Raw genomic sequence first — 461,373 nt, forward strand, 5'->3', positions numbered from 1 at the left:
GCCCGCTCTCGCCGCTCTCTCCCTTCACCCCGCTCCACCGTTCCGCTGTTCCGGGCCGGTGGCTGCCGTGCCCTGTGCCCGGCGGTCTCCTGCGCGGCTCCTTCGTACGACTCTCCGCAAGGCCATCACTGTGTTCGACGTCGCCGTCTTCGGCTCCCTTTTTCTCACGCTATTTGTGATCATGGACCCCCCTGGGATCACCCCGATCTTCCTCGGCCTGACCGCCGGCCGGCCCGCCAAGGTGCAGCAGCGGATGGCCTTCCAGGCCGTCTGTGTCGCCTTCGGCGTGATCGCGGTCTTCGGTCTCGTGGGCCATCAGATCCTCGACTACCTGCACGTCTCCGTCCCGGCGCTGATGATCGCGGGCGGGCTCCTGCTGCTGCTCATCGCGCTCGACCTGCTCACCGGCAAGACGGACGAGCCGAAGCAGACCAAGGACGTCAACGTCGCGCTCGTACCGCTCGGCATGCCACTGCTCGCCGGGCCCGGCGCGATCGTGTCGGTGATCCTCGCCGTCCAGGACGCCGACAGCGTCGGTACGCAGATCTCCGTCTGGTCGGCGATCGTGGCGATGCACGTGGTGCTGTGGCTGGTGATGCGGTACTCGCTGCTGATCATCCGCGTCATCAAGGACGGCGGTGTGGTGCTCGTGACGCGGCTCGCGGGCATGATGCTCTCCGCGATCGCGGTGCAGCAGATCATCAACGGGGTGACGCAGGTGATCAACGGCGCCTGACGCCCTGACGCCCCGACGCCCCGACGTCCTGACGTCCTGACGTTCGGAAGTGGACGCACGAAGGGCCCCGTACGGCTTGCGTACGGGGCCCTTCGACGTCTTCGTTACGAGGCCGAGGAGTCGGCCGGTCGGATGTAGATGCGCTGGCCTATCGCTGCGGCCTGCTGCACGATCCGATTGACGGAGGCGGCGTCCACGACGGTACTGTCCACGGCGTTGCCGTCGACGTCGTCGAGTCGCATGATTTCGAAGCGCATGAGGCTTCTCCCTTCGTCTGGTCATCCTCCTGAAGGAGAACTACTGGAGATGGCCAGGCTGTTTCCCGGCCATGAAGTGTGGGTTGCGGAGCTACAGTGCCCCGCGTTCCTGATGGGTACAACGAGTTGCCCCCTGCAAACATTCCCTACGCTAAGGAAATTTTTCGCGAACCTAATTACCCATGGGTAGCGGCACCAGTTGTGTTCGCTGTGTGACCAGCGGGAGACTGGGTTCCCTATGAACGACGCCGACGCCGAAGACGGAGCCGCCGAGCACGGAGCGGCCCACATCAGCGCTCAGCTGGAGCGCGCCAACGGGCTGCTGGAGCGCGTGCTCGCCGAGGTGGCGAAGACGCCGTCCACGCACGCGATCTTCGTCGACGCCGGGTATCTCTACGCGGCGGCGGGCCGGCTCGCCGCCGGGACCGAGGACCGGCGCTCCTTCGACCTCGACGCCGAGGGCCTCATCGAGGCGCTCATCGACAAGGCCCGCACGATCTTCGCGGACAGCCGTCTGCTGCGCGTCTACTGGTACGACGGGGCCAGGCGCCGCATCCACACCACCGAGCAGCAGTCGATCGCGGAGCTGCCCGACGTCAAGGTCAGGCTCGGCAACCTCAACGCCAACAACCAGCAGAAGGGCGTCGACTCCCTCATCCGCAGCGACCTGGAGTCGCTGGCCAGGCACCGCGCCATCAGTGACGCGGCGCTCATCGGCGGCGACGAGGACCTGGTCTCGGCGGTCGAGGCGGCGCAGGGGTACGGGGCGCGGGTGCACCTGTGGGGCATCGAGGCGCCCGACGGACGCAATCAGGCGGAGCCGCTGCTGTGGGAGGTCGACAGTCAGCGCACGTTCGACCTCGACTTCTTCAAGCCGTACGTGTCGCGGCGCGCGGCCCTGGCGTACGAGGCGGGGGCGGGCCCCGCGGCGCCGCGGCCCGCCCGCGACGACGTCCGTTTCGTCGGCGCCCAGATCGCCGCGAAGTGGCTGGCGGCGCGGGGGCGGGAGTCGCTGGTGGGGCTGTTGTCGGGGCACCCGTATCTGCCCGGTTCGGTGGATCAGGAGCTGTTGGTGGAGGCGGAGCGGCTGCTCCAGTACTCGCTGCGGGGGCAGTCGGATCTGCGCAGGGCGCTGCGGGACGGGTTCTGGGATCACCTGCGGGCGCAGTACTGAGGGTTTCGGGGCGGCGCGCTCAGCTCGTGATGTCGCCGAGGTGGTTCCAGAAGCTGATCAGGGCTGCGGCTGTTTCCTCGGGGCGGTCCGTGTTGGGGGAGTGGTCGGCGCCCTGGATCACCGTGCGGTGGGCGTGCAGGCGGCGTGCCATGTCGTCCAGGAGCGGTACGGGCCAGGTGTCGTCGCTCTCGCCCGAGATGACGTGCGTGGGCAGCGCGGCGGCGGCGAGTTCGGCGACGCGGTCCGGCTCCGTGGAGAGCTGTTTGCTGGTGGCGATGAGCTGGGCGGGGTTGTGCCGCAGCCAGCGGGCGCGCAGGGCCTCGCTGTCGTCACCGCCGCCGGCCTTGGCGCCGCCGGTGTCCGTGTCCTCCGGGGGCGGCGGGTCCATGGCCCGCATCGCCTGCCACACCACGTCCATCGACAGCGCCGCGAGGGCGTCCGCCAGTATCTTGGCGCGGGACTGCTGGGCGGGGGTGATCGCGGCGGGGCCGGAGGACATCAGGGTGAGCGAGGCGAAGGCGCGGGGCTCCAGGAGGGCGGCGGCGCGGGCGATCTGGCCGCCGAGGGAGTGGCCCAGGAGGTGGAGCCGGGGAGGCCGGTGGGCTTCCCCGTGGGGCCCGGGGGCATCCGCGGGCGCCTCCCTGAGCGCGGCGGCCTGCGCCAGGACGTCGCGGGCCAACTCCTCCTGGGCGTACGCCGCTTCGTCGTCCGGGCCCGGTGATTCGTACTGGCCTCGGCCGTCCACGGCGACGGCGCGGTAGCCGGCGGCGGCGAGGGGTTCGAGGAGGGCGATGAAGTCCTCCTTGCTGCCGGTGAAGCCGGGGAGGAGGAGGACGGTGCCGGCGGTGTCCCCGGTGTTGCCGGTGCCCTTCCTGCTTTCGGCGCCCTGGGCGGCGCCGGTGCTTGCGGTGCCTTTGGTGTCCTCGGTGCCTTCGGTGGTTTTCGGCGGGAGTGCGTCGAGGATGGCGAAGTCGCCGCGGGCGGTGTGGAGGGTGCGCGGGGTCGCGCAGGGGGGTGGGGTGAAGGTGGGCGGCCTGCTCATGGCGCCGAGGTTACCGGCCCCGGGGTCCCGTCCTGGCCGGGCGGGCCTGTTGGCCTGTACGGGGGGGGTTGGCGGCTCCGGCGTTCGGGCCTGCGGGCGTGTGCGGGGGGTTTGGCGGCTCCGGCGTTCGGGCCTGCCGGCGTGTGCTCGGGGCCTCGGTGGCCGCCTTTCGCCGCTTCGCGGCGCGGCTCGCCCACTGGCTCGGCGCTGTGTCGGTGCGGTGGGCCGGTTGGCCTGTGCCCGGGGCCTCGGTAGCCGCCATTCGCCGCTTCGCGGCGAGTTCCCCCACCCGCCCACCCGTGACTCGGCGCTGTGTCGGTGCTGTAGGCCGGTTGGCCTGTGCCCGGAGTCTTGGTGGCCGCTACTCGCCGCTTCGCGGCGCGTTCCCCCACCCGCCCACCCGTTGCTCCGGGCTGTGTTGGTGCCGTAGGGCAGTTGCCCGTGGGCGAGTCTCGGCGGCGCGGGGACCCGGGGGCTCCTACCTCGGATATTTGGTGCGGGGTAAACGGGTGGGTGGGTGGGGAAGATCCGCCGCGAAGCGGCGGGCCAGGGCTGGCGCCGATCCCGGCTGGGGCCTGGGCCGCGTTCTCCGCGCCCAGTGTGACCGCATCCAGGTCCATCTCGGGATGGGAGCGTTAGAACCGGTAGAGATGCTGGGCAGGAGACTGCACAACTGTTAGTTGTGGCTGCCATGGTTCAGGGTTGTTTGATCGAGGCTTCCCCGCGGTGGTGGGATCAGCACATGTCCACCCGCACAGAGCAGATCATGTACGTCCAGACACCTGAGTTCACCCGTCACGTGGACCGGATCGAGGAGGTGACCGACGCGACGTCTCGACTGAACGCGCTTCCGTTCAGCGACAGCGAAGGCCGCGCGGAACTGCTTTCGGTTGTATTCGGCGGCCCGCTGCCGTCGTCGGTGACGATCTACCCGCCCTTCTTTACCGAGGGCGGGCTGAACACGACGTTCGGGGAGAACGTCTTCGTCAACCAGGGATGCACCTTCATGGACAAGGGAGGCATCCGTATCGGCAACGGCGTCATGATCGCCCCGAAGGTCAGCCTCATCACCGGAGGCCATCCACTGCCCCTCGCCGAGCGCCGTGAGTACCTCTCGTTCGCCCCGATCGTCATCGAGGACGACGTCTGGATCGGGACGGCTGCCGTGATCACGCAAGGGGTGACCATCGGTGCCGGCGCGGTGGTCGCCGCCGGTGCGGTGGTCACTCGTGATGTCCCTGCCGCCACCGTGGTCGCAGGAGTGCCCGCCCGGGTGATCAAGCAGATCGACTGAGGGCGGACTGAGGACGGACTGAGGGCGGAGGGCGGCACGGCGAAGGCCCGCCCCGGGCAGGGACGGGCCTTCGTGTCGGGAGGGGGCGAGCGTCAGCTCTCCGCGGCCTCCACCTTCTTGCGCGTACGACGCCGCGGCGCCGGAGCCTCGGCCTCGGTCACCTCGGCCGGGACGGCGGCAACCGCCTTGCGCGTACGGCGACGCGGCTTCGGCTCCTCCGTCGCCTGCGCCGGGATCTCCGCCTCGACCACGGTCTCCGCGGCCTTACGGGTCCGGCGCTTCGGCTTCTCCGCCACCGGGGCTTCCGCCTCGGCGACCGGCTGCGCGGCCTTGCGAGTCCGCTTCGGCTTCTCGGCGGCGACCGGGGCCTCCGCCTCGGCGACCGGCTCCGCAGCCTTGCGAGTCCGCTTCGGCTTCTCGGCCACAGGGGCCTCAGCCTCAACCACCGCCTCGGCGGCCTTACGGGTGCGCCGCTTCGGCTTCTCCGCCGCCGGGGCTTCCGCCTCGGCGACCGGCTCCGCAGCCTTGCGGGTGCGCTTGGGCTTCTCGGCAGCGGCCGGGGCTTCCGCCTCAACCGCCGTCTCGGCGGCCTTACGGGTCCGGCGCTTGGGCTTCTCCGCCGCCGGGGCTTCTGCCTCGGCGACCGGCTCCGCAGCCTTGCGGGTCCGCTTGGGCTTCTCGGCAGCGGCAGCGACCGGGGTCTCCGCCTCGGCAACCGCCTCCGCAGCCTTCCGCGTGCGCCGCTTCGGCTTCTCGGCGGCAGCCGGGGCTTCCGCCTCGGCCACCGGCTGCGCAGCCTTGCGGGTCCGCTTCGGCTTCTCGGCGGCGACCGGGGCCTCCGCCTCGGCGACCGGCTCAGCCGCCTTCCGCGTCCGCTTCGGCTTCTCCGCAGCGGCAGCGACAGTGGTAGCGGCCGCAACCGGGGCCTCCACCTCGGCAACCGTCTCCGCCGGCTTCCGCGTCCGGCGGCGCGGCTTCGTCACCGGCGCCTCCGCCTCGGGGGCGGGAACGGCGGCCGGCGCCTCAGGCTCGGTAGCCGTGGCCGTCGGCGCGGTCACGGCTTCCGCGGCCGCCCCGCCCCGCGTCCGGCGACGGCGACGCGGCGTGCGCGACTCCGTCGGCTCAGCGATGACCTCAGGGGTGGTCGCAGAGGTGGCCTCGGCGCTGACCTCAGCGGCAACCTCGGCGACCGGAGCGGTCGCCGTGACCGGGGCCGCGTCCAGCGGGCTGCCGGCCCGCGTCCGGCGGCGGCGCCGCGGCGTACGCGCCGGGCGCTCCTGCTCCGAGGAGGCGGGGGAAGCGGGACCCGAGGACGTACGACCGCCACGGTCATCCCGCGAACCACGCGAACCACCGTCGCCACGCGAACCACGGGAGTCGCGGTCACCGCGGGAGTCGCGGTCACCACGCGAACCACGGGAGTCGCGGTCGCCACGCGAACCACGCCCGCGCCCACCCGTCTCGCCGAGGTCCTCGATCTCCTCCGCGCCCAGACCCGCACGGGTCCGCTCGGCGCGCGGCAGGACACCCTTGGTGCCCGCCGGGATGTTCAGCTCCTCGTACAGGTGAGGGGAGCTGGAGTACGTCTCGACCGGGTCGCTGAAGCCCAGGTCCAGCGCCTTGTTGATCAGCTGCCAGCGCGGGATGTCGTCCCAGTCGACCAGCGTGATCGCGATGCCCTTGGCCCCCGCGCGGCCGGTGCGGCCGATGCGGTGGAGGTAGGTCTTCTCGTCCTCGGGCGACTGGTAGTTGATGACGTGCGTGACGCCCTCGACGTCGATGCCGCGCGCGGCGACGTCCGTGCAGACGAGCACGTCCACCTTGCCGTTGCGGAACGCCCGCAGGGCCTGCTCGCGCGCGCCCTGGCCGAGGTCGCCGTGGACGGCGCCCGAGGCGAAGCCGCGCTTCTGCAGCTGCTCGGCGATGTCGGCCGCCGTGCGCTTGGTGCGGCAGAAGACCATCGCGAGCCCGCGGCCGTCGGCCTGCAGGATGCGGGAGATCATCTCCGGCTTGTCCATGTTGTGCGCGCGGTAGACGAACTGCGCGGTGTTCGCGACGGTCTGGCCCTCGTCGTCCGGCGCGGTGGCGCGGATGTGCGTGGGCTGTGACATGTAGCGACGGGCGAGGCCGATGACCGCGCCGGGCATGGTCGCCGAGAAGAGCATCGTCTGGCGCTTCGGCGGCAGCATGTTGATGATCCGCTCGACGTCGGGCAGGAAGCCCAGGTCGAGCATCTCGTCGGCCTCGTCCAGGACGAGGCACTTGACGTGCTTGAGGTCGAGCTTGCGCTGGCCCGCGAGGTCGAGGAGACGACCGGGGGTGCCGACGACGATGTCGATGCCCTTCTTGAGGGCCTCGACCTGCGGCTCGTAGGCACGGCCGCCGTATATGGCGAGGACGCGGACGTTGCGCGCCTTGCCGGCGGTCAGCAGGTCGTTCGTCACCTGCTGGCACAGCTCGCGGGTGGGGACGACGATGAGGGCCTGCGGCGCCTCGGTCAGCTGCTCGGGCTTGGCGCGGCCCGCCTCGACGTCGGCGGGGACGATCACGCGCTCCAGGAGCGGGAGACCAAAGCCGAGCGTCTTGCCGGTGCCGGTCTTGGCCTGGCCGATGACGTCCTTGCCCGAAAGGGCGACGGGGAGCGTCATCTCCTGGATGGGGAAGGGGGTGATGATGCCGACGGCTTCAAGGGCTTCGGCTGTCTCGGGAAGAATCCCGAGCTCTCGGAAAGTCGTAGTCAGGGCTATGCCTCTTCTGTGAGACGCGGCGTGAGGCGAACGCTGGGGGTCGTGACCGTGCCACTACCGCCGGACGCTTGGGGGGCTGACCGGGGGCGCGGGACCACTGCCTGCGCTCGAGCGCTCTTACCGCTGAGGTTCCCTCCTCGTGCCGTACGCAGCTGCGCGTACCGCCCGGAGGGCTGTCGGGTCGGAGCCGATCGGGCCACCGACCGGGCATCCTCATTCGTACGGCCTGTCGAATATTCGGCAGGCGCATTACCACTGTACCCCGGAATCTCGCATGCGTGTCCGGCGAATTCGTCACATGGTCGTCGTCACACTGACCGATCAGCGGCCCACCCGTCACCGATCAGGGTCTGTTCAGGGAGTGACCAGGGCCTTACGCCTTACGGCAGGCGGGCTATTGTGCGTTTCATGGAGACGCCTGACACCGCCGCTGGATCCGCTGCCGAACCCCCCGCCGAAAACACCGCCGAAACCCCCGCCGAGCCCACCGGCGTCGCCGCCCAGGACTGGGCGAAGGCTTCCGCCGAGCCCCACTACCGCGCCGCGGTAGTGGACCTGCTGGGCGCGCTCGCCTACGGAGAGCTGGCGGCGTTCGAGCGGCTCGCGGAGGACGCGAAGCTGGCGCCGACGCTCGGCGACAAGGCGGAGCTGGCGAAGATGGCGTCGGCGGAGTTCCACCACTTCGAGCAGTTGCGGGACCGGCTCTCGGCGATCGGCGCGGAGCCGACCGAGGCCATGGAGCCCTTCGTGGCGGCGCTCGACGGCTTCCACCGGCAGACCGCGCCGTCCGACTGGCTCGAGGGCCTGGTCAAGGCGTACGTCGGCGACTCGATCGCCAGCGACTTCTACCGCGAGGTGGCGGCCCGCCTCGACGTCGATACGCGCGGACTCGTACTCGGCGTCCTCGACGACACCGGGCACGCGAGCTTCGCCGTGGAGAAGGTGCGGGCCGCGATCGATGCCGATCCGCGTCTGGGCGGGCGGCTCGCGCTGTGGGCGCGGCGGCTGATGGGCGAGGCCCTCTCGCAGTCGCAGCGGGTGGTCGCGGACCGGGACGCGCTCTCCACCATGCTCGTCGGGGGCGTCGCCGATGGGTTCGACCTCGCCGAGGTCGGACGGATGTTCTCCCGCATCACCGAGGCGCACACCAAGCGGATGGCGGCGCTGGGCCTGGCGGCCTAGCCGGTTCCCTTACGCCGTCTTCGGGCCTGGCGGCCCGGCACGCTCCCTTACGCCGTCGCTGAGCGGTGCATTCCGTTCCGGGTCGGGCGGATCAGCAGGGACAGCAGGGCCGCCGATACCGCCGCCGCTCCCAGGAGGGTCGCGGGGGCGTGGCCGGGGCCCAGCGCCATGTGTGTGATGAAGGCGCCGATGAGGGCGCCCGCCGGGCCCGTCGACAGGACGAGGCTGCGCGCGGGCAGCCGGTGCGCCATGCGGTGCGCGATGGCCCAGGACAGGGCGAAACCCAGCAGAGCGGAGCCGAGTGCTTCCAGAATCACGGTGATGCCCTCCCTCGCGGCCGGTGCGTGTCGGTCGTAGCCGGTGTACCCAAGGTGGCCGGAACGCAACCCTCCACGAACCGGCGGCCCCGCCCTCACCTCGTACGACAAGCAGGCCAACAGACAAGTACGGCCCGGTGGTTGAGAACCACCGGGCCGTACTCGTCCGCGCGTCCCACGGGCCCGCCCTACGGGCGTGTCCGCGGGCGTGTCCTACAGGGCGCTGAAGCCCACCTTGCGCGCCGTGGGCTCGCCGAGCTCCACGTACGCGAGGCGGTCGGCCGGAACCAGGACCTTGCGGCCGTGGTCGTCCACGAGGCTCAGCAGCGGCGACTTGCCGGTCAGCGCCTCGGACACCGCGTGCTCGACTTCCTCGGCACTCTGGCCGCTCTCCAGCACGATCTCGCGGGGCGCGTACTGCACGCCGATCTTGACCTCCACGGCTTTGTCCCTCCGACGGTCAGTCTGTGCGCGGCCGTCCGCGCCGTACCCAGCACACATTAGCCCGGTGAGGGGAGGCGGAAGGACCTGGCCATGAACGCCGGTAGCGAACACCGGACGGGAACAGAAAGGCGAGCGGTCAGTGGCCCTCGGTGCCGTGCAGCGGGAAGCCCGCGATGCCGCGCCACGCGAGCGACGTGAGCAGCCGCACCGCCTTCTCGCGCGGGACCGTGCTGCCGCTGGCCAGCCAGTACCGGGCGACCACCTGCGAGTACCCGCCGAGGCCGACGGCGAGGAGCATCGCCTCGTCCCTGGGCAGGCCGGTGTCCTCGGCGATGACCTCGCAGATCGCCTCCGCGCACTGAAGGGTGACGCGGTCCACGCGCTCGCGGACCGCCGCCTCGTTCGTCAGGTCCGACTCGAAGACCAGCCGGAAGGCGCCGCCCTCGTCCTCGACGTACGCGAAGTAGGCGTCCATCGTCGCGGCGACGCGCAGCTTGTTGTCCGTGGTGGACGCGAGCGCCGTGCGGACCGACTGGAGCAGTGACTCGCAGTGCTGGTCGAGCAGGGCCAGATAGAGGTCGAGCTTGCCGGGGAAGTGCTGGTAGAGCACCGGCTTGCTGACCCCGGCGCGCTCGGCGATGTCGTCCATCGCGGCCGCGTGGTAACCCTGTGCGACGAAAACTTCCTGGGCCGCGCCGAGAAGTTGATTGCGTCGGGCACGGCGCGGCAGGCGTGTGCCCCGCGGGCGTGCCGCCTCTGTCTGCTCGATGGCTGTCACGCCGCCTCCCAATCGTCCGATGTGCGGTGTGCGCCGCGCCGCCATCGTACTTTTCGGTAACAGTGATGTGCGCGGTGCGGGCGCAGAATTTCACGGACTGGACCGCCGCGGCCGGGGTGCGCGGCGGTGCGTAGCGGGGCAAACACGGTCAGGTCGATGTCGGCCCCGGCTCCTCGCCCCCCACCGGCGCCCCGGCCCTCCCGGCACCCTCAGCGGTAGTCGTCCTCGTCGAGGCGGACCACACGGGCCTGCTCCACGAGGTCGGCTTCGCTGGCGGCGTCCGGGTCGGCGTCCTGGAGGGAGTCGTCCCTGCTGGGGGCGAGATCGGTGTGCTGCTCCGCGGTGTCCGCCTCCGGGGCCTCCACGCCGGCCTCGGCGTCGGTCGCGTCCTCTTCCGTCTCGAAGGTCTCGGGATCGGTCGGGTCGACACTCATGTATGGCTCTCTTCCCTTGCGGTACTGGTGGCCCTTCGTGATGCGAGTGCCCTGTTCGCCCGCTTTCTATGAGCGTAGGAGAGACCCGGATCAGGCGCTATGCGATCCGGGCATGATCAGGGCGCCATCCGCGTGCGATCTGTGACCGCGAACACGTGAACCCCCGCGTGATCGTCTCGTAACATTGCCGCATGCCTTCGACCGAGCTGCCGAACCTGCTGGCCGCCACCGCCGCGCCCAAGCCCGGTGCCGTAGCGGTCGCGGAGGGGGAGCGGCTCGGTTCGGTCGGGCTGCCCGGACTCACGCTGACCGTGCGCTCGCGGCCCTCCGTCCGCCCCGGACTCCCGCCCGCGCTCTTCGTGCACGGCCTCGGCGGCTCCTCGCAGAACTGGTCGGCCCTGATGCCGCTTCTCGAGGACGTCGTCGACTGCGAGGCGATCGACCTGCCGGGGTTCGGGGACTCGCCCCCGCCGGACGACGGCGACTACTCGATCACCGGACACGCGCGCGCCGTCATCCGCTACCTCGACGCGAGCGCCCGCGGCCCCGTCCATCTCATCGGGAACTCCCTCGGCGGCGCCATCACGACGCGCGTCGCCGCGGTCCGCCCCGATCTCGTGCGTACGTTGACCCTGGTCTCGCCCGCGCTGCCCGAGCTGCGGGTGCAGCGCACGGCGCTGCCGACCGGCCTGGTCGCGGTGCCCGGGGTCGCCGCGCTCTTCGCCCGGCTCACCAGGGAGTGGACGGCCGAGCAGCGGGTGCGCGGCGTGATGGGGCTCTGTTACGGCGACCCGGACAAGGTCACCCCGGAGGGCTTCAGCGCGGCGGTCCGCGAGATGGAGCGCAGGCTCCAGCTCCCCTACTTCTGGGACGCGATGACGCGCACGGCCCGCGGGATCGTGAACGCGTACACCCTGGGCGGCCAGCACGGGCTCTGGCGGCAGGCCGAGCGGGTGCTCGCGCCGACCCTGCTCGTCTACGGCGGGCGCGATCTGCTCGTCTCGTTCCGCATGGCACGCAGGGCGGCCGCCGCGTTCCGTGACTCGCGGCTGCTGACGCTGCCCGACGCGGGGCATGTGGCGATGATGGAGGACCCGCAGAGCGTGGCCACGGGCTTCCGTGAACTCCTCGTCGACCTGGGGGAGTTGAGCGCACCTCGCGCTCGGATCGTCCGTGACACCTGCGACCTCAGTGACTCGCGCACGGGTTCGGGGAGCTGAGGCGGCGCGTGGGACGACATAGCCGCCGCGGTCCGGCGGGCGCGACTGGTGGTACGAGCGGTCCGGGTGTTCCGCCGACGCAGGGTGCGGGCGCTGGTGCCGGTGCCGGTGCCGACGCGCGGCCGGGTCCGGGTCCCGGTACCGGTCGCCGTCGGCGCGCGTCCGGCGGGGAGGACACGCCCGCGCACGGCACGCCGCAGGCGACGCCGCCCCACGGGGTTCCGGAGGTCCGCGGCGGGCACCCCGAGCAGCGGGAGCCCGGCGGCGGCTGGGGCGATGTCTCCGATACGGCGTCGGGGCCCCGCATACCGGGACCCCGGCAGGATCGTTCCGCCCCTCGCCAGGACTACATGGACGCCTTTCCCGGCGACGACCGGCACCGCGACGACCCGAACGGCGACGACCCGCACCGCAACGACCCGCACCACGGAGACCCGTACGCCTCCGTCACCGACTGGAACGACGTCCCCGAGCCCCGGAGCGAAGACGGCAGCTCCTCCAAGGGCTCCGACTCCGGCTCCGGCTCCGACGCCGAGGTCGAAGGCGGCAGGAAGATCGACCGGACCCGCGTCCTCACCGGCATCGCGGCCGCCGCCGTGACCTTCGTGCTCGGGGTCGTCATGGCGGGGCAGGTCACCGGCGGCGGGGGCGGTTCCGACGCCCGTCCCAAGGCCGCCCCCGGCGGCGGCGCGCGCGACACCGACGATCCCGCCTCGCGCTCCGACGAGCGTCCGGCGCCGCTGCGGGACCCCGCCGAGAAACCGGACAAGGCCCCGGTGACGTACGACCAGAAAATGGGTGAGAAATACCCGCTGGACGCGAAGCTCAAGGCGTCCGGCGACTTCGAGGCGATCGCCGGATTCGACAAGGCACCCGGAAAGGGGCAGCTTTTCCGTTACCGCGTCGACGTCGAGAAGGGGCTCGGTCTCGACGGCCCGCTCTTCGCCCAGGCCGTGCAGAAAACCCTGAACGACGACCGGAGTTGGGCGCACGGCGGAGCCCGCGCCTTCGAGCGGATCTCGTCGGGCAAGCCCGATTTCGTCATTACGCTGGCGAGCCCGGGAACCACCGCGGCCTGGTGCGCGAAATCCGGCCTCGATACGACCCAGGACAATGTGTCGTGCGATTCCGCGGCGACGGACCGCGTGATGATCAACGCTTATCGGTGGGCGCAGGGCGCCAAGACCTACGGCGACGAGGTCAAGAAGGAATTCGGCAACGCCATCCACCCCTACCGCCAGATGCTGATCAACCACGAGGTCGGCCACCGGCTCGGCTTCAACCACACGGACTGCACGAAGGACGGGGACCTCGCGCCCGTCATGCAGCAGCAGACCAAGTTCCTGGAGCACGACGGCATCAAGTGCAAGGCCAACCCCTGGGCGTTCCCCAAGAGTTGAGCCCCGACGGCGCCCGTCCGCCGTAGCCGGGTCCCCAAAGGCGGCCGCCCGCCGTGGCGGCGGTCGCTTTGACATCCGTCGGAAGTTCGTTCATATTTCTGCGCATGTCGAACCGTCACGCCCCTTCGAGCGCAGCCATCGAGCTGACGCTGCTCGGCGTGACCGCGCTCTGCGTGGCCGACATCCACTGTCGCTGACGCCCGCCCCGGCGAGTGCGTCGCGATTTCCGCAGCCCTGTGCTGCCCTGTTTCCCCCGCGCCTTCCCGGGGTCAGCTCTGCTTCATTTCCGCTGATCCGCTGCCCTTCGCGCAGCGTTTTTCCCGAGAGGCCTCCTCCGATGAGTCGATCGTCCGTCATAGCCCGCCGCGTGGCAGCAACATCCGTCAGCCTGGTCCTGGTATCGGGCGCCGCCGCCTGCGCGGGCCCGAAGGACAACGACGCCAGGAGCGGCGGTGGAAAGTCGGCCAAGGGCGGCACGCTCACCGTCCTCAACCGCGACCCGCACACCGATTTCGACCCCGCACGGCTCTACACCTCCGGCGGCGGAAACGTGCCGAGCCTCGTCTTCCGCACGCTGACCACCCGCAACCGCGAGGACGGTGCCAAGGGCGCGGAGGTCGTCCCCGACCTCGCCACCGATCTGGGCAAGCCGAGCAAGAACGCCACGGTGTGGACGTACACCCTGAAGAAGGGGCTCAAGTACGAGGACGGCACGCCGATCACCTCCGCCGACGTGAAGTACGGCATCGAGCGCTCCTTCGCCGCCGAACTCAGCGGTGGCGCGCCCTACTTGAGGGACTGGCTCATCGGCGGCGACAAGTACCAGGGCCCCTACAAGGACAAGAGCGGCAAGGGGCTCGCGTCGATCGAGACGCCCGACGAACGGACCATCGTCTTCCATCTGAACAAGCCCGAGGGCGAGTTCCCCTATTTGGCCACCCAGACGCAGTTCACTCCCGTCCCCAAGAGCAAGGACAAGGGCACGAAGTACGAGGAGCACCCGCTCTCCTCCGGGCCCTACAAGGTCGTCAAGAACGAGAACGACGGGGAGCGGCTGCGCCTGGAACGCAATCCGCACTGGTCCGCGGAGACCGACGAGGAGCGCAAGGCCTACCCGGACGTCATCGACGTACGCTCCGGCCTCGACTCGTCCGTCATCAACCAGCGGCTCTCCGCGAGCCAGGGCGCCGACGCCGCCGCCGTCACCACCGACACCAACCTCGGCCCGGCCGAACTCGCCAAGGTCGCCGGCGACAAGGAACTCGCCTCGCACGTCGGCACAGGACACTTCGGGTACACGAACTACCTCGCCTTCAACCCGAAGGTGAAGCCCTTCGACGACCCCAAGGTGCGCCAGGCCATCTCGTACGCCGTCGACCGCTCCTCGGTGGTCAACGCCGCGGGCGGCTCCTCGCTCGCCGAGCCCGCGACGACGTATCTGCCGAACCAGAAGTCCTTCGGATACACGAAATACGACCACTTCCCGGCGGGCCCGAACGGCAACCCGAAGAAGGCCAGGGAGCTGCTGAAGAAGGCCGGTCACAAGAACGGCCTGACCATCACGCTCACCCATTCCAACGCCAAGGACTTCGAGACCAGCCCCGAGATCGCCACCGCCATCCAGGACGCCCTGAAGAAGGCCGGAATCACCGTCAAGCTCCAGGGACTCGAAGAGAACGACTACAACGACAAGACGCACAGCGCCAAGGACGAGCCCGGCCTCTTCCTCGCCCACTGGGGCGCCGACTGGCCCTCCGGCGGCCCCTTCCTCGCCCCGATCTTCGACGGCCGGCAGATCGTGAAGGACGGCGCCAACTTCAACTCCGGCTTCCTGAACGACAAGTCCGTCAACGACGAGATCGACGAGATCAACAAGCTCACCGACCTCGACGCCGCCGCCGTGCGCTGGGGCGCCCTCGACAAGAAGATCGGCGAGAAGGCGCTGACCGTGCCGCTCTTCCACCCCGTCTACAAGCGGCTCTACGGCAAGGACGTCAAGAACGTCGTCGTCAGTGACTGGACCGGTGTGCTCGACGTCTCCCAGGTCGCGGTGAAGTAGTCGTGACGATCTTCTGGCGGCGGCTGCGCGAGCAGCGCGCCGCCCTCGTCGCGGCGGCCGTCGTCGCGCTGCTCGCCCTCGTGGCGCTCGCCGCGCCGCTGCTCACGGTCCTGGAGGGCCAGGACCCCACCACCTACCACCCGGATCTCATCGACTCGGCGCGCGGCGGCGTGCCGGTCGGCCCGTTCGGCGGGATCAGCGGCGAGCACTGGCTCGGCGTCGAACCCCAGACCGGACGCGACCTCTTCGCCCGCCTGGTGTACGGGGCCCGGGTCTCGCTCGGCGTCGCGCTCGCCGCGACCGTCGTACAGGTGGCCGTCGGCGTCGCGGTCGGCATCGCGGCCGGGTTCGGCAACCGCTGGGTGGACCAGGTGCTCAGCCGCGCCACCGACGTCATCGTCGCCCTGCCGCTGATGGTCCTCGCGCTCGCCCTGATGGCGGTCGTGCCGGACGGCTTCCCGCGGCCCGTGCTCGTCGCCCTCGTCATCGGCCTCGTCGCCTGGGGCAACATGGCCAAGATCGTGCGCGCGCGGACCGTCACGCTCAAGGAACTCGACCACGTGGCCGCGGCACGGCTCAGCGGCTGGGGCCCCGTACACATCGCCCGGCGCGAACTGCTGCCCGCGCTCGCCGCGCCCGTCATCACGTACGCGGCCCTCCTCGTGCCCACCAACATCACGGTCGAGGCCGCGCTCTCCTTCCTCGGCGTCGGCGTGAAGCCGCCGACCCCGTCGTGGGGGCAGATGCTCACGGCCGCGGACGTCTGGTACCAGGCGGCGCCGCAGTATCTGCTCCTCCCCGCGGGCGCGCTCTTCGTGACCGTCCTCGCGCTCACCGTCCTCGGCGACGGCGTGCGCACGGCGCTCGACCCGCGGGCCGCCTCCCGGCTGCGCGTCGGCACGGGCCGCAAGCGGGAGGCCCGGGCATGACCGGCCTGACACGGCTCTCCGCCTTCCTCCTGCGGCGCTTTCTCGGCGCCCTGAGCACGCTCCTCGCCCTCTCGGTGATCATCTACGTCGTGTTCTACGTCGCTCCCGGCGACGTCGCCCAGATCACCTGCGGCCCCCGCTGCTCACCCGCGCAGGTCCAGCAGGTCGCCGAGCAATTGCGCCTCGACGACCCGCTCTACGTCCGCTACTGGGACTTCCTCCAAGGCGTCTTCGCCGGCCACGACTACTCGACCGGCACCGGTGTGGAGCACTGCGAGGCGCCCTGCCTCGGCGTCTCCTACCAGAGCGACCAGCAGGTCACCGCGCTGATCGTGGCGAAGCTGCCGATCACCGCCTCGCTGGCGCTGGGCGCGATGGCGATGTGGCTGATCCTGGGCGTGGGCACCGGCGTGCTCTCCGCCTGGCGGCGCGGCAGGATCAGCGAGCGCGTTCTGACCGCCGTCACGCTCGCGGGCACCGCCACGCCCGTCTTCGTGATCGGCCTGCTGCTGATGATCGTCGTCTGCGGACAGCTCCAGTGGCTGCCCTTCCCGCAGTACACCGACTTCGGCGACGACCCGGCGCAGTGGGCCTGGAACCTGCTCCTGCCCTGGCTCTCGCTCGCGCTGATCGAGGCCGCCAAGTACGCGCGGCTGACCCGCTCCTCGATGCTGGAGACGCTCGCCGACGACCATGTGCGGACCTTTCGCGCGTACGGCGTCGGGGAGCGGTCGATCATCGGCAAGCACGCGTTGCGGGGAGCGGTGGCGCCCGTCATCGCCCTGACCGCCAACGACGTCGGGTCGATGTTCGGCGGCGCGGTGCTGAGCGAGACCCTGTTCGGCCTCCCCGGGCTCGGGCGCGAACTCGTGCACGCGGTGAAGGTCGTCGACCTGCCGGTGGTGGTCGGCCTCGTCATGGTCACCGGCTTCTTCGTGGTGCTCGCCAATGCCGTCGCGGACGTGCTGTACGCGGTGGCCGACCGACGGGTGGTGCTGTCATGACTCTCGTCCAAGTGACGGACCTGAGTGTGGAGTTCGGGTCCGGAGTGCGGGCCGTCGACGGACTCTCCCTCACCCTGGAGGAGGGCGGCGCGCTCGCCCTCGTCGGTGAGTCGGGGTCCGGCAAGTCGACCGTCGCGTCCGCGCTGCTCGGGCTCCACCGGGGCACGGGCGCGCGCGTCGACGGATCGGTGCGGGTCGCGGGCATCGACGTACAGAAGGCCTCGGAGGCGGAGCTGCGGCGGCTGCGCGGCGGGAAGGCCGCGATGGTCTTCCAGGACCCGCTCTCCTCCCTCGACCCGTACTACGCGGTGGGCGACCAGATCGCCGAGGTGCACCGCGTGCACACCGGGGCTTCCCGGCGCGCGGCACGCGCGCGTGCCGTGGACGTGCTCGACCGGGTCGGCATTCCCGACGCCGTACGCCGCTCGCGCTCACGCCCGCACGAGTTCAGCGGCGGCATGCGCCAACGCGCGCTCATCGCCATGGCGTTGGCGTGCGAGCCCGCGCTCCTGATCGCCGACGAGCCGACCACCGCCCTCGACGTCACCGTCCAGGCCCAGATCCTCGACCTGCTGCACACGCTGCGGGAGGAGACCGGCATGGGCCTGCTCCTGGTCACCCACGACGTGGGGGTCGCGGCCGAGAGCGCCGAGCAGGTCCTTGTCATGCGGGGCGGGCGCGCGGTGGAGCGGGGCGCGGTGCGGGATGTCCTCGCGGCGCCCCGGGAGCCGTACACCCGGGAGCTGCTGGGGGCCGTGCCGCGGGTGGACGCGCCGGTGGCGGTTGCGCCGGCGCGGGCCGTGAAGGGGGCGGGCGAGGGCGTGCCCGGGCCGGTGGTGCTGGAAGCGGTCGGGCTGCGGCGGGAGTTCGGGCGCGGCAAGCGTGCGGTGACCGCCGTCGACGATGTCTCGCTCACCGTCCGCCGCGGGGAGACCCTCGGCATCGTGGGGGAGAGCGGCAGCGGCAAGACGACGCTCGGGCGCATGCTCGTGGGGCTGCTCGAACCGAGCGCGGGGCTTCTGCGGCATGGGGGTGCGGAGGGGCCTGGGGGTGCGGAGGGCTCGGGGGGCGCGGTGGGCTCCGGGGGCTGGGCGGGTCCGGGTGGCCGGGTGGATCTCGGCGATCGGGTGGGCCTCGGCGGCCGGGTGGATCCCGGGGTGCAGATGGTGTTCCAGGACCCCGTCTCCTCCCTCAATCCGCGCCGCTCGATCGGCGAGTCCGTCGCCGACCCGCTGCGCGCGCGGGGCGAGAGCGACGCCTTCGTACGCGGACGGGTGCGCGAGCTGCTTGAGCGCGTCGGACTCGAACCGGCGTACTACGACCGCTACCCGCACGAGTTCAGCGGCGGGCAGCGGCAGCGCGTCGGCATCGCGCGTGCGCTCGCCGCCGAGCCGCGCATCATCGTGTGCGACGAACCGGTGTCCGCGCTCGACGTGACCACGCAGGCCCAAGTGGTCGGCCTGCTCGGCCGGTTGCAGCGGGAGCTGGGGCTCGCGCTCGTCTTCATCGCGCACGACCTCGCGGTCGTACGCCAGGTCAGCGACCGGGTCGCGGTGATGAGGCGGGGCCGGATCGTCGAGTACGGAACCGTCGACCAGGTCTACGGCTCGCCGCGGGACCCGTACACCAGGCGGCTGCTCGCGGCCGTCCCCTCGCTCGATCCCGAGGCCGCCGCGCGGCGGCGCGAGGCCCGCAGGGAACTGGCCGCAGCCTGACTCTCCGTGAAGAAGGAGGGGCTTCTGAGCGCTTCTGAGGCGCTATAGCGCGACAGAACGCTACCGGCGCGGGAAAGTTACGGCCGTTCACCCCTTTTGGTGGCGCGATGGACAACCGTCCGTCGCGCCACCGGCATGACCGCATACGTTCGTCCCGCTGTGAGCCGCCGACCAACGGCGGCTCCCCAGACGGGAGATCGGGGGTGCGCTCGTGCGCGTTGCACTGCTTACGGAGGGTGGCTACCCATATGTGGGTGGTGAGGGCCGGCTCTGGTGCGACCGGCTCGTGCGCGGGCTCGGGCAGCACGAGTTCGATGTCTACGCGCTCAGCCGCGACGAGCGGCAGGAGGCGCGGGGCTGGGTCGGACTCCCGCCCCAGGTCGCCCGGGTGCGCACGGCGCCGCTGTGGACCGCCGACGACCGGGCACTCCGCTCCGCCGGACCCCACGGCGGGCGCGGGCGGCGGGCGCGGCGCCGGTTCACGGAGTGCTTCGGGGAACTGGCGGATGTGGTGTGCCGGGGCGGGGCGGGGGGCGCGGGGCGGGAGGCCGCACCGGAGGCCGGCTCCGGCCATGTGGCGGACCGTTTCGCCAACGCCCTCTACGGCCTCGCCGAACTCGCCCGCGACGAGGGCGGACTTGTCGGCGCGCTGCGCTCGGAGGCCGCCGTGCGCGCCCTGGAGAGCGCCTGCCGCGCGCCCGGCGCACTGCGCGCCGCCCGCACCGCACGCGTCTGCGACCTGCTCGTCGCCGCCGGCCTGATCGAACGGGCGCTGCGACCCCTCTCCCTCGACTGGTACGACGACGACGCGCTCGGCGCGGCCGACCTCTGCCACGCCGCGTCCGGCGGGCCCGCGGCGCTGCCCGGACTGCTCGCCAGGCACTTCGCGGGTGTGCCGCTGCTCGTCACCGAGTACGGCGTACAGCTGCGCGCCCACCACCTCGCCGCGGGCGACATGGACCTGAGCGCGCCGGCCCGGGCGCTGCTCGCCTCCTTCCACGGCCTCCTCGCCGCCGAGGTCTACGGCCAGGCCGTGCTGGTCACCCCCGGCAACACCCACGCCCGCCGCTGGCAGGAGCGGTGCGGCGCCGACCGGGCCAAGCTGCGCACGGTCTACCCCGGCATGGAGTCCGGCCGCTTCTCGGAGATCGGCGAGCGGGGCTACGACGACCTCGGCGCCGCCCACCGCACCCTCCTGTGGGTCGGCCGCGTCGAGCCCGCCAAGGACCTGATCTCGCTGCTCCACGCCTTCGCCGAGGTCCGCAGGGAGGAGCCGAAGGCACGCCTGCGGATCGTCGGGGCGCCCGCCGAGGGGCGTGAGGCCGTGGACTACCTCGCCCAGTGCCGGGCGCTCGCCGCGCAGCTCTTCCCCGACGAGGCGGAGGGGGCGCACGCCGTCGGCGACAACCCCGTCTCCTTCGAGGAGGTCGGCGGACCCGAGTTGCCGGACCTCGCCGACGCGTATGCCGCGGGCGCGGTGGTGGTGCTCTCCAGCGTCGTCGAAGGCTTCCCGATCAGCCTGGTCGAGGCCATGTTCTGCGGGCGCGCGACCGTCTCGACGGATGTCGGCGCGGTGGTGGAGGTCATCGGCGGCACGGGGCTCGTCGTACCGCCGCGCAATCCGCGGGCGCTCGCGGAGGCGTGCGTGGCGCTCCTGCGCGACCCCACGCGCTGCGCGCGCCTGGGTGCGGCGGCGCGGGCGCGGGCGCTCGAACTCTTCACCGTGGAGCAGAACGTCGCGGCATTTCGCGGCATTTACCTGGAAATCGTCTCGCACTGCCCGGTGCGGAGGGACGCATTGGACGAGGCGGGCGAGCCGGTCCCCTTCGCGCACCCGGCCGAGGCGTATGTGCCGGGGCGGTGGGCGGCCGCGGTCGGCCCCCACCAGGTGGATGAACGGGAGCAGTTGAAGGGGGCGGTCGTATGAGGCGGCAGGAGTGTGCGGGGGGCGTGGACGTACCGAGGACCCCGGCGGGGGCGAGCGGGTGGGACTCCCGCTCCGAGGAACTACTGGCGGCCACGGCGCTGACACCGGTCCACCGGGAGCCCCCGGCACTGCCGGGCACCGGTGACGCACCCCTCTGGGGGCGGTCCCTTCCTGACTTCGGGGAGGGGGATCTCTGGGGCGGTGGGGATCGCGGCGATGACGACGAGGGAGACAGCGGATGGGATACGCGCGGGCGCGCGGGGGGCGTGCGAGGCGAGGCGGGTGACCTCGGGGGAGCCTGCGGGGCGGACGTCAGTGGTGCGGATGCCGGAGGGGGCGTCCGCGGGGCCGACGCCGGCGGGGAAGCCCGCGGGGCCGACGCCGGGCGGGGGTGTGGCGAGCGGGGCCGGACGCCCAGGGGCGAGGCTCGCGGTGCCGCCGACCCCGTGAAGGCCCTGATGCACCGGCACCGCGACCTGTGCGCACGGGCCGTCGACCCGCTGGAGATCGCCGCGGGGCTCGAGGCGCACGGCGTCACCGACCGGGCCGCCGCTCGCTACCGGCACCGGGACGTGTTCGCCCTCGCCGAGGAGATGTACGCGCGCGTGCCCCGCGCCGACGATGACGGCAGCCGAGTCCGCTCCGGCGCCAGGACCGACGTACGCGACGCGCCCGAAGTACGCCCCGGGTGGGCCCTGTTCGCGCTGCTGCCCGGCGCGGCGTGCGCGGCGGCCCTGGCGGGGACCGGCCTGACCACCGGGGCCCCACGGGCCGCGGCGGCGATCGGCGGCGCGCTCGCCGTCGCCCTGGCGCTGCAGATAGCCCTGCGGAACGGACCACTGCGCGCCACCACCCCCCTGACGCCCGCCACGCGCGCGTGGCTGTGCTGGCTCATCGCGTACGCCCTGCTCGGTGACGGACTGCTGCGGAGCGCCGTCGAGGGCGGCCCCGACGGCCCCGGCGACCTCTGGGTGCCCGCCGTCGCCGCGGCGCTCGGCCTCACCCTCGCCGTCGCCCCCGCGACCTGGTGCGCCCGGCTCTTCGCCGTACAGGCCAAGAGGCGGCTCGGGGCCAGCCGCGGGCTCGACGAATTCGCCGCCTCCGCAAGGCCGCTGCTGCTCGGCGTCCTCGCGCTGTTCCTCACCGCCCTCGGGGCGTCACTCGCGGCGGCGCGGGCGGTGGCGGACGCGGCGCAGGCGGTGGCGGACGCGCTGCCCGCCACCCCCGGCAGCCCCTCGGCCCTTGCCGGGGCCGGTGCACTGGGCGCCCTGCTGCTGCTCGCCCGGCTGCTCGGCGTGTACGGCTTCACACGCGCCCCCGCCCTGCTGCTCGGCGCCACCGGGGCCTGCGAAGTGGCGGCGCCCGCCCTGGTGTTCGCGGGGCGCCTGCCGGGCTGCGACGCGCTGGCGGCACCCGTCACGGCGGCCGTCGACGCCTGGGGCCCCGGCATCGTCCCCGCCACCGCGTGCGGGGCCGCCGCCCTCGCCCTCCTGATCCACGCGGCCAGGACCCTGACCCTGGCTTCGGCCCACGCCGGCCCCGGCGCCGCGACGTAAGCCGCACCCCACAGACCGACACGACCACTCTCCCGCGGGGCCGACACCGCGGGCCGGACCCCGTGACCCACGGCAACACCTCGAAGGAGAACACCAGATGACCACCCGCAGCCGTCTCCGCCTCCGAGCGGCCACCCCGGGAGGCGCCCGATGAGGGTGCTGCTGATCGGAGCCAACGGATACCTCGGCCGGTTCGTCGCAGACCGGCTGCTCGCCGACCCCGCGGTGCAGCTCACCGCCCTCGGCCGCGGCGACGACTCGGACGTACGGTTCGACCTCGCCAGCGGCAGCCCGGGCGCGCTCACGCGCTTCCTGGACGCCGTCCACCCGGGCGTCGTCATCAACTGCGCCGGCGCCACCCGCGGCGGAGCCCGCGAGCTGACCCGGCACAACACCGTCGCCGTCGCCACCATCTGCGAGGCCCTGCGCCGCAGCGGCTGCGGGGCGCGGCTCGTGCAGCTCGGCTGCGGCGCCGAGTACGGACCGAGCCAGCCGGGTTCCTCCACCGCGGAGGACGCCGTGCCGAGGCCCGGCGGGCCCTACGGCGTCAGCAAGCTCGCCGCGACCGAACTCGTGCTCGGCTCCGGCCTCGACGCCGTCGTCCTGCGGGTCTTCTCGCCCGCCGGGCCCGGCACGCCCGCCGGATCACCGCTCGGACGGCTCGCCGAGGCCATGCGGCGCGCGATGCAGGCGGGCGACGGCGAGCTGAAGCTCGGCGGCCTCGGCGTGCAGCGGGACTTCGTCGACGTACGCGATGTGGCGCGGGCCGTGCACGCGGCCTCGCTCTCCGCCGCCCAGGGCATCGTGAACATCGGCGCGGGCCGCGCCGTGCGGCTGCGCGACGCGGCCGCCGTGCTCGCCCGCGTCGCCGGATACGGCGGCGCCCTGCACGAACTCGACCAGGTCCCCGTGCGGGCGGCCATCGGCCACCCCCGCGGCGAGGCGGAACACGGCGCCCCGACCGCGTACCCCTACCCGGACGGCTGCGGCAGCTGGCAGCAGGCCGATGTGCGCACCGCACGCGACCGGCTCGGCTGGCGGCCCCGCATCAACCTCGAAGAGTCGCTCGCCGACATCTGGATGGAGGCCGCATGCCGCATCTGACCAGGACAACGAGGGGCGCCGCCGACACCGGCGTACGCACCGGATTCGGCATCCCGGGCTTCGCCCACCCGCTCGTCGCCCCCGTCGAATGGGGCGAACTCACCCGGCCAGGCACCCCTTTGAAGTGGGTTGTCCTGAATGTCGCGAACGGCCCGGGTGATCGGCCCGACCCGCACTGCCTGGAAGCGGCGGGACGCCTGCGGAACGCGGGCGTCCGCGTCCTCGGCCACCTCGACGCGCGGCACGGCGCACGCCCCTTCGGGGAACTCGTCTCCGACGCGCACCGCTTTCTCGACTGGTACCAGGTCGACGGCTTCTCGCTGGACCGCTGTCCCACGGAGCGGACCGCCCTCCCGGAGGTGCACAGGACCGTCACCACGCTGCGCGCCCTCGTCGACCACGCGCACATCGTGCTCGGCCACGGGACGCATCCGTATCCCGGATATGCCGAAACGGGCGACCAGTTGGTGACCTTCGCGGGCTCCTGGAGCGATTACCGCTGGTCACAGGTGGCGGAGTGGACCGCCGACTATCCGCCCGACCGTTTCTGCCACTTCGTGCACGGCATGCCGCGCGGGCACCTGGAGGAGGCGCTGCGCATCGCCCGCTGGCAGGGCGCCTCGACGATCTACTTCACCGACCGGGTCGACGGGGCGGGCGCGGGGGACCCTTGGGAGTCCATGCCCGGTTACTGGGACGAAATCGTCTCGCGTATCGGAACGGGTGTCTCGGAATGAAGGGGGGCGTGGCAGTGTTACGGAGAGAACAACCGTTCCGAAATAACGACCAACGGAGTCCCCGTGTCGCTGCCACCCCTGGTCGAGCCCGCCTCTGAGCTCACCGTCGACGAGGTCCGCAGGTACTCCCGCCACCTGATCATCCCGGATGTCGGGATGGACGGGCAGAAGCGGCTGAAGAACGCCAAGGTGCTGTGTGTCGGCGCCGGTGGCCTCGGGTCCCCGGCGCTGATGTACCTGGCCGCGGCCGGTGTCGGCACGCTCGGCATCGTCGAGTTCGACGAGGTCGACGAGTCCAACCTCCAGCGGCAGATCATCCACAGCCAGGCGGACATCGGCCGCTCGAAGGCGCAGTCCGCGAAGGACTCGGTCCTCGGCATCAACCCGTACGTGAACGTGATCCTCCACGAAGAGCGGCTCGAGGCCGACAACGTGATGGACATCTTCGGCCAGTACGACCTGATCGTCGACGGCACGGACAACTTCGCGACGCGCTACCTGGTCAACGACGCGTGCGTGCTCCTCAACAAGCCGTACGTGTGGGGCTCCATCTACCGCTTCGACGGCCAGGCGTCGGTCTTCTGGTCCGAGCACGGCCCCTGCTACCGCTGCCTCTACCCGGAGCCCCCGCCGCCCGGCATGGTCCCCTCCTGCGCCGAGGGCGGCGTGCTCGGCGTGCTGTGCGCGTCGATCGGCTCCATCCAGGTCACCGAGGCGATCAAGGTCCTCACGGGCACGGGCGAGCCGCTGGTCGGCCGCCTGATGATCTACGACGCCCTGGAGATGCAGTACCGCCAGGTCAAGGTCCGCAAGGACCCCGACTGCGCGGTCTGCGGCGAGAACCCCACCGTCACCGAACTCATCGACTACGAGGCCTTCTGCGGCGTCGTCTCCGAGGAGGCCCAGGAGGCGGCGGCCGGCTCGACGATCACTCCCAAGCAGCTCAAGGAGTGGATCGACGAGGGCGAGAACATCGAGATCATCGACGTCCGCGAGATCAACGAGTACGAGATCGTCTCGATCCCCGGCGCCAAGCTGATCCCCAAGAACGAGTTCCTCATGGGCACCGCCCTGGAGAGCCTGCCGCAGGACAAGAAGATCGTCCTGCACTGCAAGACGGGTGTCCGCAGTGCGGAAGTCCTCGCCGTCCTGAAGTCGGCGGGCTTCTCGGACGCGGTGCACGTGGGCGGCGGCGTGATCGGCTGGGTCCACCAGATCGAGCCCGAGAAGCCGGTCTACTAGGTCTGTCAGGTCTGTCAGGTCTGTCAGGCGAAAGGCCCCGCGCCATCCGGTGCGGGGCCTTCGTCATGTGCCGATCAGGACTCGCAGACCTTGCCGTCCTTCGGGGCCTTGCCGTTCAGCAGGTAGTCGTCGACCGTGTCGTCCACGCAGTCGCTGCCGTTGCCGTACGCGCCATGGCCCTCGCCCTTCCAGGTCATGTGGACGCCCACGCCCTTGCCCAGCTCGTCCGCCATCTTGCGGGCGCCCTCGTAGGGGGTCGCCGGGTCGCCGGTGTTGCCGATGACCAGGATCGGGGCCGCGCCCGGGGCGCTCACCTCGGGGGAGTCGTGCAGTCCGGCCACCGGCCACTCGTGGCACCAGCCCGCGGTGTCCCAGGCCATGAACTTCCCGAAGACCGGCGAGATCTCACGGAACCGGTCCAGCCGCTTCTTGGCCTCCTCCGGAGTGGACCGCGCCTTGGCGTCCAGACAGGAGATCGCCCGCTGCGCGTGGCTCTGCGTGCTGTAGCGGCCGGAGGGGTCGCGTTCGTTGTACGCGTCGGCGAGCTGGAGCAGGGTCGAGCCGTCGCCCTTCTCGGCGTCCTGGAGGCCGCGGGTGAGCATGGGCCAGGTCTGCTTGCTGTAGAGCGTGACCAGGATGCCGGTGCTCGCCAGGGACTCGGTCAGCTTCCGGTCGCCCGACGTGCGCATCGGCTCGGCGTCCAGCCGGTCGAAGAGCTTCGCTATCTTCGCGGCGCCCGCCTCGGGGTCCTGGCCGCGGGACTTGAAGTAGTTCTCGAGGGCGCGCTGAAAGCCCCGCGCCTGGTTCTCCGCGTGGCCGACCGCGTCCGCGCTGGGGTCGACGACCGCGTCCATGGCGAGGCGGCCGACGCGCTTGGGGAACAGGTGCGCGTACGTACCACCCAGCTCGGTGCCGTACGAGATGCCCATGTAGTGCAGCTTGTCGTCGCCGAGGACCTGGCGCATGAGGTCCATGTCGCGGGCGGCCTCGACGGTCGACACATGGCCGATGAGCTTCTTCGCGCCGCGCGCGCAGCCCGCCCCGAACTCCGCCGCGTCCTGGAAGTACGCCTTCTCCTCGGCCGGGGTGTCCGGCGTGAGGTCGACCTTCTCCTCGGCGGCCTGGGTGGCCTTGTCGTCGCGGCAGCGCAGACCCTCGCTGGCGCCGACCCCGCGCGGGTCGAAGCTCACCAGGTCGTACCGCTCGCGCAGCGAGTCGTACATGTCGGCGAAGGACGGCAGCCCGGAGACGCCCGATCCGCCGGGGCCGCCGAAGTTGAAGACGAGGGAGCCGATGCGGTCGCCCTTGCCGGTGGACTTGCCGCGGATCAGGGCGATGCCGATCGTCTCGCCGTCCGGCTTCGCGTAGTCCAAGGGGACCTTGAGCGTGGCGCACTGCCAGCCGGAGCCCGGCGCGGTGCCGCCTTCGGGCGCCTTGCAGCGGTCCCAGTCGAGCTTCTGGGCGGCGAGGCCCTTGCCGGCGCCCTTCTCGTCCCGCTTCCCCTGGCCCTTGTGGTCATCGGAAGAGCCGTCGCAGCCGACGGCGAGCCCCGCCACCAGAATTCCTGCGGCGGCCACCGCCGCGGACCGTAGATAACGCTGCATGAAGGCGCTTCCCCCCTTGGAAGACAGTCAAGCCATAGTAGGCGGGACCACTGACAGTGACCGGGGTGGGCCATTCGAGAGGTCAGGAGCAGACGGTTCCGGTCTTCGGGACCTCGCCGTCGAGGAGATAGCCGTCCACCGCGTCGCGCACGCACGCGTTCTTGCTGTCGTACGCCCCATGGCCCTCGCCCTTGTACGTCACCTCGACGCCGACGCCCTTGCCGAGGGCCCGCGCCATCGCGCGGGCGCCCTCGTACGGTGTGGCCGGGTCGCCGGTGTTGCCGATGACGACGATGGGCGGCGCGCCCGCGGCGCCGACGTCCGGGTGGTCGGCCTGGCCCTCGACGGCCCAGTCGGTGCAGCCGGCCATGCCCCACGCCAGGTAGTCGCCGAACAGCGGCGACGCCTTGCGGAAGGCGGGCAGCTTCTCCTCGATGTACCGCGTGGAGTAGCGCGCCTTGTCGTCGGCGCAGTTGATGGCGATGTTGGCGGCCTGGATGTTGCTGTACTCGCCGTCCTCGTCGCGTCCGTTCATCGAGTCCGAGAGCGACATCAGGATCCTGCCGTCGCCCTCGTACGCCTCTTCGAGACCTTGTGTGAGGTACGGCCAGAAGTCCTTGGAGTACAGGGCTTGCAGGATGCCGTTGGTGGCCGCGGTCTGGGTCAGATCGCGGGGCGGGAGGCCCGGGATCGGCTTGCTGTCGAGGTCGTCGAGGAACGTCGCGATCCGCTCCTTGACGTCCTTCTCCGTGTCGCCGAGCGGGCAGTCCTCCACCTTGGAGGTGCAGTCCTTCGCGAAGTTGTCGAGCGCGAGCTGGAACCCCTTGGCCTGGCCGAGCGAGCCCTCCTCGGCGCTCTGGGTGGGGTCGACGACCGCGTCGAAGACGGCACGGCCCACCTTCTTTGGGAACAAGTGGGCGTAGACGCCGCCGAGTTCGGTGCCGTACGAGATGCCGAAGTAGTGCAGCTTGTCGTCGCCTAGGACCTGGCGCATCAGATCCATGTCGCGGGCCGCGTCGGTGGTGCGCACGTGGGGAAGCGTCTTGCCGGAGTTCTTGTCGCAGGCGCTGTTGAAGGCCTTGACGTTCTCGACCAGCTTCTTCTTCTCGGCGTCGTCGTCGGGGGTGGAGTCCTGCTGGAAGTACTCGTCGAGCTGTTCGTCGTCCTCGCATTCGATTCCCGCGCTGCGGCCGACTCCGCGTGGGTCGAAGCTCACCAGGTCGTAGCGGGTGCGCAGCTTGGCGTAGTCCGAACCGAAGGCGGGCAGCGTGGTGACGCCCGATCCGCCGGGGCCGCCGAAGTTGAAGACGAGGGAGCCGATGCGGTGGCCCTTGTCGCCGCTCGCGGCGGCCTTGATCAGCGCGATGCCGATCGTGTCCCCCTTCGGCTCCGTCCAGTCGAGAGGGGCCTTCATGGTGGCGCACTGCCACTCGGCGCCGCCGGGCAGCGGCGAGGGGGCCTCGCCCCCGCCCTCGGAGTCGGCGGGAGCGGGGCAGTCCTTCCAGTTCAGCTTCTGGGCCGACAGATCCTCGTCCTTGGAGTCGCCGTCGCCGCCGCACGCCGCGAGCGTGGCGGACAGGAGCAGGGCGGCGGCGGCCGTGGCGCGGGCGCGTGGCTGGGACTGTGAGGGCATGTGCCCATCCTGCGGGGGGTCCTGACGGGGCGCTCGGGGCGCGGGCCGTGTGGGTGAGGCCTGGGGGTGAGGTCGGGGGGGGTGAGGCCTGGGGGTGGCCCGGCGGGGGTCAGCCCTCCGTGAGGCGGCGGGCCGCTGCCTCGCCGGTCGCCACACAGGCGGCGACGCCCACACCCTCGTACGCGGCCCCGCACAGTTCGAGGCCGGGCAGCTTGCCGACGGCCTCGTGGACGCGGGCGACGCGGTCGGTGTGGCCGACGCCGTACTGCGGCAGGCCGCGCTCCCACCGGGTGACGCGCGCCGCGACGGGCTCGCCGATGGGGCCCGCGGCCTGGTGCAGCTCGGTCACGGAGGTGTGGACCAGGTGGCGGTCGGGGACGGCGAGCCGGTGCTCCTCGGCCACCCGCCCGATCGAGGTGCGCAGCAGGAAGAGGTCGGGGGCCGCCTCGGACTGCCACCGCCACTTGTTGCTGAGGAAGGTGGCCGCCTTCAGGGAGCGGCCGTCCACGGCGGGCACAAGGAAGCCGTTGCCCTCGGGGAGGGCGCGCGCCCGCGACAGTGCCTGCGTACGCGGGAACGCCAGGGTCACCACGGCGGTGCTCGCGTGCTGGATCGCCCCGAGGTCGGCGTCGGCGAGCGGCGCGTGCGGGCGCAGCAGCTCGGCGGCCTCGTAGGCGGGCACGGCGAGGACCACCGCGTCCGCCTCCAGGAGCAGCGGCCCGTCCCCGGTGACGGCGAGCACGCGCCACCGGCCGGCGGAGGTGCGCTGGAGCTCCCGCACGCGCGTGGCGGTCAGGATCCGGGCGCCGCTCGCCTCGGCGACGGCGAGCGGCAGGCGTCCGGTACCGCCGCGCAGTCCCTGGACGGCGACGGTTTTCACGGCGCCCGCGCGTGGGGCGGCACTTTCGCGAGGCTCCGCATAGGGGGCTGCGCCTTTGCCGGATGCCCCGTCCGGGGAGCCACCCGCTCCGGGCGCCCCAGAGGTACGCATCCGGCGCAGCGCCTGAAGCAGCGGTTCCCCCCGCTCGGCGACCGCCGCCACGCGCGGCAGCGCGGCCCGCAGCGAGAGGCGGTCGGGGCGGCCCGCGTAGACGCCGCCGAGCAGGGGCTCCACGAGCCTGTCCACCGCCTCCTGACCGAGCCGCCCGCCGAGGTACTCGGCGACCGACACGTCCTCGGTCCGCGCCTCGGCGGGCAGCGTCTCCTCGTGGCGCAGCCGGGCCACCCCCTCGTCGGACAGCAGCCCGGTGCCCTCCAGTGCGGCGGGGTCGGCGGGGATGCCCATGACGTGACCCGCCGGGAGGGCGCGCAGCGCGCCGCCCGACCACAGCGTGGTGGGTGCGGGCGCCGGGTCGCACAGGTCGTCGCCGAGCCCCACGTCCTGGGCGAGCCGCACGGCCTCGGGGCGCAGCGCCATGAGCGACTCGGCGCCCTCGTCTACCGGGACGCCCGCGAGGGTGCCGGTGCGCAGCTTGCCGCCGATGCGGGGCGCGCACTCCAGGACGGTCACCTCCGCGTCGCCGCGCAGCCGCCAGGCGGCGGTCAGCCCGCTGATGCCACCGCCGACAACGATCACTGAACGCGTCATGCCGCGCTCCCTTCCGCGCGGGCCGCGTGGCGCGCTCCCGCGTCCGCGAGCAGCTCGCGCAGCTCGTCCTGGTACGGGAAACTGCCGGGCTCGTACGCGCACCAGGGATCGGCGGCGAGAAGCCGCCCCGTGGCCCCGTACGCGCGCGAACGGGAGCCCCCGCACACGGCGTTGAACTCGCAGCGCCCGCACGCGCCCTCCAGCAGCGACGGGTCACGCAACGTCGTGAACAGCGCGGTGCCCCGGTAGATGTCGGCGAGCGGATGGTGTCTCACGTTGCCCGCCGACAGGGGCAGGAAGCCGCTGGGGTGGACCTCGCCGGTGTGCGACACGAAGACGAAGCCGCGCCCGGAGCCCACGTCCATGGGTGGCCTGCGGGCCGCGCGCCGCTGCCCGTCGTGCAGGCCCAGGGCACGCGCGCGTGCCGTCAGACGCGCGTACAGGGGGCCCAGCTCCGGCTCCTCGCCGTGCCGTTCCAGGAGGGCCCGCTGGAGCGCCACACGGCGGGAATGGTGGCCCTCCGTGGTCTTGGTGGCCAGCGTCGCACCGGTGTCGTACAGGAAGTGCAGTACGTCCTCGACCTCGTCGGCGCCGAGCGCGGAGAGCTGTCCGCCTCGGCCGGTCGGCACGAGCAGGAAGCCGCTCCACAGCATCGCGCCCTCGCGCCGCACCAGTGCCGCGATGTCCGCCAGGTCCTCCAGGCTGTGCCGGGTGACGGTGGTGTTGATCTGTACCCTCAGGCCCAGTCCGCGGGCCGTTCGCCAGCCGTCGAGGGTCCACTCGAAGACGCCGTCCACGCCCCGGAACGCGTCGTGGCGCGCGGCCGTCGACCCGTCGACGCTCAGCGAGAGGGCGACGGCGCCCGCGTCGCGTACGGCTGTCAGGTTCGTCCGGTCCAGCGTGGGCGTCCCCGAGGGGGAGACGGCGACACGGAGCCCGAGCGCCGTCCCGTACGCGATCAGGTCGGCGAGGTCGGCCCGCTGGAACGGATCGCCGCCCGTGATCACGAAGAGCGGGGCCGGCTTCCCGAAGGCCGCGATCTGGTCCATGAGGCGGCAGGCGTCCGCGCCGTCCAGCTCGCGCGGGTCCCGGGCGGGCCGCGCCTCGGCCCGGCAGTGGAGGCAGGCCAGCGGGCACGCGCGCGTGGCCTCCCAGATGACGAGGAAGGGCCGCTCGGCGATGTCGTGCCGGGGGCGCCGCAGGACGCCGCTCACGACGCCCGCTCCCAGCCCCGCTTCGGCTCCCGGTTCGCGAGCTGCCGCGGGTCCCGGCGCCGGTAGACGACGTAGGGCCTGAAGAGGTATTTGAAGGGGGCGCTGACGATGTGCGCGAGCCGGGAGAAGGGGATCAGCGCGAAGAGGGCGAAGCCGAGGACGACGTGCAGTTTGAAGGCGAGCGGTGCCGCGCCCATCAGGTGGTAGTCGGGCTGGAGGGCGAACAGGCCGCGGAACCAGACCGAGACGCCCTCGCGGTAGTTGTAGTCGACCACTCCGGAGGAGTTGAGCGCGGTCGCGACCAGGCCGAGCAGCATCGCGCCGAGCAGGACCGCGTACATCACGTGGTCACTGCGGAGGGTGACCTTGCGGACGGCGGGCACTCTCAGGCGCCGGTACACGAGGATGCCGACGCCCACGGCCGCCGCGAGGCCCGCGACGGCACCCGTGGAGACGGCCAGCAGGTGGTACGCGTGGTCGCTGACGCCCACCGCGTCGGTCCAGCTGTCGGGGACGAGCAGCCCGACCACGTGGCCGAGCACGACGAAGGCCATCCCGAAGTGGAAGAGCGGTGAGCCGACGCGCAGCAGCCGTGACTCGTGCAGCTGCGAGGAGTGCGTGGTCAGACCGAACCGGTCGTAGCGGGCCCGCCAGACGAGGCCCGCGATCAGCAGGGTGACGGCGACGTAGGGCATGACGCCCCACAGGAGGAGGTCCATTACGCCGGGGTCCTTTCCGGGACGGTGGGCCACGGGAGTTCGACGCCGGTGCCGAAGGGTTCGAGGCCGGGCCCGAAGGGTTCGAGGCCGACGCTCTCTTGGGGCGGGCCGTTGCGGGCGAGCGCCTTCGCCTCGGCCCTTGTGGTGGGCGAGGGCCCGGGGAGCGTGGCGCAGGCCGCTTCGAGCACGCGCGCGTAGGGCGTGCCGAAGTCGGTGACGGCCAGGCGCAGCAGTTCGAGTCCGGCGCGGTGCTCCTCCAGCAGGGCGGTGCCCGCCCTCTCCTCGCGTGCGGCGAACTCCAGGAGGGCCGGCAGGAAGTCGGGCAGCTCCTCGGAGGCGAACTCCAGGCCGTGCTCGCGGTAGACCTTCTTGAGGCGCACCAGGGAGAGCCCGCGGTTGCGGGTGTCGCCGTCCGACCACCAAGTCAGGTACAGGCAGCGCCGGTTACGGGTGTCGAAGACTTCCGTGTAGTGCGCGGCGAGGTCCAGGGGCCGCCGCACGCGCGCGTGGGCGATGAATTCCCGCAGGGCGGGCTGGTCCACCGCCTCGTGGAGCAGCTCCAGATCCGCGTACAGCCGCTCGTCGGGGTACTGGAGCAGCCGGCCGGCGACGAGCCGGATGACGGCGTCGGTGTTCACGCGCTTCTCCGAGTGGGGGCGAGGTTGAGCAGCACGGGCTCTCCGGGGCCCTCGGGCGAGGAGACCGGGCAGCCGCCCTGGGTCACCTGGTAGGCGTCTTGGGTCACTGGGCAGCCCTCTTCCAGGGGATGCGTGTCGGCGAGGGCGTCCGCGTCGGCACGGGCGGCGGTCGGGATCACGTATCGGTCCTCGTACTTGGCGATCGCGAGGAGGCGGAACATGTCCTCCATCTCCTGGCCGGTCAGGCCGACGGCGGCGGCGATGGACCCGTCGCGCTCCTGGCCGAGGTTGACGCGCCGCATGTGGGCGCGCATGGCGGCCATGCGGCGCAGCACCGCGTCGACGGCGTAGGTGTCGCCCGCGGTGAGCAGTTCGGCGAGGTACTCCACCGGGATGCGCAGCGCGTCGATGGCCCCGAAGAGGTTGCCCGCGTCCTCGCCGTCCCGTCCGGCCGCGGCGACCGCCTCGACCACCGGGGACAGCGGCGGCACGTACCAGACCATCGGCAGGGTGCGGTACTCCGGATGCAGCGGCAGGGCGATCTGGTAGGTGCGGATCAGGTCGTACACGGGGGAGCGGCGGGCCGCGTCCAGCCACTCCTCGGTGATGCCGGACGCGCGGGCGGCGGCGGCGACCGCCGGGTCGTGCGGATCGAGGAAGCACTCCAACTGCGCGGGATAGAGGTCCTGTTCATCCGCCACCAAGGCGGCTTCGGTGACCTTGTCGGCGTCGTAGAGCATCACGCCCAGGTAGCGCATGCGCCCCACGCACGTCTCCGAGCAGATCGTCGGCATACCGGCCTCCACGCGCGGGAAGCAGAACGTGCACTTCTCGGCCTTGCCGGTGGCGTGGTTGAAGTAGACCTTCTTGTAGGGGCACCCGGTGACGCACATCCGCCAGCCGCGGCACTGGTCCTGGTCGACCAGGACGATGCCGTCCTCCACGCGCTTGTACATCGCTCCGGAGGGGCACGAGGAGACGCACGCCGGGTTGAGGCAGTGCTCGCAGATCCGCGGCAGATAGAACATGAAGCTCTGCTCGAACTCGAAGCGGATCTTCTCGCCGACCTCGTCGCGGACCTTCTCCACCAGGGGGTCCTTGGTGGCGTGCTCCGGGGCGCCGCCGAGGTTGTCGTCCCAGTTGGGGCCCCACTCGATGGTGCCGATGGGCTCACCGGTGGTCTGCGAGACGGGCCTGGCGACCGGCATGTCGTCGCCCGCCGGGGCGTCGGTGAGGTTCTTGTACTCGTACGTCCAGGGCTGGTAGTAGTCCGACAGCTCCGGGAGTTCGGGGTTGGCGAAGAGCCGGCCGAGCCGCCTGAGGCGCCCTCCGGCCCTCAGCCGCAGCCGCCCGGACCTCGTCCGCTCCCAGCCGCCCCGCCACCGCTCCTGGTCCTCCCAGCGGCGCGGATAGCCCTGCCCGGGGAGCGTCTCGACGTTGTTGAACCAGACGTACTCGGTGCCCTTGCGGTTGGTCCACGCCTGCTTGCAGGTGACCGAACAGGTGTGGCAGCCGATGCACTTGTCGAGGTTCATGACCATCGCTACCTGTGCCATGACGCGCATCAGTACTGAACCTCCTGGCCGCGGCGCCGGATGACCGTCACCTCGTCGCGCTGGTTGCCGGTCGGCCCCAGGTAGTTGAAGGCCCACGTCAACTGGGCGTAACCGCCCACCAGATGCGTGGGCTTGAGCATGATCCGGGTGAGGGAGTTGTGGATCCCGCCGCGGCGGCCGGTCTTCTCGGTCCTCGGGACGCCGACGGTCCGCTCCTGGGCGTGGTTCATGTAGACCGTCCCCGGGGGCATCTTGTGGGAGACGATCGCGCGGGCCGTGACGACGCCGTTGCGGTTGACGGCCTCGATCCACTCGTTGTCGCGCACACCGATGGCCTCGGCGTCCTGCGGGGACATCCACACGGTCTGCCCGCCGCGGCCCAGCGTCATCATGTAGAGGTTGTCCTGGTACTGGGAGTGGATCGCCCACTTGTTGTGCGGGGTCAAGAAGCGCACCGCCACCTCCTTGCCCTCGGGTCGGGAACCCAACTGGGGCTCTCCGTAGAGGCGGTGCATGTTCAGCGGCGGCTTGTAGACGGGCAGTGCCTCGCCGACCTCGTGGATCCAGTCGTGGTCGAGGAAGAAGTGCTGGCGCCCGGTGAGGGTGTGCCACGGCTTCAGGTGTTCGGTGTTGATGGTGAACGCGGTATAGCGGCGCCCTCCGGACTCGCTGCCGGACCACTCGGGGCTTGTGATGACAGGCACCGGCCTTGCCTGGGTGTCCGCGAAGGTGATCCGCTTGCCCTCGGCCTCCGCGGCCAGCTGCGCCAGCTCCGTGCCGACCCGCTTCTCCAGCGTCTCGAAGCCCTGGGTGGCCAGCCGCCCGTTGGAGGTCCCGGAGAGCGACAGGATCGCCTCGCAGGCCCGCTGGGCGGTGTCCAGGCGCGGCCTGCCGTCGGCGATGCCGCCGCGGACCGTGCCGTTCTTCTCCTTCAGGTACGCGATCTCCTCGCCGACGTCATAGGTGACCGCCTTCGTGGTGACCCCGAGCCGGTCGACCAGCGGGCCGAGCGCGGCGAACTTCTCCCCGACCGCTCCGTAGTCGCGCTCCACGACGGTGAGGTTGTACATGGTGCGCCCCGGCACGGGCTCGCACTCGCCCTTCGACCAGTCGAGCGCGACGCCGCCGGGCTGGGCCATCTCACCGCCGGGAGTGTCGTGCTGGAGGGCCGTGGCGACGAGATCACGGCGTACGCCGAGGTGTGCGCCCGCGAGTTCGCTGAACCGCCGGGCGATGGCGAGGAACGCGTCGTAGTCGCTCCTGGCCTGCCAGGGCGGGTCCACGGCCGGTGTGAAGGCGTGCAGGAAGGGATGCATGTCGGTGGAGGACAGATCGTGCTTCTCGTACCAGGTGGCGGCCGGCAGCACGACATCGGAGAGCAGCGTCGTGGACGTCATCCGGAAGTCGAGGTTAAGCAGCAGATCGAGCTTGCCCTCGACGTCCCGCGGATGCCACCTCACATCGCGCGGCGCGCAACGCGGCCCGTCGTCGGGGAGGTTGGAGTGCGTGCCGAGCAGATGCTTGAGGAAGTACTCGTTGCCCTTGGACGACGAGCCGAGCAGGTTGGCCCGCCACACGTTGAGCACGCGCGGCCAGTTGCCGGGCGCGTCGGGATCCTCGCCCGCGAAGCCCAGCGTGCCGTCCTTGAGCCCCCGCACGGCGCTGGCGACGGGATCCTCGGCCGCGCCCAGCTCCAAGGGGTTGCGGTCGAAGGTCGGGTACGACGGCATCCACCCCATGCGCGCCGAGGCGGCCAGGCAGTCGGCGCCCGTCATCCCCTCGAAGCGCCCGTCTCCGAGGGGGGACGCGAGGGCCTCGGCGGGCAGCGTGTCGTAACGCCACTGGTCGGTGTGGAGGTAGAACCAGCCCGCGCCGATCATGTGCCGGGGCGGGCGCCCCCAGTCGGACGCGCTCGCGAGCGTCGCCCAGCCGGTGACCGGGCGGCACTTCTCCTGCCCTACGTAGTGGCCCCATCCGCCGCCGTTGCGGCCCTGGCAGCCGGTGAGCGTGAGCAGGGCCAGGAAGGCGCGGTAGATCGTCTCCGAGTGGAACCAGTGGTTGGTGCCCGCCCCCATGAGGATCATGCAGCGGCCCTTGGAGGCCTCGGCGGTCCCGGCGAACTCGCGCGCCACGCGCGTGGCCTGTGCGGCGGGCACGGAGGTGAGGGTCTCCTGCCAGGCCGGAGTGCCGGGCTGGGAGGCGTCCTCGTAGGAGGCGGGCCACTCGCCGGGCAGCCCCGCGCGCGGGACGCCGTACTGGGCGAGCATCAGGTCGAAGACGGTGGTGACGAGGCGGCCGCCGACGCGGCGGACCGGGACTCCACGGCGTACGACACCGTTGTCGTCGTCCTCGAAGCGGGGCAGGACGATCTCGGCGGTGGTTTCCAGGCTTTCGGGCGACTCGCCCAGGAGCGTGAGCCGGGGCACGGTGTCGCCGAGGTCGAGGTTCCAGTCGGGTGTCTCCGTAGTGGCCCACCGGTGGCCGAGCGTGCCGTTGGGGACGGTCGGCTCACCGGTCGTGTCATCGATGAGGACGGTCTTCCACCGGGCGTTCTCCGTCTCTTCCCCCAGGTCGGCCGCCGTGAGGAACTTGTGCGGGACAAGGCCTTTCTCGGTTTCGTCGAGAGTGACGAGAAAGGGCAGATCCGTATAGCGGCGTACGTAATCCTCGAAGAACGGGGTCCGCCGCTCGACGAAGAATTCACGGAGAATGACATGCCCCATCGCGAGGGCGAGCGCGCCGTCCGTTCCGGGGTGCGGATGCATCCACTCGTCGGCGAACTTCGTGTTGTCCGCGAAATCCGGTGAAACGGTCACGACTTTCTGCCCGCGGTAACGGGCCTCCGCCATCCAGTGCGCGTCCGGCGTCCGCGTCACCGGAACATTCGAACCCCACATCATCAAATACGCGGCGTCCCACCAGTCACCCGATTCCGGTACGTCGGTCTGGTCGCCGAAAACCTGCGGCGAGGCCACCGGGAGATCCGCGTACCAGTCGTAGAACGACAGCATCGGGGCGCCGATGAGGGAATGAAAACGGGCGCCCGCCGCATGCGACGCCATCGACATCGCGGGAATGGGGGAGAAGCCCGCGACGCGGTCGGGACCGTACTCCTTGATCGTGTGGACGTGCGCGGCCGCCACGATCTCGACGGCCTCCTCCCAGCTCGCCCGCACCAGGCCGCCCTTGCCGCGGGCCCGCTGATACCGCCTGCGGCGCTCCGGGTCGGCCTGGATGTCGGCCCACGCGGCCACCGGGTCCCGCAGGCGGGCCTTCGCCTCCCGGTACATCTCCAGCAGGGCGCCGCGCACATGGGGATGACGGACGCGCGTGGGCGAATACGTGTACCAGGAGAAGGACGCTCCACGCGGGCAGCCGCGAGGCTCGTATTCGGGACGGTCGGGCCCGACGGACGGATAGTCCGTGGCCTGCGTCTCCCATGTGATGATGCCGTCCTTGACATACACCTTCCAGCGGCACGAGCCCGTGCAATTCACGCCGTGCGTCGAATACACGACCTTGTCGTGGCTCCACCTGTCGCGATAGAAGGACTCGCCCTCCCGGCCACCGGTGTGCTGCACCCGGTGCAGATCACCCGAGACCTCCGCGGTGCGGGTGAAGAAACTCCCGGCCTTGACGAGCGTCTCGGCGACGTCTTTTCTCTTCTGCACGTCACATCTCCCGGCCGTCCCGAAGAAAAGGCGCACAGCGTGTGCTGCCTGCAACGACACTAAGCCCGGCGGGGGTTGGGGCCCCGGGGACTTAGGTCCCCTCAGGGCATGACCTCCTGCCGCAATTGTCCCGGCCGCTTACTGGGAAGCTGGGCGCATGGGCGAGAAAAGGCGGGGATCACTCCGCGCATGGCTGCCGAACCAGCACGGGGCGTGGGCGATGCTCGCCGTGCCCTTCGCCGCGGGCGTCTTCCTGGGCGGGCCGGACGCAGGGCCTCGCTGGGCCCATCTGCCGCTGTTCGCCGCGTGGTTGGCGGGGTACGTCGCGGCCTTCCACGCCCAGCAGTGGCTCCGCCTGCGCCGCCTGTCCCGCAACCCGAGGGCCCCACGCCGCCATGTGCGCCCCGCGCTGGCCTCAGCGGCGCTCTGCGCGGCCTGCGGGGTGCCGCTGCTGTTCCCGTACCCCTGGCTGCTCCTCGCGGCCCTCTGCGCCGCGCCCTTCGTGGCCGTCAACACGTACTACGCCTGGCGCAACAGGGAGCGGGCCCTGCTCAACGGCTTGGCGGCGGTGGTACCGGCCTGCGGCATGCTCCTCGTCACGGTGCGCATGGGCGGCGGCGCCCTCGCCGACGGCTGGCGCCCCGCGCTCGCCTGCCTGCTGTTCTTCGCGGGAACGGTGCCGTACGTGAAGACGATGATCCGCGAGCGGGGCTCACGGACGTACTACAGGGCGTCGGTGACCTACCACGCACTCGCCGTCCCGGCGGCGTACGCGCTCAGCCCCTGGCTCGCGGCCCTCTTCGCCGCCTACCTCGCCCGCGCGGCACTGCTGCCGGGCAGAGGCGTGAGGGTGGCGGTGGTGGGCGCCACGGAAGTGGTGGGGGCCGCGTTGCTCCTGGCGGTACTGATCCTGCTCTTCTGACGCCGACGGCCGCTACGGACGTTCCGCGCGGCGCGTGCGCTAAAGCAGACCCTTCCTTGTGAGGTGGTTGAAGAACAGCCACCCCGGAAGCACCGGAAGCCACAGGGTCAGCAGCCGGTAGAGCAGCACCGCGGGCGCCGCCACGTCCTTGGGGACGCCGACCGCGATCAGACCGACGGTCAGCGTCGCCTCCACCGCCCCCACACCGCCGGGCGTCGGCGCCGCCGACCCCAGGGCGTTGCCCGCGAGGAAGACCACCGCGACGCTCGCGAGGCTCAGCGAGGTCATCTCCTCATTGCCGAAGGCCCGCACCGACGCGTCGAGACAGAGCACGAACATGAGGGTCAGCAGCAGCATCCCGCCGATGCCGGTGAGCAGCTTCTGCGGCCGCTGGAGCACGTCCAGCATGCGCGGCACGACCCCCGCGAAAAGCGACCGCACGCGCGTGACGACGAATTTCCGCAGGAACGGGATGGCCGTCACCACCAGGACGAGCACCGCGACCGACAGCAGACCGGCGATGACCGTGCGGGACGGCGTGAACGAAGGCGTCTTCTCCGTACCCGTCAGATAGCCGAAGACGAGCAGCAGCAGGATGTGCGAGCCGAGGCCGAAGAGCTGGGAGGCACCGACACTCGCCACCGCGAGCCCCGAGCGCACCCCGGAGCGTTGCAGGAACCGCGTGTTGAGCGCGACACCGCCCACCGCGGCGGGCGCCACGATCTTCACGAACGACCCGGCGACCTGCGCCGCCACCGTCCGCAGGAACGGCACCCGCTCCGGCACGAAGCCCAGCAGGCTCATCGCCGCGGCGAAGTAGCTCAGCGCGGAGAACCCGACGGCGGCGGCCACCCAGCCCCACTCGGCCTCCTGGAAGAGCTTGCCGAACTCGACGTGGGTGAGCTGCGACAGCAGGAAGTACGCGCCGATGGCACCGGCGATGAAACTGATCAGCGTGCGGGGCCTGATCCGCTCCAGCTGCGCCGGCTCGGCCGGTGCCGTCGGGCGGATGAGCAGCACCTGATGGCGGATCTGAGTGAGCAGATCCTCCTCGCGGGCCTGCTCCAGAGCCTCGTCTATGGCCTGCTTCTCGGCCTGCCGCTCCTGCTTCTCGGCCTGTTTCTCCTGCTTCTGCGCCTGCTTGTCCGTACGCGCGCTCTCTTGCGCCTCGTCGGACGCGTCCGCGCGCGCGGCCTGCCTGGACCGGCGTGAGGCGTCCAGGACCGCCTCACGCTCGCGCTGGGACCGTTCGCGCGCCAGCTTGCGCAGCGTGCCGCGGGTGGAGCGGGTCAGGGCGATCGGCTGGAGCATCGGCAGACAGTCGGCCACCGCGTCCGGGCCGAGGATCTCCACGGCGGACGCGACCGCGCGCTCGGCGCCCACGCGCAGACCGAGCGTGGTCAGGAGCTGGGCGATGTCCATCCGCAGCACCAGGTCACCCGCGGCGATCTCGCCGCCGCGCAGATCGGTGAGGATCACCGTGCCGGAACGATCCACCAGGACCGCGTCGCCGGCGAGCCTGCGGTGCGCGATCCGCCGGGACTGAAGGGCTCGCACCTGCCGCCAGGTGTCGCACAGCAGCTCGTCGGTGACTTCCTCGTCCGGCAGGGAGTCCAGGGAGCGGCCACCGGTGTGCTCGTAGACGAGCATCACCGCGTCGGGGCCGAGCTCGGAGGTGGCGATCAGCTTCGGCGCGTTGGCACCGGCCGCGATCGCCGCGTACGCGAGCAGGGCCTCCTGCTCCAGGGCCTGGCGCAGTGACTGCAGACTGCGCCGCTGGGTGATGCCGCGCAGCGTGAGCCTGCGCCAGACGCGGTAGAAGAAGCCCTGCGCCTGCTGCTCCCGGTCGATGACCGTGACGTCCAGGGGCGGGCCGTCCTCCAGGGTGACGAAGTAGCGGCGGCCCCGGTCGACGTGCTCGCTGTCCGGGGCCTCCTCACGGGCGGCGCTCACGGGACGGAAACCGACGTGCCGCAGGCCCGCGAGGAGCGTCTGCCCGGTGGGCCGTACGTTCGGCGAACCGACCGCGTAGAGCGTTCCGTACGCCACGGTCCAGCCGATGAGCACCGTCAGGAGGATCGAGAACGGCGTCGTGTAGCCGGTGACCAGCATCGTGAACGCGTCGAGCAGCAGCACCACGAAGAGCACCAGGCGCCAGCGCGGTCGGCGGGACATGCCGACGGCCGTCATGTAGGCGATGACGGGCGCGAGGTAGCCGTGCACCGGATCCGTGAACGCGTGGAGGTCCGCGGGGGACGGCTTGGTGAGCGCGTCCTGGATGGAGTCCGGGGCGGCCTTGGCGACCCAGAGGTCGGTGGCGAGCGTCACCCCGTGCGCGAGGACGGCCGCGAGGACGCCGTCGGCGATGCGCAGACCGTCCCGTTTGATCAGCCGTTCGATCGCGAACGCGACGGGGACGAGCAGCACCCCGATGCTGGCGACGAGACCCGCCACCTTGATCAGCAGGTCGGGCGCCTGCTCCGTGCCCTTGTCGATGTCCTGTTCGAGCCCGGATGTCGTGCCGTGCGCGAACGCGGCGATCGCGAGGAGCACCACGATCGCGAGGATGCCGACGAGCAGCCGCATGAGGTCGGAAGGGCGGTGCACGCGCGCGGAGAGGAGCGGTTCGTCGCGCTCCACGCGGTCGGCATGGGCTCCGCCGTCGGCGCGGTCGTCGGGGTCGAAGCTGTCGTCGTCGGTCTTCAGGGCGGGCTCACCGGTGTCCGGGCGTGACTCGGACGCAGAGGTGCCCGCCTTCTTCTCGGGATGCACGCCCTGCTGCTCCGTGGTCTCTTCTTGATCTCGTATCACCAGTCACCGCCCGCACGATGGTGGCATGCCGGGCCGCTACAGGGAGGCATCAGGGGGCAACACAAGGACGCGAAGTGGTCACGAAACGACACTTCGCGCCCTGCCGGCCGCACGGCGGGACGCTCCGCGGCAGGCCGGTCACACGGTCGGCCGGGTGCGGCAGGATGGTCCGGATGAGCGAGCAGAGACGAGAGCGACAGATGCCGCCCGACGATGCGGAGCAGACCCTTCCGGAGTACGCGGAACGGGTCCTCGAGGTCGCGGAGCTGATCCCTCCGGGACGCGTGATGACTTACGGAGACGTCGCCGAGTGGCTTGAGGAGGGAGGCCCGCGCCAGGTGGGGCGGGTGATGGGCCTCTACGGAGGGGGTGTCCCGTGGTGGCGTGTCGTGCGTTCGGACGGCGCCCTGCTGCCGGGCCACGAACTGCGCGCCCTGGAGCACTACCGCGAGGAGGGCACCCCCTTGCGGCAGGCTTCGCGCGCCGCCCAGGGGCATGTGCCGAAGCTCGACATGCGGCGGGCACGGTGGGACGGCTCCGAGGTGAGCGAAGGGCGTCCCCTGAGTGAGGGACGTGATGTGCGCGACATGGTGGGGGCGATGGAGGTCCTGTCGGCCCGGCCTGTGCGCGCGAGGAGCGGGCCGGGGGCCGAGGACGACCTGGAGGACGCCGGCCGCTCTGGGGGCGGCGGCGCGCAGGGCGACGCCGCGGGTGCCGCTCGCCCGCAGGCTCCGGAGGCTCACACCTGACAGCTTCCGCCATCCGCGGACGCGGCGGGGGACCGGTGGCCCGTACGGGGGAAGCCACGCGTCCTCCGCACCCACTGGCGTAGCGTCGACAGCGCGCGCCCCCGTCACCACGCGGCCCCCGCGCGGCCACTCTTCGACCAGCACACCCACCAGGACCGGCGACCCACGTGAGTTCCCCCTCTTCCGCTCGGCACCTCCGGCACCTGCCGCACCACCAGGTGCGACAGGGGACCCCGGGTGCCTACCGTCTGGTGCGTACGCCACCGGCTCCGTTGGAGCCCCCTCGCTTGGACGCGGGTCAGCGCCGTGTGGTTGATCACAAGAACGGACCGCTGCTCGTCCTCGCGGGCCCCGGCACCGGAAAGACCACCACCCTCGTGGAGGCCGTCGCCGCACGCGTCGCCCGCGGCGCGGACCCCGCCCGGCTGCTGGTCCTCACCTTCAGCCGCAAGGCCGCGGTCGAGCTGCGCGACCGCATGGCGCTGCGCATAGGGGCCGCGCGCGCCCCGCAGGCCACGACGTTCCACTCCTTCTGCTACGCCCTCGTGCGGGCCCACCAGGACACCGACCTGTTCGTCGAACCGCTGCGGCTCCTCTCGGGTCCCGAACAGGACGTGGCGGTACGTGAACTGCTGGCGGGCCAGATCGACCTCGCGCAGGAAGGCCGCGGCCACGTCCGCTGGCCGGACGAACTGCGCGCCTGCCTCACCACCCGGGGCTTCGCCGACGAGGTGCGCGCGGTCCTCGCCCGCAGCCGCGAGCTGGGCCTCGGCCCCGCCGCCCTCGACGCCTTCGCCCGCCGCAGCGGACGCCCCGACTGGGGGGCGGCCGCGGCGTTCCTCGCCGAGTACCTGGACGTACTCGACCTCCAAGGAGTGCTCGACTACGCGGAACTGGTGCACCGCGCGGTCCTGCTCGCGCGCCGCCCCGAGGTCGCGCGGGCGCTGGGCGCGCAATATGACGCCGTCTTCGTGGACGAGTACCAGGACACCGACCCCGCGCAGGTAAGGCTGCTGCACGCGCTCTCCGGGGGCGGCCGGACACTCCTCGCCTTCGGAGACCCCGACCAATCGATCTACACCTTCCGGGGCGCCGACGTGAACGGCATCCTGGAGTTCCCCCACGACTTCCCGCGCGCGGACGGCACCCCCGCGCCGGTCGAGGTCCTGACGACGTCCCGCCGGTCGGGCGCGCGGCTGCTCGCGGCCACCCGCCTGCTCACCCGCCGCATGCCGCTGACCAGGCTGCCCGCGGAGAAGGTGCGGGCCCACCGGGAGCTGACGCCGGTCAGGGACGGCGGCGGCGTCGAGGTGTACACGTACCCGACCGCCGGCACGGAACTCGACAACATCGCGGACATCCTGCGCCGCGCACACCTGGAGGACGGCGTCCCCTGGGGCGACATGGCGGTCCTGGTCCGCGCGGGTGCCCGCTCCATCCCCGCGGTCCGCCGCAGCCTCGGCGCGGCGGGCGTCCCCCTGGAGGTGGACGGCGACGACATCGCCCTGCGCCATGAGCCCGCGGTGACGCCCCTGCTGACGGCGTTGCGGGTGGTGGCGACGGCGGTGATCGCGGAGACGTCGCCCGACACGGCGGACGCGGCCCCTGAAGCAGCCATGGACGCGGAGGCGGCCCCAGTCACGGACGCCGAGGCAGGACCGGACGCTGAGGCAGCCCCAGCCACGGACGCCGAAGCAGGAACCGACGCCGAGGCAGCCACGGAGCCCGCGGAAACCGGCACCGAAGCAGCTACGGACGCCGAAGCGGAAACCGGCACCGACGCCGCCACGGACGCCGAAGCGGAAACCGACACCGAAGCCGCCACGGACGCGCCCCCCGCCACCGCCCCCTCCTGGCTCGACACCGAGACCGCGCTGACCCTCCTGACCTCGCCCCTGGCCGGGATGGACGCCGCCGACCTGCGCCGCCTCGGCCGCGCCCTGCGCGAGGAGGAGCGCGCGGCGGGCAACCACCTGCCGCCGCCCTCCGACGAACTGCTGGCCCGCGCCCTCGCCGAGCCGGAGCGACTCGTCGCGCACGACCCGGCGTACGCCCGAGGCGCCCAGCGGCTGGGCGCCCTGCTCCGCAAGGCCCGCGAGCGCCTCGCGGGCGGCGGCACGGCCGAGGAGGCGCTGTGGGACCTGTGGGACGGCACACCGTGGCCCGGCCGCCTGGAACGCACCGCGCGGCGCGGCGGCGCGGCGGGACGCAACGCCGACCGTGACCTCGACGCGGTATGCGCCCTGTTCGCCGCGGCGGCCCGCGCGGAGGAGCGCACGGGCGGCCGTGGCGCCCTCAACTTCCTGGAGGAGACCGAGGCACAGGACATCGCCGCGGACACGCTCACGCGCCGCGCGGCACGCCCCGACGCCGTACGCCTGATGACGGCCCACCGCTCCAAGGGCCTGGAGTGGCGCCTCGTCGTGGTCGCGGGCGTCCAGGAAGGGCTCTGGCCGGACCTGCGCCGCCGCGGCTCCCTCCTGGAGGCCGACCGCATCGGCCGCGACGGCCTCGCCGAACCGCTCACCCCCGGAGCGCTCCTCTCCGAAGAGCGACGCCTCTTCTACGTGGCCGCCACACGCGCGCGCGAACGCCTCGTCGTGACCGCGGTGAAGGCCCCCGCCGACGACGGCGACCAGCCCTCCCGCTTCCTCGGCGAACTCGGCGTCGAGCCCAAGGACGTGACGGGCCGCCCCCGCCGCCCCCTGTCCGTCGCCGCGCTCGTCGCCGAACTGCGCGCCACCACCGTCGACCCCCGCGTCTCGGAAACCCTGCGCGAGGCGGCCGCCCGGCGCCTGGCCCGCCTCGCCGCGCTCAGCGACGGCGACGGGCGCCCCCTGGTGCCCTCCGCGCACCCGTACCGCTGGTGGGGGATGTACGAGCCGACGGCGAGCGAAGTCCCCCTCAGGGACCGCGACAAGCCGCTCGTGCTCTCCGGAAGCGCCCTCGACCAGCTCGCCAACACCTGCTCCCTGCAGTGGTTCCTGGGCCGCGAGGTGAAGGCGGACGCGCCCGCGACCGCCGCCCAGGGCTTCGGCAACGTGGTGCACGTCCTGGCCGACGAGGTCGCCTCCGGACGCACCCCCGCCGACCTCGCCGTGCTCATGGAGCGCCTCGACTCGGTGTGGGACGCGCTCGCCTTCGACGCCCCATGGAAGTCGGCACAGGAGAAGGAGCACGCGCGCGTGGCGCTCGAACGCTTCCTTCAGTGGCACGTCGACTCCAACGGAGCACGCGGCAGCCGCACCCCCGTCGCCAGCGAGCACGGCTTCGACGTGACCCTCGAAGCGGGCCCCTACGAAGTACGCGTACGCGGTTCGATGGACCGCGTCGAACAGGACGCGGAAGGCCGCGCCTACGTAGTGGACTTCAAGACGGGCAAACACGCCCCGAGCACCGCCGACGTCGCCCGCCACCCACAGCTCGCCGTCTACCAACTGGCGATCCGCGCAGGCGCCGCCGACGACGCCTTCGGAGGCGTACGACCCGAACCGGGCGGCGCCGAACTGGTCCAGCTGCGCCAGGGCGCCGCCAAGAAGAACGGCGGCGACACCCTCCCCAAGGTGCAGGCCCAGGAGCCGCTCTCCGGAGAGTGGATCGGCGACCTCCTCGCGACAGCCGCGGGCAAGGTCCTCGACGAACGCTTCACGCCCACCACGGGCCAGCACTGCACGCACTGCGCCTTCCGCGCCTCGTGCAGCGCGCGCCCGGAGGGACGCCACGTCGTCGAGTAGCCCCGGAGGACAGTGCGACTGCACGGCCGAATTAAAGTCACCGTAAGAACTTGCTGTGCGCCGAGCGAGGCGCACCTTCCTGAGGAGTACACGTATATGGCAGCCAACCGAAAGCTCCTGGCAGTGGCCGTCGTCTGTGCCGCCGCCGTCATCGGCGTGACGGGCTGCAGCAGCGACGGCGGCGACAAGGACCCCTTTGAGGGCATGAGCGCCGACAAGATCGCCTCCAAGGCCTCCAAGGCGTCCAAGGACGCCGGGTCCTACCGGATGAAGGGCCAGATGAAGCAGGAGGGCGAGGTGAGCGACATCGAGTTCGCGGTCGCCGAGTCCGGCGACTGCAAGGGCACCATGGGCTCGGCCAAGATGGGGAGGGCCGAATTCCTCTCCGTCGGCAAGTTCACGTACTCCAAGGGCGACGACAAGTTCTGGGAGTCCAAGGGCGGCAGCTCCACGGCCGAACTCCTCAAGGGCCGCTGGGTGAAGACGCCCGCCGGGGGAGGCAAGGCTGTCTGCAACCCCGATGACATGTTCAGCAACAAGAACCTCAAGAAGCTGAAGCGGAAGGACGACGCCGAGGTCGACGGCAAGAAGGCGGCCGTTCTGACCCGCAAGAAGGACGGCGAGACCACCACCTTCTACGTCGCGATGGAGGGGAAGCCGTACTTCCTCAAGGTCGTGAACAAGGGCGCCGACGGCCCCGGCACCGTGACCTTCAGCGACTACGGCAAGGCCGTCGACGTCAAGGCCCCGCCCGCCAAGGACGTCGTGGACCCGGACAAGCTCTCCTCCGGTTCCTGACCCCACGCACCCCATGAGCGAGCGGTGGCCGCCCGCACCCGGGCCCGCCCCGATTGTCAGTGGCCACCGCTAGCCTCTCTCACGTGCCACCTCGTATCACCGACCCCGAGCAGCTCAAGCAGCTCCTCGGGATCCCCTTCACCCCGGAGCAGACGGCGTGCATCACCGCGCCGCCCGCCCCGCAGGTGATCGTGGCCGGAGCCGGCTCCGGCAAGACGACGGTGATGGCGGCGCGCGTGGTCTGGCTGGTCGGCACCGGCCAGGTCGCCCCCGAGCAGGTCCTCGGCCTGACCTTCACGAACAAGGCGGCGGGCGAGCTGGCGGAGCGCGTGCGCCAGGCGCTGATCAAGGCAGGCGTCACCGACCCCGAAGCCGTCGACCCGGACAATCCGCCTGGCGAGCCGGTCATCTCCACCTACCACGCCTTCGCCGGCCGCCTCCTGACCGACCACGGCCTGCGCATCGGCCTGGAGCCGACCTCCCGCCTCCTCGCCGACGCCACCCGCTTCCAGCTCGCCGCGCGCGTGCTGCGCGAGGCCCCCGGGCCCTACCCCGCGCTGACCCGCTCCTTCCCCGACCTCGTCAGCGACCTCCTCGCCCTCGACAGCGAGCTGGCCGAACACCTCGTACGGCCCGAGCGGCTTCGCGCGTACGACACCGAACTGCTGCGCGCCCTGGAAGACGCCAAGCTCTCCAACGCCGACCTGCGCAAGGTCCCCGACACGGCGGCGGCCCGCCTGGAGCTCGCCGAACTCGTCGGCAGGTACCGCGCGGCCAAGCGCTCCCGTGACCTCCTCGACTTCGGCGACCAGATCGCCCTCTCCGCGACGCTCGCCCGCACCCGCCCGGAGGTCGGCGAGATCCTCCGGGACGAGTTCCGCGTCGTCCTCCTCGACGAGTACCAGGACACGTCGGTCGCCCAGCGCATCCTCCTGTCCGGCCTCTTCGGAGGCGGCACGGGCCACCCGGTGACCGCGGTCGGCGACCCCTGCCAGGCGATCTACGGCTGGCGCGGCGCCTCCGTGGCCAACCTCGACGACTTCCCCGAACACTTCGCGTACGCCGACGGGCGCCCCGCCACCCGCCACGCCCTCAGCGAGAACCGCCGCAGCGGCGGCCGCCTCCTGAACCTCGCCAACGGCCTCGCGCAGCCCCTGCGCGCCATGCACGCGGGCGTGGAGGCACTGCGGCCCGCGCCCGGTGCCGAGCACGACGGCGTGGTGCGCTGCGCCCTGCTGCGCACGCACGCCGAGGAGATCGACTGGCTCGCCGACTCCCTCGCCCACCTCGTCCGCACCGGCAAGGCCCCCGGCGAGATCGCCGTCCTGTGCCGCACGGCGACGGACTTCGCCGAGATCCAGGGCGCGCTCGTCGCCCGCGACATCCCCGTGGAGGTCGTCGGGCTCTCCGGCCTCCTGCACCTCCCCGAGGTCGCCGACCTCGTCGCCGTCTGCGAGGTCCTCCAGGACCCAGGGGCCAACGCCTCCCTTGTGCGCCTGCTCACAGGACCGCGCTGGCGGATCGGCGCCCGCGACCTCGCCCTCCTCGGCCGCCGCGCCCGTCTCCTCGTACGCCCCGGACACACCGCCCCCGACGACCCGGACCGGCGCCTCGCCGAGGCCGTCGAAGGAGTCGACCCCGCCGAGGTGATATCGCTCGCGGACGCCCTCGACACGTTCCTGGAGTCGCCACTCCACTCGGACGACGCCTCCCGAAGGGACGACGGGCTGCCCTTCTCGGCGGACGCCCGGGTGCGCTTCGCCCGGCTCGCCGCCGAGCTGCGCGAGCTGCGCCGGTCGCTGTCCGACCCGCTGATGGACGTCCTGCACCGCGTCCTCGCCGTCACCGGCCTGGAAGTGGAGCTGTCCGCCTCACCGGGCGCCCTGGCGGCCCGCCGCCGCGAGACCCTGTCCAACTTCCTGGACGTCGCCGCGTCCTTCGCCGCGAACGACAGCGGCGCGACGCTCCTTGCCTTCCTCGGCTTCCTGCGCACCGCCGCGCAGTACGAGAAGGGCCTCGACAACGCCCTGCCGGGCGGCGAGAACACCGTCAAAGTGCTCACCGCCCACAAGTCCAAGGGCCTGGAGTGGGACGTCGTCGCCGTCCCCGGCCTGGTCAACGGCGTCTTCCCGAGCGCGCAGGGCCGCGAGAAGTGGACCGCCCAGGCCAAGGTCGTCCCGCACGAACTGCGCGGCGACGCGGCCACCCTGCCCGACATCGAGACGTGGGACGCCAAGGGCATGAAGGCCTTCCACGAAGCCATGAAGGAGCACCAGCGCACCGAGGAACTCCGCCTCGGCTACGTCACCTTCACCCGCCCCCGCTCCCTGCTCCTCGGCTCCGGACACTGGTGGGGCCCCTCCCAGAAGAAGCCGCGCGGCCCCTCGGACTTCCTGTCGGCCCTGTACGACCACTGCGCGGCGGGCCACGGCGAGATCGAGGCCTGGGCCGACGAACCCGCCGAGGACGAAGAGAACCCCGCCCTGCGCGAGGACACCGCGGACCAGGCGTGGCCGCTCCCGCTGGACGACGACTCCCTCGCGCGCCGCCGCGCCGCCGCGCGGACCGTCCTCGACCACCTGGAGCGCCTCACGGGAGAGGGCGCGTCGGAGCCCGCCCACTCGCACGAGGAGACCCACCCTTCGGCGTACGACGACGTGCCCCCGGCAGACGACCCGGAATGGCCACCCCCTCCGGAGGACGAAGACGTTCCCTACGGAGACGCCGATTTCGAGAACGCCTACGGGGGCGACGATTTCGCTGACGCCGACCCGGCGGACTGGGACTCCCTGCCCACGCGGCGCCCGACGATCCCGCACCCCACGGACGCCCCCGAAGCACCGGCGCAGGCAAGCGGCCCCGCAGACCGGACCGCCCACGCGCGCGTGCCTCTGCCCGCGCAGCCGTCCGAGGCGCGCCCGCACCCCGCCGACCAGGACCACGACCACGCCCCGGGCACCCGTCTCACCCCCGAGGAGGCCCGCACCCTCGCCTCCTGGGACCGCGACCTGGACGCCCTCACCGGAGAGCTCCTGCGCGCCCGCGAGGCCGTCAGGGACGTTCCCGTACCGCCCTCGCTGACCGCCTCCGAGCTGATGCGCCTGGCCGCCGACCCCGACGGCTTCGCCAAGGACCTCGCCCGGCCCATGCCCCGTCCGCCCCAGCCCGCCGCCCGCCGCGGCACCCGCTTCCACGCCTGGGTCGAGTCCCGCTTCGAAGAGCTCCCCCTGCCGATGCTCGCCCCCGAAGACCTCCCCGGGGCGGGTCCCGGCGAGGCCGAGATCGCCGACGAGCGCGACCTCGAAGCCCTCAAGGAAGCCTTCGAACGCACCGAGTACGCCCGCCGCACACCCCACCGCGTCGAAGTGCCCTTCCAGTTCGTCATCGCCAACCGCGTGATCCGCGGTCGCATCGACGCCGTCTACAAGGAAGGCGACGGCGAGGACACCACGTACGAGATCGTCGACTGGAAGACCAGCCGCACCCACAGCGCCGACCCCCTCCAGCTCGCCGTCTACCGCCTCGCCTGGGCCGAGCAGCAAGGCGTCCCCCCGGAGTCCGTGAAGGCCGCGTTCCTTTACGTGCGCAGCGGCGAGACCGCCCGCCCAAGGAACCTCCCGGGCCGCGCCGACCTCGAACGCCTCCTGCTCGAAGAACCGCCGCACGAGCCCGCCCCGGATGGCGGATAGGCTCGTGACCATGAGCGAGACACCGGACAGCGCCGTCCGCACGTACATCGAGAACCACCGCGCCGCCTTCCTCGAGGACCTCGCGGAGTGGCTGCGCATCCCGTCCGTGTCGGCCCAGCCCGACCACGACGAGGACGTGCGACGCAGCGCCGAATGGCTCGCCGGCCGACTCAAGGAGACCGGCTTCCCGACCGCCGAGGTCTGGCAGACCCCGGGAGCGCCCGCCGTCTTCGCCGAGTGGCCCTCGGACGACCCGCACGCCCCCACCGTCCTCGTCTACGGCCACCACGACGTCCAGCCGGCGGCCCGCGAGGACGGCTGGCACACCGACCCCTTCGAGCCCGTCATCGACGGAAACCGCCTCTACGCGCGCGGGGCCGCCGACGACAAGGGCCAGGTGTTCTTCCACACCCTCGGCGTCCGGGCCCACCTCGCCGCCACCGGCCGCACCGCCCCGGCCGTGAACCTGAAGCTGCTCGTCGAGGGCGAGGAGGAGTCCGGCTCCCCGCACTTCCGTGAGCTGATCGAGGCCCACAAGGACCGCATCGCCGCCGACGCGGTGATCGTCTCCGACACCGGCATGTGGTCGCAGGACACCCCGACCATCTGCACCGGAATGCGGGGCCTCGCCGAGTGCGAGATCGTGCTGCACGGTCCCGACCAGGACATCCACTCCGGCTCCTTCGGCGGCGCGGTCCCGAACCCCGCCACGGAGGTCGCCCGCCTGGTCGCCGCCCTCCACGACGAGCACGCGCGCGTGGCGATCCCCGGCTTCTACGACGGCATCACGGAACTCACCGACACCGAGCGCGCACTCCTCGCCGAGCTGCCCTTCGACGAGGCGAGCTGGCTGCGGACCGCCAAGTCGCACGCCACCCAAGGAGAAGCCGGGTACTCCACCCTGGAGCGTGTCTGGGCCCGCCCCACCGCCGAGGTCAACGGCATCGGCGGCGGCTATCGAGGAGCGGGCAGCAAGACGATCATCCCGTCGTCCGCCCTGGTGAAGCTCTCCTTCCGACTGGTCGCGGGCCAGGACCTGGACCACGTCGAGCAGGCCGTGCGCGCCTGGGCCGCCGACACCGTCCCCGCCGGCATCCGCCACACCGTCACCTTCAGCCCCGGCACCCGCCCGTGCCTGACGCCGCTGGACCACCCCGCCCTGCAGTCCGTGGCCCGCGCCATGGGCCGAGCCTTCGAGCAGCCGATCCGCTTCACGCGCGAGGGCGGCTCGGGACCGGCCGCCGACCTCCAGGACGTACTCGCCGCCCCCGTGCTCTTCCTCGGCATCTCCATCCCGTCCGACGGCTGGCACGCGCCGAACGAGAAGGTCGAGATCGACCTGCTCCTCAAGGGCGTGGAGGCGACCGCATACCTGTGGGGCGACCTCGCGGAGAACTGGCGCGATGACCACTGACCGTCCCCGCCCCGCCGCGCACGTCCTGCCGCACGCCCTGCTGAGCCACCCATTCCATCGGGGGAGTTGGAAGCACCTGTGACCACCTGGACCGACAGCACCGCAGACCGACCCATCTCGCTGACCGCGCCGAGCGGTATCGACCGCGCGGCCCACCACCGCATGGACGAGGCGTGGCTCGCCGCCGCCTGGAGCCACCCCACGACCCGGGTCTTCGTGGTGTCCGGCGGCCAAGTGCTCATCGACGAGACCCCCGAGGGCCGCACCGAACTGGTCATGACCCCGGCCTTCGACGCGCCCCTCACCGAGGAACACCGCTACTTCCTCGGCACGGACGACGACGGCGTCAGCTACTTCGCGCTCCAGAAGGACACCCTGCCGGGCCGCATGGACCAGTCGGCGCGCCCCGCCGGACTGCGCGAGGCGGGACTGCTGCTCTCACCCCGGGACACCGGTCTGATGGTGCACGCCGTCGCCCTGGAGAACTGGCAGCGCCTGCACCGCTTCTGCTCGCGCTGCGGCGAGCGCACGGTCATCGCCGCCGCGGGCCACATCCGCCGCTGCCAGGCATGCGGCGCCGAGCACTACCCGCGCACCGACCCGGCCGTGATCATGGCGGTCAGGGACAGCGAGGACCGCATCCTCCTCGGCCGCCAGGTGCACTGGCCCGAGGGGCGCTTCTCGACCCTCGCGGGCTTCGTCGAGCCGGGGGAGTCCATCGAGCAGTCCGTGCGGCGCGAGGTCTTCGAGGAGGCGGGCGTCACGGTCGGCGACGTCGAGTACGTCGCGAGCCAGCCCTGGCCGTTCCCCTCCAGCCTCATGCTGGGCTTCATGGCCGACGCGACCTCCTCGGAGATCAACGTCGACGGTGAGGAGATCCACGAGGCCCGCTGGTTCTCCCGGGAAGACCTGCGGGCCGCGTTCGAGTCCGGGGAGGTCCTGCCTCCCTACGGCATCTCGATCGCGGCCCGCTTGATCGAACTCTGGTACGGCAAGCCCCTGCCGAAGCCGGGAAGCCTCGGCTGATCCCCCGGCGCCGGGGGATCAACCGCGCTCATGGAAGAGCAGACACGCTCTCGGAGGAGCAGAACCGCTCACGGAGGAGCAGATCCGCTCGCCGAGGTTCAGGTGCGCTCGCTCACACGCCCAGCTTCTGCTTGACCTGCGCCAGCGAGGGGTTCGTGAGCGTCGAACCGTCCGGGAAGAGAACGGTGGGAACCGTCTGGTTTCCGCCGTTCGCCTTCTCGACGAAGGCCGCCGAGTCCGGGTCCTGCTCGATGTTGATCTCCTCGTACGCGATGCCCTCACGGTCCATCTGACCCTTGAGGCGGCGGCAGTAGCCGCACCACGTGGTGCTGTACATCGTCACAGTGCCCGGCATGTGTGTCGTGCTCCTTCGTAGCTCGGGTGCGTCTCGCACTGAAACGAACGTACGTGACCCGGCGACCATTCCCGCATTAGTACGACCGCAGCCCCACGCCTGTGGACAACCGGCTCACCCGCCCCCGGCGACCTGGCAGCATGGCAGGGTGACATCAGCAACGCACTCCACCCTCTTCCCGCAGGTCCCGGACTCTGCCGATGCGGTGCTCGCCGGGCTCGACCCCGAGCAGCGCGAGGTGGCCACCGCCCTGCACGGGCCGGTGTGCGTCCTCGCGGGCGCCGGCACCGGCAAGACCCGAGCGATCACCCACCGGATCGCCTACGGGGTGCGCGCGGGAATCCTCCAGCCCGCCAGCGTGCTGGCCGTCACCTTCACCAACCGCGCCGCGGGCGAGATGCGCGGCCGCCTCCGCCAGCTCGGCGCCTCCGGCGTCCAGGCCCGCACCTTCCACTCCGCGGCCCTGCGCCAGCTCCAGTTCTTCTGGCCGAAAGCAGTCGGCGGATCCCTCCCGAGAATCGTCGACCGCAAGATCAAACTCGTCGCGGACGCGGCCGCCGCCTGCCGCATCCGCCTCGACCGCAACGAACTGCGCGACCTCACCAGCGAAATCGAATGGTCCAAGGTCACCCAGACCGTCCCCGCGGACTACGCCGCGGCCGCGGCCAAATCCGGCCGCGACGTCCCCCGCGACCCCGCCGAGATCGCCCAGCTCTACGCGGCATACGAAGACCTCAAGCGCGACCGCGCCGTCATCGACTTCGAAGACGTCCTGCTCCTCGCCGTCGGCATCCTCCAGGACCGGCACGACATCGCCGAACAGGTCCGCGCCCAGTACCAACACTTCGTGGTCGACGAGTACCAGGACGTGAGCCCCCTCCAGCAACGCCTCCTGGAACTCTGGCTCGGTGATCGCGACAGCCTCTGCGTCGTCGGCGACGCCAGCCAGACCATCTACTCCTTCACCGGCGCGACCCCCGACCACCTGCTGAACTTCCGCACCCGCCACCCCGGGGCCACCGTCGTCAAACTCGTCCGCGACTACCGCTCCACCCCCCAGGTCGTCCACCTCGCCAACGGCCTGCTCTCCCAGGCCCGCGGCCGCGCCGCCGACCACCGGCTGGAACTGATCTCCCAGCGCGAGCCCGGCACCGACCCCCTCTACACCGAGTACGCGGACGAGCCCGCCGAAGCCGAAGGCGCCGCCCGCCGCATCCGCGCCCTCCTCGCCGACGGCATCCCCGCCAGCGAAATCGCGGTCCTCTTCCGCACGAACTCCCAGTCCGAGATCTACGAACAAGCCCTCGCCGACGCCGGTATCCCCTACCAGCTGCGCGGCGCCGAGCGGTTCTTCGAGCGCACCGAAGTCCGCGAAGCGGGCGCCGCCCTGCGCGGGGCGGCCCGCTTCGGAGGCAACGACGCCCTCCTTGACGACGTCGTCGACCTGCCCTCCCAGGTCCGCGCCGTGCTCTCCACCAAAGGCTGGACGACCCAGCCCCCCGCCGGCTCCGGCGCGGCCCGCGACCGCTGGGAATCCCTCGCCGCGCTGGTGCGCCTCGCCGAAGACTTCGCCCGCGCCACACCACAGGCCACCCTGGCCGACCTCGTGGCCGAACTCGACGAGCGGGCCAACGCCCAGCACGCCCCCACCGTCGAAGGCGTCACCCTGGCCTCCCTCCACGCGGCCAAGGGACTGGAATGGGACGCGGTGTTCCTCGTCGGCCTCGCCGAGGGCATGATGCCGATCACCTACGCCAAGACCGACGAACAGATCGAGGAAGAGCGCCGTCTCCTCTATGTAGGGGTGACCCGCGCCCGTGTCCACCTCTCGCTCTCCTGGGCCCTGTCCCGCTCACCGGGCGGACGGCCCAACCGCCGCCCCAGCCGCTTCCTCGACGGGCTGCGCCCCGGCTCCGGAGCAGGCACGGCGGGCCGCGCCGCGGGCGGCGGCCCCGGCGGCATCGAACGCGGCAGCGCCACGGGAGGCACGGTCACCGCGGTCGGCAGCCGCCGCCGCACGAGCCGCGCCCCGGCCCGCTGCCGGGTCTGCGGCCGGACCCTCACCGACGCGGGCGAGATGAAACTCATGCGGTGCGAGGACTGCCCGTCCGACATGGACGAAGGACTCTATGAACGGTTGCGGGAGTGGCGCTCCACCCAGGCGAAAGAGCTGGGACAGCCCGCCTACTGCGTCTTCACCGACAAGACCTTGATCGCCATCGCGGAGGCCGTGCCCGACGACGAGGGCGAACTGGCACGGATCCCAGGCGTCGGCGTCCGCAAGTTCCACCGCTTCGGCGCCGAGGTCCTTGCCATCTGTGCAGGTCAGGAGCTTGTAAGGGGCGCCGACGGAGAATGATTCAAACTCGTCGAAAAAATAGTTTGCGCATGCGCAAGGAAGACCCATAGGTTCTTAGCACGGGAACGGCGGCTTCTCCGAAGCCCTGGTCCCGTGCTGTACTTGTCAGTCCGCAGGATCGGTTCCGGTCGATCCCCTAGACGCCGAGAGGAGGCGAATTCCAGTGATCAGCATCAACGAGAGCTTCATCAGCACCGCCAAAATGACCGATCGCTCGGTCGTCGCTTCCTGCCTGCTCGGCTTCTCGAACCAGGGCACCGGTCTGTCCGGCGGCATCCCCGCCATGCGTCCGCTGCCCTCCGCCCTGCCTCTCGCCGGTCTCGCCATTCGTGAGGCCAATGAGGGCAATGAGCGACCGACCGAGGCACCGGAAGCAGCAGTAGCGGAGGCGCAGGCCCAGGCCTATGCCTTTGCGGCGGCCGGTGCCGGATTCCGGAAGCAGACGACGCAGCACCACACGATGTGGGCCTTCCGTGGGCTCGAACCCTGGAGTGATCCAGTCTGATCCTCGATCAGACAGGCGCCTTCAGGGCCGCGGAACCCCACCCGGGATCCGCGGCCCTTCTGTTTTCCCCAAAACAGGGAGACAGAGCGAAGGGGCCAAGAGCAAGACCCGGTACCAGCCGCCAACCGGCCGACCCAGGCCGGCACGACCAGACGAGGAAAACACCACCGTGCAACTCGAAACGCACGCCCCGTCCGTACCGCCTTCACAGGTGATCTCCCCGCCCACTCCCACGGAGGACCCGACCTTGACCCCCCTGACCGCGCTCACCGCGCTCGACGACGCCATCGAGAACCTCGGCGTACCCGTCCCCTGCCGTGCCTACGACCCCGAGGTCTTCTTCGCCGAGTCCCCGGCCGACGTCGAGTACGCCAAGTCCCTCTGCCGCACCTGCCCGCTGATGGAGGCCTGCCTCGCCGGCGCCAAGGAGCGGCGTGAGCCGTGGGGCGTCTGGGGCGGCGAACTGTTCGTCCAGGGCGTGGTGGTCGCCCGCAAGCGGCCCCGTGGCCGCCCGCGCAAGAACCCGGTCGTCGCATGAGCACCGCCGGAACAATCGATCGCCCCCTGACGCACGACCCCAAGAAACAGGCCCCGATGAAGGCAGCCACCCGCGAGCCCGCAGGCTCCGCGACCCGAGACTTCACCACCACCGGCGCGCACGCCTCGCGCCAGAACAGGACCCGAGAGATGCAACTCATCCCAGAAGCCATGGCTCGTGCGCATATGCACGAACGCCTGCGTGAAGCCGAGGCGCAACGCCCGGCCGAGCGCCTCATGGCGGCCCGCCGCATGCAGCGCCGCGCGGAGCGCGCCTCGCTGCGTGCCCGGCGCGCGCTTGCCATAGCGCTCATGCAGTAAGAGCCAGTGACCCAACGCCAGCGGGGGGCCGGTCCGAACGGACCGGCCCCCCGTGGTGCGTTGTGCTCAGCGATCCTTCCGGCGCGGCGATAGGGTCGCCGGGTGGACCAGCAGAATCCTCAGCCCACGGGCGCGGAGAACCGCGTGTGCTCCCGCTGCGGCACGGTCGCCGAGGGCACACCACCGACCTGGACCTGCTCCGTGGAGAACGGCACCCGCCACTACTACTGCGAGTCCTGCGCGCGAGAGAACATCAGAGCCATCGAGGGCCGCCTCGACTCCGACTGGTGGTAACCCGTCCAGGGGCCCCGCCCGTCTCTCTCCCTCGGCCCCCGCTCCCGGGCCACCCGAGCCAGATGAGCTTCCTGTGATGTGGCTGTGGAAGCTCGGTGCACTGGCAGGCAGAACGAAACCGTATCTGCCCGGGTTAACGGCGTGACGGATCGCCGACCTCCACCCGGGCGAGGACGAGACGATCGTCGAGCTGGAGATGATCGTCGGCTTCGCCCCAAGTCGAGCCGTCACTGGAGAGGGCGCTGCGGTTGCAGCACCCAGCCAGGACACAGGGCCCCGCCCCCCTCTACCGCACCCCACCCCCCAGCTCAGGCCTCCGCTGCCGCGTCGGTTTCTGGGGTCTCTTCCGGCTCCATGACGAAGCCGGGCAGCCACTCCTCCAGTTCGGTCCGCATGCGGACCGTCGCGTTCAGTTGGCAGAGCACTCCGATCGTGCTCAGCGTCACGCGGTGTATCAGCAGATACGCCGGTGGGAGGTTCAGCCGCTTGCCCAGTTGGTAGGCGGGGGAGCGGGGGTCGGCCACGCGCGCTGCCTGGCCGCGCATCCAGCCGCGGGTGAACGTGAACTCGTCCACCAGCATCGGCTCGATGATCGGCAGGAGATAGTCGAGCACCGCGTCCGGTTCCAGCTCGACGCTCTCCTTGACGAAGCCCTCCTCGCGCAACATGTCGTAGACCGCGTCGGCCTCGCCGTCCAGCGTCATCCGCAGGGATTCGCCGATGGTCGGGGGCAGGCCGCCCGGCAGCCGGTCCACCGTGCCGAAGTCCAGGACGCCGAGCCGCCAGCCGTCCTTGTCGTCGGGCAGCAGACGGAAGTTGCCCGGGTGGGGGTCGGCGTGCAGCAGTCCCGTGCGTGCCGGGCCTGAGAAGAGGAAACGGGCCAGCAGCTGGCCCGCCCGGTCGCGCTGCTCCTGCGTGCCGTCCGCGATCACCTCCGACAGGGGTATCCCGTCGATCCACTCGGTGACCAGGACCTGCTCGCCCTGATGCACCACTTCGGGCACCACCACGTCGGGGTCGTCGGCGAACTCCTGCGCGTGCGCCTGCTGCGCCTGCGCCTCCAAGCCGTAGTCCAGCTCTTCCGAGACCCGGTCGCGCAGCTCGGTGATGAGCGGCTTGATGTCCATTCCGGGAATCAGCGGCCCCAGAAGGCGGGCGAACCGGCTGAGTTGGTTCAGGTCGGAGAGCAGTGCCTCGCCCGCTCCCGGGTACTGCACCTTGACCGCGACCGCGCGGCCGTCCTCCCAGATCGCCCGGTGCACCTGGCCGATCGACGCGGCGGCCGCCGGCTTGTCGTCGAACTCCAAAAACCGCTCGCGCCAGTCCTCGCCGAGCCGCTCCGCGAGCACGGAGTGCACCGTGCTCGTCGGCATCGGTGGCGCCGCCTCCTGGAGCTTCGTCAGCGCCGCGCGATAGGGCCCGGCGACCTCCTCCGGCAGCGCCGACTCGAAGACGGACATGGCCTGCCCGAACTTCATGGCGCCGCCCTTGAGTTCGCCAAGGACCTTGAACAGTTGCTCCGCCGTGCGCTGTTGCAGCTCGCGCCCGACGATCTCCGCCGACTTGCCCCCGATCCGCTTGCCGAGCCCCCAGGTCGCGCGTCCCGCGAAGCCGAGTGGCAGCGCGGCCAATTTGGCGGTTCGGGTGACCGCCTTCCGGGGAAGATCAGACATGCGCCCCTCCAAGTCCCAGACAGCCACGCCTCTCAGGCGGGTTACCCGGCCATTGTTGCGTGCTGCCCCATGTCCGTGGTGAGGCGAGCCCCCTTAACGGGCCTGCCCGCCCCGCAAGGACATGCGGGATGCGCCCAAACCGGGCGCGCGTGCCAGTCGAATCCGGGGACGGACGCCTCCCAGCGAGCCCCGGCACAGGCCGAGGAAGCACCGTCGAGGAAGGCCAGCGCATGGCCCGCGACCAGTCCGGCCACCGAGGTCGAAAGGGCCAGATCACACGAGGGCACGTGCCGCGCACGCCCCGAGCGCCACTGGGCCAGCATGCGGGCCCACGTGGGGTCGCGGTCGGCGCGCTGCCGGAAGAAGCAGCCCGCGCAGGCGGTCGATCCGGGCAGGACCAAGGGGCCCACCACGCCTGTGCCTTCGATCACCCCGGCGTAGAGGTGTGGTGTGCCCGCGGTGAGGAGGGCCTCGGCGGCGGCCGGATCGGGGGCGTACGCATCCAGGCCGTCCCGTGGGGCGATGATCACGAGGGAGAGGCCTGCTTCCCCCTCCTGTGCCGAGGGTGGCCGGGGAGGGTCGGCTGGGAGTGCGGGTGGCTCGGGTGGTGTGGGGTGGTTCGGGCGGGGTGGCCGGTCGGGTGCCGCCTGGCGTACGACCCGTCGCGCGGTCGTGTCCCTGCGCTGCCCGATCGCCTCGGCGGGCAGTCCGCCCGGCGCGACGTCCCACGGCTCCACATGCCCGCCGTCCAGCACCTCGACGCGGCCCACGCCCGCGCCCGCGAGGACCGATGCCACGACCGCGCCGACTCGACCCGCCCCCTGGACGCGGACCCGCATGGCCCGGCGCGCCGCCAGCTTCTCGATCGCCTCGCCCGGCTCGGACGCGAGGAGCGACAGCGAGGCCAGGTCGGCCCGCAACCGGTCCATGGGGCCGCTCCGCTTGCGCAGGGCGTCGGCCGCGGGGCCGCCACCCGTCGAGTCGTCGAGCAGGCCGGCCCGCGACAGCTCTCCCATCAACGCGTCCACGTGCCCGTCGGGCAGGCCCATCCGCTTGGCTTCCTCACGCAGGAGCGGCAGTCCGCGAGTGCCGTCAAGGAGGGTCAGGAAGCTGCTGGTCGCGGTGTCCATCGGGCCGAGGACCAGGGCGTGCGCCGGGGCCACCCCGAATTGCACGGTGCTCAGGTCCCGCCAGCCGCGCCGCAGCGCGGGCTTCAGTGTCGGATGCATGGTCGTCCCCCGTCGTCCGGTCGGCGCGGTTCCGTCCGCCGCGTCGATCGAATGTCAGGATGCCCCGGCTCGACGGATGGGTGCGGCGCGTTATCCACAGGCGGGGGGTGATTGTCGTATTAATGGGTCGTGCGGTCGGCCCCCATGGGCTCCATGGGCGCGTCGTCGGTCGCACGGGTCGCGCTGCCGGTCGTACTAGTCAAACGTCCGGCGAGTGGATCGGCGCCGAACCGTCCCGGAGGCGGGACTTCCCCCATGCCCAGCGGGTAACGTCGGGGCGTGCCCGCCGACCCGTCCCCTCGCGTCGCTGGGGAGACCTCAGCGCGTCGCGCCGGAACTCCACAGCGCAGCACGGCCAGTCCGCCGCCATCCGGCGCGGGGGCCAGCGCGGTCGAGGTCAGACGCAGTGCCCGCCGCCGCAGAACGGTCTCGGCCTACCGCGAGGGCGATCGCACCGTCGTCCTCATCCCCGCCCGGATGTCCGAGGCGGAGGAGCAGCGCTGGGTCAACGTGATGCTCGACAAGCTCGCCGCGCAGGAGAGCAAGCGGCTTCTCGGCGACGCGGAGCTGTCCGAACGCGCCGAGCAGCTGTCCGAGCAGTACTTCGACGGCCGAGCCAGGCCCGCCTCCGTTCGCTGGGTCACGAACCAGAACACCCGCTGGGGTTCCTGCACCCCTTCGGAGGGCAGCATCCGCCTCTCGCACCGGTTGCAGGGCATGCCCGAGTACGTCGTGGACTACGTCCTCGTCCATGAGCTGGCCCACCTTCTCGTCCCCGGTCACGGGCCGCGTTTCTGGCGCCTTCTGGAGGCCTATCCGCGCACCGAGCGGGCCAGGGGGTACCTCGAAGGGGTGGTGGCGGCCGGTCGGCTGCCCCATCTGCCGGCCGCCCGCGAGGAGTGAACGTCCGCCGGATCCCACGGTTGTGTAGCGGGTCTGTACCGGCTTCGTTCACTGTCGGACTTTGCGGTTAGCCTGGCGCGACGCATTCACATTCGGGATGGGGGACGGTCGTTACGTATGGCCAGGGAATTCCAACGCGGCCACAAGGCCAAGATCAGTGACCTCACCGCGGGCACCGATCTGTACGTAGGCGTGCAGATCTCGGCTCCCGGGCTGACCTTCGACATCAGCTGCTTCGGCCTCGACGCGAGCGAGCGACTGTCGGACGACCGTTACTTCATCTTCTTCAACCAGCCGAAGTCGCCGGAGGAGTCGATCCAGCTCCTCGGCGCGCAGGCGGGCGACACCGAGTCCTTCCGTGTCACGCTCGACCGCATCCCGCAGCAGATCCAGCGGCTGTCGTTCACCGCGACGATCGACGGTGCCGGGCAGATGTCGCAGGTCGCCTCCGGGTACATCCGCGTCGTCGCGGGCGGCGAGGAAGTGGCCCGCTACGCCTTCAGCGGCGCGGAGTTCTCCACGGAGCGCGCCGTCATGCTGGGCGACTTCTACCTGAAGGACGTGTGGCGGTTCGCCGCGATCGGCCAGGGCTTCGACGGCGGGCTCGACGCCCTCCTGAAGAACTTCGGCGGCGAGGTCGCCGAGGAGGAGCCCGCCCCCGCACAGCCACAGGCCGCCGTGCCCTCCTTCGCGCCGCCCGCGCAGGCCTCGGCCCCGCCCGCGTTCGGCGCCCCCGCCGCCGCGCCCGCACCCGCACCCGCGCCCGTACCCGCCCCCGCGCAGAACTTCGCGCCCCCCTCCCCGGCCCCCGCGCAGAACTTCCCGCCGCCCCCGGGCGCCACCCCGCCGCCCGCACCCGCCGACCCGGCCGTCTACGCCGCGCAGACCATCGTCGCGCCCGTGAACCAGCCGCCGTACGGCCAGCAGCCGCAGCCGCCGCAGTACGGGCAGGTGCCGGGCCAGCAGCATGCCCCCGGCCAGAGCGCGCCCCCGCCGCCGGGCTACGGACAGCCGCCGCAGGCCCCGATGCCTCCCGGCTACGGTCAGCAGCCCCCCAGTGGGCAGTTCCCCGGTCAGCCCCAGGCGCCGCACGGAGCCCCGCAAGGCGCCGCTCCCCAGGGCGCCGGTGTCGCCGCCGCTCTCCAGAAGTACCGCGAAGCGCCTACCGGCCAGCGCTGGACGCAGCAGAACGAGAAGCTGATCCGCGTCGACCTCGGCGTCGCCGACCAGCCGATCCTCGCCCGCCAGGGCAGCATGGTGCTCTACCAGGGCAAGGTCGAATTCGGCTACAAGGGCGCGGGCTTCGCCGGCCGCGTCGTCGGCAACGCCACCGGCCAGGAGATGCAGCTGATGCGCTGCTCCGGCCGCGGCCAGGTCTTCCTCGCCGAAGAGGGCACCCACCTGCACCCCATCGAACTCCAGGGCGACGCGATCTGCGTCTCCGCGGAGAACGTCCTCGCCTTCGACGAGACCCTCCAGCACGAGGTGCGCAGGATCGAGGGCCACGGGATCCCCGGCGGCGCGCTGTTCGTCATGCAGTTCCAGGGCACCGGCACGGTCATCGTGAAGACCCACGGCGTGCCCGTCGTCCTGCCCGTCACGCCGACGACGTTCGCCGACTGCCACGCCGTCGTCGCCTGGTCGGCCGCCGCCCAGGCGATCGTTTCCAGCCAGGTACGGATGCGCAGCAACGCCTACGCGGGCTCCACGGGAGAGAGCGTGAACCTCCAGTTCCGTGGCGCGCCCGGCAATTTCATCGTCGTCCAGCCGTACGAGGTCTGAGGGAGCCCGTCATGAATCAGCAGCTCGCGGGCTACGCCCCCGCACCCGTCGCCGCCCGCATGGAGAACCACGGCCACCACATGGTCAAGGTGGCCATGCAGACCGGCAACGACCTCCTCGCGCGCGTGGGCTCGATGGTCGCCTACGAAGGGTTCGTGCAGTACGAGCCGAATCCGCCCGCCGTGCGCCAGGTCGCACGCGAGTGGATGACCGGCGAGGGCGCGCCCTTGATGAAGTGCTCCGGAGACGGCCTGCTCTACCTCGCCGACTACGGAGCGGACGTCGTCGTCATCAACCTGGCGGGCGACTCCCTCTCGGTGAACGGCACCAACCTCCTCGCCTTCGACGCGTCCCTCCAGTGGGGCGTCGAGCGGGTCAAGGGCCTCGCCAAGTTCGCCGGACAGGGCCTGTGGAACATCAAGATCTCCGGTCAGGGCTGGGTCGCGCTGACCTCACGCGGCACCCCGATCGTCGTCGACTGCGGTCGCGGCGAGGACGAGACGTACGTCGACCCGGACGCCCTGATCGCCTGGTCGCCGAACCTGAAGGTGAAGGGCAAGCGCAGCTTCAAGGCCGGCTCCCTCATCGGGCGCGGCAGCGGAGAGGCCTACCAGATGGGCTTCTCCGGAGAGGGCATCGTCGTCGTACAGCCCAGTGAGGACAGCACCGACCGTCTCCGAGCACGGGGCTGAGGGGGAGCAACACACCATGCAGAGCCCACTTTTCGCGCACGCCGAGCAGCAGACCCAGGAGCGCTACTCTGTCCAGAACCCGCAGCTGCTGCGGGTCGCCCTGGAGGGGCACGACGACGTCCTGGCCCGCAAGGGCGCCATGGTCGCCTACCAGGGGCTGATCGAGTTCGACGCCGAGTACCAGAGCCAGGGCAACCAGCGTGCCCGCGCGCACACCGGTGAGGGTCTGGACCTGATGCGCTGCCATGGGCAGGGCACCGTCTACCTCGCCAACCTCGCCCAGTACATCCACGTGGTGGACGTCGACCAGGACGGTCTGACCGTGGACAGCAGCTATGTCCTCGCGATGGACTCCTCGCTGACCCACCAGGTCATCGCCGTGGACAGCCAGTACGGCATCTCCGGCTCCGGCAAGTACCAGCTCAACATCTCCGGGCGCGGCAAGGTCGCCCTGATGACGTCCGGCCAGCCGCTGATGCTCCAGGTCACGCCCGACCGGTACGTCAACGCGGACGCGGACGCCATCGTCGCCTGGTCCAACGGCCTGCGCGTGCAGATGCAGGCCCAGACCCACTCCTCGGGCGTCTGGCGGCGCCGCGGCAACACCGGCGAGGGCTGGGAGCTGAGCTTCATGGGGCAGGGGTACGCGCTCGTCCAGCCCAGCGAGATGCTGCCGCCGCAGAACGCGGTGGTCGGGCGGGGCGCCCAGGCGCAGTTCGGGGTGGGCCAGCAAGGTGCCCGGGGGCAGAACCAGGGGAACGTCTGGAGCTGAGCCCCGCGGGGGTACAGGAGCGCGGGGAACCGCGGGCCGGCGGTGGCTGGTCGCGCAGTTCCCCGCGCCCCTTCGGGGCGCGTCCCCACAAGGCGCTCTACAGGCGTGCCCTCGTCGCCTCCACCAGGCGTACGACCGACTCGTCGGCCACGTCCGCCACCTCGTCGTAGGCGAACCAGCGCAGGTCCAGGGACTCGTCACTGATCGCCTCGACCGCGTCGGACGGGGCGAGTGCCGCGTACTGCACGTCGAGGTGCCGCGTGCACGGGCCGGGGATCGGGTGGCGGTCCAGGCGCACGGGGCCACCCGGAAGCAGCGTCAGGCCCGGCACGCCGGACTCCTCGGTGGCCTCGCGCAGCGCGGCCGCGGCCAGCGACGTGTCGCCCGGCTCGCAGTGGCCGCCCATCTGGAGCCACATCCGCAGCTTCCGGTGCAGGGTCAGCAGTACCCGCCCGCGGGACGGGTCGACGACCAGGGCGCTCGCCGTCACGTGGCCCGCGGTGCACGCCTTCCACATGCCGGCCTCGCCGTGCGCCGACAGGTGGTCCAGATAGGCCTGGCGCAGCTCGGCCTGGTCGTCCTGGCCCTCGTACTCCTTCAGTACGAGGACCGCGTCGTCATGGAGGCTCACTTACCGCCGTCCTCCGGGGACTCGTCGTCGCCCTTGTCGTCCTTCTTGAGGTCCGGCTTCGCCGAGGAGCCGCCACCCGCCGCCTCGCCGAGCATCTTGTCCAGCTCGGAGAAGTCCATCTGCTCGCGGTGGACGAAGCCGTCCGGGTCGTCGAGGTCCGAGGCCGTCGGCAGCATGTCCGGGTGCTCCCACAGGCCGTCGCGGCCGTCGACACCGCGCGCGTCCGTGAGCGAGGCCCACAGGCGCGAGGCGTCCCGCAGCCTGCGCGGGCGCAGCTCCAGGCCGATCAGCGTCGCGAACGTCTGCTCCGCGGGGCCGCCGGTCGCACGGCGGCGGCGCAGCGTCTCCCGGAGGGCGTCGGCGGACGACAGGCGGGGCTTGGCCGCGGCGTGCACCACGGCGTCCACCCAGCCCTCGACGAGCGCGAGAGCCGTCTCCAGGCGGGCCAGAGCGGCCTTCTGGGCCGGGGTGTCCTCCGGCTGGAACATGCCCTGCTGAAGTGCTTCCTGGAGCTGCTCGGGGTTCTGCGGGTCGAGCTGGCCGACGACATCCTCCAGCTTGGCCGTGTCGACCTTGATCCCGCGCGCGTACCCCTCGACGGCGCCGAACAGGTGCGAGCGCAGCCACGGCACGTGGGCGAAGAGGCGCTGGTGGGCGGCCTCGCGCAGCGCCAGGTACAGCCGCACCTCGTCCTTGTCGACGCCCAGGTCCTTGCCGAAGTGCTCGATGTTCACCGGGAGCAGCGCGGCCTTCCCGGAGGGGCCGAGCGGCAGACCGATGTCCGTGGAGCCGACGACCTCACCGGCCAGCACGCCGACGGCCTGGCCGATCTGCTGGCCGAACATGGCGCCGCCCATGGAGCGCATCATGCCGATCAGCGGGCCCGCCATGGCCTGCATCTCCTCGGGGAGCACATCGCCCATGGCGAGGCCCACGCGCTCGGCGACCGGGTCGACCAGCTCCTTCCACACCGGCAGGGTCGCCTCGACCCACTCGGCGCGGCTCCACGCCACGGCCGTGCCGGACCCGGACGGCAGCGACGTCGCGTCGTCCAGCCACAGGTCGGCGAGGCGCACGGCCTCCTCGACCGCCGAGCGCTCGGCGGGGCCGACGCTGGCGTCCTTGGTGCCGTCCGCCGTGCCCTGGGAGACGGTCTGGCGGGCGATGTCCTTGGCCATGTCCCAGTTCACCGGGCCGCCCTCGTACGAGAGCATCTGGCCCAGCTGCTGGAAGGCGGCCCCCAGGTCGTTCGGGTTCATGGAACCGAACATCGCGGCGAACGGGTTGTCCCCGCCTGCGGGGCCGCCCGCCCCGGGGAACCCCCCGAAACCGAACGGGTTCGCGGGGCCACCGGCGCCCTGCCCGCCCTGTCCCCCGCTCTGTCCCTCTCCAGGGGATCCCTTCTTCTTGCCCTCGTCGCCGTCTTCCGGCTCCTCCGGCGGAAGGCCGAATCCGAATGGGGTGTCACTCACGGGATTCCTCGGCTCGTCAGGCCGCCGGTATCGTCCGGCGGCGGCTGCCCTACAACACCACCCAGCGTAGACACCGTGACGGGTTCGGGCCTCGGTGCTCCGCCGACTCGCGGCCTGCGGCAGGATGGATGCCACCTGGTCCGTACGCGTCATTCGCGTACGTACTGAAGACAACCGCTGGAGACGCCCGGTGAGTTCCCCAGATCCACAGGTTCGCGCAGCGCGAAACCCGTCAACCCCGGTGCCCGGCCGCGGGCCCGTAGTCGCCGTTACCGGCGCCGCCTCCGGAGTGGGCGCGCTGCTGACCGAGCGCCTTGCCGCCTCGGAGGAGATCAAGCAGGTCATCGCCATCGACGAGCGCCGGGGCGAGTGCGCCCAGGTGCAGTGGCACATCCTGGACGTACGGGACCCGGCGATCGCCGAGAAGCTGCGCGGCGCGGACGTCGTGGTGCACCTGGCGCTCGATCTCGATTTGGAGACCGACGGCGCCGCCCGCACCGCCTACAACGTGCGCGGCACCCAGACCGTGCTGACCGCTGCCGCGGCCGCGGGTGTCCACCGCGTCGTGCTCTGCACCTCGGCGATGGTCTACGGAGCGCTGCCCGAGAACGAACTGCCCCTCTCCGAAGACGCCGAATTGCGCGCGACCGCCGAGGCCACCGGCGTCGGCGACCTCCTGGAGGTCGAACGGCTCGCCCGCAGGGCGCCCCGCGCCCACCCCGGCCTCAACGTCACCGTCGTACGGCCCGCGACCCTCGTGGGCGGCACGGACACGGCCCTCACCCGCTACTTCGAGTCGCCCCGCCTGCTGGTCGTGGCGGGCTCCCGGCCCGCCTGGCAGTTCTGCCACATCGAGGACCTGTGCAGCGCCCTGGAGTACGCCGTCCTGGAGAAGGTCGACGGGGAGCTGGCCGTCGGCTGCGACGGCTGGCTCGAGCAGGAGGAGGTCGAGGAGCTCAGCGGGATCCGCCGCATGGAGCTGCCCTCGGCGGTCGCGCTCGGCGCGGCGGCCCGGCTGCACCGCATCGGCCTCACCCCGTCCCCGGCCGGCGACCTCGCGTACACGATGTACCCCTGGGTGGTCAGCGTGAGCAGGCTGCACGACGCCGGGTGGCGGCCGCGGTGGACCAACGAGGAGGTCCTCGCGGAGCTGCTCGAGGAGGTCTCCGGGCGGCGGACCGTGGCCGGACGGCGGCTCGGCCGCAAGGACGCGACGGCGGCGGGTGCCGCGGGCGCGACGGTCGCCCTGCTCGGCGCGGCGGCCGTGGTGCGCAGGGCGCGCAAGGCGCGGCGGCGGATCTGAGGTTCCGGACGGCGGACGGCGGCCGACTGAGCCGGTGGGGGGCGACTCGCCGGGCGGGCCAGACGGCGGCCGACTGAGCCGGTGGGGGCGACTCGCCGGGACCGGCCGGCCCCTGTAGGGAACTCCAACGCGCCACGCGCGCGTGCCGGGCGAAAGGTCTATTCCGTGATGTCCGTGCCGTGCGGCACCATGGCCGCATGGCACGCACCACGATGGACCACCCCGGCGAGCAGGCCGCTCAGGACCCGATCCGCCTCCTCGCGATCCGCGACACCCCGCTCTCCCTGGACGAGGTCTTCCGGGCCGTCGGCGACGACGCGGCGGGCGGCACGGCGCTCTTCGTGGGGACCGTGCGCAACCACGACGGCGGCGCCGACGTCGACGAGCTGGGCTATTCGACGCACCCCACCGCCGAGGCCGAGATGCGCCGGGTGGCCGAGAAGGTCGTCGCCGCGTTCCCGGTGCGCGCCCTGGCCGCCGTGCACCGCGTCGGAGACCTCGCGGTCGGCGACCTGGCGGTGGTGGTGGCCGTCTCCTGCCCGCACCGCGCCGAGGCCTTCGACGCCTGCCGCAAGCTCATCGACGACCTCAAGCACGAGGTGCCGATCTGGAAGCACCAGCGGTTCTCCGACGGCAAGGAGGAATGGGTGGGCGCCTGTTGAGCCAGGGGCGGCTCTTGGGGCTCGATTGACCCATGCGGCTCCGGTTGCGTAACCCGACCCCTGGCGTGAGCGTTGACATTGCGGATGGTTAATCTGCTGATCAGTCAGTTGCGGTCGCTCATGGGGTCGGGAGGTCGACATGGCATCACTTGCCTGGTTGCTGATTCCATTTCTGGCGGCCGTCGGTGCGGGTCTGTGGGGCAGCTGGGCCGCCCGCAACCGCAAATCGGGCCGCACCGGTGATCACACGGAACTGAACGGCTACGCGGCCTTCCGCGAGGCGATGGAGAAGTCCCGCTCAGGCACCTGAGGCGGCCCTACTCCGGCACGTGAGGCAGCCCCGCTCCGGCACCTGACGCGGCCCCGGAGCCACCGTGGCGGCGCCCCCGTACGGACCGGCCCCACAGGTGCGCCCACAGGCCCGTCCCGTACTGTCGTTCCATGCCACGCCGCACTGCGACGATGCTCGCCTCCACCCTGATGCTGATCGCGCTGCTCTGCGCCGGAGTGCTCATCAAAGTGCCCTACTCGGAGATGTCCCCGGGCCCCACGGTGAACACCCTCGGCGACCACGACGGCGAGCCGGTACTGCAGATCTCCGGGCACAAGACGTACCCCACGACCGGCAACCTCAACATGACGACGGTCAGGGTCACCAGCGCCGACTACAACATGAACCTCGCGGAGGCCGTCTACGGCTGGCTGGCCCACGACAACATCGTGGTGCCGCACGACACGCTCTACCCGGACGGCAAGACCGAGCAGCAGTCCACCCAGGAGAACGCCGAGGAGTTCAGCCAGTCCCAGGAGAGCGCCAAGGTCGCGGCGCTGCGGGAGCTGAAACTCCCCGTGGAGTCCCAGGTCATCGTCTCCACCGTCATCAAGGGCGACCCGGCCGAGGGCAAGCTGCACGCGGGCGACGTCATCAAGAAGGTCGACGGCACGCCGGTCAAGGAGATGACGGACGTCGCCAAGCTCGTCACCGAGCACAAGCCCGGCGAGCGCGTCACCTTCACGGTCGTCCCGGTCAAGGAGGCGGCCGCCGCCGAGAAGTCGGGCAAGGAGCCGACCAGGACCGAGGAGATCACGATCACCACGAAGAAGGCGGACGACGACGCCGACCGTGCGATCGTCGGCATCCAGGCGGGCACCGACCACACCTTCCCGTTCACGATCGACATCAAGCTGGCCGACGTGGGCGGCCCCAGCGCGGGGCTGATGTTCGCGCTCGGCATCGTCGACAAACTGACCCCGGACGATCTCACCGGCGGCGAGTTCGTGGCCGGCACCGGCACCATCGACGACAAGGGCAAGGTCGGCCCGATCGGCGGCATCGAGATGAAGACGGTCGGCGCGCGCGAGAAGGGCGCCGAGTACTTCCTGACGCCGAAGGCCAACTGCGCGGCGGCCGCGAGCGACGTCCCCGACGGCCTCACCCTGGTCAAGGTGGACACCATCGACGACGCCGTGAAGTCCCTGAAGAAGATCCGCGAGGGCGACACCGACTCCCTGCCGAGCTGCACCGCGAAGTAACGGCTCACTCCGGAGAGGGCCGGTAGGCCGTACGGGGGCGGGGCGGCCACCTGCGCCCCACCCGCGTACGAGCCGTAGAACTCTTGTGCGGGCAGCGGGGGGAGCTACGCGAACGTCGCCGCGAGCGCGTCCGCCAGGCCCGGCACCAGGTCGGAGCCCGTGAGGACCTCGGTCGGCGAGTCCTTCTCGCGCAGCCGCAGCGCCGACTCGCGCGCGCCGTCACGCAGCACCGCCACCGTCATCCGGACCTCCTGGCGGTCCGGGTGCTTCGCCACCCACTGGGCGAGCTGGGCCTCGCTCAGGCCCTCGGGGACGGACGTCTCGGCGGACGGCGGCAGCATCTGGCGCTCCACCGTGAGGGCGCAGCCCGTCACCGCGTCCGGCCAGGCGATGGTGCCGAGGAACTCGTCCAGCGGCTTGTCGGCGGGAATCTCCTCCTGCTCGATGGGGGTCAGGCCGGCGTGTTCCACGCCGTCGTCGAGGCCGAGCTGGGAGGCGAGGCCGGGTTCTTGGGTGCGCAGCCGGGCCGTGTCGACCAGCGCGAAGAGGCGGGCGGGCCGGTCCCAGCCGAGGCCGGATACGTACTCGTCGATTTCGAGCACGGCCCGAGTGAGGGGGCTCGCTGCCATGGGAGTGTTGGACATGGTCACAATCCTGCCTCGTTAGTCCCGAGAAACGGGAACCGAGTAAAGCGTAGGTAAGTTGCATAGGTGTGGGTCCGCGATCTCGGGGGCCTGACGGACCAACAGCGAATCAACAGCGAACTTCGAGGTGCGCACCTTGGCTTTCCAGATGCCGGACCGCGGCGGAGGCCCGACGGGGCCACGGATCAGAGTGGGCCGACCCTCCCGTCGCGTCCGGACCCTGCTCATGACACTGGGCGTGCTGGCCGTGCTGGCCATGGCCTTCGTCATGTTCTCCGGGTTCTGGACGGACTGGTTGTGGTACCGCTCGGTCAATTACTCATCGGTCTTCACGACGACCCTGTGGACCAAGATCGGCTTGTTCTTCTTCTTCGGCCTCCTCATGGCGGCCGCGGTGGGTGTGAACATCTGGCTGGCGCACCGGCTGCGCCCGCCGCTGAGCGCCATGTCGATGGAGCAGCAGAGCCTCGACCGGTACCGCATGGGCATCGCCCCGTACAAGAAGTGGCTGCTCATCGGGATCACCGCCCTGGTGGGCCTGATCGCGGGCGCGTCCGCGGCGGGGCAGTGGCGCACGTGGCTGCTGTGGGTGAACGGCGTGCCCTTCGGCCAGAAGGACCCGCAGTTCCACATGGACGTGGCGTTCTTCGCGTTCGACCTGCCCTGGTACCGCTTCCTGCTGGGCTTCGGCTTCGCGGCCACGGTGCTCTCCCTGGTCGCCGCCGCCCTGACGCACTACCTGTACGGCGGGCTGCGCATCACCAGCCCGGGGGCGCGCGCGACCGCCGCGGCGACCGGCCACCTGTCGGTGCTGCTCGGCGTCTTCGTCTCGCTCAAGGCCATCGCCTACTGGCTCGACCGGTACGGCCTCGCGGTGAAGTCCAGTGACTTCAAGGCGACGGGCAACTGGACGGGCCTGAGGTACGTCGACGCCAACGCCTACCTGCCGGCGAAGACGATCCTGTTCTGCATCGCCGTCATCTGCGCCGTGCTCTTCTTCGCGACGCTGTGGCGGCGCACCTGGCAGCTGCCGGTGATCGGCTTCGGTCTGATGGTGCTCTCGGCGATCCTCATCGGCGGGCTCTACCCCGCGATCGTCCAGAAGTTCCAGGTCCAGCCGAACGAGCAGGCCAAGGAAGCGCCGTACATCGAGAAGAACATCAAGGCCACCCGCGACGCCTATGGCATCAGCGGGGTGAAGCCCGAGGACTTCAAGGGCGCGGGCAAGGTCGACGAGGACCGCCGGAAGAAGCGCGAGGACGCGAACACGGCGGCCAACTACCGGCTGAACGACCCGAACATCGTCTCGCCCACCTTCCAGCAGCTGGAGCAGGAGCGCAGCTACTACCAGTTCCCGCGGACGCTGGACGTGGACCGCTACAACGGCCAGGACACCATCGTCGGCCTGCGCGAGCTGAACGTGAACAAGCTCGACAAGCGGAACTGGATCAACGACCACTTCGCCTACACGCACGGCTACGGAGTCGTCGCCGCGAAGGGCACGGAGACCAAGGAAGGCTCCAAGGGCGCCCCGGCGTTCACCGAGTCCGGCCTGCCCACCACCGGTGAGATGCAGGAGTACGAGCAGCGGATCTACTACGGCGAGAAGACCAGCCAGTACTCGATCGTGGGCGGGCCCCAGAAGGAGCTCGACTACGAAGAGGACGGCGGCGGCCAGAAGACCTACAGCTACAAGGGCGACAGCGGGGTCAACCTCTCCAACCCGATCAACCGCGCCGCGTACGCGGTGTCCTTCGGGGAGCCGCAGATCCTGTACTCCGGGGCGATCGGCGAGGGCTCGCGGATCCTCTACAACCGCACCCCCAAGGAGCGCGTCGAGGCGGTTGCCCCCTGGCTGACGATCGACGGTGACGTCTACCCGACGGTGGTCGACGGCCGCATCCAGTGGGTGGTCGACGCCTACACGACCACCAACGGCTATCCGTACGCGTCGCGGACCACGCTCGGTGACACCACGGCGGACTCCTTGTCGGAGGCGGACAGCCAGCGCACGGTGATCGCCCAGCAGAACCAGGTCAACTACATCCGGAACTCGGTGAAGGCGACCGTCGACGCGTACACCGGCGACGTCAAGCTCTACACCTGGGACGAGAAGGACCCGGTCCTGAAGACCTGGAAGAAGGCGTTCCCGGGCACCGTCAAGGACAAGAGCGAGATCCCCTCGGCGCTCAACGACCACCTGCGCTACCCGCAGGACATGTTCAAGGTGCAGCGTGAGCTGCTGACGCTGTACCACGTCACGGACCCGGGCCAGTTCTACAACGCGAGTGATGCCTGGCAGGTGCCGAACGACCCGACGAAGAAGGACGACAGCGCGGTACCGCCGTACTACCTGTCCCTGAAGGCGCCGGGCCAGAGCCAGCAGCAGTTCGCGCTGACGACGACGTTCACCCCGAGTGAGCGGCCCAACCTACGGGCCTTCATGACGGTCGACGCCGACGCCAGAAGCAAGAACTACGGCCAGATGAAGCTGCTGAGAGTGACGGGCGACGTCGACGGCCCTGAACAGGTGCAGAACAAGCTGAACTCCATGAAGGAGGTCGGTACGTTCGTCCGCGACATGAAGGGCGCCGACTCCGACGTCCTCTACGGCAATCTGCTGACCGTGCCGCTGGACGACGGCTTCCTCTACGTCGAGCCCGTCTATGTGCAGGGCCGCAAGTCGGCGTACCCCCTCTTGAAGAAGGTGGCCGTGTCGTACGGCACGGAGACCGTCTTCGCCGACTCCCTGAGCGACGGACTCGACCAGGTCTTCGGCGCCGGCGGAGGCACCAAGCCGCCGAGCGAGGATCAGGACGGGGACGAGCCGACCAAGCCGCCCAAGACGAACGACCCGACGGTCCAGGCCGCGCTCGACGACGCCCAGAAGGCGTTCGAGGACGGCGAGAAGGCCATGAAGGAAGGCGACTGGAAGAAGTACGGCGAGGCGCAGGCGCGGCTCCAGGAGGCACTGGAGCGGGCCGAGGAGGCATCGTCCAAGGCGGCGGAGAAGGACACCGCGGGCTCGGACAAGAACGCCGACAAGGGCGCTGACAAGGGCGCCGACAAGAACGCCCGCGAGGACGCCGACAAGAACGCCGACAAGGACACCGAGAAGGACGCTGACAAGAGCGCTGAATAGCGGCTGGTCAGAGAGCCCCCTCGCGCCGTGGTACGGTTTGAACACAACGGCGCGGGGTGGAGCAGCTCGGTAGCTCGCTGGGCTCATAACCCAGAGGTCGCAGGTTCAAATCCTGTCCCCGCTACTGCAAGGTGAAGGCCCGGATCCTTATGGATCCGGGCCTTCGTCGTGTGCGGGAGGCCTATGCCAACTCGTGCGCGACGTCGTGCGAACGGCGCGCTGTAGGGGGAGAGTTGGGGGATATGTGTTTCACTTATCTCTCTGTGGGCATGTCGACAAAACGCCGAAGTGACTTCACTGGCTGCGGTACACCAGGTGTACCCAGGTTGCGGGTGGTGCGACGATGGACGTTATGGGGGACAAGGCAACTCTGTTGGATACAGGGCGGTTTGTGCAGGCGGCCGACCGGGAGGACCCCGGGACGGCCGCCGACGAGATGCGTTATCGACTGGCCGCCGAGGCCGGCGACGTCGACGCGATGAGCGTCCTGGGAAGCCTGCTGCTGCGCCGCGGTGACCTCGACGGGGCCGAGTCCCTGCTGCGCGCGGCGACCGCCGAGGGCGACCGCGCCGCCGCCAACAACCTCGGAGTCCTCCTCCACCAGCGCGGCTACGCGGACGAGGCGGCCGGCTGGTGGCGGGTGGCCGCCGTCGCCGGTTCCGCCGCGGCGGCGCACGCGCTCGGCCGCCACCACCGCGAGCGCGGCGACGAGCCCGCCGCCGAGTACTGGCTGCGGCAGTCCGCCGAGCAGGGCCACACCCTGGGGGCGTACGCGCTCGCGGACCTCCTGGAGCACCGCGGGGACGTCGGCGCCGAGCGCTGGATGCGGGTCGCCGCCGAGCGAGGACACCGCGAGGCCGCGTACCGCCTGGCCCGCGCGCTCGACCGGCGGGCCGCCGAGGAGCGCGGTGAGCCCATCGAGCGCGGTGAGAGCCCCGTGCGCGCCGACCGCGCCGGGTGCGAGGGCGTACACACCCCGGCCGGTGAGGCCGAGCAGTGGTACCGCCAGGCCGCCGCGCGCGGGCACCGCAGGGCCGCGCTGCACCTCGGCGCGATCCTGGAGCACCGCGGCGAGCTGAAGGAGGCGGGCCGCTGGTACCTCAACTCCGCCAAGGACGGCGAGTCCAGGGCGGCCTGCGCGCTCGGCTTCCTGCTGCGCGACGCGGGCGACGAGGAGAGCGCCGCCGTGTGGTGGCTCAAGGCCGCCCAGGACGGCGACGGCAACGCGGCGAACGCGCTCGGCGCGCTGCACGCCGAGCGGGGCGAGACCCAGACCGCCGAGCGCTGGTACCGCGCGGCCATGGACGCGGGCGACGTGAACGGCGCGTACAACCTCGGGCTGCTCTGCGCCGAGCAGGGCAGGACCGCGCAGGCCGACCAGTGGTACCGCCGCGCCGCGTACGCCGGACACCGCGAGGCCGCCAACGCGCTCGCCGTGCTGCTGCTCCAGGGCGGCGACGCGGCCGGTGCCGAGCCGTGGTTCTCCAAGGCCGCGGAGGCGGGCAGCGTCGACGCGGCGTTCAACCTCGGGATCCTGTACGCGAGCCGGGGCGAGGAGGCGTCCGCCCTGCGCTGGTACGAGCGCGCGGCCGCCGCCGGGCACACCGACGCGGCCCTCCAGGTCGGCACCGCGCGGCTGCGCGAGGGCGACGACCGGGAGGCCGAGCGGCATCTGCGGTGCGCGGCCGGAGGCGGCAGCGCGGAGGCGGCGTACCGGCTCGGCACGCTGCTCGACGCGCGCCGCACCTCGGCGGGCACGCCCGCGCTCGGCGAGCCCGCGGCGGAGAAGACCGAGTGCGAGGAGTGGTACGAGCGCGCCGCCGAGCAGGGCCACCGGCGCGCCCAGGTCCGGGTCGGCATGCTGGCCGCGGCGCGGGGAGACGTCGTCGAGGCCGCCCGGTGGTACCGGACGGCCGCCGAGGCGGGCAGCCGCAACGGCGCGTTCAACCTGGGGCTGCTGCTCGCCCGCGAGGGAAGCGAGCCCGAGGCCGCGCTCTGGTGGACGCGCGCCGCCGACGCGGGGCACGGCCGGGCGGCGCTGCGGCTCGCCCTCCTCTATGCCCGGCGCGGCCAGCTCGCACAGGGGCAGCGGTGGGCGACGCGGGCGGTCGAGCTGGGCCCCGCGGAGGTCTCCGAGCGGGCCGGACGGCTCCGCGAGGCGCTGCGGCAGGAGCTTTCCGCGTAGCGGGAACGCCTGCCGCGGAACGGATTTGCGCTGGTCGTAGCCCTGACGTACTGTTGAGTTTACCGACGCGGGGTGGAGCAGCTCGGTAGCTCGCTGGGCTCATAACCCAGAGGTCGCAGGTTCAAATCCTGTCCCCGCTACTGAAGGCCGAAGGCCCGGAACCTATTGGTTCCGGGCCTTCGGTGTTTCCGGCGGCCATGCGCCACGCGCGTGCGCGGGTCACGAAACGAAGCGTCACGAAACGAAGCGCCACGAGACGAAGGGCCCGGCACCTCTCGGTGCCGGGCCCTTCGAAGAACGTGCGTACGAAAATCTACGCAGTCGCGCAGTCCGGGCAGACCCCCCGGTACGTGACCTCGACGCCCTCGACCGTGAAGCCGAAGCGCTCCGAGTCGGGGAGGCTCGTCAGGGGGTTGCCCGTGGGGTGGACGTCGCGGATCGCGCCGCAGCGGGCGCAGACCAGGTGGTGGTGGGGCCGGTGGGCGTTCGGGTCGTACCGCTTCGCGCGGCGGTCCGTCGTGACTTCGAGGACCTCGCCGAGGGTCACCAGCTCGCCGAGCGTGTTGTAGACCGTCGCCCGGGAGATCTCGGGCAGCTTGTCGGCGGCGCGGGCGTGCACCTCGTCCGCCGTGAGGTGGACGTGGTCCCCGTCGAGGACCTCGGCCACGACGCGTCGCTGCGCTGTCATGCGCCAGCCGCGTCCGCGCAGTCGTTCCAACAGGTCACTCATGAGAGCCAGCCTAACAGGAGGGGGAGCCAGTCCCGAACGGGTGTGACTTTGGATGTTCACTTGACTTAGACAAAGTCTATCGTAGGATCAATTACGACGTTGGTCAGAGGATAGGCATTGGCCAAGGGATAGGGACAGGACCCGCAGGGTCGATTACGCAGGAGGCGCACGTGACGCAGGGACCGCTCAGCACGACGCAGGGACCGCTCACCACGGAGGCCGGCGCGCCGGTCGCCGACAACCAGCAGAGCGAGACCGCGGGCGTCGGCGGGCCGATGCTGATCCAGGACCAGCTGCTGCTGGAGAAGCTCGCCCACTTCAACCGCGAGCGGATCCCGGAGCGCGTGGTGCACGCCCGGGGCGCGGGCGCCTACGGCACCTTCACGCTCACCCGTGACGTCTCGCGCTGGACGCGGGCGAAGTTCCTCTCCGAGGTCGGCAAGGAGACGGAGACGTTCCTGCGCTTCTCCACCGTGGCGGGCAACCTCGGCGCGGCCGACGCGGTGCGCGACCCGCGCGGCTGGGCGCTGAAGTTCTACACCGAAGAGGGCAACTACGACCTCGTCGGCAACAACACCCCGGTCTTCTTCATCAGGGACGCCATCAAGTTCCCCGACTTCATCCACACCCAGAAGCGGGACCCCTACACGGGCTCGCAGGAGGCGGACAACGTCTGGGACTTCTGGGGGCTCAGCCCGGAGAGCACCCACCAGGTGACCTGGCTCTTCGGCGACCGCGGCATCCCCGCCTCGTACCGCCACATGGACGGCTTCGGCTCGCACACGTTCCAGTGGAACAACGAGGCGGGCGAGGTCTTCTGGGTCAAGTACCACTTCAAGACCGAGCAGGGCATCAAGAACCTCACCCAGGCCGAGGCCAACAAGCTCGCCGGTGAGGACCCCGACTCCCACCAGCGCGACCTGCGCGAGGCCATCGAGCGCGGTGACTTCCCGAGCTGGTCCGTGCAGGTGCAGATCATGCCCGCGGCGGAGGCGGCGCACTACCGCTTCAACCCGTTCGACCTCACCAAGGTGTGGCCGCACGCGGACTACCCGCCGATCGAGATCGGCAAGCTGGAGCTGAACCGCAACCCGGAGAACGTCTTCGCCGAGGTCGAGCAGGCCATCTTCAGCCCCGCCCACTTCGTGCCGGGCATCGGCCCCTCGCCGGACAAGATGCTCCAGGGCCGCCTCTTCGCGTACGGCGACGCCCACCGCTACCGCGTCGGCATCAACGCCGACCACCTGCCGGTGAACCGCCCGCACGCCACCGAGGCGCGCACCCACTCCCGTGACGGCGCGCTGTACGACGGTCGCCACAAGGGCGTGAAGAACTACGAGCCGAACAGCTTCGGCGGCCCCTTCCAGACGGACCGCCCGCTGTGGCAGCCCGTCCCCGTCACGGGCGCCACCGGCAACCACGAGACGCCCCGGCACGCCGAGGACAACGACTTCGTGCAGGCAGGCAACCTCTACCGTCTGATGACCGAGGACGAGAAGGACCGTCTGATCGACAACCTCTCGGGCTTCATCGCCAAGGTCTCGCGCGACGAGATCGCCGAGCGGGCGATCCACAACTTCCGCCAGGCGGACGACGACTTCGGCAAGCGGCTGGAGGCCGCGGTCCAGGCCCTGCGCGGCTGACCAGTCCCCTTGTCGTCGCATGACGGCGGGCCGGATCCCCTCGGGGGTCCGGCCCGCCGCTGTCTTCTCCGGCGGCTGCCTGCCGGGCCGCCGCCTCTCAGACCGCCAACTGCTGGGCCGCCAACTGCTGGGCCGCCGCGCGCCGGACGGGCGCCCAGCAGCGGATGATGTCGCGGACCGAGACGATGCCCGTGGGCTCGTTCCCGTCCATCACGATCAGGTGCCGGAAGCCGCCGTGCGCCATGGCGTCCGCCGCCTCCTCCAGGGTCCACGCCGGTGAGGCGAAGACGACGTCGGTCGTGGTGTGCGTACCGGCGATCTCGGTGTCCGGACTCTGGCCGAGGGCCACGGAGTTGAGGACGTCACGCTCGGTCAGGATCCCGAGCCCGCAGGTGTCGGGGTCGAGGACGACGGCGGCGCCGACGTGGCGCGCGGACATCAGCCTGGCCGCCTGGCGCAGGGTGTGGGTGGGGCCGATGGTCAGTACCACCGTGCTCATGGCGTCGCGGACGTGCATGGGCGTGAGCCACCTCCTTGGTGAACCCGAGGTCTCCCGGTGGGCGAAGGATTGCCTCCGCTCCCCGCTGGAGAAAGGATTCACAAGTTCACAAGTGGGGGGACTCTCAGAGTCGCAGCGAAGCCGGGGGTCAACAAGAGGGCGTACGCGGTCAGTTCGCCGAGGAGTGCTGGTTCGGGCGATCGGTCGGGGAAGTGGCGCTAGGGAAGGAGTGCTGGGTCAGTAGCGCTGGTTCAGATAACCCAGCAGCTCGTCGTGGAGCAGGCCGTTCGACGCCGCCGCGTTGCCGCTGTGCGGGCCGGGCTCGCCGTCGAGGCCGGTGAAGTTGCCGCCCGCCTCCGTCACCACGATCGCGGGCGCCGCCATGTCCCAGAGGGACAGCTCGGGCTCCGCGCAGATGTCGACCGCGCCCTCCGCCACCATCATGTACGGCCAGAAGTCGCCGTAGCCGCGCGTGCGCCACACCGCGCGGGTGAGGTCAAGGAACCCGTCCAGACGCCCCTGCTCCTCCCAGCCGGAGAGCGAGGCGTAGGCGAAGGAGGCGTCCGAGAGTTGGGAGACCTCCGAGACGTGCAGCCGGGTCGCCGAGGTCAGGCTGCGGCCCGTGTAGGCGCCGCCGCCCTTCGCCGCCCACCAGCGGCGGCCGAGCGCGGGCGCCGAGACGACGCCGACCACCGGCTGGTAGCCGCCCTCGCCCGCCTCCATCAGGGAGATGAGCGTGGCCCAGACAGGGACACCGCGTACGTAGTTCTTGGTCCCGTCGATCGGGTCGATCACCCAGCGGCGCGGGCCGGTGCCCTCGACGCCGTACTCCTCGCCGAGGATCGCGTCACGCGGCCGCGCGCGCTGCAGCTGGGAGCGGATCAGCTCCTCGGCCGCCTTGTCGGCCTCGCTCACCGGCGTCATGTCCGGCTTGGTCTCGACCTTGAGGTCGAGAGCCTTGAACCGGCTCATGGTCTGGGCGTCGGCGGCGTCCGCGAGGACATGGGCGAGACGCAGATCATCGTGGTAGTCGGGCATGGGTGAACAGTATCGATCTCGGTCGGCGCGAGCCACAGCGCCGTATCGCGGCCACTGGCCCCCGGCTTGCGAGCGGCCGCCGCCCCCGCTCGCGCCGGAGCTATTGACAGTGCCCCCGAGCGCGTCAACTCTGGCAGCCGGAGCCGGTTCGGCCCGGGGAGGCGACGATGCCCGCAGCACGGGAATCCTTACTGGACGCGGCCTATACGGCGCTGGCCCGCAGACCGTGGCCCGGCGTGCGCATGGTCGATGTCGCGGCCGTCGCCGGAGTCTCCCGGCAGACCCTCTACAACGAGTTCGGCAGCAAGGACGGCCTCGCCCGCGCCCTGCTCCGCCGCGAGACCGACGGCTATCTGCACGGCGTCGAACGCGCGCTCGCGCAGGAGCGCGACGCGGCCGACCGCCTCGCCGCGGTGGCCGCCTGGACGGTGGGCGCCGCGCGCGGCAACGCGCTGGTGCGGGCCGCGCTCACCGGCTGCTGGAGCGAGCGGCTGCCCGCGCCGAGCCGGTCGGCGGGCTCCACGTCGTCGGTGCCCGCGCAGCGGCGTGCGGACGCCGGGGTGCCCTCGTCCGCCGAGCTGCTCGCGCTGGTACGGGACCGGGCGGTGGCCGCGCTCGGCGGCCGGGGCCGGCCCCGGGACCCCGAACTGGCCCTCGCCTGCGAGAGCGCGGTGCGCCTCGCCCTGTCGTACGTCGTCGCGCCCGCCCGCAACGACGACGACCCCGCGGAGCTGGTCCGCGGGGCCATCGGGCGCTGGGTGGCGGCGAAGTAGGCGGGAGGCCGAGTAAGTAGCCGGGAGGCCGAGGTGGTCAGTGCGCCGAGCCGGACAGCTGGAGTCCGACCACGCCGATGATCACGAAGGAGATCGAGACGATCTTGAGCGTGGAGACCAGGTCGCCGAGGAAGACCATGCCGTAGATCGCGGTGCCCGCGGCGCCGATGCCGGTCCAGACCGCGTACGCGGGGCCCACGTCCAGCTTCTTCAGCGCCAGCGTGAGCAGGCCGAAGCTGCCGAGCGCGAAACAGGCGAACGCGATCGTCGGCCAGAGCCGGGTGAAGCCGTGCGACAGCTTCAGACAGACCGCGAAGCCGGTCTCAAGAATGCCCGCCACGATGACCAGCAGCCACGCCATGTGTCCCTGCCTCCCGCACTCGTCCACGATTCCTACCTGGTGCCACCCAGGCGCAAACAACGGCCAGGTCAGTCCACCGGGTCGGTCCCCGGGTCAGTCCGCCAGGTCAGTCGTCCTCGCGCCGCTCGCGCGTGGCCAGCAGCCGGCGCAGGGAGTACAGGCGCTGCGGGTCCGCGTGCCCGTCGGCGACCCAGGCGTCCAGCGCGCAGTCCTTCTCGTCGTGGCTGCAGCCGCGCGGACAGCCCTCCGTGCCGGGCTCCAGGTCGGGGAAGGCGAGGATGACGCGGGACGGGTCGACGTGGTTGAGCCCGAAGGACCGCACGCCGGGGGTGTCGATCACCCAGCCGCCCACCTCCGCGAGCGGCAGCGCGAGCGCGGAGGTCGTGGTGTGCCTGCCGCGGCCCGTGACCGCGTTGACATGGCCCGTCGTGCGCCGCCGCTCCTCGGGCACCAGCGCGTTCACCAGCGTCGTCTTGCCCACGCCGGAGTGGCCCACGAACGCCGTGATCTTGCCGTCGAGCAGTTCGTGCACGCGTGCCAGCTCCGCGCCGTCGGTGAACTCCTCGCGGCTGGTGACCACATAGGGGATGTCGAGGGTGGAGTAGGTCTCCAGGAGCTTGTCGGCCGATGCCAGGTCCGACTTGGTCAGCACGAGGATCGGTTCGAGTCCGCCGTCATACGCCGCCACGACGCACCGGTCGATCAGCCGCGGGCGCGGCTCGGGGTCGGCGAGGGCGGTGACGATGGCGAGCTGGTCGGCGTTGGCGACGACCACGCGCTCGTACGGGTCGTCGTCGTCGGCGGTGCGCCGCAGGACGGAGGTGCGCTCCGCGATCCGCACGATCCGCGCGAGGGTGTCCTTCTTCCCGGTCAGGTCCCCGACGACGGCGACCCTGTCACCCACCACGGCGGCCTTGCGGCCCAGTTCGCGGGCCTTCATGGCCATCACGATCCGGTCGTCGACCAGCACGGTCAGGCGGCCCCGGTCGACGGTGAGGACCATGCCCTCGGCCGCGTCCTCGTGCTTGGGCCTGATGTGGGTGCGGGGGCGGTTGCCCTTGCGGTTGGGGCGGACGCGGATGTCGTCCTCGTCGGGGTTCTTGCCGTAGCGGCGCATGGTTCTCGTCCCCGCCCGTCAGTTCCCGAGCATTCCGGTCCAGAGCTCGGGGAAGTCCGGGAGCGTCTTCGCCGTCGTCGCCACGTTCTCGATCTGTACGCCGTCCACCGCGAGGCCGATGACCGCGCCCGCGGTCGCCATGCGGTGGTCGTCGTAGGTGTGGAAGACGCCGCCGTGCAGCCGGCGCGGACGGATGTGCAGCCCGTCGGCGGTCTCGGTGACGTCACCGCCGAGTCCGTTGATCTCCTTGGTGAGCGCGGCGAGGCGGTCCGTCTCGTGCAGCCGCAGATGGGCGACGCCGCGCAGCGTGGAGGGGGAGTCGGCGAGGGCGGCGACCGCCGCGATGCCGGGGGTCAGCTCGCCGACCTCGCTGAGGTCGACGTCGAGGCCGTGGATCGAGCCGGAGCCGGTGAAGACCAGGCCCTGCTCGGTCAGCTCGCAGGAGCCGCCCATCTCCGTGAAGATCTCGCGCAGCGCGTCGCCGGGCTGCGTGGTGTGCGCGGGCCAGTCGGGGATGGTGACCGTGCCGCCGGTGACCAGGGCGGCGGCGAGGAACGGCTGGGCGTTGGAGAGGTCGGGCTCGACGGTCAGGTCGCGGCCGAGGAGGGCGCCGGGGGTGACCCGCCAGACGTTCGGCTCGCCGCCCGCCTCCGGGGTGTCCACCTGCGCACCGGCCGAGCGGAGCATGTCGACCGTCATCCGGATGTGCGGCATGGAGGGCAGCGGGCCGCCCACGTGCCGGACCTCCACGCCCTGGTTGAAGCGCGCGCCCGACAGCAGCAGGGCGCTCACGAACTGGGAGGAGGACGAGGCGTCGATCTCGACCGGGCCACCGTCCAGGGCGCCGCCGCCGTGCACGGTCAGCGGCAGCGCGCCGCGGCCGTCGTCGTCGATACGGGCGCCGAGCACCCGCAGGGCGTCGATCACACCGGTCAGGGGCCGCTCGTACGAACGGGGATCGCCGTCGAAGCGGATCGGGCCGTCGGCGAGGGCGGCGACCGGGGGCAGGAAGCGCATGACCGTGCCCGCGTTGCCGACGTCGACCGTGGCCGGGCCGTGCAGGCCCGAGGGGATCACACGCCAGGCCTCACCGGAGACGAGGCCGCCCGTGACGGCGGAGCTGGAGGACACCGTCTCCTCGATGCCGACGCCCATCGCACGCAGGGCGCCCGCCATCAGCAGGGTGTCGCGGGAGCGCAGCGGGCGGCGCAGCCAGCCGGGCTCGGCGGCGAGCGCGGCAAGGACGAGCGCGCGGTTGGTGACCGATTTCGAACCGGGTACGTGGACCGTCGCGGTGACGGCTCCGCTTGCGTGCGGGGCGGGCCAGAGGGCGGTGTGCGCCGGGGTTGCGGTCATGCCCTCACTTTAGTGGCTGCCGGAGAGCCCGCTCAGACGGCGAGCGGCCAGCGTGCCCCGCCCGCTCAGACGTCGAGGAGCCAGCGTGCCCCGCCCATCAGGGAGCAGAGCGAGACGGCGTGGAAGAGGAAGAGCCACAGCCCGGCGGGCACGTGCGTCAGCCGCGAGAGCTGGTCGGCGTCCGAGTCGCCCGCGCCCCCGTGCCTGCGCTTGGCCTGGAGCTCGAAGGCGGGACGGACGCCGCCCAGGAGCAGGAACCACACCACCGCGTACGCGAACGCCGCCTGGACGTCGGTGTTCGCCAGCCAGGAGACGAGCAGGAAGGTGCCGCCGGTCAGGATCACCGTCAGGGCCCCGTACGCGTTGCGGATCATCACCAGCATCACGACGAGCAGCGCGGTGGCGATCCACAGCAGCGCGGTGATGCGCCCGGAGGAGAGCAGCGCGGCGCCGCCGAGGCCGAGCAGCGGGGGAGCGGTGTAGCCCGCCGCCGCGGTCAGGATCATGCCGATGCCGGTGGGTTTGCCGCGCGAGACGGTCAGGCCCGAGGTGTCGGAGTGCAGCCGGATGCCGTCGAGGCGGCGCCCGGTGAGCAGGGCGACCAGACCGTGGCCGCCCTCGTGCGCGATGGTGATGGCGTTGCGGGCCAGGCGCCATACGCGGGGCGGCACGACGACGGCGAGGGCCACCAGACCGGCGCCGATCACCAGCCACTGCTCGGGCGCGGACTGCGTGCCGAAGACGCGGTCCCAGAGGGCGGCCAGGCTGGCGTTGGCGGTGCTTTCCATTGTCGGAACTGGCTCCTCTGGGGGATCGGGTCGTGGCAGTCTGGCACGTATGTGCGGACGGTATGCATCGAGTCGTGGGCCCGAGGACCTCGCGGGCATCTTCGAGATCGAGAAGTGGCAGCCCGAGGAGGGGGAGCAGCTGGCCCCCGATTTCAACGTGGCCCCCACCAAAGAGGTCTACGCGGTTCTCGACCGTCCCCTGAAAGACGCCGCGGACCCGGCTCCGGTTCGCCAGCTGCGTACGCTCAAGTGGGGCCTGGTCCCTTCCTGGTCCAAGACGCCCGAGGGCGGCGCGCGGATGATCAACGCCCGTGCCGAGACCGTGCACGAGAAGCCCTCCTACCGTCGCGCCTTCGCCGCCCGCCGCTGCGTGCTGCCCGCCGACGGTTATTACGAGTGGGTGACCGCGCCCGAGGAGCGGCAGCTGGAGGTCGAGGGCAAGAAGAAGCGGCCCCGCAAGCAGCCGTACTTCGTGACCCCCGCCGACGGTTCCGTTTTCGCCATGGCCGGCCTCTATGAGTTCTGGCGGGACAAGACCCTGCCCGACGAGCACCCCCTCGCCTGGTGGGTGACCTGCACGGTGATCACCACGGAGGCCGAGACCACGCCGCTGGCCGTCGCCCCCGAGGAGGGCCCGCGCTCGCTCGCCGACATCCACCCGCGGATGCCGCTCATGCTCACCCCCGACCGCTGGGACGCCTGGCTCGACCCGTCCCGCACGGACGTCGAGGAGCTGCGCCCGCTCCTGGAGCCGCCCCCGGCCGGACTGATGCGGGCCTACCCCGTGTCGACGGCGGTCAGCAACGTACGCAACAACGGCCCCGAGCTGCTCAAGGAGCTGGAAGGCCCCGAAGAGGGCACACTCTTCTGACGTGACGCACGAAACGCACCCGCCCCAGAGCGCGGCCACTCAGCTCGTCGAGACCGACGCCGGTGAGGCACGGATCACCTGGCACCCGGCGCGGAAGCCCCGCCTCCTGCTCGCCGTCAGCCACGGCGCCGGTGGCGGCATCGAGGCCCGCGACCTGAAGGCCCTCGCCGCCGCGCTGCCCGCGCACGGCGTGAGCGTCGCCCTCGTCGAGCAGCCCTGGCGGGTCGCGGGCAAGAAGCTGGCGCCCGCGCCGAAGACGCTGGACGTGGGCTGGCGGGGCATCTGGCCCGCGCTGGAGAAGAAGGGGCTCCCGGTGATCTCCGGCGGCCGCAGCGCGGGCGCGCGCGTGGCCTGCCGCACCGCCACCGATCTCGGCGCCGCCGCGGTCCTCGCGCTCTCCTTCCCCCTGCACCCCCCGGGCAGGCCCGAGAAGTCCCGCGCCGACGAACTGCTCGGCGCCGGGGTGCCGACCCTGGTCGTACAGGGCGGCAACGACCCCTTCGGCAGGCCCGCCGAGTTCCCCGAGGGGACGTACGAACTGGTGGAAGTGCCCTACGGCGACCATGGTTTCGCGGTGCCGAAGAAGGCGGACGTGACCCAGGACGAGGCCGTGGCGGTCATCACGGACGCCGTCACGCGCTGGGCGGGAATGTTGGACGCGTGACCTCTGTTGTCGCGAACAGACGGTGAACACCGTCGCAGACGTGTTCGTACGAGAGGGAGTCCGCCGCATGGGTTCGACCATCTGCCCGAACCGCTCCAGCGCCTCTGACCTGGAGTGGACGGTCTTGAGCGCACCCAAAAACGCAACTATTCGGGCGGCGCGTGGAGCGGATCGTCGTCTATCCTCCGATTCGAGTGGGGCTGCTTTCGGCCTCGCCACGTCGTTGGAGGAGGTGGGTCCGGTCACTGGGACCGACGCAGGGACCGAGCACGGCCAGGCGGAGCGCCCCGAAGAGGGTTCTGAGACGGCCGCGGAGCGCACGGCCCGTTTCGAGCGGGACGCGCTGACGTTCCTCGACCAGATGTACTCCGCGGCGCTGCGCATGACGCGCAATCCCGCGGACGCGGAGGACCTGGTGCAGGAGACCTACGCGAAGGCGTACGCGTCGTTCCACCAGTTCCGCGAGGGCACCAACCTCAAGGCGTGGCTGTACCGCATCCTCACGAACACGTTCATCAACTCCTACCGCAAGAAGCAGCGTGAGCCCCAGCGCAGCGCCGCCGAGGAGATCGAGGACTGGCAGCTCGCGCGCGCCGAGTCGCACATGTCCACCGGTCTGCGCTCGGCCGAGTCGCAGGCGCTCGACCACCTGCCCGACTCCGACGTGAAGCAGGCGCTCCAGGCGATCCCCGAGGAATTCCGCATCGCCGTCTATCTGGCCGATGTCGAGGGCTTTGCGTACAAGGAGATCGCGGACATTATGGGGACACCCATCGGTACGGTGATGTCCCGGCTGCACCGGGGCCGACGCCAACTGCGCGGCATGCTGGAGGACTACGCCCGTGAGCGCGGGCTCGTCCCGGCGGGTGCCGGGGAGTCGAACGGAACGAAAGGCTCGGGCTCATGAGCTGCGGAGAGCCGCACGAGACTGACTGCAGTGAAGTCCTGGACCACCTCTATGAGTTCCTGGACCACGAGATGCCGGACAGTGACTGCACCAAGTTCGAGACGCACTTCGAGGAGTGCTCGCCGTGCCTGGAGAAGTACGGCCTCGAACAGGCCGTCAAGAAGCTGGTGAAGCGCTGCTGCGGCCAGGACGACGTACCGATCGACCTGCGGGCCAAGGTCATGGGGCGCATCGACCTCATCCGCTCCGGACAGGCCGTGCCCGACCAGGACGTGTCGCATGACGCCGCGCCGGGAGTGACCCCCTCAGAGGCGTGAGCGGCGTGAAAGCGGCGTGCGCGGCGCGAGTGGCGTGAAAGCGGCGCCAAAGTGCCTTAGCGTCACTCGAATGTGCTAATTCCCCGCTGTCCAGTGATGCCCGTGGGGCAGGCGTTCTACTCTCCGGACCTGGGTCTTGCGACCTGGAACGGGGAGGAGAACTCCATGCGGTCGGTGCCGGCGTGGGCTCGCGTGTACATCCTGAGCGTCGCCCTGGCCGGGGCCGTCTGCGCCGCGCCCGCGCTGAGCGGGCACACCCCCTGGCCGGCCGTCACGCTCCTCGCCGCGCTCTACGCCGGGTGCGAGCGGCTCACCCTCCCCCGCGGCCTCACCGCAGGAACCTTCTTCCCCGTGCTGCTCGCCGGGGTCTTCCTGCTGCCGCCCGCGGCCGCCGCCCTCGTCGCCGTGCCGGGCGCGCTCCTCGCCCGCGTCGACCGCGGGCCCCGCCGGGTACGCCGTCTGTGGCGCGCCGCGCAGCTGGCCCTTGCCTCCTGGGCGGCGGCCCGGGTCTACGGGGCGCTCGGCGGGCCCGCCGCCGGTGCCGCGCCCGACTTCCCGCAGGTCCTGGGGCCCGCCGGGGCCGCCGTGCTCGCCTTCTCCGTCGTCCTCACCGCCCTGGACGGCGGGGTGCTCGCGACGGCCGAGAGAGTCCCCGTGCGCTCCGCGTGGCGGGGGCTCTTCGCGCGCTCCCTCGCGCCCGTCGCGGTGCACGGCCTCGCCGGGCTGATGATGGCGGTCCTGTGGACCAGTCCGTACGGGCCCCCGGCCGCGCTGCTCGTGCTGCTCCCGATGGGCGTCTCCTGCTGGGCCTTCGCGCAGTGCCACCGCGAGCGCGCCGCCCACCAGGCCACCATCCGGGCGCTCGTCCAGGCCGTCGACCTCAAGGACAAGTACACCCGCGGGCACAGCGAGCGGGTCGGCCGGGCCTCGGTGATGATCGCGCGCGAGCTGGGCATGGACGACGAGCGCGTCGAGGTCCTGCGGTTCGCCGGGATCCTGCACGACGTCGGCAAACTCGGCGTCCCCACCCGGCTGTTGCGCAAGGACGGCCCCCTCACCCCGCAGGAGCGGCGCGTCATCGAGCTGCACCCCGAGTACGGGCACGAGATGGTGCGCGGCATCGGCTTCCTCGGCGAGGCGCGGGCGGCGATCCTGCACCACCACGAGCGGCTGGACGGCAGCGGATACCCCTACGGGCTCGCGGGGACGCAGATCCCGGAGTGCGCGCGGGTGGTGGCCGTGGCCGACGCGTTCGACGCGATGACGTCCACGCGGTCCTACCGGCGGGCGCGGCCGGTCTCCGCCGCTCTCCAGGAGCTGGCTCGGTGTGCGGGGGCGCAGTTCGATCCGGTGATGGTCTCGGCGTTGGCGCGTGCGCTTGGCCGGGACGGGTGGCATCCCGGGGTTACCTCGGATGGGCCCGAAGGTGGCTTGCCTGCTCGGGGTGTGCCTGCACCTGCGGTGCGGGGGGCGGTGCCGCGGTGAGGGCCACCGTTCCGGCACCCGGCACTGAAGGCTGTGCCCACCCGTCCCGCCCTGCGGGACGCCTGCCCACAGCAGGGACGTCGGGACGCCTGCCCACAACAGTCGCCTACGGCCTCGCGGCAGTGATCGCTGTCGTTTCTCTCGGGTGGACCCTTTGGTACGGGATCGCCGAGAGGCCCGTCGCGCTGGCCTTCGGGGTGATGATCGGGCTCGGGGAGCTGGCCCGGTGGGGCAGTGGGAGGCAGCGGGAGCCCGCGCCGCTGGGGGCCGCGGGGGCCCTGGCGTACGCGCTCCTTGGGCAGAACGCCGGTACGGCCACGCACCACGGCGTGCCCCAGGTGATCGCCGTGGTCGTCGCGGCCGCCCTCGTGGGAGCCGTACCGCACGTGGCGCTCGGCCAGGGGCCCACACCCGACCAGATGGCGCGGCGCGTACTGACCGTCGCGTTCGCCGCCGTCTGCTTCCAACCCCTCTACAACTCCGGCAAGTTGAAGGACTGGGCAGGCCACGGCCCCTGGTACGCGCTGGTCATCGTCGCCCTGCTCGTCCTCACCGCGCTCTGCGACGCCGTCCTCGCCGCCGCGATGGCCCATGCCCGCACCCGCTGGCCGTTCGGCCCCCTGCTCCGCGACGAACTGCGGGCCATGCTCGGCATCGGCTCCGCGGTCTGCGCGACCGGGGCCGTGATGGCGCTCGCGGTCGCCGTCGCGGGACTCTGGGCGCTGCCCGTGTTCAGCCTCCCGCTGCTCCTCACCCAGCTGGCCTTCCGGCGGTACGCGGCCGTGCGGGCCACCTACCGGCAGACCATCGCCTCGCTGGCCAGGGCCACCGAGATCGCCGGATACACCCCGCAGGGCCACGCCCACCGCGTCGCCGGGCTCAGCCGGGCCGTCGGGCGGGACCTCGGGCTCACCGGCCCCGACCTCACCGTCCTCGAGTACGCGGCGCTGATGCACGACATCGGCCAGCTGTCCCTCGTCGACCCCGTCCCCGAGGGCGCCACCGCCGCCCTGCCGGAGGCGCAGCAGCGCCGAATAGCCCTGCTCGGCGGCGCGGTCGTACGGCAGACCGGGGTGGACTCCGCGGTCGCCGTCGTCGTGGAGCGCCAGGCCGACCCGTACCGCGATCAGCCGCTCACGGCACGTATTGTGCGCACCGCGAACGCGTACGACGAGATGGCGCGGGGAGAAGGACCCTCGGGGGCCCTCGGGGGGCCGCTCAACGCCTTGGAGCGGCTGCGTCTCGCCACCGGCCACGACTATCAGCCCGAAGTCGTGGAGTCCCTGGCGAGGGTGGTGTCGCGGGGTGGCCTTAGCTCGCCCCCGGCTGGGTAACCCATGGGTAATGAGCGGCTGTCCGACCGTACGTGGTTGGATGCGAAGAAGAGGGTGCGCGGGGGCATCGACCCGACGCCGCGTCCTCATCAGATGGGACTTCCGACAAATCGTGACAGGCGGGAATCAGGCGGGAATCGTGAGGATCTTCGGCAAGGGACGGCACCGGCCCTCCGCCTCATGGCGGCAGGCGACCGACCGCGCGTTCACGCTGATCGGCGACGGCCGGTACGAGGACGCGGGGGCGCTGCTCACGCGTGCGGCGGATCTGGAGCCGTGGCTGTCCGAGTCCTGGTTCAACCTCGCTCTGCTGCACAAGTTCCGGCACGACTGGGAGCAGGCGCGGGCCGCGGGGCTGCGTGCCGTCGCGCTCCTGGACCGCTCGGCGGGCGCCCCGGACTGGTGGAACGTGGGCATCGCGGCGACCGCGCTCCAGGACTGGCCGCTGGCCCGCCGCGCCTGGCAGGCGTACGGCCTGCGGGTGCCCGGCGGGGTGGCCGCGTCCGGCGAGCCCTCGGGCATGGAGCTGGGCAGTGCGGCCGTGCGGCTCTCCCCGGAGGGCGAGGCCGAGGTGGTGTGGGGCCGCAGGCTGGATCCCGCGCGCATCGAGGTGCTGTCCATCCCGCTGCCCTCCTCCGGGCGCCGCTGGGGCGAGGTCGTGCTGCACGACGGCGTCCCGCACGGTGAGCGGACGACGGCGGCCGGACACTCGTATCCCGTCTTCGACGAGATCGAGCTGTGGGCGCCCTCACCCGTGCCGACCTGGGTGGTCCTCCTGGAGGCCGCCACCGAGGACGACCGGGACGCGCTGGAGCAGCTCGCGGCCGACGCGGGCTTCGCCGCCGAGGACTGGTCGTCCTCCGTGCGGCTGCTGTGCCGCATGTGCTCCGAGTCGCGGATGCCGAGCGACGAGGGCGACGGCGAGCACCTTGACCCGCACGACCACAGCGAGCCGGGCCATCCGGGCCCGCTCGGCCACCGCAGCCCCGGCGCGATCTGGGTGCCGGAGCGGGAGTGCGGCATCGCGGCGCCGGCCGCCCTGGTGCGCGGGCTCCTCGACAGCTGGGTGGCGGACAGCCCGGACTCGCGGGACTGGCGGGATCTGGAAGAGGTCTGCTGACCCGAGGAGAGCGGGCCGTACTTCGCCGTAGGCTGTACCGGCACAAACTCTTGAGGGTTTCACGGAAGGCTTACGGCGGACATGGCGCAGGACACTGAGCAGCAGGCCTCCGGCGGGGTGCTCCCCGTCGACGACGAGGGCTTCGTCATCGACACGGAGGACTGCGAGGAGCGCGAGACGGCCTATCGCGAGCGCGGCACGTCCCGCCCGATCACGGTCGTCGGCAACCCGGTCCTGCACAAGGAGTGCAAGGACGTCACCGCCTTCGACGACGAGCTGGCCAAGCTGGTCGACGACATGTTCGCCAGCCAGCGCACCGCGCAGGGCGTCGGCCTCGCCGCCAACCAGATCGGCGTCGACCTGAAGGTCTTCGTCTACGACTGCATGGACGACCAGGGCGTGCGCCACGTCGGCGTCGTCTGCAACCCGGTCCTGCGCGAGCTGCCCGCCGACCGGCGCCGCCTCGACGACTCGGGCGAGGGCTGCCTCTCCGTCCCGACCGCCTATGTCGACCTGGCCCGCCCGGACTACGCCGAGGTGACCGGGCAGGACGAGAAGGGCAACCCCATCAAGGTGCGCGGCGGTGGCTACTTCGCGCGCTGCCTCCAGCACGAGACGGACCACCTGTACGGCTATCTGTACATCGACCGCCTCTCCAAGCGGGAGCGCAAGGACGCGCTGCGCCAGATGGCGGAGGGCACGCCGCGCTACCCCGTGGTGCCCAACGACTGACGCACGCGCCGCCTGAGCGGCGCGGGAACCGTGTGACACCAGCGGCCCCTGATCGGGAACTTGACCCCGACCAGGGGCCGTTGGCGTGAGCCGCTCACCAGTGCGAGCAAAACCGGCTGTTGAAGATCCATAATCAGTCACGTACGGGGATGTTCTCGGCACTGGGGGGTAGTGAATGGCGCAAATCTGTTCCCTGAACGGTCAGTTGTGGTGCTGAATGGAAAGCGACGCGGGGATACGCAACGGCGCGCGCCCGGCACGGGGGAGGGGCGTGTGCCGCCCAGGCGGCTGAAAGGGGTTTGTCCGTGCCTGCATATTCCGGAAGCACTTCACAGACACAGCCACACACTCAGGTGGTATCTGTCCCACCGGCTCTGACCGTTCCAGTGATCGAGGCAGATTTTCCTCGCCGTCTGCACCCGTATTGGCCAAAGCTTCAGGAGAAGTCCAGGTCCTGGCTGCGCGAAATGCGACTCATGCCGCCGGACAAGGTCGAGCGGTACGCGGACAGCCTCTGCTACACCGACCTGGTGGCGGGCTACTACATTGGCGCGCCGGATGAGTTGCTCACCGCGATAGCCGATCTCAGCAGCTGGTTCTTCGCCTGGGACGACCGGCACGACAGGGACTCGGTGCACGGCAGGGCGGCACAGTGGCGGTGGCTCTGCCGCGGCCTGCACGGCGCCCTCGACGAACCCCGGCAGTACCTCCACCACCGCGACCCCCTGGTCGCCGGGTTCGCGGACTGCGTCCGCCGCCTGTACGCCTTCCTCGGCCCCAGCTGGAACGCCAGATTCGCCCGCCACTTCCACCCCGTGATCGAGGCGTACGACCAGGAGTTCAGAAACCGGCGCAGCGGCACGGTCCCCACGGTCGAGGCGTACGTGGAGCTGCGCCGCCTCACCTTCGCGCACTGGGCCTGGATCGACCTGCTCGAACCCACCGCGCGCCACGAACTGCCGCGCGCCGTCAGGAAACAGCCCGCGTACCGAAAGGCGGCCCTCGCGACCCAGGACTTCTCGGCCTGGTACAACGACCTGTGCTCACTCCCCAAAGAACTCGCGGGAGACGAACTGCACAATCTCGGGATCAGCCTCATCAAGCACGAGGGGATGACGCTCGAACAGGCCGTACGGGACGTCCACCGGCGGGTCACCCAATGCGTCGCGGATTTCCTCGAAGCCGAAAACGAAGTGCGGCTGCTCGTCGATCGACTGTCCGACGGAACCGCAGAAGGAAAGAAACTCGCGGACACGGTGGAATCCTGCGTCTTCAATATGCGGAACTGGTTCTCTTCCGTGTACTGGTTCCATCACGAATCCGGACGCTATCGGGTGGACAGCTGGGACGACCGGTCCATTCCCCCGTATGTGACAGAAGATGCCCTGGCGGAAAACGAACTGGTGGGTGAGGAATGAGCATCGAATCCGCGATACCCGTACCGGCCGCGTCAGGACCCGGCCCGCTGCGCACCCCGCCGCTCGTCAAGGGCGGCGCCCCCCTGCTCGGCCACGCCTGGAACCTGGTGCGCGACCCGCTCGGCTTCCTCTCCGCGCTGCGCGACCACGGAGATCTCGTACGGATCAGGCTGGGGCCCAGGACGGCGTACGCGGTCTGCGACCCGGAGCTGGTCGGCGCCCTCCTGAAGCGCCCCGAGTTCATCGTCGGCGGGCCGCTCTGGGAGACCCTCGAAGTGCTCCTCGGCAAGGGCGTGGCGACCAGCAACGGCAAGCTGCACCGGCGCCAGCGGCGGATGATGCAGCCCGCGTTCCGGCCCGAGCGGATCGCCGATTACGCCAAGGTGATGGAGGAGGAGGCGCGGGCCACGGCGGCCCGCTGGAGCCCGGGGGCGACGGTCGACGTGAGCGCGGAGATGTTCCGCACGGCCGTGCGCATCGTCTCGCGCTCGCTCCTGGAGGTGGAGTCGATCGGCGAGAAGGCCGACCGCATCGCCGACTCGCTGCACACCGTCTTCCAGGGCCTCTACCGCAGGATGGTGCTCTCGGTCGGACCGCTCTACCGCGTGCCGACCCCCGCCAACCGGCGCTTCGAGAGCGCGCTCGCCGACCTGCACGCGCTCGTCGACGAGATCATCGCGGAGCGCCGCGCGGCGGGGCCCGGCGGACCGGACGACCTGCTCGCGGAATTGCTGCGGGCCACGGACGAATCCGGGGCACCCATAGCCGACCAGGAGATCCACGACCACGTGGTTTCCCTCGTCGTCGCCGGAGCGGAGAATGTCGCGTCGACGCTGGCATGGACCTTCCAGCTGCTCACCGAACACCCGGAGCAGGAAAGGCGGTTGGTTGAAGAGGTAAATTCCGTGGTCGGGGATCGCGCGATCACATTCGCCGATCTGGGCGCCCTGCCGCACCTCCGCAATGTCATCACGGAGGCCATGCGCATACGGCCCGCCGCCTGGATATTCACGCGTCGGTCCGTGGCCGGAACCGAACTGGGCGGCTATCGCATTCCGGCCGGTGCGGACATCGTCTACAGCGTGTACGCGATGCAGCGCGACCCGCGTTCCTTCGAGCGGCACCTGGAGTTCGACCCGGACCGCTGGAAACCGGAACGCGCCGCCGACGTACCGGAGTTCGCGATGATGCCGTTCAGCGTCGGCAACCGAAAGTGCCCCGGGGACCACTTCAGCCTGGCCGAACTGGCCCTGATCCTGGGGACAGTGGTACCGAAGTGGCGCCTGGCGCCGGTCGCGGAGACCGACGCCGGCACCCGCGTCGGGATCACCCTGCACCCCAAGCGCCTCGTCCTGCGGGCCGAACCGCGCTGAGGGAGCCGCCGTGCCCCGGGTGTGTCCGCCCCGCCCCCCGTGACGGGGCGGACACACACGCTCCTAGAACTCGTCGTCGAAGGAGACCGACCCCTCGACGGCGACCTGGTAGGCCGAGGGCCGCCGCTCGAAGAAGTTGGTCAGCTCCTGCACGCCCTGCAACTCCATGAAGGAGAACGGGTTCTCCGAGCCGTAGACCGGCGCGAAGCCCAGGCGTTGGAGGCGCTGGTCGGCGACGCACTCCAGGTAGGCGCGCATCGAGTCGGTGTTCATGCCCGGCAGACCGTCGCCGCACAGATCGCGGGCGAACTGCAGCTCGGCCTCGACGGCCTCCTTCAGCATGTCCGTGACCTGCGTCTGGAGCGCGTCGTCGAACAGCTCGGGCTCCTCCTTGCGGACCGTGTCCACCACGTCGAAGGCGAAGCTCATGTGCATCGTCTCGTCGCGGAACACCCAGTTCGTGCCGGTCGCGAGGCCGTGCAGCAGGCCACGGCTGCGGAACCAGTACACGTAGGCGAACGCCCCGTAGAAGAAGAGGCCCTCGATGCACGCGGCGAAGCAGATGAGGTTGAGCAGGAAGCGGCGGCGGTCGGCCTGGGTCTCCAGGCGGTCCAGCTTCTCGACCGAGTCCATCCACTTGAAGCAGAACTGCGCCTTCTCGCGGATCGAGGGGATCTCCTCCACCGCGTCGAACGCGGCCGCCCGGTCCTCGGGGTCGGGCAGATAGGTGTCGAGCAGCGTCAGATAGAACTGGACGTGCACGGCCTCCTCGAAGAGCTGGCGGCTCAAGTACAGCCGCGCCTCGGGGGAGTTGATGTGCTTGTAGAGCGTCAGCACCAGGTTGTTGGAGACGATCGAGTCGCCGGTCGCGAAGAACGCGACGAGCCGGCCGATCAGGTGCTGCTCCTCGGGCGTCATCTTCGCCAGGTCGGTGACGTCCGAGTGGAGGTCGACCTCCTCCACCGTCCAGGTGTTCTTGATCGCGTCCCGGTAGCGCTCGTAGAAGTCCGGGTAGCGCATGGGGCGCAGGGTCAGCTCGAAGCCCGGGTCGAGGAGGTTCTTCTCGGAGTTGGTGGTGCTGGACATTACTGGCAGGCCTCGCAGGACTCGGGGTTTTCCAGGGAGCAGGCGACGGCCTCTTCGGCCGTGACCTGCGCGGGGACGGGGGCGGGTGCGGTGGCGGCCGCGCCGGAGCCGCCGGCCGCGCGGGCGATGCGGGTGGCGGGGCGCGAGCGCAGGTAGTACGTGGTCTTCAGGCCCTGCTGCCAGGCGTAGGCGTACATCGAGGAGAGCTTGCCGATGGTCGGCGTCTCCAGGAAGAGGTTGAGCGACTGCGCCTGGTCGAGGAAGGGCGTGCGCGCGGCGGCCATGTCGATCAGGCCGCGCTGCGGGATCTCCCACGCCGTGCGGTAGAGCGCGCGGACCTCCTCGGGGATCCAGCTGAAGCCCTGCACCGAGCCGTTGGCCTCGCGCAGCGCCTCGCGGGTCTGCGCGTCCCAGACGCCGAGCCGCTTCAGCTCCTCCACCAGATAGGCGTTGACCTGGAGGAACTCACCGCTGAGCGTCTCGCGCTTGAAGAGGTTGGAGACCTGCGGCTCGATGCACTCGTAGACACCCGCGATGGACGCGATGGTGGCGGTCGGCGCGATGGCGAGCAGCAGCGAGTTGCGCATGCCGGTCGCGGCGATACGTTCCCGCAGGGCCGCCCACCGCTGCGGCCAGGTCAGCTCGACGCCGTAGTGGTCGGGGTGGAGCACGCCGCGCGCGGTGCGGGTCTTCTCCCAGGCGGGCAGCGGGCCGTTGCGCTCGGCGAGGTCGGCGGAGGCCTCGTACGCGGCGAGCATGATCCGCTCGGCGATGCGGGTGGAGAGCGCGCGCGCCTCGGGGGAGTCGAAGGGCAGCTTCAGTTGGAAGAAGACGTCCTGGAGGCCCATCGCGCCGAGGCCCACCGGGCGCCACTTGGCGTTGGAGCGCCCGGCCTGCTCGGTCGGGTAGAAGTTGATGTCGACGACGCGGTCGAGGAAGGTCACGGCGGTGCGGACCGTCTCGTCCAGCCGCTCCCAGTCGATGTCCCGGGTCGCCGTGTCCACGAACGCGCCGAGGTTCACCGAGCCGAGGTTGCACACGGCCGTCTCGCCGTCGTCCGTCACCTCCAGGATCTCCGTGCAGAGGTTGGAGGAGTGCACGGTGTGGCCGGGCTCGGCGGTCTGGTTGGCGGTGCGGTTGGCGGCGTCCTTGAACGTCATCCAGCCGTTGCCGGTCTGCGCGAGGGTGCGCATCATGCGGCCGTACAGGTCGCGGGCCGGGATGGTCTTCTTCGCCAGCCCGGCGGCCTCCGCGGCGCGGTAGGCGGCGTCGAACTCCTCGCCCCACAGGTCCACCAGCTCGGGCACGTCGGCCGGGGAGAACAGCGACCAGTCCTGGTCGGCGGCGACCCGGCGCATGAACTCGTCCGGGATCCAGTGCGCGAGGTTGAGGTTGTGCGTGCGGCGCGCGTCCTCACCGGTGTTGTCGCGCAGCTCCAGGAACTCCTCGATGTCGGAGTGCCAGGTCTCCAGGTAGACGGCGGCCGCGCCCTTGCGCCGGCCGCCCTGGTTCACGGCGGCGACCGAGGCGTCCAGTGTCTTCAGGAACGGCACGATGCCGTTGGAGTGCCCGTTCGTGCCCCGGATCAGCGAACCCCGGGAACGGATGCGGGAGTAGGAGAGGCCGATGCCGCCCGCGTGCTTGGAGAGCCGCGCGACCTGGTGGTAGCGGTCGTAGATCGAGTCCAGCTCGTCCAGCGGGGAGTCCAGGAGGTAACAGGAGGACATCTGGGGGTGCCGGGTGCCGGAGTTGAAGAGCGTCGGCGAGGACGGCAGGTAGTCCAGGCGGCTCATCAGGCGGTACAGCGAGGCGACCTCGTCGAGCGCGCGCTCGCTGCCGTCCTCCGCGAGGCCGCTCGCCACGCGCAGCATGAAGTGCTGCGGGGTCTCGATGACCTGACGGGTGATCGGGTGGCGCAGCAGATAGCGGCTGTGCAGGGTGCGCAGTCCGAAGTACTCGAAGCGGAAGTCGGCGCCGTCGGCGAGCGCGGCCTCCACCAGCGCGTCCAGCCGGGCCGCGTGCTCAGTCACGAAGGACGCCGTGCGGTCGGCGATCAGGCCCTCGCGGTGGCCGACCGCGACGGAGTCGGTGAAGGAGTGCACGCCCTGCGTCGCCGCCTCCTCGCGGATGCCGATCGACAGGAGCCTGGCCGCCAGCTTGGAGTACGCCGGGTCCTCGGAGATGAGCCCCGCCGCCGCCTCGGTGGCCAGCTCCCGCAGCTCCGACTCGTCGGCGCGCGCCGAGCGGCCGCGCAGCGCGGCGGCGGCGACCCGGCCGGGGTCGGCGTCGGGGAGGTCGGCGGTGAGGTCGGTCAGGGTGCGCAGCAGCGCGGCCCCTGGCCCGTCGGTTCCTTCGGCACCCTGGGCGGTGGGCGTCGACGGCGCTGACGCGGGTTCGGCGGGCGCGATGGTCACGTGGGGCACTCCCTCGCTCGGCTCTGGGCCAGGGGGAGGGAAGGGGCGCACACGGGCGCACCCGGGCAGGGCGGCGTACCGCGTCCACCGGCCCACTCCACGAGGCCCGGACGGTCGGCACCCGGGCCGGACGGCTCGGGCGCACTGTCGGCAGGTCTTCGGACTCCGCGTACGCCAAAGGCGTACACATGCACCGTTGCGGGACAGTTCCGGACTTGCACCGGATTCCCCTGCGGCGACAGCGAGCACGAGCATACATCTTGTGCCGGGCCTCTGAAGCGGGCCCACATCTTGTGTCGGCTCGCGGAGTGGTGGCTAGAGCTTCAGCGCGTACGTCAGCAGCGGCACCGTCTCGATCGGGCGCCAGTCGCGCTCAGGCGTCCGTACGAAGCCGAGGCGTTCGTAGAGCCGGTGGGCGGCGTGCATGGACGTCTGCGTGGACAGCACGAGCGAGGTGCGGCCCGCTTCCTTGGCGCGTCGCACGCACTCCCGTACGAGCGCTTCGCCGGCGCCCCGGCCGCGTGCCTCGGGGGAGGTGGCGAGCATCCGTATCTCCGCGTCGTTCGCGCCCGCGATGTCGGCCATCGGTCCGCCGGACGGGACGTAGGTGACGCTGCCGAGCACCTTGCCCGCCGCCTCGGCGACGAGGATCTCGGCGTGCGCCGCGCGTCCCGGCACGTCCCGCAGCACGGCGAGGTAGGGGTCGTCCTCCCCGAAGTCCAGGTGTCCGTCGGCGAGATAGGCCTGCGCGGTGAGGGCGCCGAGCGCCTCGTACTCCTCGGGGTGTGCTTCTCTGATCGTGATGTCCATGCGGCGCAGTGTGCAACACGGGCATGGCGGAGGGCCGCCGATTTTCCACGACGGAGGGCCGCCGAAGTTCACGACGGAGGGCCGCCGGTTTTCCGGCGGCCCTCCGCGTGACGGTGAGTGGGTCAGTGCCCGGCGCCCGCGGTCGCCTTGGGCAGCTCCTCCATGACGCCGGGGTCGCCCGCGTCCGCGGTGTAGTCCCCGGGGGAGGTCTCGTCGATGCCCTCCGGGGCCTTCAGCGCCTTCAGGACGAAGGTGAGGACCACGGTGACGATCACGTTCAGGACGAACGCGGTGAGGCCGATGTAGCCGATCTCGCCGATGCCCGGGATCGTGTCGGACGAGCCGCCGAAGTGCTTCTGCGTCGGCGAGGCGACGCCGTACGCGGCCAGCGTGCCGTAGACCATGCCGACCGCCCAGCCCGCGAGCAGCGCCCAGCGGTGGAACCAGCGCGTGAACAGGCCGCCGACCAGCGCGGGCATCGTCTGCAGGATCCAGATGCCGCCCAGGAGCTGGAAGTTGATCGCGACGGTCTTGTCCATGGTGAGGACGAAGGCGAGCGCGCCGACCTTCACCAGCAGCGAGACCAGCTTGGAGACCTTGGTCTCCTGGGCGGGTGTCGCGTCGGGCTTGATGAAGTCCTTGTAGATGTTGCGGGTGAAGAGGTTCGCGGCCGCGATCGACATGATGGCCGCCGGGACCAGCGCGCCGATGCCGATGGCCGCGAACGCCACGCCCGTGAACCAGTCGGGGAACATGTCCTCGAACAGCTGCGGGATCGCCAACTGGCCGTTCTCCACCTTGATCCCGGCCGCGATCGCCATGAAGCCGAGCAGCGCGAGCAGGCCCAGCATCAGCGAGTACAGCGGCAGGATCGTGGTGTTGCGGCGGATCACGTCACGGCTCTTGGAGGAGAGCGTCGCCGTGATCGAGTGCGGGTACATGAAGAGCGCGAGGGCAGAGCCGAGCGCGAGCGTGGCGTACGTCCACTGCCCGGCCTCGGCGGGCGCGAGCGCGCCGCGCGGCTTGTCGGTCGCCGGGTTGGTCTGCGCGAAGGCGTCACCCGCCTTGGCGAAGATGTCGTCGAAGCCGCCGAGCTTGATCGGGATGTAGATGATCGCGACGACGATGACGAGGTAGATCAGCCCGTCCTTCACGAACGCGATCAGCGCGGGTGCGCGCAGCCCCGACGAGTAGGTGTACGCGGCGAGCACCGCGAAGGCGATCAGGAGCGGCAGATCCTTGATGAACCAGTTGGTGTCCGGGCCGCCGCCCACGCCCATGACGTCGAGGACCGCCTGGATGCCGACGAGTTGGAGGGCGATGTAGGGCATCGTCGCGAGGATGCCGGTGACCGCGACGGCCAGCGAGAGCCCCTTGGAGCCGAAGCGCCCGCGCACGAAGTCGGAGGTCGTCACATAGCCGTGCTTGTGCGAGACCGACCACAGGCGCGGCAGGAAGGTGAAGATCAGCGGATAGACGAGGATCGTGTACGGCACCGCGAAGAACCCGGCCGCGCCCGCCGCGTAGATCGCCGCGGGGACGGCCACGAACGTATACGCGGTGTAGAGGTCGCCGCCGAGCAGGAACCATGTGACCCAGGTGCCGAACGACCGGCCGCCGAGGCCCCATTCGTCCAGGCTCTCGGTCTCGGCCTTGCGCCAGCGGGCGGCGAGGAAGCCCATGACGGTGACCGCTATGAAGAAGAAGATGAAGACGGCGAGCGCGACGCCGTTGACTCCGCCGTTCATGACCGCGCACCTTCCTTGCGGGCGCGCTGGTCACGCTGCCACAGCTTGTACGCGATCATCGTGAGCAGGGTCGAGATGAGCACCCAGAGCATCTGGTACCAGTAGAAGAACGGGATGCCGATGAAGGTCGGTTCGATCTTCGCGTACGAACCCACCCAGAGCATCGCCACGAAGGGTGCGACAAGGCAGGCCGCGATGACCACGCGGACCGGCGTGACCACCGGTCTGTTCACTTCAGGCGCATCTGACATGTCGCGGCTCCGTTCCCTCACTGATCCCGTGCTTGACGTGCGGGAAATCTAAGCCACGGTCTCGGTGTACGGAACCCCTGTCCGTATAACGGACGTATGTCGGAGGGGTCGAACTCCCTGCTCAGCAGCAGCGGAACCCCTGGCGGGGATCCGACTCCTGGCGGTCCGTCCGCATACGCTCGAACGCGCGGCGGCTGAGAACGGTCGCCGCCGGATGGTCCTTGCGCACGTGCGCCACGTACCGCTCGTACGCCGACTCGTCGGTCAGTTCGCGGACGTACCACCGCATCCAGCGCACGCCCCGCAGCAGCCAGGTCATCGCGTCGGCTCCGCCTTCTCCAGGCTGTCCGCCTTCTCCAGGGCCTCCCGTTTCTCCTCCGGCGTCGGGAAGAGGCCGGCCGGTGCCGTCAACCGCGACTCCACGAAGGGCGCTTCGCTCAGCCGGGACGCCTCGGGGTCGCTGATGTGCCGGTAGCAGACCCGGGCCGCGTCGACGATCACGATGACGATGAGCAGGGCGAGCACGGCCGAAAGGACGCCGTCGACCGTGGAGTTGGTGACGATGGTGTGCATGTCGTCCATGGACTTGGCGGGCGGCAGGACCTTGCCGTCGTCGATGGCGTCCTGGTAGATCGAGCGCTGGGTGAAGAAGCCGACCCGCCGGTCGCCGGAGAAGACCTTCTGCCAGCTCGCGGTGAGCGTCACCGTCGCGTCCCAGGCGAGCGGGACCGCCGTGATCCAGGCCCACTTGAGGCGGCCGGACTTCACGAGCAGCGTGGTGCAGACGGTGAGGGCGACGGCGGCGAGGAGCTGGTTGGCGATGCCGAAGATCGGGAAGAGCTGGTTGATCCCGCCGAGCGGCTCGTGCACGCCCACCCACAGGAAGTAGCCCCAGAGGCCGGTGACGGCCGCGCTGGTCAGGATGAGCCCCGGCTTCCAGCTCACGTTCCTGAAGGGCTTGTAGACGTTGCCGAGCATGTCCTGGAGCATGAAGCGGCCCACGCGCGTGCCCGCGTCGAGCGCGGTGAGGATGAAGAGCGCCTCGAACATGATCGCGAAGTGGTACCAGAAGGCCCGCATCGAGCCGCCGGTGACCTTCGAGAAGATCTCGGAGACACCGACCGCGAGCGTGGGCGCGCCGCCCGTGCGCGAGAGCAGCGAGGACTCCTCCACGTTCTTCGCGGCCTGCGCCAGCTCGGCGGGGGAGATGGAGTAGCCGAAGCCCGCGACCGCCTTCGACGCCTCCTGCACGGTGTCGCCGACGACACCCGCCGGTGCGTTCATCGCGAAGTACAGACCCGGGTCGATGATCGACGCCGCGACGAGCGCCATGATCGCCACGGCCGACTCCATCAGCATGGAGCCGTATCCGATCATCCGGACCTGCGTCTCCTTCTGGATCATCTTCGGCGTCGTGCCCGAGGAGATCAGCGCGTGGAAGCCGGAGAGCGCCCCGCACGCGATGGTGATGAAGACGAAGGGGAAGAGCGAGCCCGCGAAGACCGGCCCGTCGCCGCGCGAGGCGAAGTCGGTCACCGGGTCCATCTTCAGCGTCGGCAGGGTGACGAGGACGCCGAGCGCGAGCAGCAGGATGGTGCCGATCTTCATGAAGGTGGAGAGGTAGTCGCGCGGCGCGAGCAGCATCCACACCGGCAGGATCGAGGCGACGAAGCCGTACGCGACCAGCCAGACCACCAGCGTCGAGGGCGCGAGCGTGAAGGTGTCCGCGAGCGAGGACTCGGCGACCCAGCGCCCGGCGACCAGTGCGATCAGCAGCAGCGCGATACCGATGAGGGAGACCTCGCTGACCCGGCCCGGACGCAGGACGCGCAGGTAGAAGCCCATCAGCAGCGCGATCGGGATGGTCATCGCGATGGAGAAGGTGCCCCACGGCGACTCGGCGAGCGCGTTGACGATCACCAGGGCGAGCACCCCGAGCAGGATGATCATGATGGCGAATGCGGCGAGCAGCGCGGCGGCCCCGCCGAACGGCCCGATCTCGTCCCGCGCCATCTGCCCGAGCGACTTGCCGTCGCGCCGCGTCGAGAAGAACAGGACGACCATGTCCTGCACGGCACCCGCGAAGATCACGCCGACGACGATCCAGATCGTCCCCGGCAAATACCCCATCTGGGCGGCGAGCACGGGCCCCACCAGCGGCCCCGCGCCCGCGATCGCCGCGAAGTGGTGGCCGAGCAGGACGCGGCGGTCGGTCGGGTGGTAGTCGATGCCGTTGTCGAGCCGTTCGGCGGGCGTGGCCCGGCGCGCGTCGACCCTCAGGACCCGGTAGGCGATGAACTTGGAGTAGAAGCGGTACGCGATGGCGTACGAGCCGAGGGCCGCCGCCACCATCCAGGCGGCCGACACCTCCTCGTCGCGCGCGAGCGCCAGGACGGTCCAGCCAGTGGCGCCGACCAGCGCCACGACGGTCCAGACGGCGATGGATCGGGGATCTGCTCTGCGCACCGGGTCGTCCTCCCGTTCATCGTGCGATGACGTGCGTCACGCGATGACGGGAGGAACGTAGAACAGGGAAGTGATCCGCGCCAGACCCCCGGTGCGCGGGTCAGTCCGTGGGGCGCTTGAGGCGGGCCACGAATTTGTAGCGGTCGCCGCGGTAGACCGAGCGGACCCACTCCACCGGCCGGCCCGCGGCGTCCAGCGAGTGCCGGGAGAGCAGCAGCATCGGCAGGCCGACGTCGGTGCCGAGCAGGCCCGCCTCGCGCGGGGTGGCCAGCGAGGTCTCGATGGTCTCCTCGGCCTCGGCGAGATGGACGTCGTACACCTCGGCGAGCGCGGTGTAGAGCGAGGTGTACTTGACCAGGGAGCGGCGCAGGGCGGGGAAGCGCTTGGCGGACAGGTGCGTGGTCTCGATGGCCATCGCCTCGCCGTTGGCCAGCCGCAGCCGCTCGATGCGCAGGACGCGGCTGCCCGCGCCGATGTCGAGCAGACCGGCGAGGGTGTCGTCGGCGGTGATGTAGCCGACGTCCAGGAGCTGGGAGGTCGGCTCCAGGCCCTGGGCCCTCATGTCCTCGGTGTACGAGGTGAGTTGCAGTGCCTGGGAGACCTTCGGCTTGGCGACGAAGGTGCCCTTGCCCTGGATGCGCTCCAGGCGGCCCTCGACGACCAGCTCCTGGAGGGCCTGGCGGACCGTCGTGCGCGAGGTGTCGAACTCGGCGGCGAGCGTGCGCTCCGGGGGGACGGGGGTGCCGGGCGGCAGCGTCTCCGTCATGTCGAGCAAGTGCCGCTTCAGGCGGTAGTACTTGGGCACGCGCGCCGTCCGGCCGACGGTCGGGGCCTCCGCGGCTGCGCCCGCATCGGTCCCGGTACTGCCCGCTTCGGTGCCCATGGCCTGCCTTCCCGGCTCCTGTGCTGCTGCCGTCACCGGCTCCTCCGTCTGTCGCGGCTCACATCGTGGCACGGTACGGGCCGAGCAGGCTTTGCCCGCTCAGGTGTCGGTCCGATAACGGACGTGACAGCCCTTCTTATACACCCTTGACACCCCTAAAGGTCTAGGCCAAGCTCCCCGTACTGGTCTACACCATTAAAGACCAGGTTCCAGTCCCACGGGCAGATCTCGGTCCATTCGGTCGCTGCGGGTGGGGGGTTGACTGGCATCCCTTGAGGAGGGTGACGTGAAGCGCAAGCTCATAGCGGCCATCGGTGTCGCGGGCATGTTGGTCTCGGTCGCGGCCTGCGGCAGTGACGACGGGGACAAGAAGTCCGGCGGGGCCGACGGCTTCAAGGGCGAGACGCTGACGCTCTGGGCGATGGACGGTTCGACGCCGGACAAGTGGCAGAAGGATGTCACGGCGGCCTTCGAGAAGAAGACCGGCGCGAAGCTGAAGTTCGAGGTCCAGCAGTGGAACGGCATCCAGCAGAAGCTGACCACGGCCCTCTCCGAGGAGAACCCGCCGGACGTCTTCGAGATCGGCAACACCCAGACCGCCGCGTACGCCAAGACGGGCGGCCTCGCCGAGCTGGGTGACCTCAAGGAGTCGATCGGCGCCGACTGGACCGACTCCATGAACAAGGCCTCCGTCGTCGACGGCAAGCAGTACGCCGCCCCGTGGTTCGTCCTCAACCGCGTGGTGATCTACAACAAGAAGATCTGGGCCGAGGCCGGCATCAAGGACACCCCCAAGACCCGCGCCGAGTTCCTCAAGGACCTCAAGCAGATCGGCGAGAAGACCGACGCCGAGCCGATCTACATGCCGGGCCAGTTCTGGTACCACTTCGTCGGCCTGACCATCGGCGAGGGCGCCGAGCTGGTCAAGAAGGACGGCGACAAGTACGTCTCCAACCTCGGTGACCCCAAGGTCGCCAAGGCCATGAAGACGTACCAGGAGTTCCAGAAGCTCTCCAAGGCCCCCAAGAACAAGGACGAGGCCACGCCGCAGCAGGGCGAGGTCTTCGGCAAGGGCAAGACCGCCACGTTCATCGGCATGCCGTGGGAGGCCGACCTGGCCATCAAGGCCGACAAGAAGATCGCGAAGGACATCGGCTACTTCACGATCCCGGGCGCCACGGCGGACAAGCCCGAGGGCGTCTTCCTCGGCGGCTCCAACCTCGCCATCGCCGCGACCAGCAAGAAGCAGGAGCTGGCCAAGGAGTTCCTGAAGATCGCGCTGTCGGACAAGTTCGAGGGTCAGTTCGCCAAGGAAGGCGGCGTCATCCCGAACAAGGAGTCCCTGAAGTCTTCGCTCGCGGGCAACCCGGCCGCCAAGGCCATGTCCCCCGCCACCCCCGGCGGCGGCATCACCCCGCTGATCCCGGAGTGGGGCGCGGTCGAGAACCCGCCGAACCCGATCAAGAACTACATGACCGCGGTGCTCAACGGTAAGTCGCCCGCGGCCGCCGCCGAGCAGGTCGAGGGCGAGCTGAACAAGCGCCTGTCGCAGAAGCAGTAGACGGCACCTCCCTTGCCGGGGGCGGCGGGTGAGATGCCCTCGCCGCCCCCGGCTCACCTCTGCGTTCCGCGCAGCCCACGCCTCTGCGTACCGCGATGCCCACGAAAGAGATGGCGAGCATGACCGTGCAGAAGACCGAACGGCCGCCCTCCGGCCCGACGGAGGTGCAGACTCCGGACGGCGGACCACGACCACGTGGCCCGCGCAGGGGCCCAGGACGTCTCGCCGGCCTGACGCCCTATCTGCTCCTGGCCCCCGCGATCGTCGCCACCCTGCTGCTGCTCGGCTGGCCGCTGGTGACCAACGGGATGCTGTCGTTCCAGAACCTCAACATGAGGCAGTTCATCCTGCACCTCACGGAGTGGAACGGATTCGACAACTACAAGGAGGTCCTCACCGGCGAGGACTTCTGGCGGGTCACCGGCCGCTCGGTCGTCTTCACCGCGGCCAACGTCGTACTCATCATGATCCTCGGCACGCTGGTCGGCCTGCTCCTGGCCCGCCTCGGCCGCAAGATGCGCACGCTGCTCATGGTCGGCCTCGTGCTGGCCTGGGCGATGCCCGTCGTCGCCTCGACCACCGTCTACCAATGGCTCTTCGCGCAGCGCTTCGGCGTCGTCAACTGGGTACTCGCCAAGATCGGCTTCGAGTCGATGGCCGACCACGACTGGCTGGCCACGCAGTACTCGACCTTCTTCGTGGTGCTGCTCCTGATCGTCTGGCAGTCGATCCCCTTCGTGGCGATCAACCTCTACGCGGCCACCACGACCATCCCCAAGGAGCTGTACGAGGCCGCCTCGCTGGACGGCGCCGGGGCCTGGAAGCAGTTCACCTCGGTCACCATGCCGTACCTGCGGCCCTTCCTCTACGCCACGACGTTCCTGGAGATCATCTGGGTCTTCAAGGCGTTCGTGCAGGTCTTCACGCTCAACGAGGGCGGCCCTGACCGGCTCACCGAGATCCTGCCCGTCTACGCCTACATCGAGGGCATGGGCAACCAGCACTTCGGCATGGGCGCGGCGATCGCGCTGCTCACCATCGTCATCCTGCTGGCCATCACCTCGTACTACCTGCGGATCGTGCTCAAGCAAGAGGAGGACGAGCTGTGAAGCGCTCGCCGCTGGGCCGGATCTGGCCCAATCTGACCGCCGTCGTTCTCTTCCTGATCTTCGTCTTCCCCGTCTACTGGATGTTCGCGACGGCGTTCAAGCCGGCCGGCGACATCCTCAGCGAGGACCCGGTCTGGTTCCCGACCGACGCCACGCTCGAACACTTCAAGACGGCGATGGACGCCGACCACTTCTGGACGATGGTCGGCAACTCGATCACCGTCACGGCCGGCGCGGTCGTCTTCTCGCTCATCATCGGCGTCACCGCGGCGTTCGCCCTCGCGCGGATGCGCTTCAAGGGACGGCGCGGCTTCATCATCGGCTTCATGCTCGCCCAGATGGCGCCTTGGGAAGTCATGGTCATCGCGATCTACATGATCGTGCGCGACGCGGACATGCTGAACAGCCTGATCCCGCTCACCCTCTTCTACATGGTGATGATCCTGCCCTTCACCCTCCTGACGCTGCGCGGCTTCGTCGCCGCCGTGCCCAAGGAGCTGGAGGAGTCCGCCATGGTCGACGGCTGTACGCGCATGCAGGCCTTCCGCCGGGTGATCCTGCCGCTGCTCGCGCCGGGCCTGATGTCGACCTCGCTCTTCGGCTTCATCACCGCCTGGAACGAGTTCCCGCTGGTCCTCGTGCTCAACAAGGAAGCGGACGCCAAGACCCTGCCGGTGTGGCTCTCCAGCTTCCAGACCGCCTTCGGCGACGACTGGGGCGCCACGATGGCCGCGGCCTCGCTCTTCGCCCTCCCCATCCTGATCCTCTTCGTCTTCCTGCAGCGCAGGGCCGTCAGCGGCCTGGCCGATGGCGCAGTGAAGGGATAACGCCTGATGACGACACTTGCCACGCCCGCCGGGGACACGCTCACCCGCAACGCCCTGGCCGTCCTCCAGCCCGGCTTCGACGGCACCACCGCACCGGAGTGGCTGCGCCGCAGGATCGGCGAAGGCCTCGCCTCCGTCGGCCTGTTCGGCCGCAACGTCGAGACCGCCGAGCAGGTCGCCGCCCTCACCGCGCAGCTGCGGGCCGAACGCGACGACCTGCTGGTCGCCATCGACGAGGAGAGCGGCGACGTCACCCGCCTGGAGGTGCGCACCGGCTCCTCCTACCCGGGCAACCACGCACTCGGCGCCGTCGACGACACCGCGCTCACCCGTGACGTGGCCGCCGACCTCGGCCGCCGCCTGGCCGCCTGCGGCATCAACTTCAACTGGGCGCCGTCCGCCGACGTCAACGCCAACCCCGACAACCCCGTCATCGGAGTACGTTCCTTCGGCGCGGACCCCCTCCTCGTCGCCCGGCACACCGCCGCGTACATCGAGGGCATGCAGTCGTCCGGCGTCGCCACCTCCGCCAAGCACTTCCCGGGGCACGGCGACACGGCGATCGACTCGCACCACTCCGTGCCGGTCATCGACGTCGACCGGGACGTGCTGAACTCCCGCGACCTCGCGCCGTTCCGCGCCGCCCTCGCCGCCGGCACGCGGGCCGTGATGAGCGCCCACATCCTCGCCCCCGCCCTGGACCCGGAGAACCCCGGGACGGTCTCCCGCCGCATCCTCACCGACCTCCTGCGCGGGGAACTCGGCTACGACGGCCTGATCGTCACCGACGGCATGGACATGGAGGCCATCGCGGGCCGCTACGGCTTCGAGCGCGGCTGCGTCCTCGCCGTCGCCGCGGGCGCCGACGCGATCTGTGTGGGCGGCGGCCCCTCGGACGAGGGCACCGTCCTGCGACTGCGGGACGCCTTCGTCGCGGCGGTGCGCTCGGGCGAACTGCCCGAGGAACGTCTGGCCGACGCCGCGGACCGCGTGCGGACCCTGGCGGGCTGGGCTTCCGTGTCGGGCGCGGCCGAGCGTTCGGGGGGCGCGCCCGACACCGGAATCGGCCTGATCGCGGCCCGCCGCGCGCTGACGGTCACCCGCGGCGAGACCTACGCGGCCCCGGTCACCGAGCCTCCCTACGTCGCCACCTTCACCCCGCTCCCGAACATCGCGGTCGGCGACGAGACCCCATGGGGCGTCACCGCCGAGCTGGAACGCCGCCTCCCCGGCACGGCGTCGGGCAGCTTCTCCGGCGCCGCGGCGGGCGCGGAGGCCCTGGCGGCGGCGGGTCAGCGCCGCATCATCGCGGTGGTCCGCGACGAGCACCGCCACGCGTGGATGTCCTCGGCGGTACGCACCCTCGTGGCATCCCGCCCCGACACCGTGGTGGTGGAGATGGGCGTCCCCCAGTCCACCCCGACCGGCGCCCTCCACATCGCGACGCGGGGCGCGGCGCGAGTCTGCGGCGAGGCGGCGGCGGAGGTCATCACCGGCGGCTGACGGCCGACGGCTGACGACTGAGACCGACGGCTGACGGCTGGCGGCCGAGGACTGACGGCGCCGCCTGCTGATGGGCCTCCGGCTGATGGCCGGCGGTCGGCGATATGCGGTCGGCGATATGACGAGGGGGCGCACCCGGCCGGGTGCGCCCCCTCGTCATGAGCGGAATGCTCTTACAGGCCCTGCCACCCCGGCTTGGCGGCGTAGGTCTGCCGGAAGTAGTCCGCGAGCTTCAGCTTGGAGGCGGCGGCCTCGTCGACGACGACCGTGGCATGCGGATGCAGCTGAAGCGCCGACGCCGGAACGACCGAGGCGACCGGCCCCTCCACCGTCGCCGCCACCGCGTCCGCCTTGCCCTCACCCGTGGCCAGCAGCACCAGGTGCCGCGCCTCCAGGATCGTCCCGATGCCCTGGGTGATGACGTGGTGGGGGACCTGCTCGATGTCCCCGTCGAAGAAGCGCGCGTTGTCCACCCGCGTCTGCTCGGTCAGCGTCTTGATGCGCGTACGCGAGGCGAGCGAGGAGCAGGGCTCGTTGAACCCGATGTGCCCGTCGGTCCCGATCCCAAGGAGCTGGAGGTCGACCCCGCCGGCCTCGCCGAGCGCCTTGTCGTACGCCTCGCACGCCGCCTGCACGTCCTCGGCGCTGCCGTCGGGGCCCATGAAGGAGGCCTCGCCCAGCCCGAGCGGCTCGACGACCTCGCGCAGCACCACGGAGCGGTACGACTCGGGGTGCCCGACCGGCAGCCCCACATACTCGTCGAGCTGGCAGATCCGCGCCCGCGAGGCGTCCACGGCACCAGCGGCGACCTTGGCGGCCAGCGCCTCATAGGTGGGCAGGGGAGTGGATCCGGTGGCGACACCGAGCAGGGCGTCAGGCTTACGGCGCACCAGGGCGGCCATGGCCTCCGCGATGAGCTCGCCGCCTGCCTTGGCGTCCGGGACGATGACAACTTCCACGCTGGGCCTGCCGATCTGGAGAGGGGACTCAAGAGGACTGGTGGTATAGACCAATCTAGCAGAGCCCCGCCATCAGAACACCAGTCTTCCCCCCGCTCCATGCTCCCCTCTCCGCCCCGCCGCCGCCCCCTGAGCGGCGGTCCGCGCTCGCCCCGCCCCTCTCCGCGAGTGGCCCGCGCCTCCGGCACCGCGCCTGCCCTCAGATCCCCAGCACCGACCCTCCCGTCGCGTCGATGTACTGGCCCGTGATCCACCGCGCGTCGTCCGAGGCGACGAAGGCGACGATGTCCGCCACGTCGGCGGGCTGTCCTATGCGGTTGAAGGTCGAATACCCGGCCATCTCCGCCCGCTGGTCCCCGGGTGCGCCGTCCATCATTTCTGTCTCGATGATTCCCGGCGCCACCGCGTTGACCGTGATCCCGCGCGGGCCCAGCTCCTGGGCCAGGGTGTGGGTCAGGACGTTCACTGCGCCCTTCGTCATCGAGTACGCGATGGTGATCGGGAAGGCGATGCGGGTGACACCGGAGGAGATGTTGATGATCCGGCCGCCGTCCCGCAGGCGGTCGAGCCCCTGCTGCACGATGAAGAACGGCGCCTTGGCGTTGACGGCGAACACCCGGTCGTACTCCGCCTCCTCCACTTCTCCCACGCGGCTGTACAGCCCGATGCCCGCGTTGTTCACCAGGATGTCCAGGCCCTGCGCGTGCCGGTCGAACTCCGCCCAGAGCGCCTCGGCGTCACCGGGCACGCCCAGCTCCGCACCGATCGCGAAGGCGGAGCCGCCCGCCTCCTCGATCGCGGCCACCGTCTCCTTCGCGGCGACCTCATTGCTGCCGTAGTGCACGGCGACCCGTGCCCCGTCCCGCCCGAGCCGCTCGGCGATACCCCGCCCGATGCCCCGGCTCCCGCCCGTGACCAGCGCCGTCTTCCCCGCAAGCCTGCCCGTGGATGCACCCATGCCGGACGCCCCCTCTTTCTCTAGTGGTCGCTACAGAAAGAACCGTACCCCACCTCGATTCGTTTTGCTAGCGGCCGCTATACAATTCCCCCCATGGCGACGAAACAGCGTGGACGCCCCCGCTCCTTCGACCGCGAGACGGCCCTGGAGCAGGCGCTCCGCACCTTCTGGGAACACGGGTACGAAGGGACCTCCGTCTCGGATCTGACGCGCGTCATGGGCATCGGGGCGCCGAGCCTCTACGCCGCCTTCGGCGACAAGCGGACCCTCTTCGACGAGGTCGTCGTGCGGTACGGGGTCACGCACGGCGCCTTCGGCGGACGCGCCTTCGACGAGGAGCCGACCGCGCGCCGCGGTGTGGCGCGCCTGCTGCGTGAAGCCGCCGCCGAGTTCACCGACCCGGACCACCCCCGTGGCTGCCTGGTCATCACCGCGGCCACCAACTGCACGACGCCGGAGGTGGAGGAGTCCCTGCGGGAGCGGCGCAACGCCAACGTGGCGGACATCGAGTCCCGTATCGCCGCCGCGGTCGCGACGGGCGAGCTGCCGGCGGACACCGACCCCGCGGCCCTCGCCCGGTTCACGGCGGCGGTCTTCCAGGGCATGTCCCAGCAGGCCAGGGACGGCGCCACCAGGGAGGATCTGGAAGCGGTGGCCGATCTCGCCATGTCGGCGTGGCCGGAGGGTTCCGTAGCGGAGAATGGGGACTGACGGCCGGGGGAAAACCACGATCCGCGCCGCCGCGACAAAGATCTGCCCCACGCATAGACATGAGAGAATGGTCTAGTCCACAATGCGTGGGTAAAGCCTCCGCTCTTCCCGCACAGGAGAGCGGACCGAGGACCCGGCGCTCTCTGCCCTGACCGCGTCGGATCCTCCCGATCGGCCGGCCAGTACCGCACATTCTGGCGGCCGATGCACCTGAAGGGCTGCGGTGCCGTGGGCGGGTTGAGGGTCCCGCCCTGGCGCCGCGGCTCGTCGGGAGTCGCCCCGGTCGAGGAAATCTCCCGGGCGGACCCGCGGTAAGCGCCAGGTACGCTCGCCCACGTGCCCTCCATGAACGATCTCGTCCGCCAGCACACCGCTCTCGGTGACTCCGACCTCGAGTGGCTGCATCTGCTGGTCTCGGAGTGGCAGCTGCTCTCCGACCTCTCCTTCGCCGACCTCGTGCTCTGGGTTCCCACGCGCGACGGCACCCGCTATGTCTCCGTGGCGCAGATGCGGCCGAACACCGGCCCCACCTCCTACCAGGACGACATGGTCGGCCACCTCGTCCCACGCGGTCGCCGCCCCCTCCTGGACGCCGCTCTGGACGAGGGCCGCATCGTGCGCGAGGGCGACCCGGAGTGGCGCGAGGAGGTCCCGGTGCGCGTCGAGTCCATTCCCGTACGCAGGGAAGGACGCGTCCTGGGAGTGATCGCGCGGAACACCAACCTGCTGACCGTGCGCACCCCTTCGCGGCTCGAACTGACCTACCTCCAGTCGGCGTCCGACCTCGCACAGATGATCGCCGCCGGGTCGTTCCCCTTCCCGGGGCAGCAGGTCGACATGGACGCGTCCCCGCGCGTGGGAGACGGTCTGCTCAGGCTCGACGCCGACGGCATCGTCCAGTACGCGTCGCCGAACGCGCTCTCCGCGTACCACCGGCTGGGCCTCGCGTCCGACCTGGTCGGCCACCACCTGGGCAGGGCCACGGCCGAACTCGCCCCGTCCCGCGGTCCGGTGGACGAGGCGCTGGCCAAGGTCGCCAGCGGCTGGGCACCGCGCGAGTTCGAGATCGAGGGCGGCGACGGCGTGATCCAGCTGCGCGCGATCCCGCTCAAGCCCAAGGGACCCCGCATCGGTTCCCTCGTACTCCTGCGCGATGTCACGGAACTCCGCCGCCGCGAGCGCGAGTTGATCACCAAGGACGCGACCATCCGGGAGATCCACCACCGGGTGAAGAACAACCTCCAGACGGTCGCCGCGCTGCTGCGCCTCCAGGCCCGCCGCATCGACTCCGCCAAGGGGCGCGAGGCGCTGGAGGAAGCGGTCCGGCGCGTGGGTTCCATCGCCATCGTCCACGAGACGCTTTCTCAGAACCTCGATGAGCGCGTGGAGTTCGACGAGATCGCCGACCGGGTCCTCGCGATGGTCGCCGAGATCTCGCCCGGCAAGGTCGTGGGCCGGCGCACCGGACGGTTCGGCATCCTCGACGCGGAGGTGGCGACCCCGCTCTCGATGGTCCTTACCGAGATTTTGCAGAACGCCCTGGAGCACGGCTTCCGCGAAGGGGACACCGGTTCGGTCGAGGTCTCCGCGGTGCGCGGCGGCACGACCAAGGACGCACGGCTGCTGATCACCGTCCAGGACGACGGCGTCGGCCTGCCCGACGGCTTCGACCCGCACCGCTCCGGCAATCTGGGCCTGCAGATCGTGCGCACCCTGGTGGAGGGGGAGCTGGGCGGCACCTTCGACATGGTCCGCGCCCAGGACGGCGGCACGCGGGTGATCCTCGACGTCCCGGTCAGCGGCGACAAGTAGCGGCGCGGGCCGGAAGGGAAGCGTCGCGGGCCTCAAGAGCGCGGTAGCACAGAGCACAGCGCACAGCAGTGAGCCCCGGACCTCTGTGGTCCGGGGCTCACTGCTCACGTTGCGTTGCGCATCGGGGGTACTGCGCGGCTGCGGCTCGGGGGCGGGAGATGCGTACTCGCTGTACGCGCCGCCAAGCTCAGGCTCGTGGGGGGCGTGGGCGTCAGGCGCTGGCCTGGCGTGCACGGTTGCGAGCGGCGCGGCGCTTCATTGCACGGCGCTCGTCCTCGCTGAGGCCACCCCAGACGCCGGAGTCCTGGCCGGACTCGAGCGCCCACTGCAGGCACTGCTCCATGACGGGGCAGCGGCGGCAGACGGCCTTGGCTTCCTCGATCTGCAGCAGCGCAGGACCGGTGTTGCCGATGGGGAAGAAGAGCTCGGGGTCTTCCTCGCGGCAAACGGCGTTGTGACGCCAGTCCATGGCTGCTACCTCTCCTTGGTATTACATTCAGCTTGCTTGTGAATGTGAACGCTTTCACGAATCCCCCCGCACGGGAAGGGCCGACGCCCAGTCGCCTGGTGTGGACCTTTGGTGGAGGAGGGGTTCTGGCTCTCTGTGGGGCCGATGTTGCGGGCCGTCCCGATCGCCATGTAGAGATTCGCAAACCTCGGCGGCGGATACAACCCCTTCAGGAAAGTTTTTTTTGATTCCTCAGTGTCGGCTGGGTCACAGCCGTACTTCCATGGGGTGGACCCTGGCCTAAACGTTCGAGTGAAAGGACTTTAGGCCCTTCCACTCACACAATCACACGCAGTGCACGGCGAACGCCTGTGAACGTCACGCTCGTGCGCAGTCCGAGGTGGTCGCCGTCCATCTGGAGGGGGAGGGGGACCTTCGAATGCAAGGTGAAGTCGGTGAGGTCGTGCAGCGTGACCGCGTGCTTACCGTGCGGTCCGCGCTCCGGTGTCGAAGTGAGCAGCTGAGTGCCGTACCGGGCCACCGCGGCCGTCGAGAGCTTCTTCAGGCCGAGGACGTCCAGACCCGTGTCGAAGGAGGCGCGCGGTGACGCGTACAGGGGGCGATTGCCCAGGTAGGAGTAGGGCGAGGTGTTGCAGACTATGGACATCACCAGGTCCGTCACCGGGTCCTCGCCGGGCCGCTCCACGGTGATCATGCCGCGCCGCCGGTGGGGCTCGTCGAGGAACTGGCGGAGCACTTGGCGCACATAGAGGGCGTGCGTCGAGCGCCTGCCCAGCTCCCGCTGCTGCTCGACTCTGCCGACCACGCCCCCGTCGAAGCCGAGACCGGCACAGAACGTGAACCAGCGCGAGGGCACCGCCTCGTCCTCCGTGCCCGGTGTGCCGCCCGCGAGGCCGAGGCCCACCGTGCGCTCGCTGCCCTCGCGCAGGGCGTCGAGAAGGGCGCCGGTGGCCTCCACGGCGTCGTTCGGCAGCCCCAGGGCGCGGGCGAAGACGTTGGTGGAGCCGCCGGGGACGACGGCGAGGCGCGGGAGGCGGTCCGGGTCGGGGCCGTGGTGCAGCAGGCCGTTGACGACCTCGTTGACCGTGCCGTCGCCGCCGAGGGCGACGACCAGCTCGATGTCCTTGCTCTCCGCGGCCTGCCGGCCCAGGTCTCTGGCGTGCCCGCGGTACTCCGTGGTGACCGCGTCGAGCTTCATCTCGCTCGCCAGCGCGTGGACCAGGACATCACGCGTACGCGCACTGGTGGTGGTTGCCGCCGGGTTGACCACGAGAAGTGCACGCATGCGCAGCAGACTACCTAGCGGCCTTTACCTGGCCTAGACCGAGGTCCCGGGGCGGGCCGCGGCCGGGGTGTCCGGCGGCCCGGGGCAAGGGGCGGCGCGCATCCGCCCGCGGCTACCCTGCTGGGGTGAGCACTGAGCGGAAATCCACCCCCCAAGCCCCGGAACCGGCCGTATCTGGCCCGCGTCCCGCTCGGCTGACCGCGGCCGCGGCCCTTGCCGCGCTGGAGGGCCTCGCCCTGCTCGCCGGAGGTGTGTACATGCTCGTGATGGGCCTCGCGGGCAAGCCCGACAATCCGCAGCAGGCGGAGACCGGCGGCATCACACTGATCGTCCTCGCGCTGCTGCCACTGCTGGCCGCGCGCGGGCTGCTGAAGCTGCGCCGGTGGAGCCGCGGGCCCGCCATCATCACCCAGATCATGGCGCTGCCGGTCGCCTGGCAGCTGCTGCAGGCCGACAGCGCGGCGATCCCGGCCGGCATCGTCCTGGCGATCGTGGCGGTGGCGGCGCTGGTACTACTGATCAATCCGGCGACGACCGAGGCCCTTGGCATCCGGGGCCCCGGCAACGTACCGGACCAGAGGTAACCGCTACTCACCGTAGCCGTTACCCACAGTAGTCGTTACTCCTCCACCAGGAGCTTCTCGCGCAGCTGCGCGAGCGTGCGGGCGAGCAGGCGCGAGACGTGCATCTGGGAGATGCCGACCTCCTGTGCGATCTGCGACTGGGTCATGTTGCCGAAGAAGCGCAGGAGCAGGATGCGCTTCTCGCGCGGAGGAAGGTCCTCCAGGAGTGGCTTGAGGGATTCGCGGTACTCGACACCCTCCAGGGCCTCGTCCTCGGCGCCCAGGGTGTCCGCGACGGCCGGGGACTCGTCGTCCGTGTCGGGGACGTCCAGCGAGAGGGTGGAGTAGGCGTTGGCGGACTCCAGGCCCTCCAGGACCTCCTCTTCGGAGATGCCCAGCTTCTCGGCAAGCTCGTGCACCGTGGGGGAGCGGCCGTGCAGCTGGGACAGCTCGGCCGTGGCCGTCGTCAGCGCCAGCCGCAGCTCCTGGAGACGCCGGGGGACGCGGACCGCCCACCCCTTGTCGCGGAAGTGCCGCTTGATCTCTCCCACGACCGTCGGTGTCGCGTACGTGGAGAACTCCACGCCGCGCTCCGGGTCGAAGCGGTCCACGGACTTGATCAGGCCGATCGTGGCGACCTGGGTGAGGTCGTCCAGGGGCTCGCCGCGGTTGCGGAAGCGGCGGGCCAGGTGCTCGACGAGCGGCAGGTGCATGCGGACCAGCTGGTTGCGCAGCTCCGCGTACTCCGGACTGCCGTCGTCGAGGCCCCGCAGCTCGATGAACATCGCGCGTGCGCCGCTGCGGTCCTGTGGATCGTGTCGGCTGTGCTCGTGCTCGCTCATGTTTCCCGCCCGTCGCCCGCCGCCCCGGCCGGAGAGCCGCTTGAGCTCGTCCTTGGCGGTCGGCTCTGCCTGCTCCGACACATCGGCCACCGTCAGCGGACCCGGCTGCCCCGGGTCCTCCGGGTGAGGTTTGGCCTGCTGCTCGGGGATCCCGGTGGCCATGGGTCGCACCCCCTCCCTGCCGTCGGCGGGCAGACTCTGTGTGCCGCGCTCTTCGTCACGCACCGGCCCGTCCCCGTCCCTCACGCCGGCCCGGGTCCCGCGCCGCGCTTCTTGTAGAGGCTGATCGAGACGGTGTTGTCCTCGGCGACGGTGGAGTCCACCTGGCCCGCGAGGGCCGACAGCACAGTCCAGGCGAAGGTGTCCCGCTCCGGGGCCCGGCCGTCGGTCGTGGGCGCCGAGACCGTCACCTCCAACGAGTCGTCGACGAGCCGGAAGACGCAGCTGAGCACGGAGCCCGGCACGGCCTGCTGGAGGAGGATCGCGCAGGCCTCGTCGACCGCGATGCGGAGGTCCTCGATCTCGTCGAGAGTGAAGTCCAAACGCGCCGCGAGGCCGGCCGTCGCCGTCCGCAGCACCGACAGGTAGGCACCCGCAGCCGGAAGGCGGACCTCCACGAAGTCCTGATTCCCGGGCTCGCCTGCGATCTGGGACACCCTCACCTCCAAGGTGGTACAAGCACTTTCGGGGCTCCAGAACCGCCGTCCAGCGGCGGTCCGGACTGCGTCACACGGGTAACGCACCACGTAGTTCTGCGGTGACGCTATCGCGCTCCCCAGCTCCGTGTCCCGGGGACCCCGCCCCGTTGCTGTCACTCATAGTAAGCATATGAGTACACACAGTGGCTAGGGGTCGGGCGGACCCAATTGGAAAGAACGGGCGTCGGGTTGACGTACCCAGGCGTCAGACGATCGAACCGTCCACAAAGCACCAGCGCCAGCTCTCGCCCGGCTCGAAGGTCCTCATCACTGCGTGTGAGGTCTCCTTGAAGTGCGCCGTCGCGTGCTGGAACGGCGAGGAGTCGCAGCAGCCCACATGACCGCACTCCAGACACAGCCGCAGCTGGACGGGGTGACTGCCGGCCGCCAGGCACTCGAGGCACGTGTCGCTCAGCGGGGCCACCTCGGGGTGCGGCAGCGCTGCCACGTGCGGGCACTCGTTCATGATTGCCAGGTTACGACGGGAACGCGGAAGGCGGAGGGGTCTGCCGATGGACGTACTGCCCCTGGTGGCACTGATCGCGGCGAGCGCCATGGTGGCGGGGGCCGCGCGCAGGACACCCGTGCCCGCCCCGCTGCTCCTGGTCGGGGTGGGGCTCATCGCCTCGTACGTCCCCGGGGTGCCCGACTACCACCTCGACCCGCACATCGTGCTGCCGCTGATCCTGCCTCCCCTGCTGCACACGGCCGCCCTGGAGAGCTCCTACCTGGACCTGCGCGCCAACATCAGGCCCGTCGCGCTGCTCTCGGTCGGCTACGTCCTGTTCGCGACGCTCGCCGTCGGCTGGCTCGCCTATCTGCTGATCCCCGATCTGCCGCTGACCGCCGCGCTGGTGCTCGGTGCCGTGATCGCCCCGCCGGACGCGGTCGCGGCCACCGCCATCGCGCGCAGGGTCGGGCTCCCCTCGCGGATCACCACCATCCTCCAGGGCGAGTCCCTGGTGAACGACGCGACCGCGATCACCGCCTTCAAGGTGGCCCTCGCGGCGGCGGTCGGGGAGGGCGCGAGCTGGACGGGCGGCGTCCAGGAGTTCCTGGTGGCCGCCGTCGGCGGGGTCGGCGTCGGGCTGCTCCTGATGGTGCCGATCCACTGGCTGCGCACCCACCTCAAGGAGGCGATGCTGCAGAACACCCTTTCGCTGCTCATCCCCTTCGTCGCCTACGCCGCCGCGGAACAGGTGCACGCCTCCGGAGTGCTCGCCGTGGTCGTCGTCGCCCTCTACCTGGGACACCGCTCCTGGCAGGTCGACTTCGAGACGCGGCTCCAGGAGGCCGCGGTGTGGAAGGTCGTCGCGTTCATCCTGGAGTCGGCGGTCTTCGCGCTCATCGGGCTGCAACTGCCCATCGTGCTCAAGGGGCTCGGCGAGTACAGCGTCGGACAGGCCGTCTGGTACGCGGCGGGGGTCTTCGTCTTCGTCGTCGTGGCGCGGTTCGCGTGGTCCTACCCGGCCACCTATCTGCCGCGTGCCGTGTCGGCGCGGATCAGGGAGCGCGAGAAGGACATGGACTGGCGCAGGCCCCTGATCGTCAGCTGGGCGGGGATGCGGGGCGTGGTCTCGCTGGCCATCGCCTTCTCGATCCCGCTCGTCATGGAGGACGGGGAGCCCTTCCCCGCGCGCAATCTTGTCCTGTTTCTGACCTTCACCACGGTCATCGGCACGCTCGTCGTGCAGGGTCTCTCGCTGCCGTGGCTGATCCGTGTCCTGAAACTGCCCGGCCGGGACGCGCAGGCGCAGACGCTCGCCGAGGCGCAGGCGCAGAACGCCGCCTCGCAGGCCGCGGAGGCCCGCGTGGAGGAACTCATGCGGGACGAGCGCAACCGCCTCCCACGGCCCCTCCAGGACCGTCTGCGCACCGTCCTGGAGCGGCGCCGCAACTCCGTGTGGGAACGGCTCGGCCAACCCAACCCGGTGACGGGGGAGTCGGCGGACGACACCTACCGGCGGCTGGCACGCGAGGCGATCGCCGCCGAGCGCGAGGTGTTCGTGAGGATGCGGGACGAACGGCGCATCGACGACGAGATGATGCGGACGCTGCTGCGCAAGCTGGACCTGGAGGAGGCGGCCGCCTACCGGGAGGTCGAGGACTGAGCCGGCGTCCCGCCGCTGCCGGTGATCACCGCGGTGAGGCGGGTGCCGGGCGGGAAGGCGCCCTCTTCGGAGAGGGCGGTCAGGGCGTAGAGCAGCTTGGCGACGTAGAGGTGCTCTACGGAGAGGGCCGTTTCCGGGCCGTGGCGGCGCTCGAAGTCCTCGGCGAAGGCGATGAGTTCGGGTGGCGTACGGGCGTAACCGCCGCAGTGGAAACGGTCGTCCAGGCTCCAGTTGGCGGTCGGCCCGCCGAACGTCTCGCGTTGCAGGGCCCGTATCTCCGGGCCCAGGAAGCCGCCCTTGAGGACCGGTATGCCAAGGGCCCGCCGGTTCGGGCCGAGCCCCGCGGCGAGGCCCGCGAGCGTGCCGCCGGTGCCGCAGGCCACGGCCGCCACATCGGTGTGCTCGCGCAGCTCCTCGCCGAGAGCCGTACAGCCCTGTACGGCCAGGGCGTTGCTGCCGCCCTCCGGGATCACGTACGCGCTCTCCGCGCCGGCCGCGCCAAGGATCGCCGCCAGCGTTCCGGGCTCGCTCTTCGCGCGGTACGTCGATCTGTCGACGAAGTGCAGTCGCATGCCGTCGGCCGCGCAGCGGGCCAGAGAGGGGTTGAGGGGGCGCCCGGCCAGTTCGTCGCCGCGCACGACACCGACGGTGGCGAAGCCGAGGAGGCGGCCCGCGGCGGCCGTGGCGCGCAGATGGTTGGAGTAGGCGCCGCCGAAGGTCAGCAAGGTGTCGTGGCCCGCGTCGGCCGCGGCCCGCAGGTTCAGGACGAGCTTGCGGTACTTGTTGCCCGGCAGGTCCGGGTGGATCAGGTCGTCCCGCTTGAGCAGCAGCCGCACGCCGTGTCGGTCGAAACGGTCGTCCTCTACGCGCTGCAACGGCGACGGGAGCCGGGGTCGCAGTCCGGCGGGCGGGGTGGAGTGCACCCCGCCATTGTCCCCCGCGGCACGCCGTGCGGCAGGGGCCGGTTCGGTGGAGGAGCCTCGCGCCCGGACTCATCCCGGATCACATGCCTCTCCGGGTTGTTGCTCGAGGCTCGACGTTACCTGCGGCGGACCTCGACGCTACTTGAGGCGTTCCTCGACGCGCTCCCGCAGCCAGCCCATGGTGAAGCCGCGCGGGTCGACCTTGCCCGGCTGCCACTCCAGGTGACCGATCACCGAGCGCTCCGTCCAGCCGTGGACGCGGCAGATCGCGGCCGAGACCCGCTCGATGGCGTCCAGCTGGACCTCGGGCCAGGGGTCCTCGCCGTCGCCGAGGTTCTCGCACTCGAAGCCGTAGAAGTGGCGGTTGCCGTCGGTGTTCGACTCGTTGTCCGGCGGCAGGCCCTTCTCGCCGATGACCGCCCGCAGCACGTCGTCGTCGCCCAGACCGGCGTGGTTGGCGCGGCCGTAGCCGACGAGGTGGACGCAGCCGTCCTTGGTGATGACGCCGTGACAGAGCGGGCCGGGCAGTGACGGGTGACCGTCGCGGCAGATCTCCACCGTGCGCTCGCTGCCCGAGGTGGCGGTGTGATGGATCATCACGCCGTGCACGGGGCCCCAGGGCCCCTTGTGGTTGCGGTTGTGGTGCTCCCAGTCGCCTACTTCGACGACGGTCACGCCTTCGTCTCGCAGAGCCTCCAAGAAGCGACCCGCGGACATGGGTGGGGCCATGACCGCCTCCTTTGCGGGGCGCGACGGCCGCCGGTCGCGAACCGCCTCATACGCCCTGCTTGTACCGGAATTCCGGTGCCCGGACCAGTCGTTCGGAATTCATCCGAGTGATGTTCGGGCACCGTGCGAGCCGATCCGGTCAGGTGCCGTGCAAGAAGGCGTCGCCGTGCGTCGCGATGTGGGACTCCAGGGACTCCAGGGCCTGCTGGGTGGCCTGCGGGGAGCCGGTGCCGCGGCGCTCCGCGTAATACGCGGCGCCGAGCTTCTTCAGGAGGGCGTCGCCCGCGCGCTTCTCCTGGACCTCGTCGAGCTTCTGCTTGCCCTGCGTGAGGCCCCGCTGCGCCTGCTCTTTGGCGCGATCCAGGAAGCCTGCCATGTGCTGTCTCCTGCCGGTTGAAGCCAAGGGGTACGGGCGGTGCCGCCCCGCAAAGTCTTCAACGGCCGCGGTGATCTCGCAGTTCCCGGCGCTCAAGCGGGCGAGCCGGTTGCGCCGGACGGGTGGAAACGGCCCCCCTGCCCCACATACGCGTGATCCATTCCCGCTCGTTTGTGTAATGGCGCGGCCACGTTCCGTGCTGGAAAGCTGGCGGTTGCAGATCACCGCAGGTACTCGGGAGGGCACACGCAATGTCGGTAGGCGAAGAGATCCGCGCGGAGTCGGAGAAGCCGCAGCAGAGCCTCGGCACATCAGCCGCTCGGAATCTGGCCACCACCACCAAGTCGGCACCGCAGATGCAGGAGATCAGCTCGCGCTGGCTGCTGCGGATGCTGCCCTGGGTGCAGGTGCAGGGCGGTACGTACCGGGTGAACCGGAGGCTGAGCTACTCGGTCGGTGACGGCCGCGTGACCTTTGTGAAGACGGGGGACCAGGTCGAGGTCATCCCCGCGGAGCTGGGCGAGCTGCCGGTGCTGCGGGACTTCGACGATCAGGAGGTGCTGGCCGAGCTGGCCCGGCGGTGCCAGCAGCGGGAGTTCGCCCCGGGCGAGGTCCTGACCTCCTTCGGCAGCCAGGCGGACGAGGTCTTCCTGCTCGCGCACGGCCGGGTGGAGAAGGTCGGCACCGGCCCCTACGGCGGCGACGCGGTGCTCGGGACGCTCGCCGACGGCTCCTACTTCGGGGAGTCGGCGCTCCTCGACCCCGAGGCCATCTGGGAGTACACGACACGCGCGGTGACCGCCTGTACGGTCCTGACGCTCCCGAGGCAGGACCTCGAACAGGTCGCCGAGCGCAGCGAATCACTGCGCGGCCACCTCCACCGGCTGCGCTCCATCCCGCCCCAGCGCACCAACAAGTACGGCGAGGCGTCCATCGACCTCTCGGCCGGACACGTCGGCGAGGCGGTTCTGCCGGGCACTTTCGTGGACTATGAATCTGCCCCGCGCGAGTACGAGTTGAGCGTCGCCCAGACCGTCCTGCGCGTCCACACGCGCGTGGCCGACCTCTACAACCAGCCGATGAACCAGACGGAGCAGCAGCTGCGGCTCACCGTCGAGGCGCTCAAGGAGCGCCAGGAGCACGAGCTGATCAACAACCGCGAGTTCGGACTCCTGAACAACTGCGAGTACGACCAGCGGATCCAGCCCCACGGGGGTGTGCCCAGCCCCGACGACATGGACGAACTGCTCAGCCGCAGGCGCGGGTCGAAGCTCTTCCTCGCCCACCCGCGCGCGATCTCCGCGTTCGGCCGCGAGCTCAACAAGCGCGGACTCGTCCCCGAGACCATCGACATCGCGGGCAACAGGATCCCCACCTGGCGCGGTGTGCCGATCTTCCCGTGCAACAAGATCCCGGTGACCGAGGCCCGCACGACGTCCATCATCTGTATGCGTACGGGCGAGGAGGAGCAGGGCGTCGTCGGCCTGCGGCAGAGCGGCATCCCGGACGAGATCGAACCGAGCCTGTCGGTGCGGTTCATGGGCATCAGCGAGCAGGCGATCATCTCGTACCTGGTCTCGACCTACTACTCCGCGGCCGTGCTGGTCCCGGACGCGCTCGGTGTCCTGGAGAACGTCGAGATCGGCCGCTGGACATGAGCCCCGGACCGTGTCCGTGGCCGCGGCGCGGGGTACACCCCCTCCGTACGCGCCCACAGGCCCAGGAAGCGCCACCGTCCCCCTCCTTTTCGGGGTGAGTCCATGACGGACACGACGACGGACATGGCAGGCATGGCAGGTATGGCGGAGAGGGCGGCATGGCCGCGGGGTCCCGGTGACGGGCAGGAGGCCGCGGAGGTCCTGGCGGCGGCGCGCGCGTGCGTCGACCCCGAGCTGCGCCGGGCGATCGACTCGCTGCCCAGCTCCCTGCGCAGGGTCGCGCGCTACCACTTCGGGTGGGAACACGCCGACGGTTCACCGGCCGCGGGGAACGCGGGGAAGGCCATCAGGCCCGCCCTCGTGCTCGCCGCGGTGCGGGCGCTCGGCGGGGAGCCCGCCGTGGCCGTGCGGGCCGCGGCGGCCGTGGAGCTGATCCACAACTTCACGCTGCTGCATGACGACGTCATCGACCGCGACACCACGCGCCGGCACCGGCCCACCGCCTGGACCGTGTTCGGTGACGCCGACGCGATCCTGGTCGGCGACGCTCTGCAGGCGCTGGGGCAGCGGCTGCTCGCCGAGGACCCCCACCCAGGGGCCCCGGCGGCGGCCGCCCGGCTGGCCCGCTGTGTCGTGGAGCTCTGCGCGGGGCAGCACGCGGACTGCGCCATGGAGCGGCGCGGCCCGGACGAGGTGACGCTCGACGAGTGCCTGGCGATGGCCGAGGCCAAGACCGGTGCGCTGCTCGGCTGCGCGTGCGCGCTCGGTGCGTTGTACGCGGGCGGGGGACCGGAGGAGGTCGACGCGCTCGACGGGTTCGGCAGGGAGGCCGGGCTCGCCTTCCAGCTCATCGACGACGTCATCGGCATCTGGGGCGACCCCGGTCACACGGGCAAACCCGCCGGTGCCGACCTGGTGGCCCGCAAGAAGTCCCTGCCGGTGGTCGCCGCGCTCGCCTCGGGCACGCCGGCCGCCACCGAGCTGGCCGGGCTGTACGGCGGGCCGCCCGCCGAGAGCGAGGCCGAGCTGGAGCGTGCGGCGCATCTGGTGGAGCGGGCGGGCGGCCGCGACTGGGCGCAGGTGCACGCGGCCGACCGGATGTCACGGGCGGTGGGCCAGCTCGCCAGGGCCGTCCCGGATCCGGAGGCGGCGGGCGGACTGCTGGCGCTCGCCGAGTTCGTGACGCGGCGCACGCACTGAGGGGCGCAGCGGCGTACGGGCGTACGGGCGTATGACGGTCGGGGGGTGAGGACGGGAGGCCGGGGGGCCTGGAGGTGAGGGGGGCGAGGGGGCGAGGTGAGGGAAGAGGGGTGAGGGGAGGTGAGGCCCCGCGGGCGTCGGGATTCCGGCGGACCGCGGGGGCCTTCCGCGCGCGCGGAGCCGATCACTTAGGCTGCAACCGGCGGGCGGTCGCGTGGAGTTGAGCGCGCGGGGCGCCGTGCCGTCGGAGGCGGGCGAGTGGTGAGGGGCGGGGCGGGCTGTGGGCGTGGCGATCCGTAGGGCCGGGGAGGGGGACCGGGACGCCGTGGTCCGGTTGCTCGACGAGGCGTTCATGTGGGACCCGGTGAGCAGCTGGGTCTTCCCCGATGAGGAGCACCGTCGGCGCAGGCACGCGGCGTTGATGGCCGCCTTCTTCGACCTCGCGCTCGACGAGGGCTACATCGACATCACCGAGGACGGTGCGGCCGCGGCCCTGTGGTGGTCCGTATCCGCGTCGGCGCCCGGGAGCGGAGACACCGGGGATGTTGAGGCGGATGGGCCCGCGCTGCTGCGCGAGGCGATCGACCCGGAGAACGTGCGGGTCGAGCTGATCGGCCGATTGGCGGACGAGGCCCACCCGACTGACCGGGCGCACCAGTACCTGCACATGATCGCCGTGCGGCCGGACCGGCAGGGGGAGGGGCTGGGCACGGCACTGGTCACCACCGTTCTCGAACGCTGCGACCGCGAGGGCCTGCACGCCTATCTGGAGGCGAGCAACGCGCGGAGCCGCGACCTGTACGAGCGGCTGGGGTTCGCCTTCACGGGGACGCCGCTCGATCTGCCGGACGGCCCGCGGATGTGGCCGATGTGGCGGGAGCCCCGGGCGGTGGCCTGAGGTGGGCGTGGGGCCGGTCCGGGGACGGGTTACGGGCAGGGTGGCGGCGTCTTCGGGCTGCCCCATCGCGCCCACCGGGAATAAACTGTCCGCATGGGCAGCGAAGGGCCCCGGCCCGGCGCCGGCCCGCAGGACGAGCCGGTCTGCGGCGCCTGCGGAGAGCCGGTCGGCACGGTCATCCGGCGGCGCAAGGTGCTCGGGGTGTTCGTGCCGGTCTGGCGCCCCGGGCCATGTCGTAACGCACATTGCGAAGTCCGCGTCGACGACGAGGCCGAAGCCGCGCGGGCCGCAGGCCGGACCAGCGGCAGGCGCTTCCGGTCGCGGCACGGCAGGAGGACGGTGGCGTTACCGGACCCAGCGGGTCGCGGCGCCCCCGAAGCGGAAGCGGAAGTGGGCCCGGCGGCCCCGCGCCCGGTCGGCGTGGAGGACGACGAGGCTGACAAGGACGACGAGCACAACAAGGCCGACAAGGCCGACAAGGCTGAATGAGATTACGCGTGCCCGCCCCATGGGTCGGTCGGTGGCTCGCCCAGGGTGTTGGGGAGGGGTGCGGTGAAGGCGCGGTGGGGTGGACTCGCCCTGGCGGGGCTGGTGTTCGCGGGGCTGGTGTGGGTGGGGTCCGGGGCCGGCCCGGACTTTCTTTCGGACGACTCTGTTCCGGTCTATGCGCGGGAGCCGGGTGTGCCCCGCGTGAAGAGCGAGGCGGACTTCCCCGAACTGCCGCTGGACAAGTTTGAGTTGAGCGCCCGTGACAGCGAGCGCATGCAGCGGGCCCAGTCGCTTGTCGTGCAGAGATGCATGCGGTCGTACGGGTTCGATGACTTCCCCCGCGACCCCGGGCTGGGCGTGCAGTTGAGCGAGTCGGTCAACAGCACCGTGACGTGGGTTGCCCCCTACGGGATGCTCGACCTCGGCCAGGCGCGCCGCTGGGGGTACGGCTTCGACCCCGACGCGGCCGCGCGGGCCCTGCCGAAGGGGCGGGCGCCCACAGAGCGGGAGGACGAGGTGCTGCACGGCCTCGGCGCGGAGGGCGGCGACCCCATGGTGGTGCGCGGCCGCAAGGTCCCCGAGGGAGGCTGCTCGGCGGAGGGCTCGCGGCGGCTCATGGCGGACGTATCGGACGAGGAGCGCCTGTGGGGTTACGTTCCCGGACGCGTCGAGGAGCTGGACAAGGCCGTCGCGAGGGACCAGCGGGTGCGCAGGGCCTTCCGGGACTGGTCGCGCTGTGTCGAGGGCAAGGGGTTCAAGGAGTACGAGAGTCCGGCCGACGCCTTCCGTGACAAGGCGTGGCACGTGGGGCGCGAGGACGGCAACACGGCACGTACGCGGCGGGAGTTGGAGACGGCCGTCGCCGACGTCGAGTGCAACCGGCAGCTGAACACCGCCGGGGTCTGGTGGGCCGTCAGCAACGAGAAGCAGCGCGCCGACCTGCGCCGCGACAAGTCCCGGTACGAGGCCGTACGCGAGGACCAGGACCGGCTGCGGGCCGCCGTCAGCAAGGCCCTCGGCGAATAGCCCCCCGGCCGGCAGGTCCCGGCAGGCCCCGGCAGGTCCCGGGGAGGCCCCGGCAGGCCCCCGGCAGGCAGTGCCGCGGTCGCGTGATAGACACATGCGATGACCCTCTCCGGCCGGGCGTTCGACGCCGTACTGAGTGACCTCGACGGCGTGATCCGCTTCTACGACATGGCGGAGCTGGAGCAGCTGGAGGCCTCGGCCGGGCTGCCGCGGGGCAGCACCGCCGAGATCGCCTTCGCGCCCGAGACCGATCTGCCGCTGATGCGCGGCGAGATCACCAAGGAGCAGTGGATCGACTCGATCGCCCGCGGGCTCGCCGAGCGGGTGCCGTGGGAGTGCGGGCACGCGCTCGGGACCACCCTGGCGGAGACCAAGTTCCGGGCCGACGACGCGGTGGTCGGACTGCTCCGGCGGGTCCGCGCGGCCGGGCTGCCGGTCCTGCTGGTGACGAACGCGACGCCGTGGCTGGCCGACGATCTGGCCCTGCTCGGGCTCACCGGGCCCGCCGGGCTCTTCGACGACGTGATCAGCAGCGCCGACCTCGGTGTCACCAAGCCGGACCGCCGCATCTACGAGACGGCGGCGGAGCGGGCCGGTACCGCCCCCGGCCGCTGCCTCTTCGTCGACGACCGCCAGGAGAACGTGGACGCGGCCGAGGCGCTCGGCATGACCGGCCTGCTGTACCGCGAACCGGCCGACCTGCACGTGGTGTTGGCCCCGCTCATCTGACCTCGGTGGAGAGGCCCGGCCCTCACGCGGGCGTCCTGCGCACCACCCGCAGCAGATAGTCCTTGCGGTTGAGCGGATCGTGGTCCGTCCGCTCGCGCTTCGGGGGAGCGCCCCGCACCGGCTCGTAGTGGTCGAAGGCGGACTCCAGCTCGCCCTCGCCGCGCGTGAGTCCGGGCAGCATCTGCTCCAGCGCGTGGACCTGTTGCGCCGGGATGTCCCCTTCCAGGCGGTACGAGACTCCGCTCGTCGTCGGTGTGTGCGGTACGGCCCGCAGCCGGGCGAGGGCGGGCAGCACCGCCCCGACTGTGTCGGCGGGCACGTCGAGCCGGAAGCGGTGCATCGGTTCGTGCACCGCCGTGCCCGCCTCGCGCAGCGCGTCCATCAGGACCAGCGGCGTCAGATTCCGGAAGTCGCCCGCCGTGCTCGACATGCTCTTGTCGAAGGTGCCGTGGGCGTGGCTCTGGCGCGGCCAGTACCCGGCGCGCGTCATCGTGACGGCGCAGTCGGGGACGCGCCACCCGTACAGGCCCTGGTGCAGGGTCTCCCGGACGGTCTCCTCGACCGCGCGGAAGAACGCGTACGGCATCGAACCCAGCTCGACGCCCAGCCGGAACTCCACCCCGGAGCCCACCGGCGCGGGCTCGACGCGCAGCCCGACCGTGGCGAGGAACGGGTTGGGTTCCTGCTCGCCGACCTCGAACGCCTCACCCGTGCCGACGAGCCGCTCCACGCAGATCGTCGTCGTCTCCCGGAAGCGGACGTCAAGCCCGAAGTCCTCGGCGAGCGTGGCCTGGATGACCTCCTTCTGTACCTCCCCGTAGAGCGAGACCGACACCTCGCGCCGTACGGCGTCCTGCCGCAGGTCGATCAACGGGTCCTGCTCGGCGAGTTGGGTGAGCGCGAGGTGGAGGGCTCCCCGGTCGGCGGGGCGTACCGGCGTGACGACCGTCTCCAGGGTGGGCGGCGCGAAGAAGTGCGCGCCCGGCTCGCTCCCCTTGGGCGGTGCGCCGATCACGTCGCCGATACGTACGTCGCCGAGCCCCCACAGCTTGCCGATCCGTCCGGCGCGGACCTCCGCGCGGCGTTCGTCGGTGCCCTGGTCGAAGACGCTGACGGCGGTGACCTTCCCCTCGCGGCGGCCGTGGGCCCCGCTGTCCGCCGCGCCGCCGAGGATGTCGACGCGGTCGCGTGTGCGGACCGTGCCCGAGAACACGCGTACGTACGCGATCTTCTCCCCGGCGGCCCCGCGCTCGACCTTGAACACGCTTCCGGAGAGCGGGCCTTCGGCGTCCCCGACGGCCGAGGGCAGCAATTCGCGGATGCCGTCCATCAGTTCGCGGACGCCGACGCCCGTCACCGCTGAGCCGAAGTAGACGGGGTGCACCAGGGCGCGGCCGGTCTGCCGGGCCAGCTCACCGCGGAGACGGGCGTACGAGAGGGACGCCGCGTCGTCGACGTACGCGGTGAGGAGTGCGTCGTCGTGCCCGGCGAGCAGTTCGGTGAGGCGGGCGGTGAAGTCGTCGCCGTCGCCCGGCCGCGCGGGGGATCCGGAACCGGCGGTGAAGGGGGTGAAGCGGGCCTCGCGGGTGCCGAGGCGCGTGACCGTGCCCATCGGGATGATGTCCGGGGTGAGGCGTTCCGCGATGTGCTTCAGGACGCCGTCGTAGCGGGCGCCCGCGCGGTCGGCCTTGTTCACGAAGATGAGCGTGGGGACGCGCAGCCTGCGCAGGGTGCGCAGCAGGACGCGGGTCTGCGCCTGGACGCCCTCCACGGCGGAGACCACCAGCACGGCGCCGTCGAGCACGCTCAGGACGCGCTCCACCTCGGCGATGAAGTCCGGGTGGCCGGGGGTGTCGATGAGGTTGACCGTGACGCCGTCGCCACTCGCCCCGGCGCTCTCGGGGGCCTCGATGACGAAGGAGACGACCGCGGACTTGATCGTGATGCCGCGCCGGCGCTCCAGCGCGAGGGAGTCGGTCAGGGTGTTCCCGTCGTCGACGCGGCCGACCTCGTCGATGACACCGGCGGCGTGCAGCAGCCGCTCGGTCAGGCTCGTCTTACCGGCGTCGATGTGGGCCAGGATGCCCAGATTCAGTGTGTGCGGAGCAGCAGAATGCACGTACCGTCATGTCCTTTGAAGAGAGGTGACTTCCTTCGGGGCGGGACATGAACGAACGCCGCATTTCCTTCTCCTTGGTCGACTCCGCCGGGCTCTCGCCGGCTCCTTCCAGTGCAGCAGGCGGCCGGCGGGCCCGGCAAACGATTAAGCGCGGGGACGCGGCGCGGGGAGACGCCGAAGGGGCCCGTCCGGTGTGCCGGACGGGCCCCCACGGGGTGCTCGCGCAGATCAGGCCTTCTTGGTCTCCCAGAAGATCTTGTCGATCTGGGCGATGTAGTCCAGCGCCTTCTGGCCCGTGGCCGGGTCAGCGGAGCCCTTGGCGGCCGAGAGGGCCTTGAGGGTGTCGTTGACCAGCTGGTGCAGCTCCGGGTACTTCTCGAAGTGCGGGGGCTTGAAGTAGTCGCTCCAGAGCACCGACACGTGGTGCTTGGCGAGCTCCGCGCGCTGCTCCTTGATGGCGATGGCGCGCGTCTGGAACTGCGCGTCGTCGTTGGCGGCCATCTTCTCCTGCACGGCCTTGACGGACTCCGCCTCGATGCGGGCCTGGGCCGGGTCGTACACGCCGCAGGGGAGGTCGCAGTGGGCGCTGACCTTCACCTTGGGGGCGAACAGGCGGGAAAGCATGTGGCTGTCCTTCCTCGTGATCGTCTTCTCAGGTGGGACATTACTCCGTGAGAGACCGGTTTTCGCGAGTGCCCCCATGGGCTTAGGACAAAAGTCCAGGGTCGGACCGGGACCGGTGGAGGATAGGACCGGGGAGGTGCCGGTGATGCCGGAGCTGTCGCAGGAGAGCGAGCGGGGAAGGGCCGTCCTGCCGTGGGGCGCCGCGGAGGTGACGGGCCCTTCGATGGTGCCCACGCTGTACCACGGGGACCGGCTGCTCGTGCGGTGGGGCGCGCGCGTCCGCCCGGGTGACGTGGTGGTCCTGCGCCATCCGTTCCAGCAGGATCTGCTGGTCGTCAAGCGCGCCAAGGAGCGCCGCGAGGGCGGCTGGTGGGTGCGGGGCGACAACGCGTTCGCGGGCGGCGACAGCACGGACTACGGCGTTGTCCCCGAGGAGCTGGTCCTGGGCCGGGTCCGGCTGCGTTACCGGCCACCCGCGTCCGGGCGGCGCTCGCCGGTGGCGCTGGCGCGCTGGGCGGTCTCCGCCGTGCGTCCCGTGCTCGCCGAGCGCTCGGTCTCCAGGCGCTTGCGGGCGCGGTAGGCGGCCACGTTGGCGCGGGTCGCGCAGCGGTCCGAGCAGTAGCGCCGGGAGCGGTTCGTCGATGTGTCGAGGTAGGCGTTGCGGCACGGCGCCGCCTCGCACAGGCCCAGGCGGTCCACGCCGTGCTCGGTGAGGTGGAAGGCGAGGCCCATCGCGGCGATCGCCGCGTACCCGGCGGTGGCGTTCGAGGGGTGGTCCGCCAGGTGCATGTGCCACAGCGGGCGGCCGTCGCCGTCGCGGTGGTCGTGGCCCGAGATCTGCGGGCTGACGGGGAACTCCAGGAGCAGGGAGTTCAGCAGGTCGACCGCGAGTGTCTCGTCGCCGCCGTCCGCCGCCTCGAAGACGGCACGGAGCCTGCCCCGTACGGACCGGAAGCGGGTGACGTCGGAGTCCGTCGCGCGGCGGGCCATCTGCGTGCTCGGCCCGAACAGCTCCCGGATGGCTTCGACCGAGGTCAGCGCGTCCTTGTTGCGGCCCGGCTCCTCGCTGTTGACCAGACGTACGGCGTAGTCCGAGTAATAGGCCAGTTCCACTTGTAGTCCTTACGAGGGCGGGCTATGGTCGTCTCGTCGGCAGGTAATAGCCGATTGCCGTACCAGGGTATTACGGAGTGGAGGGGTTCTGATGACGGAAACGGGGACCGGCGCCGAGACCGGGTCCGGGCTCGGCACCGACTGGCGTGCCTGGCAGGCCAGCTGGGACCGCCAGCAGCAGTGGTACCTGCCGGACCGCGAGGAGCGGTTCCGGATCATGCTCGACATGGTCGAGGCCGTGGTCGGCCCCGCGCCCCGCGTGCTCGATCTGGCGTGCGGTACGGGAAGTATTACGGACCGGCTGCTCCAGAGGTTCCCGGACGCCACCAGTGTCGGCGTCGATCTCGACCCCGCGCTGCTCACCATCGCCGAGGGCACCTTCGCCGGCGACGACCGCGTCACCTTCGTCACCGCCGACCTGCTGGACCCCGACTGGGCCGCCGCGCTGCCGCACGACTCGTACGACGCCGTGCTCACCGCGACCGCCCTGCACTGGCTGCACAGTGAACCGCTCGCGACCCTCTACGGCCAGCTCGGCGGGCTCGTCCGGGACGGCGGCGTCTTCATGAACGCGGACCACATGCCCGATCCGGCCACTCCTCGGCTGAACGCGGCCGAGAGCGCGTACCGGCACCGCCGGATGGACCGGGCCAAGAGCGAGGGCGTGCTGGACTGGAAGGAGTGGTGGCAGCTGGCCGCGCAGGATCCGGTCCTGGCCGCGCCCACCGCGAAGCGGTTCGAGATCTACGGGGAGCACGCGGACGGGGACATGCCGTCCGCCGAGTGGCATGCGCGGGCTCTGCGGGAGGCGGGCTTCGGGGAGGCGCGGGTCGTGTGGGCCTCGCCGTCCGACGCGGTGGTCATGGGTCTTAAGTAGCGGGATCTCCCCGCGGGTTCGGTGGGGGCTGGTCGCGCAGTTCCCCGCGCCCCTTAAGGGGCGCGCCGAAGGGGCCGGTACGGATTCCGTACCGGCCCCTTCGGCGATCACTGAGACCAGCGGAGCGCTAGAGCACCTTCGACAGGAACGACTGCGTGCGTTCCTGTTGGGGGTTGGTCAGGACGTCTCGGGGGTGGCCCGATTCGACCACCACGCCGCCGTCCATGAAGACGAGGTTGTCGCCGACCTCCCGTGCGAAGCCCATCTCGTGTGTCACGACGATCATCGTCATGCCGGACTCCGCGAGGTCGCGCATCACGTCGAGGACGTCGCCGACCAGCTCGGGGTCGAGCGCCGACGTCGGCTCGTCGAACAGCATCAGCTTCGGGTCCATCGCCAGCGCCCGCGCGATCGCCACGCGCTGCTGCTGGCCACCGGAGAGCTGCGAGGGGTAGTTCTTCGCCTTGTCGGCGAGGCCCACCCGTTCGAGCAGCTGGCCGGCGCGCTCGCGCGCCTGGCTCTTGGCGATGCCCTTGACCTGGACCGGCGCCTCCATGACGTTCTCCAGCGCCGTCATGTGCGGGAAGAGGTTGAAGCGCTGGAAGACCATGCCGATGTCCCGGCGCTTGAGGGCGACCTCGCTGTCCTTCAGCTCGTACAGCTTGTCTCCCTTCTGCCGGTAGCCGACCAGCTCCCCGTCGACGTACAGCCGACCGGCGTTGATCTTCTCCAGGTGGTTGATGCAGCGCAGGAACGTCGACTTGCCGGAACCGGACGGGCCGATCAGGCAGAACACCTCGCCGCTCGCGACCTCGAGGTCGATGCCCTTGAGGACCTCTACGTGACCGAACGACTTGTGGACGCCCTCGGCCTTCACCATGGCGGTCATCAGCGCACACCTCCCGCGCCGCGGTTGCTCAGCGACAGCATGTTGGCCTTGATCTTCTGGAAGGGGGTGTCCGGCAGGGAGCGGGACGAGCCGCGGGCGTAGTACCGCTCCAGGTAGTACTGGCCGACGCTGAGGATCGACGTCATGATCAGGTACCAGCAGGCGGCGAGCAGCAGCGTCTCCACGGTCGCGCCCGACGAGGTGCCGATGTCCTGGGCGTACTTGAGGAGTTCGTAGTACTGCACGGCGGCGACGAGCGAGGTCGTCTTGAGCATGTTGATGAACTCGTTGCCCGTCGGCGGCACGACCACGCGCATCGCCTGCGGCAGCACCACGCGGCGCAGCGTCTTGTTGTGGCTCATGCCGAGCGCGTGCGAGGCCTCGGTCTGGCCCTCGTCGACCGAGAGCAGACCGGCGCGGCAGATCTCCGCCATGTACGCGGCCTCGTTCAGGCCGAGACCGAGCAGCGCCGTCAGGAACGGCGTCATGAAGTCCGACCACTCGTCCTTGTAGACCGGACCGAGGTTGATGTAGTCGAAGACGAAGCCGAGGTTGAACCAGACGAAGAGCTGGACCAGGACCGGCGTACCGCGGAAGAACCAGATGTAGAACCAGGCGATCGAGGAGGTCACCGGGTTCTTCGACAGGCGCATCACGGACAGGATCACGCCGCCCACGACGCCGATGAGCATCGAGAGGAAGGTGAGGAGCAGCGTCTCGCGGACACCCTTGAGGATGCGCTCGTCGAAGAAGTTGTCGGGGATCGCGCCCCACTTGATGTCACCCTGCGAGAAGGCGTAGACGATCGAGGCGAGGACGCCGATCGCCAGGACCGCCGCGACGTACCGGCCGAAGTGCCGCACGGGGATGGCCTTGATGGCCTCCGCCTGCCGCGCCTTCGGGACGTCGTCCTCGGGGCCCTTCTTGGAGATGTCGGTGGTCACGTGCGTGGCCTTTCAGCGACTGAGGGAGAGCGGGTGGTTACTTGCCGCCGTTGATCTTGGCTTCCTTGACCGCGCCGGCCTCGACGCCCCACTTCTTGACGATCTCTTCGTAGTCGCCGTTCTGGATGATCGCGTCGAGCGCGGCCTTGATCGCGTCACGCAGCTTGGGGTTCTTCTTGGAGACCGCGATGCCGTACGGAGCCGCCTCGACCTGCTCGCCGACGAGCTGGAAGTCCTTGCCGCCGCCGGAGGTCTTCACCGCGTACGCGGCCACGGGGAAGTCGGAGGAGCCGGCGTCGGCGCCGCCGGAGCGCAGCCGGGTCTGGGCCTGCTGGTCGTTGTCGTACTGCTCGATCGCGATCTTCTTGCCGCCCTTGCACTTCTTCGACTCGGCCTTGGCCAGGTCGTGCGAGACGGTTCCGCGCTGCACGACGATCTTCTTGCCGCAGAGGTCGGACCAGGTCTTGATGCCCTGGTCGTCGCCCTTCTTGGTGTAGATCGAGACACCGGCGGTGAAGTAGTCGACGAAGTCGACGCCGTCACCGATCTTCTTGCCGGTCTCCTCGTCGATGCCCTCCTGACGGTTCTTGGTGTCCGTCATGGCCGACATGGCGATCTGGTAGCGCTTGGAGCGCAGACCGCCGAGGAGGGTGTCGAAGGTGCCGTTCTCGAACTCGAACCTCACGCCGAGCTGCTTGCCGAGCGCCTCGCCCAGGTCGGGGTCGATACCGACGGTCTTGCCGGACTTGTCCTTGAACTCGACCGGCGGGTAGGCGATGTCGGACCCGACCTTGATGACGCCCTTGTCGCGGATGTCCTTGGGCAGCTTGTCGGCGAGCGGCGCGTCGACGACCGCGTTGCTCTCCTTGTCGTTGGTCTGGTCGCCACAGCCGGACAGCAGCAGCGCACCGGCGACCGCGATCGCGCCGACCGCGGCAATCCGGGACTTCGCGGACTTGGCTGCGGTCTTACGACAAATGGGGCTTGCGGTCATGGTGGGTCCTCCGGCGGATGAGGGAGTTGCCGATGGGTCGTGCACACACCTTCGGGTGTCGCGACCTCGTGTGATGACGGCATCTTGCCATTCGGACCGTCCGATTCTGGGTGCCGGAGATGTCAAAATCGGATAACGGGCCCTCTGTGAATGCGCACAGCCCGGTACAGCAAGGGTGTATGGGAAGACACGCAAACCACCGTTAACCTGCCCATACTCCGGCAATCTCGCCATGTGGACCGATCGGCGCCCCCTGCAACCAATGTCACTCGCCCGGGCCCACCGGCTTCGGGTACAAAGGTTGGCTACACCCCTCATCCGGGGCTCAGGGCGCGTGTGCGGCGCGCCCGCGTGTCCGTACCTCTCCTCCGTCGACAGACGGGGAACGGACACGGTGCCCGCCCACTTCTCAACCGGGAGTGGACACCCTCAACGAATGATTAAGACTTAAGGGGTCAGACAAGTGGCAGCGGAGATCGTCAATCCTCGCAGCGACAGCAGTACGGATCATGAGGGCCCTGCTGGTGCGGGCGAGCCCTTCGATCCGGCCTTCGCGCTGCACCGTGGCGGCAAGATGGCCGTGCAGGCCACCGTGCCGATCCGCGACAAGGACGACCTGTCCCTCGCGTACACGCCCGGCGTCGCGAAAGTGTGCAGCGCGATCGCCGAGCGGCCGGAGCTCGTCCACGACTACACGTGGAAGTCGAACGTCGTCGCCGTGGTGACCGACGGGACCGCCGTGCTCGGTCTCGGGGACATCGGCGCAGAGGCCTCGCTCCCCGTCATGGAGGGCAAGGCCATTCTCTTCAAGCAGTTCGGCGGCGTGGACGCGGTGCCGATCGCGCTCGCGACGACCGACGCCGACGAGATCGTCGAGACCGTGGTGCGGCTCGCCCCGTCCTTCGGTGGTGTGAATCTGGAGGACATCTCGGCGCCGCGGTGCTTCGAGATCGAGCGCAAGCTCCAGGAGCGGCTCGACATCCCGGTCTTCCACGACGACCAGCACGGCACGGCCGTGGTGACGCTGGCGGCGCTGCGGAACGCGGCGAAGCTGACCGGGCGTACCCTCGGCGAGCTGCGCGCCGTCATCTCGGGTGCCGGCGCCGCCGGTGTCGCCATCGCCAAGTTCCTGCTCGAGGCGGGGCTCGGGGATGTGGCGGTCGCGGACCGCAAGGGCATCGTGAGCCGGGACCGGGACGACCTGACGCCGGTCAAGCGCGAGCTGGCCGAGCTGACCAACAAGGCGGGGCTGAGCGGATCGCTGGAGTCCGCCCTCGCGGGTGCCGATGTCTTCATCGGCGTCTCGGGCGGCACCGTCCCGGAGCCGGCCGTCGCCTCCATGGCGCCCAACTCCTTCGTGTTCGCCATGGCCAACCCGAACCCGGAGGTCCACCCCGACGTCGCGCACAAGTACGCGGCCGTCGTGGCGACCGGGCGTTCGGACTACCCGAACCAGATCAACAACGTGCTGGCCTTCCCGGGGATCTTCGCGGGAGCGCTCCAGGTGCGTGCCTCGCGGATCACCGAGGGCATGAAGATCGCCGCCGCCGACGCCCTCGCGGGGGTCGTCGGGGACGAGCTCTCCGCCGACTACGTGATCCCGTCGCCGTTCGACGAGCGGGTCGCCCCGGCCGTCACGGCCGCGGTCGCCGCCGCGGCACGGGCAGAGGGCGTCGCGCGCCGCTGAGCGCCCGCGCGCATGTGACCGTGTGTGTGACCGCACGTGTGTGACCGCGCCCCCCACCGCGAGCTTCCGCGGCGGGGGGCGCGGCGCGTGTCACAGCCGTACGTGGTTCCGCCAGGCCGCCCGTACTGCCTATGGTCGGCGTCATGTTCGCTGCTTACGCCGCCCGTATCGACCGTGACCAGCCGCTCAGCGGCCTTGAGTTGGGGGAGCGTCCGGCCCCCGACGCGCGCCCCGGCTGGTCGACCGTGAATGTCAAGGCCGCCTCCCTGAACCACCACGACCTGTGGTCGCTGCGTGGGGTCGGTCTCGCCGAGGACAAGCTGCCGATGATCCTCGGCTGTGACGCCGCCGGGATCGACGAGGACGGGAACGAGGTCGTCCTCCACTCCGTCATCGGACAGTCGGGGCACGGCGTCGGCCCCCGCGAGGGCCGGTCCATCCTGACCGAGAAGTACCAGGGGGCCTTCGCCGAGCGCGTGGCCGTGCCCACCTGGAACGTGCTGCCCAAGCCGAAGGAGCTGTCCTTCGCCGAGGCGGCCTGCCTGCCGACCGCGTGGCTGACCGCCTACCGCATGCTCTTCACCAACGCCGGTGTGCGCCCGGGGGATTCCGTCCTCGTGCAGGGCGCGGGCGGCGGTGTCGCCACGGCCGCCATCATGCTCGGCAAGGCGGCGGGCCTGCGGGTCTTCGCCACCAGCCGCGACGAGGCCAAGCGGAAGCGGGCACTGGAGCTGGGGGCCGTGGAGGCGGTCGAGTCCGGGGCGCGGCTGCCGCAGCGGGTCGACGCCGTCATCGAGACCGTGGGCGCGGCGACCTGGTCGCACTCGGTCAAGTCGCTGAAGCCCGGAGGTACGTTGGTGATCTCCGGGGCGACGAGCGGTGACCGTCCCGCGCACGCCGAACTCACCCGGATCTTCTTCCTGGAGCTGAAGGTCGTCGGCTCGACGATGGGCACCAAGGACGAGCTGGAGGACCTGCTCTCCTTCTGTGCCGCCACGGGCGTGCGCCCCGTCATCGACGAGGTGCTGCCGCTCGACCGGGCGCGGGAGGGCTTCGAGCGGCTGGAAGCCGGGGAGCAGTTCGGGAAGATCGTGCTGGAGGTCTGAGCCGGACCCTTGCGTCAACTTTGGTTGACGACTGCCTCTTGTCAACGTAGGTTGACATGTATGACCGAAGCTACGGATCTCGCCGAGCGGGCGGGCGATCAGGACCCCCGGGTCGGGCTGCGTGCCGTCTCCGCGCTGCGGAAGCTGGTGGAGCGGTTGGAGGCCGTGCAGGTGCGCAGCGCGCGCCGGCAGGGCTGGTCGTGGCAGGAGATCGCCGCGGAACTCGGGGTGAGCAGGCAGGCCGTGCACAAGAAGTACGGGAGGCAGTGATGTTCGAGCGGTTCACCAAGGATGCCCGCGCCGTGGTGGTGGGCGCGGTCGGGCACGCGGAACGGGGGAGTGCCGACGCGGTCGACGACGGGCATCTGCTGCTCGCGCTGCTCGACCGCGAGGCGAGCCGGGGGTCGTTCGCTCTCGCCTCCCTCGGTGCGGCGCGCCACCGGGACTCGATCGAGGAGGCGCTGAGCGGGGCGCGGCGCCGTGGCGGCCTCTCGCAGGCCGACGCGGCCGCGCTGGCCGGGCTCGGCATCGACGTCGCCGAGATCGTCTCCCGCGTCGAAGAGGCCCATGGCGAGGGCGCGCTGACGGATGGCGGCGGCAAGTCCGGGTCCGGGGCCGGCAGGTCAGGGTCCGGCAAGGCCGGGCGGGGGTGGTTCGGCCGGGTGCCCTTCTCCCGCGAGGCCAAGGACACCCTGGTGAAGTCCCTGCGCATCGCCACCGCCCGCCGCGACCGCCGCATCGGCGACGAGCATCTCTTGCTCGCCCTCACGGTCCGCCCCGGCATCGTCTCCGAGGTCCTCGCGGACCACGGGGTGACGCATGCGGCGGTGGACCGGGTCCTGTGGGGCGGGCCTGCGGCGGCGGCGGGCTGACGCGCGGGCCGACCGCTGGCTCCTGGCCCCCTGGCCCCCTGGCCCCCTGGCCCCCGGCCTCCCGGCCCGTTGTCAGGGGGTCGGTGCGGGTGGGGGCCGAGGGGTGGCTCGTCCCGGCGTCAGCGTTTCCGTGGGTGCAGGGTCGCTCCGATGTGGGCCGCCGCCGCCGACAAGTGGCCGCGGGCCTCGCGGAGTTGCTCCTCCGTCACGCCGTGGTCGCGGGCCGCGTCGCGGATGTCGTCGCGGAAGCGGTCGAGCAGGCGGTCGAGGTCGCGGGCCGGGTCGCCGCTCGACTCCTCGCGGGCCCAGTCGGGGAGGTACTCCACGATCAGGTCCTCGGGAGCGGCACTGAATGTGGGTCCCCCGGTCCCGGGGGCGGTCTGGGGGGCAGTCGCTGAGGCGGATCGAGTACGTGGGTCAGGGCTGGGGCCCGCCTCGGATGCGGGCCCAGCCTCGGGGCAGGGGCCGGGAGTGGTTCCGGGAGCGGCTTGGGAAGCGGCTTGGGAAGCGGCGCCGGAGGGGCCGGCCTCGGGGCCGGCTTTGGTGCCGGCGCCGGAATCGGCCCCGGTACCGGCGCCGGAATCGGCCCCCCGCTCGGTCCCGCAGTCCGTGCCGGACGCGGGGCCGGACGCGTAGGGGAAGTGCTTGCCCAAGTCCATGCCGAACTCGCCCAACCCCTTGGCCAGTTCCGTCAGGTTCTCTCGTACGCCCGCCGGCCAGTCGCCTCGCGTGAAGTGGTCACGGACCTGCTCCTGGACGCGCTGGGCGATGCGCTGGGCCTCCTCCTCAGCCAGGGTCCGCGCCCTCTCCTGGGCCTCCTTGGCCTGGCGGCGGGCCCGCTGGGCCTCCTCGCGGGCCCGGCGGCTCTCGTCCTTCGCGCGGCGCGCCTGCTCCTTCCACTCCTGCTTGGCGCGGTTGAACTCCTCCTTCGCCTTGCGCCAGCCGTCCTTGTCGCCCCAGACGCCCCCGAAGGGGTCGGACGGGGCGGAGGAGGCCTCGCCGGTGCCCGCGCCACCGCCCGAGGCACGCGCCTCGTCGGCGGCCGCCCGCATCTCGCGGCGCAGATCGCCCGCCGCGCCCTGGACGCCGTCGCGGATCTCCGCGGCCAGTTCGGCGACGGAGTCGCGGATCTCCAGCTCCAGGTCGGCCAGCTCGCCGCCGCGGCCTGCCAGCTCGGCGCGGCCCGCATCCGTGAGGGCGTAGACCTTCCGGCCGCCCTCGGTGGTGTGCGTGACCAGGCCCTCGGCCTCCAGCTTGGCGAGGCGCGGATAGACCGTGCCCGCCGAGGGCGCGTACAGCCCCTGGAAGCGCTCTTCGAGGAGGCGGATCACTTCATAGCCGTGGCGCGGGGCCTCGTCGAGCAGCTTGAGGAGGTACAGGCGCAGGCGGCCGTGGGCGAACACGGGGGGCATCTCAGAGCACCTTCTTGTGGGTCGGGCCGTTGCTCGGGCCGTCGGTCGGGCCACCGGACGGGCCATGGGGCGGGGTGGCGCTCAGGTCGTCGTCCGGTGCGGTGGCGTCCGCCTGGGCGACATCCAGAGGGACATCGTCGTACGGATCCTCCTCCGTCGGCGGCCTGCGCAGCAGCGCGATGGGTCCGGACACCGTGGTCGCCCTGAGCCTTCCGCCGCCCGAGCCGAGCCGGCCCGTGAGCCGCTGGGCGCCCCACTGGTCGCTGGTCCGCAGACCCTCGAAGGCGTTCGACACCGATCCGGTCGTGGTGTCCACCTCCACCTCGGCGTCAGCCGGGTGCGGGAGGCGGACCGCGATCTCGCCCGAGACGGTCGTCAGGGCGATGTCCGTCGGACTGCCCGCCGGGTCGAGGTCCACGACCATCGAGCCGGTCACCGAATCCGCACGGACGGCGGAACCCACCGCCTCGACCACGGTCAGGTCGCCGGAGGCAGAGGTGAACCGCAGGTCTCCCGTGATGCCCTGGGCCACCACGCTCCCGGAGACCGTCTCGGCGCGGAGGGGGCCGGAGAGGCCCACCAGGGTCGTGTCGCCGGTGACGCCCTTCACCTCCACGGGCCCCTCGATCCCGGAGACCGTGGCGGCCGCGCCGACCACACCGACCTCCACGCGCGTGCCCACGGGCACCGCCAGCGAGACGACCGCGTCACGGCGCCAGCTCCCGGGGTCGAGCCACGTGAGGAAATTCTTCCAGGGCAGGTCGTCGTAGGCGACGGAGAGGGTGCCGTCCTCGTGGGTGACGGTCAGGGGCGTCCCGTCGATCTCGGAGACCTCCAGGCGGGCGGAACCTTCCTCGGTGCCCACCACGTTCACCGTTCCGTTGACCACGCGGACGCGGAGGGTCGCCACCGGGGCGTCGAACGCGAGCCTTCGGGGCTCGGCGACGGACCACTCTGACATGCGGTGACCTCCTCGATGCGGGCCCAGGCGGCCACGCCCGGACACGACACGTCATATCGCGTCTCTCCCTATTCACGATATATCGCGGCTCCGCGAAGTCAAGACATGCCGAGGGTGAACCTCTGTCCTAGCGTGGGGCCATGTCGCCAGAAGCCTCCGAGCGCGCCCTGGGCGTCGGCGCGCTGCTGCTCTGCCGCGCCGAACCCGACGTCGCCGAGCCCGTTGCCCACCTGCTCCGCGAGGGAATGCTGCTCGCACCGGCCGGCAGCGGCTGGAGCGTGCTGGTGCCCGAGGGTAAGCCCTGGCTGCACGGCGAGGAGCCGGTCGACCGGGTGCTCACCGGCTGGGCCACCGCGCTCGCGGTCGGCTCCGGCAGGCCCGTGCTCGCCCTGTGGTGGGACACCGACCGCTGCGGCTACACCCTCGCCGCCGGCTTCCGGCGCACCGTCGGCTACGAATGGCTGGCGAACGGCACGCCCGTCGGCGAGGACGAGGCCATGCGGACGTTCGCCGCGCGGCTCGGCCTCGACCCCGTCCTGGACATGCAGTCCCTGGAGGCGCTGACCCGGCCCGACACGCAGGCCGACGCGCGCGCCAGGATGCTCGGCCTCCTCGCCGTCCTCACCCGCACCGGACTCGCCCTCCCGCCCGGTCTGGCCCCCGGTGAACCGGCTGACCGGCTGCGCGAGACGGCGTGGGTCCAGCGCGACCTGCGCAAGGTCGAGTGGGCCGGATGGCGCGACGCGGTACGGGCGGAGTTCGAGGTGGTCGAGAGCGGGCCGCTCGGCCCCTGGGTGCGCGGCCCCCGGGCACGGGCGCTGGCCGCGGCGCAGGTGGCGGCCGGAGTGCCCCTCGCGGCCTGGGCGGTGCGGCGGCGCAGCGGGGGCTGGGCCGTGGCGGCCGCGGTGCTGCTGGTGCAGGGGGCGCTGGGACTCGCGTACGACCGGATGCGCGCGCGGCACTGAAGACCCTCGCCGGGCGCGAGCCCCTCGCCGAGCGCGGCGGCGCGGATGACCGCCTGAACCAGCGGCTCAGCGGCGGCGTACGGCGTCGAGGGCGAGGGCCAGCAGACGGTCCGGCTGGGCCGGGTCCGCCGTGGCGTGGGACGTCGACAGCGCGATGCCCACCACCAGTTGGACCAGGTCGGGAGCGGTCAGGTCGGGGCGGGCCGTGCCCAGGCGCTGGGCCCGCGCCAGGAGCCCGTGTGCCGTGTCCTGGATCCGCTGGTGGCAGTCAAAGCCCAGTGCGTCCGGCCGCTCAAGCAGCAGGGCGCTGCCCAGGCCCTGGTTGACGCGCGCGTGGGCGAGCAGCGCGCGCAGCCACTCGGTCAGCGCCTCATCCGGGGAGTCGGCGGCGAGCAGCTCCTCCGCGCGTGCGCACAGGCTGTCGATCCGGTCCTGGAGCACCGCCGTCAGAAGTGCGGGGCGCGCGGGGAAGTGGCGGTAGAGCGTGCCCGGGCCGACCCCCGCGCGGCGGGCGATCTCGTTGAGGGAGGCCTCCGGGCCCGACTCGGCGAACGCCTCGCGTGCCGCGGCGACGATCCGCTCGCGATTGCGCCGCGCGTCCGCGCGCGGCCGCCGGTCGGCGAGGTCTCGGTCCGCGGGGGTGCGGCGGTCGTGCCCCGCCTGGCCGCGCCGTTCCTGGGGTTCCCTCATCGGGTCATCGTCGCCTACCGGACGGCCGGAGGCTAGCCAACCGGAGAGGGTCTCCGTATTCTGGCGCCCACGAGACGGAGAACCTCTCCGGAAAGCGGGGCGGGCGTCGGCCGGAAGCCGCACAGGCAGGCTGGGACGCAGGCCGGTACGCAGGCCGGAACAGCACGGGAAGGCAAGGGTGGGCGCATGAGTGGCGCTATGCGGCGGGACGGGCTCGGACGGGCCGGGGTGTGGACGTTCGCCTTCGAGGGGCACCCCGCGGGACGGGTCCGGGAGGCCGCCGCGGAGATCGAGGAGCTGGGGTACGGCGCCCTCTGGTACGGAGAGGCCTTCGGGCGGGACACCGTGGGGCAGGCCTGGCTGCTGCTCTCCGCGACCCGGCGCCTCGCCGTCGCCTCGGGCATCGCCAACATCGCCTTCCGGGACCCACTGGCCATGGCGGCGGCCGAGCGCACGCTCGGCGAGGCCTTCCCCGGACGCTATCTGCTCGGTCTGGGCGGCCACCGGGTCGACGACACCGTCGTGGAGGTCGACGGCTATCCCGTCCCCGCGCGCGGGAAGGCCCTCGCGACGATGCGCCGCTACCTGGACTCCATGGACGCGGCCCCCGCGCACGGCCCCGCCGCCGACCCCGCCCCGCGCCGTGTCCTCGCGGCGCTCGGCCCCAAGATGCTGGCGCTGGCCGCCGAGCGCACCTGGGGCGCCCACCCGTACTTCGTGCCCGTCGCGCACACGGCGCTCGCGCGAAGGACCATGGGGCCGGACGCGTTCCTCGGCGTCGAGCAGGCCGTCGTCCTCGACACGGACGTCGACCGGGCGCGAGAGGTGGCCGCGCGGCACGTGGCGGGCTACGTCACCAGCGCTCCCCACCAGGCGGCGAACGTACGGCGCATGGGATTCGGGGACGAAGACCTCGTCGACGGCCGGCCCAGCCGCCGACTCGTCGACGCGATCGTCGCCTACGGAGACGTCGACGTGCTCCACGCGCGCGTGCGGGCCCATCTCGAAGCGGGCGCCGACCACGTCTGCGTACAGGTGCTGACCGAGGACCCGGCGGCGCTGCCCCTGCCGCAGTGGCGGGAGCTGGCACCCGCGCTCGTCAGCGGGTGACTGTGAGGACCGCCGTACTACTGACTACGGCTATGCGTTACTCGTCGTCGTCCTCGTCGTCCAGCCGCGCCAGCCACGTCGCCAGGCGCTCGACCGGGACCTCGAAGTCGGGGTTGAGGTCCACGAAGGCGCGGAGCTGCTCGGCGAGCCACTCGAAGGTGACCTCCTCCTCGCCGCGCCGCTTCTCCAGCTCCTCGATGCCACGGTCGGTGAAGTACAACTCATGCTCCTGATGCGGACGGCCTCTTCCCCCTCATGGTAGGCGGCCGGGACCCCGCACACGCCGGTGGGCCCGGCCCCGGGCGGCAAGCGCTCGGGGCCGGGCCCACCTACGGAGGACCGCTGAGGCCTAGGCCTCGAAGACCTCGCTCAGGAGCTGCTGCTGCTCCTGCTCGTGGCGCTTCTTCGAGCCGACCGCGGGGGACGAGCCGTGCGGGCGCGAGATGCGCCGCAGCCGCTCGCCGTGCGGGATGTCGGCGCCGACCGCCAGGTCCAGGTGGTCGATGAGGTTGAGGGCGATGAAGGGCCACGCGCCCTGGTTCGCCGGCTCCTCCTGCGCCCACAGGTACTTCTCGGCGTTCGGGAACTTGGAGATCTCCTCCTGCAGCTCCGCGCCCGGCAGCGGGTACAGACGCTCGATGCGGATGATCGCCGTGTCCGTGATGCCGCGCTTCTCCCGCTCGGCCTCCAGCTCGTAGTAGAGCTTGCCCGCGCAGAAGACGACCTTGCGGATCGCGTTCGGGTCACCCTCTCCGGAGGAGATGCGTGTGTCGCCGATGACGGGGCGGAAGCCGCCCGAGGTGAACTCCTCCGTCTTGGACGCGGCGGCCTTCAGGCGCAGCATCCACTTCGGGGTGAAGACCACCAGCGGCTTGTGGTGCGGGTTGTGCACCTGCCACCGCAGGAGGTGGAAGTAGTTCGACGGGAGGGTCGGCATCGCGACCGTCATGTTGTTCTGCGCGCACAGCTGGAGGAAGCGCTCCGGGCGGGCGGACGAGTGGTCCGGGCCCTGGCCCTCGTAGCCGTGCGGCAGGAGCAGCGTGACGCCGGAGGTCTGGCCCCACTTCTGCTCGGCCGAGGAGATGAACTCGTCGACGACGGTCTGCGCGCCGTTGACGAAGTCACCGAACTGGGCCTCCCACATCACCAGGGACTCGGGACGCGCCAGGGAGTAGCCGTACTCGAAGCCCATCGCCGCGTACTCGGAGAGCAGCGAGTCGTAGGCGTTGAAGCGGGCCTGCTCCTCGGAGAGGTAGAGCAGCGGGGTGTAGTCGTCGCCCGTCTCGCGGTCGATGAGGACCGCGTGACGCTGGCCGAACGTGCCGCGGCGCGAGTCCTGGCCCGCGAGGCGCACCGGGGTGCCCTCCATGAGCAGCGAGCCGATGGCGAGGGTCTCGCCCATGCCCCAGTCGATCGTGCCGTCCTCGACCATGGCCGCGCGGCGCTGCAGCTGCGGGAGCAGCCGCGGGTGCACGGTGACGCGGTCGGGGATGTTGACCTGGGACTCGGCGATGCGCTTGACGACCTCCTGGGAGATCGCGGTGTTCACCGCCACGGGGAACTCGGCCTCGGGGCCGGGGACCTCCACCGGCGCGCCCTGCGAGGTGGCCTCGCGGACCTCGGTGAAGACCTTCTCCAGCTGGCCCTGGTAGTCCTGGAGCGCCTGCTCGGCCTCTTCCAGGGTGATGTCGCCGCGACCGATGAGGGACTCGGTGTAGAGCTTGCGCACCGAGCGCTTCTTGTCGATCAGGTCGTACATCAGCGGCTGGGTGAAGGCCGGGTTGTCCGACTCGTTGTGACCGCGGCGGCGGTAGCAGATGAGGTCGATCACGACGTCCTTGTTGAACGCCTGGCGGAACTCGAAGGCCAGCCGGGCCACGCGGACCACGGCCTCCGGGTCGTCGCCGTTCACGTGGAAGATCGGCGCCTCGATCATGCGCGCCACGTCCGTCGAGTACATCGACGAGCGGGACGACTCCGGGGCGGCGGTGAAGCCGACCTGGTTGTTGATGACGACGTGGACCGTGCCGCCCGTGCGGTAGCCGCGCAGCTGCGACATGTTCAGGGTCTCGGCGACCACGCCCTGGCCCGCGAAGGCCGCGTCACCGTGCAGGGCGACGGGCAGGACCGTGAAGTCCGTGCCGCCCTTGTTGATGATGTCCTGCTTGGCGCGGACGATGCCTTCCAGGACCGGGTCGACCGCCTCCAGGTGGGAGGGGTTGGCGGCCAGGGAGACCTTGATCTGCTCGCCGTCCAGGCCCGTGAAGGTGCCCTCGGCGCCCAGGTGGTACTTCACGTCGCCGGAGCCGTGCATCGACTTCGGGTCGAGGTTGCCCTCGAACTCGCGGAAGATCTGGGCGTACGACTTGCCGACGATGTTCGCCAGGACGTTCAGGCGGCCGCGGTGGGCCATGCCGATGACGACCTCGTCCAGGCGCGACTCGGCGGCGGAGTCGATGACCGCGTCGAGCAGCGGGATGACGGACTCGCCGCCCTCCAGGGAGAAGCGCTTCTGGCCGACGTACTTGGTCTGGAGGAACGTCTCGAACGCCTCGGCGGCGTTCAGGCGGCGCAGGATGCGCAGCTGCTCCTCGCGCTCCGGCTTCGTGGCGTGCTGGCGCTCGATGCGGTCCTGGAGCCACTTGCGCTGCTTGGGGTCCTGGATGTGCATGAACTCGACGCCGGTGGTGCGGCAGTACGAGTCGCGCAGCACGCCGAGGACGTCGCGCAGCTTCATCATCGACTTGCCGGCGAAGCCGCCGACCGCGAACTCCCGCTCCAGGTCCCACAGGGTGAGGCCGTGCTCGGTGATGTCCAGGTCGGGGTGCTTGCGCTGCTTGTACTCCAGCGGGTCCGTGTCGGCCATGACGTGGCCGCGGACGCGGTAGGAGTGGATCAGCTCGAAGACGCGGGCGGCCTTGGTGACGTCGTCGTCGTGCGAGGCGTCGATGTCCTTGAGCCAGCGGACCGGCTCGTAGGGGATCCGCAGCGCCTCGAAGATCTCGTCGTAGAAGTCGTTCTCGCCGAGGAGGAGGTTGGCGACGATCCGCAGGAACTCGCCGGAGGCGGCGCCCTGGATGACCCGGTGGTCGTAGGTCGACGTGAGCGTCATGACCTTCGAGATGCCGAGCTTGTTCAGGGTGTCCTGGGAGGTGCCCTGGAACTCCGCGGGGTAGTCCATCGAGCCGACGCCCATGATGACCGACTGACCGGGCATCAGACGCGGGACCGAGTGGACGGTGCCGAGGCCGCCGGGGTTGGTCAGGGAGACCGTGACGCCGGTGAAGTCGTCCATGCCGAGCTTGCCGTCGCGGGCGCGGCGGACGATGTCCTCGTAGGCCTGCCAGAACTCGAAGAAGTTCATGGTCTCGGCCTTCTTGATGCCCGCGACCACGAGCTGGCGGTCGCCGTTGGGCTTCACCAGGTCGATGGCGAGGCCGAAGTTGATGTGCTCCGGCTTGACCAGGGTCGGCTTGCCGTCCTTCTCCACGAAGGAGTAGTTCATCGACGGCATGGCCTTGATGGCCTGCACCATCGCGTACCCGATCAGGTGCGTGAAGGAGATCTTCCCGCCGCGGGCGCGCTTGAGGTGGTTGTTGATGACGATGCGGTTGTCGAAGAGCAGCTTCACCGGGACCGCGCGCACCGACGTGGCCGTCGGTACCTCGATCGAGGCGTTCATGTTCTTCGCGACCGCGGCGGCCGGGCCGCGCAGCGTCGTGTACTCGGGGCCGGCCGGGGCCTCCTTCGCGGGCTCCGCCTTGGGGGCGGGCTTCGCGGCGGCGGGCTTGGCGGCAGGGGCCGGGGCGGCGGCCGCGGGCTTCGCCGCGGGGGCGGCGGGCTTCTCGGCGGCCGGGGCCGCGGGCTCGGCGGCGGGAGCCGGTGCGGCGGGCGCGGCCGGGGCGGCGGGAGCAGTGGTGGCCGCGGCCCCCGCGGCCGCGTCACCCGCCGGCTCAGCCGGGGCGGCGGCTACGGAAGCGCCCGCCCCTGGCTTGTAGTCGGCGAAGAAGTCCCACCAGGCTCGGTCGACCGAATTCGGGTCCTGGAGGTACTGCTGATAGATCTCGTCTACGAGCCACTCATTGGGACCGAAGGCGGCGGCAGGGTCCTTGCCCTGCGCGTCTTGGTCGGTCGAAGTGCTCGAGCTACTGGGGGACTGTGACGACACGGCGGTAACCGCCCTCTTCCGCTTCACAAGGTGATGGACAGCGGAAATAAAGGCTACGCCTCCATCGGCGTGAGGTGCAGGCCGGGCCCGTCATCCGTCGCGTAAGTCACATCGGAGCGAGGGTTTCGGCGCTGTAAATGGCGGGAAACAAGCGAGGTTCCGCAACGCCAGATGGCCGCGCGGGTACGTCAGCGGGACGTCTACGCGCGGCGGCGGTCCCCGGGTGCCCACAAGAGCGGTCGGCGAATCGCTTCGGCTTCGAACCCTACGTCAACTTCACTCTTCGAGCAGGCCCGGAAGGGTGACCTGGATCCGGCAGCCGCGAGGGGATTCGGCCACTCCGATGTGGCCGCCGTGCAGATCGACCGCCCAGCGCGCGATGGCGAGGCCGAGGCCGGTGCCGCCGTCGTTGGCCGAGTTCTTGGCGGGGGTGCCCGCGTGGCTGCCGCGGTTGAAGCGCTCGAAGACGCGGTGCCACTCGGACTCGGGGATGCCGGGGCCCTCGTCGAGCACCTCCAGGTCCAGGGACTCGGGGTAGGGGCCGCGCCTGGCCCGTACCGTCACGCGGCCGTGCGGCGGGCTGTGCTTGACCGCGTTGTCGATGAGGTTGGCCACGACCTGGTGCAGCCGCTCGGCGTCCGCGTGGGCCGTCAGCTCCGGGGGCGAGACGTCCAGGTGCAGATGGACGTCCGTACGCGTGTGGCTGCCGGAGCCGGAGGCGATGCCCGCGCGCGCGGAGGCCACCATGTTGGCCTCCTTCAGTACGCCCGACAGATACGGCCAGACCTCGAAGCGGCGGGCCTTCAGCGGGACGACGCCGTTGTCGAGGCGGGAGAGGTCGAGCAGGGTCTCCACCAGACGCCCCAGGCGCTCGGTCTGCTTCAGGGCGGTGCGCATGGTCTCGGGGTCGGCGGCCGAGACGCCGTCGACGACGTTCTCCAGGACCGCGCGCAGGGCGGCGATGGGGGTGCGCAGCTCGTGGCTGACGTTGGCGACCAGCTCCTTGCGCTGGGTGTCCTGGGCCTCCAGGTCGTCCGCCATCGCGTTGATCGTGGAGGCCACGTCGCCCAGTTCGTCGCGCCGGTCGGCGCCGCGCACCCGGCGCGTGTAGTCGCCATGGCTGACGGCGCGGGCCACCGCGTTCATCTCGTCCAGCGGGGCGGTGAGGCTGTGCGCCACGAACTGCGTGATGAGCAGGGTGGCTATCACCGAGAAGACGGTGATGAAGCGCAGCTCGGTCTCGGTCTTCATCGCCACCAGGAGCAGTCCCGTGGTGATGAACACGGAGACGACCACCAGGGCGCCGAGCTTGGTCTTGATGGAGAAGGGCCGCAAGCCCTGGAAAGGTCCGCGAGGTCCGAAGGGCCCGCTCATGGCAGGACCGGCCTCAGGGGGTCGGGGTTTCGAGGGCGTAGCCCACGCCGTGCACGGTCCGGATCCGCTCGGCGCCGATCTTCCGGCGCAGCGCCTTGATGTGGCTGTCGACGGTCCGGGTGCCGGAGGCGTCGGCCCAGTCCCACACCTCCGCGAGCAGCTGCTCGCGGGAGAGGACCGCGCGCGGGGTGTTGGCCAGGCAGACCAGCAGGTCGAACTCGGTGGGTGTCAGGTGGACGTCCTCACTGCGCACCCGCACACGCCGCTGGGCGTGGTCGATCTCCAGTTCGCCCAGGCGCAAGATGCCGCTGCGGGGGGTGGTCGCGGCGAGCGCGGCCCGTTCGACCCTGCGCAGCAGGACGTGCACGCGGGCCGCCAGCTCCCGCATCGAGAAGGGCTTGGTCATGTAGTCGTCGGCGCCGACGCCGAGGCCGACCAGCATGTCCGTCTCGTCGTCACGCGCGGTGAGCATGAGGACCGGGACGGGGCGCTGGGCCTGGACCCGGCGGCACACCTCCAGGCCGTCGAAGCCCGGCAGCATGATGTCGAGAATCAGCAGGTCGGGCTGCCACGCCTGTGCGGTGTCGACCGCCGAGGGTCCGTCCCCGGCCGTTTGCACAACAAAACCCTCGGCACGCAGCCGGGCGGCGATGGCGTCGACGATCGTCGGGTCGTCCTCGACCACCAGGACCCGGCGCTGGGCGCCGGGTGTCGCCGCCGTGGCGCCGCTGTGGGAGGTGTGTGTCTGCTCCATCGCCCGCCCCTGACACTGATCGCTTGTGTTCGGTCAGCAGGGTACGGGGCGCGAAGCCACCTCGGCTACGCAGCCCGGACGCCGAGGTGCACCACGTCAGGGACGCCTCGGGCAACGGGGATCTCTTCGGTTCGTACCCTCTGGAATCCGGCATTCCGTAGAGCGTCGTCGAAAGCGGACGAGGGCTTCGCGGACCACACGGCGAGCACTCCGCCGGGGGTGAGCCGGGCTTTGCAGGCGGCCAGACCGGCAGGCGAGTAAAGGGAGTTGTTGCCCTCCGTCACCGTCCAGTCGGGGCCGTTGTCGATGTCCAGACAGAGCGCGTCGTACGTTTCCGGGGTGCCGGGGAGGCCTTCCGCCGCTCCCTTGAGGTACCTGACGAGGTCCGTGTGAAGAATTTGCGTACGTGAGTCCGAGAGCGCCGCCGCGGACAGCTCGGCGAGCGGTCCCGCGCGGTGCCAGTCGATGATGGCGCCCTCGCGCTCGACCACGGTGATGTGTCCCCAGCGGGGGTCGGCGGCGGCGTGCGCGAGGGAGAACCCGACGCCGAGGCCGCCGATCAGCACGGCGGGCTCCGGGCGGTCGTCGAGGGCGTCCCGCGCCGCGTCGACGAGCAGCCGCTCGGAGCGGCCGTCGGAGGTGTCCATCAGGAAACAGCCGTTGGCGATGATCTGCAGCAGCGCACCGTGGCGCCGCAGTACGACCTCGCCGTACGGGCCCTCGCGCCGGTCGAGGACGACGGGGGCGGTGGTGTGGGTCTGCATGGGCCCAGCGTATTTGTGGGGGGTGGGGGTATGGGGGCAACGCGGAAACGGCCTCCTGGGTTGCTGTGAATCGCGCCGCACGTGGCGCGGGTCATAGACAGCGCCGGAAAAGAGGGCAAAGGGTAGGCCGGGACGGAAGGAGCGCCTCACCCGTGAACCAGAGCGTCAAGACCCCGGCCGCCGTGCCGGGGCCTCTCCCCGAGCGGCCGCCCCTGAACGCGCTCCCTCGCCAGCCGGGCCGCCGCGCTCGGGCGGAGGAGCCCGGCGGGCCCGGCGCGAGCGCGGGCGCGCCCGGCGGACGCGCGGGCGTCGGGGGGCCGGGCGGGCAGGAGGCCGGCGCCGCTTCGGACAGGGGCGAGAGACGCGGCGTCCGCGCCGTCTCCGGGAGATGGGGCCGGGCGGGCCTGCGGATGCTGCCCGGGCCCACGAGTACGCCCTTCACCTTCGGGTACGCCGTCGTCCTCGTCGCCACCTCGCTCCTCAGCCAGTACGCCGACCCCGACCTCGTCTCCGCGCTGCTCCGCGGCTCCAGCACCGACGTCGCCCACCTCACCCACAACCCCGTCCTCGTCCTGCTCGCCAGCGCCCTGTGGATCGCGGGCGGCATCACCTCGCCGTACGCCATCGGGTTCCTGCTGGTCCTCACCGCGCTTGAGCGCCGCATCGGCGGGCTGCGCACGGCCGGGGTCTTCCTGCTCGGGCACGTCGTCGCCACCCTCGCCACCGAGGTCCCGGTCGGCCTCTCCGTCCTCGCGGGCCATCTGCCCGGCAGCTCGCTGCACCGCCTCGACTACGGCATCAGCTTCGGCGTCGCCGCCAGCGTCGGCGCGCTCGCGGGGCTGCTCTCGCCGTGGCCGCGGTGGGCCGTGCTCGCGGGGTTCGGCTGGATGCTGATCGACGACCTGATCGCGTTCACCGACCCGATGACGAACTGGGGCCACCTGCTGGCGCTCGTCATCGGCGTCTCCACCTGGCCCCTGCTGCGCCGCGGCCGCCGGTCCCTGGGCGGCCGCCCGGGCAGGCCCTACACCGGCACCGCCTCCACCACCGACGGGAAGGCCGTCGTCGGCAGGATCCGCGTCAGCTCGAACCCCGCCCGCGAGAGCAGCGCGGCGAACTCCGCCTCCGTACGCTCCTGACCGTCCACGATCGCGGCCATCGCCACGTCCATCGTCTTGCCGGGGTGCGGGTCGTTCCCCGGGGGCAGCACGGATTCGACGATCACGAGGCGGGCGTCCGGCGCCATCGCCGTCCGGCAGTTGCGCAGGATCCGCATGCAGGCCTCGTCCGGCCAGTCGTGCAGGACGTGCTTGAGGATGTACAGGTCGCCGCCCTTGGGGACCTTGGTGAAGAAGTCCCCCGACTCGGCGCTCCAGCGGCCCCGTACCGTCTCGTCCCCGCTCAGGACGTGCGTGCTGACCGCCGGGGTCTGGTCTAAGAGGACCCCGCTCAGGCCGGGCCGCCCGCGCAGCACCGCCCGCAGGAGGCCGCCGCGCCCGCCGCCGACGTCCACCACCGTGCCCCGCTCGGGGAAGGGATAGGTCCCGGCCACCACCGCGTCGACCGGCCCCGAGAGCGAGGTCATGCCGGCGTCGAACAGTTCCCGGAGCGCCGGGTCCCCGGCCAGATACGCGAAGAACGGCTTCCCGAAGGCCCGTTCGAAGGAGGGTCCCTCCTCGCGCACCGTCTCCTCCAGGCCCGCTGAGGTCCGCTGGAACACCGGGTCGGTCAGCATCAGCACCGCGGCGTGCTGGGAGTACGGGGCGTCCGTGCGTAGCGCGTCCCCGGCCGGCGTGAGGTGGAAGGCGCCCGCCTCGTCCTCGCGGAAGACGCCCCGCGTGGCGAGATAGCGCAGGACGCGGCGCAGATGCCGGGCGTGCGTGCCGGTCAGCTCCGCCAGCTCCTCGGCGGTGCGCGGGCCCGCCGCCAGGTGGTCGGCGACGCGGCAGTGGGCCGCGGTGCGCAGCGCCGCCGACAAGAGGTGCCCGAGGGCCAGCTCCATGAGCCGGCCGGCGACGTCTTCGGCGGGGCCCGCGCCGTTGTCCGGTGTGTCCACGGTGGCTCTCTCCTCCGTGTGCGAGGGGGGACTCCCACGGTCTCCACGGAAGGCCCATCCGTACAGAGGGCGTCCGGTGATCGCTCAGAGCGAACAGGCTTTGGGGAACACTGCGGCGCTCATAAGCATTGAGTCGGTACAGCTCAACTTGAATGCCGAAAGGGAGATCATGGCTACTGAGTCCACCTCGTCCACCTCGCTCACTCTGCCTGTGCTGCCGCTCGACGACGAGGTGGTCCTGCCCGGCATGGTGGTTCCGTTCGACCTCTCCGACGCGGAGGTGCGCGCCGCGGTGGAGGCCGCGCAGGCCGCGGCCCGCTCCGAGGGCGACAGCAAGCCGAAGGTGCTGCTTGTTCCGCGCATCGACGGGACGTACGCCGCCACCGGCGTCCTCGGCACCGTCGAGCAGGTCGGGCGGCTCTCCGACGGCGACCCCGGCGCCCTCATCCGCGGCCGCAGCCGCGTGCGCATCGGCGCCGGTACGACCGGTCCCGGCGCCGCCCTGTGGGTCGAGGGCCAGAAGCTCGACGACTCCGTCCCCGAGCCGCTGCCCGGCGCCGTCACCGAGCTGGTCAAGGAGTACAAGGCGCTGGCCACCAGCTGGCTCAAGAAGCGCGGCGCCTGGCAGGTCGTCGACCGCGTCACGCAGATCGACGATGTCTCCGCGCTCGCCGACAACTCCGGCTACTCACCCTTCCTCACCACCCAGCAGAAGATCGAACTCCTGGAGACCGAGGACCCGGTCGCCCGCCTCAGGCTCGCCACCGCCCAGCTGCGCGAACACCTCGCCGAGCAGGACGTCGCCGAGACCATCGCCAAGGACGTCCAGGAGGGCGTGGACAAGCAGCAGCGCGAGTTCCTGCTGCGGCGCCAGCTGGACGCCGTACGCAAGGAGCTGCGCGAGCTGAACGGCGACAGCAAGGACGCGGCCGAGGAGTCCGACGACTACCGGGCCCGCGTCGAGGCCGCCGACCTGCCCGAGAAGGTCCGCGAGGCCGCCCTCAAGGAGGTCGACAAGCTGGAGCGCGCCAGCGACCAGTCGCCCGAGGGCTCCTGGATCAGGACCTGGCTCGACACCGTCCTCGAACTGCCGTGGAACGAACGCACCGAGGACCAGTACGACATCAAGGGCGCCCAGGAGATCCTGGACGCCGAGCACGCCGGGCTCCAGGACGTGAAGGAGCGCATCACCGAGTACCTCGCGGTCCGCAAGCGCCGCTCCGACCGCGGTCTCGGTGTCGTCGGCGGGCGCCGCGGCGGCGCCGTGCTCGCCCTCGTCGGCCCGCCCGGCGTCGGCAAGACCTCGCTCGGCGAGTCCGTCGCGCACGCCATGGGCCGCAAGTTCGTGCGGGTCGCGCTCGGTGGCGTACGCGACGAGGCGGAGATCCGCGGCCACCGTCGTACGTACGTGGGGGCGCTGCCCGGGCGGATCGTGCGGGCCATCAAGGAGGCCGGGTCGATGAACCCGGTCGTGCTCCTGGACGAGATCGACAAGGTGGGCTCGGACTTCCGGGGCGACCCGGCCGCCGCCCTCCTCGAAGTCCTCGACCCGGCGCAGAACCACACCTTCCGGGACCACTACCTGGAGGTGGAGCTGGACCTGAGCGACGTCGTCTTCCTGGCGACGGCGAACGTCCTCGAAGCCATCCCGGAGGCCCTGCTCGACCGCATGGAGCTGGTCCGGCTCGACGGCTACACCGAGGACGAGAAGGTCGTCATCGCCCGCGACCACCTGCTCCCGCGCCAGCTGGACCGGGCGGGCCTGGAGAAGGACGAGGTCACCCTCGACGAGAGCGCCCTGCGCAAGCTGGCGGGCGAGTACACGCGCGAGGCGGGCGTGCGCAACCTGGAGCGGTCCGTGGCGCGGCTGCTGCGCAAGGTCGCGGCCCAGCACGAACTGGGTGAGCGGGAGCTGCCGTTCACCGTCACCGACGAGGACCTGCGCGGCCTGATCGGGCGGCCGCACCACGTGCCCGAGTCCGCCCAGGACCCGGCCGAGCGGCGCACCGCGGTGCCGGGCGTGGCCACCGGACTCGCGGTCACCGGGGCGGGCGGCGACGTTCTCTTCGTGGAGGCCTCCCTCGCGGACCCGGAGACCGGTGCGTCGGGCCTCACCCTCACCGGTCAGCTCGGTGACGTGATGAAGGAGTCGGCGCAGATCGCCCTGTCGTTCCTGCGCTCGCACGGGGCCGAGCTGGAGCTGCCGGTCGCCGACCTCAAGGACCGGGGCGTGCACATCCACTTCCCGGCGGGCGCGGTGCCCAAGGACGGTCCGAGCGCGGGCGTCACGATGACGACCGCCCTCGCCTCGCTGCTCAGCGGCCGGCTCGTGCGGACGGACGTGGCGATGACGGGCGAGGTCTCGCTGACCGGGCGTGTCCTGCCGATCGGCGGCGTCAAGCAGAAGCTGCTCGCCGCCCACCGCGCCGGGATCACCACGGTGATCATCCCGAAGCGGAACGAGCCCGACCTCGACGACGTCCCCGCCGAGGTCCTGGAGAAGCTGGACGTGCACGCGGTCACCGATGTGCGCCAGGTGCTCGAACTGGCCCTCACCGAAGCGGAGGTGAGGGTCCCGGCCGCCGCGTAGGACGCCAGGGTGAAGGGTGGCCGGCCCGGCATCGGGCCGGCCACCCTTCCTTCACGTGTGCTCAGCCGTTGGCGAGCGCCTGCACCCGGTCCAGGGCGCCGTTGAACTTGTTGTGGTCCCCGACGGTCGGCCCGGACGAGGTGTACTGCCACATGGTGTGGAAGCCCCAGCCGGCCGGGAGTTCGCCCGGGCTGGTGTCGTAGCGGGCGATCCACAGCGGGTTGCTCGCGCCGAAGCCGCTGTAGTTGCCGGTGCACTGCTTCCACCAGCTGGTGGCGGTGTAGATGACGGCGTCGCGGCCGGTGCGGGCCTTGTAGGTGTTCAGGAAGTCGCGGATCCAGCTGACCATGCCGGACTGCGACTTGCCGTAGCAGGACGCCCCGTAGGGGTTCCATTCGATGTCCAGCGCGCCCGGCAGCGTCTTGCCGTCGCGCGACCAGCCGCCGCCGTTGTCCACGAAGTAGTTGGCCTGGGCGGCGCCGCTCGCCGTGTCGGGCGTCGCGAAGTGGTAGGCGCCGCGGATCATGCCCACGTTGTACGAACCGTTGTACTGCTGGGCGAAGTAGGGGTTCTTGTAGTACGTGCCCTCGGTGGCCTTCACGTAGGCCCACTTCACCCCGCTGTTCCACAGGGTCGACCAGGCGACGTTGCCCTGGTGGCTGCTGACGTCGACGCCCTCGGTCTGGACGGCGCCGCCACCGGTGGGCAGGCCGCCCTGGCCGTCGTGCTCGATCACGCCCTGGCCGAGCCGGGCGGAGCCGCGCGGGGGGATCTCGTCCGCCTGGGCCGCCGTGGGGAGCGTCAGGAGGAGGGAGAGAGCGGACAGGACTGCGAGGAGGACACCCGCCGGCGACAAGCGCGAGCGGCGGGCCGGTCCGGGTCTGTGCACGGGCATGCGTGCCTCCGAAGGCCTCAGTGGTGCTCGGGGGGGACCTGTCGACAGGTTCATGGTGTGAACATGTCACTTGAAAAGCTACGCACGTAGACCGACGTGAGGGAAGAGGGGCAGAGTGGTGCCGTTGGTCCACTCCTGTGGCGGTGCCATCGGAACGGCACCGCGGCGACCTTGCGAAATACTGGTCAGGCCGCCGGCGCCATGCCTGCGGCGCGAGAGCCTCGCGGCGATAACTTTCAGAATCGGGAAAGCGGGACATGGGTGCTGCAGAAGAGGGTGTGACGGTCGGGGCGCGCGGTGACGCCGAGCCGGGGGTGGACCGTGAGTTCCTCTCCCTGGAGCGGGAGTTGTCGCTCCTGATGCGCCGCGCGCGGGCCTCGTCCGGCGAGATGGCGCGCCAGGTCCACCCCGACCTGGAGCCCGCCGCGTACGGCCTGCTCGTCTGCCTCGACGACTCGGGACCACAGCGCGCCACCGACCTCGCCGCCTACATCGGCGTCGGCAAGGCCACGATGAGCCGCCAGCTGCGGGCCATGGAGGAGCTGGGCCTTGTCTCCCGCGAGCCCGACCCCGCCGACGGGCGCGCCTGGCTCATCCGGCTCACGCCCGAGGGCCGTACCCGCTTCCGCACGGTGCGTGCCGCCCGCCGCGCCCAGTACGTGCGCCGGCTCCAGGGCTGGGAGCGCACGGAGGTCGCGGAGCTGGCCCGGCTGCTCGGGCAGCTCAATTCGAGCGCGGATTCCTGAGCGGCGGCTGACGGCAGCGCCTCGGCCTCCTGGCCTCCTGGGCTCGGGCTCGGGGCTCACAGCTCCACGTACACCACCGCCGCGTCGTCGTGCCGCTTGCCGCGGGGGAAGGCGAGGCGGTCGGGGTCGGCGAGTTCCAGCTCCCGTACGCGGTCGAGCAGGTGCTGCGGGCCCTCCTTGCGCAGCAGCGCGAAGCACTCCCGCCAGTCGCCCTCGCGGAAGGTCTCGACCCAGCGCGTCGCCCCGTCGGTGAGCGCCGTCACCGCCGTCACGTCCGCGCGCGGTATCTCGCCGGTGACCGCGCGCAGGGCGGCCGAGGGGTCCGCGGCGGCCGTGTAGAAGCCGTCCTCCGCGTTGCGCAGTGCCTCGACCGCCGCTCCGTACGCCCTGCCCGCCACCTCCCGCTCCGCCGAGCCGCGCGGCAGGGCGCGCACCTGCTCGCGCAGGGCCTGTACGGCGGGCGGCAGTGCGGCGAGGCGCCGGTCGAGGATGGCGCTCACCTCGCCGCCGACGCGCGCTATGAGGAGCGCCGAGTCGGAGAGGACCAGGTGCTCGACGCGTTCGGCGTCCCAGCGCACGAGTACCACCGTTGCCTGAGGGGTGCGTGGGTGAGAAAGGTCACAGGTTGAACTATGTGCGTCGGCGGTACGCGCAATGGCGGCCGCCAAGATCTCAGGGAGCGTCATATCCCGTCGCGAAACGGACAGTTCACCCAGGGCGCCGCCGAGACGTGCGGTGAACCAAGGGACGGAATGCAGACAGCCCACCGAACCCTCCGGCGGTGTCACGCCGTCCAGGAGGACGAGCGATCCGCCCTGTCCGGACGCGGGAAGCGCGACCGAGGCGTAGTCCTCGTTGGGGCGTGCGGGGTCTCCGGGCTCAGTGGCGAGTTCGATGCGCATCCGGCCAGTCTGCACGAGGCCTCCGTGGGGGTCACCGGAAGCGGGCCCCGGGCGGTGGGTTGGCCCGGACCAGCGGGCCGTGCGCCGGAATTGGACCGGAATGATCAACTCCGCCGGGGTGTGGCGGCGCATCCTGCCAAAGCCGGTCGGCGACGTCCAACCGGCGCCCCGCATATGCCGGTCGCCGATAACCTCGGGACTTGCCCGCCAACTCCCCACCGATGTTCACTCCTTCGGGTGGCCAGGCAGGCGATGCGCGACCGCCACTCACCGGCGCTGGAAGGGTCAGGTGCCGTAACCGGGGGCGCGCTCGTGTTGACGGATCGTCACCCGGGCCCTAGGGCAGACGAAAAACAGGAATGCGAGCACCGGTGCAGATGATGCGGCCTGGGCGCAAAGGCAAGCAGACGGCCCCGGAAGGGGCCACGCCGGGCGCGACCACCCCGACCGACCGTGCCGAGCCTGCGGCGGCGGCTGTCGGGGACGCGGCCCCGTCCGTGGGTACGGACGCCTCCACCACGCCGGATCCGTTCGCCGCGGGGCGGCCGGAAGGGCCTGACACGACGGCGACCCCTGCGGGGCAGTCTCCGGGCAACGGTCAGTCGGCGTCCGGCACCCCTGCGGGGCAGTCTCCGGCCTCCGGTCAGTCGGCGTCCGGTACCCCTGCGGGGCAGGCGGGGGCGGCTGAGATGCCCCCCGTCGGGTCGCAGGCCACCCCCACGCCCTCCGCCGAGCACACCGCCCCCACACCCCCCGCCGGGGACACCGGCACCGGTGCGCAGCCCGCCAAGGGTGGCGCCGCCGGTGTAAACAAGAAGCCCACCGCCCGTGTGCGCAATCGGCTGATCGTCGCCGTCGCCGTCGTCGCCGCCGCGATCGCCGGTGCCGGGGCGCCCGCCATCGTCGCCGCGTCCGGGCGGCTCAACGACACCCAGCGCCTGGTGACCCTCGCCGAACACACCCAGCAGGCCGTCTCCCTCGGGCACTCGCTGGCCGACGAGCGTGACGAGGTCACCTCCTTCATCGCCTCCGGCCGCCCCCAGGGCAAGGGCCTCTCCGAGAGCCGCAGCGCCCGCGTCGACCGGCAGATCGACGAGCTGCGCGGTGCCGACGCCCCCGCCGGGCTCCGCGGCGAGCTGGCCGACATCGCCGCCGTCCGCCGCGCCGCGCTCACCGGCAAGAGCACCGCCCTCGAAGCGCACGAGGCGTACACGAAGGTCATCACCGAACTCCACGGCCTCACCCGCGACCTGGCCGAGCAGCTGCCGCCCGAGGCCAACAAGGGCGCCTTCGCCCTCTCCGACCTCGACCACGCCGTCGAGCAGGCCGCCGCCGCCCGCGGCCTCCTCCTCGCCGCACTCGCCGTCCCCGGCTCCACCGCCCCCGCGATCGACCCGGTCACCGGCCTCCCGGCGACCGGCTCGGACGAGACCCCGGCCGCGGGCAAGCGCCGCGACGGCCTCAGCACCGCCGCCCAGCAGGCCCACATCCGCGAGCTGGCCGCGCTCGCCGACTTCCGGGACGCCGCGGGGGACTCCGCCCGTACCACGTACGACTCGACCGTCACCGGCCCCGAGGTCACCGCCGCGGAGAAGTACCTCTCCCGGCTCACCGACCAGCCCACGCTCTCCGCCGAGGAGCGGCGCACCGACCGCGAGAAGCTCGACGCCGCGCTCTCCGCCCGCATCGAGACGATGCGCGGCGCCGAGTCCGCGCTCGGCGCCGACCGCACCAAGCAGCTCGCCCAGCTGCGCGACGACGACGTCACGGCGCTGGAGATCCGCGCCGCGCTCGTCGGCGTCCTGCTGCTCGTCGCGGTCGGCGTCTCCATGGCGATGGCCCGCTCGCTGACCCGCCCGCTCGCCGTCCTGCGGCTCGGTTCCGCCCGCCTCGCGACCGAGCCCGCGCCCCAGGAGCCGATCCGCTTCACGGGCCGCGACGACGAGTTCGCCCAGGTCGTCCGCTCCGTCAACGCCCTGCACGGCCACGCCGCCGCCCTCACCGAGCGCCTGGCCACGCTGGAGAAGGACCGCAAGCACCTCATCGGCAAGCGCCGGTCCATGGCCGACGAGCGCGAGGCCCTGCGCGCCGAACTCGCCGAGGCGTCCGTGCACTTGGAGCGCGTACGCCAGTCCATCCACGGCACCTTCGTCAATCTGGCCCTGCGCACCCTCGGCCTCGTCGAGCGCCAGCTCGCCGTGATCGAGAACCTGGAGGACCGCGAGCAGGACCCCGACCGCCTCGCCACCCTCTTCAAGCTCGACCACCTCGCCACGGTCATGCGCCGCCACAGCGAGAACCTGCTGGTCCTCGCCGGGGCCGAGCACGGCCACCAGCACCCCGGCCCGGTCCCGCTCGTCGACGTCGTACGCGCCGCCGTCTCGGAGATCGAGCGGTACGAGCGCGTACGCATCGCCACGCTGCCGCCGCACGCCCACATCGCGGGCTTCGCCGCGGACGACATCAGCCACCTCACCGCCGAACTCCTGGAGAACGCGACCTCGTTCTCCCCGCCCGACGCCTCCGTCGAGGTCTCCGGATGGCTCCTGGAGAGCGGCGAGGTCATGCTCTCCGTCCAGGACGAGGGCATCGGCGTCAGCCAGGACCGCATGCGCGAGCTGAACGCCCGCCTCACGGACTTCGACCCCGACGACGCGTACGACCAGGAGAGCGGGGACGGCCTCGGCCTCGGCCTCTACGTCGTGGCGCGGCTCGCGGCGCGGCACGGGGCGCGGGTGCGGCTGCGGGAGCAGAAGCAGGGCGGCGTCGCGGCGGTCGTGGTGCTGCCCAAGCCGATCCTGGCTCAGGCGCCCTCGACGCCGGTGGTCCCCGCCCCGGCGCGGGGCGGCGGCGAGCCCCTGGTCCACCTGCCGGGGTCGGAGGCCGAGGCCAACTCGAACGTCATCCCGGGGCGGTTGGCCGGTACCGCCGAAGGCGATCAGGATCCGCTGATCGCGGCGGCCGAGCGGACGCTGGAGACGGCCCTGCCGAAGCCTGCGGACGAGCCCGAGCCCAGGAGCGAGCCCGAGCCCAGGAGCGAGCCCGAGCCCACGCCGGAGCCGGAGCCCGCGCCTTCGGCGGAGACCACCATGGAGCTGGCGGCACCGGCTCCGCGGGAGGAGCCCCCCGCGCCCCCCAAGTGGGAGCGCGTCACCGACAAGGGGCTCCCCAAGCGCACCCCGAAGATCACCGCGCCCACGCCCGCCGCGCCCGAGCAGCGCAGCGGTTCCGTGGACGCCGAAGCGCTCCGCCGCCGCCTCGGCGGTTTCCACCAGGGCGCGCAGAGCGGCCGACGGGACGTGGAAGCCGAACTGGCGGCCGGAACGGAACCGGCCGCCGGATCAGATCCGGCCAAGCCGTCGGAAAGTAACGCAAAGAACGTAAATGACGCAGACGTAATGGGGGACTCAGTCGAGGAGGCAAGCAGTTGACTGCGCCCATGCGCACGCCCAGTTCTTCCGCCGGACCCGCCACATACGGCCTGAGCAGTGAAGCCCGCAATCTGCACTGGCTGCTGACGAACCTCGTGGAGGAGGTGCCCGGCATCCTCTCCGTCGCGGTGGTCTCCTCCGACGGACTGCTGCTGCTCTCCTCCGACCCCGAGCGGAACGTGGAACGCCCGGCCCCGAACCCCACGGGCCCCAGGGGCTCCAGCGCCGACCTCGCCACCATCGTCTCCGGACTCGGTTCCCTGACCATCGGCGCCGCCAAGCTGATGGACGGCGGCGGAGTCAAACAGACCGTGGTCGCGATGGCGGAGGGCAGCCTCTTCGTCATGTCGATCAGCGACGGTTCGCTGCTCGGCGTGCACGCCACGCCGGACTGCGACATGACCGTCGTCGCGTACCACATGGCGCTCTTCGTCGGCCGCGCCGGGCACGTCCTCACCCCCGAACTCCGCAGCGAGCTGCGCAAGTCGATGGAGGACGCCCGATGAGCGGCAGCCGCAGGACCAGCACACCGAGGCTGCCGCAGCGCGGCGGCGACCGGAAACCCGCCCGCGTGCGCCCGTACTCGCTGACCGGCGGCCGGACCAGGTTCGGCCACGTCCTGCTCGTGGAGACCTTCGTGGCGAGCCACCCCGAGCTGGAGGCCGCCGAGGAGCGCCGCGAACTGCCCAAGGGCACGCTTGCCAGGGTGATGCCCGAGATGCGGGCGATCGTCGAGATCTGCCGTCGCATGCGCACGGTCGCGGAGATCGCGGCGCTCCTCAAGATGCCGCTCGGCGTGGTCCGCGTACTGCTCAGCGACCTCGCCGACCAGGGAAAGATCCGCGTGTACGGTACGGGCCACGGCCCGGGACAGCCCGACCGCGCACTGCTGGAAAGGGTGCTGAGTGGACTCCGCCGTCTCTGAACTCCTCGAGAACGAGGGTCAGTTGCAGGCCTGGCAGACGGACAGGTCACGTGCCCCGATCGCCACGAAGATCGTGGTGGCGGGCGGCTTCGGCGTCGGCAAGACGACGCTGGTGACCGCCGTCTCCGAGATCACGCCCCTCCAGACGGAGGCGCTGATGACACAGGCGAGCGCCGGCACCGACGACCTGAGCGGGACGCCCGAGAAGGCGACCACCACGGTCGCCATGGACTTCGGCCGCATCACGCTCGACGACGACCTGGTGCTCTACCTCTTCGGTACGCCCGGCCAGCAGCGCTTCTGGTTCATGTGGGACGACCTGGTGCGCGGCGCGATCGGCGCCGTCGTACTGGCCGACACCCGCCGCCTGTCCGACTGCTTCCCGGCGCTCGACTACTTCGAGAGCTGCGGCCTGCCGTACATCGTGGCCGTCAACCACTTCGACGGCAGCGAGAAGTTCGAGCCGGCCGATGTGCGCGAGGCGCTGACGGTGCCCGCCCGCATACCCGTGCTGATCATGGACGCACGCCGGCGGATCTCGGTGATCGAGTCGCTGCTCGCCCTGGTCGGCCACGCGCTCGACGTCACCCCCGAGTAGACGTCACCCCTGAGTCAAGAGAAGGACCCTCATGCGGAAGATACTTGTCGTGGGAGCCGGGCAGTCCGGGCTCCAGATCGCCCTCGGGCTCCAGGCACAGGGGTACGAGGTCACCCTGATGTCCAACCGCACGGCGGACGAGATCCGGTCCGGGCGGGTCATGTCCACCCAGTGCATGTTCGACACCGCGCTCCAGCACGAGCGCGACATCCAGGCGAACTTCTGGGAGTCGCAGGCCCCGAGGATCGAGGGCCTCGGCGTCTCGGTCGCCGGGCCCGACGGCTCCCGCGTGATCGACTGGGTCGGCAAGCTCGACGGGTACGCCCAATCCGTCGACCAGCGCGTGAAGATGGCGGGCTGGATGGAGACGTTCGCCCAGCGCGGCGGCCAGCTGGTCATCCACGGCGCCGCGGTCTCCGACCTCGACTACTTCTCGCGCGCCTACGACCTGGTGCTCGTCTCGGCCGGCAAGGGCGAGCTGGTGTCGATGTTCGAGCGCGACGCCGCCCGCTCACCGTTCACCGAGCCGCAGCGGGCCCTGTCGGTCGCGTACGTCCACGGGCTCGGCCCGCGCCCGGAGCACCCCGAGTTCGACGCGGTGCGCTGCAACCTCGTACCCGGCGTCGGCGAGCTGTTCGTCATGCCGACCCTCACCACCTCCGGCCGCGCCGACATCCTCTTCTGGGAGGGCGTGCCCGGCGGCCCCCTCGACGTCTTCCAGGGCGTCAAGGACCCGAGCGAGCACCTGGCGCTCACCCTCGAACTCCTGGAGAAGTTCCTGCCCTGGGAGTACGCGCGCGCCACGAAGGTCGAGCTGACCGACGCGGGCGGCACGCTCGCCGGGCGGTACGCCCCGACCGTGCGCAAGCCGATCGGGCGGCTGCCCGGCGGCGGCGCGGTCCTCGGCGTCGCGGACGTCGTCGTCGCCAACGACCCGATCACCGGGCAGGGCTCCAACTCGGCGTCCAAGTGCGCCGCCTCGTACATCTCCTCCATCGTCGAGCACGGCGACAAGCCGTTCGACGAGGCGTGGATGCAGTCGGCCTTCGACCGCTACTGGGACACCGCGCAGTCGGTCACCAAGTGGACGAACGCGATGCTGGGCGCGCCGCCGGAGCACGTCCTGAACATCCTCGGCGCGGCGGGCCAGCTCCAGCCGGTCGCCGACCGGTTCGCCAACGGGTTCAACGACCCGGCCGACTTCGAGAACTTCTTCTACGACCCGGACAAGGCCGCCGCCTACCTGGAGTCGGTCGCGTCCGGCGCCTGATCGCCGCTGTACCCCAGGTCGCTGCCCGAGGTCGCCCCCTCGGGCAGCTTCGGCGGGACGTATCCCCGCATGGGGCGGCCCCCGGGGTCGGGCCGGATCGCGCCGAGCACGGGGTTGGCCGCGATCGGTGACACCTTCACCCTGCCTCCGGGGCGCGGCGCCTGGATGACCTTCCCGTCGCCCAGGTACAGGGCCACGTGCGTGGCCCTGGGGAAGTAGACGACGAGATCGCCTGGGCGCAGCTTCGAGAGCGGGACGCGCCTCAGCTCGGCCCACTGCTCCTGGCTGGTGCGGGGGATCTCGCGGCCCGCGTGCGCCCAGGCCCGTGAGGTCAGGCCCGAACAGTCGTACGCGTCCGGGCCCTCGGCGCCCCACTCATAGGGCAGCCCGATCTGCCGTACCGCGAACTCCAGGGCCTTGTCGCCCTGGTGCGAGGGTGCCCGCGTGGCCCGGCTGCCGCTGAGCGCGCCGGACGCCATGAACGCGCGCTGGGCCTTCGCCGTCCCCGCGTCCTCCGCCTCCCGCAGGGCGTCCAGCTGGTCCGGGGTGAGCGCGGAGAGCATCTCCTGGACCTCCTTGAGCCGGTCGCCGACCTTGTCGCGCTGCCGCTTCTGCCGGGCGGCGAGGGCGGTCTGCGTGGCCAGCGCCTTCTTCGCCGCCCTCGCCAGCGCGTCCGCCCGCTGCTCGCCCTCGGCCAGGCGCTCCACGGTGGCGGCGCGGCCCGCGGCCACCCGCTGGATGACGTGGCCCTGGTCGAGGGCGCGCTGGGGGTCGCGGGCCAGGAGGAGGCGTACGTAGGGGGAGAGGGCGGTGGCGTTCTGGTACTGCTGGCGGGCCAGGCGGCCGGCGTCGCCGCGGCTGTCCCTCGCGGAGGCGCGGGCCTTCGCCAGCTTTTCGGCGAGGTCCTTGGACCTCGCGCGCTGCTCCTTCAGCTTCTCCTCGGTGGCGTTGTACGTCTCCGTTGCCTCTTCGGTGGTGCGGTACAGGCGCTGAAGGTCCGTCAGCAGCTCCGCTACGGGGCGGGTTTCTGGCTCCGGGGCCGCTTGGGCGGGGGGCGCGGTGGGTGTGATTGCGCACAGGGTGCCTAGGGCTGCGGCTGTGCAGGTCCAGGGGGGCAGCCTTTTTGACACGTCATCACCTCCGGGGCGCGCGGAGGGACTTCCTTCGCGCTCGCCGCGAGCATGTGGCTTCGGGCTGGGGGGCGCCTCCCGGGGCTCGGCGGGCGGCCGAACCGGGTCACTCGTCCAGGGGGTGGCGGCGTGGGGGGTTGCGTTGTGTCGCTGCGGGTGCTTCGTGGTTGCTCGCGCAGTTCCCCGCGCCCCTTACGGGGCGCTTCTGCGGGTGGCGGCGTGGCTGCTCAGGGCTTGTTCGGCTTTGACCAGGGCCACTTCAGGCCGCCGTCCTTGTCGCCCTCGGGGGCGTACTCGTACTGCCACCTCGGGGTGAGCGTGTGGCGTTTGCCTGTGGGTGCTGGTACGCGGCGGTAGACCAGGATCGTCGGGGGGCCGCCCGCGTCGTCCGGTACCGGGACGCGGTAGGTCTTCGGGGGGTGGCCGGTCGGGCCGAGCAGGATGGGGAGGACGCGGCCGTCCAGGGGGCCACCCACGAAGGGGGTCTCTTCGCTCTTCACGCCACCAGTGTCACACCAGGCGCGTCACAGCAGGTGAGCCGCGTCGGCCAGCACGGGAAGAACGCGCCGCGTGAGGGAGCCGACGGGGCCCTCCCGCGTTTCCAGGCCCAGCGCCCACCGCACGACCTCCGCCGTCTGCGGGTCGCGGCCCGCCGTCGCCACGAGCACCGCCATGAACTGCTCCACCAGCATGTCCCGCAGGTCGTCGAGCGGCGGCTGCTTCTCCTCGTCGAGCCAGATCAGCGATGCGGCCTCCACCGCGGTGATCCACATCCGTACCGTCATCCGCAGGCGCGGGCCCGGGTCCGGTACGCCGAGGTGGGTGAGGATGTGGTCGGCGGCCGCTCTGCGTACGCCGTCGACTATCGCGGTGGTCCGGGAGGTCTCCACCACGCTGCCGCCCTGGAGCAGTGCGCTGAATCCCGTGTCGTGCTCGTCCACGAAGGCCAGGTACCGGTCGAGCGCGCGGGAGAGCCGCTGGGTGAGCGGGCCGTCCGGGGGCTCGGCGAAGCACTGCTCCAGTTCGTCGGCGGCGGACCGCAGCGCGGCCTCGTACAACTGCTGCTTGCCGCCGGGGAAGTAGCGGTACACGAGCGGCCGCGAGACACCGGCGGCCTCGGCGACGTCGTCCAGGTTGACCTCCTCGGGCGCGCGGTGTGCGAAGAGGGAGAGCGCGGAGTCGAGCAGTTGCCGCCGCCGCGCCTCGACGCTCAGGCGGCGGTACGCACGCGTGCTGGCAGGCGAGGTCATGCCTCGCAGCGTAACTCGCCCCGCGCCTTCCAGGGGCGCGAGGAACTGCGCGAGCAACCACACACAGCCCGCAGCCAAGCGTTACGCCAGCAACCCCGAAGACCTCCAGAGCCGCCGCCCCACCCCCCTCATGACCCCAATGTCATCCAAGAAGTCCGTCAACCGCTTCGCCCCCGTCTGCATGACCTCCCGGCGGTGCCCGCTCGCCCTCACCTGCGCCACCGCCTCGCGCCGGTCGAGGCCCACGTTCGTATAGACGGCGGGGTTCACGAACGCTATGGAGAAGACCCGCGCGGCCTCCCCGCAGCTGAGGCGGGTCAGTTCCCGCTCCCAGCGCGGCGCCGTCACCATCTGGCGCCGCAGCTCCTCGCGGGCGTACCGCACATGCCGCGCCTCCTCCACCACGTGGATCCGCGTCACGCCGCGCACGATCGTCTGGACGCGCTCGTCCGGGAACGTCAGCCGCTGCATCCAGTCGAGGATCTCCTCGCCGAGCAGCGTGCAGGCGAAGGAACCCGGCGTGGTGGAGACCGTCTTCAGCACGCGCGCGAGGTTGTGGTTGAGGCGCGTGACGGGGTACGTCGGCGCGCCACCCTTCTCGATCATGCGCGCGAACATCATCGAGTGCCGGCACTCGTCGGCTATCTCGGTCAGCGCGTACCGCACATGCGCGCTGGTCACCGACTTGTCGTAGATGTGCCGCACGAGCAGCTGCATGAGGATGATCTCGAACCAGATGCCGAGCGAGGCGAGCGAGGCGGCCTCGTGCCGGGCGAGGTCCATCCGCTGCTCCTCGGACATCCGCTTCCACAGCGGGGTGTCGTAGAGCGAGACCAGCTCCGGCGGCCAGAACCACTTGCCCTCCTCGACGGGGGCGTCCCAGTCGAGTTCCCTGTCGGGGGCGAAGGAGTGCTTGGCGGAGGACTCCAGGAGCCGGACGGCCACCTGTTCCCGGTCCTTGAGCAGGCCGAGCGCGTCCCGCAGACCCTGGAGGGAAACGTCTTCCGTCACGGTCGTCATGACTGTTCCTGACTTGTCGCGGGTTACCAGCGGTCACCTCTTATGAGACTGCCTGTCAGTAAGACCGTCAATCCCCCGCGCACGACTTGTTGACCCTGCGTCTAGGAGCGTGTGAGCCTGCCCGTATGTCGACGCACGAGCTTTACACCAGGTCCCCTGGTGAGCCCAACTGGCAGGTCCCGTCGGCCGGTTCGGCCCGCTTCAGCTGGGAGTACGACGAAGGGCGCGACCGTCTCCTCGCCCTCTACCAGAAGGGCAAGGACAAGCAGTGGGACGGCGCCAAGCGCATCGACTGGGACCTGGAGGTCGACCCGCTCGACCCCCTCGGCACCCCCGACGAGTCCCTGTCGCTGTACGGCACGCCCCACTGGGCCAAGCTGACCGAGAAGGACAAGGGGGAGCTGCGCAGGAGCTATGCCTCCTGGCAGTTCAGCCAGTTCCTCCACGGCGAGCAGGGCGCGATGGTGTGCGCGGCCCGCATCGTCGAGTCGGCCCCCGACCTCGACGCGAAGTTCTACTCCGCGACCCAGACCATGGACGAGGCGCGGCACGCCGAGATCTACGGCCGCTTCCTGCACGAGAAGATCGGGATGCTCTACCCGATCAACGACAGCCTCCAGTCGCTCCTCGGCGACACCCTGCGCGACTCCCGCTGGGACATGCCCTACCTCGGCATGCAGGTCCTCATCGAGGGCCTCGCGCTCGCCGCGTTCGGCATGATCCGCGACACCACCGACAAGCCTCTGCCCAAGCAGATCCTCGCGTACGTCATGCAGGACGAGGCCCGGCACGTGGCGTTCGGGCGGATGGCGCTGCGCGACCACTACAAGCAGCTCACCGACGCGGAGCTGCGCGAGCGCGAGGAATTCGTCATCGAGGGCTGCTACTTGATGCGCGACAGGCTGCGCGGGGTCGAGGTCCTGGAGGACTTCGGCATCCCCAAGGCGCAGGCCGAGGAGTACAGCGAGCAGTCCGAGTTCCTCGCCCTCTTCCGCCGGCTGCTCTTCAGCCGCATCGTCCCGTGCGTCAAGGACATCGGCCTGTGGGGCAAGCGCCTCCAGCAGGCCTACGTGGACATGGGCGTCTTCGAGATGGGCGACGCCAGCCTCGACCAGCTCATGGCCCAGGACGAGGAGGTCGCCGAGAAACTGGACGCGGAGCGCTTCGCCGCGGAGGAGAGGGAACGGCTCGACGAGGTCCACGACGCGATCGCGGCCGGCGGCGCACCGGAGTGAGGTCAACGCGGCGTGCGCCGGTCACTCGACGGGTCCCCCTCGACGTCGACCTCACCGCGCTGCGCCGCCGCTGAGCGCCGCCTCCATCACCGCCCTCGCGATCGGCGCCGCGCTGCCGCCGCCGCTGATGTCGCCGCGGTCCGCCGACGCGTCCTCGACGACCACCGCCACCGCCACCGCGGGCTCCGGGTCGTCGGCGCCCTGGGCCCAGGAGACGAACCAGGCGTACGGCGTACCGGCGTTGTCGACGCCGTGCTGCGCCGTGCCCGTCTTGCCGCCCACCGTCGCCCCCGGAATGGCGGCGTTAGTGCCCGTGCCCTTCTCGACGACCTCCGTCATCATCTCGCGCAGTCGCGCCGCCGTCCCCGGGCTCATCACCTGGCGCAGGGTCCTGGTGCCCGTGGAGTCGAGCACATCACCGTCGGCCGTGGTCGTCCTGTCCACCAGGTAGGGCGACTTGACGGAACCGCCGTTGGCGACGGCCGCCGAGACCATCGCCATCTGAAGGGGCGTCGCCCGGGTGTCGAACTGGCCGATGGAGGAGAGCGCGAGCTGCGCCTTGTCCAGGGTGGTGTCGAAGTTGCTGGCCGCGACGGACGACGGGATGCGCAGGCCGCGGTCGTTGAAGCCGAAGTCCCGCGCGGTGCCCACCATCGCCCCCAGGCCCGTGTCGACCCCGAGCTTGGCGAAGACCGTGTTGCAGGACCACCGGAAGGCGGTGCGCAGGGAGGCGTTGACGCAGCCGTCCACCTCGTTGGTCAGCTGGGTGCTCGTGCCCGGAAGGGTGTACGGGCTGGGGGACTTGGTCGGCGCGTCCAGGTCGGTCACGACGCCCGCCTCCAGCGCGGCCGCGGCCGTGACCACCTTGAACGTCGAGCCGGGCGGATAGGTCTGGCGGATCGCGCGGTTCAGCATCGGCTTGCTGGGCCAGCCGTTCAGCTCGGTCCAGGCGTCCGCCACCGTCCGGCTGGTCCCCGAGAGCCGTTCCGGGTCGTAGGAGGGCGCGCTGACCAGCGCCAGGATCTTCCCGGTCGCCGGTTCGATCGCCACCACCGCGCCCCGCTTGCCGCCGAGCCCGGCGTAGGCGGCCTGCTGCACCGCCGCCCTGATCGTCGTCTCGACCTTGCCGCCGGGGTTCTGCGCGCGCGTGACGTCGTTCCACAGGGGGAGCGGGGCGAGCATCGGGTCGGTGCCGGAGAGGATGTCGTCCTCGGCGTCCTCCAGGAACGAGGTGCCGTACACCTGCGAGGCGAAGCCGGTCACGGGCGCGTACAACGGCCCGTTCTTGTACGTACGTTCATAGCGCAGCTGCTCCCCGGTGTCCTTGGAGCCGGTGACCGGGCGCCCGTCGACCAGGATGTCACCGCGCGGCTGCCCGAAGCGGGCGATGGCCTGGCGGCGGTTGGCGGGGTTGTGGTCGAGGGAGTCGGAGTCGACGACCTGGACGCGGGTGGCGTTGACGAGCAGGGCGAGCAGCAGCAGCGCGCAGAAGGCGGCGGCGTGCCGGATGTACCGGGTCACCGGGCGACCTCCCCGAGGGGCTGGCTGCGGGCCGAGTCGCTGACCCGGATCAGCAGCGCCACGATGATCCAGTTGGTGACGACCGACGAACCGCCCTGCGCGAGGAACGGCATCGCCATGCCGGTGAGCGGGATGAGACCCATGACGCCCCCGGCGATGACGAAGACCTGGAGCGCGACGATCGAGGCGAGCCCGACCGCGAGGAGGCGCCCGAAGGGGTCGCGCAGGGCGAGCCCCGCGCGGTAGCCCCGCTCGACGAGAAGGGCGTAGAGCAGGAAGATCGCGCAGAGCCCGGCGAGGCCCAGCTCCTCGCCCGCGGTCGCCAGGATGAAGTCGGACTTGGCGGCGAAGCCGATGAGGATGGAGTGGCCGAGCCCGAGCCCGGTGCCGAGCATCCCGCCCGCGGCGAACGCGAAGAGGGACTGGGCGAGTTGGTTGGGGCCGTCGCCCGCGTCGATGGAGGCGAAGGGGTGCAGCCAGTCCTGGACGCGGCTGTGCACGTGCGGTTCGAGCGAGCCGACCGCGAACGCGCCGAGCGCGGCGAGCAGCAGGCCGACCGCGATCCAGCCCAGGCGGCCCGTGGCGACGTACAGAAGGATCACGAAGAGGCCGAAGAAGAGCAGCGAGGTCCCGAGGTCGCGCTCCAGGACCAGGACGCCGACGCTCAGCAGCCAGATCGCGACGATGGGCCCGAGGACGCGCCCGGTGGGCAGCTGGAGGCGCCGCAGCCGCCACAGGGTGCGGCCGGTGTAGGCGAGCGCGTGGCGGTTGGCCGCGAGGTAGCTGGCGAAGAAGACCGCGAGCAGGATCTTGGCGAACTCGCCCGGCTGGATGGAGAACCCGCCGATCCTGATCCAGATCCGGGCGCCGTTCACCGCCGGGAAGAAGATCGGCACGATCATCAGGATCAGCGCGGTGACGACGGAGAGGTAGGCGTAGCGCTGGAGCACGCGGTGGTCGCGCAGGAAGAGCACGGCGGCGGTGAAGAGCCCGACGCCGACGGTCGACCAGATCAGCTGCGCGGGCGCGGCCTCGTCGTTCGGGGTCTCCAGGTCGAGGCGGTAGATGAGGACGAGGCCGAGGCCGTTGAGGAGGACCGCGATCGGCAGCAGCAGCGGATCGGCGCAGGGGGCGCGGAGGCGGACGGCGAGGTGCGCGAGGAGGGCGAGCACGCCGAGCCCGGCGCCGTAGCCCGCGGCGCCGGGCGGGACGGTGCCGTTCTTGGCGAGGCCGACATCGCAGTAGCCGTACACGGACAGCAGTACGGCGACGATCAGCAGGGCCAGCTCGGTGCCGCGGCGCCGGGGGACACGGACGGCGGGGACCGCGGGGGGTGCGGAGCCCGCTCTTGTTCCGGTCATGCCGGGAACGTAGCAAGCAACCCGCCCTCAAGTCCGCTTATGTCGTCTATGTCGGCCGAGCCTCGCGGCGGGGCGTCAGCACCAGCGCGGTGCCTTGCCGATGTTGGCGATGTAGTGCGCGGAACCCCAGGCCCAGGTGCCGTCGGTGAGCAGGTACCAGTGGTTGGTGCGGCCCACGTGGCCGCCCTTCGTCTTGCAGAAGATGGTGACGACCTTGCCGTGGGGGACATGGCGGACCACGCGGCCGCCCCGGGTCGGGGTCTCCCGGAGCAGCAGCCCGGACTTGGCGGTCACCCGGCCCTTGTAGACGGGCGGGTGCTTGTCGGCGGCGTCCAGGGCGGCGGCGGGGCCGGTGGCGGTGAGCGCGGCGAGCGCGCTGCCGGCGGCGAGTATGCCGAGCCGGGCGGCGGTGGTCCTCTTCGAGGGCATGGGGCCTCCTCGGGGGAGTCGGGTCGGGCGGCTCATGACGGATGCTCAAAGGCCGCAATTCACACTTAAAGCGACACGATGGGCGCGCACAAGCTCACGTACCGCTTTCGGGCCCCTGCGGCTCGTCCGCGTCCCCGCACTCCTCGAAGGGCAGCCGCAGCGTCGCCACCGCCCCGCCGTCGGAGGCGTTGGTGAAGGTCAGCCGGGCCCCGAGGACCGCCGCCTGGCCGAGCGCGATCGTCAGCCCGAGCCCGTGCCCCTTGGTGGTGCCCTCGGTGCGGAAGCGCTGCGGGCCGTGCTCCACCAGGTAGTCGGGGTAGCCGTCGCCGTGGTCCCGCACGGTGACCACGGGCCCGTCGACGGTCACGAGCACCGGCGCGCGCCCGTGCTTGAGCGCGTTGGCGACGAGGTTGCCGAGCACCCGCTCCAGGCGCCGCCGGTCGGTCTCCACACAGACGTCGCGTACGACGACCAGCTCCGTCCCCTCACCGGAACCCCGCACCACACGCTCCGCCAGTGGAGCGAGGTGGTGGGCGTCCAGATCCACCCGCTCGCTCTTCGCGTCGAGCCGGGAGATCTCCAGCAGGTCCTCGGTGAGCGTGCGCAGCGCGGCCACCCGGTCCCGCACCAGCTCGGTGGGCCGCCCCGGTTCGAGCAGCTCGGCCGCCGCGTGCAGCCCGGTCAGCGGCGTGCGCAGCTCGTGCGCCACGTCGGCGGTGAACCGCTGCTCGCTCAGCAGCTTGCCCTGGAGCGAGGAGGCCATGGTGTCCAGCGCCCCGGCGACCGCGGCCACCTCGTCCTGGTGCCGGGTGGGGCCCTTCGTGCGCGGGTCGTTGACGCGCGCGTCGAGGTCGCCCGCGCTGATCTTCCGGGCGACCTGCGCCGTCTGATGCAGCCGCCGGGTCACCCGTGTCACCGCGAAGGCGCCGACCAGCAAGGTCGCGCCGATCGCGAGGACGGAGGAGCCGAGGATCGCCCGGTCGAGCCCGTCGATGGTGCGGGCGCCCTGGGCGTAGTCGACCTGGACGGCGATGGCGCGGTGCCCGTCGGCGGGGCCCGCCGCCCACATCGTCGGCCGGGACTCGTGGGCGGCGACCATCGTGCCGCGCTCCCCGCTCAGCGCGAGCCTGCGCAGCCCGCCGGGCAGGCCGGGCGGGTCCACGCCCGCGCCGGGTCCGAGCCGGTCGCCCGCCTCGTAGCGCTCGGTGACCTCCGTGAGCCGGTCGAGGGCCCGCTCGCGGGCCTGGCCGACGGTCTGGTTGGTCACCGAGACGTGCACGAGCGCGCCGAGCAGCGCGGCGAGCGCGCAGCACATGACGGTGATGAAGACGGCGGCCTTCCAGGTGAGCGTCGCCGTCCAGGCGGGAAGCCGCGGCCCGCGCGGCTGTCGGTGGCTCATCGGCCGTCGCTCGCGGAAGGGGCGGGCCGGGGCGTCTTGAGGCGGGGCGCGTTCCCGGAGCGGACGATCTCGTCGCGCTTGGGCAGCATCGTCTTCTGGTGCGAGTCCCACGACCAGACCGTGTGGTACTCGTACCCCGGCAGGCTGGAGACCGCGCGGATGATCAGGTCGCGCCCGGCCAGCTCGACGCCGAGCACGGCGTCGCTCATCTCCATGATCTGCGTCAGCCGCCGCTCCTCCTCGGCGTAGACGCGGATGTCGAGGTTGTCGTCGGGCGTCGAGACGCCGACGATCAGGTCGTCCTTGCGGTCGCCGGTCAGATCGCGGTAGTACGCCTTGAGGACCGGGCACCGCTTCCGCGCGCCGGAGTCGTCGTCGGCGCAGTCGTCGAGCCGCTCGACGGTCTCCTTGTACGAGGCGTCCGAGGGGTCGTACGTCCCCGGGTTCTGTTCGAAGTCCGCGCGGACGACGTCGGCCGGGTCCACCTTGCGCAGATCGCCGCCGGGCACCTTGACGCCCGTGACCCGCACGCTCTCTATGGCGCCGTAGTCCTCGGCGGGCGCGGACGGGGGCGGCAGGTCGGGCCAGAGGTGCGTGGGGCCCTGGGCGGTGGGCGTCGCACCGGCGCCGCGCAGCCCGCCGGGGTCACCGCAGCCGCCCGCCAGCGCGGCGGCGAGGGCCGCGAAGGCCGCGGTGAGCGCGAGCCGGCTGCGGTTCACTGCACTCCTGCCTGCCGCGGGGCGCGGCTCGTCGTGGCGCCCGGCGCGCTGTCAGGACACCAGGTCGGCTGTCAGGACACCAGGTCGGCGTAGAGGATGATGTTGTCAGACCGGTGGCCGCCGACGATCGGCCCACCGCAGGTCAGCAGGCGCAGCTCCGGTCGACCGGTCGCCCCGTACACCTTATTGGTGGGGAAGTCCTTCTTGTCCACCTGCTGGATCTCCCGCACCTTGAACGTCGCCGTGCTGCCGTCCGCGCGCGGCACCTCGACGGTGTCGCCGACGCCGACCTTCGCGACGTTCCTCATCAGCGCGGGGCCGTTCGCGGTGTCGTAGTGCGCGACGATCACGGCGGCGCCCTTCTCGCCCGGGGTGACCCCGCCGGTCCACCAGCCCGGCTCCTCCGCCTTGTCCACCGGCGGCACCTCCAGCTCCTGGTCGGCGTCCACGCCGAGGTCGAGCATCGAGGTCGCGTCGACGCCCGCCGCCGGGATCCGCAGGCCGGTGGGCCGGGACTTCTTCAGCGGGGCGTTGGCCTGCTTCGCCTGCGCGGTCGCGGCGTTGTTCACCTTGACGTCCGGGGCCGTATCGCCCTTGCCGCCCTGGCCGCAGGCGATCAGGCCGATGCCGAGGGCGGCGGTCAGGGCCGCGACGGCCGCGACACGGCCGGTGCGGGGTGGCCGCCGGTCCGGCTCGCCGCGGGGGCGGGAGGCGGGCCCGGACTCGGGGTGCGTCTGGGTCTGGGTCTGGGTCTGGGGCTCAGGGTGGGGCTCGAAACCGGCGGGGGCGCTCACGGGGGCTCCTAGGGAGTGGGGGCAGGGGGGCGAGGGGCTTCAGGAGTCCGTGCGGCCGCGGCGCAGCATCGCGAAGCCGAGGCCCGCGGCGCCGGCCGCCGCCATCCCGCCGCCCGCCACGAGGAACGCCGGGTCGCCCGTGCTCGGCACGCCCTCGGCGCCCGCCCTGACGCCGCCCTTGGGGGCGCCCGCGGTCCTGTCGCCGCCCTTCTTGTCCTTGCCCTTGGTGTCCTCACCCTTCAGGTGCGTGATGCCGATGTGCCCGTTGGACGGGTACAGCTCGTAGCGCACGCCGCCCTCGGTGACCGTGGGGTGCGTGGCGGAGAGCGTGGCGATCTGCTCGCCCTTGACCGAGATCGTCGCCACGTACGAGCCGTCGCGGCTGCGCACGTCGGCCTTCGCGCCGTCGCCGAGGGTGACGTCGTAGATCTGGGCGGCGGTGGGCTTCGGCGCGGGCGCGGGCGCGGCCGCGAGGGCCCCGGCGGCCGGCGCGAGCAGCGCGCCGCCGACGAGGGCCGAGACGGCGGCGGTACGGAGGACGGTCTGGCGGCGGTGGGTGCTCACGGGACGTTCCCTACGGTCGGACGGCTGCCGGTCGCTCCGGGCGCTGGGGTGGACGGCTCCGGTGCGGTCGAGTGGACACCTACGAAGTTAGATGTCCGCTATTGCGGCGATTCGGCAGCTATGTAACAGCACGCCATAGCTGTGCGGGCGGTGCTGTTACGGAAGGCGAGGGGCGCGGGGCGTCGGACGCGTTCCGGGCGGGGGCGGCGCGAACTCGTCGCCCTGGCCTGCTCGCGCGGCGGCCGGGTTCTTGCCCCGGCGGCGTGCGGGCTGGTCCCATGGTCGGGGGGTGATGCGGCATGAGCGGCCTGCGCGTCGTACCGGCCTGGCGGCACGGGCAGGAGCGGTTGTACGTCTGTCTCCCGGGTGGCGGGAGCGTCGCGTGGTACGACCGTGACTCGTCCCGGGTGAACCTGCTCAGCGAGGACCGCGAGGCGGACGTCCTGCGCGCCCTCGCGCCCTTCCTCACCGGTGAGGTCACGGTGGGCCCGCCGCCGGTGCCCACCCGCGGCGAGCTGGCCCGCCTCGCCCTGCACCCCGACGACGACCTCGCGCCGAACCGCCCCGGCGAGGCCCTGCACATCGCCCTGGAGCGCGACCGGGCGCCCGCGCGCAGGCTGCGCGCCGACCCGCGGCACCGCGCCCTCGCCGCGGAACAGGCGGTCGGCGACGCGCTGGACGGCCTCGAAGGCGCGGGCTGGCGCGTACTGCACTCCCTGCCGCTGCCCGGCGGGGCCCGCATCCACCATCTGCTGATCGGCCCCGGGGGCCTGTTCTGTGTGGGCACCCTCGCCGTGCGCAAGCAGCGGGTCCGCATCGCCGACCCGATGGTGACGGTCGGCCGGGGCGCACCCGTGCCGCTGCTGCGGACGCTCCGCGCCGACGCGGGCCGCGCCTCGTTCGCTCTGACGGCCGAGGTCCGCCCCGTCCTCGCGCTGGCCGGGGCGGGGGCTCCGGACCCGGCCGTCGCGGCGCCGCCGCGCGACGTGCGGGTGCTGCGCGAGGCGGACCTGCCGACGCTGGGCCGCCTCGGGGGCGTACTGAAACCGGCCGATGTGGAGGCCCTGCACGCCCTGGCCAGGGACCGTCACACCTGGCGGCGGGTCTGAACCGCCGCCAGGGTCACTCGAATCACCCTGGCCGCCGGGGTGTCCCGGATCGCCCGGTCAGAGGTTGTCCCCCCAGCCGCCCTGGACCATGGTCTGGAAGGCCCAGGAGCCGCCGCGCCTGATCAGGATGTCGGCGTACCGCAGCTGCTGCGTCTCGCCGTTCGCCGTCATCACCGAGTCGGTGAAGACGACCGCCATGGCGGGGGAGAGGAAGACGGGCGTGCGCGTGGACTCGAAGCTGATGTCCTCGCTGCCGTCCCCCATCACATGGGTCATCGTCTGCACGAACTGCTCCCGGCTCCACTGCGCCGACCGCCCGTCGCCCGCGGAGTCGTCGCTGACGAGATTGAGCGGGAAGACGGCCAGGTCGGCCATGCGCTCCACATCGCGCTTCGCGCTGTGCGCGTCGTACTCGGCGAACCAGGCGTCCAGGCTCGCGCGGTCCTCGTCGGTCGGGACGTATCCGGTCTCGGGAAGGAAGGTCACGCGGTCTCCTCGTTGCAGATGCGGGCTAATCAACTTTGACTACGACAGAGAAGGTATGCCGCCGAGGCGCTCTAGTCAAACTTGATTAGGTGTGATGCCGGTCACCCCGGAGCGACCGATGAGTTTGCGGCTCCTGCCCGGTCCAAGCTCATGACACCCACGAAAGGACACCGCCATGTCGAAGCTCCTCGTCGACTTCATCACCTCTCTCGACGGCTGCGCGTCGGGGGAGGGATGGCCCGGGTTCTGGGGTCTCGAGGGCCCGGAGTACCTCGCGTGGCTCGGCGAGCAGCCCGAGGCCACCTATCTGATGGGAGCGAACACCTACCGCCTGATGTCGGGCTTCGCCGCAGGCGAGGTCCCAGCCGGCCAGGACGAGTTCCGGCCCGAAGAGGAAGCGTCCGTCGACGAGCTGACGCGAGCGTCCAAGGTGGTGTTCTCCTCCTCACTCGAGGCGCCGCTGACGTGGGCCAACTCCACGCTCGTCCGCGACGACGCCGTCGAGGCGGTCCGCGCCATGAAGTCGAGTGGCACGGGGCTCCTCAGCACGATCGGCAGCCTCAGCCTGTGCCGGTCCCTGCTGCGGGCCGGACTCGTCGACCGCTTCCGGGTCGTGATGTTCCCGGTGATCACCGGGGCCACGGGCGACGAACGCATCTACGACGGCTATCCGGACGTCGCCCTCGAGATGACCGAGCACCGCACCTTCGACGGCCGCATCCAGATGGTCGAGTACGAGCCCCGCGTGCTGGAGGGCCCGCCGCTCGGCATCCCCGCGTAACGTCGTCCCGTCCCCCGGTCCGGACGGCCGCCGGTCCGGAGAGCCGCGGGTCCGGCGTGGCGGGAAACCCTCACCGGAAACGGACCACGACCGCCGTCGCGTGCCGCGTCGTGTTCTGCCGTACCTCGACCAGCACCACCGGCTCCGCGGGCAGCGCCGCGTACGTGACGTCGCCGATGCCGATGGCGGTCGCCACGCCCTCGCCCACCGGATCGGGCAGCGCCCGCGCCGCGGCGGACCGCACGGCGGGGGAGAGCGGTGACGACACCACCGGTGTGCCGTCCCCCGGCAGGGTGAGGACCAGCGCCTGGGGCCGGGCGGGGCTGCCGGTGCAGCCGACCACCACCGCGTCCCGGGTGTCGCTGTGCCGCAGTTTCAGCCACGCGCGCGTGCCGCCCCGGTACGCGCCGTCGAGCCGTTTGATCACCAGGCCTTCGATGCCGGTGGCGGTCAGGGTGTCGTACCAGGTCAGGGCGGTGTCGCGGTCGGTAGTCGACGGCACGGCCTGGAGCGGCGGGCCCCAGGGCGCCAGCAGCCGTACGAGACGGGCGCGCCGCTCCTCGTACGGCAGTCGGCGGCAGTCCTCGCCGGCCTCCGCGAGCAGGTCGAACGCCGCGTAGGAGGCGGGCAGGGTGCGCGCGAGGACGGCGGCACGGGCGCGGGTGGCGGCGGCGCGCTGCTGCACGGCGGCGAAGTCGATGCGCCCGCCGGACCAGACGACGACCTCGCCGTCGAGGGCGGTGCCCTCGGGCAGCCGGGCCGCGGCCTCGGCGAGGTCGGGAAAGGCGGTGGTGACGGTCCGCCCGGAGCGGGCCTGGAGGACCACCCGGCCCCGCTCGTCCCGGAGCACGACCAGCCGGTGCCCGTCGAACTTGGGCTCGAAGGCCCAGCCGCCCCCTTCGGGCAGCGCGGTCACACCCTCCGCGAGGGCGACCCGAACGGGCAACGACAGATTCATCGCGGGGCTCGGGGAGTGGGGGCCGGCGGGGTCATCGGCCGGCCCGGGGCGGCAGGGGCCTGGCGCGGTTCAGGTTGATCAGGGGGCCCAGGAGGTCACCGTGTTCCCGCAGGCGGGGCGCGATCGCGGGGGCCGTGAAGACCAGCTGGCCCGGCTCCTCGCAGGCCTCGACCTCCGCCCAGGTCACCGGCGTGGAGACGGTCGGTTCGGCGCGGGCCCGCAGGGTGTAGGGTGCCGCCGTGGTCTTCGCCGCCGCGTTCTGGCTGAAGTCGACGAAGACCTTCCCCGGCCGCAGGCTGCGCGTCATGCGGTGCACGACCAGCTCGGGCAGCGCCTGCTCGGCCTCGACGGCCAGCGTCTTCGCGTACGCGCTGACCCGTTCGGAGGGCGTCGGCTCCAGCGGGACGAGCAGATGGAGCCCCTTGCTCCCCGACGTCTTCGCGTACACGTGGAAACCGTCCGCCGTCAGCCGCTCGCGCAGCCACAGCGCGGCCCGGCAGCACTCCACGACGGTGGCGGGCGGACCGGGGTCCAGGTCGAGCACCATCCGGTCCGCCTGCCCCGGCGCGTCGGCCCGCCACTGCGGCGTATGGAACTCGGTCACCAGATTGGCCGCCCACATCAGCGACGCCAGGTCCTGTACGAGGATCTGCCGCGTGGGCCCCTCGGAGCGGGGCACCTCGGCGGTCCGCACCCATTCGGGGGTGCCCGGCAGCACGTTCTTGGTGAAGAAGCGCTGGCCGTCCGGGCCGTCGGGATAGCGCAGGAAGGACAGCGGCCGATCCACGAGATGGGCGAGCAGGGCGCCGGCCGTGGCGGCGTAGTAGTGCAGCACCTCTCCCTTGGTGAAGCCGCTCGCGGGATAGATGACCTTCTCCAGGTTGCTGAGCGGGACCCGTCGCCCCTCCACCTCTGTGATCGGCGTCATACGATGAGAGTCCCATAAATCGCCCGAAGTGCCATGAAGCGCAATCAAACGGCATGAAGAGGCAATAACACCGGTAACCACCACCAGCGAGAGGTCCCGGACGTGCGATCCATATGGAACGGTGCGATCTCCTTCGGCCTGGTCAGCATCCCGATCAAGCTCGTGAACGCCACCGAGAACCACTCGATCTCCTTCCGCCAGATCCACACGGAGGACGGCGGCCGCATCCGCTACCGCAAGGTGTGCGAGCTGGAGGAGCGCGAGGTGACCTCGGCCGAGATCGGCAAGGGCTACGAGGACGCGGACGGCTCGATCATCCCGATCACCGACCAGGACCTGGCCGCGCTGCCCATCCCGACCGCCAAGACGATCGAGATCGTCGCGTTCGTCCCGGCGGAGCGCATCGACCCGCTCCAGATCGACGCGGCGTACTACCTCTCGGCGAACGGCGTCCCCGCCGCCAAGCCGTACACCCTGCTGCGCGAGGCGCTCAAGCGGAGCCAGAAGGTGGCCATCGCGAAGTACGCGCTCCGGGGCCGCGAACGCCTCGGCATGCTGCGCGTGGTCGACGACGTGATCGCCATGCACGGCCTGCTGTGGCCGGACGAGATCCGCGAGCCCGAGGGCGTGGCCCCCGACTCCCACGTCACGGTCCGCGACGCCGAACTCGACCTGGCGGACGCCCTGATGGACACCCTCGGCGACGTCGACATGTCCACGCTCCACGACGACTACCGCTCGGCGGTCGAGGAACTCATCGCCGCGAAGGTCGAGGGCGGCACTCCCGCGGAGCAGGCCCCCGCGGCCGAGGCGGGCGGCGGCAAGGTCATCGACCTGATGGCCGCCCTGGAGAACAGCGTCCGCGCGGCCCGCACGGCCCGGGGCGAGTCCGACGAGTCCGACCAGGGCGACCAGGGCGACGAGGGCGGCGCGGAGGCGGAGGTCACCCAACTCCGGTCCCGCCGCGCCAAGTCGGCGTCGGCGCCCGCGCGCAAGTCGTCCCCCGCGACCCCCAAGCAGGTCGGCGGCAAGAAGTCGACGTCGACCACGAAGAAGAAGGAAGCTCCCGCCAGGAAGACGACGTCGAAGACGGCCGCCAAGACGGCGGCGAGGGCGGAAGGGAAGACGGAGGGGAAGGCGGAGGGGAAGTCCACGGCGGCGGCCCGCAAATCGACGGCCGGTAAATCCGCGGCGGGCAAGACGGCCGCGAGCAAGACGGCGGCCAAGAAGACGACGCAGAAGAAGACCGCGTCGGCGAAGAAGACGACGGCGAAGCGCCGGGCTTCGGCGTGAACTTCAGCGGACCCCTACCCAGAGTGCGCCCGCGCGGTTGACGCGTATGGGCAAATTGCAAAGCTCGGCCACCGATCGGCGACGGCCGTGAACGACGCCTTCGCCGGCGCGCCCCATAAAGCCTTCAACTGAATACGGCCAAATCACACCCTCTCGCCCTTTTGTGACCTGTGATCCATGTCACAATGGCTTGATGGAATTGGACCCTCCGCGCAATGATTCCTGCGGACACAATGGGATTCTTTAGGATTTCCGGGGGGTTTAAGATATATGGCCAGTAATCCGTTCGAAGATGACGGCGCGGAATATCTGGTACTCGTGAACGACGAGAATCAGCACACCCTCTGGCCCGCCGCACTCGACATCCCCTCCGGCTGGACGGTCGCGCAAGAGGCGAGTTCACGGGCCGATTCCCTGGCCTACGTCGAGGAGAACTGGACGGATATGCGTCCGGCGAGCCTCATATACGGCTCCTGACGTGACCGACAGCGCGAGAGCGGACGGAAAAGCGCCGCCGCGGGGTGCGGGAAAACCGGGGCCGGGCCGCTTCAGCGGTGCGGGACCCTTGATGCTCGTCTGGTCGGGACAGGCCGTCTCACTGGTCGGAAGCGCGGTTCTCAGATTCGCTTTCATTATCGAGGTCTGGTCCACCGGCGAGCAGGCGACCGCCGTCACCGCGCTCTCCCTCTGCGCCTTGCTTCCGCAGGCACTGTTCAGCCCGTTCGCGGGCGCGATAATCGACCGCATCCGCAAACGCTCCGCCCTTCAGATAGCCGACGCGGGCGGATTCCTCACCGTCGGCCTGCTCGCCCTCGTGCACTTCTTCGGCGGCGGCCTCGAACCGTGGCAGGTCTACCCCGCCACCGTCCTGCTCGGCGTCAGCGCCGCCTTCCAGCTGCCCGCGCTCACCGCCGCCGTACCGCTCCTCGTGCGCAAGGACCAACTGGGCCGCGCCAACGGCCTGTTGGCGGGAGCCAGGAGCGCCGCCGGGATCTGCGGCCCCGCACTCGGCGGGATCATGGTCGCCGTCTCCGGGATCGGTGCCGTCCTCGTCATCGACCTGGTGAGCTACGCCTTCGCGCTCATCGGCGTACGGATCGTACGGATGCGGGGCGACAAGGTCCCCGAGGGCGCGGGCGCGCCCCGCAGCAGGATCACCGCGGAGGCCGTGGAGGGCCTGCGCTACCTCTTCCGGCAGGCGAGCCTGCGCGATATGACCGTGAACTTCTGCACGGTCAACCTCGTCATGGTCTTCGGCTTCGCCGTCATCCAGCCCATGGTCCTGATCAAGGACGGCAACGGCGCGCTCGCCGCCGTGAACAGCGCGATCGGCGTCGGCGGAGTCGTCGGCGGCCTGCTGATGGCGGCCTGGGGCGGGCCGCGGAACCGCGGTCGGGGCATGATGCTCGGCATCGTCGGCATGTGCCTGTCGGCGCAGATCGGGATGTCACTGGTCGGCGGGGTCGTCGGCTGGTGCGCGGCCATCCTGGTCGGCGCGCTGCTCATGACGCTCGTCAACGCCTCCATGCAGGCGATCGTGCAGACCAAGGTGCCCCACGAGTGGCAGGGCCGGGTCTTCGGCGCGGTCATGTTCCTCTCGCAGATCTCCGTGCCGCTGGCCACGGCGGTCTCGGGTCCGCTCGCCGACAACCTCTTCGAGCCGCAGGCCGCCGACGGGGACGGCGTCTTCGCCCTCCTCGGCCCCCTGTTCGGCGACGCCCCCGGCAGCGGCATGGCGGGGATGCTCTTCCTCGCCGGTGCCGCTGGCCTCGCGGTCGCCCTGTGGGGGCTGGCGAGCCGCTCCATCAGGGACATCGACGTACTGCTGCCCGACATCGACGACGAGCCCGAGAGCGCGCGGGACCAGGGCGCGGGCGACGGCGGCGGCGCCGGGAGCGACGACAAGGGCGGTGAGAAGGATGGCGCGGTGCGTGCATGAGCTCTTCGAGGAGCAGGCGGCGCGGACGCCCGACGCGACAGCCCTCGTGTACGAGGACGAACGGCTGACCTACGCCGAACTGGACGCCCGCGCCGACCGGTTGGCGGGCCTCCTCGCGGCGCGCGGAGTGGGGCGCGGCGACACCGTCGGGGTCCACCTGGAGCGCTCCGCGGAGCTGGCCGTCGCGGTCCTCGGCACGCTGAAGGCGGGCGCGGGCTATGTGATGCTCGACCCCGGCTTTCCCGCGGGGCGGCTGCGCGGCATGGCGCGGGACGCGCGGATCGCGGCGGTGCTCGCGGCCAGGAGCGGGGTCGCGGCGGCGCGAGGCGGTGCGGTGGCTCCGGGCGGGGCGACGGCTCCGGGTGGGGCGCCGGTAGTGCCTTCGGTCCCCATGGACGTGCCTCTCCTGCACGTCGAGGACGCCCGGCACGCACGGCCGTTGGCGCGCGGGTCCGTGCCGGTGGCACCCGACGACGTGGCGTGCGTGATGTTCACCTCCGGGTCGACCGGGCGCCCGAAGGGCATCGTCGCCCCGCACCGCGCGGTCACCGCCACGCTGACCGGCCAGGACTTCGCCTCCTTCGGGCCGGGCGCGGTCTGGTTGCAGTGCGCTCCCGTGTCGTGGGACGCGTTCGCGATGGAGCTGTGGGGGCCGCTGCTCGGCGGCGGGACGTGCGTGCTCCACCCGGGGCGGCGGCCGGACCCGGTCGTGATCGCGCGGCTCGTCGCCGCGCACGGGGTGACGTCCATGTATCTGTCCGCGTCGCTGTTCAACGTGATCGTTGACGAGTACCCGCGCGCGATCGACGGACTGCGCGAACTGATCGTCGGCGGCGAGGCGTTGTCGCCCCCGCACGTGGCCCGCGCCCTGGAGAGCCGGCCGGGGCTGCGGCTCAGCAACGGCTACGGCCCCGTCGAGTGCATGGTCTTCCTCACCGTCCACCGCATCACCCCGGAGGACGTGCGCGAGGGCCGTCCGGTGCCGATCGGGCGCCCGCTGACCGGCAAGCGGCTGTACGTACTCGACGAGCGGCTGCGGCCGGTCCCGGACGGCGTCACCGGTGAGCTGTACGCGGCGGGGGCGGGGGTCGCGCGCGGCTACTGCGACCCGTCGCCGACGGCGGAGCGGTTCGTCGCCATGCCGCCCGGCCTGGGGGCCGCGGGCGAACGGATGTACCGCACCGGCGACTTGGCGCGGCGCGGGCCCGACGGCACCTTCGGGTACCTGGGCCGGGCCGACAGCCAGGTGAAGATCCGCGGCTTCCGCGTGGAGCCCGGCGAGGTCGAGTCCGCGCTGGCCCGCCACCCCGGGGTGGACCGCGCCGCGGTGGTGACGACGCGCGCCGCGGCGGACGGGGAACGGCAGCTGGTCGCGTACGTCGTCCCTGGCGCGGGAGGCGCACAGGCGCCGACGGAACCGGAGCTGCGCGCACACGCGGAGCGCGAACTCGCCGACTTCATGGTGCCGGTGGCGTACATCCTGGTTCCCGAGCTGCCGCTGACCCCCACCGGCAAACTGGACCGCGCGGCCCTACCAGAGGTCCCAGGGGAGGGCCCGGCGTCCCGCGACACCGGCGGCGCCGACCCGCGGAGCGAGACCGTCCGCGCGCTGTGCGCCCTCTTCGGTGACGTCCTCGGCACCGCCTCGGTCGGCCCCGACGACGACTTCTTCGGGCTGGGCGGCCACTCCCTGCTGGCCGCGCGGGTGCTCGGTCGCGTGCATGCGGCGCTCGGCGCCGAACTGGAACTGCGGACGCTCTTCGAGGCGCCGACCCCGGCGCGGCTCGCGCCGTATGTGGACGGTGCCGAGAAGCCGGGGGCCGTCAAGCCCCCCGATCCGCCCTTCGCGGCGCCCCTCGGCTCCGCGTCCCTGCCCGTCTCTCCCGCCCAGCACCGGCTCTGGTTCCTCGACCGGCTCGGCGCCGGAGCCGCGTACAACCTGCCCATGGTGGTGCGGCTGCGCGGCGACGTGGACGCGGACGCGCTGGCGGACGCCCTCGGGGATGTCGTCATCCGGCACGAAGTGCTCCGGACCGTCTTCGACGAGGTCGACGGGGCACCGGTGCGACGCGTGCTGAGCGGCGCCGAAGCCAGGCCGCCGTTCCGCCATCTCACGGTTTCCGCAGCGGGATTGGCCTCCGCCGTCCAGGCCGCGGCCCGCCAGCCTTTCGACCTGCGCGGCGAACTCCCTGTGAGAGGCGCACTGTTCAGCGCCCGGGAGCACCCCGGCGCGCACACGCTGCTCGTCCTGGTCCACCACATCGCCGGTGACGGCTGGTCCCTCGCGCCACTCTTCCGGGACCTGTCACGCGCGTACGCCGCCAGAGTGGAGGGAGAGCGCGCCGGTACGCTGCCGCCCCTCCCCGTCACCTACGCCGAGCACGCCCGCCGCCAGGCCGACCGGCTCGGGACGCCCGAGGACCCCGACTCCCTCGCCGCCCGCCAACTCGCCCACTGGAAGCGGGCACTCGCGGGTGTGCACCCCGACGGACCCCTGCTTCCCCGGCGCCCGGACCGGCCCGCCGTGCCAGGGCCCGCCGCCGGAACCGTCGTGCGGCGCCTCGACGCGGCCGCCCACGCCCGTCTCGTCGACGCCGCCCGCGCCCAGGGCGCCACCCTCTTCATGGCTCTGCACACCGCGCTCGCCGCGGTCCTCGCGCGGGCCGGAGCGGGCGATGACCTCGCGATCGGCGCGCCCGTGGCGGGGCGCGCGGGGGACGGCAGCGTCGAGGACGCCGTCGGGTTCTTCGTGAACATGCTCGTGCTGCGCACCGACGTGTCCGGCGACCCGACCGCGCGGCAGCTCCTCGCCCGCGTCCGGGAGGCCGACCTGGCCGCCTTCGCCCACCAGGACGTGCCGTTCGAGCAGGTGGTGGGCGAGCTGAAACCACCCAGGACACGAGGAAGACAGCCGTTCACCGACGTCGTCCTCGCCCTCCAGAACAACGCGCGCGCCGAGGTGGACCTGCCCGGTGCCGACGCGGGCGTCGAGGTGGTCCGCACCGGCGAGGCCCGCTTCGAACTGCTCGTCGACGTCACCGAGACGACCGGCCCCGGGGGCACCCCGGAAGGCCTGACCCTGACCTTCGAGTACCGCGCCGACTCCCTGGAGGAGCCCTTCGTGGCATGGCTCGCGGACGCGCTCCCGCAGGCCCTGGAGACGGCGGCCGCCGCACCGGACACGCGGCTCTCCGCGCTCGTCCCCACCGGGCCCCCGCGCCCGGCCGACGACGGCGACAGGCTCACGGCCCCGGCCGTGACCGCCGCGGCGGGCCCCGTCTCCCCGCTGGAGCGGGACATCGCCGCCGTCTGGAGCGACGTCCTCGGCGTGCCGGAGCTCGGCCGGGACGACGACTTCTTCACCCTCGGCGGCAACTCGCTGCGCGCGGTACGGGTCGCGGCCCGCCTCACCACCGGCACCCGGACGGTGACCGCCGCACAGCTCTTCGCCGCCCCCACCGTCGCCGCCCTCGCCGCCGAACTGGCGCGGGCCCCCGTGGCCCCCGGCCCCGCTCCGGCGGCTCCCATCACCCGGCGGCCGCGCGTGCCCCGCCAGCAGGATCAGCAGAGCCACCTCAGCAAGGAACAGGAGGAGAGGCCGTGGACCTCAGCGTGATGTTCTTCGGCGCGGACAGCGGTGCGGGCCGCGGTACCGGCAGCGGTGCGGCCGAGGGAGCCGAAGGTGCGCCGCACGCCCAGGCGGCCCCGCACTCCCGGACGTACGACGACATCCTCACCGTCGCCCGTACCGCCGACCGCCTCGGTTTCCACGCCATCTGGACCCCCGAGCGCCACTTCCAGCAGGTGGGCCAGGTCTTCCCGAGCCCGCCCGTGCTCAGCGCGGCGCTCGCCGTCGCCACCGAGCGCATCGGGATCCGCGCGGGCAGCGTCGTCCTGCCCCTGCACCACCCGCTGAAGGTCGCCGAGGACTGGGCGGTCGTCGACAACCTCTCGCACGGCCGGGTGGGGCTCTCCGTCGCCACCGGCTGGCACTCCACCGACTTCACCCTCGCTCCCGACCACTACGAGGACCGCAGGGAGCGGACCCTCCAGGCCATTCCTGAGCTGCGCAGGCTCTGGGCGGGCGAGGCGGGCACCTACCCCGACGGCACCGGGCAGCCCGTCTCCGTCGTCCCGCAACCCAGGCCCGTGCAGGGCGAGTTGCCGCTGTGGATCACCACCTCCGGCAACCCCGCGACCTGGGAGGCCGCCGGACGGCTGCGCGCCGGGGTGCTCGGCGCGACCGTCGGGCAGAGCAGGGACGAACTCGCCGAGAAGATCGCCCGCTACCGCGCGGCCTGCGCCGCCGCCCCCGACCAGGCCGGCACCGACGCGCACGGCCGCGTCACGCTGATGGCGCACACCTACGTCGGCGCGGACGACGCCGAGGTCCGGCGCCTGGCCGCCGCGCCGCTCAAGGCGTACCTCGCCTCGTATCTGCGCCAGACCGCCGCCAACCGCGCGGCGGACGCGCGGGAGAGCGCGGAGCTGACCGGCGAACAGACCGCCATGCTCGCCGAGTTCGCCTTCCGGCGCTATCTGACCTGGGGCAGCCTCCTCGGCTCGCCCGGCACCTGCGCCAAGATGCTCGCCGACCTGCGCGACCTGGGCTGCGACGAGGTGGCCTGCTTCATCGACTTCGGCATCGGACGCGACGAGGTACTCGCGGGGCTGCACCGCCTCGCCGAGCTGAGAGAGGCCGCACTGTGACCCCGAACCAGCCTTCCACGGCTCCGAAGCAGGCTTTCCCGGCCCCGAACCAGCCGTCTACGGCCGCGAAGCAGCCTTCGATGGCCGACCGGTTCAGCGCGCTCAGCGGTGAGCAGCGGATCCGGCTGATGCGCCGCCTCGTCGACGCGGGCCGCGCCCGGGAGGTCCCCGCGGTCGTGCCGCCCCGCGACGCCGGGGGAGCCGTGCCGCTCAGCCCCGCCCAGCGGGACCTGTGGGTGTACGAGTCGCTGTATCCCGGCACCCCGGCCCTCAACCTCTGCTGCGCCTACCACTTCGACGAGCCCGTGGACCCGGCCCACCTGGCGGCCGCGCTCACCCTGGTCCAGGCCCACCACGACATCCTGCGCACCCGGATCTCCGGCACGGCGGACGAGCCGCGCGTCGACTTCCCGGACGAGGGCCCCTTCGTACTGGAGCACGAGGACCTGCGAGGCACGGACACCACCATCGAGCAGGCCTTCCGCGCCTTCCGTCGCCGCCCGTTCGACCTCACCGCGGACCGCCTCATCCGCGGCCGCTTCGTACGCGTGGACGAGACACGTACGACGCTGATGCTCAGCCTGCACCACATCATCACCGACTGGTGGTCCTTCGACGTCCTGCAGACGGAGTTCGCCGAGGCGTACCGCGCGGTGCGCGAGGGCGTCGAGCCGAAGCTGACCCGGCCCGCCATCCAGTACGCAGACTTCGCCTCCTGGCAGGGCGAGTTGGAGGCGGCCGGGGTCTTCGACGCGCGCCTGGACTTCTGGCGCCGCTATCTGGCGGACCCGCCGGGTCCGCTGTCCGTGCCGGGTCCGCTGTCCGTGCCGGGCCATGGAAACCCGGGCGCGGGCACGGGAGACTCCGACGACGAGGACGGCATCGTCCAGATCCGCTTCCGCGTGGACGCGCCCACCACGCGGGCCGTGCGCGCGCTGGCCCGCGAACGCGGCGCCTCCGTCTACGTCGTCCTCATGACGGCCTTCGCGGTCCTCGCGCACCGCGTGTCCGGCGCCGACGACCTGGTGCTCGGCACGCCGGTCGCCAACCGCTCGGCCAAGGGCCTCGAGCAGGTCATCGGGTATGTGATGAACGCCGTGCCGACTCGCTGGCGCATCACCGAGGAGGACTCCTTCGCCGACGTGCTCGCCCGCTTCGGCGCGGACTTCCCCGCGCTGATGGCGGGCGCCGACCTGCCGGTCGGCCGCATCGTCTCCGCCGTCGCCCCCGAGCGCAGCGCGGGCCGCTCCCCGCTGTTCCAGTGGGTGTTCATGCACCTGACCGAGCAGCCGAGCGTGTCGGCCGTACGGGAGTTCGCCGAGCCCGAGCGCATCCACACCGGAGGCGAACACGACCTCGTGGGGGTCGTGCGGGACAACGGCGACGGCATGGACGGCAGCTTCGAGATCCGTACGGACCTGTTCTCGCCCGAGGCCGTCACCCGCTGGGCCGACAGCTACCTCACCCTCCTGACGCGGGTCACCGCCGACCCGGCCGCGCCCCTGCGGGATCTGGACGTGCTCCCCGAGGCCGAGCGCGACCGCCTGCTCGCCCTGTCGCGCGGCCCGGCCGCGCCGGAGCCCGAGTCCCTGCCGGAGACGGTGGCCCGGCACGCCGCCCGCACGCCCGACGCGCCCGCCCTCGAAGCGGACGGTCTGCGGCTCACGTACGCCGAACTCGCCGAGCGGGTCGACCGGTTGGCGGCGCTGTTCGCCCGTCACGGCGCGGGCCCGGACCGGACCGTCGCGCTCGCCCTCGGGCGCGGCGCGGACCTCCCGGTGGTGGCGCTCGCGGTGCAGCGGGCCGGGGCGGCCTATCTCCCGGTCGACCCGGACTATCCGGCGGACCGGGTCCGCCGCACCCTCGACGACGCGGCGCCCGTACTCCTGGTCACCGACGCGCGTACCGCCGCGGCGGGTGTGCTGCCGCCCATGGACGTGCCGAGGATCGTCCTGGACGACGGCGACGCCGACGGCAACAACGACAGCAGCAGCGAGGGCGCGTATGCGGGAGAGCCCCTGGCAGCCACGCTCCCGGCCCCCGCCCCCGCGCACGCCGCCTACGTCATCCACACCTCCGGCTCCACCGGCACCCCCAAGGGCGTCGTCGTCACACACGCCGGGGTCGCCGCCCTCACCCGCAGCCTCGTCGGCCGTTTCGCGCTGGACGCCGGCGCCCGGGTCCTCCAGCTCGGTTCACCGGCGTTCGACATCTCCGTCGCCGAGATGTGCATGGCCTTCGGTCCCGGCGGCACCCTGGTCGTACCGCCGCCGGGCCCCCTCGCCGGGGACGGCCTCGGCAGGGTCCTCACCGAGCGGCGGATCACCTGCGCGATGGTGCCGCCGTCCGTCCTCGCGACCGTGCCCGAGGGCCCCTACCCGGCGCTGCGCGCGCTCGCCGTCGGCGCCGAGGCGTGCCCGCCCGCGCTCGTGGCCCGCTGGGCCGTCGTCGGACGCCGCTTCCACAACGCGTACGGGCCGACCGAGGCCACCGTCGCCGCCACCCTGTCCGCCCCGCTGAGCGGCGACGGCACCACCCCGCCCATCGGTACGCCGGTCGCGGGCACCGCCGCCTACGTCCTCGACGCCCGGCTGCGCCCCGTGCCCACCGGCGTCGCGGGCGAGCTGTACCTGTCCTCGGCGGGCTTGGCGCGCGGCTATCTGAACCGGCCCGCCGCTACCGCCGAACGCTTCGTCGCCGACCCCTACGGCACCCCCGGATCCCGCATGTACCGCACCGGCGACCTGGCGTACCGCGACGACGACGGCACCCTGCACTACCTGGGCCGCACGGACGAGCAGGTCAAGCTGCGCGGCCTGCGCGTCGAGCCGGGCGAGGTCGCCGCGGCACTCGCCGGGCACCCGGCGGTCGACCGGGCGGTCGCGGTCGTACGCGAGGACACCGACGGCCGACCGCAGCTGATCGGCTATGTGGTGCCCGCCCCCCACCACCCCTCCCTGGACCACCCCTCTCTGGACCACTCCCTCGACCCGAACGAACTCCTCGCGTACGCCGCCACCCTGCTGCCCGCCCACATGGTGCCGTCGGACATCGTGACGCTGCCCGAACTGCCCCTGACCCGCAGCGGAAAGCTCGACCGGGCCGCCCTGCCCGCGCCCCGGGCCGCCATCTCGACACGCGCGCCCGCCTCCGCCCGCGAGAAGGAGCTGTGCGACCTCTTCGCGCGGATCCTCGGCACCGAGGAGATCGGCGCCGACGACGACTTCTTCCGGCTCGGCGGCGACAGCATCATGGCCATCCAGCTCGCCGGACAGGCCTCGGCGGCCGGATTCGTCCTCGCCCCGCGTGACGTCTTCACCCTGCGTACGCCCGCTCAACTGGCGATCCACACGCAGGCGTCGGCCGGCTCGGCCCCGGGCGCTCCGGGCGGCACGGACAGCGGCGTCGGCCGCTTCCCGCTGACTCCCGTGATGCGCTGGTGGCTCGAACAGGGCGGCGACACCTGGGCGTTCACGCAGTCCATGGCGTTTCCCGTGCCACCGGGCACGGACCGCGAGCGGATCGAGGGAGCGGTGCGCACGCTCACCGAGCGGCACGCGGCACTGCGGATGCGGCTGCTGGCGGAGACCTCGGAGATCGAGGTCTCCGAGCAGGCCCTGCCGGGGGCCGCCGCGCTCGAACGCGTCGAGGTCCCCGATGAGGCCGCGGCGCGCGCCAAGGCCGCCGACCTGGCGGCCGGGATCCGCCTCGCCCCGGAGGACGGCGAGATGCTGCGGGCCGTGTGGCTCGACGCCGGGCCGGGGCGGCGGGGCGTGCTGCTCCTGACCTTGCACCATCTGGCGGTCGACGGCGTCTCGTGGCGGATCATCGGCCCGGAGCTGGCCGCCGCGCTCTCGGGGGACGTGGGCGCGGCCCCGGCAGCCCCATCGGCCCCGGGCACCTCCTTCACCCGGTGGGCCGGGCTGCTCGCCGAGGAAGCGGTGAGCCCAGGGCTGGTCGCCGCCGAACTCGACTGGTGGCAGCGGAGTGTGGCGTCCGGCGCCGAAGCCCGGCTCGCCGCGGGGCGCGGCTCCGGGAAGCGCCGCGCGACCCTCACCGTCGAGCTGTCCGCCGACCTCACCGAGGCCGCGCTCACCACACTGCCCGCCGCGTTCAACTGCGGCCCCGACGCCGTACTGCTCACCGCGCTCACCTCGGCAGCCGTACGCCACCGGGGCTCGGGCACCGGTCTGCTCGTACACCTCGAAGGGCACGGCAGGGAGACGCTGTCGGTGCCGGTGGACGTGTCCCGCACGGTGGGCTGGTTCACGACGCAGTACCCGGTGCTGCTCGAAGCGGGGAGCGACCGGCAAGAGGGAGAAGGCGCGGCGGTCGAGGCGCTCAAGGCGGTGAAGGAACAGCTGAGGTCCGTCCCGAACGGCGGCATCGGCTGGGGCCTCCTGCGCCACCTCAACCCGGATACGTCCCCGCTCCTCGCCGAACTCGCCGTCCCCGACGTGCGGTTCAACTACCTCGGCCGCTTCACCGCCGAGGACGCGGCGGGCGGCGAACTGCTCGACGCCGCCCCCGACGCCGTTCCGCTCGGCCACGCGGTCGAGATCGACGCCTACGCCAAGGAGGGCGCGGACGGCCTGCGTCTGGAAGCGACTTTCTCGTACGCCGAAGGGGTCCTCGCGGAGGTGGAGGTCCGGGAACTCGCCCGGCTCTGGCGTGAGGGCATCGCCGTACTGGCGCGGGAGACGGCGGAAGGCGGTCCGGTGGGCGCGACCCCGTCCGACTTCCCCCTGGTGGGCCTCTCCATGGACCAACTGGCGATGCTGGAAGGCGGCTTGGCGGACATCGGCGACCCCGCGACGGAAGCGGAGGGCGGTCGATGAGCGGCCGTATCGCGGATGTGCTGCCGCTGACCCCCGTGCAGGAAGGCCTGCTCTTCCACGCCGTGCGGGACGCGGGGGGGCCCGACCCGTACCTCGTGCAGGCCCGTTTCCACCTCGGGCCCGCGATCGCCGCGGACGCGGACGGCGTACGGGCCGCGCTCGGCGCCCTCATGGAGCGGCACCCCAACCTCCGCGCCTGCTTCCGGCACGAAGGGCTCGACCGCCCCGTGCAGGTGATCCCGCACGCGGTCGCCGTTCCGTGGGCCGAGGCCGACCTGGCCGGTCGCGCGGCGCCCGAAGTGGCGGCCGCCACCGAGGAGTTGCTGGCAGAGGACCGCACCCGCCGCTTCGACCTGGCGCGTCCGCCCGCGGTCCGCGCCCTGTTCATCCGGCACGACACCGGCGCCGAACTCGTCCTCTCCTTCCACCACATCCTGCTCGACGGCTGGTCGATCCCGATCCTGGAGCGCGACCTCGCGGCGCTGACCACCGGCAGGCCCCTGCCGCCCGCCGTCCCCTACCGGCAGTACGCGCAGTGGCTCAGCCGCCAGGACCGAGGCCTCGCGGAGCAGGCGTGGCGCGAGGCGCTGGCGGGCCTGGAACGGCAGGCCCCGCTCGTTCACGCGGAGGACGCGGTCGAGGGCATCGGCGAGGGCGTCGGCGAGGCCGGTGGTGGCGAGGGAGATGGCGACGGAGGTGGCGAGGGAGGTGGCGACGGAGGTGAGCCCGACACGGTCCGTCTGCACCTCACCGCGGAGCTGACCGCCGCCCTCACCCGCCGCGCCGCCGAGGCGGGCGTCACCCTCAACACCCTCACGCAGGCCGCCTGGTCCCTGGTGCTCGCCCGGATGACCGGCGGGCGCGACCTGGTCTTCGGCGGCGTGGTCTCCGGCCGCCCGCACGATCTGCCCGGGGCGGGGGAGATGGTGGGCCTCTTCATCAACACCCTGCCGGTCCGGGTCAGACTGCGCGACGGGGAGACCATCGGCGAACTGCTCGCCCGGATCCAGGACGAGCAGTGGCGCCTCGTCCCCTACCACCACGTGCGCCTCGCGGACGTGGGGACCGGCGCGGGGGAACTGTTCGACTCGGTCCTCGCGTTCGAGAACTTCCCGCGCGGGGCGGGGCAGCGGCAGGGCGACGGCCCGGAGGCCGTGCGTGTGACGGACGTACGGGATGCCACGCACTACCCCGTGACGCTGGCCGTCGTCGCCGGGGAGCGGATGCTCCTCGCGGTGGGCTGCCGACGCGGTGTCTCGGCGGCGCGGGTCGCGGCGCGCATGGTGCGGGCCTTCGAACAGCTGGCGGGCGACCCCGCGACGCCGGTGGACCGGATCGACGTACTCCCCAAGGAGGAGCACCGGCGGCTGCTCACACGCTCCACGGGCGCCGAGGCGGTTCCGGCGGCCGGTCCCGCCACGGTGACGGGGCGGTTCGCCGCGCAGGCGGCCCGTACGCCGGACGCGCCCGCCGTGGAGAGCGGCGACGACGTCCTCACGTACGCCCGGCTGGCGGCGGAATCCGACGTTCTGGCCCACCGGCTCACCGCTGCGGGCGTGACGGCGGGTGCCACGGTGGCCCTGCTCCTGAGCCGTTCGCCGTCCCTGGTGGTGGCGCAGCTTGCGGTGCTCAAGGCGGGCGCGTGCTGGCTGCCGCTCGACCCGGCCCAGCCGGCGGAGAGGCTGGCGCGACTGCTGGCCGGGGCGTCGGCGGGGCTGGTCCTGACGGAAAGCGAAGGAGAAGGGGCAGAGGGAGGGGAGGAGGTGTCGGTGGAGTTGCCCGCGTACGTGCGTCGGATGCCCGTACGCGGGGAAGCGCAGGCCTCCTTGGAGCAGGCGGGGCCCGGGGAGCGGGGTCAGGGGCCCGTGGAGCGGCAGGAGGCAGCCGCCTCCCCGCACCCCGAGTCCGCGGCGTGCGTGATGTACACATCGGGGTCGAGCGGTGAGCCGAAGGCGGTGGTGATCCCCCAGCGGGCGATCGCGGAACTGGCGGCCGACGCGCGTTTCCGCGCCGGGAACGGAAACGACGACACATCGGCCCCGTCCGCGCACCACCGCGTGCTCCTGCACAGCCCGCACACCTTCGACGCGGCCACCTACGAGGTCTGGGTCCCGCTCCTCAACGGCGGCACGGTGGTGATCTGCCCCGACGAGCCCGTCACCCCCGCCCTGCTGGCGCGCGTGCTGCCCGAGCGGCGCGTCACCGCGCTGTGGCTCACGGCGGAACTCTTCCGTACGGTCGCGGAGTTGGCGCCCGCATCGCTGCGAGGGCTGCGCGAGGTGTGGACGGGCGGCGATGTCGTGGACCCCGCAGCGGTGCGGCGGGTCAGGCGGTACTGCCCCGGTACGGCCGTGGTGAACGGCTACGGCCCCACGGAGACGACGGTGTTCGCGACGGCTCACCGCGTCCCGGAGGGTGTTTTGGGGAGCGTTACGGGGAGTGTTCCGGGAGGCCCGGTGCCGATCGGCCGCCCCCTGGACGGTAGGCGCGTATACGTACTGGACGACCGCCTGCGCCCCGCGCCGGACGGCTGCGTGGGGGAGGTCTACATCGCCGGATTGGGCCTGGCGCAGGCCTACTTGGGTCGCCCCGCGGCCACGGCGGAACGCTTCGTCCCCGACCCGTACGGCCCGCCCGGCACCCGCATGTACCGCACCGGGGACCTGGCCCGCAGAACCCCCGACGGCCTCCTCGCTTTCGCGGGCCGAGCCGACGACCAACTCAAGATCCGCGGCTTCCGCGTGGAACCGGCGGAGGTGGAGGCGGCCCTGACGTCCTGCCCCGGTGTAACCCGAGCGATAGTCGGGGCGAGACCGGCGCCGGGAGGGGGGAAGCGTCTGGTGGCGTGGCTGGTGGCGGAGGTCGACGGGCCCAGCCCCTCTGTCCAGGCGCCGGGAGCGCACCGCGTCCCCGCTTCCCCGCGCCACGTCCCCGCGTCGGGGAGTATCCCCGCTTCCCCGCGCCAGGTTCCCGTGTCGGAGAGCACCCCCGCTTCCCCGCACCACGTTCCCGAGCCGGAGGGCATCCCCGCTTCCCCGCGCCAGGTTCCCGTGTCGGAGAGCACCCCCGCTTCCCCGCACCACGTTCCCGAGCCGGAGGGCATCCCCGCTTTCCCGCGCCAGGTTCCCGCGTCGGAGGGCATCCCCGCCTCCCCGTCCCACGCCCCCGCATCGGGGAGCACCCCCACTTCCCCGCACCACGTCCCCGCGTCGGGGAGCATCCCCGCCTCCCCGTCCCACGCCCCCGCATCGGGGAGCACCCCCACTTCCCCGCACCACGTCCCCGAGCCGGAGAGCACCCCTGCCTCCCCGCCCCACACCCCCGCACCGGAGAACGCCCCCGACCCCCTGCCCCGGATCCGCGCGGCCGCTGCCCGGCTGCTGCCCCCGCACCTTCTCCCCACCGCCTGGGCCCTCATCGACGCCGTCCCCCTCACCCCGCACGGCAAGACCGACCGCGCCGCGCTGCCCGAACCCCCGGTGCCGACCGGGCCGGTCGCCTCGCGGGTGCCGCGTACCGCGCGGGAGAAGGAGCTGTGCGCCCTCTTCGGTGAGGCGCTCGGCGGCGCGGAGGCCGGGCCCGACACGGACTTCTTCGCGTCCGGCGGCCACTCGCTGAGCGCGCTCCGCCTCGCGGGGCGAATCGAGGCCGCCTGGGGTGTACCGATCCCCGTAGCCACCCTCTTCGCCGCGCCGACGCCCGCCCGCCTCCTGGCCCGCCTCGACGGCCCCGACCCCACCGCCACCGGCACAGGCACTGGCACCGGCGTCGACACCGACGGCACCGGCACCTCCGTCGACAGCCTGGCCCCGCTCCTCACCCTCCGGGCCGACGGCGACCGCACCCCGCTGTTCTGCGTGCACCCCGGTCTCGGTGTCAGCTGGGCCTACGCCGCCCTGCTGCCCCACCTCGCCCCGGACCGCCCGCTGTACGCGCTACAGACGCCCGCACTGTCGGGTCCCGGCCACCAACTACCGCCGACCATGGGCGCGTTGGCCGACGCCTACCTCGACCTCATCCGTGCCGTCCGACCCCACGGCCCCTACCTCCTGCTCGGCAGGTCCTTCGGCGGCCCCGTCGCCCACGAGATGGCGGTGCGGCTGCGCGCGGCCGGCGAGGAGGTCGCCCTGCTCGCCGTGGTGGACGCCATGCCGAAGCCGCCGGAGACGGCTCGTACCCCCCTCGACGCGGCCGTCGTGGAGACGGAGGCCCGGCGCATCCTCCGCGAAGAGGGCGCCGTACTGCACGGCATCGGCGCACACCGTCTCGCGGCCCTCACCGACGCCATCGCCCATCACATCACCCTCGGCAGGAGCTGGGTCCCGTCCCCCTACGACGGCACCGTCACCCTCTTCGCCGCCACGCGCGACCCCGAGGCCATCCCCACGGAGAAGAAGGCCGCGGCCTGGCGTCGCGCCGCCACCGCGGTCGACGTGCACGAACTGGCCTGCGCCCACGCGGACGTCCTCGACGCGGAACCGGCCGCGCGGATCGCCGCGGCGCTCGAAAACGTCCTTGCCGGCCCCCAGGCCGCCCCCTCCCAGGGAGAGTGAACCCAGTGGACGCACCCCACCCGGCGAACCAGGCACCCCTGGGGACCCCAGCGAACCCGACGGAGCAGGCGCCCCTGGGGATCCCAGCGAACCCGACGGAGACGGAGCAGGCACCCCTGAGCACCCCGAGCGCCGAGTACGATTTCCCCGTCTCCGCCCCCCAGAGCCGCCTCCTGGTCCTGGACCGCATGAACCCAGGCACCGCCCAGTACAACGTGCCCGCCGCCTTCGCCGTCCACGGCCCCTTCGACCTCGGCGCGCTCGCCCGCGCCCTGGACGCCGTCGTGGCCCGGCACGAAGCCCTGCGCACCGTCTTCCGCACCGCCGCCGCGGACGGCACGCAGACGCAGATCGTCGCCGCCACCGGCCGCGCCCACCTCGCGGTCGAAAAGGACGTACGCGCGGACGAGGCGGACGAGCGGATGCGGGCGAACGCGGCCCGCCCCTTCGACCCGGCCACAGGCCCCCTCCTGCGCTGCACGGTGTACGCCGTCGACGACGGCACCCACCGCGTGCTGCTCGTCGCCCACCACCTGATCTGCGACGGCTGGTCCCTCGGCGTCATCCTGCGTGACCTGTCCACGGCGTACGAGGCCGAAACCGAAGCCACCGGACCCCACCCGCACCCCGAAGGGCCCGGCCCCCTCCCCGAACTCCCCCTCCAATACCCCGACTTCGCCGCCTGGCAGCACGACCGCCAGGCGGAAGGCGCCTACGCCGAAGCCGCCGCCCACTGGGCCGACCGCCTCCGCGGCGCCCCCGAGGTCGTCGCACCGCCCCTCGACCGGCCCCGCCCCGCGGTGCGCTCGGCGGCGGGCGGCAGCGAACGGTTCCTCCTGGACGCCGAGGTCCACGACCGCCTGGCCCGGACCGCACGGGCCCGCGGCGCGACACCGTTCATGGCGCTGTTCGCCGCGTACGCCGCGTTCCTCGGCCGCCTCACGGGCCGCGACGACCTCGTCATCGGCTTCCCGGTGTCCGGCCGCGACCGGCCCGAACTCCAGGAGATGGTCGGCATGCTGACCAACACCCTGGCGCTTAGAGTCGACCTCTCCGGCGACCCCTCGTACGGCGAACTGATCGCCCGGATCCGCGCGGAACTGCTGGCGGGCCAGCCCTACCAGGACGCCCCGTTCGAGACGGTCGTGGACACCCTCGCCCCGACCCGCGACACGAGCCACGACCCGGTGGTCCAGCTGGTCTTCTCCTACGACGACGACACGGAACTCACCCTCGCGCTCATCGGAGCCCGCGTCCACCGCGTCGAACTCTCCCTGGAAACCGCCAAGTTCGACTTCCACCTGCACGTCGAGCGCTGGACGGACGGGGGCACGGGGGACACCGGGGACACGGGGGGTACGGGTGGTGCCGGTGAGGCACCCGGCACCACCCGTACCCCCCACCTCGCCGCCCACTTCATCTACCGCACCGCCCTCTTCGAGGCCGAAACCATCCGCGCCTGGGTGCGGAACTTCCAGACGCTCCTGGACGCCGCCCTCACCCACCCCGATGTCCCCCTCTCCACCCTCGACGCGGTCCCGCCCGAGGAGCGCCGCCGCGCCGTCGCCGCCGCCGACCGCACGGCCGAGGCGGCGCCCACCGACCGCCTGGTGCCCGATCTGATCGCGGACGTCGCGGCCGCCCGGCCCGACGCCACCGCCCTCGTCTGCGGCGATACCCGACTCACCTACCGCGAACTCCTCGACAGGGCCGACGCGTTGGCGGCACGGCTGCGCGCCGCGGGAGTACGCCCCGGTTTCCGGGTCGGCCTGCTGCTGCCCCGCTCGCCGGAGATGGGCATCGCGGCCCTCGCGGTACTGCGCGCGGGCGGCGCGTACGTACCCCTCGACCAGGCCCACCCGCACGCCCGCCTCGCACACATGGTCGAGGCCTCCGGTGCGGGGCTGCTGCTGACGGCGGCGGAGACCGCGGCCAAGGCCGAGCCACTCGACGTCCCCTGCCTGCGCGCAGACACCCCAGCTGACGCGGCCCCCACCCCACCAAAGGCACAGGCCCCCGCCCCCACCCCCCAAGACCTCGCCTATGTCCTCTTCACCTCCGGCTCCACCGGCGTCCCGAAGGGCGTCGCCGTGGAGCACGGCGCGCTGCTCAACCTGACCCGGGCCGTGCGCCCCGCGTTCCCCGTCACCGCCGACGACCGCGTCCTGCAATTCGTGTCGTTCGGCTTCGACGTGGCCGTCTCCGACCTCTTCTTCCCCTGGGTCGCCGGCGCCGAGCTGCACATCGCCCGCGACGACGAACGGCTCGGCGACGCCCTCCACGCCCGTCTGCGGGACTCCCGCATCACGTACGTCTTCCTGCCGCCGTCCGCCGTGATGCTGCTGCCCGACATCCCCGGCGGCGAGGGACGGCTGCCCCACCTGCGTACGCTCGCCGTCGGCGGCGAGGCCTGCCCCGCCGAACTGGTCGAGCGGCTCAGCGCGCCCGGCCGCCGCATCGTCAACGCGTACGGGCCGAGCGAGGCCACTGTCTACGCCACCACCGCCGACCTCGAACCCGGCCAACCCGTGGTGATCGGCCGCCCCGTCCCGGGCTCCCGCGTGTACGTCCTGGACGGCCGCCTGCGCACGGTGCCCACCGGCGTGACCGGCGAGGTCTACATCGCGGGCGCCTCACTGGCCCGCGGCTACATCGGCCGCCCCGCCCTGACCGCCGAACGCTTCGTCGCCGACCCCTACGGCCCGCCCGGCTCCCGGATGTACCGCACCGGCGACCTCGCCCGCGTCGACGCCCGCGGGCGCCTGCACTACCTCGGCCGCTCCGACTCCCAGGTCAAGCTCCGCGGCATCCGCATCGAACTCGGCGAGATCGAGGCGCTGCTGGCCGGCCACCCGGACATCGCGGTCGCGGCGGCCGCCGTCCGCGGCAGCGGCACCGACCAGCGCCTCATCGCGTACGTCGTACACCGCGAGGGCGCCACCCCCACCGACGACGACCTCCGCGCCCACCTCGCCGAACGCCTCCCCGGCTACATGCTCCCCGAGCTGTACGTCCACCTCGACGCGCTGCCGCTCAACCGCTCCGGCAAGATCGACCGGCCCCGCCTGCCCGAACCGACCACGCGGCGGCCCGAGGCGAGTCGTACGTACGTCGCCGCGCGCACCGCCACCGAACGGCGCGTGGCGCGGGTGTGGGCGGACGTCCTGACCCTGGACCGGGTCGGCGTCCACGACAACTTCTTCGACTCGGGAGGCAATTCGGTACGGCTGCTGAGGGTCCTCGACGCCCTGCGCGAACCGGCCGCGGGCGGGGGCGGTGAAGGCCACGGGGCGGCGGACCTCACCCTGGTCGACCTGTTCCGCCACCCCACCGTCGCCGCGCTCGCGGCATACCTCGACCGCTCCTCGGAGGACGCCGAGGCCGCCCCCGCGGAGGACCCCGCCACGGCCCCGGCGACAGAAGCCCCCGCGACCGCCACCGCGGCCCAGCGCCGGGGCAGTGACCGCCGCGCACGCCAGACCGCCGCCGCACAACGGCTCCGCTCCAGAAAGGGCACGCCACGATGACCGAGCCAGCACCCCTCCGGGCCGCCGACATCGACGTCCACGCCGATGCCGATGCCGATGCCGACGTCGCCTCCGAGCGCGAGCCCGAGCCCGAGTACGAGCCCGAGCCCGACGCCGACTCCGCGATCGCGATCGTCGGCATGAGCGGGCGGTTCCCCGGCGCCCCCGACCTGGACACGTACTGGGCCAACCTCCGCGACGGCGTCTGCTCCCTCACCGACTTCACCGAGGCCGAGCTGCTGGCCGACGGCGCCGACCCGGCCGAGCTGCGCCGCCCCGAACACGTACCCGCCAAGGGGTACCTCGCCGACGCCGACCGCTTCGACGCCGAACTCTTCGGCTTCAACCGCACCGAGGCCGCCGCCCTCGACCCGCAGCACCGGCTGCTCCTGGAGACCGCCTGGGCCGCCCTGGAGGACGCGGGCCGCGACCCGCTCGCCGCGCGGGACCGCACCGGCGTCTACGTCGGCGGCAGCCCCACCGAGCACATGCTGGCCGCCCACACCGACCGCCGCCTCGCCGCGTCCCTCGGCGCGATGCAGATCCGCATCCTCACCGACCGGGAGTTCCTCGCCCCCTGGATCTCCTACCGCCTCGGCCTCGAAGGCCCGAGCCTGACCGTGCAGACGGCCTGCTCGACCTCGCTGACAGCCGTGCACCTCGCCGCGCAGGCGCTGCTCCTCGGCGAGTGCGACACCGCGCTCGCGGGCGGCGTCAGCGTCGACACCGTACGCAGGCAGGGGTACGTCCACTACGAGGGCGGCATCTTCTCGCCCGACGGCCGCTGCCGCCCCTTCGACGAGCGGGCGGGCGGCACCGTGCCCGGCAGCGGCGTGGGCGTCGTCGTACTGCGCCGCCTGTCCGACGCGCTCGCCGACGGCGACCCGATCCGCGCGGTCGTGCGCGGCAGCGCCCTGACCAACGACGGCGCCACGAAGGTCGGCTTCACCGCCCCCGGCGTCGAACAGCAGACGGCGGCGATCGTCGAGGCCTGGTCGGCGGCGGGTCTCACGCCGTCGGCGGCCCAGTACGTGGAGACGCACGGTACGGCGACGGAACTGGGCGACCGCATCGAACTGGCCGCAGCCACCGAGGCGTTCGCTCCCGCGGCGGAAGCCGAGAGCCCCGGGGCGGAAGCCCCGAGCCCCGCCACGGCAGCCCTGAGCCCGGCTGCGGACGCCCCGGCTCGCCCGGCTGCGGACGCCCCGCCCCCCATCGACCGCCCCCGCATCGGCATAGGCTCCGTGAAGTCGAACATCGGCCACCTGGACGCGGCCGCGGGCGTCGCCTCGCTCATCAAGGCGGTGCTGATGCTGGAGCACGCCACACTGGCGCCCACCGTCGGCCTCTCCCGCCCCCACCCCGAACTACGCCTGGACGCGACCCCGTTCCGTGTCGTGGACCGGGCGGCCCCCTGGCCGCGCCCCGCACAGGGCCCGCGCCGCGCGGGAGTGAGTTCGCTGGGAATCGGCGGTACGAACGTCCACGTCGTCCTGGAACAGTCCCCGCACCGCCCCCAGCCGCAGCCCCCCGCCGACCGGCTCCCGATCCCCGAGATCCTCCCCCTCTCGGCCCGCACGGAGACCGCCCTCACCACGCTCGCGGCGAGACTGGCGAGCGCCCTGCGCGCCCCCGACGCCCCGTCCCTCGCGGACACCGCGCACACCCTGCGCACGTCCCGCACCCCCATGGACGTACGCGCGTACGTCCTCGCGTCGCACCCCGCGGAGGCCGCCGAACGGCTGACCGCGCTCGCACAGGGCCGCCCCTGGACCGACGAGGGGGAGGGCCCCGACACGGAAGGACTGCGCGAACTCGGCGAACTGTGGCTGAAGGGCGACACGGTCCCGTGGCCGGAGGCGAGCCGGGGGGCGCGCAGGGTGAGCCTGCCGACGTACCCGTTCGAGGGGGAGAGCTTCGGCGCGCTGACGCTGCCGGCGACGACGACCGGGCCGGAGCCCGCAGCGGAGGTGGTGGCCGCCCCCGGCACAACCGGGGCGGGCACGACCCCAGACCTGACCCCCGCGATCTCCGCCCTCCTGGCCGAGGCCCTGGGCCTGCCTGAGAACACTTCCCTCACACCAGCCACGACGACCACCTATTTCGAGGCGGGCGGTGACTCGCTGACGGCGGTGCACCTGGTGGGCAGGCTGCGGGACGACTTCGGCATCGACGTACCGATCACCTTGTTCCTGGAGGAGCTGACCCTCCAGGAACTGGCGGTACGCATCGTCGAGTCGAAGGAGCCGGACGCGGCGGAGGACTCGCTGGACGCGCTCCTGGCGGAGTTCGAGGCCGAGGGGTGACGACGGGCTACGGGGCCGTCATCGCCTCCCGGCCGGGCAGCGAGGAGGCGATGACGTCGGCGACGTACGGCAGGTGGCCGTCGAGGTAGAAGTGCCCCCCGGCGAGGACGTGACAGGAGAAGGCGCCCGCCGCCTCGCCCTTCCACGCCCGCGCCTCCTCCACGCTGACGCGGGGATCGGCGTCACCGGTGAGCACGGTGACGGGGCAACTCAGCGGCGGGCCGGGGCGGTAGACGTACTCGTCGACGATCTGGTAGTCGGCGCGCATCGGCGGCAGGAAGAGCGAGAGGAGTTCGGGGGAGGCGAGGAGTTCGTCGGCGGTGCCGGCCAACTTCCGCATCTCCTCGATGAGTTCGGCGTCCGACATCTCGCGCACCGGCCGGGCCGCAGCGGACCGCCGGGGCAGCGAGGCAGCCCGCCGGCCGGAGAGGAAGAGGGCGACGGGTGGCCGCCCCTCGGCCTCCAGCCGCCGCGCGGTCTCGAACGCCATGATCGCGCCCATGCTGTGCCCGAACAGTGCGAGGGGCTCGCCCTCCGGACCCGGCGACAGCTCGTCCAGAACAGCCTCGACGATCTCGTCCGCCCCCGCGGCGAACGGCTCGCCGTACCGGTCCTGACGCCCCGGGTACTGCACGATCAGCGGCTCCACGACCCCCGATACGGCGGCCGAGAACGCGTGATAGGCGCTGACCGAACCCCCCGCGTGCGGGAAGCAGAGCAGACGGATTCCGGCATCGGGTGCGGGGTGGCAGCAACGTATCCAGTCGCCCACGGCGCGCCCTCCTCTCCTGTACCGCAGAGAACCGCCGACCGGCCCCCTGCCGCAGGCCAGCATGCCGGACGAACCCCAAGAAGAGCGACCACTCCGAACCCCACCCCGAACCCCGCCCCGAACCCATCCCGATAGATCCCGCAACTCCGGGTACCGGTGGGAGGACCGACGACGAACACGCAACGGACACACAAAGGAGATGAGGACATGGCCTCCTCGCTGCTCGAAGCCGTAGACATCAAGGCGCCGGTCGCCGTGAGCTGGGCCCTGTGGGAGAACGTCGAACGCTGGCCCTCCTTCCTCAGCCACGTCAAGCACGTCCAGCGCATCGACGCCAAGACCTTCGCCTGGCAGGTCTCCCTGCCCGGCGCGGACAAGAGCTTCGTGGCCGAACTCACCGAAGTGATCCCGCAGGAACGCATCGCCTGGCGCACCACAGAGGGAGTGCACCACGCGGGCGTGGTCACGTTCCACCACATCAGCGACACGGAAAGCCGAGTAACGCTCCAGATCGAATACGACCCCCAGGGCTTCGTGGAACACCTGGGCGCCCTCACCAACCTGGACTCGACCCTGGCCAACTACGACTTGGGCGAATTCAAGAAGATGGCGGAACGCACGGCGTCAGGCACCTGACCGTCACAGGACCGCGCACTGCCACAGGCACCTGTAGATACACGAAGACCCCGGCCTCAGCGTTTCCGCTGATGACGGGGTCTTTGGGCACCTGATCCAAGGTGCCCCCGGCAGGATTCGAACCTGCGCACACGGCTCCGGAGGCCGTTGCTCTATCCCCTGAGCTACGGGGGCGTGTCGTCGCGGTTGCGTGGCGACGGGTAGAACCCTACCAGCTCTCAGGGGCTCCCCATGAACAGGTATTTCCGTGCTTCCGGGGGCGTCGTGGTGGGGGCCTGCGGGGCGTCGGCCGTCGCCGCGCGCGGGCCGGGTGGCTCGGGCGGGGCGGAAGTGGGGAAAACCGGGACGCGGCGGTGGGCGCGGACCTACTCTCGAGTTGTGTCAGGCGTGCCCGGCCGCGTGCTTGTTGTGGACGACAACAAGGTCATTCGGCAACTGATCAGGGTCAACCTCGAGCTGGAGGGCTTCGAGGTCGTGACCGCGGCCGATGGTGCCGAATGCCTGGACGTCGTCCATCAGGTGCGGCCCGATGTCATCACCCTCGATGTCGTGATGCCCCGGCTCGACGGTCTGCGCACCGCCGCCCGGCTCCGCGCGGACGCGCGCACCCGTGAGCTGCCCATCGTCGTCGTCAGTGCCTGTACGCAGTACGAGGTCGAGAGCGGTCTGGAGGTCGGCGTCGACGCCTTCCTCGCCAAGCCGTTCGAGCCGAGCGAACTTGTGGGCCTTGTGCAGCAACTGATGGCCCGTCGGGCGGGAGAGGGACGGGAAGGGCAGGAGGGGCGGCGTAGCTCCGTGGGCAGCGGTCGCCCCGTCGGTGACGGTGGCAGCGCCATCGGCCTCGCCGGCGACGCCGAGCCCGCCGCCCACCCCGGCGGCTGACCCAGGTCGGAAGGCAGACCCAGCGGGCGGGGAGGGAAGGGGAGGGGGAGAGAGGCGGTCCCGGCGGGCCCCAAGCCCAGCTCGCCCACCCCAGACCCCCGACCACCCCCGGCCCCGCCAGGCCCCCGCTCCCAGCGACCCTCATCCCAGCCCCCAGCTGCCCGCCAGGCCCCGCCCCCGGCACTCCCCGCCCCAGGCCCCCGGCCAGCCCCCGTCCACATCCCAAGACCATCCCGAAACCAAGTCGCGGACCCACCCCCCTCCTCCCATACGCTGGTCCCGTGACCCCTGTCGAGCTCTCCCGCACCGTGCTGCGCGCCATGCGTCATGCCGTGGACGCGGGCGAGCTGAGCGTCGACGTGCCGGAGAAGGTGCGGGTGGAGCGGCCCCGGCCCGGGGGGCGCGGGGACTACGCCACGAACGTCGCCCTCCAGGTGGCCCGCGGCGCCGGACGCTCCCCCCGTGAGGTCGCCGAGGTGCTGTTCCCGCGGCTCGCCGCCGAGCCCGGGATCGCCGGTGTCGACATCACCGGGCCCGGCTTCCTCAACATCACCCTCGCCGGCTCGCCCGCCGAAGCCCTCGTACGCGACATCCTCCGGCTCGGGGAGTGCTACGGGCACGTCCATCCCGACACCGGCGAGCTGGCCCAGATCCACGCCCCCCACGAAGTCCGCGCCCTCGTCGTCGCCGACAGCGCCCGCCGCGTCCTGCGCTCCCAGGGCGTCCTCGTCCGCGTCACCTCCGACGCGGCGCCCGAGCAGGAGTGGGCCGACGTCCTCGGCGTACGCGTCGACGCCCACGGCCGCCCCCCGCACCCGCTCCCCACCCTGCGCCCCGTCCCCGCCCCGGCCGACCCCCTGCGCCTGGGCCGCGACGCCGCCCGCTGGGCCCTGCTCCACCCCGCCGCGCACGACCATCCCCGCATCGCCCCCGAGCAGGGCGGCGACCAGCACCTCGCGCAGCGCGAGACCAACCCCCTCTTCCGGGTCCGGTACGCCCACGCCCGAGCCCGCGCCCTCACCCGCAACGCCGCCCAGCTGGGCTTCGACTCCGCCCCGGGCGACCTCCAGAGCCCCGCCCCCCAGCCACTGCTCGACCACCTCGCCGCCCACCCCCCGGTCCTCGCCGCCGCCGCCCGCCACCGCGCCCCCGACCGGCTCGCCCGGCACCTCGTCGGCACCGCCGACGCCCTGCTCGGGTACGAGCACGCCGTCCTGCCCGTCGGCGACGAGAAACCCTCGGCCGCCCACCGTGCCCGGCTCGCCCTCGCCGAAGCCGCCGGGACGGTGCTCGCCGGTGGCCTGTCCCTGCTCGGCATCAGCGCACCCACCTATCTGTGACACCGTCATACGTGACACCGTGAGAGACGAGACGACCGAGCCATGAGCCGTTCCGCACACCCCGCAGGCCCCCGCCACGCCGACGTCCTGACCGAGGGGCACTACACCGCACCGCCCACCGACCTCAACGCCCTGGACGCCAAGGTCTGGTCCCGCACCGTCACCCGCGGCCCCGAGGGCGTCGTCAGCATGGGCGGCATCGAAGTGACGCGCCTGGCCGAGGAGTTCGGCACCCCCGCGTACTTCGTCGACGAGGCCGACTTCCGCGCCCGCTGCCGCGCCTGGCGCGACGCCTTCGGCACCGGCGCCGACGTCTTCTACGCAGGCAAGGCGTTCCTGTCCCGGGCCGTCGTGCGGTGGCTGCACGAGGAAGGGCTCAACCTCGACGTGTGCAGCGGCGGCGAACTCGCCACCGCCCTCGCCGCCGGCATGCCCGCCGAGCGCATCGCCTTCCACGGCAACAACAAGACCGAGGACGAGATCCACCGCGCGATCGAGGTCGGCGTCGGACGCGTCGTGCTCGACTCCTTCCAGGAGATCGTGCGCGTCTCGCACATCGCCGAGCGGCTCGGCAAGCGCCAGCGCGTGCAGATCCGCGTGACCGTGGGCGTCGAGGCACACACCCACGAGTTCATCGCCACCGCCCACGAGGACCAGAAGTTCGGCATCGCGCTGGCCGGGGGAGAGGCCGCGGAGGCCGTCCGGCGCGCCCTCAAGCTCGACGGGATCGAGCTGATCGGCATCCACTCGCACATCGGGTCGCAGATCTTCGACATGGCCGGCTTCGAGGTCTCCGCCCGGCGCGTGGTGCAGCTGCTCGCCGAGGTGCGCGACGAGCACGGCGTGGAGCTGCCGGAGATCGACCTCGGCGGCGGCCTCGGCATCGCGTACACCTCGGACGACGACCCGTGCGAGCCGCACGAGATCGCCAAGGCGCTGAGCGAGATCGTCACGCGCGAGTGCGCCGCCGCCGGGCTGCGCACCCCCCGCATCTCCGTCGAGCCCGGGCGCGCCATCGTCGGCCCCACCGCCTTCACGCTCTACGAGGTCGGCACCATCAAGCCCCTCGAAGGGCTGCGTACGTACGTCTCCGTCGACGGCGGCATGTCCGACAACATCCGCACCGCGCTCTACGACGCCGAATACTCCGTCGCCCTCGTCTCCCGCTCCTCCGACGCCGAGCCCATGCTGGTGCGCGTGGTCGGCAAGCACTGTGAGAGTGGTGACATCGTCGTACGCGACGCGTTCCTGCCCGCCGACCTGGCGCCCGGCGATCTGGTCGCCGTCCCCGCGACCGGTGCGTACTGCCGCTCGATGGCGAGCAACTACAACCACGCGCTGCGCCCGCCCGTGGTCGCCGTCGACAGCGGTGCGGCGCGGGTGATCGTGCGGCGCGAGACGGAGGAAGATCTCCTGCGTCTCGACGTCGGATGATGAAATAGATGTCTCAAGATCCGGACAATGGACAGAAACTCCGGTCCGGTGGGTGAGACTGGTCCCATCGTAGATGTATGAGAAGTGAGGTCGGATGATGCGTACGCGTCCGCTGAAGGTGGCGCTGCTGGGCTGTGGGGTTGTCGGCTCAGAGGTGGCGCGCATCATGACGACGCACGCCGACGACCTCACAGCCAGGATCGGCGCCCCGGTGGAGCTCGCCGGGGTCGCCGTCCGCCGCCCCTCCAAGGTGCGCGAGGGCATCGACCCGTCCCTCGTCACCACCGACGCGACGGCACTGGTCAAGCGCGGCGACATCGACGTCGTCGTCGAGGTCATCGGCGGCATCGAGCCCGCGCGCGGGCTGATCACCACCGCCCTCGCCCACGGCGCCTCGGTCGTCTCCGCGAACAAGGCGCTCATCGCGCAGGACGGCGCCGCGCTGCACGAGGCCGCCGTCGAGCACGGCCGGGACCTCTACTACGAGGCCGCCGTCGCCGGCGCCATCCCGCTGATCCGGCCGCTGCGCGAGTCCCTGGCGGGCGACAAGGTCAACCGCGTACTCGGCATCGTGAACGGCACCACCAACTTCATCCTCGACGCCATGGACACCACCGGCGCCGGGTATCAGGAAGCGCTCGACGAGGCCACCGCCCTCGGCTACGCGGAAGCGGACCCGACCGCCGACGTCGAGGGCTTCGACGCCGCCGCCAAGGCCGCGATCCTCGCCGGCATCGCCTTCCACACGCGCGTCCGCCTCGACGACGTGTACCGCGAGGGCATGACCGAGGTGACCGCCGCCGACTTCGCGTCCGCGAAGCGCATGGGCTGCACCATCAAGCTCCTCGCCATCTGCGAGCGGGCCGCCGACGGCGGGTCCGTCACCGCGCGCGTGCATCCCGCGATGATCCCGCTCAGCCATCCGCTGGCATCGGTCCGCGAGGCGTACAACGCCGTGTTCGTCGAGGCGGAGGCCGCGGGGCAGCTCATGTTCTACGGCCCCGGCGCCGGTGGCGCGCCCACCGCGTCCGCCGTCCTCGGCGACCTCGTCGCCGTCTGCCGCAACAAGCTCGCCGAGTCCACCGGACCCGGCGACTCCGCGTACACGCAGCTGCCCGTGGGCTCCATGGGCGAGGTCGTCACGCGCTACCACATCAGCCTCGACGTGGCCGACAAGCCGGGCGTCCTCGCCCAGGTCGCGACGGTCTTCGCCGAGCACGGCGTATCGATCGATACGGTCCGTCAGACGGGCAAGGACGGCGAGGCCTCCCTCGTCGTCGTCACCCATCGCGCGCCCGACGCCGCCCTCACCGGCACCGTCGACGCGCTGCGCAGACTCGACACCGTGCGCGGTGTCGCCAGCATCATGCGGGTTGAAGGGGAGTAGGCAGCAATGACCCACCAGTGGCGCGGAATCATCGAGGAGTACCGGGAGCGCCTTCCGGTCTCGGCCACCACGCCGGTCGTGACGCTTCGCGAGGGCGGCACGCCGCTCGTACCCGCGCAGGTGCTCTCGGAGCGCACGGGCTGCGAGGTCCACCTCAAGGTCGAGGGCGCGAACCCGACGGGGTCCTTCAAGGACCGCGGCATGACCATGGCGATCACCAAGGCCAAGGAGGAGGGCGCCAAGGCCGTCATCTGCGCCTCCACCGGCAACACGTCGGCGTCCGCCGCCGCCTACGCCGTCCGCGCGGGCATGGTCTGCGCGGTCCTCGTGCCGCAGGGCAAGATCGCGCTCGGCAAGATGGGCCAGGCGCTCGTCTACGGCTCGAAGATCCTCCAGGTCGACGGCAACTTCGACGACTGCCTGAACCTGGCGCGCGCCCTCTCCGAGAACTACCCGGTGGCGCTGGTCAACTCCGTCAACCCGTTCCGCATCGAGGGCCAGAAGACCGCCTCGTTCGAGATCGTGGACGCCCTCGGCGACGCCCCCGACATCCACGTCCTTCCCGTCGGTAACGCCGGCAACATCACGGCCTACTGGAAGGGCTACAAGGAGTACGCCGCCGACTCCATGTCGACGCGTACGCCCCGGATGTGGGGCTTCCAGGCCTCCGGTTCGGCGCCCATCGTGCGCGGCGAGGTCGTCAAGGACCCCTCGACGATCGCCACCGCGATTCGCATCGGCAACCCCGCCTCGTGGCAGTACGCCCTCGCCGCGCGCGACGAGTCGGGCGGCCTCATCGACGAGGTGACGGACCGTGAGATCCTGCGCGCCTACAAGCTGTTGGCGTCCCAGGAGGGCGTCTTCGTGGAGCCCGCGTCGGCCGCCTCGGTCGCCGGTCTGCTGAAGGCCGCCGAGCAGGGCAAGGTCGACCCGGGCCAGCGGATCGTCTGCACGGTCACGGGCAACGGCCTCAAGGACCCGGACTGGGCCGTCGCGGGCGCCCCGCAGCCGGTCACGGTCCCGGTCGACGCGGCCGTCGCGGCAGAACGCCTCGGTCTGGCCTAACAGCGGGCAAAACCCGCGACTCCGTACAGGGGGTGGCACAGGGGGCTTACGACACGCATCGTGCGCCTCCTGTGCGCCCTATGTCGCCACAGAACCTTCCTTCGATAGGCTGTACCGAACCCGCCCCGCCGCATATGCCGCGGTGCCGCCGTTGTCCGCGGCCTTCGGGTGTCCCGTACATGTGGCACGTACCGAAAAATACGCAGCCTCGAAAACACGCAGCTCAAGGAGAGTCATCGAGCGATGGCCGGTCCAGCGTTCCGCGCCGCCGCCGTCCGGGTGCGCGTCCCCGCCACCAGCGCCAATCTCGGTCCGGGCTTCGACGCCCTGGGCCTGTCGCTGGGTCTGTACGACGACGTGGTCGTCCGGGTGGCCGACTCCGGCCTGAACATCGACATCGCCGGGGAGGGCAGTGAGACGCTCGCCCGCGACGAGTCGCATCTGCTCGTACGCGCCCTGCGCACCGCCTTCGACCTGCTCGGCGGGCAGCCGCGCGGCCTGGAGATCGTCTGCGCCAACCGCATCCCGCACGGCCGCGGGCTCGGCTCGTCGTCCGCCGCCATCTGCGCGGGCATCGTCGCCGCCCGCGCCGTGACGATAGGCGGCGAGGCCAGGCTCGACGACGCGGCGCTGCTCGAACTCGCCACCGAGATCGAGGGCCACCCCGACAACGTGGCGGCCTGTCTGCTCGGCGGTTTCACGCTCTCCTGGATGGACGGGGGAGCGGGGCGGGCGATCAGGATGGAGCCCGCCGATTCCATCGTTCCGGTGGTTTTCGTCCCCGGGAAGCCCATCCTCACCGAGACGGCGCGCGGCCTGCTTCCGCGCACCGTCCCGCACGTCGACGCGGCCGCCAACGCGGGCCGGGCGGCGCTGCTCGTCGAGGCCCTGACCAGGCGCCCCGAGCTGCTGCTGCCCGCCACCGAGGACCGGCTGCACCAGGAGTACCGCGCCCCGGCCATGCCGGAGAGCGCCGCCCTGGTGGAGCGGCTGCGCGCCGACGGCGTGCCCGCGGTGATCTCCGGCGCGGGGCCCACGGTCCTCGCGCTGGCCGAAGACAGTGCGGCCGACAAGGTCGCACGACTGGCGGGAGAGGGCTGGGCGGCAAATCGCCTGGCACTCGATGCCAAGGGAGCGAGCGTGCTGCCGCTTGCGTCCTGACGCGGTGAACACAGGGATTTCGGGGTGTCCCGATCCCGAGAGGGGGAATGTTTGTTGGATCCGGTAGTGTTAATCTCAAGTCTGCACCCGACCTCACCATGGCGAGGTGCTTTGTGTCCCCGTCCGGGACAACCATTCTTCCGGGAGCCTCCCAAACTGCTTCGTGCCCCGCACTGAGCGGTCCTGAGCACGCTCCGGAACCGGCGTGACCGAGCCGAGTGACACCGCACATCAGTGGCACCGCACCGGGAATCGCCATCACCAATGAATTCTTCCGCCTCGTTGGCGGACCACCGCCCCGGCACGGTCCATCCGCATAGGACCGCCGGACAGCACAACCGGTCGCCGAGCCAGACAGGCCGACGTCCGCTCCAGGGAAGGACCCTTCGTGAGCGACACCACCGATCTGATGGGCGTGACTGCCGACACGCCCGCCACGGACGCCTCCGCGGCGCCTGCCACCGGTGCTTCGGCCGGGTCCCGGCGGCGCCGCGGCACCGGCCTCGAGGGCATGGTGCTGGCGGAACTGCAGCAGGTCGCCTCGGGCCTTGGGATCAAGGGAACCGGGCGCATGCGCAAGAGCCAGCTGATCGATGTCATCAAGGAGGCGCAGGCAGGGGGCGGAGCCCCGGCGAAGAGCACCGCGCCTGCCGCAGACGCCACCGAGACCAAGCCCAAGCGCCGGGCCACCTCGAAGGCCCGTACGGGCGAGGACACCGCGGAGAGCGCCGGCAAGCCGAGCAAGGCCGTCAAGGCGGAGAGCGCCGAGAGCGCCAAGGCCGAGAAGGCCCCCGCCCAGCAGCAGATCGACATCCCCGGTCAGCCCGCCAGCGACGACCAGCCCGCCGGTGAGCGCCGCCGGCGCCGGGCCACCGCCGACGCGGGCAGCCCGGAGACCGTCACCGCCGAGGCGAAGGGCGAGTCCAGGGCCGAGGCCAAGGGCGACGCGTCCGAGGCCAAGGGCGACAAGGGCGGCGACGGCTCCGGCGGCGACAACGCCGACGGCCGCCGCGAACGCCGTGACCGCCAGGGCCGCGGCCGTGACCGCGACCGTGACCGCCGCGGCAACAAGGGCGACGACCAGCAGGGTGGCGGCCGCCCAGACCGCCAGGACCGTCAGGACCGGCAGGACCGTCAGCAGCAGGGTGGCGGCGGCCGTCAGGACCGCCAGGACCGCCAGCGTGACAACGGTCCGCAGGACGACGACGATTTCGAGGGTGGCCGCCGCGGCCGCCGGGGCCGTTACCGCGACCGCCGTGGCCGTCGTGGCCGCGACGAGCAGGGCTTCGGCAACGAGCCGCAGGTCTCCGACGACGACGTCCTGATCCCCGTCGCGGGCATCCTGGACATCCTCGACAACTACGCGTTCATCCGTACGTCGGGCTACCTCCCCGGCCCGAACGACGTGTACGTCTCGCTGGCCCAGGTCCGCAAGAACGGTCTGCGCAAGGGCGACCACGTCACCGGCGCGGTCCGTCAGCCCAAGGACGGCGAGCGCCGCGAGAAGTTCAACGCGCTCGTGCGCCTCGACTCGGCGAACGGCATGGCGGCCGAATCCGGGCGCGGGCGGCCGGAGTTCAGCAAGCTGACGCCCCTTTACCCGCAGGACCGGCTCCGTCTGGAGACCGACCCGGGCGTGCTCACCACCCGCATCATCGACCTCGTCGCGCCCATCGGTAAGGGACAGCGCGGTCTGATCGTGGCCCCGCCGAAGACCGGCAAGACCATGATCATGCAGGCGATCGCCAACGCGATCACGGTGAACAACCCCGAGTGCCACCTGATGGTCGTCCTGGTCGACGAGCGTCCGGAAGAGGTCACCGACATGCAGCGGTCGGTCAAGGGCGAGGTCATCTCCTCGACCTTCGACCGCCCGGCCGAGGACCACACCACGGTTGCCGAGCTGGCCATCGAGCGCGCCAAGCGCCTCGTGGAGCTCGGTCACGACGTCGTCGTACTGCTCGACTCGATCACGCGTCTGGGCCGTGCGTACAACCTCGCGGCCCCGGCCTCCGGGCGCATCCTGTCCGGTGGTGTCGACTCGACCGCGCTCTACCCGCCGAAGCGCTTCTTCGGCGCCGCGCGCAACATCGAGGACGGCGGCTCGCTGACCATCCTCGCGACCGCGCTCGTCGACACCGGGTCCCGCATGGACGAGGTCATCTTCGAGGAGTTCAAGGGCACCGGCAACGCCGAGCTGAAGCTCGACCGCAAGCTCGCCGACAAGCGCATCTTCCCGGCGGTGGACGTGGACGCGTCCGGCACCCGCAAGGAAGAGATCCTGCTCGGCAGCGACGAGCTGGCCATCACCTGGAAGCTGCGCCGTGTGCTGCACGCGCTCGACCAGCAGCAGGCGATCGAGCTGCTCCTGGACAAGATGAAGCAGACGAAGTCGAACGCCGAGTTCCTGCTCCAGATCCAGAAGACCACGCCGACGCCGGGCAACGGCAACGACTGACCCGGCGCGGGCGCCTGGAACAAGGTGACCGAAAGGGGCCGGTCCCGTCATCCGACGGGGCCGGCCCCTTCCGTTTCATCGAGACCTTGGCCACACGTCTAAGAGATTCTCACGCTTCCCGACGGCAGTGCGGTCCGGTACGAAATCGCTGGTGAAGGCCGCAAAAGGGCGCGCCGTGCGCACGCTGCGCAGCGATCGGACCCCGGGGCGTGCACAGGGCGTCGTGCAACCCTTCTTTCGGATTTCCCGTCTGACAAGTGACGGAAAGCCCCACATAACCCTGGAATCAGGGGGTACCGACCGAGAACCGAGGGACGCATGACCGACGAGAGCAAGGCCGCCGCCGTGCGAAAGCGCGGCAGCCGCGGCCGCCGCCGCAAGCCGCGCGACAGGCGCAAGAAGGTGCTCGTCGTCTCCGCGTGGACCGCGGCCTCGGTGGCGGTCCTCGGCGGCACGGCCCTCGGCGTCGTGTACTACAAGCTCAACGGCAACATCAAGGGCGTCGACATCAACGCCGCGCTCGGCACCGACCGCCCCCGGGACATCGACAACGGCTCCCAGGACATCCTCGTCCTCGGCTCCGACTCCCGCTCCGGCAAGAACGCCAAGTACGGCAAGGACGAGGGCGCGGCCCGCTCCGACACGGCGATGATCGTGCACGTCTACAAGGGCCACAAGAAGGCCAGCGTCGTCTCCATACCCCGCGACACCCTGATATCCCGGCCCGAGTGCGCCACGGAGGACGGCAGGACCGATCCCGGCGGGCAGCGGCAGATGTTCAACACGGCGTACGAGGTCGGCGGCCCCGCCTGCGCCGTCAAGACCGTCGAGAAGATGTCCGGCATCAGGATGGACCACTACGTCGAGGTGGACTTCACGGGCTTCAAGAAGCTCATCGACACCCTCGGCGGCGTCGACATCACCACCAAGAAGGCCATCCGCGACAAGGACAGCCACCTCGACCTCGACGCGGGCACCCACACCCTCGACGGCGAGCAGGCCCTCGGTCTGGTCCGCACCCGCCACGGCGTCGGCGACGGCAGCGATCTCGGCCGCATCCAGCTCCAGCAGGCCTTCATCAAGGCCCTGCTCGACCAGGTCAAGGACGTCGGGCTCTTCAGCAGCTGGGACAAGCTCTACAACCTGGCGAACGACGCGACGAGCGCCATCACCACCGACTCCGACCTGAACGACGTCAAGAGCCTCGCGAGCTTCGCGGGCGGCCTCAAGGGCATCGGCGCGGGCGACATGAAGATGGTCACGATGCCCATCCAGTACGACCCCGCCGACCCCAACCGCGTCCTGCCCCTCGAAGAGGCCGACCAGGAGGTCTGGGACGCGCTCAGGGCTGACAAGCCCATCCCCAAGTCCGCCACCGACAAGTCCGCGGGCGACAAGGGCGCCGTCGGCTCCGTCGTGAGCAGCGACTGAGCCCTCCGCCGACCCCCCAGGAATAGATCCCGGCCTCCCCCCGTTTTGGGAGATACGGCCGGTCCTGGCAGACTGGTACGTCGGCCCCGGTTCACGTACTCGCAATCCGCGCGTACGACCCGGTGCCCTCCCGAAACTAGGAGACACCTTGAAGCGCGACATTCACCCCGAGTACGTCGAGACCCAGGTCAGCTGCACCTGTGGCGCGTCGTTCACCACCCGGTCCACGATCTCCAGCGGCAACGTCCGCGCCGAGGTCTGCTCCGAGTGCCACCCGTTCTACACGGGCAAGCAGAAGATCCTCGACACCGGTGGCCGTGTGGCCCGCTTCGAGGCCCGCTTCGGCAAGGCCGCGGCTGCCAAGAAGTAGCGAGCCACTGCGCCGGTCACCGGCCGCCCTCGGGAGGGGGTGGCCGGGACCGGCGCTTTTGCCGTCCCGCAGCCAATTCGCGTAGAACACCGCGCGTAGAACCCTCGCGTAGAAAACCAGGAGCCCCCGATGTTCGAGGCGGTCGAGGAACTGATCGGCGAACACGCCGATCTCGAGAAGAAGCTCGCCGACCCGTCGGTCCACGCCGACCAGGCCAACGCGCGCAAGCTCAACAAGCGCTACGCCGAGCTGACCCCGATCGTCGCGACGTACCGCTCCTGGAAGCAGACCGGGGACGACATCGAGACCGCCCGCGAACTGGGCGCCGACGACCCCGAGTTCGCCGCCGAGGTCAAGGACCTGGAGCGCCGCCGCGAGGAGATCACCGAGAAGCTGCGGCTGCTGCTCGTGCCCCGGGACCCGTCCGACGACAAGGACGTCATCCTGGAGATCAAGGCGGGCGCGGGCGGCGACGAGTCCGCGCTCTTCGCCGGAGACCTGCTGCGCATGTATCTGCGGTACGCCGAGCGCGTCGGCTGGAAGACCGAGATCATCGACTCCACCGAGTCCGAGCTCGGCGGCTACAAGGACGTCCAGGTCGCCGTGAAGACCAAGGGCGGCCAGGGCGCCACCGAGCCCGGCCAGGGCGTCTGGGCCCGGCTGAAGTACGAGGGCGGCGTGCACCGCGTGCAGCGCGTGCCCTCCACCGAGTCGCAGGGCCGCATCCACACCTCCGCCGCCGGTGTCCTCGTGACGCCCGAGGCCGAGGAGATCGACGTCGAGATCCACGCGAACGACCTGCGCATCGACGTCTACCGCTCCTCCGGGCCCGGCGGCCAGTCCGTCAACACCACCGACTCCGCGGTGCGCATCACGCACCTGCCCACCGGCGTCGTCGCCTCCTGCCAGAACGAGAAGAGCCAGCTCCAGAACAAGGAGCAGGCCATGCGCATCCTGCGCTCCAGGCTGCTCGCGGCGGCCCAGGAGGAAGCGGAGAGCAAGGCCGCGGACGCCCGCCGCAGCCAGGTCCGCACGGTCGACCGCTCCGAGAAGATCCGGACGTACAACTACCCGGAAAACCGGATCTCGGACCACCGCGTCGGCTTCAAGGCGTACAACTTGGACCAGGTGCTCGACGGCGAACTCGACGCGGTCATCCAGGCCTGCGTCGACGCGGACTCCGCGGCCAAGCTCGCCGCGGCCTGACGTCCCCATCCCTCGTACGACGCCCCCGGAGGACCAGCGTGAACCTGCTGCTCGCGGAAGTGGCCCAGGCCACCCAGCGGCTGGCCGACGCCGGCGTGCCCTCGCCGCGCAACGACGCGGAGGAGCTCGCCGCCTTCGTGCACGGCGTGAAGCGGGGCGAGCTGCACTCCGTCAAGGACTCCGACTTCGACGCCCGCTACTGGGAGACCATCGCGCGCCGTGAGGCCCGCGAGCCGCTCCAGCACATCACCGGACGCGCCTACTTCCGCTACCTGGAGCTGCAGGTCGGACCCGGCGTCTTCGTGCCCCGCCCCGAGACCGAGTCGGTGGTCGGCTGGGCCATAGACGCCGTCCGCGCGATGGACGTCGTCGAGCCGCTCATCGTCGACCTGTGCACGGGCTCGGGCGCCATCGCGCTCGCCCTGGCCCAGGAGGTCCCGCGCTCGCGCGTGCACGCCGTGGAGCTGTCCGAGGACGCCCTGAAGTGGACGCGGAAGAACGTCGAGGGGTCCAGGGTCAAGCTCGTCCAGGGCGACGCCCGCGACGCCTTCCCCGAGCTGGACGGCCAGGTCGACCTCGTCGTCTCCAACCCGCCGTACATCCCGCTCACCGAGTGGGAGTACGTCGCTCCCGAGGCCCGTGACTACGACCCCGAGCTGGCCCTGTTCTCCGGCGAGGACGGCCTCGAACTGATCCGCGGCATCGAGCGGACCGCCCACCGGCTCCTGCGCCCGGGCGGCGTCGTCGTCATCGAGCACGCCGACACCCAGGGCGGCCAGGTCCCCTGGATCTTCACCGAGGAGCGGGGCTGGGCCGACGCGGCCGACCACCCCGACCTCAACAACAGGCCGCGCTTCGCGACCGCCCGCAGGGCGATGCCGTGACAATCAAGACCACTTCAAGGCAGCAGTACGTGTACGAGGAGGCCCGCTAATGGCACGGCGATACGACACCAACGACGCGACCGACCGCTCGACCGGTCTGCGCGAGGCCGCGTCCGCCGTACGCCGCGGCGAGCTGGTCGTGCTGCCCACCGACACCGTCTACGGCATCGGTGCCGACGCCTTCAGCCCGGAGGCGTGCGCCGACCTGCTCGACGCCAAGGGCCGCGGCCGCAACATGCCGACCCCCGTCCTCATCGGCTCCCCGAACACCCTGCACGGCCTGGTCACCGACTTCTCCGAGATGGCCTGGGAGCTGGTCGACGCCTTCTGGCCCGGCGCCCTGACCCTCGTCGCCAAGCAGCAGCCCTCCCTCCAGTGGGACCTCGGCGACACCCGCGGCACGGTCGCCATCCGCATGCCGCTGCACCCCGTCGCGATCGAACTGCTCACCGAGGTCGGCCCGATGGCCGTCTCCTCCGCCAACCTCACCGGGCACCCCGCCCCCGAGGACTGCGACGCCGCGCAGGACATGCTGGGCGACTCCGTCTCCGTCTACCTGGACGGCGGCCCGACCCCCGGCATCGTCCCCTCCTCCATCGTCGACGTCACGGGCAAGGTGCCGGTACTGCTCCGCGCGGGCGCCCTCGACGCGGACGAGCTGCGCAAGGTGGTACCCGACCTCGAGGTGGCGAATTGACAGCCCCTGAGACGGGGCGTGGCATAACGGGCTTCCCGGGCTCCGCGGGCACCTTCCGCATCCTCCACGTCAGCACCGGCAACGTGTGCCGCTCGCCGATCACCGAGCGGCTGACCCGGCATGCCCTCGCCGACCGCCTCGGCGACCCGCTCACCGGCGGCCTGATCGTGGAGAGCGCGGGCACCTGGGGCCACGAGGGCGCCCCCATGGAGACCAACGCCGAGACGGTCCTCGCGGACTTCGGCGCGGACGCCAGCGGCTTCATGGGGCGCGAGCTCCTCGACGACCACGTCATCCGCGCCGACCTCGTCCTGACCGCCACCCGCGACCACCGGGCGCAGGTCATCTCCATGGGCCACTCGGCGGGCCTGCGCACCTTCACGCTCAAGGAGTTCACCCGGCTGGTGCGGGCCATAGACCCGACGACCCTGCCCGAGCCCGACGGCAACGGCGTGGTGGAGCGCGCCCGCGCCCTGGTGCGGGCCGCCGCGGCCCTGCGCGGCTGGCTCCTCGCGCCCAACGTGGAGGCCGACGAGGTGTACGACCCCTACGGCGCCCCGCTGCCCTTCTTCCGGTCCGTCGGCGACGAGATCAACCAGGCCCTCGACCCCGTCGTGACGGCGCTGACCGGGGTGCCCGCACACATGTAGCCGGATCGGCGTGCCCGCCCCGGGGCAGCGGCCTACATTGGATCTGAGGTCACCCCCGCCCGGCCCCGGAGCCCACGATGCCGCTCAGCACGGTCAGCACCGCACCCACCGCCCACGAGGCGTCGTACACCGATCTCGACGCCCTGCGCCGACAGGACCCCGAGCTGGCCGACGTCCTCATCGCCGAGGCCGCCCGGCAGGCCGAAGGGCTCCAGCTGGTCGCCGCCGAGAACTTCACCTCGCCCGCCGTGCTGACCGCCCTCGGCTCCCCGCTCGCCAACAAGTACGCCGAGGGCTACCCCGGCGCCCGCCACCACGGCGGCTGCGAGCTGGTCGACATCGCCGAGCGGATCGCCGTCGACCGCGCCAAGTCCCTCTTCGGCGCCGAACACGCCAACGTGCAGGCGCACTCCGGGTCCTCCGCCGTCCTCGCCGCGTACGCCGCGCTGCTGCGGCCCGGCGACACCGTCCTCGCGATGGGCCTGCCGTACGGCGGCCACCTCACGCACGGCTCGCCCGCGAACTTCTCCGGACGCTGGTTCGACTTCGTCGGCTACGGCGTCGACGCCGAGAGCGGCCTGCTCGACTACGACCAGGTGCACACCCTCGCCCGCTCCCACCGCCCCAAGGCGATCGTCTGCGGTTCGATCTCCTATCCGCGGCACATCGACTACGCGGCCTTCCGCGAGATCGCCGACGACGTGGGCGCGTATCTCATCGCCGACGCGGCCCACCCCATGGGCCTGGTCGCCGGGGGAGCGGCACCGAACCCCGTGCCGCACGCCGACGTCGTCTGCGCCACCACCCACAAGGTCCTGCGCGGCCCCAGGGGCGGCCTCCTGCTGTGCGGGGCGGACCTGGCGGAACGGATCGACCGGGCGGTCTTCCCGTTCACGCAGGGAGGCGCCCAGATGCACACGATCGCCGCCAAGGCCGTCGCGTTCGGCGAGGCGGCGGCCCCGGCCTTCACGGCCTACGCCCATCAGGTGGTCGCCAACGCCCGCACGCTGGCGCAGGGCCTGGCCACGGAGGGGTTCGCGATCACCACCGGCGGCACGGACACCCATCTGGTGCTGGCCGATCCGGCCCCGCTGGGAGTGGACGCGCGGACCGCGCGCGGCAGGCTGGCGGCGGCCGGTATCGTCCTGGACACCTGCGCCCTGCCGCACGGCGAGGCCCGCGGGCTGCGCCTGGGCAGCGCGGCCGTCACGACCCAGGGCATGAGCGCCCCCGAGATGGCACGGATCGCGGGGCTCATGGCCGAAGCGGTCGGCGACGCCGCGGAGAAGGGCAACGTACGAGAAGAGGTCCGTGAACTGGCGGGCAGATTTCCGCCGTATCCGGGATAGGACGGGGTAGCCGCGTCAGGGTCATCGGCGTACTCGTGCAACCATCGTCGCTACCCGTAAGTCTCCAACCGTATGCGCGCAAAGCTAGGGTGTGGGGCTGAGATGGCCAGCGATACCTGTGGGGAAGCCCGTGCGTGAATACCTGCTGACGCTCTGCATCACGGCCGCGGTGACCTATCTGCTGACCGGGCCGGTGCGGAAGTTCGCGATCGTGGCCGGCGCCATGCCGGAGATCCGCGCTCGTGACGTGCACCGGGAGCCCACGCCCCGGCTCGGCGGGATCGCGATGTTCTTCGGCCTGTGCGCGGGCCTGCTCGTCGCCGACCACCTGCCGAACCTGAACGCGGTCTTCGAGAACTCCAACGAGCCGCGCGCGCTGCTCTCCGGGGCGGCGCTGATCTGGCTGATCGGCGTCCTGGACGACAAGTTCGAGATCGACGCCCTGATCAAGCTCGGCGGCCAGATGATCGCCGCGGGCGTCATGGTGATGCAGGGCCTGACGATCCTGTGGATCCCCGTCCCGGGCGTCGGCACCGTCTCGCTGACCTCCGGGCAGGGCACCCTGCTGACGGTCGCGCTCGTCGTCATCACCATCAACGCCGTCAACTTCGTGGACGGTCTCGACGGCCTCGCCGCGGGCATGGTCTGCATCGCCTCCGCCGCGTCCTTCATGTACGCCTACCGCATCTGGTACGGCTACGGCATCGAGGCCGCCGCCCCCGCCACGCTCTTCGCCGCCATCCTCATGGGCATGTGCCTGGGCTTCCTGCCGCACAACATGCACCCCGCCCGCATCTTCATGGGCGACTCGGGCTCGATGCTCATCGGGCTGATCCTCGCGGCGGGCGCGATCTCGGTGACCGGACAGGTCGACCCGGCGGCGATGAAGCTGAACTTCGGCGGCACCCGCGACGCCACGCACGCGATGCTGCCCGTCTTCATCCCGCTCCTGATGCCGCTGACGATCATCGCGATCCCCTTCGCCGACCTGGTCCTCGCGATCGTGCGCCGCACCTGGAACGGCAAGTCGCCGTTTGCCGCCGACCGCGGGCACCTGCACCACCGGCTCCTGGAGATCGGTCACTCGCACAGCCGCGCGGTGCTGATCATGTACTTCTGGTCGGCGCTCATCGCCTTCGGCACCGTGGCGTACTCGGTGCACTCCACGAGCGTGTGGATCCTGTTCGTCATCGTCGCGCTGAGCGCGCTCGGTCTCGTCCTGCTCCTGCTGCCGCGCTTCACGCCGCGCACCCCGCGGTGGGCCGAGGCGTTCGTGCCCCCGCGGTACCGCCGCAGGCGTGCGCAGAGCGCCGCCGAGGAGGCACCGACCGCCCTCACCGCGCCCGTCGCCCCGAGCCCGGGGCCGGGGCGCGAGCTGGGCGCCCTGAAGCTGCACGGCAGTACCGCGGTCTCCGAGAGGCCCCGTGTACGGTCGCAGGAGCGCGACTAGATGCGGTTACCACCCGGACGCGTCGGGGTCCATCGCGAAACACGGTCGGAGGCCCGATCGTGTGATGGTCAGCACACTTTCAGGTAAAGACTGCATCAAATAGTTTGTGATACGGTTCACGAGAACCCGAGATATATTGGGGCGGCCCCGACGAGACCGGCCGCCCTGGTGAGGTGCGCCTCTACGTGTCCGGGCCAAGGCCTTCGCTCGACCTTCGCTCGACGATCGCAATGCCACGTCCCCAAATTCCGCCGGAGGAGCTGCCGCCATGCAGTCCAACGACGCCCGCACACTCCTGCACTGTGCCCTGCCCACCGCTGCCGCGGGTGCGGCGGGGATCGCGGTCAGCGCCGCCGTAGCCGGCGGCAAGGGTGCGCTCGGTGCCACCTTCGGCGCACTGGTCGTCCTGTTGTTCATGGGCGGTGGTCTTGTGGCCCTGCAGCGAGGTGCGCGTTCTTTCCCCCATCTGTTCCAGATGATGGGTCTGCTGGTCTACACCGTCCAGATCCTGGTGCTGATGGTCGCCCTCACCGCGCTGCGCGGTACGTCGGCCTTCAATCACAAGTGCTTCGCGTTCACGCTGCTCGCCGCCACTTTGGTGTGGATGGGCGCGCAGGTGCGCTCCCATATGAAGGCCAAGGTCCTCTACGTGGAGCCGGAATCCGCCCGGCCGCAATCGTGAGCTGTAGGGGCAGCGTAAGAAGGCCTCCGCTCATTTGCTATGGTCTCGCCACAACTGCGGCAGAGCTGGCGCGGGAGGCGGCCGTGCCTGTGAAGCCTTACGGCTCGGAGCCCAGCCGCCGCCCCCAAATCCGCAAGTCCAGTCCAGTGCCGCTCCGCGGTCGTATGCCGCGCCGACACATCGAGGTTGCCGTACCCATGCGCCACGCTGAAGGAGCTCGCGGTGAGTAACGCCCAGACGCTCGCCTTCGAGACCGATTGCCATATTTTTGAAGGGTGCGGTTTCCCGACCCCCGGCCTGCACTCCTTCCTCTTCGAGCCGATTTTCACCGTTGGCGGCTTTGAGTTCAACAAGCCGATGCTGCTGGCTCTGGTGAGTTCGGTCGTCGTCATCGGTTTCTTCTGGGCGGCTTTCAACAAGCCCAAGCTGATCCCTGGCAAGCTCCAGATGATCGGCGAGATCGGATACGACTTCGTGCGCCGTGGGGTCGTCTACGAGACGCTCGGCAAGAAGGAGGGCGAGAAGTACGTCCCTCTGATGGTCTCGTTGTTCTTCTTCATCTGGATCATGAACATCTGGTCGATCGTTCCGCTCGCCCAGTTCCCGGTGACCTCGGTCATCGCCCTTCCGGCGGGCCTCGCGGCGATCGTCTACATCCTCTGGGTGAGCGTGACCTTCAAGAGGCACGGCTTCATCGGTGGCTGGAAGAACATCACCGGCTACGACCGTTCGCTCGGCCCGGTCTTCCCGATGGTCATGTTCTTCGAGTTCCTCTCGAACATGATCATCCGGCCCTTCACCCACGCGGTGCGGCTCTTCGCCAACATGTTCGCGGGCCACGTCCTGCTGGTGATCTTCACCATCGCGAGCTGGTACCTGCTGAACGGCATCGGCATCGCCTACGCGGGCGTCTCGTTCGTCATGGTCATCGTGATGACGATCTTCGAGCTGTTCATCCAGGCGCTGCAGGCGTACGTCTTCATCCTGCTGGCCTCCAGCTACATCCAGGGCGCGCTCGCCGAGCACCACTGAGTACGCCTCTCCTCCCCCCGATACATCCGGTGGCCAACCCCCACCGGCCCGTAAAAAGAAGGAAGTTACGGCATGTCCGCTCTCGAGACCCTCGCCGCGGTCAACATCCAGGGCAACTTCGGTGCGATCGGCTACGGCCTCGCCGCGATCGGCCCCGGCATCGGCGTCGGCGTCATCTTCGGTAACGGTACGCAGGCCCTCGCCCGTCAGCCCGAGGCCGCCGGCCTCATCCGCCAGAACCAGATCCTCGGCTTCGTGCTCTGTGAGGCCCTGGCGCTCATCGGTCTGGTCATGGGCTTCGTTTACCCGGTTCCTTCCTGATCCGGTCTCGTTGACGAGAAACTTCAACGGAAGGCACTGATGTGATCTCTCTGGTACAGCTGGCGTCGGAGGAGCCTCAAAACCCTCTGATTCCGGAGATCCCTGAGCTCGTCATCGGCCTCATCGCGTTCGTCATCGTCTTCGGCTTCTTCGCCAAGAAGTTCCTCCCGAACATCAACAAGGTTCTGGAAGAGCGCCGCGAGGCGATCGAGGGCGGCATCGAAAAGGCCGAGGCCGCGCAGACCGAGGCTCAGAGCGTGCTCGAGCAGTACAAGGCTCAGCTCGCCGAGGCCCGGCACGAGGCCGCGCGACTGCGCCAGGAGGCGCAGGAGCAGGGTGCTCAGCTCATCGCCGAGATGCGGGCCGAGGGCCAGCGTCAGCGCGAGGAGATCGTCGCCGCAGGCCACGCCCAGATCGAGGCCGACCGCAAGGCCGCCGCGCAGTCGCTGCGTCAGGACGTGGGCCACCTGGCCACCGCCCTGGCCGGCAAGCTCGTCGGTGAGTCCCTCGAGGACCACGCCCGGCAGAGCCGCACCATCGACCGCTTCCTCGACGAGCTCGAGGAGAAGGCCGAGGCGGCTCGATGACAGCGCACGGAGCCAGCCGCGAGGCACGGGCCGCCGCGCGCGAGCGTCTGGACGCGCTGACCGACAACACGTCGGTCGACGCCAAGCGGCTCGCGGACGAGCTGGCCGCGGTCACCGCGCTGTTCGCCCGCGAGGTCTCGCTGCGTCGGGTCCTGACCGACCCGGCGCAGTCCGGTGAGGCCAAGGCCGAGCTGGCCGGGCGCCTGCTCGGCACCCAGGTGGGCGGCGAGACCGCCGACCTGGTGGCCGGCATGGTGCGCTCGCGCTGGTCGCAGTCGCGTGACCTGGTGGACTCCCTGGAGGAGCTCGCCAACCTCGCCGACCTGACCGGCGCGCAGCAGGCCGGTGCGCTGGACAACGTCGAGGACGAGCTCTTCCGGTTCGGCCGGATCGTCGCGTCGAGCACCCAGCTGCGGGCGGCGCTCACCGACCGCGCCGCCACGGGCACGGCCAAGAGCGAGCTGCTGCGCAGCCTGCTCGGCGGTCGCGCCGAGGACGTGACGGAGCGGCTCATCGAGCGCCTTGTGACCGCGCCGCGCGGACGTAGCCTGGAAGAGGGAATCGAGTCCCTCTCCAAGCTGGCCGCGGAACGACGCGACCGCATGGTGGCCATCGTCACTTCGGCTGTTCCGCTCTCGGACCAGCAGAAGCAGCGTCTCGGCGCCGCCCTGGTCAAGGTGTACGGACGCCAGATGCACCTCAACCTCGACGTGGACCCCGAGGTCCTCGGCGGGATCACCGTCCAGGTGGGCGACGAGGTCATCAACGGCAGCATCGCGGACCGCATCGAGGAAGCCGGCCGCCGCGTGGCCGGCCAGTAACTCAACACGCACGAAATACGGCCCTAGTTGGGCCGTGCAGAGGATTCCTGGGGGCTGACCCCAGACCCCCCAAGAAAACTTCGGGCCCAACAAGGAGAGCAGGGAACCCAGATGGCGGAGCTCACGATCCGGCCGGAGGAGATCCGGGACGCGCTGGAGAACTTTGTCCAGGCGTACAAGCCGGACGCGGCCTCGCGCGAGGAGGTCGGTACGGTCACCGTCGCCGGCGACGGTATTGCCAAGGTCGAGGGCCTCCCCTCGGCGATGGCGAACGAGCTGCTGAAGTTCGAGGACGGCACCCTCGGTCTCGCGCTGAACCTGGAAGAGCGCGAGATCGGCGCCGTCGTCCTCGGCGAGTTCAGCGGTATCGAGGAGGGCCAGCCGGTGCAGCGCACCGGTGAGGTGCTCTCCGTCGCCGTGGGCGAGGGTTACCTCGGCCGCGTCGTCGACCCGCTCGGCAACCCGATCGACGGCCTCGGCGAGATCGAGACCAGCGGACGTCGCGCCCTCGAGCTGCAGGCACCGGGCGTCATGGCCCGTAAGTCGGTGCACGAGCCGATGGAGACCGGCTACAAGGCCGTCGACGCGATGACCCCGATCGGCCGTGGTCAGCGTCAGCTGATCATCGGTGACCGCCAGACCGGCAAGACCGCCCTGGCCGTCGACACGATCATCAACCAGCGTGACAACTGGCGCACGGGCGACGTGAACAAGCAGGTGCGCTGCATCTACGTCGCCATCGGTCAGAAGGGCTCCACCATCGCCTCCGTGCGCGGTGCCCTGGAAGAGGCCGGCGCGCTGGAGTACACGACCATCGTCGCCGCCCCGGCGTCCGACCCGGCCGGCTTCAAGTACCTGGCGCCGTACACCGGCTCGGCCATCGGCCAGCACTGGATGTACGAGGGCAAGCACGTCCTCATCGTCTTCGACGACCTCTCGAAGCAGGCCGACGCCTACCGCGCCGTGTCCCTGCTGCTGCGCCGCCCGCCGGGGCGCGAGGCCTACCCCGGTGACGTCTTCTACCTGCACTCGCGTCTGCTGGAGCGCTGCGCGAAGCTCTCCGACGAGCTGGGCAAGGGCTCGATGACGGGTCTGCCGATCGTCGAGACCAAGGCGAACGACGTGTCGGCGTTCATCCCGACCAACGTCATCTCCATCACCGACGGCCAGTGCTTCCTGGAGTCGGACCTCTTCAACGCCGGTCAGCGCCCCGCGCTGAACGTCGGTATCTCCGTCTCCCGAGTCGGTGGTTCCGCGCAGCACAAGGCGATGAAGCAGGTCTCCGGCCGGCTGCGCGTGGACCTCGCCCAGTTCCGTGAGCTGGAGGCGTTCGCCGCCTTCGGTTCCGACCTGGACGCCGCGTCGAAGGCGCAGCTCGAGCGCGGCCAGCGCATGGTCGAACTGCTCAAGCAGCCGCAGTACGAGCCGATGGCGACCGAGGACCAGGTCGTCTCCGTGTGGGCCGGTACCACTGGTCGCATGGACGACGTCCCGGTGGGCGACATCCGCCGCTTCGAGAAGGAGCTCCTCGAGTACCTGCACCGCAAGGAGCAGGGCCTCATGACCTCCATCAAGGAGGGCGGCAAGATGTCGGACGACACCCTCCAGGCCGTCGGCGACGCCATCGTGGAATTCAAGAAGCAGTTCGAGACCTCGGACGGGAAGCTTCTCGGCGAGGACGCTCCGGCCGCCGCCAAGTGACGTAAGGAAGGGACCTGACTCATGGGAGCTCAGCTCCGGGTCTACAAGCGTCGCATCCGATCCGTCACCGCGACCAAGAAGATCACCAAGGCGATGGAGATGATCGCCGCCTCGCGCGTCGTCAAGGCGCAGCGCAAGGTGGCGGCCTCCACGCCGTACGCGACCGAGCTCACCCGCGCGGTCACGGCGGTCGGCACTGGGTCGAACACGAAGCACCCGCTGACGACCGAGGCCGAGACGCCGACCCGTACCGCGGTTCTGCTCCTCACGAGCGACCGCGGTCTGGCCGGCGCCTTCAACTCGAACGCCATCAAGGCCGCGGAGCAGCTGACCGCGCGCCTGGAGGCCGAGGGCAAGGAGGTCGACACGTACATCGTCGGCCGCCGCGGTCTGTCCCACTACAACTTCCGCGAGCGCAAGGTCGTGGAGTCGTGGTCGGGCTTCACCGATGAGCCCACGTACGCGGATGCCAAGAAGGTCGCGGCGCCGCTGATCGAGGCGATCGAGAAGGAGACGGCGGAGGGCGGCGTGGACGAGCTCCACATCGTCTACACCGAGTTCGTCTCGATGATGACGCAGACGGCCATCGACGGCCGCCTGCTTCCGCTCAGCCTCGAAGAGGTGGCCGAGGAGAAGCCCGCCAAGGGCGAGATCCTTCCGCTGTACGACTTCGAGCCGTCGGCGGAGGACGTCCTCGACGCCCTGCTGCCGCGGTACGTCGAGAGCCGTATCTACAACGCGCTGCTCCAGTCGGCTGCCTCCAAGCACGCCGCCACGCGCCGCGCGATGAAGTCGGCGACCGACAACGCCGGGGATCTGATCAACAGCCTCTCCCGGCTTGCCAACGCGGCCCGCCAGGCCGAAATCACCCAGGAAATCAGCGAGATCGTCGGCGGCACAGCAGCGCTGGCCGACGCGACCGCGGGGAGTGACAAGTAATGACGACCACTGTTGAGACGGCCGTTGCCACGGGCCGCGTCGCCCGGGTGATCGGCCCGGTCGTCGACGTGGAGTTCCCCGTCGACGCGATGCCGGAGATCTACAACGCCCTCCACGTCCAGGTCGACGACCCGGAGACCGCGGGCGGCCGCAAGACGCTGACCCTCGAGGTCGCCCAGCACCTGGGTGACGGCGTGGTCCGCTCCATCTCGATGCAGCCCACCGACGGCCTGGTCCGCCAGGCCCCGGTGACCAACACCGGCAAGGGCATCTCGGTGCCGGTCGGTGACGTCACCAAGGGCCGTGTGTTCAACACGCTCGGCGAGGTCCTCAACGACGACCCGTCGACCGTCGCGGACGCCGAGCGCTGGACGATCCACCGCAAGGCCCCGGCCTTCGACCAGCTCGAGTCCAAGACCGAGATGTTCGAGACCGGCCTGAAGGTCGTCGACCTCCTCACCCCGTACGTCAAGGGTGGAAAGATCGGTCTGTTCGGTGGTGCCGGTGTCGGCAAGACCGTTCTGATCCAGGAAATGATCGTCCGTGTGGCCAAGCTGCACGACGGTGTCTCCGTCTTCGCCGGTGTCGGCGAGCGCACCCGTGAGGGCAACGACCTCATGGTCGAGATGGAGGAGGCCGGCGTTCTCGACAAGACCGCGCTGGTCTTCGGCCAGATGGACGAGCCGCCGGGCACGCGTCTGCGCGTCGCCCTGGCCGGTCTGACCATGGCGGAGTACTTCCGCGATGTGCAGAAGCAGGACGTGCTGTTCTTCATCGACAACATCTTCCGCTTCACGCAGGCCGGTTCCGAGGTCTCGACCCTGCTCGGCCGCATGCCCTCCGCGGTGGGTTACCAGCCGAACCTGGCCGACGAGATGGGTCTCCTCCAGGAGCGCATCACCTCGACCCGTGGTCACTCGATCACCTCGATGCAGGCGATCTACGTCCCCGCGGACGACCTGACCGACCCGGCCCCGGCCACCACCTTCGCCCACCTCGACGCGACGACGGTTCTCTCCCGTCCGATCTCCGAGAAGGGCATCTACCCGGCCGTGGACCCGCTGGACTCCACGTCCCGCATCCTGGACCCGCGCTATATCGCGCAGGACCACTACGAGGCCGCGATGCGCGTGAAGGGGATCCTGCAGAAGTACAAGGACCTCCAGGACATCATCGCGATCCTCGGCATCGACGAGCTGAGCGAGGAAGACAAGCTCGTCGTCGCCCGCGCCCGTCGCGTGGAGCGCTTCCTGTCGCAGAACACGCACGCCGCCAAGCAGTTCACCGGCGTGGACGGCTCGGACGTGTCCCTCGACGAGTCGATCGCGGCCTTCAACGCGATCTGCGACGGCGAGTACGACCACTTCCCCGAGCAGGCCTTCTTCATGTGCGGTGGTCTCGAGGACCTCAAGAAGAACGCCAAGGAGCTCGGCGTCTCCTGAGCCGCGCAGCTCAACTCCGGAGAGGGGCGGGTCACACCCGCGGGGGCAGTGTCCCGCCCTTCTCCGTACGCCCACTAGAATTTGACCCAACACCCGGCGAAGCCGCCGGGTGGTGACCCGAGGAGCCACCCTTGGCTGCTGAGCTGCATGTCGAGCTGGTCGCCGCGGACCGCAGTGTCTGGTCCGGCGAGGCCACCCTGGTCGTCGCGCGCACCACGTCCGGCGACATCGGCGTCATGCCCGGTCACCAGCCGCTGCTCGGTGTGCTGGAGTCGGGCCCGGTGACCATTCGTACGAGCGATGGCGGCACGGTCGTCGCCGCTGTCCACGGGGGATTCATCTCCTTCGCGGACGACAAGCTGTCGCTGCTGGCCGAGATCGCGGAGCTGTCCGACGAGATCGACGTCCAGCGTGCGGAGCGGGCGCTGGAGCGCGCGAAGTCGGAGGCCGACGCCTCCGCCGAGCGGCGCGCCGACGTCCGACTGCGTGCGGTGGCGGCGCGCTGACCCCAGCGCGCGGCGTAACGTGACTCAGCCGCGGCCAGGTCCGGGAAGACTCCGGACCGGGTCGCGGCTGAGGCAATGCGGGTGCAATGTATTGGTCCGTTGTCGGTCGGTCGACCGACAGTAGAGGCGAGGAGGTCGGTGCCGATGATCCTCACTCTGCTCGTGTGCGGACTTGCTTTGATCGCGCTGGTTCTGGTGGGGCTCTTCGTCTTCGGACTGCGCCGCCGGCTGATCCAGCGTTCCGGCGGAACGTTCGACTGCTCCCTGCGCTGGGACGCGCCCGAGAAGGGCGACACCTCCGGCAAGGGCTGGGGGTACGGCGTCGCCCGCTACAACGGTGACCGCGTCGAGTGGTACCGCGTCTTCTCCTACGCTCCCCGCCCGCGCCGCGTCCTGGAGCGCTCGGCGATCGAGGTCGTCGACCGCCGCGCCCCGGACGGCGAGGAGGAGCTGGCCCTGCTCTCCGACGCCATCGTCCTGGGCTGCCTGCACCGTGGCGTCCGCCTGGAGCTGGCGATGAGCGAGGACGCGCTGACGGGCTTCCTGGCCTGGCTGGAGGCGGCGCCTCCCGGCCAACGTGTCAATGTGGCGTGAGTGAAGCCCCTGAAAGGGGCGCGGGGAACGGCGCGACCAGCCACAAACAACCCGCAGAACACAAAGAAGCCGGGGAGACAGGGGGCGATCCTGTCTCCCCGGCTTCGTTCCGGGGGGGTACGGACTACTTCAGTCCGTCATTGATGGCAGTCACCAACTCACCGTTGGCCGTATCCCCACTGAACTCCCAGAAGAACGCACCGCCGAGCCCCTGCTCCTTGGCCCAGGTCATCTTGGAACGAACAGTCGACGGGGTGTCGTACGACCACCAGTTCGTACCGCAGTGCGCATACGCCGTACCGGCGACGGTCCCATTAGAGGGGCAGGAGTTCTTCAGCACCTTGTAGTCCTCGATGCCCGCCTCATACGTGCCCGGCGCCGCGCCCGTCGCGGAGCCTCCCGGCTCCTTCTGGGTGACACCGGTCCACCCGCGCCCGTAGAAGCCGATGCCGAGCAGCAGCTTGGCGGAGGGCACTCCCTTGGCCTTCAGCTTGGCGATCGCGGCGGCCGAGTTGAAGCCCTCCTGCGGGATACCGGCGTAGGAGGTGAGCGGCGAGTGCGGCGCGGTCGGGCCCTTCGCCGCCCACGCGCCGAAGAAGTCGTACGTCATCACGTTGTACCAGTCGGCGTACTGCGCCGCGCCCCCGTAGTCCGCGGCGTCGATCTTGCCGCCGTTGGAGCCGTCCGCGGTGATGGCGGCGGTGACGAGGTTCTTGGCGCCGAACTCGTTGCGGAACGCCTGCATCATCGTCTTGAAGACGGCCGGGCCCGAGGTGTCGCAGGTCAGGCCGCAGGCGTTCGGGTACTCCCAGTCCAGGTCGACGCCGTCGAAGACGTCGGCCCAGCGCGGGTCCTCGACCAGGTCGTGGCAGGACTTGGCGAAGGCCGCCGGGTTCTTCATGGCGTCGGTGAAGCCGCCGGACCAGGTCCAGCCGCCGAAGGACCAGAGGATCTTGATGTGCGGGTACTTGGCCTTGAGCTTGCGCAGCTGGTTGAAGTTGCCGCGCAGGGGCTGGTCCCAGGTGTCGGCCACGCCGTCCACGGACTGGTCGGCCGTGTACGCCTTGTCGGTCGCCGCGTAGGCGTCGCCCATGGTGCACTTGCCGTTCTGGACGTTGCCGAAGCTGTAGTTGATGTGGGTGATCTTGGCGGCCGAGCCGGAGGTCGCGATGTTCTTCGCGTGGTAGTTGCGCTGGTAGACGCCCCACTCGGTGAAGTAGCCGAGCTTGACCTTGTCGCCGGGGCCGGGGCCCGGGTCGCCGCCGCCCGTGGTGCGGACCTTGACGGCGCCGCTGGCGGGACCGGTCTGGTCGGCGGTGTCGCGGGCCTGGACGGTGTACGAGTAGTCCGTGCCCGCGGTCAGCCCGCTGTCGCTGTACGAGGTGCCCGTCACCGTGCCGACCTTGGCGCCGTCGCGCAGGACGTCGTAGTTCTTGACGCCCTTGTCGTCGGTGGCGGCCTTCCAGTCGAGCTTCACCGAGGTGTCGGTGACGCCGGACGCGGTCGGGGTGCCGGGGGCGCTCGGCGGGTTGTCGCCGGGGACGCTGCCGCCGTCACAGCTGCCGCCGTTGAGGGTGCACTTGGAGGGGGCGCCGGGGCCCGTGCCGTTGAAGCCGAAGGAGACCGAGGCGCCGGGGGCGAGCGTCCCGTTCCAGGAGAGGTTCTTGCCGGTCCAGCGGGTGCCGGAGTTGGTGACGGTGGCGTCCCAGGCCGAGGTCACCTTGGTGTCGGCGGGGAAGTCCCACTGGACGTTCCAGGAGCTGAGCGTGGTGGTGCCGGTGTTCTTGATGGTCCACTTGCCCTCGAAGCCGTTGCCCCAGTCCTGGGTCTTGGCGTAGGTGGCGGTGGCCTCGGGGGCGGCGTCGGGGGCCGCCTCGGCGGGAGCACCGAGGGCGACCAGGGTGGCGATCGGCAGCAGCAGCGTGGTCAGTCCGGCCACTGCTCGGTGCCTGAGTCTGAGTCTTGGGCCTGTGCTGCCCGTGGTGCTCTGTGTGAAGCGCACGAGGTGCTCCTCGGGTGAGATCCGGGGGTTCGGGGGTGGGACCCTGCGCCGCCCGTGAGCACGCAAAGACGTGGGGAGTGCTCACCGCAGTGCGGTGAGAATAGAAAGGTCTGGACCAACGGTCAAGAGGTTGAACCACTGACCGGATCGCTCCGGCGCCGCACGGGCCGGGCGCCGACGGGTGACTTTCAGACACCCAACTCCTGCGCCAGGACGGCCGCTTGGACCCGGCTGCGCAGCTCCAGCTTGGCGAGCATCCGGCTCACGTGCGTCTTCACCGTCGCCTCCGCCATGGAGAGCCGGGCCGCGATCTCCGCGTTCGACAGGCCCTCGCCGATGCAGGACAAGACCTCGCGCTCGCGCCGCGTCAGGCTCTGCAGGACGGCCGGGTCCGGCCCGTTCTCCCTGCGTACGGCCTTCGGCGGGGCCGCGAACTCGGCGATCAGACGGCGGGTGACGGCCGGGGCGATCAGGCCCTCGCCGCGCGCGACCGTACGGACCCCTTCCAGGAGGTCCTTCGCCTCGGTGTTCTTCAGGAGGAACCCCGAGGCGCCCGCCCGCAGCGCCCCGAAGACGTACTCGTCGAGATCGAAGGTGGTCAGGACGAGGACGTCCGCGAGCTGCTCGGAGACGACCTGGCGCGTTGCCGACACCCCGTCGAGGCGCGGCATCTGGATGTCCATCAGGACCAGATCGGGACGGAGTTCGCGGGCGAGCGCCACGGCCTGCTCGCCGTCCGCCGCCTCACCGACCACCTCGATGTCGGCCGCGCTGCGCAGGATCAGGACGAGTCCCGCCCGTACGGCTGACTGGTCCTCGGCGACTAGTACCCGGATCATTCCTTGGCTCCTTCGTCCGCGGGGTCGACCGGCAGGGTCACGGAGACGATCCAGACCTTGCCGCCGCCCTCGGTCATGGGGCTGGTCTCGGGGCCCGACTCGAAGGTGCCGCCGAGCAGTTCGGTGCGTTCGCGCATGCCGACGAGCCCGGCCCCCGAGCCGGGCGCGCGGGGGCCCGTCGGGTCGTCGTAGGGGCTGGTCACGCGGACGGTCAGGGCGCGCGGCGCCTGGACGAGCGAGACGGTGACGCGGCCCGGGGATGCGTGCTTGAGGGCGTTGGTCAGGGACTCCTGGACGATGCGGTACGCCGCCAGCTCGACCGGCGCGGGCAGCTTCGGGCCCTGCGGGTCGCGGACGTCGTCGAGCGTGATGTCCAGGCCGTCCCTCCGGGCGCCCGCGAGGAGGGCGCCGAGGCCGTCGAGGGTGGGGGCCGCGGCCGGTTCCAGGTCGCCGCTGTCGTCGCGCAGGATGCCGATGAGGCGGCGCATCTCGGCCAGCCCCTCGACGCTGTTCTCCCGGATGACGGCGAGGGCGTCCTGGCTGGTCTTGGGGTCGTCCAGGGAGAGGGCGGCCGTGGAGTGGATGGCGATCGCGGAGAGGTGGTTGGCGACCATGTCGTGCAGCTCGCGGGCCATCCTGGCGCGCTCGGCGGTGACGGCCTGGACGCGGTCCATCTCGGCGAGCAGCGCGGTCTGCTCGGCCCGCAGCTTCGCCGCGGCGGTCGCCTCGCGGTGGTTGCGCACCAGGACGCCGGTGGTGGCGGGCGCGAAGGAGATCGCGGCGGTGACGGCGCCGATCAGGACCGCCTCCGGCTCCCGGAACCACGCGAAAAACCCGACGGTGGCCGCCACCGTCACCAGGCCCGTGGTGACCGGGATGCGCCGGGCGGCGGCCGGGGTGCCGTAGACCACGGCCGCGTACACCACGTCCGTGAACATCAGGATCGACGCGAGGTTGCCCGCGGTGAACTGGTCCGCCACCACGGCGAGGGTGCCGACGGCCAGGGCGAGCTGCGGTCTGCTGCTGCGCAGCAGCTCCATGCCGACGAGGGTGGCCATGGGGACCAGCGCCCAGTCGATGCCGAGCGGTCTGCCGATCTGTGAGTGCAGCCCGAGCGCCCACAGCGCGAGCCCGCACAGCAGGCTGCCCACGGCGATGCGTACGTCGACGCGCTGGGGGCGGGGGAGGGACACGGCCATGCCCTCCATCCAACACGGCGGGGCGGCGCCACGCGTGATCCCCGGGGAGGAAGCGCCCGGTACATCGAAGGATGCAGTGCCACTTCGTCACTGGCGACGATGATCGGGGCCCGGCCCGGCGGGAGCCTTGAGAGGTGACCGAGAGGAGCGAGCCGTGATCGTCACGCTGATCATCATCTGCGAGGTCGGATTCTGGGTGCTGCTGGCCGCGGGCCTCGCCGCCCGCTATCTGCTGCGGATGCCGCGCCCCGGCCTCGCGCTCCTGCTGTGCGAGCCGCTGCTGGAGGTCCTGCTGCTCGTCGTGACCGCCGTCGACCTGAGGAACGGCGCCGACCCGAGCTGGAAGCACGGCCTCGCCGCGGTCTACATCGGCTACACCGTCGGGCACGGCCACCGCACGGTGAAGTGGCTCGACGGCCACGCGGCGCACCGCTTCCACGGCATGCCGCTGCCGCGCCCGCCGCGCTACGGCAAGGCCCGCGCCCTGCACGAGGCCAAGATCTGGCTCGGTACCGCCGTCGCGGCGGTGGTCGCGACCGGGCTGCTGCTGCTCGCCATGTGGTACGTGGACGACCCGGCCCGCACCTCGTCGCTGGAGGCGTGGATGCACACGGCCTGGCGGACGGCGGGCATCCACGGCCTGGTCGCGCTGAGCTACGCGGTGTTCCCGAGGCGGGACCCGGCCCCGGCGCCGGGGGAGCGGGACGGGGACCGGCCCCTCACGAGGACCTGACGGGCCCTAGCGCTCGCCGCCCGGCACCCACAGCACGTCCCCCAGCTCCTTGTTGGCCGTACGGGCCAGGATGAACAGGAGGTCGGAGAGGCGGTTGAGGTAGGTGGCGGTCAGTGGGTTCATGGTCTCGCCGTGGGTCTCGAACGCCGCCCACGTGGACCGCTCGGCCCGCCGCACCACCGTGCACGCCTGGTGCAGCAGCGCGGCGCCCGGCGTGCCGCCCGGCAGGATGAAGCTGCGCAGCTTCTCCAGCTCTTCCAGGAAGCGGTCGCAGTCGGCCTCCAGCTTGTCGATGTAACTCTGCTCGACGCGCAGCGGCGGATACTCCGGGTCCTCGACGACCGGCGTGGACAGGTCGGCGCCCACGTCGAAGAGGTCGTTCTGGACCCGTACGAGGACCTTCACGACCTCCTCGTCGAGCCGGCCGAGCGCGATCGCCGTGCCGATGGCCGCGTTGGCCTCGTTGGCGTCGGCGTACGCCCCGATCCGCGGGTCGGTCTTGGCGGTGCGGCTCATGTCGCCGAGGGCTGTGGTGCCCTGGTCGCCGGTCCTGGTGTAGATGCGCGTCAGATTGACCATGCGGGCCAGCGTAGTCAGAAGGGCATGCGGCCCCGGGCCCGGCGGCCTGCGGAACCGCTGTGGCCCACCGCCTTGGAGCTGCTGCGGAAGGGCTTGCTGAAGATCCGGCCGAGGATGCCGGGGGCCTTGCCGCCGGCGCGCGAACCGGCTCCCAGGGTGCGCTGGGTGCCGCGTTCGGGGTGCCGGGAGAGGCGGGGGACGAGGAAGGCGAGGACGGCCAGGACGACGCAGACGGCGACGATACCGACAACCATCATGACGGGCTCCTTGCGGTGGGGTATGTCTGCCGTGTGCCCCGCCGGCCACGGCCCATGCGCCGACCGCGGCCCGCCCGTGCGGCGGGGGTACAGTCGGCTCGCCGCTCAGCCCGTGCCGGACCGGGCGCCGCGGCCCGACGCTTCCTCGTCGTGTTCCGGCCAGGGAATGCCATGACCCGTACGCAGGAGTCCGCCGAGCCGGCCTCGGAGGCCACCAGAGCGCCCGCTCGCCCGGCCGTGCCGGATCGCGTCGCGCGGATACGGCGGCGCCTGGAGCGGCTGATCGGCATCGCGGCGACCGAGGGCAACGCGCTGACCGTCCTGCGCAACGGCGACGAGATCTTCGCCGCCATGCTGGCCGCGATCCACTCCGCCGAGCACACGGTCGACATGATGACCTTCGTCTACTGGAAGGGCGACATCGCCCGCCGGTTCGCCGACGCCCTCGCGGAGCGGGCGCGCGCCGGGCTGCGGGTGCGGCTGCTCCTCGACGGTTTCGGCAGCCGGCTGATCGAGGGCGAGCAGTTGCGGGTGATGGAGCAGGCCGGGGTGCAGGTGACGTGGTTCCGCAAGCCGCTGCACCTGTCGCCCCTCAAGCAGAACCACCGCTGTCACCGCAAGGTCCTCGTCGTCGACGAGGAGACCGCCTTCACCGGCGGGGTGGGCATCGCCGAGGAGTGGTGCGGCGACGCCCGTAACCCCGACGAGTGGCGCGACACCCACGTCGAGGTCCACGGCCCCGCGGTGGACGGGATCGCCGCGGCGTTCGCGCAGAACTGGGCCGAGTGCCACGGAGAACTCTTCGACGACCAGGACCGGTTCATCAGACACCGGTCCCAGGGCGACGCCATCGTGCAGGTGGTGCGCGGCTCGGCCAGCTTCGGCTGGCAGGACATGCAGACCCTGATCCGCGTCATGCTGGAGTCCGCCGAGGAACGCTTCCGGCTGGCCACGGCCTACTTCTCCCCGGACGCGTACTTCATCGAGCTGCTCTGCGCCACCGCGCGGCGCGGGGTCGAGGTGGAGATCGTGCTGCCCGGGCCGCACACCGACAAGCGGGTCTGCCGGCTGGCCGGGCAGCACTACTACGAGGAACTCATCCGCTGCGGCGTGCGGATCTATGAGTACCAGCCGACGATGATGCACGCCAAGGTCATCACCGTCGACGGCGTCGCCGCTCTGATCGGCTCGACCAACTTCAACCGCCGCTCCCTCGATCACGACGAGGAGGTCATGCTCGCCGTCCTGGACCAGGAGTTCACCGCGACGCTGGACGGGCACTTCGACGAGGACGTGCGGGCCAGCGAGCTGATCCGGGAGGGCCGGTGGAAGAGACGTTCCCTCCTCCAGCGCGCCAGTGAGCTGAGCGTCCGGCCCATCCGCCGGTTCCTGTGAGGCCTGCGCCCGGTTCCTGTGAGGCCTACGCCCCGGCCCGCTGGAAGACGCGCGTGCCCACCGTGACGGAGAGCAGCACGAAGGCGAGCGCCATCAGGACGCCGTACAGCATGGTCGTGCTCGCGTAGTCGCCCACGTATCCGGCCCGCACCGCGTCGACGAGGTAGCGGAACGGCATGAAGTGCGACAGGACGTCCAGCCAGGTGGGCGCGAGCGCCATCGGCAGCATTAGGCCGGAGAGCAGCATCGAGGGCATGCTGACGGCGTTCACCGCGGGCCCGAACTCGTGCGCCTTGGAGACCTTCATGGCGAGCGCGTACGACAGTGAGGCGAGCCCGGCGGTCAGCACCGCCACGAACGCGAAGCCGATGAGGATGCCGCCGAGCGGCGCCCTGAGCCCCATCACCAGCGCGGCGAGCACCAGCAGCACCGCCTGGAAGACGAAGAGCGCGGCGTCGCGCAGGACCCGGCCGAGCAGCAGCGCGAGGCGGCTGACGGGGGTCACCCGCAGCCGCTCCACCACCCCGAACTGCTTCTCGATGATGAGCGCGAAGCCGCTGAACGTCGCCCCGAACAGGCCGAGTTGGAGCAGCAGGCCCGGCACGAGCACCTGCCAGGAGTCGCCCTTGGAGCCGAGCGGCAGGTCGGTGAGGAGCGGCCCGAAGAACAGCAGGTAGAGCAGGGGCGTCAGGACGCCGAAGAGGATCTGGAACTTGGAGCGCAGGGTCTGCCGGGCGTACCGCCCGAAGATGAGCGCGGTGTCGGAGAGCAGTGCGGGCATCGGTGGGGTCCTGGGGTGTCAGACGGCGACGGGGGCCGTGTCGTTGGGCGCGGGGGCGCGCCCGGTGATGGCGAGGAAGGTGTCCTGGAGTGAGGCGTCGATCGAGCCGCCGTACCGGAGCTTGAGCGCGCTCGGCGTGCCCTCGGCGACCACCACGCCCTTGTCGACGACGACCAGGCGGTCGGAGAGCGCGTCGGCCTCGTCCAGGTAGTGCGTGGTGAGGAAGACCGTGGTGCCGTACTCGTCGCGCAGCTTGCGCACCAGCTTCCACAGGTCGGCGCGGCTGCCCGGGTCGAGCCCCGTGGTCGGCTCGTCCAGGAAGAGCACCTCGGGCCGGTGCGTGAGCCCGAGGGCGATGTCCAGGCGCCGCCGCTGGCCGCCGGAGAGCGCGGCGCAGGGGCGCTCCATCAGCTCCGTCAGGCCGAGGTCGCGCGCCAGCTCGTCGGCGCGGGCGATGGCCTCGCCCTTCGTCAGGCGGTAGAGGCGGCCCTGGGTGATCAGCTCCTCGCGTACGGAGATGCTCAGGTCGACGCCGCCGGACTGGGCGACATAGCCGATCTTGCGCCGGACGCCCGCCGGGTCCTTGGCCAGGTCGCAGCCCGCGACGGTGGCGGCGCCCCCGGTGGGCGGGAGCAGCGTGGTCAGCATGCGCAGCGTGGTGGTCTTGCCCGCGCCGTTCGGCCCGAGGAAGCCGAGGATCTCGCCCGGCCGGACGGTCAGGTCGATGCCGCGCACGGCATGAACGGGCCCGGTGCTGCTCCGGAAGGTCCGGGTGAGCCCGGCGGTGCTGATGATTGCCATGACGACCACAAAAACAGAGTCCATGAAATTTTGCAATCGCACCAAGTTTTCAGGGGGTGCAAAATTTCATGGTGACCAGTGAGGCCTACGATGAGGTCATGACCGAGGGGCTCAGGGAGCGCAAGAAGCGCCAGACCAAGCAGCGGATCTCCGACATCGCGACGGGGCTCTTCCTGGAGCGCGGCTTCGTCACGGTGACCATCGCGGACATCGCCGACGCGGCGGACGTCTCCGTCAACACGGTCTACAACTACTTCCCGGCCAAGGAGGACCTCTTCCTCGACCGGGGCGCGGACGCCGTCGACCGGCTCTCCCGCCACGTACGCGGCCGCCGCGAGGGCGAGTCCGCGGCCGACGCCGTCCTGCGCGAGCTGCGCACGGACGTCGAGAGCGCCTCACCGGCCGTCGGGCTCTTCCCCGGCTGGGCCGACTTCATGAAGGTCATCACCGACGCGCCGCCGCTGCGCTCCCGGCTCTGGGCGATCCAGCAGGAGGCCCTGGACACCCTCACCAGGACCCTCGCCGAGGAGACGGGCGCCGCCGGCGGCGACCCGCTGCCCGCGCTCGTCGCGGGGCAGCTCTCCTGGCTCCACAGCACGCTCATGAGCTGGATCGGCGACGAGATGGCCAAGTCCCGGGAGGTCGCCGAGGTCTCCCGCGAGGCCCTCGGCCTGCTCGACGAGATGGAGTCCCTCCTCGGCGAACGGGTCCTCAACTACGCGGTGCGCGCCACCGGGTGAGGCGTATGCGCCACCGGGTGACGCGTATCAGTGTGATGTCCGTCAGTTGAGACGTGACGCGCATCTCTTCGCCGCCACAGGCGCCCTCACGGCCGCTAATGTCCGCTGCAGAGGCATACGTAAACAGCGTGTAAGCCAAGCGTGATAAGCGGTAGGGGAGTCGGAACAGTGGCACGGAAGCTCGCCGTCATCGGAGCCGGACTCATGGGGTCCGGTATCGCTCAGGTCTCCGCCCAGGCGGGCTGGGACGTCGTCCTGCGCGACGTCACCGACGAGGCCCTGACCCGTGGCACCGACGGCATCAAGGCGTCGTACGACAAGTTCGTGAGCAAGGGCAAGCTCGCGGCCGAGGACGCCGAGGCCGCGCTCGGGCGCATCGCCACGACCACCGACATGGACGCCGTCGCCGACGCCGACATCGTCGTCGAGGCCGTCTTCGAGAAGCTGGAGGTCAAGCACGAGATCTTCCGCACGCTCGACAAGCTCGTGCGCGACGACGCCGTGCTCGCCTCCAACACCTCCGCCATCCCGATCACCAAGATCGCGGCCGTGACGCAGCGTCCGGAGCGGGTCGTGGGCGCCCACTTCTTCTCGCCGGTCCCGATGATGCAGCTGTGCGAACTGGTGCGCGGCTACAAGACCAGTGACGACACGCTCGCCCGCACCAGGGAGTTCGCCGAGTCCGTCGGCAAGACCTGCATCGTCGTCAACCGCGACGTCGCCGGCTTCGTGACGACTCGTCTGATCTCCGCGCTCGTCGTCGAGGCCGCCAAGCTCTACGAGTCGGGCGTCGCCACCGCCGAGGACATCGACATCGCCTGCAAGCTCGGCTTCGGCCACGCCATGGGCCCGCTCGCGACCGCCGACCTCACCGGCGTCGACATCCTGCTCCACGCCACCAGCAACATCTACACCGAGTCCCAGGACGAGAAGTTCGCGCCGCCGGAGCTGATGCGCCGGATGGTTGACGCCGGTGACATCGGCCGCAAGAGCGGGCAGGGCTTCTACAAGCACTGAGCGGGTACTGACGTACGCCGTCTGACGCCTCGTCCGACGATTCGTCACCTCCTGGGTCACCCCTCGGAGTGAATTCGGTATCGGTTCGCTTACAGACGGCAACTTCCTCGCCCACGCGGCAGTCAGTTGCAGTGACATACGCAGACGCCTTACGGATCAGACGTCACAGCAGACGCAGTCGCAGCAGACACAGCACTCTTGGGGAGCGCATATGCACATCAGGGGCGACCAGGCCCAGCTGGTCGTCGGGGGGCGCCTCGACGTACGTAGCGCGGCGGACGCCCGAACGGTCCTGCACTCGGCCGTCGACGACGGAGCCGGCGACCTGGTGCTCGACCTTTCCGAACTCGACTCGTGGGACGCCACGGGACTCGGCGTCATCATGGGCGCGCACCGCCGCGCCGGGCGGTGCGGACGCCGGCTCGTCCTGCGCCATGTGCCGCCACAGATGCAGCGCCTCCTCGTCGCGACGAGACTGCACCGCATCCTCGCCATCGAGGGCGGCATCGGTGTCGAATCGCTCCCCAGAGCCTGAACGGCACCTCACGCACAATCCTCACGAGACTGTGACGTCTCGGGCGGGACGGCACCCCGCCCTCCCGTAGATACTGGGCGAAGGTCTAGGGTTCGGTCGCCCACCGACCAGACGCACCCGCACGGGGGCACCGGACCAGAAGCGACAGCGCAGTGTGCACGCAGGCCGGAGGGGGCTGTGCACACGACGCATCTGGGGGGCTGGGACCATGGACCCGATGAACCGGGGACCCGAAGAGTACGGCCACGACCACGGTGGCGACGATCACGAAGGCTCGGCGCGGCCGCAGCGCCCGCGTGATCCGCTGACGCCCGACTTCGGGCAGCCCGCGCCCGCCCTCGCCCGCACCGTCCAGCTCGTCTCGGGCGACTTCCTGCTCACCGTCAATCCCGTCGACGGCAGCGAGATAGAGCCCTGCCCGCCCGGCGAGCGCCCCGAACGGCCCGCCAAGCGCACCGCCGCCGACCGCGCCGAGCTGCGCCGCGCCGCGATGCCGCCCGTGCCGCCGGGCCCCGCGCTGCCCAGGCTGCCGCTCCTGGAGCGCCAGGAGGAGCGTGAACGGCTCGTACGGCTCCTCGCGCGCGGCCGCTCGGTACGGCTCACCGGACCCGCCGGATCGGGCCGCACAGCGCTTCTCAACGCCGTCGCCGACGACTGCGCGGAGCTCGCGCCCGACGGCGTCATCCGGCTCTGCGGCTACCGCAAGACGCCCGGCGAACTGCTCCACGACCTCTGCGCCGCCGTCTACGACGCGCCCCACTACCGCCCCGAGCGCGCCCTGCTGCTCGAACTCGTCCACGACATCGGCGCCGTCGTCGTCCTCGACGACCTGGAGTTCGGCGGAGCGGGCCTCGACGAACTGCTCGACGCCACACCCGAGTGCGCCTTCCTCCTCGCCACGACGCCCGACGTCGCCGCCCCGTCCGCCGACGCCCACCTCGAAGAGGTCTCCCTCGGCGGCCTCGGCCGCGGCGGCGGCCTGGAGCTCCTTGAGCGCGTCGTGGGCCGCGTCCTGGACGACGAGGAGGCCAACTGGGCGGGCGACCTCTGGTTCGAGTCCGAGGGCCTGCCGCTGCGCTTCGTCCAGGCGGGCGCCCTGCTCCGCCAGCGCGACCAGCTCCTCGCCGACCCGCACGCCTTCGAGGAGTACGGCTACTTCGCCGACACCCCCGTCGACGCGCCCTTCGACACCGACGCCGACGCGGCCCCCGAGATCCCGCTGCCCTCCCTCGCCGACGGAGCCGCGCCCGCGACCCTGCTCGCCGCCCGGCTCAGCCCGTCCGCCCGCGCCACCCTGAAGTTCGCCGTCGCGCTCGGCGGCGAGCTGCCGCACCAGGCCCATCTGCCCGCCCTGGTGGGCGAGACCCACGCCGACGCGGCCCTCGCCGAACTGGTCGGCTGCGCCCTGGTCACCCCCGTCGGCGCCCGCTACCGCCTCGCCGCGGGAGTGCGCACGCAACTGGAGAGCGCCGGATACGCCGACGACGCCGCCGAGCACGCCAGGACCGCCGCCCGGCACTACGCCTGGTGGGCCGGGCACCCCTCGGTCACCCCGGAGCGGGTCGCCGCGGAGGCGGACGCCGTACAGGCCGCCCTCGCCGCCCTGGTCGCCCCGGAGAGCGGCGCCGCGGTGCTGCTCGCCCGCACGGCCGCGCCCGCCTTCGCCGGCGGGCTGCACTGGGGCGCCTGGGAACGCGCCCTGCGCTCGGGCCAGGAGGCGGCACGCAACGCGGGAGAGGTCGCCGAAGAGGCGTACTTCCACCATGAGTTGGGGATCCTCGCACTCTGCGGCGGACAGCTCGACCGGGCCCGCGCCGAGCTGGAGGCCTCCATAGGGCTGCGCGGCGCCCTCGCCGACAAGCGCGGCACGATCTCCGGGCGCAGGGCCCTCGCCCTGGTCGCCGACCGCTCGGGCGCCGCGGTCCCGGGTGGGCGCACGGCGGCGGGCGAGGAGGTCCCCGACGCCCGTCACGAGGAATCGGCGTCGCCGCCCGGAGGCGTCCCGGCCGCCCTCACGCTCCCCGTACCGCCGCCCGCCGAGCCGGACACCCTGGTCACCAGCCGGGTCACGCCCGCCGTGGGCGCGCGCTCCGCGCCGAGCCGCCGCTCCCTCATCAGCGGCACCCGGCGCAACCTCGTCGCCGCGGGCGCCGGAGCCCTGCTCGCCGCCGTCCTCGGCACGGTCGTCACGCTCGGCGCCACGTCCGACGACGACCGCCCCGAGGGCGACCGGGTCAAGACGGAGCAGTCGGCGCGCGAGGACCGCGACGGCGGCGGCCTGAGCGCCGACGAGCCGGGAGAGGGCGCCACGAGCCGCCCCGGCGGCCCCGGCGATGACGGTGTCGTCGGCACCGCGGACGACCCGAAGCCGCCCGCGAGCGGCGGACCCTCGGGCGGGCCGGGCGAGAGCGGGAAGCCGTCGGGCGAGCCCACCGGCACCCCCTCGGGCAAGCCCACCGACAAGCCCACGGACAAGCCGACCGGCAAACCGACGGACAAGCCGACCGACAAACCCACGGACAAGCCCACCGACAAGCCGACCGACAAACCGACGGACCCGCCCACCACGGACGAGCCGACGGACCCGCCGACGACCGACGACCCGCCGCCGAGCGACGACCCGCCCACGTCGCCCGACACCTCGCCCGACACGTCGCCCGGCACCTCGGACTCGGCGAGCGCGTCGTAACAGCACAGTCCTCACGCCACAAGGGGCCGGGTCCACCCGGACCCGGCCCCTCACCCGCGTGTGATGTCTCTCAGAACAGCCGCAGCTTGTCGTCCTCGATGCCGCGCAGCGCGTTGTAGTCGAGGACGGTGCAGCCGATGCCGCGGTCCGTGGCGAGGACGCGGGCCTGCGGCTTGATCTCCTGGGCGGCGAAGATGCCCCTGACGGGCGCCAGGTGCGGGTCGCGGTTCAACAGCTCCAGATAGCGGGTCAGTTGCTCGACACCGTCGATCTCGCCGCGCCGCTTGATCTCCACGGCGACCGTCTGCCCGTCGGCGTCCCGACAGAGGATGTCGACCGGGCCGATCGCCGTCATGTACTCGCGGCGGATGAGCGAATATCCCTCACCGAGTGTCTCGATACGGTCGGCGAGCAGCTCCTGAAGGTGTGCTTCCACGCCGTCCTTGATGAGGCCGGGGTCGACGCCCAGTTCGTGCGAGGAGTCGTGCAGGACCTCCTCCATCGTGATGATGAGCTTCTCGCCCGCCTTGTTCACGACGGTCCACACACCGGCGTCGTCCCCTGATCCCTCCTTCAACGTGCAGGGCGGGGACATCCAGTTGAGGGGCTTGTAGGCCCTGTCGTCCGCGTGGATCGAGACGCTGCCGTCCGCCTTCACGAGGATCAGGCGGGGCGCCGACGGGAGATGGGCGGTGAGCCGGCCCGCGTAGTCCACGGAGCATCGGGCAATGACGAGACGCATGGGGCGCAACGCTACTCGACCGGGGGCGGTGCACGCGATTCGCCCACCCGGGGCCCCTCGGCGCTCCGGGCGTCGCACGACTTGTCCGGCGATGGACACGTTCGATCCTGGCCGGTTATGCGCCCAATCTCCTGGTGCGGTCACCGCCCGTTGCCTACCGTAGAAGCAGGAGGTCGTCATCCGTGCACGCTGCGTATGCGGACTCCTTCCCTGTCCGTAAGCCCTCGCTTCGCGGGGGTCCGAGAGGAGTACCCATGTCGCTCGACGTCTCACCGGCACTGTTGGAACAGGCCGAGCGAGGCGAGGTGGACGAAGCAGCATTCGTCGACTGCGTCCGGACCTCCCTGCCTTACGCATGGGAGATGATCAGCTCCTTGGTGGCCCAGCTGAAGGTCGACGGCGGAGAGTTCGCCGACAACCAGACGCCGCCGCCGGACGAGCAGGCACGTGGACAGCTGCTGCGCGCGCTCGCGAGTGACGCGATTCGCGGCGCCCTGCAACGGCACTTCGGAGTGCGTCTGGCGTTCCAGAACTGCCACCGTGTGGCGGTCTTCCCGCTGGATCCTTCGGTGGACGACCGGTTGAGCCGCTTCACCTCGATCCGGGGCCAGCTGCTCAACCAGTCCCCTGAACTACGGGACTGCTGAGCCCCGCTGCCGCTCCGTACGCGGGAGGTGTGTCAGTCCGGAGCGGCAGCTCCCGTCTCAGCCCCAAGTGGTGAGCACCGGCGCTCAGCGCAGCTGGGGCAGGACTTCCGCCCCGAGCCTGCGCACGTTCTCCTCCGTGGCCGCGAGATCGCCCGAGCCCTCGACGAGCAGTGCGAAGCGCGTGATGCCGGTGCGCTCCGAGGTGGCGGCGAGGCGGTCGGCGCACACCTGCGGGGTGCCGACGGGGTGCAGCCCGCAGAGCAGTTCGGTGTAGGCCACCGGGTCGCGCATGGCGCGGCTGCGCCCGTCGACCGTCACATGGGCCTCCAGGCCCTGCCTGAGCCAGCCCGGCATCGCCTTCTGTAACGTCTCGGCCGCCTCCGCGCGCCGGTCCGCGATCTGCACCACTCCGGCCGAGACGTGCGACGCCGTGGCGATTTCCTCCGGCGTATGCCCGGCGGCACGTGCGTGGCGGTCCCACAAGGCCACCATTTCGGCCTTCTCGTCGTCGCCCACATGCATGCCGAGCAGCATCGGCAGGCCCCGGTGCGCGGCGAGCCGCACGCTCGACGGGGAGGTGCAGGCGAGGACCACCTCGGGGCCGCTGTCGCCCCGGCCCGCGAGGGCTTCCCGCGGGCCGCACAGAGCCTCCTGCGGGCGCGGTACGACGGCGACCTCACGGAAGTTGAACCGCTCGCCCGCACTTTCCACCCGGGGCTCGCTCAACCACCTGAGCAGCAGGTCGAGGGAGTCGGGGAAGCCCTTCTCGTACGCCTCCAGGCCCGCTCCGAAGACCTCCAGGTCCACCCAGGGGCCGCCCCGGCCGACGCCGAGCGAGAACCGGCCTCCGGAGGTGATGTGGAGCAGGGCCGCCTGCTCGCCGAGCGCGACCGGGTGGACGGTCGGCAGCACGCTCACGGCCGTACCGACCCGGATCCGCCGGGTCCGTCCGAGGAGCAGTGCCGCGAGGGTCACCGCCGAGGGACATGTGCCGTACGGCACGAAGTGGTGCTCACCGAGCCAGACCGAGTCCAGGCCCGCCTCCTCGGCCACCTCGGCGGAGCGCACCGCGCGGTGCAGCGCTTCCCCCTGCCCCTGTCCGGGGAACTGGGCGGCCAGAACAAAACTACCTACACGCATCGAACTCCTGCCTCCTTGGCGCCGACGCAGGCACTCCCCCCACGGGCAACAACGCGTGACACGTGCCAAAGGCACGGCCTGGCATGAAGATTGTTGGATTTTCCGCGCAATGCGGGGGACCTGCGGGAATCCGTGCGGGGCGGGTACCCCTCGGCACGGCGCGTAGGCTGGTCACCCCCCTGACCGTCGTACAGCCCGTGAGGTGTTCTGTGTCCCCGCGTCGCAACCGCCCCAAGGGCGCCGGAGAGCCGAGGCCGTCCGCGGACGCGGAACCGTCGGGCCGCTACGGCGGATTCCAGAACGCCGAGAGCTGGCGGGGCGAGCAGTGGAGCGTACGCCATGTCGCGGGCGCGGGCTCGGCGGGCAAGCGCTACCGCTGCCCCGGCTGCGACCAGGAGATCCCCTCGGCGCTCCCGCACGTGGTGGCCTGGCCGGAGCACTCGGGGGTGGACGAGCGCAGGCACTGGCACAAGGCGTGCTGGAACGCGAAGGACCGCCGCACCACGCGGGTGCAGCGGTCCCGTAACGCGCCGAGGTATTAGCCCACCTGCTATACGTCGCGCTTCTCCAGGAGCGCGAAGGCGCCGCCGAGCGCGAGCACCGTCAGGACGATGAGCGCGACCAGCTGGGACGTGCCGCCCGGGCTGTCCATGCCCTCCGCGCCGAAGATCTTCGCGAGCGAGTTGATGGCGTTGTAGTCCGACATCTTCTCGCCGAGCGTCTGCGTGCTCTCCCAGATCGACAGGAACGCGGGCAGGATCGCCGGCACCAGGACCAGGCCGAGCATCGCGGTGATGGCGCCCGCGGAGTGCCGCAGCATGGAGCCCACGGCCAGCGCGAGCACACCGAGCAGCGAGACGTACAGACCGCCCTTGAGGACCGTGCCCGCCCAGGGGAGGTCGCCGGCCTCGGCGCCGCCGTTCATCGAGGAGGTCACGAGGCCCACCAGGAGGATGGAGCCCGCGGAGACGACGAAGGCCGTGACGAAGAAGACCACGACCTTCGCGGCCAGCACGCGGTAGCGCTGCGGGGAGGCCGTGAACGTCGTACGGATCATGCCCGTGCCGTACTCCGACGAGGTCACGAGGACGCCGAGCGTGATCAGGCAGATCTGGCCCAGTATCAGGCCGAAGAAGGCGGGGATCGTGAACGGCACGTCCGCGTAGTCACCGGGCTCGGTGTTCGCGGCGGCGAGCAGGCCGATGCCGATGACCAGGGCGAGGAAGATGCCCAGGGTCCACATCGTCGAGCGGACCGACTTGATCTTCGTCCACTCGGAGGCGAGGGCGTTGCCGAGGTGGGTCTTCTTGACCGGGATCGGCGAGGTGTAGGCGTTGGCCATCGCCTGCTGCCAGGCGGACGGCGGCGCCGGGGCGGCGGGCGGGGGAGCCATCGGGGCGCCCTGCGGGGCCGGGGCGCCGGCCGGGGCGTACATCTGCTGGGGCTGCTGCGCCTGCGGCTGCTGCTGCGGAGTCGGAGGCGTGGTCATCGTGCATCCTCGTTGTCGGTGGCGCGCTTGGTCATGTCGGCGGGGGGAGCGGCTGGGGCCGCCGGCTGCTGCGGGGGCGCAGCGGCGTACGGGTTGGCCGCACCGGGCCCGCCCTGCGGCTGGGGCATCGCGAAGGGCTGACCGCCCTGCTGGGGCGGCGGCGGGGCGTACCAGCAGGGCTGGCCCTGGCCGGGCACCGGCGGCTGCGCCTGGCCCTGTGGGGGCATGCCGGGGGGCATCTCCTGCTGGAAGCCCGCGCGCTGGTCGACCGTGGAGCGGTAGTCGACGGCGCCCTGCGTCATCCGCATGTACGCCTCCTCCAGCGAGGCCTGGTGCGGGGACAGCTCCCACAGGCGGACGTCGGCGCTGTGCGCCAGGTCGCTGATGCGGGGCAGCGGCAGACCGGTCACGCGCAGCGCGCCGTCCACCTCGGGCAGGACCTGGCCGCCCGCCTCGGTCAGCGCGGCCGTCAGCTTCTCGCGCTGCTGGGGTTCGGTCTCCGGCGTACGCACCCGCGCGAAGTCGGCGGAGTTGTGCGAGATGAAGTCCTTGACGCTCATGTCGGCGAGCAGCTGGCCGCGGCCGATCACGATCAGGTGCTCGGCGGTGAGCGCCATCTCGCTCATCAGGTGGGAGGAGACGAAGACCGTGCGCCCCTCGGCCGCGAGCGACTTCATGAGATTGCGGACCCAGAGGATGCCCTCGGGGTCGAGGCCGTTGACCGGCTCGTCGAAGAGGAGCACCTGGGGGTCGCCGAGGAGCGCCGCCGCGATGCCGAGGCGCTGGCCCATGCCGAGCGAGAAACCCTTGGAGCGCTTCTTCGCCACGTCCTGGAGACCGACGACGCCGAGCACCTCGTCGACCCGGCGGGCCGGGATGCCGGAGAGCTGCGCGAGGCAGAGCAGGTGGTTGCGGGCGTGCCGGCCGCCGTGCACGGCCTTGGCGTCGAGCAGCGCGCCGACCTGGCGGGGGGCGTTGGGGAGCTTGCGGTACGGGTAACCGCCGATCGTCACCTGCCCCGTGGTGGGTGTGTCGAGCCCGAGGATCATGCGCATCGTCGTCGACTTGCCGGAGCCGTTGGGCCCGAGGAAGCCGGTGACGGTACCGGGCCGCACCTGGAAGGAAAGGTTGTACACGGCTGTCTTGGCGCCATAGCGCTTCGTCAGGCCGACTGCCTCGATCATTCTCCGCACCCATCGAATGGTTCAGGACGTCGGGGCACACGCCCCCGTAAGGGTTAGGAGGATAACGGGGAGCTGACGGTTCCGGCCAAGAGCGATTAAAGGCTCCGGCGGGGCCGGGGACACTCTCCAGCGCGCTGAGCCCGGAGAGCCCCGCGCCCCCCACTGCCCTGCCCCGGTCGGGGCGATCGCCGTCCTGCGGCTGTGTGCGCCTGGCTCTGTCCCGTCGCTTCGCGACGGATGTCTCCCACCCACCCACCCGTTCGCCCGGCACCGCGTCGGCCCCGTCCCGGTCGAGGCGATCGCCGTCCTGCGGCTGTGTTCGTCTGGCCCTGTCCCGCCGCTTCGCGCCGGATGCCTCCCACCCGCCCGTTCGCCCGGCGCCGAGGCCCCCAGGTCGTGACGGATTCGGTGCGGGGTGAACGGGTGGGTGGGTGGGGAAATATCCGCCGCGAAGCGGCGGGACAGGGAAGCCAGCACCAGCCGGCAGGTGAGTGAGGTCCCTGGGCCGGGGCCTCGCCCCTAGGGAACCAGCCGTCACCCGGCCGGTGAGCGCCCCTGCCTGGCCCGGCTCCGCGCCACAGGCGAGCCCCCAGGTCTACAGGGAAGCCCGCCGCCTCCCGGCACGTGGCGCACCCCGGGCCCGCCCCCGGCGCCCCCAAGGGCGCCTACGCGTCGCGTCTCTTCAGGAGTGCGTAGCCGCCCAGCAGGGCCACCAGCACCCACGCCACCATGATCCCCAGGCCACCCCACGGCCCGTACGGGGTGTCGTCGGCGAAGGGAGTCTTGACCTGCATGATCTTGCTTCCGGCCTGGTCGGGCAGGAAGCGGCCGATCTTCTTCGTGGCCGAGACGTTGCCGAGGATGCTGGAGATCAGGAAGAAGAACGGCATCAGGATGCCCAGCGACAGCATCGGGCTGCGCAGCATCGCCGCCACGCCCATCGAGAACATCGCGATGAGCGTCATGTAGAGCCCGCCGCCGATGACCGCCCGCAGTACACCGGGGTCACCGATCTGCGCCCGGTAGGGCCCGAGCATCGCCTGCCCCACGAAGAACGCGAGGAAGCTGGTGGCGAGGCCCACGGCGAAGGCGAGCAGGGTGGCCACGAGCACCTTGCTGAAGAGGAAGACGCCTCGCTGCGGGACCGCCGCCAGCGAGGTGCGGATCATCCCGGTGCTGTACTCGTTGGAGACGACGAGCACCCCGAAGACGATCATCGCGAGCTGGCCGAGCGACATCCCCGCGAAGCTGATGAAGGTCGCGTCGAAGGCCAGCCTGTCCCGGGCGTCCAGATTGTCGTGGTCGTTCCTGGACAGGATGCTGATCAGCGTGCCGAGCGCGACCGTGACGACCACGGCGAGACCGAGCGTCCACACGGTCGAGGAGACCGACCGGATCTTCGTCCACTCCGACTTCAGTACCTGCGTGGCTGCCATCGCTCAGGCCCCCTTCCGTCGCTGCTGCCAGCCCTCGCCCCACCCGGGCGCCCGCTCCGGCGGGCTCACCCCCGCGTGGCCCGAGTGCGCGTGGTCCGAGTGCGCGTGGTACTCGACCGACTCCGCGGTGAGCCGCATGAACGCCTCTTCCAGGGAGGCCTGCTGAGGACTCAGTTCATGGAGTACGAGCCCGTGCCTCGCGGCGAGTTCACCGAGCTGTGCCGCGGCCGTGCCGTCCACTTCGAGCGTGCCGTCGCCCGCCGCGAGTGCGGTGACGCCCTCCTGGTGCAGCACGTCGAGGAGCCGTTCGCGCTCCGGGGAGCGCAGTCGTACGTACGAACGTGAGTTCTGCCGGATGAAGTCGGACATCGAGGTGTCCGCGAGGAGACGGCCCTGGCCGATGACGACGAGGTGGTCGGCGGTGAGCGCCATCTCGCTCATCAGATGGGAGGAGACGAAGACCGTACGCCCTTGTGAGGCAAGGGACTTCATCAGATTCCTGATCCAGTGGATGCCCTCGGGGTCGAGGCCGTTGACCGGTTCGTCGAACATCAGGATCTCGGGGTCACCGAGCAGCGCGCCCGCGATGCCCAGGCGCTGGCCCATGCCGAGCGAGAACCCCTTGGCCTTCTTCTTGGCGACGGCGGTCAGCCCCACGGTGTCCAGGACCTCCCGGACGCGCCCGCGCGGGATGCCGTTGCTCTGGGCGAGGCAGAGCAGGTGGTTGAAGGCGCTGCGCCCGCCGTGCATGGCCTTGGCGTCGAGGAGCGCGCCGATGTACTTGAGGGGGTCCTTCAGCTGGGAGTAGTGCTTGCCGTCGATGCGGACGTCACCCGCTGACGGGTTGTCGAGCCCGAGCATCATGCGCATGGTGGTGGACTTCCCCGCGCCGTTCGGGCCGAGGAAGCCGGTGACGATGCCGGGGTGGACGGTGAAGGTCAGGTTGTTGACGGCCACCTTCTCGCCGTACCGCTTGGTCAGCCCCGAGAGCTCGATCATGCGGCAACGCTAAAACGGCTCAAAGCCCCCTGCCACTGGAGCGGCAGGGGGCTCGGGGAGCGCGGGCTCAGCGCGTCTGCTGAGCCGGCACGCCTCGGGAGACCGGCTCGTCGTCGGCGGGCGTCCCGGCGGCGGCGACGGCCGCACCCGTGAGCGTCGCCAGCATCTCGCGCACATTGGTGAGCTGCGCGTTGATGGAGTCACGGCGGTTGGTGAGCGCGGCGAGCTCCCGCTCGGATTCCGAGCGGATCCGGTCGGCCTTGGCGTTCGCGTCCGCGACGATGTCCTCGGCCTGACGCTGCGCGGTCTCGACGGTCTGACGGGCGCGACGCTCCGCGTCCGTGCGCAGCTTCTCCGCCTCGAGACGCAGCTGCTCCGCACGGTGCTCGATCTCCGCGAGGCGCTTCTCCGCCTTGGCCTGACGGGAAGCCAGATCACGCTCGGACTGCTCACGCCGCTTGGCGAGGTTCGTCTCGAAGTCGGCGGCGGCCTGCGCGGCCTTGGCGCGCGTCTCCTCGAAGAGGGCGTCCGCCTCCTCACGCTTGGACTGCGCGTCCTTCTGGGCCTCGGCACGCAGCGCGTTCGCCTCGCCCTTGGCCTTCTCGACGATCCGGACGCCCTCGTCCTCGGCCTTCGCCTTGCGCTCGGAGGCGAACGACTCGGCGTCGTTGCGCACCTGCTGGGCGGCGGACTCGGCCAGCTCGCGGTGCTGCTCGGCCGCGCGACGGGCCTCCTCGCGCAGGTCCTTCGCCTCCTCCTCGGCGAGGCGGAGGATCTTCTCGACGCGGGCACCGAGACCGGCGTACGACGGCTCGGCGTCGGCGACCTGGGCCTGGGCGTTCTGCGTTTCGAGGTGCAGCTCCTCGATGCGCTTTTCCAGAGCAGTGATACGGGCGAGAGCGCTGTCACGGTCGGAGACGAGCTTGGAGATACGTTCGTCCACCTGAGCGCGGTCGTACCCACGCCGCACAAGCTCGAAGCCGTAGGGGGAAGTGTCGCTCATGGGGTTCCTGTCGAATGAGACCGGTGAGGTGATAGAGGGAATCCTAGGGGTCAAGGCGGCGTGTCATCGAGCAGATGCCCGTTTGATCTGGAGAATGACACCCCTTTTGAGTGGCAAGACGTCAGAGTGCTTGCCAGGGACAGGGCCGAAGGTCCTCTACAGCACGGTAACCCCTCTTTGGCTAGCCCTCTGACGTCTTGCCACCCGAACGGGTAGATCCGGCCGAAGCCCCCGCCTTGACGCCACCCGATCCTGAACCGCTGTTCGACGACGACTTCGCACCGCCCGTCGGGGCCTCGAAAGACTCCAACGCCTCCAGCACGTCCTGGACACGGGAGATCTCCACGTTGATGTCCTCGCGGCGCCGCACCAGGACCTCCAGCTCGCGCTTGCCCTCCTCGACCGTGCGCGTCGCCTCGGCCTCCGCGTCGGCCTTGATCCGCTCGGCCTCGGCGACCAGCGTGGCCTTCTTGGTCTCGGCCTCCTTCAGCAGCGCCTCGGCCTTCTTCACGGCGGCGATACGGACCTTGCCCGCCTCGGAGTTGGCGTCCGAGACCAGCTCCTTCGCCTTCGCCTGCGCCTCGGCCAACTGCTCCTCGGCGGCCTTCACCAGTGCGTCGCAGCGCTCGCCCGCGGACTTCATCGCCTCGGCCGACTCACGGCGCGCACGGGCGTGCAGCTCCTCGATCTCGGCGGTCAGCCGGTCGCGCTGCTCCTCGGAGCGCTCCCTTATGGCGGTCGCGTCGCGCCGGGCGCCGATCAGCAGCTCGTCCGCGTCCGTACGGGCCTTCTCCACCAGGGTGTTGCCCTCGACCGTCGCCTCGGCGACGAGGCGCTCGGCCTCCTTGCGGGCCGCGCCGACCATCGTGTCGGCCTGCGCCTCGGCGTCCGTGGTCGCCTTCAGCGCCTTCTGCTGGGCGTCCGACGTCAGCTTCTCGGCCTCGGCCGCGGCCTTGGTGATGAGCGTGTCGACCTGCTCGGCGGCTTCCTGACGGCGCTTGTTGGCGGCCTGGCGGGCCTCGTCCAGGGTGCGCTCGGCCTCCTCGCGCGCCTGGGACGTGAGCCGCTCGGCCTCCCGCGCCGCGTCCGCCTTGAGCCGCTCGGCCTCGGAGCGGATCCGCTCGGCGTGCTGCTGGGCGGAGTTGACCGCCTCGGCGGCCTCGGCGCGCAGCCGCTCCGCGTCACCGGAGGCGTCCGAGATGAGCTTCTCGGCCTTGGCCACGGACTCCGCGCGGACCCGTTCGGCCTCCGCGGCCGCCTCGGCCCTGAGCCGCTCGGCCTCCGTGGTCGACTCGACGCGCAGCCGCTCGGCCTCCGCCCTGCTCTCGGTCTTGACCCGCTCCGCCTCCGTGGTCGACTCGACACGCAGGCGCTCCGCCTCCGCCGTGGACTCGGACTTGAGGCGCTCGGCCTCCGCGATCGTCTCGTTCTGCAGCCGCTCGGCCTCGCTGCGGGCCTCGCCGATCAGGGTGTCGGCCTGACCCGCCGCGTCGCTGCGGATGCGGTTGGCGTCCTCGCGGGCGTCGGCCCGGGTGCGGGCGGCGTCCTGCTCGGCCTGCGCGATGGTGTCGGATGCCTCCGTGCGCACCCGCTGGGCGTGCTCGGACGCGTCCGAACGCATCCGCTCGGCCTCCGCGATGGCGTCCGAGACCGTGCGCTCCGCGAGGGCCTTGGCGGCCTCGGAGGCCTCCGTCGCCTCGCGGCGCGTGCGGCTCGCGTCCTCCGCGGCGCGCTCCCGCTCGGCGTGGGCGTCGGCGCGCAGCCGGTCGGCCTCCTCCTGCGCCTCCGTCCTCGTGCGCTCGGCGGCGTGCTCGGCGGCCGAGCGCAGGCCCGCGACCTCTTCCTGCGCCGCCTCGTGCAGGCCGGCGACGGAGTCCCGTACGGACTGGGCGGTCTGTTCGGCGGCCGAGACCATCTCGGTCGCGCGGCGGTCGGCCTCCTCGACGAGGCGGACCGCCTCGGCCTGCGCCTCTTCGACGCGCTTGCGGGCCGATGCGAGCAGTTCCTCGCTCTGCTCGCGGGCCCGCTCGCGCTCCTGGTCGGCCTCCGCGCGCGCGGAACCCAGGGTCTCCTCGGCCTCGCGGCGGCGGCGGGCCGCCTCCTCCTGGGCGGCGGCCAGCTCCTCGGCGGCCTCCTGGCCGACCCGCTCGGCCGCGGCGGCGGCCTCCGCGCGCACCCGGTCGGCGGACTCCTGCGCCTCGGTCTTGAGCCGCTCGGCCTCGGCCGCGGCCTCCGAACGCAGCCGCACGGCGAGGGCCTCGCCCTCCGCGCGGGCCTGCGAGGCGTCGGCGGCCGCCTCGTCGCGCAGCCGCTCGGCCTCCGTCTCGGCCTGCGCCTGGAGGGTGCGGATCCGCTCGGCGGACTCCGCGCGCAGCCGGTCGGTCTCGTCCGTGGCCTCCTTGCGCATGCGCGCGGCTTCCGAACGGGCCTCGGTCAGCGCCTGCTCGGCGGCGGCCAGGCGCTCCTCGGCCTCGGTGTGCAGCCGCGTCAGCTCCTCGGCGGCCTCGGCCTGCCGTGCCGCTATGGCCCGCTCGGTCTCCTCGCGCAGCGCCCGCGCGGCCTCCTCGGCCTCGGCCTTGGTGCCCTCGGCCTCCTCGGCGGCCTCCTCGCGGTGCCGCTCGGCCTCCGCGCGGGTGCGCTCCAGGGTCTCCTCGGCCTGCGTACGCAGCGTGGTGGCGCGCTCCAGCGCGTCGGAGCGCAGCCGCTCGCTCTCGGCGGTCGCGGCCGTGCGCAGCTCCTCGGCGTCGGCCTTGGCCTTGGCGAGCAGCTCCTCGGCGGACTTGGCCGCCTCCTCGATCTCCTTGACGGCCTCGCGCCGCGCCTCGCCCCGGATGCGCTCGCCCTCGGAGACGGCATCGGCCCGCAGCTGCTCGGCCTCGCCGCGCAGCCTGCGCGCCTCCTCCTGGAGCTCGACGGTCTTGGCGCGGTACTCCTTGGTGTCGTCCTTCGCCGCGCCCTTCAGCTCCTCGGCGATGTCGTGCGCCTGGGCGCGCAGCCGGTCCGCCTCCGCCTCGGCCTCGGAGCGGATCCGCTCGGCCTCGTCGGTGGCGGCCTTCGTGGTCTCCTTGGCGTTCTTCGAGGCCTTGTCCAGGACCTCCTCGGCCGTCCGCGCGGCCTTCGCGAGCTGGCTCGCGGTCTCCTCGGCGGTGATCGTGCGCGCCTTCTCGGCGGCGTCCGCGATCAGCTTCTCGGCCTGCGCGCGAGCGTCGGCGATCAGCTGCTCGGCCTCGGACTTGGCGGACTCGGCCTCCTTGGTGGCCTCGCCGACGAGCCGGGCGACCTGCTCCTTGGCGGTGCGCGTGCGCTGCTCGCCCGCGGCCTCGGCGGCCGCGAGCTGCTTGCCCGCGCTCTCCTTGGCCTCGGCGAGCACCTTCTCGGCCTCGGCGCGCGCCTCGCGCAGCGCCGCGTCGGCCTCGGCGATGCGCTGCTCGGCCGCGCGGCTCGCCTCGGCGGCCTGGCGGCGGGCCTGCTCGGACTCGGTCGCCGTGGTGGAGCGCAGCTGCTCGGCGTGGTCGGTGGCCTCCTGGGCCTGCGTGGAGGCGGCGTTCAGGAGGCGCTCGGCGTCCGAGCGGGCGCGGCGCAAGATGGCCTCGGCCTCGGCGCGGGCGGCCTCGGCGTCGCTCGCCAGGCGCCGGCGGGCCTGCTCGGCGACGCGCTCGGCCTCGGCGCGGGCGGCGGCCAGGGACTGCTCGGCCTCGGCGCGCGACTCGTCCAGGAGGCGGCGGGCCTGCTGCTCGGTGCGGGCCCGCAGCTGCTCGGCCCAGGCCACGTTCTCGTTGACGTGGGACTCGACGGTCTGCCGGCGCTCGGCAAGCTCCTGGTCGAGCTGCTGGCGGCGCGCGACGGCCTCGGCGTGCAGCTCGGCCTGGAGCCTGGCCTGCTGCTCGGCGTGCTCCTGGAGGATGCGCTGCGTCTGCGCACGGGCGTCGCGCAGCTCGCGCTCGGCGTCCGCGCGCAGCTGCTCGGCCTGGATCTGCGCGTTGCGCAGCAGCTGCTCGGCCTGGTAGCCGATGTCCGCGCTGTCGTAGGCAGGGCGGTTCGCGAGGTTGCGGCGCGCCTCGTGCAGCTTGGCGCGCAACACCTCTACCTGGTAGCCGAGGTCCTCGGCGTGCTGGACGGCTTTCTCCCGCTCGGTCTTCAGCCGGTCCATCTCGGCCTCGAACCGCGAAAGACTGTCGGTCTCAGCCCGCGAGTTCTCTTGGCGTTCGTAGCCCCGCACTGCGCGGTCCCATCCGTCCCCTGGTCGCAAGTCTCTCCAACGAGCCCCGTCCATCCGCCGAACGTGGCCCCCGGGGGAATGGTGTCAGATCAACGGCGGAGCATCAGTCGCTGCCCCGACCCTCGTCCCCCGAAACCCGGACCCCGGCACGCGGCCGCCCAGGTTTCGGGCAGCCTGCCGCCCCGACTTCGGACGGCCAGTCACTAACCCTACCGGCCCAGATATACGGAGGTCAGTGCTCCGGTGTCTCGGAGGGCGCCGAAGTGACGAGTTCGGTGAGGACCCCGTGGCAGTCCTTGGGGTGCAGGAACGTGATGCGGGACCCCATGGAACCGATCCGCGGCTCCTCGTACAGAACGCGTACGCCCTTGTCCTTGATGGCCGCGGCGTCGCCGTCCACGTCCGCGGTGCCGAAGGCGATGTGGTGCACGCCCTCACCGTTCTTGGCCAGCCATTTGCCGACCGCGGAGTCCTCGCGGGTGGGTTCGAGGAGCTGGAGGTAGGAGGCGCCCCCGTCACTGGTCTCGTTGATCTTGAGCATGGCCTCGCGCACGCCCTGCTCCTCGTTGACTTCGGTGTGGAAGACCGTGAATCCGTACGTCTCCCGGTAGAACTCGACGGTCTTGTCGAGGTCGAAACAGGCGATCCCGATGTGGTCGATTCGCGTCAGCATGCTCCAAGTGCAGCGCTTCCCGCGGTGATTACGCAACGTGCGCGCGATCACACTCGTCGCCCGATGACGTGCGAGGTACCGCTCAGTACATTCAGATAAACCCTCGTTAACTTCTCCTCCCAAGGGGCCGTGGCACATGTCTCGAACGTCCGGTACCACCTCAGTGATCGTCGCGGGCGCCCGCACGCCCATGGGTCGCCTGCTCGGCTCCCTGAAGTCCTTCTCGGGTGCGGACCTGGGCGGCTTCGCGATCAAGGCCGCGCTCGACCGGGCCGGCATCGGAGGCGACCAGGTCCAGTACGTGATCATGGGCCAGGTGCTCCAGGCCGGGGCAGGGCAGATCCCGGCGCGCCAGGCCGCCGTCAAGGCGGGCATCCCCATGAACGTCCCCGCGCTCACCGTCAACAAGGTCTGCCTCTCGGGCCTCGACGCGATCGCGCTCGCCGACCAGCTGATCCGCGCGGGCGAGTTCGACATCGTCGTCGCGGGCGGCCAGGAGTCGATGACCAACGCCCCGCACCTGCTCCCCAAGTCGCGCGAGGGCCACAAGTACGGCGCGATCGAGATGCTCGACTCGATGGCGTACGACGGCCTGACCGACTCCTTCGAGGGCGTCGCGATGGGAGAGTCGACCGAGAAGCACAACAGCCGCCTCGGCATCGGCCGCGCCGAGCAGGACGAGATCGCCGCGCTCTCGCACCAGCGGGCCGCCGCCGCGCAGAAGAACGGCCTGTTCGAGGCCGAGATCACGCCGATCGAGATCCCGCAGCGCAAGGGCGACCCGGTCCTCTTCGCCAAGGACGAGGGCATCCGCGCCGAGACCACCGCCGAGTCCCTCGGCAAGCTGCGCCCCGCCTTCGCCAAGGACGGCACGATCACCGCGGGCACGTCCTCGCAGATCTCCGATGGCGCCGCGGCGGTCGTCGTCATGTCCAAGGCCAAGGCCGAGGAGCTGGGCCTGCAGTGGATCGCGGAGATCGGCGCGCACGGCAATGTGGCGGGCCCCGACAACTCCCTCCAGTCGCAGCCGTCCAACGCCATCCGGCACGCCCTGAAGAAGGACGGCCTGGACGTCTCGGACCTGGACCTCATCGAGATCAACGAGGCCTTCGCCGCCGTCGCGGTGCAGTCAATGAAGGACCTCGGGGTGTCCTCGGAAAAGGTGAACGTCAACGGCGGCGCCATCGCGCTGGGTCACCCGATCGGGATGTCCGGCGCGCGTGTCGTGCTGCACCTCGCCCTGGAGCTGAAGCGGCGCGGCGGCGGTGTGGGCGCGGCGGCGCTGTGCGGTGGCGGTGGCCAGGGCGACGCGCTGATCCTCAAGGTGGCGAAGGGCTGAGCCCCGGGTTCCGCTTGCCCGTGGTGTGCCGTACGTAGTGAACGGAGCTGTTTCATGCAGGACGTCCCCTCCCTGGTGGCGCAGGCCCGCGAAGGCAGGCCGCGGGCCGTGGCCCGGCTGATCTCACTGGTCGAGGGGGCGTCGCCGCAGCTGCGCGAAGTGATGGCGGCGCTCGCTCCCCTGGCGGGGCACGCGTATGTGGTGGGGATCACCGGATCGCCGGGCGTCGGCAAGTCCACGTCGACGTCCGCGCTGGTCAGCGCCTATCGGCGGGCCGGGAAGCGGGTCGGCGTACTCGCCGTGGACCCCTCATCGCCCTTCTCCGGGGGCGCGCTCCTCGGCGACCGGGTGCGGATGTCGGACCACGCGTCCGACCCCGGCGTCTACATCCGCTCCATGGCGACCCGCGGCCACCTCGGCGGGCTCGCGTGGGCCGCCCCGCAGGCGATCCGCGTCCTGGACGCGGCGGGCTGCGACGTCGTACTGGTGGAGACCGTCGGCGTGGGGCAGTCCGAGGTCGACATCGCCTCGCAGGCGGACACCTCGGTGGTCCTGCTCGCGCCGGGCATGGGCGACGGGATCCAGGCGGCCAAGGCCGGAATCCTGGAGATCGGTGATGTGTACGTGGTCAACAAGGCGGACCGCGACGGCGCGGACGCCACCGCGCGGGAGCTGAACCACATGCTCGGCCTCGGCGAGTCCCGTGGTCCCGGGGACTGGCGGCCGCCCATCGTGAAGACGGTCGCGGCGCGGGGCGAGGGCATCGACGAGGTCGTCGAGGCCCTGGAGAAGCACCGGGCGTGGATGGAGGAGCGGGGGGTCCTCGCCGAGCGGCGGGTCTCCCGTGCCTCCCGTGAGGTCGAGACCATCGCGGTCACCGCGCTGCGGGAGCGGGTCGGCTCCCTCCACGGGGACCGGCGGCTCTCCGCGCTGGCGGAGCGGATCGTGGCCGGGGAGCTTGACCCGTACGCGGCCGCCGACGAGTTGGTCGCGGGCGTCACCGCTGGGGACCTGTGACTCCTGGGGGCCTGTGACCACTGGGTGACCTGTGACCACTGGGTGATCTGTGATCGCTGGGTGACCTGTGCGCGCGTCGCGCAGGCGGGCGGGTGCGCTTTTCAGTTCCGGAAGAGCCGCCAGAACGCCAGGGCGGTCTCCTCGGCCGGAGCGGGAGCGTCGTCGTCGACCCAGGTGGCGATCACGCCGATCAGCGCGCCCGCCAGATACGCGGCGTGCACCTCGGCCGGCACGTCGTCGAACCCGGCGGGGCGCCGCTGCTCCTGGAACGAGGCGACGAGTTCGGCGGTCAGCCGTTCCCGCATGCGCGCGGCGAAGAGCGCGCTTCCCTGCGTGCCCAGCATCCGTCGATACAGGGCCGCGCTCTCGGCGATGTGCTGGAACAGCTCGTACAACGGCTGTGGCGCGTCGTCCCGGGGCGCCTCGCGAGGGCACAGCGCCGCCGCGCGCGCCACATGCGCCACCGTCTCCTCCAGGGCGTCGGTGACCAGCGCGTTCACATCGGGGAAGTGCTGATAGAGCGTGGCCCGGTTCACCCCGGCGTGCTTGGCGACCTCCGACATGGTGATCGAGGCGGGGTCCTTGGCCGCGACCAGCTCCAAGATCGCTGTACGCAGCCGGGCCCGACTGCGCTGGGCGCGAGGGTCGTCCAGGTTCATGCCGCCACACTAGCCGACACTTGTCGCTTTACTAACCGACAGGTGTCGGTTAGCTTTCCGGTCATGCGAATCGAGATCTGGGCAGACGTGGTCTGCGCATGGGCGTTCATCGGCAAGCGCCGCCTGGAGAAGGCGCTGGCGACTCCGGGGCTCGCCGACGCCGGGGCCGAGGTGGTCTGGCGCCCCTTCAGGATCGACCCGGCCACGCCGGACCGGGCGATCCCCCTGGAGGAGGCCTGGCGCGACCCGCTGGTCGACGCGGCCCTGCGGCAGTGCGCGCCCGGCCTGACACCGGCGGAGAACCGGGTCCGCATCTCCCGGATCGCGGCCGAGGAGGGGCTGGGGCCGCCGTGGGGAGCGGCCTGGCGGGCCGGCAGCCATGACGCCCACCGGCTCCTCCACCTGGCCCTGGAGCACGGCGGCGGCGCGTTGCAGAACGAGGTGGCCGAGCAGGTGATGAGGGCGTACTTCATCGACGGCGACGACATCAGCGACCGTCGATGCCTCGGGGCCGTTGCCCTTCGGGCGGGATTCGTCGAGGGGGCGGGGCTGTTGGACGCTGGTGCTGGTGCTGGTGCTGGTGCTGGTGATCGGGGGGTGCGGGAGAACCTTTTGATCGGCAAAGCGCGGGGCATCGCGACCTCGCCGACGATCGTGGTCGGCGACCGGGCGCTGGCCGGTGCCCAGGCGCCCGAGGTGATCGCGGACTTCCTCGCGGGCTGCCTCGCCGATGGAGGTCCGGGCCGGGAGGTGCCCGCCGAGGTCCGGCGGCTGCGCTGGGCCGAGTCCCTGCTGGACCAGCACGACCCGCTCGGCGCGCTCACCCTGCTGAGGCCCCTGCTCGACGAGCACGGCGAGGACGTGAACGTCCGTCGGCTCGCGGCCCGCGGCTACTTCCACTCCGCCCAGCTGACGCGCGCCCACGATGTGCTGGAGCAACTGATCGTCGACGCGCCGGACGACTCCTACGCGCGACTGATGCTCGGCCGCACCCTCCAGCGCCTGGGCAGGGAGAAGCAGGCCGCGCCGCACCTGAGGGTGGCCGCCGCCATGACGCCGGAGTTCGCCTGACAGCGCCGAGAGGGCGGCATCCGGAGACGCCGCCCTCGGGGGGAGAACTGGGGGGAGAACGGGGGGAGGGAACGCGGGGCGGGGGAGCGGTGGCCGGGGGCCGGGTGTCAGTCGTCCGAGCCGTCGTTGTCCTGGTCGTCCTGGTCGTCACGGTCGTCGTGGTCGTCCTGACCGTCGTGGTCACGGTCGTCGTGGCGGTCCGCGGTGACCTTGCCGGTCTTCAGGTCGACGTTCCACTCGGACTCGGCGCCCTTGGCGCCCGTGGTCTCGACGCCCCAGGCACCCGCCTTGCCGTCGTCGTCCAGGTCGACGGAGGTCACCTTGCCCTTGGCGGCACCGGCGCGCGCGGCGTCCTCGGCGCTGGTGGACGCGCCCTTGAGCGCGGAGTTCACCCGGGCGGTGTCGGCGGCGTCGTCACCGGCCTCCCCCTCATCGTTCTTGTCGACCCAGGTGCCGAGCACCTTGCCCGTGCCGGGGTCGACCTCGACCTCGTGCCAGGTGCTGCCCTTCAGGATGTCGACGCCCCAGACCAGGCCGCCGTCCTCCTCGTCCAGCTCGGCGGAGACCGCGGTGCCGGGGGTCTTCGCGAGGGCCGCCTTGATCGCGTCCGCGGCCGTCACCTTGGCGGCCTTGGCCTCGGCGGTGTTCTCCGCGGCGTCGTCGCGGTCGTCGCGGTCATCACCCTTGCGGTCGTCACGGTCGTCGCGGTCGTCGTCCTTGCGGTCGTCGTCCTTGACCTGGACGCTCGACTGCTTGGCGGCCGTCTCGTCGTCGCCGGTGGTCGCGAGGGCGGTGGCGGTGCCTCCCGTGATCAGGGCCGCGGCGGCGACGGTGGCGATGACGATGTTGCGCTTCATGGAGTTCCTCCCGAGACGGTGGGCGAGTGTGGCGGCGGCCGGGGCCGCTGCCGTTCGCTTTCGATGAGGACCAATCTGGCCGAACGATCCTGAACGGAAGCTGAAGCCGCCTGAAGAACTCTTCAGCTTCGCTCTGCCACCCTGAACGCATGCGTTTGTTGATCGTGGAGGACGAGAAGCGGCTTGCCCTGTCGCTCGCCAAGGGCCTGACCGCCGAGGGCTACGCCGTCGACGTCGTCCACGACGGCGTCGACGGACTGCACCGGGCGAGCGAAGGCACGTACGACCTGGTCATCCTCGACATCATGCTGCCGGGCATGAACGGCTACCGCGTCTGCTCCACGCTGCGCGCCGCGGGCCACGACGTGCCGATCCTGATGCTCACCGCCAAGGACGGCGAGTACGACGAGGCGGAGGGGCTGGACACGGGCGCCGACGACTACCTCACGAAGCCGTTCTCGTACGTCGTGCTCGTGGCCCGTGTGAAGGCGCTGCTGCGCCGCCGGGGCAACGGCGGCCCGTCGCCCCTCCACACCCTGGGCGACCTCAAGGTCGACACGGCCGCGCGGCGCGTCTTCCGCGGCGAGGACGAGATCACCCTCACCGCCAAGGAGTTCGCGGTCCTCGAACAGCTCGTGCTGCGGGCCGGGGAGGTCGTCTCCAAGGGCGACATCCTCGAACACGTCTGGGACTTCGCGTATGAGGGGGACCCGAACATCGTCGAGGTGTACGTGAGCACGCTGCGCCGCAAGCTGGGTGCGGCGCTCATCAAGACGGTGCGCGGCGCCGGTTACCGTCTCGAGGCCCCGAGGTGAGGCGGCTGTTCGGTTCCGTGCGCGCCCGGGCCACGCTCGGCGCGAGCCTGGTCGTGGCCCTCGCGCTGATCGCGGCGGGCGCCGCCGTGCTGCTCTCGCTGCGCGCCAACCTCACCGGCCAGGCGGACGGCCGCGCCGACTCCGCCGCCCGCGAGGTCGCCTCCCAGCTGGCAACGGGCCGGGCGTACGGCGATCTCGACCTGCCCGACGGCGAGGACGCCCCCGTCCAAGTGGTCGACGAGAACCGCAAGTTGGTGGCCGCAAGCGAGGACCTGGAGCGCATCAGCGGCACCGGCGTCGACGCGGTCAAGCCCGGCTCCGCCGCCGCGAAGCCGTCCGGTGCCGGGGCGGGCGACGGCGACGGGGACGGCGACAGTGACGGGGACGGCGACGGGGACGGGGAATCGGACAGCGCGGAAAAGTCGCAGGCTTCCGACCGAGCGGGCCGCCCCGACTCCGCCGACCCCGCCGACTCCGCCGAGCCCGGCGAGATCGACGACGAGGCCGACTACACCGACGGCTCCGCCACCGTCGACGGCGAGAGCGCCGACTACCGCTTCGCCGCCGTCGAGGTGAGCACGGAGGACAAGGGCGACCTCACCGTCTACGCCGGCGGCTCGCTCTCCGACGAACGGAGCGCGGTCTCGACGGCGTTGACGTCCATGCTCATCGGCTTCCCCCTGCTGCTCGGCGTCGTCGCGGGCGTCACCTGGCTGGTGACGCGCCGCGCGCTGCGCCCCGTGGCCGCGATCACCGCCGAGATGTCCGCGATCACCGCTTCGGAGGACCTCGCGCGCCGCGTGCCCGAGCCGGACACGCACGACGAGATCGCCCGCCTCGCCCGCACGACGAACGAGACGCTGACCGCTTTGCAGACCTCCGTGGAGCGCCAGCGGCGCTTCGTGGCGGACGCCTCGCACGAGCTGCGCAGCCCCATCGCCTCGCTGCGCACACAGCTCGAAGTCGGCGCCGCGCACCCGGAGTTGCTGGACGTCGACGGCGCCGTCGAGGACACCGTGCGGCTCCAGGAACTCGCCGCCGATCTGCTCCTGCTCGCCCGCCTCGACGCGGGCGAGAAACCCGGCGAGGCGCGCGTCGATCTGGCGGCCTTCGTCCGGGAGGAGCTCTCGCAGCGCACCCGGGACCGTGTCGACGTCCACACGGACCTGGAGAGCGTCGAAGTCGCGGGCTCACGCGGCCAGTTGGCGCGGGTGCTCGGCAACCTTCTGAACAACGCGCAGCGCCACGCCCGCTCCCGCGTCACGGTCACCACCCGGGCCGATGGCGCGTGGGCGGTCCTTGAGGTGACCGATGACGGAAGCGGGGTGCCCCCGGGCGAACGGGAGCGGATCTTCGAGCGGTTCGTACGTCTGGATGACGCGCGGACCCGGGACGAGGGCGGGGCCGGTCTGGGCCTCGCGATCGCGCGGGACGTGGCGGCGCGGCACGGCGGCACGCTCGGGGTCGGGGAGGCGCCGTGCGGGGGTGCGCTCTTCCAGCTCCGGCTGCCCCGCCCTCGGCCGTCGGCGCGTTGAGGGAGGGCGTGGCCGGTCGCCGCGGAGGGGTCAGGGCTTGCCGCGCTGGGAGCGCAAGTGCTCGGCGATGGGGGTCAGGGCCTTGTGCAGCTCGCCGAGCGCCTCGGGGGAGACGAGGTCGACGAAGTGCCGCCGCACGGAGGCGACGTGGTGCGGGGCCACCTTCTGCATGGTCTCCATGCCCTCCTCGGTGAGGACGGTGTAGAGGCCGCGCCGGTCGGACTCGCAGTTCTCACGGCGCACCAGGCCCGCGTTCTCCATGCGGGTGATCTGGTGGGACAGGCGGCTCTTGGACTGCAGGGTGGCGGCGGCGAGATCGCTCATGCGCATCCGCAGCTCGTCCGATTCGGAGAGATGCACGAGAATGTCGTAGTCGTTCATGGTCAGGTTGAACGGCTGAAGGTCCTTTTCGAGCTGATACGTCAGCATCCTGTTGACCTCCACGTGGGTGCGCCAGGCGCACTGTTCCTCGTCGGTCAGCCACTGCGGGGCCGTCTCGGTCTCCATGGAATCGATTCTACCTAAGAAGTTGAAAGGTGAACGAATGGTGGGATGTGACGCGCCTCGCATCCCCCGGTCGCAAGGAGGGGCACAGGCGTTCGCCGTCACACTCCGCAGACTACCGCTCACAGCCCGAAGCGACGCTGGAGGTCCCCCAGTTGTCCGGGAAGACGCGGTGCGCCGGATTGCGGACCCGGTGGAGTGGGAGCGCTCCTCCCACTCGGCACTCCCGCCTGGTCCGGCACCCCTCCCGTCGCCTGCTCGGGCAGGAGCGCCTCGGTCGACTGGAGCAGTACCGTGCCGGCCCCCACGAACTCGAACTGGTGCTCCTCCCCGGAGGTGCCGCCGACGCCGGTCAGTGCCCGCAGGCCTCCGATCACACCGGTGAGGTAACCGTGGTCATAGTGATGGCACGGTGAAGGGCAGTCCGCCCACCCCACGAGCGCCTGTGGATCGACGCGGATCGGCGGTTCCATGAACACCACCGGACCGTTCGACGCGGCCACGAACTTTCCGGTTCCGATGAGTGTCAGGAAGCCCGGAACGATCGATTGCTTCAACGCGAGAGTTGGCTGAAAAGCGAGGAGGTTGCCCGAGCGAATGGTCAGGTTGCCCTCATCAAGGTCGTACGAATTAACGTCGAATGCCCGGTCGGCGAGGAGCATCTTGCCCTGGCCGTCCGCCACCACCCAGTCACTTGCGTGCAGCGGCGAATGAAAACTGGTCCGGACCAGACGGTCGAGACGGCCGTGCCCGATGCCGTTGAAGTCGATCCGCCCGTAGTAGGCGATCATCTTCCCCTTTTGCAGAAACCACTGGCTTCCCTTCAGCTCCACGCAGAAGGTGTACGCGTTAACGTTGTCGTCGCTCGGCAGTGTCAGGGGGTCGAAGACCGCGGGCGCGCCCGCCGGGGTCGATACGTGGGGATTCACAGCTTCTCCTCCGAGGCCTGTACGAACACCACGCCGCTGCCCGACAGCTCCAGCTGGAACGCCTCGCCGGAGCCGCGGCCCACCATGTCGCGCCAGCCGAGCGCGGTGGAGAGTTTGTTGCGCACGTCGCCGTGGTGCGCCACATAGGCCTGGGGGTCGACATGGACCGGGCGCTGGGGGGTGATCGGGACCTCGATGACGCCGCCGTGCGCCATGACGGCGACCGCGCCGTGGCCCTTCAGGGTCGTGGTGAACAGGCCCTGGCCGGTGACCTGGCCGCGCACCATGCCCATGACGCCGCCCTGGGAGCCCATGAACATCGTGCCCTGCCGGAGCGTGCCGTCGAAGGCGAGCAGGCGGTCCGCCTCCACGTACAGCGTGTCTCCGGTGAGGCCTATCACCTGGATGTGGTGGCCGCCGTGCCCGAACAGGACCGTCCCGCTGCCCTCCACGGTCATCAGGGGCGTCGCCTCGCCTGCGACCCGGCGGCCGATCATGGACGCCAGACCGCCCTGACCGCCCTGGAGGTTGGGAGTGAAGGAGACGTCTCCCTGATAGGCGAGCATGGCGCCGCGCTGACTGAAGATCTTGGCGCCCGGTGCCACCGTCGCCTCGACCATCTTCGAATTGATCTCCCGGAAGGGCATGTCAGACGTCCCCCGCGATCGTGGTGCGCTCACTGGGCTGTACGTAGACCAGGCCGTCGCCCTCGAAGCGGACCTGGAAGGCCTCGCCGCCGCCCTCGCCCAGGAACGTGCGGAAGGTGACGCCGGACTGGAAGCTCTGGCGGACATCGCCCTGGTGCGCGATATACGCCCCCGGGTCGACCGTCAGCGGATACTGCCGGGAGACGCGCAGCACCACGGCGGGGCCGTCGGAGACGATCGCCGCCTGGCCCGTGCCCTCCACGGTCGTCGTGAACAGGCCGTTCCCCTGGGTCGCGCCGCGCAGTCCCGTGAAGCTCGTGCCGGTGCGCAGGCCGGCGTCGGTGCACAGCAGATTGCCCGCCTCCACATACAGCTTGTCGCCGCGCAGCTCCACGAGATTGATCTCCGTGGCGCGGTCGGCGAACCAGCAGGTGCCGTGCCCCTTCACCTCCATCACCGTCATCTGCTCGCCGGTGACGCGGCGGGTCACCATGCCGCGTATGCCCTCGCCGCCACCGGACATCTTTTTGAAGGCCATCTGGCCGTCATAGGCGACCATCGAGCCGTTCTTCGCCTTCACCGCGTCGCCCGTCATGTCGACGGCGAGCACTCTGCTCCCCTGGAGCCGGAACGTAGCCACGAATCGACGGTAGCCGCCCCGTACCCACCCAGAACAGGGTGAAGGGCCCTGAGCGAACCCCGAGAACACCCCGATGTCACAATGAGGGTCGCTTGTGCGCCCGTTCACAAGATCGCGCCGCCGAGCGTGCAGCTCCCGCCCGCCGCCCCCACTCACCGAAGGTGACCCGTGGACATCAAGACCGCTTCCGCACTCCGCCGCCTCCGCCTGGTCTCGGCCCCCGAGGCCGTCTCCTTCCTGCTGCTGCTCGTCTGCTCGGTGCTCAAGCGGACCACGGAGTTCAACGCCGTGCCGGCGATGGGCATGATCCACGGTGTGCTCTTCGTCCTGTACGTGCTCTTCTGGCTGGACGCCTGGAACCGCACGAAGTGGGAGCTCAAGACCGCCGCCCTGTACTTCGTCCTCTCCGTCCTGCCGACCGGTGGCTTCTTCGCCGAGCGCAAGCTGAAGCGGGAGGCCGAGTCCGCGGTGATCGCGTCGCGCGCCCGCAAGGAAGGGATCGTCAACGCATGATCGTCGCCTTCTCCGTGACCCCGCTCGGTGTGGGTGAGGACGTCGGCGAGTACGTGGCCGACGCCGTCCGCGTCGTGCGCGAGTCGGGCCTGCCGAACAAGACCGACGCGATGTTCACCTCCGTCGAGGGCGAGTGGGACGAGGTGATGGACGTCGTCAAGCGCGCCGTCGCCGCCGTGGAGGCGCGGGCGCCCCGCGTCTCCGTCGTCATGAAGGCGGACATCCGCCCCGGCGTGACCGACGGACTCACCTCCAAGGTCGAGACGGTGGAGCGCCACCTCTCCGCGTAGTGCCGCGCACCCACTAGCCGAAAAGCCCCCGCCTCCTGGTGGGGGCTTTTCTGTACCCGCGAACTTGAGCGACTGCTCAAACGGTTGTACCTTCCTGTTGAGCAGTCGCTCAAGAACGCGCTGACGTGGGGGTTTACCGTGGGGCTGTATATCGAGGCACGCATACGTGCCGATCTCGACGCGCTCTGGGAACGCACCCAGGAGCCCGCCCTGCACCAGCGCTGGGACCTGCGCTTCACCGAGATCGCCTACCTGCCGTGCCGGGAGGGCGAGCCGCGGCACTTCCGGTACGCCACGCGCGTGCTGCCCTTCCTGACGGTCGCCGGCACCGGGGTCAGCGCGGGGGAGAGGCGGCGCCCCGACGGCACGCGGACCTCCGCCCTGCGGTTCGCCTCGCCGCACCCGCTCTCCCTCATCGAGGAGGGCAGCGGCTACTGGCGCTACGTACCCACCCCGGACGGCGACGGCATCCGCTTCCTCACCGGATACGACTACCGGCCGCGCTGGGGCCGCCTCGGCGCGCTCGCCGACCGCGCGGTCTTCCGTCCGCTGATGGGCTGGGCCACGGCCTGGTCCTTCGACCGCCTCCGCCTCTGGCTGGAGCGCGGCATCACCCCGGAGCGCGCCCTCCTCAACGCCGTCGCCGAGGTCCTCCTGCGCGTCCTCTTCGTCGCGGCGGCCGTTCTCCTCGCCCCCATGACGGCCCTCGCGGCCGCCGCGCTCGCGCTGATCCTGCCGCCGCTGCCGACCACCCCGGCCGCCCGCCGCTGCCTGCGCACCCCGCCGGTACGCGCGCGTGCCCCGCGCATCCTGTCCACCCTCGCCACCGTCCCGGAGCCGCGCCCATGACCTCGATCTTCGAAACCGTGATGGGCGCCGACTTCCACCGGCTCCACCCAGAGCTGCGGCGCCGCTTCTCCGTCGGCCTGGCGAGCGGCGAGGCCTGCACAGGGCGGGGCGTCATGGACCGGATCTGGCACGGCCGGGGGTTCGTGAAGCCGTTCCTCGCGGTCGGCGGCACCCGCAACATCCTCGTCCCGCGTCAGGGCCGTGACGTGCCCTTCGTCATCGAGAACGTGCCGTACGTCGACACGTACGGCCGTGAGACGGTGACCTTCGTGCGCACCTTCGACCTGCCCGGCGGGCCCCGCCGCTTCGACGCCCAGATGGTCCTGAGCCCCAAGGGCGACCGCGTGCTCGACTACCTCGGCACGCATCAGCACCTCGCCAGCGACCTGCACTTCCGCGCCGAGCCCGACGGCTCGCTCGTGATCCGCTCCGGAGAGCACCGGTTCCGGGAGGGGCCGGTGGACTGCCGCGTTCCCTCGCTGATCGGCGGTGACGCCGAGGTGCGGGAGTCCTACGACGACGCCGCCGGGCGCTTTCGTATCCAGGTCCGGGTCGTCAACCGGCGCTTCGGGCCGCTCTTCGGGTACGAGGGGTCCTTCGCGGCGACGTATACGGACGTCCGCGCGTGCGGGGTGCGGGCCGGGCTGCGGCCCGTTCGTGAGGAGGCGCGGGCGTGAGTGCCGGGAAGGACCCCGCGCGGGGTCCCGCCAAGGGTGCCGCCAAGGATCCCGGCAAGGGGCAGGAGACGCGGGAGAAGCTTCTCGAAGGGGCGTTGCGGACGCTCACGGAGCAGGGCATCGCCAAGACGTCGGCGCGTACGATCGCCGCTGCCGCGGGGGTCAATCAGGCGCTGGTCTTCTACCACTTCGGCTCCGTCGACGAGCTGCTCGCGGCGGCGTGCCGGTACGGGACCGAGCAGCGGGTGGCCCTCTACCGCGAACGCCTCGCCGGGATCGGCTCCCTCTCCGAACTGCTCGCCTTCGGGCGGGAGATGCACGAGAAGGAGCGGGACGCCGGGCACGTCGCGGTCCTTGGGCAGTTGCTCGCGGGGGCGCAGACGCAGCCTCGGCTCGCGGTGGCGACCGCGGCGGGGCTCGCCCTCTGGGTCGAGGAGATCGAGAAGGTCCTGGTGCGGGTTCTGGCGGGGTCGCCTCTGGGGGAGTTCACGGATGCGGTGGGGCTTGCGCGGGCGGTTGCGGCGTCCTTCGTGGGCCTGGAGCTGTACGAGGGGGTTGATCGTGCGGGTACGGAGCGGGCGCTTGCCTCGCTGGAGCAGTTGTCCCTCCTGGTGAGTGCGGTCGAGGATCTTGGGCCGCTTGCGCAGCGGGCGGTGCGGCATCGGCTCCGCCGGTCTTCTCGGGGCTGAGTGGGGCCCTCCATGGTCTCTCGGGTGCCTTCGGCTCTGTAGGGGCCACAAGACCGCCGCTGCGCGGCGGATGCTTCCCCACCCACCCACCCGTTCACCCCGCACCGGGCAGTGCGGTAGGGGCGGGTGGGCGGGTGTTCACCCCGCACCCGCCAGGTCATCTAGGGGCGGGTGGGGGCGTTCACCCCACACCGGTCCGGTGACCTAGGGGCGGGTGGGTGGGTGTCCGCCTCGCATCGGTCCGGTGACCTAGGGGGGGTGGAGGTGTTCACCCCGCATCGGTCCGGTGACGTAGGGCGGGTGGGGGTGTTCACCCCGCATCGGTCCGGTGACGTAGGGCGGGTGGGGGTGTTCACCCCGCATCGGTCCGGTGACGTAGGGCGGGTGGGTGGGTGTTCGCCTCGCATCGGCCCAGTGAGGTGGGGGCGGGTGGGTGTTCACGCCGTGCCGGCCGGGTGAGGTGGGGGCCGGGGGTGTTCATGCCGTGCTGGCCAGGTGCACGTAGGGGCGGTGGGTGGGTAGTTCGCCCCGCGTGGGCGCGTGAAGTGGGGGCGGGGGGTGGTGCCCCGCGTCGGCCTCACCCAGCGGGGCGGGCGGGCGCTCGCCCCGTGCGCCCCGGGCAGGCGCGCCAGGACCGTCCACACCCCAGCGCCCGCCGCAACCCCCCGCCCCAAAACCCCTCGCACGGACGCACCCCGTTCGACACGCTGGCGAAACTCCCCTTTTGTGGGGGTATCGGCTCGTTCGATTCACCAGAACACTGGAGGGCGCTGTGCGGCAGCCGGAGGGCTACGACTACGACACCCACAGCACGCTCGCCGGACCGCTCACCGAGCCACACGGCGGCGGCGAGGACGGCGGTGCAGGCGGCTACCGGGTCCAGTACCGCAAGCTGCTCTCCTCCGAGCCGCACCGAATACGCGCCGTGCTGCTCATGACGCTGGCGCCGATACTCACCGGGCTGCTGCTCGTCTACCTCGTATGGCCCACGCACTGGACCGAACGCGAGGGCGGCGAACGCTGGCTCGTCGGGCTCGATGCCACGATGCTCGTCGCGATCGGCCTGATCGAGCTGTTCATGCTGGTCAACGTCATATCGATCGCCCACGCCACGATGGTCGCGAGGGACCCGGTCCCGGTCTTCCCCGAGAAGGGCACCCGCGTCGCCTTCCTCACCACGTACGTCCCCGGCAAGGAGCCCCTCTCCATGGTCCGGGCGACCCTCGAAGGGGCGGTCCGGATACAGCACAGCGGGCCCCTGGACGTGTGGCTCCTCGACGAGGGGGACGACCCCGAGGCGAAAGCCCTCTGCGAAGAGCTGGGCGTGCGCCACTTCACGCGTCTCGGCGTACCGGAGTGGAACCGCCCGAAGGGCCCGCACAAGGCCCGCACCAAGCACGGCAACTACAACGCCTGGCTCGCGATGCACCACACGGAGTACGACTTCTTCGCCTCCGTCGACACGGACCACGTACCGCTCCCCAACTTCCTGGAGCGGATGATGGGCTACTTCCGCGACCCGGACATCGCGTTCGTCGTCGGACCGCAGGTCTACGGGAACTACACCACCCCCGTCACCAAGGCCGCCGAGTCCCAGCAGTTCCTCTTCCACGCGCTCATCCAGCGCGCGGGCAACCGCTACCGCGCACCCATGTTCGTCGGCACCAACAACGTCGTACGCATCAAGGCGCTCACCCAGATAGGCGGCCTGTACGACTCGATCACCGAGGACATGGCGACCGGCTTCGAACTGCACCGCCGCCGCAACCCCGCCACCCGCAACCACTGGCGTTCGGTCTACACGCCCGACGTCCTGGCCGTCGGCGAGGGCCCCGCCTCCTGGACCGACTTCTTCACCCAGCAGATGCGCTGGTCGCGCGGCACCTACGAGACGCTCTTCAAGCAGTACTGGAAGGCGCCCTTCACCATGCCGCCCGGGCGCCTCTTCTCGTACACGATGATGCTCGTGTACTACCCGATGACGGCGGTCAACTGGCTGCTCGGCATCCTCAGCTGCGTCCTGTTCCTCTGGTTCGGCGCGTCCGGCACACAGGTGGCGGCCTCCGTCTGGCTGATGCTCTACAGCGACGCGGCCGCCCTCCAGATCGGCCTCTACCTCTGGAACCGCCGCCACAACGTCTCCCCGCACGAGCCCGAGGGCTCCGGAGGCCTCGCGGGCATGGCGATGTCGGCGCTCTCCGCCCCCATCTACGCCAAGTCCCTCGGCGCGGCCGTCGTGCGCCGCCCGAGCCGCTTCGTGGTCACGCCGAAGGGCGGCGACGCCAGCCCGGACCGGCTGCTGACCTTCCGTATCCACCTCTTCTGGGCGGCACTGCTCGCCGCCTCGCTGACCGCCTCCTTCGTCCTCGGCCACACCCACGTGGCGATGCGCACCTGGGCGGTCCTCGCGATGGCCATCTCCCTGGCGCCGGTCGCGGTGTGGACCTTCACCCTCGCCAAGGAGCGCAGGGAGGCCCGCCGGACGGCACACGAGCGGCGCGAGGCCGGGCAGAGCGCCCCGGAGGCGGAGGGCGAGCCGGAACCCGCCTTCGCCACCGGCACGACGACAGGAGGGAACTGACCCATGGCCTACCGGCCCTCTAGGCGTACGAGGAAGACACTCATCGGAGTCGGCGCGGGCGCCCTGCTCGTCGGATTGAACGCGCCCGCCGCGCTCTCCTTCGCCGAGGAGCAGTACTACGAGTACAAGATCTCCCGGCCCGGCTACAAGGCGAAGTACGGCTCCTGGAAGCAGGTCGACATCCCCAAGGAGTTCCGCACCAACGCCATCCACGCCGCGCTCCTGCACACCGGCAAGGTGCTGATCGTCGCGGGCTCGGGCAACGAACAGAAGAAGTTCGACGCGGGGTCCTTCGACACGGTCCTGTGGGACCCGGTGAACAACACCTTCAAGAAGATCGACACCCCCGAGGACTTCTTCTGCGCCGGGCACGCCCAGCTCCCCGACGGACGGCTCCTGGTGGCGGGCGGCACCGCGCGCTACGAGCTGCTCGACGGCGAGGTGGAGCGGGCCGGCGGCGGCATGCGGGTCAAGAACGAGAACCCCGACAAGGCCATCGTCCTCAAGAAGGGCACCAAGTTCCGCTCGCCGTCCGGCATCGAGTACGTCAGCAAGTTCGACGTCGAGGTGCCGAAGGCCAAGCGGGACTACGAGATCACGTACTCCAAGTCCGGCGCGATGCAGCCCTGGAAGACGAAGGTCAAGGCGAGCGAGGCGCGGGTCTTCGTCGAGGCGATCGAGGCGGGCCCGCAGTCGGTCAACGACAAGTCGGCGCAGTACGAGATCGAGGGCCTGACCGGCGAGGAGGCCGACAACACGTACGGCATCGCCGAGAAGATCGACATGGAGAAGCAGGACTTCCAGGGGATCAAGGCCGCGTACGAATTCGACCCGAAGGCCGAGAGGTACGTCCCCGTCGACCCGATGAAGAAGGCCCGCTGGTACCCCACGCTCGTCGGTTTGGCGGACGGCAAGGTGCTCGCGGTCTCCGGACTCGACGACGTCGGCGTCATCGACCCCGGCGACAACGAGATCTACGACCCGAAGACGAAGAAGTGGACGGACGGCCCCAAGCGGTACTTCCCGACCTACCCCGCCCTCTTCCTCACCAAGGGCGGCAAGCTCTTCTACCCGGCGTCCAACGCGGGCTACGGCCCCGCCGACAAGGGCCGCGAGCCGGGCCTGTGGGACCTGGCGACGAACAAGTTCGAGAAGGTGCCGGGGCTGACCGACCTCGACAAGACCGAGACGTCGGCGTCCGTGCTGCTGCCGCCCGCGCAGGACCAGAAGGTGATGATCCTCGGCGGCGGGGGAGTGGGCGAATCGGACCAGGCGACCCGCCGCACGGCGGTGATCGACCTCAAGGAGGACAACCCGTCCTTCAAGACCGGGCCCCAGCTCCCGCAGGGCACCCGCTACCTCAACAGCGTGATCATGCCGGACGACTCGGTGTTCACCTCCAACGGCTCCTCCGACTACCGGGGCCGGGGCGCCAGCAACATCCTCAAGGCGCAGTTCTACGACCCCAAGCAGAACGCCTTCCGCACGGCCGCGGCGCCCAGGGTGGGCCGCAACTACCACTCCGAGGCGCTGCTCCTGCCCGACGGCCGGGTCGTCACCTTCGGCTCGGACCCCCTCTTCGACAACGAGCAGAACACCAAGCTCGGCCACTTCGAGCAGCGCATGGAGATCTTCACGCCCCCGGCGCTGCACAAGGGCGGCAAGAACCGCCCGGTGCTCGGTCAGGGGCCGGTGCAGCTGGCCGCGGACGGCCGCGCGACATTCCTGACCGACCGTCCCGAGAACATCGTCTCGGCCCGTCTGATGCGGCCCAGCGCGGTGACGCACACCACCGACGTCGAGCAGCGTTCGATCGCGCTGGGTCTCACCAAGGGCAAGGGAGCGGTGACGGTCGACGTCCCCCAGCAGGACACGGCGCTCGTCCCGCCCGGCTGGTACATGCTCTTCGTCACCGACAAGGACGGCACGTCCTCGCAGGCCAAGTGGATCCACGTGGGCCAGGAGTGACCCGGGCGGACCCGGGCCTCACGCCGCCTTCGCGTTGCGCGCGAGGCCGAGGGCGTAGTCGGGCCACCACTGACCCGCCGCCGGGCCGCCGCGGCACGGGCCGTCCGAGTCCCCAGGCCGCTTGATCCACAGGACGGCGTCGAGCAGCGGGTCGCCCGTGCGGTCGGTGGGCGGAGTGCCGAGACCGCGGCCCGGCGGGTTGCACCAGGCGTCCTGCCGGTCGCCCGCCAGCGGGCCCTTGCCGTTGCGGCTGGTGTCCATCACGAAGTGCTTGCCGCCGACCGACGCCGACAGCGTGCGGCCGTACGCCTTGGTGACCTGGTCGCTCTGGAAGTTCGAGACGTTCAGCGAGAAGCCGTCGGCCTGCGCGACGCCCGCCTTCAGCAGCGGCTCCGAGAGCTTTTGCGCGTCGGTGATCCAGCCGGGGTTGCCCGCGTCGAGGTACACCTTCACCTTCGGCTGCCGCTTGAACCGCTCGATCGCGTCGGAGAGCAGCCGGTAGCGCTCGGCGTGGTACTCGGCCGGGGTGCAGCCGTCCACGATGTGCGGGATCGCGTCGGGCTCCAGGATGACCACGGCGGGGGCGTCGCCGATCGTGCCGGCGAAGGTGTCCACCCAGTTCCGGTAGTAGTCCGAGCTGTTCGCGCCGCCCGCGGAGTGCTGGCCGCAGTCGCGGTGCGGGATGTTGTACGCCACGAGCACCGCCGTGCGGTCCTCCTTCTTCGCGCCCTCGGTCGCCGCCCTGATGTCGGGCGCCGGGTCGTCCCCGGCCGGCCACACGGCGAGCGGCTGCTCGGAGATCCGCCTGAGCGCCTCGGCGTCCTGGGCGCGGCCCTGCTGCTCCCACTCCTTGACCTGGCGGGCTGCGGGGCTGTCGGGATCGACCCAGAACGTGTTCGGCGGGGCCTTCGCGGCGGCGCTGGAGGCACCGGAGGCGACCTCCGCGCCGTCGGGCCTCGCGGGGCCGGACTCGGACCCGGACCCCGACGAGCAGCCCGCCGTGAGCCCGATGGCGGTGACGGCCATGAGTGCCGTGAACGTGCGGAGCAGCCGGTGCATCCAGACCCCTTGGGCGACGGTGACGGTCAGTCAGCCCGGTAATCGTTGCATATGGGGCGAATCATCCTCCTGTGCAACACCGGGGCGCTGGGCGCGGCGGGCCGACCGGGGGTGTTCGGGGAACGTACGCCCGAATTGCGAGACGGGGCTGACCACCATATGACCGACGGGTAAGGTCTTTGGCGTGCCGAAGCCGCTCAGCCTTCCCTTCGATCCCATCGCCCGCGCCGACGAGCTCTGGAAGCAGCGCTGGGGATCGGTCCCGGCGATGGGCGCGATCACCTCGATCATGCGCGCGCACCAGATCCTGCTCGCCGAGGTCGACGCGGTCGTCAAGCCGTACGGACTGACCTTCGCACGCTACGAGGCACTGGTGCTGCTCACCTTCTCGCAGGCCGGCGAGTTGCCGATGTCCAAGATCGGCGAGCGGTTGATGGTGCATCCCACGTCCGTGACCAACACGGTCGACCGGCTCGTGAGGTCCGGCCTCGTCGACAAGCGCCCGAACCCCAACGACGGCCGGGGCACCCTCGCCTCCATCACCGAGAAGGGCCGCGAGGTCGTCGAGGCGGCCACGCGCGAGCTGATGGCGATGGACTTCGGGCTCGGGGTCTACGACGCGGAGGAGTGCGGGGAGATCTTCGCGATGCTGCGGCCCCTGCGGATCGCCGCGCAGGACTTCGAGGAGAAGTAGAGGCCCGCGTTCCGCTCGGGCGGGGGCGGCGAAGATCGCGCGAGACGGGCCGTTACGCTCGTAGTCATGAAGCGAAGCGTGCTGACCCGCTACCGGGTGATGGCCTACGTCACCGCCGTCATGTTGCTCGTGCTCTGCGCCTGCATGGTGTTCAAGTACGGGTTCGACAAGGGCGAGGGTCTGACGCTCGTCGTGTCGCAGGTGCACGGCGTGCTGTACATCATCTACCTGATCTTCGCCTTCGACCTGGGCTCCAAGGCGAAGTGGCCGTTCGGCAAGCTCCTGTGGGTGCTCGTCTCCGGCACGATCCCGACCGCCGCCTTCTTCGTCGAGCGCAAGGTCGCCCGCGAGGTCGAGCCGCTGATCACCGACGGTTCGCCGGTCACCGCCAAGGCGTAACCCCGCCGCCACGGGCAACCCGTGGCGGTGAACCATCGACTTTTACTAGGACGTCCTAGTAAATTCGAGGGTATGGACGCTGACGCGATCGAGGAAGGCCGCCGACGCTGGCAGGCCCGTTACGACAAGGCCCGCAAGCGCGACGCGGACTTCACCACGCTCTCCGGCGACCCGGTCGAGCCGGTCTACGGGCCGCGCCCCGGTGACACGTACGAGGGATTCGAGCGGATCGGCTGGCCGGGGGAGTACCCCTTCACGCGCGGGCTCTACGCCACCGGCTACCGCGGCAGGACCTGGACGATCCGCCAGTTCGCGGGCTTCGGCAACGCCGAGCAGACGAACGAGCGCTACAAGATGATCCTGGCCAACGGCGGCGGCGGCCTCTCCGTCGCCTTCGACATGCCGACCCTCATGGGCCGCGACTCCGACGACCCCCGCTCGCTCGGCGAGGTCGGGCACTGCGGCGTCGCCATCGACTCCGCCGCCGACATGGAGGTCCTCTTCAAGGACATCCCGCTCGGCGACGTGACGACCTCCATGACGATCAGCGGGCCCGCCGTGCCCGTCTTCTGCATGTACCTGGTCGCGGCCGAGCGCCAGGGCGTCGACCCGAACGTCCTCAACGGCACGCTCCAGACCGACATCTTCAAGGAGTACATCGCGCAGAAGGAGTGGCTCTTCCAGCCCGAGCCGCATCTGCGCCTCATCGGCGACCTGATGGAGCACTGCGCGCGCGACATCCCCGCGTACAAGCCGCTCTCCGTCTCCGGCTACCACATCCGCGAGGCCGGGGCGACGGCCGCGCAGGAGCTGGCGTACACCCTCGCGGACGGCTTCGGGTACGTGGAGCTGGGGCTCAGCCGCGGCCTCGACGTCGACGTCTTCGCGCCCGGGCTCTCCTTCTTCTTCGACGCGCACGTCGACTTCTTCGAGGAGATCGCCAAGTTCCGCGCGGCCCGCCGCATCTGGGCCCGCTGGCTGCGCGAGGAGTACGGCGCGCGGACCGAGAAGGCGCAGTGGCTGCGCTTCCACACGCAGACCGCGGGGGTCTCCCTCACCGCCCAGCAGCCGTACAACAACGTCGTACGTACGGCCGTCGAGGCCCTCGCCGCGGTGCTCGGCGGTACGAACTCGCTGCACACCAACGCCCTCGACGAGACCCTCGCGCTCCCCAGCGAGCAGGCCGCCGAGATCGCGCTGCGCACGCAGCAGGTCCTCATGGAGGAGACCGGCGTCGCCAACGTGGCGGACCCGCTGGGCGGCTCCTGGTACATCGAGCAGCTCACCGACCGCATCGAGGCCGAGGCCGAGAAGATCTTCGAGCAGATCAAGGAGCGGGGGCGCCGGGCCCGCCCCGACGGGCAGCACCCCATCGGCCCGATCACCTCGGGCATCCTGCGGGGGATCGAGGACGGCTGGTTCACCGGCGAGATCGCCGAGTCCGCCTTCCAGTACCAGCGGTCCCTGGAGAAGGGCGACAAGCGGGTCGTGGGCGTCAACTGCCACGAGGGTTCCGTCACCGGGGATCTGGAGATCCTGCGGGTCAGCCACGAGGTGGAGCGGGAGCAGGTCCGCGAGCTGGCGGCGCGCAAGGGACGGCGTGACGACGCGCGGGTGCGGGGCGCGTTGGACGCGATGCTGGCTGCCGCGCGGGACGGGTCCAACATGATCGCCCCCATGCTGGAGGCGGTCCGCGCCGAGGCGACCCTCGGGGAGATCTGCGGGGTGCTTCGCGATGAGTGGGGGGTTTACGTGGAGCCGCCGGGGTTTTAGTAAGGGGGGCTGTCGGGGGGTGCGGATCCGCGGGTTCGCCGTGGCCGCTCGCGCAGTTCCCCGCGCCCCTTACGGGGCGCGGATCGTGCCCCGAAGGGGCGCGGGGAACTGCGCGACCAGCCCCCACCGGGCCGGGGAAACCACACGATCCGCCCTCTAGCGTGCGGGCAGCGTGAGACGGAAAAGCGCACCGCCACCCCGTGCCCGTTCCGCCGTCAGTTCCGCCCCGTGCGCGTGGGCGATCTGGCGGGCCATCGCGAGGCCGAGGCCCGAGCCCGGCAGGGCGCGGGCCTTCTCGGCGCGGTAGAAGCGGTCGAAGACGTGCGGCAGGTCCTCGTCGGCGATGCCCGGCCCGTGGTCGCGCACGGTCAGCTCCGTGGTGGAGAGGGCCAGCTCGACGGGGGCGCCCGGCGGGCTGAACTTGGCCGCGTTGTCGAGGAGGTTGGTGAGCAGGCGTGACAGGCGCGCGGGTACGCCGGGGATGCTGAGGTCCGCCGCGTCCGGTGCGATCTGGAGGGTGAAGGGCACCGCGGGCCAGTGGCCGCGGGCGGCGTCCACCGCGTGGGCGGCGAGGTCGGCGAGCCGCACCTCCTCCAGGAGCGGCTGCGGCTCCTCCTCCCTGGCAAGCTCGATCAGGTCGTTGACCAGACCGGTGACCTCGCGCAGCTGTCGGCCGAGGGCGCCGGACGCCCGTTCGCGCTGAGCCTGCGTCAGGCGGTCGGCCTTGGCGAGGAGTTCGGCGTTGGTGCGCAGCGCCGTCAGCGGGGTGCGCAGTTCGTGGGAGGCGTCGGCGACCAGGCGGCGGCGGGCCGCGACGGACTCCTCCAGCTCGGCGAGCATCGTGTTGAACGTGGCGGCCAGGCGCGTGACCTCATCTTGGCGGCCGTGGCGGCCCCTTCCGCGTGCGCGGCCTTCGCGGCCCGGCGGGTCCGGTGGCAGCTCGATGCGGTGCCGGGCGTCCCGGGTGGCCGCGATCCGCTCGGCCGTCGCCGTGAGCCGGGTGATCGGGGCGAGGCCGGTGCGCGAGACCCAGTAGCCGCCGACCGCGGAGAGCAGCACGCCCGCGCCGCCCACCGCGAGGAGCAGCGCCGCGGCCTGGCGCACGCCACGCTCGGCGATGTCGGCGCGCAGGGCGACTTGTACGGCATCGCCGTCGCCGAAGGTGGTGGTGTACATGCGGCCCGGTTTGCCGCCGGGGAGGGTGAAGCTCGTGTAGTACGGGGCCTGTTGGCCCGAGGCGACCGCACGCGTCGCGCCTGCCACCGGCAGCAGATACGGGCGCGCCGGGTCCTCGGCGGAGTCCGCGGGGACGATCTGCGAGCAGGCGGGCGCGCCGAGGAACCGACACTCGCCCGTGACCACGCCGGGCCCCTCGTCGCGGTGCTGCTGGGCGATGAGCGTCGCCGACTGGGCGAGGTTCTGGTCCAGTTGCTGGTACAGCTTGTAGCGGATCACGAAGAACGCGGCGGCGCACACCCCGAGCGCCACCAGCGCCACGGCCGCCGCGGCCATCACCGCGAGGCGGGTGCGCAGCGGCCTGCGCCGCCGCCAGCGCGTGCCGAGCCCGCGCCGGGCGCTCACGGGGAGCCCAGCCGGTAGCCGACGCCGTGCACGGTGTGGACGAGGCGCGGCTCGCCGCCCGACTCCAGCTTGCGGCGCAGGTAACCGACGTACACGGCAAGGGAGTTGGAGTCCGGCCCGAAGTCGCGGCCCCACACCGCCCGCTGGATCAGCTCGCGCGGCAGGACCTGTCCGGCGTTGCGCAGCAGGAGTTCGAGCAGGACGGCCTCCGTGCGGCTGAACTCCACGCGCCGCTCGCCCCGGCGGCCGGTGCGGGTGGCGGGATCCAGGACCAGATCGCCGTACGAGAGGTCGTCGCCGTCGCCCGCGGGCCGCTCCGGTGTCACGCGCCGCAGCAGCGCCCGCACGCGCGCCACCAGTTCGTCCAGGGCGAACGGCTTGACGAGGTAGTCGTCGGCGCCCGCGTCCAGGCCGTCCACGCGCTCGCTCACCGAGTCCAGGGCGGTCAGCACCAGTACGGGGGTGCGGTCGCCGGCGGCGCGCAACTGGCGGCAGACCGCGAGGCCGTCCATGACCGGCATCAGCACGTCGAGGACGACCAGATCCGGCTCCCAGCGGGCCACCGCGGTGAGCGCCCGGTGGCCGTCGGCCGCGCCGCGCACCAGATGGCCCTCGACCGTCAGGGCGTCCTCGACGGCGGCGCGGACCTCGGGGTCGTCGTCGACGACGAGGATCTTGTGCGGCACCGGGTCGGCCGCGCCCGGCGGCCCGCCTCTGCCGGCCGGGCTCGTGAAGCTAGTGAAGCTCATGGACCAAAGGTGCCAAACGCGGCTCTTAAAACCCTCTTAGACCCTCGCGTGATGCTCCACTGCCATGCGAACCTCTCACTCCGGCCGCGCCCCGGCCCCGGCGGACCCCCGCCTCTCCGTCGTGATCGGCGCGGGCGGCACCGGCGGGCACATTTACCCCGGTCTCGCCCTCGCCGACGCGCTGCGCCGGGCCGTGCCGGGCGCGGTGATCTCCTTCGTCGGCACCGAGCGGGGCCTGGAGAAGCGGCTGATACCGGACGCCGGGTACCGCCTGCACACCGTCGACATGATCCCCTTCGACCCCTCGCTCGGCGCCCGCCGCTATCTGCTGCCCGCCGCGCTGATGAGGTCCGGCGCCCAGTGCCGGGCCATCCTGCGCGCGCAGGGCGCGCGGGTCGCCGTAGGGATGGGCGGCTACCCCAGCGCCCCCGTCATCGTCGGCGCCCGCCTGGCGGGCCTGCCGAGCCTCATCCACGAGTCCAACGCCGTGCCGGGGCGCGCCAACCGGTTCGCGGCCCGGCTCACCCCGAACATCGCGGTCGCCTTCGACCGCAGCCGGGCCCACCTGCCGGGCGGCGAGCGCGCCTACACCACCGGCATGCCGATCGCCGCGCCGCTGGCCGCGCTCGACCGGGCCGCGCTGCGCGACGAGGCGCGGCGCGCGCTCGGCGTACCGGCCGGGGCCCGGCTCGTCCTCTTCAACGGCGGCAGCCTCGGGGCGGCGCGGCTCACCGAGGCCGCGGTCGGTCTCGCGGAGCGGTGGCGGGGGCGAGGACGTGGTGACGTACACCTCCTGATCAAGACGGGCCCGGCGGCTCTCGCGGAGACACGGGCGCGGCTCGCCTCGACGGGCGGCGACGCGATCGCCCGCGCCGTCCCCTACCTCGACCGCATGGACCTCTCCTACGCCGCCGCCGACCTCGTCGTCTGCCGTGCGGGCTCCGCGACCGTCGCCGAACTGGCCGCCACCGGCGTCCCCGCCGTCCTCGTGCCCTACCCGCACGCGCCCGGCGACCACCAGACCCACAACGCCCGGGTCCTGACCGACGCGGGCGCGGGACTGCTGCTGCCCGACGCCGAGACCACCGCCGACCGGCTCGCGGCGCTGGTCGGGCCGCTGCTCGCCGACCCGGCGCGGCTCGCCGCGATGAGTGGCGCGGCCGATCCCGGGCCGCATGCCCGCGCCGCCGACCTGCTGGCCGAGCGGGTCCTCCGCCTCGCCCACCTCACACCTCACCTGGAGTACGCGTGAACACGTCCCCCTCTTCCTTCTCCTGGCGCGACCGCACGGTCCTGGTCACCGGGGCCGAGGGTTTCATCGGCTCGACCCTCGTCGACCTGCTGCTCGCGGAGGGCGCGAAGGTCCGCGCCTTCGCGCACTACAAGCCGTACGCGGAGAAGGGGCACCTCGCGCACCTCCTCGGCGATCCGCGGGTCGAGATGATCGCGGGCGACGTGCGGGACGCGGGGCGGGTGATGGACGCGGTCGCCGGGTGCGACACGGTCTTCCATCTGGCCGCGCTGATCGGCATCCCGTACTCGTACGACTCCCCGGGCGCCTACGTCCAGACGAACGTCGTCGGCACCGAGAACGTCGCGGAGGCGTGCCGGCGGCACTCCGTGCGGCGGCTCGTCCATACGTCCACGAGTGAGGTCTACGGGACCGCGCTGACCGCGCCGATCGCGGAGTCCCACCCGCTCCAGCCGCAGTCGCCGTACTCCGCGTCGAAGATCGGCGCCGACATGATGGCGCTGTCGCACTGGCACGCCTTCGAGCTGCCGGTGACGGTGGTGCGCCCCTTCAACACGTACGGCCCGCGCCAGTCGGCCCGTGCCGTGATCCCCGCGATCCTCGCCCAACTCCACTCGGGGGCGCGGGAGATCAAGCTGGGCTCGCTGACGCCCACGCGGGACTTCACGTACGTGACCGACACGGCACGGGGCTTCATGGCGCTCGCGGTGTGCGACCGGGCGCTCGGGCACGCGGTCAATCTGGGGGTGGGCCGGGAGATCTCCATCGGTGACCTCGCGAAGGCGCTGATCGTGGCGTCGGGGCGGGAGGCGTCCGTGGTCGTCGACCCCGCGCGGCTGCGCCCCGCCGGGAGCGAGGTCGAGCGGCTCCTCTCGGACAACTCCCGGGCTCGGGAGTGGGCGGGGTGGGAGCCTCAGGTCTCCCTCGGGGAGGGGTTGCGGCACACCTCTGCTTGGGTCGCCGAGAATTTGGGCCTGTTTGCGCCTGAGCGGTATCAGGTCTGAGTTTCGGGTGCGGGGTTGTGGGGGCTGGGCGCGCAGTTCCCCGCGCCCCTTGCGGGGCGCCCCCTGCGCCGGGGGCTCACGTCTGTGCGGCTGCCGCTGCCAGGCCGCCCAGGAGCAGCAGGGTGAAGCGCCGGGCCCACTCCTCGTCGACCGGTTCCGCGCTGACCAGCGCGCGGTGGACCACCGCCCCGGCGATCACGTCGAAGATGAGGTCCGCCGTACGGGCGGCACCGACCGCGTCCGGCTCGACCGGAAGCTCGCCCCGCCGCTGCGCCCGCTCCCGCCCCGCGAGGACCAGCCGTTTCTGGCGGTCGACGATGGACTCCCGGATGCGGGCCCGCAGCGGCTCGTCCGTCGTCGACTCGGCGACCACCGCCATGAGCGCCGTCTTCGTCTCCGGCCGCCCGAGCAGCACCGCGAACTGCAGGACCACGTTCTCGATGTCGGCGGCCAGACTGCCCCGGTCCGGGAGTTCCAGCTCGTCGAAGAGTTCCGCCACCGCGTCCACGACCAGCTCGCTCTTGCCCGCCCAGCGCCGGTAGAGGGTGGTCTTGGCGACCCCCGCCCGCGTGGCGACGGCGCCGAGCGTCAGCTTGGACCAGCCCAGTTCGACGAGGCCCTGCCGGGTCGCCTCCAGGATCGCGGCGTCGGCGGTCGCGCTGCGCGGGCGTCCGCCGGTGCGGGGAGCTGGCGGGGTGGGGGGCGTGCGGCTCTGCATGGGCGCGACCATACCGCTCGGTACGGAGGGGCCGGAGACCCCCGCGCACACCTCAGTGAGGGAGATCACCGACGACGGCTACCCAAGCCCCGTACCCGGCAGTTACGCTACGGCCCGTAGCGAAAGCCCGTGGTCAGAGCCGCGGGCGTCGCGACGAGAGCGGCACCAGAGCGACAACCAAGAGCGACAACCACGCAGCACGACCGGCACGGGGTGGGGACCCCGCGCCAACCGACGGTCCTCCTCGGGACCTTGGACCGTGCCCCCCTGTGGCCCCGCAATCCGGCGGGGGGTCACGGACGGGCGCGGTTCCCGCACGGCTTGGGGGAGGATGTACTCATGCAGCCACGGAACATGTCCATGAGCGGAGTCGTCGACCTCGCCGCCGTGAAGGCGGCCCAGGAGGCCAAGGCGAAGGCGGAGCAGGCGCGCGCCGAAGCGGCCCGGCAGGGCGGGGGCGCGGCGGGCGCCGCCATCTCCCCGTCGAGCCTGGTCATCGACGTCGACGAGGCGGGCTTCGAGCACGAGGTCCTCCAGCGCTCCACCGAGGTACCGGTCGTCATCGACTTCTGGGCCGAGTGGTGCGAGCCGTGCAAGCAGCTTGGCCCCCTTCTGGAGCGGCTCGCGCAGGAGTACAACGGCCGTTTCCTCCTTGCCAAGATCGACGTCGACGCGAACCAGATGCTGATGCAGCAGTTCGGGGTCCAGGGGATCCCGGCGGTCTTCGCGGTGGTGGCCGGGCAGGCCCTGCCCCTCTTCCAGGGTGCGGCCCCCGAGGCGCAGATCCGCCAGACCCTGGACCAGCTGATCCAGGTCGGCGAGGAGCGCTTCGGTCTGACCGGCCTCGCGGTCGACGCCGGAGCCGAGGGGCAGCGGGCCGCCGCGGCGCCCGAGGTGCCCGCCGGTCCTTACGACGCCCTGCTCGAAGCGGCCGTCCAGGCGCTGGACGCGGGCGATCTCGGCGGTGCCGTCCAGGCGTACAAGAACGTACTCAGCGACGACCCCGCCAACACCGAGGCCAAGCTCGGCCTCGCCCAGGCCGAACTGCTCCAGCGCGTGCAGGGCCTCGACCCGCAGCAGGTCCGCAAGGACGCCGCCGAGAAGCCGGCGGATGTCGCGGCCCAGATCGCGGCGGCCGACCTGGACCTGGTGGGCGGGCATGTCGAGGACGCCTTCGGGCGGCTCATCGACACCGTGCGGCGCACGGCGGGCGACGACCGCGACGCCGCGCGGGTGCGGCTGCTCGAACTCTTCGAGGTGGTGGGCGCGGACGACCCGCGCGTGATGGCGGCGCGCACGTCGCTCGCCCGGGTGCTTTTCTGACCCGTGCGCCGGCTTCCGGCCGGTCCGCCGACCGCCCCTCCCGGCCGACCAGTTCCTCGACGCCGGGGCTTGTGATGCCCAAGTGAAAACCCTGCTCCCATGACACGACAGTGGCCGCGTTTGCCAAAAATTGGCAAACGCGGCCACTGTTACTTGGAGTAAGTTACGGGCAGGTGTCTGGGTGATTTCACCCCTTCATGTCCCGTTCTGATCCCGGCCGTTGAGGCACCGTCCGTGGCTGACCGATATCGGGCGGTCGCGGTTCGGTTATCCGGCCGTTACTAGTCAGTAATGAACCCCCTTGTGCGGGCGCCGAGAATGCACCACGATCGGCGACGCTCGGTCCGATGACCCGCGATCCGACAGCCAGTCGGGGGAGCGGGTTCCTTGGTTCCCCACCGAGCGGACCGGCGACGCCGTCGCCGGTCTGGACAGGGGGGTCTCTGCCGTCCCCGGCAGGGCCTGTCCGTGCGGTCGTGCGTGATGCGTCAGGCGCGACCAGTGGTTGTCGCTCGGGGGTGATCGCCGGTGATGTGTGGTGCGGTTCGCGCCTCCGACAACGGGCGCTCTCCTTCCCGAGGACGTAGCACTTCTCCCATCCCTGCCCGGCTGAGCCGCCCGAGCGGGAGCAGTCAGGGCCGGAGATGTACGTCCGAGAAGGAGGAAAGTCATGGAGTCCGTGGCTCGTGGCGGAACCAGATGGAAGCGGTTCGCCGTGGTCATGGTGCCGAGCGTCGCGGCGACCGCCGCGATAGGCGTGGGCCTGTCCCAGGGCGCGCTCGCGGCATCGTTCAGTGTGTCAGGTCAGCAGTTCAAGGTGACTGCCGACGAACTCAAGGGCACGGGATTTGTCCAGTACGGGGCCGTGGACGTCGGAAAGTCGGGCAAGCACCCGGTCGCCGTCGTCGGCCTCGACTCGGCGAAGATCACCAATCTCTGTCAGTCCGTGGTCGTGCCGGTACCGGCCTTCGGCGATGTGTCGATGACCCTCAGGGCCGGCCGGGCCGGTGGTCCCAAGGTCATCGCCAAGAAGCTGTACATCGACGCCGACGACCTGAAGGCCAACGCGACCTTCAACAAGATCGACATCGGTGTCTCGGTCGATGACACCACCAAGGGACCGGGTCCGGCGAAGAACGACAAGTACGCCCCGGGCTCGTTCGCGCAGCAGGCGGAGTCGGTGAAGTTCACCAAGGTCCGCCAGCGCGCGTGGGCGACCTCCGCCGGCACCTTCAAGCTCTCTGGCCTCGCGATGTCGGTCAAGAAGGGCAAGCACGAGTGCTACTAGGGCGGTTGACGCCCCGGTAGGCCGTACGCGATTCGGTACGCGTTCACGTCGTACGCGACTCGGTACGCACTCGTCGCCATGAACGGCCGGGCGCGGGGGCGCGACGGCACATGACGGAGCCGTCCCCGTGCCCGAATCCGCACGACACACAGAACCAACGCCATTCCCGAGGAGCTGTACGACATGAGCGCCGAAGCGCAAGTGGGACTGGGCGACAAGCTCGGCCGGATGCGCCGATCGTTCCGGGTGTGGCGCGGTCAGCGCCCGTTCTGGGGTGGTCTGCTGACGTTGCTCGGTGGCATTCCGATCATGTACTTCCCGTACGCGAACCTCACGCTCGGCACGATGACGATCCGGATGGCGACCACCGCCGGCGCCGGATCGCTGATCATCGGCGTGCTGCTGATCGTGCTCGGCCTGACCCTGTGGTTCCAGCCGCTCTCCCGGGTCTTCGCGGGCGTGGCGGCGATCCTGCTCGCCCTGGTCTCCCTGGTGGTCTCCAACTTCGGCGGCTTCGTCATCGGTTACCTGCTCGCCCTGCTCGGCGGCGCCCTCGGCGTCTCCTGGGCGCCCGCACGGTCCGCCGGTGGATCCGCGACCACGGTGGCCCCGGGTGGGGTGAGCGGCGAGCGGGACGATCTGTCAGGAACGAGCCCGACGAACGGGACGAACGGGAGGCACCGTGCCGGCTGACGAGGTGCACCACGAGGGCTCCGCGAAGGCGCCCCGTGCGAGAACCGGGCCGCGCCACGCGGCGCCCAGAAAGCCGCTGCTGACCCGGCTCCAGGTGCCCGCGGGCAAGGCCATCGCCCTCGCGGCCATGCCGACCGCGGTCCTGATGGGCATGGGGCTGACCCCGACGCTCGCGCAGGCGAGGCCCGGTGCGCCCGAGAACCCCTTCCAGGACGGGCCGTGTGTCACGGCGCCGGACAAGGACGCGGAGGCGGACGAGAAGGACGCCAAGGACGCGAAGGACGCGAAGGGCTCCGGTGAGCCGTCCGCGCCCGCGTCGCCCCGCCCCGAGAGCAAGGGCAGCGCCAAGCCCGGGCCGGATCCCACGCCGTCCGCGGGGGAGCCCGCGGGGGAGAAGGACGCCCCGAAGCCCGACCCCGGCCTCGACCCTGACCCCGAGCCGGAGCCGGAGCCTGAGCCGGAACCGACCAAGTCCAAGAACCCCTGGGACCCGCTGGGCCTCGGCGACGCCCTCAAGGACGCCTTCACGCCGGACGAGCCCGACAAGCCCGCCGGGTCCGAGAAGGAGCCCGAGAAGGAGCCCGAGAGCCCCGAGCCGTCCGCCTCCAAGGACAGCAAGTCCCCTGAGGACGCGGCCGAGGACCCGGCGCCGGACCCGGTCAAGGACACGGTCGAGAAGGTCGAGGACGGGGTCGGCAAGGCCAAGGACGGCGCGGAGAAGGCCACCGAGGCCGAGAACGGCGACGAGGCCGAGGCCGAGGACCCCGCCGCGCCGGACGAGAACGGCAAGAAGCCGTTCCCGTGCGTCGTGGAGAAGAAGGTCGACGGCGAGAGCGAGCAGTCGCCCGCGCCGATCCCGTACCGGCCGTGGCACCTCGAAGCCAGCGCGCTGAAGCTCACGGGCGCCGACTATCAGGGCGTCGTGAACCTCACCATGCCGAACGGCAGGACCAAGCAGGCCCTGAAGTACGTCGTGCAGAAGACGGACATCGACGACCTGCACCAGATCGTCGAGGGTCCGGGCGGCAAGAAGTACCACGTCGAGGCCGCCAAGGGCTCCCGGTCGACCATCCGGGGCGGCGAGACGACGATGTACACCGAGCGGATCTCGGGCAAGCTGTTCGGGCTCATCCCGATCACCTTCGACCCCGAGCACCCGCCGCCGCTGAACATCCCGCTGATCTACTTCACGGACGTGAAGGTGCAGCAGGCGGGCCAGTTCGGCGGCAACCTCACAATCCCCGGACTGCACCAGTCGATCACCGACTGACCCGCACGAACGCCGAGGGCGCCCCCTGCGACAGGGGGCGCCCTCAGCGCGTACGTACGGAGGAGACGGACCGTCAGTCGCGGTCGCCGCCACCGCCCAGGTGGTGCACCCGCACCATGTTGGTGGTGCCGGGGACGCCGGGGGGCGAGCCCGCGGTGATGACGACGGTGTCGCCGTCGTTGAAGCGGTTGAGGTTGCGCAGCTCGGCGTCGACAAGCTCGACCATCGCGTCGGTGTTGTCGACGTGCGGCACGACGTAGGTGTCCACGCCCCAGCTCAGCGTGAGCTGGTTGCGGGTCGACTCGTCGGTGGTGAAGGCCAGGATCGGCTGGGCCGCGCGGTAGCGCGAGAGCCGGCGGGCCGTGTCACCGGACTTGGTGAAGGCGACCAGCGCCTCGCCGCCCAGGAAGTCCGCGATCTCGCACGCGGCACGGGCCACCGAACCGCCTTGCGTACGCGGCTTCTTGCCGGGCACGAGCGGCTGCAGGCCCTTGGAGAGCAGCTCCTCCTCGGCCGCCGTGACGATCTTCGACATCGTCTTGACGGTCTCGATCGGGTAGGCGCCGACGCTCGACTCCGCGGACAGCATGACCGCGTCCGCGCCGTCCAGGATCGCGTTGGCGACGTCGGAGGCCTCGGCGCGCGTGGGGCGCGAGTTGGTGATCATCGACTCCATCATCTGGGTCGCGACGATCACCGGCTTGGCGTTGCGGCGGCACATCTCCACGAGGCGCTTCTGCACCATCGGGACCTTCTCGAGCGGGTACTCGACGGCGAGGTCGCCACGGGCCACCATCACGGCGTCGAACGCCGCGACGACGCCCTCCATGTTGGCGACGGCCTGCGGCTTCTCCACCTTGGCGATGACGGGGACCCGGCGGCCCTCCTCGTCCATCACCTTGTGGACGTCCTTGATGTCGCCCGCGTCGCGCACGAAGGAGAGGGCGACCATGTCGCAGCCCATCTTCAGGGCGAAGCGGAGGTCCTCGATGTCCTTCTCGGAGAGCGCGGGCACGTTCACGGCCGCGCCGGGCAGGTTGATGCCCTTGTGGTCGGAGATGACACCGCCCTCGACGACGATCGTCTTCACGCGCGGGCCGTCCACCTCGACGACGCGCAGCTCGACGTTGCCGTCGTTGATGAGGACCTGGTCGCCCTTGGAGACGTCCCCCGGCAGACCCTTGTAGGTGGTGCCGCAGATCGACTTGTCGCCGGGCACGTCCTCGGTGGTGATGGTGAACTCGTCACCGCGCACCAGCTCGACGGGGCCCTCGGCGAAGGTCTCCAGACGGATCTTCGGGCCCTGGAGGTCGGCGAGGACACCCACGGCGCGGCCGGTCTTCGCGGCGGCCGCGCGGACACGGTCGTACCGGCCCTGGTGCTCGGCTTGCGTGCCGTGGCTGAAGTTGAAGCGGGCCACGTTCATGCCGGCCTCGATCAGCGAGACGAGCTGCTCTTCGGAGTCGACGGCGGGGCCCAGCGTGCAGACGATTTTGGAACGGCGCATGGGGCGATCCTATCGGTTTGTTTCGCTTCGGAATATTCCGTCTGGTGGAATCTACAAATGGGCGGAAGGCCGCTCAGGCGTTGCGGTCACCGACCAATGCATACGTCTGATCGGCGATCTCCAGTTCTTCGTCGGTGGGCACCACGGCGACGGCCACGCGCGCGTACTCCGGCGAAATGAGCCGGGCTTCGTCGGAACGTACGGAATTGAGTGCGCCGTCCACCGCGAGCCCCAGCTCCTCCAGGCCCGCCACCGCGGCCTCCCGCACCGGAGCGGCGTTCTCGCCGACACCGGCCGTGAACACGACGGCGTCCACCCGGCCGAGTGCCGCGTAATAGGCGCCGATGTACTTCTTCAGACGGTGGATGTAGATCTCGAAAGCGAGTGCCGCCTCTTCGTCACCGGCGTCGATACGGCGCCTGATCTCCCGCATGTCGTTGTCGCCGCAGAGGCCGATCAGACCGCTCTTCTTGTTGAGCAGAATGTCGATCTCGTCGATGGACATTTTGCCGACCCGGGCGAGATGGAAGATCACCGCCGGATCCATGTCGCCGGACCGGGTACCCATCACGAGCCCCTCCAGCGGCGTGAGCCCCATCGACGTGTCGACGCAGCGACCGCCCCGCACCGCGCTCGCCGACGCTCCGTTGCCCAGGTGCAGCACGATGACGTTCACGTCCTCGGGTGCCTTGCCGAGCAGCCGCGCGGTCTTGCGCGAGACGTACGCGTGCGAGGTGCCGTGGAAGCCGTAGCGCCGCACGCGGTGCTCGTCGGCCGTCGCCACGTCGATCGCGTAACGCGCCGCGGACTCCGGCATCGTCGTGTGGAACGCGGTGTCGAAGACGGCGACCTGGGGGAGGTCGGGGCGGAGCGCCTGGGCGGTGCGGATGCCGGTGATGTTGGCAGGGTTGTGCAGCGGGGCCACCGGGACGAGGCGCTCGATCTCCTTGAGGACCGCGTCGTCGATCACCGTCGGCTCGGTGAACTTCAGGCCGCCGTGCACCACACGGTGGCCGATCGCGGCCAGCTCGGGGGAGTCGAGGCCGAGCCCGTCGGCGGCCAGCTCGTCGGCGACGGCCCGCAGCGCCGCCTCGTGGTCCGCTATCGGCTCCTCGCGCTCACGGGACTCGGCGCCGCCGCCGGTGAGCGGGGTGTGCTTCAGCCGCGACGTCTCCTCGCCGATCCGCTCGACCAGGCCGACGGCCAGGCGTGAGCTGTCGCGCATGTCGAGCAGCTGGTACTTCACCGACGAGGAGCCGGAGTTGAGGACGAGTACGCGAGTGGCGGTCACTTGAATGCGGCGCTTTCTGTGGGGGGAGTTGCTGGGCGGGCGGCGGGGGTTACTCGCCGGGCGTCTGGGACTGGATCGCCGTGATGGCGACGGTGTTGACGATGTCCTGGACGAGCGCGCCCCGGGACAGGTCGTTGACCGGCTTGCGCAGGCCCTGGAGGACCGGGCCGACGGCGATCGCGCCGGCCGAGCGCTGCACGGCCTTGTAGGTGTTGTTGCCGGTGTTGAGGTCCGGGAAGATCAGCACGCTGGCCTGGCCCGCGACCTCCGAGTCGGGCAGCTTGGTGGCCGCGACGGAGGGCTCCACGGCGGCGTCGTACTGGATCGGGCCCTCGATCCTCAGGTCCGGCCGGCTCGCCCGCACCTTCTCCGTGGCCTCGCGCACCTTGTCGACGTCGGCGCCCGAACCGGACGTGCCGGTGGAGTACGAGAGCATCGCGATCCGCGGGTCGACACCGAACTGCGCGGCGGTCGCCGCGGCCTGCACGGCGATGTCCGCGAGCTGCTCGGCGTTCGGGTCCGGGTTCACCGCGCAGTCGCCGTAGACCAGGACCTTGTCGGCGAGGCACATGAAGAAGACGGACGAGACGATCGAGGCGTCCGGCTTGGTCTTGATGATCTCGAAGGCGGGCCGGATCGTCGCGGCCGTGGAGTGCACGGAACCCGACACCATGCCGTCGGCCAGGCCCTCCTGGACCATCAGCGTGCCGAAGTAGTTCACGTCCGCCACCACGTCGTACGCCAGCTCGACGGTGACGCCCTTGTGGGCGCGCAGCTCCGCGTACTTCCCGGCGAAACGATCCCGCAGCTCGGAGGTCTGCGGGTCGATCAGTTCGGTGTCGGCGAGGTCCACGCCGAGGTCGGCGGCCTTCTTGCGGATCTGCTCCACGGGCCCGAGCAGCGTCAGGTCGCACACGCCCCGGCGCAGCAGGACGTCGGCGGCGCGCAGCACGCGCTCCTCGGTGCCCTCGGGCAGCACGACGCGGCGGCGGTCGGCGCGGGCCCGCTCCAAGAGCTTGTGCTCGAACATCATCGGCGTGACGCGGTCGCTGCTCGGCGCCGAGACGCGGCCGAGCAGGCCCGCGGTGTCGACGTACCGCTCGAAGAGGCCGAGGGCGGTCTCCGCCTTGCGGGGCGTGGCCGCGTTCAGCTTCCCCTCCAGGGCGAAGAGTTCGGCCGCCGTGGGGAAGGAGCCGCCGGAGACGGCGACGACCGGGGTGCCGGGCGCGAGGCGGTCGGCGAGGGTGAGGATCTCCGGGCCCGGCTGTTCGTTCAGGGTCAGCAGGACGCCCGCGATGGGCGGCGTGCCCGCGCTGTGCGCGGCGAGCGAGCCCACCACGAGGTCGGCGCGGTCGCCGGGGGTGACGACCAGGCAGCCCGGGGTCAGGGCGTTGAGGAAGTTCGGCAGCATGGCGCCGCCGAAGACGAAGTCCAGGGCGTCGCGGGCGAGCCCCGAGTCGTCGCCGAGCAGGACCCGGCCGCCGAGGGCGTGGGTGATCTGGGCGACGGTCGGCGCGGAGAGCGCGGCCTCGTCCGGCAGGACGTAGCAGGGCACGGGCAGGCTCGCCCTCAGCCGCTCGTGGATCTCGTCGCGGTCGGCCGGGGCCACCCGGTTGGTGATCATGGCGAGGACGTCACAGCCGAGGGAGTCGTACGCCCGGTAGGCGTTGCGGGTCTCGGCGCGCACCGACTCGGCGGTCTGCTTCCTGCCGCCGACCACGGGGATCACGGAGGCACCGAACTCGTTGGCGAGCCGGGCGTTGAGCGCCAGCTCGTCGGGGAGCTGGGTGTCCGCGAAGTCCGTGCCGAGGACGAGGACCACCTCGTACTCCCCGGCGACCCGGTGGAAGCGGTCGACGATCCGCGAGACCAGCTCGTCGGTGCCCTGCTCGGCCTGGAGCGCGGACGCCTCGTGGTAGTCCATGCCGTACACCGACGCGGCGTCCTGCGAGAGGCGGTAGCGGGCCCGCAGCAGGTCGAAGAGGCGGTCGGGCCCGTCGTGGACGAGCGGCCTGAAGACGCCGACCCGGTCCACCTGGCGGGTCAGTAGCTCCATGACTCCCAGCTCGACGACCTGGCGGCCGTCGCCGCGATCGATCCCGGTCACGTACACGCTGCGCGTCACGCGTGCTCTCCCCTTCTTCGCTGCCTGGTGCCTGCCGGCCGTGCCGCTTCTTCGCTGCCCGGCGCCTGCCGGCCGTACCGCCGACCGGCTCTGCCGGGCCGGACAAATGACCCGATATCGCGGCTGTGCCCTCTTGACAATACCTCTGCGGCTGGCTAGGTCGCCCGCCGGACGTAAGGCCCGGCGGGCCTGGTACCAAGGTCCCTTCCCGCCTCTCGCACAGCCATCCGTCGGACATGCGTGAGCGGCGACCCCCTTCCGGCCGTGGAACAATCGGACCGGCTCACAAGTACCAACAGCGAGCAGGAGACACAGCGCGATGCGTATCGGAATTCTCACCGCGGGCGGCGACTGCCCCGGCCTCAACGCAGTGATCCGGTCGGTCGTGCACCGTGCCGTGACGCATTACGGCGACGAGGTCATCGGCTTCGAGGACGGCTACGCGGGCCTGCTCGACGGGCGCTACCGCCCCCTCGACCTGAACGCGGTCAGCGGCATCCTGGCCCGCGGCGGCACCATCCTCGGCTCCTCGCGCCTGGAGCGCGACCGCTTCCGCGCGGCCTGCCACAACGCCAAGGAGCTGATCGAGAAGAGCGGCTTCGACGCGCTCATCCCGATCGGCGGCGAGGGCACCCTGACCGCGGCGGGCATGCTGGCCGACGCGGGCGTGCCGGTCGTCGGCGTCCCGAAGACGATCGACAACGACATCTCCTCCACGGACCGCACCTTCGGCTTCGACACGGCGGTGGGCGTGGCCACGGAGGCCATGGACCGCCTGAAGACGACCGCGGAGTCCCACCAGCGCGTGATGGTCGTCGAGGTCATGGGCCGCCACGCGGGCTGGATCGCCCTGGAGTCCGGCATGGCCGGCGGCGCCCACGGCATCTGCCTGCCCGAGCGTCCGTTCGACCCGGCCGATCTGGTCGCGCTGGTCGAGGAGCGGTTCGCGCGCGGCAAGAAGTTCGCGGTGATCTGCGTGGCCGAGGGCGCGCACCCGCTGGACGGCACGATGAACTACGGCAAGGGCGCGATCGACCAGTTCGGCCACGAGCGCTTCCAGGGCATCGGTACCGCACTGGCGTACGAGCTGGAGGCGCGCCTCGGCAAGGAGGCCAAGCCGGTCATCCTCGGCCACGTCCAGCGCGGCGGCACCCCCACCGCGTACGACCGCGTCCTCGCGACCCGCTTCGGCTGGCACGCGGTGGAGGCGGTGCACCGCGGGGAGTACGGGAAGATGACGGCGCTGCGGGGCACGGACATCCGGATGGTGCCGCTGGCGGAGGCGGTCACGGAGCTGAAGACGGTGCCGAAGGACCGGATGGACGAGGCGGAGTCGGTGTTCTAGCCCCTGGGGGGCTTCTAGCTCCTGAGGGGCCTGGCCCCAGGAAGTTTGCCCCTAGGAGGCTTGGCCCCCACCGCGGACGAGGGGCCAGAAATGGTCGAGGATCCGCTCCAGATAGTCCCGCCCGGCCTCGCCGGACGCGTCCGAGCCGGCGCCGCCGCCCCAGCTGAGCGTGCGCGCCATCCGTGACTGGTAGTCGTCGTGCATCTGGCGCAGTACGTCCTCGATGTGCCGCCGCTCCACGGCCAGCAGCTTGGCGACGGGCCGCACGTACCCCTGCCAGCGGGTCGTGACGGCGCTGCGCAGCAGCTCGGCGAGCGGCTCGGAGCGCCCGGTGACGGTCGCGAAGTCGGGCAGGGAGAGGCCGAGGGCGCGGGAGAGGGCGGCGGACTGCCGCTCGTTGCCGCGCCAGCTGTTGGTCTCCTCCATCCGCAAATACGCCTGGATCTCCACACCGGCCTGCCGGGCGATGTCCTCGGGGGCGAGCCCCCGGGCGATCCGGTGCTCCCGCAGGGTCCGGGCGGCGCCCATCAGCTCCCCGGGCGAACACCACAGCGTCGCCGCCAGCGCGGTCAGCTCGGCGGAGGTGGGCGCGGTGAGGCCGCGCTCCCAGGCGGCGACGGTGTCGGCGGTGATGTACGTGAGCCCGAAACTGGCCCGCATCCCGTACGCGACATGTCCATGTGCCATCCCCAGCGCCTCACGCAGGCGCCGGGCGGCGGGGAAGTTGAAGGGGGGTGTGGGTTGGCTCGGGTGGCTCGATTGCACGGGCACACGGTATGGGGGTGGGGGCGTGGTGACTACGGTGTGTTTCTACGAGGTTGCGGATTGGTGGGAAGGTACGGGCCCGGCCCCGCCTCGGAGCGGGCGTCCTTCCGGGCCTCTTTGATCCGGCGGGGCTACAGGAGCGAGAGCGCGGCGTCGACGATTTGGTCCATCGCCGCCACGTGGATCTGCTCGCCGGAGGTGGTGGACTCGACGCGGTAGCCGCCGCCGCGCAGAGGCGAGACCCTGATCTCGCCCGCCTGCCGACTCGTGTGGTCCCGGGAGAGGCGGAGCATTCCCATGCTGTAGAAGGGGAACAGGGAGCGCAGTCGCTCTTGGGCATGGATTTCGCGGGTCAACGGCAGGTAGTCGGCGAACGCGTCGTCACGCAGAAGGACGTCCCATTGTGTCGCGACAGGATCCCCGTCCTCATTCGCCTGTGCGAGTTCGTTGTACTCCATGAAGGGGTGACGGGAATGCAGGTCTTGCAGCGTCGCACCGCTTTGCCAGGCGAGCACCACGTCCACGACGTCGCCGAAGTCGTCGGTGACGCCTTCCATCCATGAGTGCCGGACGTTCGCCGTGCTGATGAAAAAGCGTCGCTCCTCGGCCCCGAGGTAGATCATGATGGTCCCTCTCCCCGACAGCAGCTTGGCGCTGTTGGGGTCCTCCAAGGAGGGTGAGGTCGCCCCTTCGATCAAGCCGAGGTCCTCGCCCCGCCGACCGGCCGCGTGTGCCAAGGCCTGCTGCAGGCCGCCGAGTTCGGCCAGGTCCGGGTAGAGTTCTTCTCTCATGTCACCATTCTAGATCGGCTGTCGTTATCCCCTGTCATGTAATGAACGGCCGGATTCTCCCCATGCTCTCCCAGTCCGGCTCCGTCATGCCCTCGATGACCTTGCCGTCCTTGTCGTAGAAGGTGACGGAATCCCAAGTACGTCTCCCGTGCTTGACCGTTCTGGCGATCAGTCCCATCTCTTCTTCCGTCGCATGGAAATTGGGGCCATCATGTCCGAGCCCTCTCTTTGCCATGCCTACGAAGCCGTCGGCGGGGAACCCCTTGGTGTTCACATGGAGTCTCACTGACCCGTCCTCGATCGCGGCGAAGACGGGACCTCGCCACTCGTCGGGACTGAGATCCATGTAATGAGTGAAATTTCTCTGCTCCGCGAATTTCTTGGTGTCGCCGAATCGATACCCCAGGGCTACGTCACAGGGGGCGAGCCCCAGAGGGTCGGCCCAGAGAAGAGGGTTGCTGACATAGGCGAAGGGATCGGGTGCCGGTCCGAGGCCCAGAAGGTCGGGGGAAAGGTAGCGAGCACTTTCGGGGTCGTAGTGCCGGAAGTGGTTGTAGTGGAGACCGGTCTCAGGGTCGAAGTACTGCCCGGGAAAGCGGAGCGGAGTGTAGGCGGTGCTGTCGGCGGCCCAAGCGGTGATGCCCCACAGGGTGGTGCGGGCCCGCCAGGCCGTCTCGCCCCGCTCGTCGACGAGTTCGGTGGGGGCGCCGACGAGGTCGGTGACGATGGCGAAGAAGCGGCTGTCGATCTCCTCCTGAGGAGCGTCCACGACCGCGGTGATGCGCTCCGTCTGGGAGATGGGGTGCAGACCCTGGTGGTCCCAGGTCAGGGTGACGGGGTGCGGCATGTCTCGCGAGACGGTGGTCTGCTCGCAGAGCGTGGTGCCGTCCCACGAGAAGACGGTTTCCTCGACGACGGCCTCTCCGTCCGGGGTGAGCCGTTGCTTGGCGGTCCGGCGGCCCAGCGGGTCGTAGGTGTAACGCCACCGGGTGCCGTCCGGAGTGACGACGGACGTGAGGCGGTCCTCGGCATCCCAGGTGTAATGCCAGGTGGCCGGCTTACGGGACAGCCGGACCTTCTGCCGCAGAACGACACGGCCCTGGGCGTCGTATTCGTAACGGATGCCGCCTGCCCGCCTGACGCGGGTGCCGGCGTAAGAACGCTCTCCGGTCGCTTCCTGGCCGGGGTGCCGGTCCGGCCAATCGGCCTCGGTCAGCCTGCCCGTCTCGTCGTAGACATATCGTTCAGTCCACTGCTCGCTGTGAACGGCGGTGACCCGGCTCGCCGCGTCCAGATCGAACGTCCGGACCCCCGAGGACTGATCGGCGACCCTGGTCAGTCCGTTGTCCGCCCCGTAGACGTAAGAACGGTGCTGCACCATTCGGCCCTCGGAGGTGACGACTGACTGAGCGCTGAGACGTCCCATCTCGTCGAAGGCGTGGGAGAGGGTGACCTGCTCGCCGATGTGCCGGGAAACCTCGCGGCCTGTTTCGTCGTGCGTGAAATCGATGACCCTGCCGCAGGTGTCGAGCCGTGTGGGGCGGCCCGAGGCGTCGTAGGTCCACGTGCTCAGCGCACCGGACGGAGTGGTCCGGCTGAGGGTGCGCCCCTCGGCGTCGTACGTGCGCAGCGTGGTGCGACCGTCGACGGTCTCCGCCAGGACGTGGCCGAAGTGGTCGCGCCCGAGGATCAGTTCGGACTCCGGACCGATCGCGTGGGTGAGGTGACCGCGCAGATCGTACGTGAAGGTGGTGACGGCTCCCGCGGCGTCCTTTCGAATGGTCTGGCCCAGTGCGTTCCGCTCGAACGTGACGGTCTCCCCGGCACCGTTCGTACGTGCTGCCAGACGACCGGCGGCATCGTGCTCGTAAGTGACCGTGCGGCCGTCGAAGTCGGTCTCGGACTCCGGTTGTCCCGCGGCGTCGTAGCGGTAGGTCCACTGCAGGCCCAGAGGACTGCTGACCTGAGTGAGCCGCAGTGAGGGATCGTGGACGAACTCATACCGTGCCCCGTCGGGCGAGGTGCGGGCGGCGAGCAGGTCGAAGTGTGTGTACTCGAAGCGCGTGGTGCGCCCCAACGGGTCCGTGTGACTCGTGCGGTTGCCTTCTCCGTCGTACGTCCATGTGTCGGTCGTACCGTCAGCACCCGTACGCCGGGTCAGTTGCCCCTCGGTCGTCCACTCGAACCGAACGGTGCCCCGGTTCGTGTCCGTGACCGAGATGGGGAGCCCGAAACCGTTGAGTTCCCATGTGGTGGTGGCCTCCGATGAATCGGAGGCTTCGACGGGGACGCCTGCCGCGTCACAGCGCACCGTGGCGGTGAGCCCCCGCGCGTCGGTCACCGAGAGGAGGTGACCCGACGCGTTGAACGTGCTGGAGGTGACGCGTCCGGACGGATCGGTGACGGACGTGCAATTGCCGCTTCCGTCGTAGGTCCGCCGCCAGGCACTTCCGTCCGGCAACCGGAGGGCGGTGGGCAGGTTCAGGTCGTTGTACGTGTAGCGGCTGACCGCGCCGTCCGGTCTAGTCACCTCAAGGAGTTGCCCAAGGGCGTTGTTCACATAGCGGGTGGTGTTCCCCAGGGCGTCGGTCCAGGACGCGATGTGGTGGTGCTCGTCGTACCCGGTGACGGCGGTGTGCCCCAAGGGATTCGTCTCGGCGACGACCTGGCAGTGCTCATCGATCGCGAAACGGGTGGTGGCGCCTTCGGCGGTGGTGTGTGCGGTGATCCGACAGTTCGGCCACTCCGGATCCGGGATGTCGTAGGCGAATGCCCCCGCGACGAAGCCGTTGTCGGCGTGCTGGCTGACACAGCGATCCGCTTCGTCGTAGTCGTAGAAGTAGTGCCGCTGGTTGGTGTCTTGCCATGAGGTGATGCGCAGTCGCTCGTCATACGTGAAGCGCAGGGGAAGGCCCGAGGAGCCCGTGACGCTGGTGAGGTTGCCATCGGTGTACCCGTACCGCCTGAGCACGACGTCCGAGCCGTCCTCGGCAGCGCCCGCGAGGCGCAGGACGGTGACGCGGTCGGCCTCGACGGTCAACTGCAGGTGGTAGCCACCGCTGTGCCGGATGGCTTGCGGGGTGCCCTCGGCGTCGTGGTCGAAGTCGATGGTGTTGTGGTTGCGGTCGGATATGCGTGTCAGGAGGGCCACGCCGTCGGCGGGGTCAGGCGGGGTGAAGTGGCGGGTGAGGCCGGTGAGGGGGTCGGTGATGCGGTAGCCGCCGTCGTCCAGGCGGTGCAGCGGTCGGCGAGGGCCGGAGTCGGGCAGTACGGGTGCGTCCGGTCCCTGGGGGTGGGGGTAGGCGAGGAGCATGCCGTCCTCGGTGACGAAGACGACGCCGTCCTCGTCGACTTCGAGGCGCTGGTCGATGGTGGAGGTCCAGGTGGGGCCGAACCAGCCGCCGCTGCGGTAGCCCGAGGCGACCCGGCGGGTGAAGACCAGCGGCAGGGTGCCGGGCAGCGTGACGTCGGTCGCGTCGAGGAACATCTGCCCGGTGGCCACGTCCACCGGGTCGCCGCAGCCCTTGATCTTGCTCTTGACCCGGTTGTACGCGCCCTTCGCCCCGTCCTTCAGCGCGGTGCGGGCGGACTTGAAGCCCTTCAGTCCGCCCTTGAGGCCTTTCAGCCCCTTGCCGAGTTTGGCGGCGGTGGTCAGGCCCTTCATGCCGGGTACGCAGTCCAGCGCGGCGAACGCGACATCCATCAGGCCCGCCTGGCCTTTTCGGTATTTGTTGAGGGTGTCGGCCAGCACGATCGCCCCGGCGATGATGACGATGGCGGCGAGGATGGGGCCGCCGACGATCATCGCGATGATGCCGACGACGGCGACGACGACCTTGCAGACCGCGACGATGGTGTCCCAGTTGTCGGAGACCCAGTCGCCTATCTCCTCCCACCACTTGCGGTTGCGTATGCCCGCGTCGGAGGCCTCGTCGATCTTCCGTTTCGCGGTCCCGGCGGCCTCCTGACGCATCTTGCGGGCGTCCTCGGCCATCTTCTTCGCCGCGTCAAGCGCGCTCTTGGCGGCATCCACATCGCCCTGCGCCGACTTCTGCGCCTTCTCGGCCGAGGCCGCGTTACGGGTAGCGGCGCGGACCTTCGACTCATCCGGCTTCGGCACATCCTTGCCCGAGCCCTTGTCGTCCTTGTACTTGTCGGCCTCCTTGCCCGCCTTCTCCACCCAGGAGTCGGCCGAGGTGAGGCGGGACTTGGCGGAGGACAGGTCGGCCTGGGCCTCGCGGCCCTTGGCCAGGGCCTTGTCGGCCAGGGACTGGGCGCGCTCCAGCTCCGGCCAGTACGCGGCCAGCGCGTCGCCGGCCATGCCGTAGGACTTCTTGAGCTTCTTCAGCTTCTCCGGGGCCTTCTCGAACTTCTCCGTGAAGCCCTCGGCGGTCTTGCCCGCCCACTTGAGGATCGCGTCCTCGCCCGCCATCCCCTTGATGTCCCGCAGCACCTTGCCGACATCGTCGGAGAAGTCGTGCAGGTCCTTGGCGAGCTTGCGCACCCGGTCCGGGTCGCCCGGCGTCGGGTCCTTGTCCAGGTCCAGGACATGCCAATCCCGCGGCCGATTCCCCGCCATACCGCAACCCCCGTCACTGCCAGACCTGCCGCAATCGTATGCACAGGCGAAGCTACCGAATGTGCGTTCGCGTGCGAGAGGGGTCCGATGGTCCGGCGCGTTGGTGCTTCGCCCCTAGCGGTTGATGGCCTGGATCTCCTGGACCACCACGTCCTGCTCCGCGCCGAACTCGCCGTCGGGGAGCTGCCGTTCCCCGTCCACGCCCGTGCCGGTCCAGCGGATCTTCCACGTGACCGTCGCCTTCAGCGGGTACGAGCCGTCGCCCGATGAGCGCAGGTACTTCACGCCGCAGGGCGGGTCCTGTTCCGACTTGCCCTTGGCGTACGGCTCACCGATCTTGCCGTCGACGATCTCGCAGACGCCGGATCCGGGGTACGTCTCGGCGTCCGGCGTGCCGGGGTCGATCCTCAGGGAGATCGGTTCGGCGGTCGTCGTCGCCTCGATGTCCAGTACGTCGACCCTGGCCGTGACCGACACCGGCTTGAACTCCGCGCCGTCCAGCCAGGCCCAGGTGGGGAGGTTGACCTTCGTCTCCGCCTCCGGCGCCAGGGACACCTTCGTACCGGGGACGCGGATCCGCGCGTACGCCAGCTTCGCGAGGGTCTCCGCGTCGATGACGGGCAGGCCGGGCGGCGGCGGCTCGTTCTCGTCGACCCAGAACGTCTCCTTGTCGCACTTGTCCCAGCCGGGCGGGTACGTCTCGTTGGGGAACCCCGTCCACCAGTAGCCCTTGCCGGCCTTGTCGAGGTTGAAGTTCTTGTACGGCTCGCCCTCGACGTAACGCTTGCGCTGTTCCAGGTCCCACGAGTGGCCCGTGGAGTCCACCGCCCAGACCGCCTCGCGCTCCTTCTTGAACTGGGCGGGGGTGTAGGCGGGGCCGTACCAGCAGGGGGGCGGGCTGTAGTCGCCCGCCGGGGCGATGGGGCCGGCCTTGGGGCCGGTGCCGTTCTTGGAGGTGTCGTAGCTTATGCCGCCGGCGGTCGCCGTCAGCGACCCGTCCTTCTGGCCGCCCGACACCTCGGGCGGGGGCGCCGCGGTGCCACCGCCGATTCCCTTTTCGGCGTTGGCCGGCGTGGCGGACAGGGCCACACCGGCCAGCACCGCCAGCGCTGTCAGAGCCGCGGACCTCTGCTTCATGGCTGGCATTTGTCGCTCCCCCGTGTCGCGTTCAGTTCCGTGGTGACCCAGACGCCCGCGTCGTTCCTGGACAGCTTGGCGGCGTAGAGCACGTAGCTGTTCTTGGTGGCGGGGCCCTTGTCGACCTTGTCCTTCTTGAGGTACTTGTCGTACGCCTTGCTCTGGTCCTCGCAGTAGGTGAGGGCCGCGGTGCCGCCGTCTCCCGTGACGGTCGCGTCGTAGTAGCGGTAGGCACCAGTGGTGCGCGCGTCGGCCTTCACGTAGGCCTGGATGTACTTCTGCGCGTTGGCCGCCGCGTCGCCCTCGTAGTAGAAGCGCAAGGCCTTGTGGGTCGGGGCCTTCTCGGCGATGGCCATGTCGATGGCCTTGATCGCCTGTTCCCGGTCGGCCAGGACGGCGTCCTTGGTCTTGTCGCCCGTCTTCGCCCAGCTGAAGGTGAACGTGACGTCGGACGGCAGCTTGATCTCAGGGCGGTCCGCGCCCTGGGCGGGCTCGCTCGGCGGGGGCGACTTCTTCTCCTCGCCCTGCCCGGCGCCGGCGATCTTGTCGTCGCTCCCGGCAGGCTTCTCGTCACTGCCGCAGGACGTCAGAAGCAGGGCCGCGGACGCGGTGAGCGCGGCCGTCGCGAGGCGGAGGGGGCGGTTCACTGTCGGCTCCTGGCAGGTGGGGGAGAGGGCGCGGGCTCAGCACGCTAGTGCGAAGCCGGGGCCGATACCAGGGAGATGTGTCGGTAGGAATGGGGCGCCTGGGACGTATCGCCGCGGCGGCGTGTCACAGTTCTGTGCCCGCCGCCAGGGGTGGTTCAGGCCAAGGCCACCGGCCAGCCCCCTCAGCCCTTCACCGCCCCGCCCAGCGCGAAGCCCCCGCCGAGGCGGCGTGAGACGAGGACGTACAGGAGGATCACCGGCGTCGAGTACAGGATCGAGAACGCGGCCAGCTGGCCGTAGACCACCGTCCCCTTGTTGCCGAAGAAGTCGTTGATGCTCACCGACGCAGGCATCTGTTCCGGCGTGAGCAGGAGCATGAAGGGGACGAAGAAGTTGCCCCACATCATGACGAACGAGAAGACCGTCACCACCGCCACCCCGGGGCCCATCAGGGGCAGGACGATCCGGATCAGGGACTGGAAGGACGAGGCGCCGTCCGTCCACGCCGCCTCCTCCAGTTCCTTCGGGACGCCGTCCATGAAGTTCTTCATCAGCCAGATGGCGAAGGGGAGTTGGGACGCGGCGAAGAAGAAGATCGTGCCGTGCATCGTGTCGATCAGGTCCACCTGTACGAAGAGCGCGTACACCGGGACCATGATCGCCGTGATCGGCAGGCTCGTCGCGAAGAGGATCGTCAGCATGAAGGGGCGGTTCAGGCGGGAGCGGTAACGGGAGAGCGGGTACGCGGCGAGCGCCGCGCAGACCACCGTGAGCAGCGTGCCGCCGCCGCACAGGAGGAGGCTGTTGAGGAGCGGCGTGAAGGTGATCTCGGGGGTCAGGACCTTGTCGTAGTTGTCCAGGGTGAGGCCGTCGGGGACGCGTACCCGCAAGTCCGCCTCCGGGTCGAAGGAGGACAGGACCACCCAGGCCAGCGGGAGGACGAACGCCGCCGCCACGGCCAGCAGGCCCGCGTCGGCCGCGAGCCGGTGCTTCGTACGACGGGCAGGCAGTGAACGGGCGCGAGGAGGGTTGTTGACGGCCACTCAGACCTCCGTACGCAGCATGCGCATATAGACGAGGGAGAAGAGCGAGCCGACCAGGAGCAGGAGCAGGGCCACCGCCGTGCCGTAGCCGATCATGCTCTTCTGGAAGGCCTGCTCGTACATGAACAGCGGCAGGGTCTGGCTGCGGTTTCCCGGGCCGCCGCGCGTCATCACCCAGATGAGGCCGAAGACGGAGAGCGTCTGGAGGGTGTTGAGCATGAGGTTCGTGCCGATCGAGCGGCGGATCATCGGCAGCGTGATGTGCCACATCCGGCGCCAGCCGCCCGCGCCGTCGACCTCCGCGGCCTCGGTGATCTCCTTGGGGATCTCGTTGAGGGCGGCGGAGTAGACGAGCATCGAGAAGGCCGTCCCCCGCCAGACGTTGGCGAACGACACCGCGAGGATCGGGAGCGTGAACAGCCAGTTCTGGGAGGGGAGATGGAGGAGGTCGAGGACGGCGTTGAGGGTGCCCTCGCGGCGGAAGAAGGCGTAGAGCAGGAAGCCCGCGACGACCTCCGGCAGCACCCACGCGGTGATGACGATCGCGCCCGTGAGGGTGCGGACCGGCTTCGACGCGCGCTGCATGAGGGAGGCGAGGGCGAGCCCCAGCGTGTTCTGGCCGATGAGGGAGGAGAGGAACGTGAAGACCAGGGTGAGCCAGACCGCGTTGAGGAACCGCTCGTCGCCGAACGCCTCACGGAAGTTGTCGAGGCCGATGAAGCTGGACTCGGCCTGGCCGGTCAGCTGGAGGTCGGTGAAGGCGATGTACGCGCAGTAGCCGATCGGCCCGGCGAGGAACAGCGCGAGGAGGACGACGGCGGGGGAGACGGGCAGGGCCCTGAGCAGACCCCGGCGTACGCGGGCGCGGGGGTTCGGTGGCGGGGTGCCCGGACCCGGCGCGGTCTTGGCGGCGCCGGGCCCGGCGGGGGGCTCGGGCGGGGGTTCGGCCGGGGACCCGGCGGCGGGTGCGGTAGTCATGTGCGGGCACTCACTCTCTGATACCGGGTGACACGGCCTCTGGCATCGGGTGGTACGGCGGCCCCCGGTACCGGTACCGGTGCCGGGTAATACGGCACCGGCCCGGAACGGCGGCCCCCGGTCCCGGTAATACGGCACCGGCCCGGAACGGCACCAGCCCGGAACCGCCCGCCCCCCGCGCTACTTGTCGATGACCTCGCCGTCCGTCGCCGACTCGACCTCCTCGTCGTACCCCTTCGCCGCCTCCTCCACCGAGCTGTCGCCCGTCGTCACCGACTCCATCGCCTCCTGGATCGCGGTGGAGACCTTCGGATACGCGGGGTACGCGGGCCGGTAGTGCGTCGAGGCGACCAGCTCCGTGAAGAACTTGATGCCGGGCTGCGCCTTCACGTACGACGGGTCGGCCGCGACGTCCTCGCGGACCGCGATGCCCGAGTTGGCGACGTACCACTTCTTGGCGTTGGCCTTCGTCTGCATGGTCTCGATGAACTTGAAGGCCAGGTCGGGGTTGCCCGCCTTGGCCGGGATCGCCCAGGTCCAGCCGCCGGACATGCTCACCTTGCCGGGCGCCTGGCCGTGCTGGGTCGGCATGGCGGCCAGGCCCAGCTTCCGCGACCACTCCGGCCACTCGTGTCCCGCTCCCTCGCCCCAGTCCTGCGGCAGCCACGAGCCGTCGAGCGCGATGCCCAGCTTGCCCTCGGGCAGCAGCTCACCCCGCACGCGCGTGGCGAAGTTGGGGTCCAGGGCGTCGGAGACATCGGGGCCGAGCTTCTCCTCGTAGACCGTCTCGACGAACTTCAGGGAGTCCTTGAAGCCCTTGCTGCCGGTGACCCACTTCTTCGCCCCGGTGTCGTACAGCGGATCCTTGCCCGTGCCGTACGCCAGCATCTGGAAGCCCTGCATGGTCGCCGCCTCGCCGGCCGGCTTTCCCGTATAGACGTTCAGGGGCGTGACTCCCGGCACCTTCTTCTTGATCGTGCGGGCCGCGTCGAGGACCTCGTCCCAGTTCTTCGGCTGCCAGTCGGCCGGCAGGCCCGCCTTCTTGAAGATCGCCTTGCTGAACCACAGGCCGCGCGTGTCCGTGCCGTCCGGCACGCCGTACGTCTTGCCGTCGGCCGCCTTCGCCGCCGCCTTGGCCGAGTCGATGAACTGGTCCCAGTCCTTCCACTTCTTCAGGTACGGGTCGAGCGGCTTCAGATACCCGCTGGTGATGTCCGAGTTGATGAGGAACGTGTCCTCGTAGACGAGATCGGGCGCGGTCTTGGGGGAGCGGAGCATCTGCTGGAGCTTGGTGTAGTACTCCGAGTCCGGCGCCTTGATCGGCACCAGCTTGACCTTCTTGCCGGGGTTCGCCTTCTCGAACTGCTTCTTGATCTCCGCCAGGTAGGTGTCCATGACCCTGACCTCGTTGTCCGTGGACTGCTTGAACGAGATCCTCACGGTGTCGGGGTCGTCGCCGGAACCGCCGCCGCACGCGGTGAGGGTGCCGGCGGCCAACAGGGCGGATGCCACGAGGAGCGGCGGGGTGGTGGTGGGACGCACGGGCACGACCTCCTACAGCGCGGGGTTGCGACGCGGGGCTGCCCGGTGAACGTAAGCGCGTGCTCGGAGCAAGGTCAATGCCCCTGCGGTGGGAGGGCGTTGACGCTTGTCATCAACGTGACAACGTTGTTATCGGATGTACGTGACCGGGGTGCCCGGAGCGGGAGGTCACTCGGCCGCCGTGAGCCAGCGGTAGACCAGCTCCGGGCGGCCGACCTGGCCGTACTGGGGGCTGCGGGCCGCGCGTGCCGTGTCGACCAGGTGTTCCAGATAGCGGCGCGCGGTGATCCGGGAGAGGCCCGCCGACTGGGCGGCGGCGGTGGCGGTCAGGCCCTCGGGGGCGGCGCGCAGGGTGTGGATGACCCGTTCGAGGGTGGGGCCGCTGAGCCCCTTGGGGAGCGCGGCGGGGCCGGGCGCGCGCAGCGTGGCGAGCGCGCGGTCCACCTCGTCCTGGCCGGTGGCCTCGCCCTCGGCGGCGGCCGTGCGGAACTGCGCGTAGCGGGTGAGGCGGTCGCGGAGGGTGGCGAAGGTGAACGGCTTCAGTACGTACTGGACGACGCCGAGCGAGACGCCCTCGCGGACGACCGCCAGGTCGCGGGCGGACGTCACCGCGATCACGTCCGTGGGGTGTCCGGCGGCACGCAGGGAGCGGGCCAGCTGGAGGCCGTGGCCGTCGGGGAGGTGCAGGTCGAGGAGGATCAGGTCCACGGGGGTGCGGTCGAGGACGCGGCGGGCCTCGGCGGCGGAGTGGGCGGGCTTCGCGATGGCTTCGAAGCCGGGGACGCGGTTCACGTAGAGGACGTGGGCGTCCGCCGCGACGGGGTCGTCTTCGACTACGAGTACGCGGATCATCTGGCGCCGCCCCCCTTTGGCGGGCTCTGGGTGCTTTGGGTGGCGCCCGCTTCGTCGGTACCCCGCGCCGGGGGCTGTGCCCACCCTTCCCCAAGCTCTCGGCTTCGCTCGAGCAGGGGAGGCCCCACTCGCCCTGCGGAACGCCTGCCCACAGCGGCAACCGGAACCGTGAAGGTCACCTCGAAGTGGGCGCCGCCCTTCTCCGACTCCCGCAGCGTCAGCACGCCGCCGTTCCGCGTCACCGTCTGGTCGACCAGCGCGAGGCCGAGGCCTCGGCCCGTCGCCGCCTTGGTGGACCAGCCGCGTTCGAAGACCGCCTCCCGCAGGGCGGGGTCGACGCCGGGGCCCGTGTCCGAGACGCGCAGGAGCAGGCTCTTCTCGTCCGCCCGGGCCGTCACCGTGACCCGCGCCGCCGGTGAGCCCTGTGCCGCGTCGACCGCGTTGTCGATGAGGTTGCCGAGGACCGTCACCAGGTCACGGGAGGACAGGGACGCCGGAAGCACGCCGTCGTCGATGCTGCTGTCGTCCGAGACGACCAGCTCCACGCCGTGCTCGTTGGCCTGCGCCGCCTTGCCGAGGAGCAGGGCCGCGAGCACCGGTTCGCTGACGGCGGCCACCACCTGGTCGGTCAGCGCCTGCGCCAGCTCCAGTTCGGCGGTGGCGAAGTCGACGGCCTCGTCGGCGCGGCCGAGTTCGATGAGGGAGACCACCGTGTGGAGGCGGTTCGCGGCCTCGTGGGCCTGCGAGCGCAGCGCCTGCGTGAAGCCGCGCTCGGAGTCCAACTCGCCGGTCAGCGCCTGGAGTTCCGTATGATCGCGCAGGGTGACGACCGTGCCCCTGCGCTCGCCGCCCGTCACGGGGGAGGTGTTGACGACCACCACCCTGTCGACGGTCAGATGCAGCTCGTCGACGCGCGGCTCGGACGCGAGGAGCGCGCCGGTGAGCGGCGCGGGCAGCCCCAGCTCGGCGACGTTGCGCCCCACGATGTCACCGGCGACACCGAGCAGCTCCCGGCCCGCGTCGTTGATCAGCGCGATCCGCCGCTGCCCGTCGAGCATCAGCAGCCCCTCGCGCACCGCGTGCAGGGCCGCCTCGTGGTAGTCGTGCATCCGGCTCAGCTCGGCGGCGTTCATGCCGTGGGTGCTGCGGCGCAGGCGGGCGTTGATGACGTACGTACCGATACCGCCGAGTACGAGGGCTCCCGCGGCGACGCCGAGCAGCGCGAGGAGCTGGCCGCGCGCCTTGGCGGTGATCTCCTCGATGGTGATGCCCGCGCTGACCAGGCCGATGATCCGGCCCTCGCCCCTCTCGCCGGCCCGGATCGGGGTGACCACGCGCACGGACGGACCGAGCGTGCCCGTGTACGTCTCGGTGAACGTCCTGCCGTGCAGCGCCTCCCGCCGATGGCCGAGGAAGCGTTCGCCGATGCGCCGCTCGTCGGGGTGCGTCCAGCGGATGCCGCGCGGGTCCATGATCGTCACGAAGGCGACGCCGGTGTGCCGCTGCACCTGGGTCGCGTACGGCTGCAGCTCCTTCGACGGGTCGTCACCGCCGCGTATGGCCTCTCGTACCGAAGGGGAGTCCGCGACCGCCCGCGCCGCCGCGGTCGTCTGGCGGCGCGCGCTCTCCTCCGCCTGGTGCTTGTCGCTCAGATACGTGAAGAGCGCGTACCCGGCGACCACGACCGTGACCAGCACGATCTGCATCGCGAAGAGCTGGCCCGCCAGGCTGCGCGGCAGGCGGCGCCGACGGGATGGGCGAGTGGGAGGCATGGTGCCAGTCTGCCTCCTCGCACAAGCGGCCGGACGGCGTGGACCAGCGGGGGGACCGGCGGCTGTGGGTGGCGCACCCGTGGTCGCGCGGGCGCGAACTAAATGAACGCAAGGGTGACCGGCCTCACAGTCCGGGAGATAGTCGCCGGGATCGCCCAGGACGTGAGCCGCACGCACTGCGGGCGCCGCCGCCAGGCACCACCGGGTGCCGCCGGCACCACCACGCCGAAGTCGTCGTTCAAGGAGTCAAGGAGGGCCCCCGTGACCAGCACGGTCGACCCGCACACGGCACCCGCCGCCAAGCGGGACCGCACGCATTACCTCTACATCGCCGTCATCGGCGCCGTGCTGCTCGGCATCGCCGTCGGCTTCATCTGGCCGGAGTTCGCCAAGGAGCTCAAGCCGGTCGGCACCGGTTTCGTGAACCTGATCAAGATGATGATCTCGCCGATCATCTTCTGCACGATCGTGCTCGGCGTCGGCTCGGTGCGCAAGGCCGCCAAGGTCGGCAAGGTGGGCGGGCTCGCGCTCGCCTACTTCGTCGCGATGTCGGTCGTCGCGCTCGCCATCGGCCTGCTCGTCGGCAACATCCTCCACCCGGGCTCGGGCATCGACCTCGCCGACTCCGACAAGGGCGCGGGCCACGAGGCGGCGGACGAGGCCGACAAGGGCCTCGTCGACTTCGCACTCGGCATCATCCCCAAGACGCTGGTCTCCGCCTTCACCGCGGGCGAGGTGCTCCAGACGCTGCTCGTCGCCCTGCTCGTGGGCTTCGCGCTCCAGGCCATGGGCCGCTCGGGCGAGCCGGTGCTGCGCGGTGTCGAGCACATCCAGAAGCTCGTCTTCCGGGTGCTCGGCATGATCATGTGGGCCGCGCCCGTCGGCGCGTTCGGCGCGATGGCCGCCGTCATCGGCGAGACCGGTGCCGACGCGCTCAAGGCGCTCGCCACGATCATGATCGGGTTCTACGTCACCTGCGCCCTGTTCATCGTGCTCGTACTCGGCACGCTGGTGCGCATGGTGGCCGGGGTGAACCTCTTCAAGCTGCTCAAGTATCTGGGCCGCGAGTTCCTGCTGATCCTCTCTACCTCCTCGTCGGAGTCCGCGCTGCCGCGGCTCATCGCGAAGATGGAGCACCTGGGGGTCAGCCGCCCGGTCGTCGGCATCACCGTGCCGACCGGCTACTCCTTCAACCTCGACGGCACCATGATCTACCTGACCATGGCCTCGCTCTTCATCGCCGACGCCATGGACCAGCCGCTCGGCGTCGGCGAACAGATCTCGCTGCTGCTCTTCATGATGATCGCGTCCAAGGGCGCGGCGGGCGTCTCCGGTTCGGGCATCGCGGTCCTCGCGAGCGGCCTCCAGTCGCACAAGCCCGCGCTCGTCGACGGCGTCGGCCTGATCATCGGCGTCGACCGCTTCATGAGCGAGGCCCGCGCCCTCACCAACTTCGCGGGCAACGCGGTGGCCACGCTGCTGATCGGCACCTGGACCAAGGAGGTCGACAAGGAGCGGGTCGCCGCGGTCCTCGCCGGTCAACTGCCCTTCGACGAGCGTACGTTGGTCGATGACGGGCACGGCGACCGTGAGGGGGACGGGCCCGAGGCGGCGGAGGCCGCGACCTCCGTGCCGGAGCGGCGGAGCGAGGGCGGCAAGGAGCCGGCGAAGGTGTAGCCGCCGTCCAGGGATGAACCGCGGGGCGCCGCCCGTGACGTAACCGCTCTTGAGCGCGTACGTCACGGGCGGCGCCCCGCGCTCACGCGTCCGCCCGCGCGCTCGGCCCGCCCGTTCGCGCGCCCGGCGCCTGGGGCAGGTCCGCGATGATGCCGCGCGCCCGCTCCACCGGAACGCCCGCCGAGAGCAGGGCCGTCGACGCGGCGGCGCGGCCCGCGTCGCGCGGGTCGAGGAGGCCGTCGTTCACGGCCTCCATCAGGCCGAAGAGCTGCTGCTCATGGACGTACGCGAGGGCGGCGGGCGGCAGCGGGGAGGCGAAGGAGCCGTCCGCGAGGCCGAGGCGGAGCATGTCCACGCACTCCTTGCGGACCGGGGCGAGCCGCTGCCTGATGCCCTCCATCGCCACGCTGCGCTGCGCGAGGCCGACCAGGAGGCGGTAGCCGTCGGCGATCTCCCAGACGGCGACCATCGAATGGGCGAGCGACTCGGCGGGGTCGTCCGACTGCGCCCGCCCGGAGGCGTGGGCGGCGGCGACCGCTTCGACCGCGCCGTCGATGAGCGCGCCGATCAGCGCCTCACGGCTGGGGAAATGGCCGTACACCGTCCTGCGCACGACCCCCGCGGCGCGGGCGATCTGGTCCATGGACGCGTCCGGATCGCGAAGGAGTTCGGCGAGGGCGACCTCCAGGATGCGGCGGCGGTTGGCGTCGGCTCGGCTCATGCGCTCCATTTTGCACGGCTGGCCGGGGGCTGCCCCGCGACTTCGCGGACGGCTTCCCGGGGCTCGCCAGGCGACCGTTTTGCACAGCTGTGTGCAGTGGCGTAAATTGCACAGCAGTGTGTAATTGCACAGTGCTGTGCAAGGTCACCGGAAAGCAAGAACGCACAGCGGCAGGGAAGGGTGAGACTTCGGTGGCTCTAGTCATGAAGCAACCGGTCGAGGAGATGAAGGGGCCGTACGCGCGCCGCTGGTGGGCGCTGGGGGTGCTCTGCCTGAGCCTGCTGATCATCGTCATGGCGAACACGGCGCTGACCGTCGCCGCCCCCGACATGACCAAGGACCTCGGCCTCTCCAGCTCCGACCTCCAGTGGGTCATCGACGGCTACACCGTCCCGTACGCGGCGCTGATGCTGCTGCTCGGCGCGATCGGCGACAAGTACAGCCGGCGCGGCGCGCTCGTGCTCGGCCTCGTCGTCTTCGGCGGCGGCGCGGTCGCGGGGTCGCTGGTCGACAGTTCGAGCGGGGTCATCGCGGCCCGTGCCGTCATGGGCCTCGGCGCGGCCATGATCATGCCGGCCACGCTCTCGCTGCTCGCGGCGACGTTCCCGAAGGGCGAGCGGGCCAAGGCCATCGTGCTGTGGACCGCCACCGCGGGCCTCGCGATCGCCGCGGGTCCGCTGGTCGCGGGCGCGCTCCTGGAGGACCACGGCTGGTCCTCGACCTTCCTGATCAACGTGCCGGTCGCCGCGCTCGCGATCGTCGGCGCCTTCGTGCTCGTCCCGCCGTCCAAGGCCGGGCACCACGACCGGATCGACTACGTCGGCGGGCTGCTCTCCGTCGTCTGGACCGGCGCGCTGGTCTACATGATCATCCAGGGGCCGCACTTCGGCTGGGACGCCAAGGCGATCTCCGCGGCGGTCGTCGCGGGCGTGGGCCTGGTGGCCTTCGTCGCCTGGGAGCTGCGCCACCCGCACCCGATCCTGAACGTCCGCCGCTTCCTCGACCGGCGCTTCGCCGGCTCGAACCTCGCGGTGGCGCTCTTCTTCCTCGCGGTCTTCGGCGCGTTCTACTACCTGACCCAGCACCTCCAGTTCGTCCTCGGCTACAACCCGCTGGAGACGGGCGTGCGCATGCTGCCGCTCGCGGGCGCGGTCTTCGTCGGCTCGGCGCTCACCGGCTTCCTCACGCCGCGCATCGGCATGAAGATCACCGTGACGGCGGGCATGGTCGCGGGCACAGTGGCGCTGGCGCTGCTCACGCAGGTCGACGCCTCGTCCTCGTACGGGGACTTCGTCGCCCCGCTGATCGTCCTCGGCCTGGCCATCGGCCTCGCGCTCTCGCCCTGCACCGACGCGATCATGGGTGCGTTCCCCGAGTCGGAGCTGGGTGTCGGCGGCGCGGTCAACGACACGTCGCTGGAGCTGGGCGGATCGCTCGGCATCGCCATCCTCGGTTCTGTGCTCGCCAGTTCGTACTCCTCGAAGCTGGAGGACGCGGCCTCGGCCTCCGGCACCAAGCTGCCCGACGGCACGCTGGACACCGCCCAGGACTCGGTCGGCGCGGGCTTCGCGGTCGCCCAGGGCATCGGCGACAAGGCGCACGCGGCGGCGGAGAAGGCGGCCCACGCGGGCTCCCAGCAGGAGGCCGCGCAGCTGAAGGCGCAGGCCGAGCAACTGACGCAGGGCGCGGGCAAGATGGCGGACGCGGTCACCTCCGCGTTCTCGGACGCGGTGGCGCACACGAGCCTGGTCGGCGCGGTGATCCTCGGCGTGGGAACGGTGCTTGTGGCGGTGCTGCTGCCGCGCAAGGGCCAGGACGCGCAGGCCCAGGAGGCCGACGAGCAGGCCAAGGATGCGGACGCGCGGACCTCGGATGCCGACGCGCAGACCTCGGAGGCCGCCACCACCGGGGCCGGTCGCGAGAAGTAGGCAACACCCCTGCCGGGGCAGGGGGTTCGACCGCAGGAAAGCCCGCGTCAGGGCGTGCCCACCGGCACGCCGCCGGGGCTTCTCCGCGATCGGACCTCCTGCCCCGCTGTGCGTTCGGGAGCCATCTCCGTGGCTGTGGCCAGGGGTTATGCTGCGCCGCAAGTACAGGGGAGGGAACGCACCATGAGTTTTCGCAGGCTGTTCGGGATGGGCGGCAGAGGCGGCGACCAGGAACCGCCGGAGATCGACACCCAGATCACCACGCTCAACCCGATGCCCGGCCAGGCCATCGAGGGCGAGGTCATCCTCAAGGGCGGCGGCCAGGGCCTCAAGATCGACTACCTCAACCTCGACGTGGTCGCCAAGGCCCATGACTACGACGGCTCGATGGGGGACGACGAGCTGACCAGCCTCTCCACCGGCCGATACGACTTCACCGTGGCGCCCGGCACTGAGGAGCGGGTGCCTTTCAAGGGAACCCTGCCCTGGGAGTGCCCGGTCACCGAATTCCGGGGCCAGGCCCTCGGCGTCGACATGTCGCTGACCACGCGCCTGGAGTGGGAGTCGGAATCGCCCGTCAGGGACGTGGACTTCCTGCACATCGCGGCCCCGCCGGTGTTCGAGGCGGTCCTGGACGGGTTCGGCGAGGAGGGCTACCTCGTCGAAGGCTCGCGGCTCGTCGACGAGTACATCCCCGACGTCGAGGCGCGCAGGGGTCTGCACCAGATCTTCTACCTCGGCTCCCCCGCGCGGGGCGCGGACCGCTTCGGGGAGCTGGAGGTCGTCTTCCTCCAGAACGTCGTCGGCGTCCTGGTCCACGTCCGCCGCGCGGCCCGCTCCACGTTCAGCTGGTCGGACAAGCCGCTGGCGCGTTCCTTCGCGGTCGCGCACCACGAGGCGGGCCAGGCCGATCTCACCGCGCGCGTGCGCAAGTCACTGGAGCAACTGGCGCTCATAGACGGATAGCCGGACCCCGCTTCGGACGCCGGGCCCCGTACTTCGGACTTCGGGCCCCCGAAATAGGGTCCCGCAAACCGTTGACACCACTCCAAGTGAAGTACTACGGTCTAACCACTTCACTCAGAGTGCCATGAAACGCCACCGCCGCATCCCAGGAGACACCTTGCGAAAGCTCGTCTACTTCATCGCCGTCAGCCTCGACGGATTCATCGCCGGCCCCGACGGCTCCGACCCCACGGGCCCCGACGGCTTCTGGCCGGTCGCTCAGGACTACGTCCAGCACCTCGCCCAGACATACCCCGAGACCCTGCCCGCCCCCGCCAGGCAGGCCCTCGGTCTGACCGGCGAGGGCAGCCACTTCGACACGATCCTCGAAGGCCGCAAGACCTACATGATCGGTGTGGACGCCGGGATCCCCGACTGCTACCCGCACTTGAGACACCTGGTCTTCACCCGCACCCTCACCGAGAGCCCCGACCCGCACGTCGAGCTGGTCGCCACCGACCCCGTCGCCAAGGTGCGCGAGCTGAAGCGCGAGGACGGCAAGGACATCTGGCTGTGCGGCGGCGGCGAGCTTGCCGGGGTCCTGCGCGGCGAGATCGACCGCCTGGTCGTCAAGCTGGCCCCGATGACGATCGGTTCGGGCACGCCGCTGTTCGCGTCCAAGACCGCCTTCGAGCCCATGATGTACGAGCGGACGGACACCGTGCTCCTCGACAGCGGTTCGGTCTTCCTCACGTACGACAAGACCGCGGGGGACGAGAGCTAGGCCGCGGGCCCTCGGGCCTAAGGTCTCAGGCGGCGGACGCGGGGGCGAGTCGGTGGCCCTCGCCCGCCGCCGCCCGCAGCAGTACGCCGGCCAGCGCGTCCGGCGTGGAGAGCATCGGCCAGTGCCCGGTGGCCAGTTCGAAGAAGGTCGCGCGCGGGTCGGCGAGGTGCTGGACGAGCGGCAGGCCCGCCGCCACGAGGCCTTCGAGCGCGGCGATGTCCATCGTCCCGCCCGTGGTGCAGAAGACCCCGGTCGTCGCGAGGCCCGCGACCGCGTCCGAGACGCGCAGCTTCTGCTCGCACGGGCCGACCGGCATCGGCGAGGCCAGGCGCGCCAGCCTGGCCAGCGCCTCGGCGGGTACTCCCGCGAGGTTCCCGTGCGCCTGCCACTCCGCCGGGCTCGGCGCGGGGACGAGCCAGCCGTCCTCGGCCCGCTCCCGCATGCCGAGCATCCGCTCGCGGGCCGCCCCCGGCGGCATCTGCTCACGGACCTGGTCGAGCATGGAGCAACCGTCCTGCGGCATCGGTGAGTCCAGATGCACGAGCCGCGAGACGCGGTCCAGGCGCCGGTCGGCGGCGCCCGCCGACGGATAGATCCCGTAGCAGTAGCCGACAAGGACCACCTCGGGCGCGTCGACATGGTCGATTGCCTGGGCCACGTCCTCGATGTGGGTCTCCAGATCCGTCCCCGGGCCCGCCAGATGCCTGCGGTCCCCGAGCCCGGTGAGCGTCACCGCGTGCACCTCGGCCCCCGCCGAGCGCAGCCGCGCCGCCACGTCCCGCCAGATCCAGCCGCCCGTATGACCACCCGACACCAGCACGAACGTCGTCATGATTCCTCCTAGTACACGGTGTTTTACGCGGTCTGGTACGCGGTCCCCCGCCCCACGCTCGCCCGTACGCTAGGAACTCCCCCTGAGGGAGGTTCAAGCCGTGACAGCAGACGGCACCGGTGGGACCGGGCCCGCCCCCGTCGGCGTATGGAGCATCGGGCAGCTCGCCGAGCGGGCCGGTGTCACCGTCAAGACCGTCCGCTTCTACTCCGACCGCGGCCTGCTGCCCGAAGCCGCCCGCAGCGGCGGCGGCCACCGCCGCTACGGCCCCGAGGCGCTCGACCGGCTCCGCCTCATCCGCTCCCTGCGCGGTCTCGACCTGCCCGTTCCCGAGGTCGGCCGCGTGCTCGACGAGGAGGACGCGCTGGAGGATGTCATCGAGGTCCAGCTGCGCGAACTCGGCACACGGCTGACCGCCCTGCGCTGGCGCGAGGCCGCCCTGCGCCTGCTGCGCGACTGCTCCGCCGAGGAGCGCGCCGAGCGGCTGCGCCTGATCGGCGGCCTGAGCATTCCTCCGACCACGGCCGCGCTCGCCCGGTTCTGGCGGCTCTGGCTGCCCGCGCGGCTGCCCGCCCGAGTGGTCTCCGCCGTCGTCGAACAGGCGGTCCCGCGGCTGCCCGATGACCCCGCCCCGGCGCAGGTGCTCGCCTTCGCGCGGCTGCACGCGTTCGTCTCCGGGCCCTGCTTCGACTCGGCCCCGGGCACGGCCGCGCGCCCCGGCCAGCCCGAGGCGCACCTGCCCGGCAAGGGCTACCGTCCCGCCGTGCTCTACGAAGCCCTCCCCGAGGCGTTCGCGCTCGCCTCGGCCCAGCTGCGGGCGGGCCGTGCACCGCACCGGGGCGAGGCCCTCGACTGCTTCGCCGCGGTCCACGCCGCCGCCCTCAACGCCCGCGACACGGCCGACTTCCGCCGGGGCCTCGCCCGCATCCTCGCCGCCGAACCCCGCATCGACCACTACTGGCAGCTCGCCGCCGAGGTCATGACCCCGCCCCCCGCCCCACCCGAGCCGACACCCGGCGCCGCGGACAACTGGCTCCGCGCGGCCCTGCAGGCCTCCACCTCCGCCGCTGCCCCCGCCTCCACCGGTGACGGCCACTAGGACGCGGCGCCGCGACTCCCGCTACGGCCGCGTCCACACCGCCACGCGGTCGACCCGCATCGGGTGTCCCGGTTCCGTCGCGGGCGTCGGTGTCGCGCGGCCCGCGACGCCGTTCGGGAAGCCGCCGCCCATCGCCACGTTCAGCAGGATGAAGTACCCCTCGTGGGAGGTCATGTCGGCCCACGTCTTCGCCGAGAACCGGTCCTGGCGGAGGGTGTGGAACTGCTGGCCGTCGACGTACCAGCGCAACTGGTTCGGCGTCACCGACCTGTCCCACTCGAAGCGGTACGTGTGGAACGCGGACTGGCAGCTCGCCCCCGGGCAGGGGCGGCTCGCGCCGAGCCCCTGGGTCTCGTCGCAGTCGCCGCCCGGGTTCACACCGCAGTGCAGCACGCCCCAGACCGCGTTGATGCCGTTCACGTTCTCCATGACGTCGAACTCGCCGATGGAGGGCCAGTTCTGGTAGTTGCCGCGGTAGGGCGAGCCGAGCGCCCAGAACGCGGGCCAGTAGCCGAGCGCCTTGTCGCCGGTGACGTTCGGCATCTGGATGCGGGCCTCGATGGCCAGCGTGCCGCCCGGGGGAGCCTTGAAGTCGGTGCGCCTCGATTCGATCCGCGCGGATGTCCACTTGCCGGAGGAGTTCCGGCGCGGGGTGATCCGCAGGTTGCCCGCTCCGTCGGTGCTCAGGTTGTCGGAGGAGTTCGTGTACTCCTGGATCTCGCCCGTGCCCCAGTTGGGGGGACCGCCCGGGTAGTTGTGGCCGAGGTCCACCTGCCACTTGTCGGCGGAGGGCGCGGCGCCCGCGGGCCCGTTGAAGTCGTCGCTCCACTTCAGCGTCCAGCCCGGGCCGCGCGCCGGCACGTCGCCACGCGCCGTGCCGGGCATCATCAGCGCCCCGAGCAGGCCGACGGCGGCGAGGGTGGCCAGCAGTGGGGTGGCGTGCCGGGTGGCGGTTGCGGGGGTCGTGCGCATCGGGCACCTCCGTGGGGGATGGGAGTGTGACGGGGAGAGCGCTCTCAGAGTGGTACTGCTGGTTTTGTAGTTGTGGCCGGGCGGCGCGTCAATGGCCGCGGTGCGTCAACTTCCCGAAGACGGCCGACCGTTCCCCTGTGTATCCGGGACCCCAACTGGCGTCCGCAGTACGGTGAATGAATGAACGTCACAGACGAGCCGACCCCCACCGGAGCGAGCGTCGACTTCTGGTTCGACCCGGTCTGCCCGTACACGTGGATCACCTCGCGCTGGCTGCGCGAGGTGGAGCGGGTGCGGGGCATCACCGTGCGGTGGCGGGTGATGAGCCTGGCGGTCCTGAACGAGGGCCTGGACGTCGACCCGGAGGACCCCGAGGGGCTGTACGGGGAGTACATGAGGGCGCCCGGGCGGGTGTGCGCGGCGGTGGGCGAGCGGCACGGGAACGCGGCTCTCGGACGGTACTTCGACGTGCTCGGGGCGCGCCTCCACGAGCAGCGGGACTGGTCGGGCATGACGGCCGCGCTCGCCGGGGCCGGGCTCCCCGCGGAGCTGGAGGCCGTGGCGATGACCACGGAGTACGACGCCGCGGTGCGGGCCTCGCACGGGCAGGCCATGGCGCTGGTGGGCGAGGACGTCGGCACTCCGGTACTCGCCGTGGAGGGGGCGGGGGCACTGTTCGGCCCCGTCGTCTCCCCGGCCCCCAGGGGCGAGGCGGCCGGGCGGCTGTGGGACGGGGTGGTGCTGATGGCCGGGGTGGAGGGCTTCCATGAGTTCAAGCGGCCTTACGGAGACCTGGACTTCGGCTGACCCCCGCACTTACCTCCCGGTGCGTACCTGACTAATTAGTCGGTACTTGTGGGGAGTTGGGCCCCCGCTGAGCATGGGGATCATGACTGAACCCGAGCCTCGCTACCCCCTTCCCGCCTCCCTCCCCACCGTCACCGTCCTCGGCCTCGGCTCCATGGGGCAGGCCCTCGCCGGCGCCTTTCTGGGCGCCGGGCACCCCACCACCGTCTGGAACCGCTCGCCCGGCAAGGGCGATGAGCTGGTCGCCCGCGGGGCCTCCCGCGCCGCCACCCCGGCCGACGCGGTCCGTGCCGGTGAGGTCGTCGTCGTATGCGTGCTCGACTACGACGCCGCGCGGACGATCCTCGACCAGGTGACCGCCGCCGACCTCGCCGGGCGGGTCCTGGTGAACCTCACCTCCGACACCCCCGAGCGCGCCCGCGAGGCCGCCGCGCGCGCCGCCGAGCTGGGCGTCGACTATCTGGACGGGGCCGTCATGGTACCGGTGCCGATGATCGGGACGCCGGACGCGCTGATCTTCCACAGCGGTTCGCGGTCCGCCTACGAGAAGTACGAGGCGACGCTCAAGGCGCTCGGCGGGCAGAGCGCCTACGTCGGTGAGGACCACGGTCTCGCCGCCGTCTTCGACCTCTCCGTACTGGACTTCTTCTGGACCGCGATGCACGGCCTGGTGCACGGGTTCGCCCTCGCCGCCCGGGACGGCGTGAAGGCCGCCGCCCTCGTCCCCTTCCTGAAGGCCAACGTGGCGCTCGTGGAGAGCGCCGTCGAGCACACCGCCGCCGACATCGACGCGGGCACCTACCCCGGCGTCATGGACAACCTCGCCATGGAGGCCGAGGGCATCGAGCACATCGTCCACGCGGCCGAGCACCGCGGCCTGGACGCCGGCGCGCTGCGCGGCGTCCTCGCGGCGGCCCGCAGGGCGGTCGATCTCGGGCACGGCGCCGACACCTGGACCTCGACGATCGAGGGCATCCGCAGTCCGGCCTGATCCCGCGCCGGCAAGAAGTCCCTGGCCTTGACGCCCACGTCAAGGATTACCGTCGGGGCATGCGAATCGGCGAGCTGGCGGCGCGCGCGGGGACGACCACGCGGACGCTGCGTTACTACGAGTCCCGCGGGCTGCTGCCCGCGCGGCGCACCGGCAACGGCTACCGCACGTACGACGAGGACGACGTACGGCTCCTGGAGCAGATCAGGACCCTCCAGGACTTCGGGTTCGATCTGGAGGAGACGCGGCCCTTCGTGGAGTGTCTGCGCTCCGGTCATCCGGAGGGCGACTCGTGCCCCGCCTCGCTCGCCGTGTACCGCCGCAAGCTCACCGAACTCGACGCGCTGATCAGCGAGTTGAACGCGGTGCGCGCGCAGGTCGGGGCGCAGTTGACGCGCGCCGAGGCGGCGCTTCCGGGCGGCCCGGAGCCGCGCTGCGAACTGACGGGATGACGGGATGACGGGATGACGGGATGAGGAGTGTGGCGAAGTGAGGGCAGCAGGTGTGGCCGAGGTGACGGACGCGGATTTCGAGGGGGAGGTGCTGCGGGAGCCGGACCGTCCGGTGCTCGTGGAGTTCACGGCGGACTGGTGCGGGCCGTGCCGGCAGCTGGCGCCGGTCCTGAGCGAGCTGGCCCGCGAGGAGGCGGACCGGCTGAAGATCGTGCAGCTGGACGTGGACCGCAGCCCGGCGACCGCGATCGCGTACAAGGTGCTCTCCGCGCCGACCATGATCGTGTTCAGGGGCGGTGAGCCGGTGAAGCAGATGGTGGGCGCCCGGGCCAAGCGCAAGCTCCTGGCGGACCTGGCCGACGTGCTCTGACGCCCGGACGTACGCGCCCGTGCGGGCCAAGAGAAATACCCCGGACGAATTGACGTCCGGGGTATTTCTCTGCGTATATTGGATTCTTTCGCGAGGCTTCGCTGGTGAAAGCACAGCAACTTCACGAAAAGCTTTATACGAGCACTGTAACTGGCAAGGGGCTGAATTGTCAACCGAGGAATTGCGGGAAGAGCAGCAATTCGTCTCCGGGCTGTACGCGCGTCTGGACGCGCTGCGCGAGGAGGCCGAAGCCGCCGTGCAGACGTCGTTGTCGCAGGTGGGCAACGGTCTCCAGGCACGCCTGGAGCGCGATGTGATGGTGGCGGAGCAGTCCGGGCTGCTCGCCGCCTTCGACGCGGGGGAGAACGGCCTCTGCTTCGGCAGGCTCGAATTCCGCGACGGCCGCGATCACCACATCGGACGCATCGGAATCCGCGCCTCCGATGACCGGCGCACCCCGCTGGTGATCGACTGGCGTGCCGATGTCGCGCGCCCCTTCTATCTCGCGACGGGCCATACGCCGATGGGTCTGCGGCGGCGCCGGCACATCACCACCAAGGGCCGCGAGGTCACCGCCCTGCACGACGAGATCCTCGACCTCGGCGACACGACCCGCACCGGGCACGAGGCCGCCGACGCCGACGAGGTGCTGCTCGCCGCGCTCGACTCGGCGCGCACCGGACGCATGCACGACATCGTGCGGACCATCCAGGCCGAGCAGGACCGCATCATCCGCGCCCCGCACCGGGGCGTCCTCGTCGTCGAGGGCGGCCCCGGCACCGGCAAGACGGTCGTGGCCCTGCACCGCGCGGCCTTCCTGCTCTACGCGCACCGGGAACTGCTCGCCAAGCGGGCCGTGCTGATCGTCGGCCCGAACCCGGCGTTCCTCGGTTACATCGGCGAGGTCCTGCCCGCGCTCGGCGAGACCGGCGTCCTGCTCTCCACCGTCGGCGAGCTGTTCCCCGGCGTGCGCGCGACCGGCACCGAGAGCCCGGAGGCGGCCGAGGTGAAGGGCCGCGCCGAGATGGCCGACGTGCTCGCCAGGGCGGTCCGCGACCGCCAGCGCATCCCCGAGCCGGGCGAGCCGCTCGTCATCCCGCACGACGACGGCGATCTGATCCTGGACTGGACGATCGCCTACGAGGCACGGGACGCGGCCCGCGAAGCGGACGTGCCGCACAACCTGGGCCGCCCCTACTTCGCGTTCCGGATCATCGACGCGCTCACCGGGCAGCTCGCCGAACGCATCGGCCACGACCCCTACGGCGGCCCCAACTTCCTGGGCCCCGACGACATCGCCCAGCTCGGCAAGGCCATCGCGGCGAGCCCCGAAGTCCACGCGGCCATCGAGGAGTTGTGGCCGACGCTGACCCCGCAGGGCTTCGTCGCCGACTTCCTGGAAGAGCCGACCGGTCTCGGCGAACAGGACGCCGAGGCGATCCGCAGGCCGCGCGGCGCGCCCTGGACGGCCGCCGACATCCCGCTGCTCGACGAGGCGGCCGAACTGCTCGGCCACGACGACAGCGCCGAGCGGGCGGCGGCCGAGGCCGAGCGCGCCAAGCAGATCGCGTACGCGCAGGGCGTCCTCGACGTGTCGCGGGCCTCGCGGACGCACGAGTTCGAGGACAAGGACGAGGACGACGCCGAGGTCCTGCTCGCCCACAACATCATCGACGCCGAGCGGATGGCCGAGCGGCAGGAGGAGGCCGACCACCGCAGCGCCGCCGAGCGCGCGGCGGCCGACCGCACCTGGGCGTTCGGGCACATCATCGTCGACGAGGCGCAGGAGCTGTCCGCGATGGCCTGGCGGCTGCTCATGCGGCGCTGCCCGACCCGCTCCATGACGCTCGTCGGCGACCCCGCGCAGACCGCGGAGGCCGGCGGCTGCGGCTCGTGGGAGAACATCCTGCGGCCGTACGTCGAGGACCGCTGGGAGTACACCCGGCTCGGCGTCAACTACCGCACGCCCGTGGAGATCATGGACGTGGCGGCCGAGGTACCGCGCGCCGCAGGGAACCCCGACTTCCGGCCGCCAAGCTCGGTGCGGTCCACGGGCGTACGTCCCTGGGCGCGCCGCGCCGACGACCTCGCCGCGGCCGTGGCCGACGCGGTGGCGGCCGAGGCGCGGGACGAGGGCCGCCTCGCCGTGATCGCCCCGCGCGACCTCCACGAGGGGCTCGCCGCCCGACTCCCCGGCGTGGCGGCGGGGCAGGCCCCGGACCTGACGCGGCCGGTCGTGCTGATCGACCCGCGGCAGGCCAAAGGCCTGGAGTTCGACACGGTCCTGGTCGTCGAGCCGGCACGCTACGGCACGAGCGACCTGTACGTGGCCCTGACCCGGGCCACGCAGCGGCTCGGCATCCTGTACGCCGGGGAGCTGCCCGGCGCGCTCACACGGGTCGCAGCCACACCGTAGCCAGCGGCGGCAGGGTCAGACGCAGGGACGCGGGACGGCCGTGGGACGCCACCGGCTCCGGTTTGAGCGGGTCGGGGTTGGTGACGTCGCTGCCGCCGTAGCGGGCCTCGTCCGTGTTCAGGACCTCCTGCCAGGCGGTGAACTCGTCCGGCACGCCCAGCCGGTAGGCGTGCCGCACGACCGGCGAGAAGTGGGAGACGGCGAGCAGCGGCGTCCCGTCCCCGCCCTCGCCCGGGTGGCGCAGGAAGGCGAAGACGTTGTCCTCGGCGGCGTCGCCCTCCACCCAGGCGAAGCCGCCGGGGTCCGTGTCGCGCTCCCACAGGGCGCCCTCGCGCCGGTACACGGTGTTCAGGTCGCGGACGAGGTCCCGTACGCCCCGGTGGTCGGCCTCCGCGCCGTACGCCGGGTCGAGTAGCCACCAGTCGGGGCCGTGGCCCTCGGCCCACTCGGCGCCCTGCGCGAACTCCTGCCCCATGAAGAGGAGTTGCTTGCCCGGGTGGGCCCACATGAAGCCCAGATAGGCGCGGTGGGTGGCGCGCTGCTGCCACCAGTCGCCGGGCATCTTGGAGACCAACGACCGTTTGCCGTGGACGACTTCGTCGTGGGAGATGGGCAGGACGTAGTTCTCGCTGTACGCGTACACCATCGAGAACGTCATCTCGTGGTGGTGGTGCTTGCGGTGCACGGGCTCCTTGGAGACGTAGTCGAGGGAGTCGTGCATCCAGCCCATGTTCCACTTCAGGCCGAAGCCGAGCCCGCCGAAGCCACCCGGGCCCTGGTGGTGGGTGGCCCGGGTCACGCCGTCCCAGGCCGTGGACTCCTCGGCGATGGTGACGACGCCGGGGCAGCGCCGGTAGACCGTGGCGTTCATCTCCTGGAGGAAGGCGACGGCGTCGAGGTTCTCGCGGCCGCCGTGCGCGTTCGGCGTCCACTGGCCGTGCTCGCGGGAGTAGTCGAGGTAGAGCATCGAGGCGACCGCGTCGACGCGTAGCCCGTCGATGTGGAACTCCTCGCACCAGTAAGTGGCGTTGGCGACGAGGAAGTTGCGCACCTCCTTGCGGCCGTAGTCGAACTCCAGGGTGCCCCAGTCGGGGTGCGCCGCGCGGGCCGGGTCCTCGTGCTCGTACAGGGGCCGCCCGTCGAACTCGGCGAGCGCCCAGTCGTCGCGCGGGAAGTGCGCGGGCACCCAGTCCATCAGGACGCCGATCCCGGCCCGGTGCAGTGCGTCCACGAGGTACTTGAAGTCGTCGGGGGTGCCGAGGCGGGCGGTCGGCGCGTAGAAGCCGGTGACCTGGTAGCCCCAGGAGCCGCCGAAGGGGTGCTCGGCCACCGGCATCAGCTCCACGTGCGTGAAGCCCAGGTCGGCGACGTAGGCGGGGAGCTGCTCGGCGAGCTGGCGGTACGTCAGGCCCGGCCGCCAGGAAGCCAGATGCACCTCGTACACCGAGAACGGCGCCTCGTGCGCGGGGCGGTCGGCGCGCCGGGCCAGCCACTCCCCGTCGTGCCACTCGTGGTGCGATTCGTGTACGACGGAGGAGTTCGCGGGCGGGGTCTCCGTGCGGCGGGCCAGCGGGTCGGCGCGCAGCGTCTTCGAACCGTCGGCCCGGGTGATCTCGAACTTGTACAGCTCTCCCTCGCCGACCGAGGGCGCGAACAGCTCCCAGACACCGGTGCCGCCGAGCGAGCGCATCGGGAAGCCGGTGCCGTCCCAGAAGTTGAAGCCGCCGACGACCCTGACGCCCCGGGCGTTCGGCGCCCACACCGTGAAGCGGGTGCCGGTCGCGCCCTGGTGGGTCATCGGCCGGGCGCCCAGCGCGTCCCACAGCCGCTCGTGCCGTCCCTCGCCTATCAGATGCAGATCGAAGTCGCCGAGCGAGGGGAGGAAGCGGTACGCGTCGTGGATCTCCAGCTCCGCGTCCTCGTACGTGACGTGGAGCCGGTAGTCCTCGGGCGCGGCCTCAAGCGGCAGCACCACCGAGAAGAACCCGTCGCCGTCGTCGCGCAGTTCGGCGCGCAGGTCCTCGGCGACGACGGCCACCGCCTTGGCGTAGGGCCGCAGCGCCCGGAACGCCGTGCCGCCGGTGACGGGATGGGCCCCGAGCACGCCGTGCGGGTCGTGGTGGGTGCCCGCCAGGAGGCGGACGCGGTCCTCCTCGGGGACGGGGGAGGCGGCGACGGCGACGGGGCGTGGCTCGGGGGGAGTCGTCGCGGCCGCCTTCCGCGGGGCACGTGCCTTCCGCGGAGCCTGCGGGGTCCTCGGGGATTTCGCGGATTTCGCCGCTTTGGCCGCCTTGGCCGCTTTGGCTGTCCGCTGCGCCGGTGCCTTCCGCTCGGCGGGATCCGGTTCCGGGGCGCGGGGTGCGGGAGGAGCGGGGGCGGGGGGTTCGGCGGACGGTTTGCGGGGGCGGGGGGTCACAGGAGAGGCCTCCTCCGGAAGGGGGTGGTCAGGGGGCGGCGTCGGCGGAGCCGTTCCCGGCGAGGCGGCGGGCCGCGGCCAGGGGGACGGGGAGCCAGTCGGGGCGGTGGCGGGCCTCGTAGAGGACCTCGTAGACCGCCTTGTCCGTCTCGAGGGCGCGCAGCAGCACGGGGTCCGTGCGCGGGTCGCGGCCCGCGACCTGCGCGTACCCCACGCAGTACGCGGCCCGGCAGTCCGCGGCCCACTCCGAGGCCCACGGTTCGCCGGAGCACGCCGCGTAGTCGAAGGAGCGCAGCATGCCCGCGACATCGCGGACCGGCGGCTGCGGCATGCGGCGCTCGGCGAGCGGGCGCGCGGGCTCACCCTCGAAGTCGATGATCGACCAGTGGCCGCCGGGGGAGCGCAGGCACTGCCCCAGGTGCAGATCGCCGTGGACGCGCTGGGCGGTCCACGACTGGCCCTCGCCGCCGAGGTCGGCCAGCGCCTCGAAGGCGGTGAGCAGCCCGGGCGCGTACGGCCGCAGCGCGGGCACCGCCTGCGCCGCCGCGGCCAGGCGCTGTGCCATGGCGTCGGCGATGCCCTCCACCTGGGCCCGGCCCAGTGTGACGGTCGGCAGCGCGGCGGCGAGCGCCGCGTGTACCTCGGCGGTGGCGCGGCCGAGCGCCCGCGCCTCGCCGGTGAAGTCCTCGCCCTTGTCGAGCCTGCGCAGGGCCAGCTCCCAGCCGTCCTCGGCGGCGGCCAGATACGGCTGGAGCACGCCGAGGCCGCACGCCTCGTCCGCGGTGGCCGCGCCGGAATCGAGGTCCGCGAGGAACCACGCGGCGGGCGGGGGCACCCGCGTGCAGCCCTGCCGGGCGAGGTGCAGCGGAAGCTCCAGGTCGGGGTTGACGCCGGGCACGACGCGGCGGAACAGCTTGAGGATGAACGTATCTCCGTAGACGACCGAGGAGTTGGACTGCTCGGCGGCGAGCGGGCGCGGGGTGAGTCCCGAGGGGATGGTCGCGCCCGTGTCGCGTTCGAAGCGGAGCACGCCGTGCCGGCCCGGCATCCGCAGCCGCTCCAGGAGCAGCGCGGACAGCCGCGGATCGTGCAGCGCCTCGTACACCGTCTGCCCGGCGAGGGGGCCCTCGGTGACGTGTCCGATGAGGGCGGACGCCAGCTGCGGGGGCAGGGTGCGGCGTACGCCGATGAGCAACTGGTAGCAGTCGCCGGGCCGTTCGGCCGAGGCGCCGCCCACGGGCGCGTCCTGGGCGGGGATGATCGGCTGGCGGACGCGTACGAGCAGATGCAGCAGGCCCGCCGGTGAGCTGCGGGGCAGGAGTTCGGTCGCCGCCACCGGCTCGAAGGCGCTGATGGGGCGGCCCTTTCCGGCGAACCATCGCTGCCGTGGCAGCCACTCGCGCAGCAGCGGGTCGAGCGAGGCGAGCAGCGCCGTGGTGTGCGCGGTGGGACGGGTGGCGGCTTCCGACATGGCGTCGCGTTCCTTTCCGCGAGGCGGACAAGGCTGTGTGCGGGAGTGCCGGTTGTGCGTAGGAGTGCCCAGGGCGGGACGGCGGAAACCGCCCCGCGAAGGCGTCGCGCCGCGAGAGTCGGGCCCCTACGACGGTTCCTCGCGCAGCCGGAACCAGTAGAAGCCATGGCCCGCCAGCGTGAGGAGGTAGGGCAGTTCGCCGATGGCCGGGAAGCGCACCCCGCCGATCAGCTCCACCGGGTGCCGTCCGTTGAAGGCTTGTAGATCCAGTTCGGTGGGCTGCGCGAAACGCGAGAAGTTGTGCACGCACAGCACGAGGTCGTCGCCCTCTTCGTCCGTCGGGGGCGCTTCGCGGAGGAAGGCGAGGACGGCGGGGTTGGAGGAGGGGAGTTCGGTGTAGGTGCCGAGGCCGAAGGCGGGGTTCTGTTTGCGGATCTCGATCATCCTGCGGGTCCAGTGCAGGAGGGAGGAGGGGGAGGACATGGAGGCTTCTACGTTGGTGACCTGGTAGCCGTAGACGGGGTCCATGATCGTGGGCAGGGAGAGGCGGCCCGGGTCGCAGGAGGAGAAGCCTGCGTTGCGGTCGGGTGTCCACTGCATGGGGGTGCGTACCGCGTCGCGGTCGCCGAGCCAGATGTTGTCGCCCATGCCGATCTCGTCGCCGTAGTAGAGGATCGGCGATCCTGGCAGGGAGAGCAGGAGTGCGGTGAACAGTTCGATCTGGTTGCGGTCGTTGTCCAGGAGGGGGGCGAGGCGGCGGCGGATGCCGATGTTGGCGCGCATGCGGGGGTCTTTGGCGTATTCGGCGTACATGTAGTCGCGTTCTTCGTCGGTGACCATCTCCAGGGTGAGTTCGTCGTGGTTGCGCAGGAAGATGCCCCATTGGCAGTTCTTGGGGATGGCGGGGGTCTTGGCGAGGATTTCGGAGACGGGGTAGCGGGATTCGCGGCGGACGGCCATGAAGATGCGGGGCATGACGGGGAAGTGGAATGCCATGTGGCATTCGTCGCCGCCGTTTTCGAAGGAGCCGAAGTAGTCGACGACGTCCTCGGGCCATTGGTTGGCCTCGGCGAGCAGGACGGTGTCGGGGTAGTGGGCGTCGATTTCGGCGCGGACGCGTTTGAGGAGGTGGTGGGTCTGGGGGAGGTTCTCGCAGTTGGTGCCCTCTTCGGCGTAGAGGTAGGGGACGGCGTCCAGGCGGAAGCCGTCGATGCCCAGGTCGAGCCAGAATTTGAGGGCGGAGATGATCTCTTCCTGGACTGCCGGGTTCTCGAAGTTGAGGTCGGGCTGGTGGGAGAAGAAGCGGTGCCAGTAGTACTGCTTGCGGACGGGGTCGAAGGTCCAGTTGGAGGCTTCGGTGTCGACGAAGATGATGCGGGCGTCGGCGTAGGCCTTGTCGTCGTCCGCCCAGACGTAGTAGTCGCCGTAGGGGCCGTCGGGGTCGGTGCGGGAGGCCTGGAACCACGGGTGCTGGTCGCTGGTGTGGTTCATGACGAAGTCGATGATGACCCGCATGCCGCGCTGGTGGGCGGAGTCGACGAATTCCACGAAGTCGGCGAGGTCGCCGAATTCGGGCAGGACCGCGGTGTAGTCGGAGACGTCGTAGCCGCCGTCGCGCAGGGGTGATTTGAAGAAGGGGGGCAGCCACAGGCAGTCCACGCCGAGCCATTGGAGGTAGTCGAGCTTGGCGGTGATGCCTTTCAGGTCGCCGACGCCGTCGCCGTTGCTGTCCTGGAAGGAGCGCACGAGTACTTCGTAGAACACGGCACGTTTGAACCAGTCGGGATGCCGGTCCTTGGTGGGCGTGTCCTCGAAGGTGTCCTGGACGGGCTCATTGACGATCATGATGTGGGTGACCCTCCGATCAACGGTGAGGACGGTCGCAGGACCCGGAGAATGTGCGCGGGCGCGCGGCCCGGCTCGAGGCGCACATAATTGGCCCTGCCCCAGTGATAGGTCTCGCCGGTGAGCTCGTCGCGCACCGGCACGGTCTCGTGCCATTCCAGGCCGAGTTGCGGCATGTTCAACGACACCGTGGCCTCCTGGGTGTGGTGGGGGTCGAGGTTGGCCACCACCAGAACCGTGTTCGAACCGTGCGCGTCCGTGGCGGTCTTGGAGTAGGCGATCACCGCTTCCTTGTCGGTGGGGTGGAAGTGCAGGTCCCGCAGCTGCTGGAGGGCGGGGTTGGCCCGCCGCACGCGGTTCAGCTCGGTGATGAGCGGGGCGATGGTGGCGCCCGTGCGCGCCGCCGATTCCCAGTCACGCGGGCGCAGTTGGTACTTCTCCGAGTCCAGGTACTCCTCGCTGCCGGGCCGCACGGGGGTGTTCTCGCACAGCTCGAACCCGCTGTAGACGCCCCAGGTCGGCGAGAGTGTCGCGGCGAGCACGGCCCGCGTCTCGAAGGCGGGGCGGCCGCCGTCCTGGAGGTAGGCGTGCAGGATGTCGGGGGTGTTCACGAAGAAGTTCGGGCGCAGGAAGTGCGCGCTCTCGCGGGACAACTCGGTGAGGTAGTCGGTGAGTTCGGCCTTGTCGTTGCGCCAGGTGAAGTACGTGTACGACTGCTGGAAACCGATGGCCGCGAGGGTGTGCAGCATCGCGGGGCGGGTGAAGGCCTCGGCGAGGAAGATGACGTCCGGGTCGGTGCCGTTGATCCGGGCGATCACCTCCTCCCAGAACACGACCGGCTTGGTGTGCGGATTGTCGACGCGGAAGATCCGCACCCCGTGCCCCATCCAGAACCGCAGCAGCCGCACCGTCTCCTCGATGAGCCCCGGCATGTCCCGGTCGAAGGCGAGCGGATAGATGTCCTGGTACTTCTTCGGCGGGTTCTCCGCGTACGCGATGGAACCGTCGGCCCGGTGCCGGAACCACTCCGGATGCTTGTCCACCCACGGATGGTCCGGCGAGCACTGCAACGCGAAGTCCAGCGCCACTTCGAGCCCCAACTCCCCCGCCCGCCCGACGAAGGCGTCGAAGTCGTCGAGGGTCCCGAGGTCCGGATGGACCGCGTCATGGCCGCCCTCCGGCGAGCCGATCGCCCAGGGCACGCCCACGTCGTACGGGCCGGGGGAGAGGGAGTTGTTGGGGCCCTTGCGGAACGTGGTGCCGATGGGGTGGATCGGGGGCAGGTACACCACGTCGAAGCCCATGTCCGCGATCGCGGGCAGCCGCTCGGCCGCCGTGCGGAACGTCCCCGACACCGGCGGGGCGTCCTGCCGCACGACAGCGCCCTCCGAGCGCGGGAAGAACTCGTACCAGGAGCCGAACAGGGCCCGCCGCCGCTCCACGACGAGCGGGAACTCCGGTGAGGACGTGATGAGTTCACGCAGCGGATGGCGGGCCAGCGCCGCCTCCACCTCGGGCGTGAGGGCCGCCGCGAGGCGGGCGGCAGGTGCGCGGCCCGTGTCGCGCAGCGCCTCGGCCGCGCCGAGCACGGCGGCCCGCTCGGCCGGGGGGACCCCGGCGGCGGCGCGTTCGTGGAGGCGGGCGCCCTCCTCCAGGACCAGGTCCGTGTCGAGGCCCGCCGGTATCTTGATCCCCGCGTGGTGCCGCCAGGTCGAGACCGGATCGCCCCACGCCTCCACGGCGTACGTCCAGCGCCCCTCGGCGTCGGGTGTGACGTCCGCGCCCCACCGGTCGGTGCCGGGCGCCAGCTCCCGCATCGGGGTCCAGGGGCCGGGGCGCCCCTCGGGGTCGCGCAGGACGACATTGGCGGCGACCGCCTCATGGCCTTCGCGGAAGACCGTGGCGGTCACCTGGAACGTTTCGCCCGGCACGGCCTTCGCCGGTTTTCGGCCGCAGTGGACGGCCGGGCGGACGTCCAGAACGGGGATGGTCGGTTGCGGGGTCGAGCCAAGAGGCATGTCTGACCGCTCCTGTCCGCGTGCACGGATACGGGGGTGGGGAGACGTTCCGCGGTGCGTGCCGACCGCGTCGGGCCGGAGTGCGTACCGCAGGAGCCTTCCCACACCCCCCGGGTGGGCAATCCGGCGCTTTGTTAACTACTAGTGCGTAACGGCACGTGCAAGACCGGCCTCGGCGTGACGGGCGGGACCGGTCCGAAAACGCACTGTTCGTTATGGGCCGGGTGCATATGCCCTACGGGTGGTCGTCGCCGAGCGTCGGCCTGAGCCGCCCTGGGGGCCCCGTGCGGCCGCCCCCGCCGTGTCCGGCGAACCGGCGTGGCGCGTACGCCAGTTGGAGAGGCCTTCGCCGGGTGTGGCGGGTTTCCGCCGGTCCTCGGCGCCGGGCCCCTTGCGGAAGCGGCCGAATCTGTTGTGCCGTACACCCCATGCCAGGCCACCCGATCGTCGCCACCACCCACGGCCCCGTCCGCGGCGAACCCCACACGCACGGCGCCCGCTTCCTCGGCATCCCCTACGCCGCGCCACCCGTCGGCGACCTCCGCTTCGCGTCACCCGTCGCGCCACAGCCCTGGGAGAGCCCGCTGGACGCGGTCGCGTACGGGCCGACCGCGCAGCGCCGCGGGATCGGCGAGGGCGCCACCATCCCCGAACCCTCGGTCCCCGGCCACGGCATCCTCAACCTCAACGTCTTCACCCCCGCCCCGGGCACCGCGGCGGCGCTCCCCGTCCTGGTCTGGATCCACGGCGGCTCCTACGTCGCCGGGTCCGCCGCGAGCCCCTGGTACGACGGGGCCTCCTTCAGCCGCGACGGCGTCGTCCTCGTCTCGCTCGGCTACCGGCTCGGCATCGAAGGCTTCCTGCACCTGGACGACGCCCCGGACAACCGCGGCGTACGCGACTGGATCGCCGCCCTGCGCTGGGTGCGGGAGAACATCGCCGCGTTCGGCGGGGACCCCGCGAAGGTCACCGTCGCCGGGCAGTCGGCGGGCGGCGGCGCCGTCCAGACGCTGCTGGCGACCCCCGCCGCGCGCGGCCTCTTCCGCGGGGCGATCGCCCTGTCCGCCTCGCTGATGGAGCCGCAGGAGCGGTGGGTGGGCCGCGCCGTGGCCGAGCTGTTCACGCGACGCACGGGCGTGCCCGCCACCGCCGCGGCGCTGCGCGACCTCACCGACGAGCGGATCCTCTCCCTCCAGGACACCCTGAGCGAGCCCCGCCCCGACCGCCCGGAACTCCCTCGCCGCGTCCTCGCCCCCTTCGCCGACGGCGAGCTTCTCCCGCGCCCCGTGCTCACCGAGCTGACGGAGGGCGACCTGGGCGCGGAGCTGCCGCTGCTGCTCGGCTTCACGCGCCAGGAGTTCAACTCCTTCGGCGGCCAGGAGCTGACCGACCTCGTCTTCCGCAGGCCGAACCTCGCGGTGGCCGAGGCCCGCGCCGCACGCGGCCACCCCACCTGGCTCTACGAGTTCCGCTGGCCCTCGCCCGCACCCGGCAGCGGCAAGGGGCTCGCCTTCCACTGCCTGGACCTGCCCTTCGCGTTCGACCTGCTCGCCGCCGAGGGCGTTCCGGCCGCCGCGGGCGAGTCCCCGCCCCAGCGCCTCGCCGACGCGATGCACGCCTCCCTCGTCGCCTTCGTCCGCGATCTCGACCCGGGCGGCGCATGGCCGCGCTACACCCGGGCCCGCCGCGCCACCCGGCTCTGGGAGGCCGTGCCACGCCTGGTGGACGACCCGTTGCGGGCGGAACGGGAGAGCTGGTTCGGCTGAGCCGGACCCGGCACGGGCCCGCCCGTCGGACGGCCGTGCGCCCCGTGCGCCGTGGTGACAGGAGGCGGGCCGCCGCTACCTTCGTGTCGCGTAGGCCGATATGTACCGCATCCCGTGCGTCCCGGTGCATCACCGGGACGCACCGGGTATCACTGTGCGTCCCCGCGAATTCCCGCGAAGGTGGAGACCGTGAAGGCAATCCGTCGTTTCACCGTACGTCCCGTCCTTCCCGAACCCCTCGGTCACCTCGCCGAGCTGGCCCGCAATCTGCGCTGGTCCTGGCACCCGCGCACCCGCGAACTCTTCCGATCGGTCGACCCCGCGCTGTGGGAGGCGTCCGGCTGCGACCCGGTGCGGCTGCTCGGCGGCGTACCGTCCGCGCGGCTCGCCGCACTCGCCCGCGACGAGGATTTCCTGCGGCGGCTCGCCGAGACCGCGGCCGAGCTGCGGGAGTACGTCACCGGAGACCGCTGGTACCAGGAGCAGAGCGGGGCCGACAACCAACTCCCGCGCGCTGTCGCGTACTTCTCCCCGGAGTTCGGCATCACCGCCGCCCTGCCCCAGTACTCCGGCGGCCTCGGCATCCTCGCCGGGGACCACCTCAAGGCCGCCAGCGACCTCGGCGTGCCGCTCATCGGCGTCGGGCTGCTCTACCGGCACGGCTACTTCCGCCAGTCGCTGTCGCACGACGCCTGGCAGCAGGAGCACTATCCGGTCCTCGACCCGAACGAACTCCCCGTCTCCCTGCTCCGCGAGCCCGACGGCACCCCCGCCCGGATCGCGCTCGCCCTGCCCGGCGGGCGCTCGCTGCTCGCCCACGTCTGGCAGGCGCAGGTCGGCCGCGTCCCGCTGCTCCTGCTCGACTCCGACGTCGAGGAGAACGCCCCCGGCGAGCGCGACGTCACCGACCGCCTCTACGGCGGCGGCGGCGAGCACCGCCTCCTCCAGGAGATGCTGCTCGGCATCGGCGGGGTGCGCGCCGTACGCGCGTACTGCCGGCTGACCGGCCACCCCGAACCCGAGGTCTTCCACACCAACGAGGGGCACGCGGGCTTCCTGGGACTCGAACGCATCCACGAACTGGCCCTCGCGGAGCTCGGCTTCGACGCCGCGCTCGAAGCCGTCCGCGCCGGCACCGTCTTCACCACCCATACGCCCGTCCCCGCCGGCATCGACCGCTTCGACCGCGAGCTGGTCGCCCACCACTTCGGGCCCGACGCCGAACTGCCCCGCATCGACGTCGGCGACATCCTGCGCCTGGGCATGGAGACCTACCCCGGCGGCGAGCCCAACCTCTTCAACATGGCGGTGATGGGCCTGCGCCTGGGCAGCCGCGCCAACGGCGTGAGCACCCTGCACGGCTCGGTGAGCCGCGGGATGTTCGCGGGGCTCTGGCCGGGCTTCGACCCCGAGGAGGTCCCGATCACCTCCATCACCAACGGCGTGCACGCGCCGACCTGGGTCGCCCCCGAGGTCCTCGCGCTCGGCGCCCGCCAGATCGGCGAGCGCCGTACCGAGGACGCCCTCTCCGTGGGCGGCTCCGACCGCTGGGACGCCGTCGCCGACATCCACGACACCGACATCTGGGAGCTGCGCCGCACCCTGCGCGAGCAGCTGGTCCACGAGGTCAGGCGGCGCCTGCACGCCTCCTGGCGGCAACGCGGCGCCGCCACCGCCGAGCTGGGCTGGATCGACGAGGTCCTCGACCCGGACGTCCTGACCATCGGCTTCGCCCGCCGCGTCCCCTCGTACAAGAGGCTGACGCTCATGCTGCGCGACCGGGACCGGCTCATGGAGCTGCTCACCCACCCCGAGCGGCCCCTCCAGATCGTCGTCGCGGGCAAGGCGCACCCGGCCGACGACGGCGGCAAGCGGCTCATCCAGGAACTGGTCCGCTTCACCGACGACCCGCGCGTGCGCCACCGCATCGTCTTCCTGCCGGACTACGGCATGGCGATGGCGCAGAAGCTCTACCCGGGCTGCGACGTGTGGCTGAACAACCCGCTCCGGCCCCTGGAGGCGTGCGGGACCTCCGGCATGAAGGCGGCCCTCAACGGCTGCCTCAACCTGTCCGTGCTCGACGGCTGGTGGGACGAGTGGTTCGAGCCCGACTTCGGCTGGGCCATCCCCACGGCGGACGGCGCCGCCACCGACGACGACCGCCGCGACGACCTGGAGGCGGCCGCCCTCTACGACCTCCTGGAGCGCCGCATCGCCCCCCGCTTCTACGAGCGGGGCCCCGGCGGGCTGCCCGACCGGTGGATCGAGATGGTCCGCAAGACGCTGACCAGGCTCGGCCCGAAGGTCCTCGCGGGCCGCATGGTCCGTGAGTACGTCGAGGAGCTGTACGCCCCCGCCGCGCGCGCCCACCGTGCGCTTGACGCCACGGCCGCCGTCGAACTGGCCGCCTGGAAGGGCCGCGTCCGTGCGGCCTGGCACCGGGTGGCCGTCGACCACGTCGAGGCCTCGGCGACCGGTGCCACCGCGGAACTGGGCTCCACGCTGGCCGTGCGGGTGCGGGTGCACCTGGGGGAGCTGGCCCCGGAGGACGTCGAGGTCCAGGCGCTCGCGGGGCGCGTCGACCCGGAGGACCACCTCACCGGGGCCACGCCGGTGCCGCTGAAGCCGGCGAGCGGCCCCGACCTGGAGGGGCGTTACGTGTACGAGGGGCCGCTCGCGCTGGACCGGACGGGGTCCTTCGGGTACACGGTGCGGATCCTTCCCGCGCACCGGCTGCTGGCCGGCGGGGCCGAGCTGGGTCTGGTCGCGGTGCCCTCGGAGGCGACCGGTGAGGCGGCCGGGGTGCTGATGAGGTGAACGCGGAAGGGGCGGCGCCCTCCGTTCGGATGCCGCCCCCTTTTCACACCGTCGGTTACTTGACGTTCACGGCCTTCCAGGCCGCGGCCACGCCCTTGTACTCGGCGGAGGTGGCGCCGTACAGGTCCTTCGCGGCGCTGAGCGTGCCCTTGCGGGCCGCCTTGTAGTTGGTGGTCGACGTGAAGTACGTCGTCAGCGCCTTGTACCAGATCTTCTCGGCCTTGGCGCGGCCGATGCCCACGACCTTGGTGCCGTCGAAGGTCGGCGAGTTGTAGTTGACGCCGTTGATCCGCTTCTTGCCGCTGCCCTCGGAGAGCAGGTAGAAGAAGTGGTTGGCGATGCCCGACGAGTAGTGGACATCGACGTTCCCGGCGTTCGCGCTCCAGTAGTCCAGGGAGCCGCCGTCCTTGGAGGGCTTGTCCATGTACCGCAGCGGGGTGCCGTCGCCGTTGATGTCGATCTTCTCGCCGACGAGGTAGTCGCCGACGTCCTTGGGGTTCTTGGCCTTGAACTCCACGGCGGCGGCGAAGATGTCGGAGGTGGCCTCGTTGAGGCCGCCGGACTCGCCGCTGTACTCCATGTTGCCGGTCGCCGACGTGACGCCGTGCGTCATCTCGTGCGCCGCCACGTCGATCGAGGTGAGGGGCTTCTTGTTGCCCTCGCCGTCGCCGTACGTCATGCAGAAGCAGCTGTCGTCCCAGAAGGCGTTGACGTAGCCGTTGCCGAAGTGGACCCGCGACCTCGCGCCCTTGCCGTCGCCGTTGATGCCCTTGCGGCCGTGCACCGCCTTGTAGTAGTCCCAGGTGAGCTGGGCGCCGTAGGCGGCGTCGACGGCGGCGGTCTGCGCGCTGGAGGGCTTGCCGTTGCCCCAGACGTCGTTGGCGTCCTTGAAGAGCTTGCCCGAGCCGCTCTCCGCGTGCTTCATGTCGTACGTGCGGTGGCCGCCGCGGGCCTTGTCGTTCAGCTCGTAGCCGCTCGCGGTCTTCTTCGAGCCGACGGTGACCTTGCCGCTGTACTGGCTGTTGCCGGTGCCGTTCTCGATGGCCTGGTACTGGTACAGCTTCTTGCCGGTCGCGGCGTCCGTGATGACGTGCAGCCTGCTGGGCGTGCCGTCATTCTGCACACCGGTGACGACCGTCTCGTACGCGAGGACGGGCTTGCCGGAGGCGGCCCAGATCACCTTGCGCGGGGCCTGCGCGTCGGCCTGCGCGGTCTTCGCCTTCGCGGCGGTCGACTCGGCGGACTTCGCGACGGAGGCCTTGGGCAGCCGGGCGTCGGTGGAGGAGACCTTCACGGACGCCTCGGTCGCCTTGGTGACGCCCTTCAGCTCGCCGCTCTTCGCGGTGTGCACGACGAGGTCGCCGCCGAGGACGGGCAGGCCCTCGTAGGTGCGCTCGTAGCGGGTGTGGGTGGTGCCGTCGCGGTCCTTGACGACATCGCGGACGACGAGCTTCTCCTTGGCGCCGAGGCCGATCTCGTCGGCGGTCGCGGCCTTGTCGGCGTTCGCGTCCTGGAGGAGGCCCGCGCGGTCCGACGCCGAGAGCGCGGCGGGCGCGGCCGACGGGGCCGGCGACTCGTCCGTGCCCTGGGCGGAGGCGCCGGTGGTCAGTCCGGCGGTGAGCATCGCGCCGGCGGCCACGGCGGTGGCGATCGTGAGCGTCGAACGTCTGCGGGATATACGGGATATACGAGACATCTGGGAGGTCACACGGGCTCCTTCTGTGGGGGTCTTGCGGGGGAAGAGTGTCATTCGGGCCAGGTACATGTCAGGGCTTTGGCCAGATGTTGGCCGGAAATGGTCCGCTGAGCGATGGTCAACATACGCAATGCGAACGGCGGGGGAACGGCCGCGGGCAGCAAAAGCGCGCCGCCCCGGGGAGTTGAACACCCGGGGCGGCGCCGTTCGAACGCGGGACGGCCGGTCTACGGGAAGGTGACCTTCCAGCTGTTGATGTAACCGGTGTCCTGCGCGGCCTTGTCCTGGACCTTCAGCTTCCAGGTGCCGTTGGCCACCTCGGAGGAGGCGTTGACCGTGTAGGTCTCCTTGACGTTGTCCGCGGAGTCCGAGCTGCTCGTGGGCTTCAGCGGATAGACCGTGCCGTCGGGCGCCACCAGGTCGACCTGGAGGTCACCGCGCCAGGTGTGGACGATGTCGACGCCGACCTTCAGGGCGCTCGGCGCGTTGCCGGTGCGGCCGGTGACGTTGACCGAGGAGGTCACCGCGGCGCCGTTGTCCGGGATGGACACGTCCGTGGTGTTCTCGAAGCTGGTGCCGCCGGGCTCCTCGCCGCCGGGTCGGGCGCCGACGTTCACCGCGGCCCAGGCGTGCGCCACGGCCTTGTACTCGGCGCTGGTCGTGCCGTACAGCTCACCGGCGACCGCGAGCGTGCCGGTGCGGGCCGCCGCGTAGTTGGTCGTGGTGGTGAACTTCGTGGTGAGCGCCTTGAACCAGATCAGCGACGCCTTGTCCCGGCCGATGCCGGTCACCGGCAGGCCGTCGGAGGTCGGCGAGTCGTACTGGACGCCGTTGATCTCCTTCTTGCCGCTGCCCTCGCTCAGCAGGTAGTAGAAGTGGTTGGCCACGCCCGACGAGTAGTGCACGTCGATGTTGCCGATGCCCGAGTACCACGAGTCCTTGGACGAGCCGTCCTTGGAGGGCTTGTCCATGTAGCGCAGCGGGGTGCCGTCGCCGCGGATGTCGATCTTCTCGCCGACGTTGTAGTCGCCCACGTCCTGCGGGTTGTTGGCGTTGAACTCGACGGCCGCCGCGAAGATGTCGGAGGTCGCCTCGTTCAGGCCGCCGGACTCGCCGCTGTACGTCATGTTGCCGGTCGCGGCCGTGACGCCGTGCGTCATCTCGTGGGCCGCCACGTCGATGGAGGTCAGCGGCTTGGCGTTGTTCGCGCCGTCGCCGTACGTCATGCAGAAGCAGCCGTCCGACCAGAAGGCGTTGACGTAGTTGTTGCCGTAGTGGACCCGGGAGTACGCGCCGACGCCGTCACCGCGGATGCCGCTGCGGCCGTGCACGTTCTTGTAGTAGTCCCAGGTCAGTGCGGCACCGTAGTGGGCGTCGGCGCCGGCCGTCTCCAGGTTGGAGGGCAGGCCGTTGCCCCACACGTCGTCGGCGCCCGAGAAGAGGGTGCCGGTGCCGGAGGTGCCGCGGTTGAGGTTGTACGTCTTGTGGTTGCCGCGGGCGGTGTCGGTGAGGGTGTAGTTCGACCCCGACTGCGCGGTGCCCAGCGGCACTTGGCCGCTGTACTGCGTATTGCCCGTGCCGTTCTCGATGCCCTGCCACTGGAAGAGCTTCTTGCCGGTGGCGGCGTCCGTGACGACGTGCAGCTCGTTCGGCGTGCCGTCGTGCTGGAGGCCGCCGACCACGGTCTCGTAGGCGAGGACCGGCTTGCCCTTGGCCAGCCACACGACCTTGCGCGGCGCCCGGTCCGCGTCGGTCTTCTTCGACCCCTCGGCCTTCGCGGCGCTCAGCGCCTGCTTCTCCGCGGCCGACGCCTTGATCCCGGCGCTCATGTCGATGCCCTTGAGCCGCGCCTTCGTGGCCTTGGTGACGCCCTCGGTCTTCCCCGACTTCGCGGTGTCGACCACCATGTCGCCGCCGAGGACGGGCAGGCCGTCGTAGGTGCGCTCGTAGCGGGTGTGGACCGTGCCGTCGCGGTCCTTGGTGACGTCGCGGACGACGAGCTTCTCCTTGGCGCCGAGGCCCAGGTCCTTGGCGGTCTCCGCCTTGGTGGCGTTGGCGTCACGTATCAGCTCGGCGCGCTGGGCGGGCGAGAGCTTGACGGCGAGCGCGCCCGGGTCGACCTTGCCGAGCTTCTGGGCGGGGGCCTTGGCGGCGGTCTTCCACGGGTCCTCGGCCGAGGCGGGGCCCGCCTGGACGGCGACGGCCAGCAGGGCGGCGACGGCGGAGAGGGCGCCGACGGCGGTCGCGCGGGTGCGGGCCGAACGGCTGTGGGAGCTGGGTCTGTGGGAGGTGTTTCTCAACACGGACTCCTTCTGCGCGGCCGCGGGGGTGCGCGGCCAGAGCTACCGGACGGCTGGATCGCCGTCCGGGCAGAGCGGGGCGGTACGCAGAACTGGGCGGTGCACAACGGGTATTGCGTGAAGAGAAACCGTCGCGTTGTTGAAAGTCGTGCGGCGGTCGAGGGGAAGAGTGACACCGGAGCACGGTCTCTGTCAGGACCGCGTCAAGAGTTGGCTGGAATCAGTCCGTTGGCCGGTGGCGGGAGTTCGCTATCCGGAGTGGAGAGGAGCCTGCGCCCGCAAGGGGTAAGCGGTTTCCGGCGAGCGGCCGGAATCAGCCGCCTTCAGAGGGCGGGGGCCGGTCCCGGAGGCCGGTTCCGGTGGCAGGGGCGTCCTCCCGGGCCGGCCCTGCCGTCAGCTCACCACGCTCTCCCGCCAGGCGCGGTGCAGCTCCGCGAACGAGCCGGTTCCCGCGATGAGTTGAGCGGGCGCGCCGTCCTCCACGACGCGTCCGTGCTCCATGACAAGGACCCGGTCCGCGATCTCCACCGTGGAGAGGCGGTGGGCGATCACCACGGCCGTGCGGCCGCGCAGGACCGTGTGCATGGCGCGCTGCACGGCCCGCTCGCCGGGGATGTCCAGGGAGCTGGTCGCCTCGTCGAGGATCAGTACCGCCGGGTCGGCGAGCAGGGCGCGGGCGAAGGCCACCAACTGACGCTGGCCCGCCGAGATCCGGCCACCGCGTTTACGTACGTCCGTGTCGTAGCCGTCCGGCAGTGACGCGATGAAGTCATGGGCGCCGATGGCCTTCGCGGCGTGCTCGATCTCCTCGCGGGTGGCGTCGGGGCGGCCGATCGCGATGTTCTCCGCGACGGTGCCGGAGAACAGGAACGCCTCCTGCGTCACCATCACGACCCCGCGCCGCAGCTCCGCGCCGGACAGTTCCCGCAGGTCGACGCCGTCCAGGAGGACGCGGCCCTCGGTCGGGTCGTAGAAGCGGGCGAGCAGCTTCGCCAGCGTGGACTTGCCCGCGCCGGTCGAGCCGACCACGGCGACGGTCTGCCCCGCGGGCAGCGTCAGGTCGAAGCGGGGCAGCACCTCACCGCCCGTGCGGTAGGCGAAGCGCACCCCGTCGAACCGCACCTCCCGCCCCGGGTGGTCGCTCTCCAAGGCCGGCAGCGGACGCGCGGCGGACGCCTCCGGTTCGGGCACGGCCGGGGTCTGGGCGAGCAGCCCCGCCACCTTCTCCAGGGAGGCGGCCGCCGACTGGTAGGAGTTGAGGAACATGCCGAGCCGGTCGATCGGGTCGTAGAGGCGCCGCAGATACAGCACGGCCGCGGCGAGGACGCCGAGCGCGAGTCCGCCGTCGGCGACCCGGTGCGCGCCCCACAGGACGATGGCGGCGACGGCCACGTTGGCGATGAGCCGCGAGCCGACCACGTAACGGGCCATCTCCAGCATCGCGCCGCCGTTGCTCCGCTCGTGCCGGCGGTTGAGCGCGGCGAACTCCGCGTCGTTGGCCCGTTCCCTGCGGAAGGCCCGCACCGGCCGGATGCCGTTCATCGTCTCCGCGAACTTCACGATGACGGCGGCGATCGCGGTCGAGCGGTTGCGGAACATCAGCCCGGCGCGGCGCTGGTAGAGCCGTACGAGGAGGTAGAGCGGCACGAAGGACGCCACCGCGAGCGCGCCGAGACCCAGATCGAGCCAGAGCAGCATGGCCGAGATGTAGACGAAGGAGAGCAGGACGGTGATCAGTTCCTGGAGGCCCTCGCTGAGCAGTTCGCGCAGCGACTCCACATCGGTGGTGGAGCGGGAGATCAGCCGGCCCGAGGTGTACCGCTCGTGGAAGTCGACGCTGAGCGCCTGCGCGTGCCGGAAGATGCGGCCGCGCAGATCGAGCAGCACGTCCTGGTTGACGCGGGCGGAGGCGACGATGAAGGCGTACTGGAGCGCGCCGGACGCGCCCGCGCAGAGCAGATAGCCGACGGCGACCGCGATCAGCGGGCCGTAGTCGTCGGCGCGTACGGCGGGTACGCCGCTGTCGATGGCGTACGCGACGAGCAGCGGCCCGGCCTGCACGACGGCCTGCTGCACGAGGAGCAGTACGGCGGCGAGGGCGACGCGGCCGCGCAGCGGGGAGAGCAGGGAGCGCAGGAGGGCGCGGGTGGCGCCGGGCGGTGTGGGGAGGTCGTCCTTGTCGAAGGGGTCGTCGGCGGTGGCGGCCGGCTTTCCGTCCGGGGCGGCGGGCGGGGTGGCGTCTTCGGCGGGCTTCGGCTGGTTGGGATCGGGCTCCGGGGGCGTGTTCCGCGACGCGGATGTCGATGTGGAGGTGGACGCGGATGTCGATGCGGATGTCGACGAGGTGGTCATCGGGCAGCCTCCTCGGCAGCGCGGCCGGCGTGATCGGCTGGGTCGGCGGGGCTCGGGGGAGCGGCGGCGGGTAGGCCGGCGGGGCCCCCGGCCTCGGCGCCCGACATCAGCCAGGCGTACTCCGCGTTCTCCCGCAACAGTTCCTGGTGCGTGCCGACGGCGGCGACCCGGCCGCCGGAGAGCAGGGCGACACGGTCGGCGAGCTGCACCGTGGAGGGGCGGTGGGCGACGATCAGCGCGGTCGTGTCCGCGAGGACCCGCCGCAGCGCCGCCTCCACCAGCGCCTCCGTGTGGACGTCCAGCGCGGAGAGCGGGTCGTCCAGGACCAGGAAGCGGGGGCGGCCCACCACCGCGCGGGCCAGGGCGAGGCGCTGGCGCTGGCCGCCGGAGAGGCTCAGACCCTGCTCGCCGACCTGGGTGCCCGTGCCCTGCGGCAGGGCGTACACGAAGTCGGCCTGCGCCACGTCCAGGGCGCGCGCCAACTCGGCGTCCCCGGCGCTCCCTTCGGCGCCCATCAGGACGTTCTCGCCGACCGTCGCGGAGAACAGCGTCGGCTCCTCGAAGGCGACGGCCACCAGGGTGCGCAGCCGCTCGCGGTCCATCGCCGCGATGTCCTCGCCGTCCAGCGTGATGCGGCCGCCGCTCACCTCGTGCAGCCGGGGCACCAGCGCGGTGAGCGTCGTCTTGCCGCTGCCGGTCGCGCCGACCAGGGCCATGGTCTCGCCGGGCCGGATGTGCAGGTCGACGCGGCTGAGCACCGGGGGCGCGTCCGGCGGCGCGTCGGGATATCTGAACTCCACGTCGTGGAAGCGCAGTCCGCCGCTTTCGGGGGCGGAGTGGGCAGGGGACGCGGAAGGGGCAGGAGCGAGGGTCGCGACGGGAGCGAGGGCCGCGGAAGGGGCGGGGGACGGGGCCTCCGGCTCCGCGTCCATCACCTCGAAGTACCGCTCCGTGGCCGTCGCCGACTCCTGGCTCATCGCGAGCAGGAACCCGATCGACTCCACCGGCCACCGTAGCGCCAGCGCCGTCGACAGGAAGGCGACCAGCGTCCCCGTGGACAGGTCGCCGTCCGCGACCCGCACCGTGCCGAGCACGAGCGCCGCCCCGATCGCCGCCTCCGGGAGCGCCATGATGACCGCGTAGATCGCCGCGAGGATCCGCGCCTTGGCCAGCTCCGTGCCCCGCAGGGTGTGCGACAGCTCGCGAAAGGCCCGCGCCTGGCTGCGGTGGCGGCCGAAACCCTTGATGATGCGGATGCCGAGCACGCTCTCCTCGACGACCGTCGTCAGATCGCCGACCTGGTCCTGCGCCCGCCGCGCCACGGCGGTGTACCGCCCCTCGTAGTACGCGCACACGATCACCATCGGCGCCACGGGCGCCAGCAGCACAAGACCGAGCGTGAAGTCCTGGCCGAGCAGGATGATCACGCCCACCACGATCGTCGCCCCGTTGACCAGCAGGAACGTCAGCGGAAAGGCGAGGAACATCCGCAGCAGCATCAGATCCGTCGTGCCGCGCGAGAGCAACTGCCCCGACGCCCACCGGTCGTGGAAGGCCACCGGGAGCCGCTGGAGGTGGCGGAAGAGATCCGCCCGCATCGCCGCCTCCACGCCCGCGAGCGGCCGGGCGACGAGCCACCGCCGCAAGCCGAAGAGCAGCGCCTCCACCAGGCCGAGCGCCAGCAGCAGGAGCGCCCCGAGCCAGACTCCGGCCCCGTCCCCGTCGGCCACCGGGCCGTCCACCATCCACTTCAGTACGAGGGGGAAGACCAGCCCCGTACAGGAGGCGACGATCGCGACAAAGGCCGCGGTGATCAGGCGAGTTCGGACCGGGCGCACATACGGCCACAGCCGCAGCAGGGTGCGGACGGTGGACCGTCCCCCGATGGGGCCGTCTATGGGTGCCTCGGCGGGCGCAGCTGATTTCGGCATCAGGAGCGAGCCTACGGATGACCACTGACAGCGCCCACCGAGTTTTGGCCCGCACGCGGTACTCCGCTGGTCGTAGGCCTCACGCGTACGCGCCCCCGGCGACGGACCGCTGAGCACCCGTGAGAGGGAGGTGCTCGCGCTCGTCACCAGGGGCGCGCAGAACCGCGCGGCAGCCGCGGAACCGTCAGGGCCGGCCGGCGTTCTAGACGGCTTCCCACAGCGCGGGCGTACCGGGCGGCTCCCAGCCGGTCTGCGCCTGATGCGGCTGGAGGCACCGGTAGGTCGAGCCGCCGTACGTGACCGAGTCACCCGCGGCGTACACCTTGCCCGCGGCCCAGGTGCCGCCCGGCTCGGGGTCGCCGGGCCCGGGGTCACCGCCGCCCGTGGTCCTGAGCGTCAGACCGAACTGCTGGAGCAGCGGATTGATCGGCTGGTGGAACGTCGTACCGCCGCTGCGGCAGTTGCCCGAACCGCCCGACGTGACGCCCTGCGCCTGGCTCCCGGAGATGTAGGAGCCGCCCGAGTCGCCGGGCTCCGCGCAGACCGTCGTCCTGGTCACGCCGCTGATGGTGCCCTCGGGGTAGGTGACGCTGGTGTTGTGCTGCGAGATGGTGCCGCAGTGCCACCCCGTCGTGGAGCCAGACCGGCAGATCGACGCACCCACCGGGGACTGTGTGGAGCCCCCGACGCCGACCCGCTGGCCGCCCGGGCCCTTCACGTACGGGGTGGCGGTCCACTGCGTGTTCGTGGCGACCCAGGCCATGTCCCTGCCGGGGAAGATGGACGCCTGGAACGTGCCCTGGGCCACCCGGTTGTAGCCGGTGGTCGCCGTGCCCGCGCGCCCGCAGTGCCCCGCCGTGGCGAAGCCCTGCTGCGCGCCCTTGGTGACGGAGAAGCCGATGGAGCAGCGGCCGCCTCCCATGTAGTACGCCTCACCGCCCACGAGGTCGTACAGCGGGCGGGGCCTCTCCTGGGTCCTCTCCACGCGTACGAGGGCGGAGTCGACGCCCGCCGCGGAGACGAGGGACTTCGCGGCGGCGGCCTTCACCGCGTGCACGACGACCGCGTTGGAGCGTACGTCGACGTACCAGACGGGCGCGTCCCGCGTCGCCTGCTTCTTCGCGGCGCGGTCCAGCCTGCCCTTGGCGGCGTCGAGTTCGGATATCGAATGCGGCACGACCCGCGCCTGTGCGCCGCGTGCCTCGATGAGCGGGACGTCGGCGGCGTCGGTGGTGGCCACGGTGAGCTTCTGGGAGGTGGCGCCGTGCACCCAGGCACCGGCGAAGTCACGGCCGAGCGCGTTGCGCAGCGCTCCCGCGTCGGCGCCGGCCTCGGCCTCGTTGACCAAACGAGCCTTGGCCTGCGCCGACGTGAGGCCGAGGTCGCGCTGCATCGCCTTCAAGACTCCGGGAGAGGTCTTGCCGACGGCGGCGCTCTCGGCGGGGGAGCGGACCGGGGAGGCGGCGGGATCGGCCTGCGCGAAGGCACTGCCGGGCAGCGCGGCGAGCACCAGCGCGCCGGCCGCGATGAGCGCGGCGCGGGTCGCGGCGGCGCGTCTGTGGGGAAGGGGGAGCATGCGGGGGTCTCCTCGGGGGGCGAGGGGTGAGCGGGGATCGATCGCCCACAACGTAGAACCCTCAACTGGCCGCGGGCAGCTGTCAGTCACCCCCGGTACCCGGTGTTATGGAACCGCCCCTCACCGCGCCCCTACGGGAAGGCCCCTCCCCGGGGCCGCCCCTACGGGAAGACACCTGCCCGGGGCAACGGGTGGGTGGGTGGGAAAGCATCCGCCGCGCAGCGGCGGCTCAGGACCCAGGCGCAGGGGACGGCGCCGCCAGCCACGCCGTGTAGCTCTCGCTGCGGGCCGCCGCCTCGGCGTGCGCCGCCCGCGCCTGGGCGAAGACCGCCGCCGCGCTGTCGTGGGCCGGAGCCGCCGGATGCCAGCCGAGCACATGGCGCCAGTACAGCGGCGTCCCTGCGAGGGGCCGCGTCACCACGCCCGGCGTCGGCGGGAAAGTGGCCCGGCACAGGCCCACCGCCCGCCCCACCTGCACCAGATGAACGCAGGACGCGACATCCGTCTCGTACACCCCCGAGGGCGTGAACCCCGCACGCGCGCACGCCGCCGTGAAGCAGTCCCCGAAACACCCGTCCCCCGGCACATCCGTCCACGCCTCACCGGCGAGCAGCGCCAGCTCGATCTCCTGGCGGCCGGCCAGCGGATGGCCCGTCGGCAGCATGACGAAGACGGGGTCGCGGCCCACCTCCCGCCACACCAGCAGCTCGCTCTGCGGCGGCGCGCTCGCCCCGCACGTCCCCACCAGCGCGAAGTCCAGCCGCCCGGCCGCCGTACGGGCCGCGATCTCCCGCTCCGACCAGGAGGTGTGGGTCGACACCGGCGCCCCCGGATGCGCGGCGGCGAGCCGGTCCACCAGCGCGCCGAGCAGCGGCCCGTGCGTCCCGCCGAGCCGGAACCCCGCGCCGCCCTCCCAGGCCCGCGCGAACCGCTGCGCCTCCTCGCGCAGCCCGCTCACCGCGGGCAGCACGACCCGGGCCCGCGCCAGCACGAACTCGCCGAGCGCGGTGGCCCGCACCCCGTGCCGCCCCCGCTCGAAAAGCTCCCCGCCGAGCGCGCGCTCGATCCGCTTCAACTGCGCGCTCAGGGCGGGCTGGGCGAGCCCGAGCGCGGTGGCCGCCTTGGTGAGGCTGCCCGCGTCGGCGATCGCACGGATCGTCTTCAGGTGCCGCAACTCCAGGTCCATGGCCCGAGCTTGGACCCGCCCCGCGGGCGCGGCAATACTCCGGTCTGGACCAACCCCCCGGAACGGCGAATTCAGCCGCTGACCCGCAACAGCACCACCGACCGCGCCCCCACCACCACCGCACCCCCGGCCCGATGCACGGTGCCCGGCGCCGCCCCCTGCTCCTCCAGCGCCGTGTCCACCACGACCTCGTACGACGAGGCCCACGGCGGCCCCGGCAGCACGAACCGCGACGCACGCTCGCCCGCGTGCAGGACCGCGAGGAAACTGTCGTCGACCACCGGCGCCCCCCGGGCGTCACGCCCCGGTATGTCCCGCCCGGACAGATACATGCCGAGCGTCGCGGCGGGCGCGTACCAGTCGGCCTCCGTCATCTCCGTGCCGCGCGCCGTGAACCACGCCAGATCCCGCAGCCCGTCCGCCGAGTGCGCCCGCCCCGAGAAGAACGCCCGCCGCCGCAGCACCGGATGCCGGTGCCTCAGCTCGATCAGCCGGGCGGTGAGCGCGAACAGCTCCCGCCACCCCGGCTCCTCCCGCAGCCCCCAGTCGACCCAGCTGATCTCGTTGTCCTGGCAGTAGGCGTTGTTCGAGCCGCCCTGCGTACGCCCCATCTCGTCACCCGCGACGAACATCGGCACACCGGTCGAGAGCAGCAGCGTCGTCATGAGGTTGCGCAGCTGGCGGCGGCGCAGCGCCGCGATGTCCGCGTCGTCGCTCTCGCCCTCGGCCCCGCAGTTCCAGGAGCGGTTGTCGTCCGAGCCGTCCCGGTTCCCCTCGCCGTTGGCCTCGTTGTGCTTCCTCTCGTACGACACCAGGTCCCGCAGCGTGAAGCCGTCGTGCGCGGTCACGAAGTTCACCGACGCGTACGGCCTGCGCCCGCCCCACGCGTACAGGTCGCTCGACCCCGAGAGCCGGTACCCCAGATCCCGTACGTCCGGCAGCGCGCCCCGCCAGAAATCCCGTACCGCCCCTCGGTAGCGGTCGTTCCACTCCGTCCACAGCGGCGGGAACGCCCCCACCTGGTAGCCGCCCGAACCCACGTCCCACGGCTCGGCGATCAGCTTCACGCGGCGCAGGACCGGGTCCTGCGCGATCACCGCGAGGAACGGCGAGAGCATGTCGACATCGTGGAAGGAGCGCGCGAGCGCCGCCGCCAGATCGAAGCGGAAGCCGTCCACGCCCATCTCCGTCACCCAGTACCGCAGCGAGTCCGTGATGAGGCGCAGCACGTGCGGCTGGACGACCTGGAGCGTGTTCCCGCAGCCCGTGTAGTCCGCGTACCGCCGTGCGTCGTTCGGCTGGAGCCGGTAGTAGCCGCGGTTGTCGATGCCCTTCAGCGACAGCATCGGGCCCAGCTCACCGGCCTCCGCCGTGTGGTTGTAGACGACGTCGAGGATCACCTCGATCCCCGCCTCGTGCAGCGCGCGCACCATCCGCTTGAACTCGCCGACCTGCTGCCCCGTCGTCCCCGACGCCGCGTACGCCGCGTGCGGCGCGAAGTAGCCGATCGAGTTGTACCCCCAGTAGTTGCGCAGGCCACGCCGGAGCAGATGGTCCTCGTGCGCGAACTGATGCACCGGAAGCAGCTCGACCGCCGTCACCCCGAGGCGTACGAGATGCTCAAGCGCCGCCGGATGCGCCAGCCCCGCGTACGTGCCCCGCAGCTCCTGCGGGATCCCCGGATGCAGCTTGGTGAAGCCCCGCACATGCAGCTCGTAGATGACCGAGTCCGCCCACGGCGTCTTGGGCCGCCGGTCGTCGGCCCACTCGTCGTCCGGCGCGTCGTCGTGCACGACCACGCCCTTGGGGACGTACGGCGCCGAGTCCCGGTCGTCGCGCACGGTGTCCGCCACATGCTGCTGGGGCCAGTCGCGCACATGCCCGTACACCTCCGCGGGCAGCGTGAAATCACCGTCGACCGCACGCGCGTACGGATCCAGGAGCAGCTTCGCCGGGTTCCAGCGGGCGCCCGTCCACGGATCCCAGCGGCCGTGGACCCGGTACCCGTACCGCTGGCCCGGCCGCACGCCCGGCACGAAACCGTGCCAGATCTCGTGCGTCAGCTCGGTCAGCGGACAGCGCGTCTCACCGCCCTCCGAGTCGAAGAGGCACAGCTCCACCGACTCCGCCCCGCCCGCCCACAGCGCGAAGTTGGTCCCCGCCACCCCGTCGGGCCCCACCCGGAAGCGCGCCCCGAGCGGCGTCGGCGCCCCCGGCCACACCGGCCGCGTCGGCACCGCGCGCCCCGCGGGCCGCCTGCTCCCGTTCACCGCGGGGGCGGGCCGCTCGGGCGCGGCGCGCCCCTTCGCCCGTGCCTCCCGCACTGCCCCTTGCTCGGATGCGCTCGACACCTGTCAGCCTCCCGCGGCTCTGTCGGCCGACGCGCGAAGAAGGGCGTGCGGCGTCCCGGCCGCGGCTCCCCCTACGTCGTCCTCCCCACTGTTCTGCCCAGCGCACGCGTCGCACTCACGTTTCCCCGAGCCGGGACGGTCGTTGGGTCCCACGTGAGACAGGTTGCGAGGCGCGCACGGCGCGCAGGGGCCGCGCTGGCCGCGGTAGTGACATGGGTCGGCCTGCTGGCCGGGGCGGCGGGCTGTTCCGGCGAGGGCCTGGACGGAGTCCTCGGGAAACCGCGCTCGCCCGCGGACGCGATCCGGGTGACACCCGACGACCAGAGCAAAGGGGTCAAGCCCGACGAACGGCTGGAGGTGAAGGTCCCCGGCGGCCGTCTGGAGTCGGTCGAGGTCGTCCGGACGCAGGACGCGCAGCAGTTCGATGTGCCGGGCCGCATCGGCGAGGACGGCATGACCTGGCGCCCCCTGGACAAGGGCCCGCTCGCCGTCGCCGCCACCTACAAGGTCGACGCCGTCGCCCTGGACGGCCACGGCCGCCGCACCGCCCGGCACACCACGTTCCGCACGGAGGTCCCCGACAAGCGCTTCGTCGCCTACGTGGCGCCCGAGAACCGCTCCACGGTCGGCACCGGAATGATCGTCTCCCTGGAGTTCAACCAGGAGGTCGAGAACCGCGCCGCCGTCCAGCGCGCCATCGAGGTCACCGCCCGCCCGGCCGTCGAAATCCGCCCGCACTGGTACGGCAAGAACCGCGTGGACTTCCGCCCCGAGAAGTACTGGAAGCCCGGCACGAGGGTCACCGTCGGCCTGCGCCTGCGCGACGTCGAGGCCGCCCCTGGGGTCTACGGCCTCCAGGACAAGACCTTCGCGTTCACCGTCGGCCGCAGCCAGGTCTCCCTGGTCGACGCCGCCGAGCACACCATGGAGGTGCGCCGCGACGGCGAGCTGATCTCCACCGTGCCGATCACCGCGGGCGCCCCCAAGACCCCCACGTACAACGGGAAGATGGTGGTAACGGAGATGCTGGAGGTGACCCGCATGAACAGCCGCACCGTCGGCTTCGGCGGCGAGTACGACATCCCCGACGTGCCGCACGCCATCCGCCTGACGACCTCCGGCACCTTCCTGCACGGCAACTACTGGGCCCCGGACGCCCCCGGCAACACCAATGTCAGCCACGGCTGCGTGGGCCTGCGCGACGTGAAGGGCGGCAGTTCCAAGACACCCGGGGGCTGGTTCTTCGACCGGACCCTCATCGGTGACGTCGTCGAAGTGATCAACAGCGATGACAAGAAGGTCGCTCCCGACAACGGCCTCGGCGGCTGGAACATGGAGTGGAAGGAGTGGCTGAAGAACGGCTGATCATGATCCACCCGCACCCCTCGGTCAGTTGGAACGGAACGGTGACATTGGCGGGGAGTCATCGCCCGGAGCCGTGTGGTTATCTATCGCTTGCGCGTGTCTGAAACGCGCAGGTGCACTGGGGTGCGGGCCTGGATCCAGGCCGTGCGAGGGGAGACACATCTTGAACGGGCGACCGATATCGGGGGCGTCGGTTGGCGCGCGTACGCGCGTGCGGCGAAGGGGCGCCAGGGGGCTGACGGCGGTGCTGTCGGGAGCGGCGATGCTCGCGGTGGCGGCCTGCGGCGGCGGAGGCTCGGACGCGGGCGACGGGGGCAAGGACAAGGCGGACAAGAACGCGCCATCGGCGGCGGTCGTGACGATAGCCCCCAAGGACGGCGCGAAATCGGTGGCCACCAGCGGGGCCCTGAAGATAGCCGCCGACAAGGGCAAGCTCTCCCAGGTCAAGGTCGAGGACAGCAAGGGCAACCCGGTCCCCGGCAAGATCACCTCGGGTGGCGCGGCCTGGACGCCCGCGCACCACCTCGCGGCGGCCACGACGTACAAGGTCCACGCGGTGGCGAAGGACTCCGAGGGCCGCGCGTCGGCCAAGGACACCTCCTTCACCACCCTCACCCCGCAGAACACCTTCATCGGCCAGTTCACACCGGAGGACGGCTCGAAGGTCGGCGTCGGAATGCCGTTCTCGGTGCGGTTCACGCGCGGCATCACCGACCCGAAGGCCGTCGAGAAGGCCATCGAGATCAAGACCGAGCCGTCCGTGCCGGTCGAGGGCCACTGGTTCGGCAACGACCGCATCGACTTCCGCCCGGAGAAGTACTGGAAGCCCGGCACGAAGGTCACCGTCAAGCTCAACCTCGACGGCGTCGAGGGCCGCCCGGGCGTCTACGGCAAGCAGTCCAAGACCCTGGACTTCACCATCGGCCGCAGCCAGGTCTCCACCGTCGACGCCAAGACGCACCAGATGAAGGTCGTCCGCGACGGCAAGCAGATCAAGAAGATCCCGATCACCGCGGGCGCGCCCGGCACGACCACGTACAACGGCCAGATGGTCATCAGCGAGAAGCTCCAGGTCACCCGGATGAACGGCGAGACCGTCGGCTTCGGCGGCGAGTACGACATCAAGGACGTCCCGCACGCGATGCGCCTGTCGACCTCCGGCACGTTCATCCACGGCAACTACTGGGCGGGCGGCGTCTTCGGCAACTCCAACGCCAGCCACGGCTGCATCGGCCTGAGCGACGTGCGCGGCGGCTACAGCAAGAAGACGCCCGCCGGCTGGTTCTTCAACAACTCGCTGATCGGCGACGTCGTCGTGGTGAAGAACTCCGCGGACAAGAACATCCAGCCCGACAACGGCTACAACGGCTGGAACATGTCGTGGGAGAAGTGGAAGGCGTAACGCCACCGCGTACGGAGTGAGTGAGGGGCCCGGCACATGTGACCAAGTGCACCGGGTCCCTCCGCGTTAACCCCCGCTAACGTGCGTCCCATGACTGCACACCTCGAAGTCGCCGAAGGCGTCGGCACGATCCGACTCGACCGTCCCCCCATGAACGCCCTGGACATCGCCACCCAGGACCGCCTCAAGGAACTCGCCGCCGAGGCCACGCGCCGCGACGACGTGCGCGCCGTGGTGATCCACGGCGGCGAGAAGGTGTTCGCGGCGGGCGCGGACATCAAGGAGATGCAGGCCATGGACCACGCGGCCATGATCGCGCGGTCCGGGGCCCTCCAGGAGTCCTTCACCGCGGTGGCCCGCATCCCCAAGCCGGTCGTCGCCGCCGTCAACGGTTACGCGCTCGGCGGCGGCTGCGAACTCGCGCTCTGCGCGGACTTCCGCATCGCCGCCGACAACGTCAAGCTCGGCCAGCCGGAGATCCTGCTCGGCCTCATCCCCGGCGCGGGCGGCACCCAGCGCCTGGCCCGCCTCGTCGGCCCGTCCAAGGCCAAGGACCTCATCTTCACCGGCCGCCAGGTGAAGGCCGAGGAGGCGCTCGCCATCGGCCTGGTGGACCGGGTCGTACCCGCCGCCGAGGTGTACGAGCAGGCGCACGCCTGGGCCGCGCGGCTCGCGCAGGGCCCGGCCATCGCGCTGCGCGCCGCCAAGGAGTCCATCGACGCGGGCCTGGAGACGGACATCGACACGGGCCTGGCCATCGAACGCACGTGGTTCGCGGGGCTGTTCGCCACGGAGGACCGGCAGCGGGGCATGCGGAGCTTCGTCGAGGAGGGCCCGGGCAAGGCGAAGTTCGTATGAACTCCCTTGCCCACCCGCCGAGTTGACTTGCGGTCAGCCTGACGGTTCCCCCGAAGGAGCGGTTTATCGGTGGCTTAAGACAACCTTAAACCTGTCCGGCCCGAGGCCGTGGGTGATCACCCGTAAGCGGGAAGTCATCGCAGGTGAGGGCCGCTTCTCCGGTTCATTTCTGCCAGCGGCATATGCCTACCGTGCCCCCCGGAATGGTTGGTTCCGGGGGGCTTATTCCTCCGGAACGGCCCCGCAGGGCCCGCTGGGCGGCCATGATGGGGGGCATGGCGGGGCTGGAGGGTTATGAACGGCCGCGGCGGCACGGGAGTGCGACCGCGGCGCGCTGGTCGCCGGCGGTAGAGGACGAACACGCGCTCAAGGCACTGGAGTTGTTCGGCAATCCGACGGACGCGGAGGTGCCGCTGCCCTCGCGCCCGGAGTCGGCCGCCATCGCGCGCCGCCTCGCCCAGGTCGTCGTCCTGCGCCACTGGCACCTCTCCCCGAAGCTCACCGAGGACGTCGTCCTGCTCGTCTCCGAACTCGTCGGGAACGCCGTACGGCACACCGGTGCCCGCGTCTTCGGTCTGCGCATGGAGAAGCGGCGGGGCTGGATCCGCGTGGAGGTCCGTGATCCGTCGCGGGGGCTGCCCTGTCTGATGCCCATCCATGAGATGGACCTGAGCGGACGTGGCCTCTTCCTCGTCGACAAGCTCTCCGACCGCTGGGGCGTGGATCTGCTGCCGCGCGGCAAGACGACGTGGTTCGAGATGCGGGTGGCGGACCGCTGACGCGCGAAAGCCCCCTGCGGCCGCGAGCGGGCTGGGGGCTTCCGGGAGGCGGCGCGGAAGTTTGGGGTGTATCCACGACCGCCGAGACGACCTGAGCCCGGGTCAATGGGGGTCGTGTCCCCGACTATGGCAGACGGGGGCTGAAGATCCAAAAGTCTCACCTGGCTATTTGCGGGCAAATCCGGACAGCTCAAGGGTGAATCCTTGGTGAGATGGGCCACTTGCCTGGTAAAGGCTGGTTAAAGCGCGGCCGTGGCGGGCGATAAGCAAGGTCATCTGAGTGTGGCGCTGTCGCCCGGGTGGGTTCGTAAAACGGGTCAATAACCCAAAATCATGCGATACGCCCCTTAAATGGTCGCGTGACTGAGCATGCGAGGGACGCGGGCGCCCCCGGCGGTGGGCGGCGGGGGGTGCTGCGGGCCGGGGCGGCGGTGACCGCCACGGGCATCGGAGCCGCGCTCGGCTGCGGGCTTCTCGCGGGGTGCGGCAGTACGGGCTCCCCGAGCGCCACGGGATCCGCACGCGCCGCCACCGACCCCACACGCCCCTCTGACCCCGCGCGCAACGGCCCTCCCACCTCCAGAGCGCCCTCGCCAGGATCCGCGGCCCGGCCAGGCCCCGCGCCCCGCCGCTTCCCCGGTCTCCCCGAACAGATCACGCACGGCCCCCGCGACCGGCCCCAGGTCGCCCTCACCTTCCACGGCCACGGCGACCCCGCCACCGCGAAGGCGCTGCTCACCGAGGCGGAGAAGGCGGGCGCCAAGGTCACCGTGCTCGCCGTCGGCGGCTGGCTCGACGAACACCCCGCACTCGCCCGCCGCGTCCTCGACGGCGGCCACGACCTCGGCAACCACACCCTGCGCCACCTCGACATCAACGACATGTCCGAGGCCGACGCCTACGCCGAGATCACCGGCTGCGCGGACCGCCTGCGGCGCCTCACCGGCTCCATCGGCACATGGTTCCGCCCCTCGCGCGCCAGGACGGCGACCCCGCTCGTCGCGCGCCTCGCCCACCGCGCGGGCTACCCGCACGTCCTCTCGTACGACGTCGACTCCCTCGACTTCACCTCGCCGGGCGCCCCGGCCGTCACCCGCACGATCGCCACCGAGGTCCGCGCGGGGTCCGTGGTGAGCCTGCACTTCGGGTACGCGGACACGGTCGCCGCGCTCCCCGCCGTCCTGCAAGAACTGGAACGCCGCGGCCTGCGCGCGGTGACGACCACGGAGTTGCTGACCTGATGCCCCACACCCGTCCGACGTCCCCCAGGGGACTCAGCCTGACCAAGCGCACCGCCGCCGCCCTCGCCGCCGCGGCCGTGCTCGCCGCTCTCGCCGGCTGCGGCAGTGACAAGCGCTCCGACGAAGCCCTCGGCACCGAGGGCGTGCGCAAGCCCGCGAAGCCCGGAATCGCCCCCGGCCTGCCCGGTATGCCGCCGGTCCTCGACCCCAAGGACGCCTACGCCGCCGACCGGCCGAACGCCCTCGCGCCCGTCGCCAAGAAGTTCCTGCCGCGCGTCTACGTCCCCAACACCGAGTCCGACACCGTCTCCGTCATCGACCCCAAGACGTTCAAGGTCATCGAGACCATCAAGGTCGGCGACCAGCCGCAGCACGTCGTCCCCTCCTGGGACATGAAGACGCTCTGGGTCAACAACGACCTCGGCGACAGCCTCACCGCCATCGACCCGGTGACCGGCGAGACGGGCCGCACCGTCGACGTCTCGGACCCGTACAACCTCTACTTCACGCCGAACGGCAGACACGCCGTCGTCATGGCCTCCATGGACCGCGAACTCGTCTTCCGCGACCCGAGGACCATGAACCGCGTCAAGACCGTCCCCGTCACCTGCGCGGGCGTCAACCACGCCGACTTCTCCATGGACGGGCGCTACTTCATCGTCTCCTGCGAGTTCTCCGGCGAACTCCTCAAGGTCGACACCGAGAAGATGAAGGTCGTCGGCCAGCAGAAGATCCCCTTCAAGGGCGCCATGCCGCAGGACGTGAAGATGTCCCCGGACGGCAAGACGTTCTACATCGCCGACATGATGGCGCACGGCATGTGGGTCCTCGACGGCGAGAAGTTCACGACGCCGAAGCTCCTGCGCACCGGCAAGGGCTGCCACGGCCTGTACGTCAGCCGCGACTCCAAGGAGATGTACATCTCCAACCGCGGCGAGGGCAGCGTCTCCGTCTTCGACTTCCCGAAGAACAGGCTCACCAAGAAGTGGAAGCTCCCGCAGGGCGGCAGCCCCGACATGGGCGGCGTCTCGGCGGACGGCAACACGCTCTGGCTCTCGGGCCGTTACGACTCCGAGGTGTACGCCATCGACACCCGCACCGGGGTCCAGCTGGCCCGCATCCCGGTCGGCAGCGGCCCGCACGGACTCGCCGTCTACCCGCAGCCCGGCCGCTATTCACTCGGGCACACGGGCATCTTCCGTTGACAGATTGACGGTTGACGGTTGATGCATGCTGACACCGGGCACAAAAAGGGCAGTTCGCAAACCCCTCCCCCGTATCAGTGCCCTCGGAGGCCGCCATGCTGCGTGGCATCGACGTCAGCTCCCATCAGTCCACGTTCTCCACCGACGGCGTCTCCTTCGTGATCATAAAAGCGACGGAGGGCCGCTCGTACGTCAACCCGAAACTGGCCGCCCAGACCAAGCAGGCCCGCGACGGCGGCTGCGTCGTCGGCTTCTACCACTTCCTGTGGCCGGGGAACATCACGGCCCAGGCCGAGTACTTCGTCGGCAAGGCCCCCGAGGAGCAGGGGGACCTGCTGGCGGTGGACTGGGAGTGGACGGGGGACCACACGGCCGCCACCAACGCGGAGAAGGACCGCTTCATCCGCGAGGTGAAGCGGCTCCGCCCCGGACACCGGGTGATTCTCTACTGCAACCGCGATTTCTGGCTGAACCGGGACGACACGTCCTACGCGGGCGACGGACTGTGGATCGCCGACTACGTCACGGCGGGCAAGCCGCGCATCCAGGCGCAGTGGAAGATCCACCAGTACACGTCGTCCCCGCTGGACAAGAACGTCGCCCGCTTCGAGAGCGAGGACGCGATGCGGGAGTGGGCCTCCCCCTAGGGAGAGGTCACGCGCGCCAGTCGGCCGTGCGCTCCGGGGTGGCCGCTTCGAGGGCCTTGCGGATCTCCTCGACACCACCGCGGTTGCCGTACACGGGAGTTCCGGGCTGCTGGCGCCACGACTCGTCCTGGCCGCCGTTGTCGACGGAGTCGAAGCCGAGGTCGTCGATGAGGTCGCGTACGACCTTCTTGGCGGCCTCGTCGTCGCCGGACACCGGCAGGGCGACGCGGTCCGGGGCGCCCTTGGGGCGCGGCTTGTCGAGGATGTCGTCGGAGTACGTGCCGTTGAACGCCTTGATGACGGGGTGGCCGATCTGCCGCTCCGTCCAGCGGCTCTCGGGCAGGCCCTCCTCGATCTCGGCGATCCTGCCGTCGCGCTGCTGGGGGTAGTAGTTGCCGGTGTCGATGACGGCGACGTTCTCCGCCGCCCCGTCGAGGAAGCCCTTGGGCAGGTCGGGCACGGCCTTGAGCGGGATCGTCACGACGACGACCTGCGCGCCGCGCGCGGCTTCCTCGACGGGGACGGGCGTCGCGCCGGTCTCCTCGGCGAGGGCGGTCAGGGTGTGCGGGCCGCGGGAGTTCGCCACGGCGACGTCGTGGCCGAGTGCGGTGAGGCGGCGGGTGAGGTTGCCGCCGATGTTGCCCGCGCCGATGATGCCGATCTTCATGACTGCCCTTTCGCTGATCCGAACTGTCGTAACGGAGGTAACCTCCGGAACCGCCCGGGTATTCCGGCGGGGGCCTCAGGCACCGGAAGTCGCGCGCCGCTGGATGAGTGTCGTGCGCAGGGCGAGGAAGAGCAGCAGGGCGAACGGCGACAGCAGGATGGTGAGGACGAGCAGGGGTCCCGTCACCAGCGGGTGCACGCCGAGCCGGCGCGCCTGGAGGTATATCCACTGGCCGAGCAGCAGGTCCCAGGCGATGACCTGTGCCCAGATCGCGCCTGCGCCGTTGGCGCGCGCCGTCAGTTCGCGGAAGCCGTCGATGTCGGGGCTGCTGACCGCGGCCCACATCTCGGGCAGGACCGGTATCGCCATCGCGAGGTAGACGGCGAGGACCGGCAGGACGGTCAGGGGTGAGGCGGCCAGGCGTGCGGTCGGGGCCCAGTTCGGCGCGAAAATCATGAGGAGCCAGACGGGGGCGGCCAGGTAGAAGGCGAGGTCGAAGAGGGTGCCGGTCATGCCGCGACCTCGAGTTCCTTGCTGGAGTGGGTGGTCGGGCCGGTCGGGGTCCGCAGGGCCGCGTAGGTTCCCGCGGCCGCACCGCCCGCGATCAGGGCGGCCGCCGTCAGGGTCGCGCCGTCCGGGTGGATCAGCGGCTGCCCGCGCAGTGCCTGCCAGGTGACCAGGGCGAAGAGCGCCGCGTACGTGCCCGAGCCCACCAGGACGAGTCGCAGGCGTACGCGCTCGTCGGCGAGGCGGGCCACACGCGGCGCGAGAGCCAGCAGCGCCATGAGCAGCAGCGGGAGCAGCTGGAGCGCGTGCATGCCGACGAAGTGCGGTATGCGCAGGTCACCACCGGTCGTCGACCAACCGGTCAGCGGCATCGACGGCCCGCCGTCCGGGACGCCGACACTGTGCGCGCCGACCACAGGGGACTCGCCGCGCCGCTGTCCGGCCGCGGGCTGGGTCATCAGGAAGCCGACGGCGGCTCCGGCGAGCGCGATCGTGATGCCGCAGCGCATCGCCCAGGCGGAGGCGCGGTCGGTGATCCGGACGCGCAGGAGGAGGACCGCGATGGCGACGGTGGCGAACCAGAGGATGACGACGGTGACGGCCATCGCGTTGAACAGGGTCTCGTCGAACGGGGTCTGGTGGTTGAAGTGGCTGCGCTTCCCGCGCACCACCTGCCCGGTGATGATCAGCATCTCGACGGCGCTGGTCGCCGCGACGACGGTCCCCGCCCACCATCCCGTACGCCGGCCGCGGTCGAGCAGCGACAGCATCCAGGCGAGCGAGAGTCCGTAGGCGATGAACGAGAGCGAGAACTTCAGCGGCTTCGCCCAGATCGGCGCGCCCACGAGGACCCGGTCATCGACCACGAGCCCCACCGCGGAGACGACGGCCACGACGGCCATCGACGCGGAGAACAGCACCAGGGGGCGGTGCCACGAACGCCATGAAGACATGGGTATCCCCTCGATTCGGATGGGCTGGGAATAGATAGTGGCGCTATCTGCTATCTGATAGCGCCACTATCTATGATGGGGAGAGGGGTTGGCAAGGGGATCCGGCCGGGGGATCGATGAAGAGGAGCGGGAACAGGTCGTGCGTATAGGCGAGTTGAGCCGCAGGACCGGCGTGCCGGTGCCGACGATCAAGTACTACGTCCGTGAGGGGCTGCTGCCGCCGGGCGAACTGTCCAGCCCCAATCAGGCGCACTACGACGAGGTGCACGAGCGCAGGCTGCGGCTGATCCGCGTGCTCCTGGAGGTGGGCGGCCTGAAGGTGGCCGCGATCGCGGAGGTGCTGGGCGCCATCGACGATCCGGGCCGCCCGCTGCACAAGGTCCTCGGCGCGGCGGCGGACCGGCTGGGCGGGCAGGGCGTCGCCGACGACGACGCCGAGACGGCCACGGCGCGGGCCACCGTCGAACAGCTGATCGCCCGGCGCGGCTGGCGCACGCATGAGTCGAACCCCGCCGCGGAGGACCTGTCACGCGCGCTTGCCGCCATGGGCCGGGTGGGGCACGGGGCGAGTACGGAACTGCTCGACGGCTACGCCGACGCCGCCGAGATCGTCGCCCGCGCCGACCTCGGCTACGTGAGCCGACGGGTCGCGGTCGAGGACCTGGTCGAGAGCGTGGTGGTCGGCACGGTGCTCGGCGAAGTGGTGTTCAACGCGATCCGCCGACTCGCCCATGTGGACGCTTCGGCGCGGCTGTACGGGGCGGGGGACGAGTGGGAGGGGAGCGGGGCGGACGGGCCCGGCGAGGGGAGCGGGGGCTGAGGGGGCGGTCAGGGCCCCTGCTCGCCCTGGGAGAGGGTGGCCCCCAGCGGGCGTCGGCCCGCCTCTTCTGCGCACCCTCTGGAGCCGTCGGCCGGTGGAGCGTCCTTGCGCACCGCCGCTGACGCATACGACGGAGGGGCCCGGCGCACCATGTGCGCCGGGCCCCTCCCGCTCCGCCTACTTCTTCAGGCTCGCCCAGAACTCGTCGAACGACAGGCACTTGTCCGCGTCGCTGTCCTTCGCGCCGATGACGGCCTCGGCCACCGTCTCGGTCATGTAGAAGTCGCCCATCTTGGCCATGGCGCTCTTCCACTCGGCCGCCGTGATGAAGCCGTCGCCGTCCGCGTCGAACTGGTCGAACGTCCTGCGCGCTTCCTCGATGTCCGCCACCGGATCCACCCCTTCTTGGTGCACTACTGACGGGGGTTAGGGTAGCGGCCGTCCCCGGCGCGGATCACAAGGAGTACGCCCATGGCCAGTGCCTCAGCCTCCCTCGGGGCGCTCCTCGACGCCGCCGCGCGCGGTGTGTTCCCGCCGCCGGACGGTGCCACCACGGTCGTGCCGCAGGCCGCCCACCGCGACGCGGGCGTGATCGCCTTCACGGCGCACTCCGTCGTCTTCACCGACGAGGATCCCCGGTGGGTGCGGTCCACACTCGCCTCGCTCGACTGCGATCCGCTGGCGGCCACCATGAGCGCCCGCTTCCACAGCGCCTTCCTGGACCGCACGGGCCGTACGACGGACACGGTCGACCTGCTCACCGCCGCCACCGCCCGCCCCGGCGCCCCCGACCCCCGCCTGGAACTGCGCGAACTCCACGACCCCGACCACCCGCGCGTCGCCCGCGCCCGCAAGCGCCGCGACGACGTGCGGGTGTGGTCGGCGGCGGGCGGCGGCGTGCTGGTGCTCGGCCGGGGCGTCGCGGGCCGCTGGGAGACGTCGATCGAGGTCGAGGAGGGCGTACGTCACCGGGGACTCGGCCGCGCCCTGGCGAGCGCGGCCCGGCATCTCATACCGGAAGGGGCCGTGGTGTGGGCACAGCAGTCACCGGGCAACGCGCGCAGCGTGCGGGCGTTCCAGGCGGCGGGGTACCGCCCGGTGGGCTCGGAGGCCCTGTTCTTCGCGGGGTCCGGGAGCCCCCGTTGACCCGCGCGAACCCCTTCCGCCGCCACCCCCTGGCCCCGGCCCTCGCCGCTCTCGCCGCCCTCACGCTGGTCGGCTGTACCGCGGGGCATGGGACGGAAAGTGACGAGGACAAGGCGGCCGGTGTCCGCGCCGACCCCGCGGCGCGGCCCGAGCTGAAGCGCTTCTACTCGCAGAAGCTGACGTGGCGCCCGTGCGGCGACCTGCGCTGCGCTCGTCTCACCGTGCCCCGCGACTACGCCCACCCCGAGAACGGCGAGACCTTCGTGCTGCCGGTGGCGAAGGCGGCCACGGCCGAACCGGCCGAGCGCATCGGCTCGCTCGTCTACAACCCCGGCGGCCCGGGCGTCTCCGGCGTGAGCGATCTCGCCTCGGACAGCGGCGAGGTGTTCTCCGCCGAGGTGCGCGCCCGCTTCGACATCGTCTCCTTCGACCCGCGGGGCGTCGGCGGCAGCCGCCCCGCCGTGAAGTGCGCGGAGCCGGACGACGGGGGCGGGCAGGGCGACGCCCCGGACCCCGTCACCCCGAAGACCCGTGACGAGCGCGACCGGGCCCTCGCCGCGGCGCACGCCGAGGCCGCGGGCTGCGTGAAGGGCAGCGGCGCCCTCCTGCGCCAGGTCGGCACCGAGGACGCGGCCCGCGACATGGACGTCCTGCGGGCGGCCCTCGACGACCGGAAGCTGACCTACCTCGGCTGGTCGTACGGCACCAGCCTCGGCACCTCGTACGCCGAACAGTTCCCGCGCCGCGTCCGGGCGCTGGTACTCGACGGTGCCGTCGACCCGTCCCTGGACTGGTCGGAGCGGGCCATCAGCCAGGGCAAGGGCTTCCGCAGGGCCGTCGAGGAGTACGCCGAGGCATGCGCGGAGATCGTGGGGGAGGGCTGCCCCGGTGCGACTCCGGAGGAGATATCGGGTCTGATCGAGGAGTTGTACGAGGAGGCGGGGCGCGAGCCGCTGCCGGTCACCGACGAGACGGCGTACGAGGTCGACGCCCGGACCCTGCTCGATGTCGTGACCGCCGCGATGTACACCCCGGAGGACGACTGGGAACCCCTCTCCGAGGCGCTGACCGAGGCCGCCGACGGCGACGCCACGGGCCTCGCCGGGCTGGCGGAGGGCGACGAGTCCTCGCAGGCCACGGCCCGCCCGGGCGCGCGCGGCGCCGACAGCACCGACAACGAGGACGAGGCCCTCCTCGCCGTCAGCTGCCTCGACATCCCGCACCCGCGCGGCGCCCGCCCCTACTGGGACGCTCTCGCCGCCGCCGGAAAGACCGCGGGCCTCTACGGCACGTCGAGCGTCGTCGACGAACTGGTCTGCAAGGACTGGCCCGCCGGGGCCGAGCGACCGCACCGCGTCCGCGCCGAGGGCGTCCCGCCGGTCCTGGTCGTGGGCACCACCGGCGACCCGGCGACGCCGTACGAGGAGGCCGAGAGCCTTGCCGCCCAGTTCCCCGGCGGCATGCTGCTGACCTACGAGGGCGTGGGCCACACCGCGTACGGCCGCGGCGACGCCTGCGTCACGGACGCGGTGGACGACTACCTCATCGACCTCAAGCGGATCCGCCCCGACGACGCCACGTGCTGAGGGCGGGGCGCGAGCGCGAGCCGGTCGCGCCCCAGCCCCAGCCCCGGCCTCAGCACTCGATGATGTTCACCGCGAGCCCGCCCCGCGCGGTCTCCTTGTACTTGACGCTCATGTCCGCGCCCGTCTCCTTCATGGTCTTGATCACCTTGTCGAGGGAGACCTTGTGGGAGCCGTCGCCCCGCATCGCCATCTTCGCCGCGGTCACGGCCTTCACGGCCGCCATGCCGTTGCGCTCGATGCACGGGATCTGGACGAGACCGCCGACCGGGTCGCAGGTCAGGCCGAGGTTGTGCTCCATGCCGATCTCGGCGGCATTCTCCACCTTCTCGGGGGAGCCGCCGAGGACCTCGGCGAGCGCGCCTGCCGCCATCGAGCAGGCCGAGCCGACCTCGCCCTGGCAGCCGACCTCGGCGCCGGAGATGGAGGCGTTCTCCTTGAAGAGCATGCCGATCGCGCCCGCGGCCAGCAGGAAGCGGACCACGCCCTCCTCGTCGGCCCCCGGGATGAAGTTCATGTAGTAGTGCAGGACGGCCGGGATGATGCCCGCGGCGCCGTTCGTCGGGGCGGTCACCACGCGGCCGCCCGCGGCGTTCTCCTCGTTCACGGCCATGGCGTAGAGCGTGATCCACTCCATCGCGCGGGCCTGCGGGTCGCCCTCGGCGCGCAGCTGGCGGGCCGAGTTGGCGGCGCGGCGGCGGACCTTGAGGCCGCCCGGCAGGATGCCCTCGCGGGACATGCCGCGGGAGACGCACGCCTGCATGACGCGCCAGATGTCGAGGAGGCCCTCGCGGATCTCCTCCTCCGTGCGCCAGGCCTTCTCGTTCTCCAGCATCATCGCGGAGATGGAGAGGCCGGTCTCCTTGGCGAGCCGGAGCAGCTCGTCGCCGGTGCGGAAGGGGTACTTCAACACCGTGTCGTCCGGCACGATCGGGTTCTCGCCCGCCGCTCCCTCCTGGTCCAGCACGGTCTCGTCGACGACGAAGCCGCCGCCCACGGAGTAGTACGTCTTCTCCAGGACGAGGGCGCCCTCACGGTCGTACGCGAAGATCGTCATGCCGTTGGCGTGGTAGGGCAGGGCCTTGCGGCGGTGCAGGACCAGGTCCTCGTCGAAGTCGAAGGCGATCTCGTGCGCACCGAGCAGGCTCAGGCGGCCGCTGCTCCTGATCTCCTCGACACGGGCGTCGGCGCTCTCCACGTCCACCGTGCGCGGTGACTCGCCCTCCAGGCCGAGCAGGACGGCCTTCGGGGTGCCGTGGCCGTGGCCGGTCGCGCCGAGCGAGCCGAACAGCTCGGCGCGTATCGCGGTGGTGTGGGCCATGAGGCCCTCGTTCTTGAGGCGGCTCGCGAACATGCGAGCGGCGCGCATCGGGCCGACCGTGTGGGAGCTGGACGGGCCGATGCCGATCGAGAACAGGTCGAAGACCGAGATGGCCACGGAAAACTCCAATGGTGGTTGGTAGACGCCGTCGTCTGCCGGGATGGTGCAGAAAGCAGGGCGTGAGCCGGGCATGAGCCGGGGCACCGCACTCACTGTGTTCACTTCCAGTGTGCGCGGTGCCCCGAAGTTTCGTACGAGGGAAAGCGTACGAAAATGCTACAGGTTGGGGTACAGCGGGTGCTTGTCCGCCAGGGCCGTGACCCGTGCCTTGAGGGCGTCCGCGTCGAAGCCGGGCTTGAGGGCCTCGGCGATGATGTCGGCGACCTCGCGGAAGTCGTCCTCCTGGAAGCCGCGCGTGGCGAGCGCCGGGGTGCCGATCCGCAGGCCCGAGGTGACCATCGGGGGGCGCGGGTCGTTCGGGATCGCGTTGCGGTTGACCGTGATGCCGACCTCGTGGAGGCGGTCCTCGGCCTGCTGCCCGTCCAGCTCGCTGTTGCGCAGGTCCACCAGGACCAGGTGCACGTCGGTGCCGCCCGACAGGACGTCGACGCCGACGGCCTTGGCGTCGTCCTGAACCAGGCGCTCGGCCAGGATGCGGGCGCCGTCCAGGGTGCGCTGCTGGCGCTCCTTGAACTCCTCCGAAGCCGCGACCTTGAACGAGACCGCCTTGGCGGCGATCACGTGCTCGAGGGGGCCGCCCTGGAAACCGGGGAAGACCGCGGAGTTCAGCTTCTTCGCGAAGTCCTTGTTGCGGGCCAGGATGATGCCGCCGCGCGGGCCGCCCAGCGTCTTGTGCGTGGTGGAGGTCACCACGTCCGCGTACGGCACCGGGTTCGGGTGCAGACCGGCGGCGACGAGCCCGGCGAAGTGCGCCATGTCGACCCACAGGTGCGCGCCGACCTCGTCGGCGATCCGGCGGAACTCGGCGAAGTCCAGCTGGCGCGGGTAGGCCGACCAGCCCGCGATGATCACCTTCGGGCTGTTCTCCTTGGCCAGGCGCTCGACCTCGGCCATGTCGACCAGACCAGCCTCGTCCACGTGGTACGGGACCACGTTGAACTGCTTGCCGGAGAAGTTCAGGCGCATGCCGTGGGTGAGGTGGCCGCCGTGCGCCAGGTCCAGGCCGAGGATCGTGTCGCCGGGCTTGGCGATGGCGAAGAGGGCGGCCTGGTTGGCGGAGGCGCCGGAGTGCGGCTGGACGTTGGCGTACTCGGCGCCGAACAGGTCCTTGACCCGGTCGATCGCGATCTGCTCGGTCACGTCCACGTGCTCACAGCCGCCGTAGTAGCGGCGGCCGGGGTAGCCCTCGGCGTACTTGTTGGTGAGGACGGTGCCCTGGGCCTCCATGACGGCCACCGGAGCGAAGTTCTCCGAGGCGATCATTTCCAGGGTCGACTGCTGGCGGTGGAGCTCGGCGTCGACGGCGGCGGCGACGTCCGGGTCCAGCTCGTGGAGAGGGGTGTTCAGAAGCGACATCGGGGAGATCCTTAGCTGCCGGAGAACTCGGTGTACTCGTCCGCGGAGAGCAGGTCGCCCGGCTCCTCCGTGATCCGGACCTTGAAGAGCCAACCGCCCTCGAACGGCGCGGAGTTCACCAGCGACGGGTCTTCCACGACGTCCTGGTTGGCCTCGACGACCTCGCCGGACACCGGCGAGTACAGGTCGCTGACCGACTTGGTCGACTCCAGCTCACCGCAGGTCTCGCCCGCGGTCACCGTCTCGCCGACCTCCGGAAGCTGCACGAAGACGACGTCACCGAGCGCGTTGGCCGCGTGCTCCGTGATGCCGACCGTCGAGACGCCGCCCTCGGCGTCCGACAGCCACTCGTGCTCCTTGCTGTAACGCAGCTGCTGGGGGTTGCTCATGACCTGAATTCTCCTGTACGCGGGTGGGTGCTGCGGAACGGGGAAGATGTGCGGGGGGTCACGTCCGGTGCCCGGGGAGTCCCCCTGACACCGGGGGCCTCACTTCTGGCGCTTGTAGAACGGGAGCGCCACGACCTCGTACGGCTCGTGGGTACCACGGATGTCCACACCCACGCCGGGCGTGCCCGGGGCGGCGTGCTCCGCGTCGACGTACGCCATCGCGATCGGCTTGCCCAGCGTCGGGGAGGGGGCGCCGGAGGTGACCTCGCCGATGACCTCGCCGTCCGCGACCACGGAGAAGCCCGCGCGCGGGACGCGGCGGCCGGAGGCGATCAGGCCGACGAGCTTGCGTGGCGGGGCGGACTCGGCGCGCTCGGCGGCGGCCGCGAGCGCGGCACGGCCCACGAAATCCTCCGACCGCGACGTCTTCTCGAACTTCACGACCCGCCCGAGCCCCGCGTCGAACGGCGTAAGGCCGGCGGTCAGCTCGTGCCCGTACAGCGGCATGCCCGCCTCCAGGCGCAGCGTGTCACGGCAGGAGAGGCCCGCCGGGACCATGCCGACGGGCGTGCCCGCCTCCATCAGCGCGCCCCACAGCTTCTCCGCGTCACCGGGGGCGACGAACAGCTCGAAGCCGTCCTCACCGGTGTAGCCCGTGCGGGCGATCAGCGCGGGGACGCCCGCGACGGTGCCGGGCAGGCCCGCGTAGTACTTCAGGTTGTCCAGATCGGCGTCGGTCAGGGACTTCAGGATGCCGGGGGACTCGGGGCCCTGGACGGCGAGCAGCGCGTACGCGTCGCGGTCGTCGCGGACCTCGACGTCGAAGCCTTCCCCAAGCTCTCGGCTTCGCTCGAGCAGGGGAGACCCCATCGCGCGGGCGGTCAGCGCGTCGAGCACGACCTGCGCGTTGGAGGCGTTGGCGACGACCATGTACTCGGGGGCCTCGGCCTCGCCGAGGCGGTAGACGATCAGGTCGTCCAGGATGCCGCCGTCCTCGGCGACGATCATCGTGTAGCGGGCGCGGCCGACCCCGATGGAGCCGATGTTGCCGACCAGCGCGAAGTTCAGGAAGTCCGCGGCCGCCGGGCCGGTGACGGTGATCTCGCCCATGTGGGAGAGGTCGAAGAGACCGGCCTTGGTGCGCACGGCGTTGTGCTCGTCGCGCTCGCTGCCGTACCGCAGCGGCATGTCCCAGCCCGCGAAGTCGGTCATGGTCGCGCCGAGCGCTCGATGCACGGCATCGAGGGCGGTCAGACGGGGGGCAGTGCTCATGAAGGGAACTCCCAGGGCGTGACGGGCGAGGTCGATCCTCCCCATCTGTCATCGGAACCTGAGAGGTTCGCCGTGACCGGCTCGACCTGCGAGAGTCACGGCTTGCACCTTGGGTGGAGCCGACGGGTGCCGGCTCGCTTTTCAGATGTGCCTCGCCCGCGCGGTACGGGGCCTGAGAGATTCAAGGGAGGGACTTGCTCCTTCGGCGCCCCGGAGCCATACGTGCTGGTCCGGGAACTCTCCCGCGCGGATTCAAACGGCCGGTATGGAGTTGGCGCGCACATCATTGCACGCGAGGTGGACGAGGGGGACTCATGGTCGAGTAATCCCCTTGTGCCGCATTACCTTCTCTTTACACTTGCCGGGGAAAGCAGTACGTGACCGCTATGGGGAGGCCGATCACGGTGCGCAGCAGGACGAGTGTCTACGCCACGACCACGGGGGTGGCGCTGCCCGGGCAGGCCGCCGCCCCGCTCCGGGAGGACTGCGGCCGGCTCCCCGTGGCCGTCGTCCGGGACCTGCGGCACCGCGCCGGGCGCAGCCCCCACCGCCTCCACTTCCACGAGGGCGACCTCGTCGTCGTCTCCGGGCTGCCCGGTGGCGGGAAGTCGACGCTGATGCGGCAGGCCGTCACGGGCCCCCGCATCGACTCCCAGGACACCCGCGACCGCTGGGCCAACCGCATGCCGCGGCTGCTGCCGTACGCGCTCTACCGCCCCCTGGTGCGCCTCGCGCACTACGCGGGCCTGCGCCGCGTCCTGCGCTCCGGCGCCGGTGTCGTCGTGCACGACTGCGGCACCCAGCCCTGGGTGCGCCGCTGGCTCGCCCGCGAGGCCGCCCGGCGCGGCAGGACGCTGCACCTGCTCCTGCTCGACGTCCCCGCCGACACCGCCCTCGCGGGCCAGCGCGAGCGCGGCCGCGGCGTCTCGCGGTACGCGTTCGCGCGCCACCGCAGAACGGTCGGGCGGCTGGTGAGTGCCGCCGAGCGCGGCCACCTGCCGCGCGGCTGCGGCTCGGCGGTGCTCCTGGACCGCGCGGCGGCGCAGGTGCTGCGGGGCATCGCCTTCGACCGCCGGGGGTAGCGCCTTCCGGCGCCCGGGGGAGCGGGGGAGCGCCTTCGACTGCCGAGGACGGCCGACGTTAGGGTGCAGCGGCAGACAGAGCGGGAGCGATCAGGGGTTGGGACAGATGGACTTTCCGGCGCAGGCACACGCCCATCCGTACGGCGGATGGCCGGGCAACGAACTGGAGGAGGTCCTCGCGGCCTCCCTCGGCGCCCCCGCGTCGGCGGGCGCCCGGATCGTGGAGGTCCTCGGCCGCAGCCGGATATGGATCCCGCTGCCGAACGGCGGGGGCCCCGACAGCGGCACCCTCGACCTGCCCACCCTGGAGATCGACGGACAGGCGTACGTCCCCGTCTTCACCTCCGAGCAGCAGTTGCGCCAGGCCCTCGGCGAGGCGGCCGACCTGATGGGCCGCACGGCGGCGCCCGCGGTGGAGTTCGCGCGCGGCCTGCCCCCGCAGCTCGGCATCGCCCTGAACCCGGACGGCACCGTCGGCGTCCCCCTGCCGCCGCCCGCCGTCGCCGAGCTGTGCCGGGCCGGGCGGACCCCGCTGGACGGCCCCTCCACCGGCGGCCGCGTGCGCCTGTTCGAGCCGGACTGGCAGGAGGACCCCGTGGACTTCCTCGCCGCGGCGGGCAGGGAGTTCGAGGCGACCGGTGTCGTGCTCACCGCGCGGCGCTGCCTGGCCGCCATCGAGACCGACGACCCGACCCTCTTCGTCGGCGTCGAGCTGGCCGCCTGGGAAGGCGCCGCCCGCGACCTGCCCATGGAGGCCCTCGGCCGCGCCCTCGGACAAGTGCCGGTGGTGTGGCCGGTGAACCTCGTCCTGCTCGACGTGGCGCAGGACCCGGTCGGCGACTGGCTGCGCGCGAAGGTGCGGCCCTTCTACCAGCGCCCGGTCTGAGACCGGTACGGATCCCCGCGCGACCTGAGGTGTCGTACGTCAAGTCCGTGCCAGGATCGCCGCTTAAGCTGGTTCCATGAACCGGGCGGGGCACATCCGTGCCGGGCGACGGGGTTCCCGGGGACCCGGGTGCGAAGCGAAGGAGCGGTTACGGGTGAGTGCGTCGGGCACGGCCGCGGCCGGACAGGTGGAGCAGACGCTGCGCCAGGTGACGCCGGGGCGTTACGACGCGTACGAGGCACTGCTGCGCGCGCTCGCCGCCGACCAGGTGTGGATGCTGCTCTGGCACGGCCAGGCCGGCTCCCCCGACGCCCAGTACGGGAACATGGAGGTCGAGGGCCTCGGCTACGCCCCCTGCGTGACCTCCGCCCAGGAGCTGTCCGCCAGTGGCTGGAACCGCAGCTATGAAGTGGTGCGCGGCGTCGACGTCGCCCGCACCCTCTACCCCGACCACTACGGCCTCTGGCTCAACCCGCACGCCCCCGGCGGCGGCGTCGGCATCCCCTGGCTCGATCTGCGCCGCATCGCCACCGGTCTCGACCTGCTGCCCGCCGGACCCCTCAGGCTCACCGAGCCGAGCATCGAGATCCCCCAGTTCTACGCCCTGTTGACGCAGAACGCGCACCGCACGCCCGTGGTGCGCTCCCTGCGCCGCGCCTGGGTGCAGCCCGTCCTCGGGGCGCCCTACCTGGCCATCGGCCTCGATGTGTACGACACCTCGCCGCCGTCGGTCGACGCGGTGCGGGTGATGATGCAGCAGTCCATCGCGGCCGTCCCGGAGGGGCTGCCCGTCTCGACCGTCGCGATGTCCGACGACTACGACCCGGTCGCCATGTGGCTGCGGGCCAACGCCCGCCCGTTCTACGACCGCGACGCCCAGGCGGCCCCCGCCCCGGCGGGCGGCTACGGCTACCCCGCGCAGTACTGAGCGGCTTGCGGCGGCACCGGACGGTACTGAGCAGCGCGAACGGACACGATGTCCGTTCTGATGCGGGTGGGGCCCAATGGGCCCCCGTGAAGCCTTGCACCCCAACTGCCCCGTGTTCGACCCTCGTTCACGCGTGTCCGCATAACGGAACACCTCGATCAGCATCACGGTTGCGCATCCATTCCCCGTCAAGTCTGGTAACAGATCGCGACGTGGATGAAGACTCCCGCTCCAGGGGCCTTCGCCCCCTGTGTACGACGGACTGATCACGTCGCTACAGCGGCAAGTGCGGGCCGGTCACCACCGGTTGAGAGGGGTCCCTGCCACGATGACGGCACCATTGCATGACACACCTGCGGACGCGGACCCGACCGAGGACGTCGCCCCCGCAGCTGATGCAGGGGTGAAGAAGGTCGAGGGCCGGTCCCTCAAGCAGATCGCCTGGAACCGGCTGAAGCAGGACAAGGTCGCCCTCGGCGGCGCCTTCGTCGTGCTCTTCCTCGTTCTGGTCGCCGTCTTCGCGCCCCTGATCGTGAGTCTGCTGGGCCACCCGCCCAACGACTTCCACCAGGAGGAGCTGGACGAGCTGACCAACCTCCCCAAGGGCGCGCTCGGTGGTGTCAGCAGCGACTTCCTCTTCGGCGTCGAGCCCAACAAGGGCCGCGACATCTTCAGCCGGATCGTCTACGGAGCACGCATCTCGCTGCTCGTGGCGTTCCTGGCCGCCATGGTCGCCGTCGCCCTCGGCACGCTCTTCGGCATCATCGCGGGCTACTTCGGCGGCTGGGTCGACGCGCTGATCAGCCGCGTGATGGACGTACTGCTCTCGTTCCCGCAGCTGCTCTTCATCATCTCCCTGGTCTCGGTCCTGCCGGACGACCTGCTCGGCCTCACCGGCAGCGGCGTACGCGTCGGCATCCTCGTCCTGGTGATCGGCTTCTTCGGCTGGCCCTACGTCGGCCGGATCGTCCGCGGCCAGACGCTCTCGCTGCGTGAGCGCGAGTACGTCGAGGCGGCCCGCAGCCTCGGCGGCGGCCGGCGCCACATCCTCTTCCGCGAGCTGCTGCCCAACCTGGTCGCCCCCATCACCGTCTACGCGACGCTGATGATCCCGACCAACATCCTCACGGAGGCGGCCCTGAGCTTCCTCGGCGCCGGTGTGAAGCCGCCGACGGCCTCGTGGGGAGGCATGCTGCGCGACGCGCTCGAGACGTACGAGCACGACCCGATGTTCATGGTCTTCCCGGGCGTGACGATCTTCATCACCGTGCTGGCCTTCAACCTCTTCGGCGACGGGCTGCGTGACGCGCTCGACCCGAAGGGGACGCGCTAGAAGTCCCCAACCGGCTTGCCCCTGCCGCATGTCAGGTGGCTCCACCCATGGTTCTCCGGCAGCTCAAGGCCAGGGACCGCGAATCTCGGAGGTTACGAGAAAATGCCCACAGTTTCCTCGAAACGACGGCTCACCAGCGGTGCGGCCCTCGTCGTCGCGGCACTGGTGACCACCACGGCGTGCGGCGGCGGTGACGGTGGTGACGGTGACTCGAAGGGTGCCGGCTACAACGCGGCGCTGAACAAGGTCGCCAACCCCTCGAAGAAGAAGGGGGGCACGCTGAAGATGGTCGGCAAGCAGGACCTCGACTCCGCCGACCCCCAGCGCGCGTACTACGGCATGTCCTGGGACTTCATGCGCTTCTACACCCGGCAGCTGGTGTCCTACGACACCAAGCCGGGCAAGGCGGGCACGAAGCTGGTCCCCGACCTCGCCAAGTCCACCGCGAAGATCTCGGACGACGGCAAGACCTACACGTACCAGCTGCGTGATGGCCTGACCTGGGAGGACGGCTCCGCGCTGACCTCCAAGGACATCAAGTACGGCATCGAGCGCTCCTGGGCGACGGACACCATCACCGGTGGCCCGGGCTACATCCGGCAGGCGCTCGACCCGGACTCCAAGTACAAGGGCCCGTACAAGGACAAGGGCGGTCTGAAGGCGATCGAGACGCCCGACGACAAGACCATCATCTTCAAACTGCCCAAGCGCAACGGTGACTTCGAGCAGTTCCTCGCCATGCCGACCGGTTCGCCGGTGAAGCAGGCCAAGGACACCAAGGCGAAGTACACCGCGCGGCCGTTCTCCTCGGGCCCGTACAAGTTCCAGACGTACAAGTCCGGCAAGAAGATCGTGCTCGTCCGCAACGACAAGTGGAAGAAGTCCTCGGACCCGATCCGCGCGGCGCTGCCCGACAAGATCGACGTGACGATCTCCGCCAACCTGGAGGAGAACGACAAGAGGCTGATGGCGGGCGACTACGACGTCGACCTCAACGGCACGGGCATGACCCAGTCCGGCCGCGTCACCGCCGTCTCCAAGCACCGTGACAGCGTCGACAACATGCACACGGCCTTCGTGCGCTACGTCGCCCTGATCCACACGGCGAAGCCCTTCGACAACGTGCACTGCCGCAAGGCGGTCTTCTACGGCACGGACTTCGCGGGCCTCCAGCGCACCCGCGGCGGCAAGGTCGCGGCCGGTGACATCGCCAACAGCACCTTCCCGGTCTCGATCCCCGGCCACAGCGACTACGACCCGTACGGCGTGCTGAAGCGCAAGGGCAAGCCGGACGCCGCCAAGGCCAAGGAAGAGCTGAAGAAGTGCGGCAAGCCGGACGGCTTCAAGGCCAAGCTGACCGCCCGCAACAACAACCCGGGTGAGGTCGACGCCGCCGAGGCGCTCCAGGAGCAGCTGCTGAAGGTCGGCATCGACGTCAGCGTCGAGTCCCTGGACGGCGCCGACTCCGCCGCCATCACCGGCTCGCCCTCCGTGGTGAAGAAGCGCGGCTACAGCATGCAGATGAGCGGCTGGGGCCCGGACTTCCCCTCCGGTCAGGGTTACGCGCAGCCGCTGTTCGACAGCCGCTTCCTGATCCAGAACGGCAACTACAACGAGTCGCAGATCAAGGACAAGAAGGTCGACGCGCTCTTCGACAAGGCGATCGCCGAGACCGACCCGGTCAAGGCCGGTGAGATCTACAAGCAGCTCGACAAGCGGATCCTCGACAACGCCGACTGGATGCCCTTCCTCTACGAGAAGAACATCACCTGGCGCGGACCGCGGCTGACCAACGCCTACATGAACGACGCCTACAACGGCCGGTACGACTACGTCTCGCTCGGTGTCGTCAAGTAACCGACCCCGCCCGACCCGTAGTTGACCGTCCTCCCGCCGCCGAATCCCGCCAGTCCGAAGGGCAGGTGATGGCCCCGGGCGGTGGCCGGGACCCCTCACAAGGGGGTGCCGGCCACCGCCGGGCCGCGCACAGTGCTTGCTTATCTCATCCGGCGCCTGATCGCCGTCATCATCATGGTGCTGGTCGTACTGCTCGCGACCTTCACCATCTTCTTCATGCTGCCCAAGTGGGCGGGACAGGACATCGCCGTCCTCTTCGCCGGCAAGGCATCGGGTGCCGAGCAGCTCGAGGGCATCCGCATCAAGCTGGGTCTCGACGACCCGCTGCTCGTCCAGTTCTGGGACTTCATCAAGGGCATCCCGCTGGGCCGTGACTACGTCAACGGCAGTGACGTCACGCACTGCCCGGCCCCCTGCTTCGGCTACTCGTTCCGTACCGAGGCGCCGGTCTGGGAGACCCTCAAGGAGGCCCTGCCCGTCACCGGCGCGCTCGCCGCCGGGGCCTGCGTGCTGTGGCTCGCCGGTGGCGTCATCACCGGTGTCATCTCCGCGCTGCGCCGGGGCAGCATCTGGGACCGCGCCGCCATGACCACCGCGCTCGCCGGTGTCTCGCTGCCCGTCTTCTTCACCGGCATGATCGCGATGGGCATCTTCGTCCACCAGCTCGGCTGGGTGAAGATCGCCGACAGCCTCAGCACCGAGGACTCGATCGACGTCTGGTTCCAGACGCTGATCCTGCCGTGGATCGTGCTCGCGTTCCTCAACGCCGCCATGTACGCCCGCCTCACGCGCGCCACGATGCTGGAGGTCCTCGGCGAGGACTACATCCGCACCGCGCGCGCCAAGGGGCTCGGCGAGGGCGTCGTCATCCGCAAGCACGCCCTGCGCTCCGCGATGACGCCGATCCTCACCGTCTTCGGACTCGACCTCGGCGTCCTGATGGGCGGCGCGGTGCTCACCGAGTCCACGTTCAACCTCCCGGGGCTCGGCCTCGAAGCGGTCAAGGCCATCAGCAGCAAGGACCTGCCCGTCATTCTCGGCGTCACCCTCTGTGCGGCGCTCGCGATCGCCGTCGCCAACCTCGTCGTCGACCTTCTGTACGCCGTCATCGACCCGCGAGTGAGGCTGGGATGACCGAACTGTCCAAGAGCGGGGCCGCGGTGGGCGAGCCCGTCGCCGCCTCTCCCGCTCCCTCCGCCTTCCTCGAGGTGCGCGACCTCAAGGTGCACTTCCCGACCGACGACGGCCTGGTCAAGTCCGTCGACGGGCTCAGCTTCCAGCTGGAGAAGGGCAAGACCCTCGGCATCGTGGGCGAGTCGGGATCCGGCAAGTCGGTCACCTCGCTCGGCATCCTCGGCCTGCACACCGCCGGTCAGTACGGCCGCCGCAGGGCGCAGATCTCCGGCGAGATCTGGCTCAACGGCCAGGAGCTGCTGAGCGCCGACCCCAACGAGGTGCGCAAGCTGCGCGGCCGCGAGATGGCGATGATCTTCCAGGATCCGCTCTCCGCGCTGCACCCGTACTACTCCATCGGCAAGCAGATCACCGAGGCCTACCGGGTCCACAACGACGTCGACAAGAAGACCGCCCGCAAGCGCGCGATCGAGATGCTCGACCGGGTCGGGATCCCCCAGCCGGACAAGCGCGTCGACTCCTACCCGCACGAGTTCTCCGGCGGCATGCGCCAGCGCGCGATGATCGCCATGGCGCTGGTCAACAACCCCGAACTGCTCATCGCGGACGAGCCGACCACCGCCCTTGACGTCACCGTCCAGGCGCAGATCCTCGATCTGATCAGGGACCTGCAGAAGGAGTTCGGCTCCGCCGTCATCATGATCACGCACGACCTGGGCGTGGTCGCCGAGATGGCCGACGAACTCCTGGTCATGTACGGCGGCCGGTGCGTCGAGCGCGGCACCGCCGAGAAGGTCTTCTACGAGCCCCAGCACCCCTACACCTGGGGCCTGCTCGGCTCGATGCCCCGCATCGACCGCGAGGAGACCGAACGGCTCATCCCGGTCAAGGGCTCCCCGCCCAGCCTGATCAACCTGCCGAGCGGCTGCGCCTTCAACCCGCGCTGCCCCTACGCGGACATCCCCAAGGATCAGATCACCCGCACCGAGCGCCCCGAACTGCGCGAGGTGGCTGCCGGGCACTACTCCGCCTGCCACATGGCGCAGGACGAGCGCACCCGGATCTGGACCGAAGAGATTGCGCCGAAGCTGTGAACGACGAAGCCACGGATCCGAAAGACACGGCGGAGGGCCGGAAGATGACGAGCCCGGCCCAGACGAAGAGTGCACCCGAGCCGCTGCTCAAGGTCGACGGCCTGGTGAAGCACTTCCCCATCAAGAAGGGGCTGCTCCAGCGCCAGGTCGCGGCGGTGCAGGCGGTCGACGGGCTGACCTTCGACGTGCGCCCCGGCGAGACGCTCGGCGTGGTCGGCGAGTCCGGCTGCGGCAAGTCGACGATGGGCCGGCTGATCACCCGGCTGCTCGAACCCTCCAGCGGCCGCGTCGAGTTCGAGGGCACGGACATCACGCATCTGAACACCGCGCGGATGCGGCCGCTCCGCCGCGACGTCCAGATGATCTTCCAGGACCCGTACTCGTCGCTGAACCCCCGGCACACCATCGGCACGATCGTCGGCGCGCCCTTCAAGCTCCAGGGCGTCAAGCCCGAGGGCGGCGTGAAGAAGACCGTGCAGGAGATGCTGGAGCGCGTCGGGCTCAGCCCCGAGCACTACAACCGCTATCCGCACGAGTTCTCCGGCGGCCAGCGCCAGCGCATCGGCATCGCGCGCGCCCTGGCCCTGCGGCCCAAGCTGGTGGTGGCGGACGAGCCGGTCTCGGCCCTCGACGTCTCCATCCAGGCCCAGGTGGTCAACCTCCTGGACGACCTCCAGGACGAGCTGGGCCTCACGTACGTGATCATCGCGCACGACCTGTCGGTCATCCGGCACGTCTCGGACCGCATCGCGGTGATGTACCTCGGCAAGATCGTGGAACTGGCGGACCGCAAGGACCTCTACTCCACGCCGATGCACCCGTACACCAAGGCGCTGCTCTCCGCCGTGCCGGTGCCCGACCCCAAGCGGCGCGGCACCAAGAGCGAGCGGATCCTGCTGCGCGGCGACGTCCCCTCGCCGATCGACCCGCCGAGCGGCTGCCGCTTCCACACGCGGTGCTGGAAGGCGACGGAGGTCTGCGCGACGAAGGAGCCGCCGCTGATCCCGCTCGCCACGGGTCACCAGGTGGCGTGCCACCACCCGGAGAACGCCGAAGACCAGGCGCCCGAGGACACCAAGCTGCTGTCGGCCGCCAAGGAGGCGATCGACGTGGTGACGGTGATCCCCAAGGCGGAGGAGTCGGCTGCGCCCGCGGTGGCGGCGGAGAAGCCGGCCGGGCCCGCCGTGGCGGCGGGGGAGTCCTCCGACAAGCAGGACCCGCCCGAGAAGTAGGCGTGACCGTCGACGGGAGGGCGCGAGAACACCGCGCCCTCCCGTCGGCGTGTCCGCCTCAGGCGCCCCCGCCGGACCCGGCGACGACACGCCACCTCCCCACCTCCCGGTACGCGGAGTCGTGGACGCTCTCCCCGTCACCGGGCGTCAGCGCGTAGTGGCGGAGGTTCCCGCCCCAGTACCGCAGGATGCGGCCTCTCCAATGCTTCGGCCGCTGTGACCGCTTCAACTGTGTCACTGAAATTCCCTGTGAGACTTTGGCGAGGGAAGCAGCACAAACCCCTGCTCAACGCCCGCAAACCCTCAATCGGAGGCGAGGGCGGGGAAGAGCCCGCCCCGCCCGCGGGTAACAATGGCGCGTGCTCCAGGATCTGTTCACGCCCTCCGTCCAGCACGCGCTCGACATCGTGGGGATCTTCGTCTTCGCGATCTCCGGCGCGCTGCTCGCCGTGCGCAAGAACTTCGACGTCTTCGGGATCGCCGTCCTCGCCGAGGTCACCGCGCTGGGCGGAGGACTCTTCCGCGACCTGGTCATCGGGGCGGTACCGCCCGCCGCCTTCACCGACCTCGGCTACTTCATCACCCCGCTCTTCGCCGCCGCGCTGGTCTTCTTCCTCCACCCCGAGGTCGAGCGCACCCAGCTCGCGGTGAACGTCTTCGACGCGGCGGGCCTCGGGCTCTTCTGCGTGGCGGGGACGACCAAGGCGTACGACTACGGCCTCGGCCTCACCGCCTCCGCCGCCCTCGGCCTGATGACCGCGGTCGGCGGCGGTGTGCTGCGCGACATCGTCGCCAACGAAGTGCCCTCGCTGGTCCGCTGGGACCGCGATCTGTACGCCGTGCCCGCCATCGTGGGCGCCACGATGGTCGCCCTGTGCATCCGCTACGACCAGCTGACGGCGTTCACCAGCGCGCTCGCCGTCGTGACGACGTTCGTCCTGCGGCTCCTCGCGCTGCACTACCACTGGCGGGCACCGCGCGCCTGGAACCGCCGCTCGACGGCGGTGGAGGCCGAGGTCCAGGAGACGCCGTAGCGGGGCCCGCCGGTGCGCGGAACCCCTCCACCGGAAAAGCTACCGCTCAGTAATTACATGTTGTACGTTGCTGCCATGGCAACGGCAGCATCCCTTCCGGTAGCGGTGCCCGCGAGCATCGGCGACAGCGAGTTCGACCGCGACACCGCGGTCACCCGGCGCGAGCCCGGCGTCTACGACACCGAACTCTCGGCCGGCTGGACGATCATCAGCGCGGTCAACGGCGGCTACCTCCTGGCCGTCATCGGCCGCGCCCTCGCCGACGCCCTGCCGCACGCCGACCCGTTCACCGTCTCCGCGCACTACCTCACCGCGTCGAGCCCGGGGCCCGCCGTGATCCGCACGGACGTGGTGCGCGGCGGCCGTTCCCTCTCCACCGGACAGGCCTCCCTCTTCCAGTACGACGAGGAGGGCCGCGAGATCGAGCGGATCCGCGTGCTCGCCTCGTACGGGGACCTCGACGCGCTCCCCGACGACGTCCGTACGACCGCGCAGCCGCCCGCGATCCCGCCGCTCGACCAGTGCTTCGGCGCCCAGGACGCTCCCGACCACCGCCCGGTGCCCGGCAGTTCCGCCATCGCCGACCGCCTCTTCCTCAAGCTCGACCCCGCCACGCTCGGCTGGGCGCTCGGGCAGCCGTCGGGCAAGGGCGAGATGCGTGCCTGGTTCGGGCTCGCGGACGGCCGTGACGCCGACCCGCTCTCGCTGCTGCTCGCGGTGGACGCGCTGCCGCCGACCGCGTTCGAGATGGGCCTGACCGGCTGGGTGCCCACCGTGGAGCTGACGGTGCACGTCCGCCACCGCCCCGCCCCCGGCCCGCTCCGCGTCGCGATCACCACCCGCAACCTCGCGGGCGGTTTCCTCGAGGAGGACGCCGAGGTCTGGGACAGCGAGGACCGCCTCGTCGCCCAGTCACGCCAGCTGGCACGGGCGCGGCTCTCCTAGGTCCTGCCTCCCGGATCCCGCCCGCCTCGGGTGACCGCCGTAGGAGATCCTGGACGGCGTGAAAGCTGACCGGCTGCTCTCGATCCTGCTGCTGCTCCAGACCCGCGGCCGGGTGCCCGCGCACGAACTCGCCGAGCGGCTGGAAGTCTCGGTGCGGACGATCTACCGGGACATCGAGGCCCTGTCCGCCTCCGGTGTCCCGGTCTACGCCGAGCGGGGGCGGCACGGCGGCATCGAACTGCTCGCGGGGTTCCGCACGGACGTGACGGGGCTGACCGCCGACGAGTCGCGGGCCCTGTTCGTCCTCGCCGCGCAAGGCGCGCACGCCGCCCTCGGCCTGGACGAGGCGCTCGGCTCCGCGCTGCGCAAGGTCATGGCCGCGCTGCCCGAACCGCACCGCCCCGCCGCCGAGTTGGCGAGCCGCCGCATCCTCGTCGACGCCTCGCGCTGGATGGCGGGGCCCCGGGCGAGCGTGGACCTGGAGGTGCTCCAGGACGCGGTCTTCGCCGACCGGCGCCTGCGGCTGCGCTACCGGCACAGCGGCGCCGCGGAGCCGCGGACGTACACCGTCGACCCGTACGGCCTGGTGTCCAAGGCCGGCGTCTGGTACCTCGTCGCCGACCTGCGCGGCGCCCCGCGCCTCTTCCGCGCCGACCGGGTCCGCTCGGCGACCCTCACCGACGCCCCGGTCCAGCGGCGCGCGGGCGTCGAACTCGCCGACGTATGGGCGGTGTTGAAGCGCGAGGTGGAGAACCGACCGGGCGGCATCGAGGTGACGGCCCGGGTGCGGCGCTCCCGCTTCGACCTGTTCCTGCGCCTCAACGGCACGGCGATCACCCGGCTGCCGGAGAGCGACAGCGACAGCGAGGGCGGCACGGGGGAGTGGGTCACCGTCCGGCTGGCGTATCAAGTCGTGGGCGAGGCGAAGACGTTGCTGCCCTTCGCCGACCACGTCGAAGTGCTCTCGCCGCCCGAGGTGCGTGACGAACTCGCTGCGGCCGCGGCGGCCGTCACCGCGATGTACGGGGGAAGTGCCCGCGCAGGAAATGGGCCAGTTCGGCGGTGAGTTCGGCGGGCGCGTCCTCCTGCACGAGATGGCCCGCGCCCTCGATCAGGCGCAGCTCGGCACCGGGGATCGCCCGGGCCAGTTCATGGCCGCGCTCCACCGGGATCCAGGTGTCCTCGGTGCCCCAGCAGATCAGCACGGGCAGGTCCAACTCCCCGTACCTGCCCTGGATCTCGTCGGTGTAGCGCTGGTCGTTCTGCTCGATCTGGCGGTAGAAGGCGGGCTTGCCGTCGTCCGTGCACCAGGGCGCCACCAGCCGGTCGAGCACCGCGGGGTGCAGGCCGCGGTGGCTCGCCGAGCCGACGTATTCGCGTACGAGTGCTTCGTGGAGGTGGGGCGGCAGCTGCCCGAAGACCTCGGGGTGTGCGCCGAGGAGGCGGTAGGTGGGGGAGCCCCAGGGGGCGAGGGCCACCGGGTCGACGAGGGCGAGGCGGTCGTAGCGGGCGCCGTGCAGCAGGTGGGCGCGCAGGGCCACGCAGCCGCCGAAGTCGTGGGCGAGGACGGCGGGCCGCTCAAGGCCCCAGTGGCCGAGCAGCTCGGCGAGCACACGACCCTGCGCGGCGAGCGAGACGTCCTGCCCGTCCCGCATCTCGGATGCGCCATATCCGGCCAAGTCCCAGACGTACACGCGGTGTTCGCGTGACAGGGCGCGGGCGGTCTCCCGCCAGACGTACGAGGAGAAGGGCGTGCCGTGGACCAGTACGACGGGCGGGGCTTCGGCGGGCCCGAGCGCGGCCCAGCGGATCGTGCCGGACGAGCTGGGGAAGGTGTGGTCGAGCGGCCAGGTGTCACGGGCGGTCGTCATGGTCGTAGAGGGTAGTTGCCCCTTACGGGAGAGTCGATGCCCCGGATGCCGGGCCTCAGGTGCCGGGGCCTCAGACGCGGGACGGGCGCCCGGCGGCGCTCAGTGCTCGTCCAGCCAGTGGCGGCGGCCGAGGCCGACGAGCCGCAGCTGGCGGCGCGCCGTGGACGCCACGCGCTCCGCGGCCTCGGGGTCGCCCTCCGCCTCCAGGAGCGCCGACGCGGTCATCACCATGTGGTCCACGTACATCCCGGCGAGCATCAGCAGATCGTCCTCGGCCCAGCCCGCCGCCTCCGGCTCCCGGGCGAACTGCTCCTTCACCTCCTGGGCGAAGAGGGCGAGCTGGCCGCCTATCGCGGCGCGCACCGCCTGCACGCCGCCGTGCTGCTCGCGGGCGATGAAGCGGACGTGGGCGGGGTGGGTGCGGACATAGGCGGCGATCAGTTCGACGGTGGCGGCGATGCGCTCCTCCCCGTCGTCCTCGCCCGCGCGCTCGCCGGTCGCGGAGAGCAGGGCGGTGAGTGCCGTGTGCAGACTGCCGAGCGCCTCCTCGACGAGGGCCACGCCCAGGTCCGCCATGTCGCGGAAGTGCCGGTAGAAGGCGGTGGGGGCGACGCCGACCGCGCGGGTGACCTCGCGCAGGCCCAGGCTGCTGAGACTCTGCTCCGCGAGCAGCTGGAGCGCCGCGTCGAGGAGCGCCTGCCGGGTTCTCCGCTTCTGGGCCTGCCGGACGCCGAGGGTGTGACTCATGCCATGCAGTTAACAACTGTTCTCCGAGTTTGGAAAGCGCGGAGCGGAGTACCCTCTAAGTCAGTGAACAGTTGTTACCACAAGCGTTCACCGACCTGTCCCCCCGGGCTCGCTCGCCGATTGGAGAGGGATCTCATGCTCTTCCTCGTCGCCGCCCTTCTGCTGCTGGGTGTCGCCATGGGTTCCGTGGCCCACCTCCCGCTGCCGGTCACCCTGGTCGCCGCCGCCGTCATCGGCGTATGGCTCGCCGTCTTCGCGATCCGCGAGCGCCGCGCGCACCCGCGCTGAGCGGCCCGCCCCCGACGCGTACGACACCCTCCGCATCTCCCTCCGCAAGGACCGCGAGGCCCGCAAGGGCCGCAACGCAAGGACCGCAAGGAGTCGGACCATGACACTCACCGCTGAAGCCGAACGCGCCACCGAACGCACCACCGACCGTGCCCCTGAGCGCCCCACCGGCCGCCGGGACACCAACGGCATGGCCGTCGCCTCCTTCGTCTGCGGTCTGCTCGGTCTGCTCGTCCTGAACATCTTTCTCGGCCCCGTCGCGATCGTCCTCGCGAGCCTCGCCCTGTGGCGCGGCACCGCCCGAAAGGGCCGCGCTCTGCTCGGTCTTGGCCTCGGCGTCGCCGATCTGGTCGTGCTCGCCGTGCTCGTCTCGGTGGACAACACCGCGTCCTGGGGTCTCGCAGGCTGATACCGCTGGGTCATCCGGCGCCGCACGGCTCGTAGAATCGTGCGCACCATGGCCTACCTCGACCACGCAGCGACCACTCCGATGCTCCCGGAGGCGATCGCGGCGATGACCGCGCAGATCGCCGTCACCGGCAACGCCTCCTCGCTGCACGCGGCGGGCAGGCGGGCGCGCCGCACCGTCGAGGAGGCCCGCGAGACGCTCGCCGAGTCACTCGGCGCACGCCCCAGCGAGGTGGTGTTCACCTCCGGCGGCACCGAGGCGGACAACCTCGCGGTGAAGGGCCTGTACTGGGCCCGCCGCGACGCGGACCCCTCCCGCACCCGCATCCTCGCGAGCCCCGTCGAGCACCACGCCGTCCTGGACGCCGTGCACTGGCTCGGGGAGCACGAGGGCGCCACCGTCGAGTACCTTCCCGTCGACGCCTACGGCCGCGTCCACCCCGACGCGCTGCGCGAGGCGATCGAACGCGGCCCCGACGACGTCGCCCTGGCCACCGTCATGTGGGCCAACAACGAGATCGGCACCATCCAGCCGGTCCGCGAACTGGCCGACGTGGCGGGGGAGTTCGGCGTCCCGCTGCACTCCGACGCCGTGCAGGCCTACGGCCAGATCCCCGTCGACTTCGGCGCGTCCGGGCTCGCCGCGATGACCGTGTCCGGACACAAGATCGGCGGTCCGTACGGCATCGGCGCGCTCCTGCTCGGCCGGGAGTACAGCCCGGTGCCCGTGCAGCACGGCGGCGGCCAGGAGCGGCATGTGCGCTCCGGCACGCTGGACGTGCCCGCCGTCGCCGCCTTCGCCGTCGCGGGGGAGTACGCCGCCGAGCACCGCGAGCGGTTCGCCGCCGAGATCGGCGCGCTCCGCGACGACCTGGTGGGCGCGGTCCGCGCCGCGGTCCCCGAGGCGATCCTCGGCGGCGACCCGTCCCCGGCGGGCCGGCTGCCCGCCAACGCGCACTTCACCTTCCCCGGCTGCGAGGGCGACTCCCTCCTGCTGCTGCTCGACGCGCAGGGCATCGAGTGCTCCACGGGCTCGGCGTGCACGGCGGGCATCGCCCAGCCCAGCCACGTCCTGCTCGCCACGGGCGCCGACCCGGACCTCGCGCGCGGCACGCTCCGCTTCTCCCTCGGCCACACCTCGACCAAGGCGGACGTCGAGGCCGTCGCGGCGGCGATCGGCCCGGCGGTGGAGCGGGCCCGGACGGCGGGCCTGAGCTAGGGCCCGTCCCGCGGCACGATCCGCCGGTCAGGCCCTAGGCCTTCTTCGCGGCCTTCCCGGGCTCCTCCCGCGCGGCGGCCCGCACCAGGCGCATGTACCGGTCCCAGTCCCAGTGCGGGCCGGGGTCCGTGTGGTCCGTGCCCGGCACCTCCACGTGCCCGATGATGTGCTCGCGGTCGACCGGGATGTCGTACCGCTCGCATATCCCGGCGGTGAGCCGCGCCGACGAGGCGTACATCGCGTCCGTGAAGGACGACTTGGCGTCGACGAAGCCCTCGTGCTCGATGCCCACGCTGCGTTCGTTGAAGCCTCTGTCGCCCGCGTGGAACGCCACGTCCAGCTCGCGGATCATCTGCGCCACGTGCCCGTCCTTGCGCACCACGTAGTGCGTGGCGGCGCCGTGGGCCGGGTCCTTGAAGACGCGCAGCGCCGTCGCGTACCCGCCCTGGACGACGTGGATGATGACGCGGTCGATGTCGTAGTCATCGGGGCGGTCGGCGCGGCGCCAGTTGTAGTCCGAGGCGGCGGTCCACTGGGCGCCCCTGGCGTCGACCTCGCCCTCCTTGCGCTTCTTGACCACGCCGGGCATCCGCCACCACAGCCGCCCCAGGTCGTCCCTGGCGAACACGGCCGTGCCGAAGGCGGCCGCGCCGCCGCCGATCAGCAGGGCGCGCCGGCTGACTCCGCGGCTCCCCGGCTTCTGCCCCTCTGGTTCCCCCATATGATCGTCAACGCTTACTCACGGGCGTCCGGTTCCCGCGGGCCCGTACTCTGTTAGAGCTATGACTTTGACCGAGACCCCGCAGCCTCCCCAGCGCCCCCTCCGCGTCCTCGCCGCCATGTCCGGCGGCGTGGACTCCGCCGTCGCCGCCGCCCGGGCCGCCGAGGCGGGGCACGACGTGACGGGAGTGCACCTCGCGCTCTCGGCGAACCCGCAGTCGTTCCGCACGGGCGCTCGCGGCTGCTGCACCATCGAGGACTCGCGCGACGCCCGCCGCGCCGCGGACGTCATCGGCATCCCGTTCTACGTGTGGGACCTCGCCGAGCGCTTCCGTGAGGACGTGGTCGAGGACTTCGTCGCCGAGTACGAGGCGGGGCGCACCCCCAACCCGTGCCTGCGCTGCAACGAGAAGATCAAGTTCGCCGCGCTGCTCGACAAGGCCCTCGCCCTCGGCTTCGACGCGGTCGTCACCGGCCACTACGCCAAGGTGATCGTCCGCGAGGACGGCACCCGCGAGCTGCACCGCGCCTCCGACATGGCCAAGGACCAGAGCTACGTCCTCGGGGTCTTGGACGACAAGCAGCTCGCCCACGCGATGTTCCCCCTGGGTGACACGGTCACCACCAAGGAGGAGATCCGCGCGGAGGCCGAGCGCCGCGGGCTCGCCGTCGCCAAGAAGCCGGACAGCCACGACATCTGCTTCATCGCCGACGGCGACACCCAGGGCTTCCTCGCCGCCCGCCTCGGCAAGGCGGAGGGCGACATCGTCGACGAGTCCGGCACGGTCCTCGGCACGCACGAGGGGGCGTACGGCTACACCATCGGCCAGCGCAAGGGCCTGCGGATCGGCACCCCGGCCCCCGACGGCAAGCCGCGGTACGTCCTGGACATCTCCCCGGTGAACAACACCGTGACCGTCGGCCCGGCCGCCGCCCTGGACGTGACCGGCCTGACCGCGATCAAGCCCCGCTGGTGCGGCGCGGCCCCCTCCGGCCCCGGCACGTACACGGCGCAGCTGCGGGCCCACGGCGGCGAGACCGAGGTCACCGCCGAGCTGGTCGACGGCTCGGAACTGCGGGTCGCTTTCACCGAGCCCGTCCGGGGCGTGGCCCCCGGCCAGGCGATCGTGCTGTACGACGGCACGCGCGTGGTGGGCTCGGCGACGATCGCGACGACGGAACGGGTGACGGCGGGCGTCTAGGGCCCGTCCCTCCCTAGCCTGCGACCCGGAGCACGATCTTGCCCCGCGTGCGGCCCCGCTCGCCGTACGCGTGCGCCTTCGCGGCGTCCTCCAGGGGCAGCACCGTGTCGATCTCGGCGCGCAGCTTGCCCTCGTCCACGAGGCGGGCGATCTCCAGGAGACCCAGGCGGTCCGGCTCCACGATCGTCCAGCCCGCGTGCACCCCGCGCTCCCGCGCGAGGCCTGCGTCCGGCAGGCCGCCCGGGTCGGGCAGCGTGACCAGGTGGCCGCCGGGGCGCAGCACCTCCAGGGACCGTGTGCCGTACTCGCCGCCCACCCCGTCCAGGACGATGTCCACGTCACTGATCGCCTCGGTGAAGTCCACGCGCGCGTAGTCGACGACTTCGTCCGCGCCGAGGCCGCGCAGGAAGGCGTGCTTCTCCTCGCGGGCCGTCCCGATGACGTACGCCCCCCGCGCCTTGGCGATCTGCACGGCCAGGTGCCCCACGCCGCCCGCCGCCGCGTGGATCAGCACCCGCTGCCCGGCGCGCAGCCCGGCCGTCTCGACCAGCCCCTGCCAGGCGGTGAGCGCCGCGAGGGGCAGCGCGGCGGCCTGCACGTGGTCGATGCCTGCGGGCTTGGGCGCGAAGCGCCGGGCGGGCGCCACGACGTACTCGGCGTATCCGCCCGCCTGCTCGGGGAAGCGGGGCATGCCGAAGACCTCGTCACCGGGGGAGTACAGGGTCACTCCCGGGCCCACCTCCTCGACGACGCCGGAGACGTCGTAGCCGAGGATCGGCGTGTCGCCCCAGGTGCCGAAGGCGCCCTCCGCGCGGGTCTTCCAGTCGACCGGGTTGACGCCCGCGGCGTGCACCCGGACCAGGATCTCGGTGAGGCCCGGCTCGGGGCGGTCCACCTCCACGGGGACCAGGTTCTCCGGGGCGCCCCAGGCGCGGGGGCTCACGGCACGCATCTTCATGATCATCTTCTTTCGGGAAACTCTTTCGGGAAAACGCCCGGCCGACCGGCTCTCGGAACGGCCACGACCCAGGGTGCGTCGGCTCACGCGCGCACAGTGCTGGCAGTTTGGCCATGATGTGACAGGATTCGGCCATGAGTTCTCACGGCAGGCGGCACCGCGTGGCGGTCCTCGCCCTGGACGGCGCGTACGCCTTCGAGATGGGCATCCCGCCCCGGATCTTCGGGGCCGCCGAGGACGCCGAGGGGCGGCCGCTGTACGACGTGGTCGTCTGCACGGTCGACGGCCGGCCGGTGCGCACCGACGCCGGGTTCCAGGTGGCGGTCGAACACGGGCCCGAGGCGCTCGCCGAAGCGGACACGGTGGTGATCCCGCCCACCGAGCGCCTCTGCGGCGGCACGGAGGAAGGCCTCCTGCCGGAGCCGCTCGCCGCGGCCCTGGCCCGGGTGCGGCCGGGCACGCGCTGGGTGTCGTTCTGCACCGCCTCCTACGTCCTCGCCGCCGCGGGCCTGCTCGACGGCCGCCCCGCGACCACGCACTGGAAGGAGGCCGACCACTTCCGGCGCACCTTCCCCCGGGTCGCGGTCGACGAGGACGTCCTCTTCGTGGACGACGGCGACATCCTGACGGCGGCCGGCGTCGGCGCGGGCGTCGACCTCTGCCTGCACCTGCTCCGCCGCGACCACGGCAGCGCCGTCGCCCACCGCGTCGCCCGCTTCTGCGTGGTCCCGCCCTGGCGCGAGGGCGGGCAGGCGCAGTACATCGAGCGGCCCGTCCCCGAGCCCACGCTCGCCACCACGGCCGCCACGCGCGCGTGGGCCCTCGAAAGGCTCCAGGAGCCTTTGTCGCTCGGCGAGTTGGCCGCCCACGCGCGCATGAGCCTGCGGACCTTCACGCGCCGCTTCCAGGAGGAGGTGGGCATGCCGCCGGGGCGCTGGCTGACCGCCCAGCGCATCGAACTGGCCCGCCAGCTCCTGGAATCCAGCGACCTGCCCGTGGACGTCGTCGCCCACCGGGCCGGGTTCGGCACCGGCAACTCCCTGCGCCAGCACATGCGCGCGGTGCTCGGCGTCTCACCGGCCGCCTACCGCAAGACGTTCACCGCCGCCACCGGCGGCTACTCCCGCCCGGTGACCTCCGCGTCATAGAAGCAGAAGTGGTCCTTGACGGCGGCCACCTCCGGCTTTGGCTCCCGGTACGCCCACACCGCGTCCTGCGCGCCCGGCAGCGACCAGTAGGCGGCCGTGCCCTTGAACGGGCAGTGCGTGATCGTCGCGGACGGCGTCAGCAGATCCGTACGCACGTCCTCCGGAGGCAGGTAGTAGCGCACGGGGTAGCCCGTCTCGCGCAGCAGCAGCGGGCGGCGGCTCTCCGCCACGACCTGCCCCTCGTGCACCACGCGCACGTGGTCCGTGCCCTGCTCGACGGTGATCCGGTGTCCCTTGGTCACGACGTACCCTCCTCGAAAGGCGCTGTCAGAGTCGGACCGTACCGTGAGCGCATGAACATCTGCGTCTTCCTCTCCGCCGCCGACCTCGACGACCGCTACACACGCCCGGCCCGGGACTTCGCCGAACTGCTCGGCAAGGGCGGGCACACCCTGGTGTGGGGCGGTTCCGAGAGCGGCCTGATGAAGGTCGTGGCGGACGGCGTGCACGAGGCGGGCGGACGGCTCCTCGGGGTCTCCGTGGACTTCCTCGCGGCCAAGGCGAGGGTGGTCGCCGAGCCGCACGAGATGGTGATCGCCCGCGACCTCGCCGAGCGCAAGGCGCTCCTCTTGGAGAAGGCCGACGCGATCGTGATCATGGTCGGCGGCACCGGCACGCTCGACGAGGCCACCGAGATCCTGGAGCTGAAGAAGCACGGCAAGCACACCAAGCCGGTGGTCCTGCTGAACTCCGCGGGTTTCTACGACGGCCTCAAGGAGCAGTTCCGGCGCATGGAGGACGAGGGCTTCCTGCCCCTGCCCCTCACCGACCTGGTCTTCTTCGCCGAGGAGCCCGTCGGCGCACTGGCCTACCTGGAGGAATCGATCGGCACCCAGTGATGCGAGCATGGCGGGTATGGCAACACATGTGATCACCGGGTCCGGCTCCGGCATCGGCGCGGCCGTCGCGCGCCGTCTGCACGCACGCGGCGACGAACTCGTCCTGCACGCGCGGGACGCGGGCCGCGCCAAGGAGCTGGCCGCCGCGTTCCCCGGCGCGAGCACGCTCGTCGGGGACCTCTCCGACCCCGACAAGCTGTCCTGGGCCTTCGGCCACCAGTCGCTGCCCTCGCGCGTGGACTCCCTCCTGCACATCGCGGGCGTCGTCGACCTCGGCCCGGTCGGCGAGCTGACCCCCAAGGCCTGGCACCACCAGCTCAACGTCAACCTCATCGCCCCCGCCGAGCTGACCCGCCACTTCCTGCCCCAACTCCGGGCCGCCCAAGGCCACGTGGTCTTCGTCAACTCGGGCGCGGGCCTGAGCGCCCACGCCGACTGGTCCGCGTACGCCGCCTCCAAGCACGGCCTGAAGGCCCTCGCCGACGCCCTGCGCCAGGAGGAGCACGGCAACGGCGTCCGGGTCACCTCGGTCTACCCCGGCCGCACGGCGAGCGCCATGCAGGTCAAGGTCCACCAGCAGGAGGGCAAGGAGTACGACGCCTCCCGCTGGATCGACCCCGAGTCGGTCGCCACCACGATCCTCATGGCACTGGACCTGCCGCGCGACGCCGAGGTAAACGACCTCACCGTGCGGCCGGGCCGGTGAGCGCGCCCGTGTGGGGCCCGGCGACCGGCGTCGGGTCCCTGCCCGGCGGCGACGCCCGCGAGGCCGCGAAGACCGTCACCGGCAGCTTCGACGGCCCCGAGGAGGGCATCCCCCACCTCGCCGAGCTGCCCGCCCGCGGACCCGGCGCCGACATGATCGGCCGCACCGCCGGCATGCTCGTCGACCTGTACGCGCGCGTGGAGCCCAGCGGCTGGCGCGTCGGCGACCGGCCCGGACGCGACACCCGGCGGGCCAGGGCCTGGCTCGGCGAGGACCTCGACGCCCTGGAGGAGTTCACCCAGGGGTACGAGGGCCCGCTCAAGGTCCAGGCCGTCGGCCCCTGGACGCTCGCCGCCGCCCTGGAGCTGCGGAACGGCGAGGTGGCGCTCTCCGACCCGGGCGCCTGCCGTGACCTCGCGGGCTCGCTCGCCGAGGGCCTGCGCGCGCACCTGGCGGACGTCCGCCGCAGGGTGCCCGGCGCCCAGGTGGTGCTCCAGCTCGACGAGCCCTCGCTCATCGCCGTGCTGCGCGGACAGGTCAAGACCGCCAGCCAGTACCGCACCCACCGGGCCGTGGACCGGCAGGCCGTGGAGGACACCCTGCGGGACGTCCTGGCCGTCCAGGACGGCGGACCCACGGTCGTCCACTCCTGCGCGCCCGACGTCCCCTTCGCGCTCCTGCGCCGCGCCGGGGCCCACGCCATCTCGTTCGACTTCTCACTTCTCACCGAGCGTGACGACGAGGTCATCGGCGAGACGGTCGAGGGCGGCACGAAGCTCTTCGCCGGTGTCGTGCCGGGCGTGGACGGCGGATTGTCGGACCCTGCCGGTAGCGTCATGGGTGTCAGGACGCTGTGGCGCAGGCTGGGGCTGAATCCGGGATCGCTCGCGGAGTCGGTCGTGGTCACTCCGTCGTGCGGTCTCGCGGGGGCTTCACCCGGGTACGCGCGCGCGGTGCTCGCCCACTGCGTCAAGGCGGCGAGATCGCTCGCAGACAACCCTGAGTAATTGGGTATGACGTAACGGGAGGACTTTACGGTGGCTGTCGAACAGCAAGGCTCTGTGCCCGCCGAGGCACGGGATCACCATGCCCAGCTGGCCGAACAGATCGAGGAGCACCGCTTCCGGTATTACGTGAAGGACCAGCCGGTCGTCAGCGACGCCGAGTTCGACAAGCTCCTGCGCTCTCTCGAAGCCCTGGAGGAGGAGTATCCGGAGCTGCGCACCCCGGACTCGCCCACCCAGAAGGTCTCGGGTTCGTACGAGACGGAGTTCACCGCCGTCGAGCACCGCGAGCGCATGCTCTCCCTCGGCAACGCCTTCGACGACGCGGAGCTGGCCTCCTGGGCCGACCGCGTCGCCAAGGACGTCGGCTCCCCGGGGTACCACTTCCTGTGCGAGCTGAAGGTCGACGGCCTCGCGGTCAACCTCACGTACGAGGACGGCAAGCTGACCCGCGCCGCCACCCGCGGCGACGGCCGCACCGGCGAGGACATCACACCGAACGTCCGCACGATCGCCGACATCCCCCAGCGCCTCAAGGGCGACCGCGTCCCCGCCCTCGTCGAGATCCGCGGCGAGGTCTTCTTCCCGATGGAGAAGTTCGAGGAGCTGAACGCCCGCCTGGTCGAGGCGGGCGACAAGCCCTTCGCCAACCCCCGTAACGCGGCGGCGGGTTCGCTGCGCCAGAAGGACCCGCGCGTCACCGCGACCCGCCCGCTGCACATGGTCGTGCACGGCATCGGCGCCCGCGAGGGCTTCGACATCGACTGCCTCAGCCACGCCTATGACCTGCTGCACGAGTGGGGCCTGCCCACCGCCCGGCACAACAAGGTCGTCGAAGACATCGAAGGCGTGCGGGACTTCATCTCCTACTTCGGAGAGAACCGCCACTCCGTGGAGCACGAGATCGACGGCGTCGTCGTCAAGCTCGACGAGATCCCGCTGCAGGGCCGCCTCGGCTCCACCTCGCGCGCCCCGCGCTGGGCGATCGCCTGGAAGTACGCGCCCGAGGAGGTCAACACCAAGCTGGTCAACATTCGTGTCGGCGTCGGCCGCACCGGCCGCGTCACGCCGTACGCCCAGGTGGAGCCCGTCACGGTCGCCGGATCCGAGGTGGAGTTCGCCACCCTGCACAACCAGGAGGTGGTGAAGAAGAAGGGCGTCTTCATCGGCGACACGGTCGTGTTGCGCAAGGCGGGCGACGTCATCCCGGAGATCCTCGGCCCCGTCGTGGACCTGCGGGACGGTACCGAGCGGGAGTTCGAGATGCCCGCCGAGTGCCCCGAGTGCGGCACACCGCTGCGGCCCATGAAGGAGGCCGACATCGACCTCCGCTGCCCCAACGCCCAGTCGTGCCCGGCCCAGTTGCGCGAGCGCCTCTTCTACCTCGCAGGCCGCAAGTCCCTCGACATCGAGAACTTCGGATACGTCGCCGCGGCCGCGCTCACCAGACCCCTGGAGCCCGCGCAGCCGCCGATCCTCGACGAGGGCGACATCTTCGACCTCAAGGTCGAGGAGCTGCTGCCCATCAAGTCCTACGTCCTGGACCAGGATTCCGGCCTGCCCAAGCGCGACCCCAAGACCGGCGAGGAGAAGGTCGTCACCTTCTTCGCCAATCAGCAGGGCGAGGCGAAGAAGAACACCCTCGCCATGCTGGAGAACATCGCGGCGGCCAAGGAGCGACCGCTCGCCCGCATCCTCACGGGACTCTCGATCCGGCACGTCGGCCCGGTGGCGGCCGAGGCGCTGGCCCGCGAGTTCCGCTCCATCGACCGCATCGAACAGGCCACCGAGAAGGAGCTGTCGGACGTGGCGGGCGTGGGCCCGATCATCGCCGCCTCCCTCAAACAGTGGTTCACCGAGGAGTGGCACCGCGAGATCCTGCGCAAGTGGCGGGCGGCCGGGGTGCGCATGGAGGAGGAGGCGAGCGGCGAGGACGAGGGCCCCCGCCCCCTGGAAGGCCTCACGGTCGTGGTGACCGGAACGCTCGAGCACTACACCCGGGATGGCGCGAAAGAGGCGCTCCAGAGCCGGGGTGCGAAGGTGACCGGTTCCGTTTCGAAGAAGACGTCTTTCGTGGTCGTCGGGGACAACCCCGGTTCGAAGTACGACAAGGCGATGCAAGTGAAGGTTCCGGTTCTCAACGAGGAAGGCTTCGTTGTGCTGCTGGAACAGGGACCGGACGCGGCCAAGGAAGTCGCGCTTCCGACCGAGGAGTAGCGGTTGAAGGCCACCCGTTCAGCGCATACCAGATGCATACGGGTGGCCGGGTCGCATTCGGGCAACCGTAGTCGACCGCTGCCCGTGGAAGCCTTCTGCGGCCTACTGTTGAGGTGTGCGCCTGCCGTGCCCCGCTGCGAACGGGGTATCTCCTGCTCAACAAGAGCGTGGAAGGGGGCATCCCCTGCTCGGCACGAGTTCGGGAGCAGTGCATCCCGTCGCTCGTCGAGAGCGTGGGGACGAATGTGCGGACCCGGCCGCCTATTGGGCCGCGTCCGTGTGGCGTGGGCACCGCCGGCTGTGAGAGGGACGGGAATGGAACCGACCGAGAGCGCCGCCCCGGACTCACCGCTGCCCGTGCGCCGGTGGTGCGTGCCGGGCACCTGGCTGCGCGGCCGCCGGGGCGAGCAGACCACCGGCCCGGCCACCGTCGGCGGGACGGCGGCCGGAGCGCTGAGCACCGCCATCGAACCCCGCGAGCGGGCCTGGACCGCCCCCACCCCCGGCCGCGGCACGGAGAGCGCCGTGGCCATGGCGGGCGGCCCCACCGCACCCGAGCCCCGCGACCCGTGGCCGATGCTCCCCGTCATGGTCGTCACGGCCGCCGCGATCCTGCTCGGCACCGGCTTCTTCCAGGCCCTCACCGGCCCGCACACGCTCTTCCCCTCCGGCGCGGCGGGCTGGTCGCTCGCCGTCCTCACCGGCCTCATCGTCGCCCACCTCGTCGCCCTCGGCCGGGACCGCTGGTGGGGCGGCACGGGCTCCGGCGGAGCGCTCACCGTCGCCGTACTCCTGCTCTACGGCTGGGTGCCCGCCGGCATGGTCAGCCTCACCGTCGTCGTCCTGGTCGGCGCCGCGCGCAGGCACCGCTGGCGCCAGGGAGTGCTGCACGGCGCGGTCGACATCCTCGGCATCGGCGCGGGCGCCCTCACCCTGGCCGCGTTCGGCACCTCACCGACGGCCGCCTCGCCCTGGCTCCCCGAGACCTGGGACCTGTACACCGCCCCCGAAGTGGCCCTGGTCGCCGTCGCCTACCTCGTCGTCACGCGCGTACTGCTCTGGTACGTCCACGCCCCGCGCACCGGCGCCCTGCCGACCGTCACCCGAACGGCCCTGGTGAGGCAGGGACTCCTCGGCATCGCACTGCTCGGCATCGCCCCGCTGATCTGCGTGGTGGCGATCTCCCTGCCGATCCTGCTGCCCCTCTTCGCGATCCCGCTCGTCGCGCTCGACTCCACCCTGTGGATCGCCCGCGCCCGGGCCGAGGAGCAGCTGCGGGACCCGCTCACCGGGCTGCCCAACCGGCAGTGGCTCCTGGAGCGGACCTGGACGGCTCTCGACGACGCCGAGCGGATCGGGGCGCGGTCCGCCCTGATGCTGATCGACATGGACCGTTTCCGGTCGGTCAACGACACCCTCGGGCACCTCGCCGGTGACCGGCTGCTGTTGCAGATAGCGGACCGGCTGCGGCTCGCCCTGCCGCGCGGCGCGGAGGCGGCCCGGCTCGGCGGCGACGAGTTCGCCGTGCTGCTGCCCATCGCCGACTCCACGACGTCCGCCACGCGCGTGGCCCGCCAGCTGGTCGCCGCGCTCGGCTCGCCCCTCGACCTCGACGGCCTCACCCTCGTCCTGGAGGCGAGCGCGGGCCTCGCCGTCTTCCCCGACCACGCGCTCGACGCGGAGGGGCTGCTGCGCCGGGCGGACGTGGCGATGTACCAGGCGAAGCGGGACCGCACCGGCGTCGAGGTGTACGAGTCCAAGCGGGACTCCAACACCCCGGACAGGCTCGGCCTGTTGGGGGATCTGCGGCGGGCGCTGGACGCGGGCGACGTCGAACTGCACTACCAGCCCAAGGTCCGCTTCGACGGCAAGGTCGCGGGGCTCGAAGCGCTGGTGCGGTGGGTGCACCCCGAGCGCGGCAAGGTGCCGCCGGACGAGTTCATCGCCATCGCCGAGTCCTCCGGGCTGATGCCGCACCTGACGGAGTACGTCCTTGAGTCCGCCCTCGGCCAGGTGGCCAAGTGGCAGGCACAGGGCCTGAAGGTCCCGGTCGCCGTGAACGTCTCGCCGCGCGATGTGCACACGCCCGGTTTCGCGGGCGCGGTCGCGGCGCGGCTCGCCCGGCACGGGGTCCCGGCGGGGGCGCTGCAACTGGAGATAACCGAGCACGTGCTCCTTGAGGATCCGCAGCGGGCGGCGGACACGCTGGCCGGGCTCACCGGGCACGGGGTCAAGATGTCGCTCGACGACTTCGGCACGGGGTACTCCTCGCTGGTCCATCTGCGGCGGCTCCCGGTGAGCGAGCTGAAGATCGACCGCTCCTTCGTGGCGCGGCTCGCCATCGACAACGAGGACGCGGAGATCGTCCGCTGCACGGTGGACCTCGCGCACTCCCTGGGGCTGCTCGTCGTCGCCGAGGGCGTCGAGGACGACGAGACGTGGGAGCGGCTGCGGGACCTCGGGTGCGACGCGGTGCAGGGGTGGCTGGTCGCCGCGGCGATGCCGCCCGAGGAGACCACCGCGTGGCTGCGGGCGCGGGGCTCGCGCGGCTGGCGCCGCCCGGCGGACGTCGCGGCGGAGGCGGCGGCGGCCCTCGCTGAAGGCTCCGACGTGGGGGAGTCCTCGGGGCACGTGGTGAAGTAGGCGTCTGCCGTTCTCCCGTGCGGGGCTGCTCCTGGGGTATGAGGCGGTGCGGGGCAAACGGGCGGGTGGGTGGGAGAGGCCCGTAGCGGAGCGGCGAGAAGCTTCCCACAGGGCCGCCCGGGGAAACCGTTTAACGGCCACGCCACCCCGCCCCATAGGATTGGGACCACAACCCGCAAACTCACCCCTGAGGATCGCCGCATGCCTGGCATCACGCGCGAGGAGGTCGCCCACCTCGCCCGCCTTGCACGTCTGGAGCTGAAGGCCGAGGAGCTCGACCACTTCGCCGGACAGCTCGACGACATCATCGGCGCGGTCGCCCGCGTCTCGGAGGTCGCCGACCAAGACGTACCGCCGACCTCGCACCCGCTGCCGCTGACGAACGTCATGCGCGCGGACGAGGTCCGTCCGTCGCTCACCCCCGAGCAGGCGCTTTCGGGCGCCCCGGCCCAGGAGCAGCAGCGTTTCAAGGTGCCGCAGATCCTGGGGGAGGACTAAGAACATGACGGACATCATCAAGCTCACCGCCGCCGAGATCGCCTCGAAGATCGCCTCCGGCGAGCTGACGGCCGTCGAGGTCACCGAGGCCCACCTGGCCCGCATCGGCGCCGTCGACGAGAAGGTGAACGCCTTCCTGTACGTCGACCGCGAGGGCGCCCTCGCGCAGGCCCGCGCCGTCGACGAGAAGCGCGCCAAGGGCGAGAAGCTCGGCCCGCTGGCCGGCGTCCCCGTCGCGCTCAAGGACATCTTCACCACCGAGGGCATCCCGACCACGGTCGGCTCCAAGATCCTCGAGGGCTGGATCCCGCCGTACGACGCGACGGTCACCAAGAAGCTGAAGGCCGCCGACGTCGTCATCCTCGGCAAGACCAACATGGACGAGTTCGCCATGGGGTCCTCCACCGAGAACAGCGCCTACGGCCCCACCGGCAACCCCTGGGACCTCACCCGCATCCCCGGCGGCTCCGGAGGCGGCTCGGCCGCCGCCCTCGCCGCCTATGAGGCCCCCCTGACCCTCGGCACGGACACCGGCGGCTCCATCCGCCAGCCCGCGGCCGTCACCGGCACGGTAGGCGTCAAGCCCACCTACGGCGGCGTCTCCCGCTACGGTATGGTCGCCTTCTCCAGCTCCCTGGACCAGGGCGGCCCCTGCGCCCGCACCGTCCTCGACGCCGCGCTGCTGCACGAGGCCATCGCCGGCCACGACGAGCTGGACTCGACGTCCATCGACGCCCCGGTCCCGCCGGTCGTCGAGGCCGCGCGCAACGGCTCCGTCCAGGGCATGCGCGTAGGTGTCGTCAAGCAGTTCCGCGGCGAGGGCTACCAGGCCGGTGTCGTCCAGCGCTTCGACGAGTCCGTCGAGCTGCTGAAGTCGCTGGGCGCCGAGATCGTCGAGCTGGACTGCCCGACCTTCGACCTGGCGCTCTCCGCGTACTACCTGATCGCGCCCTCCGAGTGCTCCTCGAACCTCGCCCGGTTCGACGCCATGCGCTACGGCCTGCGCGTCGGCGACGACGGCACGAAGTCCGCCGAGGACGTCACCGCCCTCACCCGCGAGGCCGGCTTCGGCGACGAGGTCAAGCGCCGCATCATCCTGGGTACGTACGCGCTCAGCTCCGGCTACTACGACGCGTACTACGGCAGCGCCCAGAAGGTCCGCACGCTCATCACCCGTGAGTTCGAGGCGGCCTTCGAGCAGGTCGACGTGATCGTCTCCCCGACGACCCCGACCACCGCCTTCCCGATCGGCGAGCGCGCCGACGACCCGATGGCCATGTACCTGGCCGACCTGTGCACCATCCCGACCAACCTGGCGGGCAACTCCGCCATGTCGCTGCCCTGCGGCCTCGCGCCGGAGGACGGCCTGCCCGTCGGACTGCAGATCATCGCCCCCGCCATGAAGGACGACCGCCTTTACAAGGTGGGAGCCGCCGTCGAGGCCGCCTTCGTGGAAAAGTGGGGGCACCCGCTGCTGGAGGAGGCACCGTCGCTGTGAGCACTCTGAACAAGGCCAAGGGCTTCAAGAAGTCCAAGACCGGTACGTATCTGTCGATCGGCACCACCGCGTTCGGCGCGGTCTCCGTGCTCAAGCAGGCCAAGCTGGCCCGCAGCGAACACGACACGCTCCGCCTCGTGGACGCCGTCGTCTCCGCTGCCGCCATCGCCACCGGCGTCGCGCTGCTCCTGCGGGAGCTCAAGCGCCTCGGCGACGACGACGTCCTGCTGGGCTGAGAGGGAAAGTTTCACCGTGACTGTCACTACCGACCTGGTGTCGTACGAGGATGCCCTCGCGACGTACGACCCCGTCATGGGCCTTGAGGTCCATGTCGAGCTGGGCACCAAGACCAAGATGTTCTGCGGCTGCTCGACCACCCTCAAGCAGGGCGCGAACAGCCAGACCTGCCCGACCTGCCTCGGCCTGCCCGGCGCGCTGCCGGTCGTGAACGAGATCGGCGTCGAGTCCGCCATCAAGATCGGCCTCGCGCTGCACTGCGAGATCGCCGAGTGGTGCCGCTTCGCCCGGAAGAACTACTTCTATCCGGACATGCCGAAGAACTTCCAGACCTCGCAGTACGACGAGCCGATCGCCTTCAACGGCTATCTGGACGTCCAGCTGGAGGACGGCGAGGTCTTCCGCGTGGAGATCGAGCGCGCCCACATGGAGGAGGACACCGGCAAGTCGACCCACGTGGGCGGCGCGACGGGCCGTATCCACGGCGCCTCGCACTCGCTCCTGGACTACAACCGCGCCGGCATCCCGCTCATCGAGATCGTCACCAAGCCGATCGAGGGCGCGGGCGAGCGCGCCCCGGAGGTCGCCAAGGCGTACGTCGCCGAGCTGCGCGAGCTGATCAAGGCGCTGGACGTCTCCGAGGCCCGTATGGACAAGGGCCAGATGCGCTGCGACGTGAACCTCTCCCTGCGCCCCAAGGGCCAGAAGGAGTTCGGCACGCGCAGCGAGACGAAGAACGTCAACTCGCTGCGCTCGGTGGAGCGCGCGGCGCGCTTCGAGATCCAGCGCCACGCGGCGGTCCTGAACTCCGGCGGCACGATCATCCAGGAGACCCGTCACTTCCACGAGGAGGACGGCTCCACGACCTCCGGCCGCATCAAGGACAACGCCGAGGACTACCGGTACTTCCCGGAGCCCGACCTCGTCCCCGTCGCCCCCTCCCGCGAGTGGGTCGAGGAGCTGCGCGCCGGACTCCCGGAGCTGCCGCGGGTGCGCCGCAACCGCCTCCGCGAGGAGTGGGGCATCTCCGAGCACGACATGCAGTCGATCCTCAACGCCGACGCCATCGGCCCGATCGTCGCCACCGTCAACGCGGGCGCGGACGCCGCGTCGGCCCGCAAGTGGTGGATGGGCGAGCTGGCCCGGCACGCCAACGAGCAGGGCGTGGAGCTGGGCGCGCTGCCGATCACCCCGGAGCACGTCGCCCGGGTCGCCGAGCTGGTCGCCAAGGGTGACCTGAACGACAAGCTGGCCCGCCAGGTCATCGAGGGCGTGCTGAAGGGCGAGGGCACGCCGGACGAGGTCGTCGAGAAGCGCGGCCTGAAGGTCGTCTCGGACGAGGGCGCGCTCACCGCCGCCGTCGACGAGGCCATCGCCGGCAACGCCGCCATCGCCGACAAGATCCGCGGCGGCAAGGTCGCCGCGGTCGGCGCCCTGGTCGGCGCGGTCATGAAGGCCACCCGCGGCCAGGCTGACGCGGCCCGCGTCAAGGAGCTGATCCTGGAGAAGCTGGGCGTCAGCGAGGGCTGAGCCCCGCCATCGTCCGCGTGAGGGGGCGGCGCACCCGGCAGGGGCGCCGCCCCCTCACCCGTACCCGAAGGCCCGGCGGGATCACGGTCAGCCGGCCCCGCGCGGGCCGAACGGTTCGAAGAACATGTACTCCAACGGGTCCTGGTCCGCGCGCAGCCCGGGGAAGCCGGCGGTGGCCGGGTCGTCGCCGCGCAGCCAGTTCAGCAGGGTCTCGGTGAAGTTCCCCGGCAGCGGCGGGCCTTGGTCGCAGTGGCGCGGATTGACGGCGACGCGCCACTTGTCGGGCTCGCCCTCGGCGCACCAGCCGATCATGTCCCCGTCGATGGTCGAGGCGAACGGCAGGAAGCCGCCGGGCTCGGGCCAGGCGGGCATGGGGTAGTACTCGGGGTGCGCCTCGCGCAGGGTGCGGTAGCCCTCCAGCATCTCCTCGGCGTCGGCCGCGAGCCCGAAGCGGCCGTCCAGGTCCAGGGGGGCGGGCATGTCCAGCCACCAGCTCCAGTTCCCCGCGCCGTACCGCTCGGTGAGGGCGATGAAGTCCGTGGGCAGCCGGGTGCCGAGCCGGGCGAAGACCTGCTCCCAGGTGCCCGTGCCCAGATGGGGTGTCAGGGGCGGGGGTATGAGCGCGGTGACCGCCTCCAGTCCCTCGCCCTCGGTGAGCGCGGAGTGCTGGCGCGCGTCCACATACGTCCCCCGGGGCGGCGGGGCCCAGGGGGCGGCACCGGCCAGCGGCGCCCAGGTGCGGACGGCCGCGCAGCCTCGGACAGCCGCACTGTCGCGGGCAGCTGCGCCGTCTCGGGCATCCGCGCTGTCGCGGACGGCCACCGACAGCACGTCCAGCAGCGGGGCTTCGTACGACACCCACGGCTCGGCCTCGCCGACGGCGATGGACGTGGTCAGGAGCACCACCGGCCACGCGTCCGGGTCCTTCGAGACCGAGGTGTCCCAGAACAGGTGGTCGCCGCCCGCCGTCGTGGCGAGGGCGAGGAGGCCGCCCTCCTCGGGCAGGAAGCGGCGCCGCTCCCGGGTGAACATGCTTGGCCGGATCGCGGAGTGACGGTGCGTCTCGACCACCCAGGCCCCGTACTCATACCGCCCGTCCGCGCTGACGCACGGCGTGTGCAGGCGGACGGCCGCGGCGCCGTGACCCACCTCGACCGGGCCGTACGCCGACACCAGCGCCTTGTAGTCGGCCGGGAGCGGGACTTCGAGCCAGGCTTCCACCGCGGCCCAGTCGACGGCGGGCGCGGCGCCCGGCGGCGGCCCCACCAGGTCCGTGAAAGCGGCGATGCGCGCGGTGATCTCCATGCCTCCGAGGATGGCACCCACCACTGACAACGCCCCCGCGAAGGCGGCGCCGAAGCGGCCCGTCAACGCCCGCGCGGACGGGACCTTTTGGACGTTCACCCCGACTTCGTCCCTCGGCCTTCACAAGGAAACCGGACGTCACTAGCGTCCCCGCCGAACAGGTCAATGGATCACCAGAGGACCATTGGCATTCGGCCAGGACTACTGGGAGGTCGTACGTGACTCCGGAGATATCGCGCAGACGCCTGATGGCGATCGGCGGCGGCGCGCTCGGCGCGGCCGCCGCCGGTTCCTTCCTGCCGCCCTCGCTGCGGGAGGCGCTCGCGCACGAGCCGCCGCGAGGCGGCGGTCTCGACTCGATCGAGCACGTCGTCATCCTGATGCAGGAGAACCGCTCGTTCGACCACTACTTCGGCTCCCTGCGCGGAGTGCGCGGCTTCGGCGACCGCAACGCCATCCGGCTGCCGAGCGGCAAGTCGGTCTTCGAGCAGCCCGGCGTCCTGCGCACCATCCTGCCCTTCCCCGTCCGCGAGGCGGCCAAGGCGCAGAAGAAGGACCTCCAGTACATCGGCGACCTCGACCACTCCTGGAGCGGCGGCGCCAAGGCCTGGCACGACGGCTGGATGGACGGCTGGATCACCGCCAAGACGGCGGCCACGATGGCGTACTACACGCGCGAGGACATCCCGCTGCACTACGAACTCGCCGACACCTTCACCGTCTGCGACGCCTACCACTCCTCCGTCCACACCTCCACCAGCCCCAACCGCAACCACCTGTGGAGCGGCAAGACGGGGTACGAGGCGAACGGCAAGCGGGCCGTCGGCAACGACGCGTACGCCGAGGGCACCCACCCCGGCTACGGCTGGGGCACGTACGCCGAGCGCCTGGAGAAGGCGGGCGTGAGCTGGCGGACGTACACGGAGTGGGAGAACTTCACCGACAACCAGATCGAGTTCTTCACCACCTTCAAGGCCATCGCCCGCAAGGCCCTGGCCAAGACCGGCCTCACCTTCATGGAGGCCTTCTACGCCAAGGTGCGCGACGCCAAGGACGAGGCCGAGCGCGCCAAGCTGCTCGCCGCCCTGGAAGAGGGCGTCGCCACGCTGGACAAGCACGAGCGGTCCCTGTTCGAGCGCGGCCTGCGGCGCGTGCCGACCGGCAGGCTCGCCGAGGAGTTCGCCAAGGACGTGGCGGGCGGCAAGCTGGCGAAAGTCACCTATCTGGTGCCTTCCGCGCTCGACTCCGAGCACCCCAGCGTCTCCTCGCCCATCCACAGCGCGACCATCGTCTACAAGATCCTCGACGCGCTCGCCTCCCACCCCGAGGTGTGGCGCCGTACCGCCGTCTTCATCAACTACGACGAGAACGACGGCTTCTTCGACCACGTCCCGCCGCCCGTGCCCGGCGGCGACTCCGCCGAGGAGCGGGAGGAGCGCTGGGAAGGCAGGCCGACCGGGCTCGGCGTGCGCGTGCCCATGCTCGTCGTCTCGCCGTGGACCGTCGGCGGCTACGTCTGCTCCGAGGTCTTCGACCACACCTCCGTCGTGCGCTTCCTGGAGAAGTGGACCGGCGTCAAGGAGCCCAACATCAGCGCCTGGCGGCGCAAGGTCACCGGCGACCTCACCGGCGCGTTCGACTTCCGGCGCGCGCACCGCCGCCCGGACATCGAACAGCCGGGCGCCATTCCGCCGTTCAGCGGGCGCTGGGCCCCGCAGCCGCCCCTGAAGCAGGCCATGCCGGTCCAGGAGCCGGGTGTCCGGCGCGCCAGGCCGCTGCCGTATCAGCCCGACGCGGACGTGCGGCCCGGCGAGGACGGCACGCTCACGGTGCGGCTGCGCAACGGCGGCAGCTCCAGCGCGCACTTCGCGCTCTACCCCTACGCGGGCGAGTTCCCGGCCCCCCAGCACCAGGACGTCGTGCGCAAGGGCGCGTGGACCGTGCCGGTGCCGGGCGACACGTACGCGTTCACGGTCACCGGGCCGAACGGCTTCCGACGCGAGTTCGAGGGCGGAAAGGGCGCTGAGGGCGGCAAGGGAGAGAAGGGCGGCAAGGACGGCGGTGCGCGGCTCGCCTCCGCGATCACCCGCCGCGAGCTGCACCTCACCCTGGCCAACCGCGGCCGGGCCGAGCTGGTCTTCACCGTCAAGCCGCTCGGATACGTGGACGAAGAGGACATCCGGCGCCGGACCCGTACCGTCCGCGTCAGGGCGGGCAGCAGCCGCACCGTCGCCTGGCGGACCGAGGACGAGCACGGCTGGTACGACATCGAGGTCACCGCCGACCGGGACACCGCGTTCCGCCGCCGCCTCATGGGCCACATCGAGAACGGACGGGCGAGCGTGTCGGGCTGACGCCCGGCGCGTGCCGGTGCGCGGAGGTTCCCCCAGGTACCTCCGCGCACACCTCGGGCCCTTGTGAGTAAGGCCACGAAAGGGACCAAGGATCTCCAGGGGCTGTCAAGGTGTTTATGGCGCATGTCGCCGCTCATGCGTTCTTTGCGGGCTGTTCAGTTGATTCACTGCTGTTCCCGATAAAGATCCACGAATCACCCAGGGAGCCAGTACGTGGGAGCACTCGCACGCTGGTGCGTCAGGCACCGTCTACTCACCGTTCTGCTCTGGCTCCTCGTACTCGGCGGCGCCACGACCGCGGCCACCCTCGCCGGATCCTCGTACTCGAACGACTACGAGGTCCCCGGCACCGAATCCGGCCGCGCGACCCAGCTCCTGGACAAGGGCTTCCACGGCCTCGGCGGCGACAGCGACACCATCGTCTGGCACACCGGCCCCGATGCCACCGGCCCCGCCGCCTCCGTCCGCGCGGCCGACATCGAGCGGACCATGTCCGACACCCTGGACAAGATCGCCGAGCTGCCCGCCGTGGCCTCCGTGACCAGCCCCTACGACCGCGAGGGCGCGGGCCGGATCAGCCAGGACGGCCGCACCGCCTACGCCACCGTCACCTTCCGCGAGCAGGCCGACGAGATCGCCGAGGCCGACGCCCGGGCCGTCGTCGACACCGCCAAGGCCGCCGAATCGGAGGGGCTCCAGGTCGAGCTGGGGGGCACCGCCATCGCGCTCACGGAGTCCAAGAGCGCCAAGGTCGCCGAGATCGTCGGGGTCGCCGTCGCCGCCGTCGTCCTCTTCGTGGCCTTCGGCTCGCTCGCCGCGGCCGCCCTGCCCATCGCCACCGCGCTGGTCTCCGTCGGCATCGCGTACGCGGGCATAGTGCTGCTCGGCCACCTGATGACCGTCGCGGACTTCGCGCCGATGCTCGGCACCCTGATCGGCCTCGGCGTCGGCATCGACTACGCCCTGTTCATCGTGACCCGGCACCGCAAGGGCCTCAAACGCGGCCTGCCCGTCGCCGAGGCCGCCGAGCGGGCGGTGGCCACCACCGGGCGCGCCGTCGTCTTCGCGGGCGCCACCGTCTGCATCGCCCTGCTCGGGATGCTCATCCTGCGCCTCGGCTTCCTCAACGGCGTGGCGATCGCCGCCTCGCTGACCGTCGTCCTCACCGTCGCCGCCTCCGTGACCCTGCTGCCCGCGCTGCTCTCCTGGATCGGGCCGCGCGCCCTGAGCCGCCGCGAACGCCGCCGCCTCGCCGCACACGGGCCCGAACCGGAGCTGCCGACCGGGTTCGCCGCCCGCTGGGCCGCCTTCGTGGAGCGCCACCCCAAGCTCCTCGGCGGCATCGCGGTGCTCGTCATGGCCGTGCTCGCGCTGCCCGCCCTCGCCCTCCACCTGGGCACCTCCGACCAGGGCAACAACCCCGCGACCGCCACCACCCGGCAGGCCTATGACCTGCTCGCCGACGGCTTCGGCCCCGGCGTCAACGGCCCCCTGACACTGGTCAGCGAGGTCTATGGCGCGGGCGACCGCAACGCCCTCGACGACCTGGGCACGGCACTGAAGTCGACCGAGGGCGTCGCGTCCGTCAGCCCGGTGACGTACGACGAGAACGGCCGCACCGCCTTCCTCACCGTCGTGCCCGACTCCTCCCCGCAGTCCGAGGCGACCAGCGACCTCGTCGACCGGCTGCGCGAGGACGTGCTGCCCGCGGCCGAGGCGGACAGCTCCCTGGACGTGGCGGTCGGCGGCGTCACCGCGAGCTACGACGACTTCGCGGAGATCATCATCGGGAAGCTGCCGCTCTTCGTGGGCGTCGTCATCGGGCTTGGCTGCGTCCTGCTCCTGCTCGCCTTCCGCTCCGTCGGCATCCCGCTCAAGGCCGCCGTGATGAACGTCGCCGCCGTCGCCTCCGCGTTCGGGATCGTCGTCGCGATCTTCCAGTGGGGCTGGGGGAGCGAGCTGCTCGGGCTCGGTGCGGCCGGGCCCATCGAGCCCTTCCTGCCCGTGATCATGGTCTCCGTCCTCTTCGGGCTCTCCATGGACTACCAGGTCTTCCTGGTCAGCCGGATGTACGAGGAGTGGCTGGAGACCGGCGACAACCGGCGGGCCGTGCGGGTCGGCCTCGCCGAGACCAGCCGCGTGATCAACTCCGCGGCCGTGATCATGATTTCGGTCTTCCTCGCCTTCGTCCTCAGCGGCGACCGCGTCATCGCGATGTTCGGCATCGCCCTCGCGGCGGCCGTCGCGCTCGACGCCTTCGTCCTGCGGACCCTGCTCGTGCCCGCCCTCATGCACCTGCTCGGCGGCGCCAACTGGTGGCTGCCGAAAGGCCTCGACCGCGTGCTGCCCCGCATCAGCATCGAGCCCCCCGAATGTCGCTCGAATGTGCGCGACGGGCGTGCGAAGATCCCCGGGCGTCGGGACACAGACGCGGACGCTAGTGGGCTGAAGGAGCGGGATGTTCGCGATATCGCTGGCCGAGGGCGCTGAGCTGCGGCCGATCGAACCGTGGCAGGCGGCGGAGTTCATCGAGCACGTCGACCGGGCGCGTGAGTACGCCGGGCCGTGGGTGCCCTTGACCGTGGCCGTGAAGGACCTGGAGACGGCGCGGAGCTTCCTGCGCACGTACGCGGAGAAGGCGGCCTCCGACACCGGGCGCCTCTACGGCATCTGGCTCGACGGCACACTCGTCGGCGGCGTCCTCTTCCGGATCTTCGACACGAGCACCGACTGCTGCGAGATCGGCGTCTGGCTCGAACCGTCGGCCACCGGGCGCGGGCTCGTGAACAAGGCCTCGCGGACCCTCATCGACTGGGCGGTCGAACAGCGCGGCATGCACCGCGTGGAGTGGCTGGTCTCGTCCCGCAACGACCGCAGCAAGGTCACCGCCCAGCGGCTCGGCTTCACCAAGGACGGCGTGCTGCGGGAGAGCTTCCCCTGGCAGGGGGTGCGGCACGACATGGAGGTCTGGTCCGTCCTCGCTCCGGAGTGGCGGGCGGCGAGGGACGCGGCCTCGCCCGCGGACGCGTGGGCTGAGACGGCTCGTTAAGACAGCTCTCAGACTCCGTCCGTACGGTGCGGCGCATGGGTACTGAGACGAAGGACGCGGCCGGGGCCAAGGATGCCGCCGGGACCGAGGAAGTGACCGGGGCCGAAGAAGTGACCGGGACCGAGGAGCCGGCGCCGGCGAAGGCGTCCAAGGTCGACGTCACGAAGGACGCGGAGGGCACCGGGGACGGCACCGACGCCGCGGCCGACGCGGAGCTGACCGACGAGGAGGACGACGACATCGAGGCGGCCGACGCCTCAGCGGCAGGGCCCGTCACGTCCGCCGGGGTCGGCCAGGGCGCGGGCGCCGTCGTCTCCGTCGCGCTCGGCGTCATCGGCCTCTCCGGCGGCTGGCTCGGCACGGTCGCCGCGGCCCGCGAGAACCTCTACGGGCAGATGGAGACCTCGCAGACGGCAGGCGCCGCCAAGACGATCGAGGCCCTGTACGGCGACTCGTGGAAGGCGACCGCGCTGATCGCGGGCGTCTTCGCGCTCGCCGCCCTGATCGCCGGTTTCGTGGTCCTGGTCAGGCCCGCCTTCGGCGCCCCCGGCCAGGAGCAGGCGCCCTGGATCAAGTCCGTGGCGTGGGCGGGTGTCGTGCTCGGCGTGATCGGGCTGATCCTCGCCGTCGCCAAGTACTCGGACCTGCTGCTCTCCCTCCCGTCGGCACCTTCCTGAGGCATCGCGTACGTAGACAGGGCAGGGGTAAGGCAGGGGCGGGTCAGGGGCTAAGGCCCCCGGCCCGCCCCTCGTCGTACCTAAGGCCCCCGGCCCCCCGGAGATCCGCAACTCGACCGATGTGGGGGACCCCCCTGGGAGACGAGAGTGGAGTCATCGCAGAGAGCGATGGCACCACCCGCCACTGAGAGAACACAGGCTCAGAGAACCCGAGGGGCAGAAGATGTTCGAGTACGAGATGCACCAGATGCGCGCCGCCGACCTCGTCCGGGAGGCCGACCGCCGCCGCCTGATCCGCGAGGCCCGCGGCAACCGCGCCGCCGCCCGCCGCTCCGGCCGCGACAAAACGGAAGGGCGGGTGAGCGCGCCCCTGTGGAAGTCCCGCTTCACACGGGCCGCCTGAGGTGAACGGGCCCGCCCCGGCGTCCGCACCGCACCCGCGCGGTCGGACGCCGGGGGCCCCGCGGCGGCCGAAAAGGCCCCTGGCCTGGACCACCGCACCGAAATTGACCGCCCCGACCTCCCCACACTGTGCGATGCTCGCGGGCGTGCAGACCAGGTCCGTCAGTCCCGTGTTCGTCGGCCGCGCCGACGAACTGGCCATACTGAACGAAGCGCTCGACCGTGCCACGGGCACCCCGCTCTCAGGAGCCGGGGCCCCGGGCACGGGCGAGCCGCAGGCGTTGTTGCTCGGCGGTGAGGCAGGCGTCGGCAAGACCCGCCTCATCGAGGAGTTCACCGAAGCCGCCGAGAAGCGGGGCGCCGTCGTCGCGCTCGGCGGCTGCGTGGAGATCGGCGCCGACGGCCTGCCGTTCGCCCCCTTCTCCACCGCCCTGCGCGCCCTGCGCCGCCAACTGCCCGACGAACTGGCCGCCGCAGCGGCGGGGCAGGAGGAGGAACTCGCCCGGCTCCTGCCCGAACTGGCCGGCGCGGCCCCGCGCCCCACCGGCCCCGGCGGCAGATCCGACGAACAGGACATGGCACGGCTCTTCGAGCTGACCGCCCGCCTCCTGGAACGCCTCTCCCGCGAACGCACGGTCGTCGTCGCCCTGGAGGACCTGCACTGGGCCGACGCCTCCACCCGCCACCTCCTCGCCTACCTCTTCCGCACCCTGCGCGGCGGCCGCCTCGTCCTCCTCGCCACCTACCGCGCCGACGACATCCACCGCCGCCACCCGCTGCGCCCCCTGCTCGCCGAACTCGACCGGCTGCGCACGGTGCGGCGCCTGGAACTCGGCCGCTTCAGCAGGGACGAAGTCGCCCGCCAGATGGCCGGGATATTCGCCGCCGAGCCCGAACAGTCCCTGGTGGACGAGGTATTCGACCGATCCGACGGCAACGCCTTCTTCGTCGAGGAACTCGCCGTCGCCACCCACGGCGGCAGCTGCGCGGGCCTCACCGACTCGCTGCGCGACCTGCTCCTCGTACGCGTCGAGGAACTGCCCGAGGACACCCAGCGCGTGGCACGGATCGTCGCGGAGGGCGGCTCCACCGTCGAGTACGAACTCCTCGCCGAGGTCGCCGGGCTCGGCGAGGACGACCTGATCGAGGCGTTGCGGGCCGCCGTCGGCGCCAACATCCTGCTCGCCTCGCCCGAGGGCGACGGCTACCGCTTCCGGCACTCCCTGGTCCGCGAGGCCATCAGCGACGACCTGCTGCCCGGCGAACGCTCCCGCATCAACCGCCGCTTCGCCGAGGCCCTGGAGGCCGACCCCGGCCTCGTCGCCGCCGACCAGCGCGCCGCCCGCCTCGCCACCTACTGGTACTACGCGCACGACGCGGCCAAGGCCCTGCCCGCCGTCCTCAGAGCCTCCGTCGAGGCCCGCCACCGGCACGCCTACGCCGAGCAACTGCGCCTCCTGGAACGGGCGATGGAGCTGTGGGACGACGCCCCCGACGGCGTCCGCGCGGAACTGCGCCCCGCCGACTACGTCGAGGGCTACCCCGACTGCGACAGCTGCGACCCCACCACCGCCCCGCTGAGCTATCTGGACCTGATGGCCGAGGCCACCGTCGCCGGACGGCTCTGCGGCGAACGCGACCGCGCCCTGAAGAGCACCAAGCGCGCCCTGCGCCTCCTGGAGGGCGAGGACGCCCCCCTGCGCTCCGCCTGGTTCTGGGTCCAGCGCTCCCGCCTCGTCTCCACCCTCGGCCGCGGCGACGGCTGGGCCGAGATCGCCAAGGCCCAGGAGCTGATGCGCGGCCTGCCGCCCTCCGAAGTGCACGCGGACGTACTCGTCCACCGCGCCTCCTGGGGGATGCTGCACGACCCGGGCCCCGACACCATGGCCGCAGCCGAACGCGCGGTCGAGTACGCCCGCATGGTCAAGGCCGACACCATCGAGCTGAACGCCCGCCTCACCCGCGGCAACCTCCTCATAGAAGCGGGCGACCCGGAGACCGGCCTCGCCGAGATGTACGAGGTCAGGGACCGCGTCGTCGAACAGGGCCTGGTCGCCGACCTCAGCCGCGCCCACATCAACCTCCCCTCCGCCCTCGAAGGGGTCGGCCGTTCCGCCGAGGCCGTGAAGGTCGCGATGGAGGGCATCGAGTTCTGCCGGAAATACGGCCTGATGGACACCGAGGGCTGGGTCTGGGCCAACGCCTGCGAGTCCTTCCTCTCCCTCGGCCGCTGGGAGGAGGCCACCGAGGCCGCCGTCCAGACCCAGCGCTGCGTACAGAGTTCAAAGCCGCGGGGCTCCGCCGAGCAGTGCATGGCGCGCATGGCCCTCTGCCGCGGCGACCACGACGCCGCGACCCGCCACCTCCAGGCCGCCCACCACCACTACGGCACCCACGACCCGCAGCCGCAGTACACCCTGCCGCTGGCCCGCATCGCCGTCGGCATCGCCGCGGCAGAGGGCCGCGTCCTGGACGGCCGCGCCGAGGTCGAACGCCACCTCGCCTCCGGGCTCCCCTTCGGCACCTACCGGCACGGCTGGCCGCTGCTGCTCGCCGCCGCCGCGATGGAGGCCGACGCCCGCGGCCTGCCCGCCGCCGAGGAAGGCCGCCCCGCCGCCCTCGCACGCATCCGCGCGGTGACCAAGTCCCTCGCCACGCCGATCCCGCTCTGGCGCGCCTACGACGCGTGGACCCGCGCCGAACTGCTGCGCGCCGAGGGCCGCGACGGCCCCGCCGACTGGACCGCCGTGGTCACCGCCGTCGAACCCCTGGACCGGCCCTACGAACTCGCCCTCGCCCGCCTGCGCCTCGCCGAGGCGCTCCTCGCCCCGGACGGCACCGACCGCGACCGCGCCGCCCACCTGCTGCGCCAAGCGGCCGAGGAGGCCGAGCGGCTGGGTGCGCGGCCCCTCACCGAGTCGATCACCGGGCTCGCCCAGCGGGCCCGCCTCACCCTGCACCCCGCCGAGGGCACACCCGCCCCCGCCGCCCCGGCCGACCCCGCCGAGGCGCTCGGTCTGACCAGCCGGGAGCGGGACGTCCTGCGCCTGGTGGCGGTGGGCCGCAGCAACCGCCAGATCGCCGAGGAGCTGTTCATCTCCCCGAAGACGGCGAGCGTCCACGTCTCCAACATCCTCGCCAAGCTCTCCGTCACCGGCCGGGGCGAGGCCGCCGCCCTGGCCCACCGGCTGCGGCTCTTCCCGCCCGCGAGCCGCGGCTGACCTGCGCCTCTTCGCTCCCGGCCCGTTTCGTGGGGCCTCACTTACGCTTGACGGCAGGAACTCGGCCCCAGGGAGGCGCAGTGTTCAACGCGATAGAGGCTCTGTTCGCACCGGGGCGCAAGCACACCGACGACGAGCAAAAGCGTCTGGAGATGACCCGCGTCGACCTCGCCGACGGTGACCCCGGGCGGGGGCCGATAGACCTGACGTCGGGCAAGGTGGTCGTGCGCCCAGCCGTGCGCCCCCCGGTCCCGTCGCCCCGCGGCGACGAGGGTTCTGGTTCCGACGAGGCCTCTGGTTCCGACGAGGGTTCTGGTTCGGATGAGGCGCCGCGTTCCCGCGACGCCGACGGCTGACCTACTTGACCTCCACCTCCAGGATCTTGTCGTCCCCCTTCTCGGGAGTCCCCCGCGAGTCCGTCTCGTTCGTGACCAGCCACAGCTTGTCGCCGCCCGCCGCGAGCACCGTGCGCAGCCGGCCGTGGTCGCCCTTCAGGAAGGCCTGCGGCTTCGGATCGCCCGCCACGCCCCGGACCGGGACGCGCCACAGCCGCTCGCCGCGCAGCCCCGCCATCCAGACCGAGCCCTCGGCGTAGGCGACGCCGCTCGGTGACGCCTCGGCGGTGCGCCACTGGGCGACCGGGTCGCGGAAGCCCTCCTCGCCCGCCTTGCCCTCGGCCTTCGGCCAGCCGTAGTTCTCCCCGGCCTTGATCTCGTTCAGCTCGTCCCAGGTGTCCTGGCCGAACTCCGAGGCCCACAGCCTCTTCTGCTCGTCCCAGGCGAGGCCCTGCACATTGCGGTGGCCCAGCGAATACACGGGCGAGCCCTCGAAGGGGTTGTCGGGGGCGGGCTCCCCGTCCGGGGTCAGCCGCAGGATCTTGCCGCCCAGAGACTTCTTGTCCTGCGAGAGGCCCGTCTCGCCCGTCTCGCCCGCGCCCGCGTACAGCATCTTGTCGGGGCCGAAGGCGATCCGGCCACCGTTGTGGATCATGCCTTTGGGGATGCCCTTGAAGACCGTGTCGGGCGCGCCGAGCTGCTCCCCGGAGGGCTTCTTCTCGTCGTACAGCATGCGGGCGACGCGGTTGTCGGACTCCGTCGTGAAGTACGCGTACACCATGTGGTCCGAGGCGTACGAGGGGGAGAGCGCGAGGCCCATCAGGCCTCCCTCGCCGCCGGGGGAGACGCCGGGCACCTCGCCCAGCTCCGTCTTCTTGCCCGTCGTGCCGTCGACACGGGTGATCGTGCCCTCGTCGCGCGAGGAGACCAGGAGGTCCCCGCCGGGCAGCGCGGCGAGGCCCCAGGGGGACTTGAGGCCGGTGGTGAGGGTGCGGGTGACCTTCGCCGAGCCCTTCTGCGGCGGGGGCTCGGCGCCCGGCTTCCCGGTGGGGGACTCGCTCGCGCTCTCCCTCTTCGAGGGGCTCTCGCGGTTGTCCGGCTCGTCCGAGCCGCCGGACGAACATCCGGCCGCGAGGGCCAGGACGACGGCGGTCAACACGGCCGTGACTACAGGTCGTTGCACGATCAGGATCCCTTCGACGCAGCGCTTCTCCTGTTCATACAGCGCTTGTCCTGTTCATACACCGCCCGCGCCCCGCGCGCTCAGTCCCACGACCCCAACGCCGCCGGCAGCGCGTCGATCTCCGCCAGGTCCACCCCGGTCAGCCGCACCGCCGCCGCCCCGGCGTTCTCCACCGCCCAGCGCTCCCGCTTGGCCCCCGGTATCGGTACCACATGCCGTCCCTGGGCGAGCACCCACGCCAGCGCGATCTGCGCGGGCGTCGCCCCGTGCCGTTCCGCCACCCGGCGCAGCCCCACCACGAGCGGCTGGTTGGCCGCCATCATCTCGGCGGTGAAGCGGGGGTGCCGGGCCCGCAGATCGTCCGGTTCGAAGCCCTGGCCGGGCGTCAGCGTCCCGGTGAGGAAACCATTCCCCAGCGGCATCGCCGCGAGGAAGCCCACCCCGCGCGCCACGCACCACGGCAGCAGCGCCTCCAGCGCCTCCGGCGACCACACCGACAGCTCGGCCTCCACCGCGCTCACCGGAAAGACCTGCTGCACCCGCTCCAGCTGCCGCAGCGTCACATCATGCAGCCCGGACCCGGTCCCAGGCCCTGGATTCGCCCCGGGCCGCCCCGGCGCCGCACGCCGTCGAGCCCGGGCGCCTACCGCGCAGAGCCCAAGAGCCCGCACCTTCCCGGCGGCGACCAGCTCGGCCATCGCGCCCCACGTCTCCTCGATGGGCACCTCGGGGTCGGCGCGATGCAGCTGGTACAGGTCTATCGTCTCGGTCTGGAGGCGCCGCAGCGAGGCGTCGCAGGCCCGCTTCACATAGCCGGGGCGGCCGTTGGCGACGATGTGCTGCTCACCCACGAGCAGCCCGCACTTCGTCGACACGAACGCCTCCCCGCGCCGCTCCTTGAGCACCCGGCCGACCAGCAGCTCATTGGTGAACGGCCCGTACATGTCCGCGGTGTCCAGCAGCGTCACCCCCGGGCCGGCGGCACCCGTGGCGTCCAACGCGGCGTGCACGGTGCGCAGCGACGCGTCGCCGCGCTGCCGCGACCCGGTGTACGCCCAGGTCATCGGCATGCAGCCGAGTCCGACGGCACCCACTTCGAGCGCCCCCGCGCCGATCGTCCTGCGCTCCACCTGGCCGTACCCTCCCACTCCTCGTCCGGAGATCACCCAAACTAACCGCTGCCTTCCCGGGCCCCGGGCGCGGCCTCCCCGCGGCCCCATGTGAGCTGGTCGTATTAGCCTCCAGAGCATGACGACAGATGTATGGCTTCCGTTCGAAGCGGACGAGATCGACGGCTTGCCCGAGGCGTCTGGGGCGGGCCTCAACTACCGCTACTGGGACGGTGGTCCGGACTTCCCCGCGGACCCGGCCGACTGCGTCTTCTACGTGGTGCCCTATCTGAAGAGCGCCGAGGTCTCCGTGCGCCCCCTGCCCGCGATGACGTCACTGCGCGTCGTGCAGACGCTGACGGCGGGCATCGACCACATGGACTCGGGGCTCGGGTTCCTCGCGCCGGGTGTGCGGTTGTGCAACGCGCGCGGAGTGCACGAGGCGAGCACCGCCGAGCTGGCCCTCGGGCTGATCCTGGCGTCGCTGCGGGGCATTCCGGGCTTCGTCGAGGGGCAGCGGCGTCAGGAGTGGCGCTCGGGGTTCTATCCGGCGCTCGCCGACAAGTCCGTGCTCATCGTGGGTTACGGCTCGGTCGGTTCGGCCATCGAGGACAGGCTCGCCCCCTTCGAATGTGCGCGGGTGGCGCGCGTCGCGCGCTCTGCCCGTGCCACGGAGCGCGGCCCCGTGCACCCGCTCGCCGAACTGCCGGCCCTGCTGCCCGACGCCGACGTCGTCGTGGTCTCGACGCCCCTCACCGAGGACACCCGCGGCCTGGTGGGCGCCGGGTTCCTGGCCCGCATGAAGGACGGCGCGCTGCTCGTGAACGTCGGCCGCGGCCCCGTGGTCGACACCGACGCCCTCGTCGCCGAACTGACGTCCGGGCGCATCACCGCCGCACTCGACGTGACCGACCCGGAACCGCTGCCCGCGGGTCATCCCTTGTGGCACGCTCCAGGAGTGCTCATCAGCCCGCACGTGGGCGGCTCCTCGTCCGCGTACCTGCCCCGCGCCCGCCGTCTGCTCGCCGCGCAACTGACCAGATACGCCGCCGGAAAGCCCCTCGACAACGTCGTCCGGATCACCGGCAGTTGATCGCCCGGAGCCGTTTTGCGCACGCTCCGCACTCGAATGCGTGCGCCCCGTGTCCACTTCACCCTTGATCGTCACGGAGCGTAGAGAGGCTATGTCCCTGAGTGACGACCCTGGTGTATCGTCCCGACAGGGGACGCGCCGTGGACCATGCGGCGCCGGGGACGAGAGATCAGACTGCGAGGGGGGCGACGGGCGATGTATGGCCTATGGGCGGACGATCCGACGCGGCGGGACAGTCGCCGCCGACTCCCGCGCACACCGATCCACGGACATGGGGACGGGCACGGCGGGAGCCCCACGAGCGGGCGTCACCGCCCCCCGAAGCGACGGTACGGGCCCGGTCGGTGCCCGTACCGCACGGACACGGGGGCGGCGCGGACCAGGGACCTCCGGTGAGCGCCCCGCCGGCCACCACCGTCCTCGAAGCGGGCCTGCCCGCGGCGCCGCCGCCCCCGAGGACGCCGTCGGCCCGCCGCCCCCTGCCGGGTGGCCGCGGCCTCACCTCCCAGCTCGCACTGCTGCTCATCTGCGGTGCGTACGCCCTGGGCTCCGCGCTCGGCTGGGGTTCTGACCGACTCGCCCTGATCATGGGCGACTTCGGTCTCAGCATCGCCGCCGCGGCCGCCGCGGTCTCCTGCTTCTGCTACTCCCGCACGCGCCGCAGTCGCTTTCGACCCGCGTGGCTGCTCTTCGCGTTCTCCTCCGCCATGGCGGCCCTCGGCAACGGCGTGTGGGGGTGGTACGAAGTCGTGCTCGACCAGAAGGTGCCGAGCCCCGGCCTCGCCGACCTGTTCTTCCTGTGCTTCGCGCCGCCCGCCATCATCGGCCTGCTCGTGCTCGCCAAGCGGCCGGTGACCAAGGCGGGCTGGGGCTGCCTCGCCCTCGACTCCTGGCTGATCGGGGGCTCGCTCCTCACGCTCTCCTGGAGCCTCGCCCTCACGCACAACGCGCAGTTCCAGGGGCGCTCCGTCGCCCACGCCGCGTACTCGCTCGCCTATCCGCTCCTCGACATCGCGCTGGTCAGCATGGTCCTCGCGCTACACTTCAGAAGGTCGTCCGCCAACCGCACCGCGGTGAACACCGCGATCGGCGCGCTGGCCCTGACCGTGATGTGCGACGCGCTGTTCACCTCGCCGCTGCTGCACAACACCTACAGCTCCGGCCAGCTCCTCGACGCCGGGTGGTTCGCGGGCTCGCTGCTCCTGGCGTACGCCCCCTGGGCCGCGCCGTGGCACGCGGGCGAGGGAGGGGACCAGGACCACGCGCGCGTGGCGGCCGACAGCGACCCGGTGGAGGCGCGATCCGCGACCACCCGGCCGATCGCCGGATCTCTGGCGGCCCTGACGCCGTATCTCGCCGCCGCCGTCTGCACCCTGGGGATCCTCTACAACGTCCTCAGCGGCCGCAGCGTCGACCGCGTCGTGCTCTTCACGGCGGGCACCGTCGTACTCGCCCTCGTCGCGCGCCAGGGCATCATGCTCCTGGACAACATCACCCTCACCCAGGAGCTGGCCCAGAAGGAGAACCACTTCCGCTCCCTGGTCCAGGGTTCGAGCGACGTCATCATGATCGCCGCGCCGAACGGCATCCTGCGCTACGTGAGCCCGGCCGCCGCCGGGGTCTACGGCCGCGATGCCGAGGAGCTGGTCGGCTCCGAACTAGCCTCGCTCATACACCCGGAGGACCTCGGCCGGGTCGTCCACGAGGTCCGCAGGTTCCTCGCCGCCAGCCCCGTCGAAGAGACCACCACCCGCATCGAATGCCGCTTCCGGTCCGGCAACGGCGACTGGCTGAACGTGGAATCCACCGTCAACCGCCACCACGGCGGCCTCATCTTCAACAGCAGGGACGTCACCGAACGGGTCCGCCTCCAGGCGCAGTTGCAGCACAACGCCGAGCATGACCCGCTCACCGACCTGCCCAACCGCGCCCTGTTCACCCGGCGCGTCAGCCAGGCGCTGACCGGCCGCAGAGTGACCGACCGCGGCACGGCCGTGCTCTTCATCGACCTCGACGGCTTCAAGGCCGTCAACGACACCATCGGCCACCAGGCCGGTGACGAACTGCTCATCCAGGCGGCGCGCAGACTTCAGGAGGCGGTGCGTTCGGGCGACACCGCCTCCCGGCTCGGCGGCGATGAGTTCGCGGCTCTCATCGTCGGCGACGGCACAAGGGACCAGGCCGCCAGGGAACAGCACATCTACGAACTCGCCGACCGGCTGAGAATCACCCTCTCCCAGCCCTACGCCATCGACGGCAACGACGTGCGCGTCGCGGCCTCCATCGGCGTGGCCTTCGCCGAACCGGGCATCGGAGCGGGCGAGCTGCTGCGCAACGCCGACCTCGCGATGTACCGCGCCAAGGCCGCGGGCAAGGGCCGCGTCGAGCTGTACGCCCCCCAGATGCAGGCCGACGTCGTCCGCAAGGCGGAGCTGGCCACCCGGCTGCGCTCGGCCCTGCACGACGGTGAGTTCGCGCTGCTCCACCAGCCCGTCGTCTCCCTCGACGACGGCCGGATCACGGCGGTCGCCGCGCAGGCCCGCTGGCGCTCGGCGCAGGGCATCCTCTTCACGCCCGCCGAGTTCCTGCGGGTCTCCGAGGCCGGGGGCGGCAGGGACGGCGGGAACGGCAAGGAGGGCGACCGCGCGGCCGAGCTGGGCCGCTGGATGCTCGAAGCGGCCGTCGAGCAGGCCGCCGAGCGCGGCCGCAACGGCCACGCGGTGCCGGTGACCGTCCGCATGAGCGCCCGGCGCCTCCTGGACCGCTCCATGCCCCTCGGCTCCATCGAGGCGCTCCTGACCCGGCACGGGCTGCCCTCCGGAGGGCTCATCATCGAGCTGGCCGACAGCGACCCCCGGGTCTCCCTGGACGAGCTGGAGCGCCGTCTCACGGCCCTGCGCAGACTCGGCGTACGGATCGCCCTCGACGGCTTCGGCAGCGGCTACGCGGCGATCACGGCGCTGCGCCGGCTCCCGGTCGACGTACTGAAGCTGGACCGCGGCCTGGTCGAGGGCGTCGTCGAGTCCGCGCGGCTGAACAAGATCACCGCGGGGCTGCTGCGCATCGCGAACGACCTCGGTCTCGTCTCCGTGGCCGACGGCGTCGACCTGCCCGAACAGGTGCTCGCCCTGCGCGCCATGGGCTGCACGCACGGGCAGGGCGTCGCGTTCTCCGGGCCGCTCGACGAGTACCGGCTGCGCAGGGCGCTCGCGCTCGGCGAGTACCCCGTACCGCGCGGCCCGGCCGAGCCGGTCCTCGCGGGCGGGCCTTCGGGGACGTACGCGACAGGGTCCGCGGCGACGTACGCGACGGGGTCCTCGGCGGCGTACACGGCGGGTGCCCCCGGGGCCTACGCGAGCGGGCCCCCGGGGGCGTACGCCAGTGCGCCTCCCGGGACGTATCTGGGCAGCCCCTCGTCCTACGCCCGTTCACATAATGAGACCCCCATCCCACCTACTTGACAGGCACTGCGTGCCGGGGGGAGGGTCAATGCCATGCGCACCCGAATTCTCGTACTTGGAAAGCGCGTCGGCTGAAGCTGGGACCTACCGGTCCGAAGACCGGATCCCCAGCGACCGCACCCGGCGCGCTCCCCTCGCTTGCCTCACGGCACGAGGGGTTTTTTGTTGCACTGGCACCCGCCAAAACCCTGCGAAACCCCCGCGAAAACCCTCAGCTTCGAGAAGAGAATGCCGATGACCGAGCAGGCCACCGGGGCCCACCATCCGCAGCCGCGGCCCCGATCCTCAGGACAGCAGTCCGCCCCCGTCGAGCACGTCACGGGCGCGCAGTCCCTCATTCGTTCTCTCGAGGAAGTCGGGGCCGACACGGTGTTCGGCATCCCCGGCGGCGCCATCCTTCCCGCGTACGACCCGATGATGGACTCCACCCGGGTCCGCCACGTCCTGGTCCGCCACGAGCAGGGCGCGGGCCACGCCGCCACCGGGTACGCCCAGGCCACCGGCAAGGTCGGCGTCTGCATGGCGACGAGCGGCCCCGGCGCCACCAACCTCGTCACGCCGATCGCCGACGCCCACATGGACTCCGTCCCGATGGTCGCGATCACGGGGCAGGTGGCCTCCAAGGCGATCGGCACGGACGCCTTCCAGGAGGCGGACATCGTCGGCATCACGATGCCCATCACCAAGCACAACTTCCTGGTCACCAAGGCCGAGGACATCCCGCGCACCATCGCCGAGGCCTTCCACATCGCCTCGACGGGCCGCCCGGGCCCGGTCCTCGTGGACATCGCGAAGGACGCGCTCCAGGCGCAGACGACGTTCTCCTGGCCGCCGCAGCAGGACCTGCCCGGCTACCGGCCGGTGACCAAGCCGCACGCCAAGCAGATCCGCGAGGCCGCCAAGCTCATCACCGCGGCCAGGCGCCCGGTCCTGTACGTCGGCGGCGGCGTCCTCAAGGCCCGGGCCACCGCCGAGCTGAAGGTCCTCGCCGAGCTGACCGGAGCGCCCGTCACCACCACCCTGATGGCGCTCGGCGCCTTCCCCGACAGCCACCCGCTGCACGTGGGAATGCCGGGCATGCACGGTGCGGTCACCGCCGTCACCGCGCTGCAGAAGGCCGACCTGATCGTCGCCCTCGGTGCCCGCTTCGACGACCGCGTCACCGGCAAGCTGGACAGCTTCGCCCCCTTCGCGAAGATCGTCCACGCCGACATCGACCCGGCCGAGATCGGCAAGAACCGCGCCGCCGACGTGCCGATCGTCGGCGACGCCCGCGAGGTCATCGCCGACCTCGTCCAGGCCGTCCAGGCCGAGCACACCGAGGGCCACACCGGCGACTACTCCGCCTGGTGGAACGACCTCAACCGCTGGCGCGAGACCTACCCCCTCGGCTACACCCAGCCGGAGGACGGCTCGCTCTCCCCGCAGCAGGTCATCGAGCGCGTCGGCCAGCTGGCCCCGGAGGACACGATCTTCGCGGCGGGCGTCGGCCAGCACCAGATGTGGGCCGCGCACTTCATCCAGTACGACAAGCCGGCGACCTGGCTCAACTCCGGCGGCGCCGGGACGATGGGCTACGCGGTCCCGGCCGCGATGGGCGCCAAGGCCGGCCAGCCCGGCCGCACGGTCTGGGCGATCGACGGCGACGGCTGCTTCCAGATGACCAATCAGGAGCTGACCACCTGCGCCCTGAACAACATCCCGATCAAGGTCGCCATCATCAACAACGGCGCCCTCGGGATGGTCCGCCAGTGGCAGACGCTCTTCTACAACCAGCGTTACTCCAACACCGTCCTGCACAGCGGCCCCGAGGACATCGGTCCCAACAAGGGCACCCGCGTCCCGGACTTCGTGAAGCTCTCCGAGGCCATGGGCTGTGTGGCGCTGCGCTGTGAGCGCCCCGAGGACCTGGACAAGGTCATCGCCGAGGCCAACGCCATCAACGACCGCCCGGTCGTCGTCGACTTCATCGTCCACGAGGACGCCCAGGTCTGGCCGATGGTCGCCGCCGGCACCTCGAACGACGAGGTCATGGCCGCCCGCGGGGTCCGCCCCGACTTCGGCGACAACGAAGACGACTGAGACCGAGAGCGAAAGAGAGACCACGAGCCATGTCCACCAAGCACACGCTCTCCGTCCTGGTCGAGAACAAGCCCGGCGTCCTCGCCCGGATCACCGCCCTGTTCTCCCGCCGCGGCTTCAACATCGACTCGCTCGCCGTGGGTGTCACCGAGCACGCCGACATCTCGCGCATCACCATCGTGGTGAACGTTGAGGAGCTGCCGCTCGAACAGGTCACCAAGCAGCTCAACAAGCTCGTCAACGTCCTGAAGATCGTCGAACTGGAGCCGGGCGCCGCAGTGGCGCGCGAACTGGTCCTGGCGAAGGTCCGCGCCGACAACGAGACCCGCTCCCAGATCGTCGAGATCGTCCAGCTCTTCCGCGCCAAGACCGTGGACGTCTCCCCGGAGGCCGTCACCATCGAGGCGACCGGCAGCAGCGACAAGCTGGAGGCCATGCTCAAGATGCTGGAGCCCTACGGCATCAAGGAGCTTGTCCAGTCCGGCACCATCGCCATCGGCCGCGGCTCCCGCTCCATCACGGACCGCAGCCTGCGGGCGCTCGACCGCAGCGCCTGACCCCGGGCTCCCGGTACCCCTCTCGGATACCGAGACCCATGAACTTCCCTCACTGAGCCCGCCGTACGGTGGGACGCAACACCCGCACACATAGGAGATTCCCAGTGGCCGAGCTGTTCTACGACGACGACGCCGACCTGTCCATCATCCAGGGCCGCAAGGTCGCGGTCATCGGCTACGGCAGCCAGGGCCACGCCCACGCGCTGTCGCTGCGCGACTCGGGTGTCGACGTCCGCGTCGGTCTGCACGAGGGCTCCAAGTCCAAGGCCAAGGCCGAGGAGCAGGGCCTGCGGGTCGTCACCCCCGCCGAGGCGGCGGCCGAGGCCGACGTCATCATGATCCTGGTGCCGGACCCGATCCAGGCCCAGGTCTACGAGGAGTCCATCAAGGACAACCTCAAGGACGGCGACGCCCTGTTCTTCGGCCACGGCCTGAACATCCGCTTCGGCTTCATCAAGGCCCCCGAGGGCGTCGACGTCTGCATGGTCGCGCCCAAGGGCCCGGGCCACCTCGTCCGTCGTCAGTACGAGGAGGGCCGCGGCGTTCCGTGTATCGCGGCCGTCGAGCAGGACGCGACCGGCAACGGCTTCCCGCTGGCCCTCTCGTACGCCAAGGGCATCGGCGGCACGCGCGCGGGCGTCATCAAGACGACCTTCACCGAGGAGACCGAGACCGACCTCTTCGGCGAGCAGGCCGTGCTCTGCGGCGGTACCGCCGCGCTGGTCAAGGCGGGCTTCGAGACGCTGACCGAGGCGGGCTACCAGCCGGAGATCGCGTACTTCGAGTGCCTCCACGAGCTGAAGCTGATCGTGGACCTCATGTACGAGGGCGGCCTGGAGAAGATGCGCTGGTCGGTCTCCGAGACCGCCGAGTGGGGCGACTACATCACCGGCCCGCGGATCATCACGGACGCCACCAAGGCCGAGATGAAGAAGGTCCTGACGGAGATCCAGGACGGCACGTTCGCCCAGCAGTGGATGGATGAGTACCACGGCGGTCTGAAGAAGTACAACGAGTACAAGTCGCAGGACGAGAACCACCTGCTGGAGACCACGGGCAAGGAGCTGCGCAAGCTCATGTCCTGGGTCAACGAGGAGGCCTAGTCCGCGCCGGGTCCGGGGCACCGCCTCGGGGCTCCGCCCCGGACCCGCTCCTCAAACGCCGGAGGGCTGATTCCTGGCTTCCGTCGTTGTCCAACCCGTCCAGCCACGGACGGGTGATCCTTCCGTAGAGGCGCGTGCCGAGGGCTGCGGCGCCACTATGCTTCTGTTCAACATTCGCGTCGGGCCCACAGCGTCGTGCGTCTTCCACGCGGCAAGCACCCTCCACCGCCTGCGGCCGTCGGGACGGCCGTCCGCAATGGACTTGTGAGGACTCACGTGAGCACTGCTGCCACCGGCAAACCCGTCGTACTCATCGCTGAAGAGCTGTCGCCCGCCACCGTCGACGCCCTGGGCCCGGACTTCGAGATCCGGCAGTGCAACGGCGCGGACCGCGCCGAGCTGCTGCCCGCGATCGCCGACGTCGACGCGATCCTGGTCCGCTCCGCGACCAAGGTCGACGCCGAGGCCATCGCCGCCGCCAGGAAGCTGAAGGTCGTCGCCCGCGCGGGCGTCGGCCTGGACAACGTGGACGTGTCCGCCGCCACCAAGGCCGGCGTGATGGTCGTCAACGCCCCGACGTCGAACATCGTCACGGCCGCCGAGCTGGCCTGCGGCCTGCTCCTGGCGACCGCGCGCAACATCCCCCAGGCCAACGCCGCCCTGAAGAACGGCGAGTGGAAGCGCTCCAAGTACACGGGCGTCGAGCTTGCCGAGAAGACCCTCGGTGTCGTGGGCCTCGGCCGCATCGGCGCCCTCGTCGCGCAGCGCATGAGCGCCTTCGGCATGAAGGTCGTCGCCTACGACCCGTATGTGCAGCCCGCGCGCGCCGCCCAGATGGGCGTGAAGGTGCTGTCGCTCGACGAGCTGCTCGAGGTCTCCGACTTCATCACCGTCCACCTGCCGAAGACCCCCGAGACGCTCGGTCTCATCGGCGACGAGGCGCTGCACAAGGTCAAGCCGACCGTCCGCATCGTCAACGCCGCGCGCGGCGGGATCGTCGACGAGGAGGCGCTGCACTCCGCCCTCAAGGAGGGCCGCGTCGCGGGCGCCGGTCTGGACGTGTACGCGAAGGAGCCCTGCACGGACTCCCCGCTCTTCCAGTTCGACCAGGTCGTCTGCACCCCGCACCTCGGCGCCTCCACGGACGAGGCGCAGGAGAAGGCGGGCGTCTCCGTCGCCAAGTCGGTGCGCCTCGCGCTCGCCGGTGAGCTGGTGCCGGACGCGGTGAACGTCCAGGGCGGCGTCATCGCCGAGGACGTGCGCCCCGGTCTGCCGCTCGCCGAGAAGCTCGGCCGCATCTTCACCGCGCTCGCCCAGGAGGTCGCGGCCCGCCTCGACGTCGAGGTGTACGGCGAGATCACCCAGCACGACGTGAAGGTGCTCGAACTCTCCGCGCTCAAGGGCGTGTTCGAGGACGTCGTCGACGAGACCGTGAGCTACGTGAACGCGCCGCTCTTCGCCCAGGAGCGCGGCGTCGAGGTGCGTCTGACCACCAGCTCCGAGTCGCCCGACCACCGCAACGTGGTCACCGTGCGCGGCACGCTCTCCGACGGCGAGGAGATCGCGGTCTCCGGCACGCTGGCCGGGCCCAAGCACCTCCAGAAGATCGTCGCCATCGGTGAGTACGACGTGGACCTGGCCCTCGCCGACCACATGGTCGTCCTGCGGTACGCCGACCGCCCGGGTGTCGTCGGCACCGTCGGCCGCGTCCTCGGCGAGGCCGGCATCAACATCGCCGGCATGCAGGTCGCGCGTGCGGACGTCGGCGGAGAGGCGCTTGCGGTTCTCACCGTCGACGACACCGTGCCGCAGTCGGTGCTCACCGAGCTTGCCGAGGAGATCGGCGCGGAGTCCGCGCGTGCGGTGAATCTCGGCGACTAGGGCGGGCTCCCCGAGCGGTTGGCGCCGTCATCACCGGCTCCGCCGAGTTCGTCCTCAAACGCCGGACGGGCTGGATCTGCCTTCGCCGAGTTCGTCGTCACACGCCGGACGGGCTGGATTTGGCTTCGGTGAGTCTGTTCTCTGACGCCGGGTGGGCTGGGTGCTTCTCCAGTTCGCCCGGCGTTTCGTTTTGCCCCGTGTTCGCCCCGCGCAGCGCGCTCGCCGCCAGCGTGGCCGCCGCCACGAGGATCGCCGCCCCCGTCAGCGCGGCGACATGCATGCCGCCGGTGAAGGCCTCGCGGGCCTCGGTCAGGAGTGCGTCCGCCGTGCGGGCGGGCAGATGGTGCGCGGCCGCCACCGCGCCGCCCAGCGTCTCGCGGGCCTGGGCGGGGGCCCAGTCGGGGATCTGGTCGCGGTAGACCGTGTTGCCGATGGAGCCGAGCAGCGCCATGCCCATCGCGCCGCCGAACTCCTGTCCCGTCTCCAGGAGCGAGGACGCGGTGCCCGCCTTCTCGGCCGGGGCGGCGCCGAGCGCCAGATCGGTGAGCTGTGAGCCGACGACGACCGCGCCGCAGGCCAGTACGCCCGCGCCGGCGAGGACGAGCCACAGGGAGTAGGTGCCGGTCAGGAAGAGAAGGGCGTAGCCGCAGGCGGAGAGGGTGAAACCGGCGGCGACGACGTGGGCGCGGTCCATGCCGCGCTGCACGAGTGCCGTGGCGACGGGGGCGGTGACGCCGATGAGGAGCGAGGGCAGCAGCGACCACAGCGCGGCCTCCAGGGCGCTCTTGCCGAGCACCGATTGCAAGTACTGGGTGGTGAAGTACGCCGAACCCATCATCGCGAGCGATGAGACGAGGTGCAGCGAGACGGCGGCGCCGAAGACACGGCCGCGCCCCCGGAAGAGCTCCGGCGAGATCATCGGCGCGGCGGTGGTGCGCTGACGGTGGACGAAGAGGGCGGCGAAGGCGAGGCCGACGCCGACCGAGGCGACGTAGGGGACTTTGACGCCCTCCGTCGGGATCTCCTTGAGGCCCCAGACCAGCGGCAGTACGGCGGCCATCGACAGCGGCACGCTCACCAGGTCGAAGCGGCCGGGCTCCGGGTCCTTGAACTCCGGGATCAGGACGGGCGCGAGGACGAGCAGCAGCACCATCGCGGGCAGGTTGACGAGGAAGACCGAGCCCCACCAGAAGTGCTCGACGAGGACCCCGCTCATCACCGAGCCGAGCGCGATGCCGCCGACCATGACGGCCTGCCACATGCCGATGGCCTTCGCGCGCTGTCCGGCGTCGCGGAACATGTTGCGTACGAGGGCCAGGGTGGACGGCATCAGGGTCGCGCCGCCGATGCCGAGGACCGCACGGGCCGCTATCAGCAGCTCGGCGCTGTTCGCGTACGCGGCGGTGAGCGAGGCCGCGCCGAAGGCGAGGGCACCGAACATGAGCAGCCTGCGGCGGCCGATGCGGTCGCCGAGAGAACCCATCGTGATCAGCAGCCCGGCGAGCACGAACGCGTAGATGTCGAAGATCCACAGCTGCTGCGCGCCGCTCGGCCGCAGATCCGCGCTGACCTCGGGAATGGCGAAGTAGAGGACGGAGACGTCCATGGAGACCAGGAGCAGCGGGAGCATCAGGACGGCGAGGGCGGTCCATTCCTTGCGGGTGGCACGCGGGTTCGTTGGCATGGCGGCAACGGTACGTACGTCTTATACGCTTGTCTAGTACGGCTGTATAGATCGATTGTGTAAGACGGGGGTCTGGGACGCGTGTATGGATCGCGGAGTAGGGTGCCCCGCATGGGACACCGTGAGGATCTGCTCGAAGGGGCCAAGCGCTGCCTGCTGGAGAAGGGGTTCGTGCGCACCACGGCCCGCGACATCGTGAAGGAGTCGGGGGCGAACCTCGGGTCGATCGGCTATCACTACGGCTCGAAGGACGCGCTGTTGGCACAGGCGTACATCGCGCTCATCGAGAACGCGGGGGATGTGGGGGTGCCCGCCGACGGCACCGCCGAGGGCGGTTCGCTGGAGCGGTTCCAGGAGGCGTGGGCGGGCCTTTTGAAGGCCTTCCCCGAGTCCCGCGGGATCTGGCTGCTCACCTTGGAGGTCATCACTCAGGGTGAACGCCTGGCGGAGGTAAGGGAGTTGCTGGTCAAAGCGCAGGGTGAGGGGCGCAGTGGGCTCGCCGCGCAGTTCACCGGCATCGCGGAGAGCGAGCTGCCCGAGGACGTCGTGGAGAGCGAGGGCCGTTTCTACGTCACGCTGCTCAACGGCCTGATGGTCCAGTGGCTCTTCGACCCGGACTCGGCCACCACCGCCGAACAGCTCACGGAGGGGCTGCGGCGGGTGATGGAGCGGGCGCGGGGCGGGGGCGCCTGAGGCGTTCTGCGGGCGCACCCGGGGCCGGCGCGGGTGCGGCTCCGGGTGCGCCGCCGGGTCAGGAGAAGTTGATGCAGGTGACGGGCACGAAGCCCCGGGTGTTGCCGTATACGCCGTAGTACCACTTGTTGCTGCTCTTGCCGCAGAGCCGGTAGGAGTCGCCCGACCACTTCTTGGCCATGTCGCAGAGGTCGCCCCGCTTGCCCTTGGGCCAGAGGCCGAGCGCGGTGCCGTTCACCCTCGGCGTCGAGCGGATCTTCACGCTCTCCTTCGCGGGGACGTTGCTGAAGCCGTTCCCGCAGTCGTGCGCCGCGGCGGCCGCCGTCTTCGGGGCGGAGGGGGACTCGGCCACGGCGACACCGCCCGTGAAGGCGGTGGCGACAAGGGCGGCGGAGGTGACGGCCGGGCCCAGCAGCTTGAATCTCATCGGTGTGCGTTCTCCCCTGTGGAGTGAGGTGTCTGCGGTCGGGAGAGAACGTATCCCGCCATGATCACGACAGCGGGGTTCTGTTGCGGGGTGTTACAGGCGTGACGACTGGTGCTTACAGTCGTGACGACTTCAGGACCATGTGCAGCAGCAGCCGGTCCTCGCCCTCGTCCAAGTCGAGGCCGGTGAGCTGCTCCACCCGCGACAGGCGGTAGTAGAGCGTCTGGCGGTGGATGCCCAACTCCGCCGCCGTGCGGCCCGCTTGGCCCGCGCAGTCGAGGAACACCTCGGCGGTGCGGGCCAGTTCGCGGTGGGCGGGGCTCAGGAGCTGGGCGGCCACCGGGTCGTGCGCCGCCTCCGGGGGCAGGGCCGTCAGGAGGCGGTAGGGGCCCACGTCCGACCACTGTGCCACCGGGCCGAACCGCCGCTCGGCGAGCGCGGCGCGGGCGGCCGCCGACGCCTCCCACCAGGCGGCGCCCAGATCCTCCAGACCGTGCCGGGCCCCGGCGATCCCGGCGGCGGCTCCGGCGGAGGCTCCGGCGGAGGCCGCGGGCGCCGCTCCCCGCGCGGTCTCCAGGAGCCGCGAGGCCGCCGTGCGCGCGGGGGCGAGCGCGTCGGCCGACCGGAGGCGGACCAGCGCCGCGAGGGACTGGCCCGTCGTGCCCCATGGCACCGTGCAGACCGCCGCAGCCCCCTGCACCGTACGGGCCGCGGGGGCGTCGTCCGGGTCGGCGGACGGCCATGGCGCCACGCACACCACCGCGTGCAGCCCCTCGCCACGGGCGCCGAGTGCCGTGCGCAGGGCCGCCACCGCCATGTCCCGCTGCCAGCCCCGCTCGGCGGTCAAAACCGCGCGGAACTCCCGCGTCAGATCGGCGCCCGCCTGCGCCTCGTCGGCGAGGAGCGCGCCGATCCTGGCCGCCACCTCCATGGCGGCGTCCAGCTGCCGCTCGGTGGGACCCGGATCGTCGTCGAGCAGCCATACGTATCCCAGGGCGAAGCCGCGGTGGCGTACGGGCAGGCAGATGCGGCCCCGGTGGACGCCCGCCTCCGGGGTGGGCGGGATCCGGACCGGGCCTCTGGCACGGGTGATGCCGAAGCCCTCGAACCAGGCGCGGACCTCGGCCGTGGAGCGGCGCGTCAGGATCGAACGGGTGCGGACGGGGTCCAGGACGGTCGCGTCGAAGCCGCTCTCGCCGTCGCCACCGCCGTCGTGCGCGCCGAAGGCGATCAGCTCGAAATCGCGGTTCTCCAGGGTCGCGGGGGCGCCGAGCAGCGCCGAGATCTCGTCGACCAGTTCTTGGTAGTCGCCTTTCACCCGTCCATTCTCGCGCAGGGCGCCGTCTTCTTCAGACATCTGTCTGAGATCCAGGGCACGGATGCGTGACAGGTGTCGATGGCCCACGATCGGAGGGATCCTTAGATTTCACGGTGGTTCTCCGTGCCGTACCGCTGCATTCGTCCCCACGTGGGGACATGTCGGTAAGGCCTTCGATTCGTACACCTGTGGAGGTGCCCCGTGCTGGGTCCCGTGATCCTCGCCGCGTCGCGCAGCGACCAGATGCGCCGGTTCGTCTCGGCGGCCCCCGGCACCAAGCAGGTAGTCGCCCGGTTCATCGCCGGTGAGAGCGTCGACCAGGTCGTCCCGATCATCGTCGACGCCGCCGACAAGGGCCTTGAGGTCACCCTCGACGTGGTGGGCGAGGACATCACCACCGTCGAGCAGTCCCACGCGGCCCGCGACGCCTACCTGGAGCTGATCGGCCGCCTGAAGGACCTGGGCCTCGGCACCCGGGCCGAGATGTCCGTGAAGCTGTCGATGTTCGGCCAAGCGCTGGAGGGCGGCCACGAGCTGGCCCTCGCCAACGTGCGCCCCGTCGTCGAGGCCGCCGCCGCCATCGGCACCACGGTCACCCTGGACGCCGAGGACCACACCACCCTCGACTCGATGTTCGCCATCCACGACGCGCTGCGCGAGGACTTCCCGCAGACCGGCTGCGTCATCCAGGCCTACCTGTTCCGCACCGAGGCCGACGCCCGCCGCCTCGCCGCGAACGGCAGCCGCGTGCGTATCGTGAAGGGGGCCTACAAGGAGCCCGCCGAGGTCGCGTACCAGGACAAGGCCGAGATCGACAAGGCGTACGTCCGTATCCTGCGCATCCTGATGGAGGGCGAGGGGTACCCGATGATCGGGTCCCACGACCCGCGCCTGATCGCCATCGCGCAGGAGCTGGCGCGGCGCGCGGGGCGCAAACTGGATGAGTACGAATTCCAGATGCTCTACGGCATCCGCAGCGACGAGCACCTGCGGCTGGCCGCCGAAGGCCACCGGATGCGTGTCTACACCGCCTACGGAACCGACTGGTACGGCTACTTCATGCGCCGTCTCGCGGAGAAGCCGGCGAACCTCCTCTTCTTCGCCCGCTCCATCCTCACCAAGGACTGAACCAAGGGCTGAGCTCCCACCCCCTCGACCCTCTTAAGGAGATACGGAACTCATGGACGCCGTGACCCAGGTCCCCGCCCCCGTCAACGAGCCGGTGCACGGCTACGCACCCGGTTCCCCGGAGCGGGCCCGCCTCGAGACCAAGCTCAAGGAGCTGGCCGAGAACCCCATCGAGCTGCCGATGACCATCGGTGGCGTCAAGCGCCTCGGTGGCGGCGAGCCCTTCCAGGTCGTGCAGCCGCACAACCACAAGGCCGTCATCGGCACCGGCCGCCACGCGACCCAGCAGGACGCCCAGGACGCGATCGACGCCGCCCTGGCCGCCGCCCCCGCGTGGCGCGCGATGTCCTTCGACGACCGCGCCGCGATCATCCTGCGCGCCGCCGAGCTGCTCTCCACGACGTGGCGCGAGACGCTGGCCGCCTCCACGATGCTCGGCCAGTCGAAGACCGCCCAGCAGGCGGAGATCGACACCCCCTGTGAGCTGGTCGACTTCTGGCGCTTCAACGTGAAGTACGCCCGCGACCTGCTCGCCGAGCAGCCCCCGGCGAACGCCACCGGTGTCTGGAACCGCCTGGACCACCGCCCGCTGGAGGGCTTCGTCTACGCGATCACGCCGTTCAACTTCACCGCCATCGCGGGCAACCTCCCCACCGCCCCGGCCCTGATGGGCAACGTGGTCGTGTGGAAGCCGTCCCCGACGCAGACGCACGCCGCCGTGCTGCTCATGCAGCTCCTGGAGGAGGCGGGCCTGCCCAAGGGCGTCATCAACCTCGTCACCGGTGACGGCATCGCGGTCTCCGAGGTCGCCCTGCACCACCGCGACCTGGCCGGCATCCACTTCACCGGCTCGACCCCGACCTTCCAGCACCTGTGGAAGACGGTCGGCGAGAACATCGCGAAGTACCGCACCTACCCGCGTCTGGTCGGCGAGACCGGCGGCAAGGACTTCGTCGTCGCCCACCCGAGCGCCGACCGCGCGATCCTGAAGACCGCGCTGACCCGTGGCTCCTTCGAGTTCCAGGGCCAGAAGTGCTCGGCGACCTCGCGCGCCTACATCCCGGCCTCCATCTGGAACTCCGGTTTCAAGGAGGAGTTCGCGGCCGAGGTCGACGGCATCAAGATGGGTGACGTCACCGACCTGTCGAACTTCATCGGCGCCGTCATCGACGAGCGCGCCTTCGCCAAGAACAAGGCGGCCATCGACCGCGCCAAGGCGGACGACTCCTGCACGATCGTCGCGGGCGGCACCTATGACGACTCGGTCGGCTACTTCGTGCGCCCGACCGTCGTCGAGTGCTCGGACCCGGCCAACGAGGTCTTCACGACCGAGTACTTCGGCCCGTTCCTTGCCATCCACGTCTACGAGGACGACAAGTACGACGAGATGCTGACCCAGATGGAGTCGGTCTCGGACTACGCGCTCACCGGTTCGGTCATCGCGAACGACCGCGCGGCGGCCGCGTACACGATGGAGAAGCTGCGCTACGCCGCGGGCAACTTCTACATCAACGACAAGTCGACCGGCGCCGTCGTCGGCCAGCAGCCCTTCGGCGGCGGCCGCGCGTCCGGCACCAACGACAAGGCGGGCGCCCCGCAGAACCTCCAGCGGTGGACGCTGACGCGCGCCATCAAGGAGACGCTGGTCCCGCCGACCGAGTACGGCTACCCGCACATGGGCTGACGCCCGCCACGGGCCGCCCCGGCCCGCCCCTGAACCCCGCCTCCGACCTGGGCCCCACCCCGGTCGGAGGCGGTGTGTCTTTCCCGGTCCCGTCAGGTCAGGGCGTCGACGGCGATCCGGGTCATGTCGGCGGCGATGCGGTCCTCGCCGGGGGTGTCCGGGTCCAGGCGGGTCGTGTAGACGGAGATGACCAGCGGGGCGCCGCCCCTCGGGGGCCAGGCCACGGCGACGTCGTTGACCCCGCCGTACGCGGGGGAGCCGGTCTTGTCGCCGACCCGCCAGCCCTCCGGGAGCCCGGCGCGGATCCGGGCGTCGCCGGTGGTGTTCTCCACGAGCCACCGCACGAGCTGGTCGCGGTCGGGCGCGGCGAGGGCGTCGCCGAGGACGAGCTTGCGCAGGTTCGCGGTCATGGCCGCCGGGGTCGTCGTGTCGCGCGGGTCGCCCGGGATGTTGGTGTTGAGGTCGGTCTCCCAGCGGTCGAGGCGGGTGCGGGAGTCGCCGAGGGAGCGGGCGAACTCGGTGATGCCCGAGGGGCCGCCGAGCCGGCGCAGCAGGAGGTTGCCCGCCGCGTTGTCGCTGTAGGTGACCGTCGCGTCGCACAGCTCCCGGACCGTCATGCCGGTCGGAAGGTGCATCTCGCACCGGGGCGAGTAGGTGACCAGATCGTCGCGCCCGTACCGGACCAGTACGTCGAGCAGCCCCGGTTCCTCCTCGCGCGCCCTGCGCAGGATCGCGGCGGCGGCGAGCACCTTGAACGTCGAGGCGATCGCGAACCGCTCGTCGGCGCGGTAGCCGAGGGTGGCGCCGGTGCCGGTGTTCAGGGCGTGCAGACCGATGCGGCCCGGATAGCCCTTCTCCAGCTCGCGCAACCGGCGCCGGGCATCCGCCGAGGGCGTCGCGTGCGCGGTGCCGGGCACCGAGAGGAACACGGGGGCCGCGGCCGCCGCGCCGAGGAGGGATCTGCGGGAGGGAGTTACGTTCATGATCACGACCGTACCCGGGTGGCGAGGCGCCGGGCCACGCCGGTATCCCCGACGGCCCGCCCCCGAGCGGCAGTTGGCCGCTGCCGCTTCCGCTCAGACCTCCACGAGTACCTGGTCGAGCGACTTGCGCACGAGATCGGGGACCTGGCAGTCCGGCGCCGGATACCCGACCGGGATCACCGCGAACGCCTTCTCGTTCTCCGGGCGGCCGAGCACCTGGGAGAGGAACCGCATCGGGCTCGGCGTGTGGATCAGCGCGGCAAGGCCCGACAGGTGCAGGGCGGAGAGGAGCATGCCCACCGCGATGCCGACCGACTCGTCGACGTAGTAGTGCTTGTGCTTGGTGCCGTCCTCGCCCAGCCAGTACCGCTGCTGGAAGACGACGATCAGCGCGGGCGCGTCCGTCAGGTGCGGCTTCACCTCGTCCGTGCCGAGGGGGCGCAGCGCCGCGAGCCACTCCTCGCCGAGCCGGCCGTCGTACGAGACGCGCTCCTCGTGCTCGGCGGCCTCGCGGATGCGGCGGCGGACCTCCGGGTCCTGGACCAGGACGAACGTCCATGGCTGCTGGTGCGCGCCGGACGGCGCGGTCGCCGCGCACGCGATGGCGTCCCGCACGACCTGCGCGGGCACCGGGTCCGGCGCGAACTGCCGTACCGTGCGCCGCTCCCGCATCCGCGCCCGCAACTCGGCGGCGTGCGCCAGGGATTCGGCCTCGGGCATGCGCGCGGGGCGGTAGGGGACGGAGCGGTAGGGCTCGCCATGGATGGGGGTCCACTCTCGCTGCTGCTCGGTCTCAGACATGGGTCCGATTCTGCTGCGAGGGGTGCCTCCGGCGCTATGGTGCAGACCAATCGGGAGCCACTTCGGGCCTGAGTACGCTGGCGAGGTGACGGAAAGCGTTCTGCGTACGGCCCACACCAGCGAGCTGACGGCGGCCGAGCTGCGTGCCGCCCGCGCCCTGCTCGACGAGGCCTTCGACGGCGACTTCAGCGACCAGGACTGGGACCACGGCCTCGGCGGCGTCCACGCCCTGGTCCACGACGCCGGGGGCGCGCTGGTCGCCCACGGGTCCGTGGTCCAGCGCCGGATCCTGCACCACGGCCGCTCGCTGCGCGTCGGATACGTCGAGGCGGTCGCCGTCCGCACGGACCGGCGGCGGCAAGGGCTCGGCGGCCGGGTGATGGGCGCCCTGGAGCGGGTCGTCGACGGGGCGTACGACCTGGGCGCGCTCTCCGCGTCGGCCGAGGGGGAGCGGCTCTACCTCGGACGCGGCTGGACGCGGTGGCAGGGCGCGGTCGGCACGCTCGGCCCGACCGGCGCGGTCCTCATGCCGGAGGAGGACCCGCCGCTGCTGCGGGGCGCCGCCCGCCTCGACCCCGCGTACGAACTCCTCATCGACTGGCGCGAAGGGGACGTGTTCTAGCCTTCTTCCGGGGCCGACCGCACGATCATCTTCCCCACGTTCTCGCCCCGCAGCATCCCCAGGAACGCGTCCACGATCCGGTCGAAGCCCGTCACCACCGTCTCGTCGAGCCCGACCCGCCCGCTCCGCAGGTGCGGCACCACGAACTCGTACAACTCCTCCTGCACGGCACGGTGGTTGCTCACGAGGAAGCCCTCCATGCGCAGGCTCTTCTCGACGATGTCGGGGAGGTTGTGCAGCGCGTAGGGCGCGCCGGTGGCGTTGTACTGGGTGATGGTGCCGATCCGTACGATCCGTCCGAACTCGCGCAGCGAGGAGATCGCCGCCTCCAGTTGCTCGCCGCCGACGTTGTCCACATAGACGTCGATCCCGTCGGGAGCCGCCTTCGCCAGGAGGTCTGCCGCGGGGCCCGCGTGATAGTCGAAGGCGTCGTCGTAGCCGACGTGTTCCGTCAGGTACGCCGCCTTCGCCGCCGTGCCCGCGCTGCCGACGAGCCGTCCCGCGCCCATGAGCCGGGCCAGTCGGCCCGTCGCCGTGCCGACGCCGCCCGCCGCCGCGGAGACGAACAGGTCCTGCCCCTCGCGGAGTTCGGCGATCCGGGTGAGGCCCACGTACGCGGTCAGGCCGGTGCCGCCGAGGATGCCCAGGTGCGCGGAGAGCGGCACACCGTCGAAGCGGGGGACGCGGCGGGCCTCGTCGGCGGTGACCACGGCGTGCGTGCGCCAGCCCTGGCGGTGGAAGACGATCTCGCCCTCGGGGAGCGCGGGGTCGCGGGAGTCGACGACGCGGCCGAGCGTGCGGCCCTCCAAGGGGGCGTGCAGCGCGAAGTCACCGTCCATCATCTCGCGGTGGTAGGGGTCGACGGACCAGTAGAGGTTCTCCACGAGGGCGGTGCCCGGCGCGGGCTCGGGGAGCGCGGACTCCACGAACGTGAAGTGGGCGGCGGTGGGGAAGCCGTGGGGGCGGGCGGTCTGGTGCACGGTCAGTGCGGTCTCGGTCATGTCCGTGACCGTAGGCAGGAATGCCGGACCCGGGCAGAGGGTTGCGCTCATGGAACGCCCGGGTCCATGAAGGACCCTCATAGAAGCAGGTGGGAGTCCTGATGGACGCCGTAAGCGCCGCCGGAATCAGGTGGGGACTCTGATGGACGCCGCACGCGCCGCCGAAAGCAGGTGGGGACTCTGATGGACACCGCACGCGCCGCCGACCTCGCCCCCCACGAACTCCGTGTCCTCGTCGCCGTCGACCAGGAGCGGGGCTTCACCGCCGCGGCGCGGGCGCTCGGCCTCACCCAGTCCGCGGTCTCCCACTCGATCCGCGGCACGGAACGCAAGGTGGGCGCGGTCCTCTTCGAGCGGGGCCGCAAGGGCGCCACGCCCACCCCCGCGGGCGTCGCCGCCGCCGCCCACGCCCGGCGCGTGCTGCGGCTCCTCGACGCCCTCGTCACCGAGGCCCGCGCCGCCGAGCGCGGCGAGGTCACGGGCCCGCTGCGCATCGCGGCGTTCCGCAGCGCGGTCCTGCACCTGCTCCCGGCCGCCCTGGAGCGCCTCACCGCCCGCCACCCCGGCATCCAGCCGGAGGTCAGGGTGGTGCGCGAACTGGGCGCGGGCACCGCGGGCGAGGTCGCCGAGGGCCGCGCGGACGTGGGCATCGCGACGCTCGGCGGCACCTCGCCCGTCCCCGCGGGGCTCATCGGTGACGTACTCGTCGAGGAGCCGTACGCCCTCGTGCACCCCGCGGGCCACCCCGACCCGCGCTCGCTGCCGCTGATCGACTGGCACGAGAACTGCGGCTCGTACACGAGGCAGTGGTGGGGCCGGCAGGACTGGATCCCCAGGGCGACCGTCCTGGCCGAGGACGACGGGGCCGTGCTCGCGATGGTCGGCAACGGCCACGGCATGGCGATCATGCCCGCCCTCTCGCTGACCGGAGCGCCCGACTCCGTCGAGATCGCCGACCTGGGCGCGGACCGCCCGACCCGCTCCGTCGGCTATGTCACCACCCCTGAGCTGGCCTCTTCCCTCCCCGTCCGGGCCCTGATCCGCGAGTTGAGAGCGGTACGCGCGTGACGGCCGTCTCAGATAGTAGGAAGTCCGAGTAACTGTGGAGACAGATGCGCCGTCCTCCCTTAGCTTTGTAGGAGCCGAACGTCTCGCTCGATCAAGCGAATGGCGGTCGTGAGCCGGAGCCTTGCGCAGGCGAACCCTGCCGCTCCGTGGCTCCCCGCCGATTCTGGCCTCTCGAATCACCCTTCCCTCAAGGAGTGGATCTCTCATGGCCGAGAAGACTGCCCGCCGCGTCCGCCACACCTCCCGCAAGGAATCCGAGCGCTCCGAGCGCAAGAACGCCGCCGCGGCGCTCCAGCGCGCCCTGGACCGCAGGGACAACGGCGGGGAAACGGGCCACTGAGCCCCGGTTCAGCGGGCCGCGTGCCCGCGTACGACCTCGAAGTGGTCGATGCGCTCGCCGCTCTCGGCGAGCGCGGAGACCGACAGCCTCGGGTGCGCGCCGGCCGTCACCTCCACCGCCAGGAACGAGAAGCCGGTGTAGCGCACCCGTGACCACTCGACCGTGTCGGGGTCGGGCCGCCGCGACTTCGTCCAGTGGAAGGTCACGACGTGGTCGTGATCGTGGACGTGCCCCTCGTAACTGTCCTTGACGCCGGGACCGAAGCCGTAGAGGTCCTTGCCCGCCCCGCCCGCGGTGACGTACACGATGCCGTCGCGCGTCGGATCGGTCGACGCGCCGACCGGTACGGGCCTGCCGACCTCGCCGCCCTTGATGGCGTCGGTGCGTTCGTAGACGTGGTTGTGGCCGTTGACGACCAGGTCCACCTGGTGCTCGGTGAACAGCGGCAGCCACGCGTCGCGCACCCCGCCGTCGGAGCCGTGCGTCGACGTCGAGTACGCGCAGTGGTGGAAGAAGACGACGATGAAGTCGATCCCCTCGTCCGCCCGCAGCTCGCCGAGGCGCCTGTCGAGCCAGGCGGTCTGCTTCCCGTCCGTGCAGCCCTTGTTGGCGGGTATCTCGTACGAGACGTCGTTGGCGTCCAGGGCGACGACGCCGACGTTGCCGTAGGTGAAGGAGTACACGCCCGGTGCCTCGCGCGGGTCGAAGCCGTTCTCCGGGAGCGACCAGCGCGCGGACTGCCCGCCGTAGCCGTTCGGCGAGTACCACGCCTCCATGTCGTGGTTGCCGGTCGTCACCATCCATGGCACCGACTTCGCGACCGACTCCGTCTGCGCGAGGAAGGTGTCCCACACGCGCGCGTCGTAGGTGTCCGTCTCCTTGCCGTGCCCGGTGGTGTCCGCGTAGCAGATGTCGCCCGCGTGCAGATGGAAGGCGGGGTTCTGGCCCAGGATCAGCTGGTCGTTGGCGAGCGCGTGGTAGCTGACGCCCTGGTCGCCGAAGGCCGTGAAGACGAACCTCTCCGGCCGCGCGGGGGCCGTCCTGAACGAGCCGATCGTCGCCATCCGCTCGGGCGACGCCGGATCGAAGCCGTCGTGGCCGACGCCGTAGTAGTACGTGGTGCCGGGCTTGAGGCCGTCCAGCGCCGCGTGCAGGTAGTACTGCTCGACCGCCGGGAGCTTCTTCGACAGCGAGGGGGTGTGCAGGTCGCGGACCTCCGCCCCGATCTTCTGGCTCAGCTCCCAGGGCTTCAGGCCCACGCGTACATAAGGGGACTTGACGGCGAACGGCACCTGCCAGGAGATCCGCATCTGCGTCTTCGGGTCGGCGCCGAAGGCGAGGTGCCGGCCGAAGGGGGCGACCAGCCTGCCGTCGACCTTCACCGGCGCGGACGAGGCGACCTGCGCGGGCGCGCCCCCGCCGTACGCGCCGCCATGCGCGCCGCCCGAACTCCCCGTGAGCAGACCGATGCCGCCGACCGTCCCGGCCGCCGTGAACGAACTGGCGAGCACCTTGCGACGGGAGAGCCTCCCGCGCAGGAACTCGTGCTGCTCGGGCATGCTCATCCGCGCCGCGAGCCGCTCCGGGATGCCGAGATTCGGAGTGTCCATGGCAGGAAATTTCCCAGCGATGCCCAACTCCCGCCATACGCCCGGATGAACAGGAACCGTCCACCAGGCGGCTGTCCGCATGTCGGACATCGCGTGTCATCCCCTGGGACGAAGGGTTAGGCTGCCCGCATGTCGGCTAGCTCTCGCATCCTCAATCTCGCAGTGATCCCCGGTGACGGCATCGGCCAGGAGGTCGTGGCCCAGGGACTCAAGGTCCTGGGCGCCGCCCTCCCGCCGGACGTGAAGCTGGAGACCACGGAGTACGACTTCGGCGCCAAGCGGTACCACGCGACCGGTGAGACGCTCACCGACGCCGACGTCGAAGCCCTCAAGCGGCACGACGCGATCCTCCTCGGCGCCATCGGCGACCCGTCGGTCCCCTCCGGCGTGCTGGAGCGCGGCTTCCTGCTGAAGCTCCGCTTCCTCTTCGACCACCACGTGAACCTGCGGCCCTCGAAGCTGCTCCCGGGCGTCGCGACCCCCCTCAAGGGCCAGCCCGAGATCGACTTCATCGTCGTACGCGAAGGGACCGAGGGCCCCTACACGGGCAACGGCGGCTCGATCCGCACCGGCACCCCGCACGAGGTCGCCACCGAGGTCTCCGTCAACACCGCCTTCGGCGTGGAGCGCGTGGTCCGTGACGCCTTCGCCCGCGCGCAGGCCCGCCCGCGCAAGAAGCTGACGCTGGTCCACAAGAACAACGTCCTCGCCTACGCCGGTCACCTCTGGACGAACGTCTTCAACAAGGTGGCCAAGGAGTTCCCCGAGGTCACCACCGACTACATCCACGTCGACGCCGCGACGATCTACCTCGTCACCGACCCCGGCCGCTTCGACGTGATCGTCACCGACAACCTCTTCGGCGACATCATCACCGACCTCGCCGCGGCCGTCTCCGGCGGCATCGGCGTCGCGGCCTCGGGCAACATCAACCCGAGCGGCGAGTTCCCGTCCATGTTCGAGCCCGTGCACGGCTCGGCGCCGGACATCGCGGGCCAGGGCAAGGCCGACCCGTCGGCCACCGTCCTGTCGGTCGCCCTGCTGCTGCGCCACCTCGGTTACGAGCCCGAGGCCGCCCGCATCGAGACCGCCGTCTCCGCCGACCTCGCCGAGCGCGGGGAGAGCGTCCGCACCACGGAGCAGATCGGCGACGCGCTCGCCGTACGAGTAGCGGGCTGACCCGGCAGCTCGAAGATCGACAGAAGCCGCCGGGTCTCGCGAGACACCCGGCGGCTTCTCGTATGCGGCCCCCGGGTGTCACCATCGACCCCCGGGCCGCACTCCTGCCGTTTCTTCCCCGGGACCCCGCGAGCGATAATCGAACGTGGGGCCGTGAAGACAGGGAAGCTCGGACGTCCTCGTACCGGCCGGTACGGGCGTGAGCGCGGTCCGTCACCATCACACCGTGAAGGACAAAGCAGTCATGACGACGACGCCGACCATCGAGCTCAAGCCCTCCTCGTCCCCGCTGGCCGCCGCGGAGCGCGAGGCGATCATGGCCAACCCCGGGTTCGGCCGCCACTTCACCGACCACATGGTGACGATCAAGTGGACGGAGGGCCGCGGCTGGCACGACGGCCAGCTCGTGCCGTACGGGCCGCTGGCCCTCGACCCGGCGACGAACGTCCTGCACTACGCCCAGGAGATCTTCGAGGGCCTCAAGGCCTACCGCCAGCCCGACGGCTCGGTGGCCTCGTTCCGCCCCGACGCCAACGCCCGCCGCTTCCAGGCCTCCGCGCGGCGCCTCGCCATGCCCGAGCTGCCCGTCGAGACGTTCATCGAGGCGTGCGACGTGCTGGTGACGCAGGACAAGGCGTGGGTTCCGGCGCACGGCGGCGAGGAGTCCCTCTACCTGCGTCCCTTCATGATCGCCACCGAGGTCGGCCTGGGCGTGAAGCCCGCCAACGAGTACCTCTTCGTCGTCATCGCCTCGCCGGCGGGCGCCTACTTCCCCGGCGGTGTGAAGCCCGTCTCGATCTGGCTCTCCGAGGACCGGGTGCGCGCCGTCCCCGGTGGCATGGGCGACGCCAAGACCGGCGGCAACTACGCCGCGTCGCTGCTCGCGCAGGCCGAGGCGGCGGCGAAGGGCTGCGACCAGGTCGCCTACCTCGACGCGGTCGAGCACAAGTGGGTCGAGGAGCTGGGCGGCATGAACCTGTACTTCGTGTACGGCAACAAGATCGTCACCCCGACGCTCACCGGCTCCCTGCTCGCGGGCATCACCCGCGACTCGCTCCTCTCGGTCGCCAGGGACCTCGGTTACGAGTCGGAGGAGGCGCGCGTCTCCATCGACCAGTGGAAGACGGACTCCGAGAACGGCACGCTGACGGAGGTCTTCGCCTGCGGCACGGCGGCGGTCATCACGCCGGTCGGCACGGTCAAGTGCGCGGCGGGGGAGTGGCAGCAGAGCGGTGGCGAGCCGGGTGAGGTCACGATGAAGCTGCGGGACGCGTTGCTGGACATCCAGCGGGGGACCTCGGAGGACGTCCACGGCTGGATGCACCGGCTCGGCTGAGGGCTTCACGGTTCTTGTGGGCGGGGCGGGGCGGGGTCTGTGCGGGTTCCTCGTGCCGCGCGGGTCGGTCGTGGCTGGTCGCGCAGTTCCCCGCGCCCCCAAAGCGGCTCCGCCGCTGGGGGCGCCTGGGGGCTGTCCCGCTAGGGCTGCTATTTCGGTGGGCGGCGCGTGAGGTTCGGTCAGGGGCGCGGGGAACTGCGCGATCAGCCCCCACCGGTCCGCAGGCGAAGGTGAACGCCAACAACCCCTAGCGCACCGCGAGGGTCAGCGATTCCGGCACCGCGCCGCAGGCGAGCCCAAGCCCCGCCGCCAGACGACCCCGCGTAGGGGCGGGCCCCTCCACCCACGCCTCCACCGCCCGGTGAAACGCCGCGACCAGCACATCGATCGCGAGCCGCGCCCGCAGCTCGTCCCCGCCCGGCAGGGCGAACCGGCGCCGCACCACGGCCAGCGCCGCCCGGCTCGTGCGGTCACAGAACGCGAGCCCGTGCGCGTCCATGGACGGCGTCCGCCCCGCGAGCCGCCGGCTGAGCACCACCCGGTGCGCCCACCCTTCCGCGGGCATGCGGCCGAGCGCGGCCAGCAGCGCGTCCCGCAACACGTCGAACAGGGTCTGCCCCGGGGCCGGTTCGCAGACCTCCAGCTCCTCCAGGAACGCCTCCCACAGATCCTGGGTGGGCGCCATCGCCACGTCTTCCTTGCTGGTGAACGTACGGAAGAACGTCCGCTTGCTGACCTCCACCGCATCGCACAGCGCGTCGAGCGTCACGCCCTCGAAACCACGCTCGGTGAACAGTTCGAGCGCGGTGTCGACGAGCGCCTGCCGCGTCCGCAGCTTCTTGCGCTCCCGCAGGGGCAGCCGGTCGAGGTCCATCGCGTCCATGCCGGAAGTGTAGCCCTCGGCGGCCATGCGGAGGCGAATGCCCCTTGAAGGCTTCTGCCACTCAGTGGCACTATTGCGGCGGCCGGGCCCGATCGCGGTGCCCTCGGCCTTCTTTGGCGTACGTCGAAAGGCAACTCCCATGCGCGCACTGCTCGTTGACCGATCCGCCCCCGGAGGCCTGCGCCTCGGCGAGGCTCCCGTCCCCGAGCCCGCCCCGCACCAGGCGCTGATCCGCGTACGGGCGACCTCCCTGAACCACGGTGAGGTGAGGTGGGGCATCGAGGGCGCGCCCGAGGGCGCGGTGCTCGGCTGGGACGCGGCCGGTGTCGTCGAGCGGGCCGCCGCCGACGGCTCGGGCCCCGCGGTCGGCACCCCCGTGGTGACGCTCGCCGGTGACGGCGGCTGGGCCGAGTACCGCGTCGCCGACACGGCGTGGACCGGCGTCGTGCCCGAGGGCGCGGACCTGGGGGCCATCAGCACCGTGCCGGTCGCGGGCGCCAGCGCCCTGCGCGCCCTGGACCGGATCGGTCCGATCCTCGGCAGGCGCGTGCTGGTCACGGGCGCGACCGGCGGTGTCGGGCGGTACGCGGTGCAGCTCGCCCGGCGCGGCGGTGCGCACGTCATCGCGGTGACCGGTGACCCCGAGGGGAAGGGGGACGCGCTCCGGGCCCTCGGCGCGCACGAGGTGATCGCCGCGCCCGAGGCGGCCGGAGCCCCGGTGGACGGCGTGGTGGACGTGATCGGCGGTGGGCAACTGGTCGCCGCGTACCAGCAGTTGGGCGCGGGCGGCACCCTCGTCTCCGTCGGGCAGGCCGGCGGGGAGTCCGAGCACTTCCCGCTCAGGGCCCTCTATGGGGAGCAGGGCCGCCACGACCGCTCGATCGTCAACTTCCAGCTGCTCGGCTGCCCGGACCTCTCGCGGGACCTGACCTGGCTCGCGGGGCAGGTGGCGGCGGGCACGCTCGACCCCGGCACGTCCTGGCGCGGCGCCTGGGACAAGGCCCCGGAGGCGATCGAAACCCTCCTCACCCGCCGCCTCCAGGGCAAGGCGATCCTGGACATCGCCTGACGGACGTCCCAGCCCAAGCGTGCGACGCGTGAGGTTCGGCCGGGGGCGCGGGGGACTGCGCGCCCAGCCACAGACAACCCGCACCCGAAAATCCGCCGCCCCGGGGCCGATCGCTCAGCCCGCCACCGTCTCCTCCTCCCCCAGCGGAAGCGCCGCCGCAACCACCGCACGCCGGGTCAGTGCCGCGTACGTCACCCCACCCACCACCCCCGAGAGCAGGAAGCTGCAGTCGACGCCGCCGGTCAGCGCCAGCAGTGGACCCTCGTACGAAGGGAGCGCGACCGAGAGCAGACCGACCACCGCGCCAAGCGCCCACGCGACGGTCGCCTGGATGTTCCAGCCGGAGCGGAACCAGTAGACGCCCCCCTTGGCGCGGCGGTTGAAGACCTGGAGGGCCTCCGCGTCGTATTCCCCGCGACAGCGCGCGAAGCCGATCAGGGTGATGACCGCCCACGGCGTGCCGATCGCCGTCAGGAGCAGTACGAACGACGTCATCGCGTCCTGCGCCTCCCACGCGAAGTGGCCGACGAAGACGCAGGCCGTGGCGACGACGGCGACCGTGTACGTGGCGCGGGCGCGCGAGGCGCGGGGCAGGATCGCGTCCAGGTCGAGGCCCATCGAGTACAGCATCAGACCCGCGTTGCCGACGGACCCCGCCGACGCGGCGAGCAGCAGCGGCACCAGGTACCAGGTGGGGGAGGCGTCGACGAGGCCGCCCGCGTAGTCCAGGGCGGCGCGCGCCGCGTACGCCGTGAACGTACCGAAGAGCTGCGGGATCAGCAGTCCCGCGAGCAGACCCACCCAGGCCGCGCCGAGCACCGCGCGGGAGCTGTGCCGGGCCGGGGAGACATAGCGGGTGTAGTCGCCGAGCAGGGTGATGAAGGCGATGGGGCCCGACAGGCCCGCGGCCACCAGGGCGAGCAGCCAGGTGGGCCAGAACGAGCCGAGCAGATAGCCGCCCGCCCCCGGCAGCGCCGAGGTCGTGAAGTCGGGGGCGTACGCGATGACGCCGAGGATCAGCAGTGCCGTCATCCCGAAGGCGAGCACCCGGGAGAGGCGGAGCAGCACCCGGTAGCCGAAGACCGCGCCGACCACGGTGGCCGCGGCGAGCAGGGCGTAGACGAGGCCGTAGGAGAGGCCGCCGACCGGCAGTCCGAGCAGGCGGTGCAGCGTGCCCACCATGACGTCGCCGCCGATCCAGATGGTCAGCGCGGTGTAGCCGAGCGAGAGCAGCAGGCCGACGACCGAGCCGACGAGCCGGCCGCGCACGCCGAACTGGGCCCCGGACGAGGTGGAGAGGTTCGTCCCGGTGCGCAGGGACACCAGGGCGAGCGGCGCGGTGAGCGCGGTGCCGAGCACCGTGCCCGCCACCACCGCGCTGACCGACTCCCACCAGCCGAGGCCGAACGACACCGGCAGCCAGCCGAAGACGATCACCCCCAGGCAGAGGTTGGAGCCGATGAGGATCGACACGAGATCGCGGGGGCCGCTGGTGCGTTCCCCGTCCGGGATGGTGTCGACTCCGCGCTGTTCTATCGGCATGGGTGCCCCTGACGCTCGCTTGGTCCCGATGGTTGCCTCACTTAGAGCAGCGCTCAATGTGACCCGTGGAACCTGCTTCCGTCAATGCTTCCAGCATGCGGATTTCGTCGTTAGAGTGTTGCTCTAAACTCTGGCGCAGGACGTGGAAACAGGGAGGTACGGCGCGTGCGACTGACGCCCACCGAACGCGACCGGCTGCTGCTCTTCGGGGCCGCTGAGCTGGCGAGGGCCCGCAAGGCACGCGGCCTCAGGCTCAATGTCCCCGAGGCGACCGCGCTGATCGCCGACACGGTCTGCGAGGCGGCCCGCGACGGCGTCCGACTCGCCGAGGCCGTCGAGCGGGCCCGCGCCGCCCTCGGCCCGGACGATGTCCTGCCCGGCGTCGCCGACGTGGTGACCGAGGTGCACGTGGAGGCCGTCTTCGACGACGGCTCCCGCCTCGCCGTGGTCTCCGACCCCATCGGCGCCGGTCTCGGCAGCGAGGCCCCGGGCGCGCTGCTGCCCGGCCCCGCGCACGAGGACCCCGCGCCCGTGGTGACGCTGACCGTGCGCAACACCGCCTCCGTGCCCATCTCGGTGACCTCGCACTTCCACTTCTTCGAGGCCAACCCCCGGCTCGACTTCGACCGCGCCGCCGCCTACGGCCTGCGCCTGGCCGTGCCCGCCGGGTCCTCCGTGCGCTTCGGGCCCGGCGAGAGCGGCGAGGTCGGGCTGGTGCCCATCGGCGGCGAGCGGATCGCCATCGGCTTCGCGGGCCTGGTGGACGGCCCGCTGGACGGGCCGGGCGCGCGCGAAGAGGCACTGCGCCGGGCCGCCGCCTGCGGCTACCTCGGCGTGCCGGAAACGACCGACCGGAGCTACCGGACGAGCTACCAGAACGACCAGGAGGCCGAGCGATGAGCCGCCCCGGAGGGCACCCCGCCGAACCCCGCCGCCTCACCCCGTACGAGTACGCCTCCACGCATGGCCCGCGCGCCGGCGACCACGTCCGCCTCGGCGACTCCGGGCTGACGATCCGCGTCGAGTCCGACGCCCAGAAGTACGGCGACGAATTCCTCGCCGGGTTCGGCAAGACCGCCCGCGACGGCCTGCACCTGAAGGCCGCCGCCGTCCGCGAGACCTGTGACGTCGTCATCAGCAACGTCGTCGTGATCGACGCCGTGCAGGGCATCCGCAAGGTGTCCATCGGCATCCGCGAGGGCCGCATCCACGCCATCGGGCGCGCGGGCAACCCCGACACCCTCGACGGCGTCGACGTGGTCGTCGGCACCGGCACGTCCATCGTGTCGGGGGAGGGCCTGATCGCCACCGCCGGTTCCGTGGACACCCACGTCCACCTGCTCTCGCCGCGCATCATGGAGGCCTCCCTCGCCTCCGGGGTGACGACGATCATCGGCCAGGAGTTCGGGCCTGTGTGGGGCGTCGGCGTCAACTCGCCCTGGGCGCTGCGCCACGCGTTCAACGCCTTCGACGCCTGGCCCGTCAACATCGGCTTCCTCGGCCGCGGCTCGTCCTCGCACGACGCCCCGCTGATCGAGGCGCTCGCCGAGGGCGGCGCGTCCGGCTTCAAGGTGCACGAGGACATGGGCGCGCACACCCGCGCCCTGGACACCGCGCTGCGCGTCGCCGAGGAGTACGACGTCCAAGTCGCCCTGCACAGCGACGGGTTGAACGAATGCCTCTCCGTCGAGGACACCCTGAGGGTGCTCGAAGGGCGGACGATCCACGCCTTCCACATCGAGGGCTGCGGCGGCGGTCACGTACCGAACGTCCTGAAGATGGCGGGCGTGCCGAACGTGATCGGCTCCTCCACCAACCCCACCCTGCCCTTCGGCCGGGACGCCGTCGCCGAGCACTACGGCATGATCGTCTCCGTCCACGACCTGAAGACCGACCTGCCGGGCGACGCGGCCATGGCCCGCGACCGCATCCGCGCGGGGACGATGGGCGCCGAGGACGTGCTGCACGACCTGGGCGCCATCGGCATCACCTCGTCCGACGCGCAGGGCATGGGCCGCGCCGGTGAGACCGTGCGCCGCACCTTCGCGATGGCCGGGAAGATGAAGGCGGAGCTGGGCCCCATGGAGGGCGACGGCCCGCACGACGACAACGCGCGCGTCCTGCGCTACATCGCCAAGCTGACCATCAACCCCGCCCTCGCGCACGGCCTCGCCCACGAGGTGGGCTCCCTGGAGGTCGGCAAGCTGGCCGACATCGTGCTGTGGCGCCCCCAGTACTTCGGCGCCAAGCCGCAGATGGTGCTGAAGTCCGGCTTCCCCGCGTACGGCGTCACCGGTGACCCCAACGCGGCCACCGACACCTGCGAACCGCTAGTCCTCGGACCGCTGTTCGGCGCGCACGGCGCCGTGCCCGCCGACATCTCCGTGGCGTTCGTCGCGCAGGCCGCCGTCGACCAGGGCAACGACCTGATGCCGACCCGCCGCCGCCGGGTCGCGGTGCGCGGCACCCGCGGCATCGGCCCCGCCGACCTGCGCCTGAACTCCCGCACCGGCTCCATCGACGTGAACCAGAAGACCGGCCTCGTCACCCTCGACGGCGACCCGGTCCGCTCGGAGCCGGCCGACTCGGTCCCGCTGAACCGCCTCTATTTCCTCTGAACCCCAACTCTCCCTGATGAAGGTGTACGCCATGTCTGCTGCCGCCGACGGCTTCCGCATGCCCGCCGAGTGGGCCCCGCACGAGCGCACCTGGATGGCGTGGCCGTGCCCCAACCCCACCTTCGACGACCCCGAGGGCCTGGACGAGTCCCGCCTCGCCTGGGCGAACGTCGCCCGTGCCGTACGCCGCTTCGAGCCCGTCACCGTGGTCTGCGGCCCCGCCCAGGCCGCGTACGCGAGTGAACTCCTCGGGCCGGACATCGAGGTGGTGGAACGCGACCTGGACGACGCCTGGATGCGGGACATAGGCCCGACCTTCCTCACCGACGGCAAGGGCCGACTGGCCGCCGTGGACTGGACGTTCAACGGCTGGGGCGCCCAGGAGTGGGCCCGCTGGGACCACGACTCCAAGATCGGGGCGTACGTCGCCGACCTCGCCGGAGCCCGTACGTACACCTCGAAGCTCGTGAACGAGGGCGGCGGCATCCACGTCGACGGCGAGGGCACCGTCCTGCTCACCGAGACCGTCCAGCTCGGCCCCGAGCGCAACCCCGGCCTGACCAAGGCCGAGGTCGAGGCGGAGATCCACGCCCAGCTCGGCACCACCAAGGCGATCTGGCTGCCGCGCGGCCTCACCGCCGACTACCCCGGCCACGGCTACGGCACCCTCGGCCACGTCGACATCGTCGCCGCCTTCGCCGCGCCCGGCGTCGTCCTCGTCCACTCCCAACGCGACCCCGCCCACCCCGACTTCGAGGTCAGCAAGGAGATCATCGCGACCCTCGAGGGCCAGACGGACGCCCGCGGCCGTACCCTGCGGATCGTCGAGGTGCCCGCGCCGACCGTCCTCAAGGACGAGGAGGGCTGGGTCGACTACTCCTACATCAACCACTACCTCTGCAACGGCGGCGTCGTCCTGTGCGCCTTCGGCGACCCGAACGACGAGCTGGCGGCGGGCATCTTCCGCGGCCTGTTCCCCGGCCGCACGGTGACGCTCGTCGACGCCCGCACGATATTCGCCGGGGGCGGCGGCATCCACTGCATCACCCAGCAGCAGCCGAGGAGCACAGGTCAGTGACCTGACCTGGGAAGTCTCTCAAGGCTATCTAGTCTTACTTGGCCTTGGTCAGCCTGAGACGGCTCTAGTTGGGAGTGATCAACTCCCATTTCTCTCCCATGGGAGTGAGGCTCCGAAGCGCTGTCCGTCGGAGCCCCACCCCAGAGGCCAAGGCGGGGCTGCCACCCGGGGAGGTGGACTCGTGGTCCCACCCTGGCCGTTCTGTTCAATGAGCACCCCATGGACCTGTCGCCGTCACGGGCTGTGCATTCGCCGGAGACTTAGACCGCCCGCCCGCCTTTTGGGGTGCTGGCGGGCGGGCGGCGTCTTGTCAGCTGGGGCTCATCCCCAGCCGGGGTCACCCGCTTGTCCGGGCGCCCTCGGCAGGTGGCCTTCATCGCCACCCTGTGGCGCGGCACCCCAGCCGGGGTCAGCTGTGGCTACGACTGCCGCCCCGGCCTCCTCGGCGGCAGCCGCAACTGCGCTTCCGCCCGCGGTGACGCTGGCGAGGAGGAGTGCGGTGACGCTGGCGCGTATCACTCTCTTGATCGTGAATCCTCTATTTCGGGCCTCCGGTGCGGACATGCGTAAGCCCGGCCGCAGGGTGGTCGCGCCCGGGCTTGTCGTGGGGCGGATCAGACCTTGCAGAAGCCTGTCGCACGCAACGCCTTGTTGATCTTGGAGCCCTGCTCTTCCGTCGTTGTCACGTCCTTGTACGTGAAGCGCTGCGCCGCTCCCCAATTGAGGCGCTTGGCTTTGCCGTTGATCGAGCCGCACTGGTTGCGCGCGGCATCCACTGCTTTGTCCGCGTAGCGCACGACGTCCGGTGCGGCGGCCTGCAAGGCACGGATGAGCTTGGCTCGCTCGACAGCGTCGGGCTCCGGTGGGATGCCGGCCGATCGCGCGGCCTCGTCCTTCTGCTTCTGGGGCAGCTCAGGGATCGTGGCGCTTGGCTTGGCCTTCGGGTCGTCGGCCTTGTCGTTGCTCGACGAGCAGGCGGTGACGGCGAGGGCGCCAGCGAGAAGTAACCCGGCGGTGGTGGTGCGGTTCATGATCCCCCCTGGGATGTGGTTCTGGAGGGGCCATCATGCCTGCCGATGGGGCGGGTGGGGATATGGGTGAGCCCCGCTCGTGGGCGGGGCTTCTGTGTCCGGGCGCGCCGGACTTGGCGATCAATGTGCCATGAGCGGGGGCGGGGCGGGGTGCAAGCAGGGGTGGGTGGGTGTCGCGCGGTGTGTGTGTTCTTGAAGAGCTTTCGATGCGCCGGGACATGCTGCCCGCGATGCCCGTGGCGATCTAGCGGAGGAGGAGGAACGCCAGCATGAGCAGTCCGGCCTTGAGCCACCAGCTCGGCCCGCTCGAGGAGGCGAGCCAGTCCCGGATCCGCTCGTACAGTGCCTTCGCGCGGGTCGCGAGGCGGCGGGCGAGGTGCACGGCCAGGCGCTGGGAGCCGAGGCAGACGCGTCCGGCGGCGCGCAGCCGCTGGGTGGTGGTCGGGGCGCTCATGCCAGTGTGTTGCCGTCAGCGGTCTTCGCGACCTCGAAGATCTGCGCCCCGAGGTCGTTGGCGCCGCCGACCACGACCTGCGCGACGATCGCAGCCGTGCCGGTGGAGATGCAGAGCATGACCCCGATGAACACGCCCTTCTTCCACTTGCCCTTGGGTAGCTTGGGGGCCTGCGTGCGTACGAGCCACAGGCCGATGGCGAGGGCAGAGTTCGCTGCCACGCAGCAGATTGGGCAGATGGCGGTGGTGGCGAGGTTCTCGAAGGTGGGGGGCTCAGCAGAGGGGCTGGGCTGTGGGGTGAGCTGATCGGTACGCTCCATGGCAGGCCTGATCTTTCGTCGCAGTCAGAGAGGGTCCCCCCTCGATTCGGCGCTCCAACGCCACATGGATCGAGGGGTTTTCCCGTTACCGAGTACGACGCTAGAAACTTCCTTGTCATGTGGCAAGGAAGTTTGGAGGATGGTGCCCCATGGCTGACGAAGAAGGAGGGCCAGACATGGTGTCGTTCCGTGAGTTGGCCAGACGGCTCATCAGCGATGGCGTCGTGGAGCGGATTACGCACCAGCGGATCTCGCAGCTCGCGCGGGAGGATGCGGACTTTCCCCCCGTCGTGCCGGTTGGCCCGTCGAGCGTGGTCGATTACCGGAAGGCGCGCCCGTACTTCGCAAACAGGAAGTCGAAGCAGGGCCAGCGCACGGACCTGAAGAAGGCAGACCCGGAGGCGTAGCGGTGGATGATCTCGTGCAGTGGCTCGGCGAGCAGCTTGACGACGACGAGGGGATCGCGCGAGCGGCCACGCCCGGGCCGTGGCGTGTGCGTGATGACGGCGTGGTGGGCGACGAGGGCAAGCACTGGCCAGTCGCGTATACCGACTCCCACCGGGCCCGTGAAGACTGCCTTCACGTAGCCGAGCATGATCCGGCGCGGGTGCTGCGCGAGATCGACGCCAAGCGCCAGGCGCTCGCCCTCTACACGGCCACGGTGGAGGACCGAGAGGCACTCCGCGCGCGCATGCGGCAGGTCATCAACTCGGATCCCGACGAGTTCGGCAAGCTGCGTCAGCGGGAGAGTGAACTGATCAACGCTGAGGCGCGGCTCCGGCCCGTGGTGCGCCTGCTCGCGCTGCCCTACGCGGCTCGGCCCGGATTCCGTCCCGAATGGGCTGGTGGACCGCGATGATGAGAAGCCCCGGCGACGCGGCAACCGTCCCGGGGCGTGGCCGACTGCGAAGGAGTCGAACATGACAGAGGCTGCCCGTCGGGAAGAGTGGCGCCCCATCCCCGGGCGTGAGGGCGTTTACGAGGCGTCGAGTGAGGGGCGCGTGCGACCGCTCGATCGCATCTATGTCCGGTCTGACGGCCCACGGCAAGGCCTCGGGGGCGCGTCCTCTCGCCCGCTCTCATGGGTAAGGGCTACCCGTCCGTGATGTTGCCGCGCGGAATTCGCAAGCCAATTCATGTCCTCGTATGTGCGGCGTTCGGCTGAGAGCAACTTCAATGCGCGACTGACGTGGGGGGTGGTCGAGGAGATCCGGGCTTGCTGGGACCGGGGCGGCGTGACTCAGGCCGCACTGGCTGAGGAGTACGGACTGGGGAAGTCGCAGGTGCACAACATTGTGCGACGCAAGCAGCGGCACTCTCGCGAGGAGTGGCGGCCGTAGTCGTGTCGCGCTCGGACGAGGAGGTGCCGACGAGCGAGTGGACCGAAGGGCCGCACGCGCGTGGCCTACTCGTTTGCGAGGCAGTGCCTGACGTTAAGCGTCTCCAAGTCATTGTTGACCTGGGCTACCAGTTCAGCGCGCCGGGCGTGGGCGTCCTTGACGAATTGACTGTCCCCTGTGATGACCTCGTTTCGTAACTCCTCAGCCAGCGAGTGATCCTCATCGCTAATGTCGTTCATGCCTTCGAGAAGCCGGTGGATGTCTTTCTCGCGCGAGTTCGGTGTTTCAATCTTGCCCATCTCGCTGGTGAGCTTCCGTTCGCTACTGGACAGGGCGTCCCAGGCCGTCGCTGCCGCCTGGTAGTCGCTGGACTGGTATCCGCCGTCGGCCAGCGTGTCGAGGGACGTGTTTGCGTCTCTGTTTTCGCGAACGATGTCACCGTGCATGGCGTCGCATGCCGCATTGGCCTCCTTCGCCCACTCCTTGATGGTGAACTCGTCTTTGCCGACGATCGCGAAAATGAGCCCGGCAATGCCTGCCAGTCCCGCGAGAGCGGCGATCCACCAGCCGACATGCTTTCTGACCTGACCACCCCGACCATCCTCTTGATCTTCGCCCATGGATCACAGATTCCCCGGCTGGCATGAGGAAGTTGCGCGGCGAGAGAAATGCACTCGCGTGGCGCCGCCTGCGCGCCTGCGGGGTCGACCTCGTACGGCTGGCGCTGGCTCGCGAGGGGGCAGAGCCCGGCGTGATCGCCGCAGCTCAGAGACGTAGACTCGAACGTGTGAACGATCACGTCCCGCTGACCCACCTCGACCTGCTGCGCTTCCTGGAACGCGTCCAGCTCGGCGACCTGGAGCGCACTCGCCGCTGGATTGCGGACGCAGAGCGGCGCCATGCCGAGCAGGCCGAGGGCGCGCGCCGTCGCCCGCCGACCCCGGACTGGCTGCTTGAACAGGGAATCAGCGGACGCAGCCCGGTCTACCTCCACGTCGGGGTGTGCTGGAGCGCCAGGAAACGCTTGCGCCCCATCACATAGGACGAGGCGTGCCGCGCGCTCGCTGATGGCGTCGACCCGTGTCCGCACTGTCGACCGGACGCGGCCCTCGGCGTACTGGAGTAGCCCAGCGCACGCCTCCCTGCCCAGCACGGGCACCCCGTGGCGGCCGGGCCTGGATGAGTCCGTACGGTCCGCCCACCGGCCGACACCGCCGCTGACCACGGACTCCGACGGTGCCTTGCGCGCCGAGGCAGCCTTCGTCGAGGCCTTGGTTCGCGGTGACGGAGCCCGGTGCTGCGTTAGCGGCGGCCGGCCCGTCGTCTACAGCGACGTCCGTGATCGGCCGTTCCGCGCCGGGTGCGCGAACTGTGACTGCGGACAGGATCAGTGCATCCGGACACCTCCGGGCGTGTTCGGGACAGCAGGTCCGGATGCGTCTGCCTGCCCGTCCTTGGAACCGCAGTGACGGTGGTGTGCGAGTAGAGCGTGCAGCGGCGCCTGTTTTCGGCCCAATCAACGGGTAGGGGCTGATAAGCGGCAACCGCTTGTAGGGAAGGTGTGGCATGCAGTTACACTCACATCCGCCGCACGATTCGACCACTTGTGCGATGAGGGGGAGTTGAGGGGTGGAGTGTGCCCTCATGTCATTTTGTCGCGCAGTGACGGCGTGCGCGTAAAGGAAGGGAATTCCCGCCCGGGAGGCCTGCAAGCAATGGCCGGGAGTCCCCGTGAGCGAACACGACATCTGGAGGATGCATGTCCATCTTCAGCATACGCACGCGTCGGTGGGCCACTGCTATCGCGGCGGCGGGTGCAGCGTCTGTGATATCCGTAGCCCCTGCGAATGCCGCAGGGACCACGGTCGTGGCCTACACCTCGGACGGCGGGTCACCGGGCGGCAAGGCGATCTTCCATGGCAACGCCAGCCCGGAGTGGGCAGAGGTGTGCGACAACCAGGAAGATGGGATGCGCGTTTGGGCCCACGTATATTGGCAGGCCAACGGCGACTGGAACAACGGCTTCACTCTGACGGACGCCGACGGCAGCAGCGACCCGATCTCGTGTGACGGCAGGCCGGAACACCGCGAGAAGGCGCAGATTCCGGAAGGTGCTCACGTCGTAGTGGACGTGTGCCTCCGGAACGGCGCCAGCGGCCCGAAGAAGCACTGCGGCTCCGTCATCGGTAAGGCATGACCTGAACAACCCGTGCTGGAGGGGGCCAAGTACCCCCTCCAGCAGCATGAGTGCCGGAAACCTCCCGTGCGTGAGTACCTGCTCGTAGGGTGCATTTCGGCAGCCATTACCTTCCTGCTCACCGGCCCCGTTCGTCACCTTGCGGTAACGACTGGATTGGTCCTTGGTGTGCGGTCCCGGGATGTGCATCGCTCGCCGACGCCGAGGATGGAAGGTGTTGCCATCTTTGGAGGGCTTCTTGCCGGATTCCTCTCACGTGGCACTTGCCTGCCTTCGAAGGGTAGCCCGGTATCCAGAATGTCCACGCCAGCCATTCTTCGCAGTCATGACGACGCTGATAATGAATGCGACCAGAGGACAAGGGCGTTCCCGCGCTGGCGCCGCCGAAGTACGGCAGTGTTAGAAGCTTGGTAATCCCGCCCTTTCTCGCGTCCCTGCATGAGAAGTTGCTGGCGTCTCACGACTCAGAGTGGGCGCTTCCGGCGATGGACGGCGGCCCTCTGCTGACGACTGACTTCAACACGTACTACTGGAGGCCAGTTCGTGATGGGTCCGAGGAGCGTACGGGCGGCTACGAGCGGCCAGAACTGCCGGCGGTTGACGCGTTCCAGAAGAGGCGGATCCACCTGGTGAGGCACGCTCACGGCCCGCACCTTGAAGAGGACGGGGTGCCGGACATTGCGATCGAGGAGAGGCTCGGGCACGTGGTGCAGGGCGTGCGTGGGGTGTACCGGAAGGTGACGCCCAAGATGGAGCGCCAGATCGTGAGCGTGTTGCAGGCGCGGTTCGAGGCGGATGCAACAGCGCGTCGAGGTGCGGGCGGGGCCGGTGCTCGGGGCTAACTCCCATTTTCTCCCATCGTAGATGGAGGAATGGCTATCGATGCAGGTCAGCGGGATATCTAACTTGCCCCTTGCGATATCCACTGCATCACCCAGCAGCAGCCGAGGAGCACAGGTCACTGACCTGACCGGGCACAGGCCCGCACTCGGCAGGCCTGTTGTTTCCGGGGGGCCTACTGGGTGCGGACGGCGTCGCGGAGCGCGGTGTGAGCGTCCCGGCTCCGCTCCCGCCCCGCGTCGAGAGCGTCCTCGACCTCGTCACTGAACCGTCCGTCGCGAACGTCGCCGAGGGTGATGTCGCCCAGGTCGATGGCCGACCATGCGGTCTCGACCGCGATGGTGGTCAGCTCGGGGTCGGTCGTGGTGAGCGCGAGCCGGTCGAAGGCCTGCGTGACCGCCGAGCGGGCCCGGTACAGGTCGGCCCGCGCCTCTCTGCTCTGCGGCTCGCCATCCCGCAGGTCGGCGATCTGGAGCCAGAACCGCTCTCGGTACGCGAGGGCGGCGGCGAGCAGCTGCGCGGTCGCGTCCAGAACCCGCTGACGGTGTTCGGCGGCGCGTGCGCGGCGATCCGTCCAGTGCGCGGTGAGGCTGGCCAGGCCGGCACCGGCGAGCGTGCCCAGTACGGCGATCAGGGTGGACCACATGGGGATCTCTCCGGTTCGGTGGCGCCGTGAGGGAACCTCACGATTCCCTCACGGGTCTAGCGCTTCTACCTGCACGTATGTTGTGATCATGACGACCGCGGCCCTCGATAGTGGGCCGCTTCTTTCTGTAGGGGGGACATTATGAGGAACCGCGCGACAAGAGTCATCGCGGTCACCGCTGGCCTGGTGATCATGGGGGGTTCTGCGACGGCGTACGCGGACGACAGCCGGATAGCCGCTCCCGTGGTTGCCGATGGTGCGGCTGTGGAGCCCGGGACGGTGACAGACGCGCCTGCCTCGCGTGCGGAGGTGGCGCCAGGAGTGGACGCCGACGGTGCGCTGGACGAGGACATGGCGATTCCGGGCGAGACCGACGGGCCCGATCTGGGCGACCCCATCGGTCCGACGAGCCAGGACTGCCCGACCGGCCGCTTCGTGCACATCACGAAGAATCTCAAGAACACCATGTCCGTCAAGTACTCGACGTATGCGCAGAATGACACCGGGCGTTCCATGGACTACAAGTTCACGTCCAAGCGGTCTGGTACGACGACTCTCGGCGCCTCCCTCACTTTGAGTTCCGAGCTCAAGGTTCTGTGGCTGGGCAAGGTAAAGGCCGATGTGCAGACTTCAGCCACAAAAAGCTGGACCTCTGAGCTGGGTGTTGAAATCGGAGGAAAGGTGAAGCCGCACTCGACGATCAAGGGTGAGTACGGCATCAAGAAGGAAAAGGTTTACGGCTACAGCGGGACGCGCTACACCAACTGTTCCGTCGGCCACAAGCAGTACGTGACCTTCTGGGCCCCGTACCGCGAAGGATGGACCGTTCACTAAATTCCATCCACGCCCGTTCGGTGCAGTTGCCGCCGGACGGGCGCACCCCTCCAGGAGACCTCCATGGGCCGTAAAGTGGCCGCCTCTCTTGCCCTGCTTTCTTTGGCGCTCGTCGCTGCTTGCACGAACAGTGATGAGGGCTCGCGTCCCACCAGCAGCCCGCCGCGTCCGAGCCGTACGGGGGACACGTCTTCTGTGCCGAGTGGTGGCGACAAGGTGGAGAAGAGCTTGCGACTTCCCGCGCACCCCAAGTACCTCGTCCCGGTCCGCAACGGCGCAGGGAGTGAAGACCTGCCTGACTTCACACCGGCAAAAAAGGTGTACACAGTGCACGTAAAGTGCTCTGGCGTCAGCACCGTGCAGATTGTCAAGCGTGAGCGTCCGAAAGATAATCCGAGCTCCATAGATTGCAAGAGCCCGGTCACCGTCGGAAGGGTCTATATCGACCCGTCAAAGCAGAAGTTGGCCGTCCAGGCGGACGGCGGTGCTCGCTGGACCCTGGCGATCGTTGATGGACAGCGTCCCTTCTGAAGAGCGAGACCGGCTCTTGAGGGAGCATTCCTCTACATGCCGAGCAGTCGGGGGTCGGGGAGCCGGGTCTGCCCACTCCGTGCACCCCTTATGGGAGGATGGTGTCCTCGCAGGTCAGGGGGAGCGGGCAGGGCCCGGGTGGGTATGCGCCCCAGCGGCCCGGGCGGCAGCTGAAGGCGTGATCAGGGAGTGGGAACATGGCCGGTCAAGTCCGTGCGCGGAAGAACGCCCCGCCGCGTGAGGACGTACTGACCACCGCCATGGAGATGATCGCCGCGCGCGGCCTGGAGAAGCTGACCATGGCCGCGCTCGGCCGTGAGGTCGGCATGAGCTCCGGGCACCTCCTCTACTACTTCCGCACCAAGGACGAACTGCTCCTGCGCACCCTGGAGTGGAGCGAGGGCCGCCTCGGCATCGAGCGCGGCCGTCTCCTCGCCCGTCCCGGGACGGCCCGCGCGCGCCTGGACGCCTACGTCGAGCTGTACGTCCCCGACGGCGTCGGCGACCCCCACTGGACGCTCTGGCTGGAGGTCTGGAACCGCTCCCTGAACGCCGACGAGGAGGGCCGCGACCGGCAGGCCGCGATCGAGGGCGCCTGGCACCGCGACCTGGTGGCGCTGCTCGCCGAGGGCGTCTCGCGCGGTGAGTTCGGCGCGATCGACCCCGACCGGTTCGCCGCGCGGCTGCGGGCGCTGCTCGACGGGTTCTCCATCCATGTGGCGATCGGGCTGCGCGGCACGGGGCGGGAGCAAGTCCTCGCTCATGTACGGGAGTTCCTGGACGGGGCGCTGGCCTCGGACGCGTAGGGACGACCGGCGGCCTGTCTAGGTTGTACGCGTTCCTGCGGATTGCCCGTGGCCCGGTGATGGGCTTGTATTCCTGTGGGCCTTCGGTAGTGGGGGCGGGGTGCGACGTGTGTGGGGGAAGCCATGTCCATGGGCAGACGTGTGCGATTAGGCGTGCTGGCGGCGGGGGTCGCGGGGGCGGTGGGGATCACCGGGTTACCGATGACCGCCGCGCAGGCCGCGCCCGCCGCCCCACCCGCACCCCGCGTGGAGCGCGTCAGCGTGGCCGCCGACGGGAGCGAGGCCAACGGCGGCTCCGGCGCCGCCTCCATCACCGCGAGCGGCAGCCACATCGCCTTCAGCAGCAGCGCCACCAACCTCACGCCGGACACCGCCCCGCGCCCGCAGAGCAGCGCCCACGTACGCGACACCGGGACCGGACAGGTCACCCGCATCAAGAGCAGCCTCAGCGCCCCGGTCATCAGCGGCGACGGACGCTACGCCGCGTACACCGACTGGGGCACGCACACCGTCAAGGTCTTCCTCACCGATCTGCGCACCGGGGAGCGCAAACAGGTCGGCGGCGCCTCCAAGGACTCCTCCCATCGCCCCGCCCTCAGCGCCGACGGCCGCTACCTCGCCTACGAACTGCGCCCCCAGCACCCCGCCGACCCCCACCGCATCGAGGTCTACGACCGCGTCACGGACACCCGCGAGACCGTCAGCGGCGCGCCGCAGGGCTCCACCCACGACATGACCGCGCCTTCCCTCAGCGCCGACGGCCGGTACGTCGCCTTCCGTGACGCGGGCTCCGGGGAGATCTGGGTCCGCGACCGCGCGAAGGACACACTCACGCGCGTCGACGACGGCACGGCCACCGCACTCGTGCAACTCAGCGGCGACGGCCGCACCGTCGCGATGAACTCCGCCGACGGCGCCCGACTCCGCGACCTGCGCACCGGCAGGACGTGGGAGATCGCGGGCGCCGAGGCCGAGGCGGTCAGCCCCGACGGGCGCCACGTCCTCTACAAGGACGCCGGGTCGACGCTGCGGCTGCGCAAGCTGAACAACGGCCGCGAGACCGTCGTCGGACACGGCGTCGCGGGCCCCGGCGCCATCGGCGCGAAGGCACGCACCGTCGTCTACTCCTCGCCCGACGCGGACGTCGTGCCCGGCGACACCAACGGCGTGAACGACGTCTTCCAGTGGACGGCCCGCTGATGCGCCCCGCGCGCCCCCCGCTGGCCGCGCCCATCCTGCTGGCCGCGCTCATCGCCATGACGCTCACGGCAGCGCCCGCAGCGCCCGCAGCGCCCGCCGTGGCCCCTCCCACCGGATCCACCGCTCAAGCGAAGCCGCACACCCCCCGCACCGAACGCGTCAGCACCACCGGCGACGGCGGTCAGGCCGACGGGCCCTCGCGGAACGCCGCGCTCAGCGCCGACGGGCGGTACGTCGGGTTCACCACAACGGCCGCCGCCTTCGGCTGCGCCCCCTTCTTCGACTGCCTGCGCGTGAAGGACCTCACCACGGGCGAGGTCACCGAGGTCGGCACCGGCGACGGCGCCACGTATGACGCGCCCCTGCTCAGCGCGGACGGCGGCCGCATCGCGTACACGGCGACGAAGCGGTTCGCGGCGCCCTATCTCTACGACCGGGCGACCGGCACCTCCCAGCGGCTCTGGCCCCAGGACCCGCCCGGATCCAACGAGTTGGGAGCCGTCGCGTCGATCAGCCCGGACGGCACCCACGTCGCGTACACGCTCGGCAACCGCCACGGCGACCAGGACTCCCGCCTCCTGTACGTACGCTCCACCGCGACCGGCACCGACGAACTGATCTCGCCGCCCGAGGAGGGCCGCAAGGCGGCGGCCTCGGTCAGCGGCGACGGCGGGCGTGTCGCGTATCAGATCGGCGCCGGCGACACGTCGCACATCCTCGTCAAGGACCGGACCACCGGCACCACGACCCGCGTCGCCACCGGCCTCGGCGCCGCCGAACTGGTGCGGATCACCGTGAACGGCCACCGCGTCCTCCTCAACGCGCGAGGCGGTCTGTACGTCCACGACCTGCGGACCGGCACGACCGAGCGCGTCGCGGACGCCCCCGCCAACTCGGCGACGGACAACGGACGTTACGCGCTGATCACCGAGCCGCAAGGGCCGCGCGTGCTGGACCTGAGGACGGGGGAGAGCACCGAGGCCGGCCCCGCCGACGCCAGGACGGGGCGAGGCGCGCTGGCCCGCGACGGCCGGACAGTGGCGTTCGGTTCGCAGGCCACCGACCTCGTGCCCGGCGACACGAACGGCGTCGCCGACGTCTTCGTACGGCACAGACGGTGAACGTCCGCCGTCCCGAGCCCATCCCGCACCACACGCGCTGAACACGCCGAACCACCACGGGGGGACCCCACCATGAAGCAACGCGACAGAGTAGTCACCGGCCTGTGTCTGGCCGCCCTGTTGGGCACCCTGGGAGCGCTCCCGGCCCAGGCGGAGCCCGAGCCGCAGCCGCCCGCCACCGAGCGGATCAGCACGACGAACGACGGCACGCAGCTGGACCGGCCGTCCTACGACCCGGCGATGGGCGAGGGCCGCGTCACCGGGTTCACCTCCGAGGGGAGAGCGGACGACGTCGACACGGACGACATCGCGGACGTGTTCCTCCACAACCGCCTCGGCGACAACGCGGAGGTGAGCTACCACGGCGACGGACCGTCGTACGACTCCGGACCCTGCCTCAGCGGGCGCATGTTCGGTTTCATCTCCGAGTCCACGAAGCTCGCCACCCCGCCCCGGCCCGACCACCGCCCGCTCGCCTACATCCGCAACCGCTCGGTCGGCAAGATCACCGGCCTCCACAGCTACCACGGCGTTCCCTACGCGTCGATGTCGGAGCCCAGGGTGGACCCCAGCTGCCAGTGGATCGCCTTCACGGCCACGCTGCCCGCCACCGCCGCCGAGCCGGACCCGCAGCCCCGCGTCTACCGCTACAAGTTCAACGGCGGCAACAACGACCTGGTCAGCGAGGCGTCCCCGCAGGCGGCCCGGCACCCGTCGATCAGCTACAACGGGCGGTACGTCGCCTATGAGCAGGGCGGCGAGGTCTACGTCCGCGACCTGGACACCGGCGCCCGCGAGAAGATCTCCGTGGCCCGGGACGGCGGCGCGGCCGACGGCGTCTCGTCGGCGCCCTCGCTGAGCGGGGACGGCCGCCACGTCGCCTTCGAGTCACGCGCCTCCAACCTCGTACCGGGCGACAGGAACCGCGCCGCGAACGTCTTCGTGCGCGACCTCGACACCGGCACGACGACCCTGGTCCAGGGCCCGCGCAAGAAGGACGCCACGACGCAGCCCTCGCTCGCCGTCAACGGCACCCACCTCGCGTACGTCGCCTCCCGGACCACGGGCAAGGGCCGGGCACCCGCCGTCCACCTGCGCGAACTCGCCACCGGAAAGACACGGCTGATCAGCGTCGACCTCCAGGGCGGCCCCAACGACCTCGCGGCCGGCAACCCCTCGGTGAACGAGGACGGCACTGTCGTGGCCTTCGACTCCGCCTCGCCCGATCTGGTGACGGGGGACACCAACGGCGTCTCGGACGTCTTCCTGCGCACGGTCGACTGACAGCGGGCCCCGGCAGCAGCAGCACCACCACAGTCATCGCCCGCATCGTGAGACGGGGCCGCGCGGTGCGGGCGGGCTGTGGCAGGCTGCTTCCGTGCTCTCGTTCGCCATGATTATTGGCAGCAGGCGCGCCGGTCCGCAGTGACCGTCTCGTACCACCAAGTACGGGCGGACACCGTCGTCCTCGACCCGCGCGCAGACCTCTCGCACCCGCGAGGGGTTTTTTCGTTTCCCGGCCCAACTGCAGCCGGACGCGGAGCGCACGGGATCATCGTGGGCGGTGGAGCCGGTCCTTCCGGTAGACCGAGATCCGACACAGGAGCCAGATCAGCATGACGGAAACCAGCACGCCCGACGATTCCTTCCATGTCTTCGACACGACGCTGCGCGACGGCGCGCAGCGCGAGGGCATCAACCTCACCGTCGCGGACAAGCTGACCATCGCCCGGCACCTGGACGACTTCGGCGTGGGCTTCATCGAGGGCGGCTGGCCCGGCGCCAACCCGCGCGACACCGAGTTCTTCGCGCGGGCCAAGCAGGAGATCACCTTCCGGCACGCCCAGCTCGTCGCGTTCGGCGCCACCCGCCGCGCGGGCGCCAAGGCGGCCGACGACCCGCAGGTCAACGCCCTCCTGGAGTCCGGCGCCCCCGTCATCACGCTCGTCGCCAAGGCCCACGACCGGCACGTCGAGCTGGCCCTGCGCACCACCTTGGAGGAGAACCTGGAGATGGTGCGGGACACCGTCTCCTACCTCCGCTCGCAGGGGCGTCGCGTCTTCGTCGACTGCGAGCACTTCTTCGACGGCTACCGCGCCAACCCGGAGTACGCGAAGTCCGTCGTACGGGCCGCCGCGGAGGCGGGCGCCGATGTCGTCGTCCTGTGCGACACCAACGGCGGCATGCTGCCCGCGCAGGTCCAGGCCGTCGTGGCCACCGTCGCCGCCGACACCGGCGCCCGGCTCGGCATCCACGCCCAGGACGACACCGGCTGCGCGGTCGCCAACACCCTGGCCGCCGTCGACGCGGGCGCCACGCACGTGCAGTGCACGGCCAACGGCTACGGCGAGCGGGTCGGCAACGCCAACCTCTTCCCGGTCGTCGGCGCCCTGGAACTCAAGTACGGCAAGCGGGTCCTGCCCGAGGGCGCGCTGCGCGAGATGACCCGCGTCTCGCACGCCATCGCCGAGGTCGTCAACCTCACGCCCGCCACCCATCAGCCGTACGTGGGCGTCTCCGCCTTCGCGCACAAGGCGGGACTGCACGCCTCCGCGATCAAGGTCGACCCGGACCTGTACCAGCACATCGACCCGGACCTCGTCGGCAACCGCATCCGCATGCTCGTCTCCGACATGGCCGGCCGCGCCTCCATCGAGCTGAAGGGCAAGGAACTCGGCGTCGACCTCGGCGACGACCGCGCCCTGGTCGGCAGGGTCGTGGAGCGGGTCAAGGAGCGCGAACTCCAGGGCTATACGTACGAGGCCGCCGACGCCTCCTTCGAGCTGCTGCTCCGCGAGGAGGCCGAGGGCAGGGCGCGCAGGTACTTCCGCGTCGAGTCGTGGCGGGCCATCGTCGAGGACCGCCCCGACGGCACGCACGCCAACGAGGCGACCGTGAAGCTGTGGGCCAAGGGCGAGCGCATCGTCGCCACGGCGGAGGGGAACGGCCCGGTCAACGCGCTCGACCGGGCGCTGCGCGTCGGCCTCGAACGCATCTACCCGCAGCTCGCCAAGTTGGAGCTTGTCGACTACAAGGTCCGCATCCTGGAGGGCAAGCACGGCACGTCCTCCACCACGCGCGTCCTGATCTCCACGTCCGACGGCGTCGGGGAGTGGTCGACCGTCGGCGTCGCCGAGAACGTCATCGCCGCGTCGTGGGGCGCGCTGCAGGACGCGTACACCTACGGGCTGCTGCGGGCCGGGGTCGAGCCCGTCGAGTAACCCTTCCCGGGCCCTTGGGTTACGTTCGAAGTATGAGGAATCGGGCGAAGCGGTTCACGGTAGGGCTTTCCGGTCTGCTGCTCGCCCTGGGTGCCACGTCCTTCACGGCGGCGCCCGGGGCCCTGGCGGCCGACACCTCCGAGGTGGCCGCAGCCTGGGAGAAGGATCCGGTGTACGTCGATCCCGCGGCGTCGGACCAGCTCTCCGACTCCCAGGCCGACGCGCTCGCCCGGAAGATCGAGGACGCGGACAAGCCGGTGTTCGTGGCCGTCCTGCCGCAGGACTTCCCGCGGCAGGACCTCTTCCAGAAACTGCGGACCGAGACGGGCGTGACGGGTGTGTACGCGGTCCGCCTCGGCGACGACTTCGACGCGAAGGCCGACCGCTCGGTGCTGCCCGGCAACGCCGTGAACAACCTCGTCTCCCTCGTGCGCGGCGAGGACGCCGCCACCCAGCTCGACGACTTCGTCGACGAGGCCCTGGCGCAGGCCGCCGGGAAGGCCCCGCGCTCGTGGAGCGGCGGGCCCACCGGTGACGGCGTCTCGGTCGGCACGCTCGCCGGCGTCGGCGTGGTGATCGTGGCGGGCGGCGTGGGCGCGTACGCCGTGATCCGCCGCAAGAAGCGGCGCCACGAGGAGGCGCAGCGCGACGCGCTGCGCAAGCTCTCCGTCGTCGTCGACGAGGACATCACCGCGTTCGGCGAGGAGCTGGACCGGCTCGACTTCCACCCCGCGGAGCCGGGCGCCGACGACGCGATGCGCGCCGACTACGAGCGCGCGCTCGACGCCTACGAGAAGGCCAAGTCGGCCATGGCGGCCGCGACACGGCCCGAGGACGTGCGGGGCGTGACCCAGGCCCTGGAGGACGGGCGCTTCTCACTGGCGCTGCTCGCCGCGCGGCGCGAGGGGCGGCCGCTGCCGGAGCGGCGGGCCCCCTGCTTCTTCGACCCGCGGCACGGGCCCTCGGTCGAGGACGTCATGTGGGCGCCCGCGGGCGGCCCCGAGCGCGCGGTCCCGGTGTGCGCGGCGGACGCGGCCCGGCTGGCCGACGGCCAGGACCCGATGGCCAGGACCGTGGCCACGGAGTACGGGGAGCGGCGGCCCTACTGGGAGGCGGGGCCCGCGTACGGGCCGTGGGCGGGCGGGTACTTCGGCGGGGGCATCCTGCCGGGCCTGCTGATCGGCACGATGCTCGGCGGAATGATGGCGAGC

General features: G+C 71.3%; 394 protein-coding genes, 3 tRNA genes, 2 pseudogenes and 2 riboswitches (1 of these 401 cut by a window edge). Of the genes and pseudogenes, 236 read left to right on the top strand and 163 right to left on the bottom strand.

Annotated features, from left to right (window positions below):
* Window positions 1-130 precede the first annotated feature (130 nt).
* On the top strand, window positions 131-736 hold the full coding sequence (locus tag DMA15_RS24730; RefSeq protein ID WP_125514955.1) for a MarC family protein: 606 nt from the start codon (window positions 131-133) through the stop codon (window positions 734-736).
* 104 nt (window positions 737-840) lie between these two features.
* Here DMA15_RS24730 and DMA15_RS36765 read toward each other — a convergent pair whose 3' ends face one another.
* Entirely contained in the window at window positions 841-993 is a 153-nt protein-coding gene (locus DMA15_RS36765) for a hypothetical protein (protein ID WP_164551819.1), read from the bottom strand.
* Window positions 994-1,231: 238 nt separating this feature from the next.
* On the opposite strand from DMA15_RS36765, the gene DMA15_RS24735 reads away from it, so the two are divergent.
* A complete protein-coding gene (locus tag DMA15_RS24735) occupies window positions 1,232-2,167 on the top strand; it encodes an NYN domain-containing protein (RefSeq protein ID WP_125514956.1) in 936 nt (311 codons plus the stop codon).
* A gap of 19 nt (window positions 2,168-2,186) precedes the next feature.
* Here DMA15_RS24735 and DMA15_RS24740 read toward each other — a convergent pair whose 3' ends face one another.
* Window positions 2,187-3,209, bottom strand: coding sequence for an alpha/beta hydrolase (locus tag DMA15_RS24740; RefSeq protein ID WP_125514957.1), 1,023 nt, complete (start codon window positions 3,207-3,209; stop codon window positions 2,187-2,189).
* A gap of 766 nt (window positions 3,210-3,975) precedes the next feature.
* Here DMA15_RS24740 and DMA15_RS24745 point away from each other — a divergent pair.
* On the top strand, window positions 3,976-4,503 hold the full coding sequence (locus DMA15_RS24745; RefSeq protein WP_125517991.1) for a DapH/DapD/GlmU-related protein: 528 nt from the start codon (window positions 3,976-3,978) through the stop codon (window positions 4,501-4,503).
* Between the two features lie 92 nt (window positions 4,504-4,595).
* Here the strand turns inward: DMA15_RS24745 and DMA15_RS24750 are convergent, their stop codons facing one another.
* On the bottom strand, window positions 4,596-7,151 hold the full coding sequence (locus DMA15_RS24750) for a DEAD/DEAH box helicase (protein WP_240659921.1): 2,556 nt from the start codon (window positions 7,149-7,151) through the stop codon (window positions 4,596-4,598).
* A gap of 507 nt (window positions 7,152-7,658) precedes the next feature.
* Here DMA15_RS24750 and DMA15_RS24755 point away from each other — a divergent pair.
* Entirely contained in the window at window positions 7,659-8,432 is a 774-nt protein-coding gene (locus DMA15_RS24755; RefSeq protein ID WP_125514959.1) for a ferritin-like fold-containing protein, read from the top strand.
* Between the two features lie 47 nt (window positions 8,433-8,479).
* On the opposite strand, the gene DMA15_RS24760 is transcribed toward DMA15_RS24755, so the two are convergent.
* From DMA15_RS24760 to DMA15_RS24775, 4 genes are all read right to left on the bottom strand, one after another.
* Window positions 8,480-8,749, bottom strand: a complete 270-nt coding sequence (locus DMA15_RS24760; RefSeq protein ID WP_125514960.1) for a hypothetical protein — start codon at window positions 8,747-8,749, stop codon at window positions 8,480-8,482.
* Window positions 8,750-8,962: 213 nt separating this feature from the next.
* A complete protein-coding gene (locus tag DMA15_RS24765) occupies window positions 8,963-9,190 on the bottom strand; it encodes a DUF3107 domain-containing protein (protein WP_055565193.1) in 228 nt (75 codons plus the stop codon).
* 139 nt (window positions 9,191-9,329) lie between these two features.
* The gene (locus DMA15_RS24770) at window positions 9,330-9,971 is read right to left on the bottom strand and encodes a TetR/AcrR family transcriptional regulator (protein WP_125514961.1); all 642 of its coding nucleotides are present in this window, start codon (window positions 9,969-9,971) and stop codon (window positions 9,330-9,332) included.
* Between the two features lie 209 nt (window positions 9,972-10,180).
* Window positions 10,181-10,405: a hypothetical protein gene (locus tag DMA15_RS24775; protein WP_125514962.1), complete on the bottom strand. Its 225-nt coding sequence runs from the start codon at window positions 10,403-10,405 to the stop codon at window positions 10,181-10,183.
* A gap of 191 nt (window positions 10,406-10,596) precedes the next feature.
* Between DMA15_RS24775 and DMA15_RS24780 the strand changes: the two genes are divergently transcribed.
* From DMA15_RS24780 to moeZ, 12 genes are all read left to right on the top strand, one after another.
* Window positions 10,597-11,625, top strand: a complete 1,029-nt coding sequence (locus DMA15_RS24780; RefSeq protein WP_125514963.1) for an alpha/beta hydrolase — start codon at window positions 10,597-10,599, stop codon at window positions 11,623-11,625.
* Between the two features lie 8 nt (window positions 11,626-11,633).
* Window positions 11,634-13,025: a DUF3152 domain-containing protein gene (locus DMA15_RS24785; protein WP_125514964.1), complete on the top strand. Its 1,392-nt coding sequence runs from the start codon at window positions 11,634-11,636 to the stop codon at window positions 13,023-13,025.
* Window positions 13,026-13,129: 104 nt separating this feature from the next.
* Complete coding sequence (locus tag DMA15_RS38140; protein WP_346428922.1) at window positions 13,130-13,222, top strand: Ms4533A family Cys-rich leader peptide; 93 nt, start codon at window positions 13,130-13,132, stop codon at window positions 13,220-13,222.
* Between the two features lie 140 nt (window positions 13,223-13,362).
* Window positions 13,363-15,084 carry an ABC transporter substrate-binding protein gene (locus DMA15_RS24790; RefSeq protein ID WP_125514965.1) on the top strand — a complete coding sequence of 574 codons (1,722 nt, stop codon included), beginning with the start codon at window positions 13,363-13,365 and terminating at the stop codon, window positions 15,082-15,084.
* A 2-nt stretch (window positions 15,085-15,086) separates the two neighbouring features.
* Window positions 15,087-16,013: an ABC transporter permease gene (locus tag DMA15_RS24795; RefSeq protein WP_240659922.1), complete on the top strand. Its 927-nt coding sequence runs from the start codon at window positions 15,087-15,089 to the stop codon at window positions 16,011-16,013.
* On the top strand, window positions 16,010-17,017 hold the full coding sequence (locus DMA15_RS24800; protein ID WP_125514967.1) for an ABC transporter permease: 1,008 nt from the start codon (window positions 16,010-16,012) through the stop codon (window positions 17,015-17,017). The genes DMA15_RS24795 and DMA15_RS24800 overlap by 4 nt, the downstream gene beginning before the upstream one ends.
* Entirely contained in the window at window positions 17,014-18,732 is a 1,719-nt protein-coding gene (locus DMA15_RS24805; RefSeq protein ID WP_125514968.1) for an ABC transporter ATP-binding protein, read from the top strand. The genes DMA15_RS24800 and DMA15_RS24805 overlap by 4 nt, the downstream gene beginning before the upstream one ends.
* Before the next feature lie 211 nt (window positions 18,733-18,943).
* A complete protein-coding gene (locus tag DMA15_RS24810) occupies window positions 18,944-20,659 on the top strand; it encodes a DUF3492 domain-containing protein (RefSeq protein WP_125514969.1) in 1,716 nt (571 codons plus the stop codon).
* Window positions 20,660-21,117: 458 nt separating this feature from the next.
* The gene (locus tag DMA15_RS24815) at window positions 21,118-22,215 is read left to right on the top strand and encodes a hypothetical protein (RefSeq protein ID WP_125514970.1); all 1,098 of its coding nucleotides are present in this window, start codon (window positions 21,118-21,120) and stop codon (window positions 22,213-22,215) included.
* Between the two features lie 150 nt (window positions 22,216-22,365).
* A complete protein-coding gene (locus DMA15_RS24820) occupies window positions 22,366-23,319 on the top strand; it encodes an NAD-dependent epimerase/dehydratase family protein (RefSeq protein ID WP_125514971.1) in 954 nt (317 codons plus the stop codon).
* Window positions 23,307-24,056 (top strand): spherulation-specific family 4 protein, encoded by a 750-nt coding sequence (locus tag DMA15_RS24825; RefSeq protein WP_125514972.1) that lies wholly within the window; start codon window positions 23,307-23,309, stop codon window positions 24,054-24,056. The genes DMA15_RS24820 and DMA15_RS24825 overlap by 13 nt, the downstream gene beginning before the upstream one ends.
* A 63-nt stretch (window positions 24,057-24,119) precedes the next feature.
* Window positions 24,120-25,298: an adenylyltransferase/sulfurtransferase MoeZ gene (moeZ, locus tag DMA15_RS24830; protein ID WP_125514973.1), complete on the top strand. Its 1,179-nt coding sequence runs from the start codon at window positions 24,120-24,122 to the stop codon at window positions 25,296-25,298.
* Window positions 25,299-25,372: 74 nt separating this feature from the next.
* Here the strand turns inward: moeZ and DMA15_RS24835 are convergent, their stop codons facing one another.
* The 8 genes from DMA15_RS24835 to DMA15_RS24870 form a co-directional block, all read right to left on the bottom strand.
* A complete protein-coding gene (locus tag DMA15_RS24835) occupies window positions 25,373-26,902 on the bottom strand; it encodes an alpha/beta hydrolase (RefSeq protein WP_125514974.1) in 1,530 nt (509 codons plus the stop codon).
* A gap of 82 nt (window positions 26,903-26,984) precedes the next feature.
* Complete coding sequence (locus DMA15_RS24840; protein ID WP_125514975.1) at window positions 26,985-28,535, bottom strand: alpha/beta hydrolase; 1,551 nt, start codon at window positions 28,533-28,535, stop codon at window positions 26,985-26,987.
* 109 nt (window positions 28,536-28,644) lie between these two features.
* On the bottom strand, window positions 28,645-30,123 hold the full coding sequence (gene hemG, locus DMA15_RS24845; RefSeq protein ID WP_240659923.1) for a protoporphyrinogen oxidase: 1,479 nt from the start codon (window positions 30,121-30,123) through the stop codon (window positions 28,645-28,647).
* A complete protein-coding gene (locus DMA15_RS24850) occupies window positions 30,120-31,337 on the bottom strand; it encodes a TIGR04053 family radical SAM/SPASM domain-containing protein (protein ID WP_240659924.1) in 1,218 nt (405 codons plus the stop codon). Before DMA15_RS24850 ends, hemG begins: the two co-directional genes overlap by 4 nt.
* Window positions 31,334-32,056: a respiratory nitrate reductase subunit gamma gene (narI, locus tag DMA15_RS24855; protein WP_125514976.1), complete on the bottom strand. Its 723-nt coding sequence runs from the start codon at window positions 32,054-32,056 to the stop codon at window positions 31,334-31,336. The genes DMA15_RS24850 and narI overlap by 4 nt, the downstream gene beginning before the upstream one ends.
* Window positions 32,056-32,694, bottom strand: coding sequence for a nitrate reductase molybdenum cofactor assembly chaperone (gene narJ / locus DMA15_RS24860; RefSeq protein WP_125514977.1), 639 nt, complete (start codon window positions 32,692-32,694; stop codon window positions 32,056-32,058). The genes narI and narJ overlap by 1 nt, the downstream gene beginning before the upstream one ends.
* Complete coding sequence (narH, locus tag DMA15_RS24865) at window positions 32,691-34,259, bottom strand: nitrate reductase subunit beta (protein ID WP_125514978.1); 1,569 nt, start codon at window positions 34,257-34,259, stop codon at window positions 32,691-32,693. The genes narJ and narH overlap by 4 nt, the downstream gene beginning before the upstream one ends.
* On the bottom strand, window positions 34,259-37,921 hold the full coding sequence (locus DMA15_RS24870) for a nitrate reductase subunit alpha (protein ID WP_125514979.1): 3,663 nt from the start codon (window positions 37,919-37,921) through the stop codon (window positions 34,259-34,261). Before DMA15_RS24870 ends, narH begins: the two co-directional genes overlap by 1 nt.
* A gap of 157 nt (window positions 37,922-38,078) precedes the next feature.
* Here DMA15_RS24870 and DMA15_RS24875 point away from each other — a divergent pair, with 157 nt between their 5' ends.
* Complete coding sequence (locus tag DMA15_RS24875) at window positions 38,079-38,843, top strand: YwiC-like family protein (RefSeq protein WP_125514980.1); 765 nt, start codon at window positions 38,079-38,081, stop codon at window positions 38,841-38,843.
* 39 nt (window positions 38,844-38,882) lie between these two features.
* On the opposite strand, the gene DMA15_RS24880 is transcribed toward DMA15_RS24875, so the two are convergent.
* Window positions 38,883-41,654, bottom strand: a complete 2,772-nt coding sequence (locus DMA15_RS24880) for a lysylphosphatidylglycerol synthase domain-containing protein (RefSeq protein WP_125514981.1) — start codon at window positions 41,652-41,654, stop codon at window positions 38,883-38,885.
* Between the two features lie 173 nt (window positions 41,655-41,827).
* On the opposite strand from DMA15_RS24880, the gene DMA15_RS24885 reads away from it, so the two are divergent.
* The 6 genes from DMA15_RS24885 (at window position 41,828) to nudC (ending at window position 53,064) form a co-directional block, all read left to right on the top strand.
* Entirely contained in the window at window positions 41,828-42,403 is a 576-nt protein-coding gene (locus DMA15_RS24885; protein WP_206302831.1) for an MGMT family protein, read from the top strand.
* Between the two features lie 167 nt (window positions 42,404-42,570).
* The gene (locus DMA15_RS24890; RefSeq protein ID WP_125514983.1) at window positions 42,571-46,137 is read left to right on the top strand and encodes an ATP-dependent DNA helicase; all 3,567 of its coding nucleotides are present in this window, start codon (window positions 42,571-42,573) and stop codon (window positions 46,135-46,137) included.
* Between the two features lie 96 nt (window positions 46,138-46,233).
* A complete protein-coding gene (locus tag DMA15_RS24895) occupies window positions 46,234-46,935 on the top strand; it encodes a hypothetical protein (protein ID WP_125514984.1) in 702 nt (233 codons plus the stop codon).
* 83 nt (window positions 46,936-47,018) lie between these two features.
* Window positions 47,019-50,624, top strand: a complete 3,606-nt coding sequence (locus DMA15_RS24900) for an ATP-dependent DNA helicase (RefSeq protein ID WP_125514985.1) — start codon at window positions 47,019-47,021, stop codon at window positions 50,622-50,624.
* 10 nt (window positions 50,625-50,634) lie between these two features.
* Window positions 50,635-52,038 carry a dipeptidase gene (locus DMA15_RS24905; RefSeq protein WP_125514986.1) on the top strand — a complete coding sequence of 468 codons (1,404 nt, stop codon included), beginning with the start codon at window positions 50,635-50,637 and terminating at the stop codon, window positions 52,036-52,038.
* Window positions 52,039-52,116: 78 nt separating this feature from the next.
* Window positions 52,117-53,064: an NAD(+) diphosphatase gene (gene nudC / locus DMA15_RS24910; protein ID WP_206302833.1), complete on the top strand. Its 948-nt coding sequence runs from the start codon at window positions 52,117-52,119 to the stop codon at window positions 53,062-53,064.
* A 112-nt stretch (window positions 53,065-53,176) separates the two neighbouring features.
* On the opposite strand, the gene DMA15_RS24915 is transcribed toward nudC, so the two are convergent.
* Entirely contained in the window at window positions 53,177-53,419 is a 243-nt protein-coding gene (locus DMA15_RS24915; RefSeq protein ID WP_125514988.1) for a mycoredoxin, read from the bottom strand.
* Between the two features lie 67 nt (window positions 53,420-53,486).
* On the opposite strand from DMA15_RS24915, the gene DMA15_RS24920 reads away from it, so the two are divergent.
* From DMA15_RS24920 to DMA15_RS24940, 5 genes are all read left to right on the top strand, one after another.
* Entirely contained in the window at window positions 53,487-55,778 is a 2,292-nt protein-coding gene (locus DMA15_RS24920; protein WP_276314397.1) for an ATP-dependent DNA helicase UvrD2, read from the top strand.
* Window positions 55,779-55,941: 163 nt separating this feature from the next.
* On the top strand, window positions 55,942-56,283 hold the full coding sequence (locus DMA15_RS24925) for a hypothetical protein (RefSeq protein ID WP_125514990.1): 342 nt from the start codon (window positions 55,942-55,944) through the stop codon (window positions 56,281-56,283).
* A 169-nt stretch (window positions 56,284-56,452) separates the two neighbouring features.
* Complete coding sequence (locus DMA15_RS24930) at window positions 56,453-56,821, top strand: WhiB family transcriptional regulator (RefSeq protein ID WP_030780998.1); 369 nt, start codon at window positions 56,453-56,455, stop codon at window positions 56,819-56,821.
* The gene (locus tag DMA15_RS24935; RefSeq protein ID WP_125514991.1) at window positions 56,818-57,141 is read left to right on the top strand and encodes a hypothetical protein; all 324 of its coding nucleotides are present in this window, start codon (window positions 56,818-56,820) and stop codon (window positions 57,139-57,141) included. The genes DMA15_RS24930 and DMA15_RS24935 overlap by 4 nt, the downstream gene beginning before the upstream one ends.
* A 102-nt stretch (window positions 57,142-57,243) precedes the next feature.
* Window positions 57,244-57,435, top strand: a complete 192-nt coding sequence (locus DMA15_RS24940; protein ID WP_125514992.1) for a hypothetical protein — start codon at window positions 57,244-57,246, stop codon at window positions 57,433-57,435.
* A 308-nt stretch (window positions 57,436-57,743) separates the two neighbouring features.
* Here the strand turns inward: DMA15_RS24940 and DMA15_RS24945 are convergent, their stop codons facing one another.
* Both DMA15_RS24945 and DMA15_RS24950 read right to left on the bottom strand, forming a co-directional pair.
* On the bottom strand, window positions 57,744-59,108 hold the full coding sequence (locus tag DMA15_RS24945; protein WP_125514993.1) for an AarF/ABC1/UbiB kinase family protein: 1,365 nt from the start codon (window positions 59,106-59,108) through the stop codon (window positions 57,744-57,746).
* Between the two features lie 41 nt (window positions 59,109-59,149).
* Window positions 59,150-60,337 (bottom strand): ThiF family adenylyltransferase, encoded by a 1,188-nt coding sequence (locus DMA15_RS24950; RefSeq protein WP_125514994.1) that lies wholly within the window; start codon window positions 60,335-60,337, stop codon window positions 59,150-59,152.
* A 279-nt stretch (window positions 60,338-60,616) separates the two neighbouring features.
* Between DMA15_RS24950 and DMA15_RS24955 the strand changes: the two genes are divergently transcribed.
* The 4 genes from DMA15_RS24955 (at window position 60,617) to DMA15_RS24970 (ending at window position 64,486) form a co-directional block, all read left to right on the top strand.
* Window positions 60,617-61,240, top strand: a complete 624-nt coding sequence (locus DMA15_RS24955; RefSeq protein ID WP_125514995.1) for a M48 family metallopeptidase — start codon at window positions 60,617-60,619, stop codon at window positions 61,238-61,240.
* 117 nt (window positions 61,241-61,357) lie between these two features.
* Window positions 61,358-63,022, top strand: a complete 1,665-nt coding sequence (locus DMA15_RS24960; RefSeq protein WP_125514996.1) for a TerD family protein — start codon at window positions 61,358-61,360, stop codon at window positions 63,020-63,022.
* Window positions 63,023-63,033: 11 nt separating this feature from the next.
* Window positions 63,034-63,714 (top strand): AIM24 family protein, encoded by a 681-nt coding sequence (locus DMA15_RS24965; RefSeq protein WP_125514997.1) that lies wholly within the window; start codon window positions 63,034-63,036, stop codon window positions 63,712-63,714.
* A gap of 16 nt (window positions 63,715-63,730) precedes the next feature.
* Window positions 63,731-64,486 (top strand): AIM24 family protein, encoded by a 756-nt coding sequence (locus DMA15_RS24970; RefSeq protein ID WP_125514998.1) that lies wholly within the window; start codon window positions 63,731-63,733, stop codon window positions 64,484-64,486.
* 97 nt (window positions 64,487-64,583) lie between these two features.
* On the opposite strand, the gene DMA15_RS24975 is transcribed toward DMA15_RS24970, so the two are convergent.
* Together DMA15_RS24975 and DMA15_RS24980 are read right to left on the bottom strand one after the other, a co-directional pair.
* A complete protein-coding gene (locus tag DMA15_RS24975; RefSeq protein WP_125514999.1) occupies window positions 64,584-65,117 on the bottom strand; it encodes an NUDIX hydrolase in 534 nt (177 codons plus the stop codon).
* Entirely contained in the window at window positions 65,114-66,589 is a 1,476-nt protein-coding gene (locus DMA15_RS24980; RefSeq protein ID WP_125515000.1) for a zinc-dependent metalloprotease, read from the bottom strand. Before DMA15_RS24980 ends, DMA15_RS24975 begins: the two co-directional genes overlap by 4 nt.
* A 190-nt stretch (window positions 66,590-66,779) precedes the next feature.
* Here DMA15_RS24980 and DMA15_RS24985 point away from each other — a divergent pair, with 190 nt between their 5' ends.
* From DMA15_RS24985 to DMA15_RS24995, 4 genes are all read left to right on the top strand, one after another.
* The gene (locus tag DMA15_RS24985) at window positions 66,780-67,892 is read left to right on the top strand and encodes an SDR family oxidoreductase (RefSeq protein WP_125515001.1); all 1,113 of its coding nucleotides are present in this window, start codon (window positions 66,780-66,782) and stop codon (window positions 67,890-67,892) included.
* A gap of 197 nt (window positions 67,893-68,089) precedes the next feature.
* Window positions 68,090-68,554, top strand: a complete 465-nt coding sequence (locus tag DMA15_RS24990) for a molybdenum cofactor biosynthesis protein MoaE (RefSeq protein WP_125515002.1) — start codon at window positions 68,090-68,092, stop codon at window positions 68,552-68,554.
* A 139-nt stretch (window positions 68,555-68,693) separates the two neighbouring features.
* Complete coding sequence (locus tag DMA15_RS36770) at window positions 68,694-68,864, top strand: hypothetical protein (RefSeq protein ID WP_164551821.1); 171 nt, start codon at window positions 68,694-68,696, stop codon at window positions 68,862-68,864.
* 131 nt (window positions 68,865-68,995) lie between these two features.
* Entirely contained in the window at window positions 68,996-70,087 is a 1,092-nt protein-coding gene (locus tag DMA15_RS24995) for a PDZ domain-containing protein (protein ID WP_125515003.1), read from the top strand.
* A 104-nt stretch (window positions 70,088-70,191) separates the two neighbouring features.
* Here the strand turns inward: DMA15_RS24995 and DMA15_RS25000 are convergent, their stop codons facing one another.
* On the bottom strand, window positions 70,192-70,731 hold the full coding sequence (locus DMA15_RS25000; RefSeq protein ID WP_125515004.1) for a PPA1309 family protein: 540 nt from the start codon (window positions 70,729-70,731) through the stop codon (window positions 70,192-70,194).
* A gap of 148 nt (window positions 70,732-70,879) precedes the next feature.
* On the opposite strand from DMA15_RS25000, the gene DMA15_RS25005 reads away from it, so the two are divergent.
* The 4 genes from DMA15_RS25005 (at window position 70,880) to DMA15_RS25020 (ending at window position 76,198) form a co-directional block, all read left to right on the top strand.
* Window positions 70,880-73,873, top strand: a complete 2,994-nt coding sequence (locus DMA15_RS25005; RefSeq protein ID WP_125517994.1) for a UPF0182 family protein — start codon at window positions 70,880-70,882, stop codon at window positions 73,871-73,873.
* Window positions 73,874-73,923: 50 nt separating this feature from the next.
* Window positions 73,924-73,997, top strand: a tRNA-Met gene (locus DMA15_RS25010).
* 219 nt (window positions 73,998-74,216) lie between these two features.
* A complete protein-coding gene (locus DMA15_RS25015; protein ID WP_125515005.1) occupies window positions 74,217-76,058 on the top strand; it encodes a tetratricopeptide repeat protein in 1,842 nt (613 codons plus the stop codon).
* Between the two features lie 66 nt (window positions 76,059-76,124).
* Window positions 76,125-76,198, top strand: a tRNA-Met gene (locus tag DMA15_RS25020).
* A gap of 173 nt (window positions 76,199-76,371) precedes the next feature.
* Here DMA15_RS25020 and DMA15_RS25025 read toward each other — a convergent pair.
* The gene (locus DMA15_RS25025; protein WP_125515006.1) at window positions 76,372-76,788 is read right to left on the bottom strand and encodes a Fur family transcriptional regulator; all 417 of its coding nucleotides are present in this window, start codon (window positions 76,786-76,788) and stop codon (window positions 76,372-76,374) included.
* A gap of 152 nt (window positions 76,789-76,940) precedes the next feature.
* On the opposite strand from DMA15_RS25025, the gene DMA15_RS25030 reads away from it, so the two are divergent.
* The gene (locus tag DMA15_RS25030) at window positions 76,941-78,431 is read left to right on the top strand and encodes a catalase (protein WP_125515007.1); all 1,491 of its coding nucleotides are present in this window, start codon (window positions 76,941-76,943) and stop codon (window positions 78,429-78,431) included.
* A 97-nt stretch (window positions 78,432-78,528) separates the two neighbouring features.
* Here the strand turns inward: DMA15_RS25030 and DMA15_RS25035 are convergent, their stop codons facing one another.
* Both DMA15_RS25035 and hisN read right to left on the bottom strand, forming a co-directional pair.
* A complete protein-coding gene (locus tag DMA15_RS25035) occupies window positions 78,529-78,948 on the bottom strand; it encodes a CBS domain-containing protein (RefSeq protein ID WP_125515008.1) in 420 nt (139 codons plus the stop codon).
* A 219-nt stretch (window positions 78,949-79,167) separates the two neighbouring features.
* Window positions 79,168-79,968: a histidinol-phosphatase gene (hisN, locus tag DMA15_RS25040; RefSeq protein WP_125515009.1), complete on the bottom strand. Its 801-nt coding sequence runs from the start codon at window positions 79,966-79,968 to the stop codon at window positions 79,168-79,170.
* A 167-nt stretch (window positions 79,969-80,135) separates the two neighbouring features.
* Between hisN and DMA15_RS25045 the strand changes: the two genes are divergently transcribed.
* Window positions 80,136-80,741, top strand: a complete 606-nt coding sequence (locus DMA15_RS25045) for a helix-turn-helix domain-containing protein (protein WP_125515010.1) — start codon at window positions 80,136-80,138, stop codon at window positions 80,739-80,741.
* Window positions 80,742-80,778: 37 nt separating this feature from the next.
* Here DMA15_RS25045 and DMA15_RS25050 read toward each other — a convergent pair whose 3' ends face one another.
* The 4 genes from DMA15_RS25050 to DMA15_RS25065 all read right to left on the bottom strand — a co-directional run bounded on the left by DMA15_RS25050 (window position 80,779) and on the right by DMA15_RS25065 (window position 84,363).
* The gene (locus DMA15_RS25050) at window positions 80,779-81,102 is read right to left on the bottom strand and encodes a multidrug efflux SMR transporter (protein ID WP_030780936.1); all 324 of its coding nucleotides are present in this window, start codon (window positions 81,100-81,102) and stop codon (window positions 80,779-80,781) included.
* A gap of 106 nt (window positions 81,103-81,208) precedes the next feature.
* Window positions 81,209-82,219 (bottom strand): ribosome small subunit-dependent GTPase A, encoded by a 1,011-nt coding sequence (rsgA, locus tag DMA15_RS25055; protein ID WP_125515011.1) that lies wholly within the window; start codon window positions 82,217-82,219, stop codon window positions 81,209-81,211.
* A gap of 18 nt (window positions 82,220-82,237) precedes the next feature.
* Window positions 82,238-83,575: a 3-phosphoshikimate 1-carboxyvinyltransferase gene (gene aroA, locus DMA15_RS25060; RefSeq protein WP_125515012.1), complete on the bottom strand. Its 1,338-nt coding sequence runs from the start codon at window positions 83,573-83,575 to the stop codon at window positions 82,238-82,240.
* A 65-nt stretch (window positions 83,576-83,640) separates the two neighbouring features.
* Window positions 83,641-84,363 carry a M50 family metallopeptidase gene (locus tag DMA15_RS25065; protein ID WP_125515013.1) on the bottom strand — a complete coding sequence of 241 codons (723 nt, stop codon included), beginning with the start codon at window positions 84,361-84,363 and terminating at the stop codon, window positions 83,641-83,643.
* A 49-nt stretch (window positions 84,364-84,412) separates the two neighbouring features.
* On the opposite strand from DMA15_RS25065, the gene DMA15_RS25070 reads away from it, so the two are divergent.
* The 10 genes from DMA15_RS25070 (at window position 84,413) to DMA15_RS25115 (ending at window position 94,584) form a co-directional block, all read left to right on the top strand.
* Window positions 84,413-85,234, top strand: coding sequence for an SOS response-associated peptidase (locus tag DMA15_RS25070; protein WP_125515014.1), 822 nt, complete (start codon window positions 84,413-84,415; stop codon window positions 85,232-85,234).
* Window position 85,235: 1 nt separating this feature from the next.
* Window positions 85,236-85,898 (top strand): alpha/beta family hydrolase, encoded by a 663-nt coding sequence (locus tag DMA15_RS25075; protein ID WP_125515015.1) that lies wholly within the window; start codon window positions 85,236-85,238, stop codon window positions 85,896-85,898.
* A gap of 232 nt (window positions 85,899-86,130) precedes the next feature.
* On the top strand, window positions 86,131-86,805 hold the full coding sequence (sigR, locus tag DMA15_RS25080; RefSeq protein WP_030780923.1) for an RNA polymerase sigma factor SigR: 675 nt from the start codon (window positions 86,131-86,133) through the stop codon (window positions 86,803-86,805).
* Window positions 86,802-87,122 carry a mycothiol system anti-sigma-R factor gene (rsrA, locus tag DMA15_RS25085; RefSeq protein WP_125515017.1) on the top strand — a complete coding sequence of 107 codons (321 nt, stop codon included), beginning with the start codon at window positions 86,802-86,804 and terminating at the stop codon, window positions 87,120-87,122. The genes sigR and rsrA overlap by 4 nt, the downstream gene beginning before the upstream one ends.
* A gap of 165 nt (window positions 87,123-87,287) precedes the next feature.
* The gene (locus tag DMA15_RS25090; RefSeq protein ID WP_125515018.1) at window positions 87,288-88,607 is read left to right on the top strand and encodes an HD-GYP domain-containing protein; all 1,320 of its coding nucleotides are present in this window, start codon (window positions 87,288-87,290) and stop codon (window positions 88,605-88,607) included.
* 89 nt (window positions 88,608-88,696) lie between these two features.
* A complete protein-coding gene (locus DMA15_RS25095; RefSeq protein ID WP_125517995.1) occupies window positions 88,697-89,941 on the top strand; it encodes an HD domain-containing protein in 1,245 nt (414 codons plus the stop codon).
* A 139-nt stretch (window positions 89,942-90,080) separates the two neighbouring features.
* Complete coding sequence (locus tag DMA15_RS25100) at window positions 90,081-91,061, top strand: hypothetical protein (protein ID WP_125515019.1); 981 nt, start codon at window positions 90,081-90,083, stop codon at window positions 91,059-91,061.
* A gap of 81 nt (window positions 91,062-91,142) precedes the next feature.
* Window positions 91,143-91,793: a peptide deformylase gene (def, locus tag DMA15_RS25105; RefSeq protein ID WP_125515020.1), complete on the top strand. Its 651-nt coding sequence runs from the start codon at window positions 91,143-91,145 to the stop codon at window positions 91,791-91,793.
* A 305-nt stretch (window positions 91,794-92,098) separates the two neighbouring features.
* Window positions 92,099-93,211 (top strand): epi-isozizaene synthase, encoded by a 1,113-nt coding sequence (gene cyc1 / locus DMA15_RS25110; protein WP_125515021.1) that lies wholly within the window; start codon window positions 92,099-92,101, stop codon window positions 93,209-93,211.
* Window positions 93,208-94,584 (top strand): cytochrome P450, encoded by a 1,377-nt coding sequence (locus tag DMA15_RS25115; protein ID WP_125515022.1) that lies wholly within the window; start codon window positions 93,208-93,210, stop codon window positions 94,582-94,584. Before cyc1 ends, DMA15_RS25115 begins: the two co-directional genes overlap by 4 nt.
* A 63-nt stretch (window positions 94,585-94,647) precedes the next feature.
* Here the strand turns inward: DMA15_RS25115 and DMA15_RS25120 are convergent, their stop codons facing one another.
* The 8 genes from DMA15_RS25120 to DMA15_RS25155 form a co-directional block, all read right to left on the bottom strand.
* Window positions 94,648-95,670: a ribonucleotide-diphosphate reductase subunit beta gene (locus tag DMA15_RS25120; protein WP_125515023.1), complete on the bottom strand. Its 1,023-nt coding sequence runs from the start codon at window positions 95,668-95,670 to the stop codon at window positions 94,648-94,650.
* Window positions 95,670-98,084: a ribonucleoside-diphosphate reductase subunit alpha gene (locus DMA15_RS25125; protein WP_125515024.1), complete on the bottom strand. Its 2,415-nt coding sequence runs from the start codon at window positions 98,082-98,084 to the stop codon at window positions 95,670-95,672. The genes DMA15_RS25120 and DMA15_RS25125 overlap by 1 nt, the downstream gene beginning before the upstream one ends.
* 131 nt (window positions 98,085-98,215) lie before the next feature.
* Window positions 98,216-98,356, bottom strand: a riboswitch (cobalamin riboswitch).
* 43 nt (window positions 98,357-98,399) lie between these two features.
* Complete coding sequence (locus DMA15_RS25130) at window positions 98,400-98,894, bottom strand: GNAT family N-acetyltransferase (protein ID WP_125515025.1); 495 nt, start codon at window positions 98,892-98,894, stop codon at window positions 98,400-98,402.
* Between the two features lie 122 nt (window positions 98,895-99,016).
* Window positions 99,017-100,642, bottom strand: a complete 1,626-nt coding sequence (locus tag DMA15_RS25135; RefSeq protein WP_125515026.1) for a sodium:solute symporter — start codon at window positions 100,640-100,642, stop codon at window positions 99,017-99,019.
* The gene (locus tag DMA15_RS25140; RefSeq protein ID WP_125515027.1) at window positions 100,639-100,893 is read right to left on the bottom strand and encodes a DUF3311 domain-containing protein; all 255 of its coding nucleotides are present in this window, start codon (window positions 100,891-100,893) and stop codon (window positions 100,639-100,641) included. The genes DMA15_RS25135 and DMA15_RS25140 overlap by 4 nt, the downstream gene beginning before the upstream one ends.
* 121 nt (window positions 100,894-101,014) lie before the next feature.
* The gene (locus DMA15_RS25145; RefSeq protein ID WP_125515028.1) at window positions 101,015-101,212 is read right to left on the bottom strand and encodes a YbdD/YjiX family protein; all 198 of its coding nucleotides are present in this window, start codon (window positions 101,210-101,212) and stop codon (window positions 101,015-101,017) included.
* A complete protein-coding gene (locus DMA15_RS25150) occupies window positions 101,209-103,359 on the bottom strand; it encodes a carbon starvation CstA family protein (RefSeq protein ID WP_125515029.1) in 2,151 nt (716 codons plus the stop codon). The genes DMA15_RS25145 and DMA15_RS25150 overlap by 4 nt, the downstream gene beginning before the upstream one ends.
* A 100-nt stretch (window positions 103,360-103,459) precedes the next feature.
* Window positions 103,460-104,242 (bottom strand): GntR family transcriptional regulator, encoded by a 783-nt coding sequence (locus tag DMA15_RS25155; RefSeq protein WP_125517996.1) that lies wholly within the window; start codon window positions 104,240-104,242, stop codon window positions 103,460-103,462.
* A gap of 286 nt (window positions 104,243-104,528) precedes the next feature.
* Between DMA15_RS25155 and DMA15_RS25160 the strand changes: the two genes are divergently transcribed.
* The 4 genes from DMA15_RS25160 (at window position 104,529) to DMA15_RS25175 (ending at window position 109,242) form a co-directional block, all read left to right on the top strand.
* On the top strand, window positions 104,529-105,803 hold the full coding sequence (locus tag DMA15_RS25160) for an extracellular solute-binding protein (RefSeq protein ID WP_125515030.1): 1,275 nt from the start codon (window positions 104,529-104,531) through the stop codon (window positions 105,801-105,803).
* A gap of 119 nt (window positions 105,804-105,922) precedes the next feature.
* A complete protein-coding gene (locus tag DMA15_RS25165; RefSeq protein WP_125515031.1) occupies window positions 105,923-106,912 on the top strand; it encodes a sugar ABC transporter permease in 990 nt (329 codons plus the stop codon).
* Window positions 106,909-107,739: a carbohydrate ABC transporter permease gene (locus DMA15_RS25170; protein WP_125515032.1), complete on the top strand. Its 831-nt coding sequence runs from the start codon at window positions 106,909-106,911 to the stop codon at window positions 107,737-107,739. Before DMA15_RS25165 ends, DMA15_RS25170 begins: the two co-directional genes overlap by 4 nt.
* Before the next feature lie 6 nt (window positions 107,740-107,745).
* The gene (locus DMA15_RS25175; protein ID WP_125515033.1) at window positions 107,746-109,242 is read left to right on the top strand and encodes a glycoside hydrolase family 3 protein; all 1,497 of its coding nucleotides are present in this window, start codon (window positions 107,746-107,748) and stop codon (window positions 109,240-109,242) included.
* A gap of 173 nt (window positions 109,243-109,415) precedes the next feature.
* Here the strand turns inward: DMA15_RS25175 and nagB are convergent, their stop codons facing one another.
* Together nagB and DMA15_RS25185 are read right to left on the bottom strand one after the other, a co-directional pair.
* Window positions 109,416-110,201 (bottom strand): glucosamine-6-phosphate deaminase, encoded by a 786-nt coding sequence (nagB, locus tag DMA15_RS25180; RefSeq protein ID WP_125515034.1) that lies wholly within the window; start codon window positions 110,199-110,201, stop codon window positions 109,416-109,418.
* A gap of 199 nt (window positions 110,202-110,400) precedes the next feature.
* A complete protein-coding gene (locus tag DMA15_RS25185) occupies window positions 110,401-111,159 on the bottom strand; it encodes an SDR family oxidoreductase (RefSeq protein ID WP_125515035.1) in 759 nt (252 codons plus the stop codon).
* Between the two features lie 93 nt (window positions 111,160-111,252).
* Here DMA15_RS25185 and DMA15_RS25190 point away from each other — a divergent pair, with 93 nt between their 5' ends.
* Both DMA15_RS25190 and DMA15_RS25195 read left to right on the top strand, forming a co-directional pair.
* Window positions 111,253-111,870: a TetR/AcrR family transcriptional regulator gene (locus DMA15_RS25190; protein ID WP_125515036.1), complete on the top strand. Its 618-nt coding sequence runs from the start codon at window positions 111,253-111,255 to the stop codon at window positions 111,868-111,870.
* A gap of 345 nt (window positions 111,871-112,215) precedes the next feature.
* On the top strand, window positions 112,216-113,682 hold the full coding sequence (locus DMA15_RS25195; protein ID WP_164551952.1) for a PAS domain-containing sensor histidine kinase: 1,467 nt from the start codon (window positions 112,216-112,218) through the stop codon (window positions 113,680-113,682).
* A 211-nt stretch (window positions 113,683-113,893) separates the two neighbouring features.
* Here DMA15_RS25195 and DMA15_RS25200 read toward each other — a convergent pair whose 3' ends face one another.
* On the bottom strand, window positions 113,894-114,151 hold the full coding sequence (locus DMA15_RS25200; protein ID WP_016639615.1) for a WhiB family transcriptional regulator: 258 nt from the start codon (window positions 114,149-114,151) through the stop codon (window positions 113,894-113,896).
* Between the two features lie 316 nt (window positions 114,152-114,467).
* Window positions 114,468-115,436: a diacylglycerol kinase family protein gene (locus DMA15_RS25205; RefSeq protein WP_125515038.1), complete on the bottom strand. Its 969-nt coding sequence runs from the start codon at window positions 115,434-115,436 to the stop codon at window positions 114,468-114,470.
* Between the two features lie 125 nt (window positions 115,437-115,561).
* Here DMA15_RS25205 and DMA15_RS25210 point away from each other — a divergent pair, with 125 nt between their 5' ends.
* A complete protein-coding gene (locus DMA15_RS25210; RefSeq protein WP_125515039.1) occupies window positions 115,562-116,020 on the top strand; it encodes a hypothetical protein in 459 nt (152 codons plus the stop codon).
* 35 nt (window positions 116,021-116,055) lie between these two features.
* Here the strand turns inward: DMA15_RS25210 and DMA15_RS25215 are convergent, their stop codons facing one another.
* The 3 genes from DMA15_RS25215 to DMA15_RS25225 all read right to left on the bottom strand — a co-directional run bounded on the left by DMA15_RS25215 (window position 116,056) and on the right by DMA15_RS25225 (window position 118,005).
* A complete protein-coding gene (locus DMA15_RS25215; protein WP_125515040.1) occupies window positions 116,056-117,087 on the bottom strand; it encodes an RNA polymerase sigma factor SigF in 1,032 nt (343 codons plus the stop codon).
* On the bottom strand, window positions 117,084-117,497 hold the full coding sequence (locus DMA15_RS25220) for an anti-sigma regulatory factor (protein ID WP_030780840.1): 414 nt from the start codon (window positions 117,495-117,497) through the stop codon (window positions 117,084-117,086). The genes DMA15_RS25215 and DMA15_RS25220 overlap by 4 nt, the downstream gene beginning before the upstream one ends.
* A 247-nt stretch (window positions 117,498-117,744) precedes the next feature.
* Window positions 117,745-118,005: a UBP-type zinc finger domain-containing protein gene (locus DMA15_RS25225; RefSeq protein WP_125515041.1), complete on the bottom strand. Its 261-nt coding sequence runs from the start codon at window positions 118,003-118,005 to the stop codon at window positions 117,745-117,747.
* A gap of 46 nt (window positions 118,006-118,051) precedes the next feature.
* On the opposite strand from DMA15_RS25225, the gene DMA15_RS25230 reads away from it, so the two are divergent.
* Complete coding sequence (locus tag DMA15_RS25230; RefSeq protein ID WP_125515042.1) at window positions 118,052-119,650, top strand: Na+/H+ antiporter; 1,599 nt, start codon at window positions 118,052-118,054, stop codon at window positions 119,648-119,650.
* On the opposite strand, the gene DMA15_RS25235 is transcribed toward DMA15_RS25230, so the two are convergent.
* The 3 genes from DMA15_RS25235 to DMA15_RS25245 form a co-directional block, all read right to left on the bottom strand.
* Complete coding sequence (locus tag DMA15_RS25235) at window positions 119,629-120,573, bottom strand: pyridoxal-phosphate dependent enzyme (RefSeq protein WP_125515043.1); 945 nt, start codon at window positions 120,571-120,573, stop codon at window positions 119,629-119,631. The genes DMA15_RS25230 and DMA15_RS25235 overlap by 22 nt on opposite strands.
* 138 nt (window positions 120,574-120,711) lie before the next feature.
* Window positions 120,712-121,302: an N-acetylmuramoyl-L-alanine amidase gene (locus DMA15_RS25240; protein ID WP_125515044.1), complete on the bottom strand. Its 591-nt coding sequence runs from the start codon at window positions 121,300-121,302 to the stop codon at window positions 120,712-120,714.
* 139 nt (window positions 121,303-121,441) lie between these two features.
* The gene (locus DMA15_RS25245) at window positions 121,442-121,678 is read right to left on the bottom strand and encodes a hypothetical protein (RefSeq protein ID WP_125515045.1); all 237 of its coding nucleotides are present in this window, start codon (window positions 121,676-121,678) and stop codon (window positions 121,442-121,444) included.
* A 251-nt stretch (window positions 121,679-121,929) separates the two neighbouring features.
* On the opposite strand from DMA15_RS25245, the gene DMA15_RS25250 reads away from it, so the two are divergent.
* The 6 genes from DMA15_RS25250 to DMA15_RS25275 all read left to right on the top strand — a co-directional run bounded on the left by DMA15_RS25250 (window position 121,930) and on the right by DMA15_RS25275 (window position 127,678).
* Window positions 121,930-123,336, top strand: coding sequence for a family 2B encapsulin nanocompartment shell protein (locus tag DMA15_RS25250; protein ID WP_125515046.1), 1,407 nt, complete (start codon window positions 121,930-121,932; stop codon window positions 123,334-123,336).
* Between the two features lie 132 nt (window positions 123,337-123,468).
* Window positions 123,469-124,536, top strand: coding sequence for a family 2 encapsulin nanocompartment cargo protein polyprenyl transferase (locus DMA15_RS25255; RefSeq protein ID WP_240660261.1), 1,068 nt, complete (start codon window positions 123,469-123,471; stop codon window positions 124,534-124,536).
* Between the two features lie 280 nt (window positions 124,537-124,816).
* The gene (locus DMA15_RS25260) at window positions 124,817-125,434 is read left to right on the top strand and encodes a GNAT family N-acetyltransferase (protein ID WP_125515048.1); all 618 of its coding nucleotides are present in this window, start codon (window positions 124,817-124,819) and stop codon (window positions 125,432-125,434) included.
* Between the two features lie 93 nt (window positions 125,435-125,527).
* Complete coding sequence (locus tag DMA15_RS25265; protein WP_125515049.1) at window positions 125,528-125,923, top strand: hypothetical protein; 396 nt, start codon at window positions 125,528-125,530, stop codon at window positions 125,921-125,923.
* Between the two features lie 192 nt (window positions 125,924-126,115).
* Complete coding sequence (locus tag DMA15_RS25270; protein WP_125515050.1) at window positions 126,116-126,949, top strand: hypothetical protein; 834 nt, start codon at window positions 126,116-126,118, stop codon at window positions 126,947-126,949.
* Between the two features lie 99 nt (window positions 126,950-127,048).
* Window positions 127,049-127,678, top strand: a complete 630-nt coding sequence (locus DMA15_RS25275; RefSeq protein WP_125515051.1) for an HAD-IA family hydrolase — start codon at window positions 127,049-127,051, stop codon at window positions 127,676-127,678.
* A 22-nt stretch (window positions 127,679-127,700) separates the two neighbouring features.
* Here the strand turns inward: DMA15_RS25275 and DMA15_RS25280 are convergent, their stop codons facing one another.
* Both DMA15_RS25280 and sodN read right to left on the bottom strand, forming a co-directional pair.
* The gene (locus tag DMA15_RS25280) at window positions 127,701-129,797 is read right to left on the bottom strand and encodes a TetM/TetW/TetO/TetS family tetracycline resistance ribosomal protection protein (protein WP_125515052.1); all 2,097 of its coding nucleotides are present in this window, start codon (window positions 129,795-129,797) and stop codon (window positions 127,701-127,703) included.
* Between the two features lie 228 nt (window positions 129,798-130,025).
* Window positions 130,026-130,421, bottom strand: coding sequence for a superoxide dismutase, Ni (gene sodN / locus DMA15_RS25285; RefSeq protein WP_125515053.1), 396 nt, complete (start codon window positions 130,419-130,421; stop codon window positions 130,026-130,028).
* Between the two features lie 145 nt (window positions 130,422-130,566).
* Between sodN and sodX the strand changes: the two genes are divergently transcribed.
* Window positions 130,567-131,001 carry a nickel-type superoxide dismutase maturation protease gene (gene sodX / locus DMA15_RS25290; RefSeq protein WP_164551822.1) on the top strand — a complete coding sequence of 145 codons (435 nt, stop codon included), beginning with the start codon at window positions 130,567-130,569 and terminating at the stop codon, window positions 130,999-131,001.
* Here the strand turns inward: sodX and DMA15_RS25295 are convergent.
* Window positions 130,884-131,534: a CGNR zinc finger domain-containing protein gene (locus tag DMA15_RS25295; protein WP_125515054.1), complete on the bottom strand. Its 651-nt coding sequence runs from the start codon at window positions 131,532-131,534 to the stop codon at window positions 130,884-130,886. The two genes, sodX and DMA15_RS25295, sit on opposite strands and share 118 nt — an antisense overlap.
* A gap of 91 nt (window positions 131,535-131,625) precedes the next feature.
* On the opposite strand from DMA15_RS25295, the gene DMA15_RS25300 reads away from it, so the two are divergent.
* Window positions 131,626-132,411: a class I SAM-dependent methyltransferase gene (locus DMA15_RS25300; protein WP_125515055.1), complete on the top strand. Its 786-nt coding sequence runs from the start codon at window positions 131,626-131,628 to the stop codon at window positions 132,409-132,411.
* Window positions 132,412-132,538: 127 nt separating this feature from the next.
* On the opposite strand, the gene DMA15_RS25305 is transcribed toward DMA15_RS25300, so the two are convergent.
* Genes DMA15_RS25305 through DMA15_RS25315 form a run of 3 tightly spaced genes read right to left on the bottom strand, consistent with a single transcriptional unit; the run spans window position 132,539 to window position 135,238 of the window.
* Window positions 132,539-133,300 (bottom strand): amino acid ABC transporter ATP-binding protein, encoded by a 762-nt coding sequence (locus DMA15_RS25305; protein WP_125515056.1) that lies wholly within the window; start codon window positions 133,298-133,300, stop codon window positions 132,539-132,541.
* Window positions 133,300-134,244: an amino acid ABC transporter permease gene (locus DMA15_RS25310; RefSeq protein ID WP_125515057.1), complete on the bottom strand. Its 945-nt coding sequence runs from the start codon at window positions 134,242-134,244 to the stop codon at window positions 133,300-133,302. Before DMA15_RS25310 ends, DMA15_RS25305 begins: the two co-directional genes overlap by 1 nt.
* Window positions 134,245-134,281: 37 nt before the next feature.
* Window positions 134,282-135,238 (bottom strand): ABC transporter substrate-binding protein, encoded by a 957-nt coding sequence (locus tag DMA15_RS25315; protein ID WP_125515058.1) that lies wholly within the window; start codon window positions 135,236-135,238, stop codon window positions 134,282-134,284.
* A 463-nt stretch (window positions 135,239-135,701) separates the two neighbouring features.
* Between DMA15_RS25315 and DMA15_RS25320 the strand changes: the two genes are divergently transcribed.
* The 4 genes from DMA15_RS25320 (at window position 135,702) to DMA15_RS25335 (ending at window position 138,903) form a co-directional block, all read left to right on the top strand.
* Window positions 135,702-136,925, top strand: coding sequence for an NADP-dependent malic enzyme (locus tag DMA15_RS25320; protein ID WP_125515059.1), 1,224 nt, complete (start codon window positions 135,702-135,704; stop codon window positions 136,923-136,925).
* Between the two features lie 143 nt (window positions 136,926-137,068).
* The gene (locus DMA15_RS25325; RefSeq protein WP_125515060.1) at window positions 137,069-138,031 is read left to right on the top strand and encodes a zinc-binding dehydrogenase; all 963 of its coding nucleotides are present in this window, start codon (window positions 137,069-137,071) and stop codon (window positions 138,029-138,031) included.
* Between the two features lie 60 nt (window positions 138,032-138,091).
* Window positions 138,092-138,301, top strand: coding sequence for a helix-turn-helix domain-containing protein (locus DMA15_RS25330; protein ID WP_055531231.1), 210 nt, complete (start codon window positions 138,092-138,094; stop codon window positions 138,299-138,301).
* Complete coding sequence (locus tag DMA15_RS25335) at window positions 138,301-138,903, top strand: Clp protease N-terminal domain-containing protein (protein ID WP_125515061.1); 603 nt, start codon at window positions 138,301-138,303, stop codon at window positions 138,901-138,903. Before DMA15_RS25330 ends, DMA15_RS25335 begins: the two co-directional genes overlap by 1 nt.
* A 119-nt stretch (window positions 138,904-139,022) precedes the next feature.
* Here DMA15_RS25335 and DMA15_RS25340 read toward each other — a convergent pair whose 3' ends face one another.
* Window positions 139,023-140,315 carry a PadR family transcriptional regulator gene (locus DMA15_RS25340; protein WP_125515062.1) on the bottom strand — a complete coding sequence of 431 codons (1,293 nt, stop codon included), beginning with the start codon at window positions 140,313-140,315 and terminating at the stop codon, window positions 139,023-139,025.
* A gap of 1 nt (window position 140,316) precedes the next feature.
* Complete coding sequence (locus DMA15_RS25345) at window positions 140,317-141,276, bottom strand: DUF4097 family beta strand repeat-containing protein (RefSeq protein WP_125515063.1); 960 nt, start codon at window positions 141,274-141,276, stop codon at window positions 140,317-140,319.
* Window positions 141,277-141,416: 140 nt separating this feature from the next.
* Between DMA15_RS25345 and DMA15_RS25350 the strand changes: the two genes are divergently transcribed.
* A complete protein-coding gene (locus DMA15_RS25350; RefSeq protein ID WP_125515064.1) occupies window positions 141,417-142,241 on the top strand; it encodes a hypothetical protein in 825 nt (274 codons plus the stop codon).
* A gap of 66 nt (window positions 142,242-142,307) precedes the next feature.
* Here the strand turns inward: DMA15_RS25350 and DMA15_RS25355 are convergent, their stop codons facing one another.
* The gene (locus tag DMA15_RS25355; RefSeq protein WP_125515065.1) at window positions 142,308-142,931 is read right to left on the bottom strand and encodes a TetR/AcrR family transcriptional regulator; all 624 of its coding nucleotides are present in this window, start codon (window positions 142,929-142,931) and stop codon (window positions 142,308-142,310) included.
* Between the two features lie 186 nt (window positions 142,932-143,117).
* On the opposite strand from DMA15_RS25355, the gene DMA15_RS25360 reads away from it, so the two are divergent.
* A complete protein-coding gene (locus tag DMA15_RS25360; protein WP_206302837.1) occupies window positions 143,118-144,041 on the top strand; it encodes a TIGR03620 family F420-dependent LLM class oxidoreductase in 924 nt (307 codons plus the stop codon).
* A gap of 37 nt (window positions 144,042-144,078) precedes the next feature.
* Here the strand turns inward: DMA15_RS25360 and DMA15_RS25365 are convergent, their stop codons facing one another.
* The 5 genes from DMA15_RS25365 to DMA15_RS25385 all read right to left on the bottom strand — a co-directional run bounded on the left by DMA15_RS25365 (window position 144,079) and on the right by DMA15_RS25385 (window position 151,101).
* Entirely contained in the window at window positions 144,079-144,261 is a 183-nt protein-coding gene (locus DMA15_RS25365) for a DUF6104 family protein (protein WP_125515066.1), read from the bottom strand.
* Window positions 144,262-144,390: 129 nt separating this feature from the next.
* Entirely contained in the window at window positions 144,391-148,209 is a 3,819-nt protein-coding gene (locus DMA15_RS25370; protein ID WP_206302839.1) for a multifunctional oxoglutarate decarboxylase/oxoglutarate dehydrogenase thiamine pyrophosphate-binding subunit/dihydrolipoyllysine-residue succinyltransferase subunit, read from the bottom strand.
* A 276-nt stretch (window positions 148,210-148,485) separates the two neighbouring features.
* The gene (locus DMA15_RS25375; RefSeq protein WP_125515068.1) at window positions 148,486-149,583 is read right to left on the bottom strand and encodes a HAMP domain-containing sensor histidine kinase; all 1,098 of its coding nucleotides are present in this window, start codon (window positions 149,581-149,583) and stop codon (window positions 148,486-148,488) included.
* Window positions 149,584-149,596: 13 nt separating this feature from the next.
* The gene (locus tag DMA15_RS25380) at window positions 149,597-150,337 is read right to left on the bottom strand and encodes a response regulator transcription factor (RefSeq protein ID WP_125515069.1); all 741 of its coding nucleotides are present in this window, start codon (window positions 150,335-150,337) and stop codon (window positions 149,597-149,599) included.
* A gap of 65 nt (window positions 150,338-150,402) precedes the next feature.
* Window positions 150,403-151,101 (bottom strand): spermidine synthase, encoded by a 699-nt coding sequence (locus tag DMA15_RS25385; RefSeq protein ID WP_125515070.1) that lies wholly within the window; start codon window positions 151,099-151,101, stop codon window positions 150,403-150,405.
* A gap of 152 nt (window positions 151,102-151,253) precedes the next feature.
* Here DMA15_RS25385 and DMA15_RS37595 point away from each other — a divergent pair, with 152 nt between their 5' ends.
* On the top strand, window positions 151,254-152,240 hold the full coding sequence (locus tag DMA15_RS37595) for a rhomboid-like protein (protein ID WP_240659925.1): 987 nt from the start codon (window positions 151,254-151,256) through the stop codon (window positions 152,238-152,240).
* Here the strand turns inward: DMA15_RS37595 and DMA15_RS25395 are convergent.
* The gene (locus DMA15_RS25395) at window positions 152,126-153,157 is read right to left on the bottom strand and encodes a methyltransferase (RefSeq protein WP_346428923.1); all 1,032 of its coding nucleotides are present in this window, start codon (window positions 153,155-153,157) and stop codon (window positions 152,126-152,128) included. The genes DMA15_RS37595 and DMA15_RS25395 overlap by 115 nt on opposite strands.
* 169 nt (window positions 153,158-153,326) lie before the next feature.
* Between DMA15_RS25395 and lon the strand changes: the two genes are divergently transcribed.
* Window positions 153,327-155,747, top strand: a complete 2,421-nt coding sequence (gene lon / locus DMA15_RS25400; RefSeq protein ID WP_125515071.1) for an endopeptidase La — start codon at window positions 153,327-153,329, stop codon at window positions 155,745-155,747.
* A 61-nt stretch (window positions 155,748-155,808) separates the two neighbouring features.
* Here the strand turns inward: lon and DMA15_RS25405 are convergent, their stop codons facing one another.
* Window positions 155,809-156,642, bottom strand: a complete 834-nt coding sequence (locus DMA15_RS25405) for a lysozyme (RefSeq protein WP_125515072.1) — start codon at window positions 156,640-156,642, stop codon at window positions 155,809-155,811.
* Between the two features lie 257 nt (window positions 156,643-156,899).
* Between DMA15_RS25405 and DMA15_RS25410 the strand changes: the two genes are divergently transcribed.
* Entirely contained in the window at window positions 156,900-157,388 is a 489-nt protein-coding gene (locus DMA15_RS25410; RefSeq protein WP_125515073.1) for a MarR family transcriptional regulator, read from the top strand.
* 56 nt (window positions 157,389-157,444) lie between these two features.
* On the opposite strand, the gene DMA15_RS25415 is transcribed toward DMA15_RS25410, so the two are convergent.
* Window positions 157,445-158,290 (bottom strand): protein phosphatase 2C domain-containing protein, encoded by an 846-nt coding sequence (locus DMA15_RS25415; protein ID WP_125515074.1) that lies wholly within the window; start codon window positions 158,288-158,290, stop codon window positions 157,445-157,447.
* A 689-nt stretch (window positions 158,291-158,979) separates the two neighbouring features.
* Between DMA15_RS25415 and DMA15_RS25420 the strand changes: the two genes are divergently transcribed.
* The 5 genes from DMA15_RS25420 to DMA15_RS25440 are packed head-to-tail and all read left to right on the top strand — an operon-like array spanning window position 158,980 to window position 164,514.
* Window positions 158,980-161,721 carry a nitrate- and nitrite sensing domain-containing protein gene (locus DMA15_RS25420; RefSeq protein WP_125515075.1) on the top strand — a complete coding sequence of 914 codons (2,742 nt, stop codon included), beginning with the start codon at window positions 158,980-158,982 and terminating at the stop codon, window positions 161,719-161,721.
* Between the two features lie 8 nt (window positions 161,722-161,729).
* The gene (locus DMA15_RS25425) at window positions 161,730-162,227 is read left to right on the top strand and encodes a roadblock/LC7 domain-containing protein (RefSeq protein ID WP_125515076.1); all 498 of its coding nucleotides are present in this window, start codon (window positions 161,730-161,732) and stop codon (window positions 162,225-162,227) included.
* Window positions 162,224-162,646: a DUF742 domain-containing protein gene (locus tag DMA15_RS25430; protein WP_125515077.1), complete on the top strand. Its 423-nt coding sequence runs from the start codon at window positions 162,224-162,226 to the stop codon at window positions 162,644-162,646. Before DMA15_RS25425 ends, DMA15_RS25430 begins: the two co-directional genes overlap by 4 nt.
* A complete protein-coding gene (locus DMA15_RS25435) occupies window positions 162,627-163,244 on the top strand; it encodes an ATP/GTP-binding protein (RefSeq protein ID WP_125515078.1) in 618 nt (205 codons plus the stop codon). Before DMA15_RS25430 ends, DMA15_RS25435 begins: the two co-directional genes overlap by 20 nt.
* Window positions 163,245-163,275: 31 nt before the next feature.
* Window positions 163,276-164,514 (top strand): styrene monooxygenase/indole monooxygenase family protein, encoded by a 1,239-nt coding sequence (locus tag DMA15_RS25440; protein WP_125515079.1) that lies wholly within the window; start codon window positions 163,276-163,278, stop codon window positions 164,512-164,514.
* Here DMA15_RS25440 and DMA15_RS25445 read toward each other — a convergent pair.
* The 4 genes from DMA15_RS25445 to DMA15_RS25460 form a co-directional block, all read right to left on the bottom strand.
* Window positions 164,484-165,584 (bottom strand): C40 family peptidase, encoded by a 1,101-nt coding sequence (locus DMA15_RS25445; protein ID WP_240660262.1) that lies wholly within the window; start codon window positions 165,582-165,584, stop codon window positions 164,484-164,486. The two genes, DMA15_RS25440 and DMA15_RS25445, sit on opposite strands and share 31 nt — an antisense overlap.
* 287 nt (window positions 165,585-165,871) lie before the next feature.
* Window positions 165,872-166,144: a hypothetical protein gene (locus DMA15_RS25450; RefSeq protein WP_125515080.1), complete on the bottom strand. Its 273-nt coding sequence runs from the start codon at window positions 166,142-166,144 to the stop codon at window positions 165,872-165,874.
* Window positions 166,145-166,168: 24 nt separating this feature from the next.
* Complete coding sequence (locus tag DMA15_RS25455; protein ID WP_125515081.1) at window positions 166,169-166,894, bottom strand: TetR/AcrR family transcriptional regulator; 726 nt, start codon at window positions 166,892-166,894, stop codon at window positions 166,169-166,171.
* A gap of 81 nt (window positions 166,895-166,975) precedes the next feature.
* Window positions 166,976-167,914: a diiron oxygenase gene (locus DMA15_RS25460; RefSeq protein ID WP_125515082.1), complete on the bottom strand. Its 939-nt coding sequence runs from the start codon at window positions 167,912-167,914 to the stop codon at window positions 166,976-166,978.
* Between the two features lie 125 nt (window positions 167,915-168,039).
* Here DMA15_RS25460 and DMA15_RS25465 point away from each other — a divergent pair, with 125 nt between their 5' ends.
* Window positions 168,040-169,149, top strand: coding sequence for a ferritin-like domain-containing protein (locus tag DMA15_RS25465; RefSeq protein WP_125515083.1), 1,110 nt, complete (start codon window positions 168,040-168,042; stop codon window positions 169,147-169,149).
* A gap of 51 nt (window positions 169,150-169,200) precedes the next feature.
* Here DMA15_RS25465 and DMA15_RS25470 read toward each other — a convergent pair whose 3' ends face one another.
* The 7 genes from DMA15_RS25470 to DMA15_RS25500 form a co-directional block, all read right to left on the bottom strand.
* Window positions 169,201-170,670 carry a penicillin-binding transpeptidase domain-containing protein gene (locus DMA15_RS25470; protein ID WP_125515084.1) on the bottom strand — a complete coding sequence of 490 codons (1,470 nt, stop codon included), beginning with the start codon at window positions 170,668-170,670 and terminating at the stop codon, window positions 169,201-169,203.
* Window positions 170,667-172,031 (bottom strand): FtsW/RodA/SpoVE family cell cycle protein, encoded by a 1,365-nt coding sequence (locus DMA15_RS25475; RefSeq protein WP_125515085.1) that lies wholly within the window; start codon window positions 172,029-172,031, stop codon window positions 170,667-170,669. The genes DMA15_RS25470 and DMA15_RS25475 overlap by 4 nt, the downstream gene beginning before the upstream one ends.
* Before the next feature lie 75 nt (window positions 172,032-172,106).
* Window positions 172,107-172,460: an SH3 domain-containing protein gene (locus DMA15_RS25480; RefSeq protein WP_125515086.1), complete on the bottom strand. Its 354-nt coding sequence runs from the start codon at window positions 172,458-172,460 to the stop codon at window positions 172,107-172,109.
* 94 nt (window positions 172,461-172,554) lie between these two features.
* A complete protein-coding gene (locus DMA15_RS25485) occupies window positions 172,555-173,859 on the bottom strand; it encodes a HAMP domain-containing sensor histidine kinase (RefSeq protein WP_125515087.1) in 1,305 nt (434 codons plus the stop codon).
* On the bottom strand, window positions 173,856-174,578 hold the full coding sequence (locus DMA15_RS25490; protein WP_125515088.1) for a hypothetical protein: 723 nt from the start codon (window positions 174,576-174,578) through the stop codon (window positions 173,856-173,858). The genes DMA15_RS25485 and DMA15_RS25490 overlap by 4 nt, the downstream gene beginning before the upstream one ends.
* A gap of 71 nt (window positions 174,579-174,649) precedes the next feature.
* Complete coding sequence (locus DMA15_RS25495; protein ID WP_346428924.1) at window positions 174,650-175,372, bottom strand: class F sortase; 723 nt, start codon at window positions 175,370-175,372, stop codon at window positions 174,650-174,652.
* A gap of 39 nt (window positions 175,373-175,411) precedes the next feature.
* Window positions 175,412-175,936, bottom strand: coding sequence for a hypothetical protein (locus DMA15_RS25500; RefSeq protein WP_125515089.1), 525 nt, complete (start codon window positions 175,934-175,936; stop codon window positions 175,412-175,414).
* 299 nt (window positions 175,937-176,235) lie between these two features.
* Between DMA15_RS25500 and DMA15_RS25505 the strand changes: the two genes are divergently transcribed.
* Window positions 176,236-177,045, top strand: a complete 810-nt coding sequence (locus DMA15_RS25505; protein ID WP_125515090.1) for a nuclease-related domain-containing protein — start codon at window positions 176,236-176,238, stop codon at window positions 177,043-177,045.
* 57 nt (window positions 177,046-177,102) lie between these two features.
* On the opposite strand, the gene DMA15_RS25510 is transcribed toward DMA15_RS25505, so the two are convergent.
* A complete protein-coding gene (locus tag DMA15_RS25510; RefSeq protein WP_125515091.1) occupies window positions 177,103-177,531 on the bottom strand; it encodes a nuclear transport factor 2 family protein in 429 nt (142 codons plus the stop codon).
* A 175-nt stretch (window positions 177,532-177,706) separates the two neighbouring features.
* Between DMA15_RS25510 and DMA15_RS25515 the strand changes: the two genes are divergently transcribed.
* Window positions 177,707-178,312, top strand: a complete 606-nt coding sequence (locus tag DMA15_RS25515) for a dihydrofolate reductase family protein (protein WP_125515092.1) — start codon at window positions 177,707-177,709, stop codon at window positions 178,310-178,312.
* A gap of 70 nt (window positions 178,313-178,382) precedes the next feature.
* On the opposite strand, the gene DMA15_RS25520 is transcribed toward DMA15_RS25515, so the two are convergent.
* On the bottom strand, window positions 178,383-179,270 hold the full coding sequence (locus tag DMA15_RS25520; protein ID WP_125515093.1) for an ATP-dependent DNA ligase: 888 nt from the start codon (window positions 179,268-179,270) through the stop codon (window positions 178,383-178,385).
* A gap of 31 nt (window positions 179,271-179,301) precedes the next feature.
* Window positions 179,302-180,198, bottom strand: a complete 897-nt coding sequence (gene ligD / locus DMA15_RS25525) for a non-homologous end-joining DNA ligase (RefSeq protein WP_125515094.1) — start codon at window positions 180,196-180,198, stop codon at window positions 179,302-179,304.
* A 102-nt stretch (window positions 180,199-180,300) separates the two neighbouring features.
* Here ligD and DMA15_RS25530 point away from each other — a divergent pair, with 102 nt between their 5' ends.
* From DMA15_RS25530 to DMA15_RS36775, 9 genes are all read left to right on the top strand, one after another.
* Window positions 180,301-181,491 (top strand): Ku protein, encoded by a 1,191-nt coding sequence (locus DMA15_RS25530; protein WP_125515095.1) that lies wholly within the window; start codon window positions 180,301-180,303, stop codon window positions 181,489-181,491.
* Window positions 181,492-181,761: 270 nt separating this feature from the next.
* Entirely contained in the window at window positions 181,762-181,968 is a 207-nt protein-coding gene (locus tag DMA15_RS25535) for an MbtH family protein (RefSeq protein ID WP_125515096.1), read from the top strand.
* Window positions 181,969-182,059: 91 nt separating this feature from the next.
* Complete coding sequence (locus DMA15_RS25540; RefSeq protein WP_125515097.1) at window positions 182,060-183,430, top strand: MFS transporter; 1,371 nt, start codon at window positions 182,060-182,062, stop codon at window positions 183,428-183,430.
* Entirely contained in the window at window positions 183,423-187,046 is a 3,624-nt protein-coding gene (locus DMA15_RS25545; protein WP_164551825.1) for a non-ribosomal peptide synthetase, read from the top strand. Before DMA15_RS25540 ends, DMA15_RS25545 begins: the two co-directional genes overlap by 8 nt.
* Window positions 187,031-188,140: a MupA/Atu3671 family FMN-dependent luciferase-like monooxygenase gene (locus DMA15_RS25550; RefSeq protein ID WP_125515099.1), complete on the top strand. Its 1,110-nt coding sequence runs from the start codon at window positions 187,031-187,033 to the stop codon at window positions 188,138-188,140. Before DMA15_RS25545 ends, DMA15_RS25550 begins: the two co-directional genes overlap by 16 nt.
* Before the next feature lie 80 nt (window positions 188,141-188,220).
* Window positions 188,221-192,978 (top strand): non-ribosomal peptide synthetase, encoded by a 4,758-nt coding sequence (locus DMA15_RS25555; RefSeq protein ID WP_125515100.1) that lies wholly within the window; start codon window positions 188,221-188,223, stop codon window positions 192,976-192,978.
* Complete coding sequence (locus tag DMA15_RS25560; RefSeq protein WP_125515101.1) at window positions 192,975-197,531, top strand: non-ribosomal peptide synthetase; 4,557 nt, start codon at window positions 192,975-192,977, stop codon at window positions 197,529-197,531. Before DMA15_RS25555 ends, DMA15_RS25560 begins: the two co-directional genes overlap by 4 nt.
* A gap of 188 nt (window positions 197,532-197,719) precedes the next feature.
* Window positions 197,720-201,058: a non-ribosomal peptide synthetase gene (locus DMA15_RS25565; RefSeq protein WP_125515102.1), complete on the top strand. Its 3,339-nt coding sequence runs from the start codon at window positions 197,720-197,722 to the stop codon at window positions 201,056-201,058.
* On the top strand, window positions 201,055-203,364 hold the full coding sequence (locus DMA15_RS36775; protein ID WP_164551827.1) for a beta-ketoacyl synthase N-terminal-like domain-containing protein: 2,310 nt from the start codon (window positions 201,055-201,057) through the stop codon (window positions 203,362-203,364). Before DMA15_RS25565 ends, DMA15_RS36775 begins: the two co-directional genes overlap by 4 nt.
* A 7-nt stretch (window positions 203,365-203,371) precedes the next feature.
* On the opposite strand, the gene DMA15_RS25590 is transcribed toward DMA15_RS36775, so the two are convergent.
* On the bottom strand, window positions 203,372-204,136 hold the full coding sequence (locus DMA15_RS25590) for an alpha/beta fold hydrolase (protein WP_240659926.1): 765 nt from the start codon (window positions 204,134-204,136) through the stop codon (window positions 203,372-203,374).
* Between the two features lie 207 nt (window positions 204,137-204,343).
* Here DMA15_RS25590 and DMA15_RS25595 point away from each other — a divergent pair, with 207 nt between their 5' ends.
* Window positions 204,344-204,772, top strand: coding sequence for an SRPBCC family protein (locus DMA15_RS25595; protein ID WP_125515104.1), 429 nt, complete (start codon window positions 204,344-204,346; stop codon window positions 204,770-204,772).
* 102 nt (window positions 204,773-204,874) lie between these two features.
* On the opposite strand, the gene DMA15_RS25600 is transcribed toward DMA15_RS25595, so the two are convergent.
* Window positions 204,875-204,946: transfer RNA gene (locus tag DMA15_RS25600), tRNA-Arg, on the bottom strand.
* 204 nt (window positions 204,947-205,150) lie between these two features.
* On the opposite strand from DMA15_RS25600, the gene DMA15_RS25605 reads away from it, so the two are divergent.
* The 25 genes from DMA15_RS25605 to DMA15_RS25725 all read left to right on the top strand — a co-directional run bounded on the left by DMA15_RS25605 (window position 205,151) and on the right by DMA15_RS25725 (window position 231,161).
* Window positions 205,151-205,654 (top strand): response regulator, encoded by a 504-nt coding sequence (locus tag DMA15_RS25605; RefSeq protein ID WP_240659928.1) that lies wholly within the window; start codon window positions 205,151-205,153, stop codon window positions 205,652-205,654.
* 281 nt (window positions 205,655-205,935) lie between these two features.
* Window positions 205,936-206,994, top strand: coding sequence for an ArgS-related anticodon-binding protein NrtL (gene nrtL / locus DMA15_RS25610; protein ID WP_125515106.1), 1,059 nt, complete (start codon window positions 205,936-205,938; stop codon window positions 206,992-206,994).
* A 42-nt stretch (window positions 206,995-207,036) separates the two neighbouring features.
* A complete protein-coding gene (gene lysA, locus DMA15_RS25615; RefSeq protein ID WP_125515107.1) occupies window positions 207,037-208,428 on the top strand; it encodes a diaminopimelate decarboxylase in 1,392 nt (463 codons plus the stop codon).
* 94 nt (window positions 208,429-208,522) lie between these two features.
* Entirely contained in the window at window positions 208,523-209,815 is a 1,293-nt protein-coding gene (locus DMA15_RS25620) for a homoserine dehydrogenase (RefSeq protein WP_164551828.1), read from the top strand.
* Between the two features lie 6 nt (window positions 209,816-209,821).
* Window positions 209,822-210,880, top strand: coding sequence for a threonine synthase (gene thrC, locus DMA15_RS25625; RefSeq protein WP_125515108.1), 1,059 nt, complete (start codon window positions 209,822-209,824; stop codon window positions 210,878-210,880).
* Window positions 210,881-211,123: 243 nt separating this feature from the next.
* Window positions 211,124-212,041, top strand: coding sequence for a homoserine kinase (gene thrB, locus DMA15_RS25630; protein ID WP_125515109.1), 918 nt, complete (start codon window positions 211,124-211,126; stop codon window positions 212,039-212,041).
* Between the two features lie 388 nt (window positions 212,042-212,429).
* Entirely contained in the window at window positions 212,430-214,499 is a 2,070-nt protein-coding gene (gene rho, locus DMA15_RS25635; RefSeq protein WP_125515110.1) for a transcription termination factor Rho, read from the top strand.
* A gap of 318 nt (window positions 214,500-214,817) precedes the next feature.
* The gene (locus tag DMA15_RS25640) at window positions 214,818-215,930 is read left to right on the top strand and encodes an LCP family protein (protein WP_125515111.1); all 1,113 of its coding nucleotides are present in this window, start codon (window positions 214,818-214,820) and stop codon (window positions 215,928-215,930) included.
* A gap of 148 nt (window positions 215,931-216,078) precedes the next feature.
* Entirely contained in the window at window positions 216,079-216,300 is a 222-nt protein-coding gene (gene rpmE / locus DMA15_RS25645) for a 50S ribosomal protein L31 (protein ID WP_125515112.1), read from the top strand.
* Between the two features lie 129 nt (window positions 216,301-216,429).
* The gene (gene prfA / locus DMA15_RS25650) at window positions 216,430-217,506 is read left to right on the top strand and encodes a peptide chain release factor 1 (RefSeq protein ID WP_125515113.1); all 1,077 of its coding nucleotides are present in this window, start codon (window positions 216,430-216,432) and stop codon (window positions 217,504-217,506) included.
* A 38-nt stretch (window positions 217,507-217,544) separates the two neighbouring features.
* Window positions 217,545-218,390: a peptide chain release factor N(5)-glutamine methyltransferase gene (gene prmC, locus DMA15_RS25655; RefSeq protein WP_125515114.1), complete on the top strand. Its 846-nt coding sequence runs from the start codon at window positions 217,545-217,547 to the stop codon at window positions 218,388-218,390.
* Between the two features lie 49 nt (window positions 218,391-218,439).
* Entirely contained in the window at window positions 218,440-219,087 is a 648-nt protein-coding gene (locus DMA15_RS25660) for an L-threonylcarbamoyladenylate synthase (protein WP_125515115.1), read from the top strand.
* Complete coding sequence (locus DMA15_RS25665; RefSeq protein ID WP_125515116.1) at window positions 219,084-219,737, top strand: protein-tyrosine-phosphatase; 654 nt, start codon at window positions 219,084-219,086, stop codon at window positions 219,735-219,737. The genes DMA15_RS25660 and DMA15_RS25665 overlap by 4 nt, the downstream gene beginning before the upstream one ends.
* A gap of 77 nt (window positions 219,738-219,814) precedes the next feature.
* A complete protein-coding gene (gene glyA / locus DMA15_RS25670) occupies window positions 219,815-221,086 on the top strand; it encodes a serine hydroxymethyltransferase (RefSeq protein WP_125515117.1) in 1,272 nt (423 codons plus the stop codon).
* A 130-nt stretch (window positions 221,087-221,216) separates the two neighbouring features.
* Window positions 221,217-222,536, top strand: coding sequence for an MraY family glycosyltransferase (locus DMA15_RS25675; protein WP_125515118.1), 1,320 nt, complete (start codon window positions 221,217-221,219; stop codon window positions 222,534-222,536).
* A gap of 268 nt (window positions 222,537-222,804) precedes the next feature.
* Window positions 222,805-223,218, top strand: a complete 414-nt coding sequence (locus DMA15_RS25680; protein WP_125515119.1) for a hypothetical protein — start codon at window positions 222,805-222,807, stop codon at window positions 223,216-223,218.
* A 222-nt stretch (window positions 223,219-223,440) separates the two neighbouring features.
* Window positions 223,441-224,250: a F0F1 ATP synthase subunit A gene (atpB, locus tag DMA15_RS25685; RefSeq protein WP_125515120.1), complete on the top strand. Its 810-nt coding sequence runs from the start codon at window positions 223,441-223,443 to the stop codon at window positions 224,248-224,250.
* A 72-nt stretch (window positions 224,251-224,322) separates the two neighbouring features.
* Complete coding sequence (locus tag DMA15_RS25690; protein WP_030792134.1) at window positions 224,323-224,571, top strand: ATP synthase subunit C; 249 nt, start codon at window positions 224,323-224,325, stop codon at window positions 224,569-224,571.
* A 41-nt stretch (window positions 224,572-224,612) separates the two neighbouring features.
* Window positions 224,613-225,158 carry a F0F1 ATP synthase subunit B gene (locus DMA15_RS25695; RefSeq protein ID WP_125515121.1) on the top strand — a complete coding sequence of 182 codons (546 nt, stop codon included), beginning with the start codon at window positions 224,613-224,615 and terminating at the stop codon, window positions 225,156-225,158.
* Window positions 225,155-225,979: a F0F1 ATP synthase subunit delta gene (locus DMA15_RS25700; protein WP_125515122.1), complete on the top strand. Its 825-nt coding sequence runs from the start codon at window positions 225,155-225,157 to the stop codon at window positions 225,977-225,979. The genes DMA15_RS25695 and DMA15_RS25700 overlap by 4 nt, the downstream gene beginning before the upstream one ends.
* Window positions 225,980-226,090: 111 nt before the next feature.
* Window positions 226,091-227,680 carry a F0F1 ATP synthase subunit alpha gene (gene atpA, locus DMA15_RS25705; protein WP_125515123.1) on the top strand — a complete coding sequence of 530 codons (1,590 nt, stop codon included), beginning with the start codon at window positions 226,091-226,093 and terminating at the stop codon, window positions 227,678-227,680.
* 21 nt (window positions 227,681-227,701) lie between these two features.
* The gene (locus DMA15_RS25710; protein ID WP_125515124.1) at window positions 227,702-228,619 is read left to right on the top strand and encodes a F0F1 ATP synthase subunit gamma; all 918 of its coding nucleotides are present in this window, start codon (window positions 227,702-227,704) and stop codon (window positions 228,617-228,619) included.
* Window positions 228,619-230,061, top strand: coding sequence for a F0F1 ATP synthase subunit beta (gene atpD, locus DMA15_RS25715; RefSeq protein ID WP_125515125.1), 1,443 nt, complete (start codon window positions 228,619-228,621; stop codon window positions 230,059-230,061). Before DMA15_RS25710 ends, atpD begins: the two co-directional genes overlap by 1 nt.
* Window positions 230,062-230,192: 131 nt before the next feature.
* Window positions 230,193-230,567 (top strand): F0F1 ATP synthase subunit epsilon, encoded by a 375-nt coding sequence (locus tag DMA15_RS25720; protein ID WP_030792151.1) that lies wholly within the window; start codon window positions 230,193-230,195, stop codon window positions 230,565-230,567.
* Window positions 230,568-230,711: 144 nt separating this feature from the next.
* A complete protein-coding gene (locus DMA15_RS25725; RefSeq protein WP_055533393.1) occupies window positions 230,712-231,161 on the top strand; it encodes a DUF2550 domain-containing protein in 450 nt (149 codons plus the stop codon).
* Window positions 231,162-231,285: 124 nt separating this feature from the next.
* Here the strand turns inward: DMA15_RS25725 and DMA15_RS25730 are convergent, their stop codons facing one another.
* The 3 genes from DMA15_RS25730 to DMA15_RS25740 all read right to left on the bottom strand — a co-directional run bounded on the left by DMA15_RS25730 (window position 231,286) and on the right by DMA15_RS25740 (window position 235,201).
* The gene (locus DMA15_RS25730) at window positions 231,286-233,100 is read right to left on the bottom strand and encodes a glycoside hydrolase family 18 chitinase (protein ID WP_240659930.1); all 1,815 of its coding nucleotides are present in this window, start codon (window positions 233,098-233,100) and stop codon (window positions 231,286-231,288) included.
* A 251-nt stretch (window positions 233,101-233,351) separates the two neighbouring features.
* Window positions 233,352-234,002 carry a response regulator transcription factor gene (locus DMA15_RS25735; protein ID WP_125515127.1) on the bottom strand — a complete coding sequence of 217 codons (651 nt, stop codon included), beginning with the start codon at window positions 234,000-234,002 and terminating at the stop codon, window positions 233,352-233,354.
* The gene (locus tag DMA15_RS25740) at window positions 233,999-235,201 is read right to left on the bottom strand and encodes a histidine kinase (RefSeq protein ID WP_125515128.1); all 1,203 of its coding nucleotides are present in this window, start codon (window positions 235,199-235,201) and stop codon (window positions 233,999-234,001) included. The genes DMA15_RS25735 and DMA15_RS25740 overlap by 4 nt, the downstream gene beginning before the upstream one ends.
* 154 nt (window positions 235,202-235,355) lie before the next feature.
* Here DMA15_RS25740 and DMA15_RS25745 point away from each other — a divergent pair, with 154 nt between their 5' ends.
* A complete protein-coding gene (locus DMA15_RS25745) occupies window positions 235,356-235,934 on the top strand; it encodes a hypothetical protein (protein ID WP_125515129.1) in 579 nt (192 codons plus the stop codon).
* Between the two features lie 6 nt (window positions 235,935-235,940).
* On the opposite strand, the gene DMA15_RS25750 is transcribed toward DMA15_RS25745, so the two are convergent.
* Window positions 235,941-236,513 (bottom strand): cob(I)yrinic acid a,c-diamide adenosyltransferase, encoded by a 573-nt coding sequence (locus DMA15_RS25750; protein WP_125515130.1) that lies wholly within the window; start codon window positions 236,511-236,513, stop codon window positions 235,941-235,943.
* Between the two features lie 14 nt (window positions 236,514-236,527).
* Window positions 236,528-236,770: a DUF6411 family protein gene (locus tag DMA15_RS25755; RefSeq protein ID WP_125515131.1), complete on the bottom strand. Its 243-nt coding sequence runs from the start codon at window positions 236,768-236,770 to the stop codon at window positions 236,528-236,530.
* Window positions 236,771-236,941: 171 nt separating this feature from the next.
* Here DMA15_RS25755 and DMA15_RS25760 point away from each other — a divergent pair, with 171 nt between their 5' ends.
* Complete coding sequence (locus DMA15_RS25760; RefSeq protein WP_125515132.1) at window positions 236,942-238,165, top strand: phospholipase D-like domain-containing protein; 1,224 nt, start codon at window positions 236,942-236,944, stop codon at window positions 238,163-238,165.
* Between the two features lie 25 nt (window positions 238,166-238,190).
* On the opposite strand, the gene DMA15_RS25765 is transcribed toward DMA15_RS25760, so the two are convergent.
* Together DMA15_RS25765 and DMA15_RS25770 are read right to left on the bottom strand one after the other, a co-directional pair.
* A complete protein-coding gene (locus tag DMA15_RS25765) occupies window positions 238,191-238,946 on the bottom strand; it encodes an ABC transporter permease (protein WP_125515133.1) in 756 nt (251 codons plus the stop codon).
* Window positions 238,947-238,964: 18 nt separating this feature from the next.
* A complete protein-coding gene (locus DMA15_RS25770) occupies window positions 238,965-239,747 on the bottom strand; it encodes an ATP-binding cassette domain-containing protein (RefSeq protein WP_125515134.1) in 783 nt (260 codons plus the stop codon).
* Between the two features lie 98 nt (window positions 239,748-239,845).
* On the opposite strand from DMA15_RS25770, the gene DMA15_RS25775 reads away from it, so the two are divergent.
* From DMA15_RS25775 to DMA15_RS25790, 4 genes are all read left to right on the top strand, one after another.
* A complete protein-coding gene (locus DMA15_RS25775) occupies window positions 239,846-240,487 on the top strand; it encodes a TetR/AcrR family transcriptional regulator (protein ID WP_125515135.1) in 642 nt (213 codons plus the stop codon).
* Between the two features lie 168 nt (window positions 240,488-240,655).
* Complete coding sequence (locus DMA15_RS25780; RefSeq protein WP_125515136.1) at window positions 240,656-241,504, top strand: 3-hydroxyacyl-CoA dehydrogenase family protein; 849 nt, start codon at window positions 240,656-240,658, stop codon at window positions 241,502-241,504.
* A gap of 211 nt (window positions 241,505-241,715) precedes the next feature.
* Entirely contained in the window at window positions 241,716-242,039 is a 324-nt protein-coding gene (locus DMA15_RS25785) for an STAS domain-containing protein (RefSeq protein WP_030792181.1), read from the top strand.
* A gap of 208 nt (window positions 242,040-242,247) precedes the next feature.
* Window positions 242,248-244,728 (top strand): ATP-binding protein, encoded by a 2,481-nt coding sequence (locus tag DMA15_RS25790; RefSeq protein WP_125515137.1) that lies wholly within the window; start codon window positions 242,248-242,250, stop codon window positions 244,726-244,728.
* Between the two features lie 70 nt (window positions 244,729-244,798).
* Here DMA15_RS25790 and nucS read toward each other — a convergent pair whose 3' ends face one another.
* The gene (gene nucS, locus DMA15_RS25795) at window positions 244,799-245,470 is read right to left on the bottom strand and encodes an endonuclease NucS (RefSeq protein WP_125515138.1); all 672 of its coding nucleotides are present in this window, start codon (window positions 245,468-245,470) and stop codon (window positions 244,799-244,801) included.
* Window positions 245,471-245,724: 254 nt separating this feature from the next.
* Between nucS and DMA15_RS25800 the strand changes: the two genes are divergently transcribed.
* Window positions 245,725-246,117: an SCO5389 family protein gene (locus tag DMA15_RS25800; RefSeq protein ID WP_125515139.1), complete on the top strand. Its 393-nt coding sequence runs from the start codon at window positions 245,725-245,727 to the stop codon at window positions 246,115-246,117.
* Between the two features lie 84 nt (window positions 246,118-246,201).
* Here the strand turns inward: DMA15_RS25800 and DMA15_RS25805 are convergent, their stop codons facing one another.
* Window positions 246,202-247,257, bottom strand: a complete 1,056-nt coding sequence (locus DMA15_RS25805; protein ID WP_125515140.1) for an LLM class flavin-dependent oxidoreductase — start codon at window positions 247,255-247,257, stop codon at window positions 246,202-246,204.
* A 209-nt stretch (window positions 247,258-247,466) separates the two neighbouring features.
* Between DMA15_RS25805 and DMA15_RS25810 the strand changes: the two genes are divergently transcribed.
* Window positions 247,467-247,799: an ATP/GTP-binding protein gene (locus DMA15_RS25810; protein ID WP_125515141.1), complete on the top strand. Its 333-nt coding sequence runs from the start codon at window positions 247,467-247,469 to the stop codon at window positions 247,797-247,799.
* An 8-nt stretch (window positions 247,800-247,807) separates the two neighbouring features.
* On the opposite strand, the gene DMA15_RS25815 is transcribed toward DMA15_RS25810, so the two are convergent.
* From DMA15_RS25815 to mce, 7 genes are all read right to left on the bottom strand, one after another.
* On the bottom strand, window positions 247,808-248,599 hold the full coding sequence (locus tag DMA15_RS25815; protein WP_125518004.1) for an ABC transporter permease: 792 nt from the start codon (window positions 248,597-248,599) through the stop codon (window positions 247,808-247,810).
* Window positions 248,600-248,742: 143 nt separating this feature from the next.
* Window positions 248,743-249,930 (bottom strand): ABC transporter ATP-binding protein, encoded by a 1,188-nt coding sequence (locus DMA15_RS25820; protein WP_125515142.1) that lies wholly within the window; start codon window positions 249,928-249,930, stop codon window positions 248,743-248,745.
* Window positions 249,931-250,595: 665 nt separating this feature from the next.
* Window positions 250,596-251,366 carry an ABC transporter permease gene (locus tag DMA15_RS25825; RefSeq protein ID WP_125515143.1) on the bottom strand — a complete coding sequence of 257 codons (771 nt, stop codon included), beginning with the start codon at window positions 251,364-251,366 and terminating at the stop codon, window positions 250,596-250,598.
* A gap of 3 nt (window positions 251,367-251,369) precedes the next feature.
* The gene (locus DMA15_RS25830; protein WP_125515144.1) at window positions 251,370-252,365 is read right to left on the bottom strand and encodes an ABC transporter ATP-binding protein; all 996 of its coding nucleotides are present in this window, start codon (window positions 252,363-252,365) and stop codon (window positions 251,370-251,372) included.
* Window positions 252,366-252,432: 67 nt separating this feature from the next.
* Window positions 252,433-253,368, bottom strand: coding sequence for a cellulose-binding protein (locus DMA15_RS25835; RefSeq protein WP_030789382.1), 936 nt, complete (start codon window positions 253,366-253,368; stop codon window positions 252,433-252,435).
* A gap of 181 nt (window positions 253,369-253,549) precedes the next feature.
* Window positions 253,550-257,587: a polarized growth protein Scy gene (gene scy, locus DMA15_RS25840; protein WP_125515145.1), complete on the bottom strand. Its 4,038-nt coding sequence runs from the start codon at window positions 257,585-257,587 to the stop codon at window positions 253,550-253,552.
* A 232-nt stretch (window positions 257,588-257,819) separates the two neighbouring features.
* Window positions 257,820-258,260: a methylmalonyl-CoA epimerase gene (gene mce / locus DMA15_RS25845; RefSeq protein ID WP_125515146.1), complete on the bottom strand. Its 441-nt coding sequence runs from the start codon at window positions 258,258-258,260 to the stop codon at window positions 257,820-257,822.
* A 136-nt stretch (window positions 258,261-258,396) separates the two neighbouring features.
* Here mce and DMA15_RS25850 point away from each other — a divergent pair, with 136 nt between their 5' ends.
* A complete protein-coding gene (locus tag DMA15_RS25850; RefSeq protein WP_125515147.1) occupies window positions 258,397-259,599 on the top strand; it encodes an acetyl-CoA C-acetyltransferase in 1,203 nt (400 codons plus the stop codon).
* Window positions 259,600-259,653: 54 nt separating this feature from the next.
* Window positions 259,654-260,616, top strand: coding sequence for a methylmalonyl Co-A mutase-associated GTPase MeaB (gene meaB, locus DMA15_RS25855; protein WP_125515148.1), 963 nt, complete (start codon window positions 259,654-259,656; stop codon window positions 260,614-260,616).
* Between the two features lie 101 nt (window positions 260,617-260,717).
* On the opposite strand, the gene DMA15_RS25860 is transcribed toward meaB, so the two are convergent.
* Complete coding sequence (locus DMA15_RS25860) at window positions 260,718-261,275, bottom strand: TetR/AcrR family transcriptional regulator (protein WP_125515149.1); 558 nt, start codon at window positions 261,273-261,275, stop codon at window positions 260,718-260,720.
* Between the two features lie 63 nt (window positions 261,276-261,338).
* Between DMA15_RS25860 and DMA15_RS25865 the strand changes: the two genes are divergently transcribed.
* Window positions 261,339-262,346, top strand: a complete 1,008-nt coding sequence (locus DMA15_RS25865) for a DsbA family protein (RefSeq protein WP_125515150.1) — start codon at window positions 261,339-261,341, stop codon at window positions 262,344-262,346.
* A 107-nt stretch (window positions 262,347-262,453) separates the two neighbouring features.
* Here the strand turns inward: DMA15_RS25865 and DMA15_RS25870 are convergent, their stop codons facing one another.
* Window positions 262,454-263,203, bottom strand: coding sequence for a PepSY domain-containing protein (locus DMA15_RS25870; RefSeq protein WP_125515151.1), 750 nt, complete (start codon window positions 263,201-263,203; stop codon window positions 262,454-262,456).
* A 149-nt stretch (window positions 263,204-263,352) separates the two neighbouring features.
* Between DMA15_RS25870 and DMA15_RS25875 the strand changes: the two genes are divergently transcribed.
* Window positions 263,353-264,018 (top strand): response regulator transcription factor, encoded by a 666-nt coding sequence (locus DMA15_RS25875; RefSeq protein WP_125515152.1) that lies wholly within the window; start codon window positions 263,353-263,355, stop codon window positions 264,016-264,018.
* Window positions 264,015-265,553: a HAMP domain-containing sensor histidine kinase gene (locus DMA15_RS25880; RefSeq protein ID WP_125515153.1), complete on the top strand. Its 1,539-nt coding sequence runs from the start codon at window positions 264,015-264,017 to the stop codon at window positions 265,551-265,553. The genes DMA15_RS25875 and DMA15_RS25880 overlap by 4 nt, the downstream gene beginning before the upstream one ends.
* 30 nt (window positions 265,554-265,583) lie before the next feature.
* Here DMA15_RS25880 and DMA15_RS25885 read toward each other — a convergent pair whose 3' ends face one another.
* From DMA15_RS25885 to DMA15_RS25900, 4 genes are all read right to left on the bottom strand, one after another.
* The gene (locus DMA15_RS25885; RefSeq protein ID WP_125515154.1) at window positions 265,584-266,060 is read right to left on the bottom strand and encodes a MarR family transcriptional regulator; all 477 of its coding nucleotides are present in this window, start codon (window positions 266,058-266,060) and stop codon (window positions 265,584-265,586) included.
* A 119-nt stretch (window positions 266,061-266,179) separates the two neighbouring features.
* A complete protein-coding gene (locus tag DMA15_RS25890) occupies window positions 266,180-266,986 on the bottom strand; it encodes an AIM24 family protein (protein WP_125515155.1) in 807 nt (268 codons plus the stop codon).
* Window positions 266,983-267,633 (bottom strand): AIM24 family protein, encoded by a 651-nt coding sequence (locus DMA15_RS25895; protein WP_125515156.1) that lies wholly within the window; start codon window positions 267,631-267,633, stop codon window positions 266,983-266,985. Before DMA15_RS25895 ends, DMA15_RS25890 begins: the two co-directional genes overlap by 4 nt.
* A 1-nt stretch (window position 267,634) precedes the next feature.
* A complete protein-coding gene (locus tag DMA15_RS25900; protein ID WP_125515157.1) occupies window positions 267,635-268,273 on the bottom strand; it encodes an AIM24 family protein in 639 nt (212 codons plus the stop codon).
* A 168-nt stretch (window positions 268,274-268,441) separates the two neighbouring features.
* Between DMA15_RS25900 and DMA15_RS25905 the strand changes: the two genes are divergently transcribed.
* The 7 genes from DMA15_RS25905 to DMA15_RS25935 all read left to right on the top strand — a co-directional run bounded on the left by DMA15_RS25905 (window position 268,442) and on the right by DMA15_RS25935 (window position 275,840).
* Window positions 268,442-268,786 carry a DUF3817 domain-containing protein gene (locus DMA15_RS25905; protein WP_125515158.1) on the top strand — a complete coding sequence of 115 codons (345 nt, stop codon included), beginning with the start codon at window positions 268,442-268,444 and terminating at the stop codon, window positions 268,784-268,786.
* Window positions 268,783-269,076, top strand: a complete 294-nt coding sequence (locus DMA15_RS25910) for an MTH1187 family thiamine-binding protein (protein WP_030789418.1) — start codon at window positions 268,783-268,785, stop codon at window positions 269,074-269,076. The genes DMA15_RS25905 and DMA15_RS25910 overlap by 4 nt, the downstream gene beginning before the upstream one ends.
* A gap of 138 nt (window positions 269,077-269,214) precedes the next feature.
* Window positions 269,215-269,925: a hypothetical protein gene (locus tag DMA15_RS25915; RefSeq protein ID WP_125515159.1), complete on the top strand. Its 711-nt coding sequence runs from the start codon at window positions 269,215-269,217 to the stop codon at window positions 269,923-269,925.
* Window positions 269,922-270,602, top strand: a complete 681-nt coding sequence (locus DMA15_RS25920; RefSeq protein ID WP_125515160.1) for a DUF4166 domain-containing protein — start codon at window positions 269,922-269,924, stop codon at window positions 270,600-270,602. Before DMA15_RS25915 ends, DMA15_RS25920 begins: the two co-directional genes overlap by 4 nt.
* Entirely contained in the window at window positions 270,599-271,291 is a 693-nt protein-coding gene (locus DMA15_RS25925) for a TetR/AcrR family transcriptional regulator (protein ID WP_125515161.1), read from the top strand. The genes DMA15_RS25920 and DMA15_RS25925 overlap by 4 nt, the downstream gene beginning before the upstream one ends.
* A 772-nt stretch (window positions 271,292-272,063) precedes the next feature.
* Window positions 272,064-273,872: a cellulose synthase catalytic subunit gene (locus DMA15_RS25930; protein WP_125515162.1), complete on the top strand. Its 1,809-nt coding sequence runs from the start codon at window positions 272,064-272,066 to the stop codon at window positions 273,870-273,872.
* A gap of 3 nt (window positions 273,873-273,875) precedes the next feature.
* The gene (locus DMA15_RS25935) at window positions 273,876-275,840 is read left to right on the top strand and encodes a kelch motif-containing protein (RefSeq protein WP_125515163.1); all 1,965 of its coding nucleotides are present in this window, start codon (window positions 273,876-273,878) and stop codon (window positions 275,838-275,840) included.
* Between the two features lie 18 nt (window positions 275,841-275,858).
* On the opposite strand, the gene DMA15_RS25940 is transcribed toward DMA15_RS25935, so the two are convergent.
* On the bottom strand, window positions 275,859-276,899 hold the full coding sequence (locus DMA15_RS25940) for a glycoside hydrolase family 6 protein (RefSeq protein ID WP_125515164.1): 1,041 nt from the start codon (window positions 276,897-276,899) through the stop codon (window positions 275,859-275,861).
* Window positions 276,900-277,083: 184 nt separating this feature from the next.
* Here DMA15_RS25940 and DMA15_RS25945 point away from each other — a divergent pair, with 184 nt between their 5' ends.
* The 3 genes from DMA15_RS25945 (at window position 277,084) to DMA15_RS25955 (ending at window position 279,765) form a co-directional block, all read left to right on the top strand.
* Window positions 277,084-277,593: a MarR family transcriptional regulator gene (locus DMA15_RS25945; protein WP_030789443.1), complete on the top strand. Its 510-nt coding sequence runs from the start codon at window positions 277,084-277,086 to the stop codon at window positions 277,591-277,593.
* A gap of 66 nt (window positions 277,594-277,659) precedes the next feature.
* A complete protein-coding gene (locus DMA15_RS25950) occupies window positions 277,660-277,992 on the top strand; it encodes a DUF3817 domain-containing protein (protein WP_125515165.1) in 333 nt (110 codons plus the stop codon).
* A 72-nt stretch (window positions 277,993-278,064) separates the two neighbouring features.
* Window positions 278,065-279,765 (top strand): methylmalonyl-CoA mutase family protein, encoded by a 1,701-nt coding sequence (locus DMA15_RS25955; RefSeq protein WP_125515166.1) that lies wholly within the window; start codon window positions 278,065-278,067, stop codon window positions 279,763-279,765.
* A gap of 156 nt (window positions 279,766-279,921) precedes the next feature.
* Here DMA15_RS25955 and DMA15_RS25965 read toward each other — a convergent pair whose 3' ends face one another.
* Together DMA15_RS25965 and DMA15_RS25970 are read right to left on the bottom strand one after the other, a co-directional pair.
* The gene (locus DMA15_RS25965; protein WP_125515168.1) at window positions 279,922-281,346 is read right to left on the bottom strand and encodes a HAMP domain-containing sensor histidine kinase; all 1,425 of its coding nucleotides are present in this window, start codon (window positions 281,344-281,346) and stop codon (window positions 279,922-279,924) included.
* The gene (locus tag DMA15_RS25970) at window positions 281,343-282,095 is read right to left on the bottom strand and encodes a response regulator transcription factor (protein ID WP_125515169.1); all 753 of its coding nucleotides are present in this window, start codon (window positions 282,093-282,095) and stop codon (window positions 281,343-281,345) included. Before DMA15_RS25970 ends, DMA15_RS25965 begins: the two co-directional genes overlap by 4 nt.
* Window positions 282,096-282,159: 64 nt before the next feature.
* On the opposite strand from DMA15_RS25970, the gene DMA15_RS25975 reads away from it, so the two are divergent.
* Entirely contained in the window at window positions 282,160-283,347 is a 1,188-nt protein-coding gene (locus DMA15_RS25975; RefSeq protein WP_125515170.1) for a UDP-N-acetylglucosamine--N-acetylmuramyl-(pentapeptide) pyrophosphoryl-undecaprenol N-acetylglucosamine transferase, read from the top strand.
* On the top strand, window positions 283,344-284,351 hold the full coding sequence (locus tag DMA15_RS25980) for an SDR family NAD(P)-dependent oxidoreductase (RefSeq protein WP_125515171.1): 1,008 nt from the start codon (window positions 283,344-283,346) through the stop codon (window positions 284,349-284,351). Before DMA15_RS25975 ends, DMA15_RS25980 begins: the two co-directional genes overlap by 4 nt.
* A 76-nt stretch (window positions 284,352-284,427) precedes the next feature.
* Here the strand turns inward: DMA15_RS25980 and DMA15_RS25985 are convergent, their stop codons facing one another.
* Window positions 284,428-285,069 (bottom strand): TetR/AcrR family transcriptional regulator, encoded by a 642-nt coding sequence (locus DMA15_RS25985; RefSeq protein ID WP_125515172.1) that lies wholly within the window; start codon window positions 285,067-285,069, stop codon window positions 284,428-284,430.
* Window positions 285,070-285,408: 339 nt separating this feature from the next.
* Here DMA15_RS25985 and DMA15_RS25990 point away from each other — a divergent pair, with 339 nt between their 5' ends.
* The 4 genes from DMA15_RS25990 to DMA15_RS26005 all read left to right on the top strand — a co-directional run bounded on the left by DMA15_RS25990 (window position 285,409) and on the right by DMA15_RS26005 (window position 289,643).
* The gene (locus DMA15_RS25990; RefSeq protein WP_125515173.1) at window positions 285,409-286,392 is read left to right on the top strand and encodes a tetratricopeptide repeat protein; all 984 of its coding nucleotides are present in this window, start codon (window positions 285,409-285,411) and stop codon (window positions 286,390-286,392) included.
* Between the two features lie 670 nt (window positions 286,393-287,062).
* Window positions 287,063-287,680 (top strand): DUF6230 family protein, encoded by a 618-nt coding sequence (locus tag DMA15_RS25995; protein WP_125515174.1) that lies wholly within the window; start codon window positions 287,063-287,065, stop codon window positions 287,678-287,680.
* A 183-nt stretch (window positions 287,681-287,863) separates the two neighbouring features.
* Window positions 287,864-288,373 (top strand): DUF6114 domain-containing protein, encoded by a 510-nt coding sequence (locus tag DMA15_RS26000; RefSeq protein WP_125515175.1) that lies wholly within the window; start codon window positions 287,864-287,866, stop codon window positions 288,371-288,373.
* Window positions 288,363-289,643, top strand: a complete 1,281-nt coding sequence (locus DMA15_RS26005) for a hypothetical protein (protein WP_125515176.1) — start codon at window positions 288,363-288,365, stop codon at window positions 289,641-289,643. Before DMA15_RS26000 ends, DMA15_RS26005 begins: the two co-directional genes overlap by 11 nt.
* 73 nt (window positions 289,644-289,716) lie before the next feature.
* Here DMA15_RS26005 and pyk read toward each other — a convergent pair whose 3' ends face one another.
* The 3 genes from pyk to pta form a co-directional block, all read right to left on the bottom strand.
* Window positions 289,717-291,150, bottom strand: coding sequence for a pyruvate kinase (gene pyk, locus DMA15_RS26010; protein ID WP_125515177.1), 1,434 nt, complete (start codon window positions 291,148-291,150; stop codon window positions 289,717-289,719).
* A gap of 73 nt (window positions 291,151-291,223) precedes the next feature.
* Window positions 291,224-292,441 carry an acetate kinase gene (locus DMA15_RS26015; RefSeq protein WP_125515178.1) on the bottom strand — a complete coding sequence of 406 codons (1,218 nt, stop codon included), beginning with the start codon at window positions 292,439-292,441 and terminating at the stop codon, window positions 291,224-291,226.
* Between the two features lie 49 nt (window positions 292,442-292,490).
* Window positions 292,491-294,566 carry a phosphate acetyltransferase gene (gene pta, locus DMA15_RS26020; RefSeq protein ID WP_125515179.1) on the bottom strand — a complete coding sequence of 692 codons (2,076 nt, stop codon included), beginning with the start codon at window positions 294,564-294,566 and terminating at the stop codon, window positions 292,491-292,493.
* 319 nt (window positions 294,567-294,885) lie between these two features.
* Here pta and DMA15_RS26025 point away from each other — a divergent pair, with 319 nt between their 5' ends.
* A complete protein-coding gene (locus tag DMA15_RS26025; RefSeq protein WP_125515180.1) occupies window positions 294,886-295,911 on the top strand; it encodes an ATP-dependent 6-phosphofructokinase in 1,026 nt (341 codons plus the stop codon).
* A 51-nt stretch (window positions 295,912-295,962) separates the two neighbouring features.
* On the opposite strand, the gene DMA15_RS26030 is transcribed toward DMA15_RS26025, so the two are convergent.
* From DMA15_RS26030 to DMA15_RS26075, 10 genes are all read right to left on the bottom strand, one after another.
* The gene (locus DMA15_RS26030; protein ID WP_240659932.1) at window positions 295,963-296,676 is read right to left on the bottom strand and encodes an XRE family transcriptional regulator; all 714 of its coding nucleotides are present in this window, start codon (window positions 296,674-296,676) and stop codon (window positions 295,963-295,965) included.
* A gap of 131 nt (window positions 296,677-296,807) precedes the next feature.
* Window positions 296,808-297,467 carry a DUF6193 family natural product biosynthesis protein gene (locus DMA15_RS26035; RefSeq protein WP_125515182.1) on the bottom strand — a complete coding sequence of 220 codons (660 nt, stop codon included), beginning with the start codon at window positions 297,465-297,467 and terminating at the stop codon, window positions 296,808-296,810.
* A 34-nt stretch (window positions 297,468-297,501) separates the two neighbouring features.
* Window positions 297,502-302,046, bottom strand: coding sequence for a DUF6531 domain-containing protein (locus tag DMA15_RS26040; RefSeq protein ID WP_125515183.1), 4,545 nt, complete (start codon window positions 302,044-302,046; stop codon window positions 297,502-297,504).
* Between the two features lie 114 nt (window positions 302,047-302,160).
* Window positions 302,161-303,192 carry a hypothetical protein gene (locus DMA15_RS26045; protein WP_125515184.1) on the bottom strand — a complete coding sequence of 344 codons (1,032 nt, stop codon included), beginning with the start codon at window positions 303,190-303,192 and terminating at the stop codon, window positions 302,161-302,163.
* Window positions 303,180-303,830 carry a hypothetical protein gene (locus tag DMA15_RS26050; RefSeq protein ID WP_125515185.1) on the bottom strand — a complete coding sequence of 217 codons (651 nt, stop codon included), beginning with the start codon at window positions 303,828-303,830 and terminating at the stop codon, window positions 303,180-303,182. Before DMA15_RS26050 ends, DMA15_RS26045 begins: the two co-directional genes overlap by 13 nt.
* Window positions 303,831-304,012: 182 nt before the next feature.
* The gene (locus tag DMA15_RS26055) at window positions 304,013-304,873 is read right to left on the bottom strand and encodes a carbohydrate ABC transporter permease (RefSeq protein ID WP_125515186.1); all 861 of its coding nucleotides are present in this window, start codon (window positions 304,871-304,873) and stop codon (window positions 304,013-304,015) included.
* Window positions 304,874-305,851 (bottom strand): sugar ABC transporter permease, encoded by a 978-nt coding sequence (locus DMA15_RS26060; RefSeq protein WP_240659933.1) that lies wholly within the window; start codon window positions 305,849-305,851, stop codon window positions 304,874-304,876.
* 180 nt (window positions 305,852-306,031) lie between these two features.
* The gene (locus tag DMA15_RS26065; RefSeq protein ID WP_164551829.1) at window positions 306,032-307,399 is read right to left on the bottom strand and encodes an extracellular solute-binding protein; all 1,368 of its coding nucleotides are present in this window, start codon (window positions 307,397-307,399) and stop codon (window positions 306,032-306,034) included.
* A gap of 162 nt (window positions 307,400-307,561) precedes the next feature.
* Window positions 307,562-308,245 (bottom strand): response regulator, encoded by a 684-nt coding sequence (locus DMA15_RS26070; protein WP_125515188.1) that lies wholly within the window; start codon window positions 308,243-308,245, stop codon window positions 307,562-307,564.
* Window positions 308,242-310,017, bottom strand: coding sequence for a sensor histidine kinase (locus tag DMA15_RS26075; protein ID WP_164551830.1), 1,776 nt, complete (start codon window positions 310,015-310,017; stop codon window positions 308,242-308,244). Before DMA15_RS26075 ends, DMA15_RS26070 begins: the two co-directional genes overlap by 4 nt.
* 261 nt (window positions 310,018-310,278) lie before the next feature.
* Between DMA15_RS26075 and DMA15_RS26080 the strand changes: the two genes are divergently transcribed.
* Entirely contained in the window at window positions 310,279-311,694 is a 1,416-nt protein-coding gene (locus tag DMA15_RS26080) for a cation:dicarboxylase symporter family transporter (RefSeq protein ID WP_125515189.1), read from the top strand.
* An 82-nt stretch (window positions 311,695-311,776) separates the two neighbouring features.
* On the opposite strand, the gene DMA15_RS26085 is transcribed toward DMA15_RS26080, so the two are convergent.
* Window positions 311,777-312,415 (bottom strand): TetR/AcrR family transcriptional regulator, encoded by a 639-nt coding sequence (locus tag DMA15_RS26085; RefSeq protein WP_240659934.1) that lies wholly within the window; start codon window positions 312,413-312,415, stop codon window positions 311,777-311,779.
* Window positions 312,416-312,618: 203 nt separating this feature from the next.
* On the opposite strand from DMA15_RS26085, the gene DMA15_RS26090 reads away from it, so the two are divergent.
* From DMA15_RS26090 to DMA15_RS26100, 3 genes are all read left to right on the top strand, one after another.
* On the top strand, window positions 312,619-314,343 hold the full coding sequence (locus DMA15_RS26090) for an MFS transporter (RefSeq protein WP_125515191.1): 1,725 nt from the start codon (window positions 312,619-312,621) through the stop codon (window positions 314,341-314,343).
* Between the two features lie 183 nt (window positions 314,344-314,526).
* Window positions 314,527-315,309, top strand: coding sequence for a sporulation protein (locus DMA15_RS26095; protein ID WP_125515192.1), 783 nt, complete (start codon window positions 314,527-314,529; stop codon window positions 315,307-315,309).
* Between the two features lie 157 nt (window positions 315,310-315,466).
* Window positions 315,467-316,072 (top strand): dihydrofolate reductase family protein, encoded by a 606-nt coding sequence (locus DMA15_RS26100; RefSeq protein ID WP_125515193.1) that lies wholly within the window; start codon window positions 315,467-315,469, stop codon window positions 316,070-316,072.
* A 25-nt stretch (window positions 316,073-316,097) separates the two neighbouring features.
* Here the strand turns inward: DMA15_RS26100 and DMA15_RS26105 are convergent, their stop codons facing one another.
* Window positions 316,098-316,904, bottom strand: coding sequence for an alpha/beta hydrolase (locus DMA15_RS26105; RefSeq protein ID WP_125515194.1), 807 nt, complete (start codon window positions 316,902-316,904; stop codon window positions 316,098-316,100).
* A 100-nt stretch (window positions 316,905-317,004) separates the two neighbouring features.
* Between DMA15_RS26105 and DMA15_RS26110 the strand changes: the two genes are divergently transcribed.
* Entirely contained in the window at window positions 317,005-318,003 is a 999-nt protein-coding gene (locus tag DMA15_RS26110; protein WP_125515195.1) for a MerR family transcriptional regulator, read from the top strand.
* 27 nt (window positions 318,004-318,030) lie between these two features.
* Here DMA15_RS26110 and DMA15_RS26115 read toward each other — a convergent pair.
* A pseudogene (locus DMA15_RS26115) lies at window positions 318,031-318,891 on the bottom strand (glycoside hydrolase family 16 protein); the annotation flags it as partial.
* 264 nt (window positions 318,892-319,155) lie between these two features.
* Between DMA15_RS26115 and DMA15_RS26120 the strand changes: the two are divergent.
* The 5 genes from DMA15_RS26120 (at window position 319,156) to DMA15_RS26140 (ending at window position 324,011) form a co-directional block, all read left to right on the top strand.
* Entirely contained in the window at window positions 319,156-319,782 is a 627-nt protein-coding gene (locus DMA15_RS26120) for a DsbA family protein (protein WP_125515197.1), read from the top strand.
* Window positions 319,783-319,864: 82 nt separating this feature from the next.
* Window positions 319,865-320,773 (top strand): NAD(P)-binding domain-containing protein, encoded by a 909-nt coding sequence (locus tag DMA15_RS26125; RefSeq protein WP_125515198.1) that lies wholly within the window; start codon window positions 319,865-319,867, stop codon window positions 320,771-320,773.
* Window positions 320,774-320,832: 59 nt separating this feature from the next.
* Window positions 320,833-321,225 carry a MerR family transcriptional regulator gene (locus DMA15_RS26130; protein WP_125515199.1) on the top strand — a complete coding sequence of 131 codons (393 nt, stop codon included), beginning with the start codon at window positions 320,833-320,835 and terminating at the stop codon, window positions 321,223-321,225.
* Window positions 321,226-321,262: 37 nt separating this feature from the next.
* Window positions 321,263-321,595, top strand: coding sequence for a thioredoxin domain-containing protein (locus tag DMA15_RS26135; protein ID WP_276314372.1), 333 nt, complete (start codon window positions 321,263-321,265; stop codon window positions 321,593-321,595).
* A gap of 166 nt (window positions 321,596-321,761) precedes the next feature.
* Window positions 321,762-324,011 carry a UvrD-helicase domain-containing protein gene (locus DMA15_RS26140; RefSeq protein WP_125515200.1) on the top strand — a complete coding sequence of 750 codons (2,250 nt, stop codon included), beginning with the start codon at window positions 321,762-321,764 and terminating at the stop codon, window positions 324,009-324,011.
* On the opposite strand, the gene glgB is transcribed toward DMA15_RS26140, so the two are convergent.
* The 4 genes from glgB to DMA15_RS26160 all read right to left on the bottom strand — a co-directional run bounded on the left by glgB (window position 323,986) and on the right by DMA15_RS26160 (window position 331,761).
* Complete coding sequence (gene glgB, locus DMA15_RS26145) at window positions 323,986-326,427, bottom strand: 1,4-alpha-glucan branching enzyme (protein WP_125515201.1); 2,442 nt, start codon at window positions 326,425-326,427, stop codon at window positions 323,986-323,988. The genes DMA15_RS26140 and glgB overlap by 26 nt on opposite strands.
* 28 nt (window positions 326,428-326,455) lie before the next feature.
* A complete protein-coding gene (locus tag DMA15_RS26150) occupies window positions 326,456-327,898 on the bottom strand; it encodes a phosphotransferase (protein WP_125515202.1) in 1,443 nt (480 codons plus the stop codon).
* Window positions 327,899-328,024: 126 nt separating this feature from the next.
* Window positions 328,025-329,743: a maltose alpha-D-glucosyltransferase gene (treS, locus tag DMA15_RS26155; protein ID WP_125515203.1), complete on the bottom strand. Its 1,719-nt coding sequence runs from the start codon at window positions 329,741-329,743 to the stop codon at window positions 328,025-328,027.
* On the bottom strand, window positions 329,740-331,761 hold the full coding sequence (locus DMA15_RS26160) for an alpha-1,4-glucan--maltose-1-phosphate maltosyltransferase (protein ID WP_125515204.1): 2,022 nt from the start codon (window positions 331,759-331,761) through the stop codon (window positions 329,740-329,742). The genes treS and DMA15_RS26160 overlap by 4 nt, the downstream gene beginning before the upstream one ends.
* A 428-nt stretch (window positions 331,762-332,189) precedes the next feature.
* On the opposite strand from DMA15_RS26160, the gene DMA15_RS26165 reads away from it, so the two are divergent.
* The gene (locus DMA15_RS26165) at window positions 332,190-333,527 is read left to right on the top strand and encodes a carboxylesterase family protein (RefSeq protein WP_125515205.1); all 1,338 of its coding nucleotides are present in this window, start codon (window positions 332,190-332,192) and stop codon (window positions 333,525-333,527) included.
* A 189-nt stretch (window positions 333,528-333,716) separates the two neighbouring features.
* Window positions 333,717-336,344, top strand: coding sequence for an alpha-glucan family phosphorylase (gene glgP, locus DMA15_RS26170; protein WP_125515206.1), 2,628 nt, complete (start codon window positions 333,717-333,719; stop codon window positions 336,342-336,344).
* A gap of 55 nt (window positions 336,345-336,399) precedes the next feature.
* Here glgP and DMA15_RS26175 read toward each other — a convergent pair whose 3' ends face one another.
* From DMA15_RS26175 to glgX, 7 genes are all read right to left on the bottom strand, one after another.
* The gene (locus DMA15_RS26175) at window positions 336,400-338,040 is read right to left on the bottom strand and encodes a M4 family metallopeptidase (RefSeq protein ID WP_125518008.1); all 1,641 of its coding nucleotides are present in this window, start codon (window positions 338,038-338,040) and stop codon (window positions 336,400-336,402) included.
* 227 nt (window positions 338,041-338,267) lie between these two features.
* Window positions 338,268-340,343 (bottom strand): M4 family metallopeptidase, encoded by a 2,076-nt coding sequence (locus DMA15_RS26180; RefSeq protein ID WP_125515207.1) that lies wholly within the window; start codon window positions 340,341-340,343, stop codon window positions 338,268-338,270.
* 390 nt (window positions 340,344-340,733) lie between these two features.
* Window positions 340,734-342,692, bottom strand: coding sequence for an ABC transporter ATP-binding protein (locus DMA15_RS26185; RefSeq protein WP_125515208.1), 1,959 nt, complete (start codon window positions 342,690-342,692; stop codon window positions 340,734-340,736).
* Window positions 342,689-344,623, bottom strand: coding sequence for an ABC transporter ATP-binding protein (locus DMA15_RS26190; RefSeq protein WP_125515209.1), 1,935 nt, complete (start codon window positions 344,621-344,623; stop codon window positions 342,689-342,691). Before DMA15_RS26190 ends, DMA15_RS26185 begins: the two co-directional genes overlap by 4 nt.
* Before the next feature lie 202 nt (window positions 344,624-344,825).
* Window positions 344,826-346,199, bottom strand: a complete 1,374-nt coding sequence (locus DMA15_RS26195; protein WP_125515210.1) for a carbohydrate-binding protein — start codon at window positions 346,197-346,199, stop codon at window positions 344,826-344,828.
* 229 nt (window positions 346,200-346,428) lie between these two features.
* Window positions 346,429-347,385: a LysR family transcriptional regulator gene (locus DMA15_RS26200; protein ID WP_125515211.1), complete on the bottom strand. Its 957-nt coding sequence runs from the start codon at window positions 347,383-347,385 to the stop codon at window positions 346,429-346,431.
* Window positions 347,386-347,456: 71 nt separating this feature from the next.
* Window positions 347,457-349,736 (bottom strand): glycogen debranching protein GlgX, encoded by a 2,280-nt coding sequence (gene glgX / locus DMA15_RS26205; RefSeq protein ID WP_125515212.1) that lies wholly within the window; start codon window positions 349,734-349,736, stop codon window positions 347,457-347,459.
* A 207-nt stretch (window positions 349,737-349,943) separates the two neighbouring features.
* Here glgX and DMA15_RS26210 point away from each other — a divergent pair, with 207 nt between their 5' ends.
* The 7 genes from DMA15_RS26210 (at window position 349,944) to DMA15_RS26240 (ending at window position 357,233) form a co-directional block, all read left to right on the top strand.
* Window positions 349,944-351,101 (top strand): Ig-like domain-containing protein, encoded by a 1,158-nt coding sequence (locus tag DMA15_RS26210; protein ID WP_240659935.1) that lies wholly within the window; start codon window positions 349,944-349,946, stop codon window positions 351,099-351,101.
* A 163-nt stretch (window positions 351,102-351,264) separates the two neighbouring features.
* Window positions 351,265-352,503, top strand: a complete 1,239-nt coding sequence (locus DMA15_RS26215; protein ID WP_125515214.1) for an Ig-like domain-containing protein — start codon at window positions 351,265-351,267, stop codon at window positions 352,501-352,503.
* Between the two features lie 90 nt (window positions 352,504-352,593).
* Window positions 352,594-353,361, top strand: a complete 768-nt coding sequence (locus tag DMA15_RS26220; protein ID WP_125515215.1) for an enoyl-CoA hydratase-related protein — start codon at window positions 352,594-352,596, stop codon at window positions 353,359-353,361.
* A gap of 275 nt (window positions 353,362-353,636) precedes the next feature.
* Window positions 353,637-354,140 carry an ATP-binding protein gene (locus tag DMA15_RS26225; RefSeq protein ID WP_125515216.1) on the top strand — a complete coding sequence of 168 codons (504 nt, stop codon included), beginning with the start codon at window positions 353,637-353,639 and terminating at the stop codon, window positions 354,138-354,140.
* Window positions 354,141-354,499: 359 nt separating this feature from the next.
* A complete protein-coding gene (locus DMA15_RS26230) occupies window positions 354,500-355,381 on the top strand; it encodes a polysaccharide deacetylase family protein (protein WP_240659936.1) in 882 nt (293 codons plus the stop codon).
* Window positions 355,381-356,586 (top strand): PQQ-binding-like beta-propeller repeat protein, encoded by a 1,206-nt coding sequence (locus DMA15_RS26235; protein WP_125515217.1) that lies wholly within the window; start codon window positions 355,381-355,383, stop codon window positions 356,584-356,586. Before DMA15_RS26230 ends, DMA15_RS26235 begins: the two co-directional genes overlap by 1 nt.
* A 95-nt stretch (window positions 356,587-356,681) precedes the next feature.
* Window positions 356,682-357,233: a glycoside hydrolase family 25 protein gene (locus DMA15_RS26240; RefSeq protein WP_125515218.1), complete on the top strand. Its 552-nt coding sequence runs from the start codon at window positions 356,682-356,684 to the stop codon at window positions 357,231-357,233.
* Window positions 357,234-357,240: 7 nt separating this feature from the next.
* On the opposite strand, the gene DMA15_RS26245 is transcribed toward DMA15_RS26240, so the two are convergent.
* The 3 genes from DMA15_RS26245 to DMA15_RS26255 are packed head-to-tail and all read right to left on the bottom strand — an operon-like array spanning window position 357,241 to window position 359,360.
* Complete coding sequence (locus tag DMA15_RS26245; protein WP_276314398.1) at window positions 357,241-357,918, bottom strand: NAD(P)-binding domain-containing protein; 678 nt, start codon at window positions 357,916-357,918, stop codon at window positions 357,241-357,243.
* A 57-nt stretch (window positions 357,919-357,975) separates the two neighbouring features.
* The gene (locus DMA15_RS26250) at window positions 357,976-358,413 is read right to left on the bottom strand and encodes an ABA4-like family protein (protein ID WP_125515220.1); all 438 of its coding nucleotides are present in this window, start codon (window positions 358,411-358,413) and stop codon (window positions 357,976-357,978) included.
* Window positions 358,410-359,360, bottom strand: a complete 951-nt coding sequence (locus tag DMA15_RS26255; protein ID WP_125515221.1) for a hypothetical protein — start codon at window positions 359,358-359,360, stop codon at window positions 358,410-358,412. Before DMA15_RS26255 ends, DMA15_RS26250 begins: the two co-directional genes overlap by 4 nt.
* Window positions 359,361-359,499: 139 nt before the next feature.
* On the opposite strand from DMA15_RS26255, the gene DMA15_RS26260 reads away from it, so the two are divergent.
* On the top strand, window positions 359,500-360,180 hold the full coding sequence (locus DMA15_RS26260; RefSeq protein ID WP_125515222.1) for a MerR family transcriptional regulator: 681 nt from the start codon (window positions 359,500-359,502) through the stop codon (window positions 360,178-360,180).
* Between the two features lie 177 nt (window positions 360,181-360,357).
* Here DMA15_RS26260 and DMA15_RS26265 read toward each other — a convergent pair whose 3' ends face one another.
* Window positions 360,358-360,570: an EF-hand domain-containing protein gene (locus DMA15_RS26265; RefSeq protein WP_125515223.1), complete on the bottom strand. Its 213-nt coding sequence runs from the start codon at window positions 360,568-360,570 to the stop codon at window positions 360,358-360,360.
* Between the two features lie 81 nt (window positions 360,571-360,651).
* Here DMA15_RS26265 and DMA15_RS26270 point away from each other — a divergent pair, with 81 nt between their 5' ends.
* Entirely contained in the window at window positions 360,652-361,326 is a 675-nt protein-coding gene (locus tag DMA15_RS26270; RefSeq protein ID WP_125515224.1) for a GNAT family N-acetyltransferase, read from the top strand.
* Complete coding sequence (locus DMA15_RS26275; RefSeq protein WP_125515225.1) at window positions 361,323-362,912, top strand: alpha/beta hydrolase; 1,590 nt, start codon at window positions 361,323-361,325, stop codon at window positions 362,910-362,912. Before DMA15_RS26270 ends, DMA15_RS26275 begins: the two co-directional genes overlap by 4 nt.
* A gap of 49 nt (window positions 362,913-362,961) precedes the next feature.
* Here the strand turns inward: DMA15_RS26275 and DMA15_RS26280 are convergent, their stop codons facing one another.
* The 4 genes from DMA15_RS26280 to gcvT all read right to left on the bottom strand — a co-directional run bounded on the left by DMA15_RS26280 (window position 362,962) and on the right by gcvT (window position 367,427).
* Window positions 362,962-364,347, bottom strand: a complete 1,386-nt coding sequence (locus DMA15_RS26280) for an L-serine ammonia-lyase (protein ID WP_125515226.1) — start codon at window positions 364,345-364,347, stop codon at window positions 362,962-362,964.
* A gap of 159 nt (window positions 364,348-364,506) precedes the next feature.
* On the bottom strand, window positions 364,507-365,766 hold the full coding sequence (gene glyA / locus DMA15_RS26285; RefSeq protein WP_125515227.1) for a serine hydroxymethyltransferase: 1,260 nt from the start codon (window positions 365,764-365,766) through the stop codon (window positions 364,507-364,509).
* 11 nt (window positions 365,767-365,777) lie between these two features.
* Window positions 365,778-366,155 carry a glycine cleavage system protein GcvH gene (gene gcvH, locus DMA15_RS26290; RefSeq protein ID WP_125515228.1) on the bottom strand — a complete coding sequence of 126 codons (378 nt, stop codon included), beginning with the start codon at window positions 366,153-366,155 and terminating at the stop codon, window positions 365,778-365,780.
* A gap of 99 nt (window positions 366,156-366,254) precedes the next feature.
* Entirely contained in the window at window positions 366,255-367,427 is a 1,173-nt protein-coding gene (gene gcvT, locus DMA15_RS26295) for a glycine cleavage system aminomethyltransferase GcvT (RefSeq protein ID WP_125515229.1), read from the bottom strand.
* Window positions 367,428-367,578: 151 nt separating this feature from the next.
* Window positions 367,579-367,682, bottom strand: a riboswitch (glycine riboswitch).
* A gap of 131 nt (window positions 367,683-367,813) precedes the next feature.
* On the opposite strand from gcvT, the gene DMA15_RS26300 reads away from it, so the two are divergent.
* The 11 genes from DMA15_RS26300 (at window position 367,814) to DMA15_RS26355 (ending at window position 380,018) form a co-directional block, all read left to right on the top strand.
* The gene (locus DMA15_RS26300; RefSeq protein WP_206302963.1) at window positions 367,814-368,509 is read left to right on the top strand and encodes an AAA family ATPase; all 696 of its coding nucleotides are present in this window, start codon (window positions 367,814-367,816) and stop codon (window positions 368,507-368,509) included.
* Between the two features lie 106 nt (window positions 368,510-368,615).
* A complete protein-coding gene (locus DMA15_RS26305) occupies window positions 368,616-369,395 on the top strand; it encodes an enhanced serine sensitivity protein SseB (protein ID WP_125515230.1) in 780 nt (259 codons plus the stop codon).
* Between the two features lie 154 nt (window positions 369,396-369,549).
* Complete coding sequence (locus DMA15_RS26310) at window positions 369,550-370,323, top strand: enhanced serine sensitivity protein SseB C-terminal domain-containing protein (protein ID WP_125515231.1); 774 nt, start codon at window positions 369,550-369,552, stop codon at window positions 370,321-370,323.
* Window positions 370,324-370,651: 328 nt separating this feature from the next.
* Window positions 370,652-371,656 (top strand): ABC transporter permease, encoded by a 1,005-nt coding sequence (locus tag DMA15_RS26315; protein WP_125515232.1) that lies wholly within the window; start codon window positions 370,652-370,654, stop codon window positions 371,654-371,656.
* A gap of 102 nt (window positions 371,657-371,758) precedes the next feature.
* The gene (locus tag DMA15_RS26320) at window positions 371,759-373,513 is read left to right on the top strand and encodes an ABC transporter substrate-binding protein (protein WP_125515233.1); all 1,755 of its coding nucleotides are present in this window, start codon (window positions 371,759-371,761) and stop codon (window positions 373,511-373,513) included.
* A 132-nt stretch (window positions 373,514-373,645) separates the two neighbouring features.
* Complete coding sequence (locus tag DMA15_RS26325; RefSeq protein ID WP_125515234.1) at window positions 373,646-374,647, top strand: ABC transporter permease; 1,002 nt, start codon at window positions 373,646-373,648, stop codon at window positions 374,645-374,647.
* Window positions 374,644-375,741: an ABC transporter ATP-binding protein gene (locus DMA15_RS26330; protein ID WP_125515235.1), complete on the top strand. Its 1,098-nt coding sequence runs from the start codon at window positions 374,644-374,646 to the stop codon at window positions 375,739-375,741. The genes DMA15_RS26325 and DMA15_RS26330 overlap by 4 nt, the downstream gene beginning before the upstream one ends.
* Window positions 375,742-375,785: 44 nt before the next feature.
* Window positions 375,786-376,973, top strand: a complete 1,188-nt coding sequence (locus tag DMA15_RS26335) for a dipeptide ABC transporter ATP-binding protein (RefSeq protein WP_125515236.1) — start codon at window positions 375,786-375,788, stop codon at window positions 376,971-376,973.
* Window positions 376,974-377,332: 359 nt separating this feature from the next.
* Window positions 377,333-378,007, top strand: a complete 675-nt coding sequence (locus tag DMA15_RS26345) for a trimeric intracellular cation channel family protein (RefSeq protein WP_125515238.1) — start codon at window positions 377,333-377,335, stop codon at window positions 378,005-378,007.
* A 75-nt stretch (window positions 378,008-378,082) separates the two neighbouring features.
* Window positions 378,083-378,952 carry a thioesterase family protein gene (locus tag DMA15_RS26350; RefSeq protein ID WP_125515239.1) on the top strand — a complete coding sequence of 290 codons (870 nt, stop codon included), beginning with the start codon at window positions 378,083-378,085 and terminating at the stop codon, window positions 378,950-378,952.
* 58 nt (window positions 378,953-379,010) lie between these two features.
* Window positions 379,011-380,018, top strand: a complete 1,008-nt coding sequence (locus DMA15_RS26355) for a YafY family protein (RefSeq protein ID WP_125515240.1) — start codon at window positions 379,011-379,013, stop codon at window positions 380,016-380,018.
* Here the strand turns inward: DMA15_RS26355 and DMA15_RS26360 are convergent.
* Together DMA15_RS26360 and DMA15_RS26365 are read right to left on the bottom strand one after the other, a co-directional pair.
* A complete protein-coding gene (locus DMA15_RS26360; RefSeq protein WP_125515241.1) occupies window positions 379,963-380,823 on the bottom strand; it encodes an alpha/beta fold hydrolase in 861 nt (286 codons plus the stop codon). The two genes, DMA15_RS26355 and DMA15_RS26360, sit on opposite strands and share 56 nt — an antisense overlap.
* Before the next feature lie 99 nt (window positions 380,824-380,922).
* Window positions 380,923-381,570 (bottom strand): TetR family transcriptional regulator, encoded by a 648-nt coding sequence (locus DMA15_RS26365; protein ID WP_125515242.1) that lies wholly within the window; start codon window positions 381,568-381,570, stop codon window positions 380,923-380,925.
* 135 nt (window positions 381,571-381,705) lie between these two features.
* Between DMA15_RS26365 and DMA15_RS36780 the strand changes: the two genes are divergently transcribed.
* The 3 genes from DMA15_RS36780 (at window position 381,706) to DMA15_RS26375 (ending at window position 383,485) form a co-directional block, all read left to right on the top strand.
* On the top strand, window positions 381,706-381,858 hold the full coding sequence (locus tag DMA15_RS36780) for a hypothetical protein (RefSeq protein ID WP_164551831.1): 153 nt from the start codon (window positions 381,706-381,708) through the stop codon (window positions 381,856-381,858).
* A 100-nt stretch (window positions 381,859-381,958) separates the two neighbouring features.
* Window positions 381,959-382,267: a DUF4190 domain-containing protein gene (locus DMA15_RS26370; RefSeq protein WP_125515243.1), complete on the top strand. Its 309-nt coding sequence runs from the start codon at window positions 381,959-381,961 to the stop codon at window positions 382,265-382,267.
* Between the two features lie 48 nt (window positions 382,268-382,315).
* Window positions 382,316-383,485, top strand: a complete 1,170-nt coding sequence (locus DMA15_RS26375; RefSeq protein WP_125515244.1) for a cysteine desulfurase family protein — start codon at window positions 382,316-382,318, stop codon at window positions 383,483-383,485.
* Between the two features lie 34 nt (window positions 383,486-383,519).
* Here the strand turns inward: DMA15_RS26375 and DMA15_RS26380 are convergent, their stop codons facing one another.
* On the bottom strand, window positions 383,520-384,206 hold the full coding sequence (locus DMA15_RS26380; RefSeq protein WP_125515245.1) for an N-acetylmuramoyl-L-alanine amidase: 687 nt from the start codon (window positions 384,204-384,206) through the stop codon (window positions 383,520-383,522).
* A 67-nt stretch (window positions 384,207-384,273) separates the two neighbouring features.
* Here DMA15_RS26380 and mnmA point away from each other — a divergent pair, with 67 nt between their 5' ends.
* Entirely contained in the window at window positions 384,274-385,407 is a 1,134-nt protein-coding gene (gene mnmA / locus DMA15_RS26385; protein WP_125518011.1) for a tRNA 2-thiouridine(34) synthase MnmA, read from the top strand.
* A gap of 13 nt (window positions 385,408-385,420) precedes the next feature.
* On the opposite strand, the gene DMA15_RS26390 is transcribed toward mnmA, so the two are convergent.
* On the bottom strand, window positions 385,421-386,359 hold the full coding sequence (locus DMA15_RS26390; RefSeq protein ID WP_164551955.1) for an NADP-dependent oxidoreductase: 939 nt from the start codon (window positions 386,357-386,359) through the stop codon (window positions 385,421-385,423).
* Window positions 386,360-386,499: 140 nt separating this feature from the next.
* Between DMA15_RS26390 and DMA15_RS26395 the strand changes: the two genes are divergently transcribed.
* On the top strand, window positions 386,500-387,513 hold the full coding sequence (locus tag DMA15_RS26395; RefSeq protein ID WP_125515247.1) for a helix-turn-helix domain-containing protein: 1,014 nt from the start codon (window positions 386,500-386,502) through the stop codon (window positions 387,511-387,513).
* Here DMA15_RS26395 and DMA15_RS26400 read toward each other — a convergent pair.
* Window positions 387,483-387,815, bottom strand: coding sequence for a DUF427 domain-containing protein (locus DMA15_RS26400; RefSeq protein WP_125515248.1), 333 nt, complete (start codon window positions 387,813-387,815; stop codon window positions 387,483-387,485). The two genes, DMA15_RS26395 and DMA15_RS26400, sit on opposite strands and share 31 nt — an antisense overlap.
* A gap of 51 nt (window positions 387,816-387,866) precedes the next feature.
* On the opposite strand from DMA15_RS26400, the gene DMA15_RS26405 reads away from it, so the two are divergent.
* From DMA15_RS26405 to gatB, 9 genes are all read left to right on the top strand, one after another.
* Window positions 387,867-388,412: a TIGR00730 family Rossman fold protein gene (locus DMA15_RS26405; protein WP_125515249.1), complete on the top strand. Its 546-nt coding sequence runs from the start codon at window positions 387,867-387,869 to the stop codon at window positions 388,410-388,412.
* 7 nt (window positions 388,413-388,419) lie between these two features.
* Window positions 388,420-389,118: an SDR family oxidoreductase gene (locus DMA15_RS26410; protein ID WP_125515250.1), complete on the top strand. Its 699-nt coding sequence runs from the start codon at window positions 388,420-388,422 to the stop codon at window positions 389,116-389,118.
* On the top strand, window positions 389,115-390,125 hold the full coding sequence (locus DMA15_RS26415; RefSeq protein WP_125515251.1) for a methionine synthase: 1,011 nt from the start codon (window positions 389,115-389,117) through the stop codon (window positions 390,123-390,125). The genes DMA15_RS26410 and DMA15_RS26415 overlap by 4 nt, the downstream gene beginning before the upstream one ends.
* A 30-nt stretch (window positions 390,126-390,155) precedes the next feature.
* Window positions 390,156-392,339, top strand: coding sequence for an NAD-dependent DNA ligase LigA (gene ligA, locus DMA15_RS26420; protein WP_125515252.1), 2,184 nt, complete (start codon window positions 390,156-390,158; stop codon window positions 392,337-392,339).
* A 315-nt stretch (window positions 392,340-392,654) separates the two neighbouring features.
* Complete coding sequence (locus tag DMA15_RS26425) at window positions 392,655-394,982, top strand: bifunctional diguanylate cyclase/phosphodiesterase (RefSeq protein ID WP_125515253.1); 2,328 nt, start codon at window positions 392,655-392,657, stop codon at window positions 394,980-394,982.
* Between the two features lie 201 nt (window positions 394,983-395,183).
* Complete coding sequence (gatC, locus tag DMA15_RS26430; RefSeq protein ID WP_010984178.1) at window positions 395,184-395,480, top strand: Asp-tRNA(Asn)/Glu-tRNA(Gln) amidotransferase subunit GatC; 297 nt, start codon at window positions 395,184-395,186, stop codon at window positions 395,478-395,480.
* Between the two features lie 4 nt (window positions 395,481-395,484).
* Window positions 395,485-396,978, top strand: a complete 1,494-nt coding sequence (gene gatA / locus DMA15_RS26435) for an Asp-tRNA(Asn)/Glu-tRNA(Gln) amidotransferase subunit GatA (protein ID WP_125515254.1) — start codon at window positions 395,485-395,487, stop codon at window positions 396,976-396,978.
* On the top strand, window positions 396,975-397,214 hold the full coding sequence (locus tag DMA15_RS26440) for a hypothetical protein (protein ID WP_125515255.1): 240 nt from the start codon (window positions 396,975-396,977) through the stop codon (window positions 397,212-397,214). The genes gatA and DMA15_RS26440 overlap by 4 nt, the downstream gene beginning before the upstream one ends.
* Window positions 397,215-397,230: 16 nt before the next feature.
* Window positions 397,231-398,745, top strand: coding sequence for an Asp-tRNA(Asn)/Glu-tRNA(Gln) amidotransferase subunit GatB (gene gatB / locus DMA15_RS26445; protein WP_125515256.1), 1,515 nt, complete (start codon window positions 397,231-397,233; stop codon window positions 398,743-398,745).
* 87 nt (window positions 398,746-398,832) lie between these two features.
* Here gatB and DMA15_RS26450 read toward each other — a convergent pair whose 3' ends face one another.
* Window positions 398,833-400,149 carry an SMI1/KNR4 family protein gene (locus tag DMA15_RS26450; RefSeq protein ID WP_240659937.1) on the bottom strand — a complete coding sequence of 439 codons (1,317 nt, stop codon included), beginning with the start codon at window positions 400,147-400,149 and terminating at the stop codon, window positions 398,833-398,835.
* A 119-nt stretch (window positions 400,150-400,268) separates the two neighbouring features.
* On the opposite strand from DMA15_RS26450, the gene DMA15_RS26455 reads away from it, so the two are divergent.
* The 7 genes from DMA15_RS26455 to DMA15_RS26485 all read left to right on the top strand — a co-directional run bounded on the left by DMA15_RS26455 (window position 400,269) and on the right by DMA15_RS26485 (window position 410,109).
* The gene (locus tag DMA15_RS26455; RefSeq protein ID WP_125515257.1) at window positions 400,269-402,404 is read left to right on the top strand and encodes a phospholipase C, phosphocholine-specific; all 2,136 of its coding nucleotides are present in this window, start codon (window positions 400,269-400,271) and stop codon (window positions 402,402-402,404) included.
* A gap of 213 nt (window positions 402,405-402,617) precedes the next feature.
* The gene (locus DMA15_RS26460) at window positions 402,618-404,894 is read left to right on the top strand and encodes an MMPL family transporter (RefSeq protein WP_125515258.1); all 2,277 of its coding nucleotides are present in this window, start codon (window positions 402,618-402,620) and stop codon (window positions 404,892-404,894) included.
* Entirely contained in the window at window positions 404,863-405,453 is a 591-nt protein-coding gene (locus tag DMA15_RS26465; protein WP_125515259.1) for a GNAT family protein, read from the top strand. The genes DMA15_RS26460 and DMA15_RS26465 overlap by 32 nt, the downstream gene beginning before the upstream one ends.
* 35 nt (window positions 405,454-405,488) lie before the next feature.
* On the top strand, window positions 405,489-406,130 hold the full coding sequence (locus DMA15_RS26470) for a hypothetical protein (RefSeq protein ID WP_125515260.1): 642 nt from the start codon (window positions 405,489-405,491) through the stop codon (window positions 406,128-406,130).
* Window positions 406,131-406,353: 223 nt separating this feature from the next.
* A complete protein-coding gene (locus DMA15_RS26475) occupies window positions 406,354-406,533 on the top strand; it encodes a hypothetical protein (protein WP_125515261.1) in 180 nt (59 codons plus the stop codon).
* Between the two features lie 133 nt (window positions 406,534-406,666).
* The gene (locus tag DMA15_RS26480; RefSeq protein WP_125518013.1) at window positions 406,667-409,753 is read left to right on the top strand and encodes a LuxR family transcriptional regulator; all 3,087 of its coding nucleotides are present in this window, start codon (window positions 406,667-406,669) and stop codon (window positions 409,751-409,753) included.
* 80 nt (window positions 409,754-409,833) lie between these two features.
* On the top strand, window positions 409,834-410,109 hold the full coding sequence (locus DMA15_RS26485; protein ID WP_125515262.1) for a DUF6191 domain-containing protein: 276 nt from the start codon (window positions 409,834-409,836) through the stop codon (window positions 410,107-410,109).
* A gap of 1 nt (window position 410,110) precedes the next feature.
* On the opposite strand, the gene DMA15_RS26490 is transcribed toward DMA15_RS26485, so the two are convergent.
* Both DMA15_RS26490 and DMA15_RS26495 read right to left on the bottom strand, forming a co-directional pair.
* Window positions 410,111-411,277, bottom strand: coding sequence for a PQQ-dependent sugar dehydrogenase (locus DMA15_RS26490; RefSeq protein ID WP_164551956.1), 1,167 nt, complete (start codon window positions 411,275-411,277; stop codon window positions 410,111-410,113).
* Between the two features lie 74 nt (window positions 411,278-411,351).
* Window positions 411,352-412,401 (bottom strand): aldo/keto reductase, encoded by a 1,050-nt coding sequence (locus DMA15_RS26495; protein WP_125515264.1) that lies wholly within the window; start codon window positions 412,399-412,401, stop codon window positions 411,352-411,354.
* A 118-nt stretch (window positions 412,402-412,519) separates the two neighbouring features.
* Here DMA15_RS26495 and DMA15_RS26500 point away from each other — a divergent pair, with 118 nt between their 5' ends.
* From DMA15_RS26500 to serA, 6 genes are all read left to right on the top strand, one after another.
* Window positions 412,520-413,473, top strand: coding sequence for a 2-hydroxyacid dehydrogenase (locus DMA15_RS26500; protein ID WP_125515265.1), 954 nt, complete (start codon window positions 412,520-412,522; stop codon window positions 413,471-413,473).
* Window positions 413,474-413,865: 392 nt separating this feature from the next.
* Window positions 413,866-416,934, top strand: a complete 3,069-nt coding sequence (locus DMA15_RS26505) for an EAL domain-containing protein (RefSeq protein ID WP_164551832.1) — start codon at window positions 413,866-413,868, stop codon at window positions 416,932-416,934.
* Between the two features lie 234 nt (window positions 416,935-417,168).
* Window positions 417,169-419,016, top strand: a complete 1,848-nt coding sequence (locus DMA15_RS26510; protein ID WP_206302843.1) for an acetolactate synthase large subunit — start codon at window positions 417,169-417,171, stop codon at window positions 419,014-419,016.
* A gap of 29 nt (window positions 419,017-419,045) precedes the next feature.
* Complete coding sequence (gene ilvN, locus DMA15_RS26515; RefSeq protein ID WP_125515268.1) at window positions 419,046-419,573, top strand: acetolactate synthase small subunit; 528 nt, start codon at window positions 419,046-419,048, stop codon at window positions 419,571-419,573.
* A 104-nt stretch (window positions 419,574-419,677) separates the two neighbouring features.
* Window positions 419,678-420,676 (top strand): ketol-acid reductoisomerase, encoded by a 999-nt coding sequence (ilvC, locus tag DMA15_RS26520; RefSeq protein ID WP_125515269.1) that lies wholly within the window; start codon window positions 419,678-419,680, stop codon window positions 420,674-420,676.
* A gap of 276 nt (window positions 420,677-420,952) precedes the next feature.
* The gene (gene serA, locus DMA15_RS26525) at window positions 420,953-422,557 is read left to right on the top strand and encodes a phosphoglycerate dehydrogenase (RefSeq protein ID WP_125515270.1); all 1,605 of its coding nucleotides are present in this window, start codon (window positions 420,953-420,955) and stop codon (window positions 422,555-422,557) included.
* A gap of 97 nt (window positions 422,558-422,654) precedes the next feature.
* Here serA and DMA15_RS26530 read toward each other — a convergent pair whose 3' ends face one another.
* Entirely contained in the window at window positions 422,655-424,241 is a 1,587-nt protein-coding gene (locus DMA15_RS26530; RefSeq protein ID WP_125515271.1) for an MFS transporter, read from the bottom strand.
* A gap of 111 nt (window positions 424,242-424,352) precedes the next feature.
* Here DMA15_RS26530 and DMA15_RS26535 point away from each other — a divergent pair, with 111 nt between their 5' ends.
* Window positions 424,353-424,934, top strand: a complete 582-nt coding sequence (locus DMA15_RS26535; RefSeq protein WP_125515272.1) for a TetR/AcrR family transcriptional regulator — start codon at window positions 424,353-424,355, stop codon at window positions 424,932-424,934.
* Window positions 424,935-424,992: 58 nt separating this feature from the next.
* Here the strand turns inward: DMA15_RS26535 and DMA15_RS26545 are convergent, their stop codons facing one another.
* Window positions 424,993-425,361 carry a hypothetical protein gene (locus DMA15_RS26545; protein WP_125515274.1) on the bottom strand — a complete coding sequence of 123 codons (369 nt, stop codon included), beginning with the start codon at window positions 425,359-425,361 and terminating at the stop codon, window positions 424,993-424,995.
* Between the two features lie 115 nt (window positions 425,362-425,476).
* Window positions 425,477-426,718, bottom strand: coding sequence for a helix-turn-helix domain-containing protein (locus DMA15_RS26550; protein ID WP_125515275.1), 1,242 nt, complete (start codon window positions 426,716-426,718; stop codon window positions 425,477-425,479).
* 162 nt (window positions 426,719-426,880) lie between these two features.
* On the opposite strand from DMA15_RS26550, the gene DMA15_RS26555 reads away from it, so the two are divergent.
* Both DMA15_RS26555 and pruA read left to right on the top strand, forming a co-directional pair.
* Window positions 426,881-427,807 (top strand): proline dehydrogenase family protein, encoded by a 927-nt coding sequence (locus DMA15_RS26555; RefSeq protein ID WP_125515276.1) that lies wholly within the window; start codon window positions 426,881-426,883, stop codon window positions 427,805-427,807.
* Between the two features lie 52 nt (window positions 427,808-427,859).
* On the top strand, window positions 427,860-429,491 hold the full coding sequence (pruA, locus tag DMA15_RS26560) for an L-glutamate gamma-semialdehyde dehydrogenase (RefSeq protein WP_125515277.1): 1,632 nt from the start codon (window positions 427,860-427,862) through the stop codon (window positions 429,489-429,491).
* Window positions 429,492-429,583: 92 nt separating this feature from the next.
* Here the strand turns inward: pruA and bla are convergent, their stop codons facing one another.
* Window positions 429,584-430,474 carry a class A beta-lactamase gene (bla, locus tag DMA15_RS26565; RefSeq protein ID WP_125515278.1) on the bottom strand — a complete coding sequence of 297 codons (891 nt, stop codon included), beginning with the start codon at window positions 430,472-430,474 and terminating at the stop codon, window positions 429,584-429,586.
* Window positions 430,475-430,567: 93 nt separating this feature from the next.
* Window positions 430,568-431,275: a nitroreductase family protein gene (locus DMA15_RS26570; protein WP_125515279.1), complete on the bottom strand. Its 708-nt coding sequence runs from the start codon at window positions 431,273-431,275 to the stop codon at window positions 430,568-430,570.
* An 85-nt stretch (window positions 431,276-431,360) separates the two neighbouring features.
* Here DMA15_RS26570 and DMA15_RS26575 point away from each other — a divergent pair, with 85 nt between their 5' ends.
* Window positions 431,361-431,897, top strand: coding sequence for a GNAT family N-acetyltransferase (locus DMA15_RS26575; RefSeq protein ID WP_240659939.1), 537 nt, complete (start codon window positions 431,361-431,363; stop codon window positions 431,895-431,897).
* On the opposite strand, the gene DMA15_RS26580 is transcribed toward DMA15_RS26575, so the two are convergent.
* Window positions 431,894-432,898: an NADP-dependent oxidoreductase gene (locus DMA15_RS26580; protein WP_125515281.1), complete on the bottom strand. Its 1,005-nt coding sequence runs from the start codon at window positions 432,896-432,898 to the stop codon at window positions 431,894-431,896. The genes DMA15_RS26575 and DMA15_RS26580 overlap by 4 nt on opposite strands.
* 183 nt (window positions 432,899-433,081) lie before the next feature.
* On the opposite strand from DMA15_RS26580, the gene DMA15_RS26585 reads away from it, so the two are divergent.
* On the top strand, window positions 433,082-433,966 hold the full coding sequence (locus DMA15_RS26585; RefSeq protein ID WP_125515282.1) for a LysR family transcriptional regulator: 885 nt from the start codon (window positions 433,082-433,084) through the stop codon (window positions 433,964-433,966).
* Window positions 433,967-434,171: 205 nt separating this feature from the next.
* Window positions 434,172-434,306: a hypothetical protein gene (locus tag DMA15_RS38035; protein ID WP_258021996.1), complete on the top strand. Its 135-nt coding sequence runs from the start codon at window positions 434,172-434,174 to the stop codon at window positions 434,304-434,306.
* 8 nt (window positions 434,307-434,314) lie between these two features.
* Here DMA15_RS38035 and DMA15_RS26590 read toward each other — a convergent pair whose 3' ends face one another.
* Window positions 434,315-435,916 carry a metallophosphoesterase family protein gene (locus DMA15_RS26590; protein WP_125515283.1) on the bottom strand — a complete coding sequence of 534 codons (1,602 nt, stop codon included), beginning with the start codon at window positions 435,914-435,916 and terminating at the stop codon, window positions 434,315-434,317.
* 129 nt (window positions 435,917-436,045) lie between these two features.
* On the opposite strand from DMA15_RS26590, the gene DMA15_RS26595 reads away from it, so the two are divergent.
* Both DMA15_RS26595 and DMA15_RS26600 read left to right on the top strand, forming a co-directional pair.
* Complete coding sequence (locus DMA15_RS26595) at window positions 436,046-437,095, top strand: 3-isopropylmalate dehydrogenase (RefSeq protein ID WP_125515284.1); 1,050 nt, start codon at window positions 436,046-436,048, stop codon at window positions 437,093-437,095.
* A gap of 244 nt (window positions 437,096-437,339) precedes the next feature.
* Window positions 437,340-438,431 carry a branched-chain amino acid aminotransferase gene (locus DMA15_RS26600; RefSeq protein ID WP_125518014.1) on the top strand — a complete coding sequence of 364 codons (1,092 nt, stop codon included), beginning with the start codon at window positions 437,340-437,342 and terminating at the stop codon, window positions 438,429-438,431.
* A 247-nt stretch (window positions 438,432-438,678) separates the two neighbouring features.
* On the opposite strand, the gene DMA15_RS26605 is transcribed toward DMA15_RS26600, so the two are convergent.
* Window positions 438,679-439,314 (bottom strand): TetR family transcriptional regulator, encoded by a 636-nt coding sequence (locus DMA15_RS26605; RefSeq protein WP_206302845.1) that lies wholly within the window; start codon window positions 439,312-439,314, stop codon window positions 438,679-438,681.
* A 139-nt stretch (window positions 439,315-439,453) separates the two neighbouring features.
* Here DMA15_RS26605 and DMA15_RS26610 point away from each other — a divergent pair, with 139 nt between their 5' ends.
* A complete protein-coding gene (locus DMA15_RS26610; protein WP_125515285.1) occupies window positions 439,454-440,383 on the top strand; it encodes a zinc-binding dehydrogenase in 930 nt (309 codons plus the stop codon).
* Between the two features lie 114 nt (window positions 440,384-440,497).
* On the opposite strand, the gene DMA15_RS26615 is transcribed toward DMA15_RS26610, so the two are convergent.
* A complete protein-coding gene (locus tag DMA15_RS26615) occupies window positions 440,498-441,925 on the bottom strand; it encodes a cytosine permease (protein ID WP_125515286.1) in 1,428 nt (475 codons plus the stop codon).
* A 165-nt stretch (window positions 441,926-442,090) separates the two neighbouring features.
* Between DMA15_RS26615 and ureA the strand changes: the two genes are divergently transcribed.
* From ureA to DMA15_RS26630, 3 genes are read left to right on the top strand one after another with little or no spacing between them, the layout of a single operon-like run.
* Window positions 442,091-442,825: an urease subunit gamma gene (ureA, locus tag DMA15_RS26620; RefSeq protein ID WP_125515287.1), complete on the top strand. Its 735-nt coding sequence runs from the start codon at window positions 442,091-442,093 to the stop codon at window positions 442,823-442,825.
* Window positions 442,822-444,543: an urease subunit alpha gene (locus DMA15_RS26625; RefSeq protein ID WP_125515288.1), complete on the top strand. Its 1,722-nt coding sequence runs from the start codon at window positions 442,822-442,824 to the stop codon at window positions 444,541-444,543. The genes ureA and DMA15_RS26625 overlap by 4 nt, the downstream gene beginning before the upstream one ends.
* A 31-nt stretch (window positions 444,544-444,574) precedes the next feature.
* A complete protein-coding gene (locus DMA15_RS26630) occupies window positions 444,575-445,621 on the top strand; it encodes an agmatine deiminase family protein (RefSeq protein ID WP_125515289.1) in 1,047 nt (348 codons plus the stop codon).
* A gap of 614 nt (window positions 445,622-446,235) precedes the next feature.
* Here DMA15_RS26630 and DMA15_RS26635 read toward each other — a convergent pair.
* From DMA15_RS26635 to DMA15_RS26645, 3 genes are all read right to left on the bottom strand, one after another.
* Window positions 446,236-446,652, bottom strand: coding sequence for a hypothetical protein (locus DMA15_RS26635; RefSeq protein WP_125515290.1), 417 nt, complete (start codon window positions 446,650-446,652; stop codon window positions 446,236-446,238).
* Window positions 446,653-446,896: 244 nt separating this feature from the next.
* Window positions 446,897-447,106 carry a hypothetical protein gene (locus DMA15_RS26640; protein WP_125515291.1) on the bottom strand — a complete coding sequence of 70 codons (210 nt, stop codon included), beginning with the start codon at window positions 447,104-447,106 and terminating at the stop codon, window positions 446,897-446,899.
* Complete coding sequence (locus DMA15_RS26645; protein WP_125515292.1) at window positions 447,103-447,327, bottom strand: hypothetical protein; 225 nt, start codon at window positions 447,325-447,327, stop codon at window positions 447,103-447,105. Before DMA15_RS26645 ends, DMA15_RS26640 begins: the two co-directional genes overlap by 4 nt.
* A gap of 248 nt (window positions 447,328-447,575) precedes the next feature.
* Here DMA15_RS26645 and DMA15_RS26650 point away from each other — a divergent pair, with 248 nt between their 5' ends.
* Together DMA15_RS26650 and DMA15_RS26655 are read left to right on the top strand one after the other, a co-directional pair.
* On the top strand, window positions 447,576-447,833 hold the full coding sequence (locus tag DMA15_RS26650) for a hypothetical protein (RefSeq protein ID WP_240659941.1): 258 nt from the start codon (window positions 447,576-447,578) through the stop codon (window positions 447,831-447,833).
* Window positions 447,834-447,835: 2 nt separating this feature from the next.
* Window positions 447,836-448,285, top strand: coding sequence for a DUF6221 family protein (locus tag DMA15_RS26655; RefSeq protein WP_125515293.1), 450 nt, complete (start codon window positions 447,836-447,838; stop codon window positions 448,283-448,285).
* Window positions 448,286-448,831: 546 nt separating this feature from the next.
* Here DMA15_RS26655 and DMA15_RS26665 read toward each other — a convergent pair.
* Window positions 448,832-449,386 (bottom strand): hypothetical protein, encoded by a 555-nt coding sequence (locus DMA15_RS26665; protein ID WP_125515295.1) that lies wholly within the window; start codon window positions 449,384-449,386, stop codon window positions 448,832-448,834.
* Between the two features lie 167 nt (window positions 449,387-449,553).
* Here DMA15_RS26665 and DMA15_RS36785 point away from each other — a divergent pair, with 167 nt between their 5' ends.
* The 4 genes and pseudogenes from DMA15_RS36785 (at window position 449,554) to DMA15_RS26675 (ending at window position 451,805) form a co-directional block, all read left to right on the top strand.
* Entirely contained in the window at window positions 449,554-449,808 is a 255-nt protein-coding gene (locus DMA15_RS36785; protein ID WP_164551647.1) for a DUF6233 domain-containing protein, read from the top strand.
* Between the two features lie 9 nt (window positions 449,809-449,817).
* Window positions 449,818-449,892, top strand: a pseudogene (locus DMA15_RS37600) (DUF6233 domain-containing protein); the annotation flags it as partial.
* A 741-nt stretch (window positions 449,893-450,633) separates the two neighbouring features.
* On the top strand, window positions 450,634-450,963 hold the full coding sequence (locus tag DMA15_RS26670; RefSeq protein WP_125515296.1) for a hypothetical protein: 330 nt from the start codon (window positions 450,634-450,636) through the stop codon (window positions 450,961-450,963).
* 344 nt (window positions 450,964-451,307) lie between these two features.
* The gene (locus DMA15_RS26675; protein ID WP_125515297.1) at window positions 451,308-451,805 is read left to right on the top strand and encodes a hypothetical protein; all 498 of its coding nucleotides are present in this window, start codon (window positions 451,308-451,310) and stop codon (window positions 451,803-451,805) included.
* A gap of 173 nt (window positions 451,806-451,978) precedes the next feature.
* Here DMA15_RS26675 and DMA15_RS26680 read toward each other — a convergent pair whose 3' ends face one another.
* On the bottom strand, window positions 451,979-452,449 hold the full coding sequence (locus DMA15_RS26680; RefSeq protein ID WP_125515298.1) for a hypothetical protein: 471 nt from the start codon (window positions 452,447-452,449) through the stop codon (window positions 451,979-451,981).
* 141 nt (window positions 452,450-452,590) lie between these two features.
* Between DMA15_RS26680 and DMA15_RS26685 the strand changes: the two genes are divergently transcribed.
* The 8 genes from DMA15_RS26685 to DMA15_RS36790 form a co-directional block, all read left to right on the top strand.
* On the top strand, window positions 452,591-453,283 hold the full coding sequence (locus DMA15_RS26685) for a hypothetical protein (protein ID WP_125515299.1): 693 nt from the start codon (window positions 452,591-452,593) through the stop codon (window positions 453,281-453,283).
* 63 nt (window positions 453,284-453,346) lie between these two features.
* A complete protein-coding gene (locus DMA15_RS26690; RefSeq protein ID WP_125515300.1) occupies window positions 453,347-453,814 on the top strand; it encodes a hypothetical protein in 468 nt (155 codons plus the stop codon).
* Window positions 453,815-454,011: 197 nt separating this feature from the next.
* On the top strand, window positions 454,012-454,620 hold the full coding sequence (locus tag DMA15_RS26695) for a TetR/AcrR family transcriptional regulator (protein WP_125515301.1): 609 nt from the start codon (window positions 454,012-454,014) through the stop codon (window positions 454,618-454,620).
* A 201-nt stretch (window positions 454,621-454,821) separates the two neighbouring features.
* Complete coding sequence (locus tag DMA15_RS26700; protein ID WP_164551833.1) at window positions 454,822-455,820, top strand: PD40 domain-containing protein; 999 nt, start codon at window positions 454,822-454,824, stop codon at window positions 455,818-455,820.
* A complete protein-coding gene (locus DMA15_RS37610) occupies window positions 455,820-456,941 on the top strand; it encodes a hypothetical protein (protein WP_240659943.1) in 1,122 nt (373 codons plus the stop codon). Before DMA15_RS26700 ends, DMA15_RS37610 begins: the two co-directional genes overlap by 1 nt.
* A 72-nt stretch (window positions 456,942-457,013) precedes the next feature.
* Window positions 457,014-458,225, top strand: a complete 1,212-nt coding sequence (locus tag DMA15_RS37615) for a hypothetical protein (protein ID WP_240659944.1) — start codon at window positions 457,014-457,016, stop codon at window positions 458,223-458,225.
* A gap of 332 nt (window positions 458,226-458,557) precedes the next feature.
* A complete protein-coding gene (gene cimA / locus DMA15_RS26710; RefSeq protein WP_125515302.1) occupies window positions 458,558-460,162 on the top strand; it encodes a citramalate synthase in 1,605 nt (534 codons plus the stop codon).
* Between the two features lie 32 nt (window positions 460,163-460,194).
* Window positions 460,195-461,373: the 5' portion of a hypothetical protein gene (locus DMA15_RS36790; protein WP_164551834.1), read on the top strand. It continues 180 nt past the right edge of the window; only the first 1,179 of its 1,359 coding nucleotides appear in the window; the start codon lies at window positions 460,195-460,197; its stop codon lies off the right edge, out of view.

The sequence above is a fragment of the Streptomyces sp. WAC 01529 genome, from assembly GCF_003945545.1.
Lineage (GTDB): Bacteria > Actinomycetota > Actinomycetes > Streptomycetales > Streptomycetaceae > Streptomyces > Streptomyces anatolicus.

Bases quoted from the DNA above. Each gene is read 5' to 3' on its own strand.
- DMA15_RS25355 (WP_125515065.1), bottom strand. From the start codon at position 142,931: ATGAGGGAACCCCAGGAACGGCGCGGCCAGGCGGGGCACGACCGCCGC.
- DMA15_RS24775 (WP_125514962.1), bottom strand. From the start codon at position 10,405: ATGAGTGTCGACCCGACCGATCCCGAGACCTTCGAGACGGAAGAGGAC.
- meaB (WP_125515148.1), top strand. From the start codon at position 259,654: ATGCAGGACGTCCCCTCCCTGGTGGCGCAGGCCCGCGAAGGCAGGCCG.
- DMA15_RS25165 (WP_125515031.1), top strand. From the start codon at position 105,923: ATGACCGTGCAGAAGACCGAACGGCCGCCCTCCGGCCCGACGGAGGTG.
- DMA15_RS26220 (WP_125515215.1), top strand. From the start codon at position 352,594: ATGACTGCACACCTCGAAGTCGCCGAAGGCGTCGGCACGATCCGACTC.
- DMA15_RS25315 (WP_125515058.1), bottom strand. From the start codon at position 135,238: ATGACCGCAAGCCCCATTTGTCGTAAGACCGCAGCCAAGTCCGCGAAG.
- DMA15_RS26195 (WP_125515210.1), bottom strand. From the start codon at position 346,199: ATGCTCCCCCTTCCCCACAGACGCGCCGCCGCGACCCGCGCCGCGCTC.
- DMA15_RS25425 (WP_125515076.1), top strand. From the start codon at position 161,730: ATGCGCACGCCCAGTTCTTCCGCCGGACCCGCCACATACGGCCTGAGC.
- DMA15_RS25690 (WP_030792134.1), top strand. From the start codon at position 224,323: ATGTCCGCTCTCGAGACCCTCGCCGCGGTCAACATCCAGGGCAACTTC.
- DMA15_RS25520 (WP_125515093.1), bottom strand. From the start codon at position 179,270: ATGAATCTGTCGTTGCCCGTTCGGGTCGCCCTCGCGGAGGGTGTGACC.
- DMA15_RS26590 (WP_125515283.1), bottom strand. From the start codon at position 435,916: ATGGACACTCCGAATCTCGGCATCCCGGAGCGGCTCGCGGCGCGGATG.
- cimA (WP_125515302.1), top strand. From the start codon at position 458,558: ATGACGGAAACCAGCACGCCCGACGATTCCTTCCATGTCTTCGACACG.
- DMA15_RS26580 (WP_125515281.1), bottom strand. From the start codon at position 432,898: ATGACCGAGACCGCACTGACCGTGCACCAGACCGCCCGCCCCCACGGC.
- DMA15_RS25990 (WP_125515173.1), top strand. From the start codon at position 285,409: ATGCAGCCACGGAACATGTCCATGAGCGGAGTCGTCGACCTCGCCGCC.
- DMA15_RS26465 (WP_125515259.1), top strand. From the start codon at position 404,863: ATGTTCGCGATATCGCTGGCCGAGGGCGCTGAGCTGCGGCCGATCGAA.
- DMA15_RS37615 (WP_240659944.1), top strand. From the start codon at position 457,014: ATGAAGCAACGCGACAGAGTAGTCACCGGCCTGTGTCTGGCCGCCCTG.
- DMA15_RS24805 (WP_125514968.1), top strand. From the start codon at position 17,014: ATGACTCTCGTCCAAGTGACGGACCTGAGTGTGGAGTTCGGGTCCGGA.
- DMA15_RS26475 (WP_125515261.1), top strand. From the start codon at position 406,354: ATGTTCGAGTACGAGATGCACCAGATGCGCGCCGCCGACCTCGTCCGG.
- narI (WP_125514976.1), bottom strand. From the start codon at position 32,056: ATGGACCTCCTCCTGTGGGGCGTCATGCCCTACGTCGCCGTCACCCTG.
- hemG (WP_240659923.1), bottom strand. From the start codon at position 30,123: ATGACGCGTTCAGTGATCGTTGTCGGCGGTGGCATCAGCGGGCTGACC.
- sodN (WP_125515053.1), bottom strand. From the start codon at position 130,421: ATGCTTTCCCGCCTGTTCGCCCCCAAGGTGAAGGTCAGCGCCCACTGC.
- DMA15_RS25760 (WP_125515132.1), top strand. From the start codon at position 236,942: ATGACCCGTACGCAGGAGTCCGCCGAGCCGGCCTCGGAGGCCACCAGA.
- DMA15_RS25090 (WP_125515018.1), top strand. From the start codon at position 87,288: ATGCGGTCGGTGCCGGCGTGGGCTCGCGTGTACATCCTGAGCGTCGCC.
- DMA15_RS25330 (WP_055531231.1), top strand. From the start codon at position 138,092: ATGACCGAAGCTACGGATCTCGCCGAGCGGGCGGGCGATCAGGACCCC.
- DMA15_RS26535 (WP_125515272.1), top strand. From the start codon at position 424,353: ATGGGACACCGTGAGGATCTGCTCGAAGGGGCCAAGCGCTGCCTGCTG.
- gcvT (WP_125515229.1), bottom strand. From the start codon at position 367,427: ATGAGCACTGCCCCCCGTCTGACCGCCCTCGATGCCGTGCATCGAGCG.
- DMA15_RS25505 (WP_125515090.1), top strand. From the start codon at position 176,236: ATGAGCGGCCTGCGCGTCGTACCGGCCTGGCGGCACGGGCAGGAGCGG.
- atpA (WP_125515123.1), top strand. From the start codon at position 226,091: ATGGCGGAGCTCACGATCCGGCCGGAGGAGATCCGGGACGCGCTGGAG.
- DMA15_RS25405 (WP_125515072.1), bottom strand. From the start codon at position 156,642: ATGCCCGTGCACAGACCCGGACCGGCCCGCCGCTCGCGCTTGTCGCCG.
- DMA15_RS26510 (WP_206302843.1), top strand. From the start codon at position 417,169: ATGACCGAGCAGGCCACCGGGGCCCACCATCCGCAGCCGCGGCCCCGA.
- thrC (WP_125515108.1), top strand. From the start codon at position 209,822: ATGACCCACCAGTGGCGCGGAATCATCGAGGAGTACCGGGAGCGCCTT.
- DMA15_RS24905 (WP_125514986.1), top strand. From the start codon at position 50,635: ATGAGCGAGACACCGGACAGCGCCGTCCGCACGTACATCGAGAACCAC.
- DMA15_RS25480 (WP_125515086.1), bottom strand. From the start codon at position 172,460: ATGCCCTCGAAGAGGACCACCGCCGCCCGGCTCGGCATACTCGCCGCC.
- DMA15_RS25380 (WP_125515069.1), bottom strand. From the start codon at position 150,337: ATGGAGCAGACACACACCTCCCACAGCGGCGCCACGGCGGCGACACCC.
- lysA (WP_125515107.1), top strand. From the start codon at position 207,037: ATGAGCCGTTCCGCACACCCCGCAGGCCCCCGCCACGCCGACGTCCTG.
- DMA15_RS25360 (WP_206302837.1), top strand. From the start codon at position 143,118: ATGAGTGGCGCTATGCGGCGGGACGGGCTCGGACGGGCCGGGGTGTGG.
- DMA15_RS25935 (WP_125515163.1), top strand. From the start codon at position 273,876: ATGGCCTACCGGCCCTCTAGGCGTACGAGGAAGACACTCATCGGAGTC.
- DMA15_RS25140 (WP_125515027.1), bottom strand. From the start codon at position 100,893: ATGTCAGATGCGCCTGAAGTGAACAGACCGGTGGTCACGCCGGTCCGC.
- DMA15_RS26480 (WP_125518013.1), top strand. From the start codon at position 406,667: ATGCTCGCGGGCGTGCAGACCAGGTCCGTCAGTCCCGTGTTCGTCGGC.
- DMA15_RS24840 (WP_125514975.1), bottom strand. From the start codon at position 28,535: ATGCCCTCACAGTCCCAGCCACGCGCCCGCGCCACGGCCGCCGCCGCC.
- DMA15_RS25740 (WP_125515128.1), bottom strand. From the start codon at position 235,201: ATGGCCGTGTCCCTCCCCCGCCCCCAGCGCGTCGACGTACGCATCGCC.
- DMA15_RS26595 (WP_125515284.1), top strand. From the start codon at position 436,046: ATGTCGGCTAGCTCTCGCATCCTCAATCTCGCAGTGATCCCCGGTGAC.
- DMA15_RS24780 (WP_125514963.1), top strand. From the start codon at position 10,597: ATGCCTTCGACCGAGCTGCCGAACCTGCTGGCCGCCACCGCCGCGCCC.
- DMA15_RS25340 (WP_125515062.1), bottom strand. From the start codon at position 140,315: ATGCCCCCCGTGTTCGCCCACGGCCGCCTGCGCCTGTACCTCCTCAAG.
- DMA15_RS26370 (WP_125515243.1), top strand. From the start codon at position 381,959: ATGACACTCACCGCTGAAGCCGAACGCGCCACCGAACGCACCACCGAC.
- DMA15_RS25135 (WP_125515026.1), bottom strand. From the start codon at position 100,642: ATGAACGGCGGAGTCAACGGCGTCGCGCTCGCCGTCTTCATCTTCTTC.
- DMA15_RS25120 (WP_125515023.1), bottom strand. From the start codon at position 95,670: ATGTCCAGCACCACCAACTCCGAGAAGAACCTCCTCGACCCGGGCTTC.
- DMA15_RS26695 (WP_125515301.1), top strand. From the start codon at position 454,012: ATGGCCGGTCAAGTCCGTGCGCGGAAGAACGCCCCGCCGCGTGAGGAC.
- DMA15_RS24815 (WP_125514970.1), top strand. From the start codon at position 21,118: ATGCACCGGCACCGCGACCTGTGCGCACGGGCCGTCGACCCGCTGGAG.
- DMA15_RS25995 (WP_125515174.1), top strand. From the start codon at position 287,063: ATGGAGTCCGTGGCTCGTGGCGGAACCAGATGGAAGCGGTTCGCCGTG.
- DMA15_RS26680 (WP_125515298.1), bottom strand. From the start codon at position 452,449: ATGTGGTCCACCCTGATCGCCGTACTGGGCACGCTCGCCGGTGCCGGC.
- DMA15_RS25875 (WP_125515152.1), top strand. From the start codon at position 263,353: ATGCGTTTGTTGATCGTGGAGGACGAGAAGCGGCTTGCCCTGTCGCTC.
- DMA15_RS25765 (WP_125515133.1), bottom strand. From the start codon at position 238,946: ATGCCCGCACTGCTCTCCGACACCGCGCTCATCTTCGGGCGGTACGCC.
- DMA15_RS25970 (WP_125515169.1), bottom strand. From the start codon at position 282,095: ATGAGCTTCACTAGCTTCACGAGCCCGGCCGGCAGAGGCGGGCCGCCG.
- DMA15_RS24950 (WP_125514994.1), bottom strand. From the start codon at position 60,337: ATGCATCCGACACTGAAGCCCGCGCTGCGGCGCGGCTGGCGGGACCTG.
- DMA15_RS26685 (WP_125515299.1), top strand. From the start codon at position 452,591: ATGAGGAACCGCGCGACAAGAGTCATCGCGGTCACCGCTGGCCTGGTG.
- DMA15_RS25225 (WP_125515041.1), bottom strand. From the start codon at position 118,005: ATGAACGAGTGCCCGCACGTGGCAGCGCTGCCGCACCCCGAGGTGGCC.
- DMA15_RS25535 (WP_125515096.1), top strand. From the start codon at position 181,762: ATGGCCAGTAATCCGTTCGAAGATGACGGCGCGGAATATCTGGTACTC.
- DMA15_RS24820 (WP_125514971.1), top strand. From the start codon at position 22,366: ATGAGGGTGCTGCTGATCGGAGCCAACGGATACCTCGGCCGGTTCGTC.
- gcvH (WP_125515228.1), bottom strand. From the start codon at position 366,155: ATGAGCAACCCCCAGCAGCTGCGTTACAGCAAGGAGCACGAGTGGCTG.
- DMA15_RS25335 (WP_125515061.1), top strand. From the start codon at position 138,301: ATGTTCGAGCGGTTCACCAAGGATGCCCGCGCCGTGGTGGTGGGCGCG.
- DMA15_RS25565 (WP_125515102.1), top strand. From the start codon at position 197,720: ATGAACCCAGGCACCGCCCAGTACAACGTGCCCGCCGCCTTCGCCGTC.
- treS (WP_125515203.1), bottom strand. From the start codon at position 329,743: ATGATCGTCAATGAGCCCGTCCAGGACACCTTCGAGGACACGCCCACC.
- DMA15_RS26250 (WP_125515220.1), bottom strand. From the start codon at position 358,413: ATGACCGGCACCCTCTTCGACCTCGCCTTCTACCTGGCCGCCCCCGTC.
- thrB (WP_125515109.1), top strand. From the start codon at position 211,124: ATGGCCGGTCCAGCGTTCCGCGCCGCCGCCGTCCGGGTGCGCGTCCCC.
- DMA15_RS25770 (WP_125515134.1), bottom strand. From the start codon at position 239,747: ATGGCAATCATCAGCACCGCCGGGCTCACCCGGACCTTCCGGAGCAGC.
- DMA15_RS25325 (WP_125515060.1), top strand. From the start codon at position 137,069: ATGTTCGCTGCTTACGCCGCCCGTATCGACCGTGACCAGCCGCTCAGC.
- DMA15_RS24875 (WP_125514980.1), top strand. From the start codon at position 38,079: ATGGGCGAGAAAAGGCGGGGATCACTCCGCGCATGGCTGCCGAACCAG.
- DMA15_RS25440 (WP_125515079.1), top strand. From the start codon at position 163,276: ATGCGGAAGATACTTGTCGTGGGAGCCGGGCAGTCCGGGCTCCAGATC.
- DMA15_RS25250 (WP_125515046.1), top strand. From the start codon at position 121,930: ATGTCGGTAGGCGAAGAGATCCGCGCGGAGTCGGAGAAGCCGCAGCAG.
- DMA15_RS24990 (WP_125515002.1), top strand. From the start codon at position 68,090: ATGGCACGCACCACGATGGACCACCCCGGCGAGCAGGCCGCTCAGGAC.
- DMA15_RS26175 (WP_125518008.1), bottom strand. From the start codon at position 338,040: ATGTCTCGTATATCCCGTATATCCCGCAGACGTTCGACGCTCACGATC.
- DMA15_RS25025 (WP_125515006.1), bottom strand. From the start codon at position 76,788: ATGAGTGACCTGTTGGAACGACTGCGCGGACGCGGCTGGCGCATGACA.
- DMA15_RS25345 (WP_125515063.1), bottom strand. From the start codon at position 141,276: ATGTCAGAGTGGTCCGTCGCCGAGCCCCGAAGGCTCGCGTTCGACGCC.
- hisN (WP_125515009.1), bottom strand. From the start codon at position 79,968: ATGCCCGACTACCACGATGATCTGCGTCTCGCCCATGTCCTCGCGGAC.
- DMA15_RS25485 (WP_125515087.1), bottom strand. From the start codon at position 173,859: ATGAGCCACCGACAGCCGCGCGGGCCGCGGCTTCCCGCCTGGACGGCG.
- DMA15_RS25620 (WP_164551828.1), top strand. From the start codon at position 208,523: ATGATGCGTACGCGTCCGCTGAAGGTGGCGCTGCTGGGCTGTGGGGTT.
- DMA15_RS26545 (WP_125515274.1), bottom strand. From the start codon at position 425,361: ATGAGATTCAAGCTGCTGGGCCCGGCCGTCACCTCCGCCGCCCTTGTC.
- DMA15_RS25415 (WP_125515074.1), bottom strand. From the start codon at position 158,290: ATGCGCATCGAACTCGCCACTGAGCCCGGAGACCCCGCACGCCCCAAC.
- DMA15_RS26150 (WP_125515202.1), bottom strand. From the start codon at position 327,898: ATGTCGGAAGCCGCCACCCGTCCCACCGCGCACACCACGGCGCTGCTC.
- DMA15_RS25045 (WP_125515010.1), top strand. From the start codon at position 80,136: ATGCCCGCAGCACGGGAATCCTTACTGGACGCGGCCTATACGGCGCTG.
- DMA15_RS25860 (WP_125515149.1), bottom strand. From the start codon at position 261,275: ATGAACCTGGACGACCCTCGCGCCCAGCGCAGTCGGGCCCGGCTGCGT.
- DMA15_RS25455 (WP_125515081.1), bottom strand. From the start codon at position 166,894: ATGACCTCGCCTGCCAGCACGCGTGCGTACCGCCGCCTGAGCGTCGAG.
- aroA (WP_125515012.1), bottom strand. From the start codon at position 83,575: ATGACCGCAACCCCGGCGCACACCGCCCTCTGGCCCGCCCCGCACGCA.
- DMA15_RS26240 (WP_125515218.1), top strand. From the start codon at position 356,682: ATGCTGCGTGGCATCGACGTCAGCTCCCATCAGTCCACGTTCTCCACC.
- DMA15_RS24995 (WP_125515003.1), top strand. From the start codon at position 68,996: ATGCCACGCCGCACTGCGACGATGCTCGCCTCCACCCTGATGCTGATC.
- DMA15_RS36770 (WP_164551821.1), top strand. From the start codon at position 68,694: ATGGCATCACTTGCCTGGTTGCTGATTCCATTTCTGGCGGCCGTCGGT.
- DMA15_RS25595 (WP_125515104.1), top strand. From the start codon at position 204,344: ATGGCCTCCTCGCTGCTCGAAGCCGTAGACATCAAGGCGCCGGTCGCC.
- DMA15_RS24735 (WP_125514956.1), top strand. From the start codon at position 1,232: ATGAACGACGCCGACGCCGAAGACGGAGCCGCCGAGCACGGAGCGGCC.
- DMA15_RS26300 (WP_206302963.1), top strand. From the start codon at position 367,814: ATGGGGAGGCCGATCACGGTGCGCAGCAGGACGAGTGTCTACGCCACG.
- narH (WP_125514978.1), bottom strand. From the start codon at position 34,259: ATGCGCGTCATGGCACAGGTAGCGATGGTCATGAACCTCGACAAGTGC.
- DMA15_RS25540 (WP_125515097.1), top strand. From the start codon at position 182,060: ATGCTCGTCTGGTCGGGACAGGCCGTCTCACTGGTCGGAAGCGCGGTT.
- ligD (WP_125515094.1), bottom strand. From the start codon at position 180,198: ATGACGCCGATCACAGAGGTGGAGGGGCGACGGGTCCCGCTCAGCAAC.
- glyA (WP_125515227.1), bottom strand. From the start codon at position 365,766: ATGTCGCTTCTGAACACCCCTCTCCACGAGCTGGACCCGGACGTCGCC.
- DMA15_RS26305 (WP_125515230.1), top strand. From the start codon at position 368,616: ATGGACTTTCCGGCGCAGGCACACGCCCATCCGTACGGCGGATGGCCG.
- DMA15_RS25755 (WP_125515131.1), bottom strand. From the start codon at position 236,770: ATGATGGTTGTCGGTATCGTCGCCGTCTGCGTCGTCCTGGCCGTCCTC.
- DMA15_RS26615 (WP_125515286.1), bottom strand. From the start codon at position 441,925: ATGCCGATAGAACAGCGCGGAGTCGACACCATCCCGGACGGGGAACGC.
- DMA15_RS26690 (WP_125515300.1), top strand. From the start codon at position 453,347: ATGGGCCGTAAAGTGGCCGCCTCTCTTGCCCTGCTTTCTTTGGCGCTC.
- DMA15_RS26570 (WP_125515279.1), bottom strand. From the start codon at position 431,275: ATGTCTGAGACCGAGCAGCAGCGAGAGTGGACCCCCATCCATGGCGAG.
- DMA15_RS26550 (WP_125515275.1), bottom strand. From the start codon at position 426,718: ATGTCTGAAGAAGACGGCGCCCTGCGCGAGAATGGACGGGTGAAAGGC.
- DMA15_RS25660 (WP_125515115.1), top strand. From the start codon at position 218,440: ATGGCACGGCGATACGACACCAACGACGCGACCGACCGCTCGACCGGT.
- DMA15_RS24895 (WP_125514984.1), top strand. From the start codon at position 46,234: ATGGCAGCCAACCGAAAGCTCCTGGCAGTGGCCGTCGTCTGTGCCGCC.
- DMA15_RS26200 (WP_125515211.1), bottom strand. From the start codon at position 347,385: ATGGACCTGGAGTTGCGGCACCTGAAGACGATCCGTGCGATCGCCGAC.
- DMA15_RS24790 (WP_125514965.1), top strand. From the start codon at position 13,363: ATGAGTCGATCGTCCGTCATAGCCCGCCGCGTGGCAGCAACATCCGTC.
- DMA15_RS26665 (WP_125515295.1), bottom strand. From the start codon at position 449,386: ATGGGCGAAGATCAAGAGGATGGTCGGGGTGGTCAGGTCAGAAAGCAT.
- DMA15_RS24835 (WP_125514974.1), bottom strand. From the start codon at position 26,902: ATGCAGCGTTATCTACGGTCCGCGGCGGTGGCCGCCGCAGGAATTCTG.
- DMA15_RS25000 (WP_125515004.1), bottom strand. From the start codon at position 70,731: ATGTCCAACACTCCCATGGCAGCGAGCCCCCTCACTCGGGCCGTGCTC.
- DMA15_RS25275 (WP_125515051.1), top strand. From the start codon at position 127,049: ATGACCCTCTCCGGCCGGGCGTTCGACGCCGTACTGAGTGACCTCGAC.
- DMA15_RS25800 (WP_125515139.1), top strand. From the start codon at position 245,725: ATGTCGCTCGACGTCTCACCGGCACTGTTGGAACAGGCCGAGCGAGGC.
- DMA15_RS26060 (WP_240659933.1), bottom strand. From the start codon at position 305,851: ATGACTACCGCACCCGCCGCCGGGTCCCCGGCCGAACCCCCGCCCGAG.
- DMA15_RS25385 (WP_125515070.1), bottom strand. From the start codon at position 151,101: ATGCAGACCCACACCACCGCCCCCGTCGTCCTCGACCGGCGCGAGGGC.
- DMA15_RS24965 (WP_125514997.1), top strand. From the start codon at position 63,034: ATGAATCAGCAGCTCGCGGGCTACGCCCCCGCACCCGTCGCCGCCCGC.
- DMA15_RS26585 (WP_125515282.1), top strand. From the start codon at position 433,082: ATGGACACCGCACGCGCCGCCGACCTCGCCCCCCACGAACTCCGTGTC.
- DMA15_RS25175 (WP_125515033.1), top strand. From the start codon at position 107,746: ATGACGACACTTGCCACGCCCGCCGGGGACACGCTCACCCGCAACGCC.
- DMA15_RS26125 (WP_125515198.1), top strand. From the start codon at position 319,865: ATGACTGAACCCGAGCCTCGCTACCCCCTTCCCGCCTCCCTCCCCACC.
- DMA15_RS25985 (WP_125515172.1), bottom strand. From the start codon at position 285,069: ATGCAGAGCCGCACGCCCCCCACCCCGCCAGCTCCCCGCACCGGCGGA.
- DMA15_RS25805 (WP_125515140.1), bottom strand. From the start codon at position 247,257: ATGCGTGTAGGTAGTTTTGTTCTGGCCGCCCAGTTCCCCGGACAGGGG.
- DMA15_RS24800 (WP_125514967.1), top strand. From the start codon at position 16,010: ATGACCGGCCTGACACGGCTCTCCGCCTTCCTCCTGCGGCGCTTTCTC.
- DMA15_RS25300 (WP_125515055.1), top strand. From the start codon at position 131,626: ATGACGGAAACGGGGACCGGCGCCGAGACCGGGTCCGGGCTCGGCACC.
- DMA15_RS25920 (WP_125515160.1), top strand. From the start codon at position 269,922: ATGACCTCGATCTTCGAAACCGTGATGGGCGCCGACTTCCACCGGCTC.
- DMA15_RS26320 (WP_125515233.1), top strand. From the start codon at position 371,759: ATGCCCACAGTTTCCTCGAAACGACGGCTCACCAGCGGTGCGGCCCTC.
- DMA15_RS26165 (WP_125515205.1), top strand. From the start codon at position 332,190: ATGCCAGGCCACCCGATCGTCGCCACCACCCACGGCCCCGTCCGCGGC.
- DMA15_RS25460 (WP_125515082.1), bottom strand. From the start codon at position 167,914: ATGACGACCGTGACGGAAGACGTTTCCCTCCAGGGTCTGCGGGACGCG.
- pyk (WP_125515177.1), bottom strand. From the start codon at position 291,150: ATGCGCCGTTCCAAAATCGTCTGCACGCTGGGCCCCGCCGTCGACTCC.
- DMA15_RS26395 (WP_125515247.1), top strand. From the start codon at position 386,500: ATGAGTTCTCACGGCAGGCGGCACCGCGTGGCGGTCCTCGCCCTGGAC.
- DMA15_RS25155 (WP_125517996.1), bottom strand. From the start codon at position 104,242: ATGGGCACCGAAGCGGGCAGTACCGGGACCGATGCGGGCGCAGCCGCG.
- rsrA (WP_125515017.1), top strand. From the start codon at position 86,802: ATGAGCTGCGGAGAGCCGCACGAGACTGACTGCAGTGAAGTCCTGGAC.
- DMA15_RS25065 (WP_125515013.1), bottom strand. From the start codon at position 84,363: ATGGAAAGCACCGCCAACGCCAGCCTGGCCGCCCTCTGGGACCGCGTC.
- DMA15_RS26605 (WP_206302845.1), bottom strand. From the start codon at position 439,314: ATGGACGCGATGGACCTCGACCGGCTGCCCCTGCGGGAGCGCAAGAAG.
- DMA15_RS25895 (WP_125515156.1), bottom strand. From the start codon at position 267,633: ATGCCCTTCCGGGAGATCAATTCGAAGATGGTCGAGGCGACGGTGGCA.
- DMA15_RS25725 (WP_055533393.1), top strand. From the start codon at position 230,712: ATGATCCTCACTCTGCTCGTGTGCGGACTTGCTTTGATCGCGCTGGTT.
- DMA15_RS38035 (WP_258021996.1), top strand. From the start codon at position 434,172: ATGGCCGAGAAGACTGCCCGCCGCGTCCGCCACACCTCCCGCAAGGAA.
- DMA15_RS26270 (WP_125515224.1), top strand. From the start codon at position 360,652: ATGGCCAGTGCCTCAGCCTCCCTCGGGGCGCTCCTCGACGCCGCCGCG.
- gatC (WP_010984178.1), top strand. From the start codon at position 395,184: ATGCCTGGCATCACGCGCGAGGAGGTCGCCCACCTCGCCCGCCTTGCA.
- DMA15_RS25350 (WP_125515064.1), top strand. From the start codon at position 141,417: ATGTCGCCAGAAGCCTCCGAGCGCGCCCTGGGCGTCGGCGCGCTGCTG.
- nucS (WP_125515138.1), bottom strand. From the start codon at position 245,470: ATGCGTCTCGTCATTGCCCGATGCTCCGTGGACTACGCGGGCCGGCTC.
- DMA15_RS26350 (WP_125515239.1), top strand. From the start codon at position 378,083: ATGGCAACGGCAGCATCCCTTCCGGTAGCGGTGCCCGCGAGCATCGGC.
- DMA15_RS25375 (WP_125515068.1), bottom strand. From the start codon at position 149,583: ATGAGCGGGCCCTTCGGACCTCGCGGACCTTTCCAGGGCTTGCGGCCC.
- DMA15_RS26675 (WP_125515297.1), top strand. From the start codon at position 451,308: ATGCGACCAGAGGACAAGGGCGTTCCCGCGCTGGCGCCGCCGAAGTAC.
- DMA15_RS25865 (WP_125515150.1), top strand. From the start codon at position 261,339: ATGCGAATCGAGATCTGGGCAGACGTGGTCTGCGCATGGGCGTTCATC.
- DMA15_RS25790 (WP_125515137.1), top strand. From the start codon at position 242,248: ATGGACCCGATGAACCGGGGACCCGAAGAGTACGGCCACGACCACGGT.
- DMA15_RS24750 (WP_240659921.1), bottom strand. From the start codon at position 7,151: ATGACGCTCCCCGTCGCCCTTTCGGGCAAGGACGTCATCGGCCAGGCC.
- DMA15_RS26035 (WP_125515182.1), bottom strand. From the start codon at position 297,467: ATGAGAGAAGAACTCTACCCGGACCTGGCCGAACTCGGCGGCCTGCAG.
- DMA15_RS26025 (WP_125515180.1), top strand. From the start codon at position 294,886: ATGCGTATCGGAATTCTCACCGCGGGCGGCGACTGCCCCGGCCTCAAC.
- DMA15_RS25910 (WP_030789418.1), top strand. From the start codon at position 268,783: ATGATCGTCGCCTTCTCCGTGACCCCGCTCGGTGTGGGTGAGGACGTC.
- gatA (WP_125515254.1), top strand. From the start codon at position 395,485: ATGACGGACATCATCAAGCTCACCGCCGCCGAGATCGCCTCGAAGATC.
- DMA15_RS26040 (WP_125515183.1), bottom strand. From the start codon at position 302,046: ATGGCGGGGAATCGGCCGCGGGATTGGCATGTCCTGGACCTGGACAAG.
- DMA15_RS26700 (WP_164551833.1), top strand. From the start codon at position 454,822: ATGACCGCCGCGCAGGCCGCGCCCGCCGCCCCACCCGCACCCCGCGTG.
- DMA15_RS26130 (WP_125515199.1), top strand. From the start codon at position 320,833: ATGCGAATCGGCGAGCTGGCGGCGCGCGCGGGGACGACCACGCGGACG.
- DMA15_RS26255 (WP_125515221.1), bottom strand. From the start codon at position 359,360: ATGTCTTCATGGCGTTCGTGGCACCGCCCCCTGGTGCTGTTCTCCGCG.
- DMA15_RS26185 (WP_125515208.1), bottom strand. From the start codon at position 342,692: ATGACCACCTCGTCGACATCCGCATCGACATCCGCGTCCACCTCCACA.
- DMA15_RS26650 (WP_240659941.1), top strand. From the start codon at position 447,576: ATGGCTGACGAAGAAGGAGGGCCAGACATGGTGTCGTTCCGTGAGTTG.
- DMA15_RS26075 (WP_164551830.1), bottom strand. From the start codon at position 310,017: ATGCCTCCCACTCGCCCATCCCGTCGGCGCCGCCTGCCGCGCAGCCTG.
- rsgA (WP_125515011.1), bottom strand. From the start codon at position 82,219: ATGCGCCGCTACGGCAAGAACCCCGACGAGGACGACATCCGCGTCCGC.
- DMA15_RS25115 (WP_125515022.1), top strand. From the start codon at position 93,208: ATGAGCATCGAATCCGCGATACCCGTACCGGCCGCGTCAGGACCCGGC.
- DMA15_RS26500 (WP_125515265.1), top strand. From the start codon at position 412,520: ATGACGACAGATGTATGGCTTCCGTTCGAAGCGGACGAGATCGACGGC.
- DMA15_RS25070 (WP_125515014.1), top strand. From the start codon at position 84,413: ATGTGCGGACGGTATGCATCGAGTCGTGGGCCCGAGGACCTCGCGGGC.
- DMA15_RS25255 (WP_240660261.1), top strand. From the start codon at position 123,469: ATGGCAGGTATGGCGGAGAGGGCGGCATGGCCGCGGGGTCCCGGTGAC.
- DMA15_RS25230 (WP_125515042.1), top strand. From the start codon at position 118,052: ATGGACGTACTGCCCCTGGTGGCACTGATCGCGGCGAGCGCCATGGTG.
- DMA15_RS24755 (WP_125514959.1), top strand. From the start codon at position 7,659: ATGGAGACGCCTGACACCGCCGCTGGATCCGCTGCCGAACCCCCCGCC.
- DMA15_RS25200 (WP_016639615.1), bottom strand. From the start codon at position 114,151: ATGGACTGGCGTCACAACGCCGTTTGCCGCGAGGAAGACCCCGAGCTC.
- DMA15_RS25785 (WP_030792181.1), top strand. From the start codon at position 241,716: ATGCACATCAGGGGCGACCAGGCCCAGCTGGTCGTCGGGGGGCGCCTC.
- DMA15_RS24960 (WP_125514996.1), top strand. From the start codon at position 61,358: ATGGCCAGGGAATTCCAACGCGGCCACAAGGCCAAGATCAGTGACCTC.
- DMA15_RS25835 (WP_030789382.1), bottom strand. From the start codon at position 253,368: ATGAGCGACACTTCCCCCTACGGCTTCGAGCTTGTGCGGCGTGGGTAC.
- DMA15_RS24740 (WP_125514957.1), bottom strand. From the start codon at position 3,209: ATGAGCAGGCCGCCCACCTTCACCCCACCCCCCTGCGCGACCCCGCGC.
- DMA15_RS24915 (WP_125514988.1), bottom strand. From the start codon at position 53,419: ATGCCGGGCACTGTGACGATGTACAGCACCACGTGGTGCGGCTACTGC.
- DMA15_RS25820 (WP_125515142.1), bottom strand. From the start codon at position 249,930: ATGATCGAGGCAGTCGGCCTGACGAAGCGCTATGGCGCCAAGACAGCC.
- DMA15_RS25515 (WP_125515092.1), top strand. From the start codon at position 177,707: ATGTCGAAGCTCCTCGTCGACTTCATCACCTCTCTCGACGGCTGCGCG.
- DMA15_RS25680 (WP_125515119.1), top strand. From the start codon at position 222,805: ATGCAGTCCAACGACGCCCGCACACTCCTGCACTGTGCCCTGCCCACC.
- DMA15_RS25050 (WP_030780936.1), bottom strand. From the start codon at position 81,102: ATGGCGTGGCTGCTGGTCATCGTGGCGGGCATTCTTGAGACCGGCTTC.
- DMA15_RS24745 (WP_125517991.1), top strand. From the start codon at position 3,976: ATGTACGTCCAGACACCTGAGTTCACCCGTCACGTGGACCGGATCGAG.
- DMA15_RS26105 (WP_125515194.1), bottom strand. From the start codon at position 316,904: ATGACGACGTTCGTGCTGGTGTCGGGTGGTCATACGGGCGGCTGGATC.
- DMA15_RS25465 (WP_125515083.1), top strand. From the start codon at position 168,040: ATGTCGACGCACGAGCTTTACACCAGGTCCCCTGGTGAGCCCAACTGG.
- DMA15_RS25430 (WP_125515077.1), top strand. From the start codon at position 162,224: ATGAGCGGCAGCCGCAGGACCAGCACACCGAGGCTGCCGCAGCGCGGC.
- DMA15_RS25015 (WP_125515005.1), top strand. From the start codon at position 74,217: ATGGACGTTATGGGGGACAAGGCAACTCTGTTGGATACAGGGCGGTTT.
- glyA (WP_125515117.1), top strand. From the start codon at position 219,815: ATGCCGCTCAGCACGGTCAGCACCGCACCCACCGCCCACGAGGCGTCG.
- DMA15_RS26190 (WP_125515209.1), bottom strand. From the start codon at position 344,623: ATGCCGAAATCAGCTGCGCCCGCCGAGGCACCCATAGACGGCCCCATC.
- DMA15_RS26600 (WP_125518014.1), top strand. From the start codon at position 437,340: ATGACGACGACGCCGACCATCGAGCTCAAGCCCTCCTCGTCCCCGCTG.
- atpD (WP_125515125.1), top strand. From the start codon at position 228,619: ATGACGACCACTGTTGAGACGGCCGTTGCCACGGGCCGCGTCGCCCGG.
- DMA15_RS36775 (WP_164551827.1), top strand. From the start codon at position 201,055: ATGACCGAGCCAGCACCCCTCCGGGCCGCCGACATCGACGTCCACGCC.
- DMA15_RS26405 (WP_125515249.1), top strand. From the start codon at position 387,867: ATGAACATCTGCGTCTTCCTCTCCGCCGCCGACCTCGACGACCGCTAC.
- DMA15_RS26410 (WP_125515250.1), top strand. From the start codon at position 388,420: ATGGCGGGTATGGCAACACATGTGATCACCGGGTCCGGCTCCGGCATC.
- DMA15_RS36780 (WP_164551831.1), top strand. From the start codon at position 381,706: ATGCTCTTCCTCGTCGCCGCCCTTCTGCTGCTGGGTGTCGCCATGGGT.
- DMA15_RS25950 (WP_125515165.1), top strand. From the start codon at position 277,660: ATGAAGCGAAGCGTGCTGACCCGCTACCGGGTGATGGCCTACGTCACC.
- bla (WP_125515278.1), bottom strand. From the start codon at position 430,474: ATGAACGTAACTCCCTCCCGCAGATCCCTCCTCGGCGCGGCGGCCGCG.
- DMA15_RS26390 (WP_164551955.1), bottom strand. From the start codon at position 386,359: ATGCGTGCCGTGAGCCCCCGCGCCTGGGGCGCCCCGGAGAACCTGGTC.
- DMA15_RS25195 (WP_164551952.1), top strand. From the start codon at position 112,216: ATGAACGATCTCGTCCGCCAGCACACCGCTCTCGGTGACTCCGACCTC.
- DMA15_RS25555 (WP_125515100.1), top strand. From the start codon at position 188,221: ATGGCCGACCGGTTCAGCGCGCTCAGCGGTGAGCAGCGGATCCGGCTG.
- DMA15_RS26360 (WP_125515241.1), bottom strand. From the start codon at position 380,823: ATGACGACCGCCCGTGACACCTGGCCGCTCGACCACACCTTCCCCAGC.
- DMA15_RS25475 (WP_125515085.1), bottom strand. From the start codon at position 172,031: ATGACCGGAACAAGAGCGGGCTCCGCACCCCCCGCGGTCCCCGCCGTC.
- DMA15_RS24825 (WP_125514972.1), top strand. From the start codon at position 23,307: ATGCCGCATCTGACCAGGACAACGAGGGGCGCCGCCGACACCGGCGTA.
- DMA15_RS25005 (WP_125517994.1), top strand. From the start codon at position 70,880: ATGCCGGACCGCGGCGGAGGCCCGACGGGGCCACGGATCAGAGTGGGC.
- DMA15_RS24970 (WP_125514998.1), top strand. From the start codon at position 63,731: ATGCAGAGCCCACTTTTCGCGCACGCCGAGCAGCAGACCCAGGAGCGC.
- DMA15_RS25035 (WP_125515008.1), bottom strand. From the start codon at position 78,948: ATGCACGTCCGCGACGCCATGAGCACGGTGGTACTGACCATCGGCCCC.
- DMA15_RS26375 (WP_125515244.1), top strand. From the start codon at position 382,316: ATGGCCTACCTCGACCACGCAGCGACCACTCCGATGCTCCCGGAGGCG.
- DMA15_RS26625 (WP_125515288.1), top strand. From the start codon at position 442,822: ATGAGCCGCCCCGGAGGGCACCCCGCCGAACCCCGCCGCCTCACCCCG.
- DMA15_RS26095 (WP_125515192.1), top strand. From the start codon at position 314,527: ATGAGTTTTCGCAGGCTGTTCGGGATGGGCGGCAGAGGCGGCGACCAG.
- DMA15_RS25885 (WP_125515154.1), bottom strand. From the start codon at position 266,060: ATGGAGACCGAGACGGCCCCGCAGTGGCTGACCGACGAGGAACAGTGC.
- DMA15_RS26635 (WP_125515290.1), bottom strand. From the start codon at position 446,652: ATGAACCGCACCACCACCGCCGGGTTACTTCTCGCTGGCGCCCTCGCC.
- lon (WP_125515071.1), top strand. From the start codon at position 153,327: ATGGCTACTGAGTCCACCTCGTCCACCTCGCTCACTCTGCCTGTGCTG.
- DMA15_RS25815 (WP_125518004.1), bottom strand. From the start codon at position 248,599: ATGGCCAACGCCTACACCTCGCCGATCCCGGTCAAGAAGACCCACCTC.
- DMA15_RS24945 (WP_125514993.1), bottom strand. From the start codon at position 59,108: ATGTCTGATCTTCCCCGGAAGGCGGTCACCCGAACCGCCAAATTGGCC.
- DMA15_RS26120 (WP_125515197.1), top strand. From the start codon at position 319,156: ATGAACGTCACAGACGAGCCGACCCCCACCGGAGCGAGCGTCGACTTC.
- DMA15_RS25305 (WP_125515056.1), bottom strand. From the start codon at position 133,300: ATGACCGCCATGGTGAAGGCCGAGGGCGTCCACAAGTCGTTCGGTCAC.
- DMA15_RS25185 (WP_125515035.1), bottom strand. From the start codon at position 111,159: ATGGGTGCATCCACGGGCAGGCTTGCGGGGAAGACGGCGCTGGTCACG.
- DMA15_RS25205 (WP_125515038.1), bottom strand. From the start codon at position 115,436: ATGCGTGCACTTCTCGTGGTCAACCCGGCGGCAACCACCACCAGTGCG.
- DMA15_RS25940 (WP_125515164.1), bottom strand. From the start codon at position 276,899: ATGCACCGGCTGCTCCGCACGTTCACGGCACTCATGGCCGTCACCGCC.
- DMA15_RS25560 (WP_125515101.1), top strand. From the start codon at position 192,975: ATGAGCGGCCGTATCGCGGATGTGCTGCCGCTGACCCCCGTGCAGGAA.
- prfA (WP_125515113.1), top strand. From the start codon at position 216,430: ATGTTCGAGGCGGTCGAGGAACTGATCGGCGAACACGCCGATCTCGAG.
- mce (WP_125515146.1), bottom strand. From the start codon at position 258,260: ATGCTGACGCGAATCGACCACATCGGGATCGCCTGTTTCGACCTCGAC.
- DMA15_RS24935 (WP_125514991.1), top strand. From the start codon at position 56,818: ATGAGCACCGCCGGAACAATCGATCGCCCCCTGACGCACGACCCCAAG.
- DMA15_RS25240 (WP_125515044.1), bottom strand. From the start codon at position 121,302: ATGGCCCCACCCATGTCCGCGGGTCGCTTCTTGGAGGCTCTGCGAGAC.
- DMA15_RS26610 (WP_125515285.1), top strand. From the start codon at position 439,454: ATGCGCGCACTGCTCGTTGACCGATCCGCCCCCGGAGGCCTGCGCCTC.
- DMA15_RS25145 (WP_125515028.1), bottom strand. From the start codon at position 101,212: ATGACCTGGCTGCTGCGGGGCGTGCGCTGGATGCGGTGGTACGTCCGC.
- DMA15_RS26330 (WP_125515235.1), top strand. From the start codon at position 374,644: ATGACCGAACTGTCCAAGAGCGGGGCCGCGGTGGGCGAGCCCGTCGCC.
- DMA15_RS25710 (WP_125515124.1), top strand. From the start codon at position 227,702: ATGGGAGCTCAGCTCCGGGTCTACAAGCGTCGCATCCGATCCGTCACC.
- DMA15_RS26425 (WP_125515253.1), top strand. From the start codon at position 392,655: ATGGAACCGACCGAGAGCGCCGCCCCGGACTCACCGCTGCCCGTGCGC.
- sodX (WP_164551822.1), top strand. From the start codon at position 130,567: ATGCCGGAGCTGTCGCAGGAGAGCGAGCGGGGAAGGGCCGTCCTGCCG.
- DMA15_RS25825 (WP_125515143.1), bottom strand. From the start codon at position 251,366: ATGGCAGCCACGCAGGTACTGAAGTCGGAGTGGACGAAGATCCGGTCG.
- DMA15_RS25975 (WP_125515170.1), top strand. From the start codon at position 282,160: ATGCGAACCTCTCACTCCGGCCGCGCCCCGGCCCCGGCGGACCCCCGC.
- DMA15_RS25955 (WP_125515166.1), top strand. From the start codon at position 278,065: ATGGACGCTGACGCGATCGAGGAAGGCCGCCGACGCTGGCAGGCCCGT.
- DMA15_RS26380 (WP_125515245.1), bottom strand. From the start codon at position 384,206: ATGGGGGAACCAGAGGGGCAGAAGCCGGGGAGCCGCGGAGTCAGCCGG.
- DMA15_RS25775 (WP_125515135.1), top strand. From the start codon at position 239,846: ATGACCGAGGGGCTCAGGGAGCGCAAGAAGCGCCAGACCAAGCAGCGG.
- DMA15_RS25750 (WP_125515130.1), bottom strand. From the start codon at position 236,513: ATGGTCAATCTGACGCGCATCTACACCAGGACCGGCGACCAGGGCACC.
- DMA15_RS26470 (WP_125515260.1), top strand. From the start codon at position 405,489: ATGGGTACTGAGACGAAGGACGCGGCCGGGGCCAAGGATGCCGCCGGG.
- DMA15_RS26315 (WP_125515232.1), top strand. From the start codon at position 370,652: ATGACGGCACCATTGCATGACACACCTGCGGACGCGGACCCGACCGAG.
- DMA15_RS25700 (WP_125515122.1), top strand. From the start codon at position 225,155: ATGACAGCGCACGGAGCCAGCCGCGAGGCACGGGCCGCCGCGCGCGAG.
- DMA15_RS24885 (WP_206302831.1), top strand. From the start codon at position 41,828: ATGAGCGAGCAGAGACGAGAGCGACAGATGCCGCCCGACGATGCGGAG.
- def (WP_125515020.1), top strand. From the start codon at position 91,143: ATGGCGCAGGACACTGAGCAGCAGGCCTCCGGCGGGGTGCTCCCCGTC.
- DMA15_RS37610 (WP_240659943.1), top strand. From the start codon at position 455,820: ATGCGCCCCGCGCGCCCCCCGCTGGCCGCGCCCATCCTGCTGGCCGCG.
- DMA15_RS25735 (WP_125515127.1), bottom strand. From the start codon at position 234,002: ATGATCCGGGTACTAGTCGCCGAGGACCAGTCAGCCGTACGGGCGGGA.
- DMA15_RS25850 (WP_125515147.1), top strand. From the start codon at position 258,397: ATGTCTCGAACGTCCGGTACCACCTCAGTGATCGTCGCGGGCGCCCGC.
- DMA15_RS26070 (WP_125515188.1), bottom strand. From the start codon at position 308,245: ATGATCCGCGTACTCGTAGTCGAAGACGACCCCGTCGCGGCGGACGCC.
- DMA15_RS25265 (WP_125515049.1), top strand. From the start codon at position 125,528: ATGGGCAGCGAAGGGCCCCGGCCCGGCGCCGGCCCGCAGGACGAGCCG.
- DMA15_RS25640 (WP_125515111.1), top strand. From the start codon at position 214,818: ATGACCGACGAGAGCAAGGCCGCCGCCGTGCGAAAGCGCGGCAGCCGC.
- DMA15_RS26365 (WP_125515242.1), bottom strand. From the start codon at position 381,570: ATGAGTCACACCCTCGGCGTCCGGCAGGCCCAGAAGCGGAGAACCCGG.
- DMA15_RS25830 (WP_125515144.1), bottom strand. From the start codon at position 252,365: ATGATCGAGCTCTCGGGGCTGACCAAGCGGTACGGCGAGAAGGTGGCC.
- DMA15_RS26225 (WP_125515216.1), top strand. From the start codon at position 353,637: ATGGCGGGGCTGGAGGGTTATGAACGGCCGCGGCGGCACGGGAGTGCG.
- DMA15_RS26640 (WP_125515291.1), bottom strand. From the start codon at position 447,106: ATGAGCGCCCCGACCACCACCCAGCGGCTGCGCGCCGCCGGACGCGTC.
- DMA15_RS25245 (WP_125515045.1), bottom strand. From the start codon at position 121,678: ATGGCAGGCTTCCTGGATCGCGCCAAAGAGCAGGCGCAGCGGGGCCTC.
- DMA15_RS26000 (WP_125515175.1), top strand. From the start codon at position 287,864: ATGAGCGCCGAAGCGCAAGTGGGACTGGGCGACAAGCTCGGCCGGATG.
- DMA15_RS26630 (WP_125515289.1), top strand. From the start codon at position 444,575: ATGTCTGCTGCCGCCGACGGCTTCCGCATGCCCGCCGAGTGGGCCCCG.
- DMA15_RS25870 (WP_125515151.1), bottom strand. From the start codon at position 263,203: ATGAAGCGCAACATCGTCATCGCCACCGTCGCCGCCGCGGCCCTGATC.
- DMA15_RS38140 (WP_346428922.1), top strand. From the start codon at position 13,130: ATGTCGAACCGTCACGCCCCTTCGAGCGCAGCCATCGAGCTGACGCTG.
- DMA15_RS26085 (WP_240659934.1), bottom strand. From the start codon at position 312,415: ATGAGCCGAGCCGACGCCAACCGCCGCCGCATCCTGGAGGTCGCCCTC.
- pruA (WP_125515277.1), top strand. From the start codon at position 427,860: ATGGACGCCGTGACCCAGGTCCCCGCCCCCGTCAACGAGCCGGTGCAC.
- DMA15_RS26335 (WP_125515236.1), top strand. From the start codon at position 375,786: ATGACGAGCCCGGCCCAGACGAAGAGTGCACCCGAGCCGCTGCTCAAG.
- DMA15_RS25420 (WP_125515075.1), top strand. From the start codon at position 158,980: ATGCCCCCCGTCGGGTCGCAGGCCACCCCCACGCCCTCCGCCGAGCAC.
- DMA15_RS26090 (WP_125515191.1), top strand. From the start codon at position 312,619: ATGAAGCAACCGGTCGAGGAGATGAAGGGGCCGTACGCGCGCCGCTGG.
- ilvN (WP_125515268.1), top strand. From the start codon at position 419,046: ATGTCCACCAAGCACACGCTCTCCGTCCTGGTCGAGAACAAGCCCGGC.
- DMA15_RS26045 (WP_125515184.1), bottom strand. From the start codon at position 303,192: ATGCCAGCCATGAAGCAGAGGTCCGCGGCTCTGACAGCGCTGGCGGTG.
- DMA15_RS25190 (WP_125515036.1), top strand. From the start codon at position 111,253: ATGGCGACGAAACAGCGTGGACGCCCCCGCTCCTTCGACCGCGAGACG.
- DMA15_RS36765 (WP_164551819.1), bottom strand. From the start codon at position 993: ATGCGCTTCGAAATCATGCGACTCGACGACGTCGACGGCAACGCCGTG.
- DMA15_RS25130 (WP_125515025.1), bottom strand. From the start codon at position 98,894: ATGGACATCACGATCAGAGAAGCACACCCCGAGGAGTACGAGGCGCTC.
- DMA15_RS26235 (WP_125515217.1), top strand. From the start codon at position 355,381: ATGCCCCACACCCGTCCGACGTCCCCCAGGGGACTCAGCCTGACCAAG.
- DMA15_RS25410 (WP_125515073.1), top strand. From the start codon at position 156,900: ATGGGTGCTGCAGAAGAGGGTGTGACGGTCGGGGCGCGCGGTGACGCC.
- DMA15_RS26160 (WP_125515204.1), bottom strand. From the start codon at position 331,761: ATGCCTCTTGGCTCGACCCCGCAACCGACCATCCCCGTTCTGGACGTC.
- DMA15_RS26530 (WP_125515271.1), bottom strand. From the start codon at position 424,241: ATGCCAACGAACCCGCGTGCCACCCGCAAGGAATGGACCGCCCTCGCC.